General features: G+C 66.0%; 416 protein-coding genes, 1 tRNA gene, 5 pseudogenes and 4 riboswitches (1 of these 426 only partly in view). Of the genes and pseudogenes, 172 read left to right on the top strand and 250 right to left on the bottom strand.

Going from position 1 to position 461,373, the window contains the following annotated elements:
- The 3 genes in view from crtI to QNN99_RS02370 are tightly spaced (at most 2 nt apart) and all read right to left on the bottom strand, a layout consistent with a single transcriptional unit that may run on beyond the window.
- On the bottom strand, positions 1-1,017 hold the 5' portion of the coding sequence (gene crtI, locus QNN99_RS02380) for a phytoene desaturase family protein (protein WP_229964811.1). It extends 615 nt beyond the left edge of the window; only the first 1,017 of its 1,632 coding nucleotides appear in the window; the start codon lies at positions 1,015-1,017; the stop codon falls past the left edge of the window.
- Positions 1,014-1,925, bottom strand: a complete 912-nt coding sequence (locus tag QNN99_RS02375) for a phytoene/squalene synthase family protein (RefSeq protein WP_229964810.1) — start codon at positions 1,923-1,925, stop codon at positions 1,014-1,016. Before QNN99_RS02375 ends, crtI begins: the two co-directional genes overlap by 4 nt.
- Before the next feature lie 2 nt (positions 1,926-1,927).
- Positions 1,928-2,995: a polyprenyl synthetase family protein gene (locus QNN99_RS02370; RefSeq protein WP_229964809.1), complete on the bottom strand. Its 1,068-nt coding sequence runs from the start codon at positions 2,993-2,995 to the stop codon at positions 1,928-1,930.
- A gap of 35 nt (positions 2,996-3,030) precedes the next feature.
- On the opposite strand from QNN99_RS02370, the gene idi reads away from it, so the two are divergent.
- A complete protein-coding gene (gene idi / locus QNN99_RS02365; RefSeq protein WP_229964808.1) occupies positions 3,031-3,564 on the top strand; it encodes an isopentenyl-diphosphate Delta-isomerase in 534 nt (177 codons plus the stop codon).
- Positions 3,565-3,594: 30 nt separating this feature from the next.
- Here idi and QNN99_RS02360 read toward each other — a convergent pair whose 3' ends face one another.
- Positions 3,595-4,335 carry a glycosyltransferase family A protein gene (locus tag QNN99_RS02360; RefSeq protein WP_229964807.1) on the bottom strand — a complete coding sequence of 247 codons (741 nt, stop codon included), beginning with the start codon at positions 4,333-4,335 and terminating at the stop codon, positions 3,595-3,597.
- A gap of 101 nt (positions 4,336-4,436) precedes the next feature.
- On the opposite strand from QNN99_RS02360, the gene QNN99_RS02355 reads away from it, so the two are divergent.
- A complete protein-coding gene (locus QNN99_RS02355; RefSeq protein WP_229964806.1) occupies positions 4,437-5,066 on the top strand; it encodes a DUF2238 domain-containing protein in 630 nt (209 codons plus the stop codon).
- A gap of 127 nt (positions 5,067-5,193) precedes the next feature.
- Here QNN99_RS02355 and QNN99_RS02350 read toward each other — a convergent pair whose 3' ends face one another.
- The 7 genes from QNN99_RS02350 to exaC form a co-directional block, all read right to left on the bottom strand.
- A complete protein-coding gene (locus tag QNN99_RS02350; protein ID WP_229964805.1) occupies positions 5,194-6,378 on the bottom strand; it encodes a TerC family protein in 1,185 nt (394 codons plus the stop codon).
- A 149-nt stretch (positions 6,379-6,527) separates the two neighbouring features.
- On the bottom strand, positions 6,528-7,190 hold the full coding sequence (locus QNN99_RS02345) for a nucleotidyltransferase family protein (RefSeq protein ID WP_229964804.1): 663 nt from the start codon (positions 7,188-7,190) through the stop codon (positions 6,528-6,530).
- A 5-nt stretch (positions 7,191-7,195) separates the two neighbouring features.
- On the bottom strand, positions 7,196-7,501 hold the full coding sequence (locus tag QNN99_RS02340; RefSeq protein WP_229964803.1) for a DUF4193 domain-containing protein: 306 nt from the start codon (positions 7,499-7,501) through the stop codon (positions 7,196-7,198).
- A gap of 514 nt (positions 7,502-8,015) precedes the next feature.
- Positions 8,016-8,393 (bottom strand): hypothetical protein, encoded by a 378-nt coding sequence (locus QNN99_RS02335; RefSeq protein WP_229964802.1) that lies wholly within the window; start codon positions 8,391-8,393, stop codon positions 8,016-8,018.
- A 177-nt stretch (positions 8,394-8,570) separates the two neighbouring features.
- A complete protein-coding gene (locus QNN99_RS02330) occupies positions 8,571-8,972 on the bottom strand; it encodes a DUF779 domain-containing protein (protein ID WP_442860461.1) in 402 nt (133 codons plus the stop codon).
- A complete protein-coding gene (gene adhP / locus QNN99_RS02325; protein WP_229964801.1) occupies positions 8,972-9,991 on the bottom strand; it encodes an alcohol dehydrogenase AdhP in 1,020 nt (339 codons plus the stop codon). The genes QNN99_RS02330 and adhP overlap by 1 nt, the downstream gene beginning before the upstream one ends.
- A 60-nt stretch (positions 9,992-10,051) precedes the next feature.
- Positions 10,052-11,575: an acetaldehyde dehydrogenase ExaC gene (gene exaC, locus QNN99_RS02320; protein ID WP_229964800.1), complete on the bottom strand. Its 1,524-nt coding sequence runs from the start codon at positions 11,573-11,575 to the stop codon at positions 10,052-10,054.
- Positions 11,576-11,699: 124 nt separating this feature from the next.
- Between exaC and QNN99_RS02315 the strand changes: the two genes are divergently transcribed.
- On the top strand, positions 11,700-13,313 hold the full coding sequence (locus tag QNN99_RS02315) for a DHA2 family efflux MFS transporter permease subunit (protein WP_229964799.1): 1,614 nt from the start codon (positions 11,700-11,702) through the stop codon (positions 13,311-13,313).
- Positions 13,314-13,347: 34 nt separating this feature from the next.
- On the opposite strand, the gene QNN99_RS02310 is transcribed toward QNN99_RS02315, so the two are convergent.
- Positions 13,348-14,727 carry a helix-turn-helix domain-containing protein gene (locus QNN99_RS02310; RefSeq protein WP_229964798.1) on the bottom strand — a complete coding sequence of 460 codons (1,380 nt, stop codon included), beginning with the start codon at positions 14,725-14,727 and terminating at the stop codon, positions 13,348-13,350.
- Between the two features lie 145 nt (positions 14,728-14,872).
- The gene (locus QNN99_RS02305) at positions 14,873-16,294 is read right to left on the bottom strand and encodes an FAD-dependent oxidoreductase (RefSeq protein WP_229964797.1); all 1,422 of its coding nucleotides are present in this window, start codon (positions 16,292-16,294) and stop codon (positions 14,873-14,875) included.
- A gap of 177 nt (positions 16,295-16,471) precedes the next feature.
- On the opposite strand from QNN99_RS02305, the gene rarD reads away from it, so the two are divergent.
- The gene (gene rarD / locus QNN99_RS02300) at positions 16,472-17,521 is read left to right on the top strand and encodes an EamA family transporter RarD (protein ID WP_229964796.1); all 1,050 of its coding nucleotides are present in this window, start codon (positions 16,472-16,474) and stop codon (positions 17,519-17,521) included.
- Between the two features lie 103 nt (positions 17,522-17,624).
- Here rarD and QNN99_RS02295 read toward each other — a convergent pair whose 3' ends face one another.
- The 3 genes from QNN99_RS02295 to QNN99_RS02285 form a co-directional block, all read right to left on the bottom strand.
- Entirely contained in the window at positions 17,625-19,472 is a 1,848-nt protein-coding gene (locus QNN99_RS02295) for a CAP domain-containing protein (RefSeq protein WP_229964795.1), read from the bottom strand.
- Positions 19,473-19,810: 338 nt separating this feature from the next.
- Complete coding sequence (gabT, locus tag QNN99_RS02290) at positions 19,811-21,166, bottom strand: 4-aminobutyrate--2-oxoglutarate transaminase (RefSeq protein WP_229964794.1); 1,356 nt, start codon at positions 21,164-21,166, stop codon at positions 19,811-19,813.
- A gap of 97 nt (positions 21,167-21,263) precedes the next feature.
- Complete coding sequence (locus QNN99_RS02285; protein ID WP_229964793.1) at positions 21,264-22,694, bottom strand: gamma-aminobutyraldehyde dehydrogenase; 1,431 nt, start codon at positions 22,692-22,694, stop codon at positions 21,264-21,266.
- Positions 22,695-22,847: 153 nt separating this feature from the next.
- Here QNN99_RS02285 and QNN99_RS02280 point away from each other — a divergent pair, with 153 nt between their 5' ends.
- The 4 genes from QNN99_RS02280 (at position 22,848) to QNN99_RS02265 (ending at position 26,705) form a co-directional block, all read left to right on the top strand.
- Positions 22,848-24,284, top strand: coding sequence for a PucR family transcriptional regulator (locus QNN99_RS02280; RefSeq protein ID WP_229964792.1), 1,437 nt, complete (start codon positions 22,848-22,850; stop codon positions 24,282-24,284).
- Between the two features lie 766 nt (positions 24,285-25,050).
- The gene (locus QNN99_RS02275) at positions 25,051-25,683 is read left to right on the top strand and encodes a putative glycolipid-binding domain-containing protein (RefSeq protein WP_229964791.1); all 633 of its coding nucleotides are present in this window, start codon (positions 25,051-25,053) and stop codon (positions 25,681-25,683) included.
- A 58-nt stretch (positions 25,684-25,741) separates the two neighbouring features.
- Positions 25,742-26,167 (top strand): hypothetical protein, encoded by a 426-nt coding sequence (locus QNN99_RS02270; protein ID WP_229964790.1) that lies wholly within the window; start codon positions 25,742-25,744, stop codon positions 26,165-26,167.
- A 10-nt stretch (positions 26,168-26,177) separates the two neighbouring features.
- Positions 26,178-26,705, top strand: a complete 528-nt coding sequence (locus QNN99_RS02265; RefSeq protein WP_229964789.1) for an HIT family protein — start codon at positions 26,178-26,180, stop codon at positions 26,703-26,705.
- Here QNN99_RS02265 and QNN99_RS02260 read toward each other — a convergent pair.
- From QNN99_RS02260 to QNN99_RS02250, 3 genes are read right to left on the bottom strand one after another with little or no spacing between them, the layout of a single operon-like run.
- Entirely contained in the window at positions 26,702-27,763 is a 1,062-nt protein-coding gene (locus QNN99_RS02260; protein WP_229964788.1) for a polyprenyl synthetase family protein, read from the bottom strand. The genes QNN99_RS02265 and QNN99_RS02260 overlap by 4 nt on opposite strands.
- Positions 27,760-29,106, bottom strand: a complete 1,347-nt coding sequence (locus QNN99_RS02255) for a geranylgeranyl reductase family protein (protein ID WP_229964787.1) — start codon at positions 29,104-29,106, stop codon at positions 27,760-27,762. The genes QNN99_RS02260 and QNN99_RS02255 overlap by 4 nt, the downstream gene beginning before the upstream one ends.
- Positions 29,107-29,814, bottom strand: a complete 708-nt coding sequence (locus QNN99_RS02250; RefSeq protein ID WP_229964786.1) for a demethylmenaquinone methyltransferase — start codon at positions 29,812-29,814, stop codon at positions 29,107-29,109.
- Positions 29,815-29,956: 142 nt separating this feature from the next.
- Here QNN99_RS02250 and QNN99_RS02245 point away from each other — a divergent pair, with 142 nt between their 5' ends.
- The 5 genes from QNN99_RS02245 to QNN99_RS02225 all read left to right on the top strand — a co-directional run bounded on the left by QNN99_RS02245 (position 29,957) and on the right by QNN99_RS02225 (position 34,813).
- Positions 29,957-31,276, top strand: coding sequence for an isochorismate synthase (locus QNN99_RS02245; protein ID WP_231712021.1), 1,320 nt, complete (start codon positions 29,957-29,959; stop codon positions 31,274-31,276).
- 153 nt (positions 31,277-31,429) lie between these two features.
- Positions 31,430-32,218 (top strand): basic amino acid ABC transporter substrate-binding protein, encoded by a 789-nt coding sequence (locus QNN99_RS02240; protein ID WP_229964785.1) that lies wholly within the window; start codon positions 31,430-31,432, stop codon positions 32,216-32,218.
- A gap of 153 nt (positions 32,219-32,371) precedes the next feature.
- Positions 32,372-33,160 carry a transporter substrate-binding domain-containing protein gene (locus QNN99_RS02235; protein WP_229964784.1) on the top strand — a complete coding sequence of 263 codons (789 nt, stop codon included), beginning with the start codon at positions 32,372-32,374 and terminating at the stop codon, positions 33,158-33,160.
- Positions 33,161-33,248: 88 nt separating this feature from the next.
- On the top strand, positions 33,249-34,034 hold the full coding sequence (locus QNN99_RS02230) for an amino acid ABC transporter permease (RefSeq protein ID WP_229964783.1): 786 nt from the start codon (positions 33,249-33,251) through the stop codon (positions 34,032-34,034).
- A 5-nt stretch (positions 34,035-34,039) separates the two neighbouring features.
- Entirely contained in the window at positions 34,040-34,813 is a 774-nt protein-coding gene (locus QNN99_RS02225; protein WP_229964782.1) for an amino acid ABC transporter ATP-binding protein, read from the top strand.
- Between the two features lie 101 nt (positions 34,814-34,914).
- On the opposite strand, the gene QNN99_RS02220 is transcribed toward QNN99_RS02225, so the two are convergent.
- From QNN99_RS02220 to QNN99_RS02180, 9 genes are all read right to left on the bottom strand, one after another.
- Positions 34,915-36,543 (bottom strand): HNH endonuclease signature motif containing protein, encoded by a 1,629-nt coding sequence (locus QNN99_RS02220; RefSeq protein ID WP_229964781.1) that lies wholly within the window; start codon positions 36,541-36,543, stop codon positions 34,915-34,917.
- 141 nt (positions 36,544-36,684) lie between these two features.
- Complete coding sequence (gene menD / locus QNN99_RS02215) at positions 36,685-38,421, bottom strand: 2-succinyl-5-enolpyruvyl-6-hydroxy-3-cyclohexene-1-carboxylic-acid synthase (RefSeq protein WP_229964780.1); 1,737 nt, start codon at positions 38,419-38,421, stop codon at positions 36,685-36,687.
- A 475-nt stretch (positions 38,422-38,896) separates the two neighbouring features.
- Entirely contained in the window at positions 38,897-39,661 is a 765-nt protein-coding gene (locus tag QNN99_RS02210) for an IclR family transcriptional regulator domain-containing protein (protein ID WP_229964779.1), read from the bottom strand.
- A gap of 118 nt (positions 39,662-39,779) precedes the next feature.
- Positions 39,780-40,634, bottom strand: coding sequence for an alpha/beta fold hydrolase (locus QNN99_RS02205; protein ID WP_229964778.1), 855 nt, complete (start codon positions 40,632-40,634; stop codon positions 39,780-39,782).
- 1 nt (position 40,635) lies between these two features.
- Positions 40,636-41,580 (bottom strand): DODA-type extradiol aromatic ring-opening family dioxygenase, encoded by a 945-nt coding sequence (locus tag QNN99_RS02200; protein WP_229964777.1) that lies wholly within the window; start codon positions 41,578-41,580, stop codon positions 40,636-40,638.
- 16 nt (positions 41,581-41,596) lie between these two features.
- On the bottom strand, positions 41,597-43,213 hold the full coding sequence (locus QNN99_RS02195) for a bifunctional 3-(3-hydroxy-phenyl)propionate/3-hydroxycinnamic acid hydroxylase (RefSeq protein WP_229964776.1): 1,617 nt from the start codon (positions 43,211-43,213) through the stop codon (positions 41,597-41,599).
- A gap of 55 nt (positions 43,214-43,268) precedes the next feature.
- The gene (locus QNN99_RS02190) at positions 43,269-44,312 is read right to left on the bottom strand and encodes an ABC transporter substrate-binding protein (RefSeq protein ID WP_229964775.1); all 1,044 of its coding nucleotides are present in this window, start codon (positions 44,310-44,312) and stop codon (positions 43,269-43,271) included.
- 14 nt (positions 44,313-44,326) lie between these two features.
- Entirely contained in the window at positions 44,327-45,469 is a 1,143-nt protein-coding gene (locus tag QNN99_RS02185) for an ABC transporter ATP-binding protein (RefSeq protein WP_229964774.1), read from the bottom strand.
- Complete coding sequence (locus QNN99_RS02180; protein ID WP_229964773.1) at positions 45,466-47,235, bottom strand: ABC transporter permease; 1,770 nt, start codon at positions 47,233-47,235, stop codon at positions 45,466-45,468. Before QNN99_RS02180 ends, QNN99_RS02185 begins: the two co-directional genes overlap by 4 nt.
- Before the next feature lie 170 nt (positions 47,236-47,405).
- Here QNN99_RS02180 and hpaH point away from each other — a divergent pair, with 170 nt between their 5' ends.
- Entirely contained in the window at positions 47,406-48,188 is a 783-nt protein-coding gene (gene hpaH / locus QNN99_RS02175) for a 2-oxo-hept-4-ene-1,7-dioate hydratase (RefSeq protein ID WP_229964772.1), read from the top strand.
- 18 nt (positions 48,189-48,206) lie between these two features.
- On the opposite strand, the gene QNN99_RS02170 is transcribed toward hpaH, so the two are convergent.
- From QNN99_RS02170 to QNN99_RS02160, 3 genes are all read right to left on the bottom strand, one after another.
- Positions 48,207-49,922: a thiamine pyrophosphate-dependent enzyme gene (locus tag QNN99_RS02170; protein ID WP_229964771.1), complete on the bottom strand. Its 1,716-nt coding sequence runs from the start codon at positions 49,920-49,922 to the stop codon at positions 48,207-48,209.
- Positions 49,923-50,071: 149 nt separating this feature from the next.
- Positions 50,072-51,502, bottom strand: a complete 1,431-nt coding sequence (locus QNN99_RS02165; protein WP_229964770.1) for a DUF2252 domain-containing protein — start codon at positions 51,500-51,502, stop codon at positions 50,072-50,074.
- A 93-nt stretch (positions 51,503-51,595) separates the two neighbouring features.
- On the bottom strand, positions 51,596-51,799 hold the full coding sequence (locus QNN99_RS02160; protein ID WP_229964769.1) for an SDR family oxidoreductase: 204 nt from the start codon (positions 51,797-51,799) through the stop codon (positions 51,596-51,598).
- A 40-nt stretch (positions 51,800-51,839) separates the two neighbouring features.
- Here QNN99_RS02160 and QNN99_RS02155 point away from each other — a divergent pair, with 40 nt between their 5' ends.
- A complete protein-coding gene (locus QNN99_RS02155; protein WP_229964768.1) occupies positions 51,840-52,364 on the top strand; it encodes a hypothetical protein in 525 nt (174 codons plus the stop codon).
- Positions 52,365-52,507: 143 nt separating this feature from the next.
- Positions 52,508-53,521, top strand: a complete 1,014-nt coding sequence (locus QNN99_RS02150; RefSeq protein ID WP_229964767.1) for an EcsC family protein — start codon at positions 52,508-52,510, stop codon at positions 53,519-53,521.
- 303 nt (positions 53,522-53,824) lie between these two features.
- Here the strand turns inward: QNN99_RS02150 and QNN99_RS02145 are convergent, their stop codons facing one another.
- From QNN99_RS02145 to QNN99_RS02135, 3 genes are all read right to left on the bottom strand, one after another.
- Positions 53,825-54,646: a VOC family protein gene (locus tag QNN99_RS02145; protein WP_229964766.1), complete on the bottom strand. Its 822-nt coding sequence runs from the start codon at positions 54,644-54,646 to the stop codon at positions 53,825-53,827.
- Between the two features lie 66 nt (positions 54,647-54,712).
- Positions 54,713-55,084 (bottom strand): DUF4259 domain-containing protein, encoded by a 372-nt coding sequence (locus tag QNN99_RS02140; RefSeq protein ID WP_229964765.1) that lies wholly within the window; start codon positions 55,082-55,084, stop codon positions 54,713-54,715.
- 113 nt (positions 55,085-55,197) lie between these two features.
- The gene (locus QNN99_RS02135) at positions 55,198-57,027 is read right to left on the bottom strand and encodes a BCCT family transporter (protein ID WP_229964764.1); all 1,830 of its coding nucleotides are present in this window, start codon (positions 57,025-57,027) and stop codon (positions 55,198-55,200) included.
- 645 nt (positions 57,028-57,672) lie between these two features.
- Here QNN99_RS02135 and QNN99_RS02130 point away from each other — a divergent pair.
- Entirely contained in the window at positions 57,673-58,002 is a 330-nt protein-coding gene (locus tag QNN99_RS02130; protein ID WP_229964763.1) for an FmdB family zinc ribbon protein, read from the top strand.
- Positions 58,003-58,036: 34 nt separating this feature from the next.
- Complete coding sequence (gene fmdA, locus QNN99_RS02125; protein ID WP_229964762.1) at positions 58,037-59,293, top strand: formamidase; 1,257 nt, start codon at positions 58,037-58,039, stop codon at positions 59,291-59,293.
- A gap of 41 nt (positions 59,294-59,334) precedes the next feature.
- On the opposite strand, the gene QNN99_RS02120 is transcribed toward fmdA, so the two are convergent.
- Positions 59,335-59,736 carry a VOC family protein gene (locus QNN99_RS02120; protein ID WP_229964761.1) on the bottom strand — a complete coding sequence of 134 codons (402 nt, stop codon included), beginning with the start codon at positions 59,734-59,736 and terminating at the stop codon, positions 59,335-59,337.
- Between the two features lie 95 nt (positions 59,737-59,831).
- Between QNN99_RS02120 and QNN99_RS02115 the strand changes: the two genes are divergently transcribed.
- Positions 59,832-60,851: a S66 peptidase family protein gene (locus tag QNN99_RS02115; RefSeq protein ID WP_229964760.1), complete on the top strand. Its 1,020-nt coding sequence runs from the start codon at positions 59,832-59,834 to the stop codon at positions 60,849-60,851.
- 67 nt (positions 60,852-60,918) lie between these two features.
- On the opposite strand, the gene QNN99_RS02110 is transcribed toward QNN99_RS02115, so the two are convergent.
- A complete protein-coding gene (locus QNN99_RS02110; protein WP_229964759.1) occupies positions 60,919-62,391 on the bottom strand; it encodes an MFS transporter in 1,473 nt (490 codons plus the stop codon).
- A 221-nt stretch (positions 62,392-62,612) separates the two neighbouring features.
- On the opposite strand from QNN99_RS02110, the gene QNN99_RS02105 reads away from it, so the two are divergent.
- Positions 62,613-64,109, top strand: coding sequence for an MFS transporter (locus QNN99_RS02105; RefSeq protein WP_229964758.1), 1,497 nt, complete (start codon positions 62,613-62,615; stop codon positions 64,107-64,109).
- Here QNN99_RS02105 and QNN99_RS02100 read toward each other — a convergent pair.
- Positions 64,106-64,690, bottom strand: a complete 585-nt coding sequence (locus QNN99_RS02100; protein WP_229964757.1) for a TetR/AcrR family transcriptional regulator — start codon at positions 64,688-64,690, stop codon at positions 64,106-64,108. The genes QNN99_RS02105 and QNN99_RS02100 overlap by 4 nt on opposite strands.
- Positions 64,691-64,716: 26 nt before the next feature.
- Between QNN99_RS02100 and QNN99_RS02095 the strand changes: the two genes are divergently transcribed.
- Positions 64,717-65,886, top strand: coding sequence for an MFS transporter (locus QNN99_RS02095; RefSeq protein WP_229964756.1), 1,170 nt, complete (start codon positions 64,717-64,719; stop codon positions 65,884-65,886).
- A gap of 194 nt (positions 65,887-66,080) precedes the next feature.
- A complete protein-coding gene (gene map, locus QNN99_RS02085; RefSeq protein ID WP_229964755.1) occupies positions 66,081-66,854 on the top strand; it encodes a type I methionyl aminopeptidase in 774 nt (257 codons plus the stop codon).
- Positions 66,855-66,904: 50 nt separating this feature from the next.
- On the opposite strand, the gene QNN99_RS02080 is transcribed toward map, so the two are convergent.
- The 7 genes from QNN99_RS02080 to QNN99_RS02050 form a co-directional block, all read right to left on the bottom strand.
- Positions 66,905-67,336, bottom strand: a complete 432-nt coding sequence (locus tag QNN99_RS02080; protein WP_229964754.1) for a helix-turn-helix domain-containing protein — start codon at positions 67,334-67,336, stop codon at positions 66,905-66,907.
- Positions 67,337-67,339: 3 nt separating this feature from the next.
- Positions 67,340-68,548: an alpha/beta hydrolase family protein gene (locus QNN99_RS02075; protein WP_229964753.1), complete on the bottom strand. Its 1,209-nt coding sequence runs from the start codon at positions 68,546-68,548 to the stop codon at positions 67,340-67,342.
- On the bottom strand, positions 68,548-69,549 hold the full coding sequence (locus QNN99_RS02070) for a hypothetical protein (protein ID WP_229964752.1): 1,002 nt from the start codon (positions 69,547-69,549) through the stop codon (positions 68,548-68,550). Before QNN99_RS02070 ends, QNN99_RS02075 begins: the two co-directional genes overlap by 1 nt.
- Positions 69,546-70,016, bottom strand: coding sequence for a hypothetical protein (locus QNN99_RS02065; protein WP_229964751.1), 471 nt, complete (start codon positions 70,014-70,016; stop codon positions 69,546-69,548). Before QNN99_RS02065 ends, QNN99_RS02070 begins: the two co-directional genes overlap by 4 nt.
- 272 nt (positions 70,017-70,288) lie before the next feature.
- Positions 70,289-71,689 (bottom strand): MBL fold metallo-hydrolase, encoded by a 1,401-nt coding sequence (locus QNN99_RS02060; protein ID WP_229964750.1) that lies wholly within the window; start codon positions 71,687-71,689, stop codon positions 70,289-70,291.
- Positions 71,690-71,701: 12 nt separating this feature from the next.
- The gene (locus tag QNN99_RS02055; protein ID WP_229964749.1) at positions 71,702-72,616 is read right to left on the bottom strand and encodes a sulfite exporter TauE/SafE family protein; all 915 of its coding nucleotides are present in this window, start codon (positions 72,614-72,616) and stop codon (positions 71,702-71,704) included.
- Positions 72,613-73,215, bottom strand: coding sequence for a rhodanese-like domain-containing protein (locus QNN99_RS02050; RefSeq protein WP_229964748.1), 603 nt, complete (start codon positions 73,213-73,215; stop codon positions 72,613-72,615). The genes QNN99_RS02055 and QNN99_RS02050 overlap by 4 nt, the downstream gene beginning before the upstream one ends.
- Before the next feature lie 126 nt (positions 73,216-73,341).
- On the opposite strand from QNN99_RS02050, the gene QNN99_RS02045 reads away from it, so the two are divergent.
- A complete protein-coding gene (locus tag QNN99_RS02045) occupies positions 73,342-73,599 on the top strand; it encodes a metal-sensitive transcriptional regulator (RefSeq protein ID WP_229964747.1) in 258 nt (85 codons plus the stop codon).
- A 363-nt stretch (positions 73,600-73,962) separates the two neighbouring features.
- On the top strand, positions 73,963-74,331 hold the full coding sequence (locus QNN99_RS02040) for a hypothetical protein (protein ID WP_229964746.1): 369 nt from the start codon (positions 73,963-73,965) through the stop codon (positions 74,329-74,331).
- 9 nt (positions 74,332-74,340) lie between these two features.
- Here QNN99_RS02040 and QNN99_RS02035 read toward each other — a convergent pair whose 3' ends face one another.
- The 5 genes from QNN99_RS02035 to QNN99_RS02015 all read right to left on the bottom strand — a co-directional run bounded on the left by QNN99_RS02035 (position 74,341) and on the right by QNN99_RS02015 (position 78,862).
- Positions 74,341-75,255, bottom strand: coding sequence for an LLM class flavin-dependent oxidoreductase (locus QNN99_RS02035; RefSeq protein ID WP_229964745.1), 915 nt, complete (start codon positions 75,253-75,255; stop codon positions 74,341-74,343).
- Between the two features lie 63 nt (positions 75,256-75,318).
- Positions 75,319-76,035, bottom strand: a complete 717-nt coding sequence (locus QNN99_RS02030) for a class I SAM-dependent methyltransferase (RefSeq protein WP_229964744.1) — start codon at positions 76,033-76,035, stop codon at positions 75,319-75,321.
- 3 nt (positions 76,036-76,038) lie between these two features.
- Positions 76,039-76,176, bottom strand: coding sequence for a hypothetical protein (locus QNN99_RS02025; RefSeq protein WP_229964743.1), 138 nt, complete (start codon positions 76,174-76,176; stop codon positions 76,039-76,041).
- 9 nt (positions 76,177-76,185) lie between these two features.
- Positions 76,186-76,686 (bottom strand): GNAT family N-acetyltransferase, encoded by a 501-nt coding sequence (locus QNN99_RS02020; protein WP_229964742.1) that lies wholly within the window; start codon positions 76,684-76,686, stop codon positions 76,186-76,188.
- A gap of 73 nt (positions 76,687-76,759) precedes the next feature.
- Entirely contained in the window at positions 76,760-78,862 is a 2,103-nt protein-coding gene (locus tag QNN99_RS02015; RefSeq protein ID WP_229964741.1) for a PhoX family protein, read from the bottom strand.
- A gap of 337 nt (positions 78,863-79,199) precedes the next feature.
- Between QNN99_RS02015 and QNN99_RS02010 the strand changes: the two genes are divergently transcribed.
- The gene (locus tag QNN99_RS02010; protein ID WP_229964740.1) at positions 79,200-79,916 is read left to right on the top strand and encodes an NADPH-dependent F420 reductase; all 717 of its coding nucleotides are present in this window, start codon (positions 79,200-79,202) and stop codon (positions 79,914-79,916) included.
- Between the two features lie 22 nt (positions 79,917-79,938).
- Here the strand turns inward: QNN99_RS02010 and QNN99_RS02005 are convergent, their stop codons facing one another.
- From QNN99_RS02005 to QNN99_RS01995, 3 genes are all read right to left on the bottom strand, one after another.
- Complete coding sequence (locus QNN99_RS02005) at positions 79,939-80,205, bottom strand: hypothetical protein (RefSeq protein WP_229964739.1); 267 nt, start codon at positions 80,203-80,205, stop codon at positions 79,939-79,941.
- Between the two features lie 103 nt (positions 80,206-80,308).
- Complete coding sequence (locus tag QNN99_RS02000) at positions 80,309-80,644, bottom strand: hypothetical protein (RefSeq protein WP_229964738.1); 336 nt, start codon at positions 80,642-80,644, stop codon at positions 80,309-80,311.
- Positions 80,645-80,842: 198 nt separating this feature from the next.
- Complete coding sequence (locus QNN99_RS01995; RefSeq protein ID WP_442860470.1) at positions 80,843-81,892, bottom strand: o-succinylbenzoate synthase; 1,050 nt, start codon at positions 81,890-81,892, stop codon at positions 80,843-80,845.
- Positions 81,893-81,996: 104 nt separating this feature from the next.
- Here QNN99_RS01995 and QNN99_RS01990 point away from each other — a divergent pair, with 104 nt between their 5' ends.
- Positions 81,997-82,908: a phosphatase PAP2 family protein gene (locus QNN99_RS01990; protein WP_229964737.1), complete on the top strand. Its 912-nt coding sequence runs from the start codon at positions 81,997-81,999 to the stop codon at positions 82,906-82,908.
- Here QNN99_RS01990 and QNN99_RS01985 read toward each other — a convergent pair.
- The 6 genes from QNN99_RS01985 to QNN99_RS01960 form a co-directional block, all read right to left on the bottom strand.
- Positions 82,880-84,157, bottom strand: a complete 1,278-nt coding sequence (locus QNN99_RS01985; protein ID WP_229964736.1) for an MFS transporter — start codon at positions 84,155-84,157, stop codon at positions 82,880-82,882. The two genes, QNN99_RS01990 and QNN99_RS01985, sit on opposite strands and share 29 nt — an antisense overlap.
- A gap of 57 nt (positions 84,158-84,214) precedes the next feature.
- The gene (locus QNN99_RS01980) at positions 84,215-85,063 is read right to left on the bottom strand and encodes an MBL fold metallo-hydrolase (RefSeq protein WP_229964735.1); all 849 of its coding nucleotides are present in this window, start codon (positions 85,061-85,063) and stop codon (positions 84,215-84,217) included.
- A gap of 183 nt (positions 85,064-85,246) precedes the next feature.
- Positions 85,247-85,501 carry a DUF6480 family protein gene (locus QNN99_RS01975; protein ID WP_229964734.1) on the bottom strand — a complete coding sequence of 85 codons (255 nt, stop codon included), beginning with the start codon at positions 85,499-85,501 and terminating at the stop codon, positions 85,247-85,249.
- Positions 85,502-85,661: 160 nt separating this feature from the next.
- Complete coding sequence (locus QNN99_RS01970; protein WP_229964733.1) at positions 85,662-86,363, bottom strand: copper resistance CopC family protein; 702 nt, start codon at positions 86,361-86,363, stop codon at positions 85,662-85,664.
- A 70-nt stretch (positions 86,364-86,433) separates the two neighbouring features.
- Positions 86,434-87,081, bottom strand: coding sequence for a hypothetical protein (locus QNN99_RS01965; protein ID WP_229964732.1), 648 nt, complete (start codon positions 87,079-87,081; stop codon positions 86,434-86,436).
- 181 nt (positions 87,082-87,262) lie between these two features.
- Positions 87,263-88,030 carry an enoyl-CoA hydratase/isomerase family protein gene (locus QNN99_RS01960; protein ID WP_229964731.1) on the bottom strand — a complete coding sequence of 256 codons (768 nt, stop codon included), beginning with the start codon at positions 88,028-88,030 and terminating at the stop codon, positions 87,263-87,265.
- Between the two features lie 246 nt (positions 88,031-88,276).
- Here QNN99_RS01960 and QNN99_RS01955 point away from each other — a divergent pair, with 246 nt between their 5' ends.
- Positions 88,277-88,654 carry a PadR family transcriptional regulator gene (locus QNN99_RS01955; protein ID WP_229964730.1) on the top strand — a complete coding sequence of 126 codons (378 nt, stop codon included), beginning with the start codon at positions 88,277-88,279 and terminating at the stop codon, positions 88,652-88,654.
- Positions 88,641-89,363, top strand: a complete 723-nt coding sequence (locus tag QNN99_RS01950) for a hypothetical protein (RefSeq protein ID WP_229964729.1) — start codon at positions 88,641-88,643, stop codon at positions 89,361-89,363. The genes QNN99_RS01955 and QNN99_RS01950 overlap by 14 nt, the downstream gene beginning before the upstream one ends.
- A gap of 22 nt (positions 89,364-89,385) precedes the next feature.
- Here QNN99_RS01950 and QNN99_RS01945 read toward each other — a convergent pair whose 3' ends face one another.
- Positions 89,386-90,240, bottom strand: coding sequence for a patatin-like phospholipase family protein (locus QNN99_RS01945; protein ID WP_229964728.1), 855 nt, complete (start codon positions 90,238-90,240; stop codon positions 89,386-89,388).
- Positions 90,241-90,332: 92 nt separating this feature from the next.
- On the opposite strand from QNN99_RS01945, the gene QNN99_RS01940 reads away from it, so the two are divergent.
- The gene (locus QNN99_RS01940) at positions 90,333-92,504 is read left to right on the top strand and encodes a S9 family peptidase (protein ID WP_229964727.1); all 2,172 of its coding nucleotides are present in this window, start codon (positions 90,333-90,335) and stop codon (positions 92,502-92,504) included.
- 23 nt (positions 92,505-92,527) lie between these two features.
- On the opposite strand, the gene QNN99_RS01935 is transcribed toward QNN99_RS01940, so the two are convergent.
- A complete protein-coding gene (locus QNN99_RS01935) occupies positions 92,528-93,259 on the bottom strand; it encodes a DedA family protein (RefSeq protein ID WP_229964726.1) in 732 nt (243 codons plus the stop codon).
- A gap of 819 nt (positions 93,260-94,078) precedes the next feature.
- Here QNN99_RS01935 and QNN99_RS01930 point away from each other — a divergent pair.
- On the top strand, positions 94,079-95,164 hold the full coding sequence (locus QNN99_RS01930; protein ID WP_229964725.1) for an SGNH/GDSL hydrolase family protein: 1,086 nt from the start codon (positions 94,079-94,081) through the stop codon (positions 95,162-95,164).
- Between the two features lie 40 nt (positions 95,165-95,204).
- Here the strand turns inward: QNN99_RS01930 and QNN99_RS01925 are convergent, their stop codons facing one another.
- Together QNN99_RS01925 and QNN99_RS01920 are read right to left on the bottom strand one after the other, a co-directional pair.
- The gene (locus QNN99_RS01925; RefSeq protein WP_229964724.1) at positions 95,205-96,272 is read right to left on the bottom strand and encodes an ATP-dependent DNA ligase; all 1,068 of its coding nucleotides are present in this window, start codon (positions 96,270-96,272) and stop codon (positions 95,205-95,207) included.
- A 10-nt stretch (positions 96,273-96,282) separates the two neighbouring features.
- Positions 96,283-96,834, bottom strand: a complete 552-nt coding sequence (locus QNN99_RS01920; RefSeq protein WP_229964723.1) for an RBBP9/YdeN family alpha/beta hydrolase — start codon at positions 96,832-96,834, stop codon at positions 96,283-96,285.
- An 88-nt stretch (positions 96,835-96,922) separates the two neighbouring features.
- Between QNN99_RS01920 and QNN99_RS01915 the strand changes: the two genes are divergently transcribed.
- A complete protein-coding gene (locus tag QNN99_RS01915) occupies positions 96,923-97,942 on the top strand; it encodes an LLM class flavin-dependent oxidoreductase (protein ID WP_229965048.1) in 1,020 nt (339 codons plus the stop codon).
- Positions 97,943-97,973: 31 nt separating this feature from the next.
- On the opposite strand, the gene QNN99_RS01910 is transcribed toward QNN99_RS01915, so the two are convergent.
- The gene (locus tag QNN99_RS01910) at positions 97,974-99,359 is read right to left on the bottom strand and encodes an acetamidase/formamidase family protein (RefSeq protein ID WP_229964722.1); all 1,386 of its coding nucleotides are present in this window, start codon (positions 99,357-99,359) and stop codon (positions 97,974-97,976) included.
- A gap of 138 nt (positions 99,360-99,497) precedes the next feature.
- Positions 99,498-99,634, top strand: a riboswitch (SAM riboswitch).
- Positions 99,635-99,649: 15 nt separating this feature from the next.
- On the opposite strand from QNN99_RS01910, the gene QNN99_RS01905 reads away from it, so the two are divergent.
- Together QNN99_RS01905 and QNN99_RS01900 are read left to right on the top strand one after the other, a co-directional pair.
- Positions 99,650-100,033 (top strand): hypothetical protein, encoded by a 384-nt coding sequence (locus QNN99_RS01905; protein WP_229964721.1) that lies wholly within the window; start codon positions 99,650-99,652, stop codon positions 100,031-100,033.
- Positions 100,034-100,128: 95 nt separating this feature from the next.
- Positions 100,129-100,566 (top strand): VOC family protein, encoded by a 438-nt coding sequence (locus QNN99_RS01900; RefSeq protein WP_229964720.1) that lies wholly within the window; start codon positions 100,129-100,131, stop codon positions 100,564-100,566.
- A gap of 38 nt (positions 100,567-100,604) precedes the next feature.
- On the opposite strand, the gene QNN99_RS01895 is transcribed toward QNN99_RS01900, so the two are convergent.
- The 10 genes from QNN99_RS01895 to QNN99_RS01850 all read right to left on the bottom strand — a co-directional run bounded on the left by QNN99_RS01895 (position 100,605) and on the right by QNN99_RS01850 (position 112,729).
- Complete coding sequence (locus tag QNN99_RS01895) at positions 100,605-101,330, bottom strand: CPBP family intramembrane glutamic endopeptidase (protein ID WP_229965047.1); 726 nt, start codon at positions 101,328-101,330, stop codon at positions 100,605-100,607.
- A gap of 11 nt (positions 101,331-101,341) precedes the next feature.
- Positions 101,342-102,217 (bottom strand): NAD(P)H-hydrate dehydratase, encoded by an 876-nt coding sequence (locus QNN99_RS01890; protein WP_229964719.1) that lies wholly within the window; start codon positions 102,215-102,217, stop codon positions 101,342-101,344.
- Positions 102,201-102,929 carry a histidine phosphatase family protein gene (locus QNN99_RS01885; RefSeq protein WP_229964718.1) on the bottom strand — a complete coding sequence of 243 codons (729 nt, stop codon included), beginning with the start codon at positions 102,927-102,929 and terminating at the stop codon, positions 102,201-102,203. Before QNN99_RS01885 ends, QNN99_RS01890 begins: the two co-directional genes overlap by 17 nt.
- A gap of 100 nt (positions 102,930-103,029) precedes the next feature.
- Complete coding sequence (locus tag QNN99_RS01880; protein WP_229964717.1) at positions 103,030-103,683, bottom strand: hypothetical protein; 654 nt, start codon at positions 103,681-103,683, stop codon at positions 103,030-103,032.
- Positions 103,680-104,276, bottom strand: coding sequence for a hypothetical protein (locus QNN99_RS01875; protein WP_229964716.1), 597 nt, complete (start codon positions 104,274-104,276; stop codon positions 103,680-103,682). The genes QNN99_RS01880 and QNN99_RS01875 overlap by 4 nt, the downstream gene beginning before the upstream one ends.
- Before the next feature lie 116 nt (positions 104,277-104,392).
- On the bottom strand, positions 104,393-105,622 hold the full coding sequence (locus tag QNN99_RS01870) for an MFS transporter (RefSeq protein WP_229964715.1): 1,230 nt from the start codon (positions 105,620-105,622) through the stop codon (positions 104,393-104,395).
- 21 nt (positions 105,623-105,643) lie between these two features.
- Positions 105,644-106,468, bottom strand: coding sequence for a respiratory nitrate reductase subunit gamma (narI, locus tag QNN99_RS01865; protein WP_442860469.1), 825 nt, complete (start codon positions 106,466-106,468; stop codon positions 105,644-105,646).
- Between the two features lie 29 nt (positions 106,469-106,497).
- Positions 106,498-107,196, bottom strand: a complete 699-nt coding sequence (narJ, locus tag QNN99_RS01860) for a nitrate reductase molybdenum cofactor assembly chaperone (RefSeq protein ID WP_229964714.1) — start codon at positions 107,194-107,196, stop codon at positions 106,498-106,500.
- Positions 107,193-108,995, bottom strand: coding sequence for a nitrate reductase subunit beta (narH, locus tag QNN99_RS01855; protein WP_229964713.1), 1,803 nt, complete (start codon positions 108,993-108,995; stop codon positions 107,193-107,195). Before narH ends, narJ begins: the two co-directional genes overlap by 4 nt.
- Positions 108,995-112,729, bottom strand: coding sequence for a nitrate reductase subunit alpha (locus tag QNN99_RS01850; RefSeq protein ID WP_229964712.1), 3,735 nt, complete (start codon positions 112,727-112,729; stop codon positions 108,995-108,997). Before QNN99_RS01850 ends, narH begins: the two co-directional genes overlap by 1 nt.
- Positions 112,730-112,868: 139 nt before the next feature.
- On the opposite strand from QNN99_RS01850, the gene QNN99_RS01845 reads away from it, so the two are divergent.
- The 3 genes from QNN99_RS01845 to QNN99_RS01835 all read left to right on the top strand — a co-directional run bounded on the left by QNN99_RS01845 (position 112,869) and on the right by QNN99_RS01835 (position 115,946).
- On the top strand, positions 112,869-113,822 hold the full coding sequence (locus QNN99_RS01845) for a 1,4-dihydroxy-2-naphthoyl-CoA synthase (protein WP_229964711.1): 954 nt from the start codon (positions 112,869-112,871) through the stop codon (positions 113,820-113,822).
- Between the two features lie 11 nt (positions 113,823-113,833).
- Positions 113,834-114,976, top strand: a complete 1,143-nt coding sequence (locus tag QNN99_RS01840) for an AMP-binding protein (RefSeq protein ID WP_229964710.1) — start codon at positions 113,834-113,836, stop codon at positions 114,974-114,976.
- A gap of 85 nt (positions 114,977-115,061) precedes the next feature.
- On the top strand, positions 115,062-115,946 hold the full coding sequence (locus QNN99_RS01835; RefSeq protein ID WP_229964709.1) for a 1,4-dihydroxy-2-naphthoate polyprenyltransferase: 885 nt from the start codon (positions 115,062-115,064) through the stop codon (positions 115,944-115,946).
- 24 nt (positions 115,947-115,970) lie between these two features.
- Here QNN99_RS01835 and QNN99_RS01830 read toward each other — a convergent pair whose 3' ends face one another.
- On the bottom strand, positions 115,971-116,279 hold the full coding sequence (locus QNN99_RS01830) for a DUF4229 domain-containing protein (RefSeq protein ID WP_229964708.1): 309 nt from the start codon (positions 116,277-116,279) through the stop codon (positions 115,971-115,973).
- A 121-nt stretch (positions 116,280-116,400) separates the two neighbouring features.
- On the opposite strand from QNN99_RS01830, the gene QNN99_RS01825 reads away from it, so the two are divergent.
- Complete coding sequence (locus QNN99_RS01825) at positions 116,401-116,781, top strand: PLD nuclease N-terminal domain-containing protein (protein ID WP_229964707.1); 381 nt, start codon at positions 116,401-116,403, stop codon at positions 116,779-116,781.
- Positions 116,782-117,172: 391 nt separating this feature from the next.
- On the opposite strand, the gene ccsB is transcribed toward QNN99_RS01825, so the two are convergent.
- The 5 genes from ccsB to QNN99_RS01800 form a co-directional block, all read right to left on the bottom strand.
- The gene (gene ccsB, locus QNN99_RS01820; RefSeq protein WP_229964706.1) at positions 117,173-118,258 is read right to left on the bottom strand and encodes a c-type cytochrome biogenesis protein CcsB; all 1,086 of its coding nucleotides are present in this window, start codon (positions 118,256-118,258) and stop codon (positions 117,173-117,175) included.
- A complete protein-coding gene (gene resB, locus QNN99_RS01815; RefSeq protein WP_229964705.1) occupies positions 118,258-120,117 on the bottom strand; it encodes a cytochrome c biogenesis protein ResB in 1,860 nt (619 codons plus the stop codon). Before resB ends, ccsB begins: the two co-directional genes overlap by 1 nt.
- A 39-nt stretch (positions 120,118-120,156) precedes the next feature.
- Entirely contained in the window at positions 120,157-120,960 is an 804-nt protein-coding gene (locus QNN99_RS01810; RefSeq protein WP_229964704.1) for a cytochrome c biogenesis CcdA family protein, read from the bottom strand.
- A gap of 5 nt (positions 120,961-120,965) precedes the next feature.
- On the bottom strand, positions 120,966-121,565 hold the full coding sequence (locus tag QNN99_RS01805) for a TlpA family protein disulfide reductase (protein ID WP_229965045.1): 600 nt from the start codon (positions 121,563-121,565) through the stop codon (positions 120,966-120,968).
- A 93-nt stretch (positions 121,566-121,658) separates the two neighbouring features.
- Positions 121,659-122,321 (bottom strand): histidine phosphatase family protein, encoded by a 663-nt coding sequence (locus tag QNN99_RS01800; RefSeq protein WP_229964703.1) that lies wholly within the window; start codon positions 122,319-122,321, stop codon positions 121,659-121,661.
- Positions 122,322-122,464: 143 nt separating this feature from the next.
- Here QNN99_RS01800 and QNN99_RS01795 point away from each other — a divergent pair, with 143 nt between their 5' ends.
- The 3 genes from QNN99_RS01795 (at position 122,465) to QNN99_RS01785 (ending at position 125,708) form a co-directional block, all read left to right on the top strand.
- A complete protein-coding gene (locus tag QNN99_RS01795) occupies positions 122,465-123,007 on the top strand; it encodes a YceI family protein (protein WP_229964702.1) in 543 nt (180 codons plus the stop codon).
- 305 nt (positions 123,008-123,312) lie between these two features.
- A complete protein-coding gene (locus tag QNN99_RS01790) occupies positions 123,313-124,152 on the top strand; it encodes a hypothetical protein (RefSeq protein WP_229964701.1) in 840 nt (279 codons plus the stop codon).
- A 374-nt stretch (positions 124,153-124,526) separates the two neighbouring features.
- Entirely contained in the window at positions 124,527-125,708 is a 1,182-nt protein-coding gene (locus QNN99_RS01785; protein WP_229965069.1) for a hypothetical protein, read from the top strand.
- Between the two features lie 8 nt (positions 125,709-125,716).
- Here the strand turns inward: QNN99_RS01785 and QNN99_RS01780 are convergent, their stop codons facing one another.
- Complete coding sequence (locus tag QNN99_RS01780; protein WP_229964700.1) at positions 125,717-126,427, bottom strand: redox-sensing transcriptional repressor Rex; 711 nt, start codon at positions 126,425-126,427, stop codon at positions 125,717-125,719.
- Between the two features lie 132 nt (positions 126,428-126,559).
- Positions 126,560-126,814: a glutaredoxin family protein gene (locus QNN99_RS01775; RefSeq protein WP_229964699.1), complete on the bottom strand. Its 255-nt coding sequence runs from the start codon at positions 126,812-126,814 to the stop codon at positions 126,560-126,562.
- An 88-nt stretch (positions 126,815-126,902) separates the two neighbouring features.
- Here QNN99_RS01775 and QNN99_RS01770 point away from each other — a divergent pair, with 88 nt between their 5' ends.
- Positions 126,903-127,715, top strand: a complete 813-nt coding sequence (locus tag QNN99_RS01770; RefSeq protein ID WP_229964698.1) for an HAD family hydrolase — start codon at positions 126,903-126,905, stop codon at positions 127,713-127,715.
- Positions 127,716-127,797: 82 nt separating this feature from the next.
- Here the strand turns inward: QNN99_RS01770 and QNN99_RS01765 are convergent, their stop codons facing one another.
- From QNN99_RS01765 to QNN99_RS01745, 5 genes are all read right to left on the bottom strand, one after another.
- A complete protein-coding gene (locus tag QNN99_RS01765) occupies positions 127,798-127,896 on the bottom strand; it encodes a 30S ribosomal protein bS22 (protein ID WP_003792170.1) in 99 nt (32 codons plus the stop codon).
- A 147-nt stretch (positions 127,897-128,043) separates the two neighbouring features.
- On the bottom strand, positions 128,044-128,256 hold the full coding sequence (locus tag QNN99_RS01760; RefSeq protein ID WP_210227694.1) for a helix-turn-helix domain-containing protein: 213 nt from the start codon (positions 128,254-128,256) through the stop codon (positions 128,044-128,046).
- A 194-nt stretch (positions 128,257-128,450) separates the two neighbouring features.
- Positions 128,451-129,791 (bottom strand): NADP-specific glutamate dehydrogenase, encoded by a 1,341-nt coding sequence (gdhA, locus tag QNN99_RS01755; RefSeq protein WP_229964697.1) that lies wholly within the window; start codon positions 129,789-129,791, stop codon positions 128,451-128,453.
- A gap of 86 nt (positions 129,792-129,877) precedes the next feature.
- The gene (locus QNN99_RS01750) at positions 129,878-130,492 is read right to left on the bottom strand and encodes an ArsR/SmtB family transcription factor (protein ID WP_229964696.1); all 615 of its coding nucleotides are present in this window, start codon (positions 130,490-130,492) and stop codon (positions 129,878-129,880) included.
- 84 nt (positions 130,493-130,576) lie between these two features.
- Positions 130,577-131,785 (bottom strand): acetoin utilization protein AcuC, encoded by a 1,209-nt coding sequence (locus QNN99_RS01745; RefSeq protein ID WP_442860460.1) that lies wholly within the window; start codon positions 131,783-131,785, stop codon positions 130,577-130,579.
- Positions 131,786-131,926: 141 nt separating this feature from the next.
- Here QNN99_RS01745 and QNN99_RS01740 point away from each other — a divergent pair, with 141 nt between their 5' ends.
- Positions 131,927-133,336 (top strand): TrkH family potassium uptake protein, encoded by a 1,410-nt coding sequence (locus QNN99_RS01740; RefSeq protein WP_229964695.1) that lies wholly within the window; start codon positions 131,927-131,929, stop codon positions 133,334-133,336.
- Positions 133,329-133,997 (top strand): potassium channel family protein, encoded by a 669-nt coding sequence (locus QNN99_RS01735; protein WP_229964694.1) that lies wholly within the window; start codon positions 133,329-133,331, stop codon positions 133,995-133,997. The genes QNN99_RS01740 and QNN99_RS01735 overlap by 8 nt, the downstream gene beginning before the upstream one ends.
- Before the next feature lie 152 nt (positions 133,998-134,149).
- Here QNN99_RS01735 and proC read toward each other — a convergent pair whose 3' ends face one another.
- The 6 genes from proC to QNN99_RS01705 all read right to left on the bottom strand — a co-directional run bounded on the left by proC (position 134,150) and on the right by QNN99_RS01705 (position 143,491).
- On the bottom strand, positions 134,150-135,004 hold the full coding sequence (gene proC, locus QNN99_RS01730; protein ID WP_229964693.1) for a pyrroline-5-carboxylate reductase: 855 nt from the start codon (positions 135,002-135,004) through the stop codon (positions 134,150-134,152).
- Positions 135,005-135,047: 43 nt separating this feature from the next.
- The gene (locus QNN99_RS01725) at positions 135,048-135,878 is read right to left on the bottom strand and encodes a sugar phosphate isomerase/epimerase family protein (RefSeq protein WP_229964692.1); all 831 of its coding nucleotides are present in this window, start codon (positions 135,876-135,878) and stop codon (positions 135,048-135,050) included.
- A complete protein-coding gene (locus QNN99_RS01720) occupies positions 135,875-136,912 on the bottom strand; it encodes a Ppx/GppA family phosphatase (protein WP_229964691.1) in 1,038 nt (345 codons plus the stop codon). Before QNN99_RS01720 ends, QNN99_RS01725 begins: the two co-directional genes overlap by 4 nt.
- Positions 136,913-137,003: 91 nt before the next feature.
- Positions 137,004-139,736, bottom strand: a complete 2,733-nt coding sequence (gene topA, locus QNN99_RS01715; RefSeq protein WP_229964690.1) for a type I DNA topoisomerase — start codon at positions 139,734-139,736, stop codon at positions 137,004-137,006.
- 172 nt (positions 139,737-139,908) lie between these two features.
- The gene (locus QNN99_RS01710) at positions 139,909-141,630 is read right to left on the bottom strand and encodes a DUF7059 domain-containing protein (protein ID WP_229964689.1); all 1,722 of its coding nucleotides are present in this window, start codon (positions 141,628-141,630) and stop codon (positions 139,909-139,911) included.
- A gap of 88 nt (positions 141,631-141,718) precedes the next feature.
- The gene (locus tag QNN99_RS01705) at positions 141,719-143,491 is read right to left on the bottom strand and encodes an FAD-binding protein (protein WP_229964688.1); all 1,773 of its coding nucleotides are present in this window, start codon (positions 143,489-143,491) and stop codon (positions 141,719-141,721) included.
- A gap of 568 nt (positions 143,492-144,059) precedes the next feature.
- Between QNN99_RS01705 and QNN99_RS01700 the strand changes: the two genes are divergently transcribed.
- The 10 genes from QNN99_RS01700 (at position 144,060) to QNN99_RS01655 (ending at position 157,499) form a co-directional block, all read left to right on the top strand.
- Positions 144,060-146,267, top strand: coding sequence for an acyl-CoA dehydrogenase family protein (locus QNN99_RS01700; RefSeq protein ID WP_229964687.1), 2,208 nt, complete (start codon positions 144,060-144,062; stop codon positions 146,265-146,267).
- A 71-nt stretch (positions 146,268-146,338) separates the two neighbouring features.
- Positions 146,339-148,492 (top strand): acetate--CoA ligase family protein, encoded by a 2,154-nt coding sequence (locus QNN99_RS01695; RefSeq protein ID WP_229964686.1) that lies wholly within the window; start codon positions 146,339-146,341, stop codon positions 148,490-148,492.
- An 80-nt stretch (positions 148,493-148,572) separates the two neighbouring features.
- Positions 148,573-149,187: a TetR/AcrR family transcriptional regulator gene (locus QNN99_RS01690; RefSeq protein ID WP_229964685.1), complete on the top strand. Its 615-nt coding sequence runs from the start codon at positions 148,573-148,575 to the stop codon at positions 149,185-149,187.
- Positions 149,188-149,212: 25 nt separating this feature from the next.
- Positions 149,213-150,037, top strand: a complete 825-nt coding sequence (locus QNN99_RS01685; RefSeq protein ID WP_229964684.1) for a VOC family protein — start codon at positions 149,213-149,215, stop codon at positions 150,035-150,037.
- Positions 150,038-150,123: 86 nt separating this feature from the next.
- Complete coding sequence (locus QNN99_RS01680) at positions 150,124-151,329, top strand: thiolase family protein (protein ID WP_229964683.1); 1,206 nt, start codon at positions 150,124-150,126, stop codon at positions 151,327-151,329.
- Positions 151,330-151,340: 11 nt separating this feature from the next.
- Complete coding sequence (locus tag QNN99_RS01675) at positions 151,341-151,772, top strand: Zn-ribbon domain-containing OB-fold protein (protein WP_229964682.1); 432 nt, start codon at positions 151,341-151,343, stop codon at positions 151,770-151,772.
- 2 nt (positions 151,773-151,774) lie between these two features.
- Positions 151,775-153,241: an aldehyde dehydrogenase family protein gene (locus QNN99_RS01670; protein ID WP_229964681.1), complete on the top strand. Its 1,467-nt coding sequence runs from the start codon at positions 151,775-151,777 to the stop codon at positions 153,239-153,241.
- Positions 153,242-153,373: 132 nt separating this feature from the next.
- Entirely contained in the window at positions 153,374-154,861 is a 1,488-nt protein-coding gene (locus tag QNN99_RS01665) for an MFS transporter (RefSeq protein WP_229964680.1), read from the top strand.
- 129 nt (positions 154,862-154,990) lie between these two features.
- Positions 154,991-156,475: an MFS transporter gene (locus QNN99_RS01660; RefSeq protein WP_229964679.1), complete on the top strand. Its 1,485-nt coding sequence runs from the start codon at positions 154,991-154,993 to the stop codon at positions 156,473-156,475.
- Positions 156,476-156,605: 130 nt separating this feature from the next.
- On the top strand, positions 156,606-157,499 hold the full coding sequence (locus QNN99_RS01655; RefSeq protein WP_229964678.1) for a MaoC/PaaZ C-terminal domain-containing protein: 894 nt from the start codon (positions 156,606-156,608) through the stop codon (positions 157,497-157,499).
- Between the two features lie 84 nt (positions 157,500-157,583).
- Here the strand turns inward: QNN99_RS01655 and trhO are convergent, their stop codons facing one another.
- The gene (gene trhO / locus QNN99_RS01650; protein ID WP_229964677.1) at positions 157,584-158,477 is read right to left on the bottom strand and encodes an oxygen-dependent tRNA uridine(34) hydroxylase TrhO; all 894 of its coding nucleotides are present in this window, start codon (positions 158,475-158,477) and stop codon (positions 157,584-157,586) included.
- 82 nt (positions 158,478-158,559) lie between these two features.
- On the opposite strand from trhO, the gene QNN99_RS01645 reads away from it, so the two are divergent.
- From QNN99_RS01645 to QNN99_RS01630, 4 genes are all read left to right on the top strand, one after another.
- Positions 158,560-159,210: a GNAT family N-acetyltransferase gene (locus QNN99_RS01645; RefSeq protein WP_229964676.1), complete on the top strand. Its 651-nt coding sequence runs from the start codon at positions 158,560-158,562 to the stop codon at positions 159,208-159,210.
- An 80-nt stretch (positions 159,211-159,290) separates the two neighbouring features.
- Entirely contained in the window at positions 159,291-161,678 is a 2,388-nt protein-coding gene (locus QNN99_RS01640) for a DEAD/DEAH box helicase (RefSeq protein ID WP_229964675.1), read from the top strand.
- Positions 161,679-162,141: 463 nt separating this feature from the next.
- Positions 162,142-162,846: a TetR/AcrR family transcriptional regulator gene (locus tag QNN99_RS01635; protein ID WP_229964674.1), complete on the top strand. Its 705-nt coding sequence runs from the start codon at positions 162,142-162,144 to the stop codon at positions 162,844-162,846.
- The gene (locus QNN99_RS01630) at positions 162,843-164,567 is read left to right on the top strand and encodes an MDR family MFS transporter (RefSeq protein ID WP_229964673.1); all 1,725 of its coding nucleotides are present in this window, start codon (positions 162,843-162,845) and stop codon (positions 164,565-164,567) included. Before QNN99_RS01635 ends, QNN99_RS01630 begins: the two co-directional genes overlap by 4 nt.
- 67 nt (positions 164,568-164,634) lie before the next feature.
- On the opposite strand, the gene QNN99_RS01625 is transcribed toward QNN99_RS01630, so the two are convergent.
- From QNN99_RS01625 to QNN99_RS01610, 4 genes are all read right to left on the bottom strand, one after another.
- On the bottom strand, positions 164,635-165,105 hold the full coding sequence (locus QNN99_RS01625; RefSeq protein ID WP_229964672.1) for an NUDIX hydrolase: 471 nt from the start codon (positions 165,103-165,105) through the stop codon (positions 164,635-164,637).
- Between the two features lie 4 nt (positions 165,106-165,109).
- Entirely contained in the window at positions 165,110-165,622 is a 513-nt protein-coding gene (locus QNN99_RS01620; RefSeq protein WP_229964671.1) for a prepilin peptidase, read from the bottom strand.
- An 84-nt stretch (positions 165,623-165,706) separates the two neighbouring features.
- Positions 165,707-166,984 carry an RNA 5'-3' helicase PhoH2 gene (gene phoH2, locus QNN99_RS01615; protein ID WP_229965043.1) on the bottom strand — a complete coding sequence of 426 codons (1,278 nt, stop codon included), beginning with the start codon at positions 166,982-166,984 and terminating at the stop codon, positions 165,707-165,709.
- A 254-nt stretch (positions 166,985-167,238) separates the two neighbouring features.
- On the bottom strand, positions 167,239-168,000 hold the full coding sequence (locus QNN99_RS01610) for an isoprenyl transferase (protein WP_229964670.1): 762 nt from the start codon (positions 167,998-168,000) through the stop codon (positions 167,239-167,241).
- Between the two features lie 234 nt (positions 168,001-168,234).
- On the opposite strand from QNN99_RS01610, the gene trhA reads away from it, so the two are divergent.
- Entirely contained in the window at positions 168,235-168,975 is a 741-nt protein-coding gene (gene trhA / locus QNN99_RS01605) for a PAQR family membrane homeostasis protein TrhA (protein ID WP_229964669.1), read from the top strand.
- A gap of 34 nt (positions 168,976-169,009) precedes the next feature.
- On the opposite strand, the gene QNN99_RS01600 is transcribed toward trhA, so the two are convergent.
- Genes QNN99_RS01600 through mca form a run of 3 tightly spaced genes read right to left on the bottom strand, consistent with a single transcriptional unit; the run spans position 169,010 to position 172,525 of the window.
- Positions 169,010-171,232: a thioredoxin domain-containing protein gene (locus QNN99_RS01600; protein WP_229964668.1), complete on the bottom strand. Its 2,223-nt coding sequence runs from the start codon at positions 171,230-171,232 to the stop codon at positions 169,010-169,012.
- Positions 171,233-171,241: 9 nt separating this feature from the next.
- Positions 171,242-171,559: a hypothetical protein gene (locus QNN99_RS01595; RefSeq protein ID WP_229964667.1), complete on the bottom strand. Its 318-nt coding sequence runs from the start codon at positions 171,557-171,559 to the stop codon at positions 171,242-171,244.
- Between the two features lie 48 nt (positions 171,560-171,607).
- Entirely contained in the window at positions 171,608-172,525 is a 918-nt protein-coding gene (gene mca / locus QNN99_RS01590) for a mycothiol conjugate amidase Mca (protein ID WP_229964666.1), read from the bottom strand.
- A 58-nt stretch (positions 172,526-172,583) separates the two neighbouring features.
- Between mca and QNN99_RS01585 the strand changes: the two genes are divergently transcribed.
- Both QNN99_RS01585 and greA read left to right on the top strand, forming a co-directional pair.
- Positions 172,584-173,045 (top strand): DUF4307 domain-containing protein, encoded by a 462-nt coding sequence (locus tag QNN99_RS01585; protein WP_229964665.1) that lies wholly within the window; start codon positions 172,584-172,586, stop codon positions 173,043-173,045.
- 251 nt (positions 173,046-173,296) lie between these two features.
- Positions 173,297-173,788 (top strand): transcription elongation factor GreA, encoded by a 492-nt coding sequence (gene greA, locus QNN99_RS01580; protein ID WP_229964664.1) that lies wholly within the window; start codon positions 173,297-173,299, stop codon positions 173,786-173,788.
- A gap of 9 nt (positions 173,789-173,797) precedes the next feature.
- Here greA and QNN99_RS01575 read toward each other — a convergent pair whose 3' ends face one another.
- From QNN99_RS01575 to QNN99_RS01550, 6 genes are all read right to left on the bottom strand, one after another.
- The gene (locus QNN99_RS01575) at positions 173,798-174,400 is read right to left on the bottom strand and encodes a rhomboid family intramembrane serine protease (protein ID WP_229964663.1); all 603 of its coding nucleotides are present in this window, start codon (positions 174,398-174,400) and stop codon (positions 173,798-173,800) included.
- Between the two features lie 3 nt (positions 174,401-174,403).
- A complete protein-coding gene (gene ilvA, locus QNN99_RS01570) occupies positions 174,404-175,645 on the bottom strand; it encodes a threonine ammonia-lyase (RefSeq protein ID WP_229964662.1) in 1,242 nt (413 codons plus the stop codon).
- Positions 175,642-176,871 carry an AI-2E family transporter gene (locus QNN99_RS01565; protein ID WP_229964661.1) on the bottom strand — a complete coding sequence of 410 codons (1,230 nt, stop codon included), beginning with the start codon at positions 176,869-176,871 and terminating at the stop codon, positions 175,642-175,644. Before QNN99_RS01565 ends, ilvA begins: the two co-directional genes overlap by 4 nt.
- Positions 176,872-176,911: 40 nt before the next feature.
- Positions 176,912-177,910, bottom strand: coding sequence for an aldose 1-epimerase family protein (locus QNN99_RS01560; RefSeq protein WP_229964660.1), 999 nt, complete (start codon positions 177,908-177,910; stop codon positions 176,912-176,914).
- Between the two features lie 19 nt (positions 177,911-177,929).
- Positions 177,930-178,652: an ANTAR domain-containing protein gene (locus tag QNN99_RS01555; protein ID WP_229964659.1), complete on the bottom strand. Its 723-nt coding sequence runs from the start codon at positions 178,650-178,652 to the stop codon at positions 177,930-177,932.
- 223 nt (positions 178,653-178,875) lie between these two features.
- Positions 178,876-179,724 carry a Bax inhibitor-1/YccA family protein gene (locus tag QNN99_RS01550; protein ID WP_229964658.1) on the bottom strand — a complete coding sequence of 283 codons (849 nt, stop codon included), beginning with the start codon at positions 179,722-179,724 and terminating at the stop codon, positions 178,876-178,878.
- A gap of 341 nt (positions 179,725-180,065) precedes the next feature.
- Here QNN99_RS01550 and QNN99_RS01545 point away from each other — a divergent pair, with 341 nt between their 5' ends.
- From QNN99_RS01545 to QNN99_RS01530, 4 genes are read left to right on the top strand one after another with little or no spacing between them, the layout of a single operon-like run.
- Complete coding sequence (locus tag QNN99_RS01545; RefSeq protein WP_229965042.1) at positions 180,066-181,370, top strand: branched-chain amino acid ABC transporter permease; 1,305 nt, start codon at positions 180,066-180,068, stop codon at positions 181,368-181,370.
- A gap of 13 nt (positions 181,371-181,383) precedes the next feature.
- Complete coding sequence (locus QNN99_RS01540; protein ID WP_229964657.1) at positions 181,384-182,364, top strand: branched-chain amino acid ABC transporter permease; 981 nt, start codon at positions 181,384-181,386, stop codon at positions 182,362-182,364.
- Entirely contained in the window at positions 182,361-183,383 is a 1,023-nt protein-coding gene (locus QNN99_RS01535) for an ABC transporter ATP-binding protein (RefSeq protein WP_442860457.1), read from the top strand. The genes QNN99_RS01540 and QNN99_RS01535 overlap by 4 nt, the downstream gene beginning before the upstream one ends.
- Positions 183,380-184,126 (top strand): ABC transporter ATP-binding protein, encoded by a 747-nt coding sequence (locus QNN99_RS01530; RefSeq protein ID WP_229964656.1) that lies wholly within the window; start codon positions 183,380-183,382, stop codon positions 184,124-184,126. Before QNN99_RS01535 ends, QNN99_RS01530 begins: the two co-directional genes overlap by 4 nt.
- Positions 184,127-184,205: 79 nt before the next feature.
- On the opposite strand, the gene QNN99_RS01525 is transcribed toward QNN99_RS01530, so the two are convergent.
- The 7 genes from QNN99_RS01525 to QNN99_RS01495 form a co-directional block, all read right to left on the bottom strand.
- Positions 184,206-185,603, bottom strand: coding sequence for an ABC transporter substrate-binding protein (locus QNN99_RS01525; RefSeq protein ID WP_229964655.1), 1,398 nt, complete (start codon positions 185,601-185,603; stop codon positions 184,206-184,208).
- Positions 185,604-185,773: 170 nt separating this feature from the next.
- A complete protein-coding gene (gene rbsD / locus QNN99_RS01520; protein ID WP_229964654.1) occupies positions 185,774-186,157 on the bottom strand; it encodes a D-ribose pyranase in 384 nt (127 codons plus the stop codon).
- Positions 186,154-187,095: a substrate-binding domain-containing protein gene (locus QNN99_RS01515; RefSeq protein ID WP_229964653.1), complete on the bottom strand. Its 942-nt coding sequence runs from the start codon at positions 187,093-187,095 to the stop codon at positions 186,154-186,156. The genes rbsD and QNN99_RS01515 overlap by 4 nt, the downstream gene beginning before the upstream one ends.
- A 24-nt stretch (positions 187,096-187,119) precedes the next feature.
- A complete protein-coding gene (locus tag QNN99_RS01510) occupies positions 187,120-188,118 on the bottom strand; it encodes an ABC transporter permease (RefSeq protein WP_229964652.1) in 999 nt (332 codons plus the stop codon).
- Entirely contained in the window at positions 188,115-189,665 is a 1,551-nt protein-coding gene (locus QNN99_RS01505) for a sugar ABC transporter ATP-binding protein (RefSeq protein ID WP_229964651.1), read from the bottom strand. Before QNN99_RS01505 ends, QNN99_RS01510 begins: the two co-directional genes overlap by 4 nt.
- A complete protein-coding gene (locus QNN99_RS01500; RefSeq protein ID WP_229964650.1) occupies positions 189,662-190,675 on the bottom strand; it encodes a LacI family DNA-binding transcriptional regulator in 1,014 nt (337 codons plus the stop codon). Before QNN99_RS01500 ends, QNN99_RS01505 begins: the two co-directional genes overlap by 4 nt.
- Before the next feature lie 144 nt (positions 190,676-190,819).
- Entirely contained in the window at positions 190,820-191,077 is a 258-nt protein-coding gene (locus tag QNN99_RS01495; protein WP_229964649.1) for a hypothetical protein, read from the bottom strand.
- A gap of 232 nt (positions 191,078-191,309) precedes the next feature.
- Between QNN99_RS01495 and QNN99_RS01490 the strand changes: the two genes are divergently transcribed.
- Positions 191,310-191,612, top strand: coding sequence for a DUF1059 domain-containing protein (locus tag QNN99_RS01490; protein ID WP_229964648.1), 303 nt, complete (start codon positions 191,310-191,312; stop codon positions 191,610-191,612).
- Positions 191,613-191,618: 6 nt separating this feature from the next.
- Here QNN99_RS01490 and QNN99_RS01485 read toward each other — a convergent pair.
- From QNN99_RS01485 to QNN99_RS01405, 18 genes and pseudogenes are all read right to left on the bottom strand, one after another.
- Positions 191,619-191,694, bottom strand: a tRNA-Leu gene (locus QNN99_RS01485).
- A 120-nt stretch (positions 191,695-191,814) separates the two neighbouring features.
- Positions 191,815-193,200: an NAD(P)/FAD-dependent oxidoreductase gene (locus QNN99_RS01480; protein ID WP_229964647.1), complete on the bottom strand. Its 1,386-nt coding sequence runs from the start codon at positions 193,198-193,200 to the stop codon at positions 191,815-191,817.
- 31 nt (positions 193,201-193,231) lie between these two features.
- The gene (locus tag QNN99_RS01475; RefSeq protein WP_229964646.1) at positions 193,232-194,641 is read right to left on the bottom strand and encodes a S8 family serine peptidase; all 1,410 of its coding nucleotides are present in this window, start codon (positions 194,639-194,641) and stop codon (positions 193,232-193,234) included.
- Entirely contained in the window at positions 194,638-195,582 is a 945-nt protein-coding gene (locus QNN99_RS17465) for a Ppx/GppA phosphatase family protein (protein ID WP_229965040.1), read from the bottom strand. Before QNN99_RS17465 ends, QNN99_RS01475 begins: the two co-directional genes overlap by 4 nt.
- 165 nt (positions 195,583-195,747) lie before the next feature.
- A pseudogene (locus QNN99_RS17460) lies at positions 195,748-196,317 on the bottom strand (DUF501 domain-containing protein); the annotation flags it as partial.
- A 123-nt stretch (positions 196,318-196,440) separates the two neighbouring features.
- On the bottom strand, positions 196,441-197,259 hold the full coding sequence (locus QNN99_RS01465) for an FtsB family cell division protein (protein WP_229964645.1): 819 nt from the start codon (positions 197,257-197,259) through the stop codon (positions 196,441-196,443).
- Between the two features lie 197 nt (positions 197,260-197,456).
- Positions 197,457-198,740 carry a phosphopyruvate hydratase gene (gene eno / locus QNN99_RS01460; RefSeq protein ID WP_229964644.1) on the bottom strand — a complete coding sequence of 428 codons (1,284 nt, stop codon included), beginning with the start codon at positions 198,738-198,740 and terminating at the stop codon, positions 197,457-197,459.
- Between the two features lie 170 nt (positions 198,741-198,910).
- Positions 198,911-199,603, bottom strand: a complete 693-nt coding sequence (locus QNN99_RS01455) for a MazG nucleotide pyrophosphohydrolase domain-containing protein (protein WP_331461752.1) — start codon at positions 199,601-199,603, stop codon at positions 198,911-198,913.
- On the bottom strand, positions 199,596-200,759 hold the full coding sequence (locus QNN99_RS01450) for an adenosine deaminase (RefSeq protein WP_229964643.1): 1,164 nt from the start codon (positions 200,757-200,759) through the stop codon (positions 199,596-199,598). The genes QNN99_RS01455 and QNN99_RS01450 overlap by 8 nt, the downstream gene beginning before the upstream one ends.
- A gap of 44 nt (positions 200,760-200,803) precedes the next feature.
- On the bottom strand, positions 200,804-201,490 hold the full coding sequence (locus tag QNN99_RS01445) for a DedA family protein (RefSeq protein WP_229965038.1): 687 nt from the start codon (positions 201,488-201,490) through the stop codon (positions 200,804-200,806).
- Between the two features lie 197 nt (positions 201,491-201,687).
- Positions 201,688-202,977 (bottom strand): thymidine phosphorylase, encoded by a 1,290-nt coding sequence (locus tag QNN99_RS01440; RefSeq protein ID WP_229964642.1) that lies wholly within the window; start codon positions 202,975-202,977, stop codon positions 201,688-201,690.
- A complete protein-coding gene (locus QNN99_RS01435) occupies positions 202,974-203,411 on the bottom strand; it encodes a cytidine deaminase (protein WP_229964641.1) in 438 nt (145 codons plus the stop codon). Before QNN99_RS01435 ends, QNN99_RS01440 begins: the two co-directional genes overlap by 4 nt.
- Before the next feature lie 14 nt (positions 203,412-203,425).
- Positions 203,426-204,715, bottom strand: coding sequence for an ABC transporter permease (locus QNN99_RS01430; protein ID WP_229964640.1), 1,290 nt, complete (start codon positions 204,713-204,715; stop codon positions 203,426-203,428).
- On the bottom strand, positions 204,712-206,079 hold the full coding sequence (locus QNN99_RS01425; protein WP_442860456.1) for an ABC transporter permease: 1,368 nt from the start codon (positions 206,077-206,079) through the stop codon (positions 204,712-204,714). The genes QNN99_RS01430 and QNN99_RS01425 overlap by 4 nt, the downstream gene beginning before the upstream one ends.
- Positions 206,076-207,638 (bottom strand): ABC transporter ATP-binding protein, encoded by a 1,563-nt coding sequence (locus QNN99_RS01420; RefSeq protein ID WP_229964639.1) that lies wholly within the window; start codon positions 207,636-207,638, stop codon positions 206,076-206,078. Before QNN99_RS01420 ends, QNN99_RS01425 begins: the two co-directional genes overlap by 4 nt.
- Before the next feature lie 135 nt (positions 207,639-207,773).
- Positions 207,774-208,883 carry a BMP family lipoprotein gene (locus tag QNN99_RS01415; protein WP_229964638.1) on the bottom strand — a complete coding sequence of 370 codons (1,110 nt, stop codon included), beginning with the start codon at positions 208,881-208,883 and terminating at the stop codon, positions 207,774-207,776.
- 263 nt (positions 208,884-209,146) lie between these two features.
- On the bottom strand, positions 209,147-210,313 hold the full coding sequence (locus QNN99_RS01410; RefSeq protein WP_229965036.1) for an amidohydrolase: 1,167 nt from the start codon (positions 210,311-210,313) through the stop codon (positions 209,147-209,149).
- Positions 210,314-210,430: 117 nt separating this feature from the next.
- Positions 210,431-211,570 carry a mannose-1-phosphate guanylyltransferase gene (locus tag QNN99_RS01405; protein WP_229964637.1) on the bottom strand — a complete coding sequence of 380 codons (1,140 nt, stop codon included), beginning with the start codon at positions 211,568-211,570 and terminating at the stop codon, positions 210,431-210,433.
- A 260-nt stretch (positions 211,571-211,830) separates the two neighbouring features.
- Between QNN99_RS01405 and sdhC the strand changes: the two genes are divergently transcribed.
- The 5 genes from sdhC (at position 211,831) to QNN99_RS01380 (ending at position 216,190) form a co-directional block, all read left to right on the top strand.
- Positions 211,831-212,211 carry a succinate dehydrogenase, cytochrome b556 subunit gene (gene sdhC / locus QNN99_RS01400; protein WP_229964636.1) on the top strand — a complete coding sequence of 127 codons (381 nt, stop codon included), beginning with the start codon at positions 211,831-211,833 and terminating at the stop codon, positions 212,209-212,211.
- Between the two features lie 3 nt (positions 212,212-212,214).
- Positions 212,215-212,694 carry a succinate dehydrogenase hydrophobic membrane anchor subunit gene (locus QNN99_RS01395; RefSeq protein WP_229964635.1) on the top strand — a complete coding sequence of 160 codons (480 nt, stop codon included), beginning with the start codon at positions 212,215-212,217 and terminating at the stop codon, positions 212,692-212,694.
- A gap of 76 nt (positions 212,695-212,770) precedes the next feature.
- A complete protein-coding gene (gene sdhA, locus QNN99_RS01390) occupies positions 212,771-214,537 on the top strand; it encodes a succinate dehydrogenase flavoprotein subunit (protein WP_229964634.1) in 1,767 nt (588 codons plus the stop codon).
- Entirely contained in the window at positions 214,537-215,313 is a 777-nt protein-coding gene (locus QNN99_RS01385) for a succinate dehydrogenase iron-sulfur subunit (protein ID WP_229964633.1), read from the top strand. Before sdhA ends, QNN99_RS01385 begins: the two co-directional genes overlap by 1 nt.
- A gap of 112 nt (positions 215,314-215,425) precedes the next feature.
- Complete coding sequence (locus QNN99_RS01380; protein ID WP_229964632.1) at positions 215,426-216,190, top strand: alpha/beta hydrolase family protein; 765 nt, start codon at positions 215,426-215,428, stop codon at positions 216,188-216,190.
- Here the strand turns inward: QNN99_RS01380 and QNN99_RS01375 are convergent.
- The 5 genes from QNN99_RS01375 to QNN99_RS01355 form a co-directional block, all read right to left on the bottom strand.
- Positions 216,187-216,747 (bottom strand): 2'-5' RNA ligase family protein, encoded by a 561-nt coding sequence (locus QNN99_RS01375; protein ID WP_229964631.1) that lies wholly within the window; start codon positions 216,745-216,747, stop codon positions 216,187-216,189. The genes QNN99_RS01380 and QNN99_RS01375 overlap by 4 nt on opposite strands.
- Positions 216,748-216,768: 21 nt before the next feature.
- Positions 216,769-217,803 carry a tryptophan--tRNA ligase gene (gene trpS / locus QNN99_RS01370; protein WP_229964630.1) on the bottom strand — a complete coding sequence of 345 codons (1,035 nt, stop codon included), beginning with the start codon at positions 217,801-217,803 and terminating at the stop codon, positions 216,769-216,771.
- A gap of 11 nt (positions 217,804-217,814) precedes the next feature.
- Positions 217,815-218,663, bottom strand: a complete 849-nt coding sequence (locus QNN99_RS01365; RefSeq protein WP_229964629.1) for an exodeoxyribonuclease III — start codon at positions 218,661-218,663, stop codon at positions 217,815-217,817.
- A 92-nt stretch (positions 218,664-218,755) separates the two neighbouring features.
- On the bottom strand, positions 218,756-219,271 hold the full coding sequence (locus tag QNN99_RS01360) for a hypothetical protein (RefSeq protein WP_229964628.1): 516 nt from the start codon (positions 219,269-219,271) through the stop codon (positions 218,756-218,758).
- Positions 219,272-219,383: 112 nt separating this feature from the next.
- Complete coding sequence (locus QNN99_RS01355) at positions 219,384-220,136, bottom strand: SDR family NAD(P)-dependent oxidoreductase (protein ID WP_229964627.1); 753 nt, start codon at positions 220,134-220,136, stop codon at positions 219,384-219,386.
- A gap of 190 nt (positions 220,137-220,326) precedes the next feature.
- Here QNN99_RS01355 and QNN99_RS01350 point away from each other — a divergent pair, with 190 nt between their 5' ends.
- The gene (locus QNN99_RS01350; RefSeq protein ID WP_229964626.1) at positions 220,327-220,896 is read left to right on the top strand and encodes an O-acetyl-ADP-ribose deacetylase; all 570 of its coding nucleotides are present in this window, start codon (positions 220,327-220,329) and stop codon (positions 220,894-220,896) included.
- Here the strand turns inward: QNN99_RS01350 and QNN99_RS01345 are convergent.
- From QNN99_RS01345 to glyA, 5 genes are all read right to left on the bottom strand, one after another.
- Entirely contained in the window at positions 220,859-221,671 is an 813-nt protein-coding gene (locus tag QNN99_RS01345; RefSeq protein ID WP_229964625.1) for an ABC transporter permease, read from the bottom strand. The two genes, QNN99_RS01350 and QNN99_RS01345, sit on opposite strands and share 38 nt — an antisense overlap.
- Positions 221,668-222,573, bottom strand: coding sequence for an ABC transporter permease (locus QNN99_RS01340; protein WP_229964624.1), 906 nt, complete (start codon positions 222,571-222,573; stop codon positions 221,668-221,670). Before QNN99_RS01340 ends, QNN99_RS01345 begins: the two co-directional genes overlap by 4 nt.
- Positions 222,566-223,531 carry an ABC transporter ATP-binding protein gene (locus QNN99_RS01335; RefSeq protein WP_229964623.1) on the bottom strand — a complete coding sequence of 322 codons (966 nt, stop codon included), beginning with the start codon at positions 223,529-223,531 and terminating at the stop codon, positions 222,566-222,568. The genes QNN99_RS01340 and QNN99_RS01335 overlap by 8 nt, the downstream gene beginning before the upstream one ends.
- Before the next feature lie 78 nt (positions 223,532-223,609).
- On the bottom strand, positions 223,610-224,602 hold the full coding sequence (locus QNN99_RS01330; protein WP_229964622.1) for a bifunctional methylenetetrahydrofolate dehydrogenase/methenyltetrahydrofolate cyclohydrolase: 993 nt from the start codon (positions 224,600-224,602) through the stop codon (positions 223,610-223,612).
- Between the two features lie 5 nt (positions 224,603-224,607).
- The gene (glyA, locus tag QNN99_RS01325) at positions 224,608-225,891 is read right to left on the bottom strand and encodes a serine hydroxymethyltransferase (protein WP_442860455.1); all 1,284 of its coding nucleotides are present in this window, start codon (positions 225,889-225,891) and stop codon (positions 224,608-224,610) included.
- Positions 225,892-225,975: 84 nt separating this feature from the next.
- Positions 225,976-226,063: riboswitch (ZMP/ZTP riboswitch) on the bottom strand.
- A gap of 126 nt (positions 226,064-226,189) precedes the next feature.
- Here glyA and QNN99_RS01320 point away from each other — a divergent pair.
- On the top strand, positions 226,190-227,266 hold the full coding sequence (locus tag QNN99_RS01320; RefSeq protein ID WP_229964621.1) for an NAD(P)-binding domain-containing protein: 1,077 nt from the start codon (positions 226,190-226,192) through the stop codon (positions 227,264-227,266).
- 5 nt (positions 227,267-227,271) lie between these two features.
- Here the strand turns inward: QNN99_RS01320 and QNN99_RS01315 are convergent, their stop codons facing one another.
- Positions 227,272-227,808, bottom strand: coding sequence for a GNAT family N-acetyltransferase (locus QNN99_RS01315; protein WP_229964620.1), 537 nt, complete (start codon positions 227,806-227,808; stop codon positions 227,272-227,274).
- A gap of 79 nt (positions 227,809-227,887) precedes the next feature.
- Here QNN99_RS01315 and purU point away from each other — a divergent pair, with 79 nt between their 5' ends.
- The 3 genes from purU to QNN99_RS01300 all read left to right on the top strand — a co-directional run bounded on the left by purU (position 227,888) and on the right by QNN99_RS01300 (position 230,624).
- Positions 227,888-228,742, top strand: coding sequence for a formyltetrahydrofolate deformylase (gene purU / locus QNN99_RS01310; protein ID WP_229965034.1), 855 nt, complete (start codon positions 227,888-227,890; stop codon positions 228,740-228,742).
- A 63-nt stretch (positions 228,743-228,805) separates the two neighbouring features.
- Complete coding sequence (locus QNN99_RS01305; RefSeq protein ID WP_229964619.1) at positions 228,806-229,330, top strand: gamma carbonic anhydrase family protein; 525 nt, start codon at positions 228,806-228,808, stop codon at positions 229,328-229,330.
- A 238-nt stretch (positions 229,331-229,568) separates the two neighbouring features.
- Positions 229,569-230,624 carry a Gfo/Idh/MocA family protein gene (locus QNN99_RS01300; RefSeq protein WP_229964618.1) on the top strand — a complete coding sequence of 352 codons (1,056 nt, stop codon included), beginning with the start codon at positions 229,569-229,571 and terminating at the stop codon, positions 230,622-230,624.
- Positions 230,625-230,658: 34 nt separating this feature from the next.
- On the opposite strand, the gene QNN99_RS01295 is transcribed toward QNN99_RS01300, so the two are convergent.
- Genes QNN99_RS01295 through QNN99_RS01280 form a run of 4 tightly spaced genes read right to left on the bottom strand, consistent with a single transcriptional unit; the run spans position 230,659 to position 232,717 of the window.
- Positions 230,659-230,850 (bottom strand): hypothetical protein, encoded by a 192-nt coding sequence (locus QNN99_RS01295; RefSeq protein ID WP_229964617.1) that lies wholly within the window; start codon positions 230,848-230,850, stop codon positions 230,659-230,661.
- Between the two features lie 54 nt (positions 230,851-230,904).
- Positions 230,905-231,513, bottom strand: coding sequence for a DUF3618 domain-containing protein (locus QNN99_RS01290; RefSeq protein ID WP_229964616.1), 609 nt, complete (start codon positions 231,511-231,513; stop codon positions 230,905-230,907).
- On the bottom strand, positions 231,510-231,929 hold the full coding sequence (locus QNN99_RS01285; RefSeq protein WP_229964615.1) for a phage holin family protein: 420 nt from the start codon (positions 231,927-231,929) through the stop codon (positions 231,510-231,512). The genes QNN99_RS01290 and QNN99_RS01285 overlap by 4 nt, the downstream gene beginning before the upstream one ends.
- Positions 231,929-232,717 carry a hypothetical protein gene (locus tag QNN99_RS01280; RefSeq protein ID WP_229965033.1) on the bottom strand — a complete coding sequence of 263 codons (789 nt, stop codon included), beginning with the start codon at positions 232,715-232,717 and terminating at the stop codon, positions 231,929-231,931. The genes QNN99_RS01285 and QNN99_RS01280 overlap by 1 nt, the downstream gene beginning before the upstream one ends.
- Positions 232,718-233,083: 366 nt before the next feature.
- Between QNN99_RS01280 and QNN99_RS01275 the strand changes: the two genes are divergently transcribed.
- Both QNN99_RS01275 and QNN99_RS01270 read left to right on the top strand, forming a co-directional pair.
- On the top strand, positions 233,084-234,553 hold the full coding sequence (locus tag QNN99_RS01275; RefSeq protein ID WP_229964614.1) for a glutamate-cysteine ligase family protein: 1,470 nt from the start codon (positions 233,084-233,086) through the stop codon (positions 234,551-234,553).
- Between the two features lie 184 nt (positions 234,554-234,737).
- Positions 234,738-235,130 (top strand): annotated as a pseudogene (locus QNN99_RS01270) (Hsp20/alpha crystallin family protein); the annotation flags it as partial.
- Positions 235,131-235,396: 266 nt separating this feature from the next.
- Here QNN99_RS01270 and QNN99_RS01265 read toward each other — a convergent pair.
- The 3 genes from QNN99_RS01265 to QNN99_RS01255 all read right to left on the bottom strand — a co-directional run bounded on the left by QNN99_RS01265 (position 235,397) and on the right by QNN99_RS01255 (position 240,118).
- The gene (locus QNN99_RS01265; protein ID WP_284015433.1) at positions 235,397-236,617 is read right to left on the bottom strand and encodes an NADP-dependent isocitrate dehydrogenase; all 1,221 of its coding nucleotides are present in this window, start codon (positions 236,615-236,617) and stop codon (positions 235,397-235,399) included.
- 175 nt (positions 236,618-236,792) lie between these two features.
- On the bottom strand, positions 236,793-238,406 hold the full coding sequence (gene purH / locus QNN99_RS01260) for a bifunctional phosphoribosylaminoimidazolecarboxamide formyltransferase/IMP cyclohydrolase (RefSeq protein ID WP_229964613.1): 1,614 nt from the start codon (positions 238,404-238,406) through the stop codon (positions 236,793-236,795).
- Positions 238,407-238,444: 38 nt separating this feature from the next.
- A complete protein-coding gene (locus QNN99_RS01255) occupies positions 238,445-240,118 on the bottom strand; it encodes an HNH endonuclease (protein WP_229964612.1) in 1,674 nt (557 codons plus the stop codon).
- A gap of 567 nt (positions 240,119-240,685) precedes the next feature.
- Here QNN99_RS01255 and QNN99_RS01250 point away from each other — a divergent pair.
- Entirely contained in the window at positions 240,686-242,038 is a 1,353-nt protein-coding gene (locus QNN99_RS01250) for an MFS transporter (protein WP_229964611.1), read from the top strand.
- Between the two features lie 9 nt (positions 242,039-242,047).
- On the opposite strand, the gene purN is transcribed toward QNN99_RS01250, so the two are convergent.
- A complete protein-coding gene (gene purN / locus QNN99_RS01245; protein ID WP_229964610.1) occupies positions 242,048-242,623 on the bottom strand; it encodes a phosphoribosylglycinamide formyltransferase in 576 nt (191 codons plus the stop codon).
- A gap of 39 nt (positions 242,624-242,662) precedes the next feature.
- Between purN and QNN99_RS01240 the strand changes: the two genes are divergently transcribed.
- Positions 242,663-243,103: a hypothetical protein gene (locus tag QNN99_RS01240; protein WP_229964609.1), complete on the top strand. Its 441-nt coding sequence runs from the start codon at positions 242,663-242,665 to the stop codon at positions 243,101-243,103.
- Between the two features lie 58 nt (positions 243,104-243,161).
- On the opposite strand, the gene QNN99_RS01235 is transcribed toward QNN99_RS01240, so the two are convergent.
- Both QNN99_RS01235 and QNN99_RS01230 read right to left on the bottom strand, forming a co-directional pair.
- A complete protein-coding gene (locus QNN99_RS01235; RefSeq protein ID WP_442860454.1) occupies positions 243,162-244,445 on the bottom strand; it encodes a cell division protein PerM in 1,284 nt (427 codons plus the stop codon).
- A 97-nt stretch (positions 244,446-244,542) separates the two neighbouring features.
- Positions 244,543-245,295, bottom strand: coding sequence for a TSUP family transporter (locus QNN99_RS01230; protein ID WP_229964607.1), 753 nt, complete (start codon positions 245,293-245,295; stop codon positions 244,543-244,545).
- Between the two features lie 22 nt (positions 245,296-245,317).
- On the opposite strand from QNN99_RS01230, the gene QNN99_RS01225 reads away from it, so the two are divergent.
- Together QNN99_RS01225 and QNN99_RS01220 are read left to right on the top strand one after the other, a co-directional pair.
- Positions 245,318-245,953, top strand: a complete 636-nt coding sequence (locus tag QNN99_RS01225; RefSeq protein ID WP_229964606.1) for a DUF1684 domain-containing protein — start codon at positions 245,318-245,320, stop codon at positions 245,951-245,953.
- 108 nt (positions 245,954-246,061) lie between these two features.
- Complete coding sequence (locus tag QNN99_RS01220) at positions 246,062-246,862, top strand: MSMEG_6728 family protein (protein WP_229964605.1); 801 nt, start codon at positions 246,062-246,064, stop codon at positions 246,860-246,862.
- A gap of 13 nt (positions 246,863-246,875) precedes the next feature.
- Here QNN99_RS01220 and QNN99_RS01215 read toward each other — a convergent pair whose 3' ends face one another.
- From QNN99_RS01215 to QNN99_RS01200, 4 genes are all read right to left on the bottom strand, one after another.
- Positions 246,876-247,220 (bottom strand): hypothetical protein, encoded by a 345-nt coding sequence (locus tag QNN99_RS01215; protein ID WP_229964604.1) that lies wholly within the window; start codon positions 247,218-247,220, stop codon positions 246,876-246,878.
- Positions 247,221-247,353: 133 nt separating this feature from the next.
- Positions 247,354-248,250, bottom strand: a complete 897-nt coding sequence (locus QNN99_RS01210; protein WP_229964603.1) for a PKD domain-containing protein — start codon at positions 248,248-248,250, stop codon at positions 247,354-247,356.
- A 4-nt stretch (positions 248,251-248,254) separates the two neighbouring features.
- Positions 248,255-248,965, bottom strand: a complete 711-nt coding sequence (locus tag QNN99_RS01205) for a DUF6318 family protein (RefSeq protein ID WP_229964602.1) — start codon at positions 248,963-248,965, stop codon at positions 248,255-248,257.
- Between the two features lie 127 nt (positions 248,966-249,092).
- Positions 249,093-249,740 carry a hypothetical protein gene (locus QNN99_RS01200; protein ID WP_229964601.1) on the bottom strand — a complete coding sequence of 216 codons (648 nt, stop codon included), beginning with the start codon at positions 249,738-249,740 and terminating at the stop codon, positions 249,093-249,095.
- A 173-nt stretch (positions 249,741-249,913) separates the two neighbouring features.
- Here QNN99_RS01200 and QNN99_RS01195 point away from each other — a divergent pair, with 173 nt between their 5' ends.
- Positions 249,914-251,542: a stealth family protein gene (locus QNN99_RS01195; RefSeq protein WP_229964600.1), complete on the top strand. Its 1,629-nt coding sequence runs from the start codon at positions 249,914-249,916 to the stop codon at positions 251,540-251,542.
- Between the two features lie 83 nt (positions 251,543-251,625).
- Here QNN99_RS01195 and QNN99_RS01190 read toward each other — a convergent pair whose 3' ends face one another.
- Positions 251,626-253,299, bottom strand: a complete 1,674-nt coding sequence (locus QNN99_RS01190) for a catalase (protein ID WP_229964599.1) — start codon at positions 253,297-253,299, stop codon at positions 251,626-251,628.
- 142 nt (positions 253,300-253,441) lie between these two features.
- Here QNN99_RS01190 and QNN99_RS01185 point away from each other — a divergent pair, with 142 nt between their 5' ends.
- Entirely contained in the window at positions 253,442-253,879 is a 438-nt protein-coding gene (locus QNN99_RS01185; RefSeq protein ID WP_229964598.1) for a pyridoxamine 5'-phosphate oxidase family protein, read from the top strand.
- A 42-nt stretch (positions 253,880-253,921) separates the two neighbouring features.
- On the opposite strand, the gene QNN99_RS01180 is transcribed toward QNN99_RS01185, so the two are convergent.
- A complete protein-coding gene (locus QNN99_RS01180) occupies positions 253,922-254,818 on the bottom strand; it encodes a phosphodiesterase (RefSeq protein ID WP_229964597.1) in 897 nt (298 codons plus the stop codon).
- Positions 254,819-255,062: 244 nt separating this feature from the next.
- Between QNN99_RS01180 and QNN99_RS01175 the strand changes: the two genes are divergently transcribed.
- The 8 genes from QNN99_RS01175 to QNN99_RS01140 all read left to right on the top strand — a co-directional run bounded on the left by QNN99_RS01175 (position 255,063) and on the right by QNN99_RS01140 (position 261,516).
- A complete protein-coding gene (locus QNN99_RS01175; protein WP_331461751.1) occupies positions 255,063-255,677 on the top strand; it encodes a hypothetical protein in 615 nt (204 codons plus the stop codon).
- 384 nt (positions 255,678-256,061) lie between these two features.
- Positions 256,062-256,364, top strand: coding sequence for an urease subunit gamma (locus tag QNN99_RS01170; protein WP_229964596.1), 303 nt, complete (start codon positions 256,062-256,064; stop codon positions 256,362-256,364).
- Positions 256,361-256,738, top strand: coding sequence for an urease subunit beta (locus tag QNN99_RS01165; protein ID WP_284015430.1), 378 nt, complete (start codon positions 256,361-256,363; stop codon positions 256,736-256,738). Before QNN99_RS01170 ends, QNN99_RS01165 begins: the two co-directional genes overlap by 4 nt.
- Before the next feature lies 1 nt (position 256,739).
- Positions 256,740-258,446: an urease subunit alpha gene (locus tag QNN99_RS01160; RefSeq protein WP_229964595.1), complete on the top strand. Its 1,707-nt coding sequence runs from the start codon at positions 256,740-256,742 to the stop codon at positions 258,444-258,446.
- A gap of 9 nt (positions 258,447-258,455) precedes the next feature.
- Positions 258,456-259,184, top strand: coding sequence for an urease accessory protein UreF (locus QNN99_RS01155; protein ID WP_229964594.1), 729 nt, complete (start codon positions 258,456-258,458; stop codon positions 259,182-259,184).
- 28 nt (positions 259,185-259,212) lie between these two features.
- Positions 259,213-259,953 carry an urease accessory protein UreG gene (ureG, locus tag QNN99_RS01150; protein ID WP_229965030.1) on the top strand — a complete coding sequence of 247 codons (741 nt, stop codon included), beginning with the start codon at positions 259,213-259,215 and terminating at the stop codon, positions 259,951-259,953.
- A complete protein-coding gene (locus QNN99_RS01145) occupies positions 259,916-260,734 on the top strand; it encodes an urease accessory protein UreD (RefSeq protein WP_229964593.1) in 819 nt (272 codons plus the stop codon). The genes ureG and QNN99_RS01145 overlap by 38 nt, the downstream gene beginning before the upstream one ends.
- A 29-nt stretch (positions 260,735-260,763) precedes the next feature.
- On the top strand, positions 260,764-261,516 hold the full coding sequence (locus QNN99_RS01140; RefSeq protein WP_442860453.1) for an AAA family ATPase: 753 nt from the start codon (positions 260,764-260,766) through the stop codon (positions 261,514-261,516).
- On the opposite strand, the gene QNN99_RS01135 is transcribed toward QNN99_RS01140, so the two are convergent.
- Positions 261,513-261,815 (bottom strand): ASCH domain-containing protein, encoded by a 303-nt coding sequence (locus QNN99_RS01135; RefSeq protein WP_229964592.1) that lies wholly within the window; start codon positions 261,813-261,815, stop codon positions 261,513-261,515. The genes QNN99_RS01140 and QNN99_RS01135 overlap by 4 nt on opposite strands.
- Positions 261,816-261,904: 89 nt before the next feature.
- Between QNN99_RS01135 and QNN99_RS01130 the strand changes: the two genes are divergently transcribed.
- Entirely contained in the window at positions 261,905-262,843 is a 939-nt protein-coding gene (locus QNN99_RS01130) for an alpha/beta fold hydrolase (protein WP_229964591.1), read from the top strand.
- Positions 262,844-262,849: 6 nt separating this feature from the next.
- Here the strand turns inward: QNN99_RS01130 and QNN99_RS01125 are convergent, their stop codons facing one another.
- The 16 genes from QNN99_RS01125 to QNN99_RS01050 all read right to left on the bottom strand — a co-directional run bounded on the left by QNN99_RS01125 (position 262,850) and on the right by QNN99_RS01050 (position 278,580).
- The gene (locus QNN99_RS01125; protein ID WP_229964590.1) at positions 262,850-263,848 is read right to left on the bottom strand and encodes a glycine betaine ABC transporter substrate-binding protein; all 999 of its coding nucleotides are present in this window, start codon (positions 263,846-263,848) and stop codon (positions 262,850-262,852) included.
- Positions 263,848-264,675: an ABC transporter permease gene (locus QNN99_RS01120; RefSeq protein WP_229964589.1), complete on the bottom strand. Its 828-nt coding sequence runs from the start codon at positions 264,673-264,675 to the stop codon at positions 263,848-263,850. The genes QNN99_RS01125 and QNN99_RS01120 overlap by 1 nt, the downstream gene beginning before the upstream one ends.
- Positions 264,675-265,904: an ABC transporter ATP-binding protein gene (locus tag QNN99_RS01115; RefSeq protein WP_229964588.1), complete on the bottom strand. Its 1,230-nt coding sequence runs from the start codon at positions 265,902-265,904 to the stop codon at positions 264,675-264,677. The genes QNN99_RS01120 and QNN99_RS01115 overlap by 1 nt, the downstream gene beginning before the upstream one ends.
- Positions 265,897-266,538 (bottom strand): ABC transporter permease, encoded by a 642-nt coding sequence (locus QNN99_RS01110; RefSeq protein WP_229964587.1) that lies wholly within the window; start codon positions 266,536-266,538, stop codon positions 265,897-265,899. Before QNN99_RS01110 ends, QNN99_RS01115 begins: the two co-directional genes overlap by 8 nt.
- Positions 266,539-266,614: 76 nt before the next feature.
- Complete coding sequence (locus tag QNN99_RS01105) at positions 266,615-267,631, bottom strand: zinc-binding dehydrogenase (RefSeq protein ID WP_229964586.1); 1,017 nt, start codon at positions 267,629-267,631, stop codon at positions 266,615-266,617.
- Positions 267,632-267,703: 72 nt separating this feature from the next.
- Positions 267,704-268,759: a zinc-dependent alcohol dehydrogenase family protein gene (locus QNN99_RS01100; RefSeq protein WP_229964585.1), complete on the bottom strand. Its 1,056-nt coding sequence runs from the start codon at positions 268,757-268,759 to the stop codon at positions 267,704-267,706.
- A gap of 73 nt (positions 268,760-268,832) precedes the next feature.
- Entirely contained in the window at positions 268,833-269,243 is a 411-nt protein-coding gene (locus tag QNN99_RS01095; protein WP_229964584.1) for a YchJ family protein, read from the bottom strand.
- A gap of 34 nt (positions 269,244-269,277) precedes the next feature.
- Positions 269,278-269,631, bottom strand: a complete 354-nt coding sequence (locus QNN99_RS01090) for a hypothetical protein (protein WP_229964583.1) — start codon at positions 269,629-269,631, stop codon at positions 269,278-269,280.
- Positions 269,628-271,022, bottom strand: coding sequence for a serine/threonine-protein kinase (locus tag QNN99_RS01085; RefSeq protein WP_269439118.1), 1,395 nt, complete (start codon positions 271,020-271,022; stop codon positions 269,628-269,630). Before QNN99_RS01085 ends, QNN99_RS01090 begins: the two co-directional genes overlap by 4 nt.
- A 195-nt stretch (positions 271,023-271,217) precedes the next feature.
- Entirely contained in the window at positions 271,218-272,519 is a 1,302-nt protein-coding gene (locus QNN99_RS01080; protein WP_229964581.1) for an Nramp family divalent metal transporter, read from the bottom strand.
- Between the two features lie 104 nt (positions 272,520-272,623).
- The gene (locus tag QNN99_RS01075) at positions 272,624-273,043 is read right to left on the bottom strand and encodes a PIN domain-containing protein (RefSeq protein ID WP_229964580.1); all 420 of its coding nucleotides are present in this window, start codon (positions 273,041-273,043) and stop codon (positions 272,624-272,626) included.
- The gene (locus tag QNN99_RS01070; RefSeq protein WP_229964579.1) at positions 273,040-273,219 is read right to left on the bottom strand and encodes a hypothetical protein; all 180 of its coding nucleotides are present in this window, start codon (positions 273,217-273,219) and stop codon (positions 273,040-273,042) included. Before QNN99_RS01070 ends, QNN99_RS01075 begins: the two co-directional genes overlap by 4 nt.
- Before the next feature lie 30 nt (positions 273,220-273,249).
- Positions 273,250-273,373, bottom strand: a riboswitch (SAM riboswitch).
- A gap of 67 nt (positions 273,374-273,440) precedes the next feature.
- The gene (locus tag QNN99_RS01065; protein ID WP_229964578.1) at positions 273,441-275,264 is read right to left on the bottom strand and encodes a dipeptide ABC transporter ATP-binding protein; all 1,824 of its coding nucleotides are present in this window, start codon (positions 275,262-275,264) and stop codon (positions 273,441-273,443) included.
- Positions 275,264-276,088, bottom strand: a complete 825-nt coding sequence (locus tag QNN99_RS01060; RefSeq protein WP_229964577.1) for an ABC transporter permease — start codon at positions 276,086-276,088, stop codon at positions 275,264-275,266. The genes QNN99_RS01065 and QNN99_RS01060 overlap by 1 nt, the downstream gene beginning before the upstream one ends.
- Positions 276,085-277,032 carry an ABC transporter permease gene (locus QNN99_RS01055; RefSeq protein WP_229964576.1) on the bottom strand — a complete coding sequence of 316 codons (948 nt, stop codon included), beginning with the start codon at positions 277,030-277,032 and terminating at the stop codon, positions 276,085-276,087. Before QNN99_RS01055 ends, QNN99_RS01060 begins: the two co-directional genes overlap by 4 nt.
- Before the next feature lie 6 nt (positions 277,033-277,038).
- Positions 277,039-278,580, bottom strand: coding sequence for an ABC transporter substrate-binding protein (locus tag QNN99_RS01050; RefSeq protein ID WP_229964575.1), 1,542 nt, complete (start codon positions 278,578-278,580; stop codon positions 277,039-277,041).
- A gap of 215 nt (positions 278,581-278,795) precedes the next feature.
- Between QNN99_RS01050 and QNN99_RS01045 the strand changes: the two genes are divergently transcribed.
- The 3 genes from QNN99_RS01045 to QNN99_RS01035 are packed head-to-tail and all read left to right on the top strand — an operon-like array spanning position 278,796 to position 282,693.
- Entirely contained in the window at positions 278,796-279,848 is a 1,053-nt protein-coding gene (locus QNN99_RS01045; RefSeq protein WP_229964574.1) for an extracellular solute-binding protein, read from the top strand.
- A gap of 11 nt (positions 279,849-279,859) precedes the next feature.
- Positions 279,860-280,873 carry an ABC transporter ATP-binding protein gene (locus QNN99_RS01040; RefSeq protein ID WP_229964573.1) on the top strand — a complete coding sequence of 338 codons (1,014 nt, stop codon included), beginning with the start codon at positions 279,860-279,862 and terminating at the stop codon, positions 280,871-280,873.
- 11 nt (positions 280,874-280,884) lie between these two features.
- Positions 280,885-282,693 (top strand): ABC transporter permease, encoded by a 1,809-nt coding sequence (locus QNN99_RS01035; RefSeq protein ID WP_229964572.1) that lies wholly within the window; start codon positions 280,885-280,887, stop codon positions 282,691-282,693.
- A 99-nt stretch (positions 282,694-282,792) separates the two neighbouring features.
- On the opposite strand, the gene QNN99_RS01030 is transcribed toward QNN99_RS01035, so the two are convergent.
- Positions 282,793-282,996: a cold-shock protein gene (locus tag QNN99_RS01030; protein WP_104055094.1), complete on the bottom strand. Its 204-nt coding sequence runs from the start codon at positions 282,994-282,996 to the stop codon at positions 282,793-282,795.
- A gap of 214 nt (positions 282,997-283,210) precedes the next feature.
- Here QNN99_RS01030 and glsA point away from each other — a divergent pair, with 214 nt between their 5' ends.
- Entirely contained in the window at positions 283,211-285,103 is a 1,893-nt protein-coding gene (glsA, locus tag QNN99_RS01025; RefSeq protein ID WP_229964571.1) for a glutaminase A, read from the top strand.
- A gap of 646 nt (positions 285,104-285,749) precedes the next feature.
- Here glsA and QNN99_RS01020 read toward each other — a convergent pair.
- From QNN99_RS01020 to QNN99_RS01010, 3 genes are all read right to left on the bottom strand, one after another.
- Entirely contained in the window at positions 285,750-285,953 is a 204-nt protein-coding gene (locus QNN99_RS01020; protein WP_104055090.1) for a cold-shock protein, read from the bottom strand.
- A gap of 254 nt (positions 285,954-286,207) precedes the next feature.
- Positions 286,208-286,777 carry a DUF421 domain-containing protein gene (locus QNN99_RS01015; RefSeq protein ID WP_229964570.1) on the bottom strand — a complete coding sequence of 190 codons (570 nt, stop codon included), beginning with the start codon at positions 286,775-286,777 and terminating at the stop codon, positions 286,208-286,210.
- Between the two features lie 233 nt (positions 286,778-287,010).
- Complete coding sequence (locus tag QNN99_RS01010) at positions 287,011-288,576, bottom strand: FAD-dependent oxidoreductase (protein ID WP_229964569.1); 1,566 nt, start codon at positions 288,574-288,576, stop codon at positions 287,011-287,013.
- Between the two features lie 205 nt (positions 288,577-288,781).
- Here QNN99_RS01010 and QNN99_RS01005 point away from each other — a divergent pair, with 205 nt between their 5' ends.
- Both QNN99_RS01005 and QNN99_RS01000 read left to right on the top strand, forming a co-directional pair.
- On the top strand, positions 288,782-289,939 hold the full coding sequence (locus QNN99_RS01005; RefSeq protein ID WP_229964568.1) for a 3-ketosteroid-9-alpha-monooxygenase, oxygenase component: 1,158 nt from the start codon (positions 288,782-288,784) through the stop codon (positions 289,937-289,939).
- Entirely contained in the window at positions 289,939-290,220 is a 282-nt protein-coding gene (locus QNN99_RS01000) for a hypothetical protein (RefSeq protein WP_229964567.1), read from the top strand. Before QNN99_RS01005 ends, QNN99_RS01000 begins: the two co-directional genes overlap by 1 nt.
- 102 nt (positions 290,221-290,322) lie before the next feature.
- On the opposite strand, the gene QNN99_RS00995 is transcribed toward QNN99_RS01000, so the two are convergent.
- Both QNN99_RS00995 and QNN99_RS00990 read right to left on the bottom strand, forming a co-directional pair.
- Complete coding sequence (locus tag QNN99_RS00995; RefSeq protein ID WP_229964566.1) at positions 290,323-291,453, bottom strand: ferredoxin--NADP reductase; 1,131 nt, start codon at positions 291,451-291,453, stop codon at positions 290,323-290,325.
- Positions 291,454-291,506: 53 nt separating this feature from the next.
- Positions 291,507-292,409 (bottom strand): alpha/beta fold hydrolase, encoded by a 903-nt coding sequence (locus tag QNN99_RS00990; protein ID WP_229964565.1) that lies wholly within the window; start codon positions 292,407-292,409, stop codon positions 291,507-291,509.
- Positions 292,410-292,633: 224 nt separating this feature from the next.
- Between QNN99_RS00990 and QNN99_RS00985 the strand changes: the two genes are divergently transcribed.
- The 3 genes from QNN99_RS00985 to QNN99_RS00975 all read left to right on the top strand — a co-directional run bounded on the left by QNN99_RS00985 (position 292,634) and on the right by QNN99_RS00975 (position 295,404).
- Positions 292,634-293,818 (top strand): acyl-CoA dehydrogenase family protein, encoded by a 1,185-nt coding sequence (locus tag QNN99_RS00985; RefSeq protein ID WP_229964564.1) that lies wholly within the window; start codon positions 292,634-292,636, stop codon positions 293,816-293,818.
- Positions 293,819-293,869: 51 nt separating this feature from the next.
- Positions 293,870-294,796: a VOC family protein gene (locus QNN99_RS00980; RefSeq protein ID WP_229964563.1), complete on the top strand. Its 927-nt coding sequence runs from the start codon at positions 293,870-293,872 to the stop codon at positions 294,794-294,796.
- A gap of 128 nt (positions 294,797-294,924) precedes the next feature.
- A complete protein-coding gene (locus tag QNN99_RS00975; RefSeq protein ID WP_229964562.1) occupies positions 294,925-295,404 on the top strand; it encodes a nuclear transport factor 2 family protein in 480 nt (159 codons plus the stop codon).
- Positions 295,405-295,450: 46 nt separating this feature from the next.
- On the opposite strand, the gene QNN99_RS00970 is transcribed toward QNN99_RS00975, so the two are convergent.
- A complete protein-coding gene (locus QNN99_RS00970; RefSeq protein WP_229964561.1) occupies positions 295,451-296,161 on the bottom strand; it encodes an IclR family transcriptional regulator in 711 nt (236 codons plus the stop codon).
- Between the two features lie 355 nt (positions 296,162-296,516).
- Here QNN99_RS00970 and QNN99_RS00965 point away from each other — a divergent pair, with 355 nt between their 5' ends.
- From QNN99_RS00965 to QNN99_RS00950, 4 genes are read left to right on the top strand one after another with little or no spacing between them, the layout of a single operon-like run.
- Positions 296,517-297,332, top strand: a complete 816-nt coding sequence (locus QNN99_RS00965) for a 2-keto-4-pentenoate hydratase (RefSeq protein WP_229964560.1) — start codon at positions 296,517-296,519, stop codon at positions 297,330-297,332.
- Complete coding sequence (locus QNN99_RS00960) at positions 297,332-298,324, top strand: acetaldehyde dehydrogenase (acetylating) (RefSeq protein WP_284015412.1); 993 nt, start codon at positions 297,332-297,334, stop codon at positions 298,322-298,324. The genes QNN99_RS00965 and QNN99_RS00960 overlap by 1 nt, the downstream gene beginning before the upstream one ends.
- Positions 298,321-299,328, top strand: a complete 1,008-nt coding sequence (gene dmpG / locus QNN99_RS00955) for a 4-hydroxy-2-oxovalerate aldolase (protein ID WP_229964559.1) — start codon at positions 298,321-298,323, stop codon at positions 299,326-299,328. The genes QNN99_RS00960 and dmpG overlap by 4 nt, the downstream gene beginning before the upstream one ends.
- Positions 299,329-299,358: 30 nt before the next feature.
- Positions 299,359-300,549 carry a flavin reductase gene (locus QNN99_RS00950; protein WP_229964558.1) on the top strand — a complete coding sequence of 397 codons (1,191 nt, stop codon included), beginning with the start codon at positions 299,359-299,361 and terminating at the stop codon, positions 300,547-300,549.
- A gap of 40 nt (positions 300,550-300,589) precedes the next feature.
- Here the strand turns inward: QNN99_RS00950 and QNN99_RS00945 are convergent, their stop codons facing one another.
- The 4 genes from QNN99_RS00945 to QNN99_RS00930 all read right to left on the bottom strand — a co-directional run bounded on the left by QNN99_RS00945 (position 300,590) and on the right by QNN99_RS00930 (position 304,892).
- The gene (locus tag QNN99_RS00945) at positions 300,590-301,924 is read right to left on the bottom strand and encodes a TetR/AcrR family transcriptional regulator (RefSeq protein WP_229964557.1); all 1,335 of its coding nucleotides are present in this window, start codon (positions 301,922-301,924) and stop codon (positions 300,590-300,592) included.
- A 523-nt stretch (positions 301,925-302,447) separates the two neighbouring features.
- On the bottom strand, positions 302,448-302,915 hold the full coding sequence (locus tag QNN99_RS00940) for an acyl-CoA thioesterase (RefSeq protein ID WP_229964556.1): 468 nt from the start codon (positions 302,913-302,915) through the stop codon (positions 302,448-302,450).
- A gap of 326 nt (positions 302,916-303,241) precedes the next feature.
- Positions 303,242-304,231 (bottom strand): LLM class flavin-dependent oxidoreductase, encoded by a 990-nt coding sequence (locus QNN99_RS00935; RefSeq protein WP_229964555.1) that lies wholly within the window; start codon positions 304,229-304,231, stop codon positions 303,242-303,244.
- Positions 304,232-304,406: 175 nt separating this feature from the next.
- The gene (locus QNN99_RS00930; RefSeq protein WP_229964554.1) at positions 304,407-304,892 is read right to left on the bottom strand and encodes an SRPBCC family protein; all 486 of its coding nucleotides are present in this window, start codon (positions 304,890-304,892) and stop codon (positions 304,407-304,409) included.
- Positions 304,893-304,975: 83 nt separating this feature from the next.
- Between QNN99_RS00930 and QNN99_RS00925 the strand changes: the two genes are divergently transcribed.
- Entirely contained in the window at positions 304,976-305,338 is a 363-nt protein-coding gene (locus tag QNN99_RS00925; RefSeq protein WP_229964553.1) for a DUF3253 domain-containing protein, read from the top strand.
- A 64-nt stretch (positions 305,339-305,402) separates the two neighbouring features.
- On the opposite strand, the gene QNN99_RS00920 is transcribed toward QNN99_RS00925, so the two are convergent.
- The 4 genes from QNN99_RS00920 to QNN99_RS00905 are packed head-to-tail and all read right to left on the bottom strand — an operon-like array spanning position 305,403 to position 309,539.
- Positions 305,403-306,218 (bottom strand): ABC transporter permease, encoded by an 816-nt coding sequence (locus tag QNN99_RS00920; RefSeq protein ID WP_229965027.1) that lies wholly within the window; start codon positions 306,216-306,218, stop codon positions 305,403-305,405.
- Positions 306,219-306,226: 8 nt separating this feature from the next.
- Entirely contained in the window at positions 306,227-307,171 is a 945-nt protein-coding gene (locus QNN99_RS00915) for an ABC transporter permease (protein ID WP_229964552.1), read from the bottom strand.
- Positions 307,171-308,325, bottom strand: a complete 1,155-nt coding sequence (locus tag QNN99_RS00910; protein WP_229964551.1) for an ABC transporter ATP-binding protein — start codon at positions 308,323-308,325, stop codon at positions 307,171-307,173. The genes QNN99_RS00915 and QNN99_RS00910 overlap by 1 nt, the downstream gene beginning before the upstream one ends.
- On the bottom strand, positions 308,325-309,539 hold the full coding sequence (locus tag QNN99_RS00905; protein ID WP_229964550.1) for an ABC transporter substrate-binding protein: 1,215 nt from the start codon (positions 309,537-309,539) through the stop codon (positions 308,325-308,327). Before QNN99_RS00905 ends, QNN99_RS00910 begins: the two co-directional genes overlap by 1 nt.
- 242 nt (positions 309,540-309,781) lie before the next feature.
- Between QNN99_RS00905 and QNN99_RS00900 the strand changes: the two genes are divergently transcribed.
- From QNN99_RS00900 to putP, 6 genes are all read left to right on the top strand, one after another.
- Entirely contained in the window at positions 309,782-310,243 is a 462-nt protein-coding gene (locus QNN99_RS00900) for an Lrp/AsnC family transcriptional regulator (RefSeq protein WP_229964549.1), read from the top strand.
- A complete protein-coding gene (locus QNN99_RS00895; protein ID WP_269439117.1) occupies positions 310,240-311,676 on the top strand; it encodes an aspartate aminotransferase family protein in 1,437 nt (478 codons plus the stop codon). Before QNN99_RS00900 ends, QNN99_RS00895 begins: the two co-directional genes overlap by 4 nt.
- Positions 311,677-311,701: 25 nt before the next feature.
- A complete protein-coding gene (locus tag QNN99_RS00890; RefSeq protein ID WP_229964548.1) occupies positions 311,702-313,057 on the top strand; it encodes an NAD(P)/FAD-dependent oxidoreductase in 1,356 nt (451 codons plus the stop codon).
- 41 nt (positions 313,058-313,098) lie between these two features.
- Complete coding sequence (locus QNN99_RS00885) at positions 313,099-314,535, top strand: NAD(P)/FAD-dependent oxidoreductase (RefSeq protein ID WP_229964547.1); 1,437 nt, start codon at positions 313,099-313,101, stop codon at positions 314,533-314,535.
- Entirely contained in the window at positions 314,532-316,058 is a 1,527-nt protein-coding gene (locus QNN99_RS00880) for a gamma-aminobutyraldehyde dehydrogenase (protein ID WP_229964546.1), read from the top strand. Before QNN99_RS00885 ends, QNN99_RS00880 begins: the two co-directional genes overlap by 4 nt.
- A 95-nt stretch (positions 316,059-316,153) precedes the next feature.
- The gene (gene putP / locus QNN99_RS00875; RefSeq protein WP_229964545.1) at positions 316,154-317,665 is read left to right on the top strand and encodes a sodium/proline symporter PutP; all 1,512 of its coding nucleotides are present in this window, start codon (positions 316,154-316,156) and stop codon (positions 317,663-317,665) included.
- A 287-nt stretch (positions 317,666-317,952) separates the two neighbouring features.
- On the opposite strand, the gene QNN99_RS00870 is transcribed toward putP, so the two are convergent.
- Positions 317,953-318,915: an L-lactate dehydrogenase gene (locus QNN99_RS00870; RefSeq protein WP_229964544.1), complete on the bottom strand. Its 963-nt coding sequence runs from the start codon at positions 318,913-318,915 to the stop codon at positions 317,953-317,955.
- Positions 318,916-319,085: 170 nt separating this feature from the next.
- On the opposite strand from QNN99_RS00870, the gene QNN99_RS00865 reads away from it, so the two are divergent.
- Both QNN99_RS00865 and QNN99_RS00860 read left to right on the top strand, forming a co-directional pair.
- Positions 319,086-319,553 carry a hypothetical protein gene (locus tag QNN99_RS00865; protein WP_229964543.1) on the top strand — a complete coding sequence of 156 codons (468 nt, stop codon included), beginning with the start codon at positions 319,086-319,088 and terminating at the stop codon, positions 319,551-319,553.
- Positions 319,550-320,275, top strand: a complete 726-nt coding sequence (locus tag QNN99_RS00860) for a hypothetical protein (protein ID WP_229964542.1) — start codon at positions 319,550-319,552, stop codon at positions 320,273-320,275. Before QNN99_RS00865 ends, QNN99_RS00860 begins: the two co-directional genes overlap by 4 nt.
- Before the next feature lie 32 nt (positions 320,276-320,307).
- Here the strand turns inward: QNN99_RS00860 and QNN99_RS00855 are convergent, their stop codons facing one another.
- Complete coding sequence (locus tag QNN99_RS00855) at positions 320,308-322,128, bottom strand: gamma-glutamyltransferase family protein (RefSeq protein ID WP_229964541.1); 1,821 nt, start codon at positions 322,126-322,128, stop codon at positions 320,308-320,310.
- 119 nt (positions 322,129-322,247) lie between these two features.
- Between QNN99_RS00855 and QNN99_RS00850 the strand changes: the two genes are divergently transcribed.
- The 10 genes from QNN99_RS00850 (at position 322,248) to QNN99_RS00805 (ending at position 333,233) form a co-directional block, all read left to right on the top strand.
- On the top strand, positions 322,248-322,964 hold the full coding sequence (locus tag QNN99_RS00850) for a YoaK family protein (protein ID WP_229964540.1): 717 nt from the start codon (positions 322,248-322,250) through the stop codon (positions 322,962-322,964).
- A gap of 54 nt (positions 322,965-323,018) precedes the next feature.
- Entirely contained in the window at positions 323,019-323,573 is a 555-nt protein-coding gene (locus QNN99_RS00845; RefSeq protein WP_229964539.1) for a GNAT family N-acetyltransferase, read from the top strand.
- Positions 323,574-323,796: 223 nt separating this feature from the next.
- Positions 323,797-325,533 (top strand): L-lactate permease, encoded by a 1,737-nt coding sequence (locus QNN99_RS00840; protein WP_229965025.1) that lies wholly within the window; start codon positions 323,797-323,799, stop codon positions 325,531-325,533.
- Between the two features lie 234 nt (positions 325,534-325,767).
- Positions 325,768-326,994 (top strand): urea ABC transporter substrate-binding protein, encoded by a 1,227-nt coding sequence (gene urtA, locus QNN99_RS00835; protein ID WP_229964538.1) that lies wholly within the window; start codon positions 325,768-325,770, stop codon positions 326,992-326,994.
- Between the two features lie 85 nt (positions 326,995-327,079).
- A complete protein-coding gene (gene urtB, locus QNN99_RS00830) occupies positions 327,080-327,964 on the top strand; it encodes an urea ABC transporter permease subunit UrtB (RefSeq protein ID WP_229964537.1) in 885 nt (294 codons plus the stop codon).
- A complete protein-coding gene (urtC, locus tag QNN99_RS00825; RefSeq protein ID WP_229964536.1) occupies positions 327,961-329,151 on the top strand; it encodes an urea ABC transporter permease subunit UrtC in 1,191 nt (396 codons plus the stop codon). The genes urtB and urtC overlap by 4 nt, the downstream gene beginning before the upstream one ends.
- 2 nt (positions 329,152-329,153) lie before the next feature.
- Positions 329,154-329,972 (top strand): urea ABC transporter ATP-binding protein UrtD, encoded by an 819-nt coding sequence (gene urtD, locus QNN99_RS00820; RefSeq protein ID WP_229964535.1) that lies wholly within the window; start codon positions 329,154-329,156, stop codon positions 329,970-329,972.
- Positions 329,972-330,664 carry an urea ABC transporter ATP-binding subunit UrtE gene (gene urtE, locus QNN99_RS00815; RefSeq protein WP_229964534.1) on the top strand — a complete coding sequence of 231 codons (693 nt, stop codon included), beginning with the start codon at positions 329,972-329,974 and terminating at the stop codon, positions 330,662-330,664. The genes urtD and urtE overlap by 1 nt, the downstream gene beginning before the upstream one ends.
- A gap of 126 nt (positions 330,665-330,790) precedes the next feature.
- Entirely contained in the window at positions 330,791-332,257 is a 1,467-nt protein-coding gene (locus tag QNN99_RS00810) for a DUF5129 domain-containing protein (protein ID WP_229964533.1), read from the top strand.
- A gap of 91 nt (positions 332,258-332,348) precedes the next feature.
- A complete protein-coding gene (locus QNN99_RS00805; protein WP_229964532.1) occupies positions 332,349-333,233 on the top strand; it encodes a LysR family transcriptional regulator in 885 nt (294 codons plus the stop codon).
- Between the two features lie 44 nt (positions 333,234-333,277).
- On the opposite strand, the gene QNN99_RS00800 is transcribed toward QNN99_RS00805, so the two are convergent.
- Genes QNN99_RS00800 through QNN99_RS00780 form a run of 5 tightly spaced genes read right to left on the bottom strand, consistent with a single transcriptional unit; the run spans position 333,278 to position 339,441 of the window.
- Positions 333,278-334,723 carry an L-fucose/L-arabinose isomerase family protein gene (locus QNN99_RS00800; protein ID WP_229964531.1) on the bottom strand — a complete coding sequence of 482 codons (1,446 nt, stop codon included), beginning with the start codon at positions 334,721-334,723 and terminating at the stop codon, positions 333,278-333,280.
- 5 nt (positions 334,724-334,728) lie between these two features.
- A complete protein-coding gene (gene rhaS, locus QNN99_RS00795) occupies positions 334,729-335,772 on the bottom strand; it encodes a rhamnose ABC transporter substrate-binding protein (RefSeq protein WP_229964530.1) in 1,044 nt (347 codons plus the stop codon).
- A 15-nt stretch (positions 335,773-335,787) separates the two neighbouring features.
- A complete protein-coding gene (locus tag QNN99_RS00790) occupies positions 335,788-336,879 on the bottom strand; it encodes an ABC transporter permease (RefSeq protein ID WP_229964529.1) in 1,092 nt (363 codons plus the stop codon).
- Entirely contained in the window at positions 336,872-337,924 is a 1,053-nt protein-coding gene (locus QNN99_RS00785) for an ABC transporter permease (RefSeq protein WP_229964528.1), read from the bottom strand. The genes QNN99_RS00790 and QNN99_RS00785 overlap by 8 nt, the downstream gene beginning before the upstream one ends.
- On the bottom strand, positions 337,921-339,441 hold the full coding sequence (locus QNN99_RS00780; protein ID WP_229964527.1) for a sugar ABC transporter ATP-binding protein: 1,521 nt from the start codon (positions 339,439-339,441) through the stop codon (positions 337,921-337,923). The genes QNN99_RS00785 and QNN99_RS00780 overlap by 4 nt, the downstream gene beginning before the upstream one ends.
- Before the next feature lie 236 nt (positions 339,442-339,677).
- Between QNN99_RS00780 and QNN99_RS00775 the strand changes: the two are divergent.
- Positions 339,678-340,568 (top strand): annotated as a pseudogene (locus QNN99_RS00775) (alpha/beta hydrolase); the annotation flags it as partial.
- Positions 340,569-340,702: 134 nt separating this feature from the next.
- Here the strand turns inward: QNN99_RS00775 and QNN99_RS00770 are convergent.
- The 3 genes from QNN99_RS00770 to QNN99_RS00760 are packed head-to-tail and all read right to left on the bottom strand — an operon-like array spanning position 340,703 to position 343,670.
- Positions 340,703-341,338, bottom strand: coding sequence for a LutC/YkgG family protein (locus tag QNN99_RS00770; protein ID WP_229964526.1), 636 nt, complete (start codon positions 341,336-341,338; stop codon positions 340,703-340,705).
- Positions 341,335-342,873, bottom strand: coding sequence for a LutB/LldF family L-lactate oxidation iron-sulfur protein (locus QNN99_RS00765; protein WP_229964525.1), 1,539 nt, complete (start codon positions 342,871-342,873; stop codon positions 341,335-341,337). The genes QNN99_RS00770 and QNN99_RS00765 overlap by 4 nt, the downstream gene beginning before the upstream one ends.
- A complete protein-coding gene (locus QNN99_RS00760) occupies positions 342,870-343,670 on the bottom strand; it encodes a (Fe-S)-binding protein (protein ID WP_229964524.1) in 801 nt (266 codons plus the stop codon). Before QNN99_RS00760 ends, QNN99_RS00765 begins: the two co-directional genes overlap by 4 nt.
- 189 nt (positions 343,671-343,859) lie before the next feature.
- Here QNN99_RS00760 and QNN99_RS00755 point away from each other — a divergent pair, with 189 nt between their 5' ends.
- The 11 genes from QNN99_RS00755 (at position 343,860) to QNN99_RS00705 (ending at position 357,582) form a co-directional block, all read left to right on the top strand.
- Positions 343,860-345,605 (top strand): L-lactate permease, encoded by a 1,746-nt coding sequence (locus QNN99_RS00755; protein ID WP_229964523.1) that lies wholly within the window; start codon positions 343,860-343,862, stop codon positions 345,603-345,605.
- A 494-nt stretch (positions 345,606-346,099) separates the two neighbouring features.
- The gene (locus tag QNN99_RS00750; protein WP_229964522.1) at positions 346,100-346,951 is read left to right on the top strand and encodes a FadR/GntR family transcriptional regulator; all 852 of its coding nucleotides are present in this window, start codon (positions 346,100-346,102) and stop codon (positions 346,949-346,951) included.
- 135 nt (positions 346,952-347,086) lie between these two features.
- Entirely contained in the window at positions 347,087-347,599 is a 513-nt protein-coding gene (locus tag QNN99_RS00745) for a CinA family protein (RefSeq protein ID WP_229964521.1), read from the top strand.
- A gap of 145 nt (positions 347,600-347,744) precedes the next feature.
- The gene (locus QNN99_RS00740; RefSeq protein WP_229964520.1) at positions 347,745-350,564 is read left to right on the top strand and encodes an FAD-binding and (Fe-S)-binding domain-containing protein; all 2,820 of its coding nucleotides are present in this window, start codon (positions 347,745-347,747) and stop codon (positions 350,562-350,564) included.
- Positions 350,565-350,817: 253 nt separating this feature from the next.
- Positions 350,818-352,113, top strand: coding sequence for an enolase C-terminal domain-like protein (locus tag QNN99_RS00735; protein ID WP_229964519.1), 1,296 nt, complete (start codon positions 350,818-350,820; stop codon positions 352,111-352,113).
- 95 nt (positions 352,114-352,208) lie between these two features.
- Positions 352,209-353,591, top strand: coding sequence for a sugar porter family MFS transporter (locus tag QNN99_RS00730; RefSeq protein ID WP_229964518.1), 1,383 nt, complete (start codon positions 352,209-352,211; stop codon positions 353,589-353,591).
- 42 nt (positions 353,592-353,633) lie between these two features.
- A complete protein-coding gene (locus tag QNN99_RS00725) occupies positions 353,634-354,074 on the top strand; it encodes an RbsD/FucU family protein (protein ID WP_229964517.1) in 441 nt (146 codons plus the stop codon).
- A 1-nt stretch (position 354,075) separates the two neighbouring features.
- Complete coding sequence (locus QNN99_RS00720; protein ID WP_229964516.1) at positions 354,076-354,951, top strand: amidohydrolase family protein; 876 nt, start codon at positions 354,076-354,078, stop codon at positions 354,949-354,951.
- Complete coding sequence (locus QNN99_RS00715; protein WP_229964515.1) at positions 354,944-355,909, top strand: aldo/keto reductase; 966 nt, start codon at positions 354,944-354,946, stop codon at positions 355,907-355,909. Before QNN99_RS00720 ends, QNN99_RS00715 begins: the two co-directional genes overlap by 8 nt.
- A 60-nt stretch (positions 355,910-355,969) precedes the next feature.
- On the top strand, positions 355,970-356,824 hold the full coding sequence (locus tag QNN99_RS00710; RefSeq protein ID WP_229964514.1) for a fumarylacetoacetate hydrolase family protein: 855 nt from the start codon (positions 355,970-355,972) through the stop codon (positions 356,822-356,824).
- Positions 356,824-357,582, top strand: a complete 759-nt coding sequence (locus tag QNN99_RS00705; protein WP_229964513.1) for an SDR family NAD(P)-dependent oxidoreductase — start codon at positions 356,824-356,826, stop codon at positions 357,580-357,582. Before QNN99_RS00710 ends, QNN99_RS00705 begins: the two co-directional genes overlap by 1 nt.
- Before the next feature lie 90 nt (positions 357,583-357,672).
- Here the strand turns inward: QNN99_RS00705 and QNN99_RS00700 are convergent, their stop codons facing one another.
- Positions 357,673-358,344 (bottom strand): FadR/GntR family transcriptional regulator, encoded by a 672-nt coding sequence (locus QNN99_RS00700; protein ID WP_229964512.1) that lies wholly within the window; start codon positions 358,342-358,344, stop codon positions 357,673-357,675.
- A gap of 64 nt (positions 358,345-358,408) precedes the next feature.
- On the bottom strand, positions 358,409-358,801 hold the full coding sequence (locus QNN99_RS00695) for a VOC family protein (RefSeq protein ID WP_229964511.1): 393 nt from the start codon (positions 358,799-358,801) through the stop codon (positions 358,409-358,411).
- 189 nt (positions 358,802-358,990) lie between these two features.
- On the opposite strand from QNN99_RS00695, the gene QNN99_RS00690 reads away from it, so the two are divergent.
- From QNN99_RS00690 to QNN99_RS00680, 3 genes are all read left to right on the top strand, one after another.
- Positions 358,991-359,872 carry an aldo/keto reductase gene (locus QNN99_RS00690; protein ID WP_229964510.1) on the top strand — a complete coding sequence of 294 codons (882 nt, stop codon included), beginning with the start codon at positions 358,991-358,993 and terminating at the stop codon, positions 359,870-359,872.
- Between the two features lie 92 nt (positions 359,873-359,964).
- Positions 359,965-360,666, top strand: a complete 702-nt coding sequence (locus QNN99_RS00685) for a type 1 glutamine amidotransferase domain-containing protein (protein WP_229964509.1) — start codon at positions 359,965-359,967, stop codon at positions 360,664-360,666.
- A gap of 9 nt (positions 360,667-360,675) precedes the next feature.
- Entirely contained in the window at positions 360,676-361,533 is an 858-nt protein-coding gene (locus tag QNN99_RS00680; RefSeq protein WP_229964508.1) for an SDR family oxidoreductase, read from the top strand.
- Positions 361,534-361,580: 47 nt separating this feature from the next.
- Here the strand turns inward: QNN99_RS00680 and QNN99_RS00675 are convergent, their stop codons facing one another.
- The 4 genes from QNN99_RS00675 to QNN99_RS00660 form a co-directional block, all read right to left on the bottom strand.
- Positions 361,581-362,378, bottom strand: coding sequence for a glycerophosphodiester phosphodiesterase (locus tag QNN99_RS00675; RefSeq protein WP_229964507.1), 798 nt, complete (start codon positions 362,376-362,378; stop codon positions 361,581-361,583).
- Between the two features lie 179 nt (positions 362,379-362,557).
- The gene (locus QNN99_RS00670; RefSeq protein WP_229964506.1) at positions 362,558-363,013 is read right to left on the bottom strand and encodes a DUF3817 domain-containing protein; all 456 of its coding nucleotides are present in this window, start codon (positions 363,011-363,013) and stop codon (positions 362,558-362,560) included.
- Between the two features lie 223 nt (positions 363,014-363,236).
- Positions 363,237-364,526 (bottom strand): MFS transporter, encoded by a 1,290-nt coding sequence (locus tag QNN99_RS00665; protein WP_229964505.1) that lies wholly within the window; start codon positions 364,524-364,526, stop codon positions 363,237-363,239.
- Between the two features lie 5 nt (positions 364,527-364,531).
- On the bottom strand, positions 364,532-365,971 hold the full coding sequence (locus QNN99_RS00660) for a M20 family metallopeptidase (protein ID WP_229964504.1): 1,440 nt from the start codon (positions 365,969-365,971) through the stop codon (positions 364,532-364,534).
- A gap of 195 nt (positions 365,972-366,166) precedes the next feature.
- Here QNN99_RS00660 and QNN99_RS00655 point away from each other — a divergent pair, with 195 nt between their 5' ends.
- Both QNN99_RS00655 and QNN99_RS00650 read left to right on the top strand, forming a co-directional pair.
- On the top strand, positions 366,167-367,069 hold the full coding sequence (locus QNN99_RS00655) for a LysR family transcriptional regulator (RefSeq protein ID WP_229964503.1): 903 nt from the start codon (positions 366,167-366,169) through the stop codon (positions 367,067-367,069).
- Positions 367,070-367,249: 180 nt separating this feature from the next.
- Positions 367,250-367,615, top strand: coding sequence for a hypothetical protein (locus QNN99_RS00650; RefSeq protein ID WP_229964502.1), 366 nt, complete (start codon positions 367,250-367,252; stop codon positions 367,613-367,615).
- Between the two features lie 24 nt (positions 367,616-367,639).
- On the opposite strand, the gene QNN99_RS00645 is transcribed toward QNN99_RS00650, so the two are convergent.
- Complete coding sequence (locus tag QNN99_RS00645) at positions 367,640-368,548, bottom strand: DUF5996 family protein (protein WP_229964501.1); 909 nt, start codon at positions 368,546-368,548, stop codon at positions 367,640-367,642.
- Between the two features lie 290 nt (positions 368,549-368,838).
- On the opposite strand from QNN99_RS00645, the gene QNN99_RS00640 reads away from it, so the two are divergent.
- Positions 368,839-370,119 carry a multidrug effflux MFS transporter gene (locus QNN99_RS00640; RefSeq protein WP_229964500.1) on the top strand — a complete coding sequence of 427 codons (1,281 nt, stop codon included), beginning with the start codon at positions 368,839-368,841 and terminating at the stop codon, positions 370,117-370,119.
- An 82-nt stretch (positions 370,120-370,201) separates the two neighbouring features.
- Here QNN99_RS00640 and QNN99_RS00635 read toward each other — a convergent pair whose 3' ends face one another.
- Positions 370,202-371,248, bottom strand: a complete 1,047-nt coding sequence (locus QNN99_RS00635; RefSeq protein ID WP_229964499.1) for a LacI family DNA-binding transcriptional regulator — start codon at positions 371,246-371,248, stop codon at positions 370,202-370,204.
- A 151-nt stretch (positions 371,249-371,399) separates the two neighbouring features.
- On the opposite strand from QNN99_RS00635, the gene QNN99_RS00630 reads away from it, so the two are divergent.
- From QNN99_RS00630 to QNN99_RS00610, 5 genes are read left to right on the top strand one after another with little or no spacing between them, the layout of a single operon-like run.
- On the top strand, positions 371,400-372,707 hold the full coding sequence (locus QNN99_RS00630; protein ID WP_229964498.1) for an ABC transporter substrate-binding protein: 1,308 nt from the start codon (positions 371,400-371,402) through the stop codon (positions 372,705-372,707).
- 9 nt (positions 372,708-372,716) lie between these two features.
- A complete protein-coding gene (locus QNN99_RS00625) occupies positions 372,717-373,664 on the top strand; it encodes a carbohydrate ABC transporter permease (protein WP_229964497.1) in 948 nt (315 codons plus the stop codon).
- Positions 373,665-374,483 (top strand): carbohydrate ABC transporter permease, encoded by an 819-nt coding sequence (locus QNN99_RS00620; RefSeq protein ID WP_229964496.1) that lies wholly within the window; start codon positions 373,665-373,667, stop codon positions 374,481-374,483. It begins immediately after the preceding gene.
- Positions 374,483-376,942: a beta-xylosidase/alpha-l-arabinosidase gene (locus tag QNN99_RS00615; protein WP_229964495.1), complete on the top strand. Its 2,460-nt coding sequence runs from the start codon at positions 374,483-374,485 to the stop codon at positions 376,940-376,942. Before QNN99_RS00620 ends, QNN99_RS00615 begins: the two co-directional genes overlap by 1 nt.
- A 9-nt stretch (positions 376,943-376,951) precedes the next feature.
- Positions 376,952-377,968 (top strand): acetylxylan esterase, encoded by a 1,017-nt coding sequence (locus QNN99_RS00610; protein ID WP_229964494.1) that lies wholly within the window; start codon positions 376,952-376,954, stop codon positions 377,966-377,968.
- 107 nt (positions 377,969-378,075) lie between these two features.
- On the opposite strand, the gene QNN99_RS00605 is transcribed toward QNN99_RS00610, so the two are convergent.
- The 6 genes from QNN99_RS00605 to xylA all read right to left on the bottom strand — a co-directional run bounded on the left by QNN99_RS00605 (position 378,076) and on the right by xylA (position 383,513).
- The gene (locus tag QNN99_RS00605; RefSeq protein WP_229964493.1) at positions 378,076-378,630 is read right to left on the bottom strand and encodes a hypothetical protein; all 555 of its coding nucleotides are present in this window, start codon (positions 378,628-378,630) and stop codon (positions 378,076-378,078) included.
- Positions 378,630-379,724, bottom strand: coding sequence for a serine hydrolase domain-containing protein (locus QNN99_RS00600; protein ID WP_229964492.1), 1,095 nt, complete (start codon positions 379,722-379,724; stop codon positions 378,630-378,632). Before QNN99_RS00600 ends, QNN99_RS00605 begins: the two co-directional genes overlap by 1 nt.
- 1 nt (position 379,725) lies before the next feature.
- The gene (locus QNN99_RS00595; protein WP_229964491.1) at positions 379,726-380,262 is read right to left on the bottom strand and encodes an ArsR/SmtB family transcription factor; all 537 of its coding nucleotides are present in this window, start codon (positions 380,260-380,262) and stop codon (positions 379,726-379,728) included.
- Between the two features lie 160 nt (positions 380,263-380,422).
- Positions 380,423-380,779 carry a cupin domain-containing protein gene (locus QNN99_RS00590; protein ID WP_229964490.1) on the bottom strand — a complete coding sequence of 119 codons (357 nt, stop codon included), beginning with the start codon at positions 380,777-380,779 and terminating at the stop codon, positions 380,423-380,425.
- Between the two features lie 29 nt (positions 380,780-380,808).
- Complete coding sequence (locus QNN99_RS00585; protein ID WP_229964489.1) at positions 380,809-382,212, bottom strand: FGGY-family carbohydrate kinase; 1,404 nt, start codon at positions 382,210-382,212, stop codon at positions 380,809-380,811.
- A gap of 119 nt (positions 382,213-382,331) precedes the next feature.
- Positions 382,332-383,513 (bottom strand): xylose isomerase, encoded by a 1,182-nt coding sequence (gene xylA, locus QNN99_RS00580; protein WP_231712013.1) that lies wholly within the window; start codon positions 383,511-383,513, stop codon positions 382,332-382,334.
- Between the two features lie 205 nt (positions 383,514-383,718).
- On the opposite strand from xylA, the gene QNN99_RS00575 reads away from it, so the two are divergent.
- A complete protein-coding gene (locus QNN99_RS00575) occupies positions 383,719-384,915 on the top strand; it encodes an ROK family protein (protein ID WP_229964487.1) in 1,197 nt (398 codons plus the stop codon).
- Positions 384,916-384,986: 71 nt separating this feature from the next.
- Here the strand turns inward: QNN99_RS00575 and QNN99_RS00570 are convergent, their stop codons facing one another.
- Positions 384,987-385,523 (bottom strand): TIGR03086 family metal-binding protein, encoded by a 537-nt coding sequence (locus tag QNN99_RS00570; protein WP_229964486.1) that lies wholly within the window; start codon positions 385,521-385,523, stop codon positions 384,987-384,989.
- A gap of 93 nt (positions 385,524-385,616) precedes the next feature.
- Here QNN99_RS00570 and QNN99_RS00565 point away from each other — a divergent pair, with 93 nt between their 5' ends.
- Positions 385,617-386,495, top strand: coding sequence for a helix-turn-helix domain-containing protein (locus QNN99_RS00565; RefSeq protein WP_229964485.1), 879 nt, complete (start codon positions 385,617-385,619; stop codon positions 386,493-386,495).
- A 21-nt stretch (positions 386,496-386,516) separates the two neighbouring features.
- On the opposite strand, the gene QNN99_RS00560 is transcribed toward QNN99_RS00565, so the two are convergent.
- On the bottom strand, positions 386,517-387,743 hold the full coding sequence (locus QNN99_RS00560; protein WP_331461749.1) for an NAD(P)/FAD-dependent oxidoreductase: 1,227 nt from the start codon (positions 387,741-387,743) through the stop codon (positions 386,517-386,519).
- Positions 387,744-387,955: 212 nt separating this feature from the next.
- Between QNN99_RS00560 and QNN99_RS00555 the strand changes: the two genes are divergently transcribed.
- Positions 387,956-388,537 (top strand): hypothetical protein, encoded by a 582-nt coding sequence (locus tag QNN99_RS00555; RefSeq protein WP_229964484.1) that lies wholly within the window; start codon positions 387,956-387,958, stop codon positions 388,535-388,537.
- Between the two features lies 1 nt (position 388,538).
- On the opposite strand, the gene QNN99_RS00550 is transcribed toward QNN99_RS00555, so the two are convergent.
- From QNN99_RS00550 to QNN99_RS17455, 6 genes and pseudogenes are all read right to left on the bottom strand, one after another.
- On the bottom strand, positions 388,539-389,504 hold the full coding sequence (locus tag QNN99_RS00550; protein ID WP_229964483.1) for a D-2-hydroxyacid dehydrogenase: 966 nt from the start codon (positions 389,502-389,504) through the stop codon (positions 388,539-388,541).
- Between the two features lie 80 nt (positions 389,505-389,584).
- Positions 389,585-391,792 carry a zinc ribbon domain-containing protein gene (locus QNN99_RS00545; RefSeq protein WP_229964482.1) on the bottom strand — a complete coding sequence of 736 codons (2,208 nt, stop codon included), beginning with the start codon at positions 391,790-391,792 and terminating at the stop codon, positions 389,585-389,587.
- Positions 391,789-391,971, bottom strand: a complete 183-nt coding sequence (locus tag QNN99_RS00540; protein ID WP_229964481.1) for a hypothetical protein — start codon at positions 391,969-391,971, stop codon at positions 391,789-391,791. The genes QNN99_RS00545 and QNN99_RS00540 overlap by 4 nt, the downstream gene beginning before the upstream one ends.
- An 18-nt stretch (positions 391,972-391,989) precedes the next feature.
- Entirely contained in the window at positions 391,990-392,898 is a 909-nt protein-coding gene (locus QNN99_RS00535; protein WP_229965023.1) for an SGNH/GDSL hydrolase family protein, read from the bottom strand.
- A gap of 158 nt (positions 392,899-393,056) precedes the next feature.
- Positions 393,057-394,796, bottom strand: a complete 1,740-nt coding sequence (locus QNN99_RS00530) for a DUF7937 domain-containing protein (RefSeq protein ID WP_229964480.1) — start codon at positions 394,794-394,796, stop codon at positions 393,057-393,059.
- Positions 394,797-394,892: 96 nt separating this feature from the next.
- Positions 394,893-394,958 (bottom strand): annotated as a pseudogene (locus QNN99_RS17455) (zinc-ribbon domain-containing protein); the annotation flags it as partial.
- Positions 394,959-395,254: 296 nt separating this feature from the next.
- On the opposite strand from QNN99_RS17455, the gene QNN99_RS00525 reads away from it, so the two are divergent.
- Positions 395,255-396,364: an alcohol dehydrogenase catalytic domain-containing protein gene (locus QNN99_RS00525; RefSeq protein WP_229964479.1), complete on the top strand. Its 1,110-nt coding sequence runs from the start codon at positions 395,255-395,257 to the stop codon at positions 396,362-396,364.
- Positions 396,365-396,387: 23 nt separating this feature from the next.
- Here the strand turns inward: QNN99_RS00525 and QNN99_RS00520 are convergent, their stop codons facing one another.
- A complete protein-coding gene (locus tag QNN99_RS00520; RefSeq protein ID WP_229964478.1) occupies positions 396,388-396,753 on the bottom strand; it encodes an excalibur calcium-binding domain-containing protein in 366 nt (121 codons plus the stop codon).
- Here QNN99_RS00520 and QNN99_RS00515 point away from each other — a divergent pair.
- From QNN99_RS00515 to QNN99_RS00480, 8 genes are all read left to right on the top strand, one after another.
- Positions 396,734-397,426 (top strand): hypothetical protein, encoded by a 693-nt coding sequence (locus QNN99_RS00515; RefSeq protein WP_229964477.1) that lies wholly within the window; start codon positions 396,734-396,736, stop codon positions 397,424-397,426. The two genes, QNN99_RS00520 and QNN99_RS00515, sit on opposite strands and share 20 nt — an antisense overlap.
- 435 nt (positions 397,427-397,861) lie before the next feature.
- A complete protein-coding gene (locus tag QNN99_RS00510; protein ID WP_229964476.1) occupies positions 397,862-398,359 on the top strand; it encodes a DUF6650 family protein in 498 nt (165 codons plus the stop codon).
- A 174-nt stretch (positions 398,360-398,533) separates the two neighbouring features.
- Positions 398,534-398,622, top strand: a riboswitch (SAM riboswitch).
- Between the two features lie 98 nt (positions 398,623-398,720).
- Positions 398,721-400,418 (top strand): ABC transporter substrate-binding protein, encoded by a 1,698-nt coding sequence (locus QNN99_RS00505; RefSeq protein WP_229964475.1) that lies wholly within the window; start codon positions 398,721-398,723, stop codon positions 400,416-400,418.
- A 3-nt stretch (positions 400,419-400,421) separates the two neighbouring features.
- Positions 400,422-401,378 carry an ABC transporter permease gene (locus QNN99_RS00500; RefSeq protein ID WP_229964474.1) on the top strand — a complete coding sequence of 319 codons (957 nt, stop codon included), beginning with the start codon at positions 400,422-400,424 and terminating at the stop codon, positions 401,376-401,378.
- Between the two features lie 23 nt (positions 401,379-401,401).
- The gene (locus tag QNN99_RS00495) at positions 401,402-402,295 is read left to right on the top strand and encodes an ABC transporter permease (protein WP_229964473.1); all 894 of its coding nucleotides are present in this window, start codon (positions 401,402-401,404) and stop codon (positions 402,293-402,295) included.
- 14 nt (positions 402,296-402,309) lie between these two features.
- On the top strand, positions 402,310-404,100 hold the full coding sequence (locus tag QNN99_RS00490) for a dipeptide ABC transporter ATP-binding protein (protein ID WP_229964472.1): 1,791 nt from the start codon (positions 402,310-402,312) through the stop codon (positions 404,098-404,100).
- Entirely contained in the window at positions 404,097-405,452 is a 1,356-nt protein-coding gene (locus QNN99_RS00485; RefSeq protein ID WP_229964471.1) for an acyl-CoA dehydrogenase family protein, read from the top strand. The genes QNN99_RS00490 and QNN99_RS00485 overlap by 4 nt, the downstream gene beginning before the upstream one ends.
- Positions 405,452-406,846: an LLM class flavin-dependent oxidoreductase gene (locus QNN99_RS00480; protein WP_229964470.1), complete on the top strand. Its 1,395-nt coding sequence runs from the start codon at positions 405,452-405,454 to the stop codon at positions 406,844-406,846. Before QNN99_RS00485 ends, QNN99_RS00480 begins: the two co-directional genes overlap by 1 nt.
- 139 nt (positions 406,847-406,985) lie before the next feature.
- Here the strand turns inward: QNN99_RS00480 and QNN99_RS00475 are convergent, their stop codons facing one another.
- Both QNN99_RS00475 and QNN99_RS00470 read right to left on the bottom strand, forming a co-directional pair.
- Positions 406,986-408,194 carry an alpha-hydroxy acid oxidase gene (locus QNN99_RS00475; RefSeq protein ID WP_229964469.1) on the bottom strand — a complete coding sequence of 403 codons (1,209 nt, stop codon included), beginning with the start codon at positions 408,192-408,194 and terminating at the stop codon, positions 406,986-406,988.
- Between the two features lie 302 nt (positions 408,195-408,496).
- On the bottom strand, positions 408,497-408,664 hold the full coding sequence (locus tag QNN99_RS00470) for a hypothetical protein (RefSeq protein ID WP_229964468.1): 168 nt from the start codon (positions 408,662-408,664) through the stop codon (positions 408,497-408,499).
- Between the two features lie 13 nt (positions 408,665-408,677).
- Between QNN99_RS00470 and QNN99_RS00465 the strand changes: the two genes are divergently transcribed.
- Both QNN99_RS00465 and QNN99_RS00460 read left to right on the top strand, forming a co-directional pair.
- Positions 408,678-408,839: a hypothetical protein gene (locus QNN99_RS00465; RefSeq protein WP_229964467.1), complete on the top strand. Its 162-nt coding sequence runs from the start codon at positions 408,678-408,680 to the stop codon at positions 408,837-408,839.
- A gap of 238 nt (positions 408,840-409,077) precedes the next feature.
- Complete coding sequence (locus QNN99_RS00460; protein ID WP_229964466.1) at positions 409,078-409,938, top strand: DUF4352 domain-containing protein; 861 nt, start codon at positions 409,078-409,080, stop codon at positions 409,936-409,938.
- A gap of 120 nt (positions 409,939-410,058) precedes the next feature.
- On the opposite strand, the gene QNN99_RS00455 is transcribed toward QNN99_RS00460, so the two are convergent.
- From QNN99_RS00455 to QNN99_RS00440, 4 genes are all read right to left on the bottom strand, one after another.
- Positions 410,059-412,182, bottom strand: coding sequence for an FAD-dependent oxidoreductase (locus tag QNN99_RS00455; protein ID WP_229964465.1), 2,124 nt, complete (start codon positions 412,180-412,182; stop codon positions 410,059-410,061).
- A gap of 257 nt (positions 412,183-412,439) precedes the next feature.
- Entirely contained in the window at positions 412,440-413,039 is a 600-nt protein-coding gene (locus tag QNN99_RS00450) for a hypothetical protein (RefSeq protein ID WP_229964464.1), read from the bottom strand.
- Positions 413,036-413,647, bottom strand: a complete 612-nt coding sequence (locus tag QNN99_RS00445; RefSeq protein ID WP_229964463.1) for a phosphatase PAP2 family protein — start codon at positions 413,645-413,647, stop codon at positions 413,036-413,038. Before QNN99_RS00445 ends, QNN99_RS00450 begins: the two co-directional genes overlap by 4 nt.
- A 144-nt stretch (positions 413,648-413,791) precedes the next feature.
- Positions 413,792-414,028 carry a hypothetical protein gene (locus QNN99_RS00440; RefSeq protein WP_229964462.1) on the bottom strand — a complete coding sequence of 79 codons (237 nt, stop codon included), beginning with the start codon at positions 414,026-414,028 and terminating at the stop codon, positions 413,792-413,794.
- A 104-nt stretch (positions 414,029-414,132) separates the two neighbouring features.
- Between QNN99_RS00440 and QNN99_RS00435 the strand changes: the two genes are divergently transcribed.
- Complete coding sequence (locus tag QNN99_RS00435) at positions 414,133-414,663, top strand: hypothetical protein (protein ID WP_229964461.1); 531 nt, start codon at positions 414,133-414,135, stop codon at positions 414,661-414,663.
- A 9-nt stretch (positions 414,664-414,672) separates the two neighbouring features.
- On the opposite strand, the gene QNN99_RS00430 is transcribed toward QNN99_RS00435, so the two are convergent.
- Genes QNN99_RS00430 through QNN99_RS00415 form a run of 4 tightly spaced genes read right to left on the bottom strand, consistent with a single transcriptional unit; the run spans position 414,673 to position 418,779 of the window.
- The gene (locus QNN99_RS00430; protein WP_229964460.1) at positions 414,673-415,545 is read right to left on the bottom strand and encodes an ABC transporter ATP-binding protein; all 873 of its coding nucleotides are present in this window, start codon (positions 415,543-415,545) and stop codon (positions 414,673-414,675) included.
- Complete coding sequence (locus tag QNN99_RS00425) at positions 415,542-416,639, bottom strand: FecCD family ABC transporter permease (protein ID WP_229964459.1); 1,098 nt, start codon at positions 416,637-416,639, stop codon at positions 415,542-415,544. Before QNN99_RS00425 ends, QNN99_RS00430 begins: the two co-directional genes overlap by 4 nt.
- Positions 416,636-417,724 (bottom strand): FecCD family ABC transporter permease, encoded by a 1,089-nt coding sequence (locus tag QNN99_RS00420; RefSeq protein WP_229964458.1) that lies wholly within the window; start codon positions 417,722-417,724, stop codon positions 416,636-416,638. The genes QNN99_RS00425 and QNN99_RS00420 overlap by 4 nt, the downstream gene beginning before the upstream one ends.
- Positions 417,725-417,756: 32 nt before the next feature.
- A complete protein-coding gene (locus tag QNN99_RS00415) occupies positions 417,757-418,779 on the bottom strand; it encodes an iron-siderophore ABC transporter substrate-binding protein (protein WP_229964457.1) in 1,023 nt (340 codons plus the stop codon).
- A gap of 312 nt (positions 418,780-419,091) precedes the next feature.
- On the opposite strand from QNN99_RS00415, the gene QNN99_RS00410 reads away from it, so the two are divergent.
- Positions 419,092-419,763, top strand: a complete 672-nt coding sequence (locus QNN99_RS00410) for a DUF4352 domain-containing protein (RefSeq protein ID WP_229964456.1) — start codon at positions 419,092-419,094, stop codon at positions 419,761-419,763.
- A gap of 92 nt (positions 419,764-419,855) precedes the next feature.
- Here the strand turns inward: QNN99_RS00410 and QNN99_RS00405 are convergent, their stop codons facing one another.
- The 9 genes from QNN99_RS00405 to QNN99_RS00365 all read right to left on the bottom strand — a co-directional run bounded on the left by QNN99_RS00405 (position 419,856) and on the right by QNN99_RS00365 (position 428,159).
- Positions 419,856-420,473, bottom strand: a complete 618-nt coding sequence (locus QNN99_RS00405; RefSeq protein ID WP_229965022.1) for a 4Fe-4S single cluster domain-containing protein — start codon at positions 420,471-420,473, stop codon at positions 419,856-419,858.
- Between the two features lie 16 nt (positions 420,474-420,489).
- The gene (locus tag QNN99_RS00400) at positions 420,490-421,281 is read right to left on the bottom strand and encodes a ComEA family DNA-binding protein (protein ID WP_229964455.1); all 792 of its coding nucleotides are present in this window, start codon (positions 421,279-421,281) and stop codon (positions 420,490-420,492) included.
- Positions 421,262-421,480: a DUF2997 domain-containing protein gene (locus QNN99_RS00395; RefSeq protein WP_229964454.1), complete on the bottom strand. Its 219-nt coding sequence runs from the start codon at positions 421,478-421,480 to the stop codon at positions 421,262-421,264. The genes QNN99_RS00400 and QNN99_RS00395 overlap by 20 nt, the downstream gene beginning before the upstream one ends.
- Complete coding sequence (locus QNN99_RS00390; RefSeq protein WP_229964453.1) at positions 421,480-421,932, bottom strand: hypothetical protein; 453 nt, start codon at positions 421,930-421,932, stop codon at positions 421,480-421,482. Before QNN99_RS00390 ends, QNN99_RS00395 begins: the two co-directional genes overlap by 1 nt.
- On the bottom strand, positions 421,932-423,614 hold the full coding sequence (locus tag QNN99_RS00385; protein WP_229964452.1) for a Ycf46 family AAA ATPase: 1,683 nt from the start codon (positions 423,612-423,614) through the stop codon (positions 421,932-421,934). Before QNN99_RS00385 ends, QNN99_RS00390 begins: the two co-directional genes overlap by 1 nt.
- Positions 423,615-423,834: 220 nt before the next feature.
- Positions 423,835-424,566, bottom strand: a complete 732-nt coding sequence (locus QNN99_RS00380; RefSeq protein ID WP_229964451.1) for an excalibur calcium-binding domain-containing protein — start codon at positions 424,564-424,566, stop codon at positions 423,835-423,837.
- A gap of 193 nt (positions 424,567-424,759) precedes the next feature.
- On the bottom strand, positions 424,760-426,208 hold the full coding sequence (locus QNN99_RS00375) for a basic amino acid/polyamine antiporter (RefSeq protein ID WP_229964450.1): 1,449 nt from the start codon (positions 426,206-426,208) through the stop codon (positions 424,760-424,762).
- A gap of 195 nt (positions 426,209-426,403) precedes the next feature.
- Entirely contained in the window at positions 426,404-427,666 is a 1,263-nt protein-coding gene (locus tag QNN99_RS00370; protein WP_229964449.1) for an arginine deiminase, read from the bottom strand.
- Between the two features lie 136 nt (positions 427,667-427,802).
- A complete protein-coding gene (locus QNN99_RS00365; RefSeq protein WP_229964448.1) occupies positions 427,803-428,159 on the bottom strand; it encodes a variant leucine-rich repeat-containing protein in 357 nt (118 codons plus the stop codon).
- A 200-nt stretch (positions 428,160-428,359) separates the two neighbouring features.
- Here QNN99_RS00365 and QNN99_RS17450 point away from each other — a divergent pair.
- Together QNN99_RS17450 and QNN99_RS00360 are read left to right on the top strand one after the other, a co-directional pair.
- Positions 428,360-428,515: pseudogene (locus QNN99_RS17450) on the top strand (DUF4236 domain-containing protein); the annotation flags it as partial.
- Positions 428,516-428,722: 207 nt separating this feature from the next.
- Positions 428,723-429,403, top strand: a complete 681-nt coding sequence (locus tag QNN99_RS00360; RefSeq protein ID WP_229964447.1) for a tetratricopeptide repeat protein — start codon at positions 428,723-428,725, stop codon at positions 429,401-429,403.
- 187 nt (positions 429,404-429,590) lie between these two features.
- Here QNN99_RS00360 and QNN99_RS00355 read toward each other — a convergent pair whose 3' ends face one another.
- The 4 genes from QNN99_RS00355 to QNN99_RS00340 form a co-directional block, all read right to left on the bottom strand.
- Positions 429,591-430,745 (bottom strand): McrC family protein, encoded by a 1,155-nt coding sequence (locus QNN99_RS00355; RefSeq protein WP_229964446.1) that lies wholly within the window; start codon positions 430,743-430,745, stop codon positions 429,591-429,593.
- A gap of 71 nt (positions 430,746-430,816) precedes the next feature.
- Entirely contained in the window at positions 430,817-433,720 is a 2,904-nt protein-coding gene (locus tag QNN99_RS00350) for an McrB family protein (RefSeq protein ID WP_229964445.1), read from the bottom strand.
- 82 nt (positions 433,721-433,802) lie between these two features.
- Positions 433,803-434,246, bottom strand: coding sequence for a hypothetical protein (locus tag QNN99_RS00345; protein ID WP_229964444.1), 444 nt, complete (start codon positions 434,244-434,246; stop codon positions 433,803-433,805).
- A 33-nt stretch (positions 434,247-434,279) separates the two neighbouring features.
- On the bottom strand, positions 434,280-434,738 hold the full coding sequence (locus QNN99_RS00340; protein ID WP_229964443.1) for a hypothetical protein: 459 nt from the start codon (positions 434,736-434,738) through the stop codon (positions 434,280-434,282).
- A gap of 387 nt (positions 434,739-435,125) precedes the next feature.
- On the opposite strand from QNN99_RS00340, the gene drmD reads away from it, so the two are divergent.
- The 7 genes from drmD to QNN99_RS00305 all read left to right on the top strand — a co-directional run bounded on the left by drmD (position 435,126) and on the right by QNN99_RS00305 (position 453,129).
- Complete coding sequence (gene drmD / locus QNN99_RS00335) at positions 435,126-438,332, top strand: DISARM system SNF2-like helicase DrmD (RefSeq protein ID WP_229964442.1); 3,207 nt, start codon at positions 435,126-435,128, stop codon at positions 438,330-438,332.
- A 2-nt stretch (positions 438,333-438,334) separates the two neighbouring features.
- The gene (locus tag QNN99_RS00330) at positions 438,335-442,495 is read left to right on the top strand and encodes a DNA methyltransferase (RefSeq protein ID WP_229964441.1); all 4,161 of its coding nucleotides are present in this window, start codon (positions 438,335-438,337) and stop codon (positions 442,493-442,495) included.
- Positions 442,495-446,193, top strand: coding sequence for a DISARM system helicase DrmA (gene drmA, locus QNN99_RS00325; RefSeq protein ID WP_229964440.1), 3,699 nt, complete (start codon positions 442,495-442,497; stop codon positions 446,191-446,193). Before QNN99_RS00330 ends, drmA begins: the two co-directional genes overlap by 1 nt.
- Positions 446,190-448,286: an MrfA Zn-binding domain-containing protein gene (gene drmB, locus QNN99_RS00320; protein ID WP_229964439.1), complete on the top strand. Its 2,097-nt coding sequence runs from the start codon at positions 446,190-446,192 to the stop codon at positions 448,284-448,286. Before drmA ends, drmB begins: the two co-directional genes overlap by 4 nt.
- Positions 448,267-449,055, top strand: a complete 789-nt coding sequence (locus tag QNN99_RS00315) for a phospholipase D-like domain-containing protein (RefSeq protein ID WP_229964438.1) — start codon at positions 448,267-448,269, stop codon at positions 449,053-449,055. Before drmB ends, QNN99_RS00315 begins: the two co-directional genes overlap by 20 nt.
- Positions 449,056-449,161: 106 nt before the next feature.
- A complete protein-coding gene (locus tag QNN99_RS00310) occupies positions 449,162-451,021 on the top strand; it encodes a DUF262 domain-containing protein (RefSeq protein ID WP_229964437.1) in 1,860 nt (619 codons plus the stop codon).
- Between the two features lie 527 nt (positions 451,022-451,548).
- Entirely contained in the window at positions 451,549-453,129 is a 1,581-nt protein-coding gene (locus QNN99_RS00305) for a nuclease-related domain-containing DEAD/DEAH box helicase (protein ID WP_229964436.1), read from the top strand.
- A gap of 182 nt (positions 453,130-453,311) precedes the next feature.
- On the opposite strand, the gene QNN99_RS00300 is transcribed toward QNN99_RS00305, so the two are convergent.
- From QNN99_RS00300 to QNN99_RS00285, 4 genes are all read right to left on the bottom strand, one after another.
- Complete coding sequence (locus QNN99_RS00300) at positions 453,312-453,929, bottom strand: heavy metal-binding domain-containing protein (protein ID WP_229964435.1); 618 nt, start codon at positions 453,927-453,929, stop codon at positions 453,312-453,314.
- A gap of 298 nt (positions 453,930-454,227) precedes the next feature.
- Positions 454,228-455,487 carry an SPFH domain-containing protein gene (locus QNN99_RS00295; protein ID WP_331461748.1) on the bottom strand — a complete coding sequence of 420 codons (1,260 nt, stop codon included), beginning with the start codon at positions 455,485-455,487 and terminating at the stop codon, positions 454,228-454,230.
- 487 nt (positions 455,488-455,974) lie between these two features.
- A complete protein-coding gene (locus QNN99_RS00290) occupies positions 455,975-459,091 on the bottom strand; it encodes a DEAD/DEAH box helicase (RefSeq protein WP_269439116.1) in 3,117 nt (1,038 codons plus the stop codon).
- Positions 459,092-459,313: 222 nt separating this feature from the next.
- Positions 459,314-461,194 carry a DUF262 domain-containing protein gene (locus tag QNN99_RS00285; protein ID WP_229964434.1) on the bottom strand — a complete coding sequence of 627 codons (1,881 nt, stop codon included), beginning with the start codon at positions 461,192-461,194 and terminating at the stop codon, positions 459,314-459,316.
- Positions 461,195-461,373 lie beyond the last annotated feature (179 nt).

The raw sequence follows: 461,373 nt of genomic DNA, 5'->3' as shown, positions 1-461,373 counted from the left end.
TTCGCCGCGCACGCCCAGATGCAGCAGCAGGCCGCCCGGGCCCGGAATGCGGCGGCGCCAGTAGCGTTCCGGATAGGTCTGCAGTCGCTGCGGCAACAGCATGGTCTCGGTGTGGTGCAGGTCCGCCGCGGAGACCACCAGATCGGCTTCCAGAGTGAGCGCCTGCCCGGAACCGTCGGTGTAGTCGACGCCGGTGGCGCGGGGCTTGCGCCGGGAAGCGGACTCCGAGGTGCGGATCCGGGTCACTGCGGCGCCGGTGTGGATCGTGACGCCCTCGGCCCGGGCCAGCGAGTCGATGACGTCGATAAGGCGGGTGAAGCCGCCCATCGGATACAGCACGCCGTCGGCCAGGTCCAGCCGGCTCATCAGGTGGTACATGCTCGGCGTGGTGTAGGGCGAGGAGCCCAGGAACACCGCCGGATAGCCCAGAATCTGCCGGATCCGGGGGTCGGTGAATTTCCGGGCCACAAAGGAACTCAGCGGCTGGAGCAGCAGCTGGGCCAGCCGCGGTCCGCGCCGCAGCACGTCCGCGCGCAGCAGGGGCAGGAAGGAGGCGAAGGTGGAGTAGAGGAAGCGCTTTTTGGCCATGTCATAGACCTCGATGGCGGAGTCCAGGTACTTTTCCAGCCGGGCGCCGGCCCCGGGCTCGAGCGACTCGAACAACTTCACGTTCTCGTCCCGGGTGGCGGCAATGTCCACCGGTTCGGCGGAGCCTTCAAACAGCACCCGGTAGCCCGGATCCAGCCGGACCAGGTCCAGCTGCTCCGCCGCTGAGGTGCCCAGCAGCCGGAAGAAATGGTCAAAGACCTCGGGCATCAGGTACCAGGACGGTCCGGTGTCAAAGCTGAAGCCGGCGCTCTGCCAGGTTCCGGCCCGCCCGCCGACCACCGGCTGCTTTTCCAGCACCGTGACCGCAAGGCCCTCCCGGGCCAGCAGGGCGGCGGTCGCCAGCCCGGTGATGCCGCCGCCAATGACGACGGCGGTGCGGGGCGGTGCGGATTCGGTCCTGCGGGTCATGACAGCCTTCCGGCGGTTCGCCCGCGCGGCGCCGAGCGGCGGAGGCGGTGGGTGACAAGGGTTTCTGCCGCGATGCGCAGCTTGACCGGATTGGGCACCCGGATGCGGGTGCTGCGCAGCTGCTCCGCCGGAGTCGCCCGCAGGCGGCGGGACAGCTCGGTGAACAGTTCCTGGGCCAGGGCGACGGCGGGCCGGGCCGCGGGAGGAAGCTCGGCGATGGAGGCACCGGACACCAGCAGGTCGGCGTCGATGTCATCGAGCAACCGGTGCTTGTCCGGCTCCGAAAACGAGGTCACGCTCACGCCGGGGAAGTAGCTGCGGCCCAGGGCATCGAAGTCGTCGGCGAGGTCCCGGAGGAAGTTGACCTTTTGGAACGCCGCCCCCAGCCGCTGGGCGCCTTCCTTCAGTTGCTTCAGCCGGTCGTCGCTGACGGAGGTGCCCTCGAGGAAGCACAGCAGGCACATCAGGCCTATCACCTCGGCGGACCCGTACACGTAGTCGTCGAAGGACTCCGGGGTGTGCTCGGTGCGCAGCAGGTCCGCGCGCATGGACCGGAAGAACGGAGTGGTCAGTTCCTCGGTGATGCCGGTGGCGCGGGCGGTCAGGGCGAAAGCATGGACCACCAGGTTGACGCTGTAGCCGGTGCGCAGGGCCTGCCGGGTGTCGGCCTCCAGGTCGTCCAGCATCCGGCCGACCTCGGCCGGCGGAAGATCCGCGGCGGCAGCCACGCCGTCGACGATTTCGTCGGCCAGCCGCACCAGCGCGTAGATGCCCTCGATCTGCCGCCGGGTCCGGGTCCGCAGCAGCCGTGAGGCGAGTCCGAAGGACGTCGAGTAGGAGCGGATCATCACCGACGCGGTTTCCACCGCCACCCTGTTGTAGAGCTCCAGGCCGGTTTCGCGGACCATCCCTAGCGTCCCCGGTTCACGGCGCCGGCAACGATGCGTTCCAGCACCAGGCGCAGCGGGGCGGGGATGGCCGGGGAGTCCAGATGGGTCCGGGCCCGGGCGGCAAACTCCTCCGCCAGGGACTGGGCGTAATCGCGGGCACCGCACCGGGTCAGGACCGCCCGGGCCCGGTCCGCGTCTTCGGGCGTGAGATCGGGGTTGCCGATCAGGTGCGAGAGCTCGCCCCAGCAGGGCCCCTGCGACGCGTGCGAGATGAGCACCGTCCGCTTGCCCTCGCGGAGATCGCTGAGGTTCGATTTGCCGGTGGCGCTCTCCTTGCCGAAGACGCCCAGCAGGTCGTCCACCAGCTGGTAGGCGATTCCCGTGTCCCGGCCGAAGTCGCCCAGGATGGCGACGACGTCGTCGTCCGCTCCGGCAAGCACCGCACCGGCCTGCAGGGGCGCCTCGAAGGAGTAGACGGCGGTTTTCAGCCGTTCCATGTCCAAGATCTCGCGCACCGGCGGAGCACCCGGAGAGAAGGAGAAGTCGACGTCGATCAGTTCCCCGGCCGCTGACGCGAACACCGCCTCGTCGAGGATTTCGGCCAGGCGCAGCCGGGTCCGCGGATCCGTGTCCACGGTGTCCAGCATCCGAAAGGCGCCGGTCAGGGCCAGGTCGCCGGCGATGATACCGGTCGACATGCCGCGGTGCCGGGCTGCCTCCCGCGTCTGTCCCGCCGTCTCCGCCAGGGACCGGTAGACCCCGGACACGTTGTCATGGCCGCGGCGGACAAAGTCCAGGTCGATGACGTCGTCGTGGATGATCAGCGCGGTGTGCAGCAATTCAAAAGCCGCGCCCACCCGTGCCGCGGCGCCGATGTCGGTGCCTCCCAGGTGGCGGTACGCCGTCATGAGAATGCCGGGGCGGACCCGTTTGCCGCCTGCCGTCGACTGCTCCAGCGTCTCCCAGAGGCTAAGGTAACTGGGACTGACTTTGGCGGCGCGAAGCTTCGCCCGCTCAAAAAATCCCTTCAGGACGCCCTCCACCTGCTCGTGTCCGGTTGCTGGGTCGAGCAGGGGGTTGGTCTCCATAGGTAAAGTAAACACGGAGAACATACGGAGGAGAAATGGTAAAGCACGCGGAACTGGTCGTTCTCGTGGATCCGGACGGCACGCCCGTCGGTACGCACGAAAAAGCTACGGTGCACACCACCGACACCCCTCTGCACCTGGCGTTCTCCACCCATGTCTTCAACCCTGCCGGTCAGCTGCTCGTCACCCGCCGGGCCCTGAGCAAGCTGACCTGGCCCGGCGTGTGGACCAATTCCTTCTGCGGGCACCCCGGCCCGGGCGAATCAACCGACGACGCCGTCCTGCGGCGCGCCGAGCGCGAACTGGGCCTGGCCCTGCAGCCCGAACAGCTGACGCTGAAGCTGCCCGATTTCAGGTACCGCGCGGTGGATGCCTCGGGCATCGTCGAGCACGAGATTTGCCCCGTCTACACAGCGGTCACCGAGGCGGACCCGGTTCCGGCACCGGACGAAGTCATGGACTGGAAGTGGGCCGATCCGGTGGCCCTGGCCGAATCCGTGCGTCTGGCGCCCTGGGCGTTCAGCCCGTGGCTGGTGCTGCAGCTGCCCCTGCTCTACCCGGAGGCGTAGCGGCGCTTTACCCGGCGGCGTAGCGGCGCTTTACCCGGAGGCGTAGCGGCGCGGCCAGCGCACCCACGGCGCCTCCGCGGGCCAATGCGCCCACAGCGTATGGAAGGCGCGGCGGAAACGGCGGGCAAGGTTTGCGGTGCCGATGACCGCACGCGGCGCCATTCCCACCACGAGGGTCCGCTCAAAGCGGCATCGGTATTGCTGGCCCACATGCAGGCTGAGGCAGACGTCGTCGTGCATCTCCGGATCATCCCGGTGCACCGCGGGGCGGATCTGCTGCCACACGGATGTCCGCAGGGCCAGGTTCGATCCGAAGAGCGGCAGATGCCCCAGGGCCAAACCCATGGCCAGGTAGTAGGACCCGAGGTAGAGCACACTGAGCACGGCGCCCACCGGGCGGGGAAAGCCGTAGAAGGAGCCCGGTCCGGACAGCGCTCCAAGGGACGGCTCGGCGGCGAAAGCTTCCGCTATCCGCAGAACCCAATCCGCGGGCAGGACACAGTCGGCGTCACACCGTGCAATGATCTGGCCGCGGGCGGCGTCGTAGCCCGCGGACGCAGCCGCCGGGATGCCCGGTGCCGGTTCATGCACCACGCGGGCACCGTACCGGCGGGCAACAGCGGCACTGGCATCGGTGCTGTTGTTGTCCACCACCACCGTTTCGAAGGGCGGCAGCGATTGCCGGGCCAGCGAGGACAGGCAGGCGTCGAGGGCTGCGGCGTCGTTCAGGCAGGGAATCACCACGCTGACGGAGGGCAGGTCGGCAGGCATGGGGGAAGTCTAACCGTCGGTGGACCACTGACTGTTCCCCGGCGGGCGGCCCAGGCGGGGCTGCCCTCCCGCGGCCGAACGGGCTGCGCTACCGTGAATTCATGATCGACGCCCTCCTCCGCCGCCCCTCCGGTGCCGGAGAGTTCTTTGCCGACGCGGTGCGGCTTCTCTGCCTGTTCAGCCTCACGGCGGCTCTTCTTTGGTACGGCCCGGTGGAAGTGGCCGTGTTCCTGCTGGTGCTGATGGGAACCCTGATCTCCCGGTGCCTGGACATCTCCCGGGCGTTCGACGGCCTCTACGGGCTGACCCTGCTGGCAGCGGCATGGAGCAGCGTCGTGAACCTGTACGCACGCGTTGGCTGGTGGGATCTGCCGGTGCACTTCGCGGCCACCGGTGTCATTGCGGCAACGGCCTATCTCCTGCTGGCCCGCCTGGGTGCGGTTCCGGCGCCAAGCCCCCATGCCGGCGCCACGCTGCGGATCGCGGTTCCCGCCCTGGTTCTCGCCGTCGGCCTCGGAGTGAGCGTGCTCTGGGAACTGGGCGAGTGGTGGGGCTACACGTTCGTGGACGAGAGCATCAACGTCGGTTACCAGGACACCATGGGAGACCTGGCCGCGGGCGGGCTCGGCGCGCTGGTCGCGGGAGCCATGCTCGGCCGGGCGGCAGGCCGGCCGGTCCGGCCCGCCGGCCCCGGCTCCGGCGTGTCCATGGAGCACCGGCTCCGGCGCTGACCCGCCCGCGAAAAAAGGGCGCCGCCGGCATTGGTGCTTTGCCGGCGGCGCCCCAGGGGTGCTGCGTGTGCTGCGTGTCCTGGCTGTATTGCGTGTCCTGCCAGTACTGCGTGTACTGGCTGTATTGCTAGGACTTGATGTACTTCGCGTGCGCCTCGTGCGCCCGGGCCACCTCGGCCCTGATGGATTCGATGTCCTTGACCTTGTCGCGGTACTTCTTGTCCATCGTCAAGATCTGCTGCTCCTCCTCGCAGAGGGCCGTGTAGATGCGCTCGCGCTCTGCCTCGTCCGCCGTGTAGGAGAGGTCCAGGTAGCTGGTGGCATGCCGGCGGGCGTTCTTCACGGCCGCGGTGGCCTTGCCTGCAGGGCTCACCAGGGAGGCGATGACGGTGACCACGAGGACGCCGATGATCACGGTCAGCGACAGCCCGGTGCTGATCTCGATGACCGAAACGTGCTGGCCGTCGTTGATGAACGGCAGGGTGTTCTCGTGCAGGGCGTGCAGCACGAGCTTCACGCCGATGAAGGCGAGGATGGCTGCCAGGCCGTAGGAGAGGTAGATCAGGCGGTCCAGCAGTCCGTCGATCAGGAAGTAGAGCTGGCGCAGGCCCATCAGCGAGAACGCGGTGGCCGTGAAGACGATGTAGGTGCTCTGGGTCAGGCCGAAGATCGCCGGAATGGAGTCCAGTGCGAAGAGGATGTCGGTTCCGCCGATGGCCACCATGACCAGCAGCATCGGGGTGAGGACCTTCTTGCCGTTTTCAACGGTGAAGAGCTTGTCGCCGTCGTAGTGGTCAGTGGTGGGAAGCACCCGCTTGGCCAGGCGGATGATGAAGTTGTCCGCCTCGTCGTTCTCGCCTTCGGGCTTAAGCAGGTTCCCGGCGGTGAGCAGCAGGATCAGACCGAAGATGTAGAAGACCCAGGAGAAGGAGTTGATGAGTGCCGCGCCCAGGAAGATGAAGCCGGTGCGGGCAATCAGTGAGAAGACAATGCCGAACAGCAGGACCTTCTGCTGGTCTTCGCGGGGAACCCGGAAGCTGGCGATGATGATGAGGAAGACGAAGAGGTTGTCGACGGACAGCGCCTTCTCGGTCACATAGCCGGCGAAGTACTCAGCGCCGGCGGCGGATCCGCCGAAGACGAAGACCAATACGCCGAACAGCAGGGCCAGGCCAACATAGATGCTGGACCAGATGCCGGCTTCCTTGAGGGTTGGCGTGTGCGCCTTCCGAATGTGGAAGAAATAGTCAAAGGCCAGCAGGCCCAGAATGACGGCTAGCGTCACTCCCCAGATCAGGGGGGAAACAGTCATGGAACTCCGCTTTCGTAGGGTACGTCAAAGAACCATAGGTCTCTCCGGCGTCCCTGTGAACGGGTGCCCGCTGTTTCCGGCTGGAGCGTCGGTGCCCAACGTGTTGACGGATCACAGCGTAGTGGATACTCCCCTACGAATGGCCCAGTCTATCGGTTCCTGAACCGGAGCTGCCACACGGGGCCCGGTGCGGCTTCCAGCAGCGGCAGGTCAGCGGGGGCGTCCACGTCCCGGCCGTCGCCCAGGTCGGAACAGTCCACGACGTCGACTCTGCCCGGGTTGGCGGAGAGGAAGGCGCGGGCACCGGCGTCGCCCTCGGCGCCGCGGGCGGCTTCCAGGGCCAGCGCCGCGTCGAAAAGGACCGGATGCGCCCGGCGCAGGGAGTCCGCGCCGGGAGCGGATCCGGCCACCCGGTAGCCGGCGGCGGTGATCCGGCCAGGCCGGTGCTGGGCGATCAGCCCTGCAACGGCGGCCGCGGTGAGGCCGGGTTGATCCGCCAGGGCCACCAGGATCGGCGCTTCAGGGCAGTAGGCGGCCGCTGCCTGCACTCCGCAGCGGAACGAGGAACCCATGCCGGACTCCCAGTCTGGATTGGTGACGGCGGTGGCCGGACCGAGCCGGATTTTAGCCAGAACCTGCTCGGCTTCGAAGCCCAGCACCACGATGAGCCGGGTGCAGCCGCCGTCGTGCAGTTGGGCAATGATGGTTTCGATCAGGGGCCGGCCACGGAAGGGCAGCAGTGCCTTGTTTCCCAGTCCCAGGCGGGTGCCCGCCCCGGCCGCCAGCACGACGGCGGCCACCGGGGAAGGCAAGGTGATCAGCCTTCGCAGTCCGAGCAGTATTTCTGCCCGTTCTTTTCCAGGGCCACCTGGGAGCGGTGGCGGACCAGGAAGCAGGAGGCACAGGTGAATTCGTCGTCCTGGGCCGGGACCACCCGGACCAGCAGTTCTTCGCCGGAGAGGTCGGCGCCGGGAAGCTCAAAGTTTTCCGCAGCGTCGGTTTCGTCGACGTCCACTGCCGTGGCGGACGGTGTCACACTGCGCTGGGCCTGCAGTTCCTCCAGTGAGGCGGTGGAAGCTCCATCGTCCTCAGTCTTGCGCGGTGCGTCGTAATCTGTTGCCATCTGCGTTAACTCACACTCCATTTTCAGCTAGTACTTCGGGATCCGGCCTCGATCGTAACGGATGCACGCCATGCCCTCTGCTTCGCAGGGCAAAATTGGGGACATATTCGCCGCAGGCCGAACATCGCGTGTACACAGGGCCCGGGCGGTCCAGTTGCCGGTCAGGTTGCAGGGCCGAATCCGGGCGTGGTCCGGGCCGGATCCGGGCGCGGTCTGGGCGGGGTCTGCGGGGCGGGATGCGGGCTGCGCGCCGGGCTGTGAAAAGTGAAGAATCGGGGCTCTGCATCTTTTAGGCCCACAATATTAAGACAAACCTGCACGACAGGCAAGAAGCTCCCGCCAGGACGCGGCGTTCGCAGAGAGTGGGAACCCGCGCTGGTGATCCTGGTGATCCGCCCCTGGCATTCACCGGTGCCTCCCCGCCCGGCGAAGGGAAACGGGAGAAACGCCGGAGGGGGCGTTCCGTGGAACGCCCCCTCCGGGACTGCTGTCATGCTGAAGCGTTGGGCCGGCGCTACGGCTTCGGCTCGGGCTCAGCGGGCTTCATGGTGTGCTGTCCGCCGGAGGTGAAGGAACCGTTTGAGGTGGACCCCGTCGAGGGCGTGCTGCTCGCACCCGTTGAGGAACCGGACGGAGCGGTGGAGGTGCCCGACTCTGACGCGGGCTTGCCCGACGTGCTGGAGTGCGAGACCTTGTCCTTCGCGGTCGAAGCGACCTCGGTCACCTTCTCCTGCAGGCCCGGGGCCTTCTCCTTCGCCCATTCGGTACCGTGGGAAACCGTCTCCTGAACCTTGGGGTCCTTCCAGAGCTCCATCAGCTTTTCGCGGCCACCCTTGGAGCCGACCAAATAGCCAACGCCCACTCCGGCGAGAAATACGAACTTCTTAACCATTGTTGTCCTCATTCCTGCCCCGGTGAGGGGCATCGCGAATATCGTTCACATGCACACTACCGCCGAAAGCGGAAGAATAAACAGCAACCTTACTATGCTCGGGCCGTGTTGTGCCCGCACTCCGTATTTTTACGGATTCCGGCCGGCACTGAACGGCTGGACGGCGATGGGCTCGCGTCAGACGTCCATCAGGCGGGAACGGATCAGGAACCGCTTGCCCTCCGGTGCTTCGACGGAAAAACCACTGCCCCGACCCGCGACGACATCCACGGTGAGGTGGGTGTGCTTCCAATATTCGAACTGTTCCAGCGACATCCAGAATTCCAGGGGCTCCCCCGGTACCAGTTCGAAGGTTCCCAGGAGCACGTCGGCCTCCGAAGTGATGAAGTCCCCCGCCGGAAAGCACATGGGCGAGGATCCGTCGCAGCAGCCCCCGGACTGATGGAACATCAGCGGGCCGTGTGTCTCGCGGAGCTGCTGCAGCAGCTCCTGCGCCTCCGGGGTGAGCGACACCCGGGAAAAACTCTCCCCGGGCATCGTCACGGCAGCGTCCAGGCCGGAATCCGACAGGGCACCCATCAGAACCCGATGACCACTCGGCCGTCGACCCGGCCCTCACGAAGCTCGTCCATCACGCTGTTGATCTCCTCCAAGTTGCGGGTGCTGATATTGGGATGGATGAGTCCACGGTCGTAGAAGTCGATGGCTTCCGCCAGATCCTGCCGGGTGCCCACGATCGACCCCCGAATCGTCAGGCCCTTGAGGACCACGTCGAAGATCGGCGTCGGGAAGTCTCCGGGCGGCAACCCGACGAAGACAATCGTTCCTCCGCGCCGGGCCATGCCGATGGCCTGGCCAAAGGCCTTTGGATGCACCGCGGTAACCAAGATGCCGTGGGCGCCGCCGACCTTGTTCTGGATGGCCTCGACGGGGTCTTCGGTATTCGCATTGACCAACACCTCGGCCCCGTATTTCCTGGCCAGCTCCAGCTTGTCATCGGCGATGTCCACAGCCGCGACGCGCAGCCCCATGGCCTTGGCATACTGCACGGCAATGTGTCCGAGCCCGCCGATTCCGGATATGACAACCCACTGCCCAGGCCGGGCCTCGCTGACCTTCAGACCCTTGTAAACGGTGACCCCGGCGCACAGGACGGGAGCGATGTCATGCGGGTCGGCGCCCTCGGGTATACGCGCCGCGAAGCGGGAATCCACGAGCATGTACTGGCCAAAGGACCCGTCCACCGAGTAGCCGCTGTTCTTCTGCAGCTCGCAGAGGGTTTCCCAGCCCGTCCTGCAGTACTCGCACGCACCGCAGGCATAGGCGAGCCAGGCGTTTCCCACCATGTCGCCGGGCTGCAGGTCGGTGACGCCCTCACCGACCTGCACCACCTCGCCGACGCCCTCATGACCGGGAATAAACGGCGGAGTTGGCTTTACGGGCCAGTCTCCGTCTGCCGCGTGCAGGTCCGTGTGGCACACGCCGGTCGCCACCAGTTTGACGAGCACCTGATTCGGACCGGGCTCGAGCACTGCCACTTCCTCGACGGAAAGTCCCCTGCCGAGTTCATTCACCACTGCTGCTTGCATGCTGGCCATTCTGTCCTCGATTCCTTGGACGAGCGGGGTTAAATCCAGCGTAGGCGGGTGCCGGCAGGCTTAGAAGAAGCCCTGCTTTGTTTCGGCGTAGCTGACCAGCAGGTTCTTGGTCTGCTGGTAGTGGTCCAGCATCATGGCGTGGTTTTCCCGCCCGATGCCCGAGGACTTGTAGCCGCCGAACGCCGAGTGCGCCGGATAGGCGTGGTAATTGTTCACCCAGACCCGCCCGGCCTGGATGTCCCGGCCCGCCCGGTAGGCGATGTTCCCGTTCCGGGACCAGACCCCGGCACCGAGGCCGTAGAGGGTGTCATTGGCAAGACTCATGGCTTCGCCGTAGTCGGAGAACCGGGCCACTGACACCACCGGACCGAAGATCTCCTCCTGGAAGATCCGCATGTTGTTGGTGCCCTCAAAGACCGTGGGCTTCACGTAGAAGCCGCCGGCCAGATCGCCGTCGAGCATCAGCCGCTCGCCGCCGGCGAGGACCTTGGCGCCTTCCTGGTGGGCGATGTCCATGTAGGAGAGGATCTTCTCCAGCTGGTCGTTGGAGGCCTGCGCGCCCACCATGGTGGTGGTGTCCAGCGGGTTGCCCTGGATGATCTGCGCGGTGCGGGCCAGCGCGTCGGACATGAAGCTGTCGTAGAAGGAGTCCTGGACCAGGGCGCGCGAGGGGCAGGTGCAGACTTCGCCCTGGTTCAGCGCGAACATGTTGAAGCCTTCCAGCGCCTTGTCGTAGAACGCGTCGTTTTCCTGCGCCACGTCGGCGAAGAAGATGTTCGGGCTCTTGCCGCCCAGTTCCAGGCTGACCGGAATCAGGTTCTGCGAGGCGTACTGCATGATCAGGCGCCCGGTGGTGGTTTCACCGGTGAACGCGATCTTGCGGATCCGGGGCGAGGACGCCAGCGGCTTGCCGGCCTCCACACCGAATCCGTTGACCACGTTCAGCACGCCGGCGGGCAGCAGGTCGGCGATGATTTCCATCAGCACCATGATCGAGGCCGGGGTCTGCTCGGCGGGCTTCAGGACGACGGCGTTGCCGGCTGCCAGCGCCGGCGCCAGCTTCCAGACGGCCATCAGGATGGGGAAGTTCCACGGAATGATCTGGCCCACGACGCCGAGCGGTTCATGGAAGTGGTAGGCGGTGGTGTTGTCATCGAGCTGGGACAGCGTGCCTTCCTGCGCGCGGATGGCTCCGGCGAAGTAGCGGAAGTGGTCGATGGCCAGCGGCAGGTCCGCGGCAAGGACCTCGCGGATGGGCTTGCCGTTGTCCCAGACCTCGGCGACGGCGAGCAGTTCGAGGTTCTCCTCGATGCGGTCGGCGATCCGGTTCAGGATCAGGGCCCGCTCCGCCACGGCGGTCTTGCCCCAGGCCGGCGAGGCCTTGTGGGCCGCGTCCAGGGCGAGGTCGATGTCTTCGGAGGTGCCGCGGGCAATCTCGCAGAAAACCTTCCCGGTGACCGGGGAGATGTTCTCGAAGTAGTTGCCCTTGACCGGGGCCACCCACTCTCCGCCGATCCAGTTCTCATACCGGGACTTGAAGGAAAACTTGGATCCCTCGGTGCCGGGCTGCGCATAAACGGTCATGTCTGCTCCTTGGAGGTGGCGACGTCGGTGTCTGACGTACCGAGGCTACGGACCCGGACGTTGCACCAAGGTTGCACGGGGAAATGGTTGCCCCAACGAATCACCGTGGAGCACAGTGATTCATATGCATCAGGAACCGGGCTCTCCAGCGGTCGGCCGATACCTTCGCTACCGCTGGTGGGGATTGGTCGCCATCAGCCTCGGCGTGGCAATGATCATCATGGACGCCACCATCGTTTCCGTTTCCATCCCCTCGATCGTGGCGGATTTGGGCATCTCCAGCACCGAAATCCAATGGGTCCAGGAAATCTACACCCTGCTGTTCGCTGCCCTGCTGTTGACGTGGGGCCGGATTGCGGACCGGGCCGGCCGCCGGCGAATCATGCTGATCGGCGTCGGAATCTTTGCTGCTGCGAGTCTCCTTTGCGCCGTGGCGGAGTCCGGCGGCTTCCTGATAACCGGCCGGGCGCTCCAGGGGTTGGGCGGGTCGATGATCCTGCCCACCACCCTGGCCCTGCTTAACGCCAACTTCCAGGGACGCGAGCGCGGCATAGCCTTCGCCGTCTGGGGCTCCACCATCGGCGGCATGGCCGCAGTCGGCCCGCTGCTCGGAGGGTGGCTCACTGAGAACGCCAGCTGGCGGTGGGCCTTCGGCATCAACATTCCCCTCGGCGCACTGATAGCCGTTGGACTGCTTCTGTTCGTGGCGGAGTCTTCGGAACCGCTGACCGGCGCGCGGCAACGGCTGGACATCAATGGTGCGTTGCTGTCCATCCTCGGCTTCGGCGCCCTGGTGTTCGGCTTGATCGAGGGCCGCAGCTACGGCTGGTGGTACGCCGACGACGACGCCCCCTTCCGTCTCGGCAGCCTCTCCCCCGTGCCGGTGGCGTTTGCGGTTGCCGCCGTCGCGCTGACAGCCTTCGTGATGGAGGAACGCCGGCGGACCGAGGCTGGCAGGGGCGTCATCCTGGATCTTTCGCTGTTCCGCATCCCCTCCTTTGCCAACGGCAACATAACCGCGCTGATCGTCAGCTTCGGCGAGTTCGGCCTGATCCTGTCCCTGCCCCTCTGGTTCCAGAATGTCCTTGGCTACTCGGCTTTCCAGGCGGGCCTTGCCCTGGTGCCGCTGGCCGCCGGGTCCTTCCTGGCCAGCGGTGCGGTGGCAGCCCTCTCCCGCCGGTACTCCCCCATTCTGGTGGTGCGGGTCGGCCTGTGCCTGGAGATCCTCGCCATCGGGGCGCTGGCGCTGCTGATCCGTCCGGACAGCACGGCCTGGCTAACCTCGCCGATCCTGCTCGTCTACGGCCTGGGCGTGGGCCTGGCAACTGCCCAGCTCACGTCGGTGGTGCTGGCCGAGGTGCCGGTGGCCCGCAGCGGTCAGGGGTCGGCGACACAGAGCACCGCCCGCCAGACCGGTTCCGCACTGGGCATCGCCGTCCTGGGCACCGCCTTCTTCACGTCACTGAAGGAGGGCACCGCATCACGGCTCTCCGACGACGTCGCCGCCAACCCGATGCTGGGGCCGCTGGTGGATTCGGTGAACGCCAGTTCCGGCGGAACCATCGGAGCCCTGAGCGCTGATCCGCAAACCGCGTACATCGCCGACGCCGCCCGTTCCGCAATGACCGACGGCGTAACCCTGGCGGGGTGGATCGCTGCCGGCGCGCTGCTGATCGGTCTCCTGACGAGCCTTCGGATCCGGCCCGTCAAACAGCCCGAAAAACCCCCGGCGGAGTGATGTGTGCCTGGGGTCCGGCGGCCTCCGCGCCGCGTTAGCCCAGTTCGTGCTCCAGCCGTTCCAGATGTGCCACCACGGCCGCCCGGCGGGGTGAGCGCAGCGGCATCAGCCGCAGAGCGAGGGACCAGGCCTCGACGTCGTGCCGGGCCTCCTCGAGTGACAGGTATCCGAGCAGCGTCTCGGGGCCGGCGTCGGAGAGCATCGCCTCACGCAGGACGGTGCTGACCTCGCTGCGCAGCGCCGTGATGGCCGGAGCCTGGGACCGCGGCAGCACCGGCCCGCGGTACAGGCCCAGGGCCAGCCGGTACGCTCCGCGCTCCAGATAGCCGAGCACCTGCCGGGCATCGATGACCAGCCCGTGCGGCAGCCGGTAGGGGCGGGACTGCGGCACCAGTGCGGGCCCCGGGACGCCGTCGCTGTGTTTTCCCAGCAGGTTGCGCAGCCGCAGCATCTCGGCCCGGACGGTGCTCACCGATGCGCTTTCCGGATAGACCATGACGGAGAGCTGGTCGGCGCTCAGCCCTTCGGGATGAAGCGCGAGGAGTGTGAGGAGCTCGGAATGCCGGATGCTCAGGGATGCGGCCCGGCCCCCGACGTTCACCACCGCCAGGTCCCGGCCAAGAATGTGCAGGCTGTCCTGCCGGAGGGCCGGCCTGGCGGCGGATCTCGGGGCAGACCTCAGGGCAGACCTGTGGGCTGTCCGGTGGACTGTTCGGTGGACTGTTCCGGACGATGCACCGGCGGCGTTCTGCAGCCGCTCCACCCGCAGGTGGCTTTCGGCCGCAGCGACGGTTGCCTCGACCAGTGCCAGGGTGTGCTCGGCCACGGCTTCGTCCCGGCCGGTGATGTCCACGACGCCCAGGACCACTCCGGTGTCCGGATCCCGGACCGGCACCGCGGTGCAGCTCCAGGAATGGACCTGCCTGCTGAAATGCTCGGCGCCGGCAATCTGGATGCTGCGCCCCGAGGCCAGGGCCGTTCCGGGCGCGCTGGTTCCAATGGATTGTTCGGACCAGTCGGTGCCGGGCACGAAGAGCATGCCCTCCGCGGTGCGGCGCAGTTCGTCGTCGCCCTCCACCCAGAGCAACCGTCCCAGCCCGTCGCCCACGGCCACCAGGAGCCCGCTGTCCAGGCCCGGGCGCACCAGCAGCTGCCGGATGACAGGCATCACGGCGGCCAGGGGATGCGCACGGCGATACTCCTCGAGGTCCGAACCGGAAAACACCAGCTGCGGAACGGCCTTGTCCGGATCGGTGTGATGGCCCAGCGACCGCTGCCAGGATTCCCGGACCGGGGGCCGGAGCCAGCGCAGGTAACCGTCGTGTGAGTCCAGCCCTTCGTGCGCCCGGGAGGCATCACGCTGCAGACCGTCAGCGGAACGCCGCGGCGGAGTAAGAAAGTCCTGATTGTGCACTGCCCCGACCTATCCGCGCTGATAAGGAGACCGCTGACACCGTGTTTTGTGGTTCCTGCTGTGGTGTGCGACACAGTCTACTCATACGACGCCCCCGCTTCCACGGGGAAGCGGGGGCGTCGTGAAGCCGGGAGGGGAAAGGGCGCTACTGCCCGCGGGCGACGCGGATCATTTCCTCGCGGTCCACTACCTTCACGCGTTCGCGCACCAGTTCGCCGGTGGCCGGATCCGGATGGATGTAGGAGGCGCCCAGGCTCTTTTCGTAGGCGTCCAGCTTCAGCCAGCCTTCCCAAGTGACGTACTCGACGCCGCGGTCTTCGAGCAGCTTGATGATGGAGTCCTCCTCGGGCTCCTCGGCGGCCGGCAGGTTCAGCCGGTCCTCCAGCAGGAAGCCGATGGTTTCCAGCGCATCGCCCTTGGTGTGGCCGATCAGGCCCACCGGGCCGCGCTTGATCCAGCCGGTGGTGTAGATCCCGGGCACCGGGGCGCCGGTTTCGTCGATGACGCGGCCGCCCTCGTTGGGGATGACGCCGCGGCGGGAGTCGAAACCGACCTCCGGCAGCTCCGAGCCGAAGTAGCCGATGGCCCGGTACACGGCCTGCACCGGGTAGTCGACAATCTCGCCGGTGCCGCGCGCGTTGCCGGTGCCGTCGAGTTCATTGCGTTCAAACTTCATGCCCGCAACCTTGCCGGGGTTGGCGGGATCCTCGTAGATCTCCACCGGGCTGTGCAGGAAGTGCAGGTGCAGGCGGCGGGAGGCACCGGAATCCTGCTCTTCGACCAGCCAGTTGGTCAGCGTGTTGACCATGGTCTTGGTCTGGTTGTTGCTGCGGATCTGCTCGTCCGAGCCTTCGTCGAATTCGAAGTCCTCCGGGTAGAGCACGATGTCGACGTCGCGGGAGTGCGAAAGTTCGCGCAGCTCCAGTGGCGTGAACTTCACCTGTGCCGGTCCGCGGCGGCCGAAGATGTGGACGTCGGTGACCGGCGACTTCTTCAAGCCCTCGTAGACGTTGTCCGGAATTTCGGTGGTCAGCAGGTCATCGGCGTGCTTGGAGAGGATGCGCGCGACGTCGAGCGCAACGTTGCCGTTGCCGATGACGGCAACTTCCTTGGCATCCAGCGGCCATTCGCGCGGGACATCGGGGTGTCCGTCATACCAGGACACGAAGTCGGCGCCGCCGAAGGAACCTTCCAGCTCAACGCCGGGGATGCTCATGTCAGCGTCCTTGATGGCGCCGGTGGCGAAGATGATGGCGTCGTAGAAGTGCCGGAAGTCGGTGAGGGTCAGGTCCTTGCCGTAGTGCACGTTGCCCAGGAAGCGGATGTCACCGCGGTCCATGACCTTGTGCAGGGCGTTGACGATGCCCTTGATCCGCGGGTGGTCCGGGGCCACGCCGTACCGGATCAGGCCGTACGGGGCCGGGTACTTGTCGAAGAGGTCGATGCTGACCTCGAAGTCCCGGTCAGCTTTGGTAAGGATATCTGCGGCATACACACCGGCGGGGCCAGCGCCGATAATGGCGACTCGCATGGGGCGCTGCGACCGGTCCGCGGCTGAATTAGACACTGATAGTCCTTCGTCTCGGGGAGGAAACCTCGTGCGGAATAACGCACAGTTTCCTATTCTAAATGCAGGTGCGCGACGGCGTCTAAACGGTTCGGTGCGGAAGTCACGGCGGATGGCTGCGGGTCCCCTTCCGGGCGCCGCGGGAATACCCGGACGCCCGTTGATGTTGAGCATCACGTGTCTGCATCCGACGGAATAGGCGCTTCGCGCTCCGCCACCTCCCCCGAGTCCATCCATTCTCCCGCCCGGCCGGCGGCCGGCGGATCCGCCGGCACCTCCGGCACGACGCCCGCCGGCGGCAAGGCCGCTCCCGGCACCCGGGGCGAGAATACCCCCGGGCTTCTCTTCGGCGTCGGCGCCTACCTGCTGTGGGGCCTGCTGCCCCTTTACTTCATGGTGCTGGTTCCGGCAGGAGCCATCGAGATAGTTGCCGCGCGCATCGTGTTCTCACTGGTGTTCTGCGTCGCCCTGCTCACCGTGATGCGCTCCTGGAGGACGCTGGCGGCCGCGGCGCGGAACCTCCGGCTGGTGGGCACCCTGGGCGGTGCGGCCGTCCTGATCGCGGCCAACTGGACCACGTACGCCTGGGCGGTGCTGAATGAACATGCAGTGGAAGCGGCGCTGGGCTACTTCATCAATCCGCTGGTGTCCGTCCTGCTGGGCGTCATCGTGCTCAAGGAAAAACTGCGGCCGCTGCAGTGGGTTGCCATGGGCGTCGGCTTTGTCGCCGTCCTGGTCCTGGGCCTGGCCTACGGCACCGTCCCGTGGATCGCCCTCATCCTTGCCTTCAGCTTCGGCACGTACGGACTGGTCAAGAAGGGCGTGGGCGGCAGGGTGGACGCCATCTCCAGCCTCACCATTGAAACCGCGGTCCTTACGCCCGTGGCCATCGCCGTCCTGGTATGGATGTCGGTCAGCGGCACGGCAACCATCCTGTCCAACGGTCCCGCGCATTTCTGGCTCCTGGCGGCCTCGGGCGTTCTGACGGCCGTTCCGCTGATCTTCTTCGGTGCCGCTGCCCGTCGCCTGCCGCTGTCCACCGTGGGAATGCTGCAGTATCTGGCTCCCACGCTGCAGTTCATCATCGCTCTGGCCGTGTTCAAGGAAGTCATGCCGCCGGAGCGCTGGGCCGGGTTCGGCCTGGTCTGGCTCGCGCTGGTGATCCTGACGGTGGACATGATGGGCGGACCCCGGCGGAACCGGATTCTCCGCGCCGCAGCGGCCTAAGACATTCTCCCCGCGGCCGCAGCGGCCTGGACGCAAAGAAGCCCCGCTCACCGGTAACGGTGGGCGGGGCTTCTTCGAATCCCGGTGAAGTTATCCGCGGAAGTTAGCGCGCCGAGGTGCTGCGCTGGCGCTGCAGGGCGACCAGGGCGACGGCTCCGGTCAGTGCCATCAAGGCACCGATTCCGCCGATTGAAAGCTGCGCGGCGTTCAGGCCGGTTGCTGCCAGTTCGGTGGTTCCGTCGGCAGCTGCGGGAACGGGCTGCGCGGCCAGGACCGTGACTGCCTGCTCCACGGTGAAGGTTGTCCAGCCGGAGAGGACTCCGTCCTTGAACAGCGCAACCTTGTGCTCACCGGCCGCAAGGACGGCGGGAACGGCAATGGCCAGCGAACCGTTGGCGTCGGCATCCATGGCGCCCAGGTTCACTCCGGCGGAGGGAAGGACCACTTCATAGGTGCCGGCCGCGTCCAGGCCGGAGATGCGCAGCTGGCTTCCCGAGGCAGCAGCGGTGACGGTTCCCCGTGCGGCGGCGGTGAGGAGCGTTTCGTTTCCGAGCGACACCTGTTCCATGGCCGCTGCGGCGGCCGCTTGTGCCTTGCGCTCTGCTGCCTGACGTGCGGCGGCCTGGTCAGCGGCGGCCTGCTCGGCCTCCGCGGCCTGCGCGACCTCCTCAGCGGAAGCCTTCTTGGCGGCTTCCTCTGCTGCGGCCTGCTCGGCAGCCTTGTTCGAAGCTTCCGTGGCCACGGCCAGTTCGGCGGCGGCCGCCTGCTCGGCAGCGATGTTTGCTGCAGCTGCCTGCTCGGAAGCTCCGGCGTCCTCAGCCGCGGCCTTCTCGGCGGCAGCCTTTTCAGCCGCAGCCTTCTTCTCGGCTTCAATCTCGGCGGCAGCCTTTTCAGCCGCGGCCTTCTTCTCGGCTTCAATCTCGGCGGCAGCCTTCTCAGCCGCAGCCTTCTTCTCGGCTTCAATCTCGGCGGCAGCCTTTTCGGCCGCAGCCTTCTTCTCGGCTTCAATCTCGGCGGCAACCTTCTCAGCGGCAGCCTTTTCGGCCGCAGCCTTCTTCTCGGCTTCGACCTTGGCGGCTTCGGCGGCCTTGGCTGCCGCTGCCTCCTCGGCTGCCTTCTGCGCGGCTGCTTCAGCGGCCTCCTGCGCCGCCTTGTCCTGCTCGGCCTGAGTGTCATCCGGCGTCACAGCGGGAGCTTCCTTCACGGGCGCCTTGGCGGCGGCTTCCTCAGCAGCCTTCGCGGCGGCATCAGCAGCGGCCTTGGCAGCAGCGTCAGCGGCGGCCTTGGCAGCAGCGTCGGCGGCTGCCTTCTCAGCGGCGGCCTGAGCGGCGGCCTCTTCAGCCGCTACGCGGGCGGCGGCCTCCTCGGCAGCGGCCTGTGCGGCGGCCTCTTCAGCCGCTGCGCGGGCAGCGGCTTCTGCTGCTGCCTTCTCTGCCGCGGCGCGGGCGGCTTCGTCCCGGGCTGCGGCTTCCTCGTCCGGAGACACGGCGTACTGGCCGAACCTCGCCGTGGCCAGGTAGGCGCCGCGGTTCGGTCCTGCGGTCAGCTGGACGGCACCGAGTCCGATATCGGTGTCGGCTGCCCGGAGCATGTTCTCGCGGTGCGGCGGCGAGTTGACCCACCAGGAGAAGGCCTCGTCAGCGCTCATGTTCCAGACGATGTTCTCCGGAAATGCGTAGGATCCGGGGCTGTGCTGAAAGACCCCGGCGCCGTGAATGTTGGCCTGGTCAGCAGACTGCTGGGTCCAGGACTGCGAGTCTGCGGACATCTGAGCATTCCAGCGCAGCGCCGGCAGCGCGTGCTGCGCCCGGTAGTCGTTGATCAGGACGTACAGGCGGCTGGCGAACTGCCCGTCCGCGGAACTTGCCGCGGCGGACGGAATCGAGATCACCGCCGTCATCAGTACGATGGCGAGCGTCGAGAAAACGCTCACAAGTTTCTTTAACCGCATGTCTATCCTTATGCCTCGAGACGCAGTGATAACACCGCAGCCACATGCACAGTCTCCCCAGAGAACTGCGGTGCCCGGCAAAAGCGTCACGGGGCAACGATGTGAACTTACCGTAGGTCACTCCAATAGACAATGACCCCTCCAATATCACCAGTAACTGGAATAACAAATTGGACACGCAGTAATCTGCAGCACAGACGCAAAGAGCGGCCGCGGTGCAGCGTGTGCTGCACCACGACCGCTCCGCCGCAGAGCCGTGGAGTTCACGCCCCACGGCTCTGCGGGCAAAAAACGCGGTTAGCTGAGCGGGTTTAGCTGGGCGGGTTGCCTGCGCCGGGTTAGGCGTGCGCCCTGACAGCTGCTTCCAGCACGTCCAAGGCATCGGCCAGCAGCTCGTCGCTGATGACCAGCGGCGGCAGCAAACGCACCACGTTGCCGTAGGTGCCGCAGGTAAGGATGATGACGCCCTCGGCCAGGCAGGCGGCAGCAATGGCCTTGGTGATGTCCGCGTCCGGCGTCTTGGTGCCGGGCTTCACGAATTCCAGCGCCAGCATGGCACCGCGGCCGCGGACCTCGCCGATTACGCCGGTCTCCTCCGCCAGCTGCTGCAGGCGGGGAACGGTCATTTCCTCGATCCGGCGGGCGCGGCCGGCCAGATCAGAGGTTTCCATGGTGCCGATCGCGGCCAGCGCGGCGGCACAGGCCACCGGGTTGCCGCCGTAGGTGCCGCCCAGGCCGCCCGGATGGACGGCGTCGAGCAGTTCCGCGCGGCCGGTGACCGCGGAAAGCGGCATGCCGCCGGCGATGCCCTTCGCCATGGTCAGGAGGTCCGGCACCACGCCCTCGTGCTGCACGGCGAACCACTCGCCGGTGCGGCAGAAGCCGGACTGGACCTCATCGGCAATGAACACGACGCCCTTGTCCTTGGCCCATTCGGCCAGCCGCGGCAGGAAGCCCTCGGCGGGCACAATGAAGCCGCCCTCGCCCTGGATCGGTTCGATCAGGATGGCGGCGGTCTGGTCCGCGCCGATCTGCTTTTCGATGGCCAGGATGACCCGGTCCGCCGCTTCGGTTCCGGTGATCTCCGGGTTTTCCTCGCGGTACGGGTAGCTCATCGGCATCCGGTAGATCTCGGAGGCGAACGGGCCGAAGCCGGTCTTGTACGGCATCGCCTTGGCGGTCAGGCCCATCGTGAGGTTGGTGCGGCCGTGGTAGGCGTGGTCAAAGGCGACGACGGCGTCGCGGCCGGTGGCGGAGCGGGCAATCTTGATCGCGTTTTCCACGGCCTCGGCGCCGGAGTTGAACAGCACCGTGCGTTTCTCGTGGTCCCCGGGGGTGACTTCGTGCAGCTTTTCGGCCAGCGCAATGTAGCCCTCGTAGGGGGTGACCATGAAGCAGGTGTGGGTGAAGTGCGCGACCTGCTCCTGCACGGCGCCGACGACGGCGGGGTCGGAGGCGCCGACCGATGTCACGGCAATGCCCGAGCCAAGATCAATGAAGGAGTTGCCGTCGACGTCGAGGACGATGCCGCCGTCGGCGTCGGCCACGTACACCGGAACGGAGGAGGCCACGCCCTTGGCCACCACGGCTGCCCGGCGGGTGTTGAGCGCGGCGGACTTAGGACCGGGGAAGGTGCCGGTGATGCTGCGCTTTTGTTCCAGCCGGTAGGAGGGCTGCAGGGCTTGGGTGCTCATGGTGATGCCTTTCGAACGGTGCTGCGTTTTCTGCGGTGGGGTGTGGTGTCCGGCGTTCCGGCCGATGTTGCGTCGGCCGCTCCGGCCGGCGCTGGTGTCAGGCGTCCAGAGCGGTCATGACGTGCTTGATCCGGGTGTAGTCCTCCACGCCGTACATCGAGAGGTCCTTGCCGTAGCCGGAGCTCTTGAAGCCGCCGTGCGGCATTTCGGCCGTCAGCATGATGTGCGTGTTGATCCAGACGGCGCCGAAGTCCAGGTCGCGGGCCAGGCGCATGGCCCGGCCGTGGTTGGAGGTCCAGACGCTGGAGGCCAGCGCGTACTCGACGTCGTTGGCCATTTCCACTGCCTCGTCCTCGGTGCTGAAGGACTGCACGGTGATGACCGGACCGAATGTCTCCTTCTGCACGACGTCGTCGTCCTGCCGGGCCCCGGTGATCACGGTGGGTTCGAAGAAGAAGCCCTTGGTCCCGGCGCGCTTGCCGCCGGTGGCAATGCTGCAGTGCGCTGGCAGGGAGTCGATGACGGCGTTGACGGCATTGAAGTGGTTGATGTTGTTCAGCGGACCGAAGTAGTTGGCTTCGTCGTCCTCGTGTCCGGTCTCCAGCGTCTTGGTGTGTTCCACCAGTGCGGCCACGAACTCGTCCTGGGCGGAGTCCTCCACCAGGACGCGGGTGATGGCGGTGCAGTCCTGCCCGGCGTTGAAGAAGGCGAACTCGGCGACAGCCTGGGCGGTTTTCTGCAGGTCGGCGTCGGCGAAGACCACTGCCGGCGCCTTGCCGCCAAGCTCAAGGTGCGCCCGCTTGAGCGTCTTCGCGGCGCCGGAGGCCACGGCGATGCCGGCGCGGACGGAGCCGGTGATCGAGACCAGGCCCGGCACGGGGTGTTCCACCATGGCGGCGCCGGTCGCGCCGGTACCCAGAATGACGTTCAGGACGCCGGCCGGGAAGATCTCGCCGGCCAGCCGGGCCAGGACCAGGGTGGATTCGGGCGTGGTGTCGGAGGGCTTGAGCACCACTGTGTTGCCGGCTGCGAGGGCGGGGCCGATCTTCCAGATCGCCATCAGCAGCGGATAGTTCCAGGGGGCGACCTGCGCGACGACGCCGATCGGCTCGCGGCGGATGAAGGAGGTGTGCCCTTCCATGTACTCTCCGGCGGCCTTGCCCTCCAGGAGCCGGGCGGCGCCGGCGAAGAAGCGCAGCTGGTCGGCGCCGACCGCCACTTCCTCGGCGGCAATGACCGAGCGGACCTGCCCGGTGTTGCGGTGCTGGGCCTCGACCAGCTCCTCGGAGTTCGCCTCCAGCGCGTCGGCGAGCTTGAGCAGCATCAGCTGGCGTTCGGACGGCGTGGTCCGCTTCCAGGTCTTGAAGGCCGCGGCGGCGGCGCCCATGGCGGCGTCGACGTCCGCCTGGACGGACACCGGAGACGACGCGACCACTTCGCCGTTGGCGGGATTGATGATCTCCAGCTGCTCGGTTCCCCGGGCCGGGACAAAATCTCCGTTGATGTAGTTCTGCAGCGTCTGGGCCATCGCACTGTCCTTTCGGGAGGATGCCCGAACGCCGACGCCCGGGGCTTTCCTCCAAACCTAAGCGGTGCACCGCGCGTTCCAAAGGGGCAACCCGACAAGAGGTGACGGCTCCAACTGTGCAGGCGACCAAACCGGAGCCCCTATAGTTGCTGCATGCCGATCTACCTTTCCGATCTCCTCGCCGCTCCCGGGCTTGACCTGCGCCGGCACGGTACCGCCCCGGTTGCCCCGGCCCCGCTGCAGTGGGTGGCGGTCACTGAGCTTGAGGATCCCTTTCCGTTCCTCGGCGGCGGCGAGGTGGTGCTGACCACCGGCCTGCGGCAGCGCACCGGCGCCGTCCAGCGCAGCTTCGTGGAGAGCGTGCACCGGGCCGGCGCGCTGGCGATCGGGTTCGGCACCGGCCTGAGCCACGCAAAGGTGCCGGCGGCGTTGATCGAAGCTGCGGATGCCCGCGGCCTGCCGGTGTTCGAGGTGCCGTATGACACGCCGTTCGTGGCGCTGGGCAAGATGGTCGCCGACGCCCTGTCCGCCGACCACGTCACCCAGCTGCGGGACCTGCTGGCCGCCCATCAGTCCCTGGCCGGGGCGCTGCTGGGCGGCAACGGCCTGCCGGGGCTGCTGCAGGAACTGGCCGGGCTGCTGGGCAACCATGTGGCGCTGCACCAGTACGGGGCACGGATTTTCGACACGGGCTCCGAGGCCGGGGAGGATTCCGGGGCCGCATCCCGGCACCGCGTTCCCATCGCAACCGGACTTCGGGACCGCTGCACGCTGGCGATCACCGAGCCCTACCGGCGTCCGGACATTGTCGCTTACGCCCAGAGCCTGATCAGCGTGGAATTGAGCAACCAGGCCCGGCGCCGTGCCCGCGACCGCGCCGTCACCGGGCAGCTGCTGACCGACGTCGTGGCCGGGCGCCTGACCGGCGGCGATGCGTCGCTGCGCTTGCTGGGCGCCGGGATTTCCACCGCCCGGCGGCAGCTGACCTTCCTGGTGGAGGTCGCGTCCGGGCAGGTCCGGGCGCTGCCCACCCTGCCGCTGCCGGCGGAATTCGACGGCGCCGGCACCGCCGTCGTCGACGGTCGGCTTGTCATCGTGGTGGCCGAGGGCAACGGTCCCGTACTGGCGCGGATCCTCGGCGCTTATCTGTACGGCAGCGGGCTGACCGCCAGGATCGGATTCGGCGGCTCGTACGCCGAACCTGCCGGGTTGCGCTGGAGCTATTTCGAGGCGAAGGAATCCCTGCAGCGCGGCCAGCACATCAACGAACCCGAGCGGCTGAGCCTCACCTCGCTGCTGATGTCCGGCGCCGATGTGCCGCTGGCCGATCTTGCCGCCGAGGCGCTGGATCCCCTGACGGACTTCGATGCCGCCCATGATGCGAGCCTGCTGGACACGCTGGAGCAGTATCTGGGCCTGAACGGTTCGGTGGCTGCGGTGGCCGATGCGCTCGGCCTGCACCGGAACACCGTCCGCTACCGGCTGGGGCAGATCACCGAGCTGACCGGCTACGATCCGGCCATCACTGCGGACCGCGTGCACCTGTTTCTGGCACTGAATGTGCGCCGGCTCGGGGTCGGCCGGGGCTGAGGTCTTAGGGTCTGGGGGTGGGGGGCCTTGGGGTTTGGTTCGCGGGGGCGGGATTCCAGCCGCGATCCCGCCGCGAGAGCGCAGCTCTGGCGGGCTCCCTTCCCCGAGAGCGCAGCTCTGGCGGGCTCCCTTCCCCGAGAATGCAGCTCTGGCGGGCTCCCTTCCGCGAGAGTGCAGCTCTGGCGGGTTCCCTTCCGCGAGAGTGCAGCTCTGGCGGGCTCCCTTCCGCGAGAGTGCAGCTCTGGCGGGTTGCGCTGCCGTTTGGTCGGTAGATCTGCATTCTCGGCGAGAGAGTGCCCGCCGGATGTCGCCACAAGTGCACACTCGGCGGAGGGGGGGAAGATCCTTCGTGCAGATAAGGGCCTCAGCGGAAATCTATCGTGCAGATCAGGGCCTCTAACCGTCGAACTCCGCCGTTGAGAGTGCATTGTCTGCACGAAGGATCCTCGTCGAGGCCGGCAGAGCGCATTATCTGCACGAGAGATTTCCCCGGGGAGGCGCCGCCACCGGGCCGCAAGAGTCCTTGCACCCCCGCGCCGAGAGGCGAGAAAACGCACGAATTCTGCGCTGAAAACGGCGTGAGCTCGGACAACGGGCGCTTAACAGGCGTCAGCTCGGACAACGGGCGCTCGACAAGGGGCACTGGAAACCGGCACGACCTGCACACTCGACGACCGGGCAGGACTCGATCACATCACTCGACGCCCACCGACGCACCCGAAATCCGCCGTTGCCGCCCGCGGCACGGGAACCATAGGGTGTAGGGATGGATAACAGCGTGCAGCCCGCCCGAATCTTCCGCTGGCAGGGCGTGGACAACCCTGCACGCCGTGAAACCGCAGCTGTATCCTTCCGAGCCCGTGAGCTCGCAGCCGGCGGCACCTCGGTGACCGAGGACTACACCGCTTCATGGACCCTCTCCACCTCCACCGGCTGGGTCACCCGCCGGTTCAGCATCCAGGTCGCGGCGCCGAGCTGGTCGCGGTCCCTCGAGCTCACCCGGTCCCAGGACGGGAAGTGGAGCGCGGAAACCGAAGTGACCGGCGACGCCGGACTGCCCGCCCCGGGAATCACAGACCCGCGCGCCCTGGACAACGCCCAGGATGTGGACCTGGCCCTGTGTCCCATGACCAACACGATGCCCATCCTCCGCCTGGACCTGCTGACCGGCTCGGCCCCCGACGACGACACGAAACTCACCATGGCGTGGGTGGAAATGCCCAGTCTGCGGGTACTGCCCAGCAGCCAGGTCTATTCGCAGGTTTCGGCCTACGACGCGAACCGCGGATACGCCGTCGTGCTCTACAGTTCAGCCACCCGCGACTTCACCGCCGAGCTGGCAGTGGATGCCGACGGCGCCGTGATCGACTATCCCCGGCTGGCCGTTCGCGTGCGCTGAGCGCGGTCCGCACCCGGCTAGGATTGAAGTACACCACCCGCAATTTTGGAGACCCCTATTGAGTGAAATGTTCCTGGACAAATTCAAAGCCCTGGTCCCCAAGTATCTGGAGGATGACTGGCGCGAAGAGGAAGACGGCATTCCCGCCGACATCCTCAACCAGATGCTGGACGCCCATGACTTCAGCATTCCCCTGGTGCTGCGCGAGTTCTACCTGGCACTGGGCAACTGCGAAGACCTCATGGAGGCGTTCCACTTCTTCTGGGATCCGGATGAGCTGGAGATCGAAGACGGCTACCTGCTCTTCCTCGAAGACGAGGACGAGAAGTTTGCCTGGGGCTTCCGCGTGGACCAGCTCGACGTTCCGGATCCGATCGTCTGGCGCCGCAACAACGCGCGCGGCGACTGGCAGAGCGAAGAAGGAACGTTCAGCGAATACGTCTTTGACATGTTCGAGTGGGTCTTCGAGGAAGACCCGAACTAAGGAGCCCTGAATGCAGCAGCCCGGCACCGTTGGCGACGCACCGCGGAACGCGGTGTGGCCCAGCCACGCACCGGAGAATTACCAGTGCCCGTTCTGCGACATGGCTTCCGGGGAGTACCGGTTTCCGGGCAACCTGTGCGAGCCCGGGGACCTGGTCTATTCCGATGACCTGGTCCTCGCGTTCATCGCCTCGCACGGCTTCGATCCGGAGCCCGGCCACGTCCTGGTGACCCCGCGCGAGCATTTCGAGCTGCTGTATGAACTGCCCGACGACGTCGCCGCCCGCCTCATGATCGTCACCCGGGACATTGCGGTGGCCATCAAGACGGCCTGGCGGCCCGACGGCGTCACCACGCGCCAGCACAACGAGCCGGCCGGCAGCCAGCACGTCTGGCACTACCACCAGCATGTGCTGCCCCGCTGGGACAACGACGGACTCTACTTCACGCCCAAGCGCCCGATCGTTGATCCGGCCGTCCGCGCCCGGAAGGCCGCCGAGCTGCGGGCGGTCCTCACGGTCTCGGAGTACGGGCTCTAGACGTCCCGCTCCACCACGGCCCGGGCGAAGCTGGCCAGCGCCTGCTTGACCACCGAATCGGGCAGCGGCTCGAGCACCGCCACCGCCTCATCGGACCACTGCCGGGCCACTGCCCAAGCTTCGGCGGTGGCCGGGTTTTCCCGCAGCGCCTCGACGGCGGCCTCCAGCGCCGCGTCCGAGCTCAAGTCCCCGTCCACCAGTTCCAGCACGGCTGCGGCCTCGGCATCGCCCGCGGCGGCCTTGCGGCGCAGCAGCAGCACCGGAAGGGTGGGCACTCCTTCGCGCAGGTCGGTGCCCGGCGTCTTGCCGGACTTGGCCTCGCGGCCGGTGACGTCAATGACGTCGTCGGCCAGCTGGAAGGCGGTGCCGACCTTCTCGCCGTATTCCACCATGATGTCGATTGCCTGCCGGGTGGCACCGGAGAACAGCGCACCCATCTGGCCCGACGCCGCGATCAGCGACGCGGTCTTGCCGGAAATCACCGACAGGTAGTGCTCCAGCGGGTCCTGGCCGTCGTGCGGGCCGACGGTTTCGTGCAGCTGGCCCAGGCAGAGCCGCTCAAAGGTCCGGGCCTGGATCCCCAGGGCTTCCCCGCCGAGTTCGGACACCAGGGACGAGGCGCGGGCAAAAATCAGGTCGCCGGTCAGTACCGCCACCGAGTTGCCCCAAACCTCGTGCGCCGTGGGGGCGCCGCGGCGCAGCGGCGCGGAGTCCATCACGTCGTCGTGATAGAGGGTGGCCAGGTGCGTCAGTTCGACGACGACGGCGGACTGGACCACCTTGGCGTTGTTCGGTTCCGGACCCAGATGCGAGGCCAGCAGTACCAGCAGCGGACGGATCCGCTTGCCGCCGGCCTGCGCCAGGTGGCGCGAGGTGGCGTTGGCAAAGGGATCCGACTGGGAGATCGCGCCCAGAAGCTGGACTTCGACCTGCTCCAGGGTCGCAGCGATCGAGGGACCCAGCTGCGGGTCTTCGGCGATCAGTGCGAATCCGGCCGGCAGCGCGCGCACGGCATCGTCAGCGGCAGTATCCGGGCTGGTGTTCGAGGATTCAGTCACGGTTTTAGACTAACTTTTCGTCGGAGCGGGTTGGACAGCGGGACGGGGCCTGCATCTTGGTTCGAGGCGGCCGGAACAAGAGCTTCCAGCACGGCGATAACTCTATCCTCCAAACCCTTGCTGCTGTGGTCAGTGAGGTTGGCCAGCATCCGGACCACAAACCGCATCAGCACCGGGATCGGCATGCCGGTGCGCAGGGCCAGCTTCATGATGGCTGGTTTGCCGATCAGGCCGGCGAAGATCCGGCCAAGCGTGAAGTGGCTGCCCCATTCGGACCGGATGTGGTCGGCATAGCCGGAGAGCCGGGAATCGAAGGCCGCCGAGGCGGACAGCAGGCCCGGAGTGCGTGCCTCGGCCTGCGCGGCCACGATGAAGTCTGCGGCGAACCGGGCGGACTCCATGGCGTAGGAGATGCCCTCGCCGTTGAACGGTGAGACCATGCCGCCGGCGTCGCCGAGCAGGAGCAGCCCCGGCGAGTAGTGCGGGGTCCGGTTGAAGCCCATCGGCAGGGCCGCACCGCGGATCTCCCCCACCTGGTTCTCCGGGGTGAAACCCCATTCGGCGGGCATCCCGGCGGTCCAGTCGCGCAGGACCTTGCGGTAGTCCAGCTTGCCGAATTCCTTGGAGGTGTTCAGGATGCCGAGGCCCACGTTCGAGGTGCCGTCGCCCACCCCGAAAATCCAGCCGTAGCCGGGCAGGGGTTTTCCGGCGGCGTCGGGAAGCTCCAGCCAGCCTTCCATCCAGTCGTCGTTGGTGCGCGGGCTTTCAAAGTAGGTGCGCACGGCCACGCCGAGCGGCCGGTCGTCGCGCTTTTCAATGCCCAGGCTCAGCGCGGTGCGGCTGGAGTTGCCGTCGGCGGCCAGCACGACGTCGGCGAAGAACTCGCGGGTTTCCCCGGTGCGCCGGCCGTCGTCGTCGAGCACGTTGGCCACCACGCCGGTGACCCGGCCGGCGTCGTCGCGCAGTGCCGAGGTGACCGAGTGGCGTTCCAGGATGCGGGCGCCCGCCGCCTGCGCGTGCCGGGCCAGTGCCTCGTCAAAGCCCAGCCGGGTGCGGATCAGCCCGTAGTTCGGGAAGTCCGAGAGAACCGGCCAGGGCAGTTCCACGGTGCGGCCCGCTGCGATCAGGCGCAGTCCCTTGTTCCGCCGCCAGCCGTCGGCTTCGTCATGCGGCAGGTCCAGGAGTTGGATCTCCCGGACGGCACGCGGGGTGAGCCCGTCGCCGCAGACCTTCTCCCGCGGGAAGGAGGTCTTTTCCAGGACGGTGACTTCCACTCCCGCCCGGGCAAGGTAGTAAGCGGCAGTGGAACCGGCGGGGCCGGCTCCAACGATGAGGACGTTCACTTAGATGGCTGTCCTCCCCGGCTTTACAGCGCGGTGCACAGCCACGATGCCGCCGGTGAGGTTTCGGTAGGCCACGTTTTCCCAGCCGGATTCGGTGATCCAGCCGGCCAGCTGGTCCTGGTTCGGCCAGGCACGGATGGATTCGGCCAAGTAGACGTAGGCGTCGGGGTTGGAAGCAACCACGCGGGCGATGGGCGGCAGCGCACGCATCAGGTATTCGGTGTAAATGGTCCGCCATGCCGGCTGGGTGGGCGAGGAGAACTCGGCGATGACCAGACGGCCGCCGGGCTTGGTGACGCGCAGCATCTCGGCGAGCGCCTTTTTCGGTTCGTTCACGTTGCGCAGGCCGAAGGAGATGGTGGATGCGTCAAAGGAGTTGTCCTCGAACGGCAGGTTGGTGGCGTCGCCGGCCACAAAGTCGATGTCCGGGCGGCGGCGCTTGCCGACCTTGAGCATGCCGAGGGAGAAGTCGCAGGCCACCACGTTGATGCCGGCGTCGGCGTAGGGCTCGCTGGAGGTGCCCGTTCCGGCGGCCAGGTCCAGGACCCGCTGGCCGGGAGCGGCGCCCACGGCGTCCACCACGATGCGGCGCCAACGGCGCGTCTGTCCCAGGGACAGCACGTCGTTCACAATGTCGTAGTTCGGCGCCACGTCATCAAACATGGCAGCGACTTCATCCGGGCGTTTATCCAACGATGCGCGATTCACTCGATCATTGTCTCAAAGAATGTGCACGGGACCGAACGCCGGGCGGCTGTGTCTGGTTCCTCACCGGCGGGGCGGCGGGCAGCCGCGGCGGTGAGGCAGGTAATCCATTGCACATCCGTGCGGGGAGTAGGCTGGAGTCATTATGACCACCCTGCGTTCCCTGACCGTGCCCATTGGTGAGCTGTCCGCCACAATCGGGCTCCTGGAGTACCTGGTCCTCAATGACCAGCTTGCTTGGATCCGCAGCGGTGAGGGGCTGGTGGGCTTCGGTGAAAGCGCACGGTTCACCGCCAGCGGCCCGGAGCGGTTCGCCGACGCTCAGCAGTGGTGGCTGAAGCTCGCCTCCGACGCCGACGTCGAGAATCCGCTGGTCGTTCCCGGCAGCGGACTGGCCGCTTTCGGCTCCTTCGGCTTTTCCAAGCGCTCCCCCTTTGAATCCCGGCTGGTGGTTCCGGAGATCATTGTCGGCAGCCGCGACGGCGTCGCCTGGATCACCCAGACGACGGCGGACCCCGACGCCGAGCTGAGCCTGGCCACCGCGCAGGCGGCCCTGGCCCATTACCTGGACGAGGTGCCGGTGGCCCGGGAACCGGATCCCGAAGACAAAATTCTGCCCGGCAACCTCAGCGAGGCCGAGTGGAAGAACGCCGTCGCCCGCTCGGTGGCGCACATCAACGCCGGAGACCTGAGCAAGATCGTCCTGGCCCGCGACATCGTGGCCTCGCTGGGATCCCCGGTTTCCGCGGCGCAGGTGCTGCGCGAGCTGGCCCTGCGCTACCGCAGCTGCTGGACCTACTCGGTGGACGGGCTGATCGGCTCCACGCCGGAGATGCTGATCAAGGTGGAAAACGGTGTCGCCCGCGCCCGCGTCCTGGCCGGAACCCTGGACCGGGCCACCGCGCCGGCGGACGATCCGGAATATGCGCAGCGGGTGCTGGCCGGCTCGGACAAGCAGCGGCACGAGCACCAGATCGCCATCGATTCGCTGACCCGCCAGCTGGAACCGTTCACCTCGTCGATGACTTCGCACACCGAGCCCTTCGTGCTGGAACTGCCCAATGTGTGGCATCTGGCGTCCGACGTCGCCGCGGATCTGGCTCCCGGCGCCGACGGGGGGATTCCCACCTCGCTGGCACTGGTGGAGGCACTGCACCCCACGGCTGCCGTCTGCGGTTTTCCGACCAGCGTTGCCGGCGAGCTGATCAGCGAACTTGAGCACATGGACCGCGGGCCGTATGCCGGGCCGGTCGGCTGGATGGATGCCGAAGGCAACGGCGAATGGGGCATCGCCCTGCGCGGTGCCGTCATCGAGGGTCCCCGCACCGTGCGCCTGTATGCCGGCTGCGGCATTGTGGCCGGGTCGAACCCGGCAGCGGAACTGGCGGAGACCTGGAGCAAGTTTCGGCCCATGCTCGAAGCGCTGGACCTGGACCGGGCCGTGGGTGCGGTGCAGGGGTCCTAGCGGAATCCGCCCCTTGACGGTGTGACCAACGACGTGTAGAAGGACCTCCCGGGAGTGCGTACAATTGAGGGAGCCTGCATATTTATGCAGGCCTGATGTGCTCCGGTTCGCCGGAACTGGTCCCGTCTTTTTCCGATCTGAGGTTGTTTTCCCATGCTGAACAAAGCACGCACCGCACTTGCAGCCGTCCTGGCTCTCGGCGCCCTGACCGCAACTGCCTGCAGCGGCGGCGATACGGCGGAAACGGAGTCCGGAATCCCTCTGGTCAACGAGGGTGCGCTGACCGTCTGCTCCAACGTTCCGTTTCAGCCCTTTGAATACGTGGGCGACGACGGCGAATACACCGGCTTCGACATGGACCTGACCCGGGAAATCGCCGCCGGCATGGGCCTCGAGCTGGAAGTGCAGAACGCCAGCTTTGACGGCCTGCAGAGCGGCACCGTCCTCGCCGCCAACCAGTGCGACCTGATTGCCGCGGCAGTCTCCATCACCCCGGAACGCGAGAAGAACCTGGCGTTCTCCGACCCCTACTACGACTCGCTGCAGTCGCTGCTGGTGCCGGCTGATTCCACGGCCAAGTCCCTGGCGGACATGGCCGGCAAGAAGATCGGCATCCAGCAGGGCACCACCGGTGAAAGCTACGCCCGCGACAACGCGCCCTCCGACACCGAAATCATCTCCTACCAGACTGACGCCGAACTCTTCCAGGCGCTGCAGGCAGGCAACATTGCGGGCGTCCTGCAGGATCTGCCCGTAAACCTTGCCCACACGGACGGTGATTCCTTCAGGATCGTTGCCACTTACCCCACCGGTGAGGCGTACGGCCTGGCCATGAAGAAGGAAGGCAGTGAGAAGCTGGTTGAAGAGGTCAACAAGCAGCTCGCCGCCATGCGTGAAAATGGAAAGTACACCGAGCTTTACGACAAGTACTTCACGGAATAGGCGCATCTGCGCCAACCGCCTGCCCGACGGACGGACGGATTTCCGCCGTCAATGCGTCCGCTGAAATCAGACCTGCGTAGAATCTAGATTGCTTTCATCTGTTTTTGAAGGGGCAATCGCCACTGGCTCCGTCCACGAAAAGGTTATAGATCCATGCTGACAAAAGCACGCAGAACCGCCCTTGCCGCAGTGACTCTGGGCGCCCTGGCGCTGACCGCCTGCGGTGGAGATGATTCCTCCAGCGAGTCCGGTGCCAACTCCGGACTCGGACTGGTTTCCGAGGGCACCCTGACCGTTTGCTCCGAGATCCCCTACGTACCGTTCGAGTATGTGGAGGACGGGGAATACACCGGTTTTGATATCGACCTGATCCGGGAGGTCGCCACCGGGATGGGCCTGGAAATGGAAATCCAGCAGCAGGGCTTTGAAGCCATCCAGGGCGGGACTGCCGTCACCGCGGGGATGTGCGACCTGAGCGCCAGCGCCGTCACCATCACGCCCGAGCGTGCCGACAAGCTGCTGTTCAGCGACCCGTACTACGACTCCCTGCAGACCCTGATGGTTCCTAAGGGATCGGATATCCAGGGCATTGAGGATCTCGCCGGCAAGCGGGTTGGCGTGCAGCAGTCCACCACCGGTGCCGCCTACGCACAGGAAAACGTCCAGGATGCCGAAATCATCGAGTACCCCGGTGACGGCGAACTGTTCCAGGCCATTCAGGGTGAAAGCGTCGACGCGGTCCTGCAGGACATCGCAGTGAACACGGCGCATACCGCCGACGGCGACTTCGACATTGTTGAAGAGTACGAGACGGACGAGTCCTACGGTTTCGCCACCAAGAAGGAAAATACGGCCCTGATCGAAGAGATCAACACCCAGCTGACCGAGCTTCGGGACAACGGCAAGTACCAAGAAATCTACGATAAGTACTTTGCTGAATAAGCACTGACAAGCACTGAACGTTCCGCCGTCCCGGGTTGCGATCTAATCCGGGACGGCGCCACACATATCTTCCGCGGAAGGCTCCACCTTGAAACCCTCCACCCGCAGACGCCTCTTCCGGGGCGTCCTGTATGCCGTCTTTATCCTGGTCGTCCTGGCCGTAGTCCTGCTTGCGGACTGGAAAGCCATCGGGGTGAACTTCTTTGACCCCGAAGTGGCCAAGGAAGCATTCCCGACCATCATCACGGTGGCCGCCAAAAACACCATCATCTACACCGCGATCGCGTTTACCGGCGGCCTGATTCTCGGCCTGATCCTGGCCCTGATGAAGCTGTCCCCCGTGGCCCCCTACCGTTGGGCCGCCACCGCCTACATTGAAATCTTCCGCGGCCTGCCGGCCCTGCTGGTGATTTTCGCCTTTGCCTTCGCCGTGCCGATCGCGTTCTCCTGGCGTCCGCCGGGCGGCAACGCCGGGGCCGGCCTGATCGCCCTGATCGTCGTGTCCGCCGCCTACATCGCCGAGACCATCCGCGCCGGCATCCAGGCGGTTCCGCCGGGCCAGATCGAAGCGGCCCGGTCCCTGGGCATGGGCCCGGCCTGGACCATGGTGTCGGTCACCCTCCCGCAGGCCTTCCGCATCATCACGCCGCCGCTGACCAACGAGCTGGTCATCCTGATCAAGGACACCTCGCTGCTGTTCATCGCCGGCATGGCGCTGGCGGACCGTGAACTCACCACGTTCGCCCGCGACGCCGTCTCGCAGAATGCCAACGCCACTCCACTGGTGCTGGCCGCCCTGATGTACCTGATCATCACGCTGCCGCTCACGCAGCTGGTGGCCAGGCTTGAACGCCACAACCAGAGAGGCCGGTGACTGCCATGAGCACTGCAGCATTCAGCTCCCCCGTCGCCGCCAGCAACGCGGTGCCCGCCATTGAAGTGCGGAACCTGCACAAGAGCTTCGGCTCCAACGAGGTCCTCAAGGGCATCGACTTCCACGTGGACCAGGGTGAAGTGGTCTGCGTGATCGGCCCGTCGGGTTCCGGCAAGTCCACCCTGCTGCGCTGCGTCAACCGTCTGGAGGAGCCCACCAGCGGCACCATCTTGGTGGAGGGCGTGGACATCACCGATCCCGAGACGGACCTGGACAAGGTCCGCACCCGGATCGGCATCGTGTTCCAGCAGTTCAACCTTTTCCCGCACCTGAACGTGCTGCGCAACCTCACCCTGGCCCAGCGCCGCGCCAAGAAGCGCGGCAAGGCCGAGGCCGAGGAGATCGCCCGCAAGAACCTGGACAAAGTGGGCCTGGGCGACCGCGGCGCCGCCTTCCCCGCCCAGCTCTCCGGCGGCCAGCAGCAGCGCGTGGCCATCGCCCGGGCGCTGTCCATGGATCCGGACATGATGCTCTTCGACGAGCCCACCTCCGCCCTGGACCCCGAACTGGTGGGCGACGTGCTCGCGGTCATGCGCAATCTGGCCGAGGAAGGCATGACCATGATGGTGGTGACCCACGAGATCGGCTTCGCCCGCGAGGTCGGTGACCGCGTGGTCTTCATGGACGGCGGCGTCGTCGTCGAGCAGGGCCGTCCGAGCGATGTGCTGGATAACCCGCAGCACCCCCGCACCCGCGAGTTCCTCTCCAAGGTGCTCTAGGACTTCACGCCTGGACGCAGCAGCCCTCCCGCACATGGCGTGCGGGAGGGCTGCTTTTGTTTTGGCCGGGACGGCGGCGGAGATGCACGAGGGAAAGGCACCTAGAACGGCGGTGTGTTTCCGCCGTAGTCATCCGGGCCATCGCTCTCCGGCACGTTCCGGATCGGGAAATACGGCTGGGCCCGATGTGGAGGTCCGGGAGGTTTCTCGGCGTCGGAGGCATCGGATGCAAGGGAGAAGTGCGGTTCGGTCCGGTAGGTCCGGCCGGCTGGTGACGTCCACTCGATGATGCCGGGCTCGGGTTGTCGGGCCTTCCAGAAGCCCTCGGTTTTGAACATGTGGTGCCGCCGGCAGAGATGCTCGAGGTTGTCGTGATCCGTTGCCCCACCCTGCGCCCAGGGTTTGGTGTGGTCGATCTCGGAAATCACCACGTTCGATCGGCACCCCGGAAACCGGCAGGTCCCATCCCGCGCCCGCAGCCAACGCTTCAACCCTGAGGGGACTTTCCGTCTTCGACCCACCCTCAGGATTTCCTCGGTGTCCGGATCCCGCTCCACCGGGGTCCATTTCGCGGCCTCGCGGGCCATCCGACGTGCGGTCTGCGGACTGATCGGGCCGTACCCGTGCAGTTCGGCGGGCTGGTCGTCGGCACCGCAGAGGGTTTCGGCGGTGATCAGCACCAGGATTTCGGCCCGGGCCTTGGCTCCGCCGCCGGTGCAGGTGGTGCTGGAATCGTTGGCGCTGGAATCCTTCGTGGCGCGGGAACCCTTGGCGCTGGCAATGTTCGACCCGGCTGCTTTATCGGCTTTCCCTGCGCTCGCAGTGCCGCAGGTGTGGCCGCCGCGGTTGAGCAGCAGATCCTGCAGAATGTCCGCGCGCAGCTGATCCACCGTCCGTGGGTCCCCGGCGGCCTGCTCACCCCGGGCGGCCTGACACAGCTGGGTGAAGATTACTTGCGTCTTCTCCGCAGGCAGCAACGCTGAGAGCCAGGACATGCCGTCCTGAGCCGGTTCCAGACACACTTTCCGCTGCTCAAACGCAGTGAGTTGCCGCTCCACGATGGTCTCGGGGTACTCCTTTTTCCGCAGCCGCCGGGCCCGGACACCAAACTGGGGCTGAGTCTGTCCGTCCGCCAGTTCCAGCAGCTTCGCCTCGAAGTCCGGCACTGCCGGGCGCGGCACACCGACCGATTGTTCCAGCACTGTCTGGACATGTCCGTAGCTGATGCCGCCGTCCTGCAGCTTCGTCAGGGTAGCGGTATGGGTCTGGCATAGGGTTCCAGCTTGGACCATGAGCCGTTTCCCGGTGTTGTACGGCAACTGCAGGATGGTCGCCGCTTCCGAGGCGGCGAGGCTGAAGGCCAGCTGGGGGTCGATGGTTCCGGTCGCGGACCGAATGTCCTCCCGGTAAACAGTTTCGATGCGGTGCAGGACCTTGGCCTGCTGCGCCTGCGCCCACCGGATCACATGATCCAGCCGTGTGAGGACCGCGCTGGCTGCTTCATCGTCCAGGGCCTCGACACCCTGCAAGGCCAACGACCCGGTGAACCCGTCCCGGTATACCGGCGCGGAGGCTGATTCGGCATCCGTGGGGCCGTCGGCGAAGGGAAACGAACCGTCGGCGGAGACAGTGCCAGGGACCAGCTCAGCCTCATAGACCGCCAGACTGCGGGGTTCCGCAGCCTGTTCAGGCCCGGCATCCGTGCCGGGATTTCTCCTGTGCTGATCCATGCCTTCAGGCTTTCACCCGCCTCTGACATTTCCGCTTCGAAAAAAGCCCAAAACCGCCCAAACTGGACCCTTTTCGCCCCCTCCAAATACCCGTCTTTTGAGTGGCATCACCTGGTTGGATTGCCCTCATACTCATCTGGCTTAGGCGAGCACTTCCTGCACCGCACGCTTGACCTTCGCGTGCAGCTCCCGCAGCGAGGCCCGCTGCACCGGCACCTCCAGGATGGAGCGGCCGGCGACCGGGGCGTCCAGGGCGGCGTCGAGCTCGTCGATGCTGCGGACCAGCCGGTGCGGCACGCCGTAGGCGGCGGCCAGCGCTGACACGTCCACGGTGTGCGGGGTGCCGAAGAAGCGCTCGACGACGGCGGTGTACTCCGTCTGCTCCTCCCCCAGCGCGCCGTGCTCCAGGGTGGCGAAGATGCCGCCGCCGCCGTCGTTCAGCACCACGATCTGCAGGTCCGGCTCCGGTTCCCCGGTGCCGAGCAGGAGGGCCCCGGCGTCGTGCAGGAAAGTCAGGTCGCCCAGCAGCAGCCGGGTGGGGATGCCGTTGGCCAGCGCGATGCCCGACGCCGTGGCGATGGTGCCGTCAATGCCGGCCAGCCCGCGGTTGGCGTAGACGTCCAGCGGATGCCAGTCCGGGGCGGCCATCAGGTCCAGGTCGCGGATCGGGTTGGAGGAGCCGAGTACCAGGTTGCCGTCGGTGTGGTCCCAGACGAGGTCGGCGACGTGCAGGCCGTTCAGCTCGCTCCGGCCCTCGAGCAGGGAGGACAGCGCCGCCGACGCCGCGGCGGAGGCGGCCTGCCAGCGTTCCAGCCAGCCGGGGGTGCCTTCGCCGGCGAAGTCGAAGAGTCCGGCCAGGTCGGTGATGATGGTTTCGGGCCGGCGGCCGGCGGTGAACCAGTTGACCGGGCGCGGCACATAGATCGCCTTCTCCACGTCGCGGCGGGCCAGCAGCGCGGCGACCGGACGGGACAGCGTGGGCCGGCCGAAGACCACCACCCGCTCGATCTCCGGGCCCAGCTCCTCGAGCAGCAGCCGGTAGGCGGCGATCGCGTTGGGGCCGAAGCGGGCGTTCGAGGACGGTTCGGCCAGCAGCGGCAGTCCGGCGCGGCGGGCAAACAGGGCCGCGATCTCGCCGGCGCCGTCGCCGGCGATGACCACGGCGCGGTGAGTTCCGGGGTGGTTGGCCAGGGCCGCTGCCTCGCGGCCGGTGGCGGCGGGTTCGGCGGGGAGCTCAGCTGGGGTTTCGGCGTCGGGGACTGCCAGTTCGGCGGTGTCGCCGTCCTGCGGAATCAGCGGGTCGCGGAACTGCAGGTTGATGTGGATCGGCCCCACCGGGCTGCCGGCGCTGACCGCGTCGAAGGCGGCGCCGATGGCTCCGGCGGGATCGTCTCCGGCACGGACATTCGCGGTGGAGGCGGGAAACTCGGCGAAGATCCCCGGCTGGACGGTGGTCTGGTTGGCGCCGGTCCCGTGCAGCTCGGCGGGCCGATCGGCGGAGAGCACCACCAGCGGCACGCCGGCGTGGTGGGCTTCCATTACGGCGGGCATCAGTTCGCCCACAGCGGTGCCGGAGGTGGTGACGACGGCGGCCGGCCGGTGTCCGCCGCGGGCCAGGCCCAGCGCGGTGAACCCGGCGACGCGTTCGTCGATCCGCACGTGCACCTTCACCCGTCCCTGTACCTCGGCCTCCGCCAGCGCGTAGGCCAGCGGGGCGCTGCGCGATCCCGGGGCAATGACGACGTCGGTCACCCCTGCCGCGGTCAGTGCGGCCACCGCGGAGCGGGCGGCCTGCAGCGAGCTGAGGTTGCTTCCCGCTGTCGGCTCGGATCCGGCGGAGGCGGAGGACGGGCTGGGGGACTTCGAGGTTCCGGTCACCGTTCTATCCTAGGGTTTGAGGGCGACGGGTGACGTCCGGATGTTCCTTAGGCAGGCTCTTCCGGCCTGTTCTCCCGCAGCAAGGCGGCTGGAACGTGCCGTATGCCGATCGGCTAACGGGCAAATTGATGGCGGCCGCTACTCGTCGGGCACGATAAGAGCTATGACCGTCGAACTTCGCCCCTGGACTCTTGGAGACGCACACGCGCTGTGCGCTGCATCCGGCAGAGCCCGGACTTTGAGACGCAATTTGGCAATGCCCACCCGGCCACCATCGCTCAGGCCCGTGACTACATCAGCTCCCAACTTCCATTGACAGTGTCGAGGCGCAACTGGGCAATCACGATCGACGGTGTTGCTCTGGGCAATGTGGGGCTGTCAGCCATTGATCAACGCCACGGAAGTGCCTGGACGTAGGTTCGCGGCACTGCCCACAATGAGCGGATCCCAAGACAGCCGCAGAGTACAACTACGTTCAGTTGCTTGTCAGCCCCGGGCCATATTCCGCCATAGCTTCATTGATGAGTGTTCGTGTTTCAAGGAGCTTCGGGAGAACCTCATGCTCGAGTTGTTCCATGGAAACGCGTTCGGTGTGCACCGCAACGTTGATCCCGGCAATAACGACCCCTTCGACATTTTTCAAAGGAGTTGCGATTGTGCGGACGCCGACTTCAACTTCCTGATCCATGAGGCACCACCCGCGTTCGCGTATGAGCGCGAGGTCCTCGCGTAGTCCGTCGTCGTCCGCAAAGTGGGGCAGCGTCGCGAGTTGCTCTCTCCGATCGAGGTACGCCTTGAGATCCGGCTCCGGCAGGTACGCGAGCAGGACCCGGCCGAGTGCAGTGATCACCGGATCGATGCGTGTTCCCACTTGCACATTGAAGGTCATGATGCGCTTTTGTGCCGATGCCCGCGCGATGTACACAACGTTGTCGCCGTCGAACACTCCGACCGAGCAGGCCTCCCGCAGTTCCGCATTCAGGTCCGCCAAAAACGGGTTGACGATGCCCGGAAGTTCGCCGGACGTCAAATAGGATCCGCCGAGGTCAAGCACGCGGGGACTCAAGCGGAACCGGTTTTCTGTCTGGGAGACATAGCCCAACGCGTGAAGAGTCAGCAGAAATCGCCTGGCGCTGGGCTTGGACAGCCCGGTAGCGGTTGCCACTTCCGTAAGCGTCATGGTTCGCCGTTCGCTGTTGAACGCCTTGATGACCGCGAGCCCCTTGTCCAGGGACTGCACATAATCACTGGATGAGATCGGATGTACGAACCTGCTTTGATCCACGTTGCCTTCCCCGCGCCGCATCAGAGATTTGCCGACGGCGCCTGTGCACACGAATTTCGCGTGACTGTCCAATTTAGCTGTGCGTTGCCAGATACGCCGACACCAGCGCGTTGAAAGCCGGGGCGCGTTCCACCTGGCTCCAGTGTCCACACTGCGAAAACACATGGAGATCAGCATGGGGGATAGCCTCGGCCAGCTGCAGACTGCGACTGAGAGGAATAACCCGGTCTTGACGCCCATGGATAAGCAGCACCGGAATGTCCAGAGCGGAGAGGACGCCAATATCCAGGGGTAGTTGTTCCCGGTCGACGTCGCGGGCAGCGATGACCGCCCGGAACCGTTCGGCCGCACCCGCAGTGGAGGCAGCCGCGTAGCGTGCGTCTACCAGTTCATCAGTCACCAGCGAAGAGTCCACGACGAAGTCCAAAAGGGCTTCGCGTATGCCGGCGGGCGTCATAGTGGGGCGTGCGTGGCTTGTCAACGCTTTGGTGCGCGGGGCACCTCCCGTGCCCATCGAGATGATGCCGGCCAGCCGCTCCGGATGGTCAATGGCAAATTGGAAGGCGACCCAACCGCCCAGGGAGTTGCCGACCAGCCAGGTCTTTTCGATGCCCAGGGCATCGAGGACGCGGACCACATGTTCCACCCAAGCCTTAATCCCGTAGAGGGCACCGTCCGCAGCGGTCGTCTGGCCGAAACCGAGCAGATCGATGGCGATCGTTTGGCAGTGTTCGGAAAGTTCCGGCAGGTTGAGCCACCAGTTGGCCGCTGCGGAGACTCCGCTGCCTGACCCATGGAGGAACACCACCGGCACGCCGTCGCCTGCGCCGTGGTAGTGGGTCAACTCCCCCGGCGCCGTCTGGAGCCACTGGTCTTCCAACCCGAAGAAGGGGTCCGTGCTGAAACCGGGCGCTGCTTGCATACTCATATCAGTCGTTCCTGGTTGATTCGGTGAACGCGGCCACAAGGCCCATTCCGGTGACCCAACGGTGCACCGGTTCGTACGCGACAGTTTCGACGGGTCCGTTCCAGGCGCCGAGGCCCGCAATCCAGGTCCGGACCTCGTGGGCGCCGTTGCCCGCGATTCGTTCCATTTCCTCGGTATCCATCGCCAACAGCGGCTCGAGATCTCCGGAGGTCATCTTGTCGAGGAACCAGCGGTCCCATTCTTCGTTGATGTCCCCTTCGTGGCCTGCAGCAATGCGTTCGGCCAAACCCGCTTCACGGGCGGCGTTGTATTCGACGACCGTGTCCCGGCCATCGATCAGGAACTCGCGGGTCTGGTCATCGATGGATTCGTCGTAGGGCGAGGCGGCCTTCACCCAGTGCGACAGCCCGCCGGAGGAGATGACCAAAACGCGCAGATCCTCGTCCAGCGCCCGGATGGACTCGCCGACGGCGCGGCCAAACTCGTGAGCCCGGCGCATGGACGGCCGTGGCTCGGCGCCACAGTCGACCATGATCGGCAGAACCGGCGTCGTCATTTCCGGAAGCAGCACCTCGTACGGCTGGACAATGCCGTGGTCAATGCCCATGCGCAGCGAGAAGGCCGGGTCAAAGTTGCGTCCCCGCACACTGTCCACGATTTTGCGACCTATGCCGCCCATGTGCGGAAGATGGCCCTTGTGGCCGCCGTAGTCGCCGAAACTCACGACTTCGCCGGCGCCAATGCAGAATGCCGGCATCAAATCGAAAAAGAAGTTGCGCATGTGGTCCGGTCCGAAAATCACGATCAGGTCGGGATTGAGGTCCTGGACCTTTTCCTTGATCAACGCGGCACCGGCCGCAAACTTTGATCCCGGTCCTGTGATGTCAAAGGACTCGTCCCAGAAGGGCGAATGAGACATGGCGACGTAGCCGATGATTTGTGCCATCGTGGTGGACTCCTCTTTAGCGGTTGGTGGTTTGGGGCGTTTTGGCTTTCAGCGGCAATACAGCGCTGAAACGTTCAGTCATGTCGTTGGCATCCGCCCGCGAACATGTTGCTGCGAGATAGCGGTCCGGCCGGAGCACCAGAATTTCCCAGTTTTCGCGCCCGCGGCCCCAATCTCGAAAACCGCCCTGCAGGTCATCGAGCAGCACTGTCTCCGTACCGGTCTGCAGCAGATGCTGGCCGGCCCGTGAGCGGTTCACCCGAAGGAACCTGGCCCCGATCTTCCGCCAGTAGTCGGCGTGCTCATCGTCGAGGTGATCGAGAGGATCGATGTTGATGCCGATGACTGCGAACCAGTCTCCGGCAGCCTCGTCCAGTTTCGCCCGCGCCCCGTCGGCCGACTCGACATCGGGCTGGATGAACATCCTGCCTACGGGATCCTTCGCGGACGGGTCCAGCACAACGCCCTCCGCATAGAACGGCATGGGCTTGAATTTCATTTGGAGGAGGTAATCGCGCGACGCCGGGATGCGCTGCATCGCACGCAGGCCATAGCTCCGCGCTTTTTCGCCCAGTTTCGTTTTGGGCCCGTAAACCTTTCCCAATGTTGTTGCCAGTTCGACCAGGGCGCGGGCGTGGCCGCGCCGCTCCTGGCCGTAGGTCTCCAAGACCTCCGCGGAGATGCCGTGGCGCACGACGGCTGCGAGTTTCCAACCCAAATTTGCTGCGTCGCGGATGCCGGAGTTCATGCCCTGCCCGAACCATGGCGGCTGCAGGTGGGCCGCATCGCCGGCGAGGAAGGCGCGTCCAACCTGGAATCGGTTCGCCACCCTGGAATGGTGCGAGTAGACGCGGGCGCGTTCAAGGCCCGGCATCGGACCGGTCCAGTTGAAGTGGGCCCGGATGAGTTTCTCCACCTCTTCCGGTCGGACCATCTGCTCGTCCGTTTCGTTGTCGTTGAGCCTGAATTCGAACCTTCGGTAGCCGTACGGCAGGTCGATCGACACGAAGGGGCGGTCACTGCTGATGTAGTTGCCGGAGAACGGGGCGTGATAGGTCGAGTTGCGGATGTCGACAACCAGCCAACGTGCGCCGAGCGTCTTACCCTCCAAGGTTGCACCGATCAACTTCCTGACCAGGCTTCGTCCGCCGTCGGCGCCGACCACATACCGGGCGCTGATGGTCTCCTCCATGCCGTCCTTGGTGCGAATCGTGGCCAGAACCTGATCCTGGGTCTGCTCAAGGTTGACCAGTTCCCGTTCGAGCAGGAGTTCAACGTGCCCGAAGCGGTCAAGGCCCGTTCTGAGTTTCCTTTCCAGCATTGGCTGCAGGAAGGAGTTCCGCCGCGGCCAGCCGAACGGCTGCCCCGAGGGTGCGATCTCGGCCAGCTTGGTGAGGTTGGAATCGAACCAGATCAGGGACTGGTTCTGGATCATGTCAGAATGCACTTCCGTCCCCAGCCCGCAGGCCTGGAAGACCCGGAGCGACTCGTCATCGACGCCGACGCCGCGGGGATAGTCGACCACGGCTTCGGCCTTGTCGATCACTGTGGTTTGAATGCCGTAGACGCCGAGAAGGTTGGCGATCGTGATGCCGCAGGGACCGGCTCCGACGATAAGTACTTCGGTGTTCACTGGTGAATCTCCTAGATAAGGGGAGGAAGGCTGGAGGCGTCCCCGGACAGGCCGTTTAGAACTTGGTGTTCAGCAGCTCAAGGGCGGAGCGGTACTTTTCGCCGCCGGGATACGAGAGGCGTACCGGGTCGCCAAGTTCCTCGGCACCCTCGGGTTTCGGTGCGTTGGGCATGGTCCCAAACTCGAAGACGTGCTCGGCGACCGACGCCTGACCGGCCTCGCTGAACATCCAGCTCACGAGAAGGCGGGAGGCATTCGGATGCGGTGCGCCGTCAAGGACCCCGTAGGCTACGTCCGAAAAGAAAGCGCCGTCCTCCATGGCAACGAATTCCAGGGGAGCACCTTGTGCGACTTGGCGCATGTAGCTGCCATAGCCGGCCACGAACGAAACCGCGGTTTCCCCGGTGACCGTTGCCTGGAGCGCGTTGGCCACTGACGGGTAGATTTTCGGGCTGGCGTCGGTTTTGAAGCCGTCGATCCAATCTTCATCGATGGTTCCTGCAGACATCGCGGCGGAAATCATCTGCGGAACGACACCGCTCTGCTTGGGATTCGAAGTGGCAATCTGCCCGGACAACGCGGAACCTCCGAGCTCATCCCAGGTTGCGGGCATCTCTTCTGCCGAGAGGACGTCAGTGTTGTACGCGGTGGCGTACAGGTGCTGAGAGGGGACGCTCCACCTGTCGTCAGGACCGACAAAGGCCGCGTCCAGTGCGTCTGCTTCCATGGGTTTGTAGGCGGCCAGATAGCCCTTGTCGTTATAGCGTTCGACATCAGAGACACCAATATGGACCAGGTCGGCTTCGAATCCGCCGGCCACCTGCTCGCCCTCCAACCGGGAGTCGAGCTCCTGGCCGAAGATGTCCGAGGTGACGAGCTCAATACCGGGATATTCCTTCTTGAAGTCCGCATACACGGCACCATAAAGATCCTCCGTGGGACCATAGATGGTAACCTGCCCCTCTGATTTAGCTGCCTCATAGAGCTCCGCGACGGTAGTTGCAGTCACGGCTTCGGGGGCCGCAGCATCACCGCCGCACGCAGTGAGCAGCATCATTGCGGCTGCCGCGAAGGTAACGAGCTTCTTCGGATGCTTCATATTCTTGGCCTTTCTTAGGCGTGCGCAGGGACGGCGATGGAAGTAGGTGTGCTCGTGGCGCCCTTGCGCACGCCGTCGACGATGACGCAGGTCCCCTCCGGCGGCTGGGCCGCGGCTTGCTGGCCGACCTCTATGTCGCGGGCGTACCCGGGCCGAACCCGGGCAACGATTTCAGCGACGCCGTCGCTGACGACAATCTCGACGTCGTCCCCCAGATGCGCTTTGGAGATGACTGTTCCCACGAAGGCGTTAGGTGTGCCTGTTCCGTCGTGGGGAGATACCCGTACGAGCCGTGAACGGATAGCCACCGTGACTTTGCTTCCGGGTACGGGGGCCGAGAGGCCGACAGCGTGCATGCGGTTGCCGTTTCCGATTTCCACCGCCGTACCGTCGCCGTCCGGGCCGACAACTGTCGCTTCAAAGAAGTTGTCAAAGCCGACAAACTCGGCGACGAAGGCCGTTTTTGGAGCCACGAAGACATCGCGGGGGGCTCCCTGCTGAACAATCTTTCCGTCCTGCAGCACCAGGACCCGGTCGGCGAGGCCCCCGGCGTCTTCCTTGTCGTGGGTGACGTAGACGGCGGTCGCACCGAGGTGCTGCTGAATTCGGCGGATTTCCCGGCGCATCTGGGCACGCAGGTTCGTGTCGAGGCTGGACAGCGGTTCGTCCAGGAGCAGGAGCCGCGGCCGAGGCACGACGGCCCTTGCCAAGGCAACGCGCTGCTGCTGGCCGCCGGACAGGGTTCCGGGGTAGGAGTCGCGATGTTCCCAGAGGTCCACCATGACGAGCGTTTCACGGACCCGCTCGAGGACTTCAGCCTTCGGCGTTTTCGAGCGCTTCAGCGGATACGCGACGTTCTCAAAGACGGTTTTATGCGGCCAGAGGGCAAAGCTCTGGAACACCATGCCGAGCTTGCGCTGTTCGGGGGCCTTGTTGATGCCGTTCTCGCCGTCGAACACGGCGTCGTCGCCGAGGTAGACGGTACCGCCCTCAGGGCTTTCCAATCCGGCTATCGCTCGGAGGAGTGTGCTCTTGCCGCAGCCGGATGGACCCAGGAGGCACACAAACTCGCCGTCATGGACCTCGAGACTAACGTGGTCCAAGACAGTCTTGGCGCCGAACGATTTGTGCAGGTTTTTGATGCTGATGCTGGTCATGAGGTGACTCCTAGTTCTTCCGCTCGCGGCCGGGTGACTGAGCGGCTGACGAGCGTGCGGACAATGAACCATGCGAGGAAGGCGATCCCTGCCAGTCCGGCCATGGCGCAGGTGAAGATGACGTAGAGGGCTGAGGCGAGGACGGTCTCGCCGCTGTTGTAGAAGCCGAAGCTGATGGTGGAGATCATTTCGGTGCTGGCGCTGCCCAGCAGGATGGGCACGTCCAAGATGCCGGACATGGTGATGGCCACGAGGAACCAGGCGGAAATGAGGCTGGGTCCCATGAGGCGAACGGTGACGGTTGTCACGGCGCGGAGAAAACTGTCACCGGCGATGCGTGACGCCTCCTCCATGTCGACACTGATCTGGGCCAGTGCACCTTCCAGGGTTCGGGTGGCCAAGGGAACGGTTGCCACTGCAAGTCCGATGACGAGGATCCAGACGGTTCCATAGAGCGGCCGGGTTCCCGGCGTCATCAGGACGGACCAAAGGAACGCGAGGCCGAGAACGAGACCGGGCATGGCGGCGGGAACCCAGGAAGCCAGCTGGATGAACCGGCCGAGCCTTCCCCGCATGCGAACAAACGCGAAGCTCACCACCAATGCCAGCACCACGGTCAGGAGGCCGCCGACGGTGGAAACGATGATTGTGGTCCGCAACGCGCGCATCACGTTGGGAGTCTCGAGGAGCCTCTCAAAGTTCTGCGTCGTCAGCTCCTGAGAACCGAGGTAGGGCTGAAAGGCACTGAGCACGACCTGAATGATCGGAAGGACGAGCGCAATGAAGAAGTAGAACAGCGTCATCGCGACAACAAGTACCGTCCACCTTCCCGGTTTCCGAAGGGCAGCCCCTTTTGACCGCCCTCCGACGGAGGTGTAGGTTCTGCCGCCGCCGGTCAGCTTCAGCTGCGCGAGGACCAGGACCGCCAGGATCAGGACGATCACGAGAGAGGAGGCCGAGGCAGCGGAATAGTCCGCCTCGTAGCCGCCTCGCAGGTAGTCGTAAATGTGCGTGGCATAAACCTCTATGCCCGCGGGCTGCCCCAGCACAGCTGGCGTCTCAAAAGCCTCGAGACCCTTGACGAAGATAAACAGGCTGGCCGCGCCGAGCGCAGGGAGCAGTGCGGGGAGCTCGATTCCGATGAAAGACCGCATCCTGCCGGCCCCGCTGATCCGCGCCGCTTCTTCCAGTGCTGAGTTCTGGTTCCGGAAGGCACCCAGGATGATCATGTAGGCCAACGCGCTGGCTTTAAGGACGGTCACCAGCACCAGGCCAAACCAGCTTCGGGTGGTGAAGGCCGCGGCAAGGGAGTCCAGACTTATCGCATCCAGGAATTTGTTGATCATTCCGGCCGGCCCGGCTCCCAGCATTGCCCAGCTCAGCGAGTACAGCACCGTCGGCATGGCTACCAGAATGACCATGACGGGCGTAATCAGGCGACGGAACGGCACGTCCATGCGCGTGGTGACAGTGGCGAAAAAGATGGCCACCGCCATCGACAAGACCGTGATGACTATCGAATAGACCATCGTTGCCCCGAGGGAGCCAAAGGTGTCCGGGTCGGTCAGGACCCTTTGGAAGCCCGCGAGCGTCCAGGTTTGATTCCCGGACAAGGGCGAAGAATTGAACGCCCCGTACACCAGCATCCCCAACGGCCAGACGAACAGCCACGTGAAGACGAGGAGGCTGATGGTCTTGATGATCATGCCGACCGCCGCTGCGGGTCGGATGACTGGACGAGGACGCGGGGCGGTCAGCGTGCTCATGGCCCTCCATTCTCTGCTTAATCGTTGTACGCATTGCGTACAACGATTTCGTATATCGTACGAGTGTGTAAGCATGGTGACATGGATCACCTCAAGTCAGCAAACCCAACGAGTGCATAAATCGGCCCGTGTCACATGCCGGCAGATTCATGCCAAGGAGCCAGGACCCCATGAATGAACGTGAGATTGAATCAATTGCCGACGAACTGGTTGTGGCAGGTCGGACGCGCGTCCCGGTAAAGCGGCTCACCGCCCGGCACCCGGAGATGACCATCGAGGACTCCTACCGTGTCCAGAACCTCTGGCGCCAGCGATCCGAGGCCAGCGGGCGGCGCCTGGCCGGCCACAAAATTGGTCTGACGTCCAAGGCAATGCAGGCTGCCACCGGAATTACCGAACCGGATTACGGGATCATCTTTGAGGACATGGTCCTGGAGAACGGCAGCATCATTCGGTGGGACCAGTACACCCACCCGCGTGTGGAGGTCGAGCTCGCGTTTATGTTGAACGAGGACATCACAGGTCCGGGCGCCACGATCTTCGACGTACTGAGGGCCACCGAGTACGTTGTTCCTGCCCTGGAGATCCTGGACTCGAGGATTGAGATGGAAGGCCGCACCATTGTGGACACCATCAGTGACAATGCCGCGATGGGTGCCATGGTCGTCGGTGGAAACCCCGTCCGGCCCCAGGATGTGGACCTGCGCTGGATTTCAGCGATCCTCTACCGGAACCAGACTGTGGAGGAGACCGGCGTCGCCGCCGGAGTCCTGAACCACCCCGCCGCTGGCGTGTATTGGCTCGCCAATAAACTGGCCGCCCACGGAGACGGCCTCAAGGCCGGCGAGATCGTTCTCGCCGGCTCCTTCACCCGCCCGCTCTGGGTATATCAGGGAGACACCATCTTCGCCGACTACGGAAAGCTGGGAACGATTACCTGCCGTTTTGAATAGAGTCCGCGGTCCCCTTCCTCAGTAGGCCCGAACCCGCTGCTCCACAACAAGGTGGATGAGCGCGAAGGTCTTGTCCTCATCGATGGCCCGGAGCGCAGCTTCAACAGCGGCGGGCACGTCCGCGTCGCGCTCCACCTTGATGCCGAAGCCGCCAAAGGCCTGGGCCATCAGTGCGAACTCGGGGTTTTTCAGCTGGGTGCCGGAGACCCGGTCCGGATAGTGGCGTTCCTGGTGGGTGCGGATGGTGCCGTATTCCTGGTTGTCCATCACGATCACCAGCGGGGTGGCCCCGTACTGGGCGGCGGTGGCCAGCTCCTGGCCGTTCATCAGGAACTCGCCGTCGCCGGCAATCGTCACCACGCGCCGGCCCGGATAGGTCAGGGAGGCCGCGACCGCCGACGGCACGGAGTAGCCCATTGACCCGTTGCGGGCGCTGAGCATGGAGGCGTACCGCTTGGTCGGGAAGTACCGGTGGGCCCAGTTGGTGTGCTCGCCCGCGCCCAGAGTGACCACGGCGTCGTCTGGCAGGGTGGGCACCAGGTGCGCCATCAGCGTGTCCATCCGCGCCTGTCCGGTGCCGGGGGCGGCCGGCGGCAGGGCGGCGAAGGCCTCCTGTTCGCCGCGCATGCGGGCGGTCCAGGCCTTCCACTCCTCCTTGACCGGCAGGTCCATCAGCACCAGGTCACGGATAAAGACGTCCGGCTTGGCGACGATCTGATAGGAGACGGGGCCGGACCGGCCGCGCAGCGAGGGATCGATCGAGACCAGGAAGTTCTTCTTCGCCCAGTCCTGCCGGACCACAAAGCCGTCGGTAAGCACGTCGCCGGGCACGGTGCCGACAAAGACCAGCAGATCGGTCTCCTCGAGCAGGTCGTAGGTGGGCTTCGGCCGGCCGTAGCCGATTGGCCCGACGTAGGAGGGCGAGTCGAAGGGCACGGTGCCCTCGCAGCGCCACTCCGCGGCGGCGGGCAGGTGGTGTTCCTCCAGCCACCGGGTCAGGGCATCCGCCCCTTCCTGCGTCCAGTCATTGCCGCCGGTCACGAACAGCGGCTTCTCCGCGTCCTTCAGCGCTGCCTTCAGCGCCTTCCAGTCCGTCACGGTCATGCCGCCGGGGGCGACGGGAATCGGCGGATGCAGGACGGCGCTGATTTCCTGCCGGATGATGTCCTCGGGAAGGCCGACGACGACGGGGCCCGGCCGGCCGCTCATCGCGGCGAAGATCGCTTCGGCCACAATTTCGGACGCCCGCTCGGGGTGGTCCAGCACCATCACGCGCTTGGCTCCGGTATCGAACCAGGCCTTGATGTCGAACTCCTGGAACGCCTCGCGGTCCCGGTGCTCAAACGGAATCAGTCCGACAAAGAGCACCATCGGTGTGGAGTCCTGCCAGGCCGTGTGCAGGCCAACGTGGGCATTGGCGGCGCCCGGTCCACGGGTGACCATGGCGATCCCCGGCAGCTGCTGCATCTTGCCGGCGGCCTCTGCCATGTAGGCGGCCCCGCCCTCGTGCCGGCACACGATGGTTTCAATCGGCGAGTCGGCCAGGCCGTCCAGCACGTCCAGGAAGCTCTCGCCGGGCACCACATAGGTCCGCTCCACCCCATGGGCGGCCAGCGAATCGACAATCACGTGGCCCGCCGACTTTGTTGCCGGGGCATCGGTTGCTCCCGCCGTGGAGGGAGCTGGCACGCGGGAAATGGAGGATGCCTGAGGCAGCCCTGACGTCGTTGTCATCAATTCACTTTCGTTGCTCGGATACATCGGTTTTTAGCCGTCATGCTGTCAACGACTGGTCTGAATCCCCCAGCGAAGCGCTTGCTTGGTCCTGAGGTGGGATCATAATACCCGCACTTGGGAAGTGTTACGACGGCCGAGTCCGCGCGCTAAACGCCCTCGGTTGCTTCCAAGCGGCCCGATCCGACGGCAGCGGCGAAATCCTGGTAGTCCCGGTCGTTCTGATCGGCATAGCGCTCGGAGAAATCGGTGATTGAAAGGTCGAACTTGTCGCTCTTGCCGAGGTAGGCGGCAATCGCAACCGGGTCGCCCGATCGGGCGTGCGCCCGCGCCAGGGTCCAGCCGCAGGCCTGGGCATAAAACGTCAGGCCGGCCGGACGCATCGCTTCCACAACGGGGGACCCCTTCATGTCCCGCAGCTGACGCCAGTACAGGAACCGGTTGTCCTGCACGCCCTTGGTCCACCCCAGGAAGATGTCGCTTGCCGCCTGCATCATCCGCTGCCCCTGCACAACGCGCTCGCCTGGCTGCCTGCACCTGCTCTTGGGCAAGTGATCCTCGAGCACTGACCTCCTGGCCTCCTTGATCTGGAGGAACAGGGGATCTTGTTGATCGCGGCCCTGGAGCAACACGATGAACGCCCGGGTTCCGACGCTGCCGACACCCACGACCTTGCGGGCGGCGTCGATGACTTCGAAGCGCTCGAGCAGGTCACGCCGATCAGCCTGCAATGTGGCCCGGTAGGACCGGAACTGCTCACGAAGCGCTTGCTGAACCTCATCACCGGACATGCCGTACGCGTCTTCCAGATCCCGGAGGGGAATGACGATAGGCGGCTGGCTGACGATCCGGTATTTCCCGTCCACCCGCTCGGCGAGCTTGGAGAGTGCCTGCAGGCTGTCCCGGGTGCGGGCCTTAGCGGCAGCCTTCCGCACCGCCTTTTCAATGCTCCGGGATTCCTTCGAGTCCTTGCCCTTCTGGGAGGACATGCCCGTCTGCAGAGTTTCCAGCAACTCCTCGGACAGCCGGGCGTACCAGATGTCCAGGGTGCGCATCTGCGAGAATTCGGTCATCGCTTCGCGGTAGGCCCTAACCGCCGTGAGAGTCGCCTCCCGCGTTTCCTTTTCGGTGAACTCGTTGTTCCGGGCCGCGATCGTGAAGCTTGCCGACATCCGCTTGACGTCATACTCGAACGGCCCCGGAAGGGTTTCGTCGAAATCGTTCAGGCCGAACAGCAGGTTTCGCTCCGGCGAGGCAAACAGTCCGAAGTTGGACAGGTGGGCGTCTCCGCACAACTGGACGCGCAGCCCCGCCCGCGGCGTGTCCTTCAGGTCTGCGGCCATAATCTTTGCCGCGCCCCGGTAGAACGTGAACGGGGAGGCCAGCATCCGGCCGTGCCGCACCGGCACGAGATCCTGATCCCGGGTGAGGTTCTGTTCCTCCAGGAGCGCGACCGGATCGGGCCGGTCGGGGGCGGGCTTCCAACCGGCGTGGCTGGAGCGGGGCGTCTTTTCCCGGCTTCCCCTGCCCTTTGCAACCCGTTCCTCCACGGTAGGGTGCTCGATTTTCTTCACGGCCATGATCGGCGATCTCCCTTTATCGTCAGGAACCCGTCCGATTGGACAGTGCGATTGTGGTCTCGCCACGGCCAGCCGTCAACGTCCCGCCCGGAATTAGCCCGTCCCGCCGCGGAGATGGCCGGCATAGTCCGGCATCCCCCGCAGGTGGGTCCCGCCGTCGACCAGGAGATCGGTGCAGGTAATCCAGCCGGCGTAATCGGAGGCCTGAAAGACCACCGCCTTGGCGATGTCGGACGGTTCACCCATCCGGTTGATCGCAAAGCTGCGGTGAAATGCCTCGGTCAGGGCGCCTCTCACGGAAACATACCGAATTAAGTTGGCAAACTCTCAGCGGATAATGATTAAGCAACAAACGGGCAGCAGCCTTCTCAGCCCGTTCCGACTTGACCGCAAGGAAGCTTCATTGAATTACACGGACAACTCCCCTCCAGCGCCCCCGCAGGAATTGACGATGACTCAGCCGGAGGTTCCGCGCAAATCCGGTAAAAGGACAGCTGCCGCTAAATTCGGAGCCGTCGCACTTGTTGCGTTGGTGGCAGGCGCGGCAATCGGCTACGGTGGCACGCCTGAACCTGAGATTGTGACGCGCACAGTTACCGAAACCGTTCAGGCGATGCCCGCACCCTGCCAGAACGCTTACCTCGCTGCCGAAGAGGCATTCCTTAGCTACGACGCGGAAGGACCTATAACCCAGGAGGCTCTCCAAGCGGCAGTAATGCGCAACGTTACAGAAATTGAATTATTGACAACGAAGATTTCCCTCGCCAAAGGCAAAACCCAGGAGGACCTGACGACCTATCTCACTGCGAAGATGCGGTGTGAGGAGCAAACGGGACTGAGTCTGCCGGCTGCCACCCCCTAGCCATGTTTGCAGAATGGGAAACACGGTCCTTCCCACGTCGTAGGCGTCGGCACTAGAACACCCTGCTAACAGCCTTGGCGTTATCCAGTAGACGGGCTGGTAGCGTCATGGTTCACCAGCCAAAAAGTGAAAACGGAGCTTGAATGAGCATTTACACCGCCCCGCTTCTCGACGGGCCAGCCCTGATGAGCACGTACGAGGGACAGGTGTGGGAGGCACTCAACAAGCACTGGCAGCGTCGCAACAACCGCCGCGGCCTGCCAAACTGGGCGAGCACCGCTCTCAACCGCAGCGGTGAGATAGCGGGCAACGCCGCGAACCGAGTTTCGGACGCCGTGCCAGAGGCAGTCATGAACCCTATCCGTCGCGCAGGCGAAGCCGTCGCCATCAAGTCCGTGCGACCGGCGGTTGAAGGGGCTACAGCGCTTCTGGAACTGGTGAACGACTGGGCCCTTGAGCTTAACGACCCGAAGAGCGTCGAGAAGCTCGCTCGCAAGCGGGGCCTCAACATCGGGATATTCAGCGAACTGCAACAGCAAGACCTCAAGGTTTGCGATCGACTGCTGACCTTGAACGCCCTTAGGTGGCGAACCGCTGGCGCGTTCGAGGGCGGCATCATGGGCCTGCTCGCTATGGTCCCAGTCGCCGGGATACCCGTGGCGATGACGGCGGACATCCTCGTCATCCAGGTTCTGAGCTCGTCGATCGCATCGCGCATCGCGTACTCCTACGGCTACGACGCGAAGGACCCTGCTGAGCAGATCTTCATTCAGCGCCTGGTAAACCGATCCTTCATGGCGCAGGCGGCTAAAGCCGAGCCGCTGCGTCATGCTGCACGGGCTGCAGACGCGGTCAAGGGACGCGTCAAATGGTCGCAGAAACTCCGCCAGGACCACCGTCTTTTGGCCGCCCTCGAGAAGTTAATACAGCAGCTGGGGCCGGCCGGTGCCAGAGTGCCAGTTCAGAACGTCGCCAAAGTTGTCCCGCTCGTAGGCGTCCTCATCGGCGCTGGTATGAATTCTGCGATCCTCGGCAACGTGGCTTCCGACGCCCAACGGTATTGCCAGACCAGATTCCTGTGCGACAAATATGGGTTGCCGTTGCCGGCGGCGCTGGCGATCGATCCGGAGGACGAAATCCAAACTGGTGCTTTGTAAGTAACGGCTTTCGATCAGCCTCTGAGCTTCTCCACTTGCAGGCGACCTGCCCTCCGGTGAACATATGCGCCCGAAACCGCGACCTGCGATCAGCTGACGAAGAGACCTGGTGCCAACATTTTGTTATCCGGTCTCCAGTTAGAACACCCTGACAAAAAGTGGCGCACTTTATCGTGTGCATTTGTGGTCGATTGCGAACAAAAGGCTCCTGAAGGCATGTCCTTTCTCATTTGCCGCGGTGTGCCGTTTGGTCGCTCAACGGGTAATCCGCGCGCTGCAGTGGCTCCGCCATGGGGGGCCGGCTCAGCCCGACGGCGTGAACTGGCTGGCCGTGAACTCCGCACCCTGCGGGTCGCGGATCAATGCGGTCCGTGACCACTGCTCATCGCTCTGGCGCAGGACGCTGGCGCCGATCCGCTCCGCGAGAGCAGCCGTCTGGTCGCGGTCCGCCACGGCGAAGGTGACATGCCAGTGCGGCTGGTCGTTGGGGGCGGCATCCACGTACCAGGCGATCGCGTCCTCAAATCCGGGAGGGACAAAGATCTCCGCTTGCCGCGCCCGGATGCCGGGATCGACCGTCGCCTCAAGATGGTCGCCGTAGCCGGACCGGCGGATCAGCCATCCGTAACCGAGGTCGTCGGCCTGCCAGTCGAACGCTTCCCGGTAAAACCCACTGGCCGCACCGATGTCGGCAGTATGCAGATCGCTGAAATTCCACGCCCCGGGCACGTTCACCGCTTGGGCCCCCAACCGGCGTCGGGCCTGCCAGAGGCGGAACTCGGCGCCCTCCGGATCCGCCAGCGCGGCGGCACGGCCGCCCTCCCCCGCATCGGCCGGCCCGGATCTCACCGTGGCGCCCGCGGACTCCAGCCGCCCCGCTGCGGCATCGGCGTCGTCGACGGCAACATAGGTGTTCCACACGGCGGCAGGTTCATCGCTGCCGGCCAGCCCGCCGACATCCGCGCCATCGAGCTTGGCTATCAGGTAACGGCCCTGCGCATCCGGCGGCATGGCGTCCTCGAATTCCCAGCCGAAGAGTTCGCCGTAGAAGTCAGCGGCTGCGTCGACGTCGGGCTGCTCGGTGTCGATCCAACTCGGCACGCCCTCGGGATAGGTCCTCTGCATCGTGGCTCCTTTCCACCGCTACAGGTTAGTAGTGGCAGCCACCGACGGGTACCCCGGGGCGTCCTGTCACGGCCGGCGGAGCGTTTTCCGCGCGGGTTGCGGGCCGGTGAGCTGATCACGCAGTTCCTGGAGCGCCGCGACGCGTAGGGCGAGGTCGGCAGGTCCCGCCTCCACCCACTCCTCGAGCCCGGCTCGTTGGTCGATCGCAGCAAGCGCTGAAGCCTTCACCGCGTCGTCCGGCCGGCCCACCTGGTACTGCGCCGCGGCCAGCGCTATCCACAGCTCCGCCGGACTGTCCTCCCGGAGGTAGGCAAACGACTCGATGACACGACGGGTCGCTTCCGCATCCGGAACCTGGTCCTCAAGAAGTTCGCGGTATTCCCCGCGAATGTCAGCAGCAGTATCGTTGGCAAAAATTCCGTGTCCCCATGCACCCATCCGGCGAGTATTTCAGACGCAGGAGAGGTATTCCCTGACCGGCGCACGGCTGCTTAAACAGCGAAAGCGGGAACCCGAGGGTTCCCGCTTCCGCTTTCAGTTAGGAAAGAGCGCTAGTCGACGGCGCCGACCTTCGCCTTGTCCGAATGCTCCTCCTCCGGACCCTCCACGACGTCCGGGTCCTGGACGTTGTCCGTGTACCAGTCGGTGAGGGCGGGGTCGTCGCTCTCAAAGTCGGCGCCGGCGCCTTCGGCCTCCGGCACGTGCGAGGTGCCGAACACGAAGTCGTCACCGTGCTCGTCGATGCCGCGGCGCACGCCGCCGCTGATGGCCTCCATCGCGTACCGGCGGCGGATCATCAGTGGGTCGTTGCGCAGGTCCTTGGCCCAGGACACCATCACGCCGACGAGGATGATGGTGAACGGCAGGGCACAGGTCACCATGATGGCCTGGAGTCCCGAGAGGGCGTTGTGGCCCCCCGCCAGCAGCAGGAACATGGCGATCAGCCCGAGTGCCACCGACCAGATGATGGTCACCGATTTCGAGGGCACGGGCCGGCCCGACTGGGACATCGAGCCCATGACGTTGGCGGCCGAGTCCGCGGCGGTGACGAAGAAGACCATAATCGCGAGCATGCACACGATGGGCGTCAGGGAGCTGAGCGGCAGGTTGGCCAGCAGATCGAACATGACGTTCTCGCCGTTGTCCTTCACGGTCAGGTCCACCCCGTTCTGGTTCATCCAGATGGCGGTGCCGCCGAAGACCGTGTACCAGGCGATGGAGATTGCCGAGGGAACGAAGACGACGACGGTGACGAACTGGCGCAGGGTGCGGCCCTTGGAGATCTTGGCGATGAACATTCCCACAAACGGCGACCAGGAGATCCACCAGGCCCAATACAGGGTGGTCCAGCCGGTCAGGAAGTCCTCCTGCTCGGCACCCTGGCCGGCGAAGACGGTCAGCATGTCCGGCATGTTGCCGACAAACGCGATGAGCGAGGCCGGCAGCAGATCGAGCAGGAAGAACGTCGGCCCGGTCAGAAGGACAAAGAGCGTCAGCAGAATGACCAGGGTCATGTTGAGGTTGGAGAGCAGCCGGATGCCCTTCTTGATGCCGGCGACGGCGGAGATGGTGAAGACAACCGTCAGGAGGCTGATGGCGACGACGACGAAGCCGTTGCCCAGCTCCTGGCCCGTGATGATCGAGACTCCGGTGCGGATCTGGAGCGCGCCGATGCCCAGCGAGGTCGCGGTGCCGAAAAGTGTCACCAGCACGGCGGAAACGTCAATGATCTTTCCCAGCACCCGGTTGTTGCCGTCGGGGAAGACCGGTTCGAACAGCGACGAAATCAGCGGCAGCCGGCCGCGCCGGAAAGAGGCGTAGGCCAGGGCGCCGCCCACCAGGGCGTAGATGATCCAGGCGAGACTGGCCTGGTGCAGGAAGGTGGTCGACATGGCCGGCAGGATGGCGGCGGAGCTGCCAGCCTCGGCATCGGTCGAGGGCGGCGGGGAAAGGAAATGGCTGAGCGGTTCCATCGGCCCGTAGAAGATCAGCGCGATGCCCAGACCAGCTGCGAACAGCATGGAGACCCAGGACGTGGTGGAGTACTCCGGCGTGCTGTCGTCGGCCCCCAGCCGGATCTTGCCGGTCGGCCCGAAGCCTACCACCAGCATGAAGATCGCGGCGGCAACCATGGTGGCGTTAAACAGCCAGCCGAAATGCACAACCACCCAGCCCTGTATGCCGGTGCCCACGGAACTGAGGTTGCTGGGCGCAAAAATCGCCCACGCCAGAACGGCGAGAGAGATGGCCATGGCAAAAATGAACACGCCCCGCCGGGTCGGATAGTTGACCCCGGTGTCCTCAACGCTGATGCCCGGGACCAGCCCGGGATGGAGGCTGAGCGCTGGGGCGGAAGCAGCAGTGCGCAGCGCTTTTTTCACACGTTCAACGGGGCGCCCGGGGTGTCTGCTCTCCGGAGAGCCGGAAACGGTTGCCCCGTCGGTGCTGCCTGCCGCTTGGCTGGGACGTAAAGGGTCAGAATTCATAACGTCCAACCTTAGCCCAAAAGACATAAACGGCTGCTATCACGACAATGGGATGTGCACCCTGCTTTCTGCCTCTATTAGCATGATATAATTCGTGGCTTTTATCTGTTTCTTGGCACCGGCCGCACTCCACACCGAACCGTCATGCAGCGCAGCAGCCCATGCTTCCAGCCCGGATCCCCCCAATCCCGCCGGCGCTGCAACCCCGCGTGCCGGCCGGCAAATATCACGACGGAGATTCCACTCGACAATGCAGCTGACTTTACCCCAGGGCATTCTTGATGTGCTTTCAGTCACCAATCTTCGACAATTTGGACTTCCCGAAAGGCATGCCCTCTGGATGTCGAAATAACCGCACCGGCAAGGTGATGAACTTCTGCAGCGGCTTATGGCGACCGCGGCACTGTGACTTATCGCCCTTCCTGTCATCCTGAAGCCCACCGTTGACTCGCAACAAACCCCTCCCTAGGCTGACGGCAAGCCGGAGCAGCACCGCAGATTCCGATTCGCGCTCTCCCGCCGCTGCCGAAAGGGAACGCCATGCCGCTCTACGCGTACCGCTGCCCGGACTGCTCCGACCACCCAGCCGGTTCAGACTTCGAGGCCTCCCTGGCCATGGGCGAAGCACCCGGCTCCCTCCCCTGCCCCGTCTGCGGAGCACCAGCGCCGCGGCGGTTCACGGCACCTCATCTTTCCCGCGCCTCTTCCAGCGCCTACCGGCTGATCGAGAGCACGCAGCGCTCGGCGGCAGAGCCCGCCGTCGTCCGTTCCCCCGCCGACGGGCCCCGTCCAGCAGGACCGCGCCCCGGCGGCCGCCGCGGCAATATCACCACCAACCCGCTCCACCGGAAGCTGCCCCGCCCCGACTAACCCGCCAGAATCCGCCCCCAGCTAAGGAGTTGCCATGCCCAAGGTCGTCTTTCCCCTTGATTCGTCGAAGAAGTTCGAAGACCAGGAACAGCTGGGCCACAACCGGTGGCATCCGGAGATTCCGCCGGTGGCGGTGCTCAAGCCCGGTGAGTCCTTCCGGGTGGACTGCAGGGAATGGTTCGACGGCGCCATCGTCAACGACGACTCGGCCGAGGACATCCTCAACGCTCCGCTGCTGACCGTGCATAAGCTCAGCGGCCCGTTCGCGGTGGAGGGCGCCCGGCCCGGCGACCTGCTGGTGGTGGACATCCTCGACGTCGGGCCCATTCCACAGGAGGACACCGGCCCGCTGGCGGGCCAGGGCTGGGGCTACACCGGAATCTTTGCGCGCGAGAACGGCGGCGGTTTCCTGACCGAGCAGTTCCCCGACGCATACAAGGCCATCTGGGACTTCACGGGCCAGAGAGCCACCTCCCGGCACGTACCGGGTGTCTCCTTCACCGGGCTGATCCATCCAGGCCTGATGGGGACCGCGCCGTCGGCCGCTCTGCTCGCGAAGTGGAACAAGCGCGAGGGCGACCTGATCGCCACCGACCCACACCGGGTGCCCCCGCTGGCGCTGCCGCCCGAGGCGGAACACGCAGTGCTCGGCGGCCTGCCGCCCGACGAGTGGGGACGGGTCGGCGCCGAAGCCGCCCGCACCGCTCCCCCGCGGGAAAACGGCGGCAACCAGGACATCAAAAACCTCTCCAAGGGCAGCCGGATTTTCTATCCGGTGTTTGTGGACGGCGCGAACCTCTCCGTCGGCGACCTGCACTTTTCCCAGGGCGACGGCGAAATCACCTTTTGCGGCGCCATCGAGATGGGCGGCTTCATCGACCTGCGGATGGACATCATCAAGGGCGGCATGGACACCTACGGGGTGCAGGAAAACGCGGTCTTCATGCCCGGAACCACGGATCCGCAGTTCAGCGAGTGGATTGCGTTCTCCGGCACCTCCGTGACGCTCGACGGCGAGCAGCGCTACCTTGACTCGCACCTGTCCTATCAGCGGGCGTGCCTGCACGCCATCGACTACCTCACGAAGTTCGGCTACAGCCCGGAGCAGGCCTACCTGCTGCTCGGCGCCGCACCGATCGAGGGCCGGCTCTCCGGGGTGGTGGACATACCGAACTCCTGCTCCACGGTCTATCTTCCGACGGCGATCTTCGACTTCGACGTGCGGCCCTCCGCGTCCGGGCCGTTCCAGATCGATCCCGGCATCGGGGCGCCGCGGGCCAGCAACCGGTGAAACGGTCCCGGCCGGCCGGAGCCTGGGGCGCGATCAACGTCCTAACCCTCTGCTGCTGAGGCCTGACGCTCGGCAGCACTGCGCAGGATGCAGAATTCGTTGCCCTCAGGATCGGCGAGCACCACCCAGCCCGTCCCGTCCGGGAGGCGCCTGTCGTCCACTTCGCGCGCCCCCAGCCGCAGCAGCCGCTGAAGTTCCTGGTCCCTGGTGCCCTCGGCCGGCTGCAGGTCCAGGTGCACACGGTTTTTGACCTGCTTGGCGTCCGGAACGTTAATAAACAGCAGCCGCTTGGTGCCGTCCGGGGAGGAGATCATGCACTCGTCGTCGTCGGGCGCGTTCGGGTCCTCAGGGTCCTCGCGGAAACCGAGCACTTCGGCCCAGAACTCTGACTGGGCGAAGGCATCGAGGCTGTCGAAGGACGTGTGGGAGATCAAGGCTGTCATGGCGCTCAGCCTAGGGTGCCGCGCCGGGACGGGTCCACCGTTCCAGCGCGGTCCCGCTTCCACGGTCTGCCGTACAAGGGCGCTAGGTTGGGGGCATGACAGAATCCTCGGCCCGGCAGACCATCGTTCCCGCCCGACTGAAGGCCGGGGACACGCTGCGGGCAATTGCCCCGAGCTGCTCACGAACCTTCGTGATGGAGTACGACAACACCGCGTGGATCAATCAGCGGATGGAGCAGTTGGGCTTTGCCCTGGAGTTCGGCGCCCACATCGAGGCGCACGACGATTTCCTCAGTGCTCCCATCGCATCGCGCGCCGCTGACCTGCACGCTGCCTTTGCCGATCCCCAGGTGAACGGCATCCTCAGCGTGATCGGCGGCTTCAACGCCAACGAGCTGTTGCCCTATCTGGACTGGGAACTGATCGCGGCGAATCCGAAGGTATTCTGCGGTTACTCCGACTTCACGGTGCTGGCGAACGCCGTCCACGCCAAGACCGGACTGTTGACCTATGTTGGCCCGCACTGGTCCTCTTTCGGAATGCGCGACCATTTCGAGCCCACGGGTTCATGGTTCAGCGCGGCCACCGGCGGCGAGCGCTGGAGCATCGAGCCCTCGGAAACGTATACCGACGACCTGTGGTTCATGGACCAGGACGCACGGACGGTGCGGGACGCGGACGGTCCCTGGGTGCTCCGGGAGGGTGAGGCCGCCGGGGTGGTGATCGGCGGCAACCTGTGCACGTTCAACCTGCTGGCCGGCACCGGGCTGATGCCCGAGCTGGCCGGCTCCGTGGTCTTCGCGGAGGAAGACTCCAGTGCGGACGTGCACGAGTTCGCACGCCAGCTGGCCAGCCTGCTGCAGCAGCCCGGCGCCGAGCAGATCGCTGCTCTGGCCATCGGCAGGTTTCAGCAGGCTTCGGAGATCACCCGCGAGCAGCTGGAGGCACTCATCGCGAAGTTCCCGGTGCTGGCCGGCAAACCCGTGGTGGCGAACCTCGACTTTGGACACACCAGCCCGATGTTCACGCTTCCGATCGGAGGCTGGGCTCGGGTGGAAGCCGCCCGCGGCACCTGCGTTTTGGACTTTGCGCACCGCCGGGTCGACTTGCCCTAGTCCCCTAGTCGCGGTCTCCGACGAGCCGCTGGTCGGATTCAGCCTTCACCGCTGCCGCTGTCGCCGCCTACTGTTCGAGCGTCTGCACCTCACCGGGGCGCGGACGCAACACGGTGCCCGCAAGCACGAGGAGGATCACGATGAGTCCCGCGGATCCGTACAGCCAGGTGTGGAATCCCTGTTCGCCGTAGACGATGCCGCCCGCCGGGGTTTGCCCGATGTACGGCGCCATCAGCGTGAACATGACGACCGGGGCGATGGCGCCCAGGCCTGTCTGCACCAGTTGCACGGTGCCGGCGACAGAGGCTTGGTCGCCCGCAGGCGACGCCTGGATGACGACGTTGGGCAGCGACGCGTTGACCATACCGCCGGCCAGGCCGGCAACGAGGGCACCGATCGTGAGCAGGCCCTGAGTGTCGTTGATCGTGGCCAGCAGAATCGCGGCACACCCCCACAGCATGATGCCGAGCACCATGAACATGCGGGGCGATCGACCACGGGCAACGAGCCATCCGAGAACGAGGCCGGCAAGGGCGGCCATGAGCGCCTTGGGGGTTTCGATCTGTGCGTACTGGACGGTTGTGATGCCAAGGCCATAGGTGACGCCGTCGTCGCGCTGGGTGAGCGCGAGCAACGGGATGAGCTGGCCGATCGTGGCCGACATGGCATAACCAACACCACCGAGGACAGCGGCGAAGATGACTGCCCGACGTGCGAACAGGCTGACGTTGATGATCGGTTCCTCGACGCGGCGTGAGCGGAAAAGCGCAGCGGCGAACAGGACCGCACCCCCGATGAGGAAGGACAGCGCCAGTGAGGATCCCCAGCCGTAGCTGCGGCCGACGCTCACGTAGATGAGCATGCCGGCGACGCCAAAGGCGAGGAGAAAGGCTCCGATAACGTCGGGGCGCGCGTTCTTGCGCAGCTGGGATTCAGGAACAAAGAGCGCCACGAGCAGCAGCATGCCGAACGTCCAGACGACGTCGAACATGAACATGCCCCGCCAGCCGAACTGGGCGATGAGCCAGCCGATGAGGATCGGAGTGAGGATACTGAAGAATCCCATGCCGGTGACCGTCAGGCTGGCTGCGAAAGCTGCAGGCTTGGGCGGAAAGATGTCGCGGATGAGCGAGTAGGTCAGCGACAGCGTCGCGAGGATCACGCCTTGGAACACGCGGCCCAGGATGAGAACGCCGAACGTCGGAGCCAGCACACAGATGACCGTGCCGAGGCCCGAGATGGCCATCGTGATCAGGAGCACGCGCTTCTTGCCATAGAGATCGGCGCACTTTCCGAGCAGCGGTGCGGCAACGGCACCGGCCAGATAGTAGGCCGAAGGCAGCCAGCCGCCCTGGTCGGTAGGGAACTCCTGGAGAATGCTCGGCAGGGCGACCGAGATCATGATCGCGCCAATGGCGACCGCTTCCAGAGTGAGGGCAAGCAGCAAGGTCGTCAAGACCATGCTCTTTGTCCATCCATCGGTTGGGGTGCGGCGCGGCCCGGACATCGGGACTCCCGCGGTGGAATCGAGCGTGCTCATTTGAATTCCTTCGCCATTGAGGGACACAAAATGGCCCGACCGGAAAGGCCGGGCTTGCTGTTAAGAGCAAAGCTTTGTTCCGAGCGACAAAGGTCTGTTCGGGTGCGGATGCTAACAAGCCCGACGGCGGCCCACAAGAGACCACGCGAAGCCTCTCTCCACCGGGGGCCAGGTTCATTAACTTCATGAACCAAATTATTGTTCCGTGATATAAAGGTCCCGTGAACCAGACTCGAACAGCGCCCTCCCGAGCCGAGCTCTGGCGCGGGCGTCGAGCGAGGGGCGAGGACGGGACTGCAACGACCCTCCTGCCCCGGAAGGCCCCGACCGGTCTGGTTGTGGGGATCCTGAGCCTGGCCGGCCTGGTCGGCGCGTTTATGCACTCGATCCTCATCCCGATTCAAGCGGAGCTGCCCGAACTGCTGGGAGCGTCACGGGCCGAAACCGCCTGGGTCATTACAATCACGATCCTCGTCTCTTGCGTCTGCACGCCCATCTCGGGCCGGCTGGGTGACATGTTTGGTAAGCGCCGAATCATCCTCACGTTGCTCAGCCTGCTCGTGGCCGGATCCCTGTTGTGCGCATTCTCCTTCAGCATCGTGCCGATGATCCTGGGGCGGGCGCTTCAGGGCATGGGCATGGGCGTGATCCCGATCGGCATTGCCCTCCTGCGCGACACCGTTCCCGCCGCTCGGCTGGGATCAGCGATCGCACTGGTCAGCGCCACCATGGGCGTGGGATCCGCCGTCGGGTTGCCCGTGGCAGCCTTCATCACCTCAGTGGGCGACTGGCATCTGCTGTTCATCGTGTCTACCGCCTTGGGCTCCGTGACCCTTACTCTCTGTGCCCTGTTCCTGCCGCAGAGCCAACCTGGAAAAGGCGGCCGCGTGGACGTCGTCGGAGCGGCGGGACTTGCCGCCTGGCTGACCGCCCTGCTGCTTTTTCTGTCGCAGGGCAACGTATGGGGATGGACCTCTCCGTGGGCCCTCGGCTGCGCCGGTGCTGCCGCATTCTTCTTGGGTGCCTGGACCTGGCACCAGTGGCGCAGGTCCGATCCGCTCGTAGATGTGCGGGTGAGCCTTCAACGCCCCGTTCTCATGACGAACATTGCATCCGCGACAATGGGCTTTGCAATGTTCGTTCCGAGTATCGCTTTTCCGCAGATCCTCACGCTTCCTGCCGCCTCGGGTGGTCTCGGACTCCCGCTGCTCGCGGCCGGTCTCATCCTGATGCCCTCCGGACTCGCCATGCTCGCCATGTCGCCGATTGCCGGCGGCATCATCGACCGTCTCGGGCCTCAGCCTCTCCTGGTCGTCGGGAGCGTGGTGCTGACCGCGGCCTACCTCATCGCCTTGCTCGCACCGACCACGGACTGGACAGTCGGCCTCGTCATGGCGGTGGTCGGCGTCGGCATCGGGCTCGGTTACGCCGCGATGCCGACACTCATCATGCAGGCCGTCCCAGTGACCGAAACAGCCGCCGCAAACGGGCTCAACACACTTGTCCGCGCCCTCGGCACGGCGACCGCGTCGGCGATCGTTGCCGGCGTGCTTACCCACTCGGCCAGCGCCTCGGGCACCGGAGATCCGACCTCCGGCGGATTCCGCTACGCCTTGTTGCTCGGTGCCACAGGCGCGGTCATGAGCGTCATTCTCGCGCTCGCCGTTCCCCGCGGACGAAAGTCATGGCGGACGCACCGCCGGGGCGACTTGCCCTAGCCGTTCCGGCCGGCCGCAGCCCCGATTGCCGCAGCCGCGGTCCGCAGCCCCATGTCGACGGCGGCCTCCGTGTCCGTTCCGCGAAGGATCATGCCGAGCACCCCGGTGAAGATCAGGACCAGCTGCCCGGCCAGGCCGGCAGCGCGGTCGTCCCCGACCACGGGAATGGCCAGCTCGTGCAGCCGGGCGGTCAGCAGCTGCGTGTCACTGGACAGTGTCTCCCGGAGTGCACGGCCCGGATGCGCTGATTCCGCCGCGACGCCGAGGAAAGCGCACCACCGTGCGGCGCTGGCGCCTGCCCGGTAGCGTTTGATGGCCGGAAGCACCGCGACAAGTTTCCCCTCCGCCGTCGGAGCCTCGCTGATCTCCTGCTGCCATGCCTCGTCCCAGCGGGCCAGCCGGCGCTGCAGGGCCTGAACAATAAGCCCTTCCTTGTTCCCGAAATGCGAGTACAGAGTGGCCGGAGCTACGTTCGCCCGCCTGAGGATTTCATCCACCGGAGTTGCCGCCACCCCCTCGGTGAAGGCAAGATCGTCCGCCGCATCCAGAAGGCGTTCACGGGCACTCAGTTGTACATCCATCCCCCAAGGCTATAACGTTCGTTTCAATGAAACGCACGTTACAGCCTCAGCGACGGCAAGCGGGCCCGCTGTTCGCGGTGGGCGCCGTCGCCCTCATCGCCGCAACCTATGGCCTGGCCAGGCTCGGATACGGACTCTTCCTTCCCGCCTTTTCGGCGACCTTTGCCCTGACGCCCTCCGTCGGCGGCCTGCTGGCCTCGGGAACCTCGGTGTTGTACTGCGTGTCAGCGCTCGCCGCCGCCCGGTACTCCCCCGGCCATCCGCGGCTCATGACACTGCTGGCCGGCACGACGGCGGCCCTAGGCAGTGCGGGCATCGCCGCCGCGCATGCCACGCCCTTCTTCGTCGTCGCCGTTCTGCTTGCGGGCCTGGGAGCCGGCTTCGCCTCGCCCGCCCTCGTGGAACTGGTCCAGCGCAACATCAGGGCGGAGGACCAGAAGCGGTTCCAGTCGGTGGTGAACTCGGGAACCGGGTTCGGGGTGGTGGCGGCGGGAACGCTCGCCCTGGCTTTCGGAACCTCCTGGCGTTTGGCCTGGGGGCTGATCGCCGTGCTCACGCTGGCGGCGATGATCGCTGTGCTGCGGGCGGACACCTCCGGAGCCGACGCCGTTTCGGGCAGCTCCGACGGTGATTCCGCGCCGCAGCGTTCGAAAGGAGGATTGAGGCCGCTCCGGCGCCCAATCGCCGCCGCCTTCGCCGTGGGGGTGGGCTCCGCCGCCATTTGGGTGCATGGCCGGACACTTCTTGAACAGCAGGGCGGCTTGTCCTCAGAAACATCGGCTATGGCGTGGATCGCCCTGGGTTTTGGCGGAGCCGCTGCAGTGCTGACGGCACCCTGGCTCGCTCGTCGCACCATTGGAACCAGCTGGCGGGTGACAGTGCTGGCCCTCGCCGCCGCCACCGGCACCTTCGCGGTGGCGCCGCAGAGTGCCCTATTCAGCTTCGGCGCATCGGCGCTTTTCGGCCTTGCCTATACGGCGGCAACATCGGTGCTCATCATCTGGGCAACACTGGTTTCGCCCAGCGGTGCCGCCGGGACCTCGGTCCTGTTCACCAGCCTCGTCCTGGGCCAATCAGTGGGGTCAACACTGACCGGCGAACTCATCGAAGCACTGGGCTTTGGCCCGGCATTCATTATTGCCGCGGGCGTGAGTGCGGCAGCCGCCCTCGGGTTTGCGCCCCGGATGCGGACCTAGTTACGCCTGGGACGCGAGCGGTTCCCGCGCACTGCCACCGGCATCCGCCCGCGTCACCACTGGCTCGGGCCTGTTGATTTCGACCCACACCGCGTCGAGGGAGAGGCCGAGGACATCGGCTATCGCGGCGATGGTGGAGAATGGCCGGGATAGTTATTGGTTACTTTGTTGGTTACCCGAAAGAAAGGCGCCGCATGATCGAGATCATGAGCCCCACCGAAATAGACCGGGCGAGGGTGACGGGCACCTTGGTTGCCGACATTCTGCAGACGGTGAAGAGCCGCAGCACCGTCGGTACAAACCTTCTGGACATCGATCGGTGGGTCAAGGACATGATCCTCGAGGCGGGAGCGCAGTCCTGCTACGTCGACTACGCGCCGTCCTTCGGACGCGGTCCGTTCGGCCACTACATCTGCACTGCCGTAAACGATGCCGTCCTCCACGGACTGCCGCATAATTATCCGCTGGCCGACGGCGACCTGCTGACCCTCGACCTGGCCGTCGCCAAAGGCGGAGTTGCCGCAGATTCCGCGATCAGCTTCATCGTTGGAGACTCGAAACCTTCGAAGAGCGTCGCGATGATCAAGTCCACCGAACACGCATTGGCCGCGGGGATCGCCGCTGCCCGGCCCGGCGCCCGGATCGGCGACATCTCGGCTGCCATCGGCTCGGTCCTCACCGAGGCGGGATATCCGGTCAACACCGAATTCGGCGGCCACGGCATCGGCTCAACGATGCATCAGGACCCGCACGTCCCCAATACCGGACGGCCCGGCCGCGGCTACAAGCTGCGCCCCGGGCTGCTGCTCGCACTGGAACCGTGGGTCATGGCGGACACCGACGAGCTCATCACCGACGCGGACGGCTGGACGCTCCGAAGCGCCACCGGCTGCCGGACCGCCCACAGCGAGCACACGATCGCCATCACCGACGACGGTGCTGAGATCCTCACCCTGCCGAGCGCCTAGGACCGAGCAATACCTGCCACCCTCATGAAGGATTCACCGTCGTCCGCTGCTTAGTACTTCTGTGAATCGTCCAAGAGGGCGGCGATGGCATCCAGCGTTTCGTTGTCCACATCGGCCAGCGTCCGGGTGGCGAATTCCTTGACCTTCGCCCGGCGCATGGATGCCAGCAGTTCCAGCTCGTGCTGGATCCGCTCCGGCACTTCGCCGTCGGAGTTGAGCAGGTAATCCGGATTCACCTGGAAGAACTCAGCCAGGGCGATCACCACTTCCGGCGGCTGCCGGACCGTCGCGTCTCCGGTCTTCATATGATGCCAGCGGGTGCGTGAAAGCTTTACGCCCTTTTCGGCCAGGGCCGACTGAATGTCCTGAAACTCGTAGGGCTTTCCCTCGGTCGTCACCACCACGTCCAGCAGCAGATCGATCTTGCGGGCGAGGATCTGGGATTCTTTCAGGTTGCGCTGGGCAGCGCTTTCAGCGGCCATGGACTATTTCGCCTCCGAAATGTGATCGATAAAGTCTTCACTTGCGTTCAGGCCAAGGGGACGGCACCAGGTGCGAACAGACTGGTTCCACAACTGCGGAGCGGCATTCCACTCCAAGGTGTGATGGGCACCTTCAAACTCAACCAACTGAACAGGGCGATTCTGCCTGGACACAAATCTTCGGGAGAGCTCGACCGGCACGGAATTGTCATCAGTGCCATGAAAAATCATAGTAGGGATATCTGGATGATTTTGCATGGATGTGCCGGGCATCTCTTTCCACCGGATCACGGGGTCGCCTTTGCGGCGGACCAGGTTGACGGTGTGCGGCAGCCATTTGGCGAGGACCTTGGGAACGCCGTTGCGGTGCAGCTGGGCGGAAAGGATCGCCGGCCAATCCAGTGCCGGCGCCACCAGGACGACTCCGGCTGTGCTGCCGTCCCGCGCGTGCGAAACGGTGCGGAGCACGATGGAGGCTCCCAATGACCACCCGACAAACAGAATCCGACGCGCGCCGCGGGCCAGTGCGTAGCGCCTCGCCGCTTCGATGTCCCTCCACTCGCTGACGCCGAGATGGCTGCGGCCCGGTTCCGGTGAGACATCCAGCGACGTTCGGTAGGACGGCAGCAGCGATGTGCAGCCCAACCCGGCGAAGGCTTCCACCCCGCGCAGGCACTGGCTCCGCGAGCTCCCCAGCCCGTGAACGTGAATGACCCACACCCCGGCGGTTCCGGCGTCTCCAGTGCCGGCGTTTCCGCTGTCCCCGGCGTCTCGCGGGCCGTCGGTCGGTTCGGGCGCGGGGATCACCCAGGCCGGCAGCTCCTGGATGGTCACGTCCTCGTAGCGAAAACCGAAATCGGCCGGGGTCTCACCCAGATGGCCGCTGAGCTGGCCCTCTCCCTCAGCGATGACGCGGGCGGCGTCGCCCCGCTCGACGGTCCGCCGCAGCGGGTCCCCCGCAGTGGCCGGGCTCAGAACCAACAGCTCGCCTCCGGTCGCCGCGCGCATGCTCAACCGCCCCGGATGGGAGGCGAAGCCCTCAGGATCGAACTCCAGATAGTCCCGCCCCGCGGACCGTCCGTGCCCGCGAATCGGCACCAGTCTTTTACTCCGGCCGGCATCAGTTGCCTTGGCACGGAGCGCCAGACCGGCCAACGCCGGCAGGGCAGCGACGACGACGCCGACGCCGAGTGCCGGGCCGACCCTGGCCATCAGAGCGCCTTTCTCTGCCGCAGGCACAGAGCTTCCGCCTGCTTCAGCGCGGCCAGCGCAGCCGGGGAAAGCCCCGCAGCGGAGTCTCCGTTGACGTTGATCCAGTCGTGGATTTCGATCACCAGACGATGAAGGCTGTCGGTGGCCTCCCGCGTGTTTTGAGGACCGGCATTGAGGGTCGGGGCGGTGGTTCCCACCAGGCTGACCGCGGGGGTTTTGGCGACCGTGGCCAGCCAGAGCGCCGTGACCTGCGGCTCCACGGCCCCGATTTGCCGCCGGATCCTGGCGTCACTCAGGATCCGTCCCAGCGGCGGAACCGCCAGGCCGGCGGACAACAGCACGACGGTCAGCGGATACAGCACGTCATAGACGGCACCGACGCCCCGCATGATGCCTTCCTGCCCCGCCACGTGCGTCACGTCCATGACAATGACGGACAGGCAAAGAAGCAGACAGACGCCGCATCCCCAGCCAATCATTCGGAAGCCCACCCGGAAGCGCTTCCGCCGCATCTGCGGCACATTCCGAACGCAGGTAACGAGCGTTGCCGACATGACGGCGAAAATGTAGAGGTACTGGATCGCCGAGTAGAGGCCGGCGGCAGGCTGGTCCCCGTAGTCCAGCATGAACTTGGTCGAGGGCTCGGGATTGTCGATGAACGCAAAGCTCACGATCATCACGGTGATTGTGACCAGGGCGGCCCCCGAGGCCCGCAGCCCTCCCCTGTTCCAGTCGGCATCGCGGGTCCTGGCCCCGGCGATGATAGCCCGCGACAAATAGTAGACACCCACGATCAGCAGGACATTGGAAGCCAGGTCCAGGGCATTCGGCCAGGGCCACCGCTCCGCTGCCCACAGATAGACGCCGTCGATGTTGGTCGTCAACGAGGCCGCGATAACCACAGCGGCCTTGAGCATCGTGTTGTCGGGGCGGGAACGGGCGCGCAGCGAAAGCGTCAGCACCAGCAGCCACATGAAGGCCGCGACGAGAAGGTTCATCATTCGAAGTACGCCTCATACCTAAAAATCTCGGAATCGGATTCCCGGAGTGCCGCCGCCAGGAGATCGGCCAGATGTTCCGCGGCAGCCTCCAGCTCGGAGCGGAAATCACCCCGTGCCAGGGCCTTGGCCACCACCTCGCCCGACAACTCCTGAAAGACCCTGATCCCCTGCCAGGTGGCATCGGCGGATTCGTCATGGCGCAGAATCATGTGTGAAAGTTCGTGGAGGATCAGCTGCTGGCGGTGCAGAATTCCATTGGTGACGGCGTGATAAACCACGTCAACGTGTTCCCTCGGAATCCACAGGCCGCAGATTTTCTTCCCGGTCAGCTTTTCACTCTCGATAATCACGATTCGGCGCCGGCGGATCTTCTCCACGTGCCCCACCAAAGACTCGAGAGTTATGCGCGCGGGCAATCGAAGACGCTTGAACGCCGCACTCGCTGTTTCGCGTACCTGCTCATCCACGGCAATCCCCAATTTGTCCGGCTTCCCACTCCAGTGTAGTTTGGAACATGTTCCGATCATGTAGCGCAGGAACGCCGGCCCGCGCTGAACATTGCGAAAGTTGGGGGACTTTCGAGTTTTCGCAGCTGTGTTCAGCACGGGCCGGACCTATTTTCCCGGCGGGGCACCGGACGCATGGTCAGCCTTGCTGGGCCGCGATCAGGACTCCCCGCCCCGGAGACGAACACCGGCGGAGCCGTCATAAGAGGAATGCAGACGAAGCAGCGGAAGCGTTAGCTGGCCGCAGCGTCCTCCATTTCGGCAGCCCAGGCGGCGTAGCTGCCGTCCAGCTCGACGACGTCGTACCCGGCACGGCGCAGCGCACTGGCGGCCACAGAATTGCGGAGTCCGCTCTGGCAGTAGGTCACGATGGTTCCGGCTTCCGGCAGCTCATCCAAATGCCACATGACCCGGCCGCCGCTGAGCTGGCGGGAGCCCGGAATGTGCCCGGCGGAGTGCTCGGTGCGGTTGCGGACATCCAGCACCAGCGCGGCATTGAACCCGGCGAGCTCGGCGGGCCGGATCAGCGGCGGGGTGAAGGCGGGCAGGCCCTCGATGCCGGTGACGTAGCCGGCCACCTTGTCGATGCCGACGCGGACCAAATGATCGGCCATCTCCTGCGCGGCGGCCCGGTCCGCGGCGAGCAGCACCAAGGGATTGGAATCCGTTTCCGGATTCACCACCCAGGCGCCGAAGCTGGCCACCGACTTGCCGGCGGGGATGTTCAGGGCGCCGGCCACAGTGCCGTCGTGGACCTGGGCGTGGGACCGGGTGTCCACGAAGGTGAGCGTTCCGGCGGCCAGCCCGGTGACGACGTCGGCCGTCGCCAGTTCGCGCAGCGGCGCGCGGTCGCCCAGAATTGCCGGGCCCTGGCGGTTTTCGCGCTTCATCCGGCCGAAGTAGGCGTGTGCGTCGGGCTGGCCGTCGAGCAGTTCGTCAATAAAGCCCTGCTCGTCATTGGCCGCCAGATACGGACCCCACCAGGCGAAGCGGCGCTCGTACCCGACAGTGGTGGACGGGATGGCGCCGAGGGCCTTGCCGCAGGCGCTGCCGGCACCGTGCCCGGGGTGCACCTGGACGTAGTCGGGCAGGGACAGGAACTTGTCGCGCAGGCTGGCGAACAGCTGCTTCGCGCCTTCAAAGCGGGTGTCGACGCCGCCGGCTGCCTCGTCGAGCAGATCCGGGCGGCCCAGATCGCCGGAGAAGACAAAGTCGCCGGAAAGCAGGTAGCCGGCCTCGTTGCTGAACGCCCCGTCGGTGACCAGGAAGGAGAGGTGCTCCGGGGTGTGCCCGGGAGTGTGCAGGGCTTGAACGCGAATGTTGCCCAGTGTGATGGTGTCGCCGTCGTGCAGGCGTTGGCCGTCGAAGTCGTACTGCCAGTCCGGGCCGCCCTCTCCGGAGACATAGATGGCGGCGCCCGTGGCCGCAGCCAGTTCGCGGGTGCCGGAAAGGAAATCGGCGTGGATATGAGTCTCGGTGACGGCAGTGATTTTCATGCCGTTGGCGGCGGCCAGCGCCTGGTAGCCGGCGATGTCGCGGCGGGCGTCGACGACGATGGCCTCGCCCTTGCGCTGGCAGCCGATCAGGTAGCTGGCCTGCGCCAGATCTTCGTCATAAATGCGTTCAATAAGCATGGGGGTCTCCCTTTAAGGATGGAAAAGTTTGCGACGCAGCGGACATGCCGGGACGCACAGCCAGCAAACCGCTGCTGCGACGGCCACCAGTGCGGCCACTGCGGCTGCAAGGATCCAGCGGAAATCCGCCGGCGCCTGCTGCAGGAGCACGAAGGCGCCCATGGCCAGGACAAACCAGCCGAACGCCTTGCGCAGTGCCGCCTCGGGGATCCGGCCGGAGAGTTTGGCGCCGATGAGGGAGCCGACAATGGCCGCTGCCGTCACGGCCAGGATCAGTGGCCAGTCGAGCTGGACCGTGGTGAGATAGCCGGCGAGGCCGGCGAAGGACTTCATGCTGATGACCACCAGCGAGGTGCCGACAGCCACTGACATCGGCAGTCCGCCGAGCAGGGCCAGGGCGGGAACCACGAGGAATCCGCCGCCGGCTCCGACCAGGCCGGTGATCAGGCCGACGACCGCGCCGTCCAGCAGCACGCGCCCCAGCGGCAGTTCGGCGCGCCGGCCGGCGCCGCCGCCCGGGGTGGTGCCGCCGTCGTCGTCGCCGCCGCGGGCGGCGGGTTTCTTCTTCCGGCCGCGGAGCATGGCCACCGAGGTGGCAACCATCATCAGCGCGAAGGCGATCATCAGGATCTCGCCGGGAATCCGGCCGCCCAGCAGCCCGCCGACGAAGGCGCCGACCATGCCGGCGGCGCCGAACAGCAGCCCGGTGCGCCACATCACCCGGCCGCTGCGGGCATGGCTGACCACGCTGACCGCCGATGTCACGCCGACGACGAACAGTGAGGCGGCGATCGCCTCCTTGGCGTCGAATCCGGCCACGTAGACCAGGATCGGCACGGTCAGGATCGACCCGCCGCCGCCGAGTACACCCAGTGACAACCCGATCAGGACCGACAGGGCGAGCACCAGGATCAGCGTGGAGGTCATGACTGGGGCAGCTGCGCGACGGCTTCCGCGCGGGTCGGCTCGGCGGCGGCCTTGTTCCACGGCATGACCGAGAGGGCTTTGCCCATGGCGCAGGTGTTGGTGGCGGCCGAGAAGGTCAGGCCGGTGCCGATGCCGCCGGCGAGCAGCCGGAGCTTGGGCGTGACGAACCGGCCGCCGAGCACGCCCACGAGCACGAGGGAGCCGGCAGCGAGCCGGACCTGGCGTTCCATGTCCCAGCGTGCCTTGCCGCGGACGACGTCGCCGCCGGCTGCCGCGAATCCGGGCACTCCCCCGGCAAGGACGGTGGCGGTGCTGATGCCTGCGGCGGCCAGGCGCTGCCGGGCCTGCTCGGCGCGGACGCCGGACTGGCAGGCCAACACGATGCGGCCGCTGAGTCGTGCGGCGAAGTCCGCCGTGTCCTCCGAGAGCAGCGGCAGCGGCACGTTGTAGGAGCCTGCAATGTGCAGGGATTCAAACTCGGCGGCTGAGCGGACATCGAGGACGACGACGTCGCCGGGCTCCTGCTGCCAGTCGCGCAGGGTCTGCGGATCGATCGGAGAAACGGCCGGTGCGGAAGCTGAGGGGAAAGCGGAAGTCATGGGAGTCCTCTCGGGACAAGGCGTTGGGTGGATACCCCACCGAGTATGTCGGATACCCCCGGGGGTAGTCAAAACACCGGGTGGGGTATAGCCTTGGGAGCAAGAACCCTACGTTTGGAGACGTCCGTGCAACTCGATCCCACCGAACTCACCCCGGTGATCAACCGGCTCAAGCGCGCGCAGGGCCAGCTGACCGCTGTCACCCGGATGCTGGAGGAGGGCAAGGACTGCAAGGACATCGTCACGCAGTTGGCCGCCGTCTCGAAGGCGCTCGACCGGGCCGGTTTCGCCATCATCGCCACGGGCCTGGAGCAGTGCCTCACCCAGAAGGACGGCAGCATGGACAAAAAGGACCTGGAGAAGCTCTTCCTCTCGCTCGCCTGAGCGGGAAGGCTTCCGCTGGCGGTGCCGCGACGGCAGGTCGGTCGGCACGGATGCACGGGTTTCGGCGAGGCCTTGTTTCCGGAGGTGACACAGGGCGAGCCTTAAACGGGTACCGGCTTATCCTCTGACGAAGGAATCGTCATGAAACCCACCGCAAAATTGACTGCCGCCGCAGCCGCTGTCTGTATCAGCCTGGCGGCCTGTACCACCAACCCCAATGGGACAGCCGAAGCACCTGATTCAACGGCTTCATCGGCGCCGGGCCCAACCTCAACCGATGCGCCCAGCCCCGCCCCTAGTACTGCGCCACCTCCAAGCACCCCACCGGCTCCCACCTCCGAACGCTCCAAGTCGGCTCTGGAGATGACGCCGGAAGAGGCCATGTACGCGGTCCTCAACGGGAAAATTTCCATGGATGAGTACTGCGACCGGGACACATTCTTCACCTCCGGGGACACGCAGATGTGTTACTTCTACAAGAATCCCCAAACCTACATGCCGCCGGACTATCCCGACGTGCCGATGGATTACGGCAACGCCTGGCAGGAAAGTCCCACCAGATTCCGCTTCGCCACCCATGCCGAGGCCTACAACGCGTGGCAGCAGGGAATGCCCTATTACGAGGCTTTTTGCCTCAACTACGTGCCCGTGACACCCGGCGGGGTTTCCCAGTGCGAAGGCATCCAGGCAGGAACGGTTGATTCCTACACGGGAGAGTACGTCGGCCCCTGACTGGACTGCTCACTTTCCGACTCGGAGCCCGCCCCGCGCAGCGGCGACCAGCTCCCGAACCTCCGGCGCCACCTCCTGCCCGAAGCGGTCCAGGTCCTCGGCGCTGTCGGTGGCGAGAAGAAAGCCGGAAATGCCGTGCTCCAGGGCGATCTGCGCCAGCTCCCGCGCCCACTGGCCCGGCGGTCCCCGCAGCAGTCCGCCGCCGGCAGCGGAGAAGCTGCCGCTGAAGTTCAGCAGCCGGCGCACGACGGCGGGATCGCGGCCCGCTGCGGTGGCGGCGTCGTCGATCCGGGCGTTTAGCGCTGCCAGATCGGCCGGCCCGCCGGGCAGATATCCCAGCGTGGGCACCCACCCGTCAGCCGTTTCCCCGGTGAGCCGGAGCATGCGCGGCTTGTAGGCACCGAGCCAGATGCCGACGTCGTGCGCCGGAGCCGGACCGCGCTTGGCGCCGTTGACGTGATGCACACGCCCGTCCACCCGCAGCGGACTGCGGTCCGACGCCTCCCAGACGCCGCGGATGATCCGGATCGCCTCCGCCAACCCGGTGACCGCTTCGCCCGGTTCCAGCCGCTGCCCGCCGACCGCCTCGATCGCGTCCCAGAACGCTCCGGCGCCGAGTCCGAGCTCGAACCGGCCGCCGCTGAGCAGATCCAGGCTGGCCGCACTGCGGGCCACGAGCACCGGCTGGCGGAGCGGCAGGTTCAGCACGTTGGTGGCCAGCATGATCCGCTCGGTGCGGGCCGCGGCATAGGAGAGCAGGGTCCAGGTGTCCAGGAACCGCGGCTGGTACGGGTGGTCCTGGAAGCTGGCCAGGTCCAGTCCCGCAGCCTCGGCCGCTACGGTCAGCTCCACGGCCCGGTGCGGCGGCGCGGCGGCCGGGGTGAGGAAGGCGCCGAAGAGCAGTGTGCGGCCGTAGTCGGGCATGGGGCGCTCCTCGGGCTCGGCGGGTCACGGTGAGGGTGCCCAGTGTAGACCGGCGGGGTGCGGCTAGACCGGGTGGGTCAGGAAGATCCATTCCGGCGACTTCGGGTTTACCGGGCTGTGGTCCCAATCGCCCCAAGTGCGGTCCACCGTCAGCCCTGCCGAGTCCAGCCCCCTCAGAATGTCTTTCCGGGAGGGGAACCTCAGGGTTTCCGTTGTGGTCCAGGTGCGGGCGCCCTGGGCCCAGCAATCGACGTGGGTTATCAGGTCGCCGTCGCGGTGGACTTCCGTGCGGACCGTCCCCCGGGCGGTGCGGCGGCTGCCCGCCGTCTGCCAGTTCCGCCAGGCTTCCGCCGCGGGATTGCGCACTTCAAAAGCCAGGCGGCCGCCGGGCCGCAGGGCCCGCGCGGCCTGGGCCGCCCCTGTTGCCCACGCCCCGTCGTCCAGGAAGTACTGGGCAACGTGCCCCGTCATCAGGACAAGGTCCGCCCAATCTGCCGGCAGCTTTTCGGCCGTTCCGTGCAGCCACGAAACGGAGGCGCCATGTCCCTGGCGTTCCGCCACGGAGAGCATGGTGCGTTCCGGCTCGACGCCGATTACCTCGTGCCCCTCGCCGGCCAGCAGGCTGCACAGCAGACCCGTTCCGGCCCCGATGTCGGCAATCCGTGCTGCGCCCAGCCCGGCGGCCAGGTCCAGGTAGAAGTCCAGGTCGCGGCGGCCCTCGCTGTCGGTGTCGTAGGCGGCCGCGAGTTCGGGAGTGGCGTAGTAGTTGCCGGGGGTCATGGCTTATCCCCGGACCAGGTTCTCGACCGGCGACTCCGGGCGGCCCAGCCTGGCGCCGGCGACGGCGACCCGTTCACGAAGCGGCGGATCGTGCACCAGCGTGCCGCTCCAGTCGAAGATCACTGCGTCAAAGGTGGGCATGGGAGAAACCTATCCGAAGCTGATTCCCAGCACCTTCCGCAGGCCGTCGGCGCGGAGCGCGTCTTCCACGTCCCGGAGGCCGATTTTTTCGGCAACGCGCCGGGAGGCGGCGCTATCGGGATGAATGATGGCAACCAGCTCTTGGACCCGCAGCTCGTCTCGGGCATGGTCCCGGCACGCCGCAGCCGCTTCCGTGGCGTAGCCCCGCCCCTGAACGTCGACGCGCATATGGTAGCCAACCTCCAGTTCCGTCCGGCCGTTGACATCCTGCCAGGTCAGGCCGCAGTCACCCAGGAAGGTTCCGTCGAGGCTCTCCACGATCCACAGGCCGTGGCCGTGGTCCGTGTAGTTCTTCTCGTTCCAGGCGATCCATCCCAGGGCTTCGTCCCGGGTCTTGGGCGCCGGGTAGTAGGTCATGACGGCGGGATCGCCAAGGAGCGCTGCCATGTTCCCGAGGTCCGCTGCGGTCATTTCACGGAACCGGAGCCGGGCCGTAGGAGGAGGAATCATCTCCACACCCTATGCGCCGGAGGGACGAAGGCACACCGCCCCTCCGGCGTTCCGGGTTTGTCCGGCGCCGGGCCTAACCGCGGCCCTTTCCGCCGCGCCCCTTTCCGCCGCGTCCCTTGTGACCCGGCCGGCCCGGATTGGTGTCCTGGCTGAAGACCTGCACCACCGCCGGGCGCGGAGCCCGGACTTCGCCGCGGGCCGGCGCCCCGCCGTCGGGCACGTAATCCGGAAAGTAGGAGGTGTGCGCGCCGTAGCTGCCGTCCTCCCCGGGGTGCTGCACGGCCACGAACACCATGGATTCCTCATCGTGGATCACCGGCCCGCAGGTTTCGCCGTCGCGCGGGACCGACAGGAACTGTTCCACCTTCCCGCGTTCCCGCCCCGCAAGCCCGACCTTGAACAGTCCGTCGTTGTAGCCGATGCCCGACGGCGCCCCGTCGGTGGAGATCCAGAGGTTGCCGGCGGAATCGAAGGCCAGGTTGTCCGGGCAGGAAATGGGGCTGACCTTGTCCCGGGGATAGCCGCTGAAATAGGTGGCGCCGCCCTGGGCCGGATCCCCGCAGAGCATCAGCAGGTTCCAGCGGAAGTCGGTGGCCGTTGCGTCGTCGCGGGCCTCCATGATTTCCACGATGTGTCCGTCGCGGTTTTCCCGCCGTGGGTTGGCCTCGTCGGCGGGCGCCGTCGCGTCCACACCGCGGTTGGAGTTGTTGGTGCAGGCCACATAGACGCGGCCGGTGGCGGGATTGGGCTCCACGTCTTCACAGCGGTCCATCTTGGTGGCACCGGCCTTGTCAGCGGCCAGCCGGGTGTAGACGAGCACTTCCTCCACGCTCATGCCGGCAACCGTCGACTTGCCGCGCACCACAAGGGGCAGCCAGGTGCCTCGCCCGTCGAATCCGCCGTCGGACGGAACGGCTCCCGTGCCGTCGATTTCGGCCGCCGGCGAGTTGCCGGCGAACCGGGCAACATACAGGTCGCCTTCGCTCAGCAGCGTCATGTTGTGGCGCTTGTCGTTCTTCCGGTACTTGTTCTTGGAGACGAACTTGTAGAGGTAGTCGAAGCGCTCGTCGTCGCCGGAGTATGCCACGGCCTTGCCGTTGCGGGCGATGATGACGTTGGCGCCCTCGTGCTTGAACCGGCCCAGGCTGGTGTGCTTGCGCGGCACCGACGCCGGGTCCTCCGGGTCCAGTTCCACGATGTAGCCGAACCGGTTGGGCTCGTTCCGGGTTTCCGGGCTGCGGGCGTCAAACCGCGGGTCTTCCTTTTCCCAGCCCATCGCCGTGGGCTGGCTGCCCAGCCCGTACCGCTTGTCCTCCGCGCTGCTGCCCTCGGTGCGGAAGAAGCCGTTAAAGTTTTCCTCGCCGGAGAGCACCGTGCCCCACGGGGTGCTGCCGCCGGCGCAGTTGCCCAGCGTGCCGGACACGTACCGGCCCTGCGGATCGGCTGCGGTTTTCAGCAGGTCGGAGCCGGCCGCCGGTCCGGTGAGTTCGAAGACGGTGTCCAGGGTGATGCGGCGGTTCAGCCGGGCGCCGCGGACGTAGGACCAGGGCGTGCCACGCGAGCCGCGTTCCAGTTCCACCACTGACATGCCGACGGCGCTGCGGAAGATGTTGCGCCGCTCCGCTTCCTCCGCGGCCGAGGCCGGAGCCGCCGGAAACATGATTTCCGGGTTCACGTACTCGTGGTTGCAGACGAGCAGGCCCTTTTTGCCGTTCGGCTGGCGCAGGATTTCCAGATAGTCATTGTTGTAGCCGAACTGGCGGGCCTGCGCGGCGGCGTTCTGCGCGCCGAAACTGAACTCCGGCGAATCCGCAAACAGCGGATCACCCCAGCGGAGCAGCGGTTCCCAGTCATAGCCCGCGGGGACGTCGAAGCTGTCCACCGCGGCGTCCACCGGAGCGATGGGCGTAAAACCCAGGCGTGCGGTCTTGGCTCCGCGGCCCGACGACGGCGCTGCCGCTGCCGCCGTCGGCGTCGGACCGCTCAGGGCCAGCACGGCCGCGCCCAGCACCCCGGCCGCACCGGCGCCCAAAGCGGTGCGCCGGGAGAACTCCGCCGACACGATGTCCCGGAAGTAGCTGTTGGCGGAGGTGTTGCACACGGCTTTGCTGCAGGCGTTGTCGCATTTCAGGGCGCAGGTGACCGCGCTGCGCTTGCCGCGGGTGTGTCCCAGCATCGGCAGCAGCCTTTTCCGCGGGGCGGGGCTGGCCGGTGCGGGGTTTGGGGCGGGGTGTTGTGCGGCATTCGGCGCGGCAGCGGGTTCGGGGTTCAACAGGTTCGACAAGGGTTCGGGCCTTCCTCCGGCGGTTGTGTCGCTGCCCACGCTCGCAGTGCCAGGCGACGTACAGAAGGATGATTGTTGAACGCCGGATGAACATGTCAGGCAGAGGCCCGTTCCGGCAACGCTCCCCCGCCGGGAATTCTGCAGGGGAACGGGAGGTTTGACCCAAGGGAGCCGCGCGCCGGCACGGCGCACCGCCCGGACCATTGAACATTTGTTGAAGGGAACAGAAATGCCAACGCTTGGAATCATCGGAAGCGGAAACATTGGATCGGCAATTGCCCGGCTCGCCGTTGCAGCGGGGATGAACGTGGTCATCGCGAACTCGCGCGGCGTCGACTCGCTGCAGGGGCTCGTTGCCGAACTCGGACCGCTGGCGAAGGCCGGCACTGTCGAAGAGGCAGCCAGCCTTGGTGATGCGGTGGTGCTTTCGATTCCGCTGGCCGCCGTCGAGGATCTGCCGGCCGGACTGCTGCAGGGTAAGATTGTCCTGGATACCAGCAACTATTACCCCTCCCGCGACGGCCGCATCGCGGAGCTCGACAACGGAAGCAAGACGACGAGCGAACTGGTGCAGGAACTGCTCGGCGGCGCACGCTACGTCAAGGCGTTCGGCAATATCCTCGCGCACCACATTCCCCTCCTGGCCCGCCCCAGCGGTGCTCCGGATCGCACCACCCTGCCCATCGCCTCCGACGATGCCCGCCTGAAGGCCGAAGCCGCCGCGCTCATTGACCTGCTGGGCTTTGACACGCTGGACGCCGGAACGCTTGCCGACTCCTGGAAGTTTGAGCCTGAGTCCGCAGGCTACACACGCATCTATCTCGCGGATCAGAGCACCCCCGACCAGGAGCTGATGTCCTCCGTTCCCGCTCCGACACCGGCCGACCGGGTCAAGGCTGCCCTGGATTCCGCGACCCGGGTGAACGTCGCCGAGCGGGCCTTCTGAGCAGTCCTGCCGCTTGAGCTTGTCAGCGGCTCGGATCGGTAGCGCGGATGCCGTCAGCGATCGTTGCGCCGGGATGGCTGGAACGGTATTCCCGAACTTGCCGCGGATCGATTCCTGCGGCTGAGGCGGCTTCGGATCCCACCCGTCCCAAGACGCTGGGCGCGCCGGCCCACAGCACCAGCGCCAGCGCCGTCATTCCCAGACCCAGCAGAAGATTGTCCGCAACGATCCAAGCGGCCAGGCCACCGGCGGCAAGGAACAAAAGCGCCAAGGAAAGTGCATATTTCACGATTTGCCTCCCTGTGTGGAAATCCCCATCGTTGCGCCGCGGTACTTTTGTGTCAAAACGAAAGGGGCGAAACGCTGCCCGGCCGCCGCGCGTCCAACTCGTGCTAACGACCCGCGTTGGAGGTCCGGTATAGGCGGCGCAGGTACCGCGTGTGGACGAAGTCGCGCTTCACCCATTCCCAGTATGAAAGTCCGGGTTCCAGGCCAAGTTGCTGCCACAGCCTGCCTCCGCAAAGGACCGATCCCCCAAAGACGGCGACCAGAAAGAGAAGGGCTTCGATCAGGGAAATCTCCCAGAGAATCAGAAGGGCCGCATAGCTCCAGGCTGTCAGGACGGCAGAGCCCAGCCAGGGAATCCATTTCATGTCCGGGATGCGCGCCGGGCTGCTCGCAACGCCCAGGCTCAGCCCGATAAGAACGATGACACTTAGCTGCAACACCTGCATGGTTCTGCGCCCCCGTGATCGGCCGTGGACCTGCTCTCGTAGGTGCGAGGCTACCAAACGCGCTACCTGACGAGCCGAAATCCTCCCTTCTGGGAAAAATCGACCGTTTTGGGATTCTGCTGCCACTGCGCAGTGGCAGCAGAATCCCAAAACGGCAGCAGAATCCCAAAGTGGCAGGGAAACCGCGGCGAACTACTGCTGCGCGGCGCCGGGAAGGCCAGAAGCCCCCGGAACCGCCGGCAGCTGCGCGTACACCCGCGCCAGCCGGTCCAGCCACCATCGGGTCACGTCTTCATCGGCGGCATAGCGCTCCAGCAGCTCCCCGGACACCGGCACATCGCGCACCGCCAGCGCTCCGCCGTCGGGCAGCAGCGATTCCTCCGTCACGTCGCCGGTCATCAGCGACAGCGTGCCCAGCCCGCAGGCGTACGGCAGCTCGGGCAGCGACGCGGCCAGCGCCACGCCGGCACGGATCCCCACCGAGGTATCCAGCGCCGAGCTGACAACGGCGGGCAGGCCGGCCGCGGCCACGATGGCCAGGGCCCGGCGCACTCCGCCCAGCGGCGCCACCTTGACCACGATCAAATCCGCGGCGTCCTCGCGCGCCACCCGCAGCGGGTCGGTTTCCTTGCGCACGCTCTCATCGGCGGCAATCAGGACCGGAATGCCGCGGCGGGCGAGTTCTTCCCGGACCGCGCGCAGCCCGGCGATGTCCGGCACCGGCTGCTCGGCGTATTCCAGCCCCGCCTCGGCCAGGGCTTCCAGGGCGGCGACGGCGGTGGGCACGTCCCAGCCGCCGTTGGCATCCACGCGGATCCCGGCGTCGGGCAGCAACCGGCGGACCTCAGCCACCCGGGCCAGGTCCTCGGCGACGGTCTGGCCGCGCTCGGCCACTTTCACCTTCACGGCTGACACCGCGCCGAAGCGGGAAAGGATGCCTTCGACCTGGGCCACGCCGACGGCGGGCACGGTGCCGTTGACCGGCACCGTGGTGCGGACGGGCTCGGGGTACCCCTCCCCCGCCGCCTCCAGGGCGGCGGCAAGCCAGGGCGCGGCCTCGGCGTCGTCGTACTCGGGGAACGGGGAGAACTCGCCCCAGCCGGCCGGGCCGGGCAGCAGCAGGGCCTCGCGGTGCAGGATGCCGCGGAACTTCACCCGCATGGGCACCGAGACGACGCGGGCCTCGGAGAGCAGGACGGAGAGATCCGGACGGAACCCGGTCACCGGGGGAATATCAGGGATAGCCACCCAGCCAGCCTAGTCCCGGCCAGTGCACGCCGCCGCATAAGGCCGGTCGCGGCGGTCGTTCAGCCAAGTGCCAAGATCCAATGGCAGACTAGTAGGCGATGAATACCCGCAATCTCCTGAACAGCCGTGCTCCGATCCAGCGCCGCCCTGCCCACAACGCTGCTGTGTTCCTGTTCGGTGCCCTGCTGTGCGCGGCCGCTGTCGCGGTGACCTACTGGGCGTTTGTCCGCACCACCACCGGCCAGCTCGCGGATGAATCAGCCTGGCGCGAAGCCGAGCTGGTGATGCCCGGCAGCCGGGTTCCGGTCCTGGAATTCCTCGACAGCCTGCCGCTGCTGTCGGTGTTCATTGCCGGCGCGGTCGTGCTGGTGACCACGGTGCGCCGACGGCGGCTGGCCCCTGCGGTGGTCGCGCTGAGCACGTTCGCTGCGGCCAACATCAGCAGCCAACTGCTCAAACGGTTCTTTTTCGACCGCCCGGACCGCGGCGTCATCACCCTGGACTTCAATTCGCTGCCCTCGGGCCACACCACCCTGGCGGCCTCCGCTGCCGCTGTGGTGTTCCTGCTCGCATCTCCGCGCTGGCGTCCGGCGGTGGCGGCATTCGGCGGCAGCTACGCGGTGCTCGCCGGAGCGGCGACGTTCATCAACCTGTGGCACCGCCCGGCCGACGTCGTCGCCTCCTTCCTGGTGGTGGGCACCTGGACGCTGATCGGCGGGCTGGTGCTGCTGCGGACCACGCCTGACTGGAACTACTGGCCCGCCGGAGGGAAGGGCCGGGGCAGCGTTCCGGTGTTCGCCGCGCTCTGCTCGATTCCGGGGCTGCTCGCGCTGCTGGTTGCCGTCGGCTCCTACCTGTATGCCACCAGCGGAGCAACGGTGCTGGGCAGCAGCGAGTCCATGCTGCTGTACTTCTGGTCCGGGTTGAGCCTGATCATCGGGGTGGGGTACGTGCTCAGCGCACTGGCCTGCTGGCTGTTCTCTATGCAGGCGGGAGATCGGACCCGCTGACCGGCCCGGCGGGTTTACCCTCGGGCCCGCTGACCGGCCCGTAGCCCGGCCGCCCCTTGGGCACCCACCGCCACAGCGCCGCCGCACCCAGCACGCCCAGCACCGCTGTGGCACCGATGCCGGCCGAGAGGGAGACCAGGGCGGTCACCGCGGAGAGCAGCGCCGGCCCGGCCATGGTGCCGCTGTCGGCGAGCAGCCGCCAGATGCCCAGGAACTGCGGGCGCCCCGGCGACGGGGAGAAGTCAGCGCCCAGCGTCATCACGATGCCGGACCCGATTCCGTTGCCGAAGCCCAGGATCAGGGACACCAGCAGCAAACCCGTGCCGTCGCTCGTCAGCGGCATCAGCGCCAGTCCGGCCGCCATGGTCAGCATGCAGGGCACAGCCACCCAGCGCCGGCCCTTCAGGTCCATGACCTTGCCCGCCGGATAGAAGATCAGCATGTCGATCGCGCCGGACAGCCCGTAGATGAGAGCGGTCTGCGTGGGATCCAGGCCAATGTGCTGGGCCCAGAGCGGAATCACTGCCTGCCGCGAGGCCCGCACCGCTGCGATCAGCAGGATGCCGAGACCCAGGGTCCGGAACACCCGGCCATGGCTGGCAAGGACGGAGCGAACCGTCGGCGCCTGCGGCGCCGGCACCGCAGGGTTCCCGCCGGCGGTGTGCCGCATCCTGTCTGCCGGGACGCGGAGTTCGGGGACCTGCAGGCTGATGATGGCCGCCAGCAGTGCCGCCGCGGCGCCCACCCAGTAGGCGCCGGGCGTTCCGGCGATGTGGATGGCGCCGGCGGCGGCGAAGGGCCCGGCGAAAACGCCGATCCGGTTCACCCCGCCCAGCGTGGACAGCGCCCGGGCCCGGTAGTGGATCGGAACGGCCTCGGTCAGATAGCTCTGCCGCGCCAGGCCGAACACCGACCCGGCCATGCCCACCATGAACACGGCCAGGGCAAAGAGCCAGAGCACCGGGGCCAGGGCTGCGGTGGCCATGGCAGCGGCGCACCACAGCGCCGCGATGACCAGCGCCCACTTCTCCCCGAACCGGGTGGTGAGCACCGTGGCCGGAACGTTGGTCAGCAGGGATCCGATGCCGGTCAGCGTAATCACCAGTGCGGCCAGCGCCACAGTGGCGCCCAGGTCCCGCGCGGTCAGCGCGATGACCGGCAGAATGGCACCGGTGGCCAGGCCATACAGCAGGGTGGGCCCGAATGCCGGGACGGCTATGGTCTTGAGGCTGAAGGAATCGGCAGGCACCGATTCAGCGTATCGCCCTTACTCTTTGAGGAATTTCCGGCTGGTTGCAGTTTCCGATCACTTGAGCCATTTCCAGCGGGCCAGGGTCCGCAACCGCATCAGCAGGGATCGGGACTGTTCCGGGCCGTACGGCAGGATGGGGATGGCCTTGGTCATGTCGGTGGAGGCCTGCTCCATGGCGCTGCGGGTGACGGTGACGGCGGCACGCATCTTGTTCATCTGCGTCGTCACAAAGTCCACGGTCACCGGAGCGCCGTGGCCGGGCACGAACAGGCTGTACAGATCGTCGAGGGCAGCCATTTTGCCCAGCGTGCGGATCCATTCCTTGGGAAAGGAATCTTCAAAGGACGGGTCGGCGCCCTCTTCCACCAGGTCTCCGGTGAACAGGACGTCTCCGGCGCCCACCAGCAGGTCATGGTCTGTGTGGCCGCGGCCCAGATGGAACAGCGTGACGGATATGCCGCCAAGGTCCAGGTCCACCGGAGCGCCGTCCACCAGCCGGTTGGGCGCCAGGATGGCGGTGTGGGCACCGCTGCCGGCGGCCATCTCCGGTTCCAGGGCGGCGACGGCGGAGCGCTGGGAGTCACCGTGCTCGCTGATGGCGGCGGCGCAGCTGCTGGTGGCCCAAATGTCCTCGACGCCGCTGGCCGCAAGGATGGCGTTGCCGAAGCAGTGATCGAAGTGAGCGTGTGTGTTCACAACCGTCAACGGAAGATCGGTGTGTTCCCGGACGGCCTCCAGAATGGCCGCTCCCTGCCGCGGGCCGGCGCCGGTGTCGATGATCAGGGCGCGCTCGTCGCCGATGACCAGGCCGGTGTTCATGCCGAACCCGGGGTTGGTGCGCACGAGTACCCGCGGAGCCACCTCCCGCCACGTTGCGGTTTTCTGCCCGGTTGCGTCGGTCATTGGTTCGTCCTTTGGGTCCGTGAGCTGCTGTTTCCTCCAACCTATCGCGGCCACGCCGGCGGAGCATGCCGGAACGCAATGTTGCGGAACCGGCCGGTCAAAGGTCGGCGAACACAAAAAAGCGGCGCCCCGCACCGGAATGATTCCGGGCGCGGGGCGCCGCCGTCGTCGTGCCGGGGACTGTCAGTCTTCGTCGTGCCCCTGGTCCATGCTCATCTGGTCTTCCGCGGGAGGAGTCTCCCCCGGAGGAACGCCGCCGCCGGGCTCGAGGCCGGTGATGTTGCCGGCCGCGGGATCAGGATTGGCATGCTCGCCCTTTTCGGTGCTGGACGCGGCGTTGCCGGAGCCTTCCCGGGCGTTGTCCTGCAGGTTTTTCCCGGCGTCCTTGGGCTTGTCGGGATTGGCCGGGTCATTGTTCGGATCATAGCTGTCCGCCATGTCTGCCTCCATCTATCCGTGCCGACCGCCGCCAACGGAACCTGGCGGCGAATCATCAGCATGCTGATCATCAGCTTCCAACCTAGTCCGGGCCGGCCGGTGAGACAACCCCGGATTTCCCGCCGGCCCCGGGCCCGGCTCCGGGCCCGGCCGCTGGCGGTTACTCGTTCCCGTTCCGCGCCCGCCTGCGGGACACGACTGAGTACACGGCCAGAATGACCAGGCCGGTCACTCCGCCAAGGATTCCGGGAACCAGCCAGGCGGGAAGTCCGCCGTCGTCGGATGCCTCGGTGCTGTCGGCGGTCTCAGCGGTTTCCGCGCCCTCCGAGGCGCCGTCCGAGGCACCGTCGTCCGGTGCTGCGGCGCCGGATTCGGCCCGCAGCGCAGTGGCGGCGGAGCCGGCAACGGCGTCGGCGCCGACGAGGAACTCGTAGCTTCCGGTGATCGGGTGCCCGTCAGAGGAGACGGCACGCCAGCGCACCGAGTATTCTCCGTTGGGCATGTTGGCCGGCAGCGGCTGAACGAGGGTTTCGCGGGTCAGGACGGGGGCGCTTTCCGCCCAGTTCCGACCGTCAGCGTCCAGCACCAGGATCTGGTTGCCCAGATCCATCAGCGGGGAGCTGAAGGCGAGTTCCAGTTCCGCCGGAGCCGCGTCGAGGCGCTCTCCTGCGGCGGGTACCGTGCCGACCAGCTCGTCATGGGCGTGTGCGGGCGGGGCCGAGGCCAACACCGCGCTGAGTCCGGCAAACAGCAGGGCGGCGAGCACAAGGGCGCGGACCATCACCGGATGCAAAGAGCCGGAGGAGCCGCGGGTTTGCGGGGACAAAGACTGGAACGGGTTGAGCGGGTGGTACGAAGACATGGCTGCTTCCTGCGCCGGCGTGGTGCCGGCGACTGCTGGAGAGGGAAGGCGCGTGCGGATCTGCGCGGGCCTAGAGGGAGGCGGCAGCAGCCGGCGGTCCCCGATGTCGCATCGCCAGCAGAGGGACGCCGAGATTCCCGAGGGGAGCAACCGGAACCAGGGTGGAAAGCTTGGGGATCCGCGGGCCAAGGGGCAGCGGAAGGAGAATCGGGAGGATGGCGGTGATCCGCAGCCGCATGGCTTCCAGAATGCGCCGCAGGGCGGCCTCGCCGTTGCGGATGGCTGCCACGGTAGCGGCTGCGGCGAGCAGGTGGCCGATCCACATCGGCGCCGAGGAATGTCCGGCAGCAGCCATCCCGGCCCCGGCTTGTCCGGCCTCTGCCAACTGCGCCAGGGCGCCTGGATCCGCGTGGGCCGCGTGACCGGACTGGTTCGCGGCAGCGGAAGGAAGGGAGCCGGAGGGGATTCCCGCACCGCCGACGGTGAAGAACAGATGGAAGATCCCCTGGCTGGCCAGAACCGCCCCGGCGGTGCCCGGCAGTGACACCGACCGGCCTGCCAGCGCGCAGGAGACCATCGCGGAGAGCGCCAAGCAGAGCAGCACGATGGAGGGGTGCGGAATGGTGCCGCCGGCCAGGACATGGGAGGTTGCCGCAACGGCGGTGGCCACGAGTGCTGCGGCCCAGCCGCGCATCAGGCGTGCGGCGCGCGTGCTCATGATCCCTCCCGGATATGACTTGGGCCGGGCGGACACAATGTCCTGCTCCGGCTGCAGAACATTCTTCCCGCATTTCTACAGGTTGTCGAATACGGTGACGGCGAGGCGCGAGGCGCGAGGCGCGAGGCGCTGCGCCGTGGCAGTGCGCCGGCATCCACGCCGCCGCACCCTCTCCAAGTGGTCAGCCCTGAAAGAGGGGTTTGCGTTTCTCAATGAAGGCGGAGAAACCCTCGGCATAGTCCCTGGTGCCGCTGAGGACGCCCTGCGCCCGGCTTTCTTCCTCCATGGCCGTCCACAGTCCGATCCGGGAGTCACGGATCTCGGCCACCAGCGCTTTTGAAACCCGCATGGCCCCGATGGACCCGAGGGCCACCCGGGCCACGATCTCGCGGGTCTGCTTCAACAGGGCATCGGCCGGAAAGGTGCGGCTGAACAGACCGGCGGCCACGGCTTCGGCCCCGCTCATCAGGTCGCCGGTGTAGATCAGGTCCAGCGCCCGGTGGGCGCCGAGCCGTTCGGTGAACAGCCAGTGGCCGCCGGAATCCAGGGTGGCGCCCAGATTGGCGAACGGGGATCCGATCTTGGCATTCCCGGCCACGTACACCACGTCGGTGGCGACCAGCAGGCCGAGCCCGGCTCCGAGGCAGGCGCCGTGCGCTGCGGCGAAGGTGGGCGCCGGGAACCCCGCCATTTTCTGCATCAGCGGAGTCAACCGCTCCCCCAGATACGCGTAGGCGTCATCGTTGGCGGGGTCGACGCCGGAAATGTCCCGCCCGGCGCAAAAGACCCGGCCCTCCCCGCGCAGCAGGAGCGCGCGCACTCCGGGAAAGGCAGCGTGGTCGTACGCCTGCGACAGCTGCGTCAGGTCCGCCTCGTTCAGGGCATTCAGTTTGCGGGGTGCGTTCAGGACTATTTCGGCAATGCCATCCTTGACGTTCAGGTCGATCATGGAGTTTCCTCAGCGTCGCAATCCACGGTGGCGTCCCGGCTGGCGGGCCGGCGCAGTTTTCGTCCCTCTCCACTGTGCCGCTGACAACTTTTGCGCGGCAAGTGCCGCAGCACTCCCGGCGCCGGCACGCGGCACATCACCCGCCGCGCCGGCCGGATGGACGCCGTTCGTGGGCGGCCCGCAGGGGCCGGCCGCACAAGTTGCAACTAGGTAGACAGCCGAACTAGTACATGTCAGTATCTAGCCATGCAGAACACTTCCTGGCCCAGCGACTGGATGCGGGCAACGCTCGGCCTGAGCGTCCTGAAGGCGCTCGACGGCGGTGCCACCTACGGCTACGCCATCGCCGCTGAGCTTGAGGAGCAGGGTTTCGGAACCGTCAAGGGCGGCACTCTGTATCCGCTGCTGACCCGGTTCGAAGCCGCCGGCTGGGTCACCACGCAGTGGCGCGCCGGCGACGGCGGTCCGGGCCGCAAGTACTTCTCCCTCACCGCCCCCGGACGCCGGGAACTGGCCGAGCAGCGCGAGCTGTGGGCCCGGTTCGCCGCCACCGTGGACGGCTATCTGAACCAGCCCGGACACCATACCCGGATCCCGGAAGGGGGCACTGATGGAAATCCGTGACAACCGAGACAACGCGACGCCGGTGAAGGCCACGCGCCGCTGGTTCGACGACTTCATGGTGGAGCTGCGGCTTCTGGACGTGCCCGGCGATGCCATCGGCGATGCGGTGGCCTCGGCTCAGGAATTCCTGGCCGACGCCGGCGGCACGCCCGCAGAGGTTTTCGGTGATCCTCGGTCCTACGCCGAGAGCCTGGACCTGCCCCGCCGCCGCATGTCGCGCTCCGCCTGGGCCGCCCTGATGGTTCCCACCTGCCTCGGCCTGCTCGGCTTCTTCGCGGTGGCCGCAGCAGTCAGTTCCGCTGAAGCCAGCGTCCACGTCACCGTGCCCGGATTCCTGATCGTGCTGACCGCACTGCTTCTGCTTGCCTGCGCGCCGCTGTACATGGGGTTCCTGCTCCGCGGTCCGCTCTGGCGGGCGGGTCTGGCCGGCGCTGCCGTTTTCGGCCTGCAGGTCGCGATCTTGCTGCTGGCCGGCGACGTGGTGCTCTTTGTGCTGCCGGCCGCCCCGACGGCACTGGTCGGCGGCGCCGTCCTGCTGGCCACCTCCCTCTGGGGACAGTTCAGCAAGCAGTCAGCGGACGACCCGGTGGTGGAGCCGGTGTCCGGCCGTCCGCGTTCGTCCTTCGGCCATACGCTGCTGGGCGTGCTCGGCAACTGGCTGCTGTTCCTCAACGCTGCCGCCGTGTCAGCCTGGTTCCTGCTGCGCTGAAAATCTCAGCCTGACCGCAGCGTCAGGCCCAGACTTCGCGGATTCGCCCGGCCTCGGCTGCCGCCGCAGCGTAACCGGCACGGGCCGCAGCCGCCCGCCAGGCCGGATCCAGGGAGTGCCGGCCCATGGTTGCGGCTGCGGCGCGGTCCGGGGTGAGCGCCACGCGTCGGGTTCCGGAACCCAGGGCAGCCAGTTCGGCATGGATGCCCCAGCGCCTGCGCACCGCCTGCGCAACGGGCGCCACCGCGACGACAGCGGCGGCGCCGGCGGCCAGATCGGCGTTGGTCGAGGACACCGATCCGCCGTCGATGTACTTCCGTCCGGCGATCGGAATGGCCGGCCACACGGTGGGCACCGCGCAGCTGGCGGAAACGGCGTCCACAAGGCTCACTCCGCTGCTCCGGTTCCACACCCGGCGTTCCCCGCTGACGGCATCAATCGCGGTGATCAGCAACGGCCGCTCCGGCCAGCCCCCGCTGCCGATCCGCTTTTCGATCACCGCCCGGCGCACGTCCGGGTCCACGGTCCGCGACCGCAGCGCCGACCGTCCGATCCGCCGACCGACGGCGGCATCGGATCCGCCCAGCAGCTTCGGACCCACCAGCAGCACAATGCTGCGCAGGTTCAGTACCGCCGGAATTTCGCTGCCGGGCGGCTCCAGCTGCCGGCGGTAGGCATCCTCCAGCGCCACTCCGCTGCGCAGCCGGGCTCCCACCACCGACCCCGCTGAGGTGCCGATCACGACGTCGGCCGCCGTCAGGTCCACGCCGCGCTCCGCGAGCCCCAGCAGCAGGCCAATCTCCCAGCCGATCCCGCTCAGCCCTCCGCCGCCCAGCACCAAAGCCCTGCCGGTGTTGCCCGCTTCCCCTGCTGCCATGGCGTTCTCCCCTGCCGGTCGCGTCGGTAAGCCCCCAGCATAAACAGCGCGGGACCCTTCGTCCCCCGGACAGGGGTCGATATATTCGGGGCATGACTACTTCCTCCCATCCTCCCGTTGCTCCAAAGGTCCCCACCGAACGCGTCCATCACGGCGACACCTTCGTTGACGACTACGAGTGGCTGCGGGAGAAGGAAAACCCCGACGTCGTGGCTCATCTGAAGGCCGAAAACGCCTACATGGAGGAGATCACGGCGCACCAGGAAAAGCTGCGGCAGGAAATCTTCGACGAGATCAAGAACCGCACCGAGGAAACCGACCTCTCGGTGCCCGCCCGCAAAAAGGGCTGGTGGTACTACACCCGCACCGAAGAGGGCAAGCAGTACTCCATCCACTGCCGCACGGCCGCGCAGGACACCGGGAACCTGGACGCGGACTGGACCCCGCCCGTCGTCGAGCCCGGCGTTCCGGTGCCCGGCGAGCAGCTGCTGATCGACGGCAACGCCGAGGCGGAGGGCAAGCCGTTCTTCTCGCTCGGCGGGCTGGCCGTGACCGAGGACGGGAACCTGCTGGCCTACTCCGAGGACAACGCCGGCGACGAGCGCTTCACCCTGCGGATCAAGGATTTGCGCACCGGCGAGCTGCTGCCGGACACGGTGGCCAACGTCTTTTACTCCCTCGCCTTCTCCCCCGACGGCACCCGCGTGTTCTACACCGTCGTCGACGATTCCTGGCGCCCCTACCAGATCAAGGCGCACACGCTGGGCACCCCGGTGGAGGACGACGTCGTCATCTACCAGGAGGACGACGTCGCCATGTGGACCGGCTTCGACCTCTCCGCGGACCGCCGGCAGCTGCTGATCGGCATCAGCAACTCCGAATACTCCGAGTACCGCGTCCTGGACTTCGAGGATCCCGCCGGCGAGGTCCGCACCCTGATCCCGCGCAGCGAGCGCATCCTGTACGAGGCCGAGCCCGTCACCCTGGCCGGCGAGCGCCACTACCTGATCACGCACAACAAGGATGCGCTGAACTCCATGCTCTCGCTGGTGGCCGAAGCTGACTTCGCGCTGCCGCTGGCCGAACAGCACTGGAACACGGTGGTGGCGCACGACGACGCCGTCCGCGTCAACGGCGCGGCCGTCACCAGGACCCACGTCATCGTCTCGGTCCGCAAGGACACCACCGAGCGGGTGCAGGTCCTGCCGCTGGAGGGCCTGGGCACCGAGATGCAGGGCGATCCGGTGGAGCCGGCCTTCGACGAGGAGCTCTACACCGCGAACCTGGCCAACGCCGAGTTTGATTCCCCGATCATCAGACTCAGCTACACCTCCTACCTGACGCCGCCGCGCGTCTACGACTACGTGCTGGCCACGGGCGAGCTGGAGCTGCGCAAGGAAACGCCGGTCAAGGGCGGCTACAACGCCGCCGAGTACGTGGCGGAGCGCGCGTGGGCCACGGCCGACGACGGCACCCGGGTACCGCTGTCAGTGCTGCGCCGCGCGGAACTGAAGCAGGACGGCAGCAATCCGGCCCTGGTCTACGCCTACGGCAGCTACGAGATCAGCATGGATCCGGCCTTCAGCGTCGCCCGGCTGTCGCTGCTGGACCGCGGCGTCCTGTTCGTCGTCGCGCACATCCGCGGCGGCGGCGAGATGGGCCGCACCTGGTACGACCAGGGCAAGAAGCTGCAGAAGAAAAACACCTTCACCGACTTCGTGGCGGCGACCGACTACATTGCGTCCTCGGGCTGGGCGGATCCCTCCCGGATCGCGGCCATGGGCGGTTCGGCCGGCGGCCTGCTGATGGGCGCCGTGGCGAACCTGGCGCCGGAGAAGTACAAGGCCATCGTGGCGCAGGTGCCCTTCGTGGATGCCCTGACCACCATCCTGGATCCGGAGCTGCCGCTGTCGGCGCTGGAGTGGGAGGAGTGGGGCAATCCCATCACCGATCCCGAGGTTTACCGGTACATGAAGGAATACACCCCGTACGAGAACATCCGGGCCGTTGACTATCCGCGCATTGCCGCGGTGACGTCCTTCAACGACACCCGGGTGCTGTACGTGGAGCCGGCCAAGTGGGTCGCCAAGCTGCGCGAGGTGACCACCGGATCCGAGCCGATCGTGATGAAGATCGAAATGGACGGCGGCCACGGCGGCGCGTCCGGACGGTACGAGGCGTGGAAGGACCGGGCCTGGGACTACGCGTTTGTGCTGGACGCCCTCGGCGCCACCGAGCCGATCAGCGCGGACAGCCGGAACTGATAACCGCGCCGGAGCGGGGCGATTCAGTCGCCCGGCTCCGGCGCCGGCTTGTTCCGTGCCCGGGGCCGGACCGGCTTGTTCCGGACCGGCTTGTTCGGGGCCGGCTTCGGGGCCCGGGACCGGGCCGGGGCGGAGGCACCGGACCGGCGCTGCTGCAGCAGCGTGAGCGCAATGGTCGCTGTGGTGAGCAGGACGACTCCCACGATGAGCAGGTCCAGATGGTCACGGATAAAGGGGAACCGGTTCCCCAGAAGGTAGCCCAGCAGCGTCAGCCCCATCCCCCAGAGCAGGGCACCGGCGGCGTCGAATGCCACATACACGGGGTAGCGCATCCTCGCCACCCCGGCCACCACCGGAGTGAAGGTCCGCACGATTCCCACGAACCGGGCAAGGGTCACCGCCTTGCCGCCGTGACGGGCGAAAAACTGCTCGGCCCGGTCCACGTTCTCGCGCCGGAAAATGCGCGACTCCGGCCGGGAGAACACCGTGGGACCGGCCGTCCTGCCAATCCAATAGCCCAGCTGGTCGCCGGCGAACGCGGACGCTGAAATAAGCAGCCCGAGCACCCACACACTGGCGTCAACCGTTCCGGTGGACACCAGCAGCCCGGCAGTGAACAGCAGGGTATCGCCGGGCAGGAAAAAACCGACCAGCAGTCCGGTTTCGGCAAACACGATGGCGCACACCAGCAGGACAACCCACGGCCCCAGCGCCGGATCCGCCAGGAACACCTGTGGATCCAGCCAGTCAGGCACGTGGCTCCCGGTGCATCAGAGTCATTTTCCCGCCGTTGGCCCCAGCCTCACACGCAGTCACGCCTTCAACCTACGGCACTGCGGTGTGCGCTGTCCCGCCGCTGCACAAACCCGCGCATTAACCACTGCTCCCCGTCAATTCGTGCGTGGCGCACAGGTTCCCACTCCCTGTGGCAGGTGTTGCCTTCTGGGGCCCCACCAGCCCCGCGAGTGCTCAAACAGTGGGAACCCGTGCGCGCGAGCGGGCCAACGACAGCACCGCGGTCGATACGGCGGAGCGACGGCGGAGCGACGGCGGAGCGACGGCGACGGCGGAGCGACGGCGACGGCGGAGCGACGGCGACGGCGGAGCGACGGCGACGGCGGAGCGACGGCGACGGCGATGGCGACGGCGGCCTTGCACGACCGGGGTCGGGAACCGAAACGACGACCGCGGGCAATAACCCTGCCCGGGTCTGAGCTGCCGCACCCGGCACGCACTGGTTCCCACTCTCTGTGGCAGGTGTTGCCTCCTGGGCCCCCACCAGCCCCACGAGTGCTCATACAGTGGGAACCCGTGCGCTGGAGCGGGCTGATGACAGCGCCGCAAGTACGACGGCGCCCCGCAACCCCCGCGCCCTTGGCAGGCAGACAGGGCAGGAGGGCAGGCATGGGAAGGAAGACAGGGCAGGAGACACTTGGCGCCGCACGCCCTGCAAGCTCGCCAAAGCAGCACGGCAACAACGGGGAATTTACCCGCTTCTGCGCTCCGGGACTCCTGCCCGGGCCCTCCGCCGGACTAGTTTGGTGTCGCACATCCGGACCAGCAAAGGAACTGCCATGCGCGATTTGGACCAGAGCGCCACGACCAGCCTTCATCCCACGCCCACGCCGCCACCCGGGTTGCGCCGGGCAGGATTCATCGGCGCGCTGGTACTGAGCCTCACCGGGTTGTTGCCGGGCGCCGCGGCAGCGCCGGCAACTGCGGCAGAGTCGGCCCCGGCGGGCGGCTCGGGACAGCAGGCACAGCCCGACGGACGCGGCGGCGGCTGGGCCGGCGGAGGCGACGGCAAGGGCCACGGCCACGGCCACGGCGGGAAGGGCCACGGCCACGGCGACCACGGCGGCAAGGGCCACGGCAGGGACCGGACCGTCGACTACGTGGCGTTTGGCGACTCCTTCGCCGCGGGCGTCGGCGGCGGGCCGGCCCTGGACGCCTGCGGCCGCACCGCCGAGGGATATCCGGCCCTGCTGGATGCCCTGCCGCGCGTGGAGCTGGACAGCAACCAGTCCTGTACCGGTGCCACCGCCCTGACCACGCCGCCGGCACCGCCCGCCGGTCCGGTGGATCTGCCGGAGCAAATTTCCGCCGCCGTTTCCGCGGATCTGCTGAACCACCGGACCGATCTGGTGACGGTCACGATCAGCGGCAACGATGTGCTGTTCGGCCCGGTGGCGGCGGCGTGCGCCGGGCCGGTGCTGCCGGCCGCCTGTGCCCCGGCAATTGCCGCGGCACAGGAGTACGCGGAGACCGCCGTCGTTCCCCAGCTGCAGGCGAGCTTCGCCGCCATCGAAGCGGCCGCGCCGCGGGCTGAACTCGTGGTGGCCGGCTATCCGCACCTGTTCGAGGGCACCACCCCCGGCGTACTGAGCATTGAAGCGCAGAACCTGTTCAACGCCGGCACCGACATATTGAATGCGCTGGTCGCCGGGCAGGTTGGTGACGGAACGTTCGTGGATGTCACGGAGGTCTTCACCGGTCACGGAATCGGCTCCGCGGATTCCTGGATCGTCCCTGCGACTGAACCGTTTGGCCTGCATCCCACTGCCGCCGGCTACCGCGAGGGTTATCTGGCAGCCATCACGGAGACAGTGGAGCTGTTCGACAGGGACGGGCACGGCCGGGGCTGCCGCGGACGCGGTTAGGAAAGGCCGGGTTCCGGCCGCCAGCTGATCAGCACCGCCGCTAGCTGATCAGCACCTCGGCCAGGTCAAACTTCACCGGCTCCTCCAACTGGTCATAGGTGCAGGACTCCGGCGCGCGGTCCGGACGCCAGCGCAGGAACTGGGCGGTGTGGCGGAAGCGTTCGCCCTCCATGTGGTCGTACTTGACCTCCACCACCCGCTCGGGCCGCAGCGGCACGAAGGACAGGTCCTTGTCTCCGCTCCAGCGGCTGCCCTCGGAGTTGCGCGGCGTACGGGTCCCGGTTTCCTGCTTCTCCGCCGTCCAGGGATGCTCGGCGGAGTCGGAAATCAGCGGCTGCAGTTCGGAGAACAGTTCACGCCGCCGAGCCATGGTGAAGGCTCCGGCGACGCCCACATTGGTGAGGGCGCCGTCGTCGTTGTAGAGGCCCAGCAGCAGGGAACCCACCGCGTCGGGCCCGCTCTTGTGCACCCGGTAGCCGGCCAGGACGCAGTCAGCGGTGCGTTCGTGCTTGAACTTGGCCATGGCTCGCTTGCCGGGCGAATAAACGTCCCCCAGCGGCTTGGCGATGATGCCGTCCAGTCCGGCCCCCTCGAACTCCCCGAACCAGCGCCGCGCCGTGGCCGGATCGGTGGTGCGGTTGGTCAGGTACACCGGAGCCGCGGCGCCGGCCAGCGCCTGTTCCAGGGCGCTGCGGCGTTCGGCATAGGGACGGTCCAAGTAGCTGGTGTCCTCCAGCGCCAGCAGATCAAAGGCCGCGAATGCCGCCGGCGTCTGCTCGGCGAGCAGCTTCACCCGAATGGCGGCCGGATGGATGCGCTGCTGCAGCACCTCAAAGTCCAGCCGTTTCCCGGAAGCACTGACCAGGATGATCTCGCCGTCCACCACGCAGCGCTCCGGCAGATTGGCCTTCAGCGCCTCCACCAGCTCGGGAAAGTACCGGGTCATCGGCTTTTCATTGCGGCTGCCGATCTCCAGCTCCTCACCGTCGCGGAAGATGATCGAGCGGAAGCCGTCCCACTTGGGCTCGTAGGAGTAGTCCCCCTCGGGCAGGGTGCTCACGGCTTTGGCCAGCATCGGGGCCACGGGCGGCAGTACCGGAAGTTTCATGGGCCCATTCTTACCCGGAGAACACGCTGGCGCCCAGCCCGGCGGCGAAGGCGGTGAGCAGGTGCCGGCCCTGCGGCCAGTCGCCGATGCCGCTTTCGTCGTTGAGGTGGGTAAACGGGCCGGCGTCGATCAGCGGAACATCCCAGCCGAGGGCCAGAACGCGCGCGGCCGGCAGCGGGCAGTACGGATCGTTTTCGCTGGCGACCAGCAGCGCGGGCACCGGCAGCGGCTGCAGCCGCGGGTTCCGGAACGACGCCGCGCTGTCCGGAAACTCCGGCTCGGCCGGATCCGGCGGAGCGACCAGCAGCACGCCGCGGGCTCCGCCGGGATGGCGCAGCAGCCATTCCGCGGCGGCCAGGCAGCCCAGGCTGTGGGCCACCAGGATGGTGTCGCCGCGGCGGGGCCCGGCGGCGGCGTCGAGCGCTTCCATCCAGTTTTCCAGCTCCGGGTCGTCCCACGACGACGGCGAAATCCGGGACACGTCCGGCTCACCGTCCTGCCACAGGCTCTGCCAGTGTGCTTCGTTGGAGCCGCCGATGCCGGGGACCATGGTCAGATGCATGTTTCTTCCTCGCTTCCGGTGCGCCGGACGCTCGGGACTCCGGAGCATCCGGGGGAATATCTCTTGGGAAACCGGCGCTGTGCTGAACATGAAAAAGATCGGTTTCCTGTCCTTTGGACATTACCGGGATGTGCAGGGATCTTTTGTCCGCACCGCCCGGGACGCGCTGCTGCAGACGATTGATGTGGCGGTGGCGGCCGAGGAGCTGGGCATCGACGGCGCCTACCTCCGGGTCCACCATTTCGCGCCGCAGTTCGCCGCACCGTTCCCGCTGCTGTCCGCTCTGGCCGCCCGGACCAGCCGGCTGGAACTGGGCACCGCGGTGATCGACATGCGGTACGAGAATCCGCTGTACATGGCCGAGGAAGCCGCGGCGGCGGATCTGATCAGCGGCGGACGGCTGCAGCTGGGCCTCAGCCGGGGATCCCCCGAGCCCGCGCTGCGCGGCTACGAGGCCTTCGGCTATGTGCCGGCCGACGGCAGCACCGACGCCGATGAAGCCCGCAAGCACACCCTGGTGTTCCGCGCCGCGATCGCCGGCGCCGGTCTGGCGGCCTCCGATCCGGTCATGACCGGTGCCTCCGGAACACTGCCGGTGGAACCGCAGTCCCCCGGGCTGAGCAACCGGATCTGGTGGGGTTCGGGAACGCGGGCCACGGCGAAGTGGACGGGCCAGCAGGGCATGAACCTGATGAGCTCGACCCTCCTGACCGAGGACACAGGCGTGCCCTTTGACCAGCTCCAGGCCGAGCAGATTGAGGTGTTCCGCGCCGCCTGGGCGGAGTCCGGGCACGAGGGAACGCCGCGCGTATCCGTCAGCCGCAGCGTCATTCCCCTGGTTACCGAGGAGGACCGCCGGTATTTCGGGTTGCGTGCCCAGGCCGACACCAGGGACCAGGTGGGCCGGCTCGACGGCGGACTGGCCCGGTTCGGCAAGAGCTACATCGGTGAACCGGAGGTGATTGCGGCCCAGCTGGCCGGCGACGCCGCGGTGCAGGCCGCGGACACGGTCCTGATCACGGTGCCGAACCAGCTGGGCGTTGACTACAACGTGCAGCTGCTGGAGAGCATCCTCAAGCATGTCGCTCCGGCGGCCGGCTGGCGCTGAACATTCGGCGCCGACCCCTTCGGCTGAGGCATCAGCCGAAGTCGGCCTTGCGGATCAGCCCGTGCACGCCCACGGTCCGGTCCACGACCTGGGACACGGCGAAGTCGGCGGCGGCGGACAGGTAGGCGTAGGCGACGGCGCGGTCCATGCCTTTTTCCTGCTCGAGGAAGTCCAGGGCATTGACCACGGCCCGCCGCATGGCCACGTTCAGGTCACTGCTCACCCCACCGGCGCCCAGGCCGTCGGGGTCGGAGAGGCCGATGGGAATCCAGGCATCTGCGGTTTCGCCGAACGGATACCGGTGGGCCAGGGCCGGCGCGTCCCCCGAACCGGGTTTGCAGACGGTCAGCCGGAAGGTGCCGCGCAGGGAACCTTCCATGGCGGTCAGCGCCACTTCGCCGTCGCCCATGCCCATGTGCGGATCGCCCACGTAGAACAGGGCGCCGTCGGCCTTGACCGGCAGGTAAAAGGTGGACCCGGGGCCCAGATGGCGGATGTCGATGTTGCCGCCGCCGAGCGTGGGCGGCACTGAGTTGGCCTCGGGGCCGGTCAGGCCCTCGTTCTCGGAGAAGGCCACGCCCATCATGCCCATGAACGGGCGCAGCGGAAAGCGGATTTTCATGTCGCCGCTGGTCATCACGCCCTTGCCGTCCTCGATTGCGGTGAAGACCGAGACGTTGCCGTAGTCCGTCGGGACGCCCGAGGACCGGTTGTCCGCGGCCGCCGGCGGCATGACTTCCTCCAGGGTGATGCCCTCCGGTGCGGCCGGGCCGTTCTGCAGCGCGAGCGCGCCCTTGCCGTGGCGGCTGGAGACGACGCCGTAGGGGACCCGGGGCACGGCCGCGAGGGTTTCGATCTTCAGGACGTCGCCGGGCTCGGCGCCTTCCACGGCAACGGGACCGGTGACGATGTGCGGCCCGTCCGTGTCGAAGTTCCGCGGCGTGCGGTTGTAGCCGGCGGCGATGTCCACGGCGTCCTGCAGCACCCCGTCCGCCGCGACGCCGTGGCCGCCGAAGAAGGACAGCGGATCCCGGCCCTGGTCCTCCAGGATCCCCTCATGCGAGAGGGCGTCGATGGTGACGGTCTGCCCGGATTTCATCCGGGCCACCGGCGTGGCATGCACGGCCGGCACGTAACCCCAGAGCACTTCCTCCGGGGTGGAGGCAAGATAGAGGTCCCCGGGCATGTCTCCGGAGTGCGGCTGCAGGATGGCCCCCGACCTCGGGCCGGCCGACCCGGGCGACCCGGCAGCACCGGCGTCCGCAGCTGCCGCGGAAGAATCCTGCACCGGTTTCGCACTGCATCCCGACCCCACCGCCAACATGCCAAGACCCGCCGCGGCTCCGAGGAATCCCCGGCGGCCCAGGCCCTTGGTGAGTACCGCTGCGGCCTCGCGTCCAATCAGCATTCGGTTCATCGTGTCCTCCAATAGCTCGTGCCATCAAGCTAGCCAAACGGAGTTTCGAGGCTGTTTCCGGCGGATGAACGGGCCACGCACATCACGGCGGACCACGGCGGTTCCCAGTGTCGGCGTCGTGCGCTAGGGTGGTCTCAGCTTCACGAGAGGTGGCCACCGGCCCGGATTCGTCCGGCCGGAAAAGCTCCGACTGGCCTCACACCAACCCCATTGTTCGGCGGGTGGTTCGGATGACGAAGCGGCCCGCTGCCGCCCGGCGCGGGCAAGGACACTCTGTAAAGGACCACGCTGTGAGCGTTTCCAGTGACACCCGTTGCGTCAGCTTCACCCCCGGCCACAACGTCCACCTCATCCACGGCAAGAAGCTGGCCGGTTTTGATGACTGGGTGGATGCCCGGGCCTATGCCGATGTTGAGCTGGACCTGATCCAGCTGATTGTGGACGGTGAGCAGCAGCTGATGTGGTTCCACGATATCCCCGCCCTGGCACTGGCCCTGGCGCATTCCGGCGGAGAGGCGCAGTGGTGCGCACGCTACTCGTCGCTGTTGGTGCCCGGCGGCTTCGACAGCCCGGCCCGGCGCTCTTTTTTCTACTTGGCCACGCCGGAAAGGGTGCATCCCTGTAAACGGATCGCCGCAGGCGCCGGCGCTGCCGCTCAAGAGCTGCGGGGCTGACCCCCGGCGATCGCTTCCGGGCCGCCGGCGTCTGCGGACAGTAACTGTCCGCAATCCTTCCGGGCGGGAGCCTGCCGCTGGCTAGGCTCCTGCCCATGACGTTCAATATCCAGATATGTGTTGACTGCGCCGACCCCCACGCCCAGGCCGATTGGTGGGCCGAAACCCTGGGCTGGGTCCCGGAGCCCCTCGACCAGGCCCTGATCGATTCCTCGCTGGAACAGGGCGCCGTAAGCCCGGACCTGCTGATCGAGCACAACGGACAGCGCAGGTGGCGCGACGGCGCCGCAATCTGCCGGGAAAGCGAGGTGGGTTCCCCGGGACGCCTGCGAATCCTGTTCCAGCCCGTGCCCGAACCGAAGACGGTGAAGGACCGCATCCATCTGGACATCCACCTCGACGGCGGAGACAAGGACGCGATGCGCGCCGCGCTGGAGGCTCGGGGTGCCACGTTCCTTTACGCAGCCGAGCAGGGTCCGTCCTCCTGGTACACGATGGCCGACCCCGAGGGCAACGAATTCTGCATCGCCTAGTCCCCCGACCGGCGGATCCAATGCCGCACCGTCAACAGTTATCCCAGCAGCTCTGCCGGGATCGCGTAGGTCAGCAGGACGGCGAGCAGGTTTTTCGCGGCGTGGACCGCGTAGGACAGGATGAAGTTGTTCCCCGCCCAGACGTAGATGCCCACCAGAACCGCGCCCATGGCCAGGTACGGCAGCAGCACCGGCAACGTCAGCGATTCCTTCCCCGCGATGTGGATCCCGGCGAACAGCAGCAGCGAGATCAGGCAGCAGACCCAGATGTTGAGGTATTTGCTGAGCTTGCCGATCAGCAGGTGGCGGAAGATGTACTCCTCGACAAACGGCGCAATCACCACCAGCAGGGGAATGATCAGCAGCGGAGGCAGGGAGACGACCAGCCCCTCAACCGCTTCCTGGTTCACCGCGGTTTCCGGCGGGCCGGAAATCAGGACGACGACGGCGGTGAGCAGCAGCATCGCGAAAACGCCGCCGGGAATGATCGCCAGGGTCAGCCACGGGCGGGTGGCCAGGATCCGGGTTTCCCGCACCGCATAGCGCCACGACGCCCAGGCCGCCAGCGCGCCTGCGGACAGGTAGAACGCCAGGTTCACGGCGTAGCCGGCCAGCAGCGGATCAGGGATCAGCTGCATCAGACCGGGAACGCCGAGGCCCGGGGCAAAGCTGAAGATCAGGAGGAACAGGACATAGAACCCGGCGGCAAACCCGTCCCGGGGCGTGAAGGTGTAGGGCAGGGGCAGGATCGCCGGCCGGTTCATTCTCGGCACCGCTAGACGGTCAGCTCCGCCATCACGCGGGGCATCGCTTCGAGCAGCTCTCCGGCGAGGAAGCTCAACGGCCCCTGGGCTGCGGAAAGCCGGTCGCCGGCCGTGGAATGCAGGTAGGTGCCCCAGCAGGCGGCCTGCTCCGGGGACGCTTGGCGGGCGAGGAATCCGCCGACCGCGCCGGCCAGGACGTCGCCGCTGCCGGAGGTGCCCAGCCCGGGATTTCCGGCCGGAATTTCCCAGCGGCGCCCGTCCGGGGCGGCGATGAGCCCGTGCAGGGCCACCACTGCCTGGTACCTGGCAGCGATGTCGCCGGCGGCCTGCTCCATCTCGAGGTCGGCCTCCGGATCCGCGTCCAGCAGGCGCGCGGCTTCGTTCTTGTTCGGCGTCAGGACCAGGCGCCCGGCCCAGGGTTCGTAGACTTCCGGCAGCCCGGGCAGCACGCCGAGGGCGAAGGCATCCAGGACGACGGCGGCGGAATCGTTCAGCAGCGGACCGATCCCCCGGAGCAGCTCGGCGGCTTGCTCGGCGTCGTCGAGGCCGGGTCCGATCACCACGACGTCGGCGCTTTCCAAGGCAACGGCCAGAGCCTTCGCCGCCCGCTCGCCGGAGATGACGCCGTCGTCCTCCGGCAGTCCCACGGCGCCCGATTCCGGCACCGCCACCGCGACGGCCACCGCGGCGGACTCCGCCACGGCCAGCGTCAGCCGGCCGGCGCCGACCCGCAGCGCCGCCCGCCCGGCCAGCATCGCGGCGCCCGGCGAAAACCGTGCCCCGCCAACCACCAGGACGGTGCCGCGGTCAGACTTGTCGGCCGCGTCCCGGTTGACCTGCCAGTTCTTCAGCAGTGCCGGTGTTACGACTTCAGCGGGGCTGGACATGCTCTTCATCTCCTGCATGCTCGGTGACGGGGGCGCCGCCGGACTCCAGATGGTCCACGGCGTTGAAGCTCTTCAGGGTCCAGCGGCCGTGCCCGGAGGGCCGAACCAGCCGCGTGACGGAGGCGTTGCGGACGCTGGTGCTTGCCGCGATCTCCAGCAGCTCCTGCTCGCTGAGGCGTTCGCAGATGTAGCGGATCAGCATGATCACCGCATCGTGGCAGACGACGGCGACCCGCCCGCCGTCCTCGTCCTCGTCGAGGTCGCGCAGGACCGACCGCAGCCGCAGCGCCACATCGGCCCAGGATTCCCCTCCCGGCGGACGGTAGGAGAACTTGCCCAGCCAGTTCCGGCGCTGCGCCTCATCCGGGAACCGGGCGGTCACGCCCGCCGAGGTCAGCAGATCCAGGATGCCCAGCTCGCGGTCGCGCAGCCGTTCGTCAACGCGCAGGTCCTGCAGTCCGGCCAGTTCGGCCGTCTGCCGGGCCCGCAGATAGGGCGAGCACCACACGGAGTCGGGGCGTTCAGCTCGCGGCAGGCCGTCGAAGAGGCGGCCCAGTGCCTCCCCCTGGAGGACGCCGTCGTCGCTGAGCGGAACGTCGGCGTCGCGCAGGTCGATGTCGATGACTTCAGCGCCGGAGCGCATCGCTGCGGTGGCGGCAAGGTTGCCCGCGCTTTCACCGTGCCGGATGAGGATCAGTTCAGTTGCACCCATTCTCCGACTCTACTCTGCAGGCCGTTGCCGTTGTCGTTGCCGCTGCCGGGGCCTGCGTCCGGGCGGCGTTTTCCTGACCATCTCCGCGCGGCCCTTCCTGCTACCCGTTGGCGGTGAGGCGTTCGTCCCACTTGTCGCTGCCGAATAATCCGTGCCACAGGCCGCTGGCGATTGCCAACTTCTTGTTGAAGGTCTTCGGTTGGGGCTCGCGCGGGGAGCCGGGGAGGCGAGGCCCGGGCGGCGCCGGAGGAATTTTCCGCTCTTCGGATTTGACCGCCTTCAGTGCGGCGGCCACCGGAGCGCTGAAGACGAGGGAATCCATGATGGCGTCGAACTCCGCCAGCCCGAAGTCGCCGTGCCGGTTCCGGCCCGTCACCTTGTAACCGGATTTCAGGCCTCTCAGGGGAACCCCCTCGCTGAGGGACAGGAAGAGCCAGGATCCGGCGCCGCAGTCCACTGCCAGGTGTCCGGTTCGCACCAGGTGCTTGAAGTCCTTGGCCGTGACGGCGGGCGTGCCGGGAAACTGCTCCTTGAGCTTGAAGACGAAGGACTTAGTGTCGTACCGGCAGGCGAAGAAGCTGATCACCACCCTCAACACTTCGCGCAGGAGCATCAGGACGACCAGCCAGGACAAAAGGCTCCCCGGCCATATGCCGGCAATCACCAAGGCTGCCACTGCTGTTGCCCGAAGGATCAGGCGTACCCAGCTGTAGGTGCCGGTACTGGTAATGAACGGGAAGTGGAGAGTTTTCACTGCACCGGCTCCCGCTGCAGGGCGGTCAGGGCTTCCGCCTCGTAGGTCAGCCGGGTGGCGTCACGCACTCTGCCCTCCAGCTCCCAGGTCACGGAGGCCGGAATGGGCGGCAACACGGCGGGCGCATGGCCGGGCAGATGCGCACCCACGGTCCGCAGCCGGTCCCTGTATCCGCGCTTCAGCTCGCGGAGCTTGGCCGTGTTGGCCTGTTCCAGCATGGCCTCGGAAAGCCGGTCGGCGGCGGCATCGATTTTGGCCAGCATTTCCGAGGTGCTCTGCTGCCGTTCCGCTGCGGCGGCGCGGGCTTCAATGACTCCGGCCTTGACCTGCTCAACGTCGGCCTGCAGCCGCTCCGCGGTGCTTGCCAGGTCCGCGGCAGAGCCGGCATCCTGCGGCTGCGCTTCGGCGGCGGCGAGCAGGTGGTTCCTGCGGCGTGCGAACCGGGCGGCAAGGCCCGTGAGATGCTCAATCTGCCCGTCCAAGTACTCCAACTGCCCAGTGGCTTCCCGGTGCGCGTCAGATGCCGGGATCCGCGCGTGTTTCAGGCGTTCCAAGGCAGTCCCGGCAGCAGTGACCTTCGTCCGTTTCCCCACAACACTCCCCCATTGATAATTCATGGAGAACAATACCAACACCCCCGGGTTTCCGGTGCACCCCCGACCCGCCGCACGGGGTGCAGGACGGGCGGTGACGGCGCTGATTTGCCCGCTCAGGTACGGGTGCGCTCGTCCACCTTGCCGCCGTTGCGCACAGTGAAGGTCAGCAGCAGGGCAACCGCGGCGAAGGCCGCCAGCAGCATCAGTCCCACGAAATAACTGCGGTTTGCGGGATCATAGGTTGCGCCCATGACCAGCGGCGGAAAGTAGCCGCCCAGGCCACCGGCGGCGGCAATAATGCCGCCCACCGTTCCCACGTCCTGCAGCGGAGCAGCGCGTCCCACCCAGGCGAACACGCCACCGGTGCCCAGGCCCAGGAACAACGCCATCAGGATGAAGGCGGTGCCGTAAACCCGTTCCTCCTCGGGACGCAGCGCGACGACGACGGCCAGCACCACGGTGCCGGCCAGGGACGCGAGGGTGACCAGTTTGGGCCCCACCCTGTCAGCGATCGAGCCGCCGATTGGCCGGGCGATCACGGCTGCGACGGCGAAACCTGCAGTTCGGGTGCCGGCGGCCGTCGCGTCGTAGTCGTAGACGTTGCCGAGATACGTGGGCAGGTAGTTCGAAAACGCCACAAACGCGCCGAACACCACCCCGTACAGGAAGCACAGCTGCCAGGTGGCCCGCAGGGTGAACGCGTGCGTGATCTTTGGCAGCACCGGTTGCGTGGGAGCGCTCCACGCCGGGGAATTCCGCAGGATCAGCCAGCTCAGCAGCGCCATAGCTGCAACGACGACGGCGATGATGATGTGTGTGCCCATGTAGCCGACGGCGGTGACCAGGCGGGGCGTGAAGAACGCCGAGACAGCCGTGCCCACCATGCCGGCGCCGAAGACGCCGGTGGCGAAGCCTTTGCGGTTGCGCTCGTACCAGGCGGAGCAGAACGGGATGCCGATCGCGAACACAGTGCCGGCAATGCCGAGGAAAAACGCAATGACCACCAGAAACGGAAAGTTCTCCAGCTGCCCGACGATTCCGGTGAGCAGCACCAACGGTGCCGTGACGCCCAGGATGACGGTGAACATGACGCGGCCGCCGAAGCGGTCGGTCAGCGCACCCACCGGGATGCGCGCCACCGAGCCGACCAGGATCGGCATGGCCACCAGGATGGAGGTTTGCCCCGGCCCCAGGTCCATGCCGGAGGCATACCGGCTGGAGAGCGGGCCGATGATGGTCCAGGCCCAGAACCCCACGGTGGAGGCGACGGTAGCGACGATCAGGTTCCGGAGCTGGCCGGATTTCAGGTTTGCGGCGGATGCCGGGGTCTCTGCTGATGACATGGCGTCGGTCCTTACTGCCGGTCAGGGGCGGGGAGTGCCTTTTCGGTCGCGGTCCGGGGTGCCCACCGGCGCCCAGCTGCCGCGGGGCGTGGCGGCTCCTGACGCGGGGCGCTTCCCCCGTGAGCGGTACACGATGTAGGGCCGGAACAGGTACTGCAGCGGCGCAGTGAAGGCATGCACCAGCCGGGTGAACGGCCAGAGAGCAAACAATGCCAGGCCCCACAGCGTGTGGATCTTGAACGACAGGGAGGCCGCGGTCATCGCGGTGATGTCCGGCTGGAAGATGAAAATTGACCGGAACCAGGGCCCCACCGTATCCCGGTAGTTCACGATTCCGGAGTCGAAAACCGAGAAGACCGTCGTGGCCAGGCCCGTCAGGATTGCGGCGAGCAGGAAGAGGTACATTGCCTTGTCGTTGCGGGTGGTGGCCATGAACACCGGCCCGGTGGTGCGCCTGCGGTAAATGAGCAGCACGATCCCCGCCAGCGTGGCGAGCCCGGCAATCGACCCCACCGAGAGGGCAAAGAAGTGGTATCTGTCCTCGTTGATGCCAATGTCATCCATCCAGGTTTTAGGGAGCACCAGCCCCATGAAGTGCCCCACGATCACCGCCAGGATCCCAAAGTGGAACAGCGGGGAGGCGATGCGCAGCAGCCGGGACTCATACAGCTGGGACGAACGCGTGGTCCAGCCGAACTGGTCATAGCGGTACCGCCAGATCGAGCCCAGGACCAGCACAGCCAACACCACGTAGGGCAGCACGCCCCACAGCATCACATCGCCGAGCCCCACCTCCACATTGGCCGGTGGGGGAACATCCAGGGGAACATCCAGCGGGACATCCATCGGAACATCCGGCGGCAGGTCCGCAGGCCTCATGGGGAGTTCCTTTCAGAAACCGGCAGCAGCCGTGAACTGTAGGGTTCAAGGCCAACACTCTCCGTGGGCGGGCCGTATCCTGCGGTGTGCATGACGGTCTGCCGGTCCTCGGGCGATACGCCGGGCAGCGTGGAACAGACCAGGGCCAGTGCCCCGGAATGGGGCAGTCCGTCGTCGCGAAGGGCCAGCCGCAGCAGTTCCAGCGACGGGCGGTAGCGTTGCAGCAGTTCGTAGCCGTCCGCCGGGGACACCTTCGCTGCGAACTCCAGCACCAGCGGCAGGTAGTCGGGCAGCTCCGTTCCCTCGGGCAGCGCCCCGTGCGCCCGGTAAACCTCCTTGAAGGCCGCCAGGGCCTCGCCGCGGCGGCGGGTGTCGCCGTCGGTCCAGTAGGTCAGGTGCAGGCTGTGCCGTTTGGAGAGGTCGAATTCCTGGACATACTCCGACTGCACCTCGTGCAGGGGACGGTCCGTCAGTGAGGCGAAGAGCTCCTCCACGGGCCCCGTGTCGGCTCCGGATTCCCCGAGCGCCTCCCGGAGTGCCGGGACCAGGTCCACCAGCGCCTCATCGGGATATTCCAGCAGCAGGCCCGCGGCCTGCCGGACGACGGCGCTGCGCCGCGGGCGGGCGTCCCTGTACGGCTCCGGGTCGAAAGTCCCCTTGCCTGCCTTGCCCAGCAGTTTCTCCAACAGGCTCATTCCGCGCCCCCTCCGCCGGCCGGCCCGGCACCGCGTCCGCGGTCGGACTGCGGCCCGTCACCCTCTGCTTGGTCGTATACTGCACCCTTGCCGTCGCCGGTCGAACCGCCGGTGCCGCCGGCCGCCGTATCCGGGGCTCCGCGGTTGTTGCCCGCCGGGAACAGGCCCTTGGGTGAACCTCGGCCGTCCCAGTTAAGCAGGTTCACCCGCCCGCCCAGGTCCCCGTTGCCGGTGGGGTCTTCGCCGCGCTGGCGTGCCTGCAGGGCAGCAAAATTCTCTACTGCCACGGGCACGGGCCGCCCGGATGCTTCGCCGAAGACTCCGGTCTGCCCCATTCCGGGCCCGCCCTCCACGTCCAGGGAGCAGCCAATTTCCTCCAGGTTGTGGGCGTCCTCCAGATGGGCGCTGGGAATCACGTAGCGTTCCTCGTATTTGGCGACGGCCATCAGCCGGTACATCGCCACGATTTGCTCGCCGGTCATCCCGACGTCGGAAGCAATCTTTTCGTCCGGAAGGTCGCCGAGGGTGATGCTGCGCATGTAGGCCCGCATGGCGGCGAGCTTCCGCAGCACGCCAGTGACCAGGTCCGTGTCGCCGGCGGTAAACAGCTCCGCCAGATATTCCACCGGGATCCGCAGTGCCTCGATGGCGCCGAAGAGGTTGTCGGCGCTCTCGCCGTCGTGCCCCTGATCCTTGAGCACGTCCACGATGGGTGAGAGGGGCGGCACGTACCAAACCATGGGCATGGTCCGATACTCCGGGTGCAGCGGCAGGGCCACCCGCAGCTCCTTGGCCAGGGCGTACACCGGCGAGCGCCGGGCCGCGTCCAGCCAGTCCTCCGGGATTCCCTCGGCCCGGGCGGCGGCGATGACGTCCGGGTCATTCGGGTCCATCATCAGATCCAGCTGGGCCTCGTACAGGTCCTGCTCGTTCGGAACGGACGCCGCGGCGGTGACGCGGTCGGCGTCGTACAGGAAGATGCCGATGTAGCGCAGCCGGCCCACACAGGTTTCGGCGCAGACGGTGGGCAGCCCCACCTCGATGCGCGGATAGCAGAAGGTGCACTTCTCCGCCTTGCCGGAGCGGTGGTTGAAGTACATCTTCTTGTACGGGCAGCCCGTGACGCACTGCCGCCACCCGCGGCAGCGGTCCTGGTCCACCAGCACAATGCCGTCCTCCTCCCGCTTGTAGATGGCTCCGGAGGGACAGGAGGCCATGCAGGAGGGATTCAGGCAGTGCTCGCAAATCCGGGGCAGGTAGAACATGAAGGTGGAATCGTATTCCAGCTTCACCTTCTCCTCCGCCTCCCGGCGCATCTTCTCCAGCACCGGATCCCGGAGCTCCGTGCGGCCCGATCCGCCGAGGCTGTCATCCCAGTTGGCGGACCAGGTGATCTTCATGTCCTCGCCGGTAATCAGGGATTTGGGCTTCGCCACCGGGAAATCGTTGCCGGCCGGAGCATTGATCAGGTTTTCGTAGTCGTAGGTCCAGGGCTCGTAATAGTCGTTCAGTTCCGGCTGCACGGGGCTGGCGAAGATGCCGAACAGCTTGGCGAGCCGTCCGCCGGCCTTCAGCTTCAGCTTGCCGCGGCTGTTCAGTTCCCAGCCGCCCTTCCACTTCTCCTGGTCCTCGTAACGGCGCGGATAGCCCTGCCCGGGACGGGTCTCCACGTTGTTGAACCAGACGTACTCGGTGCCCGCCCGGTTGGTCCAGGCCTGCTTGCAGGTCACCGAACAGGTGTGGCAGCCGATGCACTTGTCCAGTGCCATCACCATTGCCGTCTGCGCCATGATTCGCATCAGTACCGCACCTCCTGGGAACGTTTGCGCACGACCGTCACGATGTCGCGCTGGTTGCCGGTGGGGCCAAGGTAGTTGAAGGCCCAAGACTGCTGCGCGTAGCCGCCGATCATGTGCGTGGGCTTGACCAGGATCCGGGTCACCGAGTTGTGGATCCCGCCGCGGCGGCCGGTGGCCTCGGATTTCGGCGTGTCGATGATGCGTTCCTGCGCGTGGTGCACGTAGACGACGCCGGCCGGCATCCGGCTGCTCACAATCGCCCGGCCCACCAGCACCCCGTTGGTGGACACGCATTCCACCCAGTCGTTGTCCTCCACTTCGATCAGCGCGGCGTCGGAGGTGCTCATCCATACCGCCGTACCGCCGCGGGAGAGCGAGAGCATCAGCAGGTTGTCCTGGTACTCGGAGTGGATGGACCACTTGTTGTGCGGGGTCAGGTAGCGCACCGCCACTGACAATTCACCGCGGGTTCCCAGCTGCGGCTCGCCGAACAGCCGGTGCATGTCCAGCGGCGGCCGATAGATCGGCAGCGCCTCACCCATGTCCTGCATCCAGTCATGGTCCAGGAAGAAGTGCATCCGGCCGGTCAGCGTGTGGAAGGGCTTCAGCCGCTCAATGTTGATGGTGAAGGGGGCGTAGCGCCGGCCGCCGGTCTCGGAGCCGGACCATTCCGGGGACGTGATCACCGGCGTCGGCCGGTCCTGGGTGTCGCGGAAGGTGATCTGCTTGTCCTCCGCGCCCTCGGCCAGGTCCGCCAGCGGCGTGCCGGTCCGTTTCTCCAGGGTCCGGAACCCCTGCACCGCCAGTTCCCCGTTGGTGGTGCCGGAGAGCAGCAGGATGGCCTCGGCCATCCGGGCGTCGGTGTCAACGGCCGGGCGGCCGGCGGCGGCGCCGCGGTCAAAGACCCCGTGCTTGCGGGCCAGCTGGGCCAGCGGCTTGGACACGTCGTACTTCACGTACTTGGTGGTGAACCCCAGCTTGTCCGCCAGCGGACCGACGGCGGCGAACTTCTCGCCGATCGCCGCGTAGTCCCGTTCCACCACGGCCAGGGACGGCAGGTTCTTGCCCGGAATCGCCGGGATGTCCGTTCCCTTCCAGTCCGGGCCGTGCCCGCCGGGCTGCGCGATTTCACCGGGCGTGTCATGGGTCAGCGCGGTCGCCACCAGGTCCCTGCGCACCCCCAAATGGGTGGCGGCCTGCCGGGAGAACTCCTCGGCCAGCAGCCGGAACAGGTCGTAGTCGGTCTTCGCCTCCCAGGGCGGGGCGATCGCCGGGGTGAACGCATGCACGTAGGGATGCATGTCGGTGGAGGACAGGTCGTACTTCTCGTACCAGGTCGCCGCCGGGAACACGACGTCGGAGAGCAGGGTGGAGCTGGTCATCCGGAAGTCCGCCGACACCAGCAGATCCAGCTTTCCCTGCGGCGCGTTCTCGTGCCAGACGACGTCGGCGGGCCGGGATTCGCCGTGGTCCTTGCCCATCACGTTGTTCAGGGTGCCGAGCAGGTGCTTCTGAAAATACTCCTCTCCCTTGGCGGAGGAGCCCAGCAGGTTCGAACGCCACAGGATCAGCGTCCGCGGCCAGTTTTCCGGAGCGTCCACGTCCTCGACGGCGAAGCGCAGCCGCCCGTCCTTGAGCTGTTTGGCGACCCAGGACGCTTCGTCAGCCGCCTCGCCGCGGGCCACCCCGGCCGCGGCCTCGTCCGCCACGTCCAAAGAGTTTTTCGCGTCGAATTGCGGAAAGAACGGCATCCAGCCCATCCGGGTGGACTTCGCGATGACGTCGGCGGTGTGCAGACCGCGCAGGTGCCCCTGCGCCAGCGGGGACTGCAGGGAGTCCGAGGAATAGCCGTCGGAGCGGAACTGGTCGGTGTGCATGTACCAAAAGGCGGTGCCGATCATGAACCGGGGCGGCCGGTTCCAATCGCCGGCCGAGGCCATCGCGGCCCAGCCGGTGATGGGCCGGCACTTCTCCTGGCCCACGTAGTGCGCCCAGCCGCCGCCGTTGCGGCCCTCGCACCCGGTCAGCATCAGCAGAGCCAGGATCGCCCGGTAGGTGACGTCCCCGTGGTACCACTGGCAGATGCCGGCGCCGAGGATGATCATCGAGCGGCCCTTGGACTTTTCCGCGTTGGCCGCGAATTCCCGGGCGGTCCGGAGCACCGCTTCGGGTGCGACGTTGGTGATTTCCTGCTGCCAGGCGGGGGTGTAGGGGGTGCCGGCGTCGTCGTATCCCGCGGCCCACTCCCCCGGCAGGCTCTCCCCTCCGAGCCCGGGCCGCGCCACGCCGTATTGCGCGAGCATCAGGTCAAAGACGGTCGTGACGGTGCGGCCGGCGATGCTCGTCACCGGGACGCCGCGGTGCAGGACGGAGCCGGATCCGCCGGGGTCGGTGAACGCCGGCAGCTCCACCCGGCTGGTGTGCCCGGGCCACGAAGCGGCGTCAGCGATGGACAAGGCCGGGACCACGCCCTGCAGATCAAGGTTCCATTTGCCGGCGTCGGCCTCGTTGTACCGGAAGCCCACCGAGCCGTTGGGCACCACCGGGGTGCCGGCGTCGCGGTCCAGGAGCACCGTCTTGAACGCGGCGTCGGAGGCTTTTGCCTCTCGGCGGCCCAGATCGGCGGCGGTGAGGAACTTCCCGGGCACCACACTGCCGTCGTCGCGCGTGTCCAGCGTGACCAGGAACGGCAGGTCAGTGAACTGGCAGACATAGTCCTCGAAGAACGGCACCCGCCGGTCCACGAAGTTCTCCTTCAGGATGACGTGCCCCATGGCCATGGCCAGGGCGCCGTCCGAGCCGGCCTGCGCGGGCAGCCATTCGTCGGCGAACTTGGTGTTGTCGGCGTAGTCCGGGCTGACCGAAACCACCTTGGTGCCGCGGTACCGGCCCTCCACCATCCAGTGCGCATCGGGGGTGCGGGTCACGGGGATGTTTGACCCCCACATCATCAGGTACGTCGCGTCCCACCAGTCACCGGATTCGGGCACGTCGGTCTGGTCGCCGAAAACCTGCGGGCTGGCCACGGGCAGGTCCGCGTACCAGTCGTAAAAGCTGTTCATCACCCCGCCGATCAGGTTGATGAACCGGGCACCGGCGGCGTGCGAGACCATGGACATCGCCGGGATCGGGGAGAAACCGGTGCAGCGGTCGGGTCCGTAGTTCCGAATCGTGGAGACGTGGGCGGCGGCAGTCATTTCGAGGGCTTCGGCCCAGCTGGAGCGCACCAGTCCGCCCTTGCCCCGGGCCTGCTGGTAGGTCCGGCGGCGGTCGGGGTTGTTGATGATCTGCTCCCAGGCCAGCACCGGGTCGCCGGTCTCGCGTTTGGCCGCCCGGTACATTTCCAGCAGCACGCCGCGGATGTACGGATAGCGGACCCGGGTGGGCGAATAGGTGTACCAGGAGAATGCTGCGCCGCGGGGGCAGCCGCGCGGCTCGTATTCGGGCCTGTCCGGGCCCACCGTGGGGTAATCCGTTTCCTGCGCCTCCCAGGTGATGATCCCGTCTTTGACGTAGACCTTCCAGGAGCAGGATCCGGTGCAGTTCACCCCGTGAGTGGACCGGACCACCTTGTCGTGGCTCCACCGGTTTCGGTAGAAGGCGTCCCCCTTCCGGCCGCCTTCCCGGAACACGGCCCTCCCGTCAGCGGTCTCGTCCCAGCGGGTGAAGAACCTGCCGAGCTTGAGCATTGCGTCGGATGCGGGGCCATCAATCCCCGGAGCGGAGCCAGCCATGGTGCAAAGGTAGGGCAGCGCTGCACCCGGTGACAGGGACCCGGGCGGAATACGGGATGACACAGCGGAAACTATCGGCAAACCGGCCTCGGGAACGTGCGCAACCGCCGGTTTGGGGCGGAACGATAAACTCGGAACTGTGAGCACAGAACTTCCAGAACAGGTGTCCGATATTTTCGACCCGCAGCAGTGGCGTCTTGTCTCCGGGTTCGAGGACCTGAAGGACATGACCTACCACCGCCAGGTGGAGCGCACGGCCGACGGCGGCATCGTGCGCGACCTGCCGACGGTGCGCATCGCGTTCAACCGTCCGGAAGTCCGCAACGCCTTCCGCCCGGGGACCGTCGACGAGCTCTACCGTGCCATGGACCACGCCCGGATGACGCCCGACGTCGCCACCGTCCTGCTGACCGGAAACGGCCCCTCCCCCAAGGATGGCGGCCACTCCTTCTGCTCCGGCGGCGACCAGCGGATCCGCGGCCGTGACGGGTACAAGTATGCCGAAGGCGAGACCAGGGAAACCATCGATCCGGCCCGCGCCGGACGGCTGCACATCCTGGAGGTGCAGCGCCTGATGCGCACCATGCCCAAGGTGGTTATCGCCGTCGTCAACGGCTGGGCCGCCGGCGGCGGGCACAGCCTGCACGTCGTCTCGGATTTGACCATTGCGTCCCGTCAGCACGGCAAGTTCAAGCAGACGGACGCCACCGTGGGCAGCTTCGACGCCGGCTACGGCTCCGCGCTGCTGGCCCGGCAGATCGGCCAGAAGAAGGCCCGCGAAATTTTCTTCCTGGCCCGTGAATACTCCGCCGAGGACATGGTGGCCATGGGCGCCGTGAACGAGGCCGTGGACCACGAGAACCTGGAGAAGGTGGCCCTGGAATACGCCGCCGACATCGCCCGGCAGTCCCCGCAGGCCATCCGCATGCTGAAGTTCGCCTTCAACCTGGCCGACGACGGCCTGGCCGGACAGCAGGTCTTCGCCGGCGAGGCCACCCGGCTGGCCTACATGACCGACGAGGCAGTGGAGGGCAAGGAAGCCTTCCTCGAAAAACGGGACCCCGACTGGTCCTCCTTCCCCTACTACTTCTAGGCCGCCGCTACATGGAACTGCTGACCGTCCATACTCCCGCCGGCTTCAATGCCGAAACGCTGCTGGCCCCGCTGGCCGAAGCCCTCGCCGGCGAAGGCCCCGCGGTGGCCCCGCACGCCAACCCGCACCAGACCTTCTCCGGTGAGCTGCCCAACGATGACATTGCCCTGGTCATCAGCACCTCCGGGTCCACGGGCACACCCAAACAGACCATGCTCACCACCGATGCCCTCGCGGCTTCCTCCATGGCCACGGCGATGGCACTGGAGGCCGACGGCCAATGGCTGATGGCGTTGCCGGCGCACTACATTGCCGGAATCCAGGTGCTGATCCGGTCCCTGTACGCCGGAACGCAGCCCGTCTTCATGGACACCTCCGGGTCCTTCAGCGCCGCGCGCTTCACCTCCGCGGCGGCCGAGATGACGGACCGGAACCGTTTCACCTCCCTGGTTCCCACCCAGCTGCACCGGCTGCTGAGCAACCCCGAACCCGAGACCCTGCGCGTGCTGCGCCGCTTCAACGCCATCCTGCTCGGCGGGGCGCCCGCCGGTGCGGGGCTGCTGGCCGACGCCGCGGCCCTGGGCCTGAACGTCGTCACCACCTACGGCATGAGCGAAACCTGCGGCGGCTGCGTGTACGACGGCGTTCCCCTGCCCGGGGTCGACGTCGTCGTCGAATCCGGCTCGCTCTGGATTGCCGGGGACATCCTGGCCGAGGGCTACATGGGCCAGCCGGAGCTGACCGCCGAGCGGTTCCGCTTCAATTCAGGAAGACGCTGGTACCGCACCGATGACGCCGGCAGCGTGGAGAACGGACGAGTCACCGTGTCCGGCCGGCTGGACGACGTGATTGTCAGCGGCGGCATCAAGATTTCCGCGGCCGCCGTCTCAGCTGCCATCGAACAGCTGCCCGAAGTCTCCCAGGCGGTGGTTTTGGGCCTGGACAGTCCGGAGTGGGGCAGTCTGGTGGGCGCCGCCGTCGTCGGCTCCGTGGATCCCGAAAAGGTCAAGGACGCAGTCCGCTCAACCCTTGGAAAGCCCGCGGTGCCCAAGGTGGTGCTCCTGCTGGAGGCCCTGCCGCTGCTGCCCAACGGCAAGACGGACCGGCTGGGGCTTCGCCGCCTGCTGGCCGCCGCCGGACACACGCACCCCTGAGCCGCAGCGCCCGGGTCTTTCGCGCCGCACGGCTGCGGAAGAATAGAACGTGAACAACCATTACTCGAGTTAAAGGACTTTGATTGTGGCTACAGCCGCGCAGTGGTTAGAAGGAGCCCGCCCCCGCACCCTGCCGATGGCGGTGGCGCCAGTCATCATCGGTACGGCCGCGGCGTACGATCTGGGTTCCTTCAAGCCCCTGCACGCCGTCCTGGCGGCGCTGGTGGCGATGCTGCTGCAGGTGGGCGTGAACTACGCCAACGACTATTCCGACGGCATCCGCGGCACTGACGACAACCGGGTGGGCCCGCTGCGGCTGACCGGTTCCGGCGCGGCGCCCGCCAAGCAGGTCAAGTACGCGGCCTTCGCCTGCTTCGGCGTGGCCATGGTTGCCGGGCTGGCCCTGATCATCCTGTCCTCCACCTGGTTCCTGATCCTGGTGGGCGTGGGCTGCGTCGCTGCGGCCTGGGGCTACACCGGCGGCCGGAACCCCTACGGCTACATGGGCCTGGGCGACATCTTCGTGTTTGTTTTCTTCGGCCTGGTGGCAACCCTGGGCACCACCTACACGCAGGCCGGGCAGGTCAGCGTTCCGGCGCTGATCGGCGCCGTGGGCACCGGACTGATTGCCATGGCCCTGCTGATGGCCAACAACGTGCGGGACATCCCCACCGACCGGGAAGCCGGCAAGCGGACCCTGGCTGTGCGGCTCGGCGACGAGGCCGCCCGGATCAGCTACGTCATGATGCTGGCGCTGGCCATCCTGCTGCCGCTGTTCCTCGCGGCTGACTATCCCTGGGTGCTGCTGGTGCTGCTGCTCATCCCGGCCTGCCTGATGCCGAGCTGGCTCATGCTCAAGGGCAAGAAGCGCCGGAGCCTCATCCCTGTGCTGCAGCAGACCGGGCTGATCAACCTGGGCTTCGCCCTGCTGTACAGCCTCGGACTGGTACTGACCCGGGTGCTCGCCTAGCTTCCGGCTGACGTTTCGCGGCGGTTAGTTGTCGCGGGGCTTGCGGTCGTTGTCGATCTTGATGTCGGGGTGGGCATCGAGCATGCTGTCTTCGGCGCCGGCGTCCTCGAGCTCGCCGCGGTTGCGGGTCGGGGGCGCGTCACCGTGGAAGCGCTTTTGCACGTTGCGGGCTGCGGCGTCGCGCATGTCGCGGAAGAACAGGTACGTGACGCACCAAGCGAGGACTGCTCCGACGATCGCCGAGAGCACCAGGCCCAGGCCCAGCCAGACGCATGCTGCGAAGAAGATGGCCACCAAACCAAGGCGGAGAGCGGTAAATTTCCAGAAAGCCACAGGGCCATTCTAGTTCCTCTTCAGCTTTGGGATGTCGTCGCTTCGGCCTCCGGGCCATAACCGACCCGCCCGGTCCGAACCGGGAAGACACAGCTGTGCCCTGCTCCACTACAATTGGTTCATGCCTCGCCTCGTGCTTTTCGGTGTCATCATCGTCGCCGCCGTAATCATCTACGCCATCATCGACTGTGTCATGTCCCGGGCCCAGGAGGTGCGCAGCATCTCCAAGGTCGCCTGGCTCTTCACTATCGTGCTGCTGCCGGTGCTCGGCGCCCTCCTGTGGTTCCTCTTGGGCCGCCCGAGAAGCGGTCCGGCGCCCAAGAACCGGGCACCCCGCCATCCCACCGCCCCGGACGACGACCCCGATTTCCTGCGCAACCTCGAGATCCGGCGCCGCCAGCAGGCGAAGGAAGCAGAGCTGAAGCGACGTGAAGCCGAGCTGCGGGCGCGCGAGAAGCAGTCCGGGCACAAGAAGAACGACGACGAAAAGCCCAGCGCCTAGAAGCCTGCCTTAGCTCGACTCCAGCGAAACCCGCCTTCCGGCCAATCCGGGGGCGGGTTTTTTGTTGGTGCGGGGCCGGGCTTCCGGTTGGCGGGGCCGGTTTCCGCACTGGTTCCCACCGCTTGTTGACCCGTGGGGCTGATGTGGTCACACCAGTCACACCAGCCTCAAAGACTGGGAACCCGTGCACCCCGGACCACACCCCGGGCTCCCGCCGGCCCCCGGACCACACGCCGCCCCGCCCCGGCGCCGCCCCGGACGCGCAGCGACCCAGCGACCCGGCGACCGCCCCGCGCCGGCAACAACACGAGACAGCAAAAAACCCGCCTGCCGGCGAACCGGGAGGCGGGTTTGGAGCTGCGGGCACCGGGCCCGCGGGAAATCGAACGGGTCAGACGCCGGAGTAGCTGTGCAGACCGGCGAAGTACACGTTCACGATCGTGAAGTTGAAGATGATGCACAGGTAGCCGACGATCGACAGCCAGGCGGCACGGGTGCCGGTCCAGCCGCGCGTGGCACGGGCGTGCAGGTAACCGGCATACACGACCCAGATCACGAAGCTCCAGACTTCCTTGGTGTCCCAGCCCCAGTACCGGCCCCAAGCCTGCTCGGCCCAGATCGAACCGGCCATCACGGTGAAGGTCCACAGCACGAAGGCGACGGCGTTGATCCGGTAGGCGAAGTTCTCAAGGCTCTGCGCGGAGGGCACGATCCGCAGGAACGCCAGCTTGGACGCTCCGCCGGCGCGGATCTTGGACTCGCGGTCGGCCTGCAGCAGCTGCAGCACGGACATGGCGAAGGTCAGCGTGAACAGCGCCGACGCAATGACGGCCACCGAAACGTGGATGACGAGCCAGTAGCTCTGCAGCGCCGGAATCAGGTGGGCCACCGGCGTCGGGAAGCCAATCGTGGCCACCATCATCATGATCAGGACCAGGGCCAGCACCAGGGTTCCCAGGAAGCGCAGGTCGCGCCGGAGCAGGACCAGGAGGAACACCACGGCCACCACCAGGGCGCCGGTGGTGCAGAACTCGTACATGTTGCCCCAGGGCACGCGGTGAGCCGCGAGGCCGCGGGCGACGACGGCGGCAGTGTGGATCACTGCGCCCAGGACCGTGAGGGCGACGGCGACGCGAGCGCTGTTGCGGCGGGCCCCGACGTAGCCCATGGAGGCGTCGGCGGTCTGTGCCACCGGTGAGCCGTCGGCGTCCCAGCCGCGGACGTTGCCGTCAGCCAGATAGCTGTCGTCGCCGGAGGTTCCGGAGCGGCCGGAACCCGTGGAGCGCGAACCGGACACCGCCCCGGCCGGAACCGCTGCGGAGCTCTGCTGCGTCAGCTTGGACTCCACTGCCTTGATGGCCTTGCTGCTCTGCGCGAGGTCCCAGGTGAAGGCCAGGAACGCCACCGTATAGGCGAACGCCGCCAACAGCATGAACAGCTCGCTGTACTCAGCGAGGGTGTAGTCAATGGAGGGCATTACGAGTCCTTACCTGTTTCCTTCTCCTGAGCGGCTTTGCTGTCCGCCGCTGATGCTCCGGGCGCTGAGTCCCGGCCTGTGCTGTGTGCTCCGGTATCCGGAGCGGATGTATCCCCCGCGCCATTGTCCTCCACCGCTCCGCTGCCCGCCAACCACTGCTTCTCCAGCAGGGTCCGGACGGCGGCTGCCTCGCTGGTGAGGCGCTGGTCTTCGCCGCGTGCCAGCAGGCCGTATTCGACCATGATGCGCCCGTCTTCATGGGTGCCGGTGCGGATCCAGACCCGGCGCCGCGCCAGGAACAGGGAAGCGGCCAGGCCGGCGAGCGAGAGCGTGGCAAAACCGAGGACCCACATCTTGGCCGGGTCATAGTGGATGTCCAGGGCGGCGTAGCGCTTGATGCCCTCGAACGTGATGGATCCCTTGCCCTCGGGCAGGTCGTACGTCTGGTTGGCGCCGAGGACGATGCCGCCGGCGTCCAGGGTGCGACTGTTGAGCTCGGTCAGGTTCTCGGTGTCGAGCACGTAGACGTTGCTCGGCACTCCTTCGTCCAGGCCGAGGTCACCGTAGTAGGCGTTCAGGTTCAGCTGGGGGTTGAACGGATCCGGATCGCCGGAATAGGAGACGCCCTGCTCATCCAGCATGGCCGTGGGCAGGAAGAAGCCCACAAAGCCCAGCTGGTCCGGCTTGGCGTCCGGAGCCTTGATCACCATCAGGGAGGTGTACATTCCGTCGCTGGGGACCGTGACAACCGGACCCTGCAGCGCAACGTTGCCTTCGCCGTCGCGCACCGTGACGACGGGCGCGTACCCGTTGCCCACCAGGTAGACGCGGCTGCCGCCCACGGTCAGCGGCGCGTTGACCTTCAGCGTTTCAGCGTGCTCGGCGGCGTCCGGGCTCTCCTTCACGGTCATCTTGGCCTCAAAGTCGAGGGGCTGGCCGTAGTGGGTCTGGGATTCCCGGTCGAACTGGACGTTGAACTCGTCGAGCTTCAGCGAGTAGGGCTCCAGCTGCTCCTCGGTGAAACTGGTGCCGGGAGTGAACGAGTCGTAGCCGACCAGGGTGTTGACGAACGACTCCCCCTCCACCACGATCTTCTGGCCGTTGTAGCCGAACAGCCCGCCGACGGCGATTGACACCAGCACGCCGATCAGGGCGGTGTGGAACACCAGGTTCCCCACCTCCTTGGCGAAGCCGCGTTCCGCGCCCACGGACGGCCGGGCGCCGTCGAGGTCGCGGACGTCCACCCGGTAGCCGCGCTTGCGCAGCAGCTGGGCCGCCTGTTCGACGGCGGAGCCGGCGGTCAGGCCCGACGACGCCGGGATCACCAGCGTGCCGTATTCCGGCAGCCGGGACAGGCGCTGGGGCGTGCGGGGAGGCTTGGACCGCATGGCCCGGTAATGGGCTTTCGCCCGCGGAATGACGCAGCCGATCAGCGAAACGAACAGCAGCAGGTAGATCGCGGAGAACCAGACGGAGGAGTAGACGTCAAAGAGCTGGAACCGGTCCAGCCACGGGCCGGTGTCCGGGTTGTCCTTCAGGTACTGGGTGACGACGGCGGGGTTGGCCGGCCGCTGCGGAAACAGCGATCCCGGCACCGCCGCCACTGCCAGCAGCAGGAGCAGGAACAGCGCCGTGCGCATGCTGGTCAGCTGGGTCCAGGCCCAGCGCAGCAGGCCCAGCGGTCCGAGGGAGGGCAGCTGGACATCGCCGGCGCCGCCCTTGCGGCCGCCTTTGCCGCCCTTGCCGCCTTTGCCGCCCTTTCCGGACGCGCCGGCAGCACTGCCGCCGTTTTTCTCGGCTTCGGTCAAAACATCCGGTTCACGGTTCAACTGGTTCTCATAGTTCTTTGAAGGGTTCATGCTGGGCAGGAGCTTTGCCAGACTGCGGTTCAAGGTTCATCAAATCGGCAGGGTCACACTATCCAACCAACCTTGGAGATTGTTGATCCAGATGTTCCAGACACCTGTGAGCATCAGGACGCCCAGGACAATGAGCATGCCGCCGCCGAACCGCTGGAGGGCGAGCCGGTGCCGGCGGAAGACGCCGAGCGCACCCATCCCCCGCCGGAATCCCAGCGCGATGAGCAGGAAGGGAAGCCCCAGGCCGAGGCAGTAGATGAAGGTCAGGAAGGCGCCCTTGGCGGCCGTGGCGTCATCACCGGAGAAGGAGAGCAGCTGGACGGCGGACAGGGTCGGGCCCAGGCACGGCGCCCAGCCCAGCCCGAAGGTGATGCCCAGCAGCGGCGCGCCCCAGAGCCCCGCCGGCGGGCGGGCGGCGATTTTGCGGTCCCGCTGGAACCAGCTCAGTCCGCCCATGAAGACAATGCCGAGCAGGATGATGGCCGCTCCCAGGACCTGCGGAATCCAGGCCTGGTCGGAACCGCGCAGCCAGCCGCCGAGCTGCCCGACGCCGGCACCGATGATGACGAAGACGGCGGAGAATCCCAGCACGAACAGACCGATCCCGGCCAGCATCCGCCCGCGGCGCTGCTTCTGCAGATCGACGCCGGTCAGCCCGGTGACGTAGCCCAGGTAGCCCGGGACCAGCGGCAGCACGCACGGTGACAGGAACGACACCAGCCCGGCCAGGGCGGCAACGGGAATGGCCAGCAGCATGGACCCGTTGAGGATGGTCTCGGCGAAGACATTGGCTGCGGGCAGGGCTGCCGCGGGAACGGCGGCGGTTACGGCGGAGGGCACCATACCGGCTAGGCTGCCAGCGCGTCGGAGATCAGGGCCTTCAGGGTGCTCTTGTCCGCCAGCCCGAGGATGCGGGCGGCAACGCGGCCTTCGCGGTCCAGCACCAGGGTGGTGGGAACGGCCGACGGCGGCACGAACTGCGTCATGGCCAGCAGGATTCCGCCGTCCTTGTCCTGGAAGCTGGGATAGGGAATGCCGAAGGAGCGTTCAAAGGCTTCAGCCGTGCTGCGCTCGTCGCGGATGTTCACGCCGTAGAAGCGTGCCCCCTCGGGCTCGAACATTCCGTGCAGTTCCACCAGGTCCGGAGCTTCCTTCCGGCACGGGGCGCAGGCCGCATACCAGAAGTTCAGAACCACCACGTCGCCGGCGAATTCGGCGGATGAGACGGCGGTGCCGTCAAAGAGGGTGCCCTCAAGCCGCACCGCTTCACCGCGCTGGTCTGCGGCATACTCGGTGACCGATCCGTCCCCGGCGATGTAGTTCTTGTTGTCGCCGGCCTTGGCCTGGGCAGCCAGCGGATCCTCGACGGCGCAGCCCGCTGCTGCTGTCACCAAGGGCACGCCAAGAGCCAGGCCGGCGCCGAGCTTCAGGAAGGAGCGGCGGCGCATGGCATCCGGCTGGGGAGTGCTCTGAGGGTTTTTCAACTATTTCCAGCTTTCATCGCGGCGGGGCGGCCACTTCTACAACGCGTAGTAAGTCTATTATGCGCCCGGAATATTCGCAGCACCGGGCAGAAGGTCGGCGGAGGGCTCCGCATACCGGACCCCGATCAGCTTGTCGCCGTCGAACTCCAGCGTAGTGACCGAGGTCAGCGTGCACTGGCGCTGGCGGGGATCGTGCCAGAGCTTGCGACCCTCGGCGGCAAGCCGCGTGACCCAGATGGGCAGCTGGTGGCTGACCAGCACGGCCTCGGCTCCGTCCCCGCCCAGTACAGCGGCCTGCATCCGGGCATCATTGACGGCGGTCATCACGCGTTCCACCTGGACTGCGTACGGTTCACCCCAGGACGGCTTGAAGGGGTTGTACATCAGAGGCCAGTACCGCGGGTTCCGCAGCCGGCTGGTGACGCCGGAAAGGCCTTCGAAGCGGTTGGTCGCTTCCAAGATGCGCTCGTCGGTGGTGATTTCCAGCCCGAGGGCGGCCGCGATCGGCGCCGCCGTCTCCTGGGCCCGGGTCAGCGGTGACGCGACCAGATGCACCAGCTTCGCGCCGTCGTTCTTCCGGCTTTCAAAGTGGCCGGCCACCCGGCGGGCCATCTGCTCCCCCAGGTCGGACAGGTGGAACTCGGGCAGGCGCCCGTAGAGGACTCCGTCCGGATTGAAAACTTCTCCATGGCGGACAAGGTGGATCGAGGCTCGGGACATGTCGTTAAGTTTCGCAGAGAGAGCGCGCTGAACTAAATCTGCTAAATACTTGAAGCTTGAACGAATCCGTGCAACAGTAGATGCAAATGCATGAACATGCACCGGGGTTCCGCCCCGGCACCCACCAGCAACAGGAGAACAGCATGACCCCCAACGGGCTCACCACCGGTACGTGGAACCTCGATGCCTCGCACAGCGAGATCGGTTTCACCGTCCGTCACGCCGGCATCAGCAAGGTGCGCGGAAGCTTTGACAAGGTCACGGCCGTGATGGAAATCGGTTCCTCCATCGAAGAGTCGACCATCAACGCCGTCATCGACGCCGCGTCGTTCAACTCGAATGACGCCAACCGCGATGCCCACGTCAAGGGCGCCGACTTCTTCGACGTCGAGCAGTTCCCCGAACTGACGTTCGCCGTCACCGGCGTCGAAGGCTCCGGTGAAACCTACAAGGTTGCCGGGGACCTGACGATCAAGGGCACCACCCTTCCGGTCATCCTGGACACGGAGTTCAACGGCGTGGCTGTGGACCCCTTCGGCGCCACCCGCGCCGGATTCTCCGGCACCACCGTCATCAGCCGCAAGGACTTTGGCCTGACCTGGAATGCCGCACTGGAAACCGGCGGCGTCCTGGTCGGCGACAAGGTGACCATCAGCGTCGACGCGGCGTTTGTGGCGGCAGCCTGAGCCTGCCTCCGCGCACGGCCTGAACAGGCCACCTCAAAGGACATTCCGGCCACCGGCCGGGGTGTCCTTTGCCGTTTCCCCAAACCGCGTGTCCGCGATCGGCCGAGCCCCGGCGACGGACGGCGCACGCCGCGATAGGCTGGAGAAATCCGGTTGTGGTTCCCGGCCGAGATCCGGGGCTTCGGCCGACCGGAATCTCGCGGTGCCTGACCGCACCCGACACCCAGGACCCAGACACCGCTGGAACGGAAGGACCCTCACATCCGACCGAAGCAGCGTCTGCACCAACTAGCAAGTAGGCGGCAATGAGCACACCTCCGAATAGTCCGGACCCCCGAGACCCGAACCGTCCCCGAGATTCCAACACTGCCGCCGACGAGCCGAAGTACGGCCAGCGGCTCCCCCAGACTCCCCAGCCGGGGCAGCCGGGGCACGGCCAGGGACAGTACGGCCAGAACCAGCCCGGCCAGAACGACCAGCCCTACACCCCGTACGGGCAGCCGGGGATGCCGAATGCCGCCGGGCAGCAGACTCCGTCCTCCGGGCAGCCTTACGGACAGCAGCCGTATGGACAGAACCCCTACGGGCAGCCGCAGAGCCCGTACGGCTATCAGTCGGCGCAGCCCTCCGGGTATGGGTATCCGGGCCCCGGGCAGGCCCCGGGCAGCAAAGGGGCACCGCCCCGCGAGGTCATGACCGGATTCTGGCTGATCCTGGCCGCCGGGATCCTGACCCTCATCTACATGATCGCCTCATCGCTTTCCATCTCGGCGGCAGATATTTTCAGCACGGTGTCCCCCGAGGACCGGCAGATGTTTGAAGACGCCGGCATGACGGAAGAGACGGTGCGGAGTTTTGCCGCCACCACCGGGATCGTCATGTCCCTGATCGTCCTGGGCATCTACGTCCTGATCGCTTTCCTGATCCGCAGCGGCAAGAACTGGGCGCGGATCATCGGAACGGTCTTTGCCGCGTTGTCCGTCGTCGGCGTGCTGCTCTCCCTGGTGACCGGTCTGGCGTTCTCCTCCCCCATCGAGCTGATCTCGTTGCTCGGTTCGCTTGCCGGCATCGCCGGGATCGTCATGCTCTACCGCCCGCAGGCGCAGCCGTACTTCCAGTCGCGGCCGCGGTTCGGTCCCTACTAAGCGGTACGCCTCAGCTGCCGATCAACGGCACGGTTCAACGGCGAAAGGGTCGGTCCGGAAAACGGGCCGGCCCTTTTTGTCACCTGCGCAGGCTTCAACCGTCCTCTTCTGGTCACACCGCAGGGGAAGCGCTGTAGCGTTTGATCACCCGCTGGGATGGCAGCTCAAACCCGGCGCGGAGCGTATCCCTTTTCCCGAAGGCGGCACCGAGGATGAGTCCACTTCACGCTTCCCCAAATCCACTGCGGCGCCGTGTGCAGGTGCTCGGCAAAAAGGCCCGCGGAGCCCTCGGCTCCCGTATTCGGTCCCTCCGTCGGCGGCGGCGCGCAACCACTTGGCCGACAGTGGCCGTGATCCCGCCAAGGGTGGAACCGGTGACGACCCTGACAGCGGAACCGGAAGGGGCAGAATCGGCGGAGGCTGAAAGGGCGGTGGCAACCCTGACGGCGGAACCGGAAGCTGAAACGGCGGAGGCAGAACCGGCGGTGGCAACCCTGACGGCGGAACCGGAAGCTGAAACGGCGGAGGCAGAACCGGCGATCGAAACGACGGCCGAGATCCTGATAGCCGAACCGATGATCGAGGAAACTCCGGCGGACCCGGACCCGGACCCCGGGACGGCGGTGGCAACAACCCTGACGGCGGACCCGAAACCGGAGCCCGAGACGGCGGTGCCAACCCTGGTCTCGGAACCGGAACCGGAACCGGACCCGGAGCCCGAGACGGCGGTGCCAACCCTGACGGTGGACCGAGAGCCAGAAACGACCCCCCTGACGGCTGATGAACCGGCGACGGCCACGGCGGTGCCGACCCTGACGGCAGAGCCGGCCCTCGAGACAACGCCGTCGGACCCGGGCCTGGGCCCGGAGCCCCGAACGGCGGTGGCGACCCTGACGGCGGAACCGGAAACGGACCCGGCCACACGCTCCGGGACACCACCGGACGCACCACCCATCACAGCACCTGAAACCCCGCAGATGCCTCCCGGCGAAGAGGCGGCTGCACTCCCCCTGTCCGGCCGAATCCCGTTTGGCCGCACGGCGGGCGGCGTTTCAGTGCCCGCACCGCCCGCAGCCACTCCACGGCCGGCGGTGCCGGCACGGATTCCCTACCGGGAGTGGAAGGGCCGACGTCCGCGGGCAGTGGGACTGTCTTTTGCCGCCATCGTGATGGCCGGCATCATCAGTCTCGGCGGAGGCATAGCGGCGAGCCGCGCCCCGGTCACGGAACCTCCGGCCTATGCCGGCCTGCTCGAGATATTCGGCGTCGACGCCGCAGAATATGTAACCACCATCCAGACGGTCACACTCGCCACCGCCCTGGTGGTCTTCGGTCTCTATCTGCTGGTCGCCGTCCTGATACGGGAGGGCCGGAACTGGGCGCGCATCGGCGCCTCGGTCTTGGCTCCCATGGCACTGGTAGCGACCATGCAGGCCGCGGCCGTGTTGCAGGTGTTTGCCGTGCTGGTGGCAATCGCGGGACTCTCGCTGCTCTATCTGGACGAATGCAACAGGTACTTTCGACCCCGGCGCAGCCGGTACTTGAGTATGCGCTGACCGCGAGGCTAGGTGGCCAGCCGGGACCGGGCTTCGGAGGCGATGTCCGAGACTTGGGCCCGCTGTGCGTGATAGGCCAAAATCTGCAATTCGGTGGCCATGTCCACCTTGCGCACCTGAACGTGGTCCGGAACCTGCAGCACCACTGGCGCGAAGCTCAGAATACTGGTGATGCCGCACGCGACCAGCCGGTCGCAGAGGTTCTGGGCCACGTCGGCGGGGACGGACAGGACGGCCATGTTGGCCTTGGCACGGTCCAGGACGCTTTCCATGACGTCGACGGAACTGACGCGCAGCCAGCCGACTTCCTGTCCGATCACCAGCTGGTCGGCGTCGAACAGGGCAACCACCTCAAATCCGCGCGACCCGAATCCCGGATACCCGGCAAGGGCCCTGCCCAGGTTTCCGGCACCGACGATCGCCACCCGCCAGTTCCGGGTCAGGCCCAGGGCGGCCGCAATCTGCTCGCTGAGGTAGGACACGTCATAGCCCACGCCGCGGGTGCCGTAGGAACCCAGATAGGAAAGGTCCTTGCGGAGCTTGGGGGAATTAACCCCCGCCGCTTCCGCCAGCTCATCCGATGAGACCCGCTCAATGCCCTCGCCCAGCATGCTGCTCAGCGCCCGCAGGTAGATCGTCAGGCGGGCCAGCGACGCAGGCGGAATATGCCGGGCGGTAACTGCACCGGCCGGTCGGCCTGGTTCCTCGGAGATGCTCACATGTCCCTATCATTTGTTGGGTACTCCCGCGGCGGGCGCGAGCCTGTGCCGCACCTGATGCTGCCCGGTACGCCAGGTCTACCCGGTTTTCCCACTCTAAGCCCGAGGCAGGGCGGGACAAAGCCCCGGATCCTAGGCTCCCAGGAGCCGGCGGATCCGAGCCTCATCAAGCTGCCAGAAATCACGCTGGACCCCGTCGATCAGGAGCACCGGTATCTCCTCCCCAAACCGGGACGTCAGTTCCGCATCGCCTTCAATGGACTGTTCGCGCCAGCTGATGGCGAGGTCAGCACGAATCCGTTCCAGAACCGCACGGGCCGCTTCGCACAGGTGGCAGCCCGGCCGGGTGAGCAGGAGGAGATCTGGGGACGTGTCCGAGGAGGTCATACTTCTAAAATAGCCGCCCGGTCCAGTACCTGCGTTCCGCCGAACGGGCGACCGTGACCCCGGCGACTTAATGCGTAGACTCAGGGGTATGCCCCGAACCACCGCAGTACGAGCCGCCGAGCCTCCAGCAGCGGCGGTCAAACCTGGCGAGGCTGCGTTCTTTGATGTGGACAACACCCTGATGCGGGGAGCCAGCCTGTTCCATGTGGGCCGCAAGATGTACCAGCGCAAGGTTTTCACGCTTCGGGAGGCGTTTGGCTTCGCCCGCAAGCAGGCACGGTTCATGCTGCAGGGCGAGAACCTCAAGGACGTGCACTCGGTGCGCGACGCCGCCCTGACTTTGGCCACGGGCCTCGCCGCGGCAGATATCAGGGTCCTCGGCGAAGAAGTCTACGACGAGATGATCGAATCCAAGATCTGGCCGGGAACCCGGGCGCTGACCGAGCAGCACATGAAATCCGGCCGTCCCGTCTGGCTGGTCACCGGCACGCCCGTTGAGGTGGCTTCAGTGATCGCGGACCGGCTGCACCTGACGGGCGCCCTGGGAACTGTGAGCGAAATCGACGACGGGCTTTACACGGGCCGTTTGGTGGGCGAATTCCTGCACGGCCCGGCCAAGGCCGAAGGCGTCAAGGTCCTGGCGGAAAAAGAAGGCCTCGACCTGGGCCGCTGCTGGGCCTACAGCGATTCCTACAACGACGTGCCCCTGCTCAGCATTGTCGGGCACCCGGTGGCCATCAACCCGGACTCCCGGCTGCGCCGGCATGCGCGGGACCGCAATTGGCCCATCTATGACTTCCGCTCGGGACGCCGGGCCGCCACCCTGGGCTTGAAGAGCGCCACCGTGGCCGGGGGCGCCTACGGGCTGTGGCGGGGCTTCTCCTGGGTCAGGTCCCGCTAGCGCCGGGAAGGCGCCCGCGCGTTTAAACAACAAACCCGCCGGCTCCGAAGTGCACGGCGGGTTTGTCCAGGAAAGATCCTGGTTACTTCTTGTTGCGACGCTGGTGGCGGGTCTTGCGAAGCAGCTTACGATGCTTCTTCTTGGCCATACGCTTGCGGCGCTTCTTGATTACTGAACCCACAGAGTCCTCACAAACTTGAAATAGTCAGACGCCGGCTCCAACGCTTCGGCACCGTTGGCACCCGCGCGTCGACACCGGCAGATAGTTGCCACGATGTAAAACGTTCTTTAACAGGGTACCGCCTCGCCGCGGTATCCAGTGACAGCGCTACGCAGTGTCCGAGCGACGGTCAATCACGGCGTTTTTCAGCACCTGCTGGACCGCTGATTCGGGCACGCGGTAGGAGCGCCCGAAACGGACAGCGGGCAGCTCGCCCGAATGCACCAGCCGGTACACGGTCATCTTGGACACACGCATGACATCCGCGACCTCTGACACGGTCAGAAACCGTACGTCCGAGAAATTGCCCTCGTCTGCCATTTGCCTTGAGTTCCTTTGCTGATGTGCAACAACCGGCTGCAATGCAGCGTCAATCCGAAGACGCGGGTGCCTGCTGGGGACTGCCACTGGGTTTAACCGTCCGGTCTTCCACTCTAGTGTCTGAGGTCACCATAGTGGAAGTTCACCCGCCATCTTCAGCCGTCGACCGACCGCTTCCGCCGGGGTGCGGCGGGTTAGATTACGCCTTGGGCGAGCATGGCGTCGGCCACCCGCACGAAGCCGTTGATGTTCGCCCCCACCACGTAGTTGCCGGGAGAACCGTATTCCTCGGCCGTTCGGGCGCAGTTGTCATGGATGTTGACCATGATTTCCGTCAGCCGGCGCTCGGTGTGTTCAAAGCTCCACGAATCGCGGCTGGCATTCTGCTGCATTTCCAGCGCCGAAGTAGCCACTCCGCCCGCGTTCGCAGCCTTCCCGGGCCCGAAGAGCACATTGGCTTCCTGGAAGGCTTCAATGGCCTTCGGCGTGCAGGGCATGTTGGCCCCTTCGGCAACCGCGACAACCCCGGACTTGATCAGGGAGCGGGCGTCGCCGTCGTCGAGCTCGTTCTGGGTGGCGCACGGAAGCGCCACCGCCGCGCCGGCGTCCCAGATGGAGCCGCCGGGCACGTAGGTCGCTGAGCTGCCGCGGCGCTTGGCGTAGTCGGTCATGCGTCCGCGCTCGACCTCCTTGACCTCCCGCAGCAGCGCAACATCGATGCCCGTCTCGTCCACCACGTAGCCCTGCGAGTCCGAGCAGGCCACCACATTGGCGCCGAGCGACTGGGCCTTGGCGATCGCATTGATCGCCACGTTGCCCGAGCCGGAGACGATGACCCGCTGCCCCTCCAGGCTCAGGTTCCGGGTCTTGAGCATTTCCTCCACAAAGAGCACAACGCCGTAACCGGTGGCCTCGGGACGAACGAGGGAACCGCCCCAGCTGACGCCCTTGCCGGTCAGCACGCCGGATTCGTAGCGGTTGGTGATCCGCTTGTACTGGCCGAACAGATAGCCGATCTCGCGGCCGCCCACGCCGATGTCGCCGGCCGGGACGTCGGTGTATTCACCGATGTGGCGGTAGAGCTCGGTCATGAAGGACTGGCAGAAACGCATCACTTCGGCGTCGGACTTGCCGCGCGGGTCGAAGTCGGATCCGCCCTTGCCGCCGCCGATCGGCATGCCGGTCAGCGCGTTCTTGAAGATCTGCTCAAAGCCGAGGAACTTGACGATCCCCAGGTACACGGAGGGATGGAACCGCAGGCCGCCCTTGTAGGGGCCGAGGGCCGAGTTGAACTCGACGCGGAAGCCGCGGTTAATCTGCACCTGGCCGTGGTCATCCACCCAGGGCACCCGGAAGATGATCTGGCGCTCCGGTTCGCAGATGCGCTGCAGAATGGCGGCTTCCCCGAACTCAGGATGCTTGCGGAGCACCGGTTCCAGAGTGTCGAAAACTTCGACGACTGCCTGATGGAATTCGGTTTCACCGGGATTGCGCCGGAAAACGTCGTCGCGCACGCTGATGAGTGTTGAGTCCATGGTTGTTATTGCTCCTTCGAGTATTTCCCACGTACTACGCTAGCGGTCCGGTGCCGGGCCTGCGACGTGTGACGGGGGAAGACGCCCTAGGAGCGACGACGTCGGAACTTCGGGAACTGCCCCAGCAGATCGGCGGCGCGTTCGGCCGCCCTGCCCACGGTGCGTCCCAGATGCTGCGCGGCGACCGGATCCCCGCCGACCGGCTGCGCTTCGGCGCTTCCGGATTCCAGTGCGGCTGCCGCGGCCGCCGCTGCCGTGCGGGGATCAGCTGTGCGGGACTCGGCCATGCGGGAGTCAGCCGACGACGGCCGGCCGGCAAACAGCTGCCGTCCGGTGCGGGCCGTCCCCGAGTTGTTCCCGGCGGGACTGATCCCCGTCGCGGTGGCCACTGCGGCCACTGAAGCGAGCCGTGTGTCGGGAGTCTTTGCCGCTTGGAGCGACGGAAGGTCGAAGGCCCGGAGCCACAGCACGATCTCATCTAGCGGAGCGGTCTGCAGCGAGTAGTAGCGTTTCTGTCCTTCGGCCCGCATGCTGACCAGGCCGGCCTCCCGGAGGACCTTCAGGTGCTTCGAGACGGTGGGCTGGCTGACTTCCAGCTCTTCCACGAGGGCGCCCACGGATTTATCTCCGCTGCGCAGCGCCCCCAGCAGCTCACGGCGGGTGCCTTCCGCAATGACGGCAAAAACATCATCGATGACCATGACACCCACTTTATCCGTTCCCCGGCCAAAGGCCGGTTTCGCTGCCGGGCCGGTCCGCAGCTGCGCCGCCGCGGACCGGTTTGCCTAGTCGAACCAGGGATCAAGGCCATGCAGCGGAAAGACTTCCTTGCGGGTGGCCATCACCGTGCGGTCGATCTCGTCGTTGGGGTCGTAGCCGACTTCCCAGGACCGCCACCACAGCTCAATCCCGTCGCCCATCAGCGGCGGGGAATCCTCCCCGTACCGCTCCTTGACGTACTCCCGCCACGGTTCGGGGACCGGGGTGTTGCACCGGATGCGGCCGTTGGCCGCCACTGACATCAGCAGGCTCCAGGACCGCGGCACCACGGAAACCACGTTGTATCCCCCGCCGCCCGTGGCGATCCACCGTCCGCCGCAGAGGGTGGATGCAAGGTCGGCGATCGTCAGGGCCGCCTGCCGCTGGGTGTCCACGCTGAGCCGGAGGTTGGTCAGCGGATCATCGGTGTGGCTGTCGCAGCCATGCTGACTCACGATCACGTCCGGGGCAAAAGCCTCAGCCAGTTGCGGAACCACTGCATGGAAGGCCCGCAGCCAACCGCTGTCGCCCGTCCTGGCCGGCAGCGCAACGTTGACTGCCGTTCCTTCCGCGCCGGGGCCGCCGGTCTCATTGGCGAAGCCGGTGCCCGGGAAGAGCGTCAGCCCGCTTTCATGCAGGGAAATCGTCATGACCCGGGGGTCGTTCCAGAAGATGCTCTGGGTGCCGTCGCCGTGGTGGGCGTCGACGTCGATGTAGAGGACCTTGTTGGCACCGCCGGCGAGCAGCCGGGCGACGGCGGCCGCGGCGTCGTTGTAGATGCAGAAACCAGAGGCGTGCTCGGCGGCCGCGTGATGCATGCCGCCGCCGAAGTTCACGGCGTGCAGCACATCGCCGGAGAGGACGGCGTCGGCCGCGGCCAGCGAACCGCCCACGAGCCGCGCACTGGCGTCATGCATGCCGGCGAAAGCCGGATTGTCCTCGGTGCCGAGCCCATACTTTTCATTGGTGGACCCCGGATCCGCGCTGACGCTGCGGACCCCGGCAATGTACTCGCTGCCGTGCACCGTCCCGAGCTCCTGGTCACTGGCCACGAACGGCTCGCCCAGGGACACGCCCGGCAGGTCAAAGATCCCCAGGTCCCTTGCCAGCCTGGCGGTGAGGTCCAGGCGCAGCGGACTCATGGGATGGCCAAGCCCAAAGTTGTAGTCCAGCATGGCCTCGTGCCAGATGATGCGGGTCGGCATGACCGGAAGACTGAGTCCGCGGTTGATCATGCTGAACAGGCTACGCGATGTGCGCAATACTAGGAGACTGACACCGCGGCACGCCGCCGGACGCTGCCGGCAGCCGCATCGGTGGTTTACTACTGCGCGGAGCACCGCACCCCATCTGGAACCAAGGAAACAAGCACGAATATGGCACCCATCCGGCAGCCCCGGCTGCAGCTGCGGCAGCTAAACCCCTTGCGGGCGTTCTCCGCGCTGCGCGACTTCGTGGATGCCCTGGCTGCCAGTTCCCCCGCCCGGCTGGCCCTGATTGTCTTCGCCCTGGTGATCCTGCTGTTCACCGCCCTGCTGTCGCTGCCTGCCTCGTCGAGCAGCGGTGACGTCACTCCCCTGCACGACGCCCTCTTCACCGCAGTGTCGGCTGTCTGCGTCACCGGGCTGACCGTGGTGTCCACCGCCACGCACTGGTCCGGCTTCGGGCAGGTGCTGATCCTGATCGCCATCCAGGTGGGCGGGCTGGGCATCCTGACCATGGCATCGCTGCTGGCCCTGGCCGTGAACCGGCGGCTGGGCGTGCGCGGAAAGCTGATTGCCCAGGAAGGCATGAACACCGGCCGCCTGGGGGAAGTCGGTTCGCTGCTGCGCATCGTGGTCACCACCACCGTGGCGATCGAGCTGGTGCTGGCCTTGATCATGGCCCCCCGGTTCATGATTCTGGGAGAGTCCCCCGGCCAGGCAATCTGGCATGCCGTGTTCTATTCAATCTCCGCGTTCAACAACGCCGGCTTCACCCCGCACTCGGACGGGCTGGTGCCGTACGACGAAGATCTGTGGATCCTCGGGCCGCTGATGGCGGGGGTTTTCCTGGGCAGCCTCGGCTTCCCGGTGATCATGGTCCTGCTGCAGAGCAAATTCCACGTCAAGCAATGGAATCTGCACACCAAGCTCACACTGCTTGTCACTACCATTCTGCTGGTCGGCGGCAGCGTCCTTTGGGGCGCCTTCGAATGGTTCAACACCGCCACCATCGGCGACATGAACGTGGCGGACCGGATCCTGCATTCGGTGTTCGCCTCCGTGATGACCCGGTCCGGCGGCTTCAACCTGGTGGACATGTCCGACCTGGATTCCAGCACGCTGGTCATCACCGACATGCTCATGTTCGCCGGCGGCGGCTCTGCCTCCACCGCCGGCGGCATCAAGGTCACCACCCTGGCCGTCATCTTCCTGGCGATCGTGGCCGAAGCCCGCGGTGACTCCGATGTGCGGGCCTTCGGCAGGACCATTGCGTACAGCGCAATGCGGGTGGCCATCTCGGTGGTCGTCCTCGGCGCCACCCTGGTGGCCGTGGCCACGGTGGCGCTGCTGGCCATCACCGCTGAGACGCTGGAGCCGGTCCTGTTCGAGGTGATTTCCGCCTTTGCCACGGTTGGGCTGAGCACGGGACTGAGCGAAGCGTTGCCGCCGGCCGGCAAATACCTGCTCGCCGCCCTCATGTTCGCCGGCCGCGTGGGTACCATTACCCTGGCCGCGGCCCTGGCAACCCGGCAGCGCAACACGCTGTACCACTACCCCGAAGAAAGGCCAATCATTGGCTGACAGACCAGCTCACAACGCTCCCGTCCTCGTCATCGGATTGGGACGCTTTGGCTCCGCCACCGCTGAACAGCTGGTTAAGCAGGGCCGCGAAGTCCTCGCCATCGAGCGCGATCCGAGCCTGGTCCAGAAGGCGTCAAGCCTCCTGACCCACGTGGTGCAGGCCGACGCCACCAACATCGATGCCCTCAAGCAGCTGGGCGCGCAGGACTTTTCCTCCGCCGTCGTCGGCGTCGGCACCTCCATCGAATCCAGTGTGCTGATCACCGTGAACCTGGTGGATCTGGGCATCGAGCACCTCTGGGTCAAGGCGATCACTTCCGCGCACGGCAAGATCCTGACCCGGATCGGCGCCAACCACGTGATTTATCCGGAGGCCGACGCCGGCCGGCGCGCGGCGCACCTGGTCGGCGGCCGCATGCTGGACTTCATCGAGTTCGACGACGACTTCGCCATCGTGAAGATGTATCCGCCCCGGGAAACCCAGGGCTTCACGCTGGGCGAGTCCAACGTGCGCTCCAAGTACGGGGTCACCGTGGTGGGCGTGAAGTCACCCGGTGAGGACTTCACCTACGCGCGGGCAGACACCAGGGTGTCGTCCCGCGACATGCTGATTGTCTCCGGACACGTGGACCTGCTCGAGCGGTTCGCCGCCCGCCCCTAGCTTTCTGCGCGTCCGTCCCGCGGGGTTCTTTCCATCCTGCGGACGTTCCCGCACCGAGAGCGCAGCTATGGCGACTTCCACGCTGGGCGGCGCCATCGCGGCGCACCGAAAGCGCAGCTATGGCGGCTTCCACGCGGACCCGGCCGACGCCGCTACTTCTGCGCGGCCGAGAGCTCCGCGGTGATCTCCGCTGCCCGCTCGGCGGCGGCACGGGCCCCGCGGGCCACGACATCGGGCAGTCCCTGCTCGTCGAAGCTGCGGATGGCGGCCTCGGTGGTGCCGTTGGGGCTGGTCACGGCGCGGCGCAGCACACCGGCATCGGCGCCCGGCTCGGCGAGCATGTAGCCGGCACCGGCGACGGTGTCGCGGGCGAGGACCGCCGAGAGCTCGGGATCCAGGCCCAGCTCCACGCCGGCGCGGGCCATGGCTTCGGCCAGGTAAAAGGCGTAGGCCGGACCGGAGCCGCTCACGGCGGACACGGCGTCGACCTGCTCTTCCGGCACCTGGACCACACGGCCGGTGGCGGACAAGAGCTCGGCGGCCAGCGCCATGGTGGCCTCGGTGGCGTTGGTGCCGGCGGAGATGGACACGACGCCGCGGCCCAGCCGGGACGGCGTGTTGGGCATGGAGCGGATGACGGGCTGGCCGGCGGGAAGCCCCGCTTCCAACAGCTCCAGGGAGACAGCCGCGGCCACGCTGATCACCACGGTGCCCGGACGCAGGGCTGGGGCGATTTCCGCCAAGAGCGCCGCGACGCCCACCGGCTTCACGCCGACGACGACGACGTCGGCGCCCGCTGCCGCGGTGCGGTTGGCTTCCGGGTCATCGTTGCTGGCCAGCACGGTGAGGCCGGCGTAGCGTCCGCGCAGTTCGGCTGCCCGTTCGGGGCGCCGCACGGTGGCGCTCACCTGTGCGGGCGGCATCCCGCCGGCGAGGATTCCGCCAAGAATGGCTTCGTTCATTGAGCCGCAGCCCAAAAAGGTCAGGTGGGTATGTCCGGTATCCATGCCCCCGATTCTGTCACGGCACCCCGCGGGGCTCCGTATCGGGCTACTCCGAGATCTGGCCCAGGTTCATGCGGGCGAAGTCCAGGGTCTGCTTTAGCTGGTCCTCCCGCTCGCCGGCGCCCTTGACCTTGCGGGTACTCACTTCAATGGCCACCACGCCGGTGTACCCCGTTTCGCTCAGGTACTGCAGGGCTTCGGCGCAGCGCTGGGTGCCTTCACCGGGCAGCATGTGCTCGTCGCGCCCGTTGGGCGTGCCGTCGGTCAGGTGCACGTGACGCAGGCGGGAGCCGAGCTTGCGCAGTTCCTCATAGGAATCCATCCCGGCGATCGCGGCATGGGAGAAGTCCCAGGTGACATGCTCGTAGGGTTCCGTCACCGGATTCCAGTGCGGCAGGTAGGCCTTGGCTTCGCGGCCGCGGACCCGCCACGGGTACATGTTCTCCACGGCAATGGTTACGCCGTACTGCTCGGCGATGTGCCGCACGCCCTCGGCGAAGTTCTCCGCGTAGCCGGACTGCCAGCGGAACGGCGGATGCGCCACCACTGTCTTGGCCCCCACCTCGGCGGCCATCGCGGCGGACAGCTCAATCTTGGTCCAGGCCTTGCCCCAGACCTGCTGGGTCAGCAGCAGGGTGGGCGCGTGAATGGCCATGATGGGCTGTGAGTAGCGCTCGCTGAGTGCGCTCAGGATCTGCGGGTTTTGGCTGTCGTTGCTGCCGGTAACCATGATCTCCACGCCGTCGTAGCCCAGGTCGTGGGCGACGGCGAAGGTGTCGTGCACGCTCAGCGGATAGACGGAGGCGCTGGACAGGGCCACCGGGATGAACGGGGCGGTGTCCTCTTCCGTCAGGGAAATCTCTGGTGACGTGGTCATTCAGCTGGACTTTCCGTAGAAGTGGCTGTCAGGGGCGCCATCTCCGGCACCCGTTCCGGGAGGCGGCTGTCCGGCAGGGGGCTGTCCGGCAGCGGGCCGTCTGATTCGAAGCGCAGGGTGTCGAAGCGCTGCAGGATCAGCCCCTCGCGCAGCGCCCAGGGGCAGATCTCGAGCACCGGAAGATCGAAGGCTTCCATGGCCGCGTGGGCCGTCATGGCACCGGCGAGCACCTGCGACGCGCGGATCGGGGACACGCCGTCGAGGTTGCTGCGGTCGCTGATGCTCATGGTTTCCAGGCGCTTGGTCCACAGTCCGAGGTCGGTGCGCTGCAGCTGGCGGCGCACGTAGGGCCCGGCAGCGGACGGGGCGGCACCGGTGATGCGGGCCAGCGAGCGGAAGGTCTTGGACGTGCCGACGGCGAGGTTCGGACGGCCGCAGGCAGCAAACTCCGCCGCGGCTTCCTGCACCGCTGCCCGGATGTGCTTGCGCAGCTTCTTGATGCTCTTGGCCGTGGGCGGATCGCCCGGAAGCCAGTCGCGGGTCAGCCGTCCGGCACCCAGCGGCAGGGACAGCGCGGTCTCGGGAAGTTCGTCGGCGCCCTGCGCCATTTCGAAGGATCCCCCGCCGATGTCCAGGTCCAGCAGGGTGCCGGCGCCCCAGCCGTACCAGCGGCGGACGGCCAGGAAGGTCAGCGACGCCTCGTCGGCGCCGCTCAGTTCCTTCAGCCGGACAGTGGTTTCGGCCTCCACCCGGGCGAGCACGGCCGCACCGTTGGGTGCTTCCCGGATCGCCGAGGTGCAGAAGGAGAGCAGGTCCTGGGCGCGGTGGCGGCGGGCAAACTCCCCGGCTTCCGCCACGAAGCCGATCAACTCGCGCTGCCCCGCTTCGGTGATGGCGCCGTCGTCGTCGAGGTAGGCGATCAGCGACAGCGGCCGCTTGTGGGAGGCAAACGGCACCGGCCGGGCACCCGGATGCGCGTCCACCAGCAGCAGGTGGACGGTGTTGGACCCGATGTCGAGGACTCCTAAGCGCATGACACCATTATCCCGCGCCGAAGGGCAGCTCCCGTACACGGCAGCTGCCCTTCGGCAAACATGGGAACGGCGGCCGGATCCCGTCAGCGGCCTACTTCTTGGCCGGTGCGCGCTTGCGGGCCGCCGGCTTGCGGGCGGCCGGCTTCTTGGCCGGACCCTTTTCGCGCTTCTCCGCCAGCAGCTCGATGGCCTGCTCGCGGGTCAGCTCTTCAATGGCCGTGGACCGGGGCACCGTGATGTTGGTGATGCCGTCGGTGATGTACGGACCGAAGCGGCCGTCCTTGACCACAATGGGCTTCTCCGACACCGGATCCGTGCCGAACTCCGCCAGCGGAGCCGCTGCCTGCCGGCCGCCGCGCTGCTTGGGCTGGGCGTAGATTTCCAGCGCCTGTTCCAGCGTGATGGTGAAGATTTCCTCTTCGGAACCGATGGAACGGGAGTCAGTGCCCTTCTTCAGGTACGGGCCGAAGCGGCCGTTCTGCACGGTGATCTCGTTGCCCTCGGCGTCGGTGCCCAGGACGCGCGGGAGCTTCATCAGCTTCAGCGCTTCCTCGAGCGTGACGGTTTCCACGCTCATGGTTTTGAACAGCGAGCCGGTGCGCGGCTTGGCCTTGACCGGCTTCTTCGGCGGCTTGGGCTTGCCGTTCTTGTAGTACTCCACCGGCTGGTTCGCCAGCTCCTCGGCGGTGACCTCGGGGATCAGCTCGATGACGTACGGGCCGTAGCGGCCGTTGCGGGCCACGATGGTGCGCCCGGTTTCCGGATCCTCGCCGAGCACGCGTTCCTCCGGTCCGGCGGTTTCCATCAGCTCGATCGCCTTTTCGGCGGTCAGCTCATCGGGGGCCAGGTCCTCGGGAACGTTGGCGCGCTCGGGCTCGGTGCCTTCCGGGGCGTCGGCGGGCAGCGGGCGTTCCAGGTACGGGCCGAACTTGCCCACGCGCAGGGTGATGCCCGGCGCGATCTCGATCGAGTTGATCGCCTTGGCGTCGATTTCGCCCAGGTCGTTCACGATCGTGTGCAGCCCGGTGTCCACGCGGTCACCGTAGTAGAACTGGTTCAGCCACTCCACGCGGCCGGCCTCGCCGCGGGCAATGCGGTCCAGGTCCTCTTCGAGTTCGGCCGTGAAGTCGTAGTCCACGTAGTTGGTGAAGTGCTCCTCCAGCAGCCGCACCACGGAGAATGCGATCCAGCTGGGCACCAGGGCCTGGCCGCGGTTGGTGACATAGCCGCGGTCCATGATGGTGGAGATGGTTGCGGCGTAGGTGGACGGGCGGCCGATGCCGAGCTCTTCGAGCACCTTCACCAGCGACGCTTCCGTGTAGCGCGGCGGCGGGGAGGTCTCGTGCCCGACGGCGTTGAGGTCCGCTGCGGTGAGCGCGTCGTCGGCCTTCAAAACCGGCAGGCGGGCACCCTCGGTGCCTTCGGCGTCGTCGTCGCGGGCGGCGTCGCGGCCCTCCTCGTAGGCGGCCATGAAGCCGCGGAACGTGATGACGGTGCCGGAGGCCGAGAACTCGGCGTCCCGGCCGTCGGAAGCAACGGCGCCCAGGCGGACGGACGCCGTCGAGCCCTTGGCGTCGGCCATCTGCGAGGCGACGGTGCGCTTCCAGATCAGTTCGTAGAGCTTGAACTCGTCGCCGCGCAGCGAGGAGGCGACCTGCGCCGGGGTGCGGAACGAGTCACCGGCGGGGCGGATGGCCTCATGGGCTTCCTGCGCGTTCTTGGACTTGCCCTTGTAGACGCGGCGGGCCTCGGGCACGTATTCCGGGCCGTAGAGTTCAGAGGCCTGCCGGCGGGCGGCGTTGATGGCCTGGTCCGACAGCGCCGGGGAATCGGTACGCATGTAGGTGATGTAACCGTTTTCGTACAGCCGCTGCGCCACCTGCATGGTCACCTTGGAGGAGTAGCGCAGCTTGCGGCCGGCCTCCTGCTGCAGGGTGGAGGTGGTGAACGGTGCGGCCGGACGGCGGGTGTACGGCTTGGTGTCCACGGAGCGGACGGAGAACGACGCCGACGCCAGGTTGGCGGCCAGCGAGGTGGCTGCCGCTTCGTCCAGGTGGGCCACGGACTTGGCCTTGAGCTGGCCGAGGTCGCTGAAGTCCTTGCCGGTGGCAACGCGTGCGCCGTCCACGGAGACCAGCTTGGCCTTGAAGGACTCGGCGGCATCGGTGGCGAAGGTGCCCAGCAGGTCCCAGTAGGAGGCGGGACGGAACGCCATGCGCTCGCGTTCGCGCTCCACCACCAAACGGGTGGCCACGGACTGCACGCGGCCGGCGGACAGGCCGCGGGCCACCTTGCGCCAGAGCACCGGAGAAATCTCGTACCCGTACAGGCGGTCCAGGATGCGGCGGGTTTCCTGCGCGTCAACCATGGCGACATCGACGTCGCGCATCTCCAGCAGGGCGCGCTGAATGGCTTCCTTGGTGATTTCGGGGAAGGTCAGGCGGTGCACCGGAACCTTGGGCTTGAGCACCTGCAGCAGGTGCCAGGCAATGGCTTCGCCTTCGCGGTCACCGTCAGTTGCGAGGTAGAGCTCGTCGGCGTCCTTGAGGGCGGCCTTGAGCTCGGCGACCTTCTTCTTCTTGTCGGCGGAGACCACGTAATACGGCTCGAAGTCGTTGTCCAGGTCGACGGCGAACTTGCCGACGCCGGTCTTCTTCAGCTCGGCCGGCAAGTCCGACGGCTGCGGGAGGTCGCGGATGTGGCCCATGGAGGCCGTCACCTCGAAGCCCTCGCCCAAATAGCCGGCAATGGTCTTGCCCTTGGCGGGAGACTCGACAATGACTAACTTCTTGCCGGTCTTCTTGTCGCTCGCCTTAACTGGCACTGTTCTCCTACGTAACAAAGGTGGTTCAAAGGGTAAGGGGCCGCGCCCGAGCTCTGATGCCTGGCCCGGTTCATCCTCAGACAGTATGCGGGATGCCCCAGACCTAGGGTAACTGCATTGAATGGGAGTTGCTGACTTGCCTCCCAAAACACCGCGGCCGGGCCGGCGGGTGTCAGGGAGCCGCGGGAACCAAGAATCCGTCCAGCACCAGGTTGCGGACCTCGGCTTCCAGGCCGCGGGCAAAGTCCGGGTCCGGACGCCCCAGCAGCGCCGCGAGGGCACCGATGATCTGCCCCGTCGACAGTTCGCCGTCGCAGGCGGAAACGAACCCGGTCAGCTCGGTGCTCATCAGGTTGGTCCGGCGCAGGCCCGCACCCTGGCGCAGCAGGATCACTCCCGGGTGCTCCGCGCCGGGACGGGCGTGGCGCTCCTCCGTCACGTCGTCGGCCACTTCCAGGTGTTCATTTGCCAGCGAGGGGTGCGCGGCCAGCCAGTCAAACCGCGCGACGGCGGCGCCCAGGTGCGGCCCCACGGGCTGTTCGAGGGCGTGGGTAATCTCCTCGAACCGGCGCAGCGGCGCGGAGGCCGGGTCGGCCCGGCGGCGCAGGAAGAGGGAGCCGAAGCCGACGGCGGCCACTTCCCGGGAGGCGAAATCCGCCAGATACGCGGCATAGGACGCCAGGTACTCGCTGCGGTCCCGGTTCTCGGCGGCGTCCCGCAGCCACATCTCGGCGTATTCGGCCGGTTCCAGCACCTCGCGCTGGATTACCCAGGCATCGGTGTCCGGCGGCAGCCACGCCTCGATGCGAGCTGACCACGGAGCGGGTCCGGCGGCGCCGGTTTCGATTGCCGGGATGTCGGCAAAATCACTCGCCCGGATCTCCCAGTTGCCCAGCATCTGCGCCGTGCCGCCCGGAACGAGCACCCGGTGCAGGGTCCGCACCAGCGTTGCCACGATTTCGTCGCCGGCCAGGCCGCCGTCACGGTAGGTGAAGCGGCCCTCCGGATCCTCCCCGGCGCCCCGCGGGGTGATGACGAACGGCGGGTTGGACACCACCAGGTCAAACCGCTCTCCGGCCACCGGTTCCAGCAGGCTGCCCAGCCGCAGGGAAACCCGGTCGTGGAGCTGCTGCGGATCCACCTCCAGGGCACGGGCGTTCAGCAGCAGGTTGAAGCGGGTGAAGGCGAGCGCGCGCGGCGAAATGTCCGTTGCCGTGACGTGGCGGGCATGTCGGAGCAGGTGGAACGCTTGGATGCCGCAGCCGGTGCCCAGGTCCAGCGCCCGGTCCACGGGCCGGCGGACGGTCAGCTGGGCCAGGCTGAGCGAAGCCTGCCCGATGCCCAGCACGTGGTCGTGGCGCAGCACGCCCGGGCGCTGGTGGGCGCCGAGGTCACTGGCCACCCAAAGGTTGCCGCCGTCGGCGACGGGTCCGGCGTCCGGTGCATCAGTGTCGGGCTCGGCGGTCGTGTCAGCGTCCGCGGAGTCGGCGGGGCCAGCGTCGCTGATGCCGTACGGCCGCAGGTCGACGGCGGCGCGGAAGGCCCCGCCGTCGTCGGCCGGCGAGGGCTCCAGCAGTCCCAGCGCCAGCAGCCCCTCGGTCCGGGTCCGGGGAAAAGCGCGGTCCAGCAGCGCCCGGCCCAGGTCCTCTCCGGCCAGCCAGAGCAGGATCATCGCGTGCACCGGCGCCGGATCCTGTCGTTGCGCCTCTTCCCGGCAGCGAAGGACCGCCGGCACCAGCTGGTCACGGCCGAGCGCGGCGGCGGCGGACTCCCCCAGGAAGTCCGCCACCCCGTCAACTGTGTAGCGGGCCTCCGCCAGGTCCGAGGCGAGAGCCTCGAGCAGCGGAAGGTTGAAACTCTGGGGCGCATCGGGAACACCGGCGAAATCAGTCACCGCTCCAGTTTATGGCCGGCCGCGGCAGCCCCGGTGCCGGTGCTCCCCTGCGGTGCCCCTCTCCCGGCGGCCCTCTTCCGGCGGCCGGCTAGGCGCCCTGCAGCGCTTCCACTGCGACGGCCCTCTTTCCGGCCGCGGTGGTACGGCCCGCTGCGTGCAGTGCGCCCCGATATCCGAACACCACGGCCGGGGCAATGGTGGCTCCGGCGCCGGGATAGGTGCGTCCCATGACCGAGGCGGTGGTGTTGCCCGCGGCGTAGAGGCCCTCAATCACCGAACCGTCCTCCCGCAGCACCCGGGCATCCGGATCCGTCACCAGGCCGCCCTTGGTGCCCAGGTCCCCGGGGTAGAGCCGGACCGCGGTGAACGGGCCGTTCTCCAGGGCACCCAGATTGGGGTTCGGCTTCACGCTCGGATCCCCGTAGTAGTTGTCGTACGCGGTGTTGCCCCGGCCGAAGTCCTCGTCCACGCCGGTGCGGGCAAATCCGTTGAACCGCTGCACCGTGGAGACCAGGTTCGCCTCGGGAACCCCCATCTGCCGGGCGAGCCCGGCCAGGGTGTCATCCTTCAGGAGCAGCCCTTCGGCAGCCCACTTCTTCCGCCCGACCATGATCGCGGAGAACAGGTAGCGCCGGGTGTGCCGGGCTTCCATCACCAGCCAGGACGGATTGGCGGGCACCGTGGCGTTGCGTTCAAGCATGTGGTGCCCGAAGTCCACGTAGGACTCGGACTCGTTGAGGTACCGCACGCCCGAGGAGTCCACGACCAGCGAATGCGGCATGGACCGCTCCGCCAGCGAGAAGGCGACGCCGCCGCCGGGGGCGACGGTGGACGGCCCCCACCAGGCATCGTCCATCAGCGCGAGCGCTCCTCCTCGCTGCGCCACCAAGTCGATCACGTCCCCCTGGTCTCCTTCCGGAGCCGACGAATATTCCTGGTCCAGCCCGTGGTACTTTTTGCGCCACTCGGCGTTCCGGGCAAATCCGCCGGCCCCCAGCACCACACCCTTCCGGGTGCGGATCCGGACCGGGCGCCCGCGGTGGGTGACGACGGCGCCCACCACGGCGCCGTCGTCGTCCTGGATCAGGTCAAGCAGCGGGGAAGACAGCCAGACCGGCGTCTGCTGCTGCCTCACAACGTGCATGAGCGAGGAGGAGAGGGCACCGCCCAGCCCGTACAGCCGCTTGCCGCGGGCCAGTCCGCCGAGGGTGCGGAAGACAAAGCGGGCGCCGCGGATGAAGCCGCTGGGCGTGGACCAGGCGCGGGACAGTTCCCAGACGTCGTCGGTCGCCAGCGGCACCGGAATGCCCGACTTCGCGGCGCGGGAGGATTTAAACCACGTGCCCAGCGCCTTGGTGTCGAAGGCTTTGACCTCCAGCGACCGGCCGATCATGCCGCCGGGCTTGTCGGGGTAGTAGTCCGGATAGTCCTTGGACCGCATCCACCGCACGCCCAGCGACGAGAGAAGGGTGACGACGTCGGGAATTGAGGTCAGGAACGCGAGCTTGCGCTCGCGGGAGGAGACCGGCCCGACGTCGGCGATCACCGTCTCCATGTAGGTCAGGGCCTTCTCGGTGCTGTCCGGCACCCCGGCCTTGGCCATGAGCGGATTGTTCGGCATCCACAAGCCGCCGCCGGAGACGGAAGTGGTGCCGCCCCAGACGTCGGTGCTTTCCACCACCAGGACGTCCTGTTCCTCCTCCGCGGCCGTGATCGCCGCCGTCAGGGCCGCTGCGCCGGTGCCGACCACCAGGACGTCGACAATGCGGTCCCACTCGTCAAAGACATCCGTGTCGGCGGTTGGTTGGGTGTTTTCGGTGCGGTTGATGTGCTCGGTGCTGTCTGCGTACTCCTGCGTCATGTCTGTCCCCTGTGGCTGCTTTCCCCCGGACATCGATGCCGGAAGTAGGCCGCATGCTACATGCCCGCCAAACGGCCCGCACGGGCAGTCGCAAACGCCTGAAGCACCGGCCTTCGGAGCGGCTCGCAGGCTTCGCCGGTTCGGGATTCCCCTGCCATTTGGGGCGTCCCCCGCCGGTCCGGGATTTGCCCACCATTTCGGGCGTCCCCCGCTGCTTCGGGATTCCCCTGCCATTTCGGGCGAATCCAGCCGGTCCGCGGTGGTAGGAAACGCCCCAAACGGCCGGTTTTTCCCGGAACGGGTTTTTTATGCAGACCGACCGCAGCGTTCCCGTCAGGCTCCAAGTTGCCGCGTCCGGCGGTTCCCGGGTTCCCGGCCCCGATGTCCCTTCGGCCCTGTTCCGCCGGCCCAAATCCCCGGCTACGTGCCGTTCCTGCAACACCAACCAAGCAGAGTGTTGCCTAGGTCACATTTGTGAACTAGAGTCCAGATTCAGTTTGTGATCCCCGACAGACGCCGTCCGTGTGCCAAAACCGGACCGGCGAGTTCATGACATTGGAGTCATTACATGGCGCTAGCCCTTACCGAAGAGCACACGGACCTGTGTGCCGCGGCCTCCGATTTTGCCTCCCGCTTCGCCGACACGCTGGCGACACGCGAACAGCTTCCGGCGTACGGGGCAGGCGAACCGGCGCCGTACTGGGATGAGCTGGTAAAGAACGGCCTGCACTCCCTGCACATCAGTGAAGAACACGGCGGACAGGGTGGAACGGTGGCCGACACCGCGATTGTGGTGGAGGAGTTCGCCCGCCGCCTGGTGCCCGGCCCCTATGTCTCCACAGTTCTTGCCAGCGCTGCCGTGGCGGCAGCCGGCGACTGCAAGGCCGCGACGCGCGGGCTGGCCGAATTCGCGGAGGGGGCACGGGGTGCCCTTGTGCTTCCCGCCGGCACGGTCAGCGCAGCAGCGGCCGACGGCGGCTGGGAACTGCGGGGCACGGCACCGGTGCTCTCGCTGCTTTCGGCCGACTTCCTCGTCATCGGATTCGCCGCCGGCGGGGATACCCGGTTTGCGCTGGTCGATGTCCGGAGCGCCGGGGTCAGCCGCACGGCCGTTCCCTGCACCGACCTCACCCGCGACGCCGGCACGCTCGAACTCACCGGCCTGCTCGTCGGCAGCGAGGAAATTCTGGAAGGCCTGAGTGTCGTCCACGTGGAAACCCTGCAGGCCGGGCTCCTTGCCGCCGAAGCTTCCGGCATCATGCGCTGGGCTGTCGAGGCATCCACGGCGTACGCCAAAATGCGGGAACAGTTCGGCGCCCCGATCGGTTCCTTCCAAGCCATCAAGCACAAGTGCGCCAACCTCCTGATAGCCGCGGAGCTCGCCGCCGCCGCTGCGTGGTCCGCCCTGGTCTCGCTCGACCAGGACGAGGACCAGCAGAAGCTGGCGGCCGGCGCCGCGATTTCGGCCGCCATCGTCCCCTCGGTGGAGGCCGTCACCGAAGCCGTGACAATCTTCGGCGGCATTGGCTTCACCTGGGAGCACGACGCCCACCTGTTCTGGCGGCGCGCAATGACCCTGGGGGCGCAGGTGGGGTCCCTGAGCGAATGCCTTGTCGCCACGGGCAAGACGGCCCTCCAGCTGGACCGCCGCATCGACATCGAGCTGCCGGATGAAGACCCGGCATTCCGCGCATGCATCGGCCAGCTGCTGGACCGCGCGCAAACCCTGACAAATGAGCACGACGGCGGCCGCTGGTACTCCCGCGGGTCGCAGCGGACCTTCCTGGCCGAGGAGGGGCTCGCCGCCCCGCACTGGTCGGCACCCTACGGACTGGGTGCCACGCCGGCGCAGCAGGTGGTCATTTCCCAGGAGTACGCACGCCGCGGGCTGACGCCGCCCTCCTCCGTGATCGGTGAATGGGCGATGCCGACCATCCTGGCGTACGGCAGCGACGCTGTTAAGGAGCAGTTCGCGCTGCCGACCCTGCGCGGCGAGCTGATCTGGTGCCAGCTCTTCTCCGAACCCGGCGCAGGCTCCGACCTGGCCGGCCTGGCCACCCGCGCCGTCAAGGTGGAGGGCGGCTGGGAGCTGAAGGGGCAAAAAGTCTGGACGTCCGGCGCCCATGAGGCCGACTGGGGCATCTGCCTGGCCCGCACCGACAAGGACGTGCCCAAGCACAAGGGCCTGAGCTACTTCCTCATCGACATGCGAAGCGCCGGCGTGGAAGTCCGTCCCCTGAAGCAGTCAACCGGCGACGCGGAATTCAACGAGGTCTTCCTTGATTCGGTCTTCGTTCCCGATGCCTATCTGCTCGGAGAACCCGGGCAGGGTTGGCGCATCACCGCCACCACGCTGCAGAACGAACGGACCCAGATTTCCTCCGGCGTTTCGGTGGGAACCGAAGAGGCGCTGCGCACCATGATCAGCCAGGGCAGCTACTCCGGCAGTGAGGACGCTGCCTTCACCTCGCTCGGCCGCATTGCCGCCGTCAGCTCGGCCATCGGAGCCCTGAACCTGCGGGAGACCCTGCGCCAGGTCAACGGCATGCAACCCGGAGCGGGATCCTCGCTGGCCAAGGTCGCCCATGCCCGGCTGACGCGCGAGGCCGCGTCCCACGTCCTGGCGCTGGCCGGGCCGGGTGCGCTCTTCGCCTCGGCACCGGGCGATGCAGTGACCGGCCAGCTCGCCGTTCCGCAGGTCCTGATCGGCGGCGGAACAGTCGAAATCCAGCTCAACGTCATTGCCGAACGCATCCTGGGCCTTCCCCGGGGCTAGCCCTCCGGATCCTTCCCTACCGGCCCGCGCCGGGAAACCACATCCATGTTTCACCGAAAGGAGCGTTTCGCATGACAACGTTGACGAGCGAAACCGGCAGTACCCAGAACCTCGATTCCACCCGGCTGCGGGAACTTCTTGAGCCGAAGTCCATCGTCATAGTGGGGGCCAACACCAGGTCCACTTGGTCCCACTTCACGTACAGCAACCTGGTCTCCGGCGGGTTCGAGGGAGAGCTCTACCTGGTGAACCGCCGCGGCGAAGACTGCCACGGCCAAACCAGCTTTGCCTCGCTGGCCGATCTGCCGGAAACCCCGGACCTGGCGATCGTGCTCACGGGAACGAATTCGCTCGAAGACATTTTGGAGGAGGCCCGGGTCAAGGGCATCCGCAACCTGATCCTGCTGGCCGCCGGATTGGGAGAAGCCGGTGCCGAGGGCGCCGCCCTGCAGGCGCGTCTGGTGCAGAAGGCACGTGCTGCCGACCAGCTGATCCTGGGGCCGAACAACCTTGGTTTCATCAACTCCCACGCCAAGGTCGCGGCCTTCAGCCACATGACCCAAATGCCCATGATCAGCGGCGGTGTGGGCATCGCCAGCCAGTCGGGTGCCTTGGCGATCTACTTGCTGCCCTACATGGCATCACGGGGCGTGGGCTGCTCCACTGCGGTGACCGTCGGCAACGAGGCGATGATCTCCGCCATCGATGTCATGAGCGTGCTCGTCGACGATCCCAACACCAAGGTCATTGCCGCCTACCTGGAACAGATTTCGGATCCGGCGCAGTTCCTCAACGTCGCGGACCGCGCCCGGGCCGCCGGCAAACCGATCGTCATCTTCAAAGCCGGCCGCAGTGAGGCCTCAGCCCGGGTGGCGGCAGCCCACACGGGCTCGCTGGTGGGCGACGACACCGTCATCGACGCCGCCTGCAAGCAGTACGGCGTCATCCGGGTCGAGAACATCGAGGACCTGGTCGCCACGGCAGGCCTGATCGAAGCCTACGGCGCCCTTCCCGGGCCCCGGATGGCAGTGATCACCGGCTCCGGCGCCATGTGCGCCCTGGTGGCGGACAAGGCCGACGCCGCCGGGCTGGAGCTGCCTGCCCCGCACCAGGACACGGTGCAGGGCCTGCACGATGCCGGACTGCCCACCTTCTCCACCGTGAACAACCCGATGGACACCACCGGTTACGTCTCCGTTGACCCGACCATCCTCACCAAGGCCGCCCAGTGCTTCATCGACGACCCCAACTACGACTTCGTGGTGGTCAACGGATCGTGGCCGGCAAACCAGGCAATGGCGGACATGGGCCGGCCCACGCAGGATGAAATGCTGCGCCAGCTCACGTCCTCTCCCAAGCCGGTCATCGCGATGAGCTTCCTGCCCACCGAGGTTACGGAGTTCGGCCGCGCCTTTGCCGCCGAGCACGGCTACCCGCACGCCTCGGATTCCTTTGACCGCGGCATCCCGGCCGCGGCCCGCAGCGCCTGGTGGGGACAGCGCGCCGCCGAGCTGGCCTCGGACGGCGAGCTGCCCGCGGCGCCGGCCATCACCAAGCCGGAAGGCGCTGAGCAGTGGACCGAGGTGCAGAGCGGAGAATTCCTGCGCAGCCACGGGGTGCCGTACATTCCCGCCGCCATTGCCGCCTCTGCAGAAGACGCGGTGGCCGCCGCCGAATCCATGGGCTACCCGGTGGTGCTGAAAATCGCTTCCGAAGATATCGCCCACAAGACCGAGGTCGGCGGCGTCCGGCTCATGCTGCAGGATGCTGAAGCGGTGACCGAGGCCTACCAGTTCATCCAGGCGTCCGTGGCCAAGCTGGCGCCGGAGGCCCGGATCCAGGGCGTGGCCGTCTCGCCGATGCGGCCGGCCGGCACCGAGCTGCTGGTGGGAGTTGTCCGGGATCCGCGGTGGGGCCTGGTGCTCGCGGTTGGATTTGGCGGCGTCATGGTGGAGCTGCTCAAGGATTCCGCTGTGCGTCTGCTCCCGGTGGGACCGGCGGAAATTCGCCGGATGCTTGAATCGCTGAAGGGAATTGAGCTGCTCACCGGGTTCCGCGGCGGCGAGCCCACCGATCTGGATGAGCTGGCGGCGGTGATCTTTGAGATTTCGCAGGTTGCCGTGGGGCTCGGCGATGAGCTCGAGGAACTCGAAATCAACCCGCTGCGGGTGGCCGGAAACCAGATTGAGGCGCTGGATGCATTGATCCGCTGGAAGGACCGGTAACGCGGTGTGCGGGATCTCGGGACGCCAAACGGCGGTGGTAGTTTTGGGTGTCCACCGGATTCCCCAGCAGGAGGCAATTGATGGTTCGGCAACTCACACGCGAAACCACCGAGCTTCCCGCCTACCAGGTGGAACGCAGGCAACGGATTCTGGACGCCGCGAAGAAACTGCTCCGCGTCAGCGACTACGACTCGATCCAGATCCGCGACGTGGCGTCCACGGCGAACGTGGCGCTGGGAACGCTGTACCGGTACTTTTCGTCCAAGGAGCACCTGTACGCGAACGTCGTCTACGACTGGGGCGTGCCGTTCAATTCCGCGGACCAGGGCTGGGCGCAAGGCCTGCGCACAACGGAGCGGGTTGCCCGGCGCCTGAAGCAGGCTTTGGCTGCCTTCGAGCGGCAGCCGAACTTTTACAAGGCGATCCTCATGCTGCGCACCTCCTCCGATCCGGAAGTGCGCGATCTGATGGAGCAGCTGGTGCTGGTCCTCGAGGAACCGTTTCATGCCGACTTCTCGACCCTGTCGCCGGACGAGGCTGCGGATGTCACCGCCATGGTGTGGGCCGTCCTCATGGATCTGGTCTCCCGCGTGTTGGCAGGCAACAAGACCGTTCCCGAAGCCACCCGGGTTTTGGACCGCTTTGTGGCAATGATCGGGCTCAGGCTCGAACAGGCCGAAGCCGAACGACGCTAGCCCCTGCTTCCCGACGGGCGTTCCCATGAGCGCCCATGAGCTCGACCACGTCGCCTTCGCCGTTCCCGCGTGGGGCGCCGCCGGAGAGTTGCTGCATCGGGAGCTCGGGGCGCGTTTCGCCAGCGGCTTCAGCCTGCCGGCCTTCAGCCCCTGCCAGGTTGCCCTGGCGGAGGACATGCGGCTGGAGTTGCTGGAACCGGGCAGCTCACCCGAGTCCTTCGTTGAACGCTTCCTCTCCGAGAACGGCGGGCAAGCGGCACCGCACCACATCACCTTCAAGGTCCGGAACATTTCCGCTGCCATCGCGGGGGCGCGGGCGGCAGGCATAAACCCGATCCTCGTCAACACCGAATACCCGCAGTGGCAGGAAGCGTTCCTGCATCCCCGCGATACGGGTCTTGGATTCCTGACCCAGATGGTTCAGACGTCCCAGTCCCTGGAGGAAATCACCGAGGACAACGAGTTCAACACTGCCTGCCCCTGGGTGGAAACCGAATCCCCGCAGGCCCGGGTGCCCGTGGTCTTCGGCCTGGTTACCAATCTGCAGCGGGCGGAGTACGTGCTCCGGGATGTCCTGGGCGCCGTCGCCTTTTCACTGCCCCTGCGCGCCGGCGAACCGGCGGCCGGCGGGTTCCGGTGGTCCCAGGGTGCGGACCTCGTCCTGCAGGAAACCACTGACTCCACCGGCGTCTCGGGCCTTCGGGCCCTGGGCTTCGTGGCGGCGGACGAACCCTGGCACGGGCCCGAACACGCCGGCCTGCTCGAAGCACTCGGGGCAGGAACATTCCATCCGGAGCTCGGAATTCGGATTTCGTCCCTGCGGCTTCCGGCTCCGGCACATTCCGGATAACCAGGCCCGTCAAAGCATCCGAAAACTCCAAGGCACCGGCACCACGCCGTCCGCCTTTGCACACCACCAATGAGGAGAACAGACCTATGGGACTTCGTGGAGAAGCCGCAATCCTTGGCTATTACGAATTGCCGCCAGAACGCAAACTCGCCCGTGAAAAAACCTTCAACCTGGAACAGTGGGCCCGGCTCTCCAAGGCCGCCCTGGACGACGCCGGCCTGGACGCCACGGACGTCAACGGCATCGTGACACCCCTGATCGGGGAAGCGGACATGTTTGTGCCCTCCACCATCACCGAGTACCTGGGCATCAACGCGAATTTCGCTGAAATCGTCGACCTCGGCGGGGCAGGTTCCGCCGCAGCGGTCTGGCGGGCCGCCGCCGCCGTGGAACTCGGACTGTGCGACGCCGTGCTGGTCACCTTCCCCGGAACCCACGACGTGCCAACCGACGCACGCAAGCCCTACGTGATGGACGACAAGATGTACTTCGGTGCCTCCTCCAACGCCTACGGCTCCCCGCAGGCCGAGTTCGAAATTCCGTACGGCAATCTGGGGCAGAACGGACCCTACGGCCAGATCGCCAAGCGCTACGGGCACGAATTCGGCTACGACGAGCGGGCCATGGCCAAGATCGCCGTGGACCAGCGCACCAATGCCTGCGCCACCCCGGGGGCCATCTTCCACGGCAAGCCGATCACCATCGACGACGTGCTGGCCTCGCCCATGGTCGCCGACCCGCTGCACATGCTCGAAATCGTCATGCCGTGCCAGGGCGGTGCGGCGATTGTCATCGGCAACGCGGAGATGGCCGCCAAGTCCAAGAACCGCCCGGTCTGGGTCAAGGGCTTCGGCGAGCGCGTCCCCTACAAGACTCCGACCTATGCAAAGGACCTGATGCATTCGCCGATGATTCACGCGGCGGAGCAGGCCTTCACCATGGCCGGCATCCAACGCAGCGACGTGGACATGGTCTCGATCTACGACTGCTACTCCATCACGGTGCTGATGAGCCTGGAGGACGCAGGCTTCACCGAGAAGGGCAAGGGCATGCAGTTCGTGAGCGAACACGATCTGACCTTCCGCGGCGACTTCCCGATGAACACCGCCGGCGGGCAGCTCTCCTTCGGCCAGGCGGGCATCGCCGGCGGCATGCACCACGTCATCGACGGCGTGCGCCAGATCATGGGCCGCGCCGGCGAGGCACAGGTTGCTGAGTGCAACCGCGCCTTTGTCACCGGCAACGGCGGCATCATGAGCGAACAAACGGCACTGATCCTCGAAGGCGAATAGGACTACACACCATGAGCACCGCATACACCCCGCCGGTCCTGCAGCGACCGATGCCGGTTCCGACCCCGCTGACCAAGCCGTTCTGGGACGCGCTGGCCGAGCACCGGGTCCGTATCCAGTACTCCCCCTCGCTGGGCGAGTACATCTTCTACCCCCGGCCGCTGGCCCCGGGAACCCTGGCCGATGACTTGGAGTGGCGGGAGATTCCCGGAGCCGGAACCCTCTACACGTACACCATCTCCACCCGCCCGGTGGCCCCGCACTTCGCCAACGAGGGCACCCTCGTCCTCGCGGTCGTGCAGTGGGACGAGGGTCCGAAATTCTCCACCGAACTGGTCAACGTGTCCCACGATGACATCAAGGTGGGCATGCGGGTAAAGCCCGTGTTCTGTGATTACCCCGAAGCAGGAATAACCATGCTGCGCTACGAACCGGAGATCTGAACATGACAACCACCACCGATTTTGTCCTGCCGCCCGTTACCCTCCGTATCGGCGGCGAGGCGCGCACCACCGGCGCCGGCGTCCACACCCACATCAATCCCGCCACCGGCAAGGCCGGTGCACCGGTTCCCCTGGCCGGTGTGTCCGACGTCGACGACGCCGTCAACGCCGCGCATCAGGCCTTCGCCGTGTGGCGGGCCACGCCCGCCGGAGCCCGGTCCAAGGCGCTCCTGAAGCTGGCGCAGCTCGTGGAGGAACACACCGAGGACTTCGTGGAGCTGGCGATCGCGGACAACGGCATTGCCCGGTCCAACGCGTATCCCACGGTTACCGCAGCCACGGACTGGATCCGGTACTACGCCGGCTGGGCCGACAAGCTTCCGCTGGGCCGGATCACCTCGGTGGTCGGCGCCGGTGGGTCCTTCGGGCACACGCTGCGCCAGCCCTACGGCGTGATTGGTGCGATCATCACGTGGAACGCTCCGCTGATGTCCCTGGCCATGAAGGTTCCCGCGGCTCTTGCCGCAGGCAACACAGTGGTGGTCAAGCCCAGCGAACTGACGCCCTTCAGCGCCATGCTCTTCGCCGATCTGGTCACCGAGGCCGGCATCCCGGACGGCGTGTTCAACGTCATTCCCGGCGGCCCCGAGGCGGGAGCGGCCCTGGTGGAGCACAAGCTGGTCAAGAAGGTGACCTTCACCGGCGGCCCGGACACGGCACGCAAAATCAGCGCTGCCTGCGCGAAGACCTTCAAGCCGGTGGTGCTGGAGCTGGGCGGAAAATCCGCCAACCTCGTCTTCGCCGACGCTGACCTCGAGGCGGCAGCCATGCACTCGACGTTCATGGCCTTCGGCATCATGAGCGGCCAGGCCTGCGCGCTTCCCACCCGGCTGCTGGTCCAGGACTCGATCTACGATGCGTTTGTGGCGACGATCGGCCAGATCGCCGCCTCGTTCCCCGTCGGCGATCCCCAGGACATCGGCACGGTCTGCGGGCCGGTCATCAACGAGGCCGCCATCGAGCGGATCCACTCGATGGTGGGACGGGCCCAGGAAGAGGGCGCGCGTTTGGTCACCGGCGGGCAGCGGCTCGCCGGCGATCTGGCCGACGGGTTCTTCTATCCGCCGACCGTCCTGGCCGACGTGGCTCCGTCCAGCGAGCTGGCCCAGAAGGAAGTCTTCGGACCGGTGCTGGCCATCACCCGCTTCAGTGACGAGGCCGAGGCAATCGCCCTGGCCAACGGCACCGATTACGGGCTCTCGGGCTACATCTGGACCGGCGATGCTCGCCGCGCCATCCGCGTCACGGAAGCCCTGGAAACCGGTGAGGTAACCGTCAACGGTGCCATGAATGCCGTGGCCGAACGCCCCTTCGGCGGCATCGGCCACTCCGGCACCGGCAACGAAGGCGGCTTGGAGGGACTCGAGGAGTTCTTCTGGACCAAATCAGTGGCCTACGGCAACGGCTAACCCCCAAACCCCACCACGCAACACAACACCGCAGCATCGCACCACCTTTCCAAAGATCGTCTGCTCCACCGCAGCCCGATATCCGTCGGCCGGCGTCGCATTCTTTGACCTCATACGAAAGGCAGGACACCGATGTCCTCCACCACACGGGCGCTCAAGCGTCCAGGCTTCGCACCAGTTGTCATAGTCCTGGTTCTGGCCGAAATCATTTCAGCCTTTGAACTGTCCATGATGTACGTCATGCTGCCGACCCTGATCCGGGATTTCCAGGTGGACGCCAACACCGTCGCCTGGGTTGTCACGGCTTATCTGCTGGTTTCCGCCTCCGCCGCAGTGCTGGGCGGACGCTTCGGCGACATGTACGGCCGGCGGAAGGTGATGGTCATTGTCCTGGTCGTCGCCGCCATCGGTTCACTCATCTCGCTGCTCGGCGGATCCCTGGGCATGATCATCTTCGGCCGCGCCATTCAGGGTGTGGCAGGTGCGGTTCTGGGCCTGGCCTTCGGACTGGCCCGCGAGCACCTCGACGAGAAGCGGGTCCCGGTCGGCATTTCGATGGTCGGTGCCTCCGCCCTCATCGCCGGCGCCGGCGGCTCGATGATCGCAGGCTTCATGATCGATCTCTTCTCCTGGCACGGAATCTTCGTCTTCGCTGCCGTCCTCGCGGTCATTGCCGCGCTGGCCATCCAGCTGGTTATTCCGCGTGACACCAACGCGGCCACCAGCGACAAGCCCGACTACATCGGCGCCATCCTGCTGCCCATCGCGGTCAGCGCTCTCCTGCTGGGTCTTTCCAACAGCTCAAAGACCGGTTTCATGTCGGTGGAGTTCCTCGGTCTGATCGGCCTCGGCCTCGCCGCTGCCGCCATCTGGGCGTGGTGGGAGCTGCGGGTGGAGTCCCCGATCGTGAACCTGCGGATGTTCAAGAACCGGCAGATTGCCCTGGCCATGACCGCCACGGTGTTCGCCGCGATCGGCCCCCTGGGCGGAGTGTCCGTTCCCTCGCAGATGATCATGCAGTCCCCCTCAGTGCTGGGCTACGGCCTGGGCCTCACACCGACCTCGGCCGGCGTCCTCATCTGCCTCACCGCACTCGTTGGCTTCGCTCTCTCGCCCCTGGGCGGAAAACTTGCCTTCCGGTACGGCGCCCGGATTGTCTTCATCGCCGGGCTGGTGCTGATGGCCCTGGCCATTCCCGTCATCCTGCTCACCTACGGCAACACGATCGTCTACCTGCTTGCCATGACCATGAACGGCGTCGGCATCTCCCTCACCTACGGTGCGCTGCCGAACCTGCTCATCGAGGTCGTGCCGGAATCCCACACCTCGGAAACAGCGGGAACCAACACGATGATCCGCAATGTCGGCCAGTCCGCCGCCATCGCAATCGGCGCCTTCATCCTCGCCAGCAACACGGACCCGACCACCAAGGCCATTTCGCAGGAGGGCATCAGCGGCGCGCTGATCCTTGTCCTGGTCTTCGGAGTGCTGGCAGTGGTCATGGCACTGATGCTGAGCCGCAATCCCAAGCCGTGGGTCCCCGAGACAGTGGGAGAACGCGACATCCGCCGCGGCACCACCACCGCCGATCCGGAAGACATCGTTTCCGCTTCGGCCTAACCCCTGCACCCCTGGTCCGGCAGAGCGCCGACTCTGCCGGACCAGAGCCAGCCGCTGGCATGCATCACGTCCCCGACGCGGTGCATGCCAGCGGTTTGGTTTATCCCTTCCACGAAAGGCGGGACGCCGATGTCCTCCACCACGCGGGCGCTCAAACGCCCCGGATTCGCCCCGATTGTCCTTGTCCTGGTTCTGGCCGAGATCGTCTCGGCCTTTGAACTGTCCATGATGTACGTAACGTTGCCGACCCTCATGCGGGACTTCCAGGTTGATGCCAATACCGTCGCCTGGGTGGTCACCGCATTCCTGCTGGTTTCGGCCTCCGCCGGAGTCTTGGGCGGACGCTTCGGCGATCTGTACGGCCGGCGCAAGGTCATGGTCATCGCTCTGGCCATCGCCGCCATCGGCTCCATCGTTTCGCTGCTCGGCGGCTCACTGGAAATGATCATCCTGGGACGCGCGATCCAGGGCGTCACCGGCGCTGTGCTGGGCCTGGCCTTCGGACTGGCCCGCGAACACCTCGACGAAGAGCGGGTTCCGGTCGGCATTTCGATGGTCGGCGCCTCGGCGCTCATCGCCGGCGCCGGCGGCGCACTCATCGCCGGATTCATGATTGACGCCTTCTCCTGGCACGGAATCTTCGTTTTTGCAGCCGTGGTGTCGATTCTGGCCGCGGCCAGCGTCCAGCTGGTCATTCCGCGCGACACCATCATTCCCAGCCAGGACAAACCGGACTTTCTCGGCGCCGTCCTGCTCCCCATCGCGGTAAGCGCCATTTTGCTCGGGTTCTCCGGCAGCTCGAAGACCGGCTTCGCTTCGATGCAGTTCATCGGCCTGATCGGCATCGGCATCGCCGCTGCCGCTGTCTGGGCCTGGTGGGAGCTGCGGGTGGAGTCGCCAATCGTGAACCTGCGGATGTTCAAGAACCGCCAGATAGCCCTGGCCATGACCGCGACCGTGCTCGCCGCCGTCGGCCCCCTCGGCGGCGGCAACGTTCCCGCGCAACTCATCATGCAGTCGCCGCCGTCGCTGGGCTATGGGCTGGGCTTCTCGCCCACCGCAGCCGGTGTCCTGATCAGCACCACCCTGCTGGTGGGATACTTCTTCTCGCCGCTGGGCGGAAAACTCGCCTTCCGGTACGGCGCCCGCACGGTGTTTATCGCGGGTCTGGCACTGGTGGCCCTGGTCGTTCCGGTCATTCTGCTGACCTACGGCAACGTGGTGATGTTCGCCGTCGCGATGGTCTTCAACGGCATCGGCATCTCGCTCGCCTACGGAGCGCTGCCCAACCTGCTCATCGAGGTGGTGCCGGAATCCCACACCTCGGAAATAGCCGGAACCAACACCCTGATCCGCAACGTCGGCCAGTCCGCCGCCGTCGCCATCGGCGCCTTCATCCTGGCCAGGCACACGGATCCGGCGACCACGGCCGTGGCACAGGACGGCATCAGTGCCGCCTTTATCTTCGTGTTTGTTTTTGCCGCGCTGTCAGTGGTGGTGGCACTGATGCTGCGCCGCACGCCCGCGCAGTGGATACCGGAAACGGTCGGCGAGCGCGACCTCCGCCGCGGCACCGCAGCGGATCCGGAGGGCGTGGTCTCCGCCTCGGCCTGACCGCCTCCGGATGCCGCAACGACCGGAATTTAGAACTTCGTTATAGTAATTTTTAGTAACCGGCGACACATTTTGTGCCGGCAAACCGCACGGGACATCGGCCCGTGAGACTCCTGAAAGAGGGAACGTTATGGCGATCCATACGCAGAACATCGGGAAGGTCTCCGAGGGTGCTCCGGTCAGTTGGGACTCCAAGGACGCACTCCTCTACGCACTGAGCGTGGGGGCTGGCGCCCGGGACCAGACCGCCAACCTCGCCTTCACCACGGAAAACTCCCGCGGCATTGAACAGAGCGTGCTGCCGACCTTCGCGGTGCTGCTGGGCGGATCCGGCGGATCCATGGACGAGCTCGGCGATTTCAAGCTGTCCTCCATCCTGCACGGCGGCCAGGCCATTTCCGTGTACCGCACGCTGGCCACCAGCGGCACCGTGATTCCGCGCAGCTTCATGAGCGCCGTTTACGACAAGGGCAAGAACGCCGTTATCGAGCTCACCACTGATCTGCTCGACGCCGAGACCCGCGAGACCGTGGCGGCCTCCGTCACCACCATGATCATCCGCGGCGAGGGCGGCTTCGGTTCAGCACCGGCCCCCTCCGACGGATGGGAGCTGCCGGACCGGCCCGCCGACCTTGTGGACATCCAAAAAACCACACCCGACCAGGCGTTGCTTTACCGTCTCAACGGGGACCGCAACCCGCTTCATTCGGATCCGGCCCTCGCAGCGATGGTCGGCTTCGAGAAGCCGATCCTGCACGGTCTGTGCACCATGGGCTTCGCCGGACGCGCAGTGCTGGAAGGCGTGGCCGATTCCGACGCCGATGCCTTCGGCTCCCTCAACGTCCGGTTTGCGGCACCGGTGATTCCCGGCGACGAACTGACCACCAGCATCTGGAAGACCGATGCGGGCGCCGTCTTCCAGACCCGCGTCGGAGACACCGTGGTCCTGGACCGCGGCACCTTTGTGCGGCGCGACGCTGACACACCCCGGGACACGCAGCTGGCCGAAGCAGCAACGGCCTAGCACTCCTCCCACCAGCCCCGCGAGATGGCACTAAGTGCTCTTCTCAGCCTTCAGAGACGCACCTTCTGCCATCTCGCGGGGACGTTACTCGGTGCAGCCGTCCGGGCAGCGCAGCGTCTGCGGGTCCGCGGCGCAGTCCGCGCAGTACAGGGTGAGTTTCCGGCAGGAGGGGTTGGAGCAGTTCTCGAACTTGCTCGTGGGCGCCTCGCAGCGCACGCACTGGCCGATTGTGACGGCGTCCTCGGTGAACTCCGTGTGCATCCGCTTGTCGAACACGTACAGGGAGCCTTCCCACAATCCCTTGTCGCCGTAGGCCTCGCCGTAGCGGACAATGCCGCCCTGCATCTGGTAAACCTCCTTGAAGCCGCGGTTGACCATCAGCGAGGACAGCACCTCGCAGCGGATGCCGCCGGTGCAGTAGGTGACCACCGGCTTGTCCTTGAGGTCGTCATACTTGCCCGAATCCAGTTCGGCGATGAAGTCGTGGGTGGTGGCCACGTCGGGAACCACAGCCCCCTTGAAGCGGCCGATCTGCGCCTCGAAGGCGTTCCGCCCGTCAAAGAAGACCACTTCCTCGCCGTCGGCCTTCTTTTCCTCGACCAGTTCGTGCAGCTGCTCCGGCCGCAGGTGCGTGCCACCGCCCACCACGCCGTCCTGGTCCACCTTGAGCTCGCCGGGAGCGCCGAAGCTGACGATTTCCTTCCGCACCTTGACGCTCAGGCGCGGGAAGTCCTCGGCTCCGCCCTCGGAGTATTTGATGTCCATCTTTTTGAAGGCCGGGTACTCGCGGGTGGCCTTTACATACGCCTTCACGGCGTCGAGGCTCCCGCCCACGGTTCCGTTGATTCCGTCGGGTGAGATGAGGATGCGCCCGCGCAGTCCCAGTTTCTCGCAGAGGGTGCGCTGCCAGAGGCGCACGGCCTCCGGATCCGGGAGGGGCGTGAAGGCGTAGTACAGTGCAATTCGATTCAAAGCCACTCATCAAGGGTAGACCGCGCCAAGACCCGCTATTTCATCAGCACCCGTACCTTTCGCCTGCCGGCACCGTTAGTGTTCATCCATGAGAGTGCTGAACGACGATTTGCTCGAGACCTGGGTCACCGGCTGGGCGCAGGCCCGCGGTTACCAGACCCGCCGGGAGGGCCGCTTTCTGTCCGCCTTCCTGCACGACAGGACCAATGACTGGGAGTACTTCGCGCTGGAGCCCTCCCACGATGAGTTCGCCGCACTCGCGTCCTCCGCCCGGAAGAGCCCGGGCCGGCTCTTCACCATCGTGACCAGCAGCATGAACGAGATCCACGGCGCCGCCCTGGTGCACGGCCTGAGCGTGCGCTCCGCGGACGAAGTCTTCATGTTCCTGGAGATGGCCGGGCAGGACATCGAAGACCCGGTTCCGTTGGACGGCTTCGAGACCGAAACCGTGCGCGGCCAGAAGCTGGGGACCGTGATTGTCACGGCCGACGGCGAGCCGGCGGCGCGCGGCAGCGTTGCCGTGGTGGATGACCTGGCTGTCTACGACCGAATCATCACCGAGCCGCAGTTCCGCCGCCGCGGGCTGGGCAGCTACGTCATGCGTGCCCTCACCGCAGTGGCGCTGGAACACGACGTCGACGCCGGCCTGCTGGTGACCACGCCGGAAGGCCTGGAGCTCTACAGGTATTTGGGCTGGGAGAACCTCGCCAGCGTGGTGATGTTCGAGCCGAAGCTGTAACCGTTCCGCGCAGTTCAGCCTGCGGCTGAGCAGCCGCGTTGAACTGCAGTTGTTCCGCCGGCCGGTGGGAGAATTGCACAGTGGCCCTACATGATTCCCTGATCCCTCTGCTCGGCTCCGGCGCCGACCCGGAACAGCTGGTCCATGTCCACGAAATTCCGGCCCGGAAGGCTGTTCCGGTGCCGTGGCCGGACTGGGCGCACCCCGACGTCGTCGCCGCGTACTCCCGGGTGGGCGTCCACGAACCGTGGCGGCACCAGATCGAAGCCGCGCAGGCGGCGCACGCCGGCGAACACACGATCATTTCCACCGGCACCGCGTCAGGCAAATCCCTGGCCTACCTGCTGCCGGTGCTCGACGAAATCCACCGCACCGCGCTGGATGACCGGGTCACGCTGGAGCCCACCGGATCCGTGGCCCTCTACCTGGCACCCACCAAGGCCCTCGCCGCTGACCAGCTCTCCGCCGTGAACGCACTGCAGCTGCCCACCGTGCGCGCGGACACGTACGACGGCGACACCGACCCGGGCGCCCGGCGCTGGATCCGCGACCACGCCAACCTGGTGCTGGCCAATCCGGACATGCTGCATTTCGGCGTGCTGCCCAACCACGCCTGGTGGGCCCGGTTCTTCCGCCGGCTCAAGTACGTCATCATCGACGAGGCGCACAGCTACCGCGGCGTGTTCGGTTCCAACGTGGCCAACCTGATGCGCCGGCTGCGGCGGATTTGCCGGTACTACGGCGCCAACCCGGTGTTCATCGGTGCGTCCGCCACGTCCGCGGATCCGGCTTCCTCCTTCGGCCGGCTGATCGGCGGCGAGGTCACCGCGGTGACCCGGGACGCTTCTCCGCACGGAGCCACCACTGTGGCGCTCTGGGAGCCGCAGCTGACCGACCTCAAGGGTGAAAACGGTGTTCGTTCCCGCCGGACGGTGATTGCCGAAACCGCGGATCTGCTGGCCAACCTCGTGGCCGCGCAGGTCCGCACCATTGCCTTCATCAAATCCCGGCGCGGCGCCGAAACCATCGCCACCATCACCCGGCGGCTGCTGGACGAGGTGCATCCCTCGCTGCCGGACCGGGTGGCGGCGTACCGCTCCGGGTACCTGCCCGAGGAACGGCGCGAGCTGGAACGCCGGCTGCGCAGCGGCGAACTGCTGGGCATTTCCAGCACCTCCGCATTGGAGCTGGGCATTGATATTTCCGGGCTCGACGCCGTGCTGGTGGCCGGCTGGCCGGGCACCCGGGCGTCCCTGTTCCAGCAGATCGGGCGCGCGGGCCGTTCCGGACAGGATGCTCTGGCCGCCTTTGTCGCCAGCGACGACCCCCTGGACACGTATCTGGTGCACCATCCGGAGGCGATCTTCGACATCTCCGTGGAAGCCACAGTCTTCGACCCCTCCAACCCTTATGTCCTGGGCCCGCACCTCTGCGCCGCCGCGGCGGAGATTCCGCTGACCCCGGACGAGCGGGAGCTGTTCGGTCCCACCGCCGCCGGCCTGCTCGATCAGCTGGTGGAGCAGGGCTATCTGCGCCGCCGGCCCTCGGGATGGTTCTGGACCCATTCCGAAAGCGCCGCCGCCATGGTGAATCTGCGCGCCGACGGCGGCGGGCCGATCAACATCGTGGAGTCCGACACCGGCATGCTGCTGGGCACCATGGACTCGCCGCAGAGCCAGTATCAGGCCCACACCGGCGCGGTCTACGTGCACCAGGGCCAAACCTTCATAGTTGATGAGCTGAACGAGGCGGATCACTGCGCCATGGTGACCCGCGGCAACCCCGAGTTCTACACGCAGGCCCGGGACGTCACCCAGATTGAGGTGATGGAGACTGAGCGGACCTCGCAGTGGGGCGAAATCCGGGTCTGCTTCGGAACCGTGAAGGTCACCACGCAGGTGGTGTCCTTCCAGCGCAAGGCCCTGATCTCCAACGAGATCCTGGGTGAGGAACCGCTGGAGCTCGAGGCCAAGGAGCTGTTCACCAAGGCCGTCTGGTTCATCATCGACGAGCACCTGCTCACCAACGCCGGCATGATTCCGGCCGACTTCCCCGGTGCCCTGCACGCCGCCGAACACGCCTCCATCGGCATGCTGCCGCTGATCGCCACCTCCGACCGCTGGGACATCGGCGGCGTCTCCACGGCGCTGCACGCCGACACGGAGAAGCCCACCATCTTCGTTTACGACGGGCATCCCGGCGGCGCCGGCTTCGCGGAGCGGGCCTACGAGGCTGCCGAGCTGTGGCTGACCGCCACCCGGGACGCGATCCGGTCCTGTGAATGCGAGCGCGGCTGCCCGTCCTGCGTGCAGTCCCCCAAGTGCGGCAACAAGAACAATCCGCTTTCCAAGGCCGGGGCCGTGACCCTGCTGCAGGTGCTGCTGGATTCAGCCCGCGGCCGGGACGCCGATCCGGCCGCCGCCGGCGCGGCTTTCACGGGGGCGGGCCCGCCCGGGCGTGCCCGGTAGCCGGCCACGGCAGCAGGCGGACTCCGACCTCGGTGTTCACCTGCACGCTCTGATCTCCGGCGCTGACGGCGCATCCGCCCAGTGCGGCGCCGTTCCGCGCCGCCACTTCCCCCGCCACCGCACACGGGTCCCCCGCCCGCAGGCCCCGCACGGTATCGGCAGCTGCCAGTGCTGACAGGTCTGCCGCCGTGGGGGGGGGGGGGGGGGGGGCCCCCCCCCCCCCCCCCCCCCCCCCCCCCCCCCCCCCCCACAACCGACCAGACCCCCCCCCCCCGCGCTCAGCTCCCCCCGCCCGGGCCGGGGCCCCCGGCCCCGCCCCCCCCCCCCCTTCCGTGTTCCCGTCCGTTCCTGACATCCCCGCCAGTTCCTGACATCCCCGCGAACTGGCAGAAACTGCGTCTCTCAGCCCTGAGAAGGACGCGTGAATTTGCACTACATGGTCAGAAGTGTAAATATTCACTCCGTGACGAATAGTGCATCCGAGGAGAACTGCGGCCTCCGCGAGCGGAAACGCATCGCAACCAAGCTTGGGATTATCACCGCCGCGCGTTCCCTGACCGCCGCCCGCGGTGTCAACGGGTTCACCGTCGAGGAGCTCTGCGAGCGGGTGGGCATTTCCCGGCGCACCTTCTTCAACTACTTCGCCGCCAAGGAAGACGCCATCCTGGGCTCCCCCGCCGACGAAATCCCGGCGGATTTGGCCGAACGGTTCATTGCCGGCGGCACAAAGTCCGATCCCGGGAGCCTCTCCCCCTCGCTGCTGGCCGATTTTGTGGACTTCGCCGTCGCCCTGATGGACCGCATGGCGATCTCCCGCGAAGAAATGACCGCACTGAAGGAAGCCGTTGCCGCCGAACCCCGGCTGCTCGAAAAGGTCCTGCACGGCTCCCGCGAGGCGGCCGCAGCCATGGCGGCCCTGCTCACGGCCCGGGAGGGACTGCCGGCCGAGGATCCCCGCATCCAGGCCACACTGACCCTGTTCGGCTGCCTCACCGAGCGGGCCGGGCCGGCCTTCTTCGAACGGGAGAACGCCCGCGCCTACCGGACGATCCTCACCGAAACCGTCACCGCCCTGCAGCAGCTGTTCGCCGCGGCCGCACCGCTTCCAGGCGTTTCCCCTCCCGCACTTGCACCCACCCCTTCCACCTCTTCCAAGGACCTGCCATGACCACCACCGCCGCGCCTGCTACCGGGCCGCTGCTGCTGACCCAGAAACGCATCTGGATCATCTTTTCCGCGCTGATCTCAGGCATGCTGCTCGCCAGCCTCGACCAGACCATCGTGTCCACCGCCATGCCCACCATCGTGGGCGAGCTGGGCGGCGTCGAGCACCAGACCTGGATCACCACCGCTTACCTGCTCGCCACCACCATCGTGATGCCGATCTACGGCAAGTTCGGCGACGTACTGGGCCGGCGGAACCTGTTCCTGTTCGCGATTGCCCTGTTCACCCTGGCCTCGGTCGGCTGCGCCTTCGCCACCGATTTCTGGGGCTTTGTCATTTTCCGCGCCATCCAGGGCCTCGGCGGCGGCGGCCTGATGATCCTGTCGCAGGCCATCATTGCCGACATCGTTCCGGCCAACGAACGCGGCAAGTACCTCGGCCCGCTGGGCGGCATCTTCGGCCTCTCCGCCGTCGCCGGTCCCCTGCTGGGCGGCTTCTTCGTGGATCACATGACGTGGCAGTGGGCGTTCTACATCAACATTCCGATCGGCATCATCGCGTTCCTGATCGCTTTCTTCACGCTGACCCTGCCGAGCAAAAAGGCCACCAAGCGCATCGACATCGGCGGTGTCGTACTGCTGTCCATCGCCACCACCTGCCTGATTTTCTTCACCGACTTCGGCGGCCGCGACGACTACGGCTGGACGCACCAGATGACCCTGCTCTGGGGCGCGGGCATGCTGGTTGCGGCGGCGCTTTTCGTGATGGTGGAAAACCGCGTGGCGGACCCGATCATCCCGATGAGCCTGTTCAAGAACCCGATCTTCGTCAACAGCACCGCCATCGGCTTCACCCTGGGCATGGGCATGTTCGCCGCCCTGGCCTTCGTGCCGACGTTCCTGCAGATGTCCACCGGCACCTCCGCCGCCGTGTCCGGTCTGCTGATGCTGCCGATGATGGTGGGCATGATGGGCACCTCGATCTACTCCGGCCTGGCCATCACCAAGCACGGCACCTACAAGAAGTACCCGATCATGGGTGCCGCCCTGGTGATCCTCGCCATGCTGTGGATGACCACGCTCTCCGCCGACACCCCGGTCTGGGTCATCTGCGCCCAGCTGTTCGTGTTCGGCGCCGGCCTCGGGTACATCATGCAGGTGGTGGTGCTCGTGGTGCAGAACTCCGTGCCCGTGGACCAGATCGGCACCGCAACCTCGTCCAACAACTACTTCCGCGAGGTGGGCGCCTCCCTGGGCGTGGCCATCTTCGGTGCCATGTTCACCTCGCGCCTCTCCGACAACCTGCATGAGGTCTTCACCAAGGCCGGCTTCGATCCATCGGCCGCCGGCGAGGCCACCGCCACGCTGCAGCCCTCAGTGATGGACCAGCTGCCCGAACCGGTCCAGGACGGCATTGTGACCGCCTATGCGGATTCCCTGGCACCGGTCTTCTGGTACCTGATTCCGTTCCTCGTAATTGCTCTCGTGCTGGCCGTGTTCCTGAAGCAGATTCCGCTCTCAGACGTCGCCGGCATGGTGGCCCGCGGTGAGGCCGTCTCCGGCCCGGAGGCCGACCGCCTCGAGGCCGAGCGCGTTGCAACCGCGAAGGGATCGTCCCCGGCAGCCGCGGCAGAAGCTAAGGACGCCGACGGCGACGGCGGCGGCGACGGCGGTGCTCCGGCAGCCCGCAACAACCCGGCAGCGCGCAACAACGACGCCGGATAGCCGCAGCCGCAATAAAAGCAGCAGCGCAGGCCTCCTCTTTCCTTCGGGAAGGAGGAGGCCTGCGTCGTCAGCGGGAAAAGGCGGGGACGCCGTCCGTCTCCAGCGCCAGCCGGAGGAGCAGGGTGTGCCGCTCGCTCAGCGGCGGCAGCTGGTCCAGGGCAAACCAGCCGACGTCGGTGGACTCGTCGTCGTTGACCCGCGCCGTTCCGCCCTCGTAGCGGCAGCGGAAGGCCACGTTGAGGAAGGAGCACTGGTCGCCGTTGGGGAACGTGATGGGGCCGTGGGAGCCGACATGGATGAGGTGCTCAACGGCGGCGGTGATGCCCGTTTCCTCCTCCACCTCGCGCAGCGTTCCGGCGGCCGGTTCCTCCCCGGGCTCGAGCATTCCCGTGATCAGGGTCCACCGGCCGTCGTCCGCCCGCTTGACCAGCAGCACCTGCTGCTCCTCGTTGAAAACGACCCCGGTGATCCCCGGCAGCCAGAGCAGGTCATGGCCGATCTTCTTCCGCAGGGACAGGACAAAATCAGGGGTGGGCATGGCTCTACTGTAGGCCAGGCAGCGCCATGGCCAGGGCGGCGCCGGCCAGCATGAACGGCCCGAAGGCAATTGCCGTCTTGGCCGTTCCGCGGCGCGAGAGGATCAGCCACACCCCCCACAAACCGCCCAGGACAAACCCCGCAACGGTGCCGGCGAGCACGTACGGCCATCCCGCGAAGCCCAGGTACAGCCCCAGGACTCCGGCCAGTTTCACGTCCCCGAAGCCCAATCCCGAGGGATTGCTGAAGCGCAGCAGGAAGTAGGCGCTGAAGAGCACGACGCCGGCCAGCACCATCGCGGCAATGCGGGCTGCATCGCCTGCCGCGAGGGCGGCCGTGCCCAGCAGCAGCGCCGACACCGGATAGGCGGGCAGCACGATCCGGTTCGGCAGGCGGTGCGTCGCCGCGTCCACGGCGGCGAGCCGCACGGCCAGCACCAGGAAGTACGCGGTGGCCGCGCACAGCATCCAAAAGGCCGCCCCGCCCAGTGACCGGTACTCCCCCAGGATCCCCACCATGGGACCACGGTACGTCATAACCGCGGCCCGGGAGCCGGGCCGGCGCCGCCCTGTGGACAAACCGGCCCGGCCCGGAGGCCAGCCTCAGCCGATCTGCCCGTCTTCCAGCAGCTCCGTCACGAGCGCGGCTATGGGCGAGCGTTCGGAGCGGGTCAGGGTGATGTGCCCGAACAGCGGATGCCCCTTGAGCGTTTCGACGACGGCGGCCACCCCGTCGTGGCGCCCCACCCGCAGATTGTCGCGCTGGGCGACGTCGTGGGTGAGGACCACTCGTGAGTTCTGGCCGATCCGGGACAGCACGGTCAGCAGCACATTCTTCTCGAGTGACTGCGCCTCATCCACGATCACAAAGGAGTCGTGCAGGGACCGGCCCCGGATGTGGGTCAGCGGCAGGACCTCCAGCATGCCCCGGTCCAGGACCTCCTCGAGCACTTCCTTGGAGACCAGGGCCTCGAGCGTGTCGAAGACCGCCTGCCCCCACGGCCCCATTTTTTCGGCCTCGGTGCCCGGCAGGTAGCCCAACTCCTGGCCGCCGACGGCGTAGAGCGGACGGAAGACCACCACCTTGCGGTGTTCGCGGCGCTCCAGCACCGCTTCCAGTCCGGCGCAGAGGGCCAGCGCGGACTTGCCGGTGCCCGCCCGGCCGCCCAGCGAGACGATGCCGACCTCCGAGTCCATCAGCAGGTCGATGGCCAGCCGCTGCTCCGCCGAGCGTCCGTGCAGGCCGAACACGTCGCGGTCGCCGCGCACCAGCCGCACCTGCTTGTCCGCTCCCACCCGGCCGAGGGCCGATCCCCGGCTGGAGAGCAGGACGACGCCGGTGTTCACCGGCTGCTCGGCGGCCGCCGGAATGAACACCGGATGGTGCTCGTACAGGCCATCGACGTCGGCTTCCGCCACGGCCAGTTCGACGACGCCGGTCCAGCCGCTGTCCCGGACCAGGTCGCTGCGGTATTCATCGGCGTTCAGGCCCACGGCCGATGCCTTGACCCGCATCGGCAGATCCTTGGAAACAACGGTGATGTTCCGTCCTTCATCCGCCAGGTTCCGTGCGACGGCGAGGATCCGGCTGTCGTTGTCGGTGCCCCGGATGCCGGCCGGCAGCACGTCCACCGACACATGGTTCAGTTCCACCCGCAGGGTTCCGCCGGATTCCCCCAGGGGGATGGGGGCGCTCAGCCCGCCGTGCTCAATCCGCAGGTCATCCAGCAGGCGCAGGGCCGCCCGGGCAAAATATCCCAGTTCCGGATCATGGCGTTTCTTTTCCAATTCGGTGATGACCACCAGCGGCAGGATGACCTCGTGCTCGGCAAACCGCAGGATTGCCTTCGGGTCCGAGAGCAGCACCGAGGTGTCCAGCACGTAGCCTGCCGGGTCGCCGCCGGCGCCGGGTGCTGCGGCTGCCGCCGGAGCGGCAGAGGAAGAGGTTCGCGGGGAGGAGGATATGGCCACGGGAAACTCCAGTCAGGGGCGCTGCCCCGGATCGCTGGGCGGAGAGATCAGCGGGTTGCTGATCATTAGCACCAAGGTACGCCGGACGTGCCCGGCGCCGCAGCAGGACACGGTCCTGTTCCTGCGTCTTCGCGGCGGGTTTACCTGCCGTTCACCCGCGGATTTCAGGAACCGAAGCGGCGCTGCCTGCTGGCGTAGTCGCGGAGGGCACGCAGGAAGTCCACGCGGCGGAAGTCCGGCCAGAGTGCCTCGCAGAAATAGAATTCGCTGTACGCGCTTTGCCACATCAGGAATCCGGAGAGCCGCTGCTCGCCCGAGGTGCGGATCACCAGCTCCGGGTCCGGCTGGCCGCGGGTGTAGAGATACTCGGCAATCTGGGTGTCGCACAGCTCTTCGGTGATCTCGGCTATCGTCTTGCCGTGCGCAGCGGCGTCGTTCAGGAGTTCCTTGACCGCGTCGACGATTTCCCGCCGGCCGCCGTAGCCGATGGCGACATTGACGTGCAGTCCGTCGGCGTCGCTGGTGCTGCGGCCCAGGGCGTTGAGCTTGTCGGCCAGGTTGGCCGGCAGGATGTCCAGGGCTCCGACGGCGTTGACCCGCAGGTCGCCCTTCTCCCCCAGCCGGTCCAGCGTGTTGCCGATGATGTCCAGGAGCGGCTCCAGCTCGTCGGCGTCGCGGTTCAGGTTGTCGGTCGAGAGCATGTACAGCGTCACCCGGCGCACGCCCATCTCCTGGCACCAGCCCAGGAATTCCAGGATCTTGTCGGCCCCTGCCTGATGGCCGTCGCTGGTCGGAGCGCCTGCCAGTTTCGCCCAGCGGCGGTTGCCGTCCACCATGACGCCGATGTGCTCGGGGATGCGGTCCCCGGCCAGGCTGCGGCGCAGCTTGCGCTCGTAATAGGCATACACAACGCCTGGAAACCTCATGCGGAGCCGCACCTGCCTGTCCTGTGTGCCGGAGGAAAAACGTCTCCGCGGTGGTGGGAGGCGCACTAAAAAGTGTATTCCCAAAAAGGCGCCCGCACTTTCCTCGTGAAGCGGCGCGCTCCGCTGCGGTCCGCAACCCGCAGCCGGACACACAGCCGGGCACGGAGTGCTGCGGCGGGCCGGACGCTGCCGACGGCTCCTTAACCTACTGCTCCGTAGGTTAGGATTTTCAGCATGGCATCTTCATCGTCGTCAGCCCCGCCCGAGCGGGATCCGAACTCCCGCAGCACTCCCGGCCCGGTGGAATCCGCCGTCGAGCACGTTGCCGACATCCTGGAGATCAAGCCGAAATTCCGCGGCTGGCTGCATGCCGGCGCCACCCCGTTCGCCCTGGCCGCCGGTATCATCCTGGTTGTCCTGGCCCCGACATCCGGAACCCGGATCGCGTCCGCGGTCTACGCTGTCACCGGTGTCCTGCTCTTCGGAGTCTCAGCGGTTTATCACCGGGGCAACTGGTCGCCAAAGGTGAAGCGGATGCTCAAGCGGCTGGATCACACCAACATCATGCTGGTGATTGCCGGCTCCTACACGCCGCTGGCCTGGGCCCTGCTTCCGCCCGAAAAAGCCAAGGTGCTGCTCTGGTTCATCTGGGGCGGCGCCGTTGCCGGAGTTGTTTTCCGGCTGGTGTGGCTCAACGCGCCGCGCTGGCTGTACACCCCGGTCTACATTGCCCTGGGGCTGGCTGCGCTGATCTACATTCCGGATTTCTTCGCGGTGCTTCCGGCCGCGGCCGTGCTGGTCTGCGTGGGCGGCGCCATGTACATCATCGGCGCCGTGATCTACGCGATGAAGAAACCCAATCCGTCGCTGGACTGGTTCGGCTTCCATGAGATTTTCCACGCCTTCACGCTGGCCGGCTTCGCCTGCCACTACAGCGCCATTCTGATGGCGGTGCTGTCGGTCGGCGCGTCCTAGCGCAACCCGGGCGGCGCGTCCCGGCGCCACCTGCTCAGCCCTCGCCGAGCAGTTCCTTCAGCTCTGCGGCCGTGCTGACCGGCCGGCGGCACACCATTCCCCGGCACAGATAGGCAACTGCCGGTTCGGCGCCGGGATCCCGCCCCTCCAGCAACGGCACGCCGGTGCTGCCGGCCGATCCGCTGCCGTCCGATTCGCTGCCGGGCTCCGTCTTCGCGCCGGGCACCACCCGCCAGGCGACCACCAGGCCCGGGCCGCCGGCGTCCCGCGCCGCGCGGAGCAGGGCCTCCACTGCCGGCTCCTCGGTGCCCGTCACCGCCAGTTCCCGGGGCCCGTCAAGCAGGAACTGCAGCACCGACATGGCCCAGCCCACGGCCTGGGGTGCACGCGGCGCCACGACGTTCACATGGGCCAGCAGGGACTGCGCCAGCGCCCGGTGCCGCTGGGACCCCGAATAGGCGGAATAGGTCAGCAGGGCACCGGCGAACAGCGCGGCTCCGCTGGGCGTGGGGCCGTCCAGTGGATCTGCGGCTGCTTGCGCCCCCTGGGCATTAACCAGCTGGTTGGGACGAATGGCGGTGTCCTGCAGCTGGCCTCGGGTCAGGAACCGGTCTTCGGCCGCTGAAACCAGGAATTCGGCCGCGGTGAACCACTGCTCGCTGCCGGTTGCGGCGAACAGTGCGAACAGCCCTTCGGCCGCTGCGGCGTAGTCCTCCAGCTGACCCTCAAAGGACGACGCGCGCCCGTCGTGGGAGACGCGCCTCAGCGTGGGCCCCACCCGGTGCACGCGCAGCAGGTAGGCCGCTGCGTCCTCGGCCGCGCTCCGGATCCGGCGCGCGGCCTCGTGCTCCCCCGCATCGGCCAGTACGACGGCGGCTCGGGCCAGCGCTGCCACGGCCAGCCCGTTCCACCCGGCCACCACCTTGTCGTCCCGTTCCGGCTGCGGACGCCGGTTCCGGGCGGCCAGCAGGGCAGGACGGCAGCCGAGCCACAGCTCCTCCTCGGCAGCGTTTAACCGGCGGCCGAAGTGCAAAGTGCTTCCGGCACCGCCGTCGGGCCCGGGTGTTCCGCCGTGGGCGGCCATGTTCCCGGAGTCCAGGTCCAGCAGGCCGCTGACGGCCGCAGCGGCTTCGTCGCCCAGGACCTCCGTCAGCTCTGCCGCAGTCCAAATGTAGGTGCCGCCTTCCACCCGGTGGCCGTTCATCACGGTGTCCGCGTCCAGGGAGGAGGCGAAGCCGCCGTCGGCGACCTGCAGCCGGGTGATCATCCAGTCAGCCGTTTCGCGGGTCACGCGCAGGGCAAGCCGGCGGTCCCCGGCGTCCTGGGCGGTCCGCGCCCACTGCGCATACAGGGCCAGCAGCTGCACGTTGTCGTACAGCATTTTTTCGAAGTGCGGCACCGCCCATCGGCGGTCAACGGTGTATCTGGCGAAGCCGCCCTCGAGCTGGTCGTACAGGGCACTGCGTGCCATGGCGCCGAGGGTGCGGTCCGCCAGCGCCGCGGCGTCGGCGGCGGTGGAGGCACCGCTGCCGGCGTGGGCCAGCAGGAACCGCAGCACGGTGGAGGGCGGGAACTTCGGTGCGCCGCCGAAACCGCCGAATTCCCGGTCCTCGAGGGTAACCAGGGCTTCAACTGCCGCCGACAGGGTGCGGCCCGACTCGGCTTCCGCCTCCGCGCCGGCACCGTCGTCACCGTCCAGCGCACCCGAAGCCAGCGCATCAGCTTGGATCGGGCCCAGCAGCCGCCGGTTTCCCTGCTGGCCGGAGGCCAGATGCGCGGCCAGCTGCGCGGCGCTCCGCTCGACCTCCTCCGGCCGGTCCGTCCAGGCCGTGGACACGGCTTCCAGGACGTCGCGGAAGGAGGGCAGTCCCTGGGCGGGGCGCGGCGGAAAATACGTGCCGGCGTAAAACGTCCGGCCATCCGGAAGAGTGAAAACGCTCATCGGCCAGCCGCCCTGGCCGGTCATGGCCTGCGTGGCCGCCATGTAGACGGCGTCCACGTCGGGACGTTCCTCGCGGTCCACCTTGATCGAGACGAAGTGTTCGTTCAGGTAGGCGGCGAGCGCCGGGTCTTCGAAGGATTCGTGCGCCATGACATGGCACCAGTGGCAGGCGGCGTATCCCACCGAGATGAAGACCGGCACGTTCCGCCGCCTTGCCTCGGCGAAGGGTTCATCCCCGAAGGGCCACCAGTCCACCGGGTTGCCGGCATGCTGGCGCAGGTAGGCCGAAGCCTCGTCGCGGAGTCTGCCGGCCATGTCCTGCTCCTAGCCGCGTTCGGGGGAACGCGGCGGTCCGCCGTCGTTCCCGGTCGCCGGACGCTGCGAATCGGGGCCAAGGTCCTCAGCGCTGGGGATGAAGACGTCGGAGCTGATGCCGGTGCGCGCCTGCTCGCGGTAGCGGACCCGCCGGACGCGCTTGACCATGTCGCGGATGAGGAAAACGATTGCCAGCACCAGGAACAGGGTCGCGAGGAAGCCCAGCAGGCCGGGAGTGACATCCGCGATGCTCAGGCCGGATTTGAGCTCGCCTTCCTCGGTTCCGCCTGGATTGACGAGCAGGGGCAGGCTGTACAGGAAGTTCACTAGGTATCTCTCTCTTGGCAGCGGGCGGCTTCACGCCGTCCCTGCCCTCTATCGTATGCCAGCGAACAGGTCAGTTTCCGGCAGTTCAGTCTCTACTCTTGACTCGATCAGCGAATAGTCCTCCCACGGCCACACCTTCCGCTGCGTCTCGCAGTCAACGGCAAAGAAGAACCCCTCCGGATCAACCTGGGTTTGGTGGCTCTTCAAAGCCCGGTCCCGGGCCTCGAAAAAGTCTCCGCACTGGATTTGCGTAGTGGTGGGATGCGTGGGTGCCGGAGGCTGGTGGCCCTCGGTGTCGGCTTCCTGCCAGGCCGCGATGCGCTCGGCGTACGGCGAGGCGATGCCTTCCTCCACTAGCGCCTGATGCAGTGCCCGGAAGCGCTCGGGGTTGAAGGCGCGGTCGTAGTAGAGCTTCAGCGGTTCCCAGGCTGCGCCCGTGCCCGGATACTTGTCGGGGTCTCCCGCGGCATTGAACGCCTCGACAGCCACCTTGTGGGCCATGATGTGGTCCGGATGCGGATAGCCGCCGTTTTCGTCGTAGCTGATGATGACGTGCGGGCGGAACTCACGCACGAGCTTTACCAGGGGCGCCGCTGCGGTCGGCAGCGGTTCCAGGGCGAAGCATCCCGCGGGCAGATCCGGGAGCGGATCACCCTCGGGCAGTCCGGAATCCATGAAGCCCAGCCAGCGGTGCTGCACGCTCAGTTCCCGCTGCGCGTTGGCCATCTCGTGCCGCCGCAGTCCGGCGAGGTCCCGCTTCGCCGCTGCGCTGGATTCCATGGCCGGATTCAGCACGCTGCCGAGTTCCCCTCCGGTGCAGGTGGCCACCATCACGTCGACACCCTGTGCCGCATAAAACGCCATCATCGCCGCACCCTTGCTGGCTTCGTCGTCGGGATGAGCGTGCACGGCCAGCAGCCGCAGCGGTGCTGACTGGCTGGAATTGTTCTTTGAGGCGGTCGACACGAAGCAGCTCCTGGTGGGTCGGCGAAAGGTGGACGGCAAACTCGGATAAAATGGAGAAGTGAGCACTGAGGAAGGTCCTGTCAAGCAGCCAGCCCCCGAGCAGACCCCGGATGGTTTTCCGTCCGCAACAAGATTAGCCAATCGGTACGGCACCCCCAAGCCGGGCCTGTCCCGCCGGACCAAGACCATCATCGGCGGCGCCGCGGTGCTGCTGGGGTGCGCCGGAGCCGCGTGGATCGCTGTCCCCTCGCCCGGCGGCGACGTGACCTTCAAGGACGTGGGTTTCAGCATCCCCGACAGCGGCAGTGCCGTCATCGATTTCCAGGTCACGAAGGACCGCGACGTGACAGCCACCTGCGCGGTCCAGGCCCTGAACGACGCGTACGCAGTGGTGGGATGGAAGCAGATCACCATCGGTCCCGCGGAGGAAGAGACCACCGGCCAGCGGGTGGCCATCCGCACGGATTCCCTGGGCGTCACCGGCGGCGTCAATGCCTGCTGGATCACCGAGGAACCCTAGCCCCGGCCGGCGATGCACGGCGGCGCATGCGGTGCAGGTTTCCGGCGGATTACCAAGCCCGCAGGGTTCTTGGGTAAACGCGCTTGGCGAACTAGTATGGAGCCTACGTTATGCCCCGCCCAGGTGATCAGCACAGTGACCGGTCACCGCCCGGCGGGGTCTTTGCTTGTCAGGCCATTCCGGCCCCCAAAGCGTATTCGCACCTGCCGGACCAGATCGTTTGGTCCGGTCGTCACTAAAAGGAGAGACCCGTGTCCACCAACAGCGCACCCGCCGCTTGGCTCACTCAGGAGTCTTACGACCGTCTGAAGGCCGAACTGGATCACCTGTCCGGTCCCGGCCGCACGGAAATCGTGGCCCGTATTGAGCAGGCCCGGTCCGAGGGCGATTTGAAGGAAAACGGCGGGTACCACGCAGCCAAGGAAGAGCAGGGCAAGGCCGAGGCCCGCATCCGCCAGCTGACTCACCTGCTGCGGACCGCCCACGTGGGTGAGGCCCCGGCCGACGACGGCATCGTGGAACCCGGCATGCTCGTCGAAGCCAAGATTGCCGGCGACGTGGAGACCTTCCTGCTGGGCAGCCGCGAAATCGCCGGCGACTCGGACATCAACGTCTACAGCGAGAAGTCGCCCCTCGGCGCGGCCATCCAGGGCATGAAGGCCGGAGACGTGGCCAATTACACCGCCCCGAACGGCAAGAGCATCTCGGTGGAGATCATTTCCGCCAAGCCCTACTCCAGCTGATTTTCGGCGTTACAGCGGGTCCTTCCATCGGGAGGGCCCGCTTTTGCTTGTCCGTCCGCGCTGCCGGTGCCGGCTGAGCAGCACCGCCGCCAGCACTCCCCCGGCGGCACCGAAGAGATGCGCCTGCCAGGAGACACCGATCGACACCGGCAGCACGCCCCACAGCAGCGAGCCGTACACCAGGAACAGGATGCCCCCAAGCAGCAGCTGCACCAGGTCCCGGTTGTAGATGCCGCGGACCATCAGATAGGCGAAAAGCCCGAAGACGACGCCGGAGATTCCCACCGTCAGCCCGCCCCCAAAGAGCCACACCCCCAGCCCCGACGCGAGCCAGGACGAGGCCAGCACCACCAAGTAGCGCCGCACGCCCTCCAGCAGGGTGAGGAAGGAAAACACCACCAGCGGCAGCGTGTTTCCCAGCAGATGGTTGATCCCGGCGTGGAGCAGCGGGCCGAAGAGGATTCCGTCCAGCCCGTCCACCCGGCGCGGCAGGATGCCGAGTTGATGCAGCACCGCGGGACCGGCGAACAGGGCCAGGAGATAGCATCCCCAGACCAGGGCGGCCAGTCCGAGCGAAACGAAGAGGGCCGTCCTGGCCCGGTTGGCAAGCACGCCCTACCCGTGCAGCACGATCGGCTGGAACCCCTGCGCGCGCAGGTTGTTCAGCACAAGTTCGCAGTGTTCGTGGCCCTTGGTTTCCATGTTGATGGTGATGGCGACGTCCCCCATGCTGATTGATCCGCCCACCCGGGTATGGTCGACGCCGGTGACGTTGGCGTCCGACTCCGCGATGATCCGGGAGATGGTGGCCAGCGAGCCCGGGCGGTCATCCAACAGGATGCGCACGACCAGGTACCGGCCTGCGGCTGCGAGGCCGCGCTGGATGACCTTCAGCATCAGCATCGGGTCGATGTTGCCTCCGGAAAGGATCACCGCCGTGTTTCCCGGGTTCTCGATCTTGCCGTCCATCAGCGCCGCCACGCCCACGGCACCGGCCGGCTCGACCACCATCTTGGACCGCTCCAGCAGGAAGATCAGGGCCCGTGCCAGCGAGTCCTCGCTGACGGTCACGACGTCGTCCACCAGCTCCTTGATGATGGAGAAGGGCAGCTGGCCCGGACGCCCCACGGCAATGCCGTCGGCGATCGTGGATACCTTGGTCAGCGGCACCAGCGCGTCGGCAGCCAACGACGGCGGGTAGGCGGCGGCGTTTTCGGCCTGCACGCCAATGATGCGGACTTCGCGTCCAAGTTCCTTCGCCCGGGTCTTGATGGCCACGGCCACGCCGGCCAGAAGACCTCCGCCGCCCACGCCCATGAGCACGGTGTCGACGTCCGGAATCTGTTCCAGCACCTCCAGCCCGATGGTGCCCTGCCCGGCCACCACGTCCACGTTGTCGAACGGATGCACAAAAACGGCGCCGGTCTCGTCGGAGTAGCGCTGGGCTTCGGCGAGGGCTTCGTCCACGTTGTGCCCGTGCAGCACGACCTCCGCTCCGTGGCCCTGCGTGGCCGCCAGCTTGGGCAGCGCCACCCCCAGGGGCATGAAGATCCGGGCCTTGATGCCCAGGCGCGCGGCCGCGACGGCGACGCCCTGGGCGTGATTGCCCGCTGATGCGGCAACCACTCCGCGGTCCCGTTCCGACGGGGAGAGCTTGGCCATCCGGACGTAGGCACCGCGGACCTTGAACGATCCGGCCCGCTGCAGGTTTTCACACTTCAAATAGACATTCGAGCCGGTTAGCCGCCCCAGTGCCCGGGACATCTCGATGGGGGTCCGGGCAATCACACCGTCCAACAGCTTGGCGGCCTCCTCAATGTCGTCGAGGGTCACAGGCAGTTGGGACAGGTCAGTCACGGTCGCTTCTCGTCTTCTGCGTTGTCTTCCAACGCGTTTTCGGTTTCATCGGTTCTGGGGGGCTGCCCGCCGGCGGCCGCGAACACGGGATCGCGGGCCAGTGCGGGGTCCCCCTCCCATCCCCTGGCGGCGATGTAGCGCACCACGGTGTTGAGGATGGCGAGCAGTGGAACGGAGAAGAGAGCGCCGGGAATGCCGGCTGCCAGCGTCCCGCCGGTGACGGCCAGGATCACGGCCAGCGGGTGCAGGGCGACGGCCCGGCCCATGATCAGTGGCTGCAGGATGTGCGACTCCAACTGCTGGACCAGGAGCACGATGCCCAGCATGATCAGGGCGTTCACCCAGTCATTCGCGACAAGGGCGAGCAGGACGGCAACGAAGCCGGTGACAAACGCGCCGATCAGCGGGACGAAGGAGCCCAGGAAGACGAGGACCGAGAGCGGCAGTGCCAGCGGAACCCCGATGATTGCCGCGCCTGCGCCGATGCCGACGGCGTCGATGAACGCCACGAGCAGCTGCACCCGGACGTAGTTCACCATGGACTCCCAGCCGTGGATGCCGGCGCCGTAGGCGCCGGGGCGGGCACGGCGCGGCAGCAGGCCGGCGGTGAAGCGCCAGATGCGGTGGCCGTCCAGCAGGAAGAAGACCAGGGCGAACAGGGTCAGCAGCACGCCCGCGGCAAAGTGTCCGGCACCGGTGCCAACGGAGAGCGCACCGGACACGATGTTCGCTGAATTCTGCTGCAGCGTATTGGTGGCTTCCTGCAGCAGGGTGTCCATCTGGGTGGTGGTGATGCGCAGCGGACCGTCGGCGAGCCAGTCCTGGATCTGTCCCACACCGGACAGGGTTTCTCCCCACAGATCCCGGAACCCGAGAGCCAGCTGCCGTCCGACCAAGGTCAGGGCGGCAACGATCACGCCGAGGAAGGTGACGATTGTGACGGCCACCGCCAGCCCGCCCGGCACCTTGTTGCGGCGCAGCCAGGTGGTGATCGGTGAAAGCAGGCCCGCCAGCAGGGCGGCAATCATCAGGGGAATGATCAGCAGGGAAAAGTTGCGCAGGATCCAGACCAGGCCGGCGGCGACCACCAGCACCACGCCCAGCCGCCAGGCCCACGCTGCGCTGACGCGGAGCGCGTACGGCACGTCGTCGTTCCCCCTGCCGGAGCGGACAGCCGCAGCCTGCACCGCTTTGGACGCGGCGATGCTTCGTGCATGAGGTCTCATGCGCTCATCTTTCCACACTCACTGGCTGCGGTTCCCACCTTTACGCGAAGCCGGCGGCCGGGCTGCCGGCCGGCCTTTCCGGGCGGATTCCCCACTCTGCGGCGAAGGCTGTTCCGGGCTCCAGCCAGCGCAGCCCCTCCCCGGAGTTGAGGGCATTGGCTGGGGCGGTCATCGGCTCCAGGGCGACAGCGCAGGCGCGTCCCGGAAGCTTGTCGGTCACGAAAACGTGGACATAGCCGAACTCCGGACCGCTCCACAGCAGCACCCGCCTGCCGTCGGGCGCCTCGAGGCGGTGCCGGAACTCGCCGTCCTGCAGGTCCAGCCCGGTGTAGGCGGCGTCCAGCTTGAGCTCGGAAATCCTGCGGCCGGCCCGGAGGTCGTTCGGTCCGTCGGCGGGTTCCCGGCCCGACGGGATCAGCCGCTCGTCGGCGGTCAGCCGGGTGTTTCCCGAAACGGTCAGTGTCAGGTCCTCCACCGGCACCGATCCGATCCGCAGGAACGGATGCGCGCCGAGGGCAAACGGTGCCCGACTGCCGCCCACATTTGTCAGGCCCTGCCGCACGCGCAGACCGCCGTCGTCGTCCAGGCTGTAGGTGACCTGGTGAACCAGGTGGAACGGATATCCGTGCTGGGGGAAAATCTCAGCCTTCAGGGTGACGCTGCTGCCGGGCAGGTGGCTGCCGGCAGCAGCGTCACCCGGATCGGCCCGAACGTATCCGGTATTGCGAAGCAGCCCGTGGCTGGCGTTGCCCCGCGAGGGCTCGGTGATGTCCAGTTGCTGGATGCGGCCGCCCAAAAGCCATTTCCCGCCGGCCACCCGGTTGGGCCACGGCGCCAACAGGATGCCGCACGCCGACGGCGGCAGGTCCGTGTCGGGGTAGGTCTCCACGAAGTCGGTGCCGCCCACCGAGTAGCTGCGCAGCGCTCCGGCGAGCGACGCGATGCGTGCTTCCGCGCGGCCGCCGGGGGTGTTGCGGGTGATCTGAAACTGGGTGCCGGTGGCGGGGACAGCCGCCGGATCCGTGCCGGTAGCGCTCATTGCACCAGCCTACAGCCGCTCACTCCTCGAAGTGCGTACTCACCCGGTCGGAGACCACGGCAACCACTCCGGCCGCCACCTCACGGACCTTGACGTTGCGGCTGTTGGAGACGCTGCGCAGAATCTCCACGGCCCGCTGCTGGCTGCAGTTGTTCTGCCCCATGATGATTCCGGCTGCGAGATCCACTACGGTCCGTGATTCCAGGGCGGCCTGCAGGTTGTGGGCCCGATGCGCCTGCGTGTCCAGGCGCAGGGCCAGGGCCAGCGGCGCGGCCAGATCGGCCGCCGCACGTTCGACCCCGCGCACGGCCTCCGGGCCGAAGGCTCCGGGACGGGAGGAATAGCAGGTCAGCACGGCGGCCGCCGGTTCAAGCCCCGGCACCGGCACGGCGGCTACGGCGGCCACATCCTGTTCCCGGGCCGCGCTCCGGAAGCCAAACCACCGGTTTTCCGTAGCCAGATCGCGGACCACTGCCGAACCTCCGCCCGCCAGGACGACGCCGGCCGGGTCATCCCCCCGCGAACCACCCTGCAGCGCCACGAAGCGCTCCGCACTGCCGGCCTGCGCCGGTTGCCGCCGCGGCCGCACGACCATCAGGGACGTACCCGCCACATCCCAGCCGCCCAGGTGCCCGGCGACCAGGACGGCGAGGGCACTGAGAAATTCCTCCAAGTCCGGATGCTGCAGCAGCAGGTCCTGGAGCCGCAGCGGCAACGCGGCAGTATCCGCCGAGTCGTCCACGTCCGCCCCCTTCCGCCGTTCCCGGGACCTGCCGGTCCAGCCGCTCCCGGAGGAAACAGCCCCGGCGGATCGGCCCGTCCCGGATCCTACGGTCCCGGGAAAGGCAGGCACAGAGTGGTTGGGGGAAAAGAGGCTTAAACAGAAAAGAGGCCGGCAGGATAAATTCCTGCCGGCCTCTGTTCCCGGGGCACGCCCGACCACTGGTCAGGGCGCCCCCAACGCGCTAGTCGTCGCCGCGAAGAATGGCGAGGATGCGGATGATTTCCACGTACAGCCAAACCAGTGTCACGGTCAGGCCGAAGGCAGCGGTCCAGGAGTAGCGCTGGGGAGCGCCGGCCTTCACACCCTGCTCAATGGAGGTGAAGTCCATGATCAGCGAGAAGGCGGCCAGGCCGACGGCCAGGAGGCCGATCAGGACGCCCAGCGGAATACCCATGATCGTGATTGAATCGCGGGCACCGAACATGCTGTCGGTGGCGCCGAAGATCATCAGGCCCATGTTCACCAGTGAGAATACGGCGTAGCCGATCATCGCGATCATGAAGAAGCGCATGGCCTTGGGAGTGGCGCGGACCTTGCCGTTGCGGAACAGCACCAGGGTCACGGCGAAGACGGACAGCGTGCCGAGCACGGCCTGCAGTCCGATGCCCGGGTACAGGTTGTCCAGCACCAGGGTCAGCCCGCCGAGGAACAGACCCTCAAGCGCTGCATAGGCCAGGATCAGGGCCGGAGCGGGCTCGCGCTTGAACGAGTTCACCAGGCCGAGCACGAAACCGCCGAGCGCACCGACGATCATCAGCGGCGCCGCGGCGCCGGGGATCAGGATCATCGGGACAGCTGCGCCGATGAGGACGACCGCTAGGCAGGCCAGGGTCTTCATGATGACGTCGTCGTACGTCATGCGTCCGGTCAGCGCCGGACCCGCCGAAGGAGCGGTGTAGAGCTCCTGCAGCTGCTGCGGGGTCATCGAAGTCTGGTCCTGCGTCGCCAGGGAACCTCGGTTCATCCTGCTGCCCTGAACCTGGGAGTTGAAATTCTTGCCGTTAAAGACCGGATTACCGCCGAGTGCCATTCAATGTCCTCCATCTGGGGGCTGTTTACCTAGAGCCTACCAATGTCAACGGCGGACGGGGGCGGGAGATTCCCAGGGAACCACCGCTGCCGGTAACAGTTTGGCATAGCCCGCCTGTCGAGAGCCCGCGGAACTGGCGGATCAAGTCGTTACCCGATCGCGACATGCGCCGGATGGGATTGGTCACTGCCTGAAACATTCACTGGGTAGCATAATCCCCAATCGGTGACATCAGTCACAATCAGATCCGCCTAAGGCCTGGGAATTTTTCGGTGCCCGCGGCCGTGGCGTGGAGGTTTTGGAACTTGCTAAGAACATCGGCGCTGACCCGGTATTTGGGGATGCTGGCAGCGGTGGCGGCGATGTTCGCTGCCCTGCTGCTCGCTTCCCCTGCCGCTCATGCAACAACAGCGACACCCTCAGCCCCGCCGTCGGGCAGTGCATCGGCCCCCGCCGCGGACGGTGCCGAATTCAGCGACCGCATCAGCGGCGTGGTGCGGAACGAGGGCGTCCCGGTGGAAGGGGTCCGGATCACGGCCAGCGGCAACGGCTACGAAGCGGAAACGGTAACCGGAGCCAACGGTTCCTGGTCCATCGGCGTTCCCGAACAGGGCGCCTTCGAAGTGGAACTGGACGAATCCTCGCTGCCGGAGGGTGTCGCCCTGGCCGAGGGACAGGAGAACCCGCGCACTGTCACCTTTGCCGGCACCTCCAACATCACCACGCTGTTCCTGCTCGGCGAGGGCATCGTCCTGCAGCAGGAGAGCTTCGCCTCGATCCTGACTGAACGCACCATTGCGGGCCTGAGCTTCGGCCTGCTCCTGGCGCTGAGCGCCGTCGGGCTCTCCCTCATCTTCGGCACCACAGGCCTGACCAACTTTGCCCACGGCGAGATGGTCACCCTCGGCGCCGTCCTGGCTTTCGGCTTTGCGGCGATGGGAATGCCGGCCTGGATTGCCCTGCCGCTGGCGGTGGTCGGAGGCGGCGCCTTCGGCTACGTCCAAGACGCCGGACTCTGGAAACCGCTGCGGCGCCGCGGCACCGGCCTGGTGCCGATGATGATCGTGAGCATCGGTCTGGCGGTTGCCGTGCGCTACATCATCCTGTTCTTCTTTGGCGGAGGCACGCAGCAGCTGCCGGGCGCCCAGAGCCCGCTGCTGGAGCTGGGTCCGGTGTCCATTCCGCGGAACACCCTGATTTCCCTGTTTGTCAGCCTGGCCGTCATTCTGCTCGTGGCCGTGCTGCTGCTGCGGACCCGCATCGGCAAGGCAACCCGCGCCGTCTCGGATAATCCGGCGCTGGCCGCTGCCTCCGGCATCGATGTGGACCGCGTCATTCGGATTGTCTGGGTCCTCGGCGGGGCCCTCGCGGCCATGGGCGGCATCCTCTGGGCCTACTACCGGCCCGGCGTCTCCTTCAACATGGGCCAGCAGATCCTGCTGCTGATCTTTGCCGGCGTCACGCTCGGCGGACTCGGTACGGTGTACGGCGCGCTGATTGGCTCCGTCATCGTGGGTCTTTTCGTGGAAATCTCCACAATCTGGCTGGAGGCGGACCTCAAATACGTGGGTGCACTGGTCATCATGATTCTTGTCCTCCTCGTCCGGCCGCAGGGGATCCTCGGCCGCCGCGAGCGCATAGGTTAGGGGCTTAGCTCAGATGGACTTCGTTAATATTCTTCTCGGTGCACTCAACGAGATCATCAGCCCCACCACGGCGGCCTACGCACTTGCCGCCCTCGGGCTGGCCGTGCATTTCGGCTACACCGGGCTGCTGAACTTCGGACAGGCCGGGTTCATGGCGATGGGCGCCTACGGCTTCGCCATCCCGATTCTGTCCTTCAACGCACCGCTGCCGGTGGCACTGCTGATTGCCCTGGCGGGGTCCGCGATTTTCGCGGTGATCCTGGGCATCCCGACACTGCGGCTCCGGGCCGACTACCTGGCCATCGTGACCATTGCCGCAGCGGAGATCATCCGCTACATCGTGACCACCAACGGCATGACGTCGATCACCGGATCGGCGAACGGCCTGGCGGCCTTCACCGGAGACTTCTACGGCCTGAACCCGGTTCCTCCGGGCAGCTACAACCTGGGCCCCTTCGCCATGAACGAGCGGGACGTCTGGGTTCGGATTGTCGCCTGGACCCTCGTCATCGTGGCCTGCCTCCTGGTGTGGATGCTGATCCGCAGCCCCTGGGGGCGCGTGGTCAAGGGCATCCGCGAGGATGAAAACGCCGTCCGGGCCCTGGGCAAGAACGTGTACGCGTACAAAATGCAGGCCCTGATCATCGGTGGCCTGCTCGGCTCCCTGGCCGGCATTATCTTCACCCTCCCCCGGGATGCGGTGCAGCCGGCCAACTACGGGACCGAGCTGACCTTCTACCTCTACACCGCACTGCTCCTGGGCGGCATGTCCACCGTGCTGGGCCCGGTCATCGGCGCCATGATCTTCTGGGTCATCCTCTCCGTGACGCAGGGCCTGCTGTACGGCGCCATCGAAGCCGGGTACATCACTTTCATAACCACTTCCCAGGCAGGACAGGTGCGCTACATCCTTGTTGGTGTGGCACTGATGCTGCTGATGATCTTCAGGCCCCAGGGCATCCTGGGCAACAAGAAGGAGCTGGCGTTCGCATGAGTTCCCAGTCAGACGAACCCGGGCAGGGCGCCCGCGCGACGGGCGCGCATGCCGCGGCCCCCGACGATTACATGAACGACACCCGGCCCATAGCCGCCGACGACGCCGGACCGGGCTGCCGCAAGCGCGATCCGATCCTGGTGGCCAGGAACGTCACCCGGACCTACGGCGGCATCAATGCCGTTGACGTCAAGCACGTGGAGATCCCGCGGAACAAGATCACGGCCCTGATCGGTCCCAACGGCGCCGGCAAGACCACCCTGTTCAATCTCCTGACCGGCTTCGACACTCCGCAGTCCGGTGACTGGCAGTTCGAAGGCCGCGATCTGGCCGGAGTATCCGCGTACAAGGTGGCCCGGATGGGCATGGTCCGCACGTTCCAGCTGACCAAGGTCATGGGCAAGCTCACCGTCATCGAAAACATGCGGCTCGGCGCTTCCTCCCAACCGGGCGAGTCCCTCTGGCGGGCGTTCCTGCCGCCGCTCTGGCGGGGCCGGGAACGCGAAATCACCGAGCAGGCCGACGTGCTGCTGGCCAAGTTCAAGCTGGACACCAAGCGCAGCGACTATGCGGCGTCGCTCTCCGGCGGCCAGCGCAAGCTGCTGGAAATGGCCCGGGCCCTGATGGTCCGGCCCAAACTGGTGATGCTGGATGAACCGATGGCCGGGGTCAACCCGGCACTGACGCAGTCCCTGCTGGACCACATCAAGAACCTCAAGGCCGAAGGCATGACCGTCCTGTTCGTGGAACACGACATGCACATGGTCCGGCACATTGCCGACTGGGTGATTGTCATGGCCGAAGGCAAGGTGGTGGCCGAGGGCCCGCCGAGTGAGGTCATGAAGGACCAGGCCGTCATCGACGCCTATCTGGGTGCCCATCACGACGTCGACCTCGGCGATTCGGAAGGTTTTGAAAAGCTCGAGGCCCAGCTGGAGCACGATCCGGAGTCCTCCGTGGGCACCGAACCTGACGGCGCGGTCGGCAGGCACATCGATGAACGGAAGGAACAGGCATGACTGCCGAGGCATTCGAGGGCGATTCCGTCGTCAAAGTGACCGATTTGGTGGCCGGATACCTTCCGGGCGTAAACATCCTCAACGGCTGCAGCATCGAAGCCCGCCGCGGCGAGCTGATCGGCATTATCGGACCCAACGGCGCCGGAAAATCGACCCTGCTCAAGGCAATGTTCGGCCTGGTGAAGGTGCACTCCGGGACCGTTGTGGTCCGCGGACAGGACATCACCGGGCTGAAGGCCAACAAGCTGGTCAGCCGCGGCGTGGGCTTCGTCCCGCAGAACAACAACGTGTTCCCGTCCCTGACCATCGAGGAGAACCTGCAGATGGGCCTGTTCCAGGCGCCGAAGCGGTTCAAGGAGCGTTTCGACTTTGTGGCGGACCTGTTTCCCGAGCTGCGCACGCGGCGCGCCCAGCGTGCGGGGTCGCTGTCCGGCGGGGAGCGCCAGATGGTGGCCATGGGCCGGGCACTCATGATGGAGCCGGCGGTGCTGCTGCTGGACGAACCCTCTGCCGGGCTCTCCCCCGTGAAGCAGGATGAAGCGTTCCTGCGGGTCCATGAGATCAACCGGGCGGGGGTTTCCGTGATCATGGTGGAGCAGAATGCGCGCCGCTGCCTGCAGATCTGTGACCGCGCCTACGTCTTGGACCAGGGCCGCGACGCCTACACGGGCACCGGCCGTGACCTGATGAAGGACCCGAAGGTCATCCAGCTCTATCTGGGGACCCTGGCGGACACCGCGTAGGCGTTCACCGCCCGGCACCAACGGAACAGCCCCCGCCGTCGGCGGGGGCTGTTCCGTTGGTGCGGTGTTTTGCCGCGGGTTAGAGCTTGCCCTCTTCGGAGCGGCTCGGAACCGGCTTGTTGTCGGCGTCGTACTGGTAGATGCCGATGAAAGCCTCCGTCGGGTCACCGTTCTCGTCGAAGGTCACCGGGCCGGAGTAACCGTCGTAGTCGATGTCCCCTCCGCCGCGCAGGATGGTCACGCAGCCTGCGTAGTCAAAGCACTTCTCGCCCTCTGCCGAAACACCCTGCAGTTCGGCGGCCATGGCCTTGCCGTCGGTGCTGCCTGCCGCCTCTGAGGCCAGGGCCAGCATGGTCACGGCGTCGTAGCTTTCACCGGCGTAGGCCCAGTCCTTCAGGGCCGGGTCCAGCTTCAGCAGTGATTCCTTGAAGTTGTCCGAGGCAAACGGGCCCGGGATGGTTCCCTGGGCTCCTTCGAGCGTGCCCGCTTCGAGGTCCTTGCTGTAGTCGGAGGTGTTGCCGTCCACGAGGAACAGCTGGGTGGGATCGATGCCCTTGGCGGTCAGCAGCGGAACAATGCTCTTGGCCTGTTCGAAGCTGATGACAACAATGGCGTCGGGCTTGGCAGCCACAACCTCGTCCACCTGGCTGCTGAACTGGGATTCACCCTCATTGAACATTTCTTCCGCAACGATCTGGCCGCCGGCGGCCTCAACCGAGCCTCGAATGTTGCTCGCCAGGCCGGTGCCGTAGGCATCGTTCAGGACGATCATGCCGACGGTCTGCGCCCCGCAGGTCATGACGTAGTTGCCGAGGGTCCGCCCCTGCAGCACGTCCGAGGGAGCGGTCCGCCAGAACAGGCCGTCGTCGTCCCAGTCGGTGAAGTCCGGGGAGGTGTTGGCCGGCGAGAACTGGATGACGCCGGCTCCGGTGATCTGTCCGATGACGGTCTTGGAAACACCCGAGGACGCCGCTCCGACAATGCCGCTGACACCCTGGCTCAGCAGATCGGTGACGGACTGGGTGGCAATGTCAGTGGTAGTGTCGCCGGAATCCCGGTGCACAACCTCCATCGGCTGGCCCAGGACACCGCCGGCCGCGTTTACTTCTTCGACAGCCAGGTTCACGCCGGCGATCTCGGGCGGGCCGAGGAACGCCAGGGCACCCGTGGTGGGAAGCAGCGAACCGATCTTCAACGGCGACGCCGTCGTGCCGGTGGAAGCGGGCACTGCCGCGGGGTCACCCTTGGTCCCCGGGTCTTCGCCCTTGCCGCCTTCATTGGGCGGGCAGCTGACCGCTGAGGAAGCGGCAGCAGATGCGGTTGCGGATTCCGATCCGGTGGACTCGGCAGAGGGTGCGTTCTCTCCGCCGCAGGCTGTTGCGAACATTGCCAGGCCGAGCCCGAGCGCCGCGATTTTCGCCGCCCGGCTATATCCGTCTCCCAGGCCAAGGCGACTCGTGGTGCGTAGTGCAGTCATAGATTTTTCTCCCCGATCGAAAGGCGGAGGCCTTTGATGCCGTTTTCAGGTATTCCTGATGAGAAGAAAGCTAGTTGAATAATGAGTCAAACATAAGAGTTTAGGGTTACGTCCTTGTAACTCTCGTCACATAGTGCCGCTTTACCACTTGCCCGGGACACGGACGCGGGTTAGAAGGTCACTCCGCTGCGCAACATGACGTTGGCATAGGGCGTGGCCTCTCCCGTCCGCACGATCAGCCGCACGGACGGGAGCAGCGCCTTGAACTCCTCATGGGTCACCGTTTCGGGCTGAAGCCCGGCCTGAGCCAGCAGGCTGTCAACGGCGGTGCCGCCGGCCTCCTCAGCCATGATCGCCCCTTCGACCTCGATTTCGTCCAGCAGTGCGCCCAGCACATCGGAAAAGGAAGGGATGCCCTGGACCAGGGCCAGGTCGACGGCAGGGACACCGTCGGGAATCGGCAGGCCGCAGTCAGCGACCACTACCAGGTGCCCGTGTCCGAGCCTGCCGATTGCGGCGTTCAGGGGTGCGTTGAGGATGCCGGTTTTTTTCACGAGACGAAGTCAGCCACGTTTTCGGTGGTCACTGTGGTGACCGGCACCGGAATGCTGGATTCCACGGTTTCGCCGTCCAGCAGCTGGGCCAGGACCTCCACGGACCGCTTGCCCAGTTCGGCGGGCTGCTGGGCAATGGTGGCGGTCATGGTGCCGTCCTGGACTGCCTTGAAACCGCCCTCGGTGCCGTCAAAGCCGACCACGCTGACGTCGGAACCGGCACGGTTGCCCAGCGCCTGGATGGCGCCCAGTGCCATTTCATCGTTTTCGGCGAAGATGCCCGTGACGCCGGAATGGGCCTGCAGCAGGTTGGTGGCCACGTTCAGCGCTTCGGCGCGGTCGAAGTTCGCCGTCTGCTGTGCCGCCACCTTGATGCCGGGGTAGGCCTTGAGCCCCTCGGCGAAGCCGGCGCCGCGGTCGCGGCTGGCCGAGGTTCCGGCCACTCCCTGGAGGATGATGATTTCGCCCTCGCCGCCCATGGCCTTGGCCAGCTCGTCGGCCGCCTGGCGTCCGCCGGCCTTGTTGTCGCTGGAAACCAGGGACTGGATCTCCGCGCCGTTCACCGTGCGGTCCACGGCCACAATCGGGGTTTCGGCGCTCAGCAGCGGGCTGACGGAGGCGGCGGCTGCATCGGAATCGACGGGGTTGATGATGACGCCTTCGGTTCCGGACGTGGCTGCGGTGGCCAGCTGGTTGGTCTGGGTGGCGGAATCGTTCTGGGCGTCCAGGACCTCGAGGTCCAGGCCGGCGGCTTCGGCCGCTGACTGCGCGCCGTCGCGCAGTTCAACGAAGAAGGGATTGTTCAGGGTGGACACGGCCAGGGTGACGGTGCCCCCTGCCGCTGCGGCGTCGTCGCCGCGGTTGCAGGCGGTGGTGGCCAGCAGCAGTCCCAGGGATACGGTCACTGCCGCGGTCTTACGGGCGGAGGAGAACTTCATTGTTTTTTCCTTTTGTGGGGGTGGTTAGTGGGTGGAATTTTTCCGGCGCAGGGCGTCCGCGCCGACGGCGAGGGCGATCACCAGGCCGATGACGACCTGCTGCCAGAAGGAGGAGACGTTCAGCAGGTTCAGGCCGTTGCGGATCACCACAAGGACGAGGGCGCCGATGAGGGTGCCGCTGATGCGCCCGACGCCGCCGGCCAGCGAGGCCCCGCCAATGACGACGGCGGCAATCGCGTCCAGCTCATAGCCGGACGCGGCCTGGGGCTGGGCCGAATCAAGACGTCCGGAGAGCAGGAGTCCGGCCAGCGCGGCGAAGAGCCCGGACAGCGCGAAGACGGTGACCAGCACCCGGCGGACCGGGATGCCGGAAAGGCGGGCCGCTTCGGTGTTGCCGCCCACCGCGTACATGTAGCGGCCGATCACCGTGTAGTTCAGGATCAGGGCAGCGGCGATGCCGGCGATCACCAGGACCACGATGGGCATCGGAATGGGACCCACATTTCCGCCCAGGAAGGACACCTCGGGGGCGGTGGCGATGGGCCGGCCGTCGGAGAGGACCAGGGTGAGGCCGCGGGCGACGCTGAGCATGGCCAGGGTGGCAATGAAGGACGGCAGCCGGCCGTAGGCAACGGCGAAGCCGCTGACGGCGCCGCTCAGGGTTCCGATCAGCAGTCCGCCGGCCAGCGCCAGCCAGCCGGGGAGGTTGCCCTGCGTGAACATCCACGCCGAACCCATGGCGGACAGGGCCGCCACCGAACCCACCGAGAGGTCGATGCCGGCGGCCACGATCACGAAGGTCATGCCGAAGGCCAGGACGGCAATCACCGAAGCCTGAATGCCGATGTTCAGCAGGTTCGGGCCGGTCAGGAAGTCGGGCGTGGCAATAAAGAGCGCCAGGCCCAGGACCACGAGGCCCACCAGCGCCCCGTTGTCCGCCAGGAACTTCTTAACCCGCGCCCCGGTGTCCGGTGCCTGCTTCCGCGTGGCCTTTTCCGGTGTCTGCACCGCTGCGTTGTTCATGATCCGTCCTTCATCAGTTGGTCTTCCAAATCACGCTGTATGTCGCGCACCGCCAGCGACATCACGGCGTCCTGTGTGGCTTCGCCGGCGTCGAGTTCACCGGCTATGTGACCGCCGCTCATCACCAGGATGCGGTCACTCATGCCCAGCACCTCCGGTAGTTCGCTGGACACCATGACGACGGCGCCGCCGGCTGCGGTGATTGCGTTGATCAGTTCGTAGATCTCCACCTTGGCGCCCACATCGACGCCCCGGGTCGGTTCGTCCAGCAGCAGCACGGTTGATCCGGCCACGATCCAGCGGGCAAAAACCGCCTTCTGCTGGTTGCCGCCGGAGAGTGATCCCACCGCCTGGTCCAGGCTGTGCATGCGGATCCGCAGCCGGTCCGCCACCTCCTGGGCACGTTTGCGCTGGCCGGCGAAGTCCACCACGCCGGCCTTTGCCGTGGCGGCGAGGGTGGCGTAGCCGATGTTGTCGTTGACTGCCGCCCCGAGCACCAGGCCCTGCACCTTGCGGTCCTCGGGCACGTGGCCGAGGCCGGCGCGGATGGCCGCTCCGATGTCGGCCTTGGGCAGCTGTTTTCCGCGAACGGTGACCGTTCCGGAGGTATAGGAGTCCGCGCCGGCGATGGCACGCACCACCTCGGTCCGGCCCGCGCCCATCAGCCCGGCCAGGGAGACGACTTCCCCGGCCGCAACCGAGAACGACACGTCGTGGATCAAGCCCTTCATTGACAGCCCCTGCACCTGCAGCAGCGTCTGCGCCGGACCGGTGAATTCACGCCGGCGGGGGAACTGCTGGTCGATGTCCCGTCCCACCATCAGGCGGACCAGCTCATCTTCGTGCGTATCGGCGGGGACCTCGGCGATGAACTTGCCGTCCCGGAGCACGGACACCGAGTCCCCGATCGCGGCGATTTCGTCCAGGTGGTGGGAAATGAACACCATGCCCACACCCTTCCGGCGCAGGTCCTCGACGACGGAGAACAGGGAGGCGATTTCGCGGTTGGTCAGCGCCGCCGTCGGCTCGTCAAGAATCAGCATCCGGGCGTTCAGGCTCAGGGCCTTGGCGATTTCCACCAACTGCTGCCGGGCGATGCCCAGCTCCCCCACCGGCTGGTCCAGGTCCACGTCGAGGCCGATCAGGTCCAGCGCCGCCCGGGCCTGAGCCTTCATGGCGCGGCGGTCCACCAGCCCGTATTTGCGCGGCATCCGGCCCAGGCAGATGTTCTCGGCCACGCTCATGGACCCCACCAGGTTCAGTTCCTGGTGGATGGTGGCGATGCCGTGGGCTTCGGCAGCCTTGGTGTCCGGCAGGGAAACCGGCTTGCCGTCCACGAGGATCCGGCCGCCGTCGGGCTGGTAGACCCCGGACATCATCTTGATCAGGGTGGATTTGCCGGCACCGTTTTCGCCCAGGAGCACCTGGACCTTGCCCGGGCGCACGTTGACGGTGACGCCGTCGATCACCGTCACCGGGCCAAAGGACTTGCTGACGCCCTCAAGGGTCAGGATGGGATTCTCATTCAGGATGGGATTCTCTTTCATGCTGGGGTTCCTCCTGGAAGGGGCGGGGTCGAGCCGCGGATGATGAGCCTGCTCGGCAGCACCACGGAGGCCGGGGATTCCCCGGCGATTTCAGCGAGCAGCAGGTCAACGGCAAGCCGCCCCATGGCATGGACGTCGTGGGTTATGACGGTCAGCGCCGGGTTGAGCAGCGTGAAGGCTTCGATGTCGTCGTAGGCCACGAAGGCCAGGTCGGCTCCGATGGCCAGTCCGCGCTCGTTGCAGACGCCGACAGCGCCGATGCTCATCAGGCTGTCCGCGGCGAGCAGCGCCGTGGGCGGGACGGGAAGGTCCAGCAGCCGGCGTGCCCCGGCCGCACCGCTGGCGGACTGGAAGTCGCCGAGGAACACCAGGTCGCCGTCGTCGTCCGCCCCGGTTTCGGCGACGGCGCCGCGGTAGGCCTGCAGCCGCTCGCGTCCCGTGGACGTCGACTGGGGACCGGCAATGTAGCCGATCCGGCGGTGCCCCAGCTCGGTGAGGTGGCGGACGGCGTCGGCGATTCCGCTTCCGTTGTCGGCAGTGACGCTGGGAACCTTGGCGCCGTCAACCACGCGGTCCACGAACACCGTGGGCAGCTCGCCGGCCAGGAGGCCCACCAGGCTCCGGGCTTCGCCCTGGGGTGCGGCGATCAGGCCGTCCACGCGCTGGGAGAGCATGACGTCGAGGTAGCGCTCCTGCTGCTCCTGGCTTTCGTTGGCGTTGCCGAAGAGGGTGAGGTACTGAAATTCGCGGGCGCGCTGCTCGACGGCGTGGGCCAGGTCGGCAAAGAAGGGGTTGCGGATGTCGGGCAGCAGCAGGCCGATGGTCTGGGTGCTGGTCTTGCGCAGCGAGCGGGCCTGGGCGTTGGGGCGGAAGCCGAGCTCAGCGGCGGCATCGCGGACCGCCTGGCGGGCGTCTTCGGAGGTGGCGGAATGCCCGGACAGCACCCGGGAAGCCGTGGCTGCCGAGACGCCGGCCAGCCTCGCCACGTCCTTGATCGTCGTTGACCGCACTCTGCTCCCTACACCGTTGTGGAATCGATTCCATGGAATCGATTCCAAGTATGGTGCAGATCATGTGTGCCGTCAAACACGACGCTTCGTGCCTTGGGTTACAGGCCGGCGCGAGGGGGCGTCCGGGGAGGGTTTCGACGGAGGCTAGACGGGAATAACGTCCCACTCCGCGGCGCCGTCCCACTTGATGTACAGGTCCTTTGGCAGGGGCACTCCCCCGCGGTGGTACATGTGGAACTCCACGGCCTCGCCATCGGCCAGGTCCATTCCGGCGGGCAGGTTCTTGGTGTTCACGCCCACCCTGGATCCGTCAACAACCACGTGGCCAAGCACGTGTCCGCTGACGTTGCGCAGCAGATAGGTGTCTTCGGACGGATTTTCGATTCTCAGGGCATCGCTCATGACCGCTCCCGGCGCAGTGGGGGCGGCGTTCCCGTTTGTCCTGCTTATCCCTGCGGCACCGCCCGGATAAGGGTTCCGCGTTCCGTTTTATGCTATTGATTCATGCTACTGACGGGCCTCTGCGCGCCGGAACCCCGCAGTACCTCGAACACGCTCCGCGGCAATAACCCTTTGGGCAAATAAGTGCCCGCTTCGGCCCATCCGCCCTGGTCCCGCTCACCGAATAGCTCCCATGATCGAGCAGAGCCATCACCGTCAGATGGAGGACAGCCCGCTGAGGGAGTTCTCCGGCACCTACGGAGGCTTCTATCTGCTTCCCGGGGAAGCCTGGGGAGTTTCAGCGGCTGCCGACGGGACACCGCACGCGCGCTGCTGTTCCTGCAGCTGGGAGTACGACGTCGGCACGGAGGAGGAAGCCGTCCGGCTCGTCACCTCGCACCTGCGGGTGGCGCATCCCGATGAACCCGGAGTGGTGGACCCGGCGCAACGAACGGACGAGCGACGAGCGGACCCGGCGCAGCAGCCGGCCCGCTGACAACAGTGGTACCCCAGGTCGGACTCGAACCGACAACACATGGATTTTAAGTCCACTGCCTCTGCCATTGGGCTACTGGGGCGGAAGCGAAAAGCTTCTGCTCAAGCCTACTGGATCCCCGCCCCGCCGCAGAAACAACGACGGCAGCCCCTCCCCAAGGGGAGGAACCGCCGTCGTACGTGTTCTGCTGAAGCCGGAAGCGCTACTTGGCAGCTTCGGTCTTCTTGGCCGGCGTGGCGGCCGTCCGGAACCCCTCGCGCGGGTTGTTCAGGTTGCGCAGGGAGGTCAGGTCGCGGCCGTAGCTCACGTTCAGGAGCCAGCCGGAGACGACGCGGAACTTGCGCTCGAACATCGGCATGGCCAGGCCGTGGTAGCCGCGGTGTGCCAGCCAGGCCGGGAAGCCCTTGAGGCCGAAGCCCATGATGTTGGCAACGCCCTTGTACTGGCCCAGGCCGGCAACGGCGCCGAGGCTCTTGTGGTTGTATTCCTCAACGCTGCCGATGCCGTAGCGGGCGGCCAGGAGGTTCTTGGCCAGCAGCTTCGCCTGGCGGACGGCGTGCTGGGCGTTCGGAACGCAGAACCCGCCGACCCCGCCGCCGGACAGGTCGGGAACGGCGGAGACGTCGCCGGCGGCCCAGGCGCCGTCGAGGGGGCCGTTCTCGCCGGTGATGCGCAGTTCGGCGTTGGCGCGGACGCGGCCGCGCTCGTCGATCGGGAAGTCAGTGGCGCGGACCATCGGGTTGGCCTGCACGCCGGCGGTCCAAATCAGGGTATCCGCACCGAACTCGCCGGCCGGGGACTTGTCAGCCATGTTGATCAGCTTGAGCACGCCGTTCTCGGCGGACGCCAGCGAGGTGTTCAGCAGGACTTCGATGCCGCGCTCACGCATGCTGGCAACAACCCACTCGGCCTGGTCCGGCTTGACCTCGGGCATGACGCGGCCCATGGCCTCGATCAGGACGAAGCGGAGGTCTTCGCGGCGCAGGCGGTCGTTGATCCGGACGGCATCGCGGGCCATGTCTTCGAGCTCGGTCAGGGTTTCGATGCCGGCAAAGCCGCCGCCGACGACGACGAAGGTCAGGGCGCGGTCGCGCTCCGGGCCAGCGGGCATGAGCGATGCGGATTCGATGCGCTCAAGCACGTGGTTGCGGGTCGCCATTGCTTCTTCGATGCTCTTCATGCCGATGCCGGCCTCGGCGAGGCCCGGGATCGGGAAGGTGCGGGTGATCGAGCCGGCGGCCAGGACAACATCCTGGTAGGGCAGCTCGAACGGCTCGCCGCCGTCGCCCGGCTCAATGGTGGCGGTGCGGGCAGCGTGGTTGATGGAAGTGACCTTGCCGGTGATCAGCTCGGTGTTCTTCAGGTGCATGCGGTGGGACACGACGGCGTCGCGGGCCTCGATCGTGCCGGCGGCCACTTCGGGAAGGAAGGGCTGGTACGTCATGTAGGGCAGCGGATCGACAACCGTGACGATCCCGCCCTCATCCTTGACCTTCTTCTGGAGGTTTTTCGCTACATAGAGACCTACGTAGCCACCGCCAACTACCAGGACGCGGGGACGGTCTGAAAACTGTGTCGTAGATGCCATGCCCTCATCCTACCCGAGTTTGTGAAAACCTTCACGAGAGATTGGAGTGTTTCAGCTGACCGGTTTCGGTGTCCTCGGCAACAGCATCTTGCCCCGTGTCGTCCCCCGTCCGGCGACGCGCGCGAACCACCGCTGCAGTGCCTGCGGCGGTGACTCCCAGCAGCAGTCCGCCGAAGCCCAGGACCAGCGCTGCGGGCAGCGGATCGAACCCCCTGTCCGGCGGCAGCGCCACCGGAACCGTGGGCTCCGGCAGGTCCGGTTCCTGCGGCTCGACGGCAACCGGAGCATCGGAGGCCGGCGCTGTGGAGGCATCGCGGCGGTGGATCCGGATCCAGTCCGCAATGTTGCCCAGCGGGTTCGCCGCGACGGAGGGAACATCGGCGGTCAGGGCCGCGCCGGCATCCAGGATGCCGTAGCCGTACAGGGTGTCCTGTCCCGGCGCGCCGGCCTCGCGGGTGGTGCTGATGATCCGGTTAATGACGTCTGCGGCGCTGAGGTCGGGATAGGCGGATCGGATCAGGGCCGCGGTTCCCGCTACCAGGGGCGCAGCGCCGGAAGTTCCGCTCCAGTCCGCGTACCGGATCGCCTCGCCGGGCAGGCCCCCCACCAGGTTTTCCGCCGGGGCGGCAACGCCGATGCTGATTCCTTCGGAGGAGGAATACCGGCTCGCTTCACCGTTCCGGTCGACACCGGCCACGGTCAGCACACCGGGGATGGTGGCCGGGGCTCCCACTTGCACCATGCCGACGCTGCGGTTGCCGGCGGCGACCACGACCACAACGTCCTGCTGCTCGGCGTACAGGAAGGCTGAGTCCCAGCTCTCCGGCCAGGATGTGGAGGAGCTGCCCAGCGACATGTTGATTACCTGGGCTCCGTTGTCCACGGCCCACCGGATGGCGTCCGGTATCTGGTCCTCGATGGGGATGCCGGCCGGGTTGTCGGGTCCGATCCAGGCGGAGACCGCCAGCAGCTCGGCTTTGGGTGCCACGCCGATGATGCCCTCGGATTTGGCGGGCGCCGGGGGCTTGGCCGTCTCTTTAGTCCTGCTCGTCGGGCTCGGGTCCGGCGCAACGTCAGGGGCGTGGCCGCGCCCTGCCAGCAGTGTCGCCACCAGGGTGCCGTGGGACGGGTTGTTGCCCAGTCCCCGGCTGCCGGCCGGGTCCCCGGCACCGGAGACGTCGGTGCCGCCGGTGACGGCTCCCGCCAGATCCGGATGGGTGGGATCGATTCCGGTATCGATCACCGCGACCTTGACGCCTGCGCCCTGGCTCACCTTCCAAGCCTCGTCGAACCCGGAGTCAGCGAGCCAGTACTGCTTGTCGCGCCATTCGTCGGCGGAGGCCGGGGCAGCCGGAAGCAGGGTCAGCGCGAGCAGCGCCGCCAGCAGGACCGCGTGGATCCTTCTCCGTGGCAGCCCGGGAACCGCCGACGGATCCGTCACCGCGCTACGCTCAGAGCTATGCCGTCCAGGATGTCGTGCTCGCTGGTCACTGCGGAGGAGACCGCCCCGTCGGTGAGTTCCGCGACCCGGTCCACGATCGTCTGCCAAATCAGCGCACCGGCGCCGATCACGTCCACGCGGCCCGGATGCATGTACGGCAGTGCCGCACGGGCATCCCGGTCCATGTGCAGCAGCTCCGAAGCGGCGTGGTCTATCCGGGCGGTGTCGAGCTCGGTGCCGTGGATGGCACTGGGTGAGTACTCGGGCAGGTGCAGGGCGTGGGCCGTCACCGTGGTGATCGTCCCGGCCACGCCCACCAGGCGGTCGGCTTCGGCCAGCGGCACAGTGGTCAGAACCTGCGCGATCATGTCCAGGACGTCACCGCGGGCAAGGGCGATCTGCGCCTCGGTTGGCGGATTGGAGGTGAGGTGCCGTTCGGTGTACCGGACGCAGCCCATGTCGGTGCTCTTGGCCGCCAGTACGCCCTCGGAGGTGCCCAGCACAAACTCGGTGCTGCCGCCGCCGAGGTCCACCACCAGGGTCTTGGAGCCGTTGCTTCCGCCCAGGACGCTGGTGGCTCCGGCGAAGGACAGCGCTGCCTCTTCGTCGCCGCTGATGACTTCGGGCTCAACGCCCAGCCGCTCCCGGATGCCGTCAACGAACTCGGCGCGGTTTTCGGCGTCGCGGCTGGCCGAGGTGGCGACGAAGCGGATCCGCTCGGCTCCGTGCTCCCGGATCAGGGCGGCGTACTCGTCGGCGGCCTCGAAGGTCCGTTCCAAGGCCTCGGGGGCCAGGCGGCCGGTGGCGTCCACACCCTGTCCGAGCCGGTTGACCCGCATCAGGCGGACGACGTCGGTCAGCCGGGGCGGGCCGTCCTGCGCCACGTCGGCAATCAGCAGGCGGATGGAGTTGGTGCCGCAGTCGACGGCGGCAACCCGCACCGTTGAAGCAGCACTCTGGTTCTGCACTTCACTCTGGTCCGGCACTTCGTCCCCCTGCTGGTCGGTGTCGGCCGCGTCAGCGGTGTTGGCCTCGGCTTTGGCGGACTCGCGGCGGGCGGCGCGCTTGGCGTCCAGCTCCTCCGCGGAGAGACCCTGGGTTTTGGTGTGCCGGCTCAGATCACGGCTCGGCACCGCACTTGCGGTGTCCCACGCGCCCTCACAGTAACAGCGATCGCGGGTCCACCAGGGGGAAATGCGGTCCAGGGCTTCATCACCCAGCGGGTTGACTCCGGGACCTGCGGCCAGAGAGTGGCCCACGAGGACGTGGAGGCACTTCACCCGGGTGGGCATCCCGCCGGCGGAGACGCCGTCGATCTCGGGAACGGGGCCGACGCCGGTGCGGGCACCGATGTCGTTCCGCACCTGAAGGTACGCCTCGTGCGCTGCCCGGTAACGGGCGGCGAGCTCGGGGTCCTGTTCCAGCCGCTCGGTCATTTCGTTCATGACGCCGGCGGCTTCGAGCCGGGAGACTGCGGCAGTGATGACCGGGTGCGCCAAATAGTAGGTGGTGGGAAAGGGAATGCCGTTGCTGAGGCGCGGTGCCGTGGTGGCCACGAGGGGGTTGCCGCAGACGCAGCGCGCGCCGATTTCCACGACGTCGCGCGCCGGCCTGCCGAGCTGACGGCTCAGTGTCTCCAAGTCTTCGGAGGTGGGGGTGAGCTGCTGCTGGGTCATGCCGGAGGTTCCTTCCTGGGGGCCTGGACGAGGCCCGGGCTATTAATGTCTGCGTTTCTAAGATTACTGTGCGCAGAACGACGCCGGGGCCGCCGCCGCGGCGGCCCCGCGCCGGCAGCGGGCCTACTGCGCCGCAGCCGACCGCTTCACGGAGTCCCAGAGGGCGTCGACCCACTGCAGGTCTTCCGTTTCCTCCTGCGCCTCCTGCGCGGCGTTTTCCACTCCGTGCTCCCCCTTGACGAGGTAGCGGGTCTCCCCCGGCATCACCAGGAAGATGCGTTCCCGGGCCTGCTGCTTTATGTAGTTGGGGTCCTCCCAGCGGCCCAGCTGCGTTTCCAGGTTGCGGGCCGTCACCTTCTCACTGGCGATTTCCGCCTCCAGCGCGGAAATTTCCGAGCGCTGATGCAGATAAGTGCTCACCGACGGTGCCAGCAGCACCGTTACGACCAAGGTCACCATGGCCAGGACCAGGAGGCGGCCGGAAAAGGCCTTTGCCGGAACCGGGCGCAGGTCATCGGAGACTTCGTCTGCGCCCGCTCCGGACAACACTGCCGGAGCCTGTGCCAGGGACCGCCGCCGGAACCTGCCGGCAGCGGCCGCCTTCGCGGTTGTGGCCTTGGCTGCGGCGTCGTCGGCTTTCGTGCCCGAGAGCTTCCCGGCCGCTGCTTTTGTGGGAGCAGGTTTGGCCGGCGCTGCCTTGGCCCGAGGCGTTTTCTCCGCGGCGGCTTTGGCCGGGGCACCCGGAGCAGGGGCACGTTTCGCGGCACCCGATCCGGCGCCGCGGGCTCCGTCCACCGGCTTCGTGGCACTGATGGTGTCCGGATCAGCAGCAGGGCTCCGTCGCCGCTCCGGCCGGCTCCCGCCGGAGCCGGAGACGGTCTCGGCCGCGGCGCCGTCCCCCGCTGAACCTGCTTTGGGGACTTTCGGACGTCGGGTGGGCATGGAACTCCTTGATTCAAAACAACCTGGCGGAACGGCAAAAGAACAACAGCTAAACCCACCGCTCAAAACGAACAGTGATTCAAACACAGGGGTCTAAACGACACAGTGGTTAGACGACACAGTGCCTTAAACGACACAGTGGCTTAAACACAGCTGGTGGGCACCCTCATTAACGAGGGTACCCACCAGCAGCAGGCTTACTCTGCCGTGAAACGCGGGAACGCGCTGCGTCCTGCGTAACGTGCGGCGTCGTCGAGCTCTTCCTCGATGCGCAGCAGCTGGTTGTACTTCGCTACGCGCTCGGAGCGGGCCGGGGCGCCGGTCTTGATCTGGCCGGCGTTGGTGGCCACGCAGATGTCGGCGATGGTGGTGTCCTCGGTTTCGCCGGAGCGGTGCGAGGTGATGGTGGTGTAGCCGGCGCGCTGGGCCATGGTGATGGCATCCAGGGTTTCGGACAGGGTGCCGATCTGGTTGACCTTGACCAGCAGGGAGTTCGCGGCGTTGTTCTTGATGCCGGTCTCGAGGCGGACCGGGTTGGTGACGAACAGGTCGTCACCCACGATCTGCACCTTGTCGCCGATGGACGCGGTCAGCGTCTTCCAGCCGTCCCAGTCTTCCTCATCCAGCGGGTCCTCGATGGAAACCAGCGGGTAGTCCCGGACCAGTTCCTCGTAGTACGCGGACATTTCCGCAGCGGAGCGGTTGGTGCCTTCGAACAGGTAGGAGCCGTCCTTGTAGAACTCGGAGGCGGCAACGTCCAGGGCGAGGGCGATGTCGGCGCCGGGGGTGTAGCCGGCACGCGTGATGGCCTCGAGGATCAGGTCCAGGGCGGCACGGTTGGACGGCAGGTTCGGGGCGAAACCGCCCTCGTCGCCGAGTCCGGTGGACAGGCCCTTTTCCTTCAGGACGGCCTTGAGGTTGTGGTAGACCTCAACTCCCCAGCGCAGGCCCTCGGAGTAGGTCTGTGCGCCCAGGGGAACAATCATGAACTCCTGGATGTCGACGTCGGAGTCGGCGTGCGAACCGCCGTTGAGGATGTTCATCAGCGGGACCGGCAGGACGTGCGCGTTGGGTCCGCCGAGGTAGCGGTACAGCGGCAGCGCCGCTGATTCGGCGGCGGCGCGTGCCACGGCCAGGGAGACGCCCAGCATGGCGTTGGCGCCCAGGTTGGACTTGTTCTCGGTTCCGTCCAGGTCAATCATCGCCTGGTCGATGGCACGCTGGTCGGCGGCGTCGAAGCCCAGCAGGGCCGGCTGGATCTGCTCGATGACCGCTTCAACGGCCTGCAGCACGCCCTTGCCCTGGTAGCGGGTCTTTTCGCCGTCGCGGCGTTCGTTGGCTTCGAAGGCGCCGGTCGAGGCGCCGGAGGGGACCGCGGCGCGGCCGAACGTGTCATCATCAAGCAGAACCTCCACCTCAATGGTGGGGTTTCCACGGGAATCCAGGATTTCGCGGGCGTGAATGGCATCGATGATTGCCATGGGAATGCTCCTGTTCGTTGGAACGCTAGGGGTAACTACAGCGGCAGGCAATGAGCCAAGCTCCGCTGTCTGGTTCCAGACTAGTTGAAACCCGCGCCGTAGTAAGGCCCTGCACCGCCATAATGGCCCTGCGGTAGGCTCCGCAGCCGCCTGCAGGGCTCCCGGCCCGGCTAGGCGCCGGCGGTGAAACGGCGGACCGCGGACCGCAGCGCGGCTTCGGCATCCAGCCCCTGGGCCTGCGCCTGGCGCACGACGGCGAACAGGTGATCTCCCAGCTCTTCCTCACCGTGCCACGGCGGCAGCGGCCGGTTCGCCGGGTCCGCTGCAGGTACCGGAATCCCGGCGCGGCGGGCCCGGTCCTGGGCTTTCGCGGCCAGCAGGAGGGCCGGAAGCCCGGCGGGGATGCCGTCGAAGGGTGAGGTTCTCCCTGGTTTTTCCTGCTTCTTCACGTCGTCCCAGGCGCGTTCGATTTCGGCTGGATCGTCGGTGGTGCTTTCCCGGACGGAGCCGTCGGGGGCGAAGACATGCGGATTGCGCCGAATCATTTTGGCCGTTAGCGAATCCACCACGTCGCCGATGCCAAAGTGGCCGGATTCTTCCTGAAGCCGGGCGTGCAGCAGCACCTGGAACAGGACGTCGCCGAGCTCCCCCGCCAGCTCCTGCGCGTCTTCCGGCCCGGTGTGGCCGGTTTCCACGGCCTCGGCCACCTCGTAGGCCTCCTCGATGAGATATTCCAGGAGGGACTCATGGGTGAGCGCGGCCGTCCAGGGACAGCGCTCCCGCAGGACAGCGATGACCTCGGCCAGCCGGGTGAACCGCTGGCCGAGGTCATCGCCGGAAGTGCCGGGGGCCGAATCAGCCACGGAGCTGGTTGAAGCCTTCAGTGACGTAGGCGGCCAGGGCGTCGCGCTCCTCCAGTGGCAGGAACGCGGCGTCGACCGCGTTCATGGTGAGTTCGAGGATGTCGTCGAGGTCATAGTTGAAGGTGTCCGCGAGCAGTTCGAACTCGCCGGTGAGCGTAACACCGCTCATCAGCCGGTTGTCGGTGTTCACCGTGACCTGGAAACCGGTCTGGTAGAGCAGGTCGATCGGATGGGATTCGATGTCCCCGCCGAAGGAGGCGATGGCACCGGTCTGCAGGTTGGACGAGGGGCAGATTTCCAGCGGAATGCCGCGGTCCCGGACCCATCCGGCCACCTGGCCGATGGTCACCATGCCCACGGCGCTGTCGTCCCCGGCACCGGCCGGACTGTCTTCGGCGTCCTCGTTGTCGAACTCAACATTGATGTCCTCGGCGATGCGCACGCCGTGACCCAGGCGCAGCGCCCGGCCGTGGACCAGTGCGTCCCGGATGCTGTCCACTCCGGCGGCTTCGCCGGCGTGCACGGTGACCGGGAACTGGTTTTCGGCCAAGTAGGTGAATGCCTCGCTGAAACGCGAGGCCGGAAAGCCGTCTTCCGCGCCGGCGATGTCAAAGCCGGAGGCACCGTTGTGGCGGTGCCGGACGGCCAGCTCTGCGATTTCCATGGCACGGTCGGCGTGGCGCATGGCCGTGATGAGCTGCCCCACCTGGATCAGGCGGCCGCCCGCTTCCACGGCGTCCACACCGGCGTCCAGGCCCTCCTGGACGGCTTCCACGGCTTCGTCCAGGCTCAGGCCGCCCTGCAGGTGCTGCTCGGGTGCCCAGCGGATCTCGGCGTAGACAACGCCGTCGTCGGCCAGATCCTCCACGAACTCGCGTGCCACCCGGGACAGGCCTTCGCGGGTCTGCATCACGGCAATGGTGTGGTCAAAGGTTTCCAGATAGCGCGGCAGCGAACCTGAATCCGCGGACTCGCGGAACCACTCACCGAGTGCAACCGGGTCCGTGGAGGGAAGCTCGTGGCCAACCTCCGCGGCAAGTTCGATGATGGTGGCAGGGCGCAGGCCGCCGTCGAGGTGGTCGTGCAGCGAGACCTTGGGCAGGCTGCGGATGTCGAGGTGCGGGTCAGAGGCGGGAAGCAAAATAGGCTCAGTCACGCTGCCAACTCTACGTGAGCTGCGGCACTCGTTGGTGCGCGTGCCTAGGGCGTTTCGTTCGGCACCCGCTGCGCGGCTTCCTCAGCGGGGAGCTCTGCGTCTCCGGGGCGCGCTGCGTCTTTGGGGGTCTTCAGCGGCGTGGGGCCGCGAAGCTTGGTGATGAGCCGGTCAATGACCAGCCCGAGGACCATTGCGACGGCGATCGCGACCACGACGCCCAGGAGATGGTTGTCCTCGAACCAGGAACCGGCAAGCGCGCCGATGGCAACGCTGTAGGCTGCCCAGACCAAGGCCGACATGGTGGTCAGACTGACGAACAACCGGCGGGGGAAGCCGGTGGCGCCGGCGGTCAGGTTGACGACCACGCGTCCGATCGGAATGAAGCGGGCAATCAGGATCAGCGACACGGCCCGCTTGTCCAGTTCCTTGCGGGCCCACACGAAGCCTCGCTGCATCCGCGGTCCGCGCATCCAGCGGTACCGTTCGGTGCCGATCCGCCGTCCCATCAGGTAGGCCAGGTTGTCGCCCAGAAAGGCTCCGCCGGCCGCTGCCGCTGCCACCAGCCACAGGTTGGGGCCGGCTCCGGTGGCCACCAGCGCCGACAGTCCCACTACCAGGGATTCGCTGGGAACCGGCGGAAAGAAGCCGTCGATCAGGCAGAACGCGAATAATGCGAAGTAAACCCACGGCTCATCGGCGGAGGTCAGGATGAAATTGTTGACACTGTCCACTGCGGCGCTCAGCACGTCCAGTCGGCTCCCTCGGATTGGTCTCTGGTATCTATAACGATGCCATCAACTCATTGGTGCCCGCCAACCCCGCGCCGCCGCCCGCCCGCCCGCCCGGGCCAGGGCAGGGCGGGCAGGCGGGGGGGCAGGGCGGGGCGGCGGGCGGCGGCCGGCGGTTCAGCACGGCCGATGGGCGGTGCCTAGCCGATGCGGTCGATGATCAGCTTCTGCGCGGGGCGGGATCCTTCGGGAGCAATGACGACGGCGTTTTCCAGCGCCTCGCGGGCCCGGTCGAACTTCTCCGGTGTATCGGTAAGCAGGGTCATCAGCGGCTGGCCGGCCCGGACGGTGGCTCCGGGCTTGGCATGCAGGCGGACGCCGGCGCCGGCCTGCACCACATCCTCCTTGCGGGCACGTCCTGCTCCCAGCCGCCAGGCAGCCACGCCCACGGACAGGGCGTCCAGCTCCATCAGGACGCCGTCGGCGGGCGCCAGGATGGTTTCCGATTCCCGCGCCTGCGGCAGCGCAGCCGCCGGGTCCCCGCCCTGGGCGGAAATCATGCGCCGCCAGACGTCCATGGCCCGGCCGTCCCGCAGGGCAGCCGCCGGGTCGGCATCCGGGATGCCGGCCGCGGCGAGCATTTCCTCGGCCAGCCGGATCGTCAGTTCGACGACGTCGGCCGGACCGCCGCCGGCCAGGACCTCCACTGATTCCTCCACCTCGATGGCATTGCCTGCGGTCAGGCCCAGCGGGGTGGACATGTTGGTCAGCAGCGCCACGGTGTTCACTCCGGCGTCCTGTCCGAGTGCCACCATGGTTTCGGCCAGTTCACGGGCGTTGGCTTCATTCTTCATGAACGCCCCGGAGCCCACCTTCACGTCGAGCACCAGTGATCCGGTGCCCTCGGCGATCTTCTTGCTCATGATGGAGGAGGCGATCAGCGGAATGGCCTCCACCGTTCCGGTCACGTCGCGCAGCGCGTACAGCTTCTTGTCCGCCGGAGCCAGTCCGGTGCCGGCGGCGCAGATGACGGCGCCGACGTCGGCCAGCTGGGCCATGATTTCCTCGGTGGACAGGTTGGCCCGCCATCCCGGGATGGCCTCCAGCTTGTCCAGGGTGCCGCCGGTGTGGCCGAGGCCGCGGCCGGAGAGCTGCGGCACGGCGACGCCGAACACGGCGACCAGGGGTGCCAGCGGCAGGGTGATCTTGTCCCCCACCCCACCGGTGGAGTGCTTGTCAGTGGTGGCTTTCCCCAGCGAGGAGAAGTCCATCCGGACGCCCGAATTGATCATGGCGGTGGTCCAGCGGGAGATTTCCTGCCGGCTCATGCCGTTGAGCAGGATTGCCATGTTCAGCGCTGCCATCTGCTCGTCGGCTATCGCCCCGCGGGTGTAGGCGTCGATCGTCCAGTCGATCTGCTCCGGGGACAGGGTTCCCCGGTCCCGCTTGATCCCGATGATGTCCACGGCGTCAAACTTTTCGCTGCTCATGTGCGGTCCTGCCCTTCCAAGTGCTGCGGTCCAAAGGCATCCGGCAGGACCTCGTCCATGGTCCGGATGCCGCTTACTGTCATTAACTGCATGCCCGGTGCCCGAAATTCATAGAGCAGCTGCCGGCAGCGTCCGCACGGCATCAGGATTTCCCCGGCGCCGTCCACGCAGGTGAAGGCGGTGAGGCGGCCGCCTCCGGTCATGCGCAGCGAGCTCACGAGCGAGCATTCAGCGCACAGCGTCAGCCCGTAGGAAGCGTTTTCGACGTTGCAGCCGGAGATCACCCGGCCGTCGTCGGTCAGGGCGGCTGCGCCCACCGGATACTTCGAGTACGGGACGTAGGCGTGTTCCAGGGCGGCACGGGCAGCATCGAGGAGTTGGTTCCAGTCGATGTCCGGCGCAGCACCTGCCGGGGTGCCTGCTGATTCATTCATTGGGGGTTCCTTCCTCAGCCCTTGATATACGGTATGCCGCTGGCCGCCGGGCCGCGCGACTTACCCACCACGCCGGCGACGACGAAGATGGTCACGAGGTACGGCAGCATGGCCAGGAACTGGTTCGGCACCGGCGTGCCGAGCAGGCTCAGCACGGACTGCAGGTTCGATGCGAAACCGAACAGCAGGGCGGCGAAGAGCGCGCCGATCGGGTTCCACCGGCCCAGGATGAGGGCCGCCAGGGCGATGTAGCCCTGCCCGGACGTCATGTCCCGGTTGAAGGAGGAGACCGAAACGAGGGTGAAGAACGCACCGCCGACGCCGGCCACCGCGCCCGCGGCCAGCACGTTCAGGAACCGCATGCGGTTCACGTTCACGCCGAGGGTGTCGGCGGCCTTCGGGTGTTCGCCCACGGCACGGGTGCGCAGTCCCCACCGGGTGTGGAACAGGCCGAAGTAGATGCCCGCCACGGCGATGTACATCAGGTAGCCGATCACCGACTGGTCGAACAGGATCGGGCCGATGATCGGAATGTCCGCCAGGAACGGAATCCGAATCGACGGCAGGCGCGGCGGGGAGTTCCACTTCGCGGGGTCGGTGCTGAGCACCGTGGAGAAGAGGAAGCCGGTCAGCCCGGAGACCAGGACGTTCAGGACGACGCCGACGATGACCTGGTTCACGATGTACTTGATGCTGAACACGGCCAGCACCAGCGAGACCAGCACACCGGCAACTGCGGCGGCGAAGAGTCCCACGAAGGCGTTGCCGGAGAGCGTTCCGGCGACGGCGGCGGCAAATGCGCCGAAGAGCAGCTGGCCCTCGATCGCGATGTTCACGACGCCGGAGCGTTCACACAGCACGCCGGAGAGCGCGCCGAAGATCAGCGGGAAGGCCAGGGTGAACGACCCCGCCAGCAGTCCGTAGACGGCGACGCTGGGGCTGCGGGCGCTGCCCACCGACCAGGTGAGGAACGCGGCGATAAAGAAGACCGCGAACATGGCGATGAGCCAAACCGGCACGTGCTGGAACCGGCTGACCAGGACGGCGGACCAGGCGGCCGAGGCCAGCAGGACCACGGAGGAGATCCAGCCCAGCACCGGGGCCGAGACCACGATGTTGGGAAGCTGGATGGCGGCGTTCTCCTCGGTGAGGCGGAACGTCACCTCCGCGGAAGGCGACCCGAGGCCGAAGAGGATGAAGCCGAGAATGGCCAGGGCGCCCAGGATGATCGGGATCTTCCAGCTGCGGATGGCCTGCGCTGCGGCATGCCTGCCGGCGGAGGCGGGGATGGTTGCGGTGCTCATGCTGTTCCTCCGGCTGCCTTGGCGTTCTTGGTCGTGCGCTTGCCGGACGTCTTGAACGCTCCCGGCGGCGGAATCCTGAAGATGGAGCGGACCAGCGGGGGTGCCGCGATGAACAGGACGATCAGTGACTGGACCACCAGGACAATGTCGATGTTGGTTCCGGTGCTGGTCTGCATGGTGACGCCGCCGGCGCGGAAGGCGCCGAAGAGGATGCCCGCGGCAAACGTTCCCCACGGGGAGGAGCGGCCGAGCAGGGCAACCGTGATGGCATCGAAGCCGAAGCTGGCTGCCACGCCGGAGGTCAGCACCTTCTCGGTGCCGGAGACCTGCGCAACGCCGGCGAGTCCGGCGAGGGCACCGGCGATGAGCATGACGATCACGTAGCCCTTGGTGGTGCTGATGCCGGCGTTCCGCGCAGCGGCCGGGTTGGCGCCGACTGCCCGCAGCTCAAAGCCCACGGTGGAACGGTTCAGCAGCCACCAGATGAACACCGTGGCGGCAACGGCCATCACGAAGCCCCAGTGCAGGCGGAACCCGGATCCCAGCAGAGGCGGGAACATGGCGGTTTCATCCAGCTGCGGGCTGATCGGGTTGGTGGATCCCGGACGCTGGAAGCCCGGGGTGGTGAGCAGGAAGAGCACCAGCTGGATGGCGATGTAGTTGAGCATGATGGTGACGATGACTTCGTGCGCGCCGGTCCGGGCCTTGAGGAGACCGGCAATGCCGCCCCAGAGGGCACCGCCGAGCGCCCCCGCGATCACCACGACCAGCAGGTGCAGCCCCGCCGGCAGGTGCCAGCTGAAGCCAACCCAGGCGGCCATGGTGGCACCGATCAGGATCTGGCCCTGCGCACCAATGTTGAACAGGCCGGCACGGAATGCCAGGGCGACGCCGAGGCCGGCGCAGATCAGCGGCGTCGCCACTGTCAGCGTCTGCGTCAGCGGATAGATCATCCGGGAGAAGCTCTGGGCTTCGAAGTTGAAAACCGATCCCTGGAAAAGGGCGATGTAGGCGCCCGACGCCGCTGACCAGGCTGCGGCGAAAAGATCCGACGGGCGGCTGAAGAAGTAGGACGCGGCACTGGCGACGTCCTCGTTGGTGAGTGCTATCAGCAGCCCGCCGACGATCAGCGCCATCACGACTGAGAGCACCGAAACCAGCGCGTTGGAGGAAACGATGCGGTGGAGCACCGAGTCGTTCCCGCTTTCCGGGTGGAGCTCGGAGTCGGGGACGGGAACGGCGGGCGGCGGCAGAGCTCCGCCCGCGGTTTCGGCAGCGTTCAGCAACCGGGTGTCTTCGGCTGCTGCCTCCTCTTTCCGGTGGGCGGGTTCGCCCTGCTGCCTGTTGTCTTTCTCCGGGCTCACTGCGCCCCTCCCTCAATGTCGCCGTCGTGCTGAATGTTGCGGTCGTGCGCAAGTGCTTCTTCGGCGGGCATCCCGGCCATCATCAGGCCAAGGACGTCGCGCGAGGTGGTGCCCGGGACAATGCCCATGAGCCTGCCGCCGTACAGCACCGCGATGCGGTCTGCCAGCTCCAGGACCTCGTCCAGTTCGGTGGAGACAATCAGCACCGGCGTCCCGCCGTCGCGCTCGGCCACGATCCGCTTGTGCAGGAACTCGATCGAACCGACGTCGACGCCGCGGGTGGGCTGGGAGGCGATGAACAGCGAAAGGGGGCGGGACAGCTCACGGGCCATCACCACTTTCTGCTGGTTTCCTCCGGACAGTGTCCCGGCGGCCGCTTGGGCGGACTGGGTCCGAATGTCGAACTCGTCGATTTTCTCGGCGGCGTTGGCTGCCACGACGGCTGGACGCATGGACAGGCCCTTGGCGAACGGGGGCTTGTTGTACCGGTTGAGGATCAGGTTTTCCGCAACCGTGAAAGGGCCGACGAGTCCGTCGACGCTGCGGTCCTCGGGCACGAAGCCCACGCCGGCGTCGATGACCTGGTCCACGCGGCGGCCGACGAGTTCCTGTCCGTCGAGGTTGATGGAGCCGGTGACATGGTCCTGCAGCCCCATGATGGCCTCGGTGAGTTCCGTCTGGCCGTTGCCCTGCACGCCGGCGACGGCGAGGATCTCCCCCTTGGCGATGCCAAAGCTCAGGTGGTCGACGACGGGCTGGCCGGTGTCGGAAAGCACGACGAGGTCCCGGACGGAGAAGGTGACGTCGCCGGGTTCCGCCGGAGCCTTGTTGAGCGTCAGGTTCACGGAGCGGCCAACCATCAGGGAAGCCAGTTCGGTGGTGGAGGCTCCCGGGGCGGCGTCGCCCACAACCTTGCCGCGCCGGATCACTGTGATGACGTCGGAGACGGCTTTGACCTCGCGCAGCTTGTGCGAGATGAAGACTACTGATTTTCCGTCCGCGGTGAGCTGGCGCATGATGGCCAGCAGCTCATCCGTTTCCCGGGGCGTGAGCACGGCAGTGGGCTCATCCAGGATCAGCACTTCGGCATCCCGGATCAGTGCCTTGATGATTTCGACCCGCTGCTGCACACCCACGGGGAGGTCTTCGACGACGGCGTCGGGGTCAACGTCGAACCCGTACTGGTCGGAGATCTTCCGGATGCGCTCCCGCGTGGTTTCCAGGTTCAGCGCACCCGCGAACTTGGTGGTTTCATGGCCCAGTGCCACGTTCTCCGCGACGGTGAAGACCGGCACCAGCATGAAGTGCTGGTGGACCATCCCGATTCCGGCGGCCATGGCATCACCGGGGCCGGAGAAGGCAACCGGTTTGTCGTTGACCAGGATTTGTCCCTCTGACGGTTCGTAGAGGCCGTAAAGGACGTTCATCAGCGTTGACTTGCCCGCCCCGTTTTCGCCGAGAAGGCTGTGCACCTGGCCCGGTTCGATCACCAGGTCTATGTGGTCGTTGGCAACCAAGGCGCCGAAGCGCTTGGTGATGCCCTTGAGTTCGAGTTTCACAACCCCAACCAATCTGTTCGTGTCTGAGTGTTGGGCGCCTCCTAAGGAAGGCTACCCGGAACAAAAGGAACCGCCGTCCGCCCGCTGCAACGCAGCCGGACGAACGGCGGTTCAGGAAAGCTGCCTTACCCCAGACTATTTGGGGCTGGCGGCGGATTCCACTGTGATGTCGCCGGCGATGATCTGAGCCTTGATCTCGTCGACGGCCGTCTTCACATCGTCAGGAACGGCGCTTTCCTGGTCATGGTACGGAGCCAGTGCGACGCCGCCGTTCTCCAGGGTGCCGACGTACGGGGTGGCGTCGAAGTTACCTTCGACGTCGGAGGCGATGACTTCTTCCACTGCCTCGCCCATGAGCTTCATGACCGAGGTCAGGATGAACTCGGTGCCCACATCGTTCGTTTCGAAGCCGTCGGAGTCAACCCAGACGACCTTGTTGCTGCCGCCGTTGGCGTTGGCTTCGACGACGGCATCCAGCGTGCCGGAGCCCACCGGACCGGCAACGGGCATGATGATGTCCGCGCCTTCGTTCAGGAAGTTCTCGGTGGTGGTCTTGCCGGCACCGGTGTCGGTGAAGTTGCCGACGAAGGAACCGGTCTGGTCCGCCTTGTTCCAGCCAAGGAGCTGGACGTCGGCACTGTTCTCTTCGTTGTAGTACTCCACGCCGTCGGCGAAGCCGTCCATGAAGATGGTGACGGTGGGGATGTTGATGCCGCCGTATGTGGCCACCTTGCCGGTTTCGGAGGTGCCGGCCGCTACGTAGCCGGCCAGGAAGGCAGCCTGAGCCGTGTCGTAGATGATCGGCTTGACGTTATCCAGCTCGATGGTGTTGTCATCGACGATGGCAAAGTTGCTGTCCGGGTTGGCAGTGGCCACTTCCTTGGTCGCGTCAGCCAGGAGGAACCCGACCGTCACGGTGAGGTTGCAGCCTTCGCTGATCATGGAGTCAAGGTTCGGAAGGAAGTCGGTCTCGGACTGCGACTGGGCCTCGGAAACCTCGATGCCGAGGTCCGCCTCGGCGGCCTTCAGGCCCTCGTAGCTGGACTGGTTGAAGGAGCGGTCGTCAAAGCCGCCTTCGTCGGAGACGATGCACGCCCGGAAGTCGCTGTTGGCGTTGGCTGCGCCGGTGGAATCTGCCTCTTCCTCGGGCGCGGCACCGCAGCCGGTGAGCAGGAGTGCCGAGACGCCGAGCATGGCTGCGGAAACGCCTGCGTTGCGCTTGAAGCTGCGCGGGGAGTTCTTCAATGTTCCTCCAGGAATGAAATGGGTGCCACGCGCAGGATTATTCTGTTCGAACGCTCGCAAAGAGCATCCGGGCGTCGCGTGGCGCAGCGCTCCGTCCATCAGTGGACCGCGGCATGCCTATCCTATGGGCTTTCGGCGGCGAGTGTGAGCCAGATAACGCTCTTGGAGGGACATTGTTTACATGTTGTTATTATTTGCAAGCAAATTACGCGGACCGGCGTCGCATGACATCCATCGGTGAAACCCGCAGGCCGCCGCCGAAACTAGTGGCGCAGGCCGCGGGCGGCCCGCACCGCCGCAGCGGCCATGACGCTCACGCCGGAGCTGATGGCCAGTTCATCCGGGTTGTAGTCGCCCCGGTGCAGGTCGAACGTTTCGCCGCCGGGAGTCCGGGTGCCCAGCCGCATCAGGGCGCCGGGAACGGCCTGCGTCATCCAGGCGAAGTCTTCCCCGCCCATCGACTGCGGCGCCAGGACGATGGAGTCCTCCCCCAGTTCGGCCCGGGCAGCGGCTTCGATCAGGCTGGTTTCCGCATCGGTGTTGATGACCGGCGGCACTCCCCTCGTGTGTTCCATCGTGACGTCCACGCGGAAAGGCGCGGCAATCTGCCGAACGACGTCGTCCAGCAGTTCACCGGCCGCGTACCAGGCTTCGGCGTCCAGGCAGCGCATGGTGCCGGACATGAAGCCGTGGCCCGGAATCGCGTTGGGCGCGGAGCCTGCGTGCATCTGCCCCCAGACCACCGACACTCCGCTGCGCACGTCGATCCGCCGGGACAGCACGGCGGGGACGCTGACCGCAATCTCAGCCAGCGCGAAAACCAGGTCCTCCGTCAGGTGCGGGCGCGACGTGTGTCCGCCCCGGCCCGTGAGCTCGATCCGGATGGTGTCCGAGGCGGAAGTAATGGCTCCAATCCGGGTGCCCACCTGGCCGACGTCGATCCGGGGGTCGCAGTGCAGTGCCACGATGCGCGGCATCCCCTCCAGGACGCCCTGCCGAATGACGCCCAGCGCGCCGCCGGGCATGACTTCCTCAGCGGGCTGGAAGATGATCCGGACCCGGCCGCCGAGGTTGCCCGCGGCGTTCAGCCTGGCAAGGACCTGCGCCACCCCCACCATGACGGTGGTGTGGATGTCGTGGCCGCACGCGTGCGTGATGCCGGTGTTGACCGACGCGTACGGAAGGCCTGTTTCCTCCAGGACCGGCAGGGCGTCGATGTCCGCGCGCAGTCCAATCCGCAGCGGCCCGTCTCCTATGTCCACGTAGGCGCCGGTGCCCTCCAGGCGCACGGGGTGCAGCCCCGCCGAGGCCAAGGCTTCGACAATCCTGTCGGTGGTGCGGAATTCCTTCGTTGACAGTTCCGGGTGCCGGTGCAGGTCCCGCCGGAAAGCGATCAGCTCCCCCAGCAGCGGAGCAACACTTCCGCGCATCGACGGAACCGGGGAGCTGTTCAGTGGGATAGTAGGCACAGCTTCAAGGTTAGCCACTGAGGCTGCTGTTACGGGAACCGTGTGACGATGTTCCGTCCCGCAAGCATCCATCTGCCGTTACAGGACGTCGGTGTCGCCGCTGGCCTTGAGGTGCTCCACTGCCTTTTTTACTTCCTGGGCGTGTTCCTTGGTGGTAACCAGCAGCGCGTCCAGGGTATCGACGATCACCACATCCTCGATACCGATCAGGGCGATGACGCGCTTGGTGTCGGAAACCACAATGCCGGAGGCATTCTCCGAGTAGACCCGCGCCCCTTCCCCCATGACCGTGAGGTCGCTGTTCTCCGCGGCCGGGTTGAGCCGTCCGATGGCGGCAAAGTCTCCGACGTCGTCCCAGTTGAAGATGCCCGGGATCATGGCCACGTCGCCGGCTGCCGCCGCGGGCTCCGCCACGGCATAGTCAATGGCAATCTTGGGCAGCGTGGGCCAGATCCGGCGCACCACCTCGCGCCGCGCCGGGGTGTCCCAGGCCTCGGCAATTTCCATCAGGCCGGCATAGAGATCCGGCTCGTTCGCTTCCAGGTGCTTGAGCATCAGGTCCACCGGAGCCACGAACATTCCCGCGTTCCAGCTGTAGCGTCCGTTGGCGAGGTAGGTGCGCGCCACGTCTCCCGAGGGCTTTTCCACGAATTCGACGACGGCGTGTGCGCTGGGGGCCCCGGCGATGTCCAGTTTGTCGCCGGCCCTGATGTACCCGAATCCGGTGGCCGGGTGGGTCGGATGGATGCCGATGGTGACGATGTACCCCTGCGCGGCGGTGTGGATGGCTTCCCGCACGGCGTCCTGGAACACCTCGACCGGAGTGATGACCTGGTCGGCGGCAAAGGACCCCATGATGATGTTCGGATCCCGCTTATAGAGGATGGCCGCGGCAAGACCGATGGCCGCCGCGGAATCCTTCGGCTCCAGCTCCAGCACCAGGTTTTTGCCGGTGATTTCCGGAAGCTGCTTCCGCACTGCCTCGCGGTGCAGCGTTCCCGTGACAACCATGACTCGGTCGCCGCTGAGCGGGCGCAGCCGGTCGTAGGTGGCCCGGATGAGCGTCGAGCCGGAGCCCGTCAGGTCATGAAGGAACTTGGGCGCAGCTGCACGGGACAACGGCCACAGGCGGGTTCCGACGCCGCCGGCGGGGATGACGCCGTAAAAGCGGTCAAAGTCCGCTGAGGAAGGATTAGGGCTTACCTGTTCTGTACTCATCAAAGCCAAGATTAGCCGACGGAGCGGCGAGTCCGCCGGAACCGGGCTTCGTGACTTCTGCCCGGAGCGCCGCGGAGGGTAATCCGCCCGGCTGGAGGACCCCCGCAGAGTGTAACGAGGGTCACATGATAGGGCGTCCTAAATTGAAAGCGTTCCCGGGGAGACCTAGATTATGCTTGAGCTTATATTGCTGTCGCACCGGCGTCATCACTGCGTGGAAGACACGCCAGCGCCGCTTGCGTTGCAGGGAGGAAAATTCAGTGTCGAAGTTACCAGCAGGCACTCTCTACCGCGGCCGTGAAGGCCAGTGGTCGTGGGTTGCGCATCGCATTACCGGCGTGGTGATCTTCTTCTTCCTTTTGGTCCACGTTTTGGATACCTCACTGGTGCGTGTTTCACCGGAGGCCTACAACGTAGTGATCGGCGCGTACAAGAACCCCATCATGGGCCTCGGCGAACTCGGCCTCGTTGCCGCCATCGTGTTCCATGCCTTTAACGGCGTACGCGTGATCCTGATCGATTTTTGGAAGAAGGGCCCGAAGTACCAGCGCCAGATGCTGTGGAGCGTCGTCGGTCTTTGGGTGATCACGATGATCGGTTTCTCCATTCGCCACCTTCCCATCGTTTTCGGGGGCCACTAAGCCATGAGTACATCAACCAACGAGGCCGTCTCCATCGAGGCTCCGCGCTCCGGCCGGATTTCCCCCAAGTACGCCCGCACCCCGGGCGGCAAAGGCAACTTCGAGATGCTGGCATGGTTGTTCATGCGCATCTCCGGTGCCATCCTGATCGTCCTGATCTTCACGCACCTCTTCGTCAACCTCATGGTGGGCGACGGCATCCACGCGGTGGACTTCGGCTTCGTCGCCGGCAAGTGGGCCAGCCCGCTGTGGCAGGTCTGGGACCTGGTCATGCTGTGGCTTGCCATGCTGCACGGCACCAACGGCGTCCGCGTCATCATCAATGACTACGCTGACAAGAACTCCACCCGGATGGCGTTGAAGAGCATTCTCTACATTGCTTCGCTCGTGATTATCGTGCTCGGCACCTTGGTGATCTTCACCTTCGACCCCTGCCCCGCCGGCGCTCCCACGGAGCTGCTCGCGGACTTCTGCAAGGCGTAACCGCGCACGGTCGCACCCCTGACGGGGTGCGACCACCACGAACGATTCACAGGTTTCAACAGAAAGAGCATCTGCTATGCAGGTCCATAAGTACGACGTCGTTATTGTCGGCGCCGGCGGCGCCGGTATGCGTGCCGCAATCGAATCCGGGCAGCGCGCACGCACGGCGGTACTGACCAAGCTGTACCCCACCCGCTCGCACACTGGTGCAGCGCAGGGCGGCATGTGCGCAGCACTGGCCAACGTCGAAGAAGACAACTGGGAATGGCACACCTTTGACACGGTCAAGGGCGGCGATTACCTGGTCGACCAGGACGCTGCGGAGGTCATGGCCAAAGAGGCCATCGACGCCGTGCTGGACCTGGAAAAGATGGGCCTGCCGTTCAACCGCACGCCCGAAGGCCGCATTGATCAGCGCCGTTTCGGCGGTCACACCCGCGACCACGGCAAGGCACCGGTCCGCCGTGCCTGCTACGCGGCCGACCGCACCGGCCACATGATCCTGCAGACCCTGTACCAAAACTGCGTCAAGCACAACGTGGAGTTCTACAACGAGTACTACGTGCTCGACCTGCTGACGGTCACCGACTCGTTTGGCCAGAAGCGCGTTGCCGGTGTTGTTTCCTACGACCTGGCCAGCGGCGAACTGCACGTCTTCCAGGCCAAGTCCGTGGTCTTCGCCTCCGGCGGCGCGGGCAAGGTCTTCAAGACCACCTCCAATGCGCACACCCTCACCGGTGACGGCATGGGCATCGCGTTCCGCCGCGGCATTCCGCTGGAGGACATGGAGTTCTTCCAGTTCCATCCGACAGGCCTCGCAGGCCTGGGCATCCTGCTTTCCGAAGCAGCCCGCGGCGAAGGCGCGATCCTGCGCAACTCCGAGGGTGAGCGCTTCATGGAGCGTTACGCTCCGACCATCAAGGACCTCGCACCCCGCGACATCGTGGCCCGTTCCATGGCCAACGAGGTCCGCGAAGGCCGCGGTTGCGGCCCGAACAAGGACTACGTCCTCCTGGACCTGACGCACCTGGAGCCGGCGCACATTGACGCCAAGCTCCCGGACATCACCGAGTTCGCCCGCACCTACCTGGGTGTGGAGCCGTACACGGAGCCGGTGCCGGTCTTCCCGACCGCGCACTACGCCATGGGCGGCATCCCGACCAACATCAAGGCCGAGGTCCTGCAGGACAACGACACCGTTATTCCCGGCCTGTATGCCGCCGGCGAAGTGGCCTGCGTTTCGGTGCACGGCTCCAACCGGCTGGGCACCAACTCCCTGCTGGACATCAACGTCTTCGGCAAGCGCGCCGGCATCTATGCCGCCGAGTACGCCCTGACAGCCGATTTCGTTGACCTGCCGGAAGATCCGGAAGCTGCCACCGTCGAGCTGCTGGACCTCGTCCGCAACTCGGAGGGAACGGAACGCGTTGCCGAAATCCGCCGCGACCTGCAGAACACCATGGATGCCAACATGCAGGTGTTCCGCACTGCGGAAACCCTCAACCAGGTCCTGACCGACATTGCCTCCTTCGAAGAGCGGTACCGGAAGATCAGCGTCCAGGACAAGGGCAAGCGCTTCAACCTGGATCTGCTGGAGGCCGTGGAACTGGGCTTCCTGCTGGAACTGGCCAAGGTCATGACCGTGGCGGCGCTGCACCGCGAAGAATCCCGCGGCGGGCACTTCCGCGAGGACTTCCCGGAGCGCGACGACGAAAACTTCATGAAGCATTCAATGGCGTACAAGGTTGACGAAGCCGCCAATGCCGAGAACACAGCGGGCATTCGACTGGACACCAAGCCGGTCATCTTCACGCGCTACGAGCCGATGGTGAGGAAGTACTAATGACAACGGAAATTGCGGAGCCCGCCTCCAAGATTGAACTGCCCGCATCTGTGGGCGGGGAAATTCCCTCCTTCGAGATCACGCTGAAGGTTCGCCGCTACAACCCCGAGGTATCCGACGAAGGATACTGGGACGAGTGGAAGCTGACCATGTACGGCACCGACCGCGTGCTGGATGCCCTGCACAAGGTCAAGTGGGAGCATGACGGTTCCGTCTCCTTCCGCCGTTCCTGCGCCCACGGCGTCTGCGGATCCGATGCCATGCGCATCAACGGCCGCAACCGCCTGGCCTGCAAGACGCTGCTGAAGGACCTGGACACGTCCAAGCCCATCCTTGTGGAACCCATCAAGGGCCTGCCGGTGGAGAAGGACCTGATCGTGGACATGGAGCCGTTCTTCCAGTCCTACCGCGAGATCATGCCGTTCCTGGTCACCAAGGGCCACGAGCCCACGAAGGAACGCCTGCAGTCCGCCGAGGACCGTGAGCGGTTCGACGACACCACCAAGTGCATCCTCTGCGCCGCCTGCACGTCCTCGTGCCCGGTGTTCTGGACCGACGGCCAGTACTTTGGTCCGGCCGCCATCGTCAACGCCCACCGCTTCATCTTCGACTCGCGCGACGACGCCGGAGACATGCGCCTGGAGATCCTGAACGACAAGGAAGGCGTGTGGCGCTGCCGCACCACCTTCAACTGCAGCGAAGCCTGCCCGCGCGGCATCCAGGTCACCAAGGCCATTGCCGAGGTCAAGCAGGCCATCCTGAGCCGCTCGGTCTAGTTCCGCCAGGCACCAGCCGGAGGCGGCGTCCACAGTCCATCAAGGGCTGCGGGCGCCGCTTTTTGCTTGCCTTTTTTGCTTGCCCCTTTCGCTCCGCCCGCTAAGGTGAACCATGCCCACGTTCGAATCCGTATCCTTTCCCGGCGTCAACAACACCACGCTCGCCGGCACGCTTGACCTGCCCGACGGCGAAGCCAGGGCTTGGGCGGTGTTCTGCCACGGCTTCACGCTGGGCAAGAACAGCGCTGCCGCGTCGCGGATTTCCAAGGCCCTGGCCGGGCACGGCATCGGCGTCCTGCGCTACGACGCCGCGGGCCTGGGCGGCTCCGGCGGCGCGTGGGAGGACGGCACGTTCAGCACCAAAGTCGCCGACGTCTCCAGCGCCGTCGACTGCCTGCGCGCGCAGGGGCACAAGGTTTCCCTGCTGATCGGTCATTCCCTCGGCGGAGCGGCGGTCCTCGCCGCGGCCGGAAGCATCCCGGAGCTGGACGCCGTGGTGACCATCGGCGCACCCTTCCGGCCTTCCCATGTCATGCACCTCTTCGAAGAGGAGATGCAGACCATCCGGCAGGAGGGATCGGCGCAGGTCGACCTGGGCGGCCGCAGCCTTCAGATCCGGGAGGAGCTGCTGCACGACCTTGCCGCGCAGAACCTGACCGAATGCATCCGCGAGCTGCACCTGCCCCTGCTGGTCATGCACTCCCCCACCGACAATACGGTGGGCATCGACAATGCCAGCGAGATTTTCTCCGTGGCGCGGCATCCCCGGAATTTCATCTCGTTGGAGGGCAGCGACCACCTGATGGTGGACCGCGCCCAGACCAGCCGGGCGGCGGACATCATCGCCGCCTGGGCCGGCGTCTACCTGAGCGCCTAGGCCCGGAGGGGGACTTCCTCGCGGAGCTTCCAGAGCCCGGTCGCATCGTGCTCGTACAACCCAATGGTGCTCACGGTGAAGCGGGCATCATAGTGGCGCAGGGTCTGCATGGCGCTGTCCATGCCGGCGTCGCTCACGTCGTGGGCCACCGTAACATGGGGATGGTAGGGAAAGGGCAGGTCCCGGGCCAGCGGACCGCTCTGCATTTCCTTGTGCAGGGCGGTGCACTCGTCGTAGCCCTCGTCGAGCTGAAGATAGACCACCGGCGACACCGGCCGGAACGTCGCAGTGCCGCGCAGCGAGACGTCAAACGGGGCGTGCTTGCGGGCCACCCGGCGCACATGCGCAGCGGTTGCTTCCCAGTCGTCGGTCTGCGTGGTGGTCACGACGGTGATGTGTGCCGGGATGACGGCCGCCAGCGGATCTCCGAAGGAGGCCCGAGCCCGGCGCAGCTCGGCTGCCATGGGCTCCGGCACCCCGATCACGATGCCCACGCAGGTGCAGCCGGGCGCGGCCGAACTGCCGTCGACGCCCTCGACGGTGTCTGCCTGGATCATCGGATTCCAAAGAGTCATCGGTCAGACCGCTGTGGAGCCCAAAGGTAGAAAACCTACTTTGCTGTACACATCGGCCAGTGTAACGGATGCCGTTTCCCGGGCCTTGGCGGCTCCCACAGCCAGGAGACGGTCAAGTTCAGCCGGATCCTCGAGCAGGAACAGGGCCCGTTCGCGGATCGGACGGACATGCTCCGTGACGGCCTCGGCCAGGTCCACCTTGAGGTGGCCGTACATTTTCCCTTCATACTCCTTCACCAGGGTGTCCACGCTCCGGCCGGTAACCAGCGAGAAAATGGACAGCAGGTTGGAGATGCCGGGCTTGGCCTCGCGGTCGAAGCGGATCTCGGCGCCGTCGTCGGTCACCGCTGACTTGATCCGCTTGGCGATGACCTTGTCCGGATCCAGCAGGTTGATCAGCCCGGCGGGGGACGCCGCCGACTTGGACATCTTCGCCGTCGGGTTCTGCAGGTCGTAGATTTTCGCTGCTTCCTTCTGCACAAACACCTCCGGAATGATGAAGGTGTCGCCGTAGCGGGAGTTGAAGCGCTTGGCCAGGTCACGGCTGAGCTCAACATGCTGGCGCTGGTCTTCGCCCACGGGCACGCCGTGGGGGTTGTACAGCAGGATGTCGGCGACCTGCAGGATCGGGTACGTGAACAGGCCCACGGACGCCGCGTCGGCGCCGAAGCGCTGCTGCTTGTCCTTGAACTGCGTCATCCGGGAAGCTTCGCCGAATCCGGTCAGGCAGTTCAGGACCCAGGCCAGCTGCGCGTGCTCGGGAACCTGGGACTGGACAAACAGGGTGGCCTTGTTCACGTCGACGCCGCCGGCGATGTACTGGGCGGCGGTGACGCGCGTGCGCTGGCGCAGGTCCGCCGGGTCCTGCGGCACGGTGATGGCGTGCAGGTCCGGAATGAAGAAGTACGCGTCGTACTCCTCCTGGAGCCGGACCCAGTTCACCAGGGCGCCGAGGTAGTTGCCCAGGTGCAGGGAGTCTGCCGAGGGCTGCATTCCCGAGAGGATGCGCTGGCGGCCGGTTGCGGTGGATGTGCTCATGGTGTTGACCCTCAGAACTGGTAGTCGACCACTACGGGAGCGTGGTCTGAGAAGCGGCTGTCGTAGGTGGCGGCCCGGTCGACGACGGCGGAGACGGCGCGTTCGGCCAGCCCGGGCGTGGCCAGCTGGTAGTCGATGCGCCAACCGCTGTCGTTGTCGAAGGCCTGACCGCGCCAGGACCACCAGGTGTACGGGCCGGGCACGTCGCCGGCAAGCTTGCGGGCCACGTCCGTGTAGCCGATCTCGTCGCTGAAGAACCGGTCAAAGTAGGCGCGTTCCTCGGGGAGGAAGCCGGCGCGCTTGACGTTGCCCTTCCAGTTCTTGATGTCCAGGGGCGTGTGCCCGACGTTGAGGTCGCCCACCAGCAGGACAAAGTCGCTCTGCTGCTTCAGAGCGGGCAGCCGCTCGGTCATGACGTCCAGGAAACGATACTTGTCGACCTGCTTGGGGGTGTCCACCTCGCCGGAATGGACGTAGGCGCTCACCACCGTCAGCAGCTTTTCGGCGCCGTCAACCGGCACCTTGAAGTCTGCTTCGACCCAGCGTCCGGAGAGCGCAAAGTAGTCGTCACCGATGTGCTCGCGGGTGGCCACGGGGGCGATCCTGGAGGCGATGGCCACCCCGGCGCGGCCCTTGGCTTCAGCTTCGGCGTGCAGGATGTGCCAGTCGTCGCCGAGAAGTTCCCGGACCACGGCGTCGGGGGCGCGGACTTCCTGCAGGCAGAGGATGTCGACCTCCCGCTCCGCCAGCCAGTCGGCCATCCCGCGCTTGTAGGCGGCGCGGATGCCGTTCACGTTCACCGTTGCAATGCGCAGCGTCTTTGCCGGACCGGCGGATTCTCCTGCTGATGCCAAACTCACGCGAATAACCATACTCCTCAGTAGCATGCGGTTCATCTTGGAGCGCGGGCCGCAGAGGGTCCGCGCGGGCGGTGCTGGGGCGGGGTGCGGTGCTAGTCCACCAGGGTGCCCTCGACCGGGCCGCCGTCGTCCTTCTTGATCATGGAGCGTGCGTTGTGGGAGGTAATCTCAATGGTTTCCAGGGCCCGGCTGACCTGGTCTTCGTCCTTGCCGAGGTTTTCCCGGATCACGCGGGACTGCACCTGGACGATTTTGAAGCTGTGGTCCAGCTTCTGGTCGCGGATGGTGGTGGCCTCGTCGACGACCTGCACGGCGGGAGCGCCGCCGGCCGCCCGGGTGAGGCTGTCCTGCGCTTCGGCAAGCTTCGCGCCGGCCTTGCGGGCAGCTCCGCGGACACTGAAGACCACGAAGGCAAACAGGCACAGCCAGCCCAGCGAGATGATGACGACCAGCCACCCCACGACGTCGTTCTCGTTCGCCGCAAACACCACGGCCACAAGGAACACAAGCAGCATGAGGGTCATGCCGAAGGTAGCCATTTTCTGGCTTACTCCACGGCGGGCTTTGGACGAGGGCTGCGGCATTTTGCCGTTGGGGAGCGACTGCATGGCTTCATTGTCTCAAACTCGGAGCCCAGCCGTTAAAACGTCCTCCCGAGGCGAAATCGAAGTACCCGAAGCCCCGGAGGTCCCTCGGCAAAACGGCTCGACGGCGGCCGGCCTATTGCGTGGTGTAGGCACCGTCCACTGCGTACTGGGCGCCGGTGACAAAGGCCGCGCGGTCCGACAGCAGGAACAGGACCACCTGCGCCACCTCGTCTGCGGTACCCAGCCTTCCCGCCGGATGCATTCGCACCAGCGCGGCGTAGACCTCCCCCGGCAGCGCTTCGAGCAGCGGGGTGTCGATGTAGCCCGGATGCACTGAATTGATGCGGATGCCCTGGTCCGCGTAACCCAGCGCGGCGGCGCGGGTCATCCCCGTCACCCCGTGCTTGGCCGTGACGTACGGGACGGCGGTCCCGGATCCGACCATGCCCAGGATGGAGGACGTGTTCACGATCGCGCCGCCGCCGGCCTTCAGCATTTCCGGGATCTGGTAGTACATCCCGTAGAACACCGAGTTGAGGTTGACGTCAATGACGCGCCGGTAGCCTTCGAGGTCTATTTCGGTGAGCAGGCCGAGCGGGCCGCTGATGCCGGCGTTGTTGAAGGCCAGGTGCAGGCCGCCGAACTCATTGACGGCAGTGGCCACCGCTCCCTTCACGTCCTCGGCGCTGCCGACGTCACCGACCGAGGGTGCTGCGGTTCCGCCGGCCGCCGAGATCTCGTTCACCACGGCCTGTGCCGCTTCCAGGTCGACGTCGTTGACCACCACCCTGGCGCCTTCCGCCGCCAGCGCGATTGCCGCTGCCTTGCCGATCCCCGATCCCGCGCCCGTGACGAGGGCGGTCTTTCCCGCGAATTGATCAGCCATGGCAAACTCCTCCGGTTCCGCCCGGTGCTGCGGGCGTGATGCTGGCGTGTGCTTCGGCGGTCCGGCACACGGCGGCGCCCTTTCGTCCCATGATCCCGTTCCGCCTGCGGTTGCGGAAGGCAGCGGCGCAGCTGCACCGGGTTCAGAGGGGAACTGGCGGGCCCGGCCGAACCGGTGGAAGACTGGCCGCATGCAGATTCACATCACCGCCGGAGACATTACCGCCAGCACAGCCGACGCCATCGTGAACGCCGCCAATTCCTCACTGCTTGGCGGCGGCGGCGTGGACGGCGCCATCCACCGCGCCGCGGGACCGGCCCTGCTGGCAGCCTGCCGGGAGCTGCGGTCAGGGACCTGGGCGCAGGGCCTGCCCACCGGCGAGGCTGCGGCCACCCCGGGTTTCGACCTTCCTGCCCGCTGGGTCATCCATACGGTTGGCCCGAACGCCCGCGCCGGGGAAACCGATCCGGCGCTGCTGGCCTCCTGCTTCCGGCGGGCGCTGGACATCGCCGAGGAGCTCGGCGCCGAGACCGTGGCCTTTCCCGCCATCAGCGCCGGCGTTTACGCCTGGAACCCGGCGACGGTGGCCCGGGTGGGGCTGAGCACGGTCCGGGACTATCCGGCCCGCACCGTTCGGTCGGTGGACTTCGTGCTCTTTGGCGCCGCCACCGAGCAGATCTTCCGGTCCGTGTGGCAGGAGCTGTCCGCTGCTTCAGGCACCGTTACTTCAGGAACAGGACCCGAAGACGCCGGGTCGTGACCACCAGCCCCAGCCCGATCATCACCACGAAGTACAGCAGGTGTCCCGCGGTGGACCAGGTCAGCAGCCCCACGCTGAGTTGGCGCATCATTTCCACCCCGTGCCACAGCGGCAGCGCCTGGATCACCCACTGGACGCCCCCGGGGTACACGCTCAGCGGATAGAAGGTCGCGGAGAACAGGAACATGGGCAGCATGACAAAGTTCACCCACTCCAGCTGCTGGAAGGTCTTCATGCAGCTGGTGATCGCCATGCCGAAGGAGGCAAAGCCGAAGGCCACCACCACGGCGGCGGGAATCATGAGCAGCGCCCAGGGAGAGGTCACAAGGCCCATGGCCGCCATGACGGCCGTGAAGCCGGTGGCGTACATGGCCCCGCGCAGCAGGGCAAGCAGGATTTCCCCGAGCGCGACGTCTAACGGGCCCAGCGACGTGGCGAGCATGCCTTCGTAGAGCTTGGCGTAATTCAGCTTGAAGAACACGTTCATGGTGGAGTCATAGACGGCACCGTTCATCGCGGAGACGGCCAGCAGCGCCGGGGCAATGTAGTTGGCGTACCCGATCTGTTCGCCTCCCGGGCCGGCAACAGTGCCAATCAGGGATCCCAATCCAATGCCCATGGCCATCAGATAGAGCACCGGTTCCACGAATCCGCTGATCATGATTGACCAGTTGCTCCCCCAGGTGGCTTTGAGCCCGCGGGCAAAGACGGCACGGATGTTGCGGGCATAGAGTGAGCCCAAAAAGCGGTCAGCCGGCTCCAGCTGCGTCGTCATTTTCCCAACCTTCGAGTGAAGTTCCGGCGCGCCAGGATCCAGCCGACCAGGGCCAGGAGCAGCAAATACGCCACGTGCACAGCGGTCAGCGCCGGCGGTTCGGCGTAGCCGTAGCTGAGGACCCGGCCGAGCTCGGTGGAGTGCCACAGCGGAGAAATCCAGCCGATCCAGCGGATGGCCCCGGGCAGGGCATCCAGCGGAAAGAAGGTGCCGGAGAACAGGAACAGCGGCATCACAATGAAGCGCTGCACCATGGCGAACTGCCCCTTGTCTTGCTCCAGCGACGCGCTGAAGGCCAGCAGGGGCAGCCCGAAGGCCACGCCGCCGAGAATCGCGGTGAAAATCATCAGCCAGCCGGTGCCCGGCTGCTCCACTGCGCCGAAGAGCAGCAGGAACACAAAGTACGGGGCGGTGGTAATCAGCATCCGGACCGAGAATCCGATCAGGTGCCCGTCCACCAGCTGGTTACTGGACAGCGGCGACGCGTTGGGACCGTAGTAGGTGCGTTGCCAGCGGAAGCCGCCCATCACCATGTAGGTGTTTTCTTCGGTCGACACCATGATGGCGGCGGTGGCCAGCAGGGCCGGTGCCACGAAGACGAGGTAGGAGACTGTGGTCCCGTTGCCGGCGTCGAACGCCGCATCGCCGCTGTCCACCAGCGACGCCAGCCCCACGCCCATGCCAAAGAGGTACACCAGAGGGGTGCCCACCGCCGTCATGAGCACGGTCCAGCCGTAGCCGCGCATGCGCCGGATCCAGTGCTCGGCATAGTAGATGGCGCCGAAGCGCTTCGCCCGGGCAGCTGTCTGCTCCGGGGTCAGCGGAGAACGCAGACCAAGCACGGCATCCCGGTTTGTCCCCGCTTCCCCCACCGGCGCGCCTGATGGCTGCCGCTCAGTCAACGAGGCTCCGTCCGGTGAGCCGGAGGAACACGTCCTCCAGGGAGGAGCGGCGCACCAGCGAGGTAATGGGGCGCAGCCCGCGGGAGCTGACCGCTTCCAGGGCGGCCTCGCCGTCGTCTGCGTAGATCAGGACGCGGTCCGGGAGGGTTTCGAGGCGGTCCCCGATTCCCTGCAGTTCGCCTGCCACCGTGGTGTTGCGCTCGGAACCAAAGCGCAGTTCCAGCACCTCCCGGGTGGAGTACTCACGGATCAGGGCGGCAGGAGATCCTTCCGCCATGATCCTTCCCTTGTCCACCACAACCAGGCGGTCGCAGAGCTGCTCGGCCTCGTCCATGTAGTGGGTGGTCAGGATCAGTGTGACGCCGGCTTCCTTCAGCCGGAACAACCGGTCCCAGAGGATATGCCGTGCCTGCGGGTCCAGTCCCGTGGTGGGTTCATCCAGCAGCAGGATCTTGGGGTCGTTGATGAGCGACCGGGCGATGGTCAGCCGCCGCTTCATTCCGCCGGAGAGGGATTCCAACTTGGCCTTGGCCTTGTCGGTGAGCTGGGCGAATTCCAGCAGCTCGTCCGCCTTGGGGCCCAGATAGCTCTTGGGCAGGCCGAAGTACCGGCCGTAGGCCAGGAGGTTCTCACGCACGCGCAGGTCTTCATCAAGGTTGTCCTGCTGCGGCACCACCCCCAGGTGGGCGCGCACCTCGGGTCCGTACCGGTCCGGGTCCAGTCCCATGACGGTGAGGTCCCCGGAGGAGCGCGATGACACGCCGCCGATCATTTTCATGGTGGTGGACTTGCCGGCGCCGTTGGGGCCGAGGAGCCCGAAGGACTCCCCCGCCGGGACGTCGAAGCTGATCCCGTCCACGGCGGCAAAATCGCCGTAGGTTTTACGGAGGTTCCGGGCGGAGATGACGGTTGAGGAGGCGGTCCTGGGGACAGTTGCGGTCGGTGTGATCTGCGGCACAGCAACAGCCTAGTGCAAAGATGAAGACCCCGCGGAACAGGGCGTCCGCGGGGCCTTCCGGTGGTGCTCGGGACGTGCCTAGGGAAGGATCCCGGCGGCGCGCTCCGCGGCCTCCACCACGTTGGAGAGCAGCATGGCCCGGGTCATCGGGCCCACTCCGCCGGGATTCGGGGAGATCCAGGATGCGACGTCGGCCGCTGCCTTCTCCACGTCACCGGTGAGGGTGGTTTTGCCGGTGTCCGGATCGGTGACCCGGGTGACTCCGACGTCGAGCACGATGGCTCCGGGCTTGAGGTCCTCGGCCTTGATCATTTCGGGGAACCCGGCAGCGGCCACCACCACGTCGGCGGCGCGCAGGTGCTCCAGCAGGTCCACGGTTCCGGTGTGCGCGAGCGTCACTGTGGCGTTGATCGGCCGGCGGGTCAGCAGCAGGCCCAGCGGCCGGCCCACCGTCACGCCGCGGCCCACCACGAGAACGTTCTTGCCGGTGAGCGAGATGCCGTTGCGCACCAGCAGCTGCACGATCCCGTGCGGGGTGCAGGGCAGCGGCGAGGTCATGGGTTCGCTGACGTTGAGGACCAGGCGTCCCAGGTTCACCGGGTGCAGGCCGTCGGCATCCTTTTCCGGGGCGATCCGTTCCAGGATGGCGTTGGTGTCGATCTGCGCCGGCAGCGGCAGCTGGACGATGTAACCGGTGGTGCCGGGGTCGGCATTCAGCTCGTCGATCACCTTTTCCAGGTCTTCCTGGCTGATGTCCTCCGGCAGGTCCCGGCGGACCGAGTTGATGCCCACTTGAGCGCAGTCCTTGTGCTTGCCGCCCACGTAGGAGTGCGAGGCCGGATCCTCACCCACCAGAATGGTTCCCAGTCCCGGAGTGATGCCGTATTCGTCCTTCAGGACCGCGACGCGCTGCGCCAGTTCGTCCTTGATGTCCTTGGCAGCCTTGCGGCCGTCGAGGATCCGGGCGGCGACCGGGGTGCCGAAGTCGGTCCGTTCCTTCTTCTCCCAGCCGAGGTTCACGCCGTTCTCCAAGCTGTCCTTCGTGCCTTCCATGTTGCTTCCCTTCTCCATGCTCGTTACCACTCTTCCTGTCCCGGATACAGCGGGAAATTCTCGGCCAGCGCGGTGACCCGCGCCCGCAGTGCGTCGACGTCGGGGGCCGGTTTCAGTGTCGCGGCAATGATCTCCGCCACCTCGGTGAACTCCTGTGCCCCGAAGCCGCGGGTGGCCAGGGCCGGGGTGCCGATCCGCAGCCCGGAAGTAACCATCGGCGGGCGCGGATCGAACGGTACCGAGTTGCGGTTCACGGTGATGCCCACGGAGTGCAGCAGGTCCTCGGCCTGCTTTCCGTCCAGCGCCGAGTGGCGCAGGTCCACCAGGATGAGGTGCACATCGGTGCCCCCGGTGAGGACTGACACCCCGTTTCCGGCGACGTCTGCGGCGTTCAGGCGGTCCGCAATGATCCGGGCGCCCTCGAGGACGCGTTCCTGGCGTTCCCGGAATTCCTCTGAGCCGGCAATCTTGAACGCCACGGCCTTGGCAGCGATGACGTGCATCAGCGGGCCGCCCTGCTGGCCGGGGAAGACGGCCGAATTCAGCTTCTTCCCGAACTGCTCCTTGGCCAGGATGATGCCCGAACGCGGACCGGCGAGGGTCTTGTGCACGGTGGAGGTCACGACGTCGGAGGCCGGCACCGGGTTCGGGTGCAGGCGGGCGGCCACGAGGCCGGCAAAGTGTGCCATGTCGGTCCACAGGAGCGCACCGACCTCATCGGCGACGGAGCGGAACGCGTCAAAGTCCAGCTGCCGCGGATAGGCGGACCAGCCGGCGACGATAACCTGCGGGCGCTCCGCGAGGGCCTGCTCGCGGACCTTGTCCATGTCCACCCGGCAGGTGTCCTCATCCACCCCGTAGGCGGCCACTTCGTACAGCTTGCCGGAGAAATTCAGCTTCATGCCGTGGGTCAGGTGGCCGCCGTGGGCGAGGTTCAGTCCCATCAGCTTGTCGCCGGGCGACATCATCGCGGCAAGGGCAGCGGCGTTCGCGGAGGCTCCGGAATGCGGCTGGACGTTGGCGAACTCGGCGCCGAACAGGGCTTTCACCCGCTGGATCGCCAGGTTCTCGGCGACATCGACGTGCTCGCAGCCCCCGTAGTAGCGGCGGCCCGGATATCCCTCGGCATATTTGTTCGTCAGAACGGAGCCCTGGGCTTCCAGGACTGACCGCGGGGCGAAGTTCTCCGATGCGATCATTTCCAGCGTGTTGCGCTGGCGGGCCAGCTCGTCGTTCAGGACGGCGGCGATTTCCGGATCGACGTCGGACAATTTGGCGTCAGTCACGGGCTGGGTGGACAGTCTCACAAGGATCTCCTGAGGAAGGGGTTCTATGGGTCAGGCTACCTGCCGGCACCCCCGGAGATCCGGGCATGACGAACAGAAGGCGTGACCGTCGGCCCAGGCGTGCGATCCGTGGTCTGTGGTGCTTCGCCGCTCCCTGGTGGTGACCCACCCAACGCCAGTTGCGACATATCGATCGTACCGGATGAGCGCTGCCGGATGCCGGTGCGGCGGAATAGGTTCCGGGGGCGGGCGGGTTGTACCAGGTGCGCACGGAGCGGAACCGAGCAGAACCAGTCGGAATTGACGAAGAGGGCAGGCGATGGGGCAGGACCAAGCGGACGGCGTCGAAGTGGAGGTCGCCGTCATCGGTGCCGGACAGGCCGGGCTGAGCGCCGCCTACTATCTGCAGCGCCGCGGCCTGGCGGCGGGGTCCGGTTTTGTCGTGCTGGATGCCAACGAAGGACCCGGCGGTGCCTGGCGCCACCGCTGGGATTCGCTGACCCTCGGCTCCGTCCACGGAATCCACGACCTGCCCCGTTCGCCGCTGGGCACCCCGAATCCCCGGGAACCGGCGTCGTCGGTCGTGACCCGCTATTACGGCGACTATGAAACCGAGTTCGGGCTGCACGTGCAGCGGCCGGTCCGCGTGCACCGGGTCTCCCCCGCAGGGAAGGGGAGGCTGCGCCTCGACACCAGCGGTGGCTCCTGGCGGGCGCGGGCCGTCATCAATGCCACGGGAACCTGGGACAAGCCGCACTGGCCGTCCTATCCGGGGCGGGAGAACTTCGGCGGAACCCAGCTGCACACCCACGACTTCAGCAGCGCCGCGGATTTCGCCGGCCGCCGCGTCCTGGTGGTGGGCGGCGGAACGTCTGCGGTGCAGTTCCTGCTGCAGCTGCACGACGCCGGTGCCCGCACCATCTGGTCCACCCGCAGGCCGCCCGACTTCACCGGCACGCCCTTTGACGCGGACTGGGGCCGGGACGTCGAGCGGCAGGTCAGCGAGCGCACACGGGCCGGGCTTCCCCCGCTCAGCGTCGTGGCCGCGACAAAACTGCCGCTGACCGCCGCCTATCAGCAAGGGATCGACGACGGCGTCCTCGTCTCCCGCGGTCCGCTTTCCCGAATCACCGCGGACGGGGCGGTCTTCGCCGACGGCAGCACAGCCGAAGCCGACGTTATTCTCTGGGCCACCGGGTTCCGTGCTTCGCTGGATCATCTCGCTCCCCTGCACCTGCGGGAGCCCGGGGGCGGCATCCGCATGGACGGTCCCCGCGTACAGAAGCTGCCGCAGCTGTTCCTGGTGGGCTACGGAGAGTCTTCCTCTACGCTCGGCGCCACCCGGGCGGGACGGGCGGCGGCGACGGCTGCACTGGAGCTGCTCGGAACGGGCTAGGCGGCTTACTCCACGTCCTCCCAGTCGAACCCCGTCAGGGTCCCCTGTTCCCAGTCGCTGCGCAGCATCGCGTAGGTGACCGAGGCGATCCGGCCGCCGTCGTCCAGCAGCCAGTCATCGCGGTAGTGGGCTTCCTTCAGGAACCCCGATCGGAGGAAGGTCTTGCGCATGGCCGTGTTGTCTTCACGCGTCCGGCCGGCAAACCGGTTAGCCGCCGGCCGGTCGGCAAAGACCAACCCGGTCAGGGCCTGCAGCACCGGCACCCCTGCGCCGTGCCCGCGGGCTTCCTCCAACAACCGCAGGTCGAAGGTGGGGCACTGGCTTTCCAGCCGCTCCACGATGACCAGGCCGAGCCGGCGGTTGTCGCCGTAGACCCAGTAGGTGCAGACGCCGTCGGCTTCAAAGCGCCCGTCCACAATCAGCTGACGCACCAGCTCCTCGGAAGGCGCCGTGATGCGGTGGTACGGAAAGCTGTTGGTGGTCAGGAACTTGACCAGCTCTTCGTCGTCCCTGTCAGAGAGCGGCATGAAGGTTACGTCCATTTTCTTAGCCTAAGGGAGCCCCTGTCCGGCAGGTAACCTTGAAAGGGTGACTGACTTTCCCACTCCCCCTGCCACAGCCATGGCCCCCGCCGCTTCCGCCTACACGCTCACCCTGTCCTGCCCGGACCAACCGGGCATCGTGCATGCCGTCTCCGGCGGCCTCGTCGCCGCGCGGGGAAACATCACTGAATCCCAGCAGTACGGCAGCGCCGAAACCGGAACCTTCTTCATGCGCGTGGACTTCACCGCCCCCGGCACCCGCGCGGAAGTCCGGGAAACCCTGGCGCCGGTGGCCCGGGCCTTCGGCATGGAGTGGCAGCTGTTCACCGCCGGCGCTCCGGTGCGCACCCTGATCATGGCCTCCAAGTCCGGCCACTGCCTGAATGACCTCCTCTTCCGCCAGCGTGCCGGAACCCTGCCGATCGAGATTCCGGCGATTGTGTCCAACCACAAGGACCTCGCCGGGCTGGCCGCCTTCTACGGCATCCCGTTCCACCACATTCCGGTAACCCCGGCCGGCAAGGAGGCGGCAGAAAATGAACTGCGCGGCCTGATGCAGGACCTGGACATCGAGCTGGTGGTGCTGGCCCGCTACATGCAGATCCTCAGCAACGACCTGTGCAGTGATCTGTCCGGCCGGGCGATCAACATCCACCATTCCTTCCTGCCCTCGTTCAAGGGTGCCAGGCCGTACCACCAGGCACACGCCCGCGGAGTGAAGCTGATCGGCGCAACCGCGCACTACGTCACCTCGGACCTGGATGAAGGACCGATCATCGAACAGGAAGTTATCCGCGTGGACCACGCCCGCTCCGCCCCGCAGCTGGCCGCACTGGGCAGCGACGTCGAAGGCCGGACGCTGTCCAAGGCCGTGCAGTGGCACGCCGAGCACCGGGTACTGCTGGACGGGAAGCGGACCATCGTCTTCAACTGACACGGCGGTCCGCCCGGCCCCGCCGTCACCGCTCCGGCGGCGGGGCCCGGCTAGGCTGACCGGATGGCACACGTTATTTCACTCCGGGGCAAGACCCCGGACATCGACCCGTCAGTCTTCCTCGCCCCCACCGCCTCGCTGATCGGCGACGTCGTCATGGGCCCGGGATCCAGCGCCTTCTACGGAGTCTGCGTCCGCGGAGACTCCAATTCCATCCGCGTCGGCGCCGGCAGCAATCTGCAGGACAACGTGGTGCTCCATGCCGATCCGGGATTTCCCACCACCGTCGGCGAGCGCGTCAGCATCGGCCACAACGCCGTGGTCCACGGCTGCACCATCGAGGACGACTGCCTGATCGGCATGAGCGCCACGGTCATGAACGGCACCGTGGTGGGTACCGGCTCGCTGGTGGCCGCCGGCGCCGTCGTCCTGGAAGGCACACTCATCCCGCCGCGTTCCCTGGTCGCCGGGGTGCCCGCCAAGGTCCGGCGCCAGCTCACCGATGACGAGTTCGACGGCGTCCGGGCCAACGCGGCGAACTACCTCGAGACGGCGGCCGCGCACCGCGAGGCGTTGCCCACGGTCTGACTCCGCCGGCTTTGCACACCTGGCGGGCTGGGCCGGGGCGGCTTTTTTCCGGGCTCCGGCCCCTGGGTTGGAGCAGCCCCTAGGCGCGGTGCGGCATGGACCCTAGAGTGAGAAACGCACTTGCGAGTGCTTCTCAGAGAAGAGGACCATGAACGCCCCGCACATTCCCACGCCGCCGTGTGTATCTCCGGGGGCACCGAGCCCGGTTCGGAAAACCGGAAGAACGCTGAGGTGGGGTGTGGTCGCGACGGGCAATGTCGCCGCCAAGGTTACCGAGGACATCGCCCGGCTGGAGGACGCTGTGCTGCAGGCCGTAAGTTCGCGCGGCGAGGCCTCAGCGGTGGAGTTCGCCGATCGGTTCGGATTTGCGCGTGCGTGCTTCGACACCGAGCGGGGCAAGGGGTACCGCCAGCTCGTGGACGATCCGGAGGTTGATGTTGTCTACGTGGCTGCCCCGCACGCGCAGCACTATGAGATTTCCCGGGCTGCGCTGCTGGCCGGGAAGCATGTGGTCTGCGAGAAGTCCCTGACCATCAACGCCCGGGAGACGGAGGACCTCATCGGGATCGCGGCCTCCCGCGGGCTTTTCCTGATGGAGGCCGTGTGGACGCGGTTCCTGCCCTGCGTCAACCGGATCTGGGAAATCCTGGCCAGCGGCGAGCTCGGTGACGTGGGCTGGATTCAGGCAGACCTGGGCTTCCCGGCTGCCGGCAGTCCCGCCGGCTGGTGGGACCCGGAGGCCGGGGGCGGAGCACTGCTGGATCTCACCGTTTATCCGCTCACGCTGGCCGTTGGCGCCTTGGGATTTCCGGAGCGGGTGTCCGCCGTCGGAACCCTCACCGGCGACGGCATCGACAAGCAAAACGCACTGCTCCTGACGTACTCCTCCGGTGCCGCTGCCCAGCTGATGTCGTCATTGGTTTCCTCGGGTACCCGCACTGCCACCATTTCCGGAACCAAGGGGTGGCTGCGGACCGGGGCGCCGCTGCACAACCCGGTGGAACTGACCGTTTCGCCGTATCAGGGCGAGGAACGGGTGGAGCGGTTTCCGCAGGTCGGCAACGGCTACACGTACGAGCTGCGCGAAGCCACCCGCTGCATTCAGTCAGGCCTGCCGGAGTCCCCCACCATGAGCTGGGACCACTCGCTGCAGACAATGCGCCTTTTTGACAACGCCAGATCCCAGATGGGTGTGCGGTATCCCGCCGACGACGTCCGGCCGGCGAGCAGCGGCCCAACCGGGCCCCGAGCCCACAGGAAAGCGGTCCCGCGAGATGCAGGACCGCTTCCGTAGATCGGTGTAATTTCGGTTTTCGGTTACGGTGCAGTTAGCCGCCGAGACCGCCCAGGCCGGGAATCTTGCCCAGCAAGTCCTTGGGGTCAATCCCGAACTTGCTAAGCAGGCCCGAGTCCTTATCCGTGTCCACCTGATCCGGCAACTCCGCCTCAGCCTGTCCGGCCTTGTCGTCGTCGCCGCGCTTCTTGATCAAATCGATGATCTGCTGCTTGCCAATTTCCATTCGAATCTCCTGTTCAGGTCATGAGACTTCGTGGGGTGTGGCGGAAGGGAAAACTCAGGCTTTCCGGACGTTGTCCTGTGCGTCTGAGGCCTTGCCCTTCACATCATCGGCAGCGCCCTGGCCTTCCTGCTTGACGTTCTGAGCCGCTTCAGCAGCCGTTGCCTTCACGTTTTCCATGGCTTCCTGAGCCGGCTCCTTGAGGCCCTGCGCCATTTCCTTGGCTGTGTCGGTGACCTGGGAGGTCAGCGGCTCGGCCGCGGTCTTGAGGTTGTCCGCAGCTACGCGTTCCTTCTCGCTGGCGGGGATCAGGGAGGCTGCCAGCAGCCCCGCGCCAAACGCGATGAGCCCTGCGGCGATGGGATTGCCCTGCGCCTTGGCGGTGAGTTTCTGCGGCGCTTCACCTGCTGCGGTGCCGGCGCGTGAGAGACCGTCGGAGGCGGTGCCCGTGCCGGTCTGAACCTTGTCAGTCATAGAATCAGCTGCTCCCATCACTTTGTCCTTTACGTTGTCCCTGACACCAAACACGGCGTCCTTCACCTTGTCGGTCTGCCGCTGGACAATATGGGACGGGGTGACTTTGTCCGCTACGGCGTCTACGTTGCTTCCGAGGCGGCGGCGGGTCTCTTCAATGTCTGCTCGGATAGCGTCGGGATTGTCGCTCATCGTGGGTCCTCATTCGGTTTAAGGGTTCCGGGAATTTCCTGCAGGGTCTCCGACGTCTGAGGCATGCCTCGGACCTTGCGCATTTCAGTGCGGCCACGCATCGCCAGGACAGCGGCAATAATCGCCCAGATCACAGCGACCACGAGCCCTGACCAGCCCAAGCCGATCAGGTGCCCGAGGGCCTGCCAGAGCGCGATCGAGAGGAACAGCAGGACGAAGTAGCCGGCCACTGCTGCACCGGCAAACATCCCTGCCCCCTTGCCCGCACGGGTGGCAGACTGCTTCAGTTCGACCTTTGCCAGTTCCACCTCCTGACGCATGAGGGTGGACATGTCCGCGGTTACTTGCCCCAGCAGGTCCCCAAGGGACGTACTCTCAGCCTTTGTCGGGGGCGGTTCAGGGATTTCGCTACTCATCAGTGCTGGCCACCGCTAAACGGATCGCTGCCCCGGGTTCCCGAAGCGGGCAGCTGGTCATCCGAGGAGGGCGGACGTCCCGCGGGAAGCGTGGGTTCCGCGCCAAACGGATCGTTGGCCGCTCCCCCTGCGTTCACGGTGCCCGTGCCTGTGTAGGTGGGCTGCTCGGTCGGCGCGGGCGGGTAAATGGTTTCGGGCGTGGTCACCGTGCCGGTCCGCGGGGCGGCCGGTGCGGCGGTGGCCGCGCCTGCGGGCAGACCTGCACTCAGGCCCTTGTTCAAGCGCCCGGCAAGGAAGCCTGCACCTGCGGCGAGGGCGAGGAAGGCAACCGGACGCTGCCGGGCGAAGCCCTTGACCTCTTCGACCAGGGAACCGGGGTTGCGGCTGTCGAGCCATTCGGCCACTGACGAGGAGCGTTCCGCTGCCTGACGGACCAGGTCCGAAGCGACTCCGGGCTGATCCGAGTTATCAGCCATCGACTGCAGCTCGCCCGCCACGGACCGGAGTCCTTCGGCGACCTTCTGCTGCTGGGCGCCCGCCTGGTCGGTGAGGTCGCTGCGGGCCTGGTTAAACAGGTCCTTGGCGTTGGCCGTCACTTCAGAGGCGACGTCGGCGGCCTCGGACTTCGCTGTTTCGGCGACATGCTGGGCGCTGCCGGCGGCGTCCTGCGCAAGCCCTGAGGCCTCGTCCTTAGCTGCACCGGCCTTGGCGGACTTGGTGTCGGATGAACCGCCCTGGGGTGTGGTCGCTGCATGGCTTCCGTCTCTGGGCCACTCGTTTTCCGTCATCGTCACTACTCTTTCCTGAATCGTTGCGGATGAAGAATCAGAATCCTGTGCCGCTGGGAATCAGCTGCACTGTTTACACGATAATAAGCACACTTAGTACGCGTTCGTAAAGTCGTAGTAAGTACACTTACAATACAGCCCGGCCGTCCGCCCGGACAGAGCAGCGGGGCACCGCGGCCGGCCCGGTAATGCACCACCGCTTGTGCCACTGCAGCCGACGCTGTGGATCCGCAGGCCCCGTGCGGCGTCCGGGCCGGTGGCAGCAACACGCTGAAGCGTCTTTTTGCCTCGCCGGCGCCCGTCATTTTCAGTTTTGCGGGCGGGGCACGCTATACATCCCTCGGCGCCCATGGTTATCTTCAGACGATGGGCGCCGAAGTTAACAGCAAAACGTACAGCCGGGAGCAGCGCACGCGATACCGCCAGCGCCTGCTCGAAAACCTCGACCGGTTTGCCGGTTACCTTTCAACGGCAACATTCGCCGACACCGCCAGCATTGGCCTCGAGCTTGAGCTGAACCTGACCAATCAGGACTTCTCCCCGGCACTCCGAAACACTGCTGTTTTGCAGCAAATTGCCGATCCGGCCTTCCAGACCGAGATCGGTGCGTTCAACATCGAAATGAACCACCCTGCCCTGGCCATCGGCGGCCGTGGCCTGCGGGATCTCGAAGATTCCCTGCGTTATCAGCTAAACCGGGCTGACACCCGCGCTGCCGAAGTGAACACCGAAATTCTCATGGTCGGGATTTTGCCCACGCTCCAGCCGGCCCTGCTGGAGGACAAGGAGTGGCTCAGCGCCGGCAAGCGGTATGCAGCCCTGAACACGTCGGTTCTCCAGGCGCGCGGGGAAGATGTGCACGTGGACCTCCGCGGAGCGGAGCCGCTGTCGTTCTACGCCAAGAACATTTCCCCCGAGGCGGCATGCACCTCGGTGCAGCTGCATCTGGAGGTCAGTCCGGAGGACTTTGCTCCGGCGTGGAACGCCGCCCAGATCATCGCCGCTCCGCAGATTGCCCTGGCAGCCAACTCCCCCATTTTCTTGGAGCACATCCTCTGGCACGAAACCCGGATTGAGCTTTTCAAACAGGCCATTGACACCCGCCCGCCGGAGATGAGGAACCAGGGGGTGCGACCGCGGGTATGGTTTGGCGAACGGTGGATCACCTCGATTTTTGACCTCTTCGAGGAAAATGTCCGCTACTTTCCGGCGCTGCTGCCGGAGCTGTCCCGCAGCAGCGGAGGCTCCACTGCCGCCGGAGCGCCGTTGCTCCCGGAATTGCGCCTGCACAACGGAACGGTTTACCGCTGGAACCGGCCGATCTACGACCCCGGCGAACATGCCCCCAATCTGAGGCTGGAGAACCGGGTCCTGCCCGCCGGGCCGACGGTGCTGGATGTGGTCGCCAACGCAGCGTTCTTCTACGGCCTGGTCCAGTACCTGCGGACCGCTGACCGCCCGCTTTGGAGCCGAATGGCTTTCAAGAGCGCCGCGGACAACTTCCTGACCTGCGCACGCTTGGGACTGGAGGCTACCCTCTACTGGCCGGGCATCGGTGAAATACCTGTCGCAGAACTGATCATTCGGCATCTGATTCCTCAGGCGGCCTCAGGGCTCCAGGAGCTCGGCGTGGACGACCAGCTGATCGGCCGCTATCTGGACGTCATCCGGGAAAGGGCCCGCACCGAACAAAACGGAGCATCCTGGCAGATCGCCTACCTGCGGCGACTTGAGAGCCAGGGCATGGAACGAACCGCTGCCCTGGCCGAAATGTCCAAGCGGTACTGGGAGAATATGCACACCAATGCCCCGGTCCATGAGTGGCCGGTGGACTGACGGATCCGAAGAAAAAAATATTGCCTCTCCGGGCCCAAAAACTCCTCCAGGTTCTGGCACTCACATATGCCGAGTGCTAATCTAATTTCATTCTTGAGCCGAGACGACTCAAGTTATCGACCGTTCTGAAGTTCCGAATATCGATTCGCCTGCCTTGCAGGTGGGCGTAAGGAGTTGATGACAAATGGCCATGAAGTTCGATCCATTCCGAGAGCTCGACCGGATGGCAGGAGCCCTGCTTGATCCCCGGCAGCGGCTGCGGCTGATGCCCATCGACCTCTACCGTGAGGGCGACCACTACATCCTGAATGCCGATCTTCCGGGCATTGATCCGGGTTCCGTCGACGTGGATGTGGACGGCCAGTTGCTGACCATCCGGGCTGAGCGCACCATCCAGGCGGCTGACACCGTCACCTGGCTGACCCGGGAACGTGAGTCCGGCTCGTTCCTGCGCCAGCTGAACCTCGGTCAGGGAATCAATATTGAGGGCATCTCCGCCAAGTACGAGAACGGCGTCCTCAGCGTACTGATTCCGGTCAGCGAACGGGCGAAGCCGCGCAAGATCGAGGTGTCTTCCTCCTACAAGGATTCGAATACCATCAGCGGCCAGTCCAGTTCCGAATCGGTGAGCTCCTCGGCTTCCAGCAGCTCCGGTTCGGGGGGATCCGGCTCCGCTTCGGGCAGTTCCGGCTCCGGCTCCGGGTCCGGCTCTGGTTCCGGAACCGGACCAGCTTCCTCCGGCGACCAGGGTTCGGGCATCTAACGGACCGGCTTTAACGACGGCGGCGCCCCACCCTTGTCAGGTGAGGCGCCGCCGTCGTCGTGCGTTGAAGCGTCCGGAGCTTAGCCCAGGCGGGTCTTCAGGTTGGCATCGAGCTCAGCGAGGAATTCCTCGGTGGTCAGGTATCCCTGCTCCGGGCCGACCAGGGCCGCGAGGTCCTTGGTCATCTTGCCGGACTCGACGGTCTTGATGACAACGTCTTCGAGGGTTTCAGCGAAGCTGATGACCTCGGGGGTGTTGTCCAGCTTGCCGCGGTGCATCAGGCCACGGGTCCACGCGAAGATCGAGGCGATCGGGTTCGTGGAGGTGGGCTTGCCCTGCTGGTGCTGGCGGTAATGGCGCGTGACCGTGCCGTGTGCTGCTTCGGCCTCGACGGTCTTGCCGTCCGGGGTCATCAGCACTGAGGTCATCAGGCCGAGCGAGCCGAAGCCCTGCGCCACGGTGTCGGACTGGACGTCGCCGTCGTAGTTCTTGCAGGCCCAGACGTAGCCGCCTTCCCACTTCATCGCGGAGGCCACCATGTCATCGATCAGGCGGTGCTCGTAGGTGAGGCCGGCTGCTTCGAACTGGTCCTTGAACTCGGCGTCGAAGACTTCCTGGAACAGGTCCTTGAACTGGCCGTCGTAGGCCTTCAGGATCGTGTTCTTGGTGGAGAGGTAAACCGGGTAGTTCCGCTGCAGGCCGTAGGCGAAGGACGCCCGGGCAAAGTCGCGGATGGAGTCGTTGAAGTTGTACATGCCCATGGCCACGCCGCCGTCGTCACCGTAAGTGACGACCTGGGTCTTGATTTCTTCCCCGCCGTCCTTCGGGGTGTAGGTCAGCGTCAGCGTGCCGGCACCGGGAACCTTGAAGTTGGTTGCCTTGTACTGGTCGCCGTGTGCGTGGCGGCCAATGATGATCGGCTTGTTCCAGCCCGGCACCAGGCGCGGGATGTTGGAAATGATGATCGGTTCGCGGAAGACAACGCCGCCGAGGATGTTGCGGATGGTCCCGTTCGGGGAAACCCACATCTTCTTCAGGCCGAATTCTTCGACGCGGGCTTCATCCGGAGTGATGGTTGCGCACTTGACGCCCACGCCGTGTTCCTTGATGGCGTTTGCAGCATCAATGGTGACCTGGTCATCAGTGGCATCGCGGTTCTGGATGGAGAGGTCGTAGTACTTCAGGTCTACGTCGAGGTACGGGTTGATCAGGCGGTCCTTGATGAACTGCCAGATGATACGGGTCATCTCGTCGCCGTCGAGTTCTACAACAGAACCCACAACCTTGATTTTCTCAGCCACACGGTCTCCTTGTGTGTTGGTGGGCGCCCGTGCATGCCGAATGGCATGACGGAGCCCGTCTTTTTGGTCTGTATTTGTGTCCAACTATGCCACAGCCCACTCGGGCCGCCCTAAACTCCGGGACGGCAGATGACTCGCGCGGTCCCGGAGATCAGCTGCCGGCGGGGTGCGGCTCTTAGTGGAAGAAGTGCCGGGCGCCGGTGAAGTACATGGTCACGCCTGCAGCGTTGGCTGCTTCAATGACTTCACTGTCGCGGATCGATCCCCCGGGCTGGACGACGGCGCGGATGCCGGCATCGATGAGGATCTGCAGTCCGTCGGCAAAGGGGAAAAAGGCGTCCGACGCCGCCACGGAACCGCTGGCGCGGTCCTCGTCCGGGCCGCCCAGGCTGTTGGCGCGCTCGACGGCGAGCCGGCAGGAATCCACCCGGTTGACCTGGCCCATGCCCACACCTACGGAAGCACCGTTCTGCGCCAGAAGGATGGCGTTGGACTTGGCCGCGCGCACCGCCGTCCAGGCAAAGGCGAGGTCGGCCAGAGTAGCCTCGTCGGCGGCGCTGCCGGACACCAGGGTCCAGTTCTCGGGGTTGTCCCCTTCGGCCTGCATCTTGTCGGACTTCTGGATCAGCATGCCTCCCGAGACCTGGCGGAATTCTGCCACGTTCCGGCCATAGCCTTCCGGCAGCGTCAACAGGCGGATGTTCTTCTTCGCTGAGAGGATTTCCACGGCCTCGGGCTCAAAGTCGGGGGCGATCACCACTTCGGTGAAGATGTCCTTGACCGAGGTGGCCATTCCTGCCGTGACGGTGCGGTTGGCAGCGATGACGCCGCCAAAAGCGGAAACCGGGTCACAGGCGTGGGCCTTCGCATGCGCGTCGGCGATGGGATCGGCTGCACCAGGGGAAGCTACCGCCACACCGCAGGGATTTGCGTGCTTGATGACGGCGACGGCCGGCAGGTCGAAGTCAAAGGCCGCGCGCAGGGCGGCATCGGCGTCGACGTAGTTGTTGTAAGACATCGCCTTGCCGTGCAGCTGGTCGGCCTGGGCAACCCCGGGCAGAGCACTCTTGTCCACGTAGAGGGCCGCGTCCTGGTGCGGGTTCTCGCCGTAGCGCAGCACTTCGGACCGTTCCAGAGCCAGGCCGGTGTAGGCCGGCCAGCTGGAGCCTTCCTCAGTCCCGTCACCGAACTGTTCCGCGGTCCACGCGGCAACCGCAGTGTCGTAGGCTGCCGTGGAGGCAAACGCTTCGGCGGCCAGGCGGCGTCGCTGGTTTAGATCGAAGCCACCCTCTGCGGCAGCCGTAACCACTTCGGCATACTTGTCCGGGTCCACCACGACGGCCACCGATGGGTGGTTCTTGGCAGCGGCGCGGACCATGGACGGTCCGCCGATGTCGATCTGCTCGACCACCTCGTCCTGGCTGGCGCCGGACTTCACGGTCTGGACGAACGGGTAGAGGTTTACGACCACCAAATCGAAGGGTTCAATTTCCATTTCCTCAAGCTGCGCCACGTGATCCTCACGGCGGCGGTCAGCGAGGATCCCGGCATGGATACGCGGATGCAGTGTCTTGACCCGACCGTCGAGGCACTCGTTGAATCCGGTGACATCGGCTACCTCGGTCACCTCGACTCCGGCTGCGGCAATCTGCTTAGCGGTGGATCCGGTGGACACGATGCTCACTCCGGCAGCAGCCAGGCCCTGCGCGAGTTCCGTCAGACCCGTCTTGTCGTAGACCGAGATCAGGGCCCGGCGGATAGGAACACGGTTCAGCGGCTGTGAGCTCACGCAATTCTCCAAAATGAGGGGGTGTCGATGGCTTTAGTTTAGGTCACACGACTGTCTCGGGCAGAGTGTGAACTCCTCCGGCTGAGTGTGAAGCTGGAAGCTGTGCTGGCTTCACCGGTGCCGGGAGACCTCGCGATTGGCGCAGTGGAAGCACGGGAAGCAGTTGATTCCGGGAGTTGCGGCGCCGCGGACCGGTAGGTGTGTCCGGTAGGAGTGATCGTGTCCACTGTGTGGCGGTCCGGTTGGCGATCCCCGACCGCGTTTGCGCTCCAGCCTGGTGCTTCCTTGGCCTGGTTGCAGGCCTCGCAGAGTCCCTGAATATTCTCGGCACTGGTTGGTCCGCCCTCGCGGACGGGCGTGATGTGGTCGTAGTGCCGGATCGGTGCTCCGCACCACGGAGTCCGGCAGATCTGGTCGCGGGCTGCGATCAGCCGGGCCAGGCCGCCGGGTACGAGCCGTGCCCGGGAATCCATCGCGGCCAGCTGCCCGGAGTTCGGTGCGACGTAGAGCCGGCGGAGCCAGACTTCGGTGCGCGGATCCGGCCGCCGCGCCACCGTACCCCAGCCGGCTGTGGCGCCGCCCGGATCACGGGCCCAGTTATGGGCCTGGTTGGGGGCGGGACCACGGGCCGGATTAGGGGCGGGACCACGGGCCTGGTCCTTGTCCCCGGGATCCGGGCTGTCCGGGATGGGATCGTCCGGAACCGGGTTGGGACCGCGGATCAGGTCCCGGGCCCACTGCGCGGGAACGATTCCGTATCCGGCCAGCACGGCCGGTTCGGCTCCGTCGGGCAGGAATGATTCCGTTTGCTTGCCACAGCTCGCGGTCCCGGGGTCTTTGGTGTCCGCAGATGTCCTGGCAGCGTCCAGCTCCGCTGCCGTGTCCGCGTCCGTATCCGTATTTGTGCCCGCGTCTGTGCCTGTGTTTGTGCCTGTGTATGTGTCTGGCGGCAGGATGCCGTGCAGCAGCGTCCGGTCCGTCATGATCAGCTGCACCTCGACCCGCACGTCCTCGGCCCGGGCCTGTCCGGTGGTGCGTTCCACGAGGGTGTCGGCCATGATCTGGCCCTTCGTCCGCGGGTCCCCGGACGCCCGCAGCCGGTCCGCGTCCCGGGTTAGCGCCGCGAAGACGCCCACGCCCTGGGCAACCGGCAGCAGCGCGGTCAGATAGGTCATGGTGTCCGGGGCCGGACGGCAGGACACATACCGTTGGGAAACGGCATGCGCGGCACGGTTGACCACGGCATGCGGGTCCAGGCCGTAGGACAGGGACTTGATCCGGGCGATCAGCTTCCGGTCTCCGAGCTGTTCCAGTTCCGCGGTGTTCCCGGCGATCTGTTCATCGACTTTCTGCCGGTCGGCCAGGGTCAGGCAGGCGGTCTCGCGGACCAGGAGCGTGGCCCGCCACTCGTTGATCACCCCGGTGGAGAGGGCGTGCAGGGTGTGCGGCATTTCGGTGGTCAGGATCCTTGCCAGGCCCAGCAGTTTGGCACCGTTATGCGGAGAGTCCCGGCGCGCCAGGGCCAGTTGCGCTGCCACACCCCGACCCAGCTGCTCGGCCTTCAGACCGGCCCGGGCCTGGGCGCGGCGGGTGGAAGCGTCAAAGGCCGCCGCGGCCTTGGCCTGGGCGGCGGCGATGACGCACTTCAATTCCTCCAACGCCCGGATCTCGTTGATCAGGCAGACCCGCTCCGCAGCCTCCAAATCCTCCACACCCCTGGCGACTCCTGTTGCGGCTCCTTTCGAAGCCCCGGAGGCCGGCAATGGCGCATTACTCAACGCGTTGGAAGCGTCGGGGCCGGGAGCTCGGCTGTCGTCTTTGGCAGCTCTGGAGTAGTACATGTCTTCTATTTTAGTGGCGTAAGGCACATTCTCAGAGGCTTGGCATTACTGGAGTTGTACCCGTAAATACCATTTTTGGAGCTGGTGAGGCCGGCAGTCACCAGCTGCGCCGTCGCCCGCCCGACGCCTCACCGCCGTCACCGCCCGCCCGACGCCTCACCGCCGCCGCCGTCGTCGTCGTCACCAGTCGTCACCACCCCACCCCGCCACGCACCCAGGACCTTCATCAGGGAGGACCTTCGCGATGCCTGGCCCCACAGATCTCCACCGGTACATTCCCCGCGAGCGGCTCGACATATTCGCCCTTGAGACACGCGATTTGCATGACCGTTGCACGTCTTGCCGGAATCGTCCGATTTGCGTTGTACAGTTTCTTCGGACCTGCCGCGAGGGCTGGCCGCACCCAACTCCTCCGCCTCTTGGAAGGCCGCCCCAGCCATGACAACAACCCAAACCCTGCCCACCGGTGACCAGGTGGTTCAGGACCTGCCTTGGAAGTGGAAGGTTCAGGGACGCATCTTCATTATTGGCGGCTTGGGTTTCATGTTTGATGCCTGGGACGTCACCCTTAACGGGGTCCTGATCCCGCTGCTGTCCAAACACTGGGATCTGGAACCGGCGCAGGCGGCGTGGATCGGCACGGCGAACCTGCTCGGCATGGCAATAGGAGCGTTCGTCTGGGGGTCCATTGCGGACGCCATCGGCCGCAAGAAGGCATTCACCGCCACGCTGCTCATCTTTTCGCTCTTCACCGTGCTGGGTGCCTTCTCCCCCGACATCGTCTGGTTCTGCATCTTCAGGTTCATGGCGGGCTTCGGCCTGGGCGGCTGCGTGCCGGTGGATTACGCACTGGTCGGTGAGTTCACGCCCCGCAAGCAGCGCGGCCGGGTGCTCACCGCCATGGATGGCTGGTGGCCGGTGGGCGCCGCGCTCTGCGGTGCGACGTCGGCCCTGATCATGGCGACCTTCGCGGACTGGAGGTTCACCATGCTGATCATGGTGCTCCCGGCACTGCTGGTGTTCTGGGTCCGACGCTCGGTCCCCGAGTCCCCGCTCTTTCTGGTCCGCAAGGGGCGAACCGCGGAAGCCGAAGTGGTTATCAACGACCTCATCAAGCGCACCGGCTCCCCCGTGACGCAGTGGCGGCTTCCGGCACCCGAGGCGCCACCCAAGTTCTCCTTTGGAGGCGTCGCCACACAGCTGACGGACCTGTGGCGGTACAGCTGGAAAATCACCGTGTCCGCCTGGTCCCTCTTCTTCACCATCCTGCTGGTGTACTACCTGGCCCTCACCTGGATGCCGAAGATCCTCGTTGATGCGGGATTCAAGGAATACGCGGCTTTCCTGACCACCTCGGGCATGGCCGCCGTCGGGCTCCTGGGAGTGGTGGTTGCCGCCCTGCTCGTGGAACGGGTGGGACGCAAGTGGATCCTGGCCGTGACCGGTCCGCTGTCGGCCGTCTTCCTGATCATCGTGGCCCTGGTTCTTGATGTTCCAGCCGCGGCAACTGCGTGGCTCCTCGCCTACGGATTCGTGGTGCAGGTTGCCATCCCGGTGCTCTACGCCTATGTGTCTGAGCTGTATCCCACGGAACTGCGCGGCAGCGGGTTCGGCTGGGCGTCGACAATCTCACGGATCGGCGCAGGACTGGGTCCGCTCATCTTTGTCTCCGTGATGTGGCCGTACCTGGGCCTGCCGCTGTCCTTCGGGCTGGCCGGGATCCTGGTGGTCCTGGCCGTGACCTGGATGCTGCGGTTTGCCCCCGAGACGAAGGGCGCGGCCCTGGACTAAGTCGGCGGACTAAGCCGGCGGGCCCTGCGCGCTGAGCCGGCTGAGAGTTTCAAGGAGCAGCCGGCGTTCCTGGATTTTGATCCGCTCGTGCAGGGTCTCTTCGGTGTCGGTGTCCAGGACCTCCACGGCTGCCTGGGCGAGGATGGGGCCGGTATCCACTCCGGCATCAGCTATATGCACCGTGCAGCCCGTGACCTTCACGCCGTAGGCCAGAGCGTCGCGGACGCCGTGCGCGCCGGGGAAGGAGGGCAGCAGCGCCGGATGGGTATTGAGGTAGCGGCCTTCAAACGTGTTAATGAAGTGCTCGTCAACGATGCGCATGAAACCGGACGACAGCACGATATCCGGGTGGTACGACGCGACCTTTTCCGTGAGTGCCAGGTTCCAGTCCGAGCGCCGGTCATAGTCGCGGAAGTTCACCACAAAGGTTTCGAACCCCGCGTCCGCCGCCCGCTGCACGCCGTAGGTGCCGGGACGGTCCGCGCCCACGGCGGCGATTTCGACGTCGAGCTCTCCCCTTGCCACAGCGTCCAGGACAGCCTGAAGGTTGGAACCGGTGCCGGACACGAGAACAACAATGCGCATGCGTCAACCTTAGGCTCAGGCGTCACCTAGGGTTAAACCATGAACAACGACGGCCGTACCCCTGATCAGACTCCTTCGCCGTTGCAGCCGGCTACGCAAAAGACGCCGGCCACCGACGAGCAGAAGCAGAGCACCCGCGGTTACCTGCGGATTTTTGTGGCCCTCGTTGTGGCGCTGCTGCTCACATCCGGTCTGGCCCTGCCATGGAAGCTCGTGCCGCTGGTCTTGGGTGTCGCCGCCATCGTGGTCGGAATTCTTACCTTTATTAAGGTCGTGCGCTACGGCATTGGCCCGGCCCAGATGTTTGTCACCGCCCTTGGGCTGGCGGCGTCGCTGGTGATGACTCTCGGCCTCGGATTGGCGGTTGCCACCTGGGACAACACGCAAAAGCTGGAGACGTGCATGGGCAAGGCGCTCACGATGCAGGCCCAGGACAAGTGCCAGTCGGAGTTCACCAACGGACTCCTGCCGCCGCGCTAGACGGCGCACCGCCGGGCGGGCGTCCGTTCGCTCAGCGCCCACCCGTCCGGCGTTTCGCTCAGCGCTCTTCGTGTTCGAGCCAGGGCCCGACGGCGTAACCCACGACGACGCCGATGCCAACCTCCGCGGCAATCCAGAGCCCCGTCCACAGCGGATCTGCGCCCACCTCGACGAAGCGGCCGATGCCTGCGGAACCGCCCGATATGAGAACTGCAGCGGCGGCGAGGATGCCGGCCACCAGACCCACGAAGACGCCCAGCAGGAGCGTGGAGACCGGGGCGGTGAACCAGCGCGCCCTGATCTTCAGGGACAGCCATTCGTCGAAGTGGTTTTCGCCTTCGCGCAGGAACCACCATCCCGCCAGGACGCCCGCGAGCACCGGCAGGATCAGCGCGGCAACCGCATATTCCATCCCGCCTGCCGGCAGGGCGGCCAGGACCGGCACCGCCGGCAGCGGGCCTACGGTTGTTTCCATCGGACTAATGATGCTGCCGGTTCCGATCGCGAAGCCGGCGCCCGAAGTCCAGCCCAGGGCCCAGCCGACGAAGTTGGGCATGAGCCCCAGCTCGACGACGGTCAGCACCGCGCCGCCGATGATGCCGGCGTCCAGATGTTGGTAGACCGAAACAACGTCAGCCCAGCTCATGACGAGCGCTGCGGTGAGCAGCAGGGCGGAAAAGCCCAGGGCAGCAGTGATGCCGACAACCCCGGCGCGGACCACTGACCACAGGTACGATCCGGCCCAGCGCGAGTGCTGGCTGGTGCGGGAGATCCAGTCGGTCAGGTCCATGCCGATCAGCCGCACCCAGGATCCGGCCTCCCGGCGTGCACCGACGACCAGGCCCAGTCCGGCAGCGATCAGCGGCACCAGGGCTCCGGCCGTCACCGAGACGGAGACGTCGTCGTTGGTGGAAAAGTGGGCGGCGGTTCCGCCGAGCACCGCGTACGTTAGCAGCGCGCCCAGCAGTGCCTGCCACAGCTGGTCGGTGTAGGACGCCCTGGCCAGCCGTCGGCCGGCCCGCCAGGACAGGAAGAACGGAATGAGCGCCAGTCCCAGCGGAAACAGGGACAGCACGCCGGTGGTTTCGTCTGTGCCCACTGTCCCGGCAGGGAAGGTGAGGTTCAAGGACACTCCGTGAATCAGGAGCCAACCTTGCCCGCCCAGCTGGGCGAGCGACGCGAAGTCGCGGTCGTTAAAGCCGTCGGCAAACCACACACCGATCAGCGGCAGGAATATCAGCAGGGCGGAGAGGACTGCGGCTTGGCCGAGTTCGACCACTCCCTGCAGCCACAAGGGCATAGGTAGGACGCCCGGGGATTTCGGGCGGGTAAAAAGTTTCATCTCCACTATCGTCCCATTCACCGCCCGGCGGGTGGTTCAGGACGAGCCGTGTCGGGTGCCAAGCGGCCACGCTCGCGGGCAGGCAGGCGAACGGGACTTAGCCCGCGAGGTCGATGATGCCTTTAACCAGGGCAGCCGCGGCACCGAAGAACGCAAAGATCACGACGGCGGCCCGCGCCTGGTCGTCGCGGATGAAGCGCTGCAGCTTCTCGCCGGCGTAGATGCCGCCGACGATCATCAGCGCGATCAGGGCCCAGGCCCAGGCTCCGAACGGAGGCATCTGGCCGGGATCCAGGGACAGCTTGGTGGTGAGGGTCACGATGGCGATGGTGACGAAAAAGGGCTGCAGGGTGGCGGCGAACGGGCGCTGCGGCCAGCGGGCCATGAGGGCATAGGCGCTCACCGACGGGCCGCCGACGCCGGCCACGGCGTTGGTGACTCCGGAGAGAAAACCCGCCACCGCCTTGGGCCCGTTGCCGGTGATTGTCACCGAGGTCCGCTGCATCAGCAGCGACACGGTCAGCGCAACCAGCACAACGGCGCCCACCACCACTGCCATGGGTGCGGACGGCAGGTACACCGCAGCCACGGACGCGGGAATGCTTCCGCACACCGCCGGGATCGCCAGCCACCGGTACATGCTCCAGTCAATGTCCTTCCAAACCCGCAGCATGATCAGCGCCGAGGAGACCAGCCCGCAGACATTCACCATCAGCACTCCCCCGTGCGAACCCAGGATGATCACCAGGAACGGCGAGATGAGCAGGGCGAACCCCAATCCGGCAATCCGCTGTGCGATGGCTCCGATGAAAACAGCCACGAGTACGACGATGAGGAGTCCGGTAGTCACTCGAACACACTACGCTGAGCGCATGGTTTCCCCCGTTTCGGTCCTTCAGACAGCGGATTGGCGGCAGCGCGTGTTCGGCCTGTACGCCCAGGTGCGACTCACTGCGCAGGAGGTGTCGCCGTCGTACGCGCACGGACTGTGGCGCGCGGAACGGGACCGGCTCTTCGCCGAGCATCCGGCGTCGCCGCTAAAGCCGGCGGCCCGGGCGCGCTTCCGCGGCCTGGAGATCGGCGCCTACGATCCGGATTTGCGCTGCGATGCGGTGATCGACGACGACGGCGCGGGCCAGGTGATGGACGTGCCCACCGGGACTGACGGCGTCGTGCCCTTTGTCCGGCTGGGCACCGTGGAGGCCGACGGCGTGGGCCGGCTCGCCGTGTGGCGGCTGGCCTCGTACGGCGGCGGGATTTTCCTGCCGCTGCGCGACGGGCTTTCCGGCACGGACGGCGGCAGCTACGGCGGCGGGCGGTATTTGCTGGACACGATCAAGGGGGCAGACCTCGGTGCCGGCGCCGCTCCCGGGAGTTTGCTCCTGGATTTCAACTTTTTGTACAACCCGTCGTGCGCTTATGACGAGGCCTGGGCCTGCCCGCTTCCGGGTCCCGACAACCGGACGGATGTTCCGCTGCGGGTTGGCGAACTGTACGCGGAATACTAGCCGGGCGTGCCTGAGCTGGACCCGTGACCCCTTCCGGCTCCCCCGCGCTCCCCGCCGATGCTGCGGAGCTTCCTTCGCCGTCGGGCCGGGGAATGACACACTGGTCCGGTGCAAACGTTTCTCCCCTATGACAGTTTCAGCCGCAGTGCCGGCGTTCTGGACCAGGCCCGGCTGGGCAAACAGCGGGTAGAGACGTTGCAGGTGCTGCGCGCCCTGGTCATCCCCGATTACGGTTGGCAGAGCCATCCCGCGATGAAGATGTGGATGGGGTATGTGCCGGCGCTGACCGCCTACGGGCTGGCCATGACCAAGGAATGGATCGCCCGCGGTCACGCCGACACCGTCTACGAGCAGCTTCTGGAGTTCGCGCCCGAGTCCGACGGCGCCGACGTCGTGCTGCCGCCGTGGTTCGGTGACGCCGCGTTCCACGAGAGCCACCGCTCCAACCTCATACTTAAGTCGCCCGACGTGTACGGGCCGCTCTTTCCGGACACCCGTGCCGGGCTACCCTATGTCTGGCCGGAGCCGGAGCATCCCGCGCTTCCCGCCGAGCCCGGCGGCGACGCCCTCTGGGTTGCCCGGCCTGCGGCCGGAGGTTCTGCCGATAATCCAAGGATTGTGTTGCCCATGCTGTCGGCAAAAGGCACTCCCATCGTCGGCAAGAAGGGCCGGCAGCTGGTGCGGTTCCTGGAGGACATGGACGAGGGCGACGACGTCGTCCTGCTGGGAGCCGACCGCGCCGTGCTGCGCACCGGCACCGTGGGTCCGGTGCGGCTGACGAACGACACCGCGACGCGCCCCGTCACGGTCACTGGCGAAATCCTGAGATCCGAGTTTGAGCATCCCGCGCTGTTGCAGGATCCTCGGACGCTTTTCCGGGTGCCGCGGCCAGGTTTCCTGACCAGCTAGCGCCTGCGAGTGGCTAGCAGCCGAAACCGGCAGGGTTCACGAGGCAGTCATCGGCAACGTTGCGGGATTCGGATTTCCAGACGCTGACGGTTTCGGGCGGCGTATCGAAGATGCCGCGCCCGTCAATCGGAATCATCGGGCCGCCGTTCAGGGAATACTCCGCGGTGAAGTACACGGTGGCATGAATCTGAAAATTACCGGTCGATGTGTAAGCGTGGCTTGTCGCGGTCGGTTCACCGATTTGCAGGTCAGGCAGGGGTGCCCCGGAATCATAGCTCAATTCGCTCTGCGTTCTGCGTTCTGCGTTCTGCGTTCTGCGTTCTGCGTTCTGCGTTCTGCGTTCTGCGTTCTGCGGCAAAGCATACGGAGTTATCCTCAGGACACCAGACAAAACCGGAGACCCACGGCAGTAAAGGGAACTAGCGCGTATCCCGCAGCGACACCAGCGTCTGCTTTACGTCTGGGAACGCGCCTATCCCGGAACAACCCGCCTAACAGCCAAAACCAGCAGGATTGGCGAGGCAATCGTCGGCCACACTTCGGGATTCAGATTCCCAGACGCTAATAGTCTGCGTCGGTGGGAATGCCAGGGCTCGGCCGTCAATGGGTATCATCGGACCGCCGTTGATCGAGTATCTGCCGGAAAAGTAAATTGCAACGGATACGAAATACTCACCGGGTTCCTCATAAATGTGGCTTGTTTGCGTCGCGTCCCCGACAAGGTCATCCGGAAGCGGGCCTCCTGGACGGGACGACGGCCCATATATGGTTCCATCCCCGTAATTCCACTCATACTCCGTGGGGCGGACCTGGATCCGTATGCTCTGCCCCAGCAGCGACATGTCGAATGTCTGCTCCCGTGCGTCGGCATACAGGTTAGTGGGCATGTTGACTAAGGAGAAAGGGCTCGGTTGCAGTGTGAACTGACCGGGATCGATCGGCGCCGTCTGGAATTCTGTGAGGACCAATCCGACCAGCTCAGCGGCAACTTCGTCAGGATCCGAGGTGTAGATACAGGTGGGGGTGTCACCGTACCTGGGCCAGGTCTCTCGAGGGGTTGCCTTCAAACCGCTGTACCACCACACATACTTACCATCCGGCGCAGCATCACATTCCACGGGTTGGCCTGCCAAGCAGTCGATATCACCGGTTTCATCATCAAAGCAGACCGGGCGATAGTAAAAGCCAAACAAACTTTCCGGTGTCCCCACGTTGACCGGGACAATGTTCCCCGTCGCTGGGTCCCGCTCACGCACGATACCTTCGACTCCCCCTGGCAGCAGCTTCCCTTCACCGTCTGTCTCACCGTAAGCCGGAGTGAACGAGGAACTAACGAGCGCTAGCATAATAATACAGAAGACTAAGGGGGCTTTTACCTTGAGTACCATCGCATCACATTTCTAGCGTTTCCAGGATGATTACATACCACCCGGACCCTGAAACATATTGGGCTTCCATGAGTTGAACTCCTGGGGTACTGCTTTCGGTTTCCGTCCCTTGAACTCCCTCTGGACCAAAGAATTGCATCTCGTCTTGGAGGATCAGGGTTGTCGCTTGAAAATAACCGTCGACGGTGGCCACAAAATTAGAGCTCACATCTTGAACATGGAGTTTCCCACCAACCATCCAATCGTCGTCTACGTAACCCTTTTGAATAACGCGGTAGTAACTCCTACAGGTGATGCACGTTTCAGCACTAACAGCACGAACAGGTTCAGGGTCGCCGGTTTCGTACCCATAGTTGGCCAGCGCATACCAGTACTCGGCGAAGGCCTCGAGACCCTCCTTCGATTCCTGCTTCGCCAGCTCGGGCATTACGGGCAGGGGGACGTTCTCGGCAGGTCCCTCAGCAGTCGCCGGCTTGTAGGCAGCAGTAGGGGTCGGCGTGGGCGTCGGGGTCGGAGACGCGGAGGCAGACTCGGTAACATCACCGCCAGCACTGGCACTCCCACTCGGCGCAGCACTATTCGAGCCTTCAGCGGCCTCGGCACCGGGATCATCGCCGGAACCCGAACACCCACCCAGCACCAACACCGCAGCGAGCCCAAGGGCGCCTAGCCGGGCAGCAGAAAAGTTATCAGAGCGAAAACCAGTGCGGAACATTCAAGAACCCCCAGGGCAAAATCGTGCGGGACTGTGAGTGACGCCAATAGTACGAGGCTGCGGCACAGCATACGGAGTTATCCACAGGACGCCAGAGAAACCCGGAAACCCGCGGCGCTAAAGGGAACTAGCGCGTATCCCGCAGTGATACCAGCATCCGCTTCACGTCCCGGAACTCGTCACTGGTTTCGTACGCGGCAGCACCCTCGAGATAGGACTGCCCCGCGCCCACCGCGTCCGAAGGATAAGAACCGGCGAAGCGCCCGCCGCTGGACTCCGTAAAGGTGAAGAAATCAAACAGACCGCACTGGCCGCGGTCACCGATTTCACTGATCACCGCATAGGTGGCGACTGCCTCGCCCCGTTCCGGAGAGGACGGCGCCACGGAACGGTAAACGAACCGCTGCTCGGTGCCCTGCTCCGAGTCCAGTTCCGGCATGGGCTCGGTGTCGTACTCCGTGTAAGCCGCCTGCTCATCGGGATCGGCGCAGACCAGGTCGGTGATGATCCCGGTGTCGAGCCGGGCCACCATGTCTCCCTCGGCGTCGTTCACCTGGACCGAAATGCCACCGGCGGGATCGTTGGCGAGCGGCGGCTTCTCCTGCACCGTCCAGTCCGCCCGGTGCTCAAAGACCAGGGATCCGTCCGGCGTCGTATAGGACACCCAGGCTGCCGGGGTGCCGGAGGTCTCACCCGTACCCGACGGAACGGCACAGGATGACATACTGAGCACAAGCAGCGTCGCCGCAGCCAGCGTGGTGTTACGGTATCTCACATCAGCTCCCGGAGATGTCCGCGCTAGCACCCAATGCTACTCAGCAGCGGCACCCGCGCCCAGAGCATCCGGGTTTTCCGGGGAATGCTCGGCACATCCGGGCCGCACCCCGGAGACCAGCACCACACTATGTGCAGAGCCGCACGAGCCGCACTCTTCAGCCGCGGCCCGCCATGCCCGCACACACGAACTTATTGGAGGTTCCGATTACAGATATAGCCGCAGAACACGATGTGTATTTCGGTACCCCCGAGCCCGTGCATGAAAGCGAAAATCTCCAGACCGCCTCTCTGGCAGTCATCGAGCGGGTAGAGCACCGGCCCGACGTCGTCAAGGTCAAGGGCCGCCTGACGCTGATGGACACCGGCCTGACCCCGCACCAGGCCATGGTCCAAGACCTGCTGTTTGTCCGGAAAATCCTGGACAACGCCGGCATCACCTACCTTCTGGTGCGCGGCAACGACCAGCGCCCGGTCATCGCCATTGACCTCGCACACCGCGAAGAACTGCGCCGCGCCATGGTCGAGGCCTGCCGCGAGGAACCCTTCTACGCGCGCAGCGTCGACACCAAAAAGACCCGTACCCTGCTCATCGCCGACGGCGAACTCTGGCCGGCGGACAAGTCCCGGATCATCCGAGTCTTCCGCCCCCGCGCCGTCAGCGGCACCAACCTCACCTTCGGTCCCTCCGCCGGCGTGCAGCTGGAGCTTTGGGACCTCACCGGCCCGGCGATCACGCTGCCGGTGGAGAATTCGCTGACCCGCCGCACCCTGCCGGCCAGTGAAGTGGTCCGCGGCACCGTGGAAAAGCACGGACTGACCTGGCCGACCATCGAGAACATGTTCGCCGACCATGCCACCGACATCGACTTCGACGTGGATCTCGTCTTCTCCTGGGTAGACGGCAGCTCCGCCGAGTACCAGGCTGCGCGCGCGGCCCGGATGAAGGACGCCGTCGTTGGTGAAGGCGACGACCACGAGGCCCGGTTCCGCCACGTCAACGAGCTCAAGTACGCCCTGCGCTCGGTGTACATGTTCGCACCGTGGATCCGCCGGATTTTCATCGCCACGGACTCGGACCGTCCCGAGTGGCTGGCCGACCATCCGTCGGTGACCTTTGTGCGCGCGGAGGAGCATTTCAAGGATCCCTCGGTGCTGCCCACGCACAACTCGCAGGCGGTCGAGGCCCAGCTGCAGCACATCCCGGGCCTGGCGGAGCATTTCCTGTACTCCAACGACGACATGTTCTTCGGCCGGCCGGTGGGACCGGATCTGTTCTTCTCCCCCGGCGGCATCACCAAGTTCATCGAAGCCAGCACCCGGATCGGTTTGGGCGCGAACGATTCCGAGCGCAGCGGCTTCGAAAACGCAGCGCGCGTCAACCGGCGCCTGCTGTGGGAGCGCTTTGGCCGGATCACCACCCGGCATCTGGAACACACGGCCGCTCCGCTGCGAAAGAGCGTGCTCCTGGAAATGGAAAACGCGTTTCCGGATGAGTTCGCCGCCACGGCGGGGAGCAGATTCCGCGCCAAGGACAACATATCGGTGACCAACTCGCTGTACCACTACTACGCGCTGCTCACCGCGCGTGCGGTGACCCAGGAAACCGCGAAGGTGAAGTACGTGGACACCACGTCCTATGCCGGCCTGAAGCAGATGGACAAGCTCCTGGCCAAGCGGAACATGGACCTGTTCTGCCTCAACGACGGCAGCTTCCCGGAAGTCCCGGCCCAGGAACGCGCCGAGCGCGTCACGGACTTCCTGGAGAAGTTCTTCCCGATCAAGGCGCCCTGGGAAAACTAGCGCACGCACGACGACGGCGGAGCCCCCTTGCGTGCGGGGCCCCGCCGTCGTCGTTGTCTGACGCGTTCTTGGTGCAGGCGCCGCTAGCGGCTGACCACCACGTGCTCGTTGGGAACGCAGTGCGTCATGGTCAGGCCCTCAACGTTGCGCGGCCCGTTGTGCCCCAGGTTCTTCATCCAGGCCTTTTCAGCCTCGGACAGGGTCTGGGTGGCCAGCGGCCCCAGGTCCTTCACCTCATCCAATCCGATGCCCAGGCCGTCGCCGACACGCGCGCCGAGTTCGTCGTCGCACATGTAGAAGTGCCACAGCATCCGCTCCTGGACCGGACGGATCGCCTCGCTGATGTTGGCGGTGAAGTTGGCGACCAGATCGTCCTTCTCCCACTGTTCCATCAGCTGGAAGCGCTGGCCGGCCTGGATGTAGTCGTTGGTGCGCGGCAGACGGGCACGGGTCAGCTTGCCGGTAAGGTCCGGCCCCTGCTCCTCATGGGCCGGCTTGAGCGCTTCCGGGATGCCGCCGGTGATTGAGGGTTCGTAATTCACATGCGGATTCTGCCCCGGCGCGAGGTCGGTGAAGTACGACATCTGGCCGCCGCGCTGGTTGGTGGCCGCCGGTGCGTGCTTGGGTGAGTTCACCGGCAGTTGCAGGTAGTTCGGCCCGACCCGGTAACGCTGGGTATCCGAATAGCTGAAGGTGCGCCCCACCAGCATCTTGTCGTCGGAGAAGTCCAGCCCGTCCACCAGCACACCGGTGCCGAAGGAAATCTGCTCAGCCTCGTTGTGATGGTCGGTGATGTTCCGGTTCAGCGTCATGGTGCCCACGAACTTGGGCTCGAAGTCCTGCTCCGGCCAGGTCTTGGTGTCATCGAGCGGATCCCAGTCCAGCTCCGGATGATCGTGGTCATCCATCATCTGCACGTAGAGGTCCCACTTGGGGTAGTTGCCGCTTTCGATGGCCTCATACAGGTCCTTGGAGGCATGCCCCAGGTCGTTGGCCTGGATGTTGGCGGCGTCCTCCTCGGTCAGGGATTTCACGCCCTGCTGCGGCAGCCAGTGGTATTTAACCAGCTTGGTGTCGCCCTGCTCGTTCACCCATTTGTAGGTGTTCACGCCAAAACCCTGCATGTGCCGGTAGTCCGACGGAATGCCGCGCGGGCTGAACAGGTTCACCAGCATGTGCATGGATTCGGGGGTCTGGGACATGAAGTCGAAGATCCGTGCCGGTTCCTGCCGGAAGGTGATGGGGTCCGGCTTCAGGGAATGGATGACGTCCGGGAACTTGATTGCGTCGCGGATGAAGAAGACGCCGAGGTTGTTGCCGACCAGGTCCCAGTTCCCGTCCTCGGTGTAGAACTTCACCGCGAAACCACGGGGGTCGCGGGAGGTCTCGGAAGAATCGCGGCCGCCAATGACCGTCGAGAACCGGATGGCGACATCGGTCTTCTTGCCCGGTTCGGAGAGCAGCCGGGCCCGGGTGTAGCGGGAGATCGGCTCATCTCCCCATTTCCCTGACGCTTCGAACTCGCCGTAGGCCACGAAACCGCGGGCGTGCACCACGCGCTCGGGGATGCGTTCGCGGTCGAAGTGGCTGATTTTCTCGAGGAAGGGATAATTCTCCAGAGTGGCCGGGCCGCGAGGGCCCACGGTGCGGCTGTTCTGGTTGTCGTAAACCGGGTGGCCCTGACGGGTGGTCAGGTGCTGTCGGACGGGCTTCTGCTGCTCGCCGCCGGCGGGGATCGGGTTTTCTGCGTCAGTCATTACGTTCTCTCCGTGTCGGTGTTCGAACTGATCAGGGTGAGGTGTTCCACTTCAACTCTTAGTGCGGTCTGCTTCACACGTCAACTGCGCCTCGCCGCCGCCCGCAGTGGCGGCAACCGCCGCCGCTTGGCACACTGGGGCCATGACTACTGAAGATCTCCCGCCCGTTGTGGATTTAACCCCCGAGCAGAGCTGGAAATACCTGGAGAAGACCTTCCATGGCCGTTTGGCGGTCAGCGTAAACAACCGGCCGAGCATTTATCCGCTCAACTATTACGCGCACGACGGCGTTCTCCTCTTCCGTACCAGCCCGGGCACCAAGCTGGCAGAGTTGACCGTGAACGACCACGTGGCCTTCGAGGCCGACGGGATTCACAGTGACCAGGCCTGGTCAGTTGTCGTCAAGGGCACTACGCGCCAGCTTGAGAATCAAAGCGAGATCGACGCAGCCGATGCACTGCCGCTGCAGCCGTGGGTGCGGACGCTGAAGTACCGCTACGTGGAGATTCGCCCGGAAAGCGTCACCGGGCGCTTCTTCAATCTGGGCCCGGAGCCTGAGCGCCATGCAGAGGAGGGCTGACGCCCCAGGCTAAGGGTTAACGCCTCAGGCGGAGGTAACGCCTCAGGCGGAGGCCAGCTGCTGCGCGTCGAGGATGCGGACGCCGGCCGCATCCAGGCGGCGGCGGGTTTCCGCCTCGTCCACCCGCTCGCCGACCGTTTTGTTCTCCTCCAACGGCACGACCGAATGCACCACTGAGTCCTCATAGACGTGCACCATGTTGTACGCCTGCCCGGCGTCCTGGCCGCGGGTTCCCGGGGTGGTCAGATCCTGGGTGTAACAGGTCGCTGACGCCACGGACACGGGGATGCCGGCAAATGTGGCAAACGTCGAGTAGTGCAGGTGGCCCGCAATGATGGACCGGACATCCGTTCCTTCCAGGACGGCGGCGAGATCCCGCTGATGGCGCAGCTCCACCAGGACGGTCAGGTCCTGAACGCTGGGGACCGGCGGGTGGTGCATGGCCAGGATGGTGCCCTCCGGTGCCGGCGTCTTTAAAACGTTCCGGAGCCAGTTCAGCTGGGCTCCGCTGAGCTCACCGTGGTGGTACCCGGGCACCGTGGTGTCCAGCGTGATAATCCGGAGTCCGTTGACCAGATACACGCGGTCCACCGGTGCCATGTCCGGGACTTCGCCCAGCAGCGCGCTCTTGAGGTTTTCGCGGTTGTCGTGGTTGCCCATGGCCCAGATCAGCCGGGCGCCCATCCGTGCGGCAACCGGGGCCACGATGTCGCGGAGTTTGCTGTACGCCTGCGGTTCGCCCTTGTCCGCCAGGTCGCCGGTGAAGACGATGGCTTCGGGCTTTTGTCCTGAAACTTCCAGTCTGGCGAACAGCTCGGCCAGCTTGGCCTGGCTGTCAACTGCGCCGTAGAGCGGGTTCGTGCCGCCGACCAGGTGCGTGTCGCTGAGATGAAGAATAAAGTGACGCGGCCGGGGATGTTCGGCCGGGAGGGAATCCATGAGGACCTTCCAGTGTCGACGACAGCTGCTACTGCTTTCGTTCTCCTCCATAAAAGCAGAGTTTCGAGTCGAGGGTTAACCACCGGCGGCGTGTTGTCCGCTCACGTAGTTCAGGTATCCCCCGGTCCGGGAGCCGCCGACCGGCCCGCCGCACCCGGCCTCCGGTTGGATTACTTGCTCTGGCGCGCTGCCCGTCCCGGCCGTAGGCTCATGGTTGTCAGCGACTTCACCGGAAGGATCCCCCATGAGAATCAGCCACATTCCGCTGCGCCTGGCCTCCGGCGCCTACATCCTGAATTCCGGCCTGGGCAAGCGCAATCTGGACGAGGAAAGCGCCGCCGGCCTGCAGCAGATGGCTTCCAACGCCTTTCCCCAGGTCCTGGACCTTGATTCTGCCCGCTTCGGCAAGCTGCTCAGCGCAGCCGAGATCACGGTGGGACTGACCCTGCTGATGCCGTTCATTCCGAGCCGCCTCGCCGGACTGGTGCTTGGCGCGTTCTCCGGCGGAATGCTCACCATGTATGCAAAGACTCCGGGCCTGACCGAAGCTGATGGTGTCCGGCCCACCGCTCAGGGCACGCCGCTGGCCAAGGACGTCTGGATGGCCGGCATTGCTGCGTCCCTGATCCTGGACCGCAAAAACAGGACCAAGATCAAGGAAGTCACCAAGATCAAAGAGGTCAAGGTGCCGACGCCGGTCAAGGCGGGTGCCGCTGCCGCGGCCGTGAAGGCAGCGAAAAAGGCCACGTTGCCCGCTCCGGCCAAGGCCGGTGCCGCCGCCGTCACTGTGAAGGCAGCGAAGAAGGCCAAGGAATCCCGGAAGTCCAAGGACCGCAGAGCCGGCCGGAAGTCCAAGTAGTCCACGTACGGCAACCGCCGAAGGGCCTTGGGCGCGCTCAAACCCGCCGTATCTGCACTCTGGGCGCCCGGGCCGCGCCGAGAGTACACGTCTGGTGGGATACGGGCAGCACCTGCCGCCGAGAGTCCACGTCTGACGACTTGAATCGGACGGAACCCGCCACAGCTGCACACTCGGTGCCGGGGCCGCGCTCAAACCCGCCATAGCTGCACTCTCAGTGAGCTGGCGGGCTTGGTTGAAGTGGCAAAGGAATCCGGCAGAGCCCGTTATCTGCACGATAGATTCCGGCGGGATGGCCTGACGACCCCGCCCAGAAACTAGCGGAGCTGCTGCCCGCAGGTAACACGCAACACACCGGAAACATAGCAGTGCCACAATCTCCCCATGTTTCTCACGCCATCGGATACGGAAAAGCTGCTGCTCAGCGTGGCCGGCATGGTCGCGCGCGACCGGCGTTCGCGCGGACTCAAGCTCAATTATCCGGAAGCCGTGGCCCTGATTTCCTGCTGGGTCATGGAACGGGCGCGCGAGGGCGGCGGAGTCGCCGACCTGATGAGTGAGGGCCGCCGGGTCCTCACCCGGGATGACGTCATGGAAGGCGTCCCGGAGATGATCCCGGACCTCCAGATCGAAGCGACGTTTCCCGACGGCCGCAAGCTGGTAACGATCACGGAGCCCATCTCATGAGCGCCCCCCTGATCCCCGGTGAGGTCCGCACCGCCGCCGGCAGCCTCGAGCTGAATGCGGGCCGGGAATCCCGAGCGCTGGTCGTCACGAACACCGGCGACCGGCCGGTCCAGATCGGCTCACACTTCCACTTCGCCGATGTGAACACCGCCCTGGCCTTCGACCGGCCGGCTGCCCGCGGGTTCCGGCTGAATGTGCCGGCCGGCACGGCTGTGCGGTTCGAACCCGGGGCGTCCCGGGAAGTGTCGCTGGTCCGGCTGGCGGGTGCGGGCGTCGTGCCTGGCCTGCAGATCCGGCACGACGACGACGGCGACGGCACCCGTGGCTCCGGCGCGGAGCCCGGCCCCGGCTCCGAGTCCGGAACGGTCCGCTGACATGCAGATCAACCGACGCGACTACGCGCACCTGTACGGCCCCACCGTCGGAGACTCCGTCCGGCTCGGCGACACTGACCTGTGGATCAGCCCGGAAAAGGACTACACCTTCGGCGGCGACGAATCGGTTTTCGGCGGCGGTAAGAACATCCGCGAATCGATGGCCCAGTCCACACGGACTTCCGCTGAAGGTGCTCCTGACCTGATCATCACCAACGTGCTGATCGTGGACCACTGGGGCATCGTCCGCGCCGACGTCGGCGTGAAGAACGGGCGCATCGCCGGAATCGGCAAGTCCGGCAATCCGGACATCATGGACAACATTTCTCCGGAGCTGGTGATCGGCCCCGGAACCGAAGTCATTGCCGGTGAAGGACGGATCCTCACCGCCGGCGGAATTGATACCCACGTCCATCTGCTGGGCACCGATGCACTGCGTGAGGCCCTGGCCTCCGGCATCACCACGGTGGGCGGCGGCGGCACCGGACCCGCCGAAGGGTCCAAGGCCACCACGGTCACTCCGGGCGCCTGGAACCTGCAGGTGATGCACCGCGCCCTGGACACGCTGCCGATGAACTTCCTGCTCTATGGCAAGGGCAACACGGTCAGCCAGGCTGCCCTGGAGGAACAGGCCCTGGCCGGAGCCGCCGGGTACAAGGTGCACGAGGACTGGGGCTCCACCCCGGCGGCAATCGACGCGGCGCTGACCGCCGCGGACCGATGGGGCGTCCAGGTGGCGCTGCATGCCGACTCCCTCAACGAAGCCGGCTACGTGCAGCACACCCTGGAGGCGATCAGGGGCCGCGGCATCCACGTCTTCCACGCCGAAGGCGCCGGCGGCGGACACGCCCCGGACATCATCACCGTGGCCTCGGCCGCCAACGTGCTGCCGGCATCGACCAATCCCACCCTGCCGTTCACCGTCAATACCGTCGCCGAACACCTGGACATGCTGATGGTCTGCCATCACTTGAACCCGCGCATCCCCGAGGACCTGGCGTTCGCCGAGTCACGGATCCGGGCCAACACCATGATGGCCGAAGACGTGCTGCAGGACCTGGGCGCCATGTCCATCACCTCCTCCGATGCCCAGGCGATGGGCAGGATCGGCGAAACCATCACGCGCACCTGGCAGGTGGCACACGTGATGAAGAACTACATGGGCGCCTCGGAATCGGCGCTGCCCGCGGACAACGAACGGGTTCGCCGCTACATTGCCAAATACACCATCTGCCCGGCCGTTGCCCACGGCATCGATTCCGAGGTCGGATCGATCGAGGCCGGCAAGATGGCGGACCTGGTCCTGTGGAATCCGGCGTTCTTCGGCATCCGGCCGTCCCTGGTGATCAAGGGCGGCGCGATTGTCGCGGGGCAGATGGGCGATCCCAACGCGTCGCTGCCGACCCCGCAGCCGGTCTGGATGCGCGAGGCCCTGGCCGGACGGGCGTCCTCGGCGCCGCATCTGTCCACCTCCTTCGTCGCCCAGGCCGCACTGGATGACGGGCTGGCCGACAAGCTCGGGCTGGTCCGGACACTGACCGCCATCCGTTCCACCCGCGACGTGACCAAGGCATCCCTGCCGAACAACACCGCGCTGCCGGACATCCAGGTGAATCCGGAGACGTTCCTGGTCAGCATCGACGGGCAGGTCATCGAACCCGCTCCCGCCGCCGAGCTGCCTCTGACCCAGCGCTACACGCTGTTCTAGGCCGCCGACATGACGAACGCGGACGACGACGGCGGGGGTGCCGGGGGTGCCAGCGGTGCCGGGGAATCAGCAATCGCCGCCTTCCTCCTTGCCGATTCACGGTTGCCTTCGGGCGCCTACTCGCATTCGGCCGGATTGGAGCCGGCGGTAATGGCCGGGCTGCAGGTGGACGGCGTTTATCCCTATCTGGTGTCCCGGCTGCAGACCGTGGTCCGGATGGAGACCTCGGCGGCCGTGCTGGCGCACCGGCATGCCCGGGAGCTCAGTGCCCAGGGCCCCGGTTTCGCCGCCCTGGAGTCCGCGCTCGACGCCCGGACTCCCTCCGCCGCGCAGCGGGAAGCTTCCCGCCGTCTGGGCCGGGGAATGCTGCGGCTGGCGGCGACGCTCAAACCCGGGGACCCCGCCGTCGTCGTCCTGAAACGGGAAGCTCCGCGTCCCACCCGACCGGTGGCGCTGGGCGTTGCGGCCCAGGCGCTGGGAGTGGGCGAACGGCAGCTGGCCCGGCTCTGCTGCTATGACGATGCGCAGTCAGTGGTTGCCGCCGCCCTGAAGCTGCTGCCCATCGACCCGATGTCCGCCACCGCCTGGATCCTGAAGGCCGAACCGCAGATCAACGCCGTCGTCGCCGAAGCCCTGCAGACGCAGACCGTTGACGACATCCCCGCCCTCAGCGCTCCCTGGATGGAGCACTGGGCCGAAGACCACACCGAAAGAACAAGGAGGCTGTTCGTTGCCTGAAAACACTGCACCGAAGAGTGAAAGCGCCATGTCCGCCGACGATCCGACCCGTTCGCTGCGGCTGGGCGTCGCCGGGCCGGTGGGCACCGGCAAGAGCTCGCTGATCGCCACCATCTGCCGCGCCATGTCCGAGGAGCTGTCCATCGGCGTAATCACCAATGACATCTACACCGACGAGGACGCGAAGTTCCTCCGCTCGGCCGGCGTCCTGCCCGCCGAACGCATCCGCGCGGTGGAAACCGGAGCCTGCCCGCACACGGCCATCCGCGACGACGTCACCACCAATCTGCTCGCCGTGGAAGATCTGGAAGCAGACTTTGCTCCGCTGGATCTGGTGCTGGTGGAAAGCGGCGGCGACAACCTCACCGCCACCTTCTCCCCCGCCCTGGTGGACGCCCAGATCTTTGTGCTGGACGTGGCCGGCGGCGGCGACGTTGCCCGCAAGGGCGGCCCCGGCATCGCCCGCGCCGATCTGCTGGTGATCAACAAGATCGACCTGGCCCCGTATGTGGACGTCGATGTGGAGCTGATGGTGGCCGATGCCACCGAAGCACGCGAGGGCGGGCCGGTGCTGGCCCTCTCCCGGAAGCAGCAGGACACGATCGACAAGCTCAGCGCCTGGGTGCGTTCCATGGTGGCCCTGCACCGCGCCGGCACCCATACTCCGCAGGATCCCGGGCCGATGGCGCCGCATTTCCACGCCGACGATGACGGCGGCTACATCCACACGCATGATGAGGAGCCGGACGCTGTCCAGCACCGCCACTGAGCTCCGCGTGGAGGCAGCCCGTCCGACGGCGCCCAGGTCCACCCGCATAACCACTGAGCTGTCCGGCGGCAGGGCACGGTTTTCGGTGCTGGACCAGGGGCTTTATCTGGCCCCGCGTCCGGTTCACGGCACCGGGAATCCGCTGCACCTGCGCGTGGCCCTGATCGGCATCCACATGATGCTGCTGGGCGGCGACGACGTACGGATCGAGGTTTCGGTGGGCTCCGGCGTCACGCTGGAAGTGGTGGAACCGGCAGGCCTGGTGGCCTACGACGCCGACCTGGTGCCCTCCCGCTGGTCGCTGCACGCGGAGGTGGGTGAGAACGCAGCACTGATCTGGGACGGTGCATCCTTCGTCTCCGCCGGCGGATCCAATGTCCACCGGGAGACCCGGCTTCGGCTGGCTTCCGGTGCCCGCGCGCTTCTCCGGGAGACGCTGGTGCTGGGCCGCAGCGGCGAGCCCGGCGGCCGGCTGCGCAGCATCACGCGTGCCACCGGACCGGACGGCGACTGCCTGTACGAGGATCTGGACCTGACCGGACCGCGGGACCGCGCCGTCGGAATCCTGGGCAGCTCCAAGATCGTGGCCAGTACGACGGCGGTGGGGTGGCGCCCTGCGGTGCTGCCGCCGGACTCCGGGACCGAACCACACCGGGCGCGCCGGTTCGAGCTGGCGGCGCCCGGCGCCGTCGCCCGCAGCCTGAGCGACCAGGCGCACACCGCCGACGGCGAAGCGGGCGCCGTATTCTCAGCGTGGCGGGATGAGCTGACCGGTTTCTGAGTGGTTTCTGACCACTGGACTGTCGTGGCATGATCGACGCCATGGGCCGCAGCCAAACTCCACTTCCGCACGCGTATCCAATCCGGCGCGTGCAGGAGAGCCAGCACCTGCCGCTGGCGCGAACCCGCTGGCCGGCCACTGTGCCCGCAGTGGCGCAACTGCTGGACCAGGGACTGGATCTGGGCCGCGCCACGGTCCTGGTCGGCGAAAACGGATCCGGCAAGTCCACTCTGGTGGAATCCGTGGCACTGGCCTTCGGGCTCTCTCCCGAAGGCGGATCGACGGGTGCCCAGCACAGCACCAGGGCCACGGAATCCGACCTTGCTGAGCATCTGCACCTGATCCGCACCCCGGGCGGCTCCCGCCGGGGGTTTTTCCTGCGGGCCGAGACCATGCACGGGTTTTATACCTATCTGGAAAAAAACCCGAGTACCGGCTCCCCCGACATCGATTTCCACTCGCTCTCCCACGGGGAGTCCTTCCTGGAGCTGGTAGGCGACCGGTTCCGGGGATCCGGGTTGTGGGTCCTGGACGAACCGGAGTCGGCGCTGTCCTTTGCGGGCAGCCTCTCGCTGCTGGCCACGCTGAAGGAAATCCTGGACGACCCCGAATCCCAGGTGCTGCTCTCCACCCACTCGCCGATTCTCGCCGCGCTGCCCGGTGCCACGCTGCTGGAAGTTGGTCCGTGGGGGCTGCGGCCGGCAGCGTGGGAGGAGCTCGAACTGGTGGCCAACTGGCGGAATTTCCTCAGCGGGCCCGAGCGTTTCCTGCGCCACTTCTAGGTACTGACAACGCGGAAGCGCTCGTGGCCTTCACCCTCGTCCCGCGCATGCGGCACATCCACCGAACCCAGCGGAACCAGCCGGACCTCCGTCACTTCCAGGATCGCCAGCGGGTCTTCGTTGCTGTCGATCAGGACGGAGCGGTCGCCGGGGCGTGGCAGCGGTTCGCCGCCGTCGCCGCCGTACTGGCAGGCCAGACTGGTGGTGCTGGTCTTCGTACCGTCCAGGATGGCAGCGACCAGGGCATCGCGGAGCGGGCCGGGGAAGGCGAACTCGGCCCGGGGCAGGTTGGATTCCATGCTGGAAGCCTAGCCCCGCCCTTGGCGGCGGAGGAGTCGAGGTGGTTAGGTGGGGCCCTGCACACGACGGCGCTGAAAAGGAAAAGACAATGACCGATGGCCTGACCGGCTTTGCCCGCTACCAGCCCTTCACTGTGGACGTGAACGGCATCACCGTAACCGGCCGCATCTCGGTGGCCGACGACACCGGCAGCGCGGCAGGCGGAGCACCCAAACCCGCCCTGTTGCTGCTGCACGGGCATCCGGAAACCCACCTGATGTGGCACCGGATCGCCGACGCTCTGGCAAAGGACTTTACGGTGGTGGCTCCGGACCTGCGCGGCTACGGCGGCTCCTCCAAACCGGTTGGTGAACCGGACCATTCCACCTACAGCAAGCGGGAAATGGCGAAGGATGCCGCCCTGTTGATGGAGCATTTCGGTGCCGAACGGGGTTTCGGCAGCTTCGCGTTGTGCGCCCATGACCGCGGAGCACGGGTGGGGCACCGGCTGCTGGCGGACTATCCCGGACTGGTGTCCCGGGCGATGTTCCTGGACATTGCGCCCACCCTGGACATGTACGCGGCAACGGACCGGGCCTTCGCCGAGTCCTACTTCCACTGGTTTTTCCTGATCCAGCCGGAACCGCTGCCCGAGGCCCTGATTGAGGCCAACCCGCGGTCCTATGTGGAGAACATCATGGGCACCCGCCATGCCGGCCTGGCGCCGTTTCCCGCGCCCGTGCTGGATGCCTACGCCGCGGCGCTTTCCTCCCCCGGCGCCGCCCACGCCATGTGCGAGGACTACCGGGCCGCAGCCACCATCGATTTAGAACACGACCAGGCAGACCGCGACGCCGGCACCACGCCCGACGTTCCGCTGCGCGTGCTCTGGGGACGGCACGGCGTCGTCGAAACTCAGTTCGATCCCCTGGCGCTCTGGGAAAAAGCGGTTCCCGGCGTCACCGGCCGCGCCGTGGACGCCGGGCACTACCTCCCTGAAGAAGCGCCGGAGGAAATCCTCGCCGAGATCCAGACCTTCTTTGCGTAGCAGCCCCTACTCCGCCGGACTGACCAAGCCCTCCGCGACCATCCAGTCATAGGCGACCTGCTCCGGTTCCTCCCCCTGCACATCCACCTTGAGGTTTAGCGAGCGCATGGTTTCATCGTTGAGTTTCGCCGCGACCTGCTCCAGGACACCTTCCAGCGCCGGATAGTCCTGCAGGGTTTTGGTGTAGATCACCGGAGCCGCGTTGTAGGCGGGAAAGAAGTTGCGGTCATCGTCGAGCACCACCAGGTCCAGGGCATCGATCCGGCCGTCGGTGGCGAAGACCTCCCCCACCGTGCATTCACCCTGGTCGACAGCCCCGTAGATCGCGCCGGTGTCATAGATCCCGATGTTCTGCTCCGGCACGACGCTGCCGCGCTGCAGGTCGTAAAGCTGCAGCATCGGGGTGAACCCGTCCTGCCGGGAATTGAATTCAGCATCCACGCAGAACGTCAGCTCATTCACCGGCAGGCTGGCCAGTTCCGAAATGCTGCTCACCCCCAGTTCCTCGGCCCGCTCACGGCTCATGGCCAGCGCATAAGTGTTGTTCAGCTCCGCCGGCGCTCCCCACGTCAGCCCGTTTGCGGCGTCGGCGTCATACACCGCCTGCCACTGCTCCTGCTGGTCCGGAATTCCCTGCTCGTTGCCCAAATAGGTCAGCCAGGCGGTGCCGGTGTACTCCCACATAATGTCCGCCTGCCCGCTGCGCAGCAGTTCACGGGCCGGCAGGCTGCCGGGAGCATTGCTCAGGTCGGTGACCTCAAACCCAGCCGCTTTGGCCGCGAGGACCGACATCTTGCCCAGGATCAGCTGTTCGGTGAAATTCTTGGACGTCACCGTCACTGACGCCCCCTCGGGCAGCCCCTCAATCGGACGAATGCTTCCTGCCGCGACCGGCGGAACGTAGGAACCGGCCGGCTGCAGTCCGCAGCCGGCCAGGACCAGGACGACGACGGCGAGCGCGGCAGCCAGCGCGGCAGCAGCCCTGGTACGCAGCGATGTCAGCATCAGAGTCCCTTCGGGCGGGCCAGATGCTCCACCAACCGGCCGACCCAATCCACCAGCAGGGCCAGCAGTGCCACCATGACCGCGCCGCTGATCAGCACCCGGGGAAGGTTCAGGTTCACACCGGTGGTGATCAGGACCCCGAGCCCGCCGCCGTTGATGAAGGTGGCCAGGGCCGCCGTTCCAACAAGCAGCACCAGGGCGGTGCGGATCCCGGCCAGCATCAGGGGAACGGCGAGGGGAAGCTCCACCCGGAACAGCACCCGCGAGGCGCTCATGCCCATGCCTCGCCCGGCCTCGACCAGCCGGGGATCCACACTGTCCAACCCCACCATGGTGTTGCGCAGCACCGGCAGCAGCGCGTAAAGGACCAGCGCCACCACCGCCGTCCAAAAGCCGAAGCCCAGCCAGAAGGCCAGCAGCACCACGAGACCGATCGCCGGTGCAGCCTGGCCGACGTTCACCACGGCGAGCACCGGCCCGGTCAGGAAGCGCAGCGGTTTGCGGGTCAGCAGGACGCCGAGCGGAAGAGCCACAACGAGGACTATCACGGCCGAGAACAGGGTCAGCCGCAGATGCTCCGCGATGTACACCCAGAGCGTGGCCGGGGCCAGAGTGGCCAGTTCCGTCTGCGTCAGGTCGGTTGCCGAGAGCCAGAACAACAGCACCGCCACCGCAGCGGCGATCCCGGCCAGCTGCCAGACCAGCCCCCGCCGGGAATCGTCCCGCGCCGGGGAACCGGCTTCGGTGTTGGTGTACCGCCGCTCCTTCGACGCCGCCGAGCTCGGAGCCGGGGCTGCGACCCGCCCGGCCATCTGGCTGCTGCTCATTACCGCCCCGCTTCCGTGGAACCTGCCGGGGCTCCCGGGGGCTGTCCCGGCGATCGGCCGGGCTCCACCGCTGCCGCTGCGGGCCGCCGGGCACGCACGGTCTGCAGGGTCAGCGGGGCATCGATCACGCCGTCGAGCCTTCCCTGCGCATCGGTCACCAGGGCGAGTCCCGGAACGGAAACCAAGATGGCATCCAGCGCGTCGGCAAGGCTGTCGTCCGGGCCCACCAGCGGCAGGTCCGGCGCCGGCTGGACCGGCAGTGACGGAAGCTGTTCCAGTTCGGCGACCGAAAGCCAGGAAACGGGCCGGCCGTCGCCGTCGACGACAGCCGCGTAGTCCTGGCCGGCCGCCAGCGCGCGGGCAAGCAGCTCCCGCGGCCCCTCCTGCGGCGTTCCGGTAACTACCGGCAGCGCCGGCACGTCCCGGACCCGGGCCAGGCCCAGCTGTTTGAGCCCGGCGTCGGAACCGATGAACTGCCGGACAAAGTCGTTGGCCGGGGCAGCGAGGATTTGGGCCGGCGAATCGTACTGGACCAGGTGCCCGCCTTCGGCGAACACGGCGATCTTGTCACCGAGCTTGATGGCTTCATCGAAGTCGTGGGTGACGAAGACAATGGTCTTCCGCAGGTTTGCGTGCAGGCTGAGCATTTCCTCCTGCAGGCGCTCCCGGGTGATCGGGTCCACGGCGCCGAACGGCTCATCCATGAGCAGCACCGGCGGGTCCGCCGCGAGGGCCCGCGCCACGCCCACGCGCTGCTGCTGGCCGCCGGAGAGTTCCTTCGGATACCGGTCCCGGTATCGCTCCGGGTCCAGGGAGACCAGTTCCAGCAGCTCATCAACCCGCCGTCCGGTCCGGGCTTTGTCCCAGCCGAGCATGGAGGGCACGACGGCGATGTTGGCTGCCACGGTCAGGTGCGGAAAGAGGCCCCCCGCCTGGATCACGTAGCCGATGCCGCGGCGCAGTTCGTCGGCATTGACCGCTTCGATGTCGTTCCCGCCGAGCAGGATCCGCCCGGAGGTCGGTTCGATGAGCCGGTTGATCATTTTCAGGGTGGTCGTTTTGCCGCAGCCTGACGGGCCCACCAGCATGACCATGTCGCCGGCCGCTATCTCCATGGAGAGGTCGTTGACCGCCGAGCGGTCCTGTCCGGGAAAGCGCTTGGTCACGTCCTGGAGCACGATGCCTGCCGAGCCGGCGGGCTGAGGCGCAGGAAGGGTGGTTTCAGACACGGATACCTCGCGGGATTGTAAGCCTGCCCAGACCCACCAGCAGGAGATCCAGGATGAGGGCCAGCAGCACCACGCCAACCACTCCGGTCACCACTGATTCCAGGGAGTTGGCGCCGCCCAGCCGGGACAGCCCGGAGAAGATAAAGCCGCCCAGTCCGGGACCCAGCGCGTACGCGGCCACGGCGGCGATCCCCATCACCATCTGCCCGGAAACGCGGATACCGGCCAGGATCACCGGCCACGCCAGCGGAAGCTCGATCCGGGAAAAGATGCGCAGCCGTCCCATCCCCAGACCCCGCGCCGCCTCGACAGTGCTGGCCGGCACCCCCGACAGCCCCACGATGGCGTTGCGGAGGATCGGCAGCAGGGCAAAGAACCCGACGACGACGACGGCGGGCAGCACCCCGAAGCCCAGGGGCGTGATCAGCAGCCCGATGAGGGCGAAGGACGGAATGGTCAGGCCTACGGCGCTGATGCTGTCCGCCGCTGAGCGCAGGAGCGGGCTGCGGTAGGTCAGAGCCGCCGCGAGCACTGCGAGGACGGCGGCCACCACCAGGCACTGGGCCACCAGGCTGAAGTGCTGCCAACTGGAAAAGAGGATGTCGTTGAAGCGCTGGGCCACAAATTCATTCACGCCAAACCCATCTGTCGGGTGGGGAGCTGCGGTCTTTCCAGCGTAGACCGGCCCGGCGCGCATGGGCAGGGGACGGCTAGGGAATGAGCACCAGACGGACCGGGTTGCCTTCCTTGGCGTCGAGCTGCTTGACCGCTTGGACAGCCTCGCTCAGCGGGAGGCGTCCGCTGACCGATTTGGTGAAGTCCAGCCGGCCCAGCCGGGTCAGGTGCACCAGCTGCGGCACGTGGTGCGCCTCGGAACCGTAGTGGCCCAGGATTTGCTTGCGGGCATAGGAGAACCCGGTGCTGTCACTGATGGTGATCGGAGTTCCGCTGAGCCCCACCAGCACCAGCCGGCCGCGCCGTCCCAGGGATTTAACCGCCTGGGCCCGCACGGCGTCGACACCGGCGAAGTCCAGGGCGACGTCCAGCCCGTTGCCGGCGGTGGCTGCCTTCATGGCGTCGGAAAAGTCTGCGGCCAGCGGATCCAGGGCATAGTCTGCGCCGAATTCGAGGGCACGCGCCCGGGCCTCGGGAAGGACGTCGACGGCGATGATGGGCGCGGCGCCGATCAGGCGCAGCAGCTGCACACCGTGGGCGCCCAGTCCGCCGATGCCCCAGACGCCAACCGCTTCACCGGCGCGCACGTCGGCGGTGGAGGTGATGGCTCCCCAGGGGGTGGAGACAGCGTCCGGAATGACCGCGGCCTGGTCAAACGGGATGTCGTCGCCCAGCGGCACCAGGACACCGGCCGGGACGACGACGTACTCGGCCCAGCCGCCGTCGTAATCCACTCCCATGGTCAGGGTGACGCCGTTGTATTCATAGCCCGCCTGAATGACGACGCGATCCCCCGCCGCGACCGACGTGACGCCGGGACCCGGCAGGTCCACGGTGCCCGCAACCTCATGGCCGAGCGTCACCTCGTTGCCCTCGAGGAACTGGGGGTGCAGCAGGCCCTGGATCAGGTGGACGTCGGAGAGGCACACCCCGGCGGCGCCCACCTTGACCCGGACGAAGCCGGGACCCGGATCCGGAATGGGAACCTCCCGGAGCGCAAACTCTTTCGTCTGGACATTAAGGCGTGCTGCAAGCATGGTGCCGGCCGACATGGGAACCTCTTTCACTGAAAATGGGGGCGGCTGGTGTTCACGCCGCCCCCACCATTATCGCTCAACGGCGGGTCAGGCGTTGAGGATCACCTTCAGTGCGTTGGTCTCAGCGGCCTTGGAGAACGTGTCGTAGGCCTGGAGGATGTCGTCCAGCGCATACCGGTGGCTGATGAATTCATCGGCCGGCAGTTTGCCCTCGGCGATCAGCTTCAGCAGCATCGCGAGGGTGTTGGTGTTGACCAGGCCCATGCTGATGTTGATGTTCTCAATCCACAGCCGGTCCAGCTCCAGGCTCACGGGCGTCCCGTGTACCCCCACGTTGGCCACGTTGCCGCCGGGCCGGACAATCTGGGTGCACATCTCGAACGTCTTCGGGATGCCCACGGCTTCCACCGCGACGTCCACGCCCCAGCCGTCGGTCAGCTCCATGATCTGTTCGCGCCAATTTCCGTCCCCGGAGTTCACGCCGTGGGTGGCACCGAACCTTTGGGCCTGCTCCACCCGGTTGGCGTCCAGGTCCACGGCGATGATCTTCGCCGCACCGTACAGTCCCGCGGTCGCGATCACAGCCAGCCCCACGGGGCCAGCACCGATCACTGCGACGACATCGCCCGGCTGGACCTGGCCGTACTGCACACCCATCTCGAAGCCGGTGGGGAAAATATCGCTGAGCAGGACGCCGTGCTCCTGGGAGACGTTTTCGGGCAGCAGGTACAGGGACGTATCAGCGTAGGGAACGCGCACGTATTCGGCCTGGGTGCCGTCGATCAGGTGGCCGAAGATCCAGCCGATGCCGGACTGTCCTTCATCTCCGGTGCAGTGCGAGTAGAGCCCGTCCTTGCAGAAGCTGCAGGAGCCGTCCGCCGAGACACAGGAGAGAATCACCTTGTCCCCGACTTTGAAGGACGTCACGCCCGACCCGGCTTCGGTCACGGTGCCGACGCCCTCGTGTCCGAGGATCCTGCCCGGTGTGACCGCCGGTACATCACCCTTCAGGATGTGGAGGTCGGTGCCGCAGATGGTAGTGGTGTCGATTTTTACGATGACGTCGCGGGGTTCCTGGATTTTCGGATCCGGAACGTCCTTCCAGGACTTTTGGCCCGGCCCTTCATACACAAGTGCTTTCATGATGTCCTCGCCTGTTCGCTTGTTCGGTGCGTTAAGGCTAGGAGCGTGCGGCAGGCAGCGGAAGTGCAGCGGGCTATTCCCCGTCCAGGTACAGCCAGTCTCCGCTGATCCGGACAAAGCGGCTGGTTTCCTCCTGCACGCCGCGGGCGGCTCCGGAGCGGTAGTGGGCACGGAAGTGTACGACGCCGCGGTCATCCAGCGGCCCGCCAGCGGAGGTTTCCACAATGTCCAGGCGCCGCCACTGCAGTTCTGCGTCCAGCTCCAGATCTGCCGGACGGGTCGAGGGGTGCCAGGTATCCAGCAGGTACTGCCGGTCGCCGATGGCAAAGGCCGAATACCGGGAACGCATCAGTGCTTCGGCCGTCGGCGCGGTGCCGGCTCCGGAGTGATACTTGCCGCAGCAACCGCCGTAGGTCTCACCGCTCAGGCAGGGACAGCGGTCATCGGGGGCAGGCATGGCGGAAACACTGGCTGGTGAAGTCATGACTCCAGTATCTCCGGTTAACGGCTGTCGCCGGCTAGCCGGACGACGAAGCGGGCGTTGGCCCGGGAGCCGGCGCATCGTCGTGGCGTGCGATCTCGGTTTCGAGGCTCAGGCGCACGGCGTCCATGGCATCGCTGATCCGTTCCCGGCGGCTGAGCGACACCTCCCCCTGCCGTGTTGCGGTGTCCAGCCGCGCCGTCAGATCGTCCAGGGCCTGCAGAGCCTGCTCGTAGCTGCCGGCCGCTGCGGCTTCGCTCACGTCCGAAACCTGCTGCTGCAGCTCCTCGGCTGCCCCCGGTCCCAGGTTGGAGACTTCGCATCCCGTCAGGGCTGCCACGGCGATCACGGTTCCCGAAGCCACAAGCAGCCAGCCCCGCCGGTGCCTCATGGCGCGACGCTCTCCTGCAGTTCCTCGAGATGCTGTCCGAGCTGCCCGGGAACCTGGGGGTATCCCTGATCCTGCGGGAAGATGCCCATCCGATCGGCGACCAGCATCACTGCCGCTGCCAGCACAGCCATCGCGACCACTGCCAGCAGCGTCCGCCCCGCCAGCGCCAGGCGCGAGGGCCGCGCCGGCACGGTGCCCGGGGAGACCGACGCCGCGGCTGCAGCTCGCTTGCGGCCGGATCCAACCCGGGGCGGGAACCGGGGCGGGGACACGGCCCGGTACACGCCGCCCGTTCGCGCCGAACCCTGCGGCAGCTTGACGCGGGCAGGAGCCGGATCATGGGGAGCGGACAGCTTTTCGGGGTCGGGTTCCGGTTCCGGCATCTGTTCCGGCATCTGCTCACCCGTCCGGCCCGGGATGCGGGGATCCTCTGCGGTGCGAACTCCGCCGGTGGGAACGCCGCCGTCGTCAGCAGTGTCCGTTCCCCCGCCCTGCCCGGTTGAAGGAATGGCCGACGCCGTCTCAGCCGACGACCAGCGGTACTCCAGCAGCGTTGCCGAGACTTCCGCCGCCGTCGGCCGTTGATCGGGGTCCCGTGCCGTCATGGCTTTCAGCAGCGAGCACCAGTAGTTTCCGAGCTCATCCGGAACTTCGGGGTTTCGGCTCAGGCGGGCGATCGCTGCCTCAACGGCGCTGCCGCCGAACTCGATGCGTCCGGTGACGGCTTCCAGCAGCACCAGCCCCAGGGAATAGATGTCGCTGGAGAATCCCACATCCTGTGAGCTGGCCTGTTCCGGACTCAGATAGTTGGCCGTGCCGAGCGTGGCATTGGCCGCGGTGATCCGGGCGCCGTCGAGCATCCGCGCTATGCCGAAGTCGGTGAGCTTGGCCCTCGGCAGGGTTCCGGTGATCACCGGGGGCAGCAGGATGTTGGCCGGCTTGACGTCGCGGTGGATGACCCCGCGGCCGTGGATGTAGGCCAGCGCCCCGGCCAGCTCAGCACCGACGTACGCGGCATCGGCCAGGGACATGCGCTCGACGTCGCGGAGGTGCTTGCGCAGATCGGGTCCGTCGACCAGCTCCATGACCAAAAAGGCACGGGGTTCGCCGGCTTCGCCGTCGTCGCGGCCAGCGTCGTCCTTGCCGGCATCAAAAAGTGTCACCAGGCCCGGGTGGGAAAGGGACGCCAGTAACCGCATTTCGGTTTCCTGGCGGTCAACGTCGTCCGGAGAGACTGCGCTGGCCCGGAAGAGCTTCACGGCGATGTCACGGCCGAGTGCTTCGTCCTGCCCTCGATAGACGGTGGCCATGCCACCGTGGCCTATGGGTTCGATAAGACGGTAACGCCCTGAAATGAGCCGGTTGAGGCCATCTGACGCGAAACTTTCCATGCTGCAACCTCTTCTCGCCCTTCAAGCGTAGCTGAGGGGAATCGCGGCGTAGATGGGGCGTGAGCACTTTTTTTAGCCCCGGTTGAGGGCCTGTCGGAAGTGTTTCCGTTGCGCTAAACTGCCCTGCCGCGATGGGGAGTTGCGGCAGGGCAGTTCGGGTGGTGCGTCCGGGGTTCTCCGGGCAGTCGCGGAGCTTTAGAACGCCTTCACAACGGCGTCAACGAGCTGCTGGATGCCGAGCACGATGAACAGCAGTGCGGTGACTCCCAGAGCGATGTTGGTGTGCAGTTTGTTCGCCCAGGCCTTGGGGACCCGGCGCCCGTTGAGCAGGCCCAGCAGCGTGATGGCCAGGAACGGCATGAACAGCGATCCGAGGACGCCGTAGGCCAGGATCAGACCGATCGGCTTGCCGAGCAGGAACAGCAGCATCGGCGGGAAGGTCAGCCAGAGGATGTAGAACTTGAAGTACTTTCCGCCGATCCGGGTGTCCGGGTGCCCGGATTCCTTGCCGCGCATGTTGCCCCAGAAATCGGCGAACATCAGGGAGACGCCGTTCCAGACACCGATGATGGAAGAGAAGGACGCAGCCCAGAATCCGACCAGGAACCCGGTGCCAACGACGTCGCCGTATTTGGCCTTCAGGACGTCGTAGAGGTCCAGCAGGCCCTCGTCGCCCGAGCTCAGCGAGACTCCGGCGGAACGGACCACCTCGGCGCCGACGATCAGCATGGCGATCACGAAGATGCCGGTCATCACGTAGGCCATCGAGTTGTCGATGCGCATGACCTTCATCCACTTGGGCGTGTACCAGCCCTTTTCCCGCAGCCAGTAGCCGTATGCGGCGAGGGTAATGGTGCCGCCCACGCCGCCGGCCAGCGCGAGGGTGTAGACCACGCCCCCCTCGGGGATGCGCGGGACCAGGCCGGAGAACATTTCGGGCAAGTTGGGCGCGGCGATGATGGCCAGGCCCACCACGGTAATGAACATGATGCCGACCAGCGCGGCCGTGATTTTTTCGAAGGTCGCATACCGGCCGAACCAGACCATGACAAAGCCGGCCAGGCCCATGAGGATGGCGAAGGCCCACAGCGGGATGCCGGGGAACAGCGCCGCCAGCGGCAAGGCGGCGGAGGACATGGCGGTGGCTCCGTAGACGAAGCCCCAGATCATGATGTACGGACCGAAGTACCAGGTGGTCCACTTGCCGAGTGAGCGCCAGCCTTCAAAGATGGTCTTGCCGGTGGCCAGCGTGTAGCGTCCGGCGCCTTCCACCAGGATGATCTTGAGGATCACGCCCAGGATCACTGCCCAGAGCAGGTCGTAACCGTATTTGGAACCGGCGACGAGGGTGGCCACCATGTCGGCAGCGCCCACGCCGGTGGCGGCAACCACCAGTCCGGGACCGACGACCTTCCATTTCGCGGGAGCACCGCCGTCGTCATCCACCCGGTCCGCATGCGCGACCGGTGGTCTGGGAACAGAACTGTTGTCGGCCATGAGCCAGAAATCCTTACCTACGCAGATTTGGGCAGCCGCAAGCCACTGTGCTCGCGGTCACCAGAGTCGATGCATTCTCTCACGGGGAGCATGCGCGTCCGGAATCAGATGTCACCGGGTTCAACCGGGCGCGGCTGCGGCTCCGCCAGCGGATCCAGGACCCGGACGTCCAGGCCCGCATAGCGGGCAGCATCGGCGCTGACCACGGTCAAGTGGTGATGCCGGGCGGTTGCCGCAAGGACGGCCGGGCTGAGGGGACCGTTGTGTTCGCACGCGAGCGCAACGTGATGGTCCACGGGCAGGATGTTGGCTGCGAAGCGAGTGGCCAGTTCCCGGACCCAGCCGTCCTCCGCGGCGCTGTCCGGGTCCCGGGCGGGCGACAGTTCGCACAGGCTCAACGCCGAGATGAACATCCGCTGGTGCCGCCTGCGGGCCAGGAAGTCCGTGATCACCGGGTCCGGGCTGGCGCCGCGGATCCGGGTGAGGATTCCAATGTCCAGGAGCAGCCCCGAGGAAGTGTTCATACCGCGGTTCTTCCGTTCCCCAGCAGGAAATCCACAAAGGAGGCACGGGTGGTCACCAGCAGTTCATAGTCGTGCAGCGACACTGCCTGCAGGGCCGGCTGCGGCTCCGGAGGGTTGGAGTGCTGTGAGCCGTTGAGTAACTGTGAGCCGGTGAGGGGCGCTGGGAAGTTGTCCATGAGAATACGGCGGCGTGCGCCGGTCCTTTCGGCGTGCTCTTGCCCGCACCGGTTGCCCGAAGGCGAGTGCAGGCCACTTCTTCATCCGAACCACCCAACGAGCGTGGGGTTGGTATGCGGCCAAGTCGGAGCTTGGCGGCCGCAGTTCTTGAAGCTGTTTGGAAGTATAACCAGCTTTGCCCGCCGTCGGCGCGTGTTGCCCCGTGTGTCCTCTGCCCCGGCTACGGCGTGGCCGCAGCCCGCATCCGCTCCCCGTCATGCAGCGAGAGCGACGACGCCACAAGGGTCTTCGTGTACTCGTGTGCGGGTGCGGCGTAGATCTGCTCGGTGGGACCGGTCTCCACGATCCGGCCGCGGTGCATGACGGCCACCGTGTCGCACAGGTGCCGCACGACGCCCAGGTCGTGGGAGACAAACACCAGGGTGAGCTGGTATTTGTCCACGAGGTCGGAGAGCAGGTTCAGCACCTGGGCCCGCACCGAGACGTCCAGCGCGCTGACCGGCTCATCGGCCACCAGGATCCGCGGTTCGCAGATCAGCGCGCGGGCAATGGCAATGCGCTGCCGCTGGCCGCCGGAGAACTGGTGCGGGAACCGGTCCGCGGCCTCCTGCGGCAAGCCGACGGCGGCGAGCATCTGCGCCACCGCCCCGGCATGGTGGCGCGCGGGCACGGGCACGCCGGGCAGCAGCAGCGGTTCGGCGATGATGTCGCCCACCCGCATCCGCGGGTTCAGGGACCCCATCGGATCCTGGAACACGATCTGCAGCTCGCGGCGCAGGTCCCGCAGCTGTCCCTCCCGGGAGCCGGCCACCTCGTTGCCGGCGACCGTCACGCTGCCCGACGACGGCAGGTCCAGCCCGGCAAGGATGCGCAGCAGGGTGGACTTGCCCGAGCCGGACTCCCCCACCACACCGAACCGCTGCCCGGCGGCTACATCGAAGGAAACGTCCCGCAGCGCGTGCACCTCGGCGGGCGGCCGGAAGAGCGAGCTGCGCTGGCGGCGGTAGATGCGGGTCAGGTCCCGGACCCGGATCAGCGGGCTGGCCGGCGCCTCGTCCGGCGTCGGGATGCGTTCGACGGCGGCCGGCGCGGGTTCCGCGGCTCGTGCCGGTTCGGCGGCCGGCAACTGGTCGGCAGCGGGCGCCTGGTCGGCGGAGGGCGCCGGCGGCGTGGCCCGGGCAGCCGGCGGCGTGGCCCGGGCGGCCGCCGGCGTATAGCCGGCTGCGGTGGCCACTGTGAACAGCCGGCCGTTGCCGTCCGTCGCGGTCAGGTCCGAGGCGGCCAGCAGCCCCCGGGTATAGGGATGCTGCGGCCGGGAAAACACCTCGTCTGTGGCGCCCTGTTCCACCAGGGTCCCGCTGCGCATCACCAGGATGCGGTCGCAGATGCTCGCGGCCACGGCCAGGTCATGGGTGATGAACAGCAGTCCGCTTCCCCGGCGCGCGACGCCGTCGGATATCAGCTCCAGCATCTGGCGCTGCACGCTCACGTCCAGGGCGGTGGTGGGCTCGTCGCAAATCAGCAGGTCGGGATCGTTGGCCAGTGCCATGGCCAGCAGAACCCGTTGCCGCTGCCCGCCGGAGAGCTGGTGCGGATAGGCCCGCGCGGCCTCGGCCGGATCCGGCAGCTGCACGGAGCCCAGCAGGTCCACACTGCGCTGCGCCGCGGCCGCCCGTCCGGGCACGGTCCGGTGCCGGGTGAGCACCTCGGCGACCTGCTGCCCAACCTTCATCAGCGGGTTCAGGGCGGTCAGGGGTTCCTGGAACACCATGCCCAGCCGGTTGCCGCGCAGCCGGCTCAGCTGCCGGTCGGAGGCGCCGATCAGGTCGTGATCGACACCGTCCAGCCGCACGGAGCCGGTGGCGGAGACACCCTCGGGCAGCAGCCCCATGAGGGCCGCAGCGGTCAGGGACTTGCCGGATCCGGATTCGCCGATCAGGCCCACCCGCTCGCCGCGGGCCAGGGTCAGCGCAAAGTCCTGCACCAGCACCTTCTCCCGGGCCGCGACGGTCAGTCCGGCCACATCCAGCAGCGGCCGCACCATCAGCGTTCTCCGTTCAGTTTGGGATCGAACCGGTCCCGCAGCCCGTCGCCGAGCAGGTTGAAGCCGAGCACCGCCACCGCGATGGCCGCGCCGGGCCAGAGCGCCAAGGACGGATAGGTGCCCAGGAACTGCTGCGATTCCTGCAGCATCCGGCCCCAGGAGGGCACCGGCGGCGGAGTGCCCAGGCCCAGGAAGGACAGCGCGGCCTCGGCCAGGACCGCCAGCCCGAAGGTGACCGAGCACTGCACCACCACCATCCCGGCGATGTTGGGCAGCACATGCCGGCGGGCGATGCGCAGCGCCGGCTGGCTGGCGGCCCGGGCGGCCAGCACGTACTCGGTGCTCATGACCTGCAGGGTTCCGGACCGGGCGACACGGGCGAAGCCCGGGATGGAGCCGATCCCGATGGCGACCATCGCCGTCGTCGTGCCCGCGCCGAAGACGGCGCCGAACATGATCGCCAGCAGCAGCGCCGGGAACGCCAGCAGGATGTCCGCGCCGCGCATGGTGACTTCCTCGACCGCGCCGCGGCGCATGCCCGCGAGGATGCCCAGCGGGGTGCCGATGAGCGCGGCGATGCCGACCGCCACCAGCCCGACAAACAGGGTGATCCGGGCGCCGTACAGGATGCCGGAGAAGACATCGCGCCCGTAGCGGTCGGTGCCCATCAGATGTTCGGCGCTGGACCCCTGCAGCCGGTCCGCGGGGAACGCCTGCACCGGGTCGTACGGGGTCCAGAGAAAGGACAGCAGGGCGGCCAGCACCACCACGGCAACCAGGACGGCGCCGGAGAGCAGGGTGGGCGAGATTTTCCGGACGGTCATATGCGCTTCCTGAGCCGGGGATCCACGATGGTGTAGAGCACGTCGACCAGCAGGTTGATGATCAGGGTCAGGGCCACCAGCACCATCACAACCGACTGCACGGTGAGCAGGTCCCGGTTGCCCACCGCGTCCAGCAGCATGGAGCCCAGGCCGGGGATGACGAAGACGCGTTCAATGACGACGGCGCCGATGATCAGCGCCGCCAGCTGCACGCTGGCCACGGTCAGCACCGGCACCGCGGCGTTGCGCAGCCCGTGCCGAACCAGGGCTTCGAGCTTGCCCAGGCCCTTGGCGCGGGCGGTGCGCAGATAGTCCTCGTTCAGCACTTCCAGCACGGCGGAGCGGACGTAGCGGGTCAGGACCGCACCCTGCACCGAGGCCAGGGCGAGCACCGGCAGGGTGACCCGGTGCAGGAAATCGGCGAAGTCCACGCCGGGCGGGGTCCAGCCGTTGGCCGGGAACCAGCCCAGCCCGACGGCGAACACCACCACCAGCATGATCGCGGCCAGGAAGCCCGGCACCGCAACACCCAGCTGGCTCAGGCCGCTGAGCAGCACGCCGCTGGGTTTGCGGTGCCGCAGTGCGGCCAGCGTGCCGAACGGCACGGCAATCAGCAGGGCCGCCGCCATGGCCAGGCCGACCAGGATCAGCGAGACCTGCAACCGGTCCAGGACCAGCGGGCTGATGTCGGTCCGGGTGATGTATGAGGTGCCGAAATCCCCGCGGAGCAGGCCGGACACCCAGTCAAAGTACTGCACCGGGAGCGGGCGATCGGTGCCGAATTCGCGGCGGGTCTGCTCCAGCAGCTCCGGGGTGGCGTTGACGCCGAGCGCAATCTGCGCCGGGTCCCCGGGGATGGCGCGCATGAAGAAGAACACGGCAACGGTGGCTGCCAGGAAGGTCAGCACAAACCGTGCCGCGTTGATCAGCAGGCGGATTCCCACGTTGGGCTACTGCCAGCCCACGGCGCCCAGATCCAGCGCCTCCGTGACCGAGTTTGCGGGAAGGCCGGTGACGCCGGCCTTGGCCACCACAATATTGGGGAACAGGAACAAGACGTTGGCGGCGGCGTCGTCGTTGATCGTGCGCACCACCTCCTGCATGCCGGAGACGTATCCTGCCTCGTCGGCGGCGTCCGCGGCTGCGGCGGTGTCCTTGATCCGGGCATTGTCGTAGCCGAGGTAGTAGTCCGGGTTGTTGAACATGGTCAGCACATCGCGGCTCTCCACGGCCAGGACCACCGACATGTCGTAGTCGTGCCGGGTGAAGACCCGGTCCAGCCAGACGGCCGGGAACTCAGCGGATTCGATGGTGGCGTTGATGCCCACCTCGGCCAACTGGGAGACCACGATCTCGGACACGGCGGTGGCGTAGGGCCGGGTGGGAACGGTGAACGTGATGTCCAGGTTCTCGGCGCCGGCCTCGGCCAGAAGCGCGCGGGCCTTCTCCGGATCGTAGGGGTAGGTGTTGTTGAGGTCCTCGTAATAGGGGTCGGTGGGCGGCACCGGCGCGCCCACCAATGTGCCGTAGCCGCTCCACGCGGTGTCCAACACGGCCTGCCGGTCCACGGCGTGCAGCACTGCCTGCCGGACGCGGATGTCGTTGAAGGGCGCGCGGGCGTTGTTCATGGACAGGACGATTTCGCCGTTGGAGGTGCCCTCCAGGACCTGGAACCCGTCGTCGCCGTCGAAGGTCGGCAGCAGCTCGGGGGCCTGCATGTTGTAGACCACGTCCACGTCCCCGGAGCGCAGCGCGTTGGTGGTGGCGACGGCGTCGGCGAAGTAGCGCAGCGTCGCGGTGTCCACCTTGGGCGCGGTCCCCCAGTAGTCCGGGCGCGCCGCGAAGTCGATGGACTCCCCGCGGTTCCAGGCCTCGATGGTGAAGGGTCCGGTGCCGACGGCGGTGGAGGCCAGGTCCGCGACGCCGCTTGCGTCGAACATGGCGCCCACGGGGGTGCCGAGATCGAACAGCCAGGCGTTGGAGGGGCGCGAGAGCTGCACCTGCACCTCGGTGTCGCTGAGCACGGTGACGGACTCCACGACGTCCATCTTGGTTTTCAGGGAGGAGAGCCAGTCCGACTTCACGCGCTCCAAGCTGAACTTCACGTCCTCGGCGGTGAACGCCGCACCGTTGTTGAACGTCACGTCCGGCTGCAGGGTGAAGGTGTAGGTGGTGCGGTCCTCGCTGATGTCCCAGGAGGATGCCAGCAGGGGCTGGACCGTTCCGTCCTGGTCGATTTCCACCAGCCCCTCGTACACATTGGCCATCAGCGCCTGCGGAATGGCCGCGCCGGCGGTGGTGGTGAAGTCAAGGTTCGCCGGTTCCCCGGTCAGCGCGACGACGACGCCGGTGGTGCCGCTGTTTTCTCCGCTGCCGCTGCCGCCGGCATCGGGGGCCGAGGACCCGCCGGACCCGGCAGAACAGGCGCTGAGCGTCAGCGCGGCCGCCAGCAGCAGGGCAGCCGCCGGCGAGCGGGCAGGAATACGGCGCATCGGGGTTCTCCATCAGTGGGGCCGGGCCGAGCCCGGAGGGCGCCGGGCAGAGGCCGGCGCCAAATGTTGTCTTACATAGTATGGACGCGCGTGGGAACAGAGCGGAAATTTCGCTCGGCCGCCCCGCCAATGTCGGTGATTGCAGAACCGGCACATCGGGGATAGGTTCAGGCCATCGCGGCGCTTGGCCGGGGGGACTGAAAGGACACGACGACGTGCGTAAAAAATTCATCGGGGCCGGACTGGCAGCAGCGCTGCTGCTCACCGGATGCGGCGATTCTTCCGCCGGCTCCAGTAACGAAGGCGGTTCCGAAGGGGCCACGCTGGTGGTTTACACCAACTCCGACTCGGACGGAAAGGGTGACTGGCTCAAGGAGCAGGCCACGGCAGCGGGCTTCAACCTGGAGATCGTCGGGCTCGGCGGCGGAGACCTGACCAACCGCATCATCGCCGAGGGCGGCAACCCGGTGGCCGACGTCGTCTTCGGGCTGAACAACATGTACTTCGAACAGATCAAGGCCGAAGACCTGCTGGAGCCCTACACGCCCGAGTGGTCCGGTGACGTTGATGAGGGCCTGGGCGACGGCGAAACCTTCTGGCCGATCGTGCAGCAGGGCATCGTGCTGGCCTACAACACCGCGGCCGTTCCGGAAGCCGACGCACCCGAAGACTGGACCGACCTGTGGACCGACGAGCAGTACAAGGGACGCTACGAATCCGTCAGCACCCTGGCCGGGGCCACGCAGCAGATCATCATGGCCAGCATCCTGACCCGCTATCCGGATGAGTCCGGTGACCTGGGCATTTCCGACGAGGGCTGGGAGCAGGTCCGCGGCTACTTCGAAAACGGCTCCAAGGCCGTGGAAGGCGAAGACCTCTTTGCCCGCATGGCCGCGGGCACCGTGGACATGGGGCAGATGACCATCAGCGGCCTTCCTGCCCGCGAAGCGCAGTACGGCATCGACGCCGGCGTCATGGCCCCGGAGGTCGGGGTCCCGTACGCCGTGGAGCAGGTGGGCATCATCAAGGGCACGGATACGCAGACCGAGGCGGAGCGGTTCATCGACTGGTTCGGCAGCGGCGAAACGCAGGGTGCCTTTGCCGCCGAGTTCGCCAGCCTTCCGGCCAACCAAAAGGCGCTGGAAATGACCGATCCCGAAGTGCTCGAGGCCTATGAGGCGATTCCCCCGCAGGAGATGGACTGGTTGTTCGTTCGGGACAATATCTCCGCGTGGGTGGAAAAAATCGAACTCGAATACATGCCCTGACAGGAAAAATGATGATCCGGTACGACAACATTGAGGTTTCGTTCGACGATTTCGTCGCCATTCCCCAGCTCGACCTGGAGATTCAGGAGGGTGAGTTTTTCACCCTCCTGGGCCCTTCGGGCTGCGGAAAGACCACGGCGCTGCGCACGCTCGCCGGGTTTATCAGTCCCAGCCGCGGAGACGTGTTTGTGGACGGAAAGCGCGTCACCCACCTTTCCAGCGACAAGCGCAGCATCGGCATGGTGTTCCAGAACTATGCACTGTTCCCCAGCATGAATGTCTGGGAAAACATCGCTTTTGGCCTGAAGGTGCGCAAGGACTCCAAGACCGACACCGCCCGGCTCGTCACCGAGATCGCCGGTCAGATGGAACTGAGCGACGAACAGCTGCAAAAGAACGTCTCGGAGCTTTCCGGCGGCCAGCAACAGCGCGTCGCCATTGCCCGCGCCCTGGTGCTCAAACCGAAAATCCTGCTGCTGGATGAACCGCTCTCCAACCTGGACGCCAAGCTGCGCGTCCAGCTGCGCAGCCAGCTCAAGGACCTGCAGAGCCAGTTCGGCATCACCACGGTCTACGTCACCCACGACCAGGACGAAGCCCTCACCATGTCCGACCGGATCGCAGTGTTCAACAAGGGCGTGGTCGAGCATGTCGGGCCGCCACAGGAAATTTACGAGCGTTCCGCCACGGAATTTGTCTGCAACTTCATCGGAGACATCAACATCCTGGATGCCGAGCTGGTGCACCGCCTGAACGAACGCTCCCCTGCGGCCCTGGATCCGGCAAAAAGCTCCTACCTCCGGGTGGAAAAGGTGTCCCTGGATCCCGTGACCGCCAGCCCCGGGGCGGTGAAGCTCAACGGCGTGGTGTCTGCCCGCAGCTATCACGGCATGCATTCGCGCTACACGGTGACCACGGGCCAGAACCGGATCAAGGCCCTCGTCACCGAGAACGGGCTGACCCGGATGGATGTGGGCGACAGCGCCGATCTGTTCATCGATCCCGCGAACGTTCTGCAGTACTAGGCTCCGAGCAGATGAAAACATCCGTCAAGAGCATGCTGCGCTCCCCGCTGGTGGTGGTGACCTCCCTCGTGCTGGTGTGGTTCATCAGCACCTTCCTGATCCTGCCCAACATCAACCTCCTGACTGAGACGTTCTTTCCCAAGGGCGAGTTCTCCGGACGGGCGGTCGAGAAACTGCTGAGCTCGGACCGGGCAATGAAGTCCCTGACCAACAGCTTCATCCTCGCCGTGGTCCTGTCCGTTTCCGTCAATGCCGTGGGTATTTTCATTGTCCTGGTCACCCAGTACTTCGACATCAAGGGTGCCCGGATCCTGTGGCTCGGGTACGCCACCACGCTGATCTATGGCGGGATTGTCCTGGTCGCCGGGTACAAATTCATCTACGGCCAGAACGGCTTTGTCACTAACCTGCTCCTGGGGTGGTTCCCGGGACTGGATCCGGGCTGGTTCAGCGGGTTCTTCGCAGTGGTGTTCGTCATGACGTTCTCCACGACCTCCAACCACATGCTGTTCCTCTCGTCGGCCCTGAGCAAAGTGGACTACCAGACCATCGAGGCGGCCCGGAATATGGGGGCCTCCACGCTGCGGATCCTCTGGCGGATCGTGCTGCCCATGATGCGGCCCATGCTGTTCGCGATCACCATCCTGGTGTTCCTGGGCGGGCTTAGCGCCCTGACCGCACCGCAGGTGCTGGGCGGGGAGAACTTCCAGACCATCAGCCCGATGATCCTGACCTTCTCGGGCAGCTCGACTTCCCGAGACATCGCAGCGCTACTGGCCCTGATCCTGGGCCTGGCCACAGTGGTGATGCTCGCCATCATGAGCCGGGTGGAACGGGGCGGCACGTATTTCTCCGTCTCCAAGGTCTCCGCCGGGATGCAAAAGCAAAAGATCGAAAACCCGGTGGCCAACGTCCTGGTTCACATTGCCGCCTACGCACTGTTCCTGGTGTACTCGCTGCCGATCCTGCTGATCGTCCTCTTCTCCTTCACCGACACCGCCAGCATCTCCTCGGCCACGCTCGCCTGGGATCGTTTCACGCTGGACAACTACCTCACCGTGTTCACCGACGAGTCCGCCTTCCGGCCGTTCGCCGTCAGCGTGGCCTACAGCGCGGTGGCGGCGGTCGTCGTCGTCGGCGGTCTGCTGTTTGTGGCCCGGATGGTGCAGAAGTACCGGAATCCGATCACGACGGCCGCGGAGTACCTGCTGCACATTCCCTGGATCCTGCCCTCGACGCTCATTGCGCTGGGCCTGATCATGACCTTCGACCGGCCGTCGGCGTTCCTTGGCGGTCAGGTGCTGACCGGGACCGCGTGGGTGCTGCTGGCCGCCTACATCATCATCAAGATTCCATTCACGCTGCGCATGCTCAAGGCTGCGTTCTATTCGGTCAGCGATTCCCTTGAGGACGCAGCGTCGATCCTCGGGGCGAAGTCGCTCTACACCTTCCGGCGGGTGCTGCTGCCCATTGTGCTTCCGGCGGCGGCGGCCATCACCGCGCTGAACTTCAACAGCCTCCTGGATGACTACGACACGGCCGTGTTTCTCTACCATCCCCTGTACGAACCACTGGGCATCGTCATCAAGAACAGCACCCAGGGCGAGAACATCAGCGACGCCATGGCCCTGACCTTCGTCTACACCGTCCTGCTGATGATCATCATGGGGGCGACCATGTATCTGGTCTACGGGCGGTCGGTGAAGAGCAAGAAGCGCCGCCGGGCCGTGGTCCTGCCGGAGGTTCCGGAGCAGCCGGCAGCTCAGGCGCCCCGCGAGGCGGCGGCGCCCGATGACGACGCCAGGCTCACCCGACTGTAGGGCGCAGCCCGCGGCACCGTTAACGCAGAAGCAGGACGGGAATCACTTCCCGTCCTGCTTCTTATTCAAGCCGATTCCCGGAGGAACCTAAAAATAGATTTAGAGGGCCTGGATGTTTACGGCCTGGGGACCCTTGGGGCCCTGCTCGGTGTCGAAGCTAACCTTCTGGTTCTCTTCAAGCGAGCGGTAGCCACTCGAGTTGATAGCGGAGTAGTGAGCGAAAACGTCGGCGCTTCCGTCATCGGGCTCGATGAAGCCGAAGCCCTTTTCGGAGTTGAACCATTTCACGGTACCTGTTGCCATTTTTAATCATCCTTCTAAAGAAACCACCCCCGACCTTCGGGGAGTTTCACGCTGCGGCGCCGGAAAGTGGCACCTGACAGAAAAAGCGGCTTGCCCCTGATTTGGGTTTCGCCGCTTGAACACAAGATGCCCAACGCTACAACTGGGTCCAGTATACACAGGGCCCCTTCAGGGGGGCACCCTCAGTGCCCGCACTACTCGTTAGGCTTGAGGTATGCGTTCCACCACCGTTTCCGCCGCTTCGGGTTCATCCCATGAGCCTGCCGCAGCCTCCTCCCCCGGTCTTCCCCCCATGTCCTCCCCCATCGACACCTACCTTCAACAAATCCACGCGGAGATCGCGGAGCTGAAGGATGGCAAGCCGTACAGCAGCATTCCGGCCATGGCCAACGTAAACCCGGATAATTTCGGCATCGCGCTGGCAACGGCCGACGGGTACGTCTATGAGATTGGCGACACCCGGGAGGAATTCAGCATCCAGTCCATCTCCAAGCCCTTCACCTACGGGCTGGCACTGGCGGACCGCGGCATGGAAGCCGTGGACGCCAAAGTCGACGTTGAGCCCTCCGGAGATTCCTTCAACGAGATGTCCCTGGCCGAAGGAACCGGACGCCCGGCCAACGCCATGATCAACGCGGGGGCCCTTACCGCCACTTCCCTGGTGCGCGGCTCCGGCGGCATCACCCGCTTCAACCGGATCCTGAACACCTATTCGGCCTTCGCCGGCCGCCAGCTGTCCGTGAGCGAACGGATCTATCGGTCCGAGCTCAAGTCCGGCCACCGCAACCATGCCCTGGCCTATCTCCTGCGGTCCTTCGACATCATCGAATCCGATCCCACACCGGTCATCAAGGACTACTTCCGCCAGTGCTCGGTCATGGTCAACGCGCTGGACCTCGCCCGGATGGCGGCCACCCTGGCCAACAGCGGCCGCAATCCGATCACCGACGACCAGGTCCTGGACATTGCCTCCGTGGAACGCGTCCTGTCAGTGATGGCCACCTGCGGCATGTACGACGACGCCGGCGCCTGGCTTTCCAGTGTCGGCATGCCGGCCAAATCCGGGGTTGGCGGCGGAACCATCGCCGTCCTGCCCGGGCAGGTGGGCCTTGCCGTGTACTCTCCCCCGCTGGACGCGCACGGCTCCAGTGTCCGCGGCGTCGCCACCAGCCAGCGGATCTCCCACGACATGCAGCTGCATTTCGTCCGGGCAGCCCGCACCGGCCGCTCCGCCATCCGCAACGTCTACGACATCACTGCCGCACCCTCAGGCATCCGGCGCACCGATGAAGCCGTTGAAGTGCTCCGCAGCCACGGCCACCGCGCGCAAGTCCTGGAGCTCAACGGAGATCTGCTCTTCGCCGGGGCGGAATCGGTGGTGCGGGCGCTTTCCCAGCTGGACGACGACGTCGAAGTCGTGGTCCTGGATCTGCGCAGCGTCGACGAGGTGTCCGAGGTGGCGCTCCGCCTGTTCGCCGAGTCCGCGGAGATGCTGGTCGAGAGCGGCCGCGGATTGGTGCTGGTCGATGGCGAAGGAACGGTCACCGATGAGCTGGCGAAGCGGGGCTGGGAGGTGCCGTCCTTCGCGACCCGCAATGCCGCCGTCGAACACTGCGAGACGCAGCTCATTGATGCCTACGGATCCGAGCTGGTCATGCCGGACATCATGGAACCCGTCGATTCGCCGGTCCTGAGCCATCTCGACCCGGAGGATGCGCAGGCGGTCCAGGAACGGATGGAAGACCTGGTCTACGAAGACGGTGACCTGGTCCGACGGGTCGGGCAGCGGTTCGGCGGGGTGTTCTTCATCGTCTCGGGCACGATTGCCACATCCATGCCCGCGCCGGACGGTTCACGGATCAAGCTCACCACCCTCGGCCCCGGCATGACCTTCGGCGAAATGGCCCTGGGCACGGATAAGCGGCAGGAAACAACGGTGAAGGCGGCCGGCGAGGTCCGGCTCAAGGTCCTGACCGCCGACGCGATGGAGTCTCTGGAGGAGGAGAACCCACGGCTGGCGATGGAGCTGTGGAAGGCGCTCACCCGGGACGCCTACACGCGGGTGGAGCAGTACATTCGGGAAAGCGCCCTGCGGGCCCGCGACTGATCCTCGGGGGACGCGGCTGGTCCCCGTGGAACGTGCCGGGGCACGGGGCTGACCCCTAGGGAACCCGGCCGGGGGCGGGGCACCTCCGTGCTCCCCCCCTGCCGGGAGGGGTTCTGGCGGTTCCTGGGTCATTCCGGGTGCTTTTGGGCCTGCTGGCACACGGGTTCCCACCCTTTGTGGCAGATGTGCACTCTCGTGACCCCACCAGCCCCAGGAGTGGTCAAACAGTGGGAACCAGTGCGGCGCGCAGGGGTCGCGGCGGAACAACTGGCCGAATTACCGCTACCGGGCGGTCCTGGCTTGGGTTGACCGGATCTGGACCAGCCTGTTTCTCCCGCCGTTTCCGGATTCGGCTGCCATTTCGGGATTCCGTAGCCGTTTTGGGAAATTCCTGCAGGTCCGCAGTGGCAGGGATTTCCCAAAACCGTCGATTCAGGCCAAACCGAACGAATTTCGGGGTCGCGTTGCCCAGGCTGACGGGTCCAACGGCACTACTCGATTATCAGGCGGGCCGGGCCATCAGGCAGGCGGGCCATCAGGCAGGCCGGGCCATCGGACGACTGCAGTTAAACACAAAAGCAGGACGGGAAACCCGTCCTGCTTTTGTAAGGCAGATCAGTACAAGTACTGAACCAAAGTCTCTAGATTAGAGCGCCTGGATGTTCGTAGCCTGGGGACCCTTGGGGCCCTGCTCGGTATCAAAGGAAACCTTCTGGTTCTCGTCCAGGGACTTGTAACCATTGGAGTTGATAGCGGAGTAGTGAGCGAACACGTCGGCGCTTCCGTCATCCGGCTCGATGAAGCCGAAGCCCTTTTCGGAGTTGAACCATTTTACTGTACCTGTAGCCATTTTAATATTCCTTCTGGATTGAAGCGATTCCCGACTTTCGGGGAGCTTCAGTCGCGGTGTTCCTTACCGCTTTTACAGAAAAGCGGCTAGCCCGTTTGGGTTTCGCCACTTGAAATACAAAATGCGCAACAACCAACAACTGAGTATGACTCTACACCACATTTGCCCAAAGGGGTAACCGGCCTCCGCGCCGGTCATTTCCAGCCCTGCCCCGGACGGCCTTCAGCGGGCCGGAGACCCCGCCGGGAGTCCGCTTATCCGGGCAGCAACAGGTGGGCCGGGATGCTGCCCTTGTCCGTGATTCGGCTCAGGAGCACGGGGTCGATGAGTTCCCCGCGGCGCAGAACGCTGACGTCTCCCGTGGGTTCCAGAATGACCAGACCGACTTCGGAGAAGTTCCTGATGCCCGCCTGGCGCAGTTTGAAGTAAACCTCGTCCTCCACGATTCGGGCCGCACGGAGGCCGGACGCCACGACCTGGTCTCCGGCCATCAGCAGAATCGGTGTGCTCGAAAGGTAGGCGCCGCGCCTGGTCCGCCGCAGGAGGGCCTCGAGCCGGAACAGCGCAAACATGGTCGCCAGCGCAATGACGCCGGCGGCCAGCGTGGGGGTGTACCCCAGCACGACGCGCCCCAGCACCGATCCGAAGGCAATGACGATGGCCTTGTCCATCGTTGACCAGCTGGCCAGTGCGCGCTGTCCGGCCAAGCGGATGAGGACGAAAAATGCCGCATAGATGCCAAATGCCGACAGGACGACCCACAGTCCTTCCAACGGCGTGATTCCCAGATTGTGCCACCACACGATGTTCTCCTCACGATGCATGGCCGGGACCGGAGGGCGGTTCCGGACAGTCAGCGGCGTCAATAACACCGGGAGGGCGGGGCTGGCATTGCGGAGGAGGGCGCCGGAGACGGCCGCTGGCCGTAGGGAAAATGCTAGCCGTGGAGCGGTGGCGGCAACAGGCCCGGGAGCAGCCCAGGGGCCGGTTCGACGACCACGACGACGGCGGCAGCGGCAGCGGCGGCCAAGCGCCGGCTACCGCCGTCGTCGTTGCGCTACCGCTCCGCCGCCGGCCCGGCCATGGCCTGTACCGCGCGGTAGGCGAAGACCATTGCTGTGCCGAGCGGGATGCCGGGACCCGGGTAGAACCGGCCGGAGAAGGAGGCACTCGAGTTGCCCACCGCGTAGAGCCCCGGAATCGGTTCTCCGCTGCCGGTGAGCACGCGGGCATCCTTGTCCGTGCGCAGGCCGCCCTTGGTGCCCAGATCGCTGAGCACCATCCGCGCGGCGAAGTACGGCGGCTGATCCAGTGCCACGAGGGCAGGGTTGGGTCCATGCGAGGGATCCGCGAAGAAGAGGTCGTAGGGGTCCTCACCTCGGTGGAAGTCCTCATCGACACCGGCGGCGGCGAATCCGTTGAACCGCTGCACGGACTCCGCGAGTGCGCCGGCGGGAAGGCCGGTGCGTTCGGCAAGTTCACCCAGCGACTCGGCCTGGATCCAGGTTCCGGCGGCAAGGTGCTCGGCGGGCGGCGTGTTGTCGGGCCGCATGATGGCGGGCAGCTGGCCGCCGAAGCGGGAATCGAAGATGAACCAGGAGGGAATGCGGTCCGCCGCGGCGGCGGCCATTTCGCGGCCCATCTGGTCGTACGGCAGGGACTCGTTGGCGTAGCGTTTTCCGTTACCGTCCACCATGAGACCGCCGCGGAAGCCGAGGGTGAACGCGGCTTTTCCTGAGGGCTGCTCCGTTCCGGGGCACCACCACGCCTCATCCATCAGGTCGACGGCGGCTCCGGCCTCCTGTGCGGCCCGGATGGCCGTCCCTGTGTTGGCGCTGCGCGGAGACATGCTCCAGCTGGCAGATCCGGGGGTTCCGTTCTCCCGGCGCATCTGTTCGTTGCCCTCAAAGCCCCCGGCGCCAAGGAGCACTCCCGATGCGGCGCGCAGGCGCTGCGGGCCGTCGGCGGTGTCCACCGCCACTCCCAGGACCTTTCCGTCCTCGACGATGAGATCCGTCATCGCCGTTCCGGTGCGGACCACGCCGTTGCCGGTGTTCGTGAAGGCCAGCAGCAGGCGTCCGATCAGGGCCTGGCCCGCGGTGAGCGGACCGTCCGGATGCTGTTCCCCGCGGTTGTCACGGTCGATGGGCGGGCGCACCAAGTCGGCCAGCTCGCCGATTTCCTCCCGCGGAAGAGCCACGGGCATCATGGAGCGTCCCAGATCCATCCTTCCCGGACCCGCAAAATAGTCGGGGAAGGCGGTCCAGCGGAATTCGAGCGCCGGATCGTGTTCAAGCGCCTTGACCAGTTCCGGCGCGGTGGCCAGAAAGGCCTCCCGGCGCTCGGCCTGTTCCGTGCCCAGCAGGGACTCCAAATAGGCGGCCGCCGCCTCGGTTGAATCCTCGACTCCGGCCCTCTCCTGCACCTGGGTGCCCGGAAGCCAGCAGGAGGCCCCGGCGTAGCTCGAGGCTCCGCCCAGGAGGTTGGTTTTCTCCACCACCACCGTTTTCAGCCCGCGGGAGGCCGCACTGAACGCTCCAGCCATGGCACCTGCCCCGGAACCCACCACAACGACGTCGAATTCGCCGTCCCAATCCTGCCTAGCTGTCTGGCCGCTTGCCATGGTTTCCCTTTTCGTCGTCGCCGGTGGAACGCAGGCCTCCATGCAAGCTTCCGCAGGCAGGCCTGCCCTCCAGATTCTCAGCCGGAAAAAACAAGTGCTCCCCCTGTCCCACACATCGGGACTGGCCGTCCTGCGCCCGTTCGCGTGTGCGTAGATTCAAGTTTCGAGACGTTCGACTCCGAATATCCGAAGGGACGAATTCCGCATGAGCATTGTTGAGTCAGACCAGGACCAAATCAGACAGATCGAAACCGGCGAAGTACGCACGCGGTTCGCCCGCGGTTGGCACTGTCTGGGCCTGGTGGAGAAGTTCAAGGACGGCACTCCGCACACCATTAACGCGTTTGGCCAGAAGCTCGTGATCTTCAGCGGAGAAGACGGCAAGGTCAACGTCCTCGACGCCAATTGCCGCCACTTGGGCGGGGACCTGTCAAAGGGCACGGTCAAGGGCAACGAGATTGCCTGCCCGTTCCACGACTGGCGCTGGGGCGGCGACGGCCGCTGCAAGGCCATTCCGTACAGCCGCCGCGTTCCGCTGCGCGCCCGGACCAGCACCTGGCCGACGCTCGAACAGGACGGGCTGTTGTTCATCTGGAACGACCCGGAAGGAAACCCGCCGCCGGCCGACGTCGTCATCCCCCGGATCCAGGGCGCGCAGGATGATGGCTGGACCAAATGGGTCTGGAACGAACTTGTGGTCAACACCAGCACCCGTGAAGTCATGGACAACGTTGTCGACATGGCTCACTTCTTCTACATCCACGGAAACTTCCCGACGTATTTCAAGAACGTTTTCGAGGGCCACATTGCCACGCAGTATTTCGACGGGAAGAGGCGTGAGGATCTTGCCCCGCCGAACCCCGATCCCGCCGCCCCGAAGATGGTGAAGACCAGTTCAGTGGCGTCCTACTACGGCCCTTCCTTCATGATCGATGACCTGACGTACGTCTATGAGAACTTCGACATGAAAACCGTCCTTCTCAATGCGCACTACCCCATTGATGAGAACTCCTTTGTGCTGATGTCCGGCATCATCGTGGAGAAGAGGCCGGAACTGGTGGGCGACCCCGACGAGATCGCGGCCACCCAGGCGAAGCACATCCTGCACGGCTTCAACCAGGATGTGGAGATCTGGCAGAACAAGGCCCAGATCGACAACCCGCTCCTGTGCGAGGAGGACGGCGCCGTCTACCAGCTGCGCCGCTGGTACGAGCAGTTCTTCGTTGACGTTGCCGATGTCACGCCGGAGATGACTGACCGCTTTGAGCACGAGCTGGACACCAGCAGGCCCAATGAAAGCTGGCAGAAGGAAGTGGCGCAGAACCTGGCGCTGCGCAAGGCTGCAGCGGGACAGCTGATCTGATGGCAGCACCCTCCGATGTCAGGCTCATAGACACCCCGATGCAGCCGCTGGGCTGCGGTGAATGTGCCGCCACCGTGCTGGTCCGCAAGTCGGATTGGCAGCAGACCAGCATCCAGTGGAACGCGGCAGCCCAGAGTGCCTGCAGGGAACGACCGCTCTCCTGCCGCGGGGACAATCCCGCCGAACAGTTCGCCGGCTGCGAGACGCTGGCGGCCAGCATCCGCCAGGCCTCGGTGGAAGGCAGGATCGAAGTCGTCTATCGGGACGAGCTCGATCAGTAGTTCCCGGAAGCACGCAGCTCCAAGAAGGCAATACAACGAAGAAGGAGGAGGGCCGGATTTCCGGCTCTCCTCCTTCTTCGTGTGTGTTCAGGCTTCGGGGCCCTACTCGTCGTACGTAACCCTGACCTTCGCGCTGACGGGGACCGCCTGGCATGCCAGCGTGTAGCCCTCGCGGAGGTCCGTGTCATCCAGAACCTCGTTCTTTTCCATCCGCACCTCGCCTTCGAGGACTCTGCAGACGCAGGCGCTGCAGGCGCCCTCCCTGCAGGAGAACGGTGCGTCGAGGCCGGCGTTGAGCAGGACGTCCAAGAGACGGTTTCCGCCGGGCCAGGCCACGGAGCTGCTCTGGCCGTCCAGCTGCACCTCCACAACCGCGTTCTCCCCCGTTGTGTCGTCGACGACGACGGCCACGGGGGCAAAGGGATCAGTCCCCAGGGACGTAAAGCGTTCGATGTGGATCCGCTCCGGCGGCATGCCCAGCGTGTTCAGGGATAACGCGACGCAGTCCATGAACGGTCCCGGGCCGCAGATGAATACTTCCCGGTCGGTGTACGGAGCAGCCAGGGCACCGATGGACGCTGTGTCGGGCAGGCCCTGAACGGTTCCCAGCCAGTGAATTACGTTGAGCCGGCCCGGATGCGCTTTGGTCAACGCGATGAGCTCCTCGCGGAAGATCACCGACGATTCATCCTGGTTGGCGTAGATCAGGGTGATGAGCCCGGTTCCCCCGGCCAGGGCTGACTTGATGATGGACATCACCGGGGTCACCCCGCTGCCGCCGGCAAAGAGGAGGAAGTCAGTGGTCAGCGAGTGCGGAGTGAAGGTACCGGCGGGACGCAGGATGTCCAGCATGTGTCCTTCCACCACGTTGTCGCAGAGCCAGTTGGAACCGTAGCCCTCCCGGGTTCGCTTGACGGTGATTTTCAGCTTTTCGTCCTGCAGCGGCGAGCTGCACAGGGAGTAGCAGCGGGCGGCGCCGGACGGCCGCTCACTCGGTATCCGAACCGTCAGGAACTGTCCGGGCTTGTAGCTGATGGTTTCCCCGCTGCCGCCCGCAGGCTCCAGCACCAGTGTGTGCGCGTCAGCTGTTTCGCGGATCACCTCAACCACCCGCACCTGCAGCGGGGTGGCCGCCGGCGCGGCGTTCGCCGTCACGGTCTCCGTGGTCGCGATCTCCGTGGTCACGGTGTTCACTGCCGCACTCTTTACGCTCGTCATAGCTTCGTTCGTCATCGCATTGCTCGTTTTCGCATCGTTCGTCATCGCATTGCTCGTCATCGCATTGTTCACTCTGGAACCTCTTCCCGCCGCAGGAACGCGAGGACAGTGCTCTCGAAGGCCGCCTTCTGCTCGATCATGGCCCAGTGGCCGCAGTTGGGGAACACATGCAGTTCCACATCGGGAATGGTCCGCAGCGGAACAAGCACACCGTCCAGCGGGGAGACGCGGTCATCACGCCCCCAGGTGATCAGGGTTTTGGCCTTGAGCTTGTGCAGCTGGGTCCAACCGGGCGCCGCATCTGAAGCGGCTGCCGCAGCCGCCGTCGCCTTCATTGCCGCCCTGCTGTACATCTTCCGCGCACTGGCCAGGGTCAACGGATCCGTCGCCTGCTGCCAGCGCTCGTTGATCAGTTCCTCAGTGACCAGCTCCTGGTCGTAAACCATGGACCGCAGCCACTGAACCAGCCGTTCCCGCGTGGGGTCCTCGGTGAAGGCGATCAGGAGGTTGATGCCTTCAGCGGGCGAAGGGCTGAAAATGTTCACGCCCATGCCACCCAGGGTCACCAGGCGGCGAACCCGGTCGGGATGGCTGATGGCGTACCGGGTGCCGATCATGCCGCCCATCGAGTTGCCGATGATGTCAACGCGGTCCAGGCCCAGGCCGTCGAGGAAATCGGTGACCGCTTGTGCGCCCGCCTGCATGGGATGCAGGTCAGTGGCGTCGCTGACGCCGAAGCCCGGAAACTCCAGCACGTAGCAGCGGAAGTGCTCGGCGAACGCCGGAAGGATGCCCCCGAAGTTCCGCATGCCGGTCACCCCGGGGCCGGAACCGTGCAGGAACACCAGCGGCGGTCCGTCGCCGGCTTCGTGGTAGCGCAGCACCCCGTGCTCCGTCTGCAGCTCGCGCAGGGATGATCCATCACTGATCGGGGCCGTCTTGCCCGGCTCGTGGCGAAGGTCCGTGGTCATTTCTCAGGCTCCTCGATGTGCGAATCTCTTCGGTCTACGAGAACCATAAACAGTGCCCGCTCGGGCCGTTGCACGGGTCTCGATGACCGGGATAAATCGGGGCTGCGACAGGCCGGGCGGCAAATCCCGGTGACTGGGACATTTCCCGCTCCCCCGGCGGAAACGCGCCTAGATTTTGCACAAGTGGCGGTCTGCGCCCCGGAGAGAAAGCGAGAAGCGATCCAATGACGATTACCGCATGTTCAGACGTGCTGACCGAGCGCGGGGAGGAGCTTCGCTCCTTCGCACAGATCAATGAAGATCTGGGCAAACTCAGTGACGGCACCGTTGACATCCTGCGCCAGTCCGGGGTCATGAAGCTGCTTGCTCCGGTTGAATACGGCGGCACCCGGGCGCATCCGGCGGACTTCGCCGAAACGGTCATGAAGATCGCCAGCCTTGACGGAGCCGCGGGCTGGGTTGCCGGCGTCGTCGGCGTCCATCCCTGGGAGCTGGACGTCATGTCCCCGAAGCTGCAGGAGGAAATCTGGGGAGCTGACCAGGACACCTGGGTCTCCTCCCCCTACGCGCCCATGGGCGTTGCCACCCCGACCGACGACGGTTACCGGCTCAGCGGACACTGGCAGTTTTCCAGCGGCACGGACCATGCCTCCTGGGTCATTCTCGGGGCGTTCCTCGGCGACAGCGAGGGCAAGCCGGCCGTCCCGCGCCAGTCCCTGCACGTCGTCATTCCCCGTGCCGACTACACGATTGTCGAGGATTCGTGGGAGGTCGTGGGACTGCGGGGCACCGGCAGCAAGGACGTCATCATCAAGGACGTCTTCGTCCCGGAATACCGCGTGCTGAAGCAGGCTGACCTTTTCTCCGGCAAGGTGGCCCGTGACGCGGGCAAAACCGAGCCGATCCACCGGATCCCGTTCTACAGCCTGTTCCCCCTCGGCCTCACCGCCGCGGTCGTGGGCATCGCAGAGGGTGCCTTGCAGGCCCACCTGAACTACCAGCGCAACCGCCAGCAGGTCAACGGTTCCAAGAGCACCGATGACCCGTACAGCATGTACGCGGTCAGCGAGGCCGCCGGCGAGATCCGGGCCTCCAGGACGGCGCTGCTGGACAACATCAACAGGATCTATGACACCGTCGCAGCCGGCCGCGAGGTCACCCTGGAACAGCGGGCGGTGGGCCGCCGGACGCAGATCCAGGCAGCCTGGCGTGCCACTGCCGGAATCGACGCCATCCTCTCCCGCTCGGGCGGCAACGGACTGCGCCTGAACAACCCCATCCAGCGCTTCTGGCGCGATGCGCACATGGGCCTGGCCCACGCCATCCATGTGCCGGGCCCCAACTACCATGCCGCAGTCCTCACGGAGCTGGGCATGGAACCGCCGGCCAACCTGACCGGCATGGTCTAGGCGCCTCCCCCCCATTTGGCAGCAACACCCAAAAGTAAAGCGAGGAATGACATGACGCATATCCGAGGACTGGGCTATCTGAAAGTCCAGACCCAGCACATTGACCGCTGGCGCGAACTGACCCTCGACGGCCTGGGATTCGCTGAGGCGAAGGGCCCGAATCCGGAGGGCCTGTACCTGCGGATGGACGAACGCGAAGCCCGCCTGATCGTGCTTCCGGGCGACTCCGACAAGGTCCTGGCAGTGGGTTGGGAGGTCCGCGACCAGTTCGCGCTGGCCGCCGTGGCCAAGGATGTGGAAGCAGCGGGTTTCCCCGTCACCTGGCTCAGCGAAGAAGCCTCCGACGAGCGCGGCCTGGAGCAGGTCATTACCTTCACCGATCCCGGCGGCACCCCCGTGGAGATCTTCTTCGGCCCCCGCCTGGACCACAGCCCGGTGCTGACCGGATACGGACAGAAGTTCATCACCGGGGACCACGGCATGGGCCACGTAGTGCTGCCCACCACCAAGATGGAGGAAACCACCTCCTTCTACACGAATGTCCTGGGCTTCCTGCCGCGCGGCGCCGTCCGCCTCGGAGCGCGCCGTCCGGCCGTTCGATTCCGTTTCTTCGGGATCAACCAGCGCCACCACAGCCTGGCCATCGGCCCGGCACCGCACGGCGAAGCGCCGGGACTGGTCCACCTGATGGTGGAGGTCGAGGACCTGGACACCGTCGGCCGCGCCCAGGACAAGGTCAACAAGCTGGGGTTCACCCTCAGCGCGTCCCTGGGCCGCCACACCAACGACAAGATGGTCTCGTTCTACGTCCGCGCACCCGGCGGCTGGGATATCGAATACGGCACGGCCGGAATGCTCGTGGACGAGACGTATTACACGTCCGAGGAGATCACCGCCGAAAGCTACTGGGGACACGACAAATCAGCGAGCGAGCCCTACGCTGCGTTTGTACCTCCCCAGACCGTTTCCGCTAACTAGCGGTTCGCCCGGAACAGGTCCGGCGGAGAGGCAGAGCGCGGGAAACCGCCCCTGTCTCCCCCCCGGACCTGGCTTTCTGACTTGCTTGCCTTTCCTTCCTGACGACCCTCCCCCGACAAGGACCCGCGATGACAGCTTCATCCCTTCCCGGCACCGTGGGCAACGACGCGGGCAACGGCACCGTGGACAACGACGCCGGAATCACCGACATCGAACAGATCCGTCGGCTGACGCACGAGTACGCCGGCAACCTCGACGGCGGCCTGCTGGACGAACTGGTGTCCCTGTTCACCGACGACGGAGTCTGGGACGGCAGCGGCTGGGGAATCCCGGCGATTCAGGGCACGAAGGCTCTCCGGGAGTTCTTCGCAGCGACCATGGCTTCCAACGCCGGCACCTGTCATCTGACGTCCAACCACATCATCACCGTTGACGGAAATTCCGCCGCCTGCACCGCGTACTTTCACGCCTTCGGCCGGCGCCTGGACGGCAGCCTCAACGATTCCCTCGGCATCTACACCGACGAGCTCGTTCGGACCGCGCAGGGATGGAAGTTCAGCCGCCGCTCGGTTCGCGGCATGCTGACCCCGCCGGCCGCCGGCAGCTGACCAGTACATGCCCGCGCCCGGCAGCGAAATACTCGGCACAGAAACGCTACTGGCCGGGAAACAGAGCCTCCGACACCTGGCGGGCGGCGTCCATGACCAGCGGGGCCACCCGTTCGATGGGATCGGAGCACGTCCCCACCAGCGAAATGCTTGCCACCGGTTTCCGGCGGCTGCGGATTGCGGCCGCCACGCAGGCGATGCCCTCGTAGCTCTCGCCGGATTCGAAGGCCAGCCCGCCGCGCTGCCGGATGCGGTGAAGCTCGGCGTAGAGCGTGCTCGAATCGCTGATCGTCCGTCCGGTCGACGGGGGCAGGCCGTTCTTGAACAGGTCATCCACCTGCTCGGGATTCAGCCAGGCGAGCATCGCCTTGCCCAGTGCCGTTGCATGCGCCGGAGCGATGCCGCCCACGCGCGACGGAACCAACGTGGCCGAGCGGCCGCCTGCTTTATCCAAGTAGTGAATGTTGGCTCCCTTGAGGACGGCAAGATGCACCACCATCCCGGTGCGCATCTGCAGGCTGTGCAGCAGCGGTGCAGCCTCGGCACGGATCCGGCTGTTTCCATCGTCCAGCCCGCTGAACTGCAGTGACCGCCAGCCCATTCCGTAACCGTCGGGGGTGTGTTCGAGCCAGCCCAGCTGAACCAGTTGGTCCAGGATCCGGTGTGTTGTGGACCGGGGAAGACGCGTCCGGGTAGCAATCTCGTCGAGCAGAAGCCGAACCGTCCGGGACTCAAACGTCTCCATGATCAGCGTCATTCTGGCCGCCATGGCCGGAGGCGGTGCGCTTGCCGGTGACGGCCAGGCAACTGCCGAAGTGCTTCGTGAACTCGTGGAAACACTCATCGGGACCGCCCGAAAATACGAGCCACACGTCGCAGTGGCACCAAGTGACAGACATTCATTGGCTGTAAAACCTCCTTGGCGCAGCTAACCAATAGCGGGACAGCCGAAGCTGCGGCGATGTGAGCTGCAGCACATCATGGGTTCACTGTACACATCACTACAGGCCTCCGACAAACTGCCGCCACCCGCTGCCATCCCGCTCTCCGGGACTGCCGCGCCGTCGCACGCACCACCCAAGTGATACTGGAGCCCTCATTTGGGAGGACTAATGACGGCAACCATCGAAACAGCACCTGCTGATACGGCCGGTCTTGAAGAACTGGCCGCGCGTTTGCGTCGCGCCGAACGGGACGGCGTGGTGATCGATCCGATTCACGATGCGCTTTCCGCCGGCGGGATCGGCGCCGCCTACGCAGTGCAGCGGGCAAACGAGGACGTGTGGATCGCGGAGGGCCGACGGGTGGTCGGCCGCAAGATCGGCCTTACCTCCAAGGCGGTCCAGTCCCAGATGGGCGTGGACCAGCCCGACTTCGGCGTCCTGTTCGCCGACATGTGCCTTGCCGACGGTGAAATCCTCGCTGCCGGCGAGGTCCTGCAGCCGCGGGTGGAAGCCGAGGTGGCACTGGTCCTGAAGAAGGATCTCGTCGAACCGGACACCACCCTGAGCGAACTGATAGCGGCCGTGGACCATCTGCTGCCCGCCATCGAAATCGTCGGCTCGAGGATCCGGAACTGGGACATCTCCATCCTGGACACCATCGCCGACAACGCCTCCAGCGGACGGATCGTCACCGGAACGCGCCCGGTGCTGCCGTCGGCGCTGGACCTCGCGGTGGCCGGCATGGTCATGGAGGTCAACGGCGTGGTGGAATCCGTGGGCTCGGGCGCCGCCTGCCTCGGCCACCCCTACCGGGCGGCGCTTTGGCTGGTTCGGCGCATGGCACAGCTGGAGCGGCCGCTCCGGGCCGGACAAGTCCTGATGACAGGCGCCCTCGGTCCCATGGTCGCCTTTCCCCCAGGCGCCAACGCAGTTGCAAGCATTCAGGGACTTGGACAGGTCCGCATCAAACATGAGGAGAACTAGTGGGCAACAACGAACGCTGGCCGGTGGCCATCATCGGCTCCGGCAACATCGGCACCGATCTGATGATCAAGGTAATTCGCGGGTCCGAACGGCTGGAAATGGGAGCCATGGTAGGAATCGATCCGGATTCCGACGGGCTCCGGCGTGCGGCCGGGATGGGCGTTCCCACAACGGCCGACGGCATCCAAGGTTTGCTCGACCTGCCCAACTTCAAGGACATCAAGGTTGTCTTTGATGCCACCAGCGCCTCGGCCCACCTGACCAATTGGGACCTGCTGAAGGACACCGGCGTGCGGGTGCTGGACCTGACGCCGGCCGCCGTCGGGCCCTATTGCGTCCCCGTGGTTAACCTCGAGGACCATCTGGACGAACCCAACCTGAACATGGTGACGTGCGGCGGCCAGGCGACGGTGCCCATGGTGGCCGCAGTCTCGCAGGTGGCACCGGTGCGGTACGCGGAAATCGTGTCCTCGGTTGCGTCCCGTTCCGCCGGGCCCGGCACCCGGGCCAACATCGACGAGTTCACCGAAACCACCTCGCAGGCACTGGTCGAGGTGGGCGGTGCGGCCGAGGGCAAGGCCATCATCATCATGAACCCGGCCGAGCCGCCGATGCTGATGCGCAACACCGTGTACTGCCTGGTGGAGGGCCAGCCTGACCATGCCGCCATCGAGGCCTCAATCGGCGCCATGGCCGCAGCGGTGCAGAAATACGTTCCGGGCTACAAGCTCAAGCAGGCAGTGCAGTTCGAAACCTTCGCCGGAGACACCGCGCTCCACATGCCGGGCTCGGGGAAATTCGAGGGCACCCGCGTGACGGTGATGCTCGAAGTGACCGGCGCTGCGCACTACCTTCCCGCCTACGCCGGGAACCTGGACATCATGACCTCCGCAGCAATGGCCGTGGCCGAGCGCTGGGCCGAACGCGGCGGGGTCCAAAAGCGCGGCGAAGAACCAGGCACAACCCCGGCAATGCAGGAGGCATCAGCATGAGCAGGCTCTACATCTCCGACGTGACCCTGCGGGACGGCATGCACGCCATCCGGCACCAGTACACGGTGGACCAGGCGGTGGCGATCGCCACCGCGCTCGACGCCGCCGGCGTCGCCTCCATCGAGGTCGCCCACGGCGACGGCATCAACGGCTCCTCCTGTGTCTACGGTTTCGGCGCGCACACCGATCTGGAGTGGATCTCCGCCGTCGCGGCCGCCGTCAAGCAGGCCAAGGTTGCCACGCTGGCGCTGCCCGGCATCGCCACCATCCATCACCTCAAGGACGCGAACAGCGCCGGCGCCTCGGTGGTGCGCATAGCCACCCACTGCACCGAAGCCGACGTGTCGGCGCAGCACATCGGCGCCGCCCGCAACCTGGGCATGGACACCGTGGGCTTCTTGATGATGTCCCACATGATCCCGCCGGCGGAGCTGGCCAAGCAGGCGAAGCTGATGGAAAGCTACGGCGCCACCTGCGTGTACGTGGTCGACTCCGGCGGCGCGCTGACCATGCCGGGCGTGGCCGAACGGGTGGACGCCTTCCGGCAGGTACTGGATCCGGCCACGGAGATCGGCATCCACGCCCACGAGAACCTCTCGCTGAGCGTGGCTAACTCCCTGACCGCCGTGGAGCACGGCGCCAACCGGGTGGATGCCTCGCTGGCCGGCATGGGTGCCGGCGCCGGCAACGCTCCGCTGGAGGCGTTCATCGCCGCCGCTGACAAGTTCGGAATTGACCACGGCTGCAACCTGTCGGCCCTGATGGATGCCGCCGATGACCTGGTCCGTCCGCTGCAGGACCGCCCGGTCCGGGTGGACCGGGAAACCCTGTCGCTTGGCTACGCCGGGGTCTACTCCAGCTTCCTGCGCCACGCCGAGACCGCCAGCACCCGGTACGGAATCCCCACCACCGACATCCTGATGGAGCTGGGCAAGCGGCGGATGGTGGGCGGCCAGGAGGACATGATTGTGGACGTGGCACTGGATCTGCTGGCCCGGAACTAGCCCGAAAATGGTTTGGACAAAGGAAATACGATGACCGAAATCAGTATCGGAGAACAGCGTGCCGCCACCGGCGATCCGCTGACGTTCCGCAATGTGCTGGGCCACTTCCCCACCGGTGTGGTCCTTATCACCGGCATTGCCGAAGACGGCGCGCCCGTGGGCATGATCGTGGGTTCCTTCACCTCGGTGTCCCTGGATCCGCCCCTGGTTGCATTCCTGCCCACCGTGGCCTCGCAGACCTTCCAGCGGCTGCGGACCGCGAAGGCCTTCTGCGTGAATGTGCTGGCCGCGGACCAGGAGGACCTGTGCCGCCGGTTTGCCGGCCGGGCCGCCGACAAGTTCGACGGCGTGCCCTGGCAGCCGTCGCCGCTGGGCGCGCCGGTGCTGGACGGCGTCGTCGCCTTCATTGATTGCACCTTCGCATCAATCAACGACGCCGGGGACCACCACATTGTCATCGGTGCCGTGTCCGAGCTGCAGGTTTGCCGGCCGGTGGCACCGCTGCTGTTTTTCCAGGGCGGTTATGGAAGATTCGCTCCGCTGTCGCTCAGCGCGCCTTTCGAGGCGGACCTGATAACCGGTGTGCGCCTGGCCGAACGGGGCCGGGCGGAAATCGACCGGCTGGCGGCCACGCTGTCAGTGGAGTGCACCGCCATGGCCGTAATCAGCGACCAGATGGCAGTCAATGTTGCCACTGCCGGAGCTTCCGACGCCGAAGCACGGCTGGGCGAACGGATTCCGCTCATGCCGCCCTGGGGCGAGCTCTGCGTTGCCTGGGAAGATGCCGCGGCGGTTGACCAATGGCTGTCCCGGGCGCTGCCCAGCGACGAATGCACGCAGGAGCAGTACCGTGAGCGCCTCGAAGCAGTGCGGCGCCGCGGCTGGTCGTTGACAATGCGCGGCGACTACCGGGACGAACGGATCATCGAGGCCCTGCGCGAGTACTCCTCCGGCGGCTACACGCCGGCCCAGGAGCGCGACATCCGCGAGATCATCTCCCGCACCTCCAGCAGCTACGCGCCGGTCACCCTTGAACCCGGCCAGACCTACGACGTCGACTCCCTGCTCGCGCCGGTGTTCGACGCGGCCGGGAAGGTCCGGCTGGTCCTGCGCATCGCTAACCTGCCGAGCTCCGCCCCGGCGGAACGGATCCTGGCCTGGGCCGAGGAGCTGCTGGCCGCCGCCAGGACGCTTGGCGCGGCCGCCGGCAGCCAACCCTGATCGGCGTCCCGGACGGTCCTGGTTCCAGCAGCTGCCGGGATCAGGATCCGCCGGGGATGGTGTCGCCGCCCTGAACCAGGGCGGCGACACGGTACAGCGCCGTGCTCGTCAGTTCCGCCAGCACCTCGGGGTCCCAGTGGCTTCCGTCGATCTGCCGGCTCAGCATAAGCCCGTCAAGAATCCGGAAAATGCACTCGGACAGATAGTCGGCCAGCTCCGCCCTCGGTTCCTCCGCCAGCTCCGGGGAAAGCACGCTTCGGAGCCATTCCCCGGTCATGCTTTGCATGCTCTGCAGCACCGGCTCCAGGCGCTGGCTGCTCCCCTCGGGTCCAACGGCGGGTTGAAGCATCAGCAGCAGTCCCAGCCGCCGGATCCGTGTTTCCGCGGCACGACCCTCCAGGGCACGCAGGAAGAACCCGCGCAGGATGACCGACCAGTCGCCGTCGGCGGGCCGCGGCTGCAGATTCGGCCGTGCGGTCTCCCAGCCGCGGCGGGCATTGTCGATCACAGTCGCGATCAGGGCGTCCTTGTCCTTGAAGGACCAGTACAGCGAACTGGCTGGAAGGGCAGCCTTCTCGCACACTCTGGCGACGGTGACGCCGTCGTAGCCGAACTCCGCTATGGTTTCCTCCGCAGCCCGCAGGAACGCCTCGCGCCCGCCCTCGGCTCCGGCCGCCGCGGCAGACGGGACCGGTTCGTAGACCGGCGGTACCGGCTCGAACACGGCATCAAGCCGCCGGTCCGGAGCCAGTTCAACGGTCAGGTCCGCCATGATGTCCAAGCATGCCGAGATCAGCCAGGTGACGCGGCCGCCGTCGAGCTGCCGGCTGCCGTGCCGTTGGATGAACTCACTGTCGCGGATAGCCAGGGTGCACCTGCCCAGCAGCAGCGCCGCAGCCTTTCGCTGCTCCATCTGTTCCGGCAGGGTCCGCTCCCACCACCGGGCCAGCCAGTCAGTGCTCTCGCGGCGGATCTGCAGGAACCGGTCCCGGGCCGGTGAAGCGACCGGCGGGTGGACCACGGTCAGCTGGAGGCCAAACCGCCAGTAATCCATCTTGGAGTCAAGCCGGGGCAGCTGCAGGATATTGCTGTACAGGTCGGCCCTCCGGGACTCCCCCGGCGAAGACTCCAACCAGTTGGGCAGGGACTGCGACTGCACGGTGAATGCTTGTTCCAAGGCTGCTGCGATCAGCTGGTCCTTGTTGGCGAAATGCCAGTAAATGGAACTGGCTGAGAGGCCGGTGGCCTTTCTGACCATGGCAAGCTTGGTGCCGTCGTACCCATACCGGGCGGTCAGGTGCATGGTTTCTTCGAGAATCCGGGTACGGGTCTGTTCCCCCTGCAGATTCTTTCGGTCTGTCTTGCGCTGCGCCACTGCCCATCCGATGCTCTCCGGCCCGAAACTCCGTCAGCTTCGGCCACCCAATCTTTATCACAGCGCTGAAGGACCGGTGGCGGCGGTCCCGGCGAGTGATACTGGCCGGGACGGGTGGGTTTTGGGCGGGGTGTTTGTTGGGTGGGGCGTTTGGACAGTCAACGGGTTCATCCCAAGGTCCAATCCCCTCAGATCTGTACTATCGCGGACAGTATCCCCCCAGAGCTGCACTTTCGGGGTCGGTTGCGGCACCGCGGGAGGCACTAATGGGCTTTTCGGCATCCTTCGTGCAGATCAGGTCCTCCGGATAAATCCTTCGTGCAGATCACGTCCTCAAAGCGACGAAAACGGCCCTTCAGAGTGCCTGATCTGCACGAGAGATTCCCATGCGGCCTTTCAGAGTGCCTGACCTGCACGAGAGATTCACCCGGCCGCTCCAGCGTGCAGATACGGCGGGCTTCATGGCCCGCGACGGCGCCCCCATAGTTTGGAGGTTCTTCCTATCGGTTGGAAGACATATCGCCTAGAAAACGGAAGCCCCGAGATACGGCAGCATCAGAGCCTTCTGCTCCGGCGCAATCCGCAGCAGCCGGCCCGTATCGCCGTCGACGAAGGCGAGGGTTGTCTCCGCCTTCGCGCAGGTCTGCGCGGTGACGGGATCGCGGATGACGTAGGCAATGGTGAGGCTGGCCCCTTTGAGTGCACTAATCCAGACGGCAATGTCAGCCGGAATGTTCCGGTACGTCAGCGGTGACAGGTATTTCACCCGGTGCTCGGCGACCAGTGCCTGGGTCCCCGCTGGCACGTTGTTGAAGAGCGCGACGACGGGTTCCCGGCCCGGTCCCCCGGTGCCGCCGGGCGGGCCGAAGGCATGGATGCGGGCTTCTTCCAGAATTCGGAGGATTTCCACGTTGTTCACATGCCCGTAGGCGTCCATGTCTCCCCAGCGCATGCCGACGGAACACTGGATGACCTGCGGAGTTTCAATCATGCGTCGATTCTGGCACAGGCACCGCAGCGGTCGGGCGGACACGGTCTGCGCTTCGGACTGCCGACCACACCGAAAGCGCAGATATGGTCGGTTTCGGCCCGCCGGGCACAGCGAAAGCGCAGCTATGGCGGGAAAAGCACGATTTAACCCGCCATATCTGCGCTCTCGGATCGCGGGGGAAGCCGAAACCCGCCATAGCTGCTCTCTCGCAGCTGAGAGGGACTTCCACCGCCCGTGCTCCAGCCCGGCCCGGAATCTGCCCGGCGCCCGGAGGACGCCGAGGGCAGCCGAGCGTAGCGCGAGGGACCGGGACCGGCGCCGTCGGGCTATGCCTTGGCCAGCTCCGTGACCCCGGCCAGCAGCTCGAACGAGTGCAGCCGGGGCTCGAGGGTGGCGGTCTGGGTGGCGATGATCAGCTCGTCGGCGTCGGCGTGGGTGGCGAACCAGTCCAGGTAGTCCCGGACCTCGGCGGGGGTGCCCACTGCGGAGTAGCGGCCCATCTGCTTGACCTGCTGGCCGCCCGGGGATTCCAGGATGAGATCGGCTTCCTCGGGCGTGAAGGTCCGGTCGCGTCCGAAGAGCTGGGTGACGCGGCGGCGCTGTCCGTCCTCGAACATCTGCCGTGCTTCTTCCGTGGTGTCAGCGGCGATGGCGTTGACGCCGGCAATGACGTACGGCTCCGCCAGCTGTTCGGAGGGCCGGAAGTCGCGGCGGTATATGGCCACTGCGTCCTGCAGGGCCTGCGGAGCGAAATGCGATGCAAAGGAGTACGGCAGCCCCAGCGCGGCAGCCAGCTTGGCGCCGAACAGGGACGAGCCCAGGATGTACAACGGCACGTTGGTGCCCTTCCCCGGGGTGGCGTCGATGCCGGGAATGAGCGTGTTGCCGGTGAGGTATCCCTGCAGCTCCTGCACATCCTGCGGGAAGCTGTCGGCCGACATCGGGTCGCGGCGCAGCGCGCGCATGGTCTTTTGGTCGCTGCCCGGTGCACGGCCCAGACCCAGGTCGATGCGCCCCGGGAAGAGGGTTTCCAGCGTGCCGAACTGCTCAGCGATGGTGAGCGGTGCATGGTTGGGCAGCATGACTCCGCCGGCGCCCAACCGGATGCTCTGCGTGTTGGCGGCGATGTAACCGACCAGGACGCTGGTCGCGGACGAGGCGATGGTGGGCATGTTGTGGTGCTCGGCGTACCAAATCCGCGTGTAGCCCAGCTTCTCGGCATGCCGGGCCAGGGCCAGGCTGGACGCGAAGGAGTCGCGCGCGGTTTCGCCCTCGTCGATGATGGCCAGATCGAGGATCGAAAGCGGGACAGTCATGTAATTTCGGCCTTTCGTTGCATGGGTGTCCCAGAGCTGTTTGCCCCGGACACGTTATTAGGTGCAACTGCAAAGGCCGCCGGCTTATTTCACGCCCGGCAGGTTCTGAATCACACCGCGCACGACGACGACGGCGGCATCCGCCGCGGTCGCTCCCCGCAAACGCTCGCCGCGGTCACTCGCCGCGGTGCCGCGCAAGGTAGCGCGAGAGCCGGTCAAAGGACGAGTTCCAACCCGTCCGGTGGCCGTCCGCATCACGCCGGTCGGTGAACGGTCCCTGCCGGAAAACCATGCGCGTGCCGTCGTGATGCGGGAACAGGTCCACGGTGATAAGTGTTTCCGAACTCGCCGGGGTTCCGTCCGCGCCCAGCCACTGCTGGGTCATGGCGAGCCGGTTCGGCGGCTCAATGTTCCGCAGGACGCCTCCCCACCACAGCTCGTCGCCGGTGACCGTGTTGACCATGCAGGCACGGTAGGTCCCGCCCACCCGGTTCTCGCTGCTGACGCGGTCGGCCGGAACCATGAACCCTTCGGGCCCCCACCATTCGGTCGCGGCGGACAGATCTGCCCAGGCGTCATAGACGGCCTGCTGCGGAACGGGAAAGGCCCGCTCGATGAGCAGTTGCTCTTCGGGGCTCTGCGGAGATATGGGATCCCTCATGGCAGTTCCTTTCGAGGCGGGCGGCACGTTTTGTCCAGTGTGAACCGCTGAGGGCGGATCTGGGATCCCCTCCGCTGATCCGGATGGGCAGAACCGTTGCCGTGGCCGTTTTGGCAGGCACAATGGTCTCCATGGAGAACCGGAACCGGCACGACGCCGGGGAGCACCCGGCAGCGACCGCCAGCGGGGAACCGGGCCGTGCCGGGGAGGGCCAGCTGGAAGCAGCCATCCTGGCCCTGCTCGCTGCACGGGCTGAGACCTCCACCATCTGTCCCTCGGATGCGGCACGCGCCGTTGCACCGGAAGATTGGCGGCCGCTCATGGAACCGGTGCGCCGGGCTGCCGCACGGCTGGCCGAGCGCGGCGAGGTGGAAATAACCCAGCACGGCAACGTGGTCGACCTGGCCGCGGCCAGGGGCCCCATCCGGATCCGCCGACCCCGCTGATGGTCCGCGGTTCCGCTGATGGTCCCCGGTTCCGGCGTCTGGCGGCCAGCTGTCTGGCAGCCGTTTATCTGGCAGCGAGCTGCTTGGCCCGGTGATGGGCAAGGACCTGCCCGCCGACAACCAGCAGCAGCGAGACAATGAACATTATCGAGCCAATGACATTGGCCTGCGCCGGAATCCCGCGGGTCGCTGCCACGTAAATGAACTTTGGAAAAGTATCAACGTTCCCGGAATTGAAATTGGTAATGATGAAATCGTCAAAGCTCATGGCGAAGGCCAACAGTGCGGCAGCCATGATGCCCGGCAGCAGCAGGGGAAAGGTGATCCGCCAGAACGCCTGCAGCGGTGAGGCGTAGAGATCCGCTGCGGCCTCCTCCAGCTTCGGGTCGAGCCCGGCGACTCTCGCCTTCACCGTCACCACCACAAACGAAATGCAGAACATGGTGTGCGCGATGATGAGCGTTCCCTTGCCCAGTTCGGCGCCCACGTTGAGGAACTGCGCCAGCAGCGAGGCACCCAGCACCACCTCGGGCGTGGCCAGCGGAAGGAAAATGAGCATGTTGGCGGTGGCGCTGAAGCGGAAGCGGTAGCGCACCAGCCCGACGGCGATGGCCGTTCCCAGGGCTGTTGCCAGCACCGTGGAAATCACGCCGATCTGCAGGCTGTTCGCCAGCGACTCGCACACTTCGGGGGCACCGCAGGGGTTCTGCCAGTTGGCCAGCGTGAACCCGCGCCAGGTGAGGTTGGTGCGTCCGGCATCGTTGAAGGAAAAGGCGAACACATAGCCGATCGGTATCAGCAGGAACAGGAACGCGAGCCCGCCGCTGACCGGAACCAGGCAGCGGCCAATGGCCCTCTGAAGGGGAGCGTTCGTGTGCATGGGAGCCCTCACATCAGTTCCTTGGTGCCGAAGCGCCGGACGTACAGGATCACGAGGAACAGGATCGCCAGCATCAGCAGGAAGGACAGCGCCGCGGCTCCGGGATAGTCCACCACCCGGAAGAACCGTGAATCGATCACCTGCCCGATCATCGTGGTGTTCTGGTTGTTGCCGAGCAGCGCGGCGTTCACATAGTCCCCCGTTGCCGGAATGAAGGTGAGCAGGGTTCCGGCGATCACTCCGGGCAGGGACAACGGAAGGGTGATCCGGCGGAAGGTGCTGGCCGGACTGGCGTAGAGGTCGCCGCCGGCTTCAATCATCCGGATGTCCATCCGTTCCAGCGAGGCATAGATGGGCAGCGTCATGAACGGCAGGAAATTATAGGTCAGGCCGCAAATCACGGCGAAGGCCGTGGCGGTCAGCCGGCCGTCCTCCGGCAGCAGGGACAGCGTCCGCAGGACCGCGACCACCGGTCCTTCGTCGGACAGGATCTGCTTCCAGGCTTGGGTCCGGAGGATGAAACTGGTGAAGAACGGGGCGATGATCAGCACCAGGAGGATTCCTTTGAGCAGCCGATGCTCCCGCAGCCGGACTGCCACCAGATAGGCCATGGGGTAGCCGATCAGGAGCGCTGCGACAGTAGCCGCGAGCGCGAAGCCAAAGGATCGAACAATTGCCGGCCAATAGTCCTGGAGCACCACCGCGTAGTTGCCGAATTCCAGTGCCGGCACGAACTGGCCGATGTCCGCGCCCTCGGGTTTCACGTACAGGGAGGTGGCCAGCAGGGAGAAGACCGGCAGGACGAAAAACAGGAGCATAAAGAGGAATCCCGGCAGGATCAGCAGGTATCCCGTGCGGCCGTTGCGGCGCGCGGCGTCGAGCTCCGGATCGCCGCCGGCCGTTCCCGCTCCGCCGGCCCCCGCTTTTCCGCCGGCCGCGGTGAGCAGCGCCATCAGAGGGCGTCCTCGCCTGCGCCGGCGTCGCGGTCCTCGGTGCCACTGAGCCCAAACGCGTGCCCGGCGTCCCAGCTCAGTGCCACCCGGTCCCCCGCCGCCGCCAGGACACCGCCGTGGTTCTGGCTGAAGACACCCATCGGGCCCATCCCTTCCACCTCCACCAGGTACTCGGTGCTGGCCCCGGTGAACGAGGCGTCCAGGACCAGTCCCCGCAGAGTTGTCCCGGCCGGTTCCGCCGCACCCGGCCTCATCAGCAGCTTTTCGGGCCGGATGCCGATCAGCACCCGGCCGCTGTGGTCAGTGGCCCTGTCCTTGCGCACCTGCAGGCGGTGCCCGCCGGCCAGGAGCAGCAGGTGTTCCCCGTCTTCTCCGATGACCTCGGCGGGCATCAGGTTGGACTTGCCCAGGAAGTTCGCCACGAAGGCCGTACGCGGCAATTCATACAGTTCCCGGGGTGCTCCCATCTGTTCCACCCGTCCGCTGTTCATGACCGCGACCGTGTCGGCCATGGTCATGGCCTCCTCCTGATCGTGCGTGACGTGGACGAAGGTCAGGCCGACTTCGGTTTGGATCTTCTTCAGCTCCCCCTGCATCTGCCGGCGCAACTTCATGTCCAGGGCGCCCAGCGGTTCGTCCAGCAGGAGGACGGCAGGGCGGTTGACGACGGCGCGGGCCAGGGCCACGCGCTGCTGCTGCCCGCCGGAGAGCTGGGCGGGACGGCGACTGCCCAGGTGTCCCAGTTCCACCAGTTCCAGCGCCGCTTTGGCCTGGGCTTCGGCATCGCGCACCTTGCGCCGCTTGAGCCCAAAGGCCACGTTGTCCAGGACGCTCATGTGGGGAAAGAGTGCATAGTTCTGGAACACCGTGTTGACCGGACGCTGATGCGCCCCGGCCGCGGTGATGTCCCGGGTGCCGATGCTGATGGTCCCGGCAGTGGGCTGTTCCAGCCCGGCGACCATCCTCAGGGTGGTGGTCTTGCCGCAGCCGGAGGGGCCCAGCAGCGCGAAGAAGGAGCCCGCGGGAATCACCAGATCCAACTGGTCGACGGCGGTGAACCCGGCAAAGCGCTTGGAGAGTCCGCTGAGCACCAGGTCTCCCCCGGCAGCCTCCTGGCGGGATCCGGGCTCCGGCAGCAGATCTACGGCGGCCATCAGTTGCCGATTGCGGTCTGGAACCGGTCGCTGAAGTCCGTTTCCTCATCGGGGGTGAGGGTGCGGACCACATGGGCGCGGGACAGGTAGTCCTCGGTGGGAAAGATCAACGGGTTCTCCGCCAGTTCGGGATCGATGGATTCCATCGCTTCGCGGGCACCCTCCACCGGGCAGATGTAGTTGACGTAAGCGGCGACCGTCGCAGCGTTTTCCGGCTCCAGGTAATAGTTCATCAGCTTCTCCGCATTGGCCTTGTGCGGCGAGCCGATCGGAACCAGCAGGTTGTCGGACCAGAGGGTGCCGCCCGCTTCGGGCAGGGCGAACCCCCATTTGTCGCCCTCCTCGAAGTTCAGCTGGGTGATGTCGCCGGACCAGCCGATGACGGCCAGGGCGTCGCCGGAAATCAGGTCCTCCTTGTAGGAATTGCCCTTGACCTGGCGGATCTGTCCGTCCGAGATTTGCTTGGCGAGAACATCGAGGGCATTTTCGAACTCATCGCTGCCCCAGTTCCCCGTGACGTCAACGCCGTTTTCCATCATCAGCAGCCCCATGGTGTCCCGCATTTCATCCAGGACTTCAACCCGCCCCTTCAGCTCCGGCTGCCACAGGTCCGAGACATTCCGCAGCCCCTGCGGGAACGCCTCCTTGTTCCACACGATGCCGGCGAACCCGGACTGCCAGGTGAGGGAATGCTTCCGCCCGGGATCAAAATCCACGTCCTGCAGCCCGGCCAGCAGATTCCCGGCGTTGGGCAGGTTGCCCCGGTCCAGTTCCTGCGTGTACCCCAGCCGGATCAGCCGTCCGGCCATCCAGTCAGTGAGCGTGACGATATCCGCTCCAATGTCCTGGCCGGCGGCCAGCTGGCCCTGCACCTTGCCGAAATAGGTGTCGTTGCCGTCGATGTCCTCCGAGTAGTCCGCCTCGATGCCGGTGGCTTCGCTGAAGGCGTCCAGCGACGGGTAGGTGCCGGCGGCGTCGTCGTAATCCAGATAGAGCGTCCAGTTGGCCCAGCGAACGGATTTCTCGGTCTCCGACAAGTCGGCGGCCGCGGTCACCGCGGCGTCGGCCCGCCCCCCGGTGCCGCCGCCCGTGCCGCAGGCGGCCAGCATGGACGCGAGAGTCAGCCCGCCGGCGCCCATCAGCATCCTGCGGCGCGAGAGCTGGGCGTTAACAATGCTTCGGAGCATCGGATCGGTGATCGGGCGCTTGGGCATGGAGGCTCCTTGCTGAACCGCTCTGGACGGATGTTGTTGCGTTGATAGTGCCAGAGGACACAGGGGTGGACAAGGTTTTTAGTTGTAAAACTTTTGTTACACAACGGTTTCCATTTGATACGCCGCTCAATACCTATGTAATCCGTTTTCAAACCCTTGTTTATTGACGAATTACGGGCTTCAATAACACTCAGGCGCGGCCCGGCCGTGTACGAAAAGCGAACAGAAAGGCACTCCAAACTGTGGAATCCGCACCGGCGTCGGGCGTTGACGAAGCCTCCAAAGCCATCATTGAACAGCTCCAGGCGGATGGGCGCCGGTCCTATGCGGCCATCGGCAAGGCTGTGGGCCTCTCGGAGGCGGCAGTCCGGCAGCGGGTCCAAAAGCTCACCGACGCCGGGGTCATGCAGATTGTTGCCGTCACGGATCCGCTGCAGCTCGGGTTCGCCCGGCAGGCGATGCTGGGCGTTCGGACCAGCGGCGAGGTGGTGGCAACGGCGGACCGGATCGCCGCGCTTGAGCAGGTGGACTACTGCGTGGTGACCGCCGGCTCCTTCGACATTTTTGCGGAAGTGGTCTGCGCCAATGATGAGGACCTGATGGCGCTGGTCAACCGGATCCGTGCCATTCCCGGCGTCACCGGCACTGAAACGTTCATGTATCTCTCCCTGCGGAAGCAGGCCTACAACTGGGGCACAAGATGACCGATACAACAGTTCAGCCTTCAATCGAGCCGACCCCGGCCCGCACGCCGCGCGGCGCTGTCACCCCGCGCGGCACCGACCGGCAGCAGGCCGCCCGGGACCATTTGTGGATGCACATGGCACGCCACTCCGGCTCCGCCGCCGGCGGCAACGTTCCCATCATCACCCGCGGCAGCGGCCACCTGCTCTACGACGACCGAGGGCATGAACTGATCGACGGCCTGGCCGGCCTCTTCGCCGTCCAGGTGGGCCACGGCCGCGAAGAGCTGGCCGAGGCCGCTGCCCGGCAGTCCCGGGAGCTGGCCTTCATGCCGCTGTGGTCCTATGCGCATCCGCCGGCCATCGATTTGGCGGAGCGTTTGGCGGCCGGGGCTCCCGGGGACCTGAACCGGGTCTTCTTTACGACCGGCGGCGGCGAGGCCGTCGAGTCCGCGTGGAAGCTGGCCAAGCAGTTTTTCAAGCTGACCGGCAAGCCGGGGAAGACCAAGGTCATCTCGCGGGCCGTCGCCTACCACGGCACTCCGCAGGGCGCCCTGTCCATCACCGGCATCCCGGACATGAAGGCACCCTTTGAACCGCTGGTTCCCGGCGCCTTCCGGGTCCCCAACACCAACCAGTACCGGGCGCCCGCCGGCCTGTCCGATCCGGAGGCCTTTGGCCGCTGGGCGGCGGACCGGATCGGTGAAGCCATCGAATTCGAAGGCGCCGACACCGTGGCGGCAGTGTTCCTGGAGCCGGTGCAGAACTCCGGCGGCTGCTTTCCGCCGCCCCCCGGCTACTTCGCCCGGGTCCGGGAGATCTGCGACCAGTACGACGTCCTGCTGGTCGCTGACGAAACCATCTGCGCCTTCGGCCGCATCGGCTCGATGTTCGCGTCCACCGACTTTGGCTTTCAGCCCGACATCATCACCTGCGCCAAGGGAATGACCAGCGGCTACGCCCCCATCGGCGCCATGATCGCAACCGACCGCCTGTTCGAACCGTTCACCAAGGGCGACACCACCTTCTACCACGGCTACACCTTCGGCGGGCATCCGGTCTCCGCCGCCGTCGCCATGGCCAACCTGGACATCTTCGACCGGGAGCAGCTCAACGACCGGGTCCGGACCAACGCCCCGGCCTTCCGCGCCACGCTGGAACGGCTCCTGGACCTGCCGATCGTGGGCGACGTCCGCGGCGAGGGCTACTTCTACGGGATCGAGCTCGTGAAGGACAAAACCACCAAGGAAACGTTCACCGACGAGGAGTCCGAGCGCCTGCTGCGCGGCTACGTGTCCACCGCCCTGTACGACGCCGGCCTGTACTGCCGCGCCGATGACCGAGGCGATCCGGTCATTCAGCTGGCCCCGCCCCTGACCATGGGCCAGCCGGAATTCGACCAGATCGAGGCGATCCTGCGCAGCGTGCTCAGCGAGGGGATGAACCATCTCTAGGCATGCGCCGACCGTCAACGGGCGGGTGTCCTTCTGGCACGCAGCCGAGGGGCTGCCGCAGCCCCGGCCCGCGCTGGCGGGGGACTCGACCGCCGACGTCGTTATTGTCGGTGCGGGCTACACCGGCCTGTGGACCGCGTACTACCTGAAGCAGGCCCAACCCGGGCTCGACATTGCCGTGCTGGAAGCCCGGTTCGCCGGGTTCGGCGCCTCGGGCCGCAACGGCGGCTGGCTCACCAACAGCATCACCGGGGGCCGCACCCAGTACGTCCGAACCTCCGGCCGCGCCGTCGTCGGCCGGTTCCAGGAGCTGCTCAACGACACCGTGGACGAGGTGATCAGCGTGGCGGCGGCGGAAGGAATCGACGCCGACATCGTCAAGGGCGGCGAGCTGAACCTGGCGCGGAACCCGGCGCAGCTCGCGCGGCTGCAGGCCTGGGCCGCCGACGAGGCGCAGTGGCCCGAAGCCGGAGCCCGGTTGCTGGACCGCCGCGAGGCCGACGGCCGGGCAGCGGTGGCCGGCTCCCTCGGCGGCCTGTACCAGCCGCACTGCGCGCGGGTGCAGCCGGCCAAGCTCGTCCGCGGACTGGCCCGCACAGTCGAGGCGATGGGCGTGCGGCTCTACGAGGACACGCCCGTCACAGAAATCCGCACCGGCACCGCGGTGACCTCCCGCGGCGTCGTGCGGTGCCGCCACGTCCTGCGGGCCACCGAGGGATTCACCGCTGGGCTGCGGCGTTCTCACCGTGACTGGCTGCCGATGAACTCCTCAATGATCGTTACCGAGCCGCTTCCGGCGAGCGCCTGGGCGGAGATCGGTTGGAACGGCATGGAAGCCATCGCCGACATGGCCCACGCCTACATGTATGCCCAGCGCACGGCGGACGGCCGGATCGCCCTGGGCGGACGCGGCGTTCCTTACCGGTTCGGTTCCCGCACGGATGACGACGGCGCCACGGCGCCCGCCACCGTCCGCCGGCTGCACTCCCTGCTCGGCGAAATGTTCCCCGCGGCGCGCGACACCCGGATCGAGCAGGCCTGGTCCGGTGTCCTGGGCGTGCCGCGCGATTGGAAGGCAACGGTGGGACTGGATCCGTCCACCGGCGTCGGCTGGGCCGGCGGCTACGTGGGGACCGGCGTGGCTGCGGCCAACCTGGCCGGACGCACGCTGCGGGACCTGGTCCTGGGCGAGGACACGGAGCTGACCGTCATGCCCTGGGTGAACCGGACGGTCCGCCGTTGGGAGCCGGAACCGCTGCGCTGGCTGGGCGTGAGAGCCATGTACCAGGCGTACTACGCCGCCGACCGGCGGGAAAACCGCACCCGGAGCGCAGCCACCTCCCCGCTGGCACGCGCCGCTGACCTGGTCTCCGGCCGATGAGCATCCGACCGAACCACCCTGACCGTTGAGAAAGAGAACCCATGCCCACCGTCTATGACCTAGCCGAACGCCGGCATCCGCCGCACCGTGTCGCCGGCGCCCTCGCAGGTGCGGCGGCCCTCCCCTACTGGCTGGACGACCCCGACCGGCCGGCCGAGCTGCCCGCCCTGCAGGCCGGCACGGACACCGATCTGGCCGTCGTGGGCGGCGGTTACACCGGCCTGTGGACGGCGCTGATGGCCAAGGAACGCGATCCCGGCCGAAGGGTGCTGCTGCTGGAGGGCCGCCGGATCGGCTGGGCAGCGTCGGGGCGCAACGGCGGATTCTGCGAGGCCAGCCTGACGCACGGCAAGGCCAACGGCGAAAAGCACCTGCCCGGCGAGGCACATCGGCTGGAGCAGCTGGGGCGGGAGAACCTGCACGAGCTGGCGGAGACCGTTAAGAGGTACGGGATCGACTGCGGGTTCGAATGGACCGGAAGCCTGTCAGTGGCCACCGAAGCGCATCAGGTGGCGGAGCTCGCGGAGGAGGCAGCGGACGATCCGGGACTGGTCTTCCTGGACGGGGAAGCCGTCCGCAAGGAGGTGGACTCCCCGCTCTACCTCGCCGGCCTGTGGGATCGGGAAAGCACAGCACTGCTCAACCCGGCCCGGCTGGCGTGGGGCCTGGCGCGCGCCTGCCGGGAGGCCGGCGTCGTGATCTGCGAAAACACCCCCGTCCGGGCGCTGCACCCGGACGGAAACCGGATTCGGCTGACCACCGACGGCGGCACCGTCACCGCTCGGCACGCGGCGCTGGGCACCAATGCGTTTCCGTCGCTGCTGCGCCGGACCCGCCTGCACACGGTGCCGGTTTACGACTACGCCCTGATGACCGAACCGCTCAGCGACGGCCAGCTCGCCGCCGTCGGCTGGCACAACCGGCAGGGACTGAGCGACCTGAACAACCGGTTCCACTACTACCGCCTGACCACCGACGCCTCCGGCCGGCCCCGGATCCTGTTCGGCGGCTACGACGCGGTCTACCACTACGGCCGGACGCTGCGGCCCGATTACGACCAGCGCCGGGAAACCTTCGACCGGCTGGCCGCGCACTTCCGCGCCACCTTTCCCCAGCTCGACGGCCTTGCCTTCAGCCACGCCTGGGGCGGAGCGGTGGACACCTGCAGCAGGTTCTTTCCGTTCTTCGAAACCGCCCACCAGTCCGCTGTCGCGTACACCGCAGGCTTCACCGGACTGGGTGTGGGAGCCACGCGCTTCGCCGCCAACGTGCTGCTGGACCTGCTCTCCGGCACGCAAACCGAACGCACCCGGCTGGAAATGGTTCGGAAAAAACCGCTGCCGTTTCCGCCGGAACCGGCGGCCTGGCTGGGCATCAAGGCGACGACGGCGGCAATGGTCCGCGCCGACCGCCGGCAGGGCCGGCGCGGGCCGTGGCTCAAGGCGCTGGATTACGCAGGAATGGGGTTTGACTCATGAGCGGCGAAGCAACCGCCCGGTTCTCCGGCGGGCAGGCCTTTCCCGACGGCCACCAGTTCATCAACGGCACCTACCGGCACGGCCACGGGGAGGAAGCTGAGCGCATCAACCCCGCCACCGGGGACACCGCGGAAACCCTGCGCTACGCGGATGCCGGCGATGTGGACGCTGCGGTCGGCGCTGCCCGGGCTGCTTTTCCCGCGTGGTCCCGCTCCACCCCCGCCGAGCGGTCCGATGCCCTGCACCGGCTGGCCGCGCAGCTGCGGGACCGCGCGGATCTGCTCGCGGCCGTCGAATCCGAGCAGACCGGCAAGAGCATCCGGCTGGCCTCCGGGTTTGACGTGCCCGGAACCATCGACAACGCGGTGTTCTTCGCCGGTGCGGCCCGTGCCCTGGACGGTCTCTCCGCCGGGGAGTACGCCCGGGACGCCACCTCCATGATCCGGCGCGAAGCCGTCGGGGTGGTGGGTTCCATAACGCCGTGGAACTATCCGCTGCAGATGGCGGGCTGGAAGATCCTGCCGGCCGTCGCAGCCGGCAACACCATTGTGCTCAAGCCCTCCGAACTCACCCCGGGAACCTCGCTGCTGTTCGCGGAGGCGGCAGCTGCGGCGGGGATTCCGGACGGGGTGATCAACATTGTCACCGGCTCCGGCCGGACCGCCGGCGAGGCCTTGGTGACCCATCCGGACGTGGCCATGACGTCCTTCACCGGGTCCACCGCCGTCGGCCGCCACATCATGGCGCTGGCCGCCCGCACCGGCAAACGCGTGCATCTGGAGCTCGGCGGCAAGGCACCGCTGGTGGTCTTCGACGACGCCGATGTTGAGGCGGCCGCCCACGGTGCCGTGGCCGCGGCCATCATCAACGGCGGCCAGGACTGCACCGCCGCCACCCGCGCCTACATCCAGGGCCCGCTGTTCGAGGCCTTCACCGCACGCGTGGCCGAGCTCATGGACCGGGTGGTCCTGGGCGATCCGCGGGATGAGGCCACGGATCTGGGCGCATTGATCTCGCATGCGCACCGGGACCGGGTGGCCGGCTTCGTCACCCGCGCCCGGGACGCCGGAGCGCGGATCCTGGCCGGCGGAAGCGCGCCGGGCGGCCCCCTGGCCGCCGGCGCCTACTACCGCCCGACGCTGGTGGCCGGTGCCGCGCAGGAGTCGGAAATCGTGCAGCAGGAGGTGTTCGGCCCGGTGCTCACCGCCCTGCCCTTTGACACCGACGACGAGGGACTGGCGCTGGCCAACGACACCCCGTACGGGCTCGCGGCCTCCGCCTGGACCCGGGACCTGAACCGGTCGCTGCGCGCCGCGGCGGAACTTTCAGCGGGCTGCGTCTGGATCAACGAGCACATTCCGATCATCTCGGAAATGCCGCACGGCGGGTACAAGGGATCGGGCTTCGGCAAGGACATGTCCGCGTACTCGCTGCAGGACTACACCAACATCAAGCACGTCATGATGAGCCGGGACACCGCGGCCCACAAGGACTGGCAGGACACCGTCTTCCGGTTGCGCTGAACCGCCGCGATTTCCCGCCCCGTGTGACCCTTGGCATACTTGGACGGGCCTTCGGGCCGGACCGAGATACGTAACCAGAGTGAACGGCATTCCTAATGACTGACCAGACATACAAGCTGATCGCCATGGCGATCTACATGCTCGCCATGTTGGCGATTGGCTGGTGGGCCTACCGGCGCACCACCGACCTCGACGACTACATGCTGGCGGGCCGGGACCTGAAGCCCGGAGTTGCCGCGCTGAGCGCCGGCGCGTCCGACATGTCCGGCTGGCTGCTGATGGGACTGCCGGGCGCCATCTACGTTTCCGGGCTGGTGGAAGGCTGGATCGCCGTCGGCCTCACCGCCGGCGCATGGCTGAACTGGAAGTTCGTAGCCCCGCGGCTGCGGTCCTACACCCTGGTGTCGAACAACTCCATCACGGTGCCCAGCTTCCTGGAGAACCGGCTCAAGGACCGCTCCCGCGTGCTGCGCGTGGTCTCCGGCCTGATCATCCTGATCTTCTTCACGTTCTACGTTTCCTCCGGAATGGTGGCCGGCGGCGTGTTCTTTGAGAGCTCGTTCGGCTCCAGCTACCTGATCGGCATGCTGATCGTGGCCGGCGTGACCATTGCCTACACCCTCTTCGGCGGTTTCCTCGCCGCCAGCTACACCGACGTCGTCCAGGGCCTGATGATGCTGGTTGCACTGGTTATGGTGCCGCTGGTCGGCCTGACCCAGGTCGGCGGCCTGGGCGGCATGACCGATTCACTGCGCGAGATCAACCCGGACATGCTGGACCCGATTGCCGGCGGCACCGCGGTGGGCGTCATCTCTGCCCTGGCCTGGGGCCTGGGCTACTTCGGCCAGCCGCACATCATCGTGCGCTTCATGGCCCTGCGCTCCCCGCAGGATGCCGTGGCCGGACGCCGGATCGGCGTCGCCTGGATGCTCCTGACCGTGATCGGCGCCATCATGACGGCACTGATCGGCGCTGCGTACTTCCAACAGAACGACCTCACGCTGGCCGATCCCGAGGCAGTGTTCCTGAGCCTGGCCCAGTTCTTCTTCCACCCGCTGGTGGCCGGATTTGTCCTGGCCGCCGTGCTGGCCGCGATCATGAGCACGATTTCCTCCCAGCTGATTGTGACGTCCTCGGCCCTGGTGGAGGACCTGTACAAGATTGCGTTCAAGCGCGATGCTTCGCCGCGGTCCCTGGTGATGCTCGGCCGCATGGGTGTGCTGCTGGTGTCGGTGGTGTCGATCCTGATCGCCCTGGACCGCAACGCCTCGATCCTGGAACTGGTGGGCTTTGCCTGGGCCGGCTTCGGCGCGGCCTTCGGCCCCACCATCCTGCTCGCCCTCTACTGGCGCCGGCTCACCACTGCCGGCGCGCTGACCGGCATGATCGCCGGCGCCGCGGTTGCCTTCCTGTGGGGCACGTTCGAAATGCCAGGCGTCCTCGGCGATGTCTACGAAATTATTCCGGGCTTCATCATCAACCTGGTGCTCACCGTGGTGGTCAGCCGGCTGACGTACAAGCCCTCAGCTGAGATCGACGCCGAGTTCGACGACGCCGTGCGAATCGCCAAGGGCGGCGCCGCACCGGCAGAGCCCGCCCGCGTCTAGTTCCGCGCGCGCCCTCCGGGGCTCCGGCCGGTTGTGGTTCCGGCGTCCGGGGTTCCGGGGTCATGGACGCCGTCCTGGAGCGAATAGGTGGGCCAACGCAGCCGGCCGGCCCGAATCCCTCCGGTTTGGTATAAATCGACCGGTTTGGAAGTTCCCTGCCACTGCGGAGTGGCAGGGATCTTCCAAAGTGGCAGGGATCCTCCGAACTGGCAGGAGAATGACAGCCCCTTTCGCAGGTTTCGCAGGTATCCGCCGTCGTTCGCGTTAAGGCGGCCATGGCGCACGCCCTACACCCCGAGCTGGGCCAGCGTGTTCTGCAGGGTCTCCGCGGAGTCCTGCAGCTTCTTGGTCTCGGCGTCGTCCAGCGGCATCTCCAGCATGTCGTACACGCCGTTGATGCCCACGATCGAGGGCAGGGACAGCGCGACGCCGCTGATGCCGTATTCGCCCTGCAGGGACGCCGAGACGGGAAGCACCGCGTTTTCGGCCTGCATCACGGCTTCCACGATCCGAACGCCGGCGAGCCCGATGGCGTAGTTGGTGGCGCCCTTGCCCTCGATCACCCGGTACGCGGCGTTGATGACGTCGTCGGTGACCGCGTCCAGATACGTCTGGGTGAAAACCTGCCGGCCGCTGATCTTCCAGTCCCGGATGGGCACCGGACCGATGGTGGCGTTGGACCAGACCGGGAACTCGGAATCACCGTGCTCACCAATGATGGTGGCGTGCACGCTGGTCATCAGCACATGCGCTTCCCGGGCGAGGAGCAGCCGCAGGCGGGAGGTGTCCAGCACGGTGCCGGAACAGAAGATCCGGTTCCGCGGCAGCCCGGAAACTTTCTGCGCGGCCACCGTCAGCACGTCGCAGGGATTGGTCACCAGGATGTAAACGGCGTCCGGAGCCTGCTCCATTAACTGCGTCATCAGCTTTGAAATGATGTCCACGTTGACGCCCGCCAGCTCCAGCCGGGTCTGCCCCGGCTTTTGACGCGCCCCGGCGGTGATCACGATGACGTCCGAACCGGCGAGGGCCTCGATGCGCCCGCCGCCGGTCACGGTGTTCGCGCCGGTGAACTGCGTGCCGTGGGCCAGGTCCAGGCCCTCGGCCTCCGCACGGGTGGCGTCGATGTCGTAGATGGCGATCTCCCGCGCGGCATCCCGGATGATGGCGGCGTAGGCAAGCGATGTTCCCACGCTTCCCGCACCGACAATTCCCAGCTTGGTAACCGGTCTGGTGGTGATGTTGGCCATGGCAGAGCCCCGCTCACGATTGGAGGAATTCCTCTTCCTAGCAATGGTAGGCGCGGGGTCCGGGCTTGGGAACGGCCCCGGCACCGGGACCGGCGGACCGTTCAAAGGCCGCAGCACGAAATTGTCACCAGGGGGTTTACGCCGCTGCCCGAAGCTCGCACACTCGAACCATGATCAGTAACCCCCGGGCTGACAACAGCGGACCGGACTCCCGCCGAACAGCCAAGGACGGAACAACCTGGGACAGGGTGCTGTCCCACCGGCCGGCGCCCGATCGCGCCGCCGCTGCCGCCCGTTTCGAGGCGGCGGGGTTGTCCGCGGCCATGGTTCAGTCGGTCCTGTCCGACGGCGGCGACCACCTTTATGCTGCCGCCTCGGCCGGGGAGCCGGGGTGGGCCGTCCCCTTTGGCGGCACCCTCGCCGTTGCCCTGCTGGCCGCCGAAGTCGGTGCTCTTGCGGCGCAGCTGGGCCGCAGGGCATCGGGCATCAGATCCCTGGCTGCCGCCGACCTGCTGGAGGATTTCAGTGCGGTCACGGTAGCGGAAGAGCTGGGCGTGTCCCGGCAGAAAATCTACGAAATCGCCAGGGGCGGCCTGCGTGGGCCGCATCTGGACACGGTTCCCTGGAGGTCCCCGTGAATCCGATCAACGAGCGCGTTGCACTGCCGGACGCCAAGACCCACTACCTTGTCCATCCGCTGGACCTCGAGCCGGCCCGGCGGCCGTTCCTGATCGCCTGGGGACTCGGCATCCTGGGCTCGCCGCAGGTCTTCGCTGCCGTTGCCGCCCTGGTCTGGGTGCTGAGCAACAACTTCGTGGCTCCGTTTGTCGCCGCCGGCGCCACCCTGCTCTTCGCGAACCTGGCTTCCGCCTACTTCCGGCGGTCGGCCTGGGGCTTCATCCCGGCCAAGCGGCGGGACAACGAGCGCCAGCTCCGCGGCCTGAACCTGCTGGGCGCCGTCATCGAGGCACTGGCGCTGGCCGCAGCGGTCATCCTGCTGATCCTCTGGTTTGCGGACCGCGATGTGTCCCCCGAGGTCGCTGCCTTCGCCGCCGGCACGGTCTGTGCAGTGGCCGTGCTCATGGCGGCCGACGTCGTGGTCACCGCAGTGCGCACCCGCAGCGGGGCCGCCGTCCTGGGCCCGCTGGTGAACCTGCTGGCCGTCGCCGCGGTGTCCTGGTGGGGCTTTCTGGTGATCGCCGGGCGGACCGGGCCGCTGAGCTGGTCAACGGCCCTCGCCGGAGCCGCGGTGCTGCTGCTGGTGTGGGGCATCTGGCTGGTCTGGACCCTGTGGCAGCGCCGGCGGATTGCGCGCGGCGGGCCGGCCGGCCCGCCCGCCCCGGCTGCGGGTGCGGCCTGATACTGCTGTGGCCGACTGATCCCGCGGTGCATCTAGCGGCCGGCGGCGTACCCCTGCGCTCCCCTGGGGTTGGCGGCTGCCTGCAGCAGGCCGGTCTCCGGATCGCTAACCACCGCGGAGAGGCGGCCCAGGGCCCAGTCCCCGGCCCGGGTGATCACGTGTCCGCGCCGGGACAGGCCCTCGATGACGGCGTCGCCGAGCCGGTCTTCGACCACTGCGCCGCCGGGTGTCCAGGTCCGGGGATAGAAGGACCCGGGAAGCGAGGTGGTGTGCAGGGCCGGCGCGTCCACTGCCTGCTGCGGTGTATAGCCGCCGACGAGCGTGCGCAGCAGATACAGCAGCTGCCACTGGTCCTGCTGGTCACCCCCGGGCGAACCCAGCGCCGTGACCGGCCGGCCGTCCCGAAGCACCAGCGTGGGCGTGAGCGTGGTCCGGGGGCGCCTGCCGGCCGCCAAGGTGGACGGAGCACCGGCTTCCAGCCAGGTCATCTGCAGCCGCGACCCCAGGCAGAACCCGAGGTCCGGAATGGTGGGCGAGGACTGCAGCCAGCCGCCCGACGGCGTGGCGGAGACAATGTTGCCCCACTGGTCCACGACGTCGATGTGGCAGGTGTCGCCGCGGGTCTCCCCCGTGGGTAGAACCGTCGGTTCGCCCACTCCGGCGAAGGCCGCGCCCGCCAGCGCCGGCGCGAGGTATTCGGTGCGCAGCGGCGGCACAAACGGCGTGCGGCCGGGGACCGTTCCGGGCCGGAACTCGTGGGAAGCGCGGTCGGTGATCAGGGCGCGGCGCCCGGCGGCGTACTCCTCGCTGAGCAGGTAGTCCAGGGGAACCCCGGCCCGCGTGTCTCCGGCATCGCCGTAGTAGGCCTCCCGATCGGCGATGGCCAGCTTCTGCGCTTCCAGGATGGTGTGCGCGCCCAGCTCGGTGGAGGGATCCAGCCGCTCGTCGTCAAAGCCGGCCAGGATGGCCAGGGTCTGCAGCAGCGCCGGCCCCTGGCCCCAGGGTCCGGTCTTGGCAATGGTGTGGCCGCGGAAGTCAAAGGTCAGCGCCGGCTCGTAGGCTGCACTGCAGGACGCAAAGTCCGCCAGGGTCAGCACCCCGGCGTGATCCGAGCCGGACGAATGGCGGTGCGGCACCGACAGGAAGTCGACGGCGGCACGGGCCACAAACCCTTCGCGCCATTCGCGGCGGGCCGCATCGATGCGCTCCTCCCGGCTGCCCTCCGGGCTGCCGGCCGCCGCCAACCGGTCCAGGACCGCCGCATAGGCCTCGTTGCGGATGATCTCCCCGTCCTGCGGAATCCGTCCGCCGGGCATCCACTGCTCCGCGGAGGTGGGCCAGTGCCGGGCGAACAGGTCAGCGACGGAGGCGATCGTGGCGCCGACCCTGCCCAGCACCGGATGCCCGTCGCGGGCGTAGCCGACGGCGTAGGCCAGCACGTCGGCAAGTTCCCAGGTGCCGTGGTCCCGGAGCAGCATCAGCCAGGCGTCGACGGCGGCCGGAACGGCAGCTGCCAGGGCACCGGCGCCGGGCACCAGCTCCAGGCCCTCGGCGCGGTAGTGCTCCGGCGTCGCCGCCGCCGGAGCCGGGCCCTGCCCCATCAGGACCACTGGTTCGGAGGGGTTGGCGGCGGTAACGAAAATCCCTGTCATGTCCCCGCCCGGCCCGTTCAGGTGCGGTTCGACCACGTGCAGGACGAATGCTGCCGCCGCGGCGGCGTCAAAGGCGTTGCCGCCGCGTTCGAGCACCGCCTGCGAGGAGGCCGTGGCCAGCCAGTGGGTGGAGGCGCTCATGCCGAAGGTGCCCTGGAGCGTGGGACGGGTGGTGAAGGAATCGGGTGCTGTGAAAGTCACGGTGGCTGGTGTTCCTGTCGCTGGAAGCCGGCGGGCCGGGGGTCAATACCAACGAAGCTACACCCGGAACTTCGGATACAGTTGCCGGCAGCATCCTCTAGGTACGGGAGTTTTACAACGTGAAGCGATTGAATGCGGTGCCCACCGACCGGGTGCACCTGTGGCTGATGCTTGCGCTGACGTTCTCCACCGGGGTGGTGGACGCCGTCGGCTATCTCGGACTGGACCGGGTGTTCACCGGAAATATGACGGGAAACGTCGTCCTCCTGGGCATGGCCTTTGCCGACGGAGGGCAGCTGCCGATTCTGCGGCCCACGCTGGCGCTGATCTTTTTCATGCTCGGAGCCGCCCTGGCCGGCCGCATGCTGCGCAAGGGTCCCGAGGGCTGGTCTTCGCGCACCTCCATCGCGCTGATTGTGGTGGCCGCCGGGCTCACGGCGCTCGCGGTCTTCGTGGCAGTCGCCGATGTCCAGGGCAACTCCACGCTGGGCAGCCTCACCACTTCCTCGATGGCCACGGTCATGGGCGTTCAGGCCGCCACTGCCAAACGGCTGAAAGTCGCCGAGATCACCACGGTGGTGGTGACGTCCACCATCACCGGGCTGGCCTCGGATTCGAAGCTGGCCGGCGGCGACAGCCGGTTTTGGCAGCGGCGTGCGCTGGCTGTCGCGCTGATCCTGGCGGGCGCCGTCGCCGGGGCTGCCGCGCTGAAAGTCGGACTGTGGCTGGGGCTGGCCGTGTCCGCAGCGATCTCCATTGCGGTGGCGGCGGCCGGCTACGTGCGCCATCACCGCGAAAGCGCGGCAGGTGCGAAAGCGGCAACCGAGGCCGGATAGCCCCGGGCGGGGGCGCCGGTGTACCAGGCGCCGTTTCTGCCTTAAAGTTGGTCCATGCCCGCACAGGATGTTGCCGATTGGACCCCGGTCCTCACCGACCGGCTGATCCTGCGGCGTCCGGAAGGCGCCGATGAACCGGCGGCCCTGGACCTGCACACGGACCCGCGCACCAACGTTCACCATCCGGCGCCGCGCTCAGTGACCCGGGCGTCGTCGGCCCGGATTTTCCACGAAATCGGGCTGCACTGGTACCGCCACGGCTTCGGCGTCTGGGCGGTGACCACGCAGGCGGACCCGCAGACACTCATCGGATTCACCGGGCTCTCCCACCGGCTCGTGCAGTCCCGGCCCGCACTGAACCTCTATTACCGCTACGTTCCGGAGGCCTGGGGCCGGGGCTACGCCACGGAAGGCGCCCGGGAAGCGGTCCGGCTGGCGGAAAAGCTGCTGCCGGGGCTGCCGGTGATTGCCTACACCACCGCTGACAACCTCGGTTCGCAGCAGACGGCGCTCGCGGCCGGGCTCACCCGCCGCGAGGATCTCGACGTCGACCGCGGATCGTACACCGACATCTATCTGGCCCGCGGCTGGTACACCGACCCCCTGTAGCCGCGCGCGCCCGCCGGACCGCCGCCTGCTTTCCGCCGTCGTCAACCCCGTGCCGCCGATGGCGGGTATTTCACCGGCAGTCGGCGCCGACTCCGGCGTACCGGCCTACGCTGAATGGTGGACCGGCCTGCCCTGTCCGCTCTCGCTGCCGCAGTTGGACTGTACCCACACCACGCCGTGTTTTTCCGTTGGCGCCGCCGTGCGGCGCGACCCGGAGGTCACCATGGAAAGCTTCACACCCACCACCGATGCGGTAGCCAACAGCGTGACGTTGTCAGCGCTGCTGGCCCTCGTCCCCCTCCTCGTGTTTTTCCTCCTGCTGGCCTTCGCCAAGACCAAAGCCTATGTTGCCGGGGCGTGGGCACTGCTCGCCGCCCTGGTCATCGGGGTCCTCGGGTTCGGCATGCCGGTGGGACTGGCCCTGCTGTCCGCCACGCAGGGCGCTGCCTTTGGCCTGTTTCCGGTCGTCTGGATCATCATCATGGCCGTCTGGCTCTACCAGGTCACGGTGCTCAGCGGCCGGTTCGAGGATCTGCGCCGCGTGTTCGACGCCGTCGGCGGCGGGGACCTGCGCGTCCAGGCCATCCTGGTGGCTTTCTGCTTCGGCGGGCTGCTGGAGGCGCTGGCCGGCTTCGGCGCCCCCGTGGCGATCACCGTCACCATGCTGCTGGCCCTGGGCATCGCTCCGGTCCGGGCCGCCAGCGCCGTCCTGGTGGCCAACACGGCGCCGGTCGCCTTCGGCGCGCTCGCCATCCCGATTACGACGGCGGCCAACCTCACCAGCTACACCGGGGACGAAATCGCTGCAGTCGTGGGACGCCAGACTCCGCTGCTGGCCGTCTTCATCCCGCTGGTGCTGCTGATCATTTTGGACGGCAAACGCGGGGTGCGGGACTGCTGGCCGGTGGCACTGTTCACCGGCCTCGTGTTCGCCGTGGCCCAGTTCCTGTGCTCGAACTACTTCTCCTACGAACTGACCGACATTCTGGCGTCGCTGGTCGCAATGGCCGCCGCCGTGGGTTTCCTGCGGATCTGGCATCCCCGAAACGGGCAGGAAGCCGACGCCCGGATGAGCAAGGAACTCGCCGAGGCCCGGGCCTCGGGCTGGACTCCGTCGGGGGCGGGCTCCTCGGACATCGGCACGGCCGCGAGCGACACCGCCGCGGACCGGCTCACCCCCGGCCGGGCCTGGATGGCCCTGTTTCCCTACGTCCTGGTGATTGTCATTTTCGGCATCGTGAACCTCTGGACGTGGGGCGTCGACATTCCCGAGGCCCTGGCGAAAACCACCATCGAGATCCCCTGGCCTGTCCTTCACGAGTCCCTGCTGGACGCCAACGGGCAGCAACAGTCCTCCACAATCTACGACTTTGAATGGCTGATCAGTCCCGGCACGCTGCTGCTGATCAGCGGCCTGATCGTGGCACTGGTCTATTCCAGGTTCAACGACAACGGCAGGTATCCCCTGACGATAGGCGCGGCAGTTCGGGAAATCGGCCTCACCGCGGTCCGGATGCGTTCGGCCGCGCTGACCATCCTGGCGGTCCTGGCGCTGGCCTACGTGATGAACTTTTCGGGCCAGACGGTCTCCATCGGCACCTGGCTCGCCGGCACCGGCGCCTTCTTCGCGTTCCTCTCCCCCGTGCTGGGCTGGATCGGCACCGCCGTCACCGGTTCGGACACCTCGGCCAATGCCCTGTTTGCCAAGCTGCAGGAAACGGCCGGCGCGCAGGCAGGACTCGACCCGAAGCTGATGGTCGCCGCCAACACCGGCGGCGGGGTGATGGGCAAGCTGATCAGCCCGCAGAACCTGGCGATCGGCGCGGCGGCGGTGAACATGAGCGGGCAGGAATCCGTCCTGTTCCGCAAGGTGCTGGGGTGGAGCGTTGGACTGTTGCTGGTGCTGTGCGTGATCGTCTTCCTGCAGTCCACGCCGGTGCTGGGCTGGATGCTTCCGTAGTACGCAACGGAACCCGGCGGTGGGTGTGCGCAATTGACACGCCCCGGAAAAGCACCGGAAACAAAAGAAATATCAGGGAAACGTTAGTCGCCAAAACATGAAACACGAGTGACCTAAGTTGAGGGAAACGGCCCGGAAAGGGCCCGCTCAATTGTCTGCGCTGCTGAAACAGTGCGGCCCCTCAGAAATAGGTGCGTTATGAAAGTACACGGCAAAAAAGGCGCTTTCATCCCTGTGGCAGCGGCAGTGCTGGCGGCCACGCTGGCCGGCTGCGGCTCGCAGATCAGCGACCCTGCCGAGGCCGGGGAGGCAACCGGCGGCCCCGAGTCCTGCGTGGACACCTCCGGCGACAGCGTCAAGGTCGGGTTTCTGAATTCCCTTTCCGGCACCATGGCCATTTCCGAGAGCACCGTGTTCGATTCGCTGTCCCTGGCGGCCGAGGAAATCAACGCTGACGGCGGCGTGCTGGGCAAGCAGTTGGAGGTCATCAGCGAAGACGGCGCCTCCGAGCCCACCAAGTTCGCGGAGCGGGCGGGCAAGCTGATCCAGCAGGACTGCACCGCCGCGGTGTTTGGCGGCTGGACCTCCTCCTCCCGCAAGGCCATGCTGCCGGTGTTCGAGTCCAACAATTCACTGCTTTTCTATCCGGTGCAGTATGAGGGCCTGGAATCTTCGGAGAACATTTTCTACACCGGCGCCACGACAAACCAGCAGATCATCCCGGCCCTTGATTATCTGGCGGAGCAGGGCACCAAAACGATCTTCCTGGTTGGCAGCGACTATGTGTTTCCGCGGACCGCCAACAAGATCATCAATGCCTACGCCGAGGCGCACGGCATGGAAATTGTCGGCGAGGAATACACGCCCCTGGGCTCCACCGAGTTCTCGACCATCGTCAACAAGGTCCGCGACTCCGGAGCCGACGCCGTGTTCAACACCCTGAACGGCGACTCCAATGTGGCCTTCTTCCGCCAGTACAAGAGCGTGGGCCTGACGGCGGACGCCATGCCCGTGGTCTCCGTTTCCATTGCCGAGGAGGAGGTCCCCGGCATCGGACTGGAAAACATCGAAGGCCAGCTCACCGCCTGGGACTATTACCAGACCCTGGAAAGCCCGGCCAACACCGCCTTCGTCACCGCCTTCAAGGACAAGTACGGCGCCGACCGCGTCACCAGCGACCCGATGGAAGCCGCCTACACCTCGCTCTACCTGTGGAAGGCCATGGTGGAAAAGGCCGGATCCTTCGACGTGGACAAGGTGCAGGACGCGGCCGACGGCGTGAGTGTCGAAGCGCCCGAAGGCACCGTCACCGTCAACGGCGAGAACAACCACATCACCAAGACCCCGCGCATCGGCAAGATCACCCCGGACGGGCTGATCGAAACCGTCTGGGAAGCTCCCGAAGCCGTGGAACCGGATCCGTTCCTGTTGAGCTACGACTGGGCCTCGGGCCTGTCCTAGCCGTACCGCTCCCTCCCGGCGTCCCCGCCCGGCGTCCCCGCGGCGCCGTCTTAGCTTCCGCTTCCCCTGTGAAAGGTCCACCTTTATGGAACTGCTGATCGGACAGATGTTTGCCGGGCTCAGCCTCGGCTCGGTGCTGCTGCTTGCAGCACTGGGCCTGTCGTTGACCTTCGGCCAGATGGGCGTCATCAACATGGCGCACGGTGAGTTCATCATGGCCGGCGCCTACACCGCCTTTGTGGTGCAGCAGAGCCTGGGCAGCGCCGGGGTGTCACTGCTGGTGTCCCTGCCGGCAGCCTTCCTCGTGGGCGGGGTCATGGGGCTGGCATTGGAGGGCCTGCTGCTGAAGCGGATGTACCACCGGCCACTGGACACCCTGCTGGTGACTTTCGGGGTTTCGCTGATCCTGCAGCAGGTGGCCCGCGACGTCTTCGGCGCACCGAGCGTGGACGTCCGGGTGCCGTCCTGGCTGCAGGGCAACGTGGAACTGCTGGGTGCGCCGATTCCGCTGACCCGGCTGTTCATCCTCGCCCTGGCCCTGGCCTGCCTCGCGGCGCTGGCCCTGCTGCTGAAGGCCACGCCACTGGGCCGGCGGATCCGCGCCGTCGTCGTCAACCGGGATCTGGCCGAAGCCAGCGGCATTTCCTCGCGCCGCACCGATCAGCTCACCTTCTTTATTGGCTCCGGCCTGGCCGGAGTCGCGGGGGTGGCGGTGACGCTGATCGGTTCCACCAGCCCCTATCTCGGACCGAACTACATCGTTGACGCCTTCCTGGTGGTCGTGGCCGGCGGGATCGGCCAGATCAAGGGGGCGGCCATCGCGGCGTTTGCGCTGGGCGTTCTGCAGTCGGTGTTCGAGTTCTCCACCACCGCCAGCATCGGCAAGGTGCTGATCCTGGCGGCCATCGTGATTTTCCTGCAGGTCCGCCCGCAGGGCATCTTCACCCTCAAGACCAGGAGCCTGGCATGAGCACCGCAACAGCACGCAGAGCACACACCGCCCGCGCCGGCGCAGCGGGCAACGGAGCCGCAGGCACACCGCGGCTGTCCGGGCAGCTGGCGGCCTTCGGCCGGTCCCGGTCCGGTGTCCTCACCGGATTTGCCGCCGGCGCCGCGCTGCTCCTGGTGGCCGCTCCCGCGCTGCTGCCGATCTTCAGCCTGACCCTGCTCGGCAAGTTCATCTGTTTCGCGATCGTGGCCGTGGGCATCGGCCTGGCCTGGGGCCGGGGCGGCATGCTCACCCTGGGCCAGGGCGTGTTCTTCGGCCTCGGCGCCTACATCATGGCCATGCACATGAAGCTTGCCGACGCCGCGCTCTTCGGCGGCACCGGGGTTCCGGATTTCATGATGCTCTACGGCTCCGGCACCGTGCCGGGCTGGTGGGAACCGTTCCGCAGCCCGGTGGTGACGCTTGCCGCCGTCGTGCTGGTGCCCGGACTGGTGGCCCTGGTGCTGGGCCTGGCGATCTTCAAACGCCGGGTCAAGGGCGCGTACTTCGCGATCCTCAGCCAGGCGCTGGCTGCCGCGTTTGCGGTGCTGCTGATTGGGCAGCAGGCCACCACCGGCGGATCCAACGGGCTCAGCGGTTTCCGGTCCTTCTTCGGCCTGGACCTGGCCGATCCGGCCAACAAGCGGATGCTGTACCTGCTCGCCGCCGTCGTGCTCCTGGTCGTGGTGGCCGCAGCCCGGCAGCTGATGCACAGCCGCTTCGGCGAGCTGCTGGTCGCGGTGCGTGACCAGGAGGAGCGGGTGCGGTTCCTCGGCTACGATCCGGCAACAGTCAAAACCGTGGTCTACGTTCTGGCCGCCGTGATGGCCGGCGTCGCCGGCGCGCTGTTCGTGCCGCTGGTGGGCATCATTTCCCCGGCCGACGTCGGGGTGACCCCCTCGATTGCCTTCCTGATCGGCGTGGCGATCGGCGGCCGGGCCACGGTCCTGGGTCCGGTGCTCGGTGCGCTGGGCGTGGCCATTGCGCAGACCTCGCTGGCCTCGACCTTCCCGTCGTTCTGGGTGTACTTCCAGGGCCTGCTGTTCGTGCTGGTCATCGGCTTCCTGCCCGGAGGCCTGGCCTCGCTGCCCGGGCTGCTCGGCCGGATGCGGCGGCGCAAAGATGATGCCGACGACGGTTCCCTGCCCTCCGCTTCGAAGGAGTCCTGACCATGAACGACTCAGCCGCACGCTCCACCGCACTGCTGCCGCAGGGCGAGCCGGTGGCCGGCGGACAGCGCACCGGCCGTCCGCAGTACCTGGAAATCCGCGACCTCCGCGTGGTCTTCGACGGGTTCACGGCCGTCGACGGCGTCAATCTGGACGTCACCCAGGGCGACCTGCGGTTCCTGATCGGGCCCAACGGCGCCGGAAAGACCACCATGATCGACGCCATCACCGGCCTGGTTCCGGCCACCGGGTCGGTCAACCACACCGGCACCGAAATCCTGGGCCGGAAGGTGCATCAGATTGCCAAGCTGGGCGTCGGCCGCACCTTCCAGACCGCCAGCGTCTTCGAGAACCTCTCGGTGCTGCAGAACCTGGACATCGCGGCAGGCTCCCGCCGAAAGCCGCTTGAGCTGCTGCGCAGGCGCCGCGGCACCGAACCGGCAGTGGAGGAGGCGCTGGAGATTATCGGGCTGGAGCATCTGGCCTCCGCGCAGGCCGGCACCCTGGCCCACGGGCAGAAGCAGTGGCTCGAGATCGGCATGCTGCTGGTGCAGAATTCCGAGCTGCTGCTCCTGGACGAGCCCATTGCCGGCATGAGCCAGGACGAGCGCGCCCAGACCGGCGAGCTGCTGCGGCGCATCGGCGCCAACCGGATCACCCTGGTCATTGAACACGACATGGATTTTGTCCGCGAATATGCCACCTCGGTGACCGTCCTGGCCGCCGGAAAGGTCCTCAGCGAGGGCAGCGTGGCCGACGTCCAGGCCGATCCGCGCGTGCAGGAAGTCTATTTGGGCACCACGCCCGCGAAAGGACACTGATGCTGGAAATTCAGGAGCTCAAGGCCGGATACGGGCGCACCGAGGTGCTGCACGGCGTCTCGGTGACCGTGCCCGACGACGCCGTCTCCTCCGTCCTGGGGCACAACGGCGCCGGGAAATCCACGCTGCTGCGCGCCGTCGTCGGCATCATCAGACCCACCGCCGGGACCATCCGGTTCAACGGTGAAGATATTTCCGGGCTGCGGCCGCACCAGCGCGTGGCGCGCGGGCTGGCGTATGTTCCGCAGGGCCAGCAGTCCTTCGGCCCGCTCACGACAATGGAAAACCTGCGGCTGGTGGCCGACGGGCGCAAGCGCGGCAAGGCGCTCGTGGACGAGTCGCTGGACATGTTTCCGGCGCTGAAACCGCTGCTGGGCCGCCGGGCCGGGCTGCTGTCCGGCGGGCAGCGGCAGCAGCTGGCCATTGCCCGCGCACTGATCACCGAACCGGCGCTGCTCATCCTGGACGAGCCCACCGAGGGCATCCAGCCCAACGTGGTGGCGGAAATTGAGCACACCATCATGAATCTGGCGTCGCGTTCAGGCATGCATGTGCTGCTGGTGGAACAGCACATCGGGTTCGCGCTGCAGGCGGCGGACACCTACTACGTACTGGCGGCCGGGCGGGTGAGTTCCACCGGCAGCGGAGGTGCGGGTGCCGCGGAAACGGTTCGCTCCGCAATGCTCATCTAGGGTCTTGCTCTTCCCTGGGCGCGCCTCCGCAGGGCCGCTCCCGCGCCGGAAACCGGGACCCTGCTGCTCCGGACACTGATCCGCGCTAGGCTCGTCCAGAAATCCGCCACCGACACGGGGAGAACCATGCGCCGGGCACTGACCGCTTTACTGCTGAGCCTCATCACGCTGACGGGAGGTGCGGCGGCAGCGGCCGCCGTGACCCCGGAGGAGGTGATTGTGGAGGACACGGCCGGCGTGCTGGACGCCAACACGCTCCTGCCCGCCCTGGAAGACATCGAGTTCCGGGAACCGACAACGGTGGCCGTCTATACCTACAACGGCCCGGCTGGCAACGAGGACGGCACCGTCCTCAACGCCGAAGTGCTCCGTTTCGCCCGGGAGCAGCATCCGGAGTGGCTCAGCGGGGACGGGCAGAAGTGGGCGGACGGACTGTTCATCTTCGCGCTGGATCCGACGGGCCGCTGGACCGGAACGTACTACGGCGAGGACCGGAAAATTCCCCTGAGCCAGCAGGAAGACATCAGGGAGGAGACGAACAGCCTCTTCGCCGAGGCCAATTGGACCGAGGGCACCATCGCCGCCGTCGAGGAGGCGGCAAAGCTGATCAACCGGCCCTGGTACCTCTCCCCCGCCGTTATTCTCGGTGCCGGCGCTGCGGTGCTTGCAGGCCTGGTCTCGTCCATCACGTACGTGCTGGTGCGCTGGAACCGGCAGCGCAAAAACCGCAGGCTCCTGGCCGACGCCGATGCCAGCTACTCCAGCGTGACCCACGATCTGGACGCAACGGAGGTTAACGCCAACACCATTCCGGCGGATTCTTCCTACGGTGCTCGCGTCTTGGAGGAATACCGAACCTTCATGGTCCGCTACAACACTGCGACCGAGCTCAACAATGCGGCACACGCGCTCACCGACAAGGACCTGAAGCAGCGCTCCAGCACCACCGTGCTGGAACAGTATGCCGACGCCGCCATGGAGCTGGACGGCCTGGACGACGTCATCGCTGACACCAACGCGCTGCTGAACAAGGCGCCGGGCTGGGAACGCGCCTGGGACCGCCAAACCGGACCGCTCTTCGAAGACCTTGACCTGCTCGACGACCAGCTGGAAGGCAGGGGCGCGGCCGAGAAGGACTCCGCCACGGCGCACGCGCTGCGCGCGTTCCGGCAGCAGGCCCGGGAGCAGCTCGCGGCGGCCTCCACGGCGCTGACGGAGGACCGGATCACCCCCGAGCAGGCGCTTGACCGCATCAAGGCCAGCCGCACCGAGCTCTCGGAGCTGCTCAAGCACCATGCAAAAACCGTGATCGCCGCCCAAACAAAGTCCGGCGCCGAGCGGGAACTCATGCAGGAGGAACTGAAGAAGGCCGCCGAGCCGCGCCGCCTGCACCGGGACGGCTACCGCCCCGGCATCGTGGACACCGCTTTTCCCGCCTACTTCTACTACTCGGTGGGCAGCTTCAACTCCGGCATCCAGCACGGCACCAGCAGCGTGGAATCGGCCCGTTCCTCCGAGTCGGGTTCCAGCTCCACCGGATACGGCAGCTCGGGCGGCAGTTTCTCCGGAGCAGGCAGCTCCGGCCGGTTCTGAGTTGCGTTTCATGGGGTCTCCCGGGTGAAGTGAAGACAGCTATCAGCGGGCCGGGAACGGTTACTGCACTGCGCGAGACCTGGAAGGCATTATGTTTACTTTGGATCAGGCCCGGAGTTTCATCGCCGTCGCCGAGGAACTGCACTTCGGCAGGGCTGCCGTCCGGCTCAACATGACCCAGCCTCCGCTCAGCCGGCAGATCCAGAAGCTGGAACGGGAAGTCAGCGTGGAACTGCTCGAGCGGGACAAGCGCAATGTGGTCCTGACCGCCGGCGGCCGCGCTTTCCTGATTGAGGCACGGAAGCTGGTCGCGGCGGCCGACCGCGCCCCGCGCACCGCCAGGCGGATGGCGCAGGGCAGCGCCGGCATCATCCGGATCGGCTTTACGGCCGCCGCCGGCTACAGCCGGCTGGGACCGATCCTTCGGGAGATCGCCGAAGCCCTGCCGGGCGTGGACGTGGAGCTGGAGGAGCTTGTGACCAGCGAGCAGATCCAGGCGCTGTCCCACGGCGATCTGGATCTTGGCTTGGCCCGGCCGCCCTTTGACACCGAACGCTTCGAGTCCCACCTGCTGTTTTCCGAGGACCTGCGGCTGGCTGTCCCGTCCGGCCATCCCCTCGACGCCCTGAACCGGCCCATCACCGCCGCGGATCTCCGCGATACGCCGCTGATCATGCACTCCTCCACCAAGGCCAGATACTTTTACGACCTGGCCGTGCGCCTGATTCCGATTGAACACCACAACGTCATTCACACCGTCAGCCAGATCCTGACGATGGTGGCGCTGGTGGCTGCCGGCCGGGGTGTCGCCATCGTCCCGGAATCCGCCCGGATCCTCCAGTTTGAGGGCGTCTCCTATCTGCCGCTGGCGGGAGAGGCCTCGGATGCGGTGCAGCTGCACGCCATCTGGAACCGGGATTCCGCCAACCCGGCGCTGGGCCGGGTGCTCGAGCTTCTGCGGACACCAAGCACCTAGCCGGCCCCGGCAGCTGACACCTTTACAGCACGGCACCTCCGGAGTCAGAGCTGAACATGCCGATGCTCGAGGCCAAGCAACGAGGCGGCGGCGGCCAGTTCCGCCCGGCGGTGGCCCAGGCACAGCGCCCAGTGATGCCCGACGCCGGTGGCAGCCCAGAGATCCACCCACAGCCCGGGATCCCCGCCGAAGTCCACCCGCGACGTCGTGTTCCCGATTTGCAGCAGCGGGCCCTCGGTCACGGTGCCTTCGGAACTGACGAAGACGTAGCTGCCGTCCCGGTCCTGGCCGATTCCGAAAGCGGTCACCGGACCGGGCCGGACATCGAATTCCACCGACACGCCCCAGCCCCGCTTGCCGTGGTAAACGCCCAAGCCGCGCAGCAGCGGCTGCCGGGCGGAGATCTGCAGATGCGCCGGCCCGTCGTGGCCCATTTCAACCACGTTGTCGAAGAAATTCAGCGCCTGGATTTCGGTGAACGACCCTCCGGCGCCCAGGGCCGAGGCGGCGAGCATGGCCACGGAGGTCCGCAGTTCATACTCGCCGGCCATCGGCACCCCGCGGGCGGTCAGCAGCGAGGCTCCCAGGATCATCCCCGCACCCAGCCGTTCGTGAAGTTCTCCGGCCAGTCCGCGGTGGTAGTAGGCCAGCGAATCCAGGGCGAAGTCGTCCACCAGGCGGTCCAGGCCAACCGAGACCCGGGCACCCCATTCCAGCTCCGGCAGGTGAACCGAGCGGTCCAGCTCGAAGACTTCCCGCACCAGGGCCACCCGGTCCGCGGTTTCCCGCTCCGTGACGGCGTTGACGCGTTCGCGCAGGTCATCGAACTCCAGCACCTCGACGTGCGAGCCGAAGGTGGCGCTGACAGTGGTCAGGTCCGTTGACACGTCCAACATCCCCGGATAGAGATGCCCCATGAGGCCGTGCCGCGCGGTGCGCAGGCGTCCGCGCACCGCTGCCGCCCGAACCCAGCTCGTGATCCGGTCCCAGGCCGCTTCCTGCCGCAGGTAGCCCGAAACCGACCGGAAGGGGATGCCGGCCCGCCGGAAGACGTTGGCCAGCTCAGGCACCGGGCACTGCCCGCAGTAGGCGAGCCATTCCCCGGTGCCGGTGCGGGCATGGTCCATCGCTTCAGTGGGCTGCAGGTCAACCACCAGCACCGGGGTGCCCGAACGCTGCGCAATGGGCAGGACCATGGAGGAGGTCAGATAGGTCGCCACGAACAGGACAATCAGGTCGCAGTCCGCCTGCCGCAGCCGTTCCGCGGCCCGGGCCGCGTCCTGGGCGTCCGAAACAAAACCGGCGTCAACGACGTCGTTGCCGGTCTCCTCGAAACGTTGGCCGACGTATGCCGCCGACTCCCTCAGCTGCGGCAGCAGCCCGGGGAATTGCGGCCAGTAGGCGCCCAACCCTCCGGAGACCAGGCCAATCCTCGCGCGGTGGCGGATGGGTGCGGTAACCGCTGCCATGCTGCCCGGGGACAGGTTCATGGCTGTCAGAAGTCGTAGTCGTCAATATTCTCGGCGTTGAACACCGTAGGCGGACCCACGATCACCACGCCGTCCTCCTCGACCGTCCGCTCCCCCAGCTCGCCGGCGGTGAAGGTGTCACCGGGTTCACCGCTGATGGAGCCGTCCACCAGCGCTTTGGCGGCGAACGCGGCAACGGTTCCCAGCTGCGCCGGGTCCCAGAGGGCAAACTCGGAAACCGTGCCGTCCTTGATGAAGGAGCGCATTTCGTTCGGCAGCCCCAGCCCGGTCAGCGCCACCTTGCCCTTGTAGTCCGACGTGGAGAGGTAGCGTGCCGTGGCCGCAATTCCCACGGTTGTCGGCGAGATGATGCCCTTGAGGTCCGGATGCGCCTGCATCAGGCCCTGCGCTTCCTGGAACGACTTGGTGTCGTCGTCGTCGCCGTAGACCTTGGCCACCAGTTCAATTTCCGAGTACTCGGGGTTGGAGGCGAGCTCCTCCTCCATGTACTTGATCCATTCGTTCTGGTTGGTCGCGTTGGCGGTGGCCGAGAGGATGGCGATCTTGCCCGCGCCGCCGATCTGCTCGGCAATGAGCTCGGTCTGGATGAGGGCCACGTCCTTGGCCACCACCTGGCTGATGAACACGTCGCGGCAGTCCGGGTTGGTGTCGGAGTCGAAGGCAACAATCTTGGCCCCGGCGTCGCGCGCCTCGCCCAGCGCCGAACAGACGGCGTCCGGGTCATTGGCGGCCAGGACGATGGCGTTGGTTCCTGCCTGCGTTTCGGCGTTGATGAAGGTGACCTGGCTGGAGGCTGAGGCCTCCAGCGGTCCCACCACGTTGCTTTCGGCAAAGCCGGCGTCGGTGGCGCCCTGCTCGCCGCCGCCCAGCACGACGTCGGTGTAGGGGTTGTTCAGCTGCTTGGGAATGAAGGTGACCGTGGCGTCGTCGGTGCTGCCGGATCCGTCGTCTTCGCTGCCGGCGCAACCGGAGAGCGCGAGGGCCGCGGCGGCCGCGAGGGACGTCATGACGGTGATGCGCCGCCGGGCGGTGGAGCGGGGAGTGAACATCTTTGTTTCCTTCCTTCACTCAGCGGACGGTCCGCCGGGTTTGATGGGTTCTTCGGCCAAGCGTCGGCGCAGCCGACGATCGTGGCGCCTGCGTCCGATGGCGGCACCGATGCTCGGTGCCACGGCGGACGCGATGAGCAGCATCCCGGTCAGGGTCACCAGGACGACGTCGGAGACCCGGTCGAGCCGCAGCGCGTAGTTCAGGCTGCCGATCAGCAGCACGCCGGCAACGACGCCGACGATGCTCCCCTTGCCTCCGAAGATTGAGACTCCGCCCAGCAGCACCGCCGCAATAACCAGCAGTTCGAGCCCCGAGGCGTTGTCGCTGCGGGCGCTGGTGTAGCGGAAGGTCCAGAAAATGCCGGCCGCTGCCGATACGAGGCCGCTGGCAACGTAGAGCCAGAACTTGGACCATTCGACGCTGATCCCGACAAACTGCGCGGCTTCCTTGGAGTAGCCCATGGCATACAGGCCGCGGCCGAAGGAGCTCTTGTGCAGGACCAGCCCGGCGGCAACGACCAGGGCCAGCGCCGGAAGCATCAGGACCGGAATGCCGGTTCCGCCCAGTTTGTCCGATGCCAGCGAGGTGAGTTCCACCGGAAAATCAGCCACGGCGTTGTCGCCGATGACCACGAGCGCCAACCCGCGGAACAACGCGAGCGTCCCGATGGTGACGGCCAGGGAGGGCAGTTGCAGAAAGGCGATCAGGGCACCGTTCAGTGCTCCGGCAGCCAGCCCGCACACCAGCGCGACGGCGATCGCCGCCCAGATGCCCGTCCCTCCCGCCCACAGCACGCCCAGGACGGCGCTGGAGACCCCGGCAACGCTGGCCACTGACAGGTCGATTTCCCCGGTGATGATGATCAGGGTCATCGGCATCGCGATCAGCAGCGTGGGAATCACGTCCAGGAGCAGGAAGCCGGTGGTCACCGGTGACGCGAAGCGCGGAATGGTGATGATCGCGTAGAGGACAAACGCAGCCAGGAGGTACACCATGACCGCGTCGCGGCCGGCCCACCACCGCGGGCCCCGGATTTTTTCGACGCCGCTGAGCGGTGTGCTGGTGTCCACGGCCGCCGCGGCTCGCGGCATGGCGGGGCTAGACATTTCGGCCTTCCTTCTCGCGCAGGTTGCGTGCGCGGCGCAGTCCGGCGAGGCGGTCGATCAGGATGGCGGCCAGGATGAGGGTGCCCACCACGGCCTGCTGCCAGAACTTGTCGACCCGAATGGCGGTGAGCGAACTGGTGATGGTGTTGAGCAGCAGGGCGCCGATCGCCGCGCCGACCACCGTGCCGCTTCCGCCGAAGATCGCGACGCCGCCAACCACGGCCGCTGCGACGACGTCCAGTTCCAGCCCGGATCCGGTTGTCGCGCCCACCGCGTTGAAGCGGCTCGCGTAGAGGACGCCGGCGAGCCCGGCCAGGGCTCCGTTGACAAGGAAGGCCGTCAGGATCCGCTTGGACGCCGGAATGCCGAAGAGCCTGGCTGCCTCGGGGTCCGAGCCGACGGCGTAAAAATCCCGTCCGGAGCGGGTGCCCGACATGAAGACGGCGGCGGTGATCACCACAGCGATGGCCACGAGCGTAATCATCGGAATGCCCAGGAAGGTATCCACCGACAGGGCTCCGAAGGCCTCCGGCCGGTCGCCGGCAAAGTACTGGGTTCCGCCGGCCCAGGCATTGTTGACACCGCGGTAGATGTACAGCGTGCCCAGCGTGATGACCAGTGCGGGGACCTTGGCCAGCGTCACCAGCAGGCCGTTGAAAAGACCCAGGACAGAGCCGAAGGCCATGCCCAGCAAGACCACCGCCAGAATCGGCATGTCCGGCGCACCGGCAAAGACCGCACCGGTGCCGAAGGCGACCAGGCCGAGAATCGACCCGACGGACAGATCCACGTTGCGGGTGACAATCACCATGGTCTGCCCAACGGCCAGGATGACCATCACAGTGGCGTTGAGCATGAGGTCCTTCAAGCCCTGCGGCGAGAGGAACAGCGGATTGACGACGGCGGTGGCCACGACCAGCACCGCGAGGGCTGCGGTGACGGGGAACTCCCGGAGCCGGAACACGTTGGGAAACTGCCGTTGCCGGCGGAGCGGGAGAGCCCGGGGCTGCTTCGCCGCGGGAGTCTGGGCCGTTGGCGTGCTCATCGGTGCCCGCCGGAGCCGGTGGCTGCATGCATGACGGCTTCGGCGCTGGCTCCGCTCCGGTCCAGCTCAGCCGAGATCCGGCCCTCGTGCATCACCAGGACCCGGTCCGCCATGCCCAGGACCTCCGGCAGTTCGGAGGAAATCATGAGGATCGCCAGCCCCTGGCCGGCCAGCTCGGAGATCAGCCGATGCACCTCGCTCTTGGTGCCCACGTCGATGCCCCGGGTGGGTTCGTCGATGATCAGGAGCGCCGGTTTGGTGGCGAGCCACTTGGCCAGGACCACCTTCTGCTGGTTTCCGCCGGACAGCGTGCTGACGGGCTGCTCAAGGGTTGAGGCCTTCACTTGCAGCTTGGTCGTCCATTCCCGGGCCGCGGCCTGCTCGGCCCGCCCGTTGATCAGCCCCAGCGTGCGGAACCGGTCCCGGAGGGTCAGGGTGGTGTTGCGGCCGACCGACAGGCCCATCACGAGTCCCTGTTTGCGGCGGTCTTCGGGGACAAAGCCGACGCCGGCTGCGATGGCGGCCTTCGGCTGGCCGGGTTTGAGCTTCCGTCCCCTGATGGACACGCTGCCGGCGTCGTACCGGTCGATGCCGAAAATGGCCCGCGCAACTTCCGTGCGCCCGGCGCCCACCAGGCCCGCGAGAGCCACGATCTCTCCGGCCCGGACTTCAAAACCGATGCTGGTGAACACACCCCGGCGCTGCAGCCCTTCAACGGTAAGGACGGGCTCACCGACCTCGGTCTCGCCCTTGGGATACAGCGAATCGACCTCCCGCCCCACCATGTCCCGGACAATTTCCTCGATGCTGGTTGATGCCGTGGCATGGGTGGCGATGTAGCGGCCGTCACGCATCACGGTGATCCGGTCAGCGAGGCTGAACACCTCGTCAAAGCGGTGCGAGATGAAAAGAATCGCCGCGCCGTCTCCGCGCAGCGAGCGGGCGACGGTAAAGAGTCTCTCCACCTCAACCCCGCTCAGGGCCGCCGTCGGTTCGTCCATGACCAGGACGCTCGCGTCCAGCGAAATGGCCTTGGCAATCTCAATGATCTGCTGGTCGGCGATGGACAGCCCTTCAGCTGTCCGGGCCGGATCAAGGTCCACGCCGAGCCTGGCGAAAAGTTCCGCGGCGCCGTCGCGCATGCGGGCGTGGTCGATCAGTCCGATCCGATTACGCGGCTGGCGTCCGATGAAAATGTTCTCCGCCACTGACAGGTCGGGAAACAGCGTGGGCTCCTGGTAAATGACGGAGATGCCCGCGGCCTTGCTGTCCGCGACGGAGCGGAAGTTCACCGGGCGGCCCGCAACGCTGAAGGCTCCCTCATCAGGGGCGTAGAGTCCGGCGAGGATCTTGACCAGGGTCGACTTGCCCGCACCGTTTTCCCCGCAGAGGGCGTGGATTTCTCCGGCCCGAAGTTCGATGGTGCCGTCCGCCAGCGCGATGACCGGCCCGAAGGTTTTCAAGGCCCCGGACAGGGTCAGGACTGCGGTTTCCGAAGTGGCTGGCGTGTCTGACATTCAGTGATGCGCACCTTTGCGGCCGACGGGACAGGAACCGAATGAACCGTTTCAAACGGGCTCGTCTGATCGTAGGGGCGTGATCCCGCTCACGTCAAGGAAATCCCGCCGGCCTGCTTCCGGCAGTGCCGCCGAACACCGGCGGCCATGAGATTCCTCGCAGCCGCCGCTCCGCTGCCGCTTCCTGGCGGCGAAACGGCCAAAGGCCGCCCGGTGCCGACTCCTACGTTAAAAAGATGAAGTTCTCCTCGCTCACCACTGCGGGGCTCCTGGCCGGAGTGGTCGCCGCTGCCGGAATTGCTGCCGCTGTCCCGCTGCAGCGGGATCCCCGCCCCTCCGCGATGCTCATCCGCGGACTCTTCTCCGGCGTGGGCAACTTCCCGCTGAAAAAGATCCACCCCCATATTCCCGGGCTCCGAGTGACCGGACACCGGGGCCTGCCGTATTTGGGGTCCGGGGCCAAGCCGACCCTGGACCTGTTCCTGCCGGATGCTCCGGACCGGAAACCGCTGCCGGTGGTGATGTGGATACACGGCGGGGCATGGATTTCCGGCTCCAAGGAAGATGTGGCGCCGTATCTGAGGATCCTCGCCGGGTACGGGTACGCCGTGGTGGGCGTCGGATACTCGATCTCGCCCCAAGTCATCTATCCGGCCGCCGTGAAAGAGCTGAACGCCGCCCTGGGCTTTGTGCGCGAACACGCAGACAAGTACGGGCTCGATCCCCATCGGATTGTCCTGGCCGGTGACTCCGCCGGTGCGCAGCTGGCCGCACAGCTGGCCCTGGCCATCACCAACCCGGAGTACGCCGGCGAGACCGGGGTGGTTCCCGCCGCCGCCCCGGAGCAACTGCGCGGAATCCTGCTGCACTGCGGCGTTTACGACTTTACGTCCGAGGCCCGCTTGACCGGCCCCGTGGGCTGGGGGCTCAAGAAGGCGCTCTGGGCCTACACCGGGTCCAAGGACTGGGCCGCCACCCCCGCCGCGGGGCACATGTCCATTCCGAAGCACGTGGATCACCGCTTTCCGCCCACCTACATTTCCGGCGGAAACGGCGACTACCTGACCAGCACGCAGTCAGTGCCCCTGGCGGACCGGCTGGAGGAAGTGGGGGTGCCGGTGATCCGCCGGTTCTGGCCGAAGGGCTACCGGCCGGCGCTGGGACACGAGTACCAGTTCCAGCTGCACCGGCCCGAGGCCAGGGAGTCGCTGCAGGAAACCGTCGCTTTCCTGGAGGACGTCACCGCAGGCGCGGCGCGGCCTCAGGACCGGACGATGACCACGTCCAGGTTCCGCGGTCCGTGCACGCCTTCCACGCGTTCGAGCTCAATATCGGAGGTGGCGCTGGGCCCGCTGATCCAGGTCAGCGGCCGCGTGCCGTCCAGCCGGCGCAGGGCTTCCGGAAGGATGCCGGCGACGTCGTCGGCTCCCACCACGCAGATGTGATGGTCGGGCACCAGAGTGATGGCGCGGCGGCCCTGGTTGGGACTGCCGTCCAGGATGATCGTGCCGGTTTCGGCCACCGAGACGGCACTGCCGGTGACGACGGCGTCCACCGCGTCCAGCTGCGCCACGCTCAGCGGCGCGGCAGCGTCGTCGGTGCGTCGGCGGCCTGGCGCGGCGGCTTCGGCGGCGGCCAGCCAGCCGGCGTCGATCCCCGCCGGAACCACATAGCTGGCGGCGCCGCTCAGCAGTTCGGCAATCCGCGGCGCCAACCCGGCCCGGTCCACCACCGTGACGCCGGCCTTGTAGTCCACCAGCCGGTCCACCAGCATCTCGATGCGTTCCTCGGCGCTCATGCCGGAGTCCTCGCGGTAGGTCCGCGGAATCTCCGGGACGGCCGGGCTGTCGCGCAGCGCCGACCGCAGCCGCTCCAGGATGTCTGCCCGTGCGCTCATGCCTGATCCTCAGTCTTGGTGATGGTTTGCGCCGCAGCGTCCGCGCCGCCGGCTGCTGATGTTTCGTGCTCCTTGGCCCACCAGTCACGGAAGGACGAGGCCGGCGGGGCCGGAATGTCCCGGCTCTGGGTCCAGCCGGCGGCGATGCCGGGCAGCTTGGTGATCTTCTTCTTCCGGCCGGCGGCGATCCGGCCCAGCGGCAGGCCCTTTTCCAGCAGGCCCAGGTGCTTGCCGGAGGAGAACGCCCAGGAGGCGCCCTTCATCAGCAGGTCCATCTGGGTGGGCAGCTTCTTCTTGCCGCGCTTGCTGTCCACGTCCTCCGCGCGCAGGTGCACCAGGATTTCGGGAATGTTGATCTTCACCGGGCAGGCGTCGTAGCAGGCGCCGCAGAGCGAGGACGCGTACGGCAGGGAGTTGTTCTCCTCGGAGACGATGCCCGTCATCAGCGGTGAGAGGATCGCGCCGATCGGTCCCGGATAGGTGGAGCCGTAGGCATGGCCGCCGGTGCGCTCGTAGACCGGGCACACGTTCATGCAGGCCGAGCAGCGGATGCAGTGCAGCGCCGAGCGGCCCATTTCATCCGCCAGCGCGGCGCTGCGGCCGTTGTCCAGCAGCACCAGGTGCACGTTCTGCGGTCCGTCGCCTTCGGTGACGCCGGTCCACAGGGAGGTGTACGGATTCATCCGCTCGCCCGTGGAGGAGCGCGGCAGCAGCTGCATGAACACCTCAAGGTCCTGCCAGGACGGCAGCAGCTTCTCCACGCCCATCACGGTGATCAGGGTTTCGGGCAGCGTCAGGCACATCCGCCCGTTGCCCTCGGATTCGACGACGGCGAGGGTGCCGGCGTCGGCAATCGCGAAATTGGCGCCGGAGACGGCAACCTTGGCGGAGAGGAACTTGCGGCGCAGGTGCGCCCGCGCAGCCTCGGCCAGCTTGGCGGGGTTGTCGGTGAGGTCCGGATCGACCCCTGGCATTTCGCGCAGGAAGATGTCCCGGACCTGGGTGCGGTTCTTGTGGATGGCCGGCACGAGGATGTGGCTGGGCTTGTCATGGTCGAGCTGGACGATCAGTTCGGCGAGGTCCGTTTCGAACGCGGCGATCCCCTGTTCTTCCAGGTATTCGTTCAGCCCGATTTCCTGGGTGGCCATGGACTTGACCTTGACCACCTCGTCCACGCCCTGCTCCCGGATGAGGTCGCGGACAATTTCGTTGGCCTCGGCTGCGTCGCGGGCCCAGTGGATGATGCCGCCGCGGGCGGTGAAGTTCTTCTCGAACTGCTCCAGCAGTTCGGGCAGCTGGGCCATGACCGCTTCCTTGGTGGCGCTGCCGGCGTTGCGCAGGTCCTCCCAGTCCGGCAGCTCTCCGACCACGCGCAGCCGCTTGTCGCGGATGGTGTGCGTGGCGTGGCCCAGGTTGGCGCGCAGCTGGCTGTTGCCCAGTTCGCGTTTGGCGGCCCGGGGAAAGGGCTCGACGGCGTTGAGGTTGCCCTGCCCGAAGACCGGGAGGGTGGGCATGCCCAGGTACGTGGTGCTCATCGGGAGGCCTTTCCGCCGACCAGGACGTCACCGGTGACGGACACCGGATTGTCCCGAGTGCTGGCAAGGATTTCAGCAAAGTGCAGGGTGGAGACGCCGCTGCCCTGCCGGGACAGCCCGCCGCCGATGTGCATCAGGCAGGAGGCGTCGCCGCCGGAGCACAGGTCAGCGCCGGTGGCCTTGATGTTTGCCGCCTTGTCCTCGAGCATCGCGGTGGAGACGTCGGCGTTTTTCATGGAGAAGGTGCCGCCGAAGCCGCAGCACTGGTCGGCCTGCGGCAGGGGCGCCACGGTGATGCCCTCCACGCTCTGCAGCAGGTTCAGCTGCCGGTCGCCCAACCGCAGCAGGCGCATGCCGTGGCAACTGGGGTGATAGGTGACGTTGTGCGGAAACCAGGACCCCAGCTGCGCGGCGGCATCGGTGACGCCCAGGACGTCGGTGAGCAGTGCGGAGAGCTCGTAGGTCTTGGCGCCAACCGCCTCGGCGCGGGCCGCCAGGTTGGCATCGCCGCAGGACCGGGCGACCATCGGATGCTGGTGCTTGACGGAGGCGACGCAGGAGCCCGAAGGTGCGACGGCGACGTCGTACTCCTGGGACTCGAAGGCCTCGATGTGGTTGCGGACCACCGGCACGGCTTCGGGCAGGTAGCCGGAGTTCACATGCATCTGCCCGCAGCAGGCCTGACCGGAGGGGAACACGACTTCGTGGCCCAGCCGCTCCAGAATGTCCACGGTGGCCCGGGCGGTGCGCGGATACATGGCATCCACGATGCAGGTGGCGAATAGAGCGATTCTCATGGCTGCCTTTCAGCGGGGCGACACCCCGTACGTGTGGTCTGACCATAGTAGAACATGTTGGGCCTGTCACATCCGGGCCCTCGGTGCTGGTGACTACCATCACAGAAATCGGAGTTCTGCGCTAGACTCGCCAATGGTCTGACCACTGTGGCCTGACCATGCCCTGTCCAGAACTACGCGGAGGACCCAGTGGAGTCATTCATCCCCAGCACCGATCCAGTGCTCGATAGTGTTGCCGTTTCGGCGTTGGTGGCCCTGGTGCCACTGCTGACCTTCTTTGTGCTGCTGGCCTACGTCAAGGTCAAGGCCCACCTCGCGGGCGGAATCGCCCTGCTGGTGGCCCTCGCCGTCGCCGTCTTCGCCTACCAGATGCCGGCCGGACTGGCGGCGCTCTCCGCCACCCAGGGTGCCGTCTTCGGCGCGTTCCCGGTGCTGTGGATCGTCATCATGGCCATCTGGCTCTACCAGATCACCGTGCTCAGCGGCCGGTTCGAGGACCTGCGCCGGGTGTTCGACGTGATCGGCGGCGGGGATGTGCGCGTGCAGGCCATCCTGGTCGCCTTCTGCTTCGGCGGCCTGCTGGAAGCCCTGGCCGGATTCGGCGCACCGGTGGCCATTACCGCCACCATGCTGGTGGCCCTGGGCATCAAGCCGCTCAAGGCAGCCGCCGCCGTGCTGGTGGCCAACACCGCCCCCGTGGCCTTTGGCGCCATGGCCATTCCGATCACCACCGCAGCCTCGCTGACCGGTCTGGACGCCGACCACATCGGCACCATCGTGGGCCGCCAGGCACCGCTGCTGGCCATCTTCGTCCCGCTAATCCTGGTCTTCATCCTCGACGGCCGCCGCGGCGTGCGGGACACCTGGCCCGCCGCCGTCATTACCGGCGTCGCGTTTGCCACGGCCCAGGTCCTCTGCTCGACCTTCTTCTCCTACGAACTCACCGACATCGTGGCAGCCCTGGCCGGCCTCGGTGCTGCCGTCGTCTTCCTGCGGTTCTGGCAGCCCCGCGGCCGGGAAGCCGCCCGCGAGCGCATGGGCCTGCCCGCCCTCGCCGCCTCGGTCACCGGCTCGGTCACCGGATCGGCCGGCTCGCAGTCCGGCGCCGGCCGCGGTGCCGCCGCTGCGGTTCGGGACGGCAACTCCCTCACCCGCTCCCGCACGCTGCTGGCCCTGTTCCCCTACTTCCTGGTGATCCTGATTTTCGGCATCGCCAAGCTGTGGAAGTGGGGCGCGGACATTCCCGCCCTCCTGGCCTCCACCGACATCAAGGTTCCGTGGCCCTGGCTGCACGACCGGCTCCTGGATGCCTCCGGCGAGCCCGTCTCCTCCACCATCTACACGTTCAACTGGCTTTCCAGCCCCGGAACGCTGCTGCTGTTCACCGGCCTGATCGTGAGCGCGGTCTACGCCAAGTACGACGACGGCGGCCGGTACGTCATGAGCGTGGGCAACGGTGTGGCCGAGATCTTCCGGACCATCTGGAACATGCGCTGGGCCGGACTGACCATCCTCTCCGTGCTGTCCCTGGCCTACGTCATGAACTTCTCCGGACAGACCGTGGCCATCGGCACCTGGCTGGCCGGCACCGGAGCGTTCTTCGCGTTCCTCTCCCCCGTGCTGGGCTGGATCGGCACCGCCGTCACCGGTTCCGACACTTCCGCCAACGCCCTCTTCGCCCGCCTGCAGCAGACCGCCGGCATCGAAGCCGGAATTGATCCGAACCTGCTGGTGGCTGCCAACACCTCCGGCGGCGTCGTGGGCAAGCTGATCAGCCCGCAGAACCTCGCCATCGCCGTGACCGCCGTGAAGCTGGACGGCCAGGAATCGGTGCTGCTGCGCAAGGTCGTCGGCTGGAGCCTGGGCCTGCTGCTGGTGCTGTGCACCCTGGTGTACCTGCAGTCCACGCCGATCCTGGGCTGGATGCTGCCGTAGGTCCTGCCGGCTCCGCCGCTTTCTGGGGATCTGCTGCCGTTTTGGAATCTGCTGCCGCTGCGGACCGGCGGCAGATTCCCCAACCGGACGATTCACCCCGGTGCGGCCGATTTTCCGGGGTTATCCCCGCGGAAAACGGCGCCCGCCCGATTCTGGTGGCGGCCGCTGCCCCACGGCGATGGTGGCGGCCGGCGTCCCTCGGCGGTGGCGGCGGCCGGCGCGCATCCTTCGTGCAGATAATGCAGTCTGGCGAAATCTCTCGTGCAGATCAGGGCCTCCTTTCTCCGAAATGACTCCTTTTCAATGCATTATCTGCACGAGAGACTCCGGCGGAGCCCCGGTCAGTGCATTATCTGCACGAGAGATCCAGTACAAGCGCGAGGGCCGGGTTCTGGAGATGATGGCGCAAGGTTCGCCGGCGAGCGGAAGGCACCCGGACGATTCACCCCGAGGTGGCCGATTTTCCGCAGCTCCTCGGCTCCGCCGGTGCCAGCATGACTGAAGGAGCGCACCCGGCCGCCCTGCCGCATCGGCGTCCCGGCACCGGCACCGACACCCCGGCACCCCACCGCATCGGCGCATGGCAGGATGGAGCGGTGACAGAGCACCCGCGCCGCAGCTACGACCTGCTGCTGGAAAACATTGAAGCCGACCTCCGCTCCGGCGCCATCGCACTGGGCGACCAGCTGCCCGGCGAGCGGACGCTGGCCGAAACCTACGGCATTTCCCGTGCCTCCGTCCGGGAAGGCATCCGCATCCTGGACGCCATGGGCGTACTGAGGTCCTCCTCCGGGTCCGGGCCGAAGTCCGGCGCCATCATCATCTCCGAACCTTCGGCTGGGTTGTCCTCCGCCCTGCGCCTGCACATGGCCAGCAGCCGGCTGCCGGTGGCGGACATCGTGCAGACCCGTGTCCTGCTGGAAACCTGGGCGGCCACCACCGCCGCCGCCCGGCCGCCGTCGGAGGCCGCGGACGCCGCATTGGCCCGGGCCGCCGCACTGCTGGAGGCCATGGATGCCCCGGATATTGAGCGCGAAGCCTTCCACCTGCTGGACGCCCAGTTCCATGTGGAGCTCAGCTCGCTGGCCGGCAACGCCGTCATCGAAACCATGATGGCGTCCCTGAGCGGAGCCATCAGCGGTTACGTCAAGAACGCCGTCGACGGCATGGAAAACTGGCCCGCCGTCATGACCCAGCTGCAGGCCCAGCACCACGGCATCCACGAGGCGGTGGCAAACCGCCGGGGCGACGACGCCGCCCGCCTGCTGCGCGAGCACATCGAGTGGTTCTATGCGCAGATTCCCGACGAGGACTCCGCTGACGAAAAATCCGCCGGCTCCGCCTAGCTCCGACCCGCTGCAAACCGGCCGCCGGCCCCACCCAGGCGCAGCCGCTCCGACCCGGCTCCAACGCACCTAAAACTGGTAAGCAGCCTGATAAAATCTCGGTCATCACAAAGCACCGACGAACAGGAGAAGTCCTTGTCCACTTCCAGCCAGGACACGGTTTCCACCGAAACTGCTGAGCGCATTGCCGAGCGCATCCAGGGCACCGGCGTGACCATCGGGGTTTCGGAATCCCTGACCAGCGGGATGCTGGCCTCGTTCCTGGGGGCCGCGCCGTCGTCGTCGGACTGGTTCCTCGGCGGGCTCACCGCCTACGCCACCTCCGTTAAGCGCACGGTCCTGGGCGTGACGGCCGAGGCAGTGGTGTCGGAGGAATCGGCGGCCCAGATGGCCGCGGGCACGGCCAAGCTGCTGGACGCCGACCTGGTCCTGGCGGTCACCGGCTCCGGCGGCCCCGAACCGCAGGACGACCAGGAGCCCGGCACCGTCTTTTTCGGCCTGACCGCCGCCAACCAGGAGCACCCCGACGTCATTGAACGGTTCTTCGAGGGGGATCCGGAAACCGTCATCCACTCCACCGTGGCCGCCGCGCTCGAGCTGCTGGAGGAGCGGCTGGAAAAGCTGCTGGCGGACCGCGGGATCCGGTAGCCGCGCTACTCGGGTAAGTCCTCCAAATCCGGCTGAAGGAGCTGCATCGCCCCTTCATGTGGTCTGACCAACTTTCGCCGGGGCGTGATCAGGCCTACATTTGGAGGCGGAGCACCGCAGCTCCCTGGAACGGTTGGATCGAAAAATGAACCTTCACACGGAAGCCCCCGTCCCGTCAGCGACCTCCGTCGCCGACCTCGGCACCGAACACATCAGCACCCGGGAAATCGACCGGCGCAAAATGGCGCACGACGCTTCCCACTATCTGATGATCCCTGAGGCCGTGGCGACGCCGCGCACGGCGGAGGAGGTCGCCGCCCTGCTGAGCCGCAGCCGGAAGCTGGGCATCCCTGCCACCTTCCGCTCCGGCGGCACCTCCCTCTCCGGCCAAAGCCAGAGCGACAGCCTCCTGATCGATACCCGCCAGCACTTCCGCGGCATCGAGGTGCTCGACGGCGGTGCCCGGGTCCGCGTGCAGCCCGGAGCCACGGTGCGCGCCGTGAACTCCCGGCTGGCCGCGCACGGCTACAAGCTCGGGCCCGATCCGGCGTCGGAAATCGCCTGCACCATCGGCGGCGTCGTCGCCAACAATTCCTCCGGCATGGCCTGCGGCACCGAGTTCAACACCTACCAGACCATCGAGTCCATGGCCCTGGTCCTGCCCTCTGGCACGGTCCTCGATACGGCAGCGCCCGACGCCGAAACCAAGCTGCGCACCCTGGAACCGGCGCTCGTCGAGGGGCTGCTGCGGCTGCGCGGCCGGATCGTTGCCAACCCGCATTCAGTGGCCACCATCGAGCGGCTGTTCTCCATGAAGAACACCATGGGCTACGGGCTCAACTCCTTCCTGGACTACGAGAGCCCGCTGGACATCCTCACCCATCTGATGGTCGGCAGCGAAGGCACGCTGGGCTTCGTGGCCGAAGCGACGTTCCGGACGGTTCCGGCGCTGCCCAAGGTGGCCACCGGGCTGATGTTTTTTGACTCGCTGGACCGCGCCGCCAGCGCCCTGCCGGAACTGGTCGCCTCCGGACTGGCCACGATTGAGCTGATGGATTCGACGTCGCTGCGCGTGGCCGCCGCCGACCCGACCGCTCCCCCGGAGCTGCGCGAGCTGCAGATCTCCGACCACGCCGCCCTCCTGGTGGAGCACCAGGCCCGCACCGCCGAGGAGCTGGCGGAGAAGCGGGAGAACTCGCGGGCACTCTATGAGTCCCTTCCCTTGGCCGCCCCGTTCGCCATGACGTCGGTCGCGAAGGACCGGGCCGCCATGTGGCACCTGCGCAAGGGCCTGTACACCACGGTGGCCGGCGCCCGCCCGTCCGGAACCAATGCCCTGCTCGAGGACATCGTGGTGCCGGTCCCCTCCCTGGCGGCCACCTGCGGGGAGCTGTCCCGGCTCTTCACCGAACACCACTACCGCGATTCGGTCATCTTCGGCCACGCCAAGGACGGCAACGTCCACTTCATGCTCAACGAACGCTTCGACGATCCGGTGGAGCTTGCCCGCTATCAGGCGTTCACCGAGGAAATGGTTGACCTGGTGCTGGGCAACGGCGGCTCGCTCAAGGCCGAGCACGGCACCGGCCGGATCATGGCCGCATTTGTCCGCCGCCAGTACGGCGATGAACTGTACGCGGTGATGTGCGAGCTCAAGTCCCTGGTCGATCCGCCGAATCTGCTCAACCCCGGCGTGCTCATCAATGAAGACCCGCTGGCCTACATCGAGAACCTCAAGGTGGCGCCCACGGTGGAGGCGGAAGTGGACCGCTGCGTGGAGTGCGGCTACTGCGAACCGGTCTGTCCCAGCAAGGACCTGACCACCACTCCGCGCCAGCGGATTGTCCTGCGCCGCGAGATCGCCGCCGCCGAAGCCCGCGGCGACGCGGCCCTGGCCAAGGAGCTGCGCAAGGACTACGACTACGACGGCGTCCAGACCTGCGCCGTCGACGGCATGTGCGTCACCGCCTGCCCGGTCCTGATCAACACCGGAGACCTGGTCCGCCGGCTGCGCAAGGAGGACGCCAATCCCGTCGCCGACATCGGCTGGAAGACCGCTGCCGAGCACTGGTCCACGGTGACCGTGGCCGGCGGCAAGGCCCTCAGCCTGGCCAAGGCGATGCCGCCGCTGCTGCCCAAGGCGGCCACCGCCGTCGCGCGCGCCGTTGCCGGCAGCGATACCGTTCCGGCCTACGCCACGGTGCTGCCGGCCGGCGGTTCAAAGCGGCGGCCGCTGGAGGATCCGGCCGCTGTGGCCGTGTATTTCCCTGCCTGCATCGGCACCATGTTTGGTCCGGCCGGCACCGGCGACGGCGTGTCCGCAGCCTTCCTGGAACTGTGCGGCCGCGCCGGGGTGGGCGTGCGCATCCCGAACGGCATCGGCGAGCTGTGCTGCGGAACGCCCTGGAAGTCCAAGGGTTTCGCCAAGGGCTACTCGGTGATGACCGAACGCGTGCTGGCCAACCTGTGGGAAGCCACCGGCGGCGGGGCACTGCCGGTGGTCTGCGACGCCGCGTCCTGCACGGAGGGTCTGGACACCATGAAGCGGCTGGCCGGGGAAAGCCCGGATTACCCGGGGCTGCAGTTCGTCGATTCGGTCGAGTTCGTGCGGGACGCGGTGCTGCCGCAGCTGGCCGTGACGGCGAAGCTGCCGTCGATGGCACTGCATCCCACCTGCTCGTCCACCCAGCTTGGCGCCAACGAGGCGCTGCACGCCGTGGCCGATGCGGTGGCGGACGAGGTGTTCGTGCCGCAGAGCTGGGGCTGCTGCGCGTTTGCCGGCGACCGCGGGCTGCTGCATCCGGAGCTGACGGACTCGGCCACCGACCGGCAGGCGGCGGAAATCAACGAGCGCGAGTTCGCTGCCTACGCCTCGGTGAACCGGACCTGCGAGATCGGCATGTCCAAGGCCACCGGCCACACCTACCGGCACGTGCTCGAGTATCTGGCGGAGGCGACGCGGTAGGTGCGGGGACTGCTGCTCCGCGCACGGGTTGAGCCTGAACGGAGCCGGCAACGAAGGCACTGTACGGTGGATTCAATATTGACCCGATGTCATGCAGCCAAGTTCAGCCTGCTTAGTGTCCGATACGGCCTCTCCATGCCTTGGGAGTGTCACACGTCGCAGTTTGACACTACGAACATAGGATGTTTAGCTCGTGATATCGATCACGTTCCGGCACCTTCGAGCCGGCTGACTTGTTAGGCAGGCACAGTTCTTGAGCACCATCACCCGCGTGGATATCCAGGACATCCGATTCCCGACGTCGCAGGACCTGGACGGCTCCGATGCAATGAACCCGGACCCGGACTACTCCGCCGCCTACCTCAGCATCGGGACAGACTCCGATGACGGCCTGACCGGAAACGGATTCGTCTTCACGATCGGCCGCGGCAATGACGTCCAGGCCGCCGGAATCACTGCCCTTGCCGGCTACCTCACCGGCCGCAACGTTGAAGAGACGCTGGCAGACCTCGGCGGTTTCTGGAAGACACTTGTCCACGATTCACAGTTGCGCTGGCTCGGACCGGAAAAGGGCGTGATGCACATGGCAATCGGTGCGGTCATCAACGCACTGTGGGATCTGCGGGCCAAGCGCGAAGGCAAGCCCCTGTGGCTTCTGTTAGCCGAAATGAGCCCGGAGGAAATCGTGGGCCTGGTGGACTTCCGCTACCTCACCGATGCCCTGACTCCTGCCGAAGCCCTCGACATCCTCAGGCGAGCCGAGCCGGGCCGGCAGGAACGCATCAGCACCCTCAAGCGGGTCGGTTACGAGGCATACACCACCACGCCCGGCTGGCTGGGCTACTCCGACGAGAAGCTCACCCGTCTGTGCCGGGAAGCAATGGCTGACGGCTTCGAACAAATCAAGCTCAAAGTCGGCGCCGACCTCGACGACGACATCCGCCGCCTGCGGGTGGCGCGCGAGGTCTGCGGTCCGGACTTCCGGATTGCAGTGGACGCCAACCAGCGCTGGGACGTGGACCAGGCCATCGAATGGATGGCTCATCTGGCCCCCTTCAATCCAGCCTGGATCGAGGAGCCCACCAGCCCCGACGACGTCCTGGGCCACGCAGCCATCGCCCGGGCCATCGCCCCGATCCCGGTTGCCACCGGAGAACATGTGCAGAACCGCGTGATCTTCAAGCAGATGCTGCAGGCCGGTTCCCTGCAGGTGCTCCAGATCGATGCATCCCGCGTTGCCGGCGTTAACGAGAACATCGCCATCCTGCTGCTCGCGGCCAAATTCGGAGTCCCGGTCTGCCCTCACGCCGGAGGAGTGGGGCTTTGCGAAGCAGTCCAGCACCTCTCCATGTTCGACTATGTGTCAGTCTCCGGTGCCATGGACGGCCGGATGATCGAGTTCGTCGACCACCTGCACGAGCACTTCACCGTTCCGGTCGACGTGCGTGCCGGCCGCTACTGGCCGCCGGCAGCACCCGGTGCCGGAATGGAAATGATCCAGTCCTCCGTGGCCGGCTACCTCTACCCCACCGGCTCCGTCTGGTCCTAAGGTCCCAGCCGACCCCGCCCCGGCGTCCGCCTCGGCCCCACGTTAGTTCCGCTCGTTCTTCCCTGCCTTTTTCAGCCTCATAGAAGAGACCTTTGATGATCCAGGATCCAGACCAGCTTCACCAGCGCGACCACAGCAAGGAAACCATCCCCAAAGCGGTGGTCTTCATCGCCGTCCTTGCCGGGTTTTCAGGCCTGCTGTACGGCTACGACTCCGGCGCCATATCCGGTGCCCTGCCCCTGTTGATCAACGACTTCGGAATCGACGCCGGAACCCAGGGTCTGGTTACCTCGCTGCTGCTCTGGGGAGCGCTGCCCGCGATCATCGGCGCCACGCTCGCCGCCCGCCGGTTCGACCGTCGCCATCTGCTGCTGGTCGCCGCGGTGATCTTCGTCGTCGGCTCCGTTGCCTGCGCCCTGGCTCCGAACATCACGGTCCTGATGTACGCCCGGTTCTTCCTGGGCTTGGCTGTGGGCATCGCCAACATGTTCGGCCTGATCTATCTGGCCGAACTCGCCCCGACCCGCATTCGGGGACTGCTGACCGCTTTGTACCAGCTCTCCGTCAACGTCGGCATCCTGTGCGCCTACATCGCAGGCGACGCGCTGCAGGCCTCCGGCAGTTGGCAGTGGATCCTCGGAGCCGGCGCTTTTCCTGCCATCATCTTCCTGGTCGGCATGTACCTCAGCCCGGCCAGCCCCCGCTGGCTGATCATGCGCGGCCGCCGCGAGGAAGCCCTCACCGTCCTGACCAAGCTGCGGGCCACCCGCGAACTCGCCGCGGCTGAAGTCGCCGAGATCGAAGGCAGCCTGCAGAACCAGGGCGCCGGCGTCGGGCAGCTTTTCCGCTCGGCCCGGCCGGCAATGACGGTCCTGTTCATCCTTACCTTCTTCCAGGTCTTCACCGGCATCAACGCGGTGGTCTACTACGCGCCGATCATCTTCGCTGACATTGAATCGATGGGCGAAAACGCCGGCATGATCGCCAACTACGGCGTCGGCATCGCCCTGGTGGTCTCCACCGCCATCTCGCTGCCGCTGATTGACCGGCTGGGCCGGGTCAAGATGCTGGCCGTGAGCATGGCCGGCCAGGCTGTGGCCATGGTGGTGCTCTGGCTTTTCCCGGATATGGGCTTTGTCAGCATTGCCGCCGTCTTCGTGTACACCTTTGCCTTCGGCTTCGGTCTCGGTCCGGTGTTCTGGCTGTACATCCCCGAGGTGCTCCCGCTGCGGATGCGTGCCATTGGCATGGGCGTTATCACCTTCACGCAATACCTCTTCAACGCCGTGTTTGCTTCGGCTTTCCCGGTGGCCATGGAGCGCTTCGGTCCGGTCGTGTTCCTGCTCTTCGCGGTCCTTTCGGCTGCCGGCTTCTTCTATGTGGTGCGCCGCGTCCCGGAAACCTCAGGAAAGTCCCTGGAGGAGATCGAGGAGTACTGGCGCGTGGAGGAAGACCGGAAACTGGCCGCCGCCGGCTGATTCGATCCTCCTGCCTCACCGGTCCAGCTAAAGGAAAAACCCATGCTCAGCTTCGAACTCACCCACCCCGACCTGCTGCAGGCGCTGGCGTCGTCCGGCCACGGCACCAAAGTGCTCATCGCCGACGGCAACTATCCCCACAACACCGGCGCCCCCGCGTCCGCCCGGCGCATCGCCCTGAATTTGCGTCCCGGCCTGCTCACCGTGGACCAGATTCTGGAAGTCCTGGCGGTCAGCAGTCCGATTGAGTCAGCGGAAATCATGACCGACGACGACGGCGCCTGGGCACCGTGCGTCGGCGGCTACCGGGCCCTCCTGGGGCGGGAGGTTCCGGTGCTCGGCCACGAGCGGCACGCGTTTTACGAGGCCGCCCGGGGATCCGACGTCGGCGTGGTGATCGCCAGCGGGGACCAGCGACAGTACGCCAATCTGCTCCTGACCATCGGCGTGCGGACAACCGGCTCCTCGCTGCCGGGAGCCTAGCGTGCGGATCACGGACACCCACGTCCATTTCTGGGATCCGCGGCGGTTTTCCTACCCATGGCTGGAGGACCGTCCGGTCCTGAACGTCCCCCGTCTGGCCGCCGATCTGTGCCCAGGGCTGGACGCGGACATGTCGCCGGTGCGGAAAATAGTGCTCGTTGAAGCCGGCTGTCGTTCCGATCAGGCCGTGGACGAAACCCTGTGGCTGCAGGACCAGGCCCGGCGGGATCCCCGGATCGGTGCGGTCGTGGCGGCAGTGACGCTGGAGGACGACACCCGCCTGTCCACGGAGCTGGACCGGCTAAGCCGGATTCCGCTGGTGCGCGGCGTCCGGCGTAATTTCCAGTCGCTGGAACCCGGTGCCCTCGTTGCACCGGCCATGATTGCCGGTGCAAGGGCAGTGGCCGCTGCCGGATTGGTTTTTGATGCCACCGTTCGCTCAGGTCAGCTCCCGGAGCTGGAAGCCTTCGCCCGGCAGGTTCCCGAACTGACCATTGTGCTGGACCATCTGGGCAAGCCCCCGGTGGCTTCCGGCGTCGTCGGACCCTGGGCGCGGGACCTGCAGCGGCTGGCGGACTGCCCCAATGTGACGGTCAAAATTTCGGGACTTGCGCCGGAGGCCGCTCCGGAGAGACCGCTCGAAGCACAGATACGACCGTTCCTGGCCGCGGCCCTGGAGATCGCGGACCCGGGCCGGCTGCTCTTGGGCAGTGACTGGCCGGTGTCCACGGCCCGGGCACCGCGGGACACCTATGCGAGCTGGTGGACCTTGCTGCTGGAGGATACGCTCTGCGTGCTCAGCGCACCGGACCGCGAAGCTGTTGCCGAAGGCAACGCCGAACGGATTTACATGAAAGCAGGAACAACGCATGAGTGAAAACCAAACCGTGGAGCGCATCCGGAGCACCGGCGCGCTGGGCTTCGGCGCAGCCCCCATCGGCAACCTCTACCGTGCCGTACCAGACGCCGAGGCTCTGGACGCCGTCGAAACAGCGTGGCAGCAGGGCATCCGGCACTTCGACACCGCACCCCACTATGGCCTGGGACTGGCTGAACGCCGGCTTGGGCAGGTGCTGTCCGGAAAACCCCGGGACAGCTATCTGCTATCCAGCAAGGTGGGGCGGCTGCTTCGCCCCAACCCGGCACCCGGGGGCAGGGACACGGAGGGCTTTGACGTACCCGATGACCTCACCCGGATCTATGACTACACCCGCGACGGAGTGCTGCGCTCCATTGAGGAGAGCCTGGTCCGGCTGAACACGGACCGCTTGGACGTGGTGTACATCCACGACCCGGACGAACACTGGGACGAGGCAGTGGCCGGCGCCGTTCCTGCCCTGTCAGAGCTTCGGGACCAGGGCGTGATCGGTGCCTACGGCGCCGGGATGAACCAGTCGGCGATGCTGGAACGCTTTGTCCGGGAGACCGACGTCGACGTCGTCATGCTTGCGGGCCGCTACACGCTGCTGGAACAGGCCGCCGCCGGGAACCTGATAAGCGCCTGCCGCGAGCGCGGGGTGGGCATTGTGGACGTGGGCGTTTTCAACTCCGGGCTGCTGTCCAAGGACCGGCCGGCCCCCGACGCCACTTACAACTACGCCCCCGCGCCGCCGGAGATGTTGGAGCGTGCCAATGCCCTGGCCGATCTGGCGGAGAAGCACGACACCACGCTTCCCGCAGTTGCCCTCGCCTTCCCTTATCGGGAACCGGCGGTGGCCGCCATCGTCCTGGGCATGCGCACGGCGGAACAGGTGGAACAAAATGTTGCCCTGAGCGGCGCCGCCATCCCCGAACAATTCTGGGCCGATGCAGCCGCCCTCGGTTTCATCCGCTGACCAAAACCTGCCCACACACCACCGGCTGAACCAACGCACCATCGATCGAACAGGAACCTTATGGAATTCATGCGCATCGGGCCCAAGGGCTCGGAAACCCCCGTTGTCGTGGAGAACGGCACCTCCTACTCGCTGGCCGGCATTGTCGCGGACATCGATCCCGACTTCTGGTCCGAGGGCCCGGCGCGGGTGGCCCAAGCTCTCGCGGCCGGCGAGCTGACCGCCGTCAACCCGGCCGGGCAGCGGATCGGCGCTCCGGTCGCCCGTCCCTCGGCGATCATCTGCATCGGTCAGAACTACGCCGCGCACGCCGCGGAATCCGGTGCGCAGCCGCCGACGCACCCGATTGTCTTCCTCAAGACGCCGAACACGCTGACCGGGCCCTACGACGCCGTGGGCATCCCGCCGGCCTCGGAAAAAACCGACTGGGAAGTGGAACTGGCCATCGTCATCGGCAAGCCCGCCGCTTACCTGCAGTCCGATGCCGAGGCCGCTGACGCCATCGGCGGGTACATGACGGTGAACGACCTTTCGGAGCGGAGCTACCAGATGGACGTCTCCGGCGGTCAGTGGAGCAAGGGCAAATGCGTGAAGGATTTCCTGCCCGCCGGACCGGTGCTCCGCACAGCCGACAGCATTGATCCCGCGGACCTGCGGCTGCGCAGTTGGGTCAATGGGGAGCCGCGGCAGGACTCGTCCACCCGGGACATGATCTTCTCCGTGACGGATATCGTCCGCGACCTCTCCCAGTACATGCAACTCGAGCCGGGCGACATCATCTGCACCGGCACCCCGGAGGGCGTTGCCTTCTCCGGACGCTTCCCTTACCTGCAGGCCGGGGACGTCACCGAGATTGAAATCGAGGGGCTGGGCAAACAGCGCCAGGAGTACAACCGGATTGAGGCGGGCAAGTAATGGCAGCGGAATTTGAGGGACTGGCAGCGATCGTCACCGGCGGAGCCTCCGGCATCGGGGCAGCAACGGTGCAGCGCTTGCTGGAGTCGGGTGCAAAGGTTGGCGTCCTGGACCTGCGTCCGGAACAGGCGCCCGCAGGGGCGGTGGGAATCCGCTGCGACGTCGGGGATTCCGATTCCGTGCGCTCCGCCGTCGCCGAGGCCGCCCGGGTGCTGGGAGGCATCGACGTCGTCGTCAATAACGCGGGCATTGGCGCCCAGGGCGACGTCGCGGCGAATGACGACGACGAATGGGCCCGCGTTCTGAACGTGAACGTGCTGTCCGTGGCCCGGGTATCCCGTGAGGCGCTGCCCTACCTGCGCGAATCAGCGCATGCTGCGATTGTGAACACCTCCTCGATTGCCGCTGCAGCCGGGCTGCCAGAGCGGGTACTGTATTCCGCGAGTAAGGGTGCCATCCGCTCCATGACGCTGGCGATGGCCGCCGACCACATCCGCGAAGGGATCCGGGTGAACTGCGTCAGCCCCGGCACGGCCAACACTCCGTGGATCGGGGGGCTGCTGAGCAAAGCCGCTGATCCCGAGGCGGAGCGGACAGCACTGAACGCCCGCCAGCCGCACGGCCGGATGGTGGAGCCCGAAGAGGTCGCCGAGGCGATCTGTTACCTGGCCAGTCCTCGGAACAAGTCCACCGCAGGCGTTTGCCTGGCGGTCGACGGTGGCATGGACGGTCTGCGGCTGAGGCCCGTCGGCGCGTAGCCTCACCCCTCAAGACGTAAAAACGGGAAGGTCCGGTGCGCGCACCGGACCTTCCCGTTTGACCAGCCCGACTTACGCGGCTGGCGTCTGTCAGCCGAGCGCCTCCTTGACCCACTGTTCCACGCCGCTCACGTGCAGCATGGTGGCGGCGCGCGCCAATTCTGCGTCCCCCGACCGCAGGGCCGCGACGATGCTCCTGTGCTCCGCCAGAGTGCGTTCCACCGCGCCCTGCTCTGTGAGGCCGCGCCAGATCCGTGCCCGGACCGTTCGACTGTTCAGGCCTGAAAGCAGCCCGCAGAGGTAGCCGTTGCCCGCGGCGTCGGCAATGCTCTCGTGGAACCGCAGGTCATGCTCGATGAGGTCATCCACGGATCCCGCGTCCACGCCTGCGATGTCCGCCTCCAATCCGGCCAGCTCCGCTTGGGTGATCCGTCTGGCCGCCATGCCTGCAGCCGAGGATTCCAGGATGCGCCGGACTTCGAAGAGCTCCACCAGCGAGGTGTCCGAATGCAGGTCCACCATGAACGCGGTGGATTCCTGCAGCAGCCGAGGCTCAAGGCTGGTGACGTATGTGCCGTCGCCTCGCCGGACGTCCAATACCCGGACGGCTTCCAACGCCTTGACCGCTTCCCGCAGCGAGTTGCGGGACAGACCCAATTGCTCGCTGAGTTCCTTCTCGGGCGGCAGCCGGTCCCCCGGGGACAGCTCTCCGCCGATGATCATGTCCTTGATCTTGGTTATCGCGTCATCCGTAAGGGCCATCCCTCGATCCTAGTCGGGGGCGGGTGGGCTGCCTCCCTGCCCGTAACACTGCAAAGAGTCCCCGTCAGGAGGAGTCCGACGGCAGCGCCGGGGCGATTTCCGGAAGCTCCTGCAGCGACCATTGGTTGCCGTCCGGATCGCTGAAGTAGACGAACGTGCCCCAGTCCAGCGGCGCAATGTCGCTGGCCTCAATGCCGTGGTCCACCAGGTGCTGCCGCGCCTCGGCGGCGTTGGGCACCACGATCTGGATCCGCTGGGTTCCGGGCACCATGTCCGTTGTCCCCGGACCGATCACCACCGAACACGCAGATCCCGGCGGCGTCAGCTGCACAAACCGCAGTTCCGGACTAATGCGTTCGTCGTAGTCAGCGTTGAATCCCACTTGGTCCACGTAGAACGCCTTGGAGGCATCCACGTTGGAGACCGGCACGGGTACCAGCTCAATTTTCCAGTCCATGGCATCCACGGTAGAACCGCCGACGACGGCGGGGAACGGTGCCGCGGTCAGATACGGTCCGCGACCGCTCCGGAAACCTCCGCGAGAGGAGGGAGGGAGGGAGGGAGGGAGGGAGGGAGGGAGGGAGGGAGGGAACGAAACCTCAGTGTGCTGAGGAATAAGCCCGCGGCAGCCCGTGTTGCCGCCTATATGACAGAGCAGAGCGTAACCCCCGTCCCCCTGACCATTGATCTCAAGGACCTGGGCACGGTCCGCCGTCTTGGCTTCGGCGCCATGCGCATCGTGGGCCCCGGCATCTGGGGCGAGCCCGAAAGCCGCGGCACCGCCGTCGACGTCGTCCGCCGGGCCGTGGAGCTGGGTGTTGACTTCATCGACACCGCCGATTCCTACGGCCCCAACGTCAGCGAGGAGATCATCGCCGAGGCGCTGTATCCGTATCCCGACGGCGTTCGCATCGCCACCAAGGCCGGCTTTGCCCGCACCGGACCTGACGTCTGGGTGCCCCTGGGCCGCCCGGAGTACCTGCGCCAGCAGGTCGAACTGAGCCTGCGCAAGCTCAAGGTGGATTCCCTGGATCTGTTCCAGCTGCACCGCATCGACCCCGAGGTTCCGGCCGAAGAGCAGTTCGCCGTGATGCGCGACCTGCAGCAGGAAGGCAAGATCAAGGCCCTGGGCCTGTCCCAGGTTTCGGTGGAGCAGCTCAAGGCCGCCGACAAGTACTTCACCGTCTCCACTGTGCAGAACCGCTACAACCTCACCGACCGCTCCTCCGAGGACGTGCTGGAATACGCCGAGGCCAACGGCATCGGCTTCATTCCGTGGGCTCCGATCTCCGCCGGCGAACTGGCCCAGCCGGGCGGCCCCGTGGCCGAAGCCGCGCAGCGCCTGAACGCCACCGATTCCCAGGTGGCCCTGGCCTGGCTGCTGCGCCGCTCCCCCGTGATCATGCCGATCCCGGGCACCGGCTCCATCAAGCACCTCGAGGAAAACCTCGCCGCCGCGGACCTGGTGCTCGACGACGCCACGTACGCCGAGCTCGACGCCGCCAGCAAGAGCGCTTCCGGCAAGTAGGCACCCGCCGCGGCAGCGCACCACCCGCCCGGCACACGCACCACCATTTCCCCACCTTCCCCCACTTTTCCCCCACCGAAGGAGACCTTCCCATGGCTAACATCCTCATGGTCGTTTCAGCAGCCGATTCACTCACGATGAAGGACGGCAGCGAGCATCCCACCGGCTACTGGGCCGAGGAACTCGTGGAATCCCACCGCGTCCTGCGTGAAGCCGGCCACACCGTCCGCATCGCCACCCCGAACGGCGTCAAGCCCACCGTTGACCAGGTCAGCCTGGACCCGGCGTCCGCCGGCGGCGAGGAAAAGGCCGTGGCCTTCACCAACTACCTCTCGTTCATCGACGCCGAGCTCTCCGCTCCGCTGACCCTGGCTGACGCGGATCCGGCGGAGTACGACGCCGTGATCATGCCGGGCGGGCACGGCCCCATGTCCGACCTGGCCTCCGACAAGGACCTGGGCCGGATTCTGATTGCAGCCGACACCGACGGAAAGATCATCGCTCCGTTCTGTCACGGCCCGGCAGGCTTGCTGAGCGCCGAGACGGAGAACGGCGACTTCGTTTTTGCCGGCCGCAAGATGACCGTCTTCACCGATGAGGAAGAACTCAATGGCGGCACCGGGGAGAACACCCCCTGGTTCGTCGAGGAAGTGCTGCGCAACAAGGGCGCCGAAGTGGAAACCGGCCCCGCCTGGTCCAGCTTCGTGGTCCGCGACCGGAACCTGATTTCCGGCCAGAACCCGCAGTCCAGCGAAGACGTGGCCAAGGCCGTCCTCGCCGCACTGGCCGAGTAGAAGCCCACTGTGACCGTCCTGATTGCCGGCTGCGGCGATCTGGGCACGGAAGCCGGCCTGCGGTTCGCCGCGGCCGGCTTTTCCGTGCTCGGCTGGCGCCGTTCCCCGGAGAAAATCCCCGCTCCGCTCACCGGCCAGGCCGCCGACCTGACCCGCGGCGAGCTGCCGCGGATTCCTGCCGATACCGGCGTCGTCGTCATCGCCGTGGCCGCCGGCAGCCGCAGTGAATCGGCCTACCGTGCAGCGTATGTGGACGGCACGGCGAACGTCCTGGATGCGCTGGAGCGCGACGGCGTGCGGCCGCGGCGGATCCTGTTCGTCTCCTCCACCGCGGTGTACGGCGACGCCGACGGCGGTGTGGTGGACGAGGAAACGCCGGCCGCCCCGGCGACGGTGACCGGTGCCGTGATCCTCGAGGCCGAGGAACTGCTGCACACGCGCCGGCCAGACGCCGTCGTGCTCCGGCTGTCAGGCATTTACGGGCCGGGCCGCACCCGGCTGATCGATGCCGTCACCGGAGGCACCGCCGTCGTGCCCAACCGGCCGCAGCCGACCAACCGGATCCACCGGGACGACGCCGCGGCGGCCATCGTGCACCTGACCACTGCGGTACCGGATCCCGCGCAGCTGTATGTGGGCGTCGACGACGAGCCGGTGGACCTGGCCGAGGTGCTGCGGTTCCTCGCGGCCGAACTGGCCGCCGAGCTGCCGGACGCGCCGGCGGACTCCAGCACTGAATCCAGCCGCGGCGGAAACCGGAAACTGTCCAACGCCCGGCTGCGCGGCACCGGTTTCGAGTTCGCCTATCCGACGTTCCGGGAAGGGTACCGGGCGGTGCTGGCCGGCGACGGCGTCCGGCACCCCTAGTCTGCCCTAGCCGGCGGCGGACCTAGCCGGCGGCGCTAGTCGGGGCGCTAGCCGGCGACGGAACCCGCGCCGTCCAGCAGCTCCACGAGGGTGCCGGGGAAATCAGTGATGATTGCCTCCACGCCCAGGTTCATGACCCGGGTCATCTCCGGAACGGTATTGACCGTGTAGACCCACAGGCCCAGGCCCGCCGCCCGGATGGCGGCGGCGCCGGACTGGGTCAGGAAGCGGTGCTCGGCCACCACTCCCCGCACACCGCGGCCGGCGAGCTGGGCCAGCAACCGTGCCGACGGAACCCGCCCCGCCAACTGCCACACCGGCAGACCGGGAGCGGCCGCGGCGAAGGTGCGGACAGCTGCCCGGTCAAAGGAGCTGACGGTGACCGGGTGGTGTTCCAGCAGGCGCACCCAGTCCGGTCCGGTCAGCGCGGCGGCGAGGGCGGTCTCCACGCCGGGTGAGTCCTGCGGAGCCTTGATCTCCAGGTTGATGCCCATGCCGAAGCCAACCGTGGCCGGCAGCTCGGAGAGGAACAGGATCGGCTCCCCGGTGAACTGTTCACCGAACCAGGACCCGGCGTCCAGCCGCCGCAGTTCCGCAGCGGTGAAGGAAACGATCGGAGCATCGGCACGCTCCGGAAAGACCTCCGCCACATTGGTGGTGCGGCGGCCGGTGCCGTCGTGAAAGAGGAACAGCTCGCCGTCAGCGGTGAGGCGCACATCGGTTTCCACCATGGCCGCGCCCGCCGCCCGGGCCTGCGCGAAGGCCACGGCGGTGTTCTCCGGCGCCAGCCCGCTGTTGCCGCGGTGACCCACCACCAGCGGGGCGCCTCGGTTTCCGATTGTCATGCCCTAACCCTCCAACGGTGCCACTGCGAATAATCCTCGTTCCACTGTAGTTGGGCAGGCCCCCAGACGCTCCGGGACGGGCTCGGCGGAACACCCCGGGACCCCCAAACTCCCCCGAAATGGCAGAAGGTGCACTTCCCAGCGCTGGGACGCGCACCTTCTGCCATTTCGCGGACGGATCAGCTCAGCGAAACGGGCGGGCCCAGGCGGAGCAGCACGCCGAAGACGACGGCGATGCCGGCCAGCACCACGACCGCCGAGGCGGCCGGACGGCGGAGCACCACGGCCTGGACCTTCTCGGGGAAGCTCACCGGGGTTTCGCCGCCGGGGGCCAGCCGCCACCCGCCGGCCAGCCGTCCCCGGCGGTCCATGGTCCGTTCGAAGGGAATGGTCGTATACGGGATGACAGCAGTGGCCAGGCCCAGGCCGATGGTGCCCAGCGACCACTTCTGGTTGATGCCCACGAAGACGGTGCTCGCGGCGTAGGACAGGAACACGAAGCCGTGAAGGCCGCCGGCAATCGGGGTGAAGGCCTCGTTGCCCAGGACGTACTTGGCGAACATGCCGGCCAGGAGCAGGGTCCAGGTGACGGCCTCGGCGAAGGCCAGGGTGCGGAACAAAGTGCGGGGGGTCATCGGGCTCTCTCGGTTGGGAGGTGCTGCTGCCATACCGCCGGAGTTGATACCAACGGGTTGTCAGTATCGTATCGCGGCGGGCGCCGCCGGCCCCCACGCCAACCTGCCTGTGCGAGCAAGATCAAGTCGTAGTTGGTTCGCCCGATGCCGCCGGAGCTTTCCCGGCGGCACCGGTGCTCATACTTCCTGCCAGAAGCGCTAACACGCGGGTGAGCGGCGGTTCCTAACGCAGGCCCAGCTTTTTCCAGATGGTGAGCATGGACACCAGACTGACAATCGCAGCGAAGATAACCCAAAAACTCGGCGCCATATCGTTTCCTGTCCTATCGATTAGCAGCGTAGCAATCAAGGGGGTAAAGCCGCCGAATATGGTAACCCCAATATTGTAGCCAACTGCCATTCCGGTAGCTCGGGTCTCCGCCGGAAATAGGGATGCCATGACAGCACCCATCGGCCCAAAATAACAAGCCTTCAATAGAGCCATAAGGAAAACCACGATAAGAAGCACACTTAGTGCAGGAACGGCAACCATGAAAGCAAACATTGGGTAAATGAGAATCAATACAGCCCCGGCCGCCGGTATCATTATCCTCAGCTGGCCCACCTTATCGGAGAAGTGACCCGAGAATGGTGTGACCAAGAGCAGAACGCAACCACCCACTAACGTTGCAACAAATCCGCTGGAATCCGGCAGTTTCAGTGTTGCGATGGCATATGTAGGAATGTACGTAATCATGTAGTTCAGGCACGTAGTGACCGCAAGCACTCCAATAGTGAGCAGAACAATCAACTTCTGCTCACGAAGTATTGTTCGGATCGGCTTGTTAGGAACATCATTTTCCAAGCGAATAATCGCCTCTGGCGTTTCTGGCACGTGTCGTCGAATATAAAGACCCGCCGGCCCGACAAGCAGTCCAAATAAAAATGGTATGCGAAAACCCCATGATTCGATTTGTTCCGCACTCAATGAAATAGTCAAGATGGTCCCGATACTTGCTGCCATCAGCGACGCCATGGCCTGGCTCGTAAACTGCCAACTTGCCGCGAATCCACGGCGTCCCGGTAGGTGCTCAACCATCATCGCAGTGGCACTGCCAAACTCGCCCCCTGCCGCGAATCCTTGGATGAGCCGTGCGACAAGGATGCCGATCGGAGCCAGCACACCGATGGATGCGTAGGACGGCATAACGCAGATGAGCAGTGTACCCACCACCATCAGACCAAGGGACAGCGTTAGCGCGGGCTTGCGCCCAACCCGATCGGCGTACGAGCCCAGGACAAGGGCTCCCACCGGCCGGATGAGGAAAGAAACTGCGAACGTCCCTAAGGCGAGGACAAGCGAAAATGCCGGGTCCTCTGATGGAAAAAACACCCGAGAAATGTATACGGCAAAAAAACTATAAATAGCAATGTCATACCATTCCAACGCGTTCCCGACACATGCGGCGCCAATAATTCGAAAGGTGCTGATTGGTTTAGCTGCCGCAGATGGGCTGCCTTCTGTCCTACTCACCATAACTATTCTCCTTCTTCGGCATGTGCTGTTTGGACAACGCTGAGTTCACCCTCCGAGATGAAGTCCGGGCCCAGCTCACCCAGGTCCCAAAATATTCCTGCCATTATCTGTATCGCTTCACGCATTAGAGGCCCGAGATTGTGCTCATTTGGAGCGTGCTGCAGGCAACCGGGATAAGAATGTGGAATCCAAATTGTGGGCAGCCGGAGTACATCACTAAACGCTTCATTCGGTAGTGACCCGGCCAGATTCGGCAACAGAACTGGGGTTTTTCCAGTTGTTTCCTCCAACGAAGCCAATGACCAATAGACCCATTTGTTCTCGGGATCGAGCCTGGTTGCAGCCATAGCAAACTCGACCTGCACCTCAACCATTGGGAGCCCCTGAGTCTCAAAGTGCCTCCTCAGAATTTCACCCGTCGACTCCCAGTCGGTGCCAACGACGAAGCGTAACTGGCAATGAGCACGTGCGGATGCCGGGATGGCGTTCACCGGGCCTTCAGGGTTACCTGAAGTCATTGCCAGTATCTCTAATGCATTCCATCCAAAAAGACGCTCGCTCGGACTCAGGCCCGGCTCGCCCCAATTCTTATCGATTGACGGACTCTCGGGTGAACTGTCGACGGTTATCTCCGCCAGCGCTGACCGCACAGCATCCGGAATAGGTGGCGGGATCAGGCCCTCCACTCTAATGCGCCCCTGTTTATCAACGAGGGTCGCCAGCGCATTGGACAGCACAGTTGCCGGGTTGCTCAGCACTCCCCCCCAATTGCCGGAGTGATGGCTCTCATTCCGCGGGTTGACTGTGAGCGTGAAGTTCACTGCTCCTCGTGCACCCAGAAAGATGGTTGGTTGCTCGGCCGATATGCGCGGACCGTCCGAAGCGATGAGGACGTCCGCGGAGAGGTCATCTTTTAGCTGTTCACAGACCTCATTGAGCCCCGGGGAACCAAATTCTTCCCCCATGTCCATCAGTAGCGCAATGTTGTATCCCAAAGTTCCGCCACGCGCCTCTATCACATGCTCGAGGGCCGCCAAGTTGATAGTGTGCTGCCCCTTATTATCTGCTGTCCCGCGCCCGTACCAGCGGTCGCCGTCTACGTTGATACGCCATGGATTGTTTGCCGCGTCCCAGTCCCCGGCATGCGCTAACTGCACATCGCCATGCCCGTAGGTGAGTACCGTATGTGCAGCTGCGTCCTCTTGACGCTTCGCAAAGAGGAAGGGATGACGCTCAGACAACGGGTTATCGATCACTTTGGACGTGAACCCCATTCGTTCAAGCTGAGGTCCTACTTCTTCCGCAAGGTAGGCATGCATTGTCGGCCCACTAGTGGGGTCCTGGCTTTCGGTTCGGTAGGCGATTTTTCGACTCAGGTCTGCCTCGAATTGCCCTGAATCGAAGTATTCAGTTGCAGATTCGATCGCAGTTATGCGATTCATTCTTCCTCCTATGGATCACAAAAGGGATATTTGTATGAGGCAGTCCGATTCAGAATTGCCGGACATAACTGCGCCATTTGTGCCCACACATTGACACTCAAGTAGGGTCCAGACAAGAGGAAACGAGTCCGGGACCAGTAGAATTTAGGACACACACGCGTTGCCGGACCGGCAACGCACGGATACCGTGTCTCCATGGCGCTCTATGATCCTGCACTCCGCTACTTCCTGGCTGTGTACGAAACCAGGTCCATAAACGCGGCCGCCAGGCAGTTATACGTCTCTGCCTCGGCCGTTAGCCGTCAAGTGGGGAGATTGGAAAAAGAGATTGGATCTCCTCTTTTCGAGCGTTTTCCCTCAGGAGTAGCTCCAACCGATGCGGCCAGGCTGTTTTCCGTATTTGCCCGACAGGTAATACGTGAGGCAAGCCACTTGAAAGACGAAATTTTTGAGCAGCAGACAGCGGAAGCCACAATAACGCTTGCGGCATCCAACGGGACAGGTCACGACTTTCTGCCTCGAGTTGCTGCGCAGTACCGTGAACTCCATCCCACGGTGCGGTTCAACCTCCACGTAACAGAGCCAGCACTGGTAACACGGTTCGTCCGCGAGGGAACAGTCGATGTGGGCATTACGTTCAATCTCACGATCGATCCCGGCGTCACCATTATGTATTCGCGCCGAGCACCACTGGTTGCTGTTGTCAGGCAGGGACATCCGTTGATGTCCGAGTCGGTGGTAGCTCTGCAGGATTTGGTTCCCTATCCCCTTGCACTCCTGACGCCCAACACGACGAACCGCCGCCTATTCGATCTTGTCCGTGAGTCCGGAAGCGACACCCTTGAGCCTGTCTTCGTTTGTGACAATCCTGACGCCCTACTGAGTTTCCTCAGGGGAAGTGATGCAGTGACCTTGTTGGGACGTATCACGGTCGCGCGCAATATTGCGGATGGCGATATGATCTCCATCCCGCTCAAGGAGCAGGAACTCGGTCAACGAAACCTGCAGGTTCAGACGAAAGCGGGACGAGACCTACCTATAGCACTGGCAAGTTTTGTAGATTTTCTTGTTCTCGCCCTTGAATCGACAGAAATATAGCTCCTGGAAGTCACCGACAGCCTCGGACGGTCAGCCTTTCCTGAGGAGAACAGGTAGCGCATGTCCGGAGAACCTTCCTCATCGGACGGATACTCGGGGTTACACTCATTCAAAAGCGGGTGACGGCCATACCGGACGCTGTGCGAGCAGCCGACACTCATACAGTCTTGGGGGACAGCCGTGGTCAAGTTCATCAAGTCCCTGCCTCAGCCGCTCAAGGCGCTGTACGTTCTGGCCTTTGCCGTCTTCGGGGTGGGGTTCGCGGCATCCATCGTGCAGATGGTCACGACCGATGGCTCCGGCGGCGTCTTTCCCCTATGGTTTGCCGCCATGGGCGCCGTCGTTGTGCTGGTCGGCATCTGCCTTGCCGTCGATCTCAATTCCTCAGCCCGGGCCACCGCCGAGGCCGCAGGCGGCTACCGGCCGATGGGCACGGGCGCCTCCCGTCCCTTCGCGCCCTCGCCGGGGTTCGTACGTTTGATCGGCGCGGCCTTCGTGGTGGGCGGATCCGTCTTCATCCTTGTTGCCTTCACCGAATTCCAATGAGGCGGACTGCCTCGAGTCGGCCCGTTACTTGGGGTAGGTCAGCGGCTCGGTGATCCAGTCCAGGTCCTTCCACCGGTCCAGCCGCTGCTGGATGCCAAAGCTGGACCGGCAGAAGTCGAGCACCGCCTGCTGCGGATCCGGCGCCGCGAAGGCATCCTCCAAGCTGAAAAGGAACTCGTTCTCGGAGGCCAGGAACTGTGCCCGCTCCGGCATCAGCAGCGTCCCGTAGCTGCCGATGCTCGCCAGGAACGGATACGGCAGAACATAAAACGACGGTTCCGGGGTTTTGGTGTCGCCGGGCCAGAATCCGACCTCGCAGAACCGCTCGTCGTAGCAGTTCCTGCCGATCGTGTCCGAACCCGAATACGGCGCCGGCTGGCCGCTGAACACATTGCCGGCCAGGTCCATGGTGCCGAACCAGAACGCCGGCATGTCGATTTTCCCGCGCATCGGGGAAAGGAACCCGGCCAGGGAACGGTGGGCAAAGTGCAGGTTCGCGAGGAAGAGTTCCACCGCCTCCTGATCGTAGGCGTGGTGCTGGTAGTCCTCGTCGAAGGGGATGGGATCGTAGAACTCCTGCGGCGTCGTGTTGATCGGCGTCGGCGTGCCGATGTCGTCCAGCGCTCCCATTAATTGCTGATGGAACGCCGCAACGCTCAGCCCGTCACCCAAAGGAATCCGGGCCCGCGTCCCCAAGCTGTTTTGCACGTTCACATGATGCTGGGCGAGATTGAAGAAGATTTCGAAATTCCGGTCCTCGACCGGGATGATGCCGGTGCCGATGCCCTGAATCGTCAGGTCCAACCGCACATGCGACCATCCGGGCCGCTTGTAGCTGCGCTCCAGCTTCACCTTGCCGGCCATCTGCAGGAACATGTGCAGGGTGTCGGCCGTGTCCTGCCATTCCGGATAGTTCAGGAATCTCTTGTCCATGGAGTTCACCTCTCGAAAGGCGGCGCGGCAGGATAATTCCAGTGTGTGGCGTGCTTCGGGCCCGGTCAACGATGTCGGCGGGTCCGGCTGCACCGAACTTCCAACCTCCGGATCCGCAGCAGAAACGCGTCACGGGGACCGCCGCAGGCCGTCCCCGCCCCGGAGCGGAGTGGCACACGCCACTGCCCTGCGCCCTTGTTCCCGCCTGCGGTCCGGCCCTAGGCTGAACAGGGCCCGTTTGGGCCTCCCTCCCCCTTTTCTTTCCTTTTCACCACCGCAAGGAGCGCCGCTTGAGCAACCCCGCCAGGGCACAGGGCACCCGACCCTCTTACCGTCCAGGGATCAAGTACATCCTGATGCTCGGTGCCCTGGCGGCGCTGCCTGCGGTCACCACCGACATGTACCTGCCGTCGCTGCCCACCGTGGCGGCGGATCTGCAGACCAGCCAGGCCGCGGCCCAGTTCACCATGTCCGGCACACTGATCGGCGCCGCCGTCGGGCAGCTGGTCATCGGGCCCTTCTCGGACCGGTTTGGGCGGCGGCTGCCGCTGCTGATCGGCATCAGCCTGCACGTCATCGTGTCGCTGCTGTGCGCCGTCGCTCCCGGCATCGGTTCGCTGATCGCGCTGCGGATCCTGCAGGGATTCTTCAACGCCGCCGCCGGCGTGGTGGCAATTGCCGTGATCCGGGACCGCTTTGTCGGCTCCGACGCCGCGCGGCTGCTGTCCCGGCTGATGCTGATCATCGGACTGGCACCGCTGCTGGCTCCCACCCTCGGGCAGGCCGTGGCCGGCATTTGGCAGTGGCGGGCGGTCTTTGTGGCGCTGGCCCTGATCGGGCTCATCCTGGTGCTGATCGTCTGGCGGTTCATGCCCGAAACGCTGCCGGCCGAACGGCGCCGGCGCAGCGGCGGGCCCAGCGCCTTCACCGGCTACCGGGTGCTGCTGCGGGACCGGCATTTCCTAGCCCTGGCCTTCATTCCCGGCCTCGGGATGGCAGTCATCATGAGCTATGTGGTGGGTTCACCGTTCGTGTTCCAGGACGAGTACGGCCTCACCGCCGGGCAGTACGCGCTGGTCTTTGCGATCAACGGCGCCGGCATGGTCATCTCCGCCCAGGCCAATGCCGCCCTGGTCCACCGCGCGTCGCCGATGAGCATCCTGCGCATCGCCGTGCCCATCCTGCTGGGGCTGTCCCTGCTGCTGCCGGTCATCATCACCACCGGGTTCGGCGGGGTCTTCGGCCTGGCCGCTGGCCTGTGGCTGGTACTGGGCATGCACGGACTGATCGCGGCGAACGCCACGGTCATGGCGCTGGGCAACTACGGGCACATGGCCGGTTCCGCCGCGGCCCTGATCGGTGCGCTGCAGGTGGGAGTTGCCGGCGTCGTCAGCCCGCTGGTGGGTGTCTTCGGCGGCCGGGCCCTGGCAATGTCAGCAGTGATCATCGGCTGCTGCGCGCTGATGACGCTGATCCTCGCCGCGGCGACTCCCGCCTACCGGCGCGGCGGCATGGCGGCACTGGAGGGCGGCCGGGCGGCCGCCGAGGCGGAAGCCACCAAGCCGGCCTGAGCGGAAGCGGCCGCCCGCTGAACCATGGCGGCCGGTGTCGCCGTCGTGCCGTTTCGCGGCGCCCCGGTGTCGATGCGCCGGCCTATCCCGCCGCGGCCAGTGGACGCACGGCTTCCGGTGCTGGCCCCGTGCTCTGCCGCACCACCAGGCTCGTCGCCAGATCCAGGCGGAGATTGTTCGGTACCTCACCCTCCCGGAGCATTAGCACCATGCGCGCGGCTTCCTCGGCCATCTCGATCAGCGGCTGATGCACCGTGGTCAGCGCCGGGCTGGACCAGCGGGCCACCTGCAGATCGTCGTATCCCACGATCGAGAGCTCGCCGGGCACGGAGATGCCGAGCTGGCGGGCCGCATCCAGCACGCCCAGCGCCTGAATGTCGCTGCCGGCGAAGATGGCCGTGGGCCGGTTGGGCCGGCGCAGCAGTTCCAGCGCATGGCCGCGGCCGCCGTCAACATGGAAGTTCCCGTAGCGGATCAGCTGCCGGTCAAAGGGCAGCCCTGCCGCGTTCAGCGCCGTCCGGTAACCGTCAATCCGGGCCAGTGAACACATCACGTCCTCCGGCCCGGTAATGGCCGCGATCCGCGTGTGCCCCAGGTCGATCAGGTGCCGGGTCGCCATCATCCCGCCGGCCCAGTTGGCGGATCCCACCGACGGCACATCCGGCGCCGGATCCCCGGCCGGGTCGATGATCGCGAAGGGAATCGAGCGCGCTTCCAGCCGCCGCCGGCAATCCTGGGCCAGGTCAGCAAACACCAGTACGACGCCGGCGGGCTGGCGGGCAATGACGCCCTCCACCCACTCGGGGCCGGGAGCATGCCGGGTTCCGCTTTCCGTCAGCACCACGCTGAGCCCGTTTTCGCGGGCCACGTTTTCCACGCCCCGGATGATCTCCAGCGCCCAAGCGCTCTCGAGTTCGTGAAAAACCAGCTCCAACAGGCGGGATTTCGGCGTGCGGGAGCCGCGCCGACGATAGCCGTGTTCATCCAGCAGTCCCTCAACTTTCGTGCGGGTTTCCCGGGAAACGTCGCTCCTGCCGTTCAGAACTTTCGAAATCGTGGAGAGCGAAACACCGGCCTCGGAGGCCAGTTCCGCCAGAGTTACGCGGGCGGAGGGTGTCGATGCGGACATGCCGTTCTCCTGAGTGCTCGGTAGGAATCGGAGAAGTTCTGCCAAAAAAGTGTTGCAGATCACAAACTTCCCCACCTAAGCTATCGGCATCCGCTAACTTTCGGCAACTGTTACGAAACTTTCGGAACAGCCGTTCACGAGGAGCAGTTCAATGAAGAACACCACCAGCTGGTTCCGCCCAGCCGCCGCTGCCACCAGCGCGCTGGTTCTGGGCCTTTCCCTCGCAGCCTGTTCGGGCGGCGACACCGGGGCGTCCTCCGACCGCCCCGAAAATGAGGTGCATGTCCTGGTGTACGGCGACGCCGGCAACACCGTTGAGCAGGCCATGGTCGACAAGTTCAATGAAACGTCCGACGTAAAGGTTGTCCTGGACACCATTCCCGGAGCCGAATACCAGCAAAAGCTGCAGACCGTCATCGACACCGATTCCGCGCCGGACGTGTTCTTCAACTGGGGCGGCGGGTCCATCACCGACTTCGTGGACGCAGGCCTGCTGATGCCGCTGAACGATTTCATGGAGGAGGATCCGCAGCTCCGGGAAGGGTTCCTTCCCACCGTGCTGGAGGCGGCAACGGTCGAGGATGAGGTCTACGGCATCCCGATGCGCGGCACCCAGCCGGTGATGCTCTTTTCCAACGAGGAAGTGCTGGCATCCGCCGGCATCACCGAACCCCCTGCCACCTGGGATGACCTGATGGCGGCCGTGGAGCAGCTCAAGGCCGCGGGAGTCACCCCGATCGCCCTGGGCGGCGCTGACGAATGGCCCACCCAGATGTGGTTCTCCTACGTTTATGACCGCGTCGCCGGACCCGAGCTCTTCGAAGCCGCCCTGAACGGAGACACCAGCGTCTGGGAGTCCGAGGAAAGCCGCGAGGCCCTGGGCATGCTCAGGGAGCTGGTGGACAGCGGAGCCTTCGGAAGCAACTACCAGTCAGTGAAATTCACCGACGGCGGTTCGGCCTCCCTGCTGTCCAGCGGACAGGCCGGCTTCGAGCTGATGGGCTCCTGGGCCTATTCAACCCACCGCGACGCGGCACCGGAGTTCGCCGCCAACTCCCTGGGTTACAGCGAGTTCCCGGAGATCGAGGGCGGCAAGGGCGATCCGGCCAACGTGGTCGGCAACACCAACAACTACTACTCGGTGCTGGCCGACACCCGCTATCCGGACACCGTGCGCGATTTCCTCAAGCTGATGTACTCGGATGAATTCGTGCAGGAACAGGTGGCCATCGGCAACCTGCCCACCACCACCAACACCGAGCAGTTCCTGGACGAGGCCACCAACCCGGACTACGCCCGTTTCCAGTACGAGGTGGTGCAGAACGCACCGAACTTCCAGCTCTCCTGGGACCAGGAGTACACGCCGTCGGCCACGCCGACCATCCACGGCGCCGTTGCCGATTTCTTCAGCGGGCGCATTGACGAAGACGGCTTCATCGCCGCCATGCAGGGGCTCTAGGACCTTCTCATGACTACTCTCAATCCACCCCGGTCCGCTCCGCCGAAGGACTCAGCATCGACCCGTCCGGCCCGGGGTGGACGGGACCGCAAGACCCGTCCGGGCTTCCTCTGGACCCTGCCCGCCACGCTCTTCTTCGCACTGTTCGCCGTGGTGCCGCTGATCGCCGTCGTCCTGCTGTCCTTCAGCTCCTGGCGCGGCCTCGGCGAACCCAAGTTCGTGGGTTTGGAGAACTGGCAGGAGCTGGCCGGCGATTCGGTGATGCTCCAAAGCCTGTGGCTGAGCCTGCTGTTCATTGTGCTCGGCGTCCTGACCCAGACCCCCGTCAGCATCCTGCTGGGGGTCTGGGCCGCGGGGAAACAGCGCAACCGGGCCGTGCTCAGCGCCATCTACTTTGTGCCGCTGCTGCTGTCTTCGGCCGCGATTTCCGTCCTCTGGCGGTCGCTGCTGGATCCGAACTTCGGCATCCCCGCCCAGCTGCGCTGGCTGTTCGGTGACGGAAACCTGTTCGGCCACCAGGCGAGCGCCATCGGAGTGATCATCTTTGTGGGCATGTGGCAGTTCACCCCGTTCCACACCCTGATCTACCAGGGTGCGGCCAAATCCGTGCCGCCGGTGCTGTACCAGGCCGCCGAAGTGGACGGCGCCGGCCGGATCCGTGCCTTTTTCAGCATCACCCTGCCGCAGATGCGCAACAGCATCATCACCTCGGTGATCCTGATGGTGGTGGGCGGGCTGACCACCTTCGAAACGGTGCTCATCCTGACCAACGGCGGACCCGGCACGGAAACCACCATCACGGCCTTTTACATGTACGAACAGGCCTTCCGCCGCTTCGACTTCGGCGTCGGCGCCGCCGTGGCCCTGGTCCTGGTGGTGGTGGCCACCGCCATCTCCCTGATCATGGTCAAGGTCTCCGGCTACGACAAAATGCGCAGCACCATGGAAGGACTCTGAATGCGTACCCGCCCCAACTACATTGCCGGTGCCGCCGCCGCGCTCTGGCTGGTGATCGTGGCGCTGCCGCTGTACGTGATGATCGCCGCCAGTGTGCAGAGCCGCGCGGATTTCAGTGCCAACGGCCCGCTCTCGCTGCCCACGAACCTGACCTTCGAGAACTATCTGGAGGTGTTCCGGAGCGGCTTCGGCGGCTATTTCCTGAATACCTTCATCGTCACCGGCGGCGTGGTTGCGATTGTGCTGCTGGTGGTGCCGCCGCTGGCCTACGCCATTGTGCGCAGCCAGGGCCGCGCCACCACGCTGGTGTTCCGCTTTTTCCTGCTCGGGCTGGCCATCCCGGTCCAGGCCGTGATCGTGCCGATGTTCTATCTGATCAACACCGCGGGACTGTATGACACCCTGCTGGGCATCATCCTGCCCACTGCGGCGTTTGCCCTGCCCATCTGCACCCTCATCCTGACCGGCACCATGCGCGACATCACCCCGGAACTCTACGAGGCGATGTCCGTGGACGGCGCCAGCCCCACCCGGACCTTCCTGCGGCTGGTGCTGCCCCTGTCCAAGGGCGGACTCTCCACCATTGCGGTGTTCTCCGCCCTGCAGGGCTGGAACGGATTCCTGCTGCCGCTGATCCTGACCCAGTCCGAATCCTCCCGGGTGGTCACCCTCGGGCTGTTCAATTTCCAAACCCAGTACGGCGTGAACGTACCGGGGATCCTGGCCGCCGTGACCGTCTCCATGATTCCCGTCCTGCTCGTGTACCTCTTTGCGCGCCGCGCACTTGTCCAAGGCCTCATGGGGGTCGGAGGAAAATAATGACCGATGCAACTATTGAACGCGCCCGCTGGCGCGATTCCTCCCTGTCCGCCGCCGAGCGCGTTGAAGCCCTGATCGGGGAAATGACCCTGCGGGAAAAAGCCGCCCAGTTGTTCGGGGTCTGGGTGGGCGTCTCCAGCGAGGGCGGCGAAGTGGCCCCGCACCAGCATGACCAGAACACCGCCGTGGACCTGGAGGCGCTGCTGCCGCACGGGCTGGGCCAGCTGACCCGGCCCTTCGGCACCAAACCGGTGGATGCCGCCGTCGGCGCCCTGTCGCTGATGCGCACGCAGCAGCGCATCGTTGCAGCAAACCGGTTCGGCATCCCGGCCGTGGCTCATGAGGAATGCTTGGCGGGGTTTGCCGCCTGGGGCGCCACCGCCTATCCCGTGCCGCTGTCCTGGGGCGCCACCTTCAACCCCGAGCTGATCCGGCGGATGGCCGCCGCGATCGGCACCGACATGCGTTCGGTGGGCATTCACCAGGGCCTGGCCCCGGTTCTTGACGTGGTGCGCGACGCGCGGTGGGGCCGGGTGGAGGAAACCATCGGCGAGGATCCGTACCTGATCGGCACCATTGCCACCGCCTACATCCAGGGCCTGGAGGGCGCGGGCATCGTGGCCACCCTGAAGCACTTTGCCGGCTATTCCGCCTCCCGCGCCGGCCGGAACCTCGCGCCGGTGTCCATTGGTCCGCGGGAGTTCGCCGACGTCGTGCTCGCTCCCTTCGAGATGGCGGTGCGGGACTCCGGGGTCCGCTCCGTCATGCATGCCTACACCGACGCCGACGGCATCCCGTCCGCCGCGGACGCCGACCTGCTGACCAAGCTGCTGCGCGACACCTGGGGCTTTACCGGCACCGTGGTGGCTGACTACTTCGGGATCGCCTTCCTCAAGGATCTGCACCGCGTCGCCGGGACCCTGGGCGAGGCCGCCTCCGCTGCCCTCACCGCCGGCGTGGACGTGGAACTTCCCACCGTCAACGCGTTCGGCGACCACCTCATCGAGGAGGTGGAGTCCGGGCGGCTGGATTCCGCCGTCATCGACCGTGCGCTGCGCCGCGTGCTGGTTCAGAAAATCGAGCTCGGGCTGCTGGACGCGGACTGGACTCCGGTTCCGGGGGCACTGGCGGGTTCACTGGAGGCGGCCGACGACGCGGGCAGCAGTGCGGCCGACGGCGCAGGCAGCGTTGCGGCCGACGGCGCGGGCAGCGTTCCCGGCACTGGCCCCGGCACCGCCGACGCGCTGCGCGGCACCGTCTTCCTGGATCCGGACGCCAACCGCCGGCTGGCGGCGGAGGTGGCTGAACAAGCCATCATCCTGACTGCGAACAACGGCATCCTGCCGCTGCAGGCTCCGCAGCGGATCGCGCTGATCGGGCCCAACGCTGACAACCCGATGGCTTTCCTGGGCTGCTATTCCTTCCCCGCGCATGTGGGCAGCCAGCATCCGGACATCGACACCGGCATCGCCCTGCCCACGGTGGCCGAGTCCGTGCGGCGGGAATTCCCCGGCAGCATCGTGACCGTGGTGCCCGGCTGCAGCATTGACGGCTCGGACACCGACGGTTTCGGTGCGGCGCTGGGCGCAGCCGCGGAAGCCGACGTCGTCATTGCCGTCCTGGGCGACCGCGCCGGACTCTTCGGCCGCGGCACCAGCGGCGAGGGCTGCGACGTGGAGTCCCTGGTGCTTCCGGGCGTGCAGCAGCAGCTGCTGGATCAGCTGTTGGAGGCCGGCACCCCGGTGGTCCTGGCCCTGCTGACCGGCCGTCCGTATGCCCTGGGCAGCGCGCCCGGCCGCGCCGCCGCCGTCGTGCAGGCGTTTTTCCCGGGCGAAGAGGGCGGGCCTGCGCTGGCCGGCGTGCTCAGCGGGCGGACCAACCCCAGCGGCCGGCTGCCGGTCAGCGATCCGGCCTCCCCAGGCGCGCAGCCGGCAACCTATCTGACCGCGCCGCTGGGACAGGCGAGCGAGGTCTCCAACATCGACCCCACCCCCGCCTTCGCCTTTGGGCACGGCCTGAGCTACACCAGCTTTGAGTTCAGCGACCTGGTCCTGGACGGGCCGCAGCAGTTCCCGGTGGATGGGGAAACCCGAGTCAGCCTCACGGTCACCAATACCGGCGGGTGCGACGGCGCGGAGATCGTCCAGCTGTACCTGCACGATCCGGTGGCCTCGGTGGTCCGGCCGGTGCAGCGGCTGATCGGTTACGTCCGGGTGCCGCTGGCGGCCGGAGCCGCTGCCCGGGTTGGCTTCACGGTGCCGGCGGACCTCGCCGCCTTCACCGGACGCGGCGGCGCCCGGATCGTGGAAGCCGGTGTGCTGGAGCTGCAATTCGGGGCATCGAGCGCTGATATTCGGCTCCGACAGGAGGTGGAGCTGACCGGTGCTCAGCGGACGGTGGATTCCAGCCGGCGGCTGCACTGCGGCATCGAAGTCTGTGAGGCCAGCCTCAACGGCTAGGATTTCTGCATGTATTCCGACATGCCCGCCGACCAGCTCGCGGCCTACACCAGCTCCCAGACCTGTCCGGCCGACTTCAGCTCGTTCTGGACCGAGACCCTCGCCGAGGCGCAGTCCCATCCCCTGAACCTGACCGTCACCGCCGAACCCACCGTGCTGGAAGCGGTGGACGTGTACGACGTCGTCTTCGCCGGCTGGAACGGGGAGCCGGTGCACGCCTGGCTGCGCGTGCCGCACGGCGCCGCCGAGCCGCTGCCGTGCGTGGTGGAATACGTCGGGTACGGCGGCGGGCGCGGCGAGCCGCACGAGAACCTGCTCCTGGCGGGGTCCGGTTTCGCGCACCTGCACATGGACACCCGCGGGCAGGGCGCGTCCTGGAGCAAGGGAGCGACGGCGGACGGCGCCGGCAGCGCAGGACCGCAGGTTCCCGGCGTGATGACCCGGGGCATCCTGGATCCGCAGACCTACTATTACCGCCGGCTGTTCACCGACGCCGTGCGGGCCGTGCAGGCGGCGCGCGAGCTGTCGGCGGTGGATCCGGGCCGGGTGGCGGTCACCGGCATGAGCCAGGGCGGCGCCGTTGCGCTGGCCACCGCCGCGCTCTGTCCGGGCCTGCGCGCCGTCGTCGCGCGCGTGCCGTTCCTGGCCGATTTTCCGCGCGCCCTGCAGATCACCGATGCCTATCCGTACCGGGAGATCCGCGACTTCCTGTCCGTCCACCGCACCGAGGCCGAGCGGGCACAGCAGACCCTGCGCTACTTCGACGGCGTGAACTTTGCCGCGCAGGCCAACATACCGGCTCTGTTCACGGCCGGGCTCATGGATCCCGTCACTCCCCCGTCCACCGTGTATGCCGCGTACAACGCCTATTCCGGGCCGAAGCAGATCACGGCGTGGCCGTTCAACGGGCACGAGGGCGGCGGTGCCGAGGACGACCTCGCCGCCGTCCGCTTCCTGCGCGAGATGACCGCCGCGGTCCGTACTTCGCCGTCCGAGACCGCGGCGGCCGACGCAGTCGCGGGCTAACTCCTCCCCCTTCCCCGCGAGATGGCAGTAAGTGCTCTTCTCAGCCCTGAGACGTGCACTTTCTGCCATCTCGGCGAGGGGCGGGGTGGCGAGGGAGGGGCGGCCAGCTAGCCGATGACAAAGGACAAGCCGACGACGGCGGCAAGAAGGCAGGCGTGTCCGGCCACTGTTGCCCTGCCCGGTTCCTTCTTCGGTTTCTTCCGCGACGCCTTCCGCGACTTGGACCGGAGAACAGTCGCCGTCGCGGTTCGGCCGGACTCCGTTGGCACCCCGGCACTTTCCGGGTATGCCTCCGGGTTCGGCTCTGGCGCCCCTGCATCCTCCTGCACTGGCACCCCGGTACTTTCCGGGTATGCCTTCGGAGCGGCGATCTCCGCGGACCGGGACCGCACAGGCAGGTCATGCCAGCGAATGATCAGTCCGGCAACGGCTGCCGCCAGTGCTGCCACGGCCACCACCCATACCACCACCGTCCCCGTGCTCCACTGCGTCACAAGGCGGACAATGCCCGCGATGGTTGCGGCTTCCAACAATCCGACCAGCAGGGACATCCGGCTGCGTCCGGACAGCCAAGCCTCCTGCTTCCAGGCGGAATAGGCCAGGGAAAGGCAGGAGAAGGCCAAGAAGCCGGAGACCATCCACGCCACGAGGGTGAGAGCCATCAGATGCCCTCCTTCAGCAGCGTCAGTGCGGCTTCTTCCTGACCGGCTGCCACATTGGACAGAATGATCACTGCCCGGCCGGCGTCGCGGTCCATCGCCACCATCGCGGCGTACCCGCCGGTTTGACCGTTGTGCCACGTCGCGGACCGGGCCGGCGAGGCCTCCGAGACCTGGGTGAACCATGCCAGGCCCACCTGTTCGCCGTCGTCGCCGGTGTCCCAGACCGGGTCCAGCGCCGCGCTGCCCGGAGCCGTGGAGGCCAGCAGCCCCTGCACATAGGTGGTCATGTCCGCGGCGGTGGAGCGGATTCCGCCGGCCGGAGCGGTGCCGTTTCCGGTCCAGGCCCCCTGCCCCAGCCCGCCGGCTCCCCTGCCCGTCGGAGCACCGGGGCGCAGGTTGTCGGCGGTGACCGGAGTGTAGGTGTCGTGCAGTCCCAACGGCTCCACGATTCGCTGCTGCACCAGGTCGGCATAGTCCGTCCCCGCGGCCGTCGCCAGCAGTTGCCCGAGAAAGGCATATCCCAGGTTGGAATAGCTCACGCTGCCCCGGCCGCCCACCGATTCAGCCTGTGCCCGCTCCAGGACCTCGGCGGGTGAGGCGGCATAGGGATCCCGGTGCAGGAGAGATCCGGCAAAGAGGGAGAAGATCGAGGCGGGATCCGTTCCGACGCGGGGCAGCCCGGAGCGGTGGCTGGCCAGCTCGGCGAGTGTGACCGTGCCGATCTCGGCGTCGGGATCGATCAGGTCCTCCCCGAGGATGTCGGCGACGGTGGTCTCCAGCGTCACCTCGCCGCGCTCGACGGCGTCCGCCAGCAGGGCAGCGGTGAACGTCTTCGACACCGAGCCAATCTCGAATTCGGTCCGGTCATCGGCGCCGAACCCGACAAACCGGACGGAGCCGCCGTCGAGGTAGGCCACGCTGACCTTGTCCGCGGAATTCTTCAGCAGCGGCCGCACTGCCGCGGCCAGGGCGGCGTCCCCGGAGACCTCGGTCGACAACCGCGGCGCCCAGGGCGCGGCGATCAGCCCGCAGGCCAGCACCGCTGAGGCCGCGAGGATCCCCACGATCGTGCGTCGCTGTTTGGATCTGGGCATGTCAGTTACCTCCTGTGACAGCAGTCAGAATGGCCAGCAGCGGAATTACCCGGGCCGGCGGAATGCGATAGCGGGACCGCGCGTGCGGCGCGAGCCAACCGGCGGCGGTCAGTTGGTGGACGTGGTGATAGATCTGCCCGGAAGTGCCGGAGCCCAGCTCTTCCACGAGTCCCGAGACGGTCTCGGTTCCGTCGAGCACCGCACGCAGGATCGCCAACCGGACGGGATGGCCCAGCGAGGCCAGGGAATCGGCGAACCGGGTCCAGTCGACGTCGAGCAGGTGCGCGGTTTCCAGTCCGTACTGGTACTCGTAGCGCGCGCCCGCTGCCGTGCCGGCGGTGCCGGCGAAGAGGACGGCTCCCGGATCGGGGTAGCGCTCCCGCACGCCGTTCAGCGCCCAGAAAATGTCGGATTCTTCGCCCGCGTCCGACGGCGGTTCCCGGACCTGCGCCCGCCGTTCCAGGGCCGCGACCCGCGCCTCCACGGCCTGCAGCCGGGCTTCCAGCGCCCGCTGCCGACCCTCATGTTCCGAAACCATGTCTAGAGAATTACGTAATTCCAAACAAATTACAAGGGTTTCGTAACACGCTCTTCACCGAAATGGCAGAAAGTGCTCGTCTCAGGGCTGAGAAGAGCACTTTCTGCCATTTCGGTGAGAGGGGTGGGGGTGGGTGGGTGTGAGTGGAGGTGGGGGGCTCCTAGGCTTCAGGGGCGTCGGGCCCCAGCGCCGGCCGTCCCGGCGCGGCAGCCCCGGGGGACGGTTCCTTGAGTTCGACGAAGAACGCGTGGGTGTCCGTCCCACCGGTATTCTCGCCGGAGTGCTCCTGGGCTGGCAGCCAGCGGACGGCTAACGCCGGCAGCTCCACATCCAACTGCCTGCCCTCGGACTCGAGCCGCCGGCGGAACGCGCTGGCCGTGATCATCACGCTGTCCGGATGATGATGGGCGGACGTGCGCTGCCCGGGAGCATCCCGGTACTCCAACACACGCACCCGCTCATTCTCGAATATCACCCGATAGTGGTCCGGGTTGCTCTCCACTGGGTCTGAGGTCATGGCCGGAACGCTAGCCCCCTTCTGCCCTCCTAGACCAGACCGGCAACCCGGCGGTAGCGCTCCAAGATTTGCGGAGCCGGCGGGGCCTGCACCACGGAGGCGGCGGCAGCGGTCCACTGCGGCCATTCCCCGGTGAGGACCGCGGCTGCCTGCCGCGCGGCGCCGTCGGCCACGTACTCCCCCGGTTCCGGCACGGTAACCGGCATGCCGAACACGGCCGACACCGCGTGCTGCAGCGCCTCGGACCGGGCACCGCCGCCCACCAGGATGATGCGGCGGGCCTCGATCCCCAGGTCGGCCAGTGCAGCCAGCCCGTCCGCCAGCGAGCAGGCGATGCCTTCGACGGCGGCGCGGGCCAGGTTGGCCGGCGTGTAGTTCGCCAGGGTTATCCCGTGCAGGGATCCCGTGGCGTCGGGAAGGTTGGGCGTGCGCTCGCCCTCGAAGTACGGCACCAGGCTCAGCCCGCCGGCACCTTCCACAGCCTCGAGCGCCAGGCGGGTCAGCGCGGGAAGGTCCACGGACAGCAGGGCCGCCGTCGCATCCAGGATGCGGGAGGCGTTCAGCGTGGCAGTCAGCGGCAGGAAGTGGCCGCTGGCGTCCGCAAACCCGGCCACCAAGCCGGTGGCGTCGGCGGTGGGATCGGCAGTGACCGCGAAAACCGTGCCGGAGGTCCCCACGGAAACGACGACGTCGCCCACCCCGGCGCCCACGCCGAGTGCGGCGCCGGCATTGTCACCGGTGCCCGGTGCGATCACGGCGCCGCCGGCCGTGCGCTGATCCGCGTCGAGGGGGCCCAGGACCCGGGGCAACAGCGGCACGTGGCCCAGCGTCTGTTCCAGGACGGCCGGCAGGTATTCGCCGGTGCGCGGGGACCAGTAGCCGGTGCCGGAGGCATCGGAGCGGTCGGTGCGCAGCGCGTCGAGTCCGGCGAGGCCGCTGCCCGGGCCGTGTCCGGCGAGGCGCCAGCTCAGCCAGTCGTGCGGCAGGCAGACGGCGGCGGTGAGGGCGGCGTTCTCCGGCTCGTTCTCGGCCAGCCATCGCAGTTTTGCCGCGGTAATGGAGGCCACCGGAACGGTGCCGGTTTCCGCCGCCCAGTACCGGGCGCCGTCGGGCCCGGCGTCGGAGACGAGCTTGTCCGCGGCCGCCGCGGAGCGCGTGTCGTTCCAGAGCAGGGCCGGGCGGACCACCGCGCCGTCCTCGTCCAGGCAGACCATCCCGTGCTGCTGCCCGGAAACCGCCACGGCTGCCACATCATCCAGGCCGCCGGCCGCGGCCAGCGCCAACTGCAGGGCCGACCACCAGATGTCCGGATCGATTTCGGTGCCGGACTCGTGCCGTGCAGTGCCGGAGCGGATCAGTGCGCCGGTGCCGGCATCCCGGATCACCACCTTGCAGGACTGGGTGGAGCTGTCCACTCCGGCGACCAGGGCCATGGAAGTACCTTTCGTTGGGTTTTCTGATTCTCGGATCGGCAGAGGGGAAGCGTGCCCATAATGCCGGAACCGCCGGGCCCAGTGGAGACGGACCCGGCGGCAGGAGAAGACGGTGCGCTTTAGCGGGCGCCCATCAGGTGTTCCAGCGCCAGCTGGTTCAGCCGGACGAAGCCGAAGTCGCGCTCGCCGGCCTTGTCGGCGTCGTAATTCTCGAAGGACCCGGCGTCGGCGAGGAAATCGGCGGTGCTTTCCCCGGCGTCCAGAGTGGACTGGCCCAGTTCAAAGACGCCTGATACGGCCAGGGCTTCCTGGACCTCGGGATCGGCGCGGAAGGCCCGGGCACGTTCCTTGAGCAGCAGGTACATGGACATGTTGGCGGCCGCCGAAGCCCAGACGCCGTCGTAGCCCTCGGTGCGGGAGGGCTTGTAGTCAAAGTGCCGCGGGCCGTCATACGTGGGGCCGCCGTTGGGGAAGCCGTTCTCCAGCAGGTCCACGGTGAAGAAGGCGCTGGTCAGGTCGCCGTGGCCGAAGACCAGGTCCTGGTCATACTTGATGGACTTCTGGCCGTTGAGGTCGATGTGGAAGAGCTTGCCGGACCACAGTGCCTGGGCGATGCCGTGCGTGAAGTTCAGCCCGGCCATCTGTTCGTGGCCCGTCTCGGGGTTCAGGCCCACAATGTCGCCGTGCTCCAGCTGACCGATGAAGGCCAGGGCATGCCCGATGGTGGGCAGGAAGATGTCCCCGCGGGGCTCGTTCGGCTTGGGCTCCAGCGCGATGCGCAGGTTGTAGCCCTTTTCCTTGATGTAGCCGGCAGCGGTGTCGACGCCCTCCTTCATGCGGTCAAACGCCGCGGCGAAGTCCTTGGATCCGTCGTACTCGGCGCCTTCGCGGCCGCCCCACATGACAAATGTTTCGGCACCCATCTCCGCGGCCAGGTCCAGGTTGGCGAGGACCTTGCGCAGGGCGAAGCGGCGGACGGAGCGGTCATTGGAGGTGAAACCGCCGTCCTTGAAGACCGGATGGCTGAACAGGTTGGTAGTGACCATGGGTACCTTCAGGCCGGTTTCCGCCAGCGCCGTGGTGAAGTTCTTCAGGATTCGGCCGCGTTCGGCAGAGCTGGCGTCAAACGGAATGAGGTCGTTGTCGTGGAAGGTCACCCCGTAGGCGCCCAGCTCGGCGAGCCGGTGCAGGCCTTCGACCGGGTCGAGCGCGGAGCGGGTCGGAACACCGAACGGATCATTTCCGGTCCAGCCCACGGTCCAGAGGCCAAAGGTAAAACGGTCGGATGGCGATGGCGTCATTGTCACAGTTCACTCCAAAATCCGGCATTAGTTGTAATCCACAACATATGGCGGGAACGGATGCCTGTCAACGGTTTTCGGCAACTTCCCGCGGTGAATTGCGAGCCTGTCGGCGGATATTGGATCCCTTACAACAAAATTCCGCCATCCTCCCGGGACCGGGTTACGCTGGAAAACCGTCCACTTCGGCAGAAACGGCAGTTACATGAGTGCTGGCACCTCCCCGGGCACCGACAGCATCCGCGCGCAGAACCTTTCCCGGATCCTGACCCTGCTCCACCGCCGGGGACCGCTTTCACGCGCGGATCTGACCCGCCTGTGCGGCTTCAACCGTTCCACCGTGGGAGCCCTCGCCGCCGAACTGGGCGAGCTCGGGCTGGCCTATGAAACGGACCCGCAGCCGCTCAAACGGGTCGGTCGGCCCAGTCCCCTGGTGCATGCGAACGAGAACGTTGCGGCCATCGCCGTGCATCCCGACGTCGATGCCGTCACCGTGGGCCTGGTGGGTTTGGGCGGCAAGGTTCACCGCCGGGTCCGGTACGACGCCGGAAGCCCTCCCACCGTGGCCGATACCGTCAATATCAGCAGGGCAGTGGTTCAAGGCATGTCATCCGAGCTGGCCGGCATGACCCGGCTCGCCGGCGTGGGGGCCGCTGTTCCCGGGCTGGTCAACAACCACGACGGCTCGGTGCTGCTGGCCCCGCACCTGGCCTGGTCCCAGGAACCGCTGGCCGCCGCGCTGTCCGCCGGGCTGGGCCTGCCCGCCCGCGCCGCGAATGACGCCAACCTGGGATCCCTGGCGGAGAGCCTGTTCGGCGCCGCGGTGGGAGCGTCCGACGTCGTCTACCTCAACGGCAGCGCGAGCGGGGTGGGCGGCGGCGCCGTGGTGGGCGGTGTTCCGCTGCGCGGCGCCGCCGGTTACGCCGGCGAGCTGGGCCACACCGTGGTGAACCCCGGCGGCGCCGCGTGCCACTGCGGCCGGCGCGGCTGCCTGGAGACCGAGGTCAGCCTCGGCCGGCTGCTGGCGGTGCTGCAGCTCGATCACGCCGACCAGGACCAACTGGAGGCCGCCATGGCGCAGGACTCCTCCCCCGCGCTGATTGCCGAAACCCACCGGCAGCTGGATCTGCTGGCCGTGGCCCTGACCAATTTCGTGAACATCTTCAATCCGGGCATCATCGTGCTGGGCGGATTCCTGGGCGTGCTCCACTCCTTCGCCCCCGGCCGGCTTGAAGCCGCCGTCGCCGACGGCGCCATCGGCGGGCTGGGCAGCGAGGTTCCCATCTCCCGGGCCGCGCTGGGCTCCGACCTGCTGCTGGTCGGAGCCGCGGAGCTGGCCTTCGCCGGACTGCTGGCCGATCCGGCGTCGGTGGGGGCGTTGCCGCAGACAGCCATCCGCTGAGCGGCGGTGGCCGCCGGCTTTCGCCACCGGCCGCCCCACCGCAGCATTCGCTCCCGTAACCCGCTGCCCCTTCAGGACCTGCGTCCCGTCCGGGCGAGCACCCGGCGCTGGTGACCGGCGTCGTCGGGCACCGGCACGGGAGGCCCAAACAAACCGGGCCCGTAGGCCTGCTCCCCGAACCCGTCCATCGCAGCGTCCACCGCGTCCAAGTCCTCCTCCGAGAGTTCCGCGTCGGCCCCCTGGGAGATGGCCAGATCCCAGCGGTGCACGATCAGGTCACCCCCGTAAAAACCCGGCAATGTCTCTCCAATGGTGCTGGGACCGAAATAGCCGGCGAACTCCCGGCCCGCGACTGCCGGATCTGCCAGCAGCTCGGCGACAAAGCGTTCATGCTCCAGCCACTGCCTCTCCGGATTGGCAGTGTCCACCACCGGACCGGCCAGCCCGTGCTGCTTCAGGAAATCCCGTTCGGTGGAGACCACGTGCTCCACGAGGTCTCGTGCGGTCCACCCCTCGCAGGGCGTCGGAGCGTCCCAGTTCGTGGCACGGGAAACGAGTGAGCCAAACGGCTCGGCGTTCTTGCGCCAGAGGTCCAGAGATGTTGTCATGATCGCTCCTTGGATAGTGGGTTTCGGATCGGTACCGGTTCTGCTGGATCCTGCGGTCTGCGTTCACGGTAAGCCGGCCCGGACGGCGGTGTCTTGAACAAATCCGACAGCACGGACGGAAGCAGGCAGGTGTTCGACAACGACGCAATGAGCGAAATCGGCAGGGGCCACCTCAGCAGCCCGAGCGACAAATCCTTCACAATCCACCGCTACGCTCCCGCGCCGCCGTCGGGCCGGTGGCTCCGCGCGTTCTGGATTCCCGTGTGGCACGTACCCCGCGGTGAAGTCCGCGAACAGCGGATCCTCACCTATCCGGTGTGTCTGCTCAGCATCACCGCCGGATACGCGCGGCTGGTGGGCCCGACTACGACGGCGGCCCGGGTGCCACTGGCAGGCACCGGGTGGGCATTCGGCGTCATGCTCACTCCGAGCACCGGCCGCGCGGTACTGGCGGAAGAAATTGCCGGCCTGACGAACCGGCATACCGAACTGGAGGCCATCCCCCTGCTGGCGGATCTGGTGCCCCTCATCCGGGACCGGATGAGCCCCGATCCGGCCCTGCCGTCAGCACACGCCGCGGCACGCCGGCTCATCGAGGAACGCTTCGCGGCACTTCCTCGGCCGGCCGGGGCCGCACTCTTGATCGACCGGCTGGTCGCACGCGTGGAGCACGACGCCGCAATCACCTCCGTGCGGTCCCTCTGCGAAGTTTTCGGGCTGCGTGAGCGGACGCTGCAGCGGCTGTGCGCACGGTTCCTGGGTGTCAGCCCGCTCTGGCTCATCCGGCAGCGCCGGCTGCAGGAAGCCTGCGCTGTGCTGCGCCTCTCCGACGGGTCGCTCGGCGACCTCGCTTCGCGGCTCGGCTACGCGGACCAGGCCCATTTCTCCCGCGATTTCCGCCGGGCCACGGGGTGGACGCCCCGTGAGTTTGCGGCACTGGCACGACCGCGCAGCAGCAGCACCGGCCCGTAGTCCGTCACCGTGCCGCAGCGGTCATCCTCCGGCCAGGCCGGGCCCTGCCGACACCGCGGATGCGGGACGAAGCAGCCGCTCGGGCCGGAACGGCGCCAGCACCGGATGCGGACGCCCGGTGAGGATTTCCCCGGCCAGCAGTTCCCCGGCGATCAGCCCCAGCGTCGCTCCGGAATGCGTGAACGCCACGAAGCAGCCGGGCACACCGGGAACCGGCCCCAGGGCGGGCAGCCCGTCGCCCGGCACCGGCTTCAGCCCGATCCGCCAGCTCTGCGGCACCAGCCGGGGATGTCCGGCCAGCAGCGCGGAGGCTTCGTCCGCGAGCTCCTGGGCCACCTGCGGGTCCACGGCCCAGCCGCCGTCGTCGTGCTGCGTGATCTGATCCAGGCACCAGGCGGCGTCCAGCGCCAGCCGGGACCCGGGATGGGGCCGGAGGGAAACCCGCGGCGTGTTCAGCACCGCCCGCAGTCCGTGCGCCTTGGGCTCGGTCACCACCAGCAGCGCCGGCTCCGAGCCGTCCAGCAGGTCAAGGCCGAGCGGCCGCAGGATCGCCGGAGTGCCGGCACCGGCGGCGACCAGGACGGCGTCGGCCGGGTACAGGGTCCCCGTCCCGGTCCGGAGCCCGACGGCGGTCCCTCCCTCGGCCGCTACAGCGGTGGGCCCGGCAGCGGTCACCAGGGTTCCGCCGCGGAGCGCGAATTCGCGCAGCAGCTGCCGGATCAAATGCGGAAGGTCCACCCACCCCTCCCCCGGGTTGAACAGCACCGTGGACGGCAGTGCCGCGCGGTCCAGGCCCGGAACCATGCCGGCGATCTCCGCGCCGGAAACCAGCCGCGCGTCGTACGCCTTGGCCTGCTGGGCCTCGTACCGCGAGGCAAGCGCCGGGCCCTCCTCCCAGGACACGCCGCCGTCGAAGCGGAGCCAGTCGATGTCGGGATTCCGGGCCAGCAGGGTGCGGTAGCGGTCGATACCGGCCAGCCGCAGCTGATGGTAGTCCGGCGGATAGTCGCCGCCGGAGTTCAGCCAGGACAGCGACCGCCCCGATGCCCCGCTGGCCGGATGCCCCTCCGTCACCAAAGTGACCCGGGCGCCGCCGCGCAGCAGCTGCACCGCAGCGGAGACCCCCAGGATTCCGGCGCCCAGCACTGCCACGTGCCGGCCGGATCCGCCAGGACCCGCGATTTCACGTGCCGGTACCTCGTCGATCTGCGGTTCCTCACCCTGGCGGTGCACACGGACAGCCTTCACGCCGCACTTCCTTCGCACGTTGACTTTGGCCGGCGGAACCCTGCGCAGCATTCCTGCGCCTGGGCAGCCGGGTTCCCCAGTCTGGGCCGGGGCAGGGTCCGGGTCAACGGGTAGCCGGCATGGCCCAGCCCAGGGGCAGCCCTGCCCAACGGGTGCATGCAGTACCGCATGCCATACTCGACGGAGGTCGGTCACTGCCGGGGGGATGAAGAATGAAGTTTCGGATGGTTGCCGGCGCGGTGCTGGCAGCAGCCATGCTGGCAGGCTGCGCGGGGTCGGACAGCCAGGCGCTGTCCCCGGAGGAATTCAACGCCGCGCAGGGCTCCTTCGAGGACCTGCTCCCGGCCCTGCAGGAGAAAGCGGCACCGTTCCTGGACCTCGACCTGGACATCCTGCGGGAGGACTCCTGCCTTGCATCCAAAAGCGACGAAGAGCACACCAAGACCAGATGGTTCGGCCAACTCAGCGGCTTTCCGGACAACCCGCAAACGGCGAACAACGCATTGGACGCGCTCCGGATTCCGTTCGAGGCTGACGGCTGGGCCGTAACCTCAGAGCGTTCCCTCCCCGAGGAAGTAAACGGCATGGCACGGGAGCTGCACTTCGAGAAGAACGCCCTCGGTGTGACGGTCCGCTATGAGCGGGGCGAGCTGGTTCCGGACACGATCGTCATGCTCGCCGCGACGCCCTGCATCGAGCATCCCGAGGACCACCAGATGCTCCGATCCCCCCTCGACCCCAGCTACGGCAACAGCCACGATCTCTACGCCGACGAAGACATCGACGGCGACTGACTCACGCGGGAACGAAGCCCAGCTGCTTGTCCACCACGTTCGCGAGCGGCCGCCCGGCCTTCCAGGCCGCCAGGTTCTCGGCGAACTGCCGTGCCAGCTCCGGCAGCTGCTTCCGGGAATCCCCGGACAGGTGCGGGGTAACCAGCACGTTGTCCAGTTCCCAAAGCCCGCTGCTCGGCGGCAGCGGCTCGGTCTCAAACACGTCCAACGCCGCTCCGGCCAGGCTCCCGCTGCGCAGGGCATCCTCCAGCGCCGCCTCGTCCGCCAGGGCGCCGCGGCCCACGTTGATGAGCACCGCCGTCGGTTTCAGGGCGGCGAGGACGTCCCGGCCGAGCATGCCCCGGGTCTCCGGGGTGAGCGGTGCCGCGAGCACGATGTAGTCGTAGGCGCCGGCCACGGCGGCAAAATCAGTGCTGGCGTGAATGGTGCCGAAGTCCGCGTCTCCGCTGCGGGCGGTGCGGCCCATCCCGTCCACGCGCAGTCCGACGGCGGCCAGCAGCCGCGCCGTGCAGCGGCCGATGCTGCCGGTCCCCGCCACCAGCACGGAGCATCCGGCCAGGTCGGTGGTTGCGTACTGGCGCCATTGGCGCCGCTGCTGCTGGGCGGAGGCGCGGCCGAAGTCCTTGGCGAAATGGAACATAGCTGCCAGCACGTGCTCGGCCATGGGCCGGTCAAAGACGCCGCGGGCGTTGGTGAGCACGACGTCGGAGGCCACCAGCTCGGGGAACAGCAGCTTGTCCACGCCGGCGGCGGGAGCATGGATCCAGCGCAGGGAGTCCGCGGCCGGCCAGGCCTGCCGGACGCCGTCGGCGAAGTAGTCCCAGAGGTAGAGGATGTCCGCGCCGGCCAGGGCCTCGGGCAGCCCGGCGTTGTCGGTCACCCGGACCTCCGCCTGCCGCTGAAGCTCCTCCAGTCCCACGAGGGGACGGTTTCCGGCAAGGACGGCAATCACGGGCTGAGGATTCATGCCCTCAGCCTACGGGCAGAAAAAACCGGCCGGCGCCAGGGGCGCCGGCCGGTTTTCGGTGTGCTGTCTATTCAGCCGGGTTACTTGAAGCTGATTTTGTAATCGACTTCGCTGCCGCTGCCTCCGCCCTTCTTCAGTTCGAGCTTCAGCACCAGCTCCTCAGCGCCGTCGGGGTAGGGGATGACGAGTTCTTCCTCGTCGTTGCCCACCGGCACCGTGTAGTCCTTGCCGTCCAGCGTCAGCACGAGGGTGCCGGGCTTGTCCCATTCCGCGTAGCTGCCCATGGCAGTGATGACGAGGTCAACGTTGTTGCCCTTGGGAACCTCAAGGCTTAACTCCTCGGAGGAGCCGGGGTAGCCGTCAACGCTGAGGTAGCCGTAGTCTTCGCCGGGAAGACCGTTGATCGTCGGCGGCTCAACGACGCCGTCGAACGTCATTGTGCTGGAATACTCCACGTCGTTGCCCTGGCCGGCGAACTCGTCGGCCCATTCGTCACCGGCGAAAACGACAACCTTGTACTCGCCGGCAGGGGTTTCCTCCGGCTGGTAGTCCCCGGAACTGGTGATCTCTTCCTTGCCGTCCGCGGAATAGACGGTGAAACTGCTGTACTCGTCAGTGCTGTCCAGCTGGGTCGCTTCGTCCACTTCCAGGCTCATGACCGCATAGCCGGCCGAGTTGAACTTCACGTCCGCTTCCTCGCCGAGCACCATGGTTCCCGCGGCATCTTCGCTGCGGGCCAGATCCAGCATCGCCAGAGCCTGCTCGCGGGTGATGGTATCCAGCCACTGCAGGACCCAGTCGGTGCTGGTGTCCATCAGGCTGACCTTCCACTTGCCGTCCTCCTTGATGCTGGACAGGCTCAGCGGCGGGAGCGCACGCATGACGGATTCGCCGTCGGCTTCGCCGTGCATGACGTAGCCGGACTTGCCGCGGCAGACTTCGTCCGACCCCCCGAGCTCAATGCAGTCCGAGGTCAGGCGCATGGTGTCGCCTTCCACGTCCACCTCCAGGTTTTCCACGGTGGCGAGGCCCCGGTCGCCGTCCTCCTCCGCGTCCTGGAAGGAATTGGCGGTCATCTCGATGTCGACGTTGATGCCGCCTTCCATCTGTTCGTTCAGCGCGCCGCCGTAGTAATGAACGGCGTTGCCCTCATAGCTGCTGAGGTAGTTGCCCAGGTCAGTGAACTTACCGCTCTGCAGGATGCCCGGCACGGCCCCGATCAGGGACTGCGCGGCTTCCGCCGGCGAACCGCTGCCGTCGGTGCCCTCGGGCAGGGTGCCGCGGGCGGTGTCGGTGTACTGCGTGACCATTTCCAGGCCGGTGTAGAGCGGGCTGAGATACCAGCGCCCGTTGTCCTTCACGGCGGCCATCAGCAGCGGTTTGTCTTCTGATCCGACGTCGGCGAGATCGGTGGTCTCATCGATCGGTTCCATTTCGTCCGCCGCCTCCAATCCGGACCGGATGGCTCCCGTGGTCTGCTCGGGATCGACCTGGACACGGACCGTGCCGGAGGTGAACTTCAGCACGGCCAGCTGGTCATCGACCTCTTCGATTTCCGGTTCGACGTTTTCAAACGTCACGGTGATGCCGTCGAAGTTGACCTCGGTGTCGGTTTCCCCGGTGTCTTCTCCAACCTTGTCGGCGGCTTCGAGGATGCCGAACTCCTCGACCTTCTCCATGACGCCTTCCTGCAGCCGCTGCAGGGTATCTCGCTCCGCCGGCGCCACCATGGTGACCAGGCCGATGGCGTCCTTGGTCTCGATGGATTCGATCAGGTTCTCGGCGACCTTCTCGGGTGAGCCCGCGCCGCCGCGCAGCATGTTCTGGATGAAGAGGAAGGCTCCCACGCCCACCACCACCAGTACGACGGCGATGGTCGAGATGATGATGGCCTTGCGGTTGGTTTTCTTGCGGGGTGTTGCGGGGCCGTCGGGACCGCCGGTCCCGTCGCCGCCTGATCCACCGGATCCACCGGGGCCTGACGGATCCTGCGGCCCGCGGCCGCCGGTTTCGGTAATCGGCGTTGCACCGTTGGGGGGAACCGGGGCGGTCTCCGGGCCGGCCGCGGGACTGGCCGCGGGGCCGGTCGCATTAGCGGCAGCCGGCGTCGTCGCCCTGCCGGTCGGGTCAGCGGCAGCCGGCGAGGCTGGGGCGCCTGCAGCGCCCGCAGCCGTGGCAGTGTCCGTTGTGCCCTGCTGATCCCCGCTTTCGCTGACGGGATGGCGGCAGTTGGCACAGAATTGCCATTCCGGTTCTAGTTTGGTGCCGCAGGACATGCAGTAAGTCATTCTTTTGTTCCCCCATAGTCAGATCCGGCATTCTCCGTGAGAATGCCGGAAATGACAACTCGATTGTTGTGGAATTCTAACATCGCCCATTCGGGCCTAGCGCAAAGAAAGGCAGTGCTGCGCGGCAACTCAGGCGGCGCAATTCCCCCAGCCCCGCTGGCCCCTGCCTCTTTTTTCATCGGGTGTTCCTTCACCGTTTACATCGGGTTTTCCTCCAGCCACCGAAGCAGGTCACGGGTCAAAACCCGGTACCCCTCCTGCGTTGGATGCAGCACCTCCTGGGACGCCGGCACCGAGGTCGCGGCGTTCAGAAGCGGACCGAACCGGGCAGTATTCACCAGCGGATCCGGGCTGCAGGCTCCCCGCCCGGCGAACGAGTCCTCCAGGGCATTCACATACCGCACGTTCGGCAGGTTCGCCGCCTGCACCGAGCGCTCGATGGTGCTGTTCAATGCGTCGGTGATCTCCAGGCCGAATGCCAGTTCAGTGGACGTAAGCCTTCCGCAGTCCTCTGCCCCGGCGTCGAAAAGCCGCGGATACGGCAGGACCAGCACCGGAGCCGGCGTTGCTGCGCCCAATGTGCGGTACACGTCAGTGAGCGGAGCCTGCAGCTGGAGCAACTGCTGCCGGGTGGTCTCCCGCAGGGCCGGATCCTGGCCGCAGGGCTCGGTGTCCACCACGCAGGCCTGCAGCAGGCCGGCGAAGCCCAGGTCATTTCCACCGATCGACAGCAGCACCAGGTCCGCCCGGATTCCGGCCAGCTGCTCCAGCTGCGCGGGCACGCCCTCCGGTCCGTGCCCCTCCACAGCCTGCGCCGCGGTCACGGAAGACATCCGCGCCCGGGAGCAGGCAAGGTTGTGGAGGATTGCGGTCCCCGAGGGCGATGGCGGAGTCCCGGCCGCGTCGGCCAGCAGGGCATCGGCGCTGCGGTGGCAGAGGCTGTCCGCCACACCGCGCACCGACTGATAGGAGCCTGCGCCTTCACCGGCGGCAAAGGAGTCGCCGAGCAGGGCCACTTCCGCGGGCCTGCCGGCGTCCCCGACGAGCGCTCCCAGGCGTTCGCCAGCATCGTCCACGACGGCGGACGGCGCCGGGGTCGGCGGCATGGCGGGCAAGTCCGGATCCCTCGCACTCACGCTGGAGCGCGACGGCGCCGGGGAGGCAGCGGACGGCGTGCTGTCGTCGGAGGCAGGAGCAGGCGAGCAGCCCGCCAAGAATATCCCCGCCACCGCCAGCGACAGCACGCCGGCCGCCAACCGCCTCATTAGCTGCGCTGGCGAATCGCCTGATCAACGGCGGGATCGCCCAGCTGCCCGAGCCACGTCAGCAGCGCCGGGTAAGTCGACGGATTGGCCGCCACCACCGCTCGGGCCTCGGGATGGTTGGCAACGATTTCCTGCAGCCGCGCCAACGGAGTTGCCGGGTTGGCTGCTTCGGCAAGCACAGGCTGCTGAACGACGGCGGCCGCCCGGGCAGCTGCCGGAGCTGAGTTCGATGCCGCATCCGTTGCGGCCGTTTCTGCTGCCGTTTCGTGTCGGGCCGCTGCCTGCTCGGCAATTCCGGGTTCGGCCGATTCGGCCTTCGCCGTCGCCGTCGCCGGCTGGACCGGCTGGACAGCGCCGGCAGCACCGGGAGTGGCGGGAGTACCGGCAAAGGCGAAGCCGGAGGCACCGGAGCCGTTCGACGACGGCAGGGACCGGAAGTGCGCCCGCGAGGCGGCCGGCAACCAGAGAGTAGCCAGGATGGCAGCCGGCACCACGAAGGTCAGGAGCATGATGATCGGGCCAAAGTAGCCCTGCTCCTGCACCGCCCAGACGATCACGAGCACCAGGCCCAGCACAAACAGCAGTCCTGCGTAGCCGCTGGGGACAATGTAGGCGAGGCGTGCGTCCTTGGCCGTAAGGCGCTTAGCCGCAATGGCTCCCGCGGTCAGAAGCAGGCCGAAGAACAGGGCAATTACCTGCGGCACCAAGCCGTCGGAATAATCAGCCGCCACGTGCGTGATCACGCTGATGACCGCGCCCAGGGCGAGGACAGCGCTCAATCCGGCGGCCACCGTCAGGAACGGCTGCAGGGCAGTGCGGGGATCCGTCGGTGCAACCGCGGAGTCCCCGGTCAGCCGGGCGATCGACGGCGCGGAAACGGCGGCGCCAAATGCCATCCAGAAGAGCAGGGAGAAGCCGGGGCTGAGGGCGTTCAAGGCCAAGGTCAGCAGGGTCAGGTCCTCAAACAGTGCCAGCAGCGAGAGGAAACCGGCACCGATGGCCAGGGCAACGCCGACGGTGCGCCAGCGGTCGGACCGCTTGTGAACCTGTACGGCGATGAACACCAGCAGGGCCGGGCTGGCCAGCGCCATCAGAGTGGTGAGCGTTCCCCAGCCGGCGAAGGCTGCAGCATTGGTGTCGCTGAAGGCCACCCAGTAGCGGATGATCTGCACCAGGGCCACCACAGCGGCCAGTCCGGCAATACCCAGGGTGATGTAAATCCAGCGACGGTTCCGTGGCTCGTCCACATTGCCGGGCGCAATTTCTCCGCGCCGCGGCTGAGCTGCCAAGAGTGCGCCGCCAAGACCGAACGCCACCGCCGGGCCCAGCGTGGCAACACTGCCCGCCTCGTAGCGGCCCGCGGTGACCAGATGCAGGACAACATAAACCAGTACCAGCAGGGCATACGGCAGGTTGGCCAGCAGCTTCAGGTCCTGGATTTTGCGGTAGCCCACCTTGGGTCCGAAGACCCCCGCGCGCCACACATAGGTCAGCCCCAGGGACAGCAGGCTGATCAGCGTAATCAGGATGACGTCCACCCGAGTGGCGGCCTTGGAGGGAACCCAGTCTCCTCCGGTGCCGTAGGTCCACACCATGAACAGGGACATGATCAGGGCCAGGGCGGCCACGCCGTCGCGCACATAGTCGCTCACCGGAATGCCGGCAAAAGCGCTGCGGGTCCTGGCCGGCGCAGAGGCGGCCGGCGCGGATACGTTGGCCGGCGCGGAGGCACCGGACATCGCAAACTCATGCTGCCGCTGGGCTTCGGGGGCGTGGTTCCCGGAGGCCGGAACGCCTCGGGAGTAGGCCGCCGTCGTCTGTTCGGGTGCCGCAGTACCGCAACTGCCGCAGAAGCGAGCTTCCGCAGCCAGTTGTTGGCCGCATTGAACGCAGAATTTCATTGCACTTCCCTCGTGTGATGGTTAATCGCCGGGGTCTCGGCGGCACCGGGCGTTGCACCACAGGGCATGCAGAAATTCAAAAGATTTCCCCCGGAAAGCCCGGCAAACCGCAAATGCGGTTCCCCGGTAAAGCAAGACTGTTAGTCGATGGAGCCTAACACGGCGGGTCTCAACCGGATCAGTTCAGTTTGCGAGACGCACGCCCAAAACCACGCGGAGGAACGTCTCGTCTTTGACCGTTCGATCGGCAAGAATCAGGGCGTGCTTGCCGAATTCCCCACCACAAGGAGTAATCAATGAAGATTATCGGAGCGGTTCTCGAAGAAACCGGACTCCCCCGCCCCTACACCGACTCGCAGCCGCTGCGCGTCGTCGAACTTGATCTGGACGATCCGGGGCCGGATGAAGTCCTGATTCGGATCCGCGCGGCCGGCCTGTGCCACTCCGATCTCTCGACGGTGGACGGCAACCGGACCCGGCCTACGCCCATGCTCCTCGGACACGAGGCCAGCGGCGTCGTCGAAAAAGTCGGCGCCAACGTCACTGACCTGGACATTGGACAGCAGGTCACCACCGTGTTCCTGCCCCGCTGCGGGGAATGCGGGAACTGTCGGACAAACGGCAAGCTGCCCTGCACCCCCGGCAGCGCCGCGAACAACGCCGGTCATCTGCTCGGCGAGCACTTTCGCCTGCATCGCGGCGGTTCGGATGTCTTCCACCATCTCGGGGTTTCCGGCTTTGCCAGCCACGCGGTGCTGAACCGGCAGTCAGTGGTGCCGATCGGTTCCGACGTGCCGCCGGAAATCGCCGCCGTCCTCGGCTGCGCCGTGCTGACCGGCGGTGGTGCGGTGATCAACGCCGGCCGCCCCGAAGACGGACAGGCCGTCATGGTGGTGGGACTCGGCGGCGTCGGCATGGCCGCCCTGCTGACCGCCATCTCGCTGGGCAAGGGCAAGGTCATCGGTGTGGACGCCAATCCTGAAAAGCTCGTCCGGGCGCGCGAACTGGGAGCCGACGAGGTTTACACCCCGCAGGAAATTGCCGAGAAGGGCATCAAGGCACCCGTGGTGATTGAGGCCGCGGGTCACCCGAAAGCCTTCGAGACGGCTGTCGCGGCGACCGGCGTCGGCGGCACCACCGTCACCGTCGGCCTGCCCTCGCCGGACGCCCGGTCAACGATAACGCCGCTCGGGCTGACCGCCGAGGCCCGGACAATTGTTGGCTCCTATTTGGGATCCGCCGTTCCGTCCCGCGATATCCCCATCTATGCGCAGATGTGGCGGGACGGAACGCTGCCCGTCGATGAGCTCATCTCCGGACGGATCAAACTCAGCGAGATCAACGAGTCCCTCGACCTGCTGGCGGATGGCAAGGCCATTCGCCAGGTGATTATTTTCGAGGAATAACAGTTCCGGGCCGCCGAACGGTCCTATTCGCAGGCGACGCCGTCGCCGTCGCGGTCCAGATGGGTTCCGTAGCCCGGTCCGCCGGCATAGACCGGTGCTGCTCCGGCGGCACGGGCCGCGGAGCAGTTCGGATAGTAGGCCGCTGCCGGAGCGGGCTCCGGAACAACCGGCGCGGGCGCGGGCGCGGCCGGTGCAGGGGCCGGAGCCGGGGGAATGTACGTCTGGGCTGCCTGCTCGTCGGCCAGGCGCTGCGCCTCGGCGGCTGCCGCCTGCTCGTCAGCGATCTTCTGTGCCTCAGCGGCTTCCGCGGCCGCCAGCTCGTCGGCAACCTTCTGGTCGGCTGCCGCTTGGCGGTCGGCCAGAACCCTGGTGGAACTGTCCCTGTCCATCCAGATCAGGGTTCCGTCGTCATCCTCCGTGCAGACAAAAACCACGGACGTGCTCGCCGACGACGTCGTCGTGGGCGTCGGCGAAGGCGTGCTCGTGGGAGAGGGAGAGGGAGAGGGAGAGGGAGAGGGAGAGGGAGAGGGAGAGGCCGACGCGGACTTTGACGCAAGCTGTGACGCCGAGGTTGTCGGCGTGGGGCTGGGGCTGGCCGATGTCCTCACGGTTTCGGTCTTCCCGGCAGCCACACAGGACTTGCCGGCGACCACCGTGGACGTGGGAGTCGGGGTCGGGGATGGCGTCGGGGAGGGCGTCACGCTCTTGGTTGCCGAGGGCGACGGCGGGGCCGCGGCGGGTTCGGACTCGTCGGCTCCGCAACCGGCTACGGCCAGGACGGCCGCTGTCAGGCCGGCCACTGCCAGAGCCCGGGGACGCCGGTGCCTTTCCGGCTCCCCGCCCTTGGTGGAAATTGGGCAGGACAATGTACGTCGGAAAGGCATGGATCTCCCCCAGGATTTAAGCTCTGTAAATGTATGCAAATGCATCAAGCACAGAGTAACAGAGGCGGCCGTCGAGATTATCCGCCGCCAATTGGGTGCGCCTCTGCAGCCAAATCCTGATCGCCGCTGTCGAAAGCCTTTTTATAGTCGGACGGTCTTGAACCCGACGAATTGGTAGCGGCCAATCCGCAGCGAAAAGACCGGCCACTCGACCTTCGGCCCGTCCTGCACTCCGCTTGCGGGCCGGGCCTTCGCACGCTCTGCTGCCGCCCGTTCTGCCGCCATCCGCTTCGCCGCCTGCCGACGTCGCCTGGTTTCCGCTTCCATGAGACGCTCCTGTTGCACCACGCGTGCCAGTTCCATAGCCATAGCCATCTGCTTCTCCTCGCGTAGGCCTTAAACGCTAGCGGCGCGCGGCGCCATCCGGCAGTAGATATGCGGACAGGAGCGGTCCTCAAGAAAAAACTCGCGGAACTCGGCCCGGCCCCCACCCGCAAACCCACACACCCAAAGTTGCCCTCGGAACCCCGACAGCGGACTCCTCCCCTGTCCCGGGTTCGAGCCGGGCAGGTACCGTCGGAGAACGCTTCTTCCGGAGGTCAGGATGGACTGGTTGGCAGCCTTGATCCCTTCAACAGTCGCACTGGTTCTGGGTGCGAGCGCCGGCTGGAGCGTCCGCGCCGGCATCGACCGCCGGGATGAAACCGCAGCCCTGAACGCCTTGATCACCGACCTGCACCTGAAGCGGCCGCTGGCTGCGATCGAACCGCGCGTCGTCGACGGCGCTGACGACGCGCAACGCTGCCGCGCCACCGTCCTGGACGCACGCGACCGCATCATTGAAACCCTCGCCCACCTGCGCAGCAATTCCGCCAACACCGATGTCCTGATGCGGATGGCCTCCGCCTGCACCCGCTACCTCCGCGAATCCGCCCGCGCACCGGAACGGCACCAGTTCGCACTCATGGACCTGCGCGAAACAATGGTCGACGGCGTGAAACTGCTCAGCGACGCCCGGCGGCGGGTGCGGTACCGGAACCCCGGCGAACGCTCGACGCCGAAACCCGGCCGAACGCCGTCGCGCCGCCCCAGTATCGGACGGTACCTATAGTCCGCCTCGGCGGCAGGTCTTGGAGACCCGGAGCTTCATAGAGACGCCGTTTATGACACGGCGCGACGTAAAACGTCACCGACCGGCGCTTAGGGACACAGGCCGTCATTGTGTTGCCCGCCGAGGACAAACCGCGCTTCCATGGTGCTGTCCGCCTATCCAATCCGGACACCTTTACCATCCAGAGCGGCTGAGAGACCTGGCTCGTTGACGTCGCAGCAACCACCCTTCGGGGACGGTGCTCATGCCAGGACCGATGGACTCACTTCTCCGGTGGCCCGTAACTGCAGCACCGCTCGCAGTGACGGATCCAGCGTGCTCGAATGCCGTGTTCCTCGGTGCGAACTGAGAGGACCCTCCCATGGTCAGCCCTGCTCCAACCGGCCGCATCAACGGCCGCATCTCCGGCCACCCCAACGGCCCCCGCACACCCCTGCGGATCGCGGCACTGTTCGCCGCGGCAGCCCTGACCCTCACCGGCTGCGGATCCGGCGCGCAAGGCGGCAGTGCCGGCGCCAACGCCGCGAATGCTCAGGCCTCACCGGCCGGAGAGCCGGTCGACGGCGGCACCCTCGTCTACGCCGAAGTCACGCCCATCAACAACTGGCAGACCCAGGCGGCACGCTTCTACGAGAAGTCCAACGTGCTCAATTCAGTGCTGGACCGGCTGACCTACTTTGACCCGGAGAAGGGCGAGCCGGTGCCGTGGATTGCCTCGGCGTTCTCGGCCAACGCCGACAGCACCGAGTTCACCTTCACCATCCGCCCCGGCGTCACGTTCAGCGATGGAACGGCGCTCGACGCGGCCGCGATAAAGGCCAACCTGGACAGCTTCGGCCATGGCATTCCCGCCGCGCAGATCCAGCCGAACGTGGACTTCGCCGGCTACCAGACCAGCGAAGTGATCGGCACTAACCAGGTGAAGGTCACCCTGGATGCTCCGAACTCCAACTTCCTGCGCGCCACGTCCTCCGTCACCGCCGGTCTGGTCTCCCCGGCCACGCTGCAGCAGGATGCCGCCGGACAGTCCGCCATCTCATCCATCTCCGGCTCCGGCCCGTTCGTTTACGAGTCGGAAAAGCCCGATGAGGAAGTCGTGCTCGCGAAGCGGGACGGCTACGCCTGGGCTCCTGAGGGCGCCGACAATCCGGGTGAGGCGCACCTGGACAAGGTGGTGATCAAGTACCTGCCCGAGGTCGCCCACCGCGCCGGCGCCGTCCAGTCCGGCCAGGTCGATCTGGTGCGCGGCCTGCAGCCGGTGGATGAGGCGGCGCTGGCGGCCAGCGGCAATCAGGTGGTGGCGGCCGACGGCGTGGACCTCACCGTGAACATGGCGGCCGTGCGGATCGGCAGCGGCAAGCTGGCCGATCCTGCGGTCCGACAGGCGCTGCAGGCCGGCATCGACCGGCAGTCCATCAAGGACACGGTGCTCTCCGAGAGCTACACCCTGGCCGGCTCGGTCCTGAACCATCAGGCGCCGGGGTTCGTCGACCTGAGCGCCGATCTGGCCTATGACCCCGAGAAAGCCAAAAAGCTCCTGGACGACGCCGGTTGGCAGCCCGGCAGCGACGGCATCCGCGAGAAGGACGGCGAGAAGCTCGAGGTGACGGTCACCAGCTCCAACAACTCGGTGGTCATCAAACCGGCCTTTGAACTGATCGAGCAGCAGTGGCGGCAGATCGGCGTGAAACTGAACAACCGGGCCGGCGACAACACGTTCCTCACCACCGCCATGCCGGATCCGAACGTCGAATTCTACGGCACCCGCCAATTCATTTACGGCGGACTCGGGCCCATCTTCGAACCGGCCAACAACACCATGACGCACACCTCGGATCCGGAGCTGAACGCCCTGTTCGCCGCCGAGCGCGCCGCGGCCCCGGGCCCGGAACGGGACGAGGTCCTGGCCGCCGAGCAGCGGGCCCTCGTGGTGGACAAGGCCTTCTCGCTGGTCCTCTGGGACGAAGTCCAGGTCTACGGGGCGCACCGCAGCACGCACATCGAGTTCACCTCCGGCACGGCTCCCATCTTCCAAAGCGCATGGAAAGTGGACGGCTAACCCGTGGGCCGTTACCTCGCGCACCGGATCGGGCAGGCGCTGCTGGTGGTCTGGCTCGCCTACACCCTGATTTTCCTCGCCGTGCAGCTGCTGCCCAGCGATCCGGTCACCATCTTCCTGACCTCCGATTCTGCCGTCGACCAGGCGGCAATCGACACCATGAAAAGCCAGTACGGCTATGACCAGCCGCTGCTGGTCCAGTATCTCCAGCAGCTGGCCGCCCTGCTGCGCGGCGACGCCGGCTTCTCCCTGACCTCCGGGGAACCGGTCACCGAGCGCATCGGCGGCGCGCTCGGCTCCACCCTGGCGCTGGCCGGCTCCGCCCTGGGCACCGCCGTCGTCATCGCCCTGGCCGTGGTCGCCGCCGCCACCCTGGCCCCGTCGCCGGTGCTGCGGCGGGCACTGGCGAACCTGCCGCCGCTGTTCTCCGCCGTCCCGGTGTTCTGGCTGGGACTGGTGCTGCTCGAGCTGCTCTCCATCCGGCTGGGCGTGCTGTCGCTGTTCCCCGACGGTTCCTTCCTCTCCCTCGCCGTGCCGGTGGTCGTGCTCGCGCTCCATGTGTCCGCCCCCATGGCGCAGGTGCTGCTCAAGGGCGTGGAGCAGGTCTACCGGCAGCCGTTCATCAACGTGCTCCGCGCCAAGGGCGCCTCCCCGGCCTGGATTTTCTACCGGCACGCGCTGAAAAACGCCGCCGGTCCCGCCCTGTCCATCCTGGGTATCACCGTGGGCACCCTGTTCGCCGGGTCGGTGATCACGGAAACCGTGTTTGCCCGCGCCGGCCTGGGCTCGGTGGTCCTGCAGGCGGTCACCACCCAGGACGTGCCGCTGGTCCAGGGCCTGGTCCTGCTGACGGCCACGGTGTTCGTGGCGGTCAACCTCCTGGTGGACCTGCTGCATCCGCTGCTCGATCCGCGCATCCTCAACGCCCGGCAGGGATCCGCCCCCGCCCTCGCCTCCTGACCACGCTTCCGACAGGCTTCCCGATGACACAGATTTCCCTCCCCACCGCTCCGGCGGGCGCACCGCTTCCGCCCGGCCCGGCTGACGCTGCCCCCGCTTCCCCTGTACGACGACGGCGGCCGGGTTCCCGTTCCGCCCTCGCCCTGACCCTGCTGCCGGTGCTGCTGATCGCCGCCTGGGCGTTCTTCCCCGGCCTGTTCAGCGGGCAGGATCCGATCAGCGGCATTCCGCAGGAGAAGTTCCTCGCGCCGTCGGCCGCGCACTGGTTCGGCACCGACCACCTCGGGCGCGACGTTTTCGCCCGCGTGGTGCACGGCACCTCGCAGACGTTCCTGACCGCCGGGCTGGCCGTGCTGATCGGCCTCGTCGCCGGAACCCTGATCGGCGTTCTCGCGGCCACGGCCGGACGGGCCGCCGATGCCGTCACGATGCGCCTGGTCGATGTCCTGCTCGCGGTGCCCGGCTTTCTGATCGCCCTGATCATCGTCACAGCCTCTTCCCCGGGACCGGTCTCGCTCGGCATCGGCGTGGGCATCGCCGCCATCGCTTCCTTCGCCCGGGTGGTCCGCGCCGAGGTGCTCCGGGTCCGGAACCTGGAGTTCGTCGAGGCGGCCTTCCTCACCGGCGGCACCTACTGGAGCGTGCTGCGCCGGCATCTGCTGCCCAACGCCGCAGGACCGGTGCTCTCGCTCGTCGCCGTGGATCTGGGCGCGGCCATCCTCGTGGTGTCCTCGCTGGGCTTCTTGGGCTTCGGGGCTCCGCCGCCCGAACCCGAATGGGGCCTGCTGATCGCCGAGGGCCGCCAGTATCTGGGCACCGCCTGGTGGATGACCTCGCTGCCCGGACTCGTCATCGTCGCCACCGTGGTCCTGCTGGCCGCCGTCGGCCGGCAGCTGCTTCAGCGCCTCAGGTTCTGAGAAAGGAACACCGCATGAGCACCAGCACCTCCTCCACAGCCACCGTGGCGCCGCAGCCGGAATCAGTTGTCCGTCCCGCATCAGTTGTCGGTCCCGCCGCCGGACCGCTTCTGCAGATCCGCGGCCTGACCATTAACTACGGCCGCACCACTTCCGGGCTCGGCCCCGCAGCCCCGCCTGCCGTTTCCGGCGTCGACCTTGAAGTGCGGCGCGGTGAAATCGTCGCGGTGGTCGGGGAATCCGGGTCCGGAAAATCCACCCTGGCGCACGCCATCATCGGGCTCCTTCCCGATACTGGCCGCATAACCGCCGGCAGCCTCACCTTCGACGGCGAGGACCTCACCGGTCTCTCGGACCGCGGCTTCCGGCGGCTGCGCGGCCGGCGGATCGGCCTGGTTCCGCAGGACCCCGGAGCCTCACTGGATCCGGTGCAGACCATTGGCTCCCAGGTGTCCGAGATCTTCCGGCTGCATCCGGGCGCGGGGCAGGCCGGGTCCGGGCGGCGCACCCGCGCCGAGCTGCGCCGCGAGGTCATCGCCCTGCTGGAGCTGGTCGGCATCGACCGCCCGGAGGACCGCGTGCACCAGTATCCCCACGAGCTGTCCGGCGGCCTGAAGCAGCGGGTCCTGATCGCGATCGCCTTTGCGCTGCAGCCGGACCTGCTGATCGCCGACGAGCCGACGTCGGCCCTGGACGTGACCGTGCAGAGCCGGGTGCTGGAGGTCTTCGAGCGGCTGGCCCGCACCTTCGGAACCGCCGTCATCTTCGTGACGCATGATCTGGCCGTCGCCACCGACTACGCCGCCCGCGTCGTCGTCATGAACGGCGGCCGCATCCGGGAGGACCGCCCCGTCCTGGACCTCCTGACCCGGCCGGAAGATCCGTACACCGCGCAGCTGCTCGAGAAGGCCTCCCCCGGGCGGCGCGACGGCGGACACCGGACGGGCGAGCCGCCGTCGTCGGCCCCCTCCCCGGAAGCGCCGTCGAGCATCCCGGCGGCCGTGCCCGCGCTGGAAGTCCGCGACCTGGTGAAGGTTTTTTCCCGCACCGGCGAGGAACGCAGGGCTGTGGACGGGGTGTCCTTTGCGGTCCGTCCGGGCACCACCTTCGCGCTGGTCGGTGAATCGGGCTCCGGCAAATCGACCACGGCCCGGCTGATCCTGCGGCTGCTGGACCCGACCGGCGGCACCGTCCGGGTTGCCGGCGGGGACGTCACCGGCCTGGCCGGCAGGGCGCGGCGCGAGCTGTGGCGCGGCCTGCAGCTGGTGTATCAGAATCCGGATACCGCCCTGGATCCGCGGCTGAGCGTCGCCGAGATCATCGGTGAACCGCTGCGCAATTACCGGGTGGGCACCAAGACCGAGCGGGCGGCGCGGGTCGCCGAGCTGCTGGACCAGGTGCGGCTGCCCGAACGGGTGGGCCGGAGCCGGCCGAGGGAACTGTCCGGCGGCCAGCGGCAGCGGGTGGCCATCGCCCGCGCCCTGGTGCTGGGCGCCAAGACCCTGGTCCTGGACGAGGCGCTGAGCGCCCTGGACGTGCTGACCCAGGCGCAGGTCCTGGAGCTGCTGAAGTCGCTGCAGGATGACCTCGGACTGTCCTATCTGTTCATCTCCCATGACCTGCACGTGGTGGAACAAGTCTCCGACGACGTCGGGGTGATGCACCGCGGACGGCTCGTCGAAACCGGACCCACCGCCGCGATCTTCGCCGATCCCGCCAGCGAATACACCCGGCGGCTTCTTGCCGCCAACCCCGGACACCGGCTCCGGGATCTCGCCGCCTCCCGCTCGAAAGGAACCTCATGAGCCTCCCCACCGCCAGTCCAACCCTGGACGGCACCACCGACCGCACCGCCGCGAACCACAAACCCGCCGAGAACCGCCCCGCCCCGGACCGCCTCCCCGCCGACGGCGAGGCCCGGTACGCGGCCCTGGCCGCCCGGTTCCGTCCGGTCTTTGACCGCATTGCCGCCGGAGCCCTGGACCGCGAGCAGTCCCGGATCCTGCCGTTCGAGCAGGTCGGGTGGCTTCAGGACTCCGGCTTCACCGCGCTGCGTGTCCCGGCCGAACACGGCGGAGACCCGGTCAGCGCCGAGCACCTGTTCCGGCTGCTCATCGAGCTGGCCGCGGCGGATTCCAATGTGGCGCATCTGCTGCGCTCCCACTTCGCGTTCGGCGAGACGGCCGCCCTGCAACCGGCCGCATTCCGGGACCTGTGGTTTCCGCGGATTCTCGCCGGGCAGATTTTCGGCAACGCCGCGACCGAACGCTCCGGCAACGTCCTGGGCACCACCGCCACCACGCTGCGGCAGCAGGACGGACAGTGGCTGTTGAAGGGCGAAAAATACTACACCACGGGCAGCATCTTCGCTGACTGGGTGGTGGTGATGGCCAGCACCGCCGGGGTGGAGGGACGGCAGTACGCCGTTGTGCCCGCCGACGCCCCGGAGGTGTGCATCGTCGATGACTGGGACGGTTTCGGCCAGCCGCTCACCGGCACCGGCACCGCGGTGTTCGACGACGTGCCGGTGGACGCCGGAAACATCCTGCAGCGCCAGGTCACCAGCACCCTGGAACCGGCGTTTTTCCAGCTCTTCCTGCTGGCGGTCCTGGCCGGCATCGGCCGGGCGGCGCTGCGCGATGCGACCGCCCTGGTGCAGGCCCGCACCCGCACCTTCAATACCGGGTCCGGTGAGCTGTTCCGCAACGATCCGCTGATTCAGGAACACGTTGGCCTGCTCGCCGCCAAGGTCTACGCCGCCGAAGCCGTGGTCACCACGGCGGCCCGCGACCTCGACGCCGCAGCGGATCCTGCGCTAGGGCTATCAGTCGAGGAGGCGTTCCTGCGTGCGGAACTGGCCGTGCAGCAGGCCCACGTCATGGTGCCCGGCCTGGTGCTGGAGGCGGCGAGCGCCCTCTTCGACGTCACCGGAGCCTCCGCCGTCAGCCGCGGCAAGGCCCTGGACCGGCACTGGCGCAACGCCCGCACGGTCGCCACCCACAACCCGAGCGCGTTCAAGGCCCGGTCCGTCGGCGACTACCTGGTCAACGGCACCATTCCCACCGGCCTGCACAGCATCGGCGACGCCCCGTCGCCGACCGCCGCGCCGTCCACGCCCTCGCCCGCCGCCCCTTCCACCTCCGGAGCTGTTTCCTGATGGCCACTTTCGCCAAACGCCCGCGGCTGCTCCTGAGCGCCTTCGCCATGAACACCACCAGCCACATCCTCGGCGGTCTGTGGCGTCATCCCGAGGCGCAGCAGCACCGCTTCAACGAGCTCGGGCTGTGGACCGATCTGGCGGCCCGGCTGGAAGCGGCGAAGTTCGACGCGCTGTTCCTGGCCGACGTCGTCGGACTGTACGGCGATCACGACGGCGGCTGGGCCTCGCATGTGGAGCGCGGGCTGCAGGTGCCGGCGAATGATCCGCTGGTGCTGCAGTCGGCACTGGCGGCGCGGACCGAACACCTCGGCCTGGCGCTGACCAGCTCCGTGGTGCAGGCGCATCCCTTCCAGCTCGCCCGGCAGCTGTCCACTCTGGACCACCTCAGCGGCGGCAGGGTCGCCTGGAACATTGTGACCAGCGTGCTGGAGAACGCGCACCGGAACTTCGGCGGCGACGGGCTGGCCGAACATGACAGCCGCTATGACTGGGCCGATGAGTACCTGGAGGTTTGCTACAAACTCTGGGAGGGCTCCTGGGACGAGGGCGCTCTGCTGCAGGACAAGGCCTCCGGGCTTCATGCCGATCCGGCGAAGGTGCACAAGATCCTGCACCGCGGCCCGCGCTACTCGGTGGACGGACCGCACCTGTCCGCGCCCTCTCCGCAGAGCACGCCGGTATTGTTCCAGGCCGGCAGCTCCGGACGCGGCCAGCAGTTCGCCGCCGCCAACGCCGAAGCGGTGTTCATCTTCGCACCGCACACCGCCTACGCGAAGAAAACCACCGACTCGGTCCGGGCGCTGGCCCGCGGCCTGGGCCGGCGCAACGAGGACATCAAGTTCTTCGCCGGGCTGTCCTTCGTCGTCGGCTCCACCGAGGCCGAGGTGAAGGCAAAGCAGGCGGAGTATGACGAGTATCTGGACCTCGATGCGATTGTCGCGCACATTGGCGGCGGGATCGGCGTCGACCTCGGCGGCCTGCCGCTGGATACCACGCTGGGCGATCTGCGGACCGACGGGGCGCGCGGCGTGCTGGAGGCGCTGTTCGCGTCGGTGCCCGGCGGCAATCCGACCATCGCCGATGTCGCCCGCTACCGCGCCGACAACCAGCAGATCGCCGGCACTCCGGAGCAGATCGTCGACCGGCTCGAAGACTGGCAGGACGCCGGCGTGGACGGCATCAACATCATCAACCAGATCCTGCCCGGCTCTTACACGGACTTTATCGACGGGGTGCTGCCGGAGCTGCGCCGCCGCGGCCTGGCCCAGACGGAGTACCGTCCCGGCACGCTACGGGAGAAGCTGTTCGACGGCGATGCGCGGTTGCCGTCCCGGCATCCGGGCGCGAAGTACCGCGGTGCGTTTTCGTCGGTGGAGCCGGCGGAGGTTTAGGCCGGTACTTCTGCTGCCACTTTGGGAATCTGCTGCCACTTTGGCAAATCCCTGCCGCTCCGCACTGGCAGGGATTTGCCAAACCGGTCGATTTTTACCAAGCCGGAGGGATTTGGGCGGCACCGGTCAGTGCCTGAGCCTAAACCCGCCGCACGTGCTCCGGCGTCAGCTCCGCAAGGCTGGTGACGCCGAGCAGCTGCATCACGGTCGTCATCTCGGTGCGGAGCAGCTCCAGCGTGCGCTCGGCGCCCTGCCGCCCGCCGGCCATCAGCCCGTACAAATAGGCGCGGCCGATCAGGGTGAAGTCGGCGCCTGCGGCGATGGCGGCAACGATGTCGCCGCCGGACATGATGCCCGAATCCAAGATGATCTCGGCGTCGGGCCCGACGGCGGCGCGGATGGCGGGCAGGATGCGCAGCGGCACGGGAGCCCGGTCCAGCTGCCGGCCGCCGTGGTTGGACACCACGATTGCGTCCGCGCCGCGGGCAAAGACCTCAACAGCGTCGGCCGGGTTCTGGATGCCCTTGACGATGAGCTTGCCCGGCCACGTTTCGCGCAGCCAGCCCAGGTCCTCCATGTTCAGGGATGGTTCAAACATGGTGTTCACGGTCTCGGCCAGGGACACCCGCTCCCCCTCGAAGTTCGCGAACCCCAGCGGTTTGGTGGTCAGGAAGTTGAACCACCACTCCGGCCGGTAGGAGGCGTCCAGGACGGTCTTCGGCGTCAGGGTGGGCGGCATGGTCATGCCATTGCGGGTGTCCCGGAGCCGGGCGCCGGCCACCGGGGTGTCCACGGTGACGATCAACGCGCCGTACCCGGCGGCCGCTGCACGGCTCACCAGTTCCCGGGACCGGCCGCGGTCCTTCCAGAGGTAGAGCTGGAACCATTTGGCGGCGTCGGGCACGGTCTCGGTGAGTTCCTCGATCGATGCCGTGCCCATGGTGGAGAGCGAGAACGGAATGCCGAACGCGGCAGCGGCCTGCGCTCCCCCGATCTCGCCCTCGGAATGCATCAGCCGGGTCAGGCCCGTGGGAGCGATGCCCACCGGCATCGCCGCTTCGGTACCGGCGATCTTGGTGCTCAGGTCCACGCTTGTGACATCGCGCAGCACGTTCGGCACGAATTCGACGTCGTCGAACGCCGCGCGGTTGCGGCGCAGCGTCTGCTCGCCGAAGGATCCGCCGTCCACGTAGTCGAAGGCAGCCGTGGGAATCCGCCGCTTGGCGATGTCCCGCAGCTCCCAGACGTTCGTCGCCTTCGCCAGCCGTGCGCGCCGGCGGTCGAGGTCAAAGGGCTTGAACTGGATGAGGCCGCGGAGTTCGGAGTACTGGGGAATTCGGCGTTTCATGGCTGCTTTCTGGCTCGGTGTGACGCCAGTCTAGGACGGCCGGGACGCCGGGCAGCAGTGGGAAACCGTTCGTTACGGCAGCTAGCCCGCGGCCGGCCTCGGGCTGCCGCTCGTGACCTCAATGTCCGTGACCTCCCGCCATACGGGCCGCCGTCGGGTTTTCCTCAGTGGAGGTTTAGCTTCGCTCGCTGCGATGCTTGCACGGGCTGAGACGGGTAGTCACTGCGTCTGCCAGCTCGCCTCCGTCCTTGCGAAGCTGGTGAAGCTACGGAGAACCCCAGGCCGACCAGGGCCAGGACCAGCTACACGTAATTAACGAGCGGGATCCAAAACAGTACCAGTGCAACGATTCCCAGGATCAGGCCTGCCAGAGCGAGGACGTTAACGTCGTTGGATTGCGGTTCCCACTCGGCCCATTCGATGGTCTTCTCCGTGATGCGGGTGATCTTGACGTTGCGGTGGATCTTCACGCTGCTGCGTCTCGTGCAGCAGCGTCACGTTGCGGCCGCGCTCGGCGAGCTCAAGACCCATCAGCGAACCGACGGCGAGGCCCACTTGCGTGCCCCGGTCCTGGACGCCCGTGACCGGATCCTGGAAACCCTCACGTATCTGCGTTCCGGCTCTCTGCCAACATCGGGGTGCTGATGCGGATGGCCGCGGCCTGCACCCTTTACCTCCGCAACGCACCTGGTGGTCAGGTCTACCCAGGGGTCGCCTGCGTCGGTGCGGGTCCGCGAAGGTGCTGCCAGCACGCGGCGGACGAACGCGAGACCTTGTCCGCGCCCGCGGACGCTCCTACTGTTGAACGACCGGATAACCGCCCCCACAGCTGTTCAGGGACTGATGTTTGCTCCTGCGGCGCCCGAACCCCTGCGAGGCAATTATGGGAACGCAGCCGAATGATCCGTTTCACGACTATGGGCAGGGATATCCGTCTCCGCCGCAAGGACCGCAATCCAACGATGGCAAGGGCCTCGCGCTGGCAGGCCTGATCTTGGGAATCATTGCACTGGTGCTGTTTTGGCTCCCGCTCATTAACTTCCTGTCGCTGCTCTTGGCCTTGGTGGGTCTGGGGCTCTCCATCGCTTCGCTGGTTATTGTCCGACGAAGGGGTTCCGCCCAGGGCCTGTCCGTTGCTGCCGTGGTTGTCTCCGCAGTGGCGCTGGTGGCAGCTATTCTTGCCACTGTTTTATGGAGCGCACTGTTCAACGCAGTGGACGAGGAAGTGGACACTCCTTTGTCCCCGGTCACCGCTCCCGCCACGGTTTCCCCAACCCCCGCCCCTGCGGATACCTCCACCGCCACTCCCACCCCAACTTCCGGTCAGGGACAGACGTCCGAGGCACCTGCCTTCCCGGGAGCAGAAGACAGCGATGCGGTCGGGCTGGCAGGTGAAGCCCTGGTTCTGGGCGACGTCACCGTCACCTCTACACCGCTGACTGACGGCGATTCGACGTTGAGGCCGACCTTGTGCACAACGGCAACTCTTCAGAACAATTCAGATGAAACTATCGATTTCAACATCTTTGATTGGAAGCTGCAGTCGCCGTCGGGGACTATTCGGAATTCGACAGGACTGGGAACTGACAACTCGTTGTCCAGCGGCGAGGTGGCGCCAGGAGGAACTGCCACCGGAGACGTCTGCTTCGACAATGATGCTGCTCAAACCGGACAATTCGTTGTCCTCTACGAACCCATCTTCCCCTTCTTCTCAGACAGGGGTGCGTGGATCAACGATCTGTAGGCACGCCCCAGGAATCCGGAACCGGGCAGGCATTGAGCGGTAATCCCCAGTTAGACAGAAGGCTGGGCGCCTCGTTCGACAAGAACGAAAGCGCCCAGCCTTTCTGTCTGCGGAACTCGCCTAGACCTCGGTGGTCACCTTCCACGAGGAGTGGATGGCGCCGTGGATGTAGTTGACCTCGCCGGCGTCACCGACGACGTCGACGTCGAAGCCCGCGGCCCGCAGCTCGTCCGCCAGGGGTGCGGCCGCCGTCGTGCCGTCGGCATAGACCACCATGGAGGCGGGTGCGGAGAAGCTCTGCTGGCTCTCGCCCTCCCCCTCGGTCCATTCCACGGTCTTCTCGGTGATGCGGGTGACCGAAACGTTGCGGTGAATCTGCACGCCGTGCGCCTTGGCGTCGCGCACCGCGGTCCAGCGGCGCGGCATGGCCAGCGGCAGGCCGAGCTGCTGCGTCTCGTGCAGCAGCGTCACCTTGCGTCCGCGCTCGGCGAGGAACTCGGAGAGCTCCAGACCAACCAGGGATCCGCCGATCACCACCACATCCTTGCCCATCGGCAGCCAGGCCTTGGTGAACTGGCGGACAAATTCCGGGCTCTTGGTGACGCCGGAGAGGCGGCCGAGCTTGCCCAGGGTGCTCAGCACCGGGCCGGCCTCCTCGGCGGTCGCGGTGCCGAGCATCATGGCCCGCAGCGTGTCGCCGGTCTGCACGTTCGGCAGGTCGCCGCCGGGGAAGTCGGGCTTGGGCCGGACGGCACCGGTGGCGACGATGACCTGGTCCGGGTTCAGCGCGCGGATGGATTCCACGGTGGCCGGAGTGTTGAGCTTGACCGCGATGCGCAGGCGCTTGATCTCGGACTTGAACCACTTCAGCAGGCGTTCGTTGTCCGGGGTGGTCATGGTGGAGAACCACATGGTGCCGCCGAGGCGGTCCGACTTGTCTAGCACGGTGACCCGGTGGCCGCGTTCGGTCAGTACCCGGGCGCTCTCCAGGCCGGCCGGGCCGGCACCGACAACCACCACGTGCTTGGTCGAGGAGGCGGGCTTGAGCGGCAGCAGCGCCTCGTTGCCGAGGGCCGGGTTGACCGCGCAGAAGGGTGTGTCGTCGAAGAAATTTTCCGCCACGCACAGGTAGCAGTTGATGCAGGGGCGGACCTGGTCGAAGTTGCCGTCGCGGATCTTGTTGGGCAGCTCCGGGTCGGCCAGCAGCTGGCGTCCCATGGCGGCGAAGTCGATGTCTCCCGCGGCCAGCGCCTTTTCTGCGATTTCCGGCAGCATCCGGCCGACGGCGATGACCGGGACCGTGACGTGCTTCTTGATCTCGGCGGCGTTCTTCAGGTAGGCACCGACCTTGTTGGGCAGCGGGCCGTCGGTGAAGTTATCGAACGGGTTGCGGCCCCATCCGGTGACGTGGATGGCGTCGGCGCCGGCCTGCTCAAACAGCTTGGAGGCCTCGATGGCTTCCTCCAGGGTGAGGCCGCCTTCCTGCCCGTACTCCTCGCCGGAAATCCGGACCAGGATGGCCAGCTTCTCGCCGACGCGTTCCCGCACGGCGCGGATGACGTCGCACGCCAGCCGGGCGCGGTTGGTCAGCGGGCCGCCGTACTCGTCGGTGCGCTTGTTGTCGCGCTGGTTCAGGAACACCCCGAGGATGTAGCCGTGCGCAACGTGGATTTCGATGGCGTCGCAGCCGGCCTTGGCGACGCGTTCGGCGGCGTCGGCCCAGGTGGAGATCAGCGCGGAAATGTCCGCGGCCGTCATGTCGTGGTAGACAACCTGCTTGCCGGCGGTGGCGGCGCCCATCTTGCGCAGCTCAGCCGGGGTGCTGTCGGCCAGCGCCGACATGTCGTACTTGTAGTCCGGCTGGTTGGGGGCCAGCACCGGCCGGTCGTTGGCGGTGTCGACGCGGGCTACCTTGCCGTGGTGCGTGGACTGGATGCAGATCTTGCTGCCGGCCGCGTGCACCGCGTCGGCGAGCGCCTTGAGGCCCGGAATGAACTTGTCTTCCGACAGGCCCGGCTCCTTCATCGACGCCGCACCGTAGGGGAAATCAATGGCGCAGGCACCGGTAATGATCAGCCCGGCACCGCCGGCGGCGCGGGCCACATAGTGATCGATCTCGGGCTGTTCAATCTCGCCGTGCGCGGAGACATTCATGTCCATCGCAGGCAGGACGATCCGGTTGTGCGTTTCCATTGAACCGATGCGTCCCGGGGCCATCAGGTGAGGAAAAGTTTTGGTATTCACTCTCGTATATTAGCGCTTTTGTTTACGTTGTAAACGCGCGGTGGTGCGCTACTTGGACCAGGCGGCACGCGAACGACGACGTCGGCGCACGCGCACGTCGAGCGTCGCCGCACGCGTTCCCACCCTCTGTGACAGGTGTTGCCTCTTGTGGTCCCACCCACCCCAGAAGTTCACGAACGGTGGGAACCTGTGCGCGGCGAAACCGCTCCGAAGAACGATGCGTCCCGAACCAGGCCGCAGTACGGCAGTCGCCGCTGTCAGGTAAGTCCGAGAAAACAGCAGAAGGTAACCAGCCCGAGTGCTGCGCCGGACACGGCCTCCCACCAGGTGTGTTGGCGAAGGGTCACCCGGCTGAGCATCATCAGCGGCGGCAGGACTAGCAGCCAGGCCCAGGCGCCCCCGAACAGTTCCGCCACCCAGAGCACGGCGAAGGTCAGCACCGACACATGGGCCGAAACGTCGAGCCAGCGCCGGAAAAACACCAGCCCCACGTTGCCGATCAGAAACGCTGCCACGGTCTCCGGAACCGGCGGTGCCAAGGGAAGCAGGTAACTGACAACGACGCCGACAAGCATCAGGACAGCCACGATACTGACCCGCAGACTGTCGGGAAGGCCGCGGCGCCGGAACAGCGGCTTGGTTCCCTTGTAGACCAGCCCCGGAACCCCGACGATGCCCGCCAGCAGGACGGTCACCCCCACCGGACCCAGCCCGGCGGTGATCCCGGCGGTGACCACCACGGCGGCCAGCACCAGGGCCGGCGGCAGGAGCCGGGAGACCCAGGCCGACGCCGGCGCCCGTGTGCCGGGCCAGCTCTCCGTTGTCTTGACTCGTATCCCGGTCTTCACGCGCATCACGGCAGCAGCATCGCGGCGGCGAAGGCCAGGCATCCGGCCGCGTGCCCGGCCAGGACCTGGGTGGGTGTGTGGTCCCCGAGCTTGACCCGGGACCATCCCGTCACCGACGCCAGCAGCAGGGTCAGGGCCGCGCCGAACGCGGGTATCGGCGCCAACAAGGACAGCCCGACGTAGGCGGCCACCGCGGAATGCACCGACAGCTTCCACACCAGATTCGCCGCCAGGCACAGCATCATGCCAATGAACACCCCGCCAATTTCGCCGAAGAGAGCAGCCGGTGCGTCCAGGAGAAGCAGGATCAACGCGCCGATGCCCAGCGACACCGCCGACGCGGCCAGGATCGGAGCCCGCTGGGTCCGCACCCCCACATGGTGGTCGGTGACGGAACCCCGCCGCTTCAGCCACAGGATTCCGGCAAAGGGCAGTCCCACGGTAAAGAGCGCTGCCACGATGCCCTGCGCCCAGGTCACCCCGGGGCTGAGCAGCGGCTGCAGCAGCAGGAGGATGCCCACCAGGACGGCCGGGGCGGAGGTTTCGGTCACGATTCGCGCCAGCCGGGTCGACGCGGCGTAGGCACGGGATGTGGGGATATACAGGGTTTCGGGCATCAGGCGATTCTACTGGCACAGTGCAGTTGCCAACCGCCTCTGTGTGATCCCTTGCCTCACGGAACGGTCGGGGAACCTTCTGGGTACTACCGGCCAGCCTCTGCCACAAACCGCACCTTGGGGTCCCGGATGATCGCCTTACGCCTAGGTGCTGAGGCTTCCCAGAGCCTTGATTGAGTCGTACACGAGGCTCGAGATAATTCCCATAAGCACCGCCTTTCCATCCACGCCAATTTTGTCAAAGAGAAGTTTTGTTAGAACCCTATATTTTGCAACAAGCTGGGGAACGAAATTTACTACAACTACAATCACTAGCAGACCAATAACTGCGAAAATTTCCCGCAGCATCAATCCCGGAATCGAACCGGCCATGAATTCCATGGCTAGCAAGCACCAACACCTAGACGTAAGGTGAACGCCAAGACTATAGCACACATTTGAATCGATTCCCGACTGCTCGTCTTGTTGTAGAGGATGGGGCTGGTATGCATCGTCACTACCCGCGTGACATCGATGCCGGACTGAGCAACGATATGCACATGAATCATATTGATTTGAAGGGGATGACGCTGTCGGAATTGCTCCAGCTGCGCAATGCAATCGATATAGAGATCGCCGCACGAGGACACACCCGAACTGCATCGTCGCTCGCCGGTGAGCTCATTGAACGGACAGTATCGGTCGCCTACAGCGGCGAACTTGTGAAGGTTGGATCGAAATCGGTGGATGTTGTAACGGGTAACGGGCGCCGTCTTCAGGTCAAAACTCGCTCCCTACCGAGGGGCGACCTGCGGCACTGGGCGTTTAGCAACTTCGACTTTGATGCCGCGATTGTCGTAGCCGTTGATCGGGAGACGTTGACTGTCGATTGGGCTCGAGAACTATCGAGTAACGAGGTACGCACGCTCGCGCGGCCGCATGCAACCGACGGTTGGCGCCTTGGAATGGCCACCGGAAGAAGCGAAGGTATCGATGTCACTGATCCACTACGGCGCGCTTTTCAGAAACTCTCATAGATCGCGTGGTTACACTTGCGAAACTTCTGCGGACTCTGGATGGCGTTTGCAAGAACTTGCCGCAGCCGCGGACGCAGGCTCGGTGAGCACATGGTGCCGGCCCAGCGGCAGCATCAGCGGCTTGCCGGAGGACGGATCCGTGATCACCATGTTCTCCATCCCGAACACGGTCCGCACGGTCTCCTCGGTCAGCACGTCCTCCGGCCGGCCGGCGGCGTGCAGCTTCCCGTCGGCCACGGCCACCAGATAATCCGCGTACCGGGCGGCCAGGTTCAGGTCGTGCAGCACCATGACGATGGTGGTGCCGCGGGAGCGGTTCAGGTCAGTGAGCAGGTCCAGCACCTCAATCTGGTGGCTGACGTCCAGGAACGTGGTCGGCTCATCCAGCAGCAGCAGGTCGGTCTGCTGCGCCAGCGCCATGGCGATCCAGACCCGCTGCCGCTGCCCGCCGGAGAGTTCGTCCACGGCCCGGGCCGCCTGCTCGGCGGTAGCGGTGGCGTCGAGCGCTGCGGCGACGGCGGCGTCGTCGTCGGTGCTCCAGCGCGAGAAGATGCCCTGGTGCGGATGCCGGCCGCGGCCCACCAGGTCGGCGACCGTGATGCCCTCGGGCGCGATCGGTGACTGCGGCAGCAGCCCCAGCGTGCGGGCCAGCTGCTTGGCGGGAATCGAGTGCACCGCCTTGCCGTCCAGCAGCACGTGTCCGGCGCGCGGGGCGAGCAGCCGGGACATCGAGCGCAGCAGCGTGGACTTGCCGCAGGCGTTGGCGCCGATGATCGCGGTGACCTTGCCCGCCGGCACCACCAGGTCCAGGGAGTCGATGACCGTGCGGTCGCCGTAGCCCAGCGTGAGGTTTTCGATGTTCAGGGAATGGGATGCGGTCACAGCGAGGCTCCTGCGCGGTTGACGCGGACAATGAGGTAAACGAGGAACGGGGCGCCGAGCACGCCGGTGATGATACCCACCGGCATCCGGGACCCGAACGCGTACTGGCCGCAGAAGTCGGCGACGAGCACCAGCAGCGCGCCCACCAGTGCGGCCGGCACCAGCAGCGACGGGCCGGGGCCGACCAGCCGGGCGGCGATCGGCCCGGAGAGGAACGCGACAAAGGCAATCGGTCCGGCGGCCGCGGTGGCGAAGGAAATGAGCCCGACGGCGGCCACGATCACCACAATCCGGGTCAGCCCCACGCGCACGCCGAGCGCTGACGCGGCGTCGTCGCCCAGCCGGGTCACGGCCAGGTTCTTCGACTGGCCCAGCAGCACCGGCGTCAGCACCAGCATCGCGGCGAGCACCGGCAGCACCTGGTTCCAGGACGCACCGTTGAGGCTGCCGGTCAGCCAGCGCATCGCCTCCTGCAGCTCCCATTCCGGCGCCTGGTTCAGCACATACGCGGTGACCGAATCCAGCATTGCGGCGATGCCGATGCCCACCAGGATCAGCCGGGTGTCGGCCACTCCCCTCTTGTAGGAGAGCGCGTAGACGGCCAGCGCCACCACCAGTCCGGAGACGATGGCGAACGTGGACACCGCGGCGCCGCCCAGCCCGAGGCCGACGATGGCGAACGCCGCGCCCGCGCCGGCTCCGGAGCTGATGCCGATGATGTCCGGGCTGGCCAGCGGGTTGCGCAGCATGGTCTGGAACGCGACGCCGGCCAGGCCGAAGCAGGCGCCGGTCAGCACGGCGAGCACCGCGCGCGGCAGCCGCAGCCGGCCGACGGCGAAGGAGGCGCCGGGCACGTCGTGCCCGAGGATCACGTTGATTACGTCCGCCGGGGCGTAGAAGGTGCGCCCGGCCATCAGGCTCAGCGCGAAGACGGCCACGATGCCCACGGCCAGCAGGGTGACCACCAGGCGGTAGCGGCGGCTAGCACCATGGCGGACGCGGGCGACGGCGGCGCGGGTGGTTTCGGCGCCGGCGCCGGCCGCCGTCGTCGTCTTCCTTCCAACGGAGGCTGTGGAGGACAGTCCAGTGCTCACAGGGCACGCACCTTCTGTCGGCGGACGATGTAGATGAAGAACGGGGCGCCGATCAGCGCGGTGATGATGCCGACGTCGATCTCCGCGGGCCGGGCGATGATCCGGCCGAGGACGTCGGCGGCGGTCACCAGGGCGGCGCCGGCGACGGCGGAAAAGGGCAGGAGCCAGCGGTGGTCGACGCCGACCAGCAGCCGGCAGGCGTGCGGCACCACCAGGCCGACGAAGGCGATGGGTCCGGTGACGGCGGTGGACGCGCCGCAGAGGATGACGGCGCCGAGCGAGGCGGAGCCGCGGGCCAGGGCCACGCGTTCGCCCAGTCCGGCGGCGAGTTCGTCGCCGAGGGCCAGCGAGTTCAGGCCGCGGGCGGAGAGCAGGCAGATGCCGAAGCCGACCAGCAGGAAGGGCAGGATCTGCCCGATGCTTTCGTACGAGCCGCCGCCCACGCCGCCGATCTGCCAGGAGCGCACTCCCCCGGCCAGGTCGTTGCGCGGCAGCACGATGGCGCTGACGAAGGACGCCAGCGCGGCGGAGGTGGCGGCGCCGGCCAGCGCGAGCTTCAGCGGGGTCGCCGCGCCGCGGCCCAGCGAGCCGACGGTGTAGACGAAGCCGGCGGTGAGTGCGGCGCCGGCAATGGCGAGCCAGATGTAGCTGGAGCCGGCGGCCAGGCCGAAGAACGCCATGCCCGCGACGATGGCGAGTGAGGCGCCCATGTTGATGCCGAGGATGCCGGGGTCGGCCAGCGGATTGCGGGTCACGCCCTGCATCACGGCGCCGGAGATGCCCAGCGCGGCGCCGGCGACGACGGCGAGCAGGGTGCGCGGAATCCGCTTGGCCACCGCTGCCTCGTCAAAGCCCTCGGCCGAGCCGCCCAGGGCGGCGAGAATGTCGTTCCAGCCGACGTCGCGCGCTCCGACGGTGACCGAGGCCAGCATCAGGGCGGCGAGCACGGCCAGGGAAATCAGGAGCCAGAGCGCACGAAGACGCCCCGGGCGCCGCCGTGCAGTTATGTCCTGTGCGGCGGTTCCCGGGGCTTCTTCGGCCGCAGCCCCGGCGGGTGCCGGGGCTGCGGTGTGATGCGGCGTCACTGGATTATTCGGTGTCACGGGGTGGTGCTGTGTCACTTCGCTTTGGTGGCTGCGTCGGAGATCAGGGACAGGTAGTCGTCCAGGACCCAGGAGATGGCCAGCGGCGTCGGGTTCGCGGCGGTGCCCAGCGGCTTGTCGCCCGGCAGGCTGACAATGGCGCCGTTGGCGACGGCGGGCATCTGCGAGAGCAGCGGATCCCCTTCCAGGGCGGTGACCAGTTCTTCGCCGCCGTAGGTGACGATGATGTCGACGTCGCTGAACGCGTCGGCCTGCTCCGCGCTCTGCGTCAGGGAGAACTTGTCGGTGGCGTCGGAGGCGGTCTTGACGCTGTCCGCCACGTCCATGCCCAGGTCCTCGAAGAACATGGTGCGGGTGTCGTGCGTGGTGTAGAAGCTGACCTCGCTGAGATCGGTGGGGTCAACGTGGGTCAGGAACATGGCGTTCTTGCCCTCGAGCGCCGGGTACTTGGCGGCGGCGTCGGACATTTCGGTCTCGAGGCCGGCAATCAGGTCCTTGGCTTCCTGCTCCATGCCGAGGCCCTCGGCGTTCATCTCGATCATTTCGCGCCAGGACGTGCCCCACGCGGTTTCCGGGTAGGCGACAACGGGAGCGATTTCGCTCAGGGTGTCGTAGTCCTCCTGGGTCAGGCCGGAGTAGGCGGCGAGGATGACGTCGGGCTTCGTTTCGGCAACGGCTTCGAAGTCGATGCCGTCGTTCTCGTCGAAGAGCACCGGTGCGTCGCCGCTGAGTTCCTCAAGCTTCTCCTCGACCCACGGCAGGATGCCGTCGCCGTCGTCGTCGCCGAAGTTCGCGGCTGCCATGCCCACCGGGACGATGCCCAGGGCCAGCGGCACTTCGTGGTTGGCCCAGTTGACCGTGGCCACGCGCTCGGGCTTGGTTTCGATGGTGGTGGTGCCCAGGGCGTGCTCGATGGTGATCGGTTCAAAGGTGGCGGCAGTGGCTTCGTCGCCGCTGGCCTCCGTGGAGGAGCAGGCTGCCAGGCCGGTGGTGAGCAACGCTGCTGCACAAACGGCGGTGATTCGTGTAAGGCGCAAGGTGGTATTCCTTCGTCAAGTGGGGAGCAACCCGGCGGATCACCGAAGCGCGCCGGGGGCATCGCACTGGTTTTAGGGTCGCCTAACTCCCTAAGAGTAAGGGATGCCTAACCATACGTGGGGCAGTTGAGAAAAATGTGACGCGGAGTGTCGCGGCTCCCGGATCGGGTGGACCCGCCAGCTGCCACAGAGGGACTGCGGGGTGCCGCCACGTGCGTGGCCGGAAAATCGTCAGACAACGAAAACTACGGTATATTCCCGCGGGGTGAATGCCCCAAAAAACTTACGGCCAGAGACTTAAGCGGGAACACGATGTCCACGTTGGATCACATGAAAACGCCTGAAGCCAACTATGACCCTTACAAGCGGGGTGAACCGGTGAAAAAGGCCGGCCGGGCGTGGCTCAAATATCTGCGCCTCATCATTGAGGCGGCCCTTGTTCTCACCATCGTTTTCCTGCTCACCAATGGTGATGCTGGAGCGGATTCCGTTTCCGTTCCTGCAGCGGGCAGTTCAGCGCGGCAGGAAGCGTCGGAAGAGTCGAAGCCGGACCCCCAGGCATCGCCGGCCTATCCCGGCGCGGAAGCCAGCGATGTGGTGGCGCAGGGCGGTGAGTCCCTGGAGCTGGACGGCGTGACAATCACCGCCACCGCGCTGAGTGAGGGCGACTCCTCTCCTGGCTCTTACCCGACCCTTTGTGCAAGCGTCACAATGGAGAATAATTCAGGCGCCACGGCCGAATTCGACTCTTTCGACTGGAATCTTCAGACGCCCACGGGAGTGATTGACTACAGCAGCCATTACGGTAGCGACAGTTTGCTGCGAACCGGAAAAATCGCCTCGGGAGGCACCGCCAGCGGCGACGTGTGTTTCACGCACGACTCGCCGGAAGCGGGAGATTACTTAGTGCTTTACACGCCCAGCCCCACAGCGCCGGACTATGAAGAGCCCGAGGGACGCGGCGTCTGGGTCAACAACCGGTAAGGCCTTTTCCGCCTCGGCCTGCCTCGGCCGGTTTCCGTCCTGATTCTCCCCAGCTGCTCCCCCGCCGGGACCTCAGTCGATGGGGTCCCGCGCTAACGGATCTGACCGCGGCCGATTGGCCGAGTGAGATCTTCAAGCAATGCATCAAGTCTGTCGACCGGCGCCCACCCGTTGACCGCGATGCTGCCGGTGGGGCCGATCCGAAGTTCCAGACGATCCGGCAGCGCGGTCAGGCTTTGTTCCAAGTCGCTGTAGCGGTCCGTGAGGAAGTGGAAGCGCTGATTGGCGGAGCCGACCCATGGCCGCACCAGATCGGGTTGGTCCGCCTGATAGGGGCCGTCAACGAGCAGGTCGGTCGCGGCCAGCAGCGCTGCTGCTCCCTCCGGGCCCAGCCTGCTTTCCAAATGCTCACGTTCATATCCGGTGAAGACCATGACCGACAGCCCCTGGCTGCGCACGGTTTCAGCCAGCGAGGCAAAGGCCGGTGCCTGCTCGAACGGCTCCCCGCCCAGCAGGGTGATGCCCTCCGCCTCCGAGTAAATGGCTTGCTGGGCAAGCTCCTCCACCGCCGTCTCTCGTCCGCCCTCAGGGTTCCAGTAATGCGGGTTGAAGCAGCCGCTGCACCGGATGCTGCAGCCCTGCGCCCAAATCGCGAAACGGGTACCCGGCCCTTCCGCCGTCGTCCGCGGTATTACCGAAGCAATCCTCACGCGGCTTTGCTGCTGGTCAGTAGTCAAGGCGGCGGATCCCCGGCTTGTCAGTTGGCCTGCCGGGCGGCGGAGGAGTGTGCCCGAATGTCACCAATCCCCGAAACCGAATGAGTTCATGCGGCTGCAGGGCGGCTTTCCGAACCATGTCGTCCAGATCGCGGAAGGCGCCCTGCCGTTCGCGCGCAGAGACAACACGTTCCGCCAGTGAGGCGTCGATTCCCGGCAGGGCTGACAGCTCCCTGCCGGTGGCTGCGTTGACATCGAGGAGTCTTCCGGGCTCGGGAGTCTCCCCCGGTTGGCGGACCGGCGGTGGGGTTGGAAAAGGCGGTGGGGCTGCGGAGCCGCCGGCAGGAGGCGGCGCGTAATACTCGGCGCCGCTCACACCCATCGTTCCTTGGTCGGCCGACGACGGCGGCCGGGCCGGAGAGCCGGCCGACGGCGGCTGGGCGGGTGCACCCTGCCCCTGGGCGCGAGCGGCTGATTGGAGATACCAGGGACGAGCGGAGGCCCGCCAAAGCAGATAGTCGAAGTTCAAAATGAAGCCGTACACGATTTCGCCCAGCCATACGAGAATGATGAGCCCGCCAAACCGTGAAGTATCGATGAAGAGAAGCATGCCGGAGGCCAAAAAGGTCACCGCGCAGGCTATCCAGAACTTCCGGGTGCGGACCCTCAGCGCCACATAGACAAACCCGACAAAGGAAAAAATGCCCAACCCAAAGATGGGCGCCAGCAGCCATGCGCTGTGAAGGATGCGCCATTTTCCGCTGGCCAGGCGTGCAACCGATTCAGGGGTGGCGGAGTTCATTGTCCTCCTCGATGATGTCCCGGCTTTCGGCCGGCGCCTCCTCGTATTCCTTCGTGAAGCTGCTGGTGACGGTCTGCGCCCCGAGCAGGTCTTCCAGAACTTCGATGCTGTCCAAGCATTTGGTGCCTTTGATGCCCGAGGTCTCTGCCTGGATTGCCCCGTCGGGGGAAACCCGGATGATGATTTGCTCGTTTCCCATTATTTTGTCCCTTCGACGTTCAGCACGAGCGTCACGCTGTCGTCGTCTTCCACGGTCTCCGACGCCACTGTCATTCCCGCCGAGGGAGCCTTTTCACGCAGCCGGGCGAGGACCGCCTGCTGCACCTGCCGCCCATAGGCAAGGTCGATGGCGGCAACAATGTCCGCCGCTCTCTTTTCGTCGATGTCACCGGTGAAGTCCACTTGCCAGATTCCCTGCTCGTTCCGGTGGAACACCGCGCGCACTCCAAGCCAGTCGGCAGTAATGGTGTCCGCGGCCGGGCTGACTGTCGCATTCGTGTCAGCGAGCGCCGCCGCCAGCAACCCGGCGTCGCGCATTCTGGTCTGTACCTGGCACATGCGCTGGCCCTGCGCATCAGTCTCCGTGCGTCCGATCTTGAAGGCACCAACAGCTGCAATGGCCATCGGAACGAGCAGCAGGGAAATGCTCATTAGAAGTCCACCAATCTTCCACCGCGGGAATAGGACGTGTCCGGCGACGCCCCGGCCGGCGGAAGGTCCGACGGCGCACCCGCGCCGTGGCCTGTTGCTTCCGTGTAGCCTGCCAGGTCCTCCGCTGCCGTGGCCGCGACGGCCCGGTCTGCTGCCCAGGTGCGCACCGCAGCAATCTGCTCGGCTTGGGTAACGCTCAGCGGGACCATGTTCCTGATCGCCCGATGGAGGTCCTCATTCTCCAGCCGCCGCCGTTCGGCAAAGGCATCGAAGAGGGCAGCAACAACACCCTGTTCAATCTCAGCGCCGGAATACCCTTCGGATACCTTCGTGAGTCCGTCCAGCAGATCGTCGGTTATCTCCAGCGCACCCGCCCTGCTCGCTTTCAGGCGTTTGCCGAGGTGAAGCTCCCAGATTTCGCGGCGTTCCTGGCTCGTGGGCAGGTCCACGAAGAAGATCTCGTCGAACCGGCCCTTGCGGAGCAGTTCCGGCGGCAGCCGGTCCACCTTATTTGCTGTCGCGATGACGAAAACCGGTGCGGTTTTCTCCTGCATCCAACTGAGGAATGATCCGAAGACGCGGCTGGACGTGCCGCCGTCGCCGCCGTCTCCCCCGGTCCCCGAGAATCCCTTCTCAATCTCGTCCAGCCACAGCACGCACGGTGCGGAAGCCTCAGCCGTGCGTATCGCCGTCCTCATGTTCTGTTCACTCGATCCGACCAGGCCCGCGAATATCTTTCCGATGTCCAGCCGCAGCAGGGGAAGTTCCCAGGCCGCCGCAATGGCCTTGGCAGTCAGCGACTTGCCGCAGCCGGGCACCCCGGTCATCAGGACGCCTTTGGGCGCCGGAATGCCGTATTGCGCTGCTTCGTCAAGCCACGAACCGTTTCGTTTAGCCAGCCAGCGTTTCAGGTTCTGCAGGCCGCCCACATCGTCGAGGTTCAAATTCACGTCCACGAACTCCAGCAGCCCGGCCTTCCGGACAATCTGCTTCTTCTCATCCAGGATGACGCGCACGCTGTCATTCGACAGGACGCCGTCGTCGACCATGGCCCGGGCGAAAGCATTGGTGGCCTCGTTTAGGGTGAGGCCGAGGGCTGCCTTGGCCAGGCGTTCGCGACCCACCGCGTCGATGTCGATGCGGATACGGCTGTCCACGGAGCTGTTGGCCGCGATCATCTCGTCCAGGACCTCTCGTATTTCCTGTTCGCTGGGCAGCGGGAAATCAAGCAGCGTGATGTCCTTCTCGAGGTCATCGGGGATCCGCAGGTGCGGCGCCACGATCATGAGGACTCTCGCCGCTGCACCGCTTTGGAACGCGCCGGCGACATCGCGGAGCAAGCGGACAAGCTGCGGATCGGCCGGACGGCGGTCATCTCCCAGATGGGCATGAAGATCAAGCATGACGAAGACACCCGGATTCTCGTGGCCCAGGGCCCATTGGACGGCATCCTTCGGATCCCGGGTGCCCTTCTGGACGGAGCCGTCCGGCCCCACAAACCCCTGCGTACTGCTCCAGACAAAAACCGGCCGGACCGTGCGCATGACGTGCGGATCGGTCGCAACGGAGCGGATCTCAGCAAGCACCCGGTGCTCTTCAAAGGACTCGGTGTAGAGGATCGGGAACCGAGCTCGAAGCAGCAGGGCGAGCGCCTCCCGGAAATTCGATTGTCGAACTGCCATCGATTACTCCCTCACGGGCGCACGTGCTCCGGCGTCAGCTCAGCGAGGCCGGTGACGCCGGAGCATGTGCATGACCACGGGCATTTCGTTTTGCATTAGTTTCAGTGTGCGCTCGGCACCCTGAAACCCGCCAGCCATCCGGCAGCCATCCGGCGCCTGGCGCGTGCTCTATCCAGGCGGGAAAGATCCAGGCGGGAAGGCTGGGAAAGCCAGGCCGGCCCTAGTCTCCGTCGCAGGCCACGCCGTCCCCATCGCGGTCCAGCCGGTCCTGCCATCCGTAGTCCCCGGGATGGATGGGCGCGGCTCCGGCTTCCCGCACGGCGGTGCAGTTCGGATAGGTGAAGTTATCCGCTGCCGGCTGTTCCTGCTGTGCCTGTCCCTGCTGCTGCTCCTGCAGCTCCTGTCCCTGCACGTAGGTCTCCACGCCCTCGGTATCCACCGGGCTGATCTCGAAGGCGGATTTTGCCCCGTCCGGCCAATGAGTAACCTCTTTGGCATTTGCGTCAACGGAGATAATCGGCCCGCTCTCGAACGTCTTGAGGGCCCAAACTCCTGTCTGCTCCGCCCCGTCGGGCAGCTGATACCGCATGGCGACCATGTAGAAGCCCTGATGTTTCTGAGACTTGAGTGCGGCGCCTTCGATCGGGGTAATCGGCAGATAGTCTTCCGCGCCGTCCGCTATCATTTCCAGCGTTTCCGCCGACACCGGGATGGGTGTTGCAGGAGTTTCTTCCTCAGTGGCGGGTTCTGCCTGTGTAGTTTCCGGGGCGGGCGCCGTCGCCGTCGTCTCCGGGGCGGGTTCTGCCTGTGTAGTTTCCGGGGCGGGCACCGTTGGCGTCGCCTCCGGGACGGGCGCTGTCGCCTCCGGGACGGGCGCCGTCGCCGTTACCTCGGGTGTGTGCGCTACTTGCGTGGGCTCGGTGGTGGGGGCGGTGTCTGATCCATCCGTCAAAGCCCCAACCCCAGCGGCCAGAACAGCGCCGATAACGAGTGCAGCGGTTTTACGTTGCACGGTTCCTCTCTCCCTTCCGGGCGTAACTCGTTCCTTACCTTTCAAGGTTAGGGGGAATCACCACGCAGCCGGGGGCCTCTGTTGAGAGGGTCACACTAAGGGTGCATACCGCAGGACGCGGCACGCCCTCTGCTCAAAGCGCTATCCAGCCCCGGGTCAGGGCGAGCACGCCTGCAACGGCTCCTGCCAATGTAATGAGGAAAAGGAACAGCTCCCCTCCCCGGAAGACGCGCTGCCCTTGTTCACGGCGCGCGATCACGAACAGGACGGTGGCGGGGGCGTAGAAGATCATCGAAAGCAGCACCAGAGGCAGCCCGGCGGCATAGACCAGGAACACTGAATAAATGGTGGCAATGACGGCAATGGTCAGGTCGCCCCGCCGGATGCGGCTCGGGGCTCCTTCATACGTTTCCCCGCTCCAGCCGAGCTTGAGGGCGTAGAGGGCTGCGAAAAGGAGGGAAAACAACGTCAGGACTGCGGTCATGTCCAGTGCGAAGTCGAAGGCGTCCTCGGAGAAGTAGGTGATGACCATTACCAGCTGGCTGAGCAGGGTGCTCAGCAGCAGGGCGTTGACCGGGACATCGTCATCGCTGACCCGGGACAGGAACCGCGGCATGTCCTTCTCCGTAGCCGCCACGTACAGGACCTCCGCTGCCATCAGGCTCCAGGCCAGATAGGCACCCATCACCGAAATGATCAGGCCTGCGCTGACGAACACCAACCCCCAGGTCCCCACTCCCGATTCCAGGACACCCGCCATGGATGGTTGGCGCAGCTCGGCGAGCTGTTCCATCGGCAGGACCCCGTAGGAAACGATCGTGACCGAGGCAAAGATGGCAAAGACGCTCAGAAAGCCGAGGATAGTGGCCCGGCCAACGTCCTCCCGCCGTCGGGCATGGCGCGAATACACGCTGGCACCTTCAACACCGAGGAAAACGAACACCGTCACCAGCATCGTGTTGCTGACCTGCTCGAACAGCGGCCCCGTATAGTCCGCCCCGGTAAGGTTTCCCGCGAAGACAGCGGGGTCGAACAGGAAGACAGCAAACAGCACGAAGACCAGGATGGGAACAACCTTGGCGATCGTGACTATCCGGTTAATGGCCGTGGCTTCTTTGATGCCGCGCCTGATCAGGAAGAAGAATCCCCACAGCCCGGCTGAGGACAGCACGACGGCGAGGAGGGTGTCCCCTGCGCCCAACTGCGGAAACAGGGCTCCCAGCGTGGACATGGTGAGCACCCAGTAGGTGACGTTTCCCACGCAGGCGCTGGCCCAGTAACCCGCTGCGGAGAAGAACCCCACGTAATTTCCGAAGCCGGCCTTGGCGTAGGAGAAGATCCCCGCATCAAGCGCCGGCTTGCGCATGGACAGCCGCTGGAAGACGAAGGCCAGCATCAGCATGCCCGAACCCGCAATCAGCCAGGCGACCAGCGCACCCCACACCCCGGTTTCCTCGGCGAAGCGCTGGGGCAGGGAAAACACCCCGGCCCCGACCATGGACCCGACCACCACAGTGGTGAGGGTCAGCAGGGAGAGTTTGGCCGCTGGGGCCTTCTCCCCTGAAGCAGGCGGATTAGACATAGTTTCTTTCCAATCGGGGGTGGCGGCCGCTGAGGCAATACCGGTTAGACAACAGGAGGGGCGGATCGCTTCCTGCGGGGGATCCTCCGTCAGCAGCTCACCATTATCTTCTCAGAAGGAGACTGCGGGGTCCGAATCAGCGGCCACCGCCTCGACGGTCAAATGCCAGCCGCCGCATCCGGCACGCCGTCGTCGTTAGTCGATGGGATCGCGGATGATCGGGCAGGTCATGCAGTGGCCGCCGCCGCGGCCGCGGCCGAGTTCGGCGCCCACAATGGGGATCACCTCGACGCCGGCGTTCCGCAGCGCGGCATTGGTCTGGGTGTTGCGGTCGTAGGTGAGCACCACTCCGGGTTCCAGCGCGACGGCGTTATTCGCGCTGTCCCACTGCTGCCTTTCGGAGGCGGAGTAGTCGCCGGCTGTCTCCACCAGACGCAGCTGCTTGAAGCCCAGGGAGTCCGCTACGACGTCGACAAAGCGGCGGTCGCGGTGATCCTGCACCACCAGGCCGGGGCTTTTGTCCGAGGGGTGGAGGGTGAAGGCGTGGATGCCGTCCACGATGGCCGGGTGGATGGTGGCCAGGTCCCGGTCGGCGAAGGTGAACACGGTGTCCAGGTGCATTGCGGCGCGCAGCTTGGGCATGCCGGCGACGACGATCCGCTCGGCGCTTTCCGCGGCGAACAGCTTCTGCGCGAGCTGGGTGATGGCCTGGCGGGAGGTGCGCTCACTCATGCCGATCAGCACGGTGCCGTTGCCCACCGGCATGACGTCGCCGCCCTCCAGGGAGGCCTGGCCCCAGTCCTGTTCCGCGTCGCCCCACCACACGGCGGACCCGGTGTACTCCGGATGGAACTGGTAGAGCGCCTGCATCAGCAGGGTCTCGTCGTGGCGTGCCGGCCAGTACAGCGGGTTCAGCGTCAGTCCCCCGTTGATCCAGCAGGTGGTGTCGCGGGTGTAGAGGGTGTTGGGCAGCGGCGGCAGCAGGTATTCGGGCCGGCCCAGGGATTCCCGGGCCAGGGAGATGTAGTCGGTGCGGTAGTCGGCGGGAAGGTCCGACGTCGCCAGCCCGCCGATGAGGTAGCGTGCCAGTTCCGGTCCGGTCAGCGAATCCAGGAAGGCCCGGGTGCCGGAGACCAGTCCCAGTCCGACCCGGTTGGCGATGATTTTCCGGTCCAGCAGCCAGGCCCGGGCCTCGGGCATGTCCATGGTCTGTCCGAGCAGGTCGTGGAGTTCGACGACGTCCACGCCGTGGTTTTGCATCTTGGTGACGAAGTCGGCGTGGTCGCGCTGGGCGTTTTCCACCCACATCACGTCGTCGAACAGCAGGTCTGCCCGGTTGCTGGGGGTGAGCCGTTCGTGGGCCAGGCCCGGCGAGCAGACGAGAACCTTGCGCAGTTTGCCGACCTCCGAGTGCACCCCGTAAGAGAGGGCGGTGGGAGCGGAGGTTGGGGAAAGCATGGGGTTCTCCTTGGACGTACGGGCTGCTTCTTTGCAGGCTGCCGAAATCTTGTTTGTCACTTCATCGGTATAGGGGCGTGCATTCAAAGATGTGGAGGGGCGGACTGGTTTGCCCGTCCCTCCACCAGTTTAGAAATTAGTGTCCGCGTTCTGCCTGCTGGGCCTGTTCGCGGCGGCGGAGTGCCTCGTTCACAGCCGGGTCATCAAGCGCGCCAAGCCACTTGAGCAGTTCGGGTCCAGCGGCCGGGTTGGCTGCCACGGCGGGGCGGGCCTTCGGCTCATCGGTGGCCAGTTCCTGCAGCCGCAGGCCGGGGGTTCCCGGGTCTTCGGCTTCGGCCAGGATGGCGACCTCGGCCGGGTCCACGTCCCGCGGCCTGGCTGCGGATGCTCCGGCGTCGACGATGTCTGCCGCCGGAATGTTCATCACCGGGGTGGTCCGCCCGGTCGACGGGGCGTTCTCGTCAGCGGGATGTTCCTGCATTTCGTTCTGCATGGGATCTCCTTTATCAGTAGCCTTACTACTATCCTTGCAGATGGTGGGGCGGGGTCCGAATCCAGAGCCAGCGCGCCAGATAAGTGCGGGCTTCGGTATCGCCAATGACCATCAGCCACCGACGCAGTCTCTGCAGCTACCTATACTAAAAAATGAGCAGCGCTGCACGGTGAAAACGACGCGTAATAGTGGGAGCTCAGATGGGGTTCAGGGCACGAAAATCGTTCAAGATCGCACCAGGCATTAGGATGACGGTCACCCCTAAAAGCATCGGCGTCAGCGCTGGCGTCAAAGGAGCCAGGATCTCAGCAAACTCTTCAGGCCGTGTGACACGCACCGTGGGCATCCCCGGTACCGGCATTTATCACACGGAAACCCTGTCATCCGGCCACACTCGACGTCGTCGCCAACCCGGAGCAGCCGCCAAACGGGGCTCGAATCCTAAACCGGGTGCCGCTCCTCAAGCGGTTCTGGTTCCTAAAGCCCCAACTCCCGGCCTCTTCGCACCCAAGTGGGAAAAGGAACTCCATAGGGCCGTCCTGGGAAAACCCGACTACGCGTCTTTGGCCCGCATCGGTGCCGACCACCCGCCTGCCCGTCCATTGGTTTCCCTTCTGGAGGCAACCCTGGTTTCGCTTCCCGCCGGCGACACGCAGCGTGGTCTCGAGCTGCTGACCTGGCTATTCGGTACCGGGTATGACCCGGCCACGGATGACTTCATCCAAAAATATCTGCCGGACGCCTCGTTCACCCTGCCCATCGCAGACGGCATCACCGTCCAGCTGCCCCCGGACCGGAATCTCATCGGCTTGCTGCTGGCCGAGCTCTACCAGGAAACCGGCGACATCCCGGCCGCCGTCGACGTCGTCGAACAACTCGAACCGAGCACCGTTACCGCTGTCTCTCTGGCAGAGCTGTACACGCAGCAGGGACGGTGGAATGACGTCGTCGACCTCACTGAGGGACTCACCAACGAGGACGAGGCAGCGACTTTCCTGCTGACCCAGCGCGGCATCGCGTTCCGTGAGCAGGGCTATTTCGAGGCTGCCCGTGCCTCCTTCAAAGAATCACTGCGGATACGATCCCGGCCGGCGGATCTGCGGCATCGCACCCTCATTGAGCGGGGTCTGACCTATCTCCGCGAAGGCAAGCGCTCGATGGCCAGGAAAGACTTCGAGAAGGTGCTCGCTGAGAACAGCAGCTATCCCGGGCTGCGCGAGCATCTCGCGGATCTCCAAGATTGACCGGGGGCGCGATCTTCTTGTGGCGCTTGATCGGTAACCCGAGCTAGGCAAAATCTAGCGGCAGGATCCGTCCTGCTCAAGTATTCAGAGGTCAGGTCATATGGACCGAAACGAAGAGCTAGCAACAGCACCCCTCAGGTTCTGGTCGAGCTCCGGGTTCTCCCGGAGCTCATCCTGTAAACAGCATCTATCCTTCGTTGCCTGCAGCTTCTGCAGTCCTCATCACTGACAGTTCCGCCAAGCGGTTGACCCGCGCCAAGACTTCGTCGGGGTGCTGCGAGAGATCCAGCGGATATTCCTCAACGGCGACGCCGGTATTCACAATCCTGCGGGACCGGTGCTCACCTGCGCCGGCGTAAACCAGCCAGGCCCGCGGGGCTCCCAGTGCGGTGCAATAGGCCAGCATTTGGTAATGGTCCGCGTTGGCATAGTTACCGCCGGCTGAAGAGGCCTTGTACTTGGCGTCGAAGACCACCGGCGGCGTACCGGAAGCTCTGTAAACAACGTCAATCTTCATATGGATTCGACCCTGCCCGGTGCCTTCTCCCGGATGGTCGAGCCTCGTTTTGTATTGCCGTTCCATCCGCCCACCAGGCATCCCCAACCGTGTTACCGCCTCGCCGAGAGCTACCTCGAGGAAGTCTTCAAAGACCGTGGCCATGTTAACGGCAAAGGACGCGACCCGGATTCCGCCGACGGCGGTTTCCGCCACCGAGTGCCGAAGAATGATCTCGGCCAGACGCAGCGCCGGCACATACCGCGCGTTGGAGCGCGTCTCCTGCCACGACGGCAGAGCAGTGCCGGCGCGCAGATCCCCGACGCCGTCGAGCTTCCGCTCCAGATGCGCCAGCCGCTGCCGAACCGAGCCCCTCACCCGGGTCAGTCCGAGGAGCCGTCGAAGCGCTGCACGCAGGATGCGGTTCTCCGCAATGTCCGCCGTGTGGTCGTCGTAGGTGACTTCCAAGGGCAGCAGCATGCCGGGCCGGCGGGAGATCTGGTCTGCTATCCGGATGCGTCCGCGCACGGTCCTGAGCGCATTGTCAACGGAAACGTAGCCGTGAAGGACACCGCGGGCCAGGGCCCGCTCGCTTTGGCGGGCAAGGGACTCGGCGAGCGCTGACCACAGGTCGGTTGTCTGCACGCCAGCCACGTCGTCCGGCTGGAAGCCCGGGTTGCGGGCGTATCCCAGCAGGAAGAGCAGCTGGCTGATACCCACCTTGTCCTTGGGACGGACATCCAACAAAACGTCGCCCACCTCGGCGGAACCCACCAGCCCGCGTGGGGAAAGCCGCCACATGCCGTTCCCCGCCAGCTGGACCTGCACGAGGCCAGTTTTGGCCAATCCGGCAGCCTCAGCGTCTGACAGGGCTACGGGAGGATGGTTATCCTCCAGCTCCCCTATCTGGATGTGCCTCACAGGTCAGCCGAGGAAATCCCGTCGACCTTGCGAGCGATCGCTTCAAGGCCAAACCTTGCGTGGATTTCCTGCCGGCTCATCCTGCCGTAATAGTGCTCTTCCAGCAGCGGCAGCAGCTCATATTTCCACACCTGTTTCAGACCCGCATCAGATACAGAATCAGGCTTCATGAAATAGGACGGGCCAATCATGAGGTCCCGGTCTTCCGCCTCGATTTCCTGGTTGAGCGCATCAAGGAGCAGCGCAGGCCGCCGGTCCATACTCTGCGATGCCAAGAAGCGATCGAGGAGGCCACTCGTCATGCCGTCCTGCGGATGCAGTTCGACGAACGCAAAACGACGGCGGATGGCTGCGTCCACCATGGCGATGGAACGGTCTGCAGTGTTCATCGTGCCAATGATGAACAGGTTGGGAGGAAGAACAAACTTCTCTTCGGAGTTGTACTGCAGATCGATGCTCTGGTCGCGGTATTCGAGCAGGAAATACAGCTCACCGAAAACCTTGGCCAGGTTGCCGCGGTTCATCTCGTCAATGATCAGGAAGAACGGTTTGTCCCGTTCGGCCGCGGCGGCTCCTGCGATCCGCCGCAGCGGGCCCGATACCAGTGCGAACGCCACCTGACCGTCGGTTCCCTTAACCGGGCGATACCCCTCAAAGAAGTCCTCGTACGCGTAGGAAGGATGAAACTGCACCGTGGTCACATGGTTGGTGTGCTCCTCCCCCACCAGATAACGCGCGAGTTTGCGGGCCAGGAACGTCTTGCCCGTCCCCGGTGGACCGTAAAAGACAATCTGGTTTCGTGTCTGCAGCAGGTCAATGACTTCCTGCAGGTCGTTTTTGCCCATGAACAGCTTGTCTGCAAATTCATCGCTGGCTTTCGGAAGTTCCGGAACGCCGCCGGTAGGAATCGTAAGTACGGGCACGACGTCGTCGTCCTGATCCACGTCTTCCACCAGCCAGGTACGCATGAGCGGCAGCCCCTCCGTCATGTCGATGACTGTCCCCTGCTCTTCGAGCAGCCGGGGAAAGGGGACCGGAAGATCTTCCGTCGGAATCGTTTGTTCCTGCCATGCGACCTCGCACATCAACTGGGCGACGGTGTCCTCCTGGACATATTCAGCAGTCCCCGTGATGACGCCCAGCTGCAGATTCTTGCCCAGAACCGTGACCACCAGGTCATCAGGCTTCATCTGAGTCAAAAACGAGTGGTAGGAACGAGCCCGCAGCCGCCGTTCGGAATAATCCAAGTGGCCATATCCGGCGTCGACCGCTGTCTGCAGATCGGCAAAGGAAGCCTCCGGCTCCGGGGCACCCAGGTACTGAGCTTCGAGTGAGACGACTCCTTTGTCCGCCCAACCTCCGGCCAGGGCCACGCCCGCCTGTGACTGGCGCACCAGCCAGGCGCGCGGAGCCCGCTCGGCCTTGGGCCGCCACTGGCTGACGAACGGTTCCTCATACCATTCGACGCGATGGCCGATCCGTGCCTCCTGCGCCTTGCGGATCAGGTGCAGATCCTTGGCCGTGGAGAATTCGTCGTCGCCTGACGCGCCCTCTATTTCGTGGGCGAAGGCATTGCGGATCTTCTTTCGGTGGCCCCAGTTGACGATCGGCTCAAAGAACCCGGGCCAGCTCAGGTATTCCATGGAGTACCTGATGGACGGCAGGTTACCCGCGACTGCTTCGGCAACGTCATGGAATCCCTGCGGAGTAGCTGCGGCGCGAGCGGCAGTATCCTCGCTGCTGCGAAGGCTGATGACCAGATCGCACAGCCAGCACAGGTGCCGCCAGAGCTGCACATTGAAGCCGGTGCCGCCGCTGAAGGCGCCGTGTGCGAGCAGCCCTGATTCCAGGGTTTCGGGAATGGCCGGAGCGTGATCGAGCCAGGACAATACTCGGGAAACCCGACCGAGCTTGGTTTCCGGGCGCAGGTTGGCGAGAGGCAGGCACTGCAGTGCGATGAGTTCCGCAGCGAGGAGCACCACTCCGCGGTCGGCTCCGGACAGCTGCTTCTCAAGTTTCTCCATGAAGGTGCCGGCACCGGCGTCGGGGTCCTCATAGACCCGGCGGTACAGTTCCCGAGCGTTCGCCTCGCTCCACGACACGACGTCGGGGTCAAAGGGAGACGGGCCGCCCACAATTCCGGGGATCAGGATGGATGCGGCGGCTGTTTCCAACAGCGGATAGGGGCCGGACCGCAGATCCTCCTCGACCAGCACTGTGTCCTGCTGGCTGCGCCAGGCTAGGAATTCGCGTTTACGGCTCGGTGCCCACTCGGCCGGAGGCGAGTAGTTGGTGACAAGCCAGACGAGACCCTGGGCATCCAGCCGGTCGACTAATTCCAGGCCGACTGAGGGAGCTGCTTCGAGCAGCCGATCCAAACCGGCCAGAAACGCTTCATAGCGTGCCGTTGCGGGTGCCCGGTTTGAAGGAATGTCCGCGGCCCCGATGAGTTTCAGGAAACTCGTGGCAGGCTCGGCACGGTAGGGCGGGAACATCCCCGGATTGGTCGCCATGAGCAGAACGGACCCGAAGGCGAGCAGGTTGCCGGGAGCAAGATCCGGTGCGAACCCACGGATCCCGTCGACGAAGGTGGTGAGGGCTGCCGGAGAAGATTCGGTGGTCCACAGGTCTTCGATTGCGGCCTTCAGCTCGTTTCGGTGTTCCTTCCCGGATTTCCGCAGGTTGTCGAGGAACCTCCAATTCAGAAGATTGCCGTGCGATAAATCCTCCAGGAGCAACTCAAACCAATTTGCCTCGCCGAAGATGAGCTTCTGTCGCGTTACGGTCAGCCGCTCGCCCATGTCAATCTTGTACGGGCGTTCCTCTTCCCTCCACTCAATCTCGGAGGAGAGCTTAGCTGCCCACTTCAGGAACGTGTCTACGTTTTCATATTCGGCCACTCTGGCATCCTATCCGGGACCTGAGTGTACGATCCGCCCCGCGCAGGCGAACATACGCCCGCAGGAGGGGCGGAAATCCCAGTCATTCCTGATCCCGCGATTCTCCGCCTGAGCTGGTTCCCGAACCTGACCTGTTTCCTCGCAGGAGCCGAGTGGCGCGAAGCCCCCGCCGTAGGGAGTCCTCTTCCAATGCAACCAGCGATACGTTCGGCCGTCGGGTGGTGAAGTGACTGTAACGAAGATTCTCCCCAATCTCTGTCAGACCCGGGGTGTTGCTGAGTTCGTTCAAGAACGACTCAACTGCGGTCTCTGCCGGCCAGTCTTCGTCGGACAACCGGGACATCGGGATGAGGTTGAACTCAATCGACGTTCCCTGGCCGGAGAAGTGGAACAGCGACACTGTGCCGAGCCGCCTCCCCTGCGCATCGTAAATTTTCAGCCCGCCCGACGCGCTGACCGCCCGGGAGCCTTGGAACTCCAGCTCAAGGGTTGCAGCCTCATCCATGAACGCGAGGAAGTTGGGCACCGACGCCGGTTCGTTCGCTTCCAGCCACGCCGCCTACGTCTCGGCGTCCCATACGGTCCGCTCACGGGAGTCCGATGCCGCTTTCGCCTCAGCCAGCTCCTCCCCATAGGTCTGGGCCATCAACATCTCGATCGAGCCCTGCGTGAGCCTGGCGTACTCCACCGCGATGATCGATGTTTCCGGCCCTGACATGGCGTTGAGATATTCCACCATTCGTTTCAGCGGCTCGTTGATCGCATCGACCGCCAGCACGATCCGAAACCGGCCCTGCTCCAGATTCCGGGCAACGGCGTCGCGCAGCAGGGCGCCGTCGTCATCGGGTTGAAAGAGCGATTTCCCGTTCCGGGCCTGCCAGCGCGCATCGAAGTCCTCGATGTCCATCTTCCACAGGCGCGAGGCGTAGTCGAACATCTGCCCGACGATCTCGCGACGGATCTGCGGGTTGCCGGCCAGCTTGCTCTCTACGAGCGTCACCTGTCCGTCGGAATCCACGACGACGACGTCGGCTGGCCCGGCAGCCGATTGGAACTCCCGGTGACGGCTTCGGGTCCGATGCCTGGAATCAGCTCCGGGTGTTCGGCGAGGATGTGCTGAAGTTAGGCTTCCGCGGCATAGCCGGCCAGGTCCGGCTCACGCCAGGTGCCATGTCCTCTGGTGTACCCGGCTTCGTCGGCTAGCGCAGCGCCAGGATCATGAGGCGCTGTCTTCGTGACAGCGCACTCGGAGAGTCTGCGACCGCAGGGCTCCCAGCCTGAAATGATCACTCAAAAGGAATCCGGGTTCGCTCCAAATTGACCCGGCCGCCAGCCCTCCCGCTGCCTCTCTCCGAACTGTGTAAAACTGGCAGTAAGGTTTCAGCTTCTTACTGGGGAGATATGCATGAGCGTTACTGCCGTCACTTATGGGCAGGGACAGACCGCGGGCGTTCCAACAGAGGGGCAATTGGTTGAGGTTCGCGGATCCCGGTGGGTGGTCACGGATGTCCAACGTCAAGGGCTGACCCGCAGTCCGGCAGACGAGGGGGTCCAGGGCAGCCAGCATTCCGTGGCACTACAGTCTGTGGAAGATGACCGGTTGGGCCACGAGCTCAAGGTCGTATGGGAACTTGAGCCGGGACGGACGCTTGTCCCAAACAAAGATTTGCCGGACAAGATCGATCCGGAGCGATTTGACGACCCTGAAACTCTCGCTGCATTTATCGATGCTCTCCGCTGGGGCGCAGTGACCTCAGCAGATGCCAAGCAGCTACAGGCCCCCTTCCGAAGCGCTGCCAACGTTGAGGCGTACCAGCTCGACCCCTTGCGCAGGGCCCTGGAAGCCTCTCGCGCCAACCTTCTCCTCGCTGATGACGTTGGGTTGGGAAAGACCATCGAAGCGGGCCTCGTTGTCCAAGAGCTGCTGCTGCGTCACCGTGCCCGTACCGTCCTCGTCGTTTGTCCGCCCAGCCTCTGTCTGAAATGGCAGGACGAAATGGAAGACAAGTTTGGCCTTCAGTTTGAGATCATCAACAGTGCATCGATCGTAGAAGCTCAGAAAACTTATGGCCCGCAGGCCAACCCGTTCCTCCTCTATCCCCGTGCCATAGTTTCTATGGCGTGGCTGTCCCAGCCTCGCGCGCAGCGGATGCTCCGCAGTATCTACTCGGAAGTGAAGAACCCGGCCAGCGCCCGGCAGTTTGCGTTCGACATCCTCGTCGTGGACGAGGCACACCACGTGGCGCCGTCGTCGCCCTCCGGCAAGGCAGGAGGTGGCTACGCAGTTGACAGCCTCCGAACCATCGCAGTGCGAGAGCTTGCCGATGCCTGCGAGAATCGGCTTTTCCTGAGCGCTACGCCACACAACGGTTACGCCGAATCCTTTACTGCCTTGTTGGAGATGATCGATCCCCGCCGTTTCGCCCGAGGGGCGGCGCTGGACCAGGAAGCCCTCAAGGCAGTGGCAGTTCGCCGGAGGAAAGACGATCTCCCCGACAAGGGATTCAAACCCCGCGATGTCATTGCGCTTCCCTTCACCCCTAGCCAAGACGAGGCTGACGCTTATGAACGGCTTCTTGACTTCACCACACGCCGGGACAAGGCGGCAAAGCATCGCTCGGGTTCAAGCGACCTCGTGACCTTGCTTCTCAAGAAGCGGTTCTTTTCTTCTCCCACTGCCTTTGCCATGACGGCAGAAGCATTCGTTTCCAACAACGACTGGAAGTTCGCCAACCACTATGTGAGCTACGACGAAACTCTCGGGTCCGACGCCGCAGACGAGGAAGAAGGGCTTTTGGAACATCCGGAGATGCAAGCGTTTCAAGCGGCCCGCTCCGGACACGGTCTGTCCGCCGGCGATCGGGCCCTCCTCCAAGAACTGGCCGAGTGGGGTCGAGACTACGAAGGCAGAGCGAATTCCCGTTTAGAAGCTGTCCTCCAGTGGCTCGATGGTGTCTGTCGAACCCACGGTCCCAATGGCACCAAGTCATGGACCGACCAGCGCGTGGTGATCTTCACCGAATATGTGGACACCCTCAATTGGATCCGAGACGTGCTGCAAAGCAACGGCTACACAGACGGACGTTTGGAAGTAATTGAAGGCGCAACGGACAAGGAGGCAAGGGAACTCATCCGTGCCAGGTTCAACGCTCCTCCGTCCGAACAACAGGTTCGGGTCTTGCTGGCGACCGATGCTGCCGGTGAAGGCATCGATTTGCAGGAGCATTGCCACCGTCTAATCAACTTTGATATCCCCTTCAATCCGACCAGGCTTGAACAGCGCATAGGCCGAATCGATCGCTACGGCCAAACCCACAATCCGCAGGTCTACCACTTCACGCCTGTGGGCGAGTCAAAAGCTCTCCTCAATGGGGACGCCGCCTTCCTCGCCCGTATAGCCGACAAGATCGCCAGGGTTCGCAATGACTTGGGATCGGCCAACGAAGTTGTGGCTCCAGACATCCAGAGAGAACTTGGGGGGTGGGACGTCCCCAAGCCAGCGCCCAAAAGGAACTCTGCCGAAGAGACGATTAACAAAATGTTGGCCGGTGGCCAGGAACTTAACCGCAGGCTCACTAATCTGGAAGAGGGATTGGAAAGAGACCGCAGCGAATTACACCTCACCCCGGCGAACCTGGAACGTGTAGTCGCTACTGCGCTTGAGATGGACCACCAACCCCCGTTAATGGACGCGGGCAGCGAAGACACTGATGCGCCTGTTTTCGAAGTGCCCGTCTTGGAACCTCGGTGGGTGAGAACCGTGGACACGCTGGCTACCCGGCTTCACCCCGGTATCCAGCGCAAGATCACGTTCGATGCCGAGGGAGCGAAAGAGGACAAGGATCTTGTCCACGTGCATCTGGGGCATCCTCTGGTCCAGCGGTCCTCCCGGATACTCCGCTCCGAACTGTGGAATCCCGACGCACGCATCAGCAGAGTTACGGCGGTAGTGGTCGACGGCCTTCAGGAATCTTTCGTGGCTGCAGCGAGTCGCCTCGTTCTCGTAGGCAAAGGCGGGCTCCGACTTCACGAGGAAGTATTCTTCGCCGCCACACGCCTCAACCGCCGTCAGGCGATCGCTCAGGGCAGCGTAGAACGACAGCTCGCGGAAGCGCTCGACGCCGGGCGGCTGGTTGCTGCCCCGGAAGCCCATCGGGTCGCTCTCTCGGAGATCTGGAACAGTGAAGCCGAGTCGGTTTCCATGAAAGCGCGCGTGCAGCAGATTGTGGACGAAACCGCGGCAAAACGTGCTGAAAAAGTCCGTGGGGCGCTGGAGTCACGCCGTGTCGAGGACCGCAAGCGGGTTGATGAGATCTTTACCCGGTTCAAGAACACGCTCCAAGGAACACTGGAGGGTCTCAAGGAAGCGGAACAGGACATGAACATTCCGATGTGGGAGGACGCCGAGAAACGGCAACGGGAGCAGGATATTCTCCGTATTCGTCTCAGACTCGATGCACTCGAAAGTGAAAAGGAACAGGAGCTTGCCATCGTGGAGCGTCGGTACCAGGACGTCAGTCCGCAAACACTAGCGGCAGCCGTTGTCTTCGCACTGACGCCGGAAGACGCGCAACTGACCGCCGACGAAGCCCGGAATAGGTGGGCCAAATAGCGATGAACATTGCAGCACGCAACGCACTTCAGCAAAAAATTCAGACGTCACATGCCTCCTGGATTCAGGCGTTTGACATCGAAGGTCCGTTCATCTCGGTCCCCGTGGCGAAAAAGGCATGGGGTGACGTCGTTCCCCGGCTTTCCGCTGAGGCCCACGAGGCCTTCAAGCTTCGCTTCGCTGACTTCATAAAGGCATACGACGCCCTGGATGCCGCCCGCCTTGATGCGTTGACCGAACTTTCAACGGACACAGAACAGCTGAACACACACTTGAAGCAGTTCCGCGACACTCAAAGTGATTGGGTGTCTTTTGTGCTCCGGGACCTCTGCAAATGGGGAGAACGATACGAGACGTTTGCCAAACCGAACCCAGAATTCACCGCTCGCAACCCCATGGGGACTGTCACTACGTCAGCCACTGGCAGGCTTCTGAGGGACGGCAAGACCCGTGCCCTGCTCCTGACTGTGGACCCGGTAGAGAGTCTGCGACAGGACGGCAAGGACGGCTGGTCAGCGAACCTGATCGACCGCATGGGAGAGATGCTCCGTAAGGCAGAGATCCCTTGTGGAATTGTGACTGATGGCCGGTGGTGGTCGGTGGTCTGGGCAGACACCCGCAAGGACGCCACTAGGGTTTCGACCATTGGCAGCGGCATCACCGACGGATTGAACTGGGCGAGTGATCTGCTGACGAGGGATGCCTATATCAACCTCGCCAACCTCAAGTCATTCTCCGGGGCAGATTTGAGCCACCGCCTCGACGCGCTGATTGCCGACAGTCTGCTGGACGCCGAACAGATCACCGAATCACTAGGAACCCAGGTACGCAGCGCCGTTGAACTACTGGTACAGGCTTTTTCGGAGAACTCGCTGAATGCAAGGAGAAGGGGGTTGCGCGACCCCCTTCCCGCCGATACTCATAGCGTCTATGAGGCTGCAGTTACGGTCATGATGCGGGTAGTTTTCCTACTCTTTGCCGAAGAACGTGGGCTCATGCCGACCGGAGAAATGTATCGCACATCTTATTCGATGGCTGGGCAACTGAACGAACTTGATGAGCGTAAACGGCATGACGGCGATGAATCGCTGGAGCGGACCGAGGTGTGGCATCGGTTGTTAGCAGCAAGCCGAGCGCTGTACGAGGGTGCCTCGTTTGACGACGTACGCATGCCGGCATACGGGGGTTCGCTCTTTGATCCCGAGCGTTTCCCCTGGATGGAAGGCAGCAGCACGTCCGCGGGCTTAGCCATTCGTGTCAGCGACCGTGTCATGCTGGAGGTATTGCGCTCCGTTCAATACGCCGAAACGGGCACTGGGCGGACTGCAACACGACAGAAGCTTTCGTTCCGCGATATCGATGTGGAACAGATCGGGTACATCTACGAGGGCCTCATTGGTTACACGTGCAAGCGGGTGCCAACAGGGCAGATCGTCCTCGGAATCGTGGGGAAGCCTGGAGCGGAACCCGAGATCACCCTCGCCAAGCTGGAAGAGCTGTACCGGGTATCCGGTGGCGACGATGAGACACTGGCCAGGAAGCTCATTTCATTCTGGAAAGCGGATCAGCCCGGGGCAGACCCCAAAACCCCGGCCCAGTTGGCGAAGACGCTTTCAGCGATCGACGAACCACAGACGGAAGAAGTCGACCTCAAGATTCGTCATCTCATAGACGATGAAGAGCGGCGTCACGAAATCGCCAGCTGGGGAAATCTCATCCGCCGAGATCTTCGTGGCATCCCCTACGTAGTGCCAGAAGGGGGCGTAGTTGTTCACGAGACCAAGTCGCGGGCCAATGCCGGAGCCCACTACACGCCACGCTCGCTTGCCGAGGAAGTAGTACTTCACGCCCTACAACCACTGTGCTATGAGCCTGGCCCCCTCCAGACCGCGGACTCATCCCTATGGAAGCTCAAGAGCTCTACGGAAATCCTGAACCTTCGGGTCGCCGACATCGCGGTTGGATCGGGCGCCTTCCTGGTCGCGGCCGCGAGGTACTTAGGCGAACGACTTTTGGAAGCATGGCAGCAGGAATCCACGACGGCCAACGAAACATCTCGCCGCGATCTCAACCTAGCCATCCGGGAAGTGGTCTCTCAGTGCCTCTACGGTGCCGACATCAACGAAATGGCCGTAGAGATGTGCAAACTCTCTCTATGGCTGGTTTCCCTCGATCCCAAAAAGCCATTCAGCTTCGTTGATGACAAGGTTCTGCACGGCAATTCCTTGCTCGGACTCACTAGCCTCAAGCAGTTGCGCGGACTGCATATAGATCCTTCGGCGAGGCGACTCGCTAACCCTGGTTTCACGGTGGACGTGGATTCGCCGCTGCAAAAGGCTGCAGATATCCGAGCACAGCTCGCAACACCGATTGCCGACCAGGCCGACCTCGACCCGCAGAGAAGTGCTAGACACAAGAAAATGCTTCTCGCCGAGTCAAAAGAAGTGACAGAGCAACTCCGCGCGATCGCCGATGGGATCGTCGCGGCCGGCCTCCTAAACGGAGGCAAGCCTAGTAAAACGTCAGATGAGGTCTACGAGAATCTCGCGTTTGCACTTTTGAGGGCGTACCCGAACGCGCCTGCAGACGCCGACTGTGCGATGCTCACCTCCATAACTGGGTCAGGCCTGGCCCCTACGGTGGAAACGGATTACATCCGGTGGAAGCCCCTCCATTGGATTATCGAAGTTCCGGATGTAATGATAACGCACGGAGGGTTCGACGCTATTGTCGGAAATCCACCCTTCCTCGGTGGGCAAAAACTAACGGGTTCAATGGGTGAGAATTTTAGAAATTGGTTAGTTTACGTTATCGCCCATGGACGGCGTGGCAGTTCGGACCTCGTAGGCTACTTCTTTCTTCGTGCTGCGGCACTGTTGCGTCCGGAAGTCGGACAATTGGGATTGATAGGCACTGATTCCGTCGCACAAGGAGCAACGAGGGAAGTAGCACTTGATCCCCTCCTCCAGTCTGGTCTAATTATTAGGAGAGCTATTCGAAGTGAAAAGTGGCCGGCAAAATCAGCATCTGTTCGATATAGTGCCGTGTGGGGTTCCCTTGCACCGCTCGAACCAGGTGCGGAAACTTCCTCTGACGGGAACAAGGGAAAAGTACTTTCGACGCTTGCTACGGAGGACAGCATTGCCGGCGCCCCCAAGAAGCTTTTTGAGAATGATGGACTCGCCTATCAGGGATGCATTTTATTGGGGCCCGGCTTTATTCTATCCCGCGAATCCGCACTAAATATGATAGAGAAGGACCCAATCAATAGGTCGGTTCTAACACCCTACCTGATCGGCGAAGATCTCAATTCACTAGTTGACGGCGTATCGCAAAAATGGGTTATCAACTTCGGCAATCGTACGTATGATGCGGCTGCAAAGTTCGTAGAGCCTATGTCCCGAGTCCGCGAACTCGTTTATCCGGTAAGGATGAATAATACGAGAAAAGCGCGTCGCGAGCGGTGGTGGCAGTTCGCCGAAAAGAGTGCAGGGCTCACGCATTCAATCGCTCAAAACTCCCGTGTTCTGGTAATCGCACAGGTTAGCCCGGCCCTCGCACCCGTATTCGTTGCAGCGGACAACACGTTCGATCAACAGTTAGTCGTATTCACACCTGAGAGCTACGCGTTTTTTGCGGCAATCTGCTCGAGCTTCCACGTACAGTGGGTAATAGAGTATGGGCTTACCAAGGGATCAAATCCTGTCTATACACCCAAGTCCGTTCTGCAAACGTTTCCATTTCCTGAGTTGACCACTGCTTTGGAAGAAATAGGTAAAGAGTTCGACGAATTGCGAAGTGAGGTGATGATCGAGCGCCAACTCGGCCTAACGAAGCTATATGGGCTCATCAATTCGCCCGACTGTCGGACGGATGACCAGATAAATAATATGCGGAATATGATTAGGGCTCTCGATGAGGCGATGCTGAGCGCTTATGGATGGACTGATATAGCACTCGGTCACGATTTCCATGTCTACAATAAAGTTCAAAAGTGGACCATCGCCCCCGATGCCCGACGGCAAGTGCTGGACAGACTACTCCAAGAGAACCACCGCCGGTCGTTACTTGAGTTGCATAACGAGGTTCCTAATAAAGCGAGACGATCAGGGACTAACCGTCGACTACCTGGGACGACTGATGCTCAGGAGAGGATGTTTTGATGCCAAACTCGTTCGAGGCACGCGAGGAATTCGCCGATCTGCTGCGCTTGAATCTGCTGGGACCGAGACTTGGTGAAAAAGAAACGCTCACACAGAGCCCGCGGGACGCTTACCTGGTAGGCGTGTTAGCGCCATCGGCATTGGAAACTGCAGTGATCGAGGGCAAGGCGACTCTTTCGCCGGAAGACCCGAGTGATAATGCCGCCCAACGATTTGCAATGGGTGATCCCAAGGCGCAAAGAGGTGTGTCGGTCGAGGCCGAAGAGGACAACGAAGATGAAACCGAGGATGCCGACGATTCCTCGGTGAAGTCCGTAAAGAAGGGCTTGATGGCGCCTTCATCCATGGGCATTCGGTTCCGTCTTCCTGCCGAGGTGGATGCAGTTCGGGTTGTCGCATCGTGGGGACGTTACAACACCAGTACCGTCGTCTCGGAGCCTCCGGCGGAAACCTCCGTGGGCGTGCAAGGTCAAAAACCCAGGACGACCTATCAGCGTGAGCCTTTCAGGATCGAGGAAACCCTCAACCTGGGTTCGATCGTTCCGGGAGTGACCGAACGGGTTCACCTCTCCAAACCTGTGATACTCCAGGTCGACCGGTATCTTCAGGCTGACGGGACTCAGCTGATCGAGCTCGCCCTTTGCAATGACCTACCGACATCCGCAAAGATCCCGCTTTACGACTGGCTTTTCCAGACCCATTTGCTCGTTACCGACGTCGATGATTCGCCTGTCTTTCTTCCGAGCCATGACTACCTCGCAGAGGACATCGAGCCTCATCTCGACGACGAAGAAAAGGCTTTGGCCCTTCAGTACCGGAACCGGTTGGAGTTTGCCGTCGGCCGCACTTGCTCTGTGACTTGGACTGTGGATGCGGGTGCACGGCGAGCACGGTCTGTGCAAACATCTTGGCTACCCGTCGCTGAGATACCGCAGACACAGGCGCCGTCGATGAAAGACGTCGAGCTGGACATGGATAAGCTCGCGATGATCGACGCAGCCGATGTGGAGACCGCCCTCATGCCTCTCGCCACTGGCTACTCCACGTGGCTCATAGAACAGAGGACGAAAACCGGATCGCTTCCGGACAATCTCCGCCGGACTGCGGAAACCCTAATTGAAGAAGCTGACTTCGCTCGCAACCGTTTGATCGAGGGAATCAGCTATCTCGCGGGAAACGCCGCAGCCCTCGATTCTTTCCACTTCATGAATGCTGCAATGCGAGATCAGCGCTTTCAGTCGCAAGTTGCACAAGTGCGGGCTTCAGGGGACGCCGCTTCCCTCGAGGACTCTAGACAATACGTACTATCAGACGCGGAATACCGAGCGCCTGCATGGCGAGCCTTCCAGCTGGCATTCATTCTGATGCAAATCCCCTCCATGGTGGAACCCCACCATCCCCGCAGATCAAGCGCTGCGGCCAACGTTGAGCTGCTCTTTTTCCCCACCGGTGGTGGTAAGACTGAGGCCTATCTCGGCCTGGCTGCCTTTACGTTCGCCATCCGGCGCTTACAAGGAGCCGTGACCGCCGGCGACGGAATCACACAGCTCGAAGGTGAACCTGGCGTCGCAGTCCTCATGCGATACACCTTGAGGCTTCTCACCGCCCAGCAGTTCCAGCGTGCAACGGCCCTGGTCTGCGCCGCCGAGATGATCCGCCAATCCGACCCCGACAAGTGGGGAAGCGTCCCATTCACAATCGGGTTGTGGGTCGGAATGAACGTAAGCCCAAAGCGCTTCGACGACGCGAAGGAGCAAATAGACAAGGTCAGGTCAAACAACAATGCAAAGGCGCACGGACTCACTGTTCTACAGGTGAGCCGTTGCCCGTGGTGCGGAACGGCGATTGACGGGCGTAGCCATGTGGAAGCCGACCCAGATCGTCAGCGTATATATGTCTACTGTGGGGACGAGGATGAGGATTGCCCCTTCACCAAGGGACGGAGCAGTAAGTGGGCAAATCCAGGCCTGCCCATCCTGACCGTTGATGAAGAGATCTATCGTTATCCGCCGACATTCCTCCTAGGTACCGTAGATAAATTCGCCCGCTTATCACGGGAAGGAGAAGCCGCGAGTCTTTTCGGGTACGTTCGCAAGTACTGTGAACGCCACGGTTATGTGCACGGGGATACCCAGGCCTGCGGGGGTGCCGAAAAACACAATGCTAAAGCGACGGTGCCCGCGGCGACAGTGGTCGAATGCAGTCGCCTGCGACCACCTGACCTCATAATCCAGGACGAGCTGCACCTCATCGCCGGGGCATTGGGGACCGCCGTCGGGCTCTTCGAGTCGGTCGTCGACGTCGTGAGCTCATGGACAGATGCCGAAGGGCGGGATATACGGCCACTTATCATCGCGTCCACAGCTACTGTACGGAACGCCCACGAACAAGTGCGCGCGCTGTACGGACGGGTTCCCAGCGTTTTTCCGCCGCAGGTCCTCGACGTGGAAGACACGTTCTTCTCGAAGGAACTGCCTGTCTCTGAACAGAACCCTGGTCGTCGCTACATTGGCGTCTGCGCCCAGGGCGTCCGCCTAACAACGGCGGAAATCTCACTCGCATCCCTGCTGCTCTTATCCGGGCAGAAGGTTCTGGACGACTTCGGAAACGCTGCTGACCCTTATATGACCCTTGTGGGATACTTCAGCGCCACCCGCGAGCTCGCTGGTATGAGCCGGTACGTCGCCGATGATGTGACCACCGCGGTCGGACGGCCCCGACAGGACTCGGGCTTCACCCAACGCATAACGTCCTATCAATTGCAATACGGCGAACTAACCTCGCGCATTTCGTCCGATGACATCAAAACAACCCTGGACAAGCTAGCAATCGAGTTCGATTCCACCACACATTCGACAGAGGCTCGCAAAGCCTGGAGAGACGCTCGTGACGCGGGAAAGAACCCCCCTTCTGCCAGAGGACCCTATCCGTACGACGTCGTGCTGGCGACGTCGATGCTGCAGGTTGGCGTCGACGTCGGCAGGCTGGGATTGATGCTGGTTGTCGGTCAGCCGAAGAACACAGCTGAGTACATTCAGGCTTCGTCCCGCGTAGGGCGAGTTGCCAGCAAACCCGGTTTGGTCGTCTCCCTAGGCAATTGGACCCGGCCTCGAGATTTGGCGCACTTCGAGCAGTTTCAGCATTACCACCACACCTTTTATTCGCAGGTCGAGCCTTTGTCGGTGACACCTTATTCCGAGACGTCAATGGACCGTGGTGTCGCTGGATTGCTCGTCTCGGCGGTGCGGGTGATCGAGGGATCCGTGGGCAGCGACTCGCTGAACCCCGAGCAGAAAGCTGGCCTGGTCAGTACCCGATACGCCGAAGTCGAGAAAATCATCTCGAGACTTCTGTTGCGAGTGGAAGCAGCGTCCGAAGAGCACCAGGCCGAGCGCTTCAAAGACCTCATCCAGATGCGGCTCAATTATTGGGACAAGAGGGCAAAAGAGGCATCTTCTGACCTCGGCTTCACCAAGCCCACAAGTGTCAACGCGAATGCCAACGCATTCCTACTAAAAAGCCCGGAAGAACTGGACTCAAAGAACATGGACGATTTGTTCCGCGTCGCCAATTCCATGCGCGAGGTCCAACCCGAAATCAACATTCTTGTGAGCCCGATCAAGGAGAACCTCGTGGCCAATGACGCCCAGATCGGGGCCGTGAAATGGGTTTTCCCGGCTGAGGAAGGTAACAAGTGACCGAGAAAGTTATGGATGCACTGGACCATCCCGAAGATCCTGGAGCAGATCTCGATCCGCTAGGAGATGCAGAGGTTTCCAATAGCAAGAACCGGGCAAAGGTTAGCGGACAACGGCCAAATGCCCTCCTCTACTCGTCAGGTGTGGGAGCAATCGTGGATCTGCCAAACATGACAGTGATGCCTGCAGGGCTTGACGCATGGGACAAGATATACGCACGCCGGGAACACCAAACCACTATCAGTGAGCCCCGATTGCTCGATGTCGTGCGCGGCCATCTGGGCCCGCAGGTGGAACAGCTTCGCCCGTTTCCCTGGCAGCCCACGGGGAACAGTTACAAGGACGAAGGCAAGGACCTAGGCGTTCCCGCCCGCGTCTTTCCTCAATGGTTGAGGTGTACCGGCTGCGACCGGTTGGCAAGAGTCTCGAGTTCGATTTTCACGTACAAAAACACCAACCCGTTCCGGCCGGACCAAGCCGGCTTTACCCACGAAGGATGTCTTGGACGCTCCAGAGCCGCAGAAGCAGCTTCGCCCAGGCCGAAGTCAACCGCCAAAGGACTGGCTCGCCCCGCGGTCCCAGCCAGGTTCCTCCTAGTCTGCGCAAACGGACACGTTGATGAATTTCCGTATGTGGAATGGGTTCATCGCGGGGAGAAGTGCGCGAAGGCGGCCGTTCCATCGCTGAAACTCCAAGATCTCGGAAGCTCCAACCTGACAAAGATCACATGCTTGTCCTGCAAGGAATTCCGGTTCATGAACGAGGCCTACGGCCCCGTTGCACAGCGGAAATTGCCCCGCTGCAGGGCACGCCATCCGCATCTGGACTGGTTCGATCCGAAGGGATGCAGTGAAGAGGTCAAGACCCTCATGATTGGTGCTGCCAATCTCTGGTTCTCGTCACTAGTGTCTACGTTGGTGCTGCCCCGGAAAGTTGACCGGTCAGCCGTAGAGGTGGCACGAGAGCTCAAGGGTGCGTTGTACGCTTCCGATCTGGCGACAATCCAGTCTCTCGTACCGGCAAAAGCAATCGATGCCATGCGCGCACTGATAAAGGCGCAGTGTCAGGTACCCGTTGAAGACCTCACAGACGAAATTTTGGTGGAGGCCGTGAATCTCGCCTCTAGTGGAGAAGACCTGAGCGATGTGGCGGACGTGGATGCTCCCGCATTCGACCAGGTCAGACTTCTCGATCCGGAATGGCGGGTGCTAAGTGACCCCGGCCAGTTTCCAAAAATTGCAGCTACATCAGAATTCAAGATCGAGGACGTCGCCCCTCCTCCCGGATCCGACCGTATTGTTGCGGGTGTTGGGGCGGTAAACAAGCTCAAGAAGGTTAACGCCCTGATTGGGTTCACGCGTATAGATGCATTGGACAGAATCTCGGACCAGAAAAGCCGGGTGGTGCCGCTTCGGCGCACGAAGCCTGAGTGGGTACCGGCAACGGAGGACCGAGGTGAGGGAATCTTCATACGTTTCGATGAGGAGACGGTAGCGGCCTGGGAGAAACAGGTTGAAGACACCGTTCTTTGGGAGCGACACCAAGAGGCCCATCGACGGAACTGGAACAACCGGCAATCTGAGACGGCACAAATCGGGAACCCCGACGATAGGTTTCCGCCGCCCCGTTTCTGGGCGGTACATACGTTTTCCCATGCGCTTATCCGTCAAATGACCCTTCGGAGTGGATACAGCTCTGCCAGTATCGGGGAACGACTGTACGCGTGGAAGGGCGACGGCGTACTTCAGCCAGCGGCGGGCGTATTGATTTCCACAACGGCTCCCGACTCTGAAGGGACGCTCGGCGGACTAGTAGCGCTTAGTGACCCGGCCAAATTAGGCAAACTGATCCACGACGCGTTGCTCCGTGCGTCCCGGTGCTCCTCTGATCCTGTATGTGGCCAGCGCGTTCCCCACGATCCGGAAGACTTTCTACATGGTGCAGCTTGTCACTGTTGCCTGTTTAATTCAGAGACCTCCTGCCAGAACTCCAACCGATTTCTCGATCGACGGTTCTTAGTCGACCTACCTGCGTCGAGGGAAGTCGGCCGGGAAAAGGTACCCAGCCTGTTCCATGCGCTTCTGGCTGTATGAGATGTCCGATAGGGGGGCTGAACCATTTAGGGAGCTCGGCAAGATCCTCACACCAGCTGAGTTGAAGAAGTTGGTTTCCGCTTTTGAGATGGGTCAGAGCTGCGCAATGGCCGCAAAGCAGCTTTCCGGAAGTAAGATTCAGCAAGTCACCGCCTTGCTCAGTGATGCCGGCTTGGGTGAGACCGGTGCCGGCCACCGGGCAGGGATGTTTGCCGCAATTCTTGCTGCTCGTGAACAATCTCAGGCTGAAATTGAGACGGTATGGACAATGCCTGCGACTGCCCAGGTCGCTGGGCTTAGCACTTCGGCGATCTTCCATGAGATTGGCAAGGCGAGAGAATCTATAGTTGCATCGACGTTCAATCTCCAGCTGAAGAGCCGAGTGCTTCAAGCCCTGAGTGCGGCCGCGCGTCGCGGCGTGGCGGTCACTCTGATGGCCACGCCAGGTGGGATCTACGGCCCGTCGGAGGGGATGATGAAACTCTCGATCAAGCTAAGCCACGAGATTCCGGGCTGCAGGCTACTGACCCTGGCAGACGCCGCAGACGGGACTTACCAGGTGCTGCATTCCAAATTTGTCGTCGTCGATGCCGATTGGGCGTTCGTCGGGAGTGCAAACTTCAGTGATGCGGCGATAGAAAAGAATGTTGAACTGGGTCTGCAAGCCCACTCCCGAACACTGGCCAGGAAGATTCTTCGAGATATTCAGGCCTTTGAAATGCAAGGCGTGCTGGTGCCGGTTTTGGAGCCTGGCAGCCGCGTCTCATAAAGTCGTCAAAAAATCCTAAGAGCGTACAGGTTACCGACAATTCTCCTGCGGCATTCGAATCCTTTGGCCTTACGTGCCGCACCAACAAAGAGTGGAGCAATTCTAGATGGATGCCAAGACGTACCCGTTACAGGACATCCTCAAGCCGGAGCGCCGATATGTTATCCCAACATTCCAGCGGGACTACGAGTGGACCTTGGACGGCCAGTGGAGACTCCTATTCGATGACCTTGAGGCCGCCGCTGATCGCCTGCTTGCCGCGAGGAATCACCGGCAAGATGGAACCCGAGGAACCCAGCTAGAACAGAACATACCGCCACACTTCCTTGGCGCGATCGTATGCGCAAGCATGCCCTTCCCCACAGGCGGGGTGGCTCTACGCTCCGTCATCGATGGCCAGCAGCGCCTAACCACAATTCAGCTGCTTATCCGGGGTCTGCTTGATGTTCTGATTGAGCACAACTCGGAGCGGGAAAAGTCAGTACGTCGGATGCTCTTCAACCCAAGCGATGTTGTTGAGTCCGCCGAGGAGGTTTACAAGTTGTGGCCCCGCCGGCGAGATAGGGATGTCTGGCCGGGGGCTATGGCCGACGAGACACCAGGTGACACCCATCGCCACCTATATATGCAAGCGCGTACATTTTTTTCCTCGAGGAGCCTCCAGTACGCACGCGAAGCCACGGGCGACGTCAGTGCGCCGAAACTAACCGCCCTCGCGGACGCCCTCTCAAGTTTGTTCAAACTGGTGGTGATCGATCTCGACGACAACGACGACGCCCAAGTGATTTTCGAAGTACTGAACGGTCGGCAGACTCCCCTATCTGCAATCGATCTCGTGAAGAATCTCCTATTCATGAGGGCGGAGCTCGATAATGAGGACGTCGAGCAGCTTTACGATAAGTATTGGGCACAGTTCGATGACGAATGGTGGAAGGAAACTGTAGGACGAGGACATGCAGCTCGCGGTCGACGGGACGTGTTGCTCTCCGTATGGCTAACCGCTGCTACCGGTAACGAAACAAACGTTGGGCACCTTTATCGGGAAGCTCGTGCCTTCTTGAATAGCGGGCCTTCTACTGAGGAAGCATTAGTAGAGCTCAACACCTTTGCCCAGGCCTACCAGGTTGTTTACGGCAAACTCCCAAGCGCCGATTCGAGGTTGGTGACCGCATATCAGCGGCTTCACGCGCTCGACATCACTACAGCCGTTCCTCTATTGACCTGGCTGGCTACCATTTCATCTTCACAACTGCCCACGGACGATCACATCCGTGCTGTGCAATCAGTCGAGTCCTGGGCGATTCGCCGCACTTTCGCTGGATGGCAGACCAGAGGATATGGAGCTCTGCTCGCGAAGGTCCTCAAGGAAGCAAAGGAAGCACTGGGCGCAGGTAGAAACGTTCCCGAAACGATTAGCCTGGCCCTCCGAGACAACTCTCTTACCTGGCCGAAAGATGAAGACCTGGTCCAAGCTTTCTCCAGTCGCCAGTTCTACAAGGGTGCATCCCAAGTAAGGCTTCGGCTCTTGCTTGGTTCCATCGATCAGCAGCTCCGTTCGGAGAACCGGCACGAGCCTAGTGCGACTGTCGACTACGGCAGCCTGCAGATTGAACACATCATGCCGCGGGCTTGGGTAGAGCACTGGCCCCTCTTGGACGAGAATGGCGCAGCCCCAGCAGTCGGTGGGCAGAAGCCCATGCACGATCTGCTCAGTGCAGAACGTGATCAAGTCATTGACAGAATTGGCAACCTGACGCTCGTCACAGGCGCATTCAATAATGATGTTTCGAACCATGGGTGGGATATAAAACGCCTTGAGTTTCAGAAGCAGAAAAGCCTTGTGCTCAACTACGACGTAGCTAATGCTCCCCTATGGAATGAAGAGGCCATCAACCGCCGATCCCTAGCTCTGGCAGAAGTGGCCATCCGCATATGGGGACCACCCCCGAGCCACGCTGAGGAGTAGAACTCTCCGCCAAATACCTTGAGCGCATCCTCCCCCGCCTCTCCGGTGGCCTGGCCGCTACGGACCGTCCGGGCCTGGATGCCGCCGAGCTGGAAGACCACCAGGAACGGCTCACCACCCGGCAGGAAGTCTTGCTGGATTCCACCCGCTCAATCATCCGCGCCCGCTTCGTCGGCGGCGCCGGCAGCGGCAAGCCCTGGCTCGACCTGGCTCGCCGTCGAGAAGGCCAAGCGCCTCGCCAAGGATGGCCAGCGCGTCGGGCTGTTCTGCTACAACAAGGGGCTCAGCGAGCATCTGCGCCGAGGTTGCCGGCTGGAAGCAAGCCCGGCCGGTATTCGTAGGCGAGTTCCACGACTATGTACAGTCCCTGGGCGTGCCCGACGGGTCCGGGCAGAAGTGCTTCGATGAGGAGCTGGCGTCTGAAGGACCCGACGACAGCGGGCCCATTGGTTTGAGGACTAGCGATGGGACGACTGCCTGTAGATTACGAAGAGCCGGCATCGCCGCCGGCACGATAAGGGGGAATCGTGCACTGCATACCGGACGAGCCAGACTTTCAGGACGGCCAACTGGCCGAAAAGGCACTTTGGGACGCCCTGCGCGCCCAGCTGCCCGACGACGTCGTACTGGCGCACTCGGTACAGGTGCGGCACGGACGGGCCGAGCACGAGATCGACATCTTAGTCCTGTGGCCCGGCGTCGGGCTCGCCGCCATCGAGGTCAAGGGTGGACTGGTGTCGGTAGAGAACGCGCAGTGGTACCAGTCCGACCGCAGCGGCAAACGCAAGCTGCCAAGTCCGATAGCCCAGGCCCAGGGAGCCCAGCACGCCCTTAAGGACTGGCTCAAGGATCAGGTGGGATCGCCGCTGACCAGCCGCTTCGCCTACATGGCCTGCCTTCCCTACACAACGGTTCCGGCGGACTGGCAGATGGCGGGCATCCCCCGCGGCCTCATCATCGACCAGGCCGGGATGAGTAACTGTGCCGCGCTGATCCGCCACGCCATCGAGCATGAGGCCCAGGGCGGCAGCGCGCTAGCCGCCAAGTACCTGGAGCGGATCGTCCCCCACCTTTCCGGTGACTTCGACCCGGATTCCTCCCCCGCCGGCGACGCCGACGAGCTCGAGGCCCGGCAGGACCAACTCACGGAGCGGCAGAAGGTCCTGCTCGATTCCACCCGCACCATCCCCCGGGCCAGATTCGTCGGCGGCGCCGGCAGCGGCAAGACCTGGCTGGCCGTCGAGAAGGCACGGCGCCTGGCCAAGGACGGCCAGCGGGTCGGCCTGTTCTGCTACAACAAGGGACTGGCCGAGCACCTGCGCCGCGAGGTCTCCACCTGGCGGCAGGCCAAGCCGGTCTTCGTCGGCGAGTTCCACGAGTACGCCAAATCCTTGGGCGTCGCCGACGGCGCCGGGCAGGAGTACTTCGACCAGGACATGCCCCGTCTGCTCAAGGATCTCGCCTCGACCCTGGACGTGGAGACCAAGCTGGATGCCGTCGTCGTCGACGAGGCCCAGGACTTCGCCCCCTTGTGGTGGGAGGGGCTGCTAGCCTGCCTGAAGAAGCCCGACGACGGCGGGGTGTTCGCCTTCATGGACGAGCGGCAGAATGTCTACGGCCGGTGGGACGCCGGCACTGTCGGAACCAGCGTAGACCCGACGGCAAACCTGGTGACGCTGCATATTGACGAGAACCTGCGGAACACCAAGCGCATCGCCCATACCTTCCGGGGGTTCTCCGGCGAGCACTTTCTGCCCCGCGGCGGCGACGGACTACCGGTACGGGTGATCGACTGCGCCACCGAGGATGCGCTGGACGTCGCGAGCGACTGCGTGGATGTGTTGATCGAGGAAGGCTGGGCGCGGAACCAGATCGCGCTGCTCACCACCAAGGAACGGCACCCTGTGCATCAGGTAGCTTTTGAGTCCAAACTCATTCCCGAGTACTGGCAGGCCTTTCACGACGACGACGAGGAGTTCTACGGGCACGTCCTCGGCTTCAAGGGGTTGGAACGGTCAGTGGTGATCCTGTGCGTGAACCGTTCAAGGACCTCGCCCGGGCTCCCGAGCAGCTCTACGTTGGCTTGTCGCGGGCGCGTTGTCTGCTGATGGTGGTCGGCGACCAGGAACTGATTGCACGAGCCGGAGGTCGGGATTTGGAACTGGCGTTAGGGCGGGCTGGGATGTGGGTTCCTAGCCTTTAAGTTAGCCGAGGGTTGCGCGGGTCCTCACGCGCAACCCCCTCAACTTATTTCGCTAATTAAGGATCCAGTATTAGCAGCCCAAACTTATTAGTTTTTCTCGATCATTACGGCGTTACCATTCGCTGTAACCGCGAACAAAAATGGAAGATAAAGCGTACCACCGGAACTAGAAGCAGTCTCGGGATCCATCGTCAGGTAGTCGAAATCGACACCAATTACAGCGTTGCACCCAAGCGCGTACGCGGCTTCCTTTAGTTCAGCAAGGGCGTTGCGCCGAATGTGCGCCAGCCCTGCCAACAAGTCCGCCCCGACTTCTCCATTGACCCCGCCGAGCCAGCCATGGGTAGGGCGATTCATCGATACTGCATCGTCACCGGAGATGTAACCCGAATACTTCGTAATGGAATAGCCATCGAAGTTAAATCCGGAAGTAATAAGCATGCTGGCCAGCGCCCGCTGCTTCTCCTGTGCAGCTCGAGCTGCATTCTCGTTATCCTTAGCTAGTTGTTCATGCTCCCGACTAAGGCGCGCCTGTTCCTGGGATAGGTACTCGCGGTAATAACCCACCAGCTCGTCCACGTTCACATCGTCAGCAACAGCAATACCTGTCAACCCCGACTTGTAAGGGTATCCGGACTGTTTGACCCAAGCGTCGAAAGTGCCCAACTCCAACCCGAGATTTTTCGCGATGTCTTTCGTTTTCATTGCATCCTCTATCTTAGGTACTTTGCTGCTTCTGTATTTGTCGGGTCAATGTCAAGAATCAAGCTCGCGTATCGGAACCGATTCACCGGATCGCGTTCGCATTTCTGAAGCAGCACTTGAATGTCTGACAATATATCAACCACAGCCCCCTTTTGCGGATGCTCCGGAGTGTTTGGCATAAATCGGGAGCGACAAAAGGCGCATATGACTTGTCCATCTTCTTCGAAAAGTTCTTTGCTGCCGCATCGGGAGCATTCAACGAGATTCATCAAACCTTCTTAGTTGAAATTCCTTGAGTCTATGAAAGTCCAAGTGCCTTTGCTTTCGCCGCATCAAATTCGGCCTGATTAATTAACCCCGCCTCGAAAGCTCGCTTCAGACCCCCCAGGACTGTAATTAAATCTGAATCACTCTCGGCAGTGGACGTTGAAGTTACGGGTGCTGGTGTTTGATGCATCAGCGCGGGAAGGTTCACGGATCCAGCCGCAACACCCAGTCCCAGTAGCCCCTCAGCCCCGCGGGCTTCTCCAGCAGACTGCATACCAGCTGCGACGGAAGCCTGCAGGTTTGCGTTGCCTCGCGTGCCCGCCAATGCATCGGCCCGTTGAACAGATCGAAGCAGTTCCTTCGTATTCTCATCATATTTGACTCCGACGAGGTTTACCTTGGAAATTCCAATCCCACGAGTTGATGTCCACTTATAGGCTTCCTCGACCACACTGGACAAGGACTCGGCAAATCCTATCGAATCCTGCTGAATTCGTGACATGCGGTTAGCTCGGTCAGGATGGTTTGCATACCTGCTGAAAGCTGCGGCCAGTGAGCTAATTACTTCTGAGAACAACTGGCTCGCAGCCGAGTTGCCCCTGTCGGTGAAATCGAAAATATCCTGGCCCTGCAAGTAACGAGCAGGGACAAAACGTTTCGCGAAGAGGATGGGATCAGTAATGCTGATGCTGTAGGTGCCGTGAGTGAGGGCGCCGACCTGGGCGTTGAAGTAGGCGTCGTCCCAATAAATTTCCGATTGAGTGCCGAATTTATTGTTAGGAAGCTCCTTCAGGTTTACAAAAAGCGCCAGCTGCTGTGAACCGGGCTGCCCCCCAAACTTAAAGCGCTCCCACGACTGCTGAATGAGTGACTCAGACGGGTCATCGTCAGCGAAGATTGAAAGTGAGTTCATATCTGAGGACGCCCAGATGTAGGCGCCGGGGTCGCCTGCGAACGCCGTCAGCTCTCCGTCCTGAAACAAGAGCAATCCGTAGCCCTCGGGAACAACAATCTTGGAGCCGTTACTTAAAATGGCGTTCGACCCTCTGGTACCCGAACCGCGATTTGCATTTGCACCTGCCCGAACAGCAGGGAACAATGCGGCCGTTGGGGAAAGTTCCGCGGGAACCGTAAGAAAATCTTTCCATTGGCCTGCAAATGCTCCGCCAACTGAGTCAATAGCGGCCTTAACGAGCCCCATCCCGTTCTTCCTATCAATAGATAAAGCATCTACAGATCCAAGAAACCAATCTGCTCTCAAAAATGTATCAGGCCAAGCATAGCGGCTCACCGTTGGCGTTCATGTTCACCACTCGCAGGTCTGCGGTCGACGGGTGCGGCTGAAGCCTTGCGACAGCAGGATAGCTCCAGAAACCCTAATGTAGCCGGCCAAAGGCGGGCTTCCACTGGCAGGACTAGGAGTTCAGGTCTGGACGATGTACCCGGGCTCCTACTCCCTCCTATCCCAGCCCCCAGTGTTGAATAATGTTGACTGCGGACATGTGGGAGTACGCCTTCAGAAAGAGCCACCTGCCGCTGAACGCCTCACGGGGTGTGTTCCCACGCTGGACCGGCGGCCATCCTGTTAGTGAATGAGTTCAAGGAACTTACCCGGCGCCCGCGCGTCATTATGTCGGCCTCTTCAGGCAGGTTCCTGTTGACGATTATCGGCGACGAGAAGCGGATCGCCGACGCGGTTTAGCATCGGTGGGGGCATCCTCCTTGCGCAGCATGTCACTGTGCTCTGATAGTCCCTCCCTAGATCACGTTAAGCGGGATTACTGCGCCACGGCACTGGCCTCCGTGTAAACATCGGCCGGCATCGGCCGCTGCAGCTTCCAGGTGATCGCGATCGGCTTCGACCCGGTGTGCTGCATGTAATCCAGCTGGCCAAGGCAGACGTACGGCATCGTCAAGCCTGACTCGTCGTTTTCACGGGCCCGGGTGAACAGCAGGATCTGCGTGCCGGCAGCCTTGTGGTCCAGATAGCGCTGGCCCACCGGACTGGTCGGAGACGTGCTGTTCTGCGACTCCCAGTGGAACACGTCCGGGCTCAGCGCGTAGTCCTTGTACATGATGCTGGCAGCCCGGTCCTTGGCATCCTTTTCCACCGTCACGAAGAACGCATCAGTTTGCGTGTCTTCGCACCAGGCCACGCCTTCCCGGTGCCGGGCCTTCCGCCCGTCCACGGCCAGGTAGCCAAGCGCCGCAAGGACCTCCTCTCGCCGGTAGGTCGCGTGCGAGTACAAGGGCACATGCGCCAGTCCGCGGCCCAGCCCCTTGGGCGCATAACGAGTCCGGTCGACGCCGAGGGCAGCCAGTTGGCGAATCTCGTCGCACACGGTGGGATAGCTGCGCAGGAAGTCGAGGCCGGCGTCGTACGAGGTGAACTTCCCAGCCTCGGGCCACAGCGCAAAGAACAGCATGCGGGCGAACGTCTGCTCCCGCGGGCCCAGCTCCTCATACCGCGGAGCGTTCCGGGACACTAGCATGGTGTAGGCCTCAGCCCGTTCGGGATCGTCAACGCAGAGCAGTGTGGTCATGCGCCGGAGCAGCAGCGTCTCCTCCGCAATCGACCTCTGTTCATCCCCTCTCAGCAGCTGTGCTGGTCCGGCGGCAGCTTCGGCCAATCCCGCAGAACGGATTAATGAAGTCCAGGATTCCCCGGTTTTCCGGTACACATCTTCCAACCCGCGCCCGGACTTTTGCAGGAAGTCTGCCAACCCGGTTTCCCCGTGGAAGCGGATGTCAGCGACCAACTGCGGCCGGGTGCTCCGCAGTTGATCGCGGAGGCTGTCGATGATGATCTCCTGCGAAACACGGTCCAGCACGATCTGGGAACCGGATGGGAGGAATGGGAACCCTTCTTCGATGGCGCTCTTGAGCCCTTTTCGCCGCAGTCCGGTGATGGCGTGCAGCTTGTTGTCGAAGCGGAACTCTCGCCGCTGCTGGCCGATAAAGTCCAGAACTGTCAGGACTGCTTTGTCCTTGGACCGGCGGAGTCCGCGGCCCAGCTGTTGCAGGAAAATGGTGGAGCTCTGGGTGGGCCGGAGCATCAGGATGGTGTCGACCTCGGGCAGGTCGAGGCCCTCGTTGAAGACGTCCACCGCGAAGATGCAGTTCAGCTCCCCGTCCCGCAGCAGGCGCAGCGCCGCTTCCCGGTCCGGTTCGGGTGTTTCACCGGAAACGGTCGCCGAGGGGATTCCCGCGTTATTGAAGACCTCGGCCATGTACTTTGCGTGCTGGACGGACACGCAGAAGCCCAGTGCTCTCATGTCCTCAACGCTGGTGACCGTGCGTCGGGTTTCCGCGATGACCTTGGCGGCCCGCGCGTCGTTGCCGGTGTAGACGTTGCTCAGTTGCGCGGCGTCGTAGTTGCCGCGTTTCCATTCCAGCTGGCTGAGGTCGACGTCGTCGGCCACCCCGAAGTAGTGGAACGGCACCAGCAGGTTGGCTTCCAACGCATCCCAGAGCCGGAGCTCACTGGCGACACGGCCGTCGAAGAACGCGTCGGCCACGTTGACGCCGTCGCCGCGTTCCGGAGTTGCTGTCAGCCCGAGCAGCTCGGCCGGTTCCAAACGTTCCATGATGCGGCGGTAGGTGGGCGCCTCGGCATGGTGGAACTCGTCGATGACGACGACGTCGAACTCCTCGGGGCTGAGAGTCTCCACTCCCCGCGCTGCGAGGGACTGCACGCTGGCGAACAGATGCTTTCCTTCAGAGGGTTTGTGTGTGCCGACGAAGAGCTCGCCAAAGCTGCCGTCCTGCATCACGTTCCGGTAGGTGCGCAGGGACTGGGCCAGGATTTCCTGCCGGTGCGCGACGAACAGCAGTGTCAACCTCCGGCCGGCAGCATCGCACAGCCGCTTGTAGTCCAGGGCCGCGATGACTGTCTTTCCGGTCCCGGTGGCGGCGACCAACAAATTGCGATGGTGGCCATGGACGTCCCTGGCAGCCTCCAGGTCTTCCAGCATGCCCTGTTGGTACGGGTGCGGCTGCACTTCCAGTCCGGTGGAACCCTGCGGAAGGGACGTTTTCTTCCCGCCGTTGCTGGCAAGGGCCGCGTCCAGTTTGTCGCCGTCGCGGTCTGGGTCGTAAGGCTGAAACTCCGGCTGCTCCCAGTAACTGTCAAACGTCACTTCGAACTTCTGCAGCAGTTCCGGGGTTCCCACGGCGGAGAGTTTGACGTTCCATTCCAATCCCTCAAGCATCGCCGCGCGGCTGAGGTTTGAGCTCCCGACATATGCGGTGTCGAAACCGGAATTCCGGCGGAACAACCAGGCCTTGGCATGCAACCGGGTCGCCTGGGTTTCATAGTTAATGCGCACCTCCGCACCGTAGATGCGGACCAGTTCATCGATGGCCCGCCGTTCGGTGGCACCCATATAGGTGGTGGTGAGGACCCGAAGGGGAACCCCGCGCTCTTTGAGCTCGGTCAGCGACTTGCCCAACAACCGCAGCCCTGTCCAGCGAATGAACGCGCACAGCATGTCGACCCGGTCAGCAGACGCCAGTTCAGCGTTGAGCTCCGAGGACAAGCTGGGATCATCTTTACCGTTGGTGAGCAGGGCGGCTCTGCTGAAGGAGCTTGCGGGCCGACGGAGCTGGCGACGCTTCAGCCCCTCGGGCGGAAACAGCGATGTCAGCTGCTGCGGTCCAGCCTGAATCAGTGCCGCACCGTGCAGGTCGCTCAGGATGCTGTTGGCCAGCGCCACCCGATCGGCCGGGGCCGCCGCGGCCAGAGCCTGCCTCGCCTGGTTGGCTATGTGACTCGCCAGGACATCGGGAGAGAGATCATCCGAGACCGTCTCGAACGCAGCCTGCAGTTCCGGCTGCGTCTCAATCCGCTCGGCAAGTTCCTTCGTGTGCAGTAGCTCGTAGAGACCTTCCGCCAAAGATTCTGGCTCTCCCCGATAGATGTTCAGCAATGCCCAGCCTTCTTGGTTTCTTGCGCAGCCATTTTAGGGTGCCTTGTCTGATGAGAGTAGCTGCAACTCTGAATACATTTGAAACGCGTGGAGTCAGCGAGCGTGGATAGTCGTATTCAACCAACAGGCCTGACCTGGATTGTGCATTCCTCGTTGTAGCCACATTCACACTCCAGGAACCAGCTGGGGCTACGCATCAGTCGATGCTCCTCCGGATGTCGTTCCGCTGCCGGAACTCGCTCCCAGACCCAGTAGGTCGTCGGGATTCCAGATTCGCTTCGCGAGGTCTCTGTACAGCTCTCCGCGTTCAAGATTGGCTGTTTTCGTGAAACTGTCATAGGGCTTGAACGGCAGGTTTCCTTTCTTGATGAACTGCACGAAGCCGGGGTTCTTCTCATAGCACTGAGAATGAAGAGACCTAGCGAGAAGATTCTGCGTCAGGTAGTGCTGCAACTTGCTCTCGTAGGCATCATCGTTATAGCTGGCGTTGAATGACTTGGGCAGAAGGAGGAGCCCACCAATGAGGTTGCGGTGTTCTGAAAAGTCGTGGGTCTGAGGGAACTCATCGAGATACTGCTCAGGATGGTCCGCCCAGATATGCTCCACTTCGTAGCGAACATTCGCAGCGTTTGTCAGTTCCCTGTACCGGCTTGCTCCTCCGGACTGCACAGCCACGTAGTCGGTAAGGCGTGCGAGAAACCGGTGTACTTGAAAACGGTTCTGCTGATGCATTCGGAACCTATTGTTACTGTCAAACGTTTCAGTTTCACTCAGCAGCAAGGAGTGGAGTCTGACTGCTAGATCTTCGGCGCTGAGTCCTCGAATATCCTTCATCACTACGAACATGGCATACGACATTGTGGAGTAGGCAATGCTGCGCCAATTCCAGATCCTCCAAGCCAGGAGAATGTCGACGTAGCGTGCAACCAGCGCCAATTTTTGATCCACTGTCTCCTGCGAGTCTTCGGGCTGTAAGGGCGCAAGGAGTAGTTGATGCTGCAAGGTGAAGCCTCGATCGGCGTTGTAACCGATGTGTTCCAACCCGGACGGGGTCGATTCACCGGTCGAGGCTTTGGCTACGCGGAGATATTGGCGACTGTAGAAATCCATGTCCTTCATTACGAAGTCATAGAAGGTTCCTTGGCTACTCAGGCCCAAGCGAACGGCGTCATTCCGGACCCATCGATGAAATTCTGTGCCGATTCGGTCCCAGTCCTCAGGTCTGGCCGCCTTCTTGCGCTCACGGATCTTCTCGGCGTACTGGCTCCTGAACCAGGTCTTGATGAAGTCGGAATCCCCGTCCTTGTGGAGACTGCCCAGCTCCAGCATGCGCTTGCGCCACGAGTCATTTGCCGTCGCCCGCGCAGTCCCTTCGGTGATGTTGGAGAGCAGGTACCCCTTGAGCATGTCGGCTGGAGTCAGTTTGAGCCCCCGGTCATTCATGGTCTCGAAGATCGTGTAGGCATCGTCGTCGGTGTACGCGGTGATTTGGACGATCTGGACCCTATAGATAAGCCAATCGATGAAGAAGGGCAGCGCGTCGCCTCTTAGCTCTTCCGGGAAGGTGTCATCCAGTTCGTCATAGCGAGCTACCAGGGTTTGTACTGATTCCGAGGCCTCCGGCGGCGGGCTGAATCGCCCCGTTTCAAAGAGGGAAGTCATGCATTCAGTCCTGTCAGCAACGTCGAGGTTGAAGGACTTTTTACCGTACTTCTCCACCATCAGCAGGTCATCGATGGGTACTTGAACCGCGCGCTGATCTTGAAGCCGCCGCAGGTAGGTCAGAAGGAGAGTCAGGCTTGTGAGGCGTTGTTGTCCGTCGACTATGAAGGAGGCAGAGTCTTTTTCAGAAACGATGATTGAGCCGAGAAAGTAGTATGGATACTTTTCAACTTCGCTACGTTCATGAGCCGAATCCCAGGCATCAGAGAACCTACCGGTAAGGTCGTTAACTAGTTCTTGAAGCTGCTTGAACTCCCAGCGATATTCCCGCTGGTAGTAATCGATTGAATAGCGGTTTCCTTTGAGAATGTCATTTACGGACTTCGCGATCCCGTCAATCTTCTTCAAGCTTGCTCCCCTGTTTCTCTAGCCTTCTCTGAGTCTAGCCGGAGGGGGAATGCTAGGAGAACAACCGGTGCTGAAGTCACGAACACAGACCCCAAGATCTCAAAGTATTGCAGTCCCTCCCGGGAGCTACCTCGCCCTGTGCCACGGGGGCATCTACGCGAGGACTCAGGACCTACCCT

Source organism: Arthrobacter sp. zg.Y820, assembly GCF_030125555.1.
Taxonomy (GTDB): domain Bacteria; phylum Actinomycetota; class Actinomycetes; order Actinomycetales; family Micrococcaceae; genus Arthrobacter_B.
This window is presented reverse-complemented; position numbering and strand designations above follow the sequence as displayed.

Coding starts and splice junctions, on each gene's coding strand:
- QNN99_RS02375 (WP_229964810.1), bottom strand. CDS start 1,925: ATGGTCCGCGAAACCGGCCTGGAGCTCTACAACAGGGTGGCGGTGGAA.
- QNN99_RS02370 (WP_229964809.1), bottom strand. CDS start 2,995: ATGGAGACCAACCCCCTGCTCGACCCAGCAACCGGACACGAGCAGGTG.
- idi (WP_229964808.1), top strand. CDS start 3,031: ATGGTAAAGCACGCGGAACTGGTCGTTCTCGTGGATCCGGACGGCACG.
- QNN99_RS02360 (WP_229964807.1), bottom strand. CDS start 4,335: ATGCCTGCCGACCTGCCCTCCGTCAGCGTGGTGATTCCCTGCCTGAAC.
- QNN99_RS02355 (WP_229964806.1), top strand. CDS start 4,437: ATGATCGACGCCCTCCTCCGCCGCCCCTCCGGTGCCGGAGAGTTCTTT.
- QNN99_RS02350 (WP_229964805.1), bottom strand. CDS start 6,378: ATGACTGTTTCCCCCCTGATCTGGGGAGTGACGCTAGCCGTCATTCTG.
- QNN99_RS02340 (WP_229964803.1), bottom strand. CDS start 7,501: ATGGCAACAGATTACGACGCACCGCGCAAGACTGAGGACGATGGAGCT.
- QNN99_RS02335 (WP_229964802.1), bottom strand. CDS start 8,393: ATGGTTAAGAAGTTCGTATTTCTCGCCGGAGTGGGCGTTGGCTATTTG.
- QNN99_RS02330 (WP_442860461.1), bottom strand. CDS start 8,972: ATGGGTGCCCTGTCGGATTCCGGCCTGGACGCTGCCGTGACGATGCCC.
- adhP (WP_229964801.1), bottom strand. CDS start 9,991: ATGGCCAGCATGCAAGCAGCAGTGGTGAATGAACTCGGCAGGGGACTT.
- exaC (WP_229964800.1), bottom strand. CDS start 11,575: ATGACCGTTTATGCGCAGCCCGGCACCGAGGGATCCAAGTTTTCCTTC.
- QNN99_RS02315 (WP_229964799.1), top strand. CDS start 11,700: ATGCATCAGGAACCGGGCTCTCCAGCGGTCGGCCGATACCTTCGCTAC.
- QNN99_RS02295 (WP_229964795.1), bottom strand. CDS start 19,472: ATGCGGTTAAAGAAACTTGTGAGCGTTTTCTCGACGCTCGCCATCGTA.
- gabT (WP_229964794.1), bottom strand. CDS start 21,166: ATGAGCACCCAAGCCCTGCAGCCCTCCTACCGGCTGGAACAAAAGCGC.
- QNN99_RS02285 (WP_229964793.1), bottom strand. CDS start 22,694: ATGGCCCAGACGCTGCAGAACTACATCAACGGAGATTTTGTCCCGGCC.
- QNN99_RS02280 (WP_229964792.1), top strand. CDS start 22,848: ATGCCGATCTACCTTTCCGATCTCCTCGCCGCTCCCGGGCTTGACCTG.
- QNN99_RS02275 (WP_229964791.1), top strand. CDS start 25,051: ATGGATAACAGCGTGCAGCCCGCCCGAATCTTCCGCTGGCAGGGCGTG.
- QNN99_RS02265 (WP_229964789.1), top strand. CDS start 26,178: ATGCAGCAGCCCGGCACCGTTGGCGACGCACCGCGGAACGCGGTGTGG.
- QNN99_RS02245 (WP_231712021.1), top strand. CDS start 29,957: ATGACCACCCTGCGTTCCCTGACCGTGCCCATTGGTGAGCTGTCCGCC.
- QNN99_RS02240 (WP_229964785.1), top strand. CDS start 31,430: ATGCTGAACAAAGCACGCACCGCACTTGCAGCCGTCCTGGCTCTCGGC.
- QNN99_RS02235 (WP_229964784.1), top strand. CDS start 32,372: ATGCTGACAAAAGCACGCAGAACCGCCCTTGCCGCAGTGACTCTGGGC.
- QNN99_RS02225 (WP_229964782.1), top strand. CDS start 34,040: ATGAGCACTGCAGCATTCAGCTCCCCCGTCGCCGCCAGCAACGCGGTG.
- QNN99_RS02220 (WP_229964781.1), bottom strand. CDS start 36,543: ATGGATCAGCACAGGAGAAATCCCGGCACGGATGCCGGGCCTGAACAG.
- QNN99_RS02205 (WP_229964778.1), bottom strand. CDS start 40,634: ATGAGTATGCAAGCAGCGCCCGGTTTCAGCACGGACCCCTTCTTCGGG.
- QNN99_RS02200 (WP_229964777.1), bottom strand. CDS start 41,580: ATGGCACAAATCATCGGCTACGTCGCCATGTCTCATTCGCCCTTCTGG.
- QNN99_RS02190 (WP_229964775.1), bottom strand. CDS start 44,312: ATGAAGCATCCGAAGAAGCTCGTTACCTTCGCGGCAGCCGCAATGATG.
- QNN99_RS02185 (WP_229964774.1), bottom strand. CDS start 45,469: ATGACCAGCATCAGCATCAAAAACCTGCACAAATCGTTCGGCGCCAAG.
- QNN99_RS02180 (WP_229964773.1), bottom strand. CDS start 47,235: ATGAGCACGCTGACCGCCCCGCGTCCTCGTCCAGTCATCCGACCCGCA.
- hpaH (WP_229964772.1), top strand. CDS start 47,406: ATGAATGAACGTGAGATTGAATCAATTGCCGACGAACTGGTTGTGGCA.
- QNN99_RS02170 (WP_229964771.1), bottom strand. CDS start 49,922: ATGACAACGACGTCAGGGCTGCCTCAGGCATCCTCCATTTCCCGCGTG.
- QNN99_RS02165 (WP_229964770.1), bottom strand. CDS start 51,502: ATGGCCGTGAAGAAAATCGAGCACCCTACCGTGGAGGAACGGGTTGCA.
- QNN99_RS02155 (WP_229964768.1), top strand. CDS start 51,840: ATGATTAAGCAACAAACGGGCAGCAGCCTTCTCAGCCCGTTCCGACTT.
- QNN99_RS02150 (WP_229964767.1), top strand. CDS start 52,508: ATGAGCATTTACACCGCCCCGCTTCTCGACGGGCCAGCCCTGATGAGC.
- QNN99_RS02145 (WP_229964766.1), bottom strand. CDS start 54,646: ATGCAGAGGACCTATCCCGAGGGCGTGCCGAGTTGGATCGACACCGAG.
- QNN99_RS02140 (WP_229964765.1), bottom strand. CDS start 55,084: ATGGGTGCATGGGGACACGGAATTTTTGCCAACGATACTGCTGCTGAC.
- QNN99_RS02130 (WP_229964763.1), top strand. CDS start 57,673: ATGCCGCTCTACGCGTACCGCTGCCCGGACTGCTCCGACCACCCAGCC.
- fmdA (WP_229964762.1), top strand. CDS start 58,037: ATGCCCAAGGTCGTCTTTCCCCTTGATTCGTCGAAGAAGTTCGAAGAC.
- QNN99_RS02120 (WP_229964761.1), bottom strand. CDS start 59,736: ATGACAGCCTTGATCTCCCACACGTCCTTCGACAGCCTCGATGCCTTC.
- QNN99_RS02115 (WP_229964760.1), top strand. CDS start 59,832: ATGACAGAATCCTCGGCCCGGCAGACCATCGTTCCCGCCCGACTGAAG.
- QNN99_RS02110 (WP_229964759.1), bottom strand. CDS start 62,391: ATGAGCACGCTCGATTCCACCGCGGGAGTCCCGATGTCCGGGCCGCGC.
- QNN99_RS02100 (WP_229964757.1), bottom strand. CDS start 64,690: ATGGATGTACAACTGAGTGCCCGTGAACGCCTTCTGGATGCGGCGGAC.
- QNN99_RS02095 (WP_229964756.1), top strand. CDS start 64,717: ATGAAACGCACGTTACAGCCTCAGCGACGGCAAGCGGGCCCGCTGTTC.
- map (WP_229964755.1), top strand. CDS start 66,081: ATGATCGAGATCATGAGCCCCACCGAAATAGACCGGGCGAGGGTGACG.
- QNN99_RS02080 (WP_229964754.1), bottom strand. CDS start 67,336: ATGGCCGCTGAAAGCGCTGCCCAGCGCAACCTGAAAGAATCCCAGATC.
- QNN99_RS02075 (WP_229964753.1), bottom strand. CDS start 68,548: ATGGCCAGGGTCGGCCCGGCACTCGGCGTCGGCGTCGTCGTCGCTGCC.
- QNN99_RS02070 (WP_229964752.1), bottom strand. CDS start 69,549: ATGATGAACCTTCTCGTCGCGGCCTTCATGTGGCTGCTGGTGCTGACG.
- QNN99_RS02060 (WP_229964750.1), bottom strand. CDS start 71,689: ATGCTTATTGAACGCATTTATGACGAAGATCTGGCGCAGGCCAGCTAC.
- QNN99_RS02055 (WP_229964749.1), bottom strand. CDS start 72,616: ATGACCTCCACGCTGATCCTGGTGCTCGCCCTGTCGGTCCTGATCGGG.
- QNN99_RS02050 (WP_229964748.1), bottom strand. CDS start 73,215: ATGACTTCCGCTTTCCCCTCAGCTTCCGCACCGGCCGTTTCTCCGATC.
- QNN99_RS02040 (WP_229964746.1), top strand. CDS start 73,963: ATGACGCCGGAAGAGGCCATGTACGCGGTCCTCAACGGGAAAATTTCC.
- QNN99_RS02035 (WP_229964745.1), bottom strand. CDS start 75,255: ATGCCCGACTACGGCCGCACACTGCTCTTCGGCGCCTTCCTCACCCCG.
- QNN99_RS02030 (WP_229964744.1), bottom strand. CDS start 76,035: ATGACCCCCGGCAACTACTACGCCACTCCCGAACTCGCGGCCGCCTAC.
- QNN99_RS02025 (WP_229964743.1), bottom strand. CDS start 76,176: ATGCCCACCTTTGACGCAGTGATCTTCGACTGGAGCGGCACGCTGGTG.
- QNN99_RS02020 (WP_229964742.1), bottom strand. CDS start 76,686: ATGATTCCTCCTCCTACGGCCCGGCTCCGGTTCCGTGAAATGACCGCA.
- QNN99_RS02015 (WP_229964741.1), bottom strand. CDS start 78,862: ATGCTGGGACACACCCGCGGCAAGCGCAGCGCGGTCACCTGCGCCCTG.
- QNN99_RS02010 (WP_229964740.1), top strand. CDS start 79,200: ATGCCAACGCTTGGAATCATCGGAAGCGGAAACATTGGATCGGCAATT.
- QNN99_RS01990 (WP_229964737.1), top strand. CDS start 81,997: ATGAATACCCGCAATCTCCTGAACAGCCGTGCTCCGATCCAGCGCCGC.
- QNN99_RS01980 (WP_229964735.1), bottom strand. CDS start 85,063: ATGACCGACGCAACCGGGCAGAAAACCGCAACGTGGCGGGAGGTGGCT.
- QNN99_RS01975 (WP_229964734.1), bottom strand. CDS start 85,501: ATGGCGGACAGCTATGATCCGAACAATGACCCGGCCAATCCCGACAAG.
- QNN99_RS01970 (WP_229964733.1), bottom strand. CDS start 86,363: ATGTCTTCGTACCACCCGCTCAACCCGTTCCAGTCTTTGTCCCCGCAA.
- QNN99_RS01965 (WP_229964732.1), bottom strand. CDS start 87,081: ATGAGCACGCGCGCCGCACGCCTGATGCGCGGCTGGGCCGCAGCACTC.
- QNN99_RS01960 (WP_229964731.1), bottom strand. CDS start 88,030: ATGATCGACCTGAACGTCAAGGATGGCATTGCCGAAATAGTCCTGAAC.
- QNN99_RS01955 (WP_229964730.1), top strand. CDS start 88,277: ATGCAGAACACTTCCTGGCCCAGCGACTGGATGCGGGCAACGCTCGGC.
- QNN99_RS01950 (WP_229964729.1), top strand. CDS start 88,641: ATGGAAATCCGTGACAACCGAGACAACGCGACGCCGGTGAAGGCCACG.
- QNN99_RS01945 (WP_229964728.1), bottom strand. CDS start 90,240: ATGGCAGCAGGGGAAGCGGGCAACACCGGCAGGGCTTTGGTGCTGGGC.
- QNN99_RS01940 (WP_229964727.1), top strand. CDS start 90,333: ATGACTACTTCCTCCCATCCTCCCGTTGCTCCAAAGGTCCCCACCGAA.
- QNN99_RS01930 (WP_229964725.1), top strand. CDS start 94,079: ATGCGCGATTTGGACCAGAGCGCCACGACCAGCCTTCATCCCACGCCC.
- QNN99_RS01925 (WP_229964724.1), bottom strand. CDS start 96,272: ATGAAACTTCCGGTACTGCCGCCCGTGGCCCCGATGCTGGCCAAAGCC.
- QNN99_RS01920 (WP_229964723.1), bottom strand. CDS start 96,834: ATGCATCTGACCATGGTCCCCGGCATCGGCGGCTCCAACGAAGCACAC.
- QNN99_RS01915 (WP_229965048.1), top strand. CDS start 96,923: ATGAAAAAGATCGGTTTCCTGTCCTTTGGACATTACCGGGATGTGCAG.
- QNN99_RS01910 (WP_229964722.1), bottom strand. CDS start 99,359: ATGAACCGAATGCTGATTGGACGCGAGGCCGCAGCGGTACTCACCAAG.
- QNN99_RS01900 (WP_229964720.1), top strand. CDS start 100,129: ATGACGTTCAATATCCAGATATGTGTTGACTGCGCCGACCCCCACGCC.
- QNN99_RS01895 (WP_229965047.1), bottom strand. CDS start 101,330: ATGAACCGGCCGGCGATCCTGCCCCTGCCCTACACCTTCACGCCCCGG.
- QNN99_RS01890 (WP_229964719.1), bottom strand. CDS start 102,217: ATGTCCAGCCCCGCTGAAGTCGTAACACCGGCACTGCTGAAGAACTGG.
- QNN99_RS01885 (WP_229964718.1), bottom strand. CDS start 102,929: ATGGGTGCAACTGAACTGATCCTCATCCGGCACGGTGAAAGCGCGGGC.
- QNN99_RS01870 (WP_229964715.1), bottom strand. CDS start 105,622: ATGTCATCAGCAGAGACCCCGGCATCCGCCGCAAACCTGAAATCCGGC.
- narI (WP_442860469.1), bottom strand. CDS start 106,468: ATGGATGTCCCGCTGGATGTTCCCCTGGATGTTCCCCCACCGGCCAAT.
- narJ (WP_229964714.1), bottom strand. CDS start 107,196: ATGAGCCTGTTGGAGAAACTGCTGGGCAAGGCAGGCAAGGGGACTTTC.
- narH (WP_229964713.1), bottom strand. CDS start 108,995: ATGCGAATCATGGCGCAGACGGCAATGGTGATGGCACTGGACAAGTGC.
- QNN99_RS01850 (WP_229964712.1), bottom strand. CDS start 112,729: ATGGCTGGCTCCGCTCCGGGGATTGATGGCCCCGCATCCGACGCAATG.
- QNN99_RS01840 (WP_229964710.1), top strand. CDS start 113,834: ATGGAACTGCTGACCGTCCATACTCCCGCCGGCTTCAATGCCGAAACG.
- QNN99_RS01825 (WP_229964707.1), top strand. CDS start 116,401: ATGCCTCGCCTCGTGCTTTTCGGTGTCATCATCGTCGCCGCCGTAATC.
- ccsB (WP_229964706.1), bottom strand. CDS start 118,258: ATGCCCTCCATTGACTACACCCTCGCTGAGTACAGCGAGCTGTTCATG.
- resB (WP_229964705.1), bottom strand. CDS start 120,117: ATGAACCCTTCAAAGAACTATGAGAACCAGTTGAACCGTGAACCGGAT.
- QNN99_RS01810 (WP_229964704.1), bottom strand. CDS start 120,960: ATGGTGCCCTCCGCCGTAACCGCCGCCGTTCCCGCGGCAGCCCTGCCC.
- QNN99_RS01805 (WP_229965045.1), bottom strand. CDS start 121,565: ATGCGCCGCCGCTCCTTCCTGAAGCTCGGCGCCGGCCTGGCTCTTGGC.
- QNN99_RS01800 (WP_229964703.1), bottom strand. CDS start 122,321: ATGTCCCGAGCCTCGATCCACCTTGTCCGCCATGGAGAAGTTTTCAAT.
- QNN99_RS01795 (WP_229964702.1), top strand. CDS start 122,465: ATGACCCCCAACGGGCTCACCACCGGTACGTGGAACCTCGATGCCTCG.
- QNN99_RS01790 (WP_229964701.1), top strand. CDS start 123,313: ATGAGCACACCTCCGAATAGTCCGGACCCCCGAGACCCGAACCGTCCC.
- QNN99_RS01775 (WP_229964699.1), bottom strand. CDS start 126,814: ATGACCTCCTCGGACACGTCCCCAGATCTCCTCCTGCTCACCCGGCCG.
- QNN99_RS01770 (WP_229964698.1), top strand. CDS start 126,903: ATGCCCCGAACCACCGCAGTACGAGCCGCCGAGCCTCCAGCAGCGGCG.
- QNN99_RS01760 (WP_210227694.1), bottom strand. CDS start 128,256: ATGGCAGACGAGGGCAATTTCTCGGACGTACGGTTTCTGACCGTGTCA.
- gdhA (WP_229964697.1), bottom strand. CDS start 129,791: ATGGACTCAACACTCATCAGCGTGCGCGACGACGTTTTCCGGCGCAAT.
- QNN99_RS01750 (WP_229964696.1), bottom strand. CDS start 130,492: ATGGTCATCGATGATGTTTTTGCCGTCATTGCGGAAGGCACCCGCCGT.
- QNN99_RS01745 (WP_442860460.1), bottom strand. CDS start 131,785: ATGATCAACCGCGGACTCAGTCTTCCGGTCATGCCGACCCGCATCATC.
- QNN99_RS01740 (WP_229964695.1), top strand. CDS start 131,927: ATGGCACCCATCCGGCAGCCCCGGCTGCAGCTGCGGCAGCTAAACCCC.
- proC (WP_229964693.1), bottom strand. CDS start 135,004: ATGGATACCGGACATACCCACCTGACCTTTTTGGGCTGCGGCTCAATG.
- QNN99_RS01725 (WP_229964692.1), bottom strand. CDS start 135,878: ATGACCACGTCACCAGAGATTTCCCTGACGGAAGAGGACACCGCCCCG.
- QNN99_RS01720 (WP_229964691.1), bottom strand. CDS start 136,912: ATGCGCTTAGGAGTCCTCGACATCGGGTCCAACACCGTCCACCTGCTG.
- QNN99_RS01705 (WP_229964688.1), bottom strand. CDS start 143,491: ATGACGCAGGAGTACGCAGACAGCACCGAGCACATCAACCGCACCGAA.
- QNN99_RS01700 (WP_229964687.1), top strand. CDS start 144,060: ATGGCGCTAGCCCTTACCGAAGAGCACACGGACCTGTGTGCCGCGGCC.
- QNN99_RS01695 (WP_229964686.1), top strand. CDS start 146,339: ATGACAACGTTGACGAGCGAAACCGGCAGTACCCAGAACCTCGATTCC.
- QNN99_RS01690 (WP_229964685.1), top strand. CDS start 148,573: ATGGTTCGGCAACTCACACGCGAAACCACCGAGCTTCCCGCCTACCAG.
- QNN99_RS01685 (WP_229964684.1), top strand. CDS start 149,213: ATGAGCGCCCATGAGCTCGACCACGTCGCCTTCGCCGTTCCCGCGTGG.
- QNN99_RS01680 (WP_229964683.1), top strand. CDS start 150,124: ATGGGACTTCGTGGAGAAGCCGCAATCCTTGGCTATTACGAATTGCCG.
- QNN99_RS01675 (WP_229964682.1), top strand. CDS start 151,341: ATGAGCACCGCATACACCCCGCCGGTCCTGCAGCGACCGATGCCGGTT.
- QNN99_RS01670 (WP_229964681.1), top strand. CDS start 151,775: ATGACAACCACCACCGATTTTGTCCTGCCGCCCGTTACCCTCCGTATC.
- QNN99_RS01665 (WP_229964680.1), top strand. CDS start 153,374: ATGTCCTCCACCACACGGGCGCTCAAGCGTCCAGGCTTCGCACCAGTT.
- QNN99_RS01660 (WP_229964679.1), top strand. CDS start 154,991: ATGTCCTCCACCACGCGGGCGCTCAAACGCCCCGGATTCGCCCCGATT.
- QNN99_RS01655 (WP_229964678.1), top strand. CDS start 156,606: ATGGCGATCCATACGCAGAACATCGGGAAGGTCTCCGAGGGTGCTCCG.
- QNN99_RS01645 (WP_229964676.1), top strand. CDS start 158,560: ATGAGAGTGCTGAACGACGATTTGCTCGAGACCTGGGTCACCGGCTGG.
- QNN99_RS01630 (WP_229964673.1), top strand. CDS start 162,843: ATGACCACCACCGCCGCGCCTGCTACCGGGCCGCTGCTGCTGACCCAG.
- QNN99_RS01625 (WP_229964672.1), bottom strand. CDS start 165,105: ATGCCCACCCCTGATTTTGTCCTGTCCCTGCGGAAGAAGATCGGCCAT.
- QNN99_RS01620 (WP_229964671.1), bottom strand. CDS start 165,622: ATGGTGGGGATCCTGGGGGAGTACCGGTCACTGGGCGGGGCGGCCTTT.
- QNN99_RS01610 (WP_229964670.1), bottom strand. CDS start 168,000: ATGAGGTTTCCAGGCGTTGTGTATGCCTATTACGAGCGCAAGCTGCGC.
- trhA (WP_229964669.1), top strand. CDS start 168,235: ATGGCATCTTCATCGTCGTCAGCCCCGCCCGAGCGGGATCCGAACTCC.
- QNN99_RS01600 (WP_229964668.1), bottom strand. CDS start 171,232: ATGGCCGGCAGACTCCGCGACGAGGCTTCGGCCTACCTGCGCCAGCAT.
- QNN99_RS01565 (WP_229964661.1), bottom strand. CDS start 176,871: ATGAGACCTCATGCACGAAGCATCGCCGCGTCCAAAGCGGTGCAGGCT.
- QNN99_RS01560 (WP_229964660.1), bottom strand. CDS start 177,910: ATGAGCGCTACCGGCACGGATCCGGCGGCTGTCCCCGCCACCGGCACC.
- QNN99_RS01550 (WP_229964658.1), bottom strand. CDS start 179,724: ATGGCACTCGGCGGTAATCCGGTCTTTAACGGCAAGAATTTCAACTCC.
- QNN99_RS01545 (WP_229965042.1), top strand. CDS start 180,066: ATGCTGGCAGCGGTGGCGGCGATGTTCGCTGCCCTGCTGCTCGCTTCC.
- QNN99_RS01540 (WP_229964657.1), top strand. CDS start 181,384: ATGGACTTCGTTAATATTCTTCTCGGTGCACTCAACGAGATCATCAGC.
- QNN99_RS01535 (WP_442860457.1), top strand. CDS start 182,361: ATGAGTTCCCAGTCAGACGAACCCGGGCAGGGCGCCCGCGCGACGGGC.
- QNN99_RS01530 (WP_229964656.1), top strand. CDS start 183,380: ATGACTGCCGAGGCATTCGAGGGCGATTCCGTCGTCAAAGTGACCGAT.
- QNN99_RS01525 (WP_229964655.1), bottom strand. CDS start 185,603: ATGACTGCACTACGCACCACGAGTCGCCTTGGCCTGGGAGACGGATAT.
- QNN99_RS01515 (WP_229964653.1), bottom strand. CDS start 187,095: ATGAAGTTCTCCTCCGCCCGTAAGACCGCGGCAGTGACCGTATCCCTG.
- QNN99_RS01510 (WP_229964652.1), bottom strand. CDS start 188,118: ATGAACAACGCAGCGGTGCAGACACCGGAAAAGGCCACGCGGAAGCAG.
- QNN99_RS01505 (WP_229964651.1), bottom strand. CDS start 189,665: ATGAAAGAGAATCCCATCCTGAATGAGAATCCCATCCTGACCCTTGAG.
- QNN99_RS01495 (WP_229964649.1), bottom strand. CDS start 191,077: ATGAGCGATGCCCTGAGAATCGAAAATCCGTCCGAAGACACCTATCTG.
- QNN99_RS01490 (WP_229964648.1), top strand. CDS start 191,310: ATGATCGAGCAGAGCCATCACCGTCAGATGGAGGACAGCCCGCTGAGG.
- QNN99_RS01480 (WP_229964647.1), bottom strand. CDS start 193,200: ATGGCATCTACGACACAGTTTTCAGACCGTCCCCGCGTCCTGGTAGTT.
- QNN99_RS01465 (WP_229964645.1), bottom strand. CDS start 197,259: ATGCCCACCCGACGTCCGAAAGTCCCCAAAGCAGGTTCAGCGGGGGAC.
- eno (WP_229964644.1), bottom strand. CDS start 198,740: ATGGCAATCATCGATGCCATTCACGCCCGCGAAATCCTGGATTCCCGT.
- QNN99_RS01440 (WP_229964642.1), bottom strand. CDS start 202,977: ATGAGCAGCGAAAAGTTTGACGCCGTGGACATCATCGGGATCAAGCGG.
- QNN99_RS01435 (WP_229964641.1), bottom strand. CDS start 203,411: ATGAATGAATCAGCAGGCACCCCGGCAGGTGCTGCGCCGGACATCGAC.
- QNN99_RS01430 (WP_229964640.1), bottom strand. CDS start 204,715: ATGAGCACCGCAACCATCCCCGCCTCCGCCGGCAGGCATGCCGCAGCG.
- QNN99_RS01410 (WP_229965036.1), bottom strand. CDS start 210,313: ATGCGCGGAAGTGTTGCTCCGCTGCTGGGGGAGCTGATCGCTTTCCGG.
- QNN99_RS01405 (WP_229964637.1), bottom strand. CDS start 211,570: ATGAGTACAGAACAGGTAAGCCCTAATCCTTCCTCAGCGGACTTTGAC.
- QNN99_RS01395 (WP_229964635.1), top strand. CDS start 212,215: ATGAGTACATCAACCAACGAGGCCGTCTCCATCGAGGCTCCGCGCTCC.
- sdhA (WP_229964634.1), top strand. CDS start 212,771: ATGCAGGTCCATAAGTACGACGTCGTTATTGTCGGCGCCGGCGGCGCC.
- QNN99_RS01385 (WP_229964633.1), top strand. CDS start 214,537: ATGACAACGGAAATTGCGGAGCCCGCCTCCAAGATTGAACTGCCCGCA.
- QNN99_RS01380 (WP_229964632.1), top strand. CDS start 215,426: ATGCCCACGTTCGAATCCGTATCCTTTCCCGGCGTCAACAACACCACG.
- QNN99_RS01375 (WP_229964631.1), bottom strand. CDS start 216,747: ATGATCCAGGCAGACACCGTCGAGGGCGTCGACGGCAGTTCGGCCGCG.
- trpS (WP_229964630.1), bottom strand. CDS start 217,803: ATGAGCACATCCACCGCAACCGGCCGCCAGCGCATCCTCTCGGGAATG.
- QNN99_RS01360 (WP_229964628.1), bottom strand. CDS start 219,271: ATGCAGTCGCTCCCCAACGGCAAAATGCCGCAGCCCTCGTCCAAAGCC.
- QNN99_RS01355 (WP_229964627.1), bottom strand. CDS start 220,136: ATGGCTGATCAATTCGCGGGAAAGACCGCCCTCGTCACGGGCGCGGGA.
- QNN99_RS01350 (WP_229964626.1), top strand. CDS start 220,327: ATGCAGATTCACATCACCGCCGGAGACATTACCGCCAGCACAGCCGAC.
- QNN99_RS01345 (WP_229964625.1), bottom strand. CDS start 221,671: ATGACGACGCAGCTGGAGCCGGCTGACCGCTTTTTGGGCTCACTCTAT.
- QNN99_RS01330 (WP_229964622.1), bottom strand. CDS start 224,602: ATGGAGAAGGGAAGCAACATGGAAGGCACGAAGGACAGCTTGGAGAAC.
- QNN99_RS01320 (WP_229964621.1), top strand. CDS start 226,190: ATGGGGCAGGACCAAGCGGACGGCGTCGAAGTGGAGGTCGCCGTCATC.
- QNN99_RS01315 (WP_229964620.1), bottom strand. CDS start 227,808: ATGGACGTAACCTTCATGCCGCTCTCTGACAGGGACGACGAAGAGCTG.
- purU (WP_229965034.1), top strand. CDS start 227,888: ATGGCCCCCGCCGCTTCCGCCTACACGCTCACCCTGTCCTGCCCGGAC.
- QNN99_RS01305 (WP_229964619.1), top strand. CDS start 228,806: ATGGCACACGTTATTTCACTCCGGGGCAAGACCCCGGACATCGACCCG.
- QNN99_RS01295 (WP_229964617.1), bottom strand. CDS start 230,850: ATGGAAATTGGCAAGCAGCAGATCATCGATTTGATCAAGAAGCGCGGC.
- QNN99_RS01290 (WP_229964616.1), bottom strand. CDS start 231,513: ATGAGCGACAATCCCGACGCTATCCGAGCAGACATTGAAGAGACCCGC.
- QNN99_RS01285 (WP_229964615.1), bottom strand. CDS start 231,929: ATGAGTAGCGAAATCCCTGAACCGCCCCCGACAAAGGCTGAGAGTACG.
- QNN99_RS01280 (WP_229965033.1), bottom strand. CDS start 232,717: ATGACGGAAAACGAGTGGCCCAGAGACGGAAGCCATGCAGCGACCACA.
- QNN99_RS01275 (WP_229964614.1), top strand. CDS start 233,084: ATGGGCGCCGAAGTTAACAGCAAAACGTACAGCCGGGAGCAGCGCACG.
- QNN99_RS01250 (WP_229964611.1), top strand. CDS start 240,686: ATGACAACAACCCAAACCCTGCCCACCGGTGACCAGGTGGTTCAGGAC.
- purN (WP_229964610.1), bottom strand. CDS start 242,623: ATGCGCATTGTTGTTCTCGTGTCCGGCACCGGTTCCAACCTTCAGGCT.
- QNN99_RS01240 (WP_229964609.1), top strand. CDS start 242,663: ATGAACAACGACGGCCGTACCCCTGATCAGACTCCTTCGCCGTTGCAG.
- QNN99_RS01235 (WP_442860454.1), bottom strand. CDS start 244,445: ATGAAACTTTTTACCCGCCCGAAATCCCCGGGCGTCCTACCTATGCCC.
- QNN99_RS01225 (WP_229964606.1), top strand. CDS start 245,318: ATGGTTTCCCCCGTTTCGGTCCTTCAGACAGCGGATTGGCGGCAGCGC.
- QNN99_RS01210 (WP_229964603.1), bottom strand. CDS start 248,250: ATGGTACTCAAGGTAAAAGCCCCCTTAGTCTTCTGTATTATTATGCTA.
- QNN99_RS01205 (WP_229964602.1), bottom strand. CDS start 248,965: ATGTTCCGCACTGGTTTTCGCTCTGATAACTTTTCTGCTGCCCGGCTA.
- QNN99_RS01195 (WP_229964600.1), top strand. CDS start 249,914: ATGCCCGCACACACGAACTTATTGGAGGTTCCGATTACAGATATAGCC.
- QNN99_RS01190 (WP_229964599.1), bottom strand. CDS start 253,299: ATGACTGACGCAGAAAACCCGATCCCCGCCGGCGGCGAGCAGCAGAAG.
- QNN99_RS01185 (WP_229964598.1), top strand. CDS start 253,442: ATGACTACTGAAGATCTCCCGCCCGTTGTGGATTTAACCCCCGAGCAG.
- QNN99_RS01180 (WP_229964597.1), bottom strand. CDS start 254,818: ATGGATTCCCTCCCGGCCGAACATCCCCGGCCGCGTCACTTTATTCTT.
- QNN99_RS01175 (WP_331461751.1), top strand. CDS start 255,063: ATGAGAATCAGCCACATTCCGCTGCGCCTGGCCTCCGGCGCCTACATC.
- QNN99_RS01170 (WP_229964596.1), top strand. CDS start 256,062: ATGTTTCTCACGCCATCGGATACGGAAAAGCTGCTGCTCAGCGTGGCC.
- QNN99_RS01165 (WP_284015430.1), top strand. CDS start 256,361: ATGAGCGCCCCCCTGATCCCCGGTGAGGTCCGCACCGCCGCCGGCAGC.
- QNN99_RS01160 (WP_229964595.1), top strand. CDS start 256,740: ATGCAGATCAACCGACGCGACTACGCGCACCTGTACGGCCCCACCGTC.
- QNN99_RS01155 (WP_229964594.1), top strand. CDS start 258,456: ATGACGAACGCGGACGACGACGGCGGGGGTGCCGGGGGTGCCAGCGGT.
- ureG (WP_229965030.1), top strand. CDS start 259,213: ATGTCCGCCGACGATCCGACCCGTTCGCTGCGGCTGGGCGTCGCCGGG.
- QNN99_RS01145 (WP_229964593.1), top strand. CDS start 259,916: ATGATGAGGAGCCGGACGCTGTCCAGCACCGCCACTGAGCTCCGCGTG.
- QNN99_RS01140 (WP_442860453.1), top strand. CDS start 260,764: ATGATCGACGCCATGGGCCGCAGCCAAACTCCACTTCCGCACGCGTAT.
- QNN99_RS01135 (WP_229964592.1), bottom strand. CDS start 261,815: ATGGAATCCAACCTGCCCCGGGCCGAGTTCGCCTTCCCCGGCCCGCTC.
- QNN99_RS01130 (WP_229964591.1), top strand. CDS start 261,905: ATGACCGATGGCCTGACCGGCTTTGCCCGCTACCAGCCCTTCACTGTG.
- QNN99_RS01125 (WP_229964590.1), bottom strand. CDS start 263,848: ATGCTGACATCGCTGCGTACCAGGGCTGCTGCCGCGCTGGCTGCCGCG.
- QNN99_RS01120 (WP_229964589.1), bottom strand. CDS start 264,675: ATGAGCAGCAGCCAGATGGCCGGGCGGGTCGCAGCCCCGGCTCCGAGC.
- QNN99_RS01105 (WP_229964586.1), bottom strand. CDS start 267,631: ATGTCGGCCGGCACCATGCTTGCAGCACGCCTTAATGTCCAGACGAAA.
- QNN99_RS01100 (WP_229964585.1), bottom strand. CDS start 268,759: ATGAAAGCACTTGTGTATGAAGGGCCGGGCCAAAAGTCCTGGAAGGAC.
- QNN99_RS01095 (WP_229964584.1), bottom strand. CDS start 269,243: ATGACTTCACCAGCCAGTGTTTCCGCCATGCCTGCCCCCGATGACCGC.
- QNN99_RS01090 (WP_229964583.1), bottom strand. CDS start 269,631: ATGAGGCACCGGCGGGGCTGGCTGCTTGTGGCTTCGGGAACCGTGATC.
- QNN99_RS01085 (WP_269439118.1), bottom strand. CDS start 271,022: ATGGAAAGTTTCGCGTCAGATGGCCTCAACCGGCTCATTTCAGGGCGT.
- QNN99_RS01080 (WP_229964581.1), bottom strand. CDS start 272,519: ATGGCCGACAACAGTTCTGTTCCCAGACCACCGGTCGCGCATGCGGAC.
- QNN99_RS01075 (WP_229964580.1), bottom strand. CDS start 273,043: ATGAACACTTCCTCGGGGCTGCTCCTGGACATTGGAATCCTCACCCGG.
- QNN99_RS01070 (WP_229964579.1), bottom strand. CDS start 273,219: ATGGACAACTTCCCAGCGCCCCTCACCGGCTCACAGTTACTCAACGGC.
- QNN99_RS01065 (WP_229964578.1), bottom strand. CDS start 275,264: ATGGTGCGGCCGCTGCTGGATGTGGCCGGACTGACCGTCGCGGCCCGG.
- QNN99_RS01060 (WP_229964577.1), bottom strand. CDS start 276,088: ATGACCGTCCGGAAAATCTCGCCCACCCTGCTCTCCGGCGCCGTCCTG.
- QNN99_RS01050 (WP_229964575.1), bottom strand. CDS start 278,580: ATGCGCCGTATTCCTGCCCGCTCGCCGGCGGCTGCCCTGCTGCTGGCG.
- QNN99_RS01040 (WP_229964573.1), top strand. CDS start 279,860: ATGATCCGGTACGACAACATTGAGGTTTCGTTCGACGATTTCGTCGCC.
- QNN99_RS01035 (WP_229964572.1), top strand. CDS start 280,885: ATGAAAACATCCGTCAAGAGCATGCTGCGCTCCCCGCTGGTGGTGGTG.
- QNN99_RS01030 (WP_104055094.1), bottom strand. CDS start 282,996: ATGGCAACAGGTACCGTGAAATGGTTCAACTCCGAAAAGGGCTTCGGC.
- glsA (WP_229964571.1), top strand. CDS start 283,211: ATGCGTTCCACCACCGTTTCCGCCGCTTCGGGTTCATCCCATGAGCCT.
- QNN99_RS01020 (WP_104055090.1), bottom strand. CDS start 285,953: ATGGCTACAGGTACAGTAAAATGGTTCAACTCCGAAAAGGGCTTCGGC.
- QNN99_RS01015 (WP_229964570.1), bottom strand. CDS start 286,777: ATGCATCGTGAGGAGAACATCGTGTGGTGGCACAATCTGGGAATCACG.
- QNN99_RS01010 (WP_229964569.1), bottom strand. CDS start 288,576: ATGGCAAGCGGCCAGACAGCTAGGCAGGATTGGGACGGCGAATTCGAC.
- QNN99_RS01005 (WP_229964568.1), top strand. CDS start 288,782: ATGAGCATTGTTGAGTCAGACCAGGACCAAATCAGACAGATCGAAACC.
- QNN99_RS01000 (WP_229964567.1), top strand. CDS start 289,939: ATGGCAGCACCCTCCGATGTCAGGCTCATAGACACCCCGATGCAGCCG.
- QNN99_RS00995 (WP_229964566.1), bottom strand. CDS start 291,453: ATGACGAACGAAGCTATGACGAGCGTAAAGAGTGCGGCAGTGAACACC.
- QNN99_RS00990 (WP_229964565.1), bottom strand. CDS start 292,409: ATGACCACGGACCTTCGCCACGAGCCGGGCAAGACGGCCCCGATCAGT.
- QNN99_RS00985 (WP_229964564.1), top strand. CDS start 292,634: ATGACGATTACCGCATGTTCAGACGTGCTGACCGAGCGCGGGGAGGAG.
- QNN99_RS00980 (WP_229964563.1), top strand. CDS start 293,870: ATGACGCATATCCGAGGACTGGGCTATCTGAAAGTCCAGACCCAGCAC.
- QNN99_RS00975 (WP_229964562.1), top strand. CDS start 294,925: ATGACAGCTTCATCCCTTCCCGGCACCGTGGGCAACGACGCGGGCAAC.
- QNN99_RS00970 (WP_229964561.1), bottom strand. CDS start 296,161: ATGACGCTGATCATGGAGACGTTTGAGTCCCGGACGGTTCGGCTTCTG.
- QNN99_RS00965 (WP_229964560.1), top strand. CDS start 296,517: ATGACGGCAACCATCGAAACAGCACCTGCTGATACGGCCGGTCTTGAA.
- dmpG (WP_229964559.1), top strand. CDS start 298,321: ATGAGCAGGCTCTACATCTCCGACGTGACCCTGCGGGACGGCATGCAC.
- QNN99_RS00950 (WP_229964558.1), top strand. CDS start 299,359: ATGACCGAAATCAGTATCGGAGAACAGCGTGCCGCCACCGGCGATCCG.
- QNN99_RS00940 (WP_229964556.1), bottom strand. CDS start 302,915: ATGATTGAAACTCCGCAGGTCATCCAGTGTTCCGTCGGCATGCGCTGG.
- QNN99_RS00935 (WP_229964555.1), bottom strand. CDS start 304,231: ATGACTGTCCCGCTTTCGATCCTCGATCTGGCCATCATCGACGAGGGC.
- QNN99_RS00930 (WP_229964554.1), bottom strand. CDS start 304,892: ATGAGGGATCCCATATCTCCGCAGAGCCCCGAAGAGCAACTGCTCATC.
- QNN99_RS00925 (WP_229964553.1), top strand. CDS start 304,976: ATGGGCAGAACCGTTGCCGTGGCCGTTTTGGCAGGCACAATGGTCTCC.
- QNN99_RS00920 (WP_229965027.1), bottom strand. CDS start 306,218: ATGCACACGAACGCTCCCCTTCAGAGGGCCATTGGCCGCTGCCTGGTT.
- QNN99_RS00915 (WP_229964552.1), bottom strand. CDS start 307,171: ATGGCGCTGCTCACCGCGGCCGGCGGAAAAGCGGGGGCCGGCGGAGCG.
- QNN99_RS00910 (WP_229964551.1), bottom strand. CDS start 308,325: ATGGCCGCCGTAGATCTGCTGCCGGAGCCCGGATCCCGCCAGGAGGCT.
- QNN99_RS00905 (WP_229964550.1), bottom strand. CDS start 309,539: ATGCCCAAGCGCCCGATCACCGATCCGATGCTCCGAAGCATTGTTAAC.
- QNN99_RS00895 (WP_269439117.1), top strand. CDS start 310,240: ATGACCGATACAACAGTTCAGCCTTCAATCGAGCCGACCCCGGCCCGC.
- QNN99_RS00885 (WP_229964547.1), top strand. CDS start 313,099: ATGCCCACCGTCTATGACCTAGCCGAACGCCGGCATCCGCCGCACCGT.
- QNN99_RS00880 (WP_229964546.1), top strand. CDS start 314,532: ATGAGCGGCGAAGCAACCGCCCGGTTCTCCGGCGGGCAGGCCTTTCCC.
- putP (WP_229964545.1), top strand. CDS start 316,154: ATGACTGACCAGACATACAAGCTGATCGCCATGGCGATCTACATGCTC.
- QNN99_RS00870 (WP_229964544.1), bottom strand. CDS start 318,915: ATGGCCAACATCACCACCAGACCGGTTACCAAGCTGGGAATTGTCGGT.
- QNN99_RS00865 (WP_229964543.1), top strand. CDS start 319,086: ATGATCAGTAACCCCCGGGCTGACAACAGCGGACCGGACTCCCGCCGA.
- QNN99_RS00845 (WP_229964539.1), top strand. CDS start 323,019: ATGCCCGCACAGGATGTTGCCGATTGGACCCCGGTCCTCACCGACCGG.
- QNN99_RS00840 (WP_229965025.1), top strand. CDS start 323,797: ATGGAAAGCTTCACACCCACCACCGATGCGGTAGCCAACAGCGTGACG.
- urtB (WP_229964537.1), top strand. CDS start 327,080: ATGGAACTGCTGATCGGACAGATGTTTGCCGGGCTCAGCCTCGGCTCG.
- urtC (WP_229964536.1), top strand. CDS start 327,961: ATGAGCACCGCAACAGCACGCAGAGCACACACCGCCCGCGCCGGCGCA.
- urtD (WP_229964535.1), top strand. CDS start 329,154: ATGAACGACTCAGCCGCACGCTCCACCGCACTGCTGCCGCAGGGCGAG.
- urtE (WP_229964534.1), top strand. CDS start 329,972: ATGCTGGAAATTCAGGAGCTCAAGGCCGGATACGGGCGCACCGAGGTG.
- QNN99_RS00810 (WP_229964533.1), top strand. CDS start 330,791: ATGCGCCGGGCACTGACCGCTTTACTGCTGAGCCTCATCACGCTGACG.
- QNN99_RS00805 (WP_229964532.1), top strand. CDS start 332,349: ATGTTTACTTTGGATCAGGCCCGGAGTTTCATCGCCGTCGCCGAGGAA.
- QNN99_RS00800 (WP_229964531.1), bottom strand. CDS start 334,723: ATGAACCTGTCCCCGGGCAGCATGGCAGCGGTTACCGCACCCATCCGC.
- rhaS (WP_229964530.1), bottom strand. CDS start 335,772: ATGTTCACTCCCCGCTCCACCGCCCGGCGGCGCATCACCGTCATGACG.
- QNN99_RS00790 (WP_229964529.1), bottom strand. CDS start 336,879: ATGTCTAGCCCCGCCATGCCGCGAGCCGCGGCGGCCGTGGACACCAGC.
- QNN99_RS00785 (WP_229964528.1), bottom strand. CDS start 337,924: ATGAGCACGCCAACGGCCCAGACTCCCGCGGCGAAGCAGCCCCGGGCT.
- QNN99_RS00780 (WP_229964527.1), bottom strand. CDS start 339,441: ATGTCAGACACGCCAGCCACTTCGGAAACCGCAGTCCTGACCCTGTCC.
- QNN99_RS00770 (WP_229964526.1), bottom strand. CDS start 341,338: ATGAGCGCACGGGCAGACATCCTGGAGCGGCTGCGGTCGGCGCTGCGC.
- QNN99_RS00765 (WP_229964525.1), bottom strand. CDS start 342,873: ATGAGCACCACGTACCTGGGCATGCCCACCCTCCCGGTCTTCGGGCAG.
- QNN99_RS00760 (WP_229964524.1), bottom strand. CDS start 343,670: ATGAGAATCGCTCTATTCGCCACCTGCATCGTGGATGCCATGTATCCG.
- QNN99_RS00750 (WP_229964522.1), top strand. CDS start 346,100: ATGACTGAAGGAGCGCACCCGGCCGCCCTGCCGCATCGGCGTCCCGGC.
- QNN99_RS00740 (WP_229964520.1), top strand. CDS start 347,745: ATGAACCTTCACACGGAAGCCCCCGTCCCGTCAGCGACCTCCGTCGCC.
- QNN99_RS00730 (WP_229964518.1), top strand. CDS start 352,209: ATGATCCAGGATCCAGACCAGCTTCACCAGCGCGACCACAGCAAGGAA.
- QNN99_RS00725 (WP_229964517.1), top strand. CDS start 353,634: ATGCTCAGCTTCGAACTCACCCACCCCGACCTGCTGCAGGCGCTGGCG.
- QNN99_RS00715 (WP_229964515.1), top strand. CDS start 354,944: ATGAGTGAAAACCAAACCGTGGAGCGCATCCGGAGCACCGGCGCGCTG.
- QNN99_RS00710 (WP_229964514.1), top strand. CDS start 355,970: ATGGAATTCATGCGCATCGGGCCCAAGGGCTCGGAAACCCCCGTTGTC.
- QNN99_RS00705 (WP_229964513.1), top strand. CDS start 356,824: ATGGCAGCGGAATTTGAGGGACTGGCAGCGATCGTCACCGGCGGAGCC.
- QNN99_RS00700 (WP_229964512.1), bottom strand. CDS start 358,344: ATGGCCCTTACGGATGACGCGATAACCAAGATCAAGGACATGATCATC.
- QNN99_RS00695 (WP_229964511.1), bottom strand. CDS start 358,801: ATGGACTGGAAAATTGAGCTGGTACCCGTGCCGGTCTCCAACGTGGAT.
- QNN99_RS00690 (WP_229964510.1), top strand. CDS start 358,991: ATGACAGAGCAGAGCGTAACCCCCGTCCCCCTGACCATTGATCTCAAG.
- QNN99_RS00685 (WP_229964509.1), top strand. CDS start 359,965: ATGGCTAACATCCTCATGGTCGTTTCAGCAGCCGATTCACTCACGATG.
- QNN99_RS00675 (WP_229964507.1), bottom strand. CDS start 362,378: ATGACAATCGGAAACCGAGGCGCCCCGCTGGTGGTGGGTCACCGCGGC.
- QNN99_RS00670 (WP_229964506.1), bottom strand. CDS start 363,013: ATGACCCCCCGCACTTTGTTCCGCACCCTGGCCTTCGCCGAGGCCGTC.
- QNN99_RS00660 (WP_229964504.1), bottom strand. CDS start 365,971: ATGAATCGCATAACTGCGATCGAATCTGCAACTGAATACTTCGATTCA.
- QNN99_RS00655 (WP_229964503.1), top strand. CDS start 366,167: ATGGCGCTCTATGATCCTGCACTCCGCTACTTCCTGGCTGTGTACGAA.
- QNN99_RS00645 (WP_229964501.1), bottom strand. CDS start 368,548: ATGGACAAGAGATTCCTGAACTATCCGGAATGGCAGGACACGGCCGAC.
- QNN99_RS00635 (WP_229964499.1), bottom strand. CDS start 371,248: ATGTCCGCATCGACACCCTCCGCCCGCGTAACTCTGGCGGAACTGGCC.
- QNN99_RS00630 (WP_229964498.1), top strand. CDS start 371,400: ATGAAGAACACCACCAGCTGGTTCCGCCCAGCCGCCGCTGCCACCAGC.
- QNN99_RS00625 (WP_229964497.1), top strand. CDS start 372,717: ATGACTACTCTCAATCCACCCCGGTCCGCTCCGCCGAAGGACTCAGCA.
- QNN99_RS00620 (WP_229964496.1), top strand. CDS start 373,665: ATGCGTACCCGCCCCAACTACATTGCCGGTGCCGCCGCCGCGCTCTGG.
- QNN99_RS00615 (WP_229964495.1), top strand. CDS start 374,483: ATGACCGATGCAACTATTGAACGCGCCCGCTGGCGCGATTCCTCCCTG.
- QNN99_RS00610 (WP_229964494.1), top strand. CDS start 376,952: ATGTATTCCGACATGCCCGCCGACCAGCTCGCGGCCTACACCAGCTCC.
- QNN99_RS00605 (WP_229964493.1), bottom strand. CDS start 378,630: ATGGCTCTCACCCTCGTGGCGTGGATGGTCTCCGGCTTCTTGGCCTTC.
- QNN99_RS00600 (WP_229964492.1), bottom strand. CDS start 379,724: ATGCCCAGATCCAAACAGCGACGCACGATCGTGGGGATCCTCGCGGCC.
- QNN99_RS00595 (WP_229964491.1), bottom strand. CDS start 380,262: ATGGTTTCGGAACATGAGGGTCGGCAGCGGGCGCTGGAAGCCCGGCTG.
- QNN99_RS00590 (WP_229964490.1), bottom strand. CDS start 380,779: ATGACCTCAGACCCAGTGGAGAGCAACCCGGACCACTATCGGGTGATA.
- QNN99_RS00585 (WP_229964489.1), bottom strand. CDS start 382,212: ATGGCCCTGGTCGCCGGAGTGGACAGCTCCACCCAGTCCTGCAAGGTG.
- xylA (WP_231712013.1), bottom strand. CDS start 383,513: ATGACGCCATCGCCATCCGACCGTTTTACCTTTGGCCTCTGGACCGTG.
- QNN99_RS00575 (WP_229964487.1), top strand. CDS start 383,719: ATGAGTGCTGGCACCTCCCCGGGCACCGACAGCATCCGCGCGCAGAAC.
- QNN99_RS00570 (WP_229964486.1), bottom strand. CDS start 385,523: ATGACAACATCTCTGGACCTCTGGCGCAAGAACGCCGAGCCGTTTGGC.
- QNN99_RS00555 (WP_229964484.1), top strand. CDS start 387,956: ATGAAGTTTCGGATGGTTGCCGGCGCGGTGCTGGCAGCAGCCATGCTG.
- QNN99_RS00550 (WP_229964483.1), bottom strand. CDS start 389,504: ATGAATCCTCAGCCCGTGATTGCCGTCCTTGCCGGAAACCGTCCCCTC.
- QNN99_RS00545 (WP_229964482.1), bottom strand. CDS start 391,792: ATGACTTACTGCATGTCCTGCGGCACCAAACTAGAACCGGAATGGCAA.
- QNN99_RS00540 (WP_229964481.1), bottom strand. CDS start 391,971: ATGAAAAAAGAGGCAGGGGCCAGCGGGGCTGGGGGAATTGCGCCGCCT.
- QNN99_RS00535 (WP_229965023.1), bottom strand. CDS start 392,898: ATGCCGCCGACCCCGGCGCCGTCCGCCGTCGTGGACGATGCTGGCGAA.
- QNN99_RS00530 (WP_229964480.1), bottom strand. CDS start 394,796: ATGTCCGGTGCCTCCGCGCCGGCCAACGTATCCGCGCCGGCCGCCTCT.
- QNN99_RS00525 (WP_229964479.1), top strand. CDS start 395,255: ATGAAGATTATCGGAGCGGTTCTCGAAGAAACCGGACTCCCCCGCCCC.
- QNN99_RS00520 (WP_229964478.1), bottom strand. CDS start 396,753: ATGGACAGGGACAGTTCCACCAGGGTTCTGGCCGACCGCCAAGCGGCA.
- QNN99_RS00505 (WP_229964475.1), top strand. CDS start 398,721: ATGGTCAGCCCTGCTCCAACCGGCCGCATCAACGGCCGCATCTCCGGC.
- QNN99_RS00495 (WP_229964473.1), top strand. CDS start 401,402: ATGACACAGATTTCCCTCCCCACCGCTCCGGCGGGCGCACCGCTTCCG.
- QNN99_RS00490 (WP_229964472.1), top strand. CDS start 402,310: ATGAGCACCAGCACCTCCTCCACAGCCACCGTGGCGCCGCAGCCGGAA.
- QNN99_RS00485 (WP_229964471.1), top strand. CDS start 404,097: ATGAGCCTCCCCACCGCCAGTCCAACCCTGGACGGCACCACCGACCGC.
- QNN99_RS00480 (WP_229964470.1), top strand. CDS start 405,452: ATGGCCACTTTCGCCAAACGCCCGCGGCTGCTCCTGAGCGCCTTCGCC.
- QNN99_RS00475 (WP_229964469.1), bottom strand. CDS start 408,194: ATGAAACGCCGAATTCCCCAGTACTCCGAACTCCGCGGCCTCATCCAG.
- QNN99_RS00460 (WP_229964466.1), top strand. CDS start 409,078: ATGGGAACGCAGCCGAATGATCCGTTTCACGACTATGGGCAGGGATAT.
- QNN99_RS00445 (WP_229964463.1), bottom strand. CDS start 413,647: ATGCCCGAAACCCTGTATATCCCCACATCCCGTGCCTACGCCGCGTCG.
- QNN99_RS00440 (WP_229964462.1), bottom strand. CDS start 414,028: ATGGAATTCATGGCCGGTTCGATTCCGGGATTGATGCTGCGGGAAATT.
- QNN99_RS00435 (WP_229964461.1), top strand. CDS start 414,133: ATGCATCGTCACTACCCGCGTGACATCGATGCCGGACTGAGCAACGAT.
- QNN99_RS00410 (WP_229964456.1), top strand. CDS start 419,092: ATGTCCACGTTGGATCACATGAAAACGCCTGAAGCCAACTATGACCCT.
- QNN99_RS00400 (WP_229964455.1), bottom strand. CDS start 421,281: ATGAACTCCGCCACCCCTGAATCGGTTGCACGCCTGGCCAGCGGAAAA.
- QNN99_RS00395 (WP_229964454.1), bottom strand. CDS start 421,480: ATGGGAAACGAGCAAATCATCATCCGGGTTTCCCCCGACGGGGCAATC.
- QNN99_RS00390 (WP_229964453.1), bottom strand. CDS start 421,932: ATGAGCATTTCCCTGCTGCTCGTTCCGATGGCCATTGCAGCTGTTGGT.
- QNN99_RS00385 (WP_229964452.1), bottom strand. CDS start 423,614: ATGGCAGTTCGACAATCGAATTTCCGGGAGGCGCTCGCCCTGCTGCTT.
- QNN99_RS00375 (WP_229964450.1), bottom strand. CDS start 426,208: ATGTCTAATCCGCCTGCTTCAGGGGAGAAGGCCCCAGCGGCCAAACTC.
- QNN99_RS00370 (WP_229964449.1), bottom strand. CDS start 427,666: ATGCTTTCCCCAACCTCCGCTCCCACCGCCCTCTCTTACGGGGTGCAC.
- QNN99_RS00365 (WP_229964448.1), bottom strand. CDS start 428,159: ATGCAGAACGAAATGCAGGAACATCCCGCTGACGAGAACGCCCCGTCG.
- drmD (WP_229964442.1), top strand. CDS start 435,126: ATGAGCGTTACTGCCGTCACTTATGGGCAGGGACAGACCGCGGGCGTT.
- QNN99_RS00330 (WP_229964441.1), top strand. CDS start 438,335: ATGAACATTGCAGCACGCAACGCACTTCAGCAAAAAATTCAGACGTCA.
- drmA (WP_229964440.1), top strand. CDS start 442,495: ATGCCAAACTCGTTCGAGGCACGCGAGGAATTCGCCGATCTGCTGCGC.
- QNN99_RS00315 (WP_229964438.1), top strand. CDS start 448,267: ATGCGCTTCTGGCTGTATGAGATGTCCGATAGGGGGGCTGAACCATTT.
- QNN99_RS00310 (WP_229964437.1), top strand. CDS start 449,162: ATGGATGCCAAGACGTACCCGTTACAGGACATCCTCAAGCCGGAGCGC.
- QNN99_RS00300 (WP_229964435.1), bottom strand. CDS start 453,929: ATGAAAACGAAAGACATCGCGAAAAATCTCGGGTTGGAGTTGGGCACT.